This window comes from Paenibacillus sp. J22P218 (assembly GCF_056269195.1).
The window spans coordinates 288,358-715,762 of the sequence record NZ_JBWDNL010000004.1; the positions used below are offsets into that span (position 1 = coordinate 288,358).

368 protein-coding genes, 1 tRNA gene, 1 rRNA gene and 2 pseudogenes (1 of these 372 cut by a window edge) are annotated in these 427,405 nt (G+C 50.5%); 122 read left to right on the forward strand and 250 right to left on the reverse strand.

The genetic code is table 11. The features are described from left to right. Positions 1-114 carry the 5' end (the start) of a DUF2269 family protein gene (locus tag AC0YN0_RS19415; RefSeq protein WP_442049415.1) on the reverse strand. Its footprint begins 342 nt before the window's first position, so 114 of the gene's 456 nt are visible here — the first part of the coding sequence; its start codon is at positions 112-114; its stop codon lies beyond the left edge, outside the window. A 184-nt stretch (positions 115-298) separates the two neighbouring features. Between AC0YN0_RS19415 and AC0YN0_RS19420 the strand changes: the two genes are divergently transcribed. Continuing rightward, positions 299-430: a DUF4023 family protein gene (locus AC0YN0_RS19420; RefSeq protein WP_337100816.1), complete on the forward strand. Its 132-nt coding sequence runs from the start codon at positions 299-301 to the stop codon at positions 428-430. A gap of 58 nt (positions 431-488) precedes the next feature. Here AC0YN0_RS19420 and AC0YN0_RS19425 read toward each other — a convergent pair whose 3' ends face one another. After that, the gene (locus AC0YN0_RS19425) at positions 489-1,802 is read right to left on the reverse strand and encodes an SMI1/KNR4 family protein (protein ID WP_475822723.1); all 1,314 of its coding nucleotides are present in this window, start codon (positions 1,800-1,802) and stop codon (positions 489-491) included. A 142-nt stretch (positions 1,803-1,944) separates the two neighbouring features. Between AC0YN0_RS19425 and AC0YN0_RS19430 the strand changes: the two genes are divergently transcribed. After that, positions 1,945-2,895, forward strand: a complete 951-nt coding sequence (locus AC0YN0_RS19430; protein ID WP_475822724.1) for a DUF4261 domain-containing protein — start codon at positions 1,945-1,947, stop codon at positions 2,893-2,895. Positions 2,896-2,941: 46 nt separating this feature from the next. After that, a complete protein-coding gene (locus AC0YN0_RS19435; RefSeq protein WP_475822725.1) occupies positions 2,942-4,120 on the forward strand; it encodes a DUF4272 domain-containing protein in 1,179 nt (392 codons plus the stop codon). Between the two features lie 106 nt (positions 4,121-4,226). On the opposite strand, the gene AC0YN0_RS19440 is transcribed toward AC0YN0_RS19435, so the two are convergent. The 5 genes from AC0YN0_RS19440 to ggt all read right to left on the reverse strand — a co-directional run bounded on the left by AC0YN0_RS19440 (position 4,227) and on the right by ggt (position 9,120). Next, complete coding sequence (locus tag AC0YN0_RS19440; protein ID WP_475822726.1) at positions 4,227-4,553, reverse strand: hypothetical protein; 327 nt, start codon at positions 4,551-4,553, stop codon at positions 4,227-4,229. 24 nt (positions 4,554-4,577) lie between these two features. Next, a complete protein-coding gene (locus tag AC0YN0_RS19445) occupies positions 4,578-5,276 on the reverse strand; it encodes a pirin family protein (RefSeq protein WP_475822727.1) in 699 nt (232 codons plus the stop codon). A 98-nt stretch (positions 5,277-5,374) separates the two neighbouring features. Continuing rightward, complete coding sequence (locus tag AC0YN0_RS19450) at positions 5,375-6,235, reverse strand: fumarylacetoacetate hydrolase family protein (RefSeq protein ID WP_475822728.1); 861 nt, start codon at positions 6,233-6,235, stop codon at positions 5,375-5,377. Next, entirely contained in the window at positions 6,232-7,509 is a 1,278-nt protein-coding gene (locus AC0YN0_RS19455; protein WP_475822729.1) for an amidase, read from the reverse strand. Before AC0YN0_RS19455 ends, AC0YN0_RS19450 begins: the two co-directional genes overlap by 4 nt. Positions 7,510-7,533: 24 nt before the next feature. Next, the gene (ggt, locus tag AC0YN0_RS19460; RefSeq protein ID WP_475822730.1) at positions 7,534-9,120 is read right to left on the reverse strand and encodes a gamma-glutamyltransferase; all 1,587 of its coding nucleotides are present in this window, start codon (positions 9,118-9,120) and stop codon (positions 7,534-7,536) included. Positions 9,121-9,333: 213 nt separating this feature from the next. On the opposite strand from ggt, the gene AC0YN0_RS19465 reads away from it, so the two are divergent. From AC0YN0_RS19465 to AC0YN0_RS19475, 3 genes are read left to right on the forward strand one after another with little or no spacing between them, the layout of a single operon-like run. Beyond that, on the forward strand, positions 9,334-9,816 hold the full coding sequence (locus AC0YN0_RS19465) for an Lrp/AsnC family transcriptional regulator (protein WP_475822731.1): 483 nt from the start codon (positions 9,334-9,336) through the stop codon (positions 9,814-9,816). A gap of 3 nt (positions 9,817-9,819) precedes the next feature. Then, complete coding sequence (locus tag AC0YN0_RS19470; RefSeq protein WP_337100806.1) at positions 9,820-10,458, forward strand: chromate transporter; 639 nt, start codon at positions 9,820-9,822, stop codon at positions 10,456-10,458. Then, a complete protein-coding gene (locus tag AC0YN0_RS19475; RefSeq protein ID WP_475822732.1) occupies positions 10,445-10,990 on the forward strand; it encodes a chromate transporter in 546 nt (181 codons plus the stop codon). Before AC0YN0_RS19470 ends, AC0YN0_RS19475 begins: the two co-directional genes overlap by 14 nt. 311 nt (positions 10,991-11,301) lie before the next feature. On the opposite strand, the gene AC0YN0_RS19480 is transcribed toward AC0YN0_RS19475, so the two are convergent. Both AC0YN0_RS19480 and yidC read right to left on the reverse strand, forming a co-directional pair. Continuing rightward, entirely contained in the window at positions 11,302-12,126 is an 825-nt protein-coding gene (locus AC0YN0_RS19480; RefSeq protein ID WP_475822733.1) for a sugar phosphate isomerase/epimerase family protein, read from the reverse strand. 20 nt (positions 12,127-12,146) lie between these two features. After that, a complete protein-coding gene (yidC, locus tag AC0YN0_RS19485) occupies positions 12,147-12,992 on the reverse strand; it encodes a membrane protein insertase YidC (protein WP_475822734.1) in 846 nt (281 codons plus the stop codon). Between the two features lie 463 nt (positions 12,993-13,455). Here yidC and AC0YN0_RS19490 point away from each other — a divergent pair, with 463 nt between their 5' ends. Together AC0YN0_RS19490 and AC0YN0_RS19495 are read left to right on the forward strand one after the other, a co-directional pair. Continuing rightward, positions 13,456-14,970, forward strand: coding sequence for an ABC transporter substrate-binding protein/permease (locus tag AC0YN0_RS19490; protein ID WP_475822735.1), 1,515 nt, complete (start codon positions 13,456-13,458; stop codon positions 14,968-14,970). Then, a complete protein-coding gene (locus AC0YN0_RS19495) occupies positions 14,963-15,685 on the forward strand; it encodes an amino acid ABC transporter ATP-binding protein (RefSeq protein WP_475822736.1) in 723 nt (240 codons plus the stop codon). Before AC0YN0_RS19490 ends, AC0YN0_RS19495 begins: the two co-directional genes overlap by 8 nt. A gap of 62 nt (positions 15,686-15,747) precedes the next feature. On the opposite strand, the gene AC0YN0_RS19500 is transcribed toward AC0YN0_RS19495, so the two are convergent. The 5 genes from AC0YN0_RS19500 to AC0YN0_RS19520 all read right to left on the reverse strand — a co-directional run bounded on the left by AC0YN0_RS19500 (position 15,748) and on the right by AC0YN0_RS19520 (position 22,150). Continuing rightward, positions 15,748-16,845 carry a glycoside hydrolase family 88/105 protein gene (locus tag AC0YN0_RS19500; protein WP_475822737.1) on the reverse strand — a complete coding sequence of 366 codons (1,098 nt, stop codon included), beginning with the start codon at positions 16,843-16,845 and terminating at the stop codon, positions 15,748-15,750. A gap of 16 nt (positions 16,846-16,861) precedes the next feature. Beyond that, a complete protein-coding gene (locus tag AC0YN0_RS19505) occupies positions 16,862-17,737 on the reverse strand; it encodes a carbohydrate ABC transporter permease (protein WP_442049400.1) in 876 nt (291 codons plus the stop codon). A gap of 19 nt (positions 17,738-17,756) precedes the next feature. Then, entirely contained in the window at positions 17,757-18,716 is a 960-nt protein-coding gene (locus AC0YN0_RS19510; protein ID WP_475822738.1) for an ABC transporter permease, read from the reverse strand. Positions 18,717-18,800: 84 nt separating this feature from the next. Continuing rightward, positions 18,801-20,363 carry an extracellular solute-binding protein gene (locus AC0YN0_RS19515; protein ID WP_475822739.1) on the reverse strand — a complete coding sequence of 521 codons (1,563 nt, stop codon included), beginning with the start codon at positions 20,361-20,363 and terminating at the stop codon, positions 18,801-18,803. A 224-nt stretch (positions 20,364-20,587) separates the two neighbouring features. Continuing rightward, positions 20,588-22,150 carry an extracellular solute-binding protein gene (locus AC0YN0_RS19520; protein WP_475822740.1) on the reverse strand — a complete coding sequence of 521 codons (1,563 nt, stop codon included), beginning with the start codon at positions 22,148-22,150 and terminating at the stop codon, positions 20,588-20,590. Between the two features lie 144 nt (positions 22,151-22,294). Here AC0YN0_RS19520 and AC0YN0_RS19525 point away from each other — a divergent pair, with 144 nt between their 5' ends. Further along, positions 22,295-24,598, forward strand: a complete 2,304-nt coding sequence (locus tag AC0YN0_RS19525) for an AraC family transcriptional regulator (protein WP_475822741.1) — start codon at positions 22,295-22,297, stop codon at positions 24,596-24,598. A gap of 709 nt (positions 24,599-25,307) precedes the next feature. Here the strand turns inward: AC0YN0_RS19525 and AC0YN0_RS19530 are convergent. The 4 genes from AC0YN0_RS19530 to AC0YN0_RS19545 form a co-directional block, all read right to left on the reverse strand. Continuing rightward, entirely contained in the window at positions 25,308-27,323 is a 2,016-nt protein-coding gene (locus tag AC0YN0_RS19530; protein WP_475822742.1) for a GTP-binding protein, read from the reverse strand. 103 nt (positions 27,324-27,426) lie between these two features. Then, entirely contained in the window at positions 27,427-27,960 is a 534-nt protein-coding gene (locus AC0YN0_RS19535; RefSeq protein ID WP_475822743.1) for a YceI family protein, read from the reverse strand. Between the two features lie 784 nt (positions 27,961-28,744). After that, positions 28,745-30,145, reverse strand: coding sequence for an MATE family efflux transporter (locus tag AC0YN0_RS19540; protein WP_475822744.1), 1,401 nt, complete (start codon positions 30,143-30,145; stop codon positions 28,745-28,747). Between the two features lie 262 nt (positions 30,146-30,407). After that, positions 30,408-30,704 (reverse strand): hypothetical protein, encoded by a 297-nt coding sequence (locus AC0YN0_RS19545; protein WP_475822745.1) that lies wholly within the window; start codon positions 30,702-30,704, stop codon positions 30,408-30,410. 230 nt (positions 30,705-30,934) lie between these two features. Between AC0YN0_RS19545 and AC0YN0_RS19550 the strand changes: the two genes are divergently transcribed. From AC0YN0_RS19550 to AC0YN0_RS19565, 4 genes are all read left to right on the forward strand, one after another. Beyond that, the gene (locus AC0YN0_RS19550) at positions 30,935-33,046 is read left to right on the forward strand and encodes a multicopper oxidase family protein (RefSeq protein WP_475822746.1); all 2,112 of its coding nucleotides are present in this window, start codon (positions 30,935-30,937) and stop codon (positions 33,044-33,046) included. 132 nt (positions 33,047-33,178) lie between these two features. Continuing rightward, the gene (locus AC0YN0_RS19555) at positions 33,179-33,682 is read left to right on the forward strand and encodes a hypothetical protein (RefSeq protein ID WP_337100789.1); all 504 of its coding nucleotides are present in this window, start codon (positions 33,179-33,181) and stop codon (positions 33,680-33,682) included. A gap of 133 nt (positions 33,683-33,815) precedes the next feature. Continuing rightward, complete coding sequence (locus tag AC0YN0_RS19560) at positions 33,816-34,316, forward strand: hypothetical protein (RefSeq protein WP_475822747.1); 501 nt, start codon at positions 33,816-33,818, stop codon at positions 34,314-34,316. A 106-nt stretch (positions 34,317-34,422) separates the two neighbouring features. After that, the gene (locus AC0YN0_RS19565) at positions 34,423-36,708 is read left to right on the forward strand and encodes a PAS domain S-box protein (RefSeq protein WP_475822748.1); all 2,286 of its coding nucleotides are present in this window, start codon (positions 34,423-34,425) and stop codon (positions 36,706-36,708) included. Between the two features lie 12 nt (positions 36,709-36,720). On the opposite strand, the gene AC0YN0_RS19570 is transcribed toward AC0YN0_RS19565, so the two are convergent. The 8 genes from AC0YN0_RS19570 to AC0YN0_RS19605 all read right to left on the reverse strand — a co-directional run bounded on the left by AC0YN0_RS19570 (position 36,721) and on the right by AC0YN0_RS19605 (position 50,023). After that, the gene (locus tag AC0YN0_RS19570; RefSeq protein WP_442049388.1) at positions 36,721-37,401 is read right to left on the reverse strand and encodes a DUF4956 domain-containing protein; all 681 of its coding nucleotides are present in this window, start codon (positions 37,399-37,401) and stop codon (positions 36,721-36,723) included. Positions 37,402-37,418: 17 nt separating this feature from the next. Continuing rightward, positions 37,419-38,129 carry a polyphosphate polymerase domain-containing protein gene (locus tag AC0YN0_RS19575; RefSeq protein ID WP_475822749.1) on the reverse strand — a complete coding sequence of 237 codons (711 nt, stop codon included), beginning with the start codon at positions 38,127-38,129 and terminating at the stop codon, positions 37,419-37,421. A 1-nt stretch (position 38,130) separates the two neighbouring features. Further along, the gene (pelG, locus tag AC0YN0_RS19580; protein ID WP_475822750.1) at positions 38,131-41,238 is read right to left on the reverse strand and encodes an exopolysaccharide Pel transporter PelG; all 3,108 of its coding nucleotides are present in this window, start codon (positions 41,236-41,238) and stop codon (positions 38,131-38,133) included. Further along, the gene (gene pelF / locus AC0YN0_RS19585) at positions 41,214-42,653 is read right to left on the reverse strand and encodes a GT4 family glycosyltransferase PelF (RefSeq protein WP_475822751.1); all 1,440 of its coding nucleotides are present in this window, start codon (positions 42,651-42,653) and stop codon (positions 41,214-41,216) included. The genes pelG and pelF overlap by 25 nt, the downstream gene beginning before the upstream one ends. Before the next feature lie 3 nt (positions 42,654-42,656). Then, positions 42,657-44,489 (reverse strand): DUF2194 domain-containing protein, encoded by a 1,833-nt coding sequence (locus AC0YN0_RS19590; RefSeq protein ID WP_475822752.1) that lies wholly within the window; start codon positions 44,487-44,489, stop codon positions 42,657-42,659. Between the two features lies 1 nt (position 44,490). Further along, entirely contained in the window at positions 44,491-45,384 is an 894-nt protein-coding gene (locus AC0YN0_RS19595; protein ID WP_475822753.1) for a hypothetical protein, read from the reverse strand. Further along, a complete protein-coding gene (locus AC0YN0_RS19600) occupies positions 45,377-47,548 on the reverse strand; it encodes an NAD-dependent epimerase/dehydratase family protein (protein ID WP_475822754.1) in 2,172 nt (723 codons plus the stop codon). The genes AC0YN0_RS19595 and AC0YN0_RS19600 overlap by 8 nt, the downstream gene beginning before the upstream one ends. A gap of 279 nt (positions 47,549-47,827) precedes the next feature. After that, positions 47,828-50,023 carry a choice-of-anchor Q domain-containing protein gene (locus tag AC0YN0_RS19605; RefSeq protein ID WP_475822755.1) on the reverse strand — a complete coding sequence of 732 codons (2,196 nt, stop codon included), beginning with the start codon at positions 50,021-50,023 and terminating at the stop codon, positions 47,828-47,830. A gap of 303 nt (positions 50,024-50,326) precedes the next feature. Between AC0YN0_RS19605 and AC0YN0_RS19610 the strand changes: the two genes are divergently transcribed. The 4 genes from AC0YN0_RS19610 to AC0YN0_RS19625 all read left to right on the forward strand — a co-directional run bounded on the left by AC0YN0_RS19610 (position 50,327) and on the right by AC0YN0_RS19625 (position 54,980). After that, entirely contained in the window at positions 50,327-51,931 is a 1,605-nt protein-coding gene (locus AC0YN0_RS19610) for a histidine kinase N-terminal 7TM domain-containing diguanylate cyclase (RefSeq protein WP_475822756.1), read from the forward strand. A 69-nt stretch (positions 51,932-52,000) separates the two neighbouring features. Next, on the forward strand, positions 52,001-53,368 hold the full coding sequence (locus tag AC0YN0_RS19615; protein WP_442049380.1) for a TrkH family potassium uptake protein: 1,368 nt from the start codon (positions 52,001-52,003) through the stop codon (positions 53,366-53,368). Positions 53,369-53,454: 86 nt separating this feature from the next. Continuing rightward, on the forward strand, positions 53,455-54,150 hold the full coding sequence (locus tag AC0YN0_RS19620) for a futalosine hydrolase (RefSeq protein ID WP_475822757.1): 696 nt from the start codon (positions 53,455-53,457) through the stop codon (positions 54,148-54,150). Further along, on the forward strand, positions 54,147-54,980 hold the full coding sequence (locus AC0YN0_RS19625) for a 1,4-dihydroxy-6-naphthoate synthase (protein ID WP_475822758.1): 834 nt from the start codon (positions 54,147-54,149) through the stop codon (positions 54,978-54,980). The genes AC0YN0_RS19620 and AC0YN0_RS19625 overlap by 4 nt, the downstream gene beginning before the upstream one ends. Positions 54,981-55,107: 127 nt before the next feature. Here AC0YN0_RS19625 and AC0YN0_RS19630 read toward each other — a convergent pair whose 3' ends face one another. From AC0YN0_RS19630 to AC0YN0_RS19665, 8 genes are all read right to left on the reverse strand, one after another. Beyond that, entirely contained in the window at positions 55,108-55,479 is a 372-nt protein-coding gene (locus AC0YN0_RS19630) for an ArsR/SmtB family transcription factor (RefSeq protein ID WP_475822759.1), read from the reverse strand. A 1-nt stretch (position 55,480) separates the two neighbouring features. Continuing rightward, positions 55,481-55,915: an SRPBCC family protein gene (locus AC0YN0_RS19635; RefSeq protein WP_475822760.1), complete on the reverse strand. Its 435-nt coding sequence runs from the start codon at positions 55,913-55,915 to the stop codon at positions 55,481-55,483. Between the two features lie 239 nt (positions 55,916-56,154). Then, positions 56,155-57,378 (reverse strand): amidohydrolase family protein, encoded by a 1,224-nt coding sequence (locus AC0YN0_RS19640; RefSeq protein ID WP_475822761.1) that lies wholly within the window; start codon positions 57,376-57,378, stop codon positions 56,155-56,157. 31 nt (positions 57,379-57,409) lie between these two features. Then, positions 57,410-58,126 (reverse strand): ABC transporter ATP-binding protein, encoded by a 717-nt coding sequence (locus AC0YN0_RS19645; RefSeq protein WP_475822762.1) that lies wholly within the window; start codon positions 58,124-58,126, stop codon positions 57,410-57,412. Beyond that, positions 58,113-59,951 (reverse strand): branched-chain amino acid ABC transporter ATP-binding protein/permease, encoded by a 1,839-nt coding sequence (locus AC0YN0_RS19650; RefSeq protein ID WP_475822763.1) that lies wholly within the window; start codon positions 59,949-59,951, stop codon positions 58,113-58,115. The genes AC0YN0_RS19645 and AC0YN0_RS19650 overlap by 14 nt, the downstream gene beginning before the upstream one ends. Positions 59,952-59,988: 37 nt before the next feature. Next, positions 59,989-60,870, reverse strand: a complete 882-nt coding sequence (locus AC0YN0_RS19655; RefSeq protein WP_337100758.1) for a branched-chain amino acid ABC transporter permease — start codon at positions 60,868-60,870, stop codon at positions 59,989-59,991. A 50-nt stretch (positions 60,871-60,920) separates the two neighbouring features. Next, positions 60,921-62,177 (reverse strand): ABC transporter substrate-binding protein, encoded by a 1,257-nt coding sequence (locus AC0YN0_RS19660; RefSeq protein WP_475822764.1) that lies wholly within the window; start codon positions 62,175-62,177, stop codon positions 60,921-60,923. Positions 62,178-62,220: 43 nt separating this feature from the next. Beyond that, positions 62,221-63,450, reverse strand: coding sequence for an amidohydrolase family protein (locus tag AC0YN0_RS19665; RefSeq protein WP_475823037.1), 1,230 nt, complete (start codon positions 63,448-63,450; stop codon positions 62,221-62,223). A gap of 226 nt (positions 63,451-63,676) precedes the next feature. On the opposite strand from AC0YN0_RS19665, the gene AC0YN0_RS19670 reads away from it, so the two are divergent. Continuing rightward, on the forward strand, positions 63,677-65,380 hold the full coding sequence (locus AC0YN0_RS19670; RefSeq protein ID WP_475822765.1) for a PucR family transcriptional regulator: 1,704 nt from the start codon (positions 63,677-63,679) through the stop codon (positions 65,378-65,380). Positions 65,381-65,709: 329 nt separating this feature from the next. On the opposite strand, the gene hxlB is transcribed toward AC0YN0_RS19670, so the two are convergent. The 3 genes from hxlB to AC0YN0_RS19685 all read right to left on the reverse strand — a co-directional run bounded on the left by hxlB (position 65,710) and on the right by AC0YN0_RS19685 (position 67,372). Continuing rightward, on the reverse strand, positions 65,710-66,267 hold the full coding sequence (gene hxlB, locus AC0YN0_RS19675) for a 6-phospho-3-hexuloisomerase (RefSeq protein WP_475823038.1): 558 nt from the start codon (positions 66,265-66,267) through the stop codon (positions 65,710-65,712). Between the two features lie 21 nt (positions 66,268-66,288). Continuing rightward, positions 66,289-66,921, reverse strand: a complete 633-nt coding sequence (gene hxlA / locus AC0YN0_RS19680; RefSeq protein WP_442049369.1) for a 3-hexulose-6-phosphate synthase — start codon at positions 66,919-66,921, stop codon at positions 66,289-66,291. Positions 66,922-67,048: 127 nt separating this feature from the next. Then, entirely contained in the window at positions 67,049-67,372 is a 324-nt protein-coding gene (locus AC0YN0_RS19685; RefSeq protein WP_337100753.1) for a winged helix-turn-helix transcriptional regulator, read from the reverse strand. Between the two features lie 148 nt (positions 67,373-67,520). Between AC0YN0_RS19685 and AC0YN0_RS19690 the strand changes: the two genes are divergently transcribed. Both AC0YN0_RS19690 and AC0YN0_RS19695 read left to right on the forward strand, forming a co-directional pair. Next, positions 67,521-69,677: a YhgE/Pip domain-containing protein gene (locus AC0YN0_RS19690; RefSeq protein ID WP_475822766.1), complete on the forward strand. Its 2,157-nt coding sequence runs from the start codon at positions 67,521-67,523 to the stop codon at positions 69,675-69,677. Positions 69,678-69,797: 120 nt separating this feature from the next. Beyond that, positions 69,798-70,364 carry a beta-class carbonic anhydrase gene (locus AC0YN0_RS19695; protein WP_475822767.1) on the forward strand — a complete coding sequence of 189 codons (567 nt, stop codon included), beginning with the start codon at positions 69,798-69,800 and terminating at the stop codon, positions 70,362-70,364. An 84-nt stretch (positions 70,365-70,448) separates the two neighbouring features. Here the strand turns inward: AC0YN0_RS19695 and AC0YN0_RS19700 are convergent, their stop codons facing one another. Next, positions 70,449-71,243: an APH(3') family aminoglycoside O-phosphotransferase gene (locus AC0YN0_RS19700; RefSeq protein ID WP_475822768.1), complete on the reverse strand. Its 795-nt coding sequence runs from the start codon at positions 71,241-71,243 to the stop codon at positions 70,449-70,451. Positions 71,244-71,436: 193 nt separating this feature from the next. Here AC0YN0_RS19700 and AC0YN0_RS19705 point away from each other — a divergent pair, with 193 nt between their 5' ends. Further along, on the forward strand, positions 71,437-72,375 hold the full coding sequence (locus AC0YN0_RS19705; protein ID WP_475822769.1) for a phosphotransferase family protein: 939 nt from the start codon (positions 71,437-71,439) through the stop codon (positions 72,373-72,375). A 22-nt stretch (positions 72,376-72,397) separates the two neighbouring features. Here AC0YN0_RS19705 and AC0YN0_RS19710 read toward each other — a convergent pair whose 3' ends face one another. Next, on the reverse strand, positions 72,398-73,309 hold the full coding sequence (locus tag AC0YN0_RS19710) for an NAD(P)/FAD-dependent oxidoreductase (RefSeq protein WP_475822770.1): 912 nt from the start codon (positions 73,307-73,309) through the stop codon (positions 72,398-72,400). A 294-nt stretch (positions 73,310-73,603) separates the two neighbouring features. On the opposite strand from AC0YN0_RS19710, the gene AC0YN0_RS19715 reads away from it, so the two are divergent. From AC0YN0_RS19715 to AC0YN0_RS19735, 5 genes are all read left to right on the forward strand, one after another. Further along, the gene (locus AC0YN0_RS19715; RefSeq protein ID WP_475822771.1) at positions 73,604-75,052 is read left to right on the forward strand and encodes a hypothetical protein; all 1,449 of its coding nucleotides are present in this window, start codon (positions 73,604-73,606) and stop codon (positions 75,050-75,052) included. A 27-nt stretch (positions 75,053-75,079) separates the two neighbouring features. Further along, positions 75,080-75,601: a type III secretion system chaperone family protein gene (locus tag AC0YN0_RS19720; RefSeq protein ID WP_475822772.1), complete on the forward strand. Its 522-nt coding sequence runs from the start codon at positions 75,080-75,082 to the stop codon at positions 75,599-75,601. A 237-nt stretch (positions 75,602-75,838) separates the two neighbouring features. Next, a complete protein-coding gene (locus tag AC0YN0_RS19725) occupies positions 75,839-77,302 on the forward strand; it encodes a hypothetical protein (protein ID WP_475822773.1) in 1,464 nt (487 codons plus the stop codon). Between the two features lie 131 nt (positions 77,303-77,433). Then, positions 77,434-77,973 (forward strand): hypothetical protein, encoded by a 540-nt coding sequence (locus AC0YN0_RS19730; RefSeq protein WP_475822774.1) that lies wholly within the window; start codon positions 77,434-77,436, stop codon positions 77,971-77,973. Next, entirely contained in the window at positions 77,958-78,737 is a 780-nt protein-coding gene (locus AC0YN0_RS19735) for a hypothetical protein (RefSeq protein WP_475822775.1), read from the forward strand. Before AC0YN0_RS19730 ends, AC0YN0_RS19735 begins: the two co-directional genes overlap by 16 nt. A gap of 111 nt (positions 78,738-78,848) precedes the next feature. On the opposite strand, the gene AC0YN0_RS19740 is transcribed toward AC0YN0_RS19735, so the two are convergent. Together AC0YN0_RS19740 and AC0YN0_RS19745 are read right to left on the reverse strand one after the other, a co-directional pair. Continuing rightward, positions 78,849-79,892: an anthranilate phosphoribosyltransferase gene (locus tag AC0YN0_RS19740; RefSeq protein WP_475822776.1), complete on the reverse strand. Its 1,044-nt coding sequence runs from the start codon at positions 79,890-79,892 to the stop codon at positions 78,849-78,851. A gap of 12 nt (positions 79,893-79,904) precedes the next feature. After that, positions 79,905-80,522, reverse strand: a complete 618-nt coding sequence (locus tag AC0YN0_RS19745) for an ANTAR domain-containing response regulator (RefSeq protein ID WP_337100741.1) — start codon at positions 80,520-80,522, stop codon at positions 79,905-79,907. A gap of 394 nt (positions 80,523-80,916) precedes the next feature. Here AC0YN0_RS19745 and nirB point away from each other — a divergent pair, with 394 nt between their 5' ends. Genes nirB through cobA form a run of 3 tightly spaced genes read left to right on the forward strand, consistent with a single transcriptional unit; the run spans position 80,917 to position 84,491 of the window. Beyond that, the gene (gene nirB / locus AC0YN0_RS19750; RefSeq protein ID WP_475822777.1) at positions 80,917-83,358 is read left to right on the forward strand and encodes a nitrite reductase large subunit NirB; all 2,442 of its coding nucleotides are present in this window, start codon (positions 80,917-80,919) and stop codon (positions 83,356-83,358) included. A gap of 13 nt (positions 83,359-83,371) precedes the next feature. Continuing rightward, positions 83,372-83,686 carry a nitrite reductase small subunit NirD gene (gene nirD / locus AC0YN0_RS19755; RefSeq protein WP_475822778.1) on the forward strand — a complete coding sequence of 105 codons (315 nt, stop codon included), beginning with the start codon at positions 83,372-83,374 and terminating at the stop codon, positions 83,684-83,686. A 28-nt stretch (positions 83,687-83,714) separates the two neighbouring features. Further along, the gene (gene cobA / locus AC0YN0_RS19760) at positions 83,715-84,491 is read left to right on the forward strand and encodes a uroporphyrinogen-III C-methyltransferase (RefSeq protein ID WP_475822779.1); all 777 of its coding nucleotides are present in this window, start codon (positions 83,715-83,717) and stop codon (positions 84,489-84,491) included. A gap of 129 nt (positions 84,492-84,620) precedes the next feature. On the opposite strand, the gene AC0YN0_RS19765 is transcribed toward cobA, so the two are convergent. The 20 genes from AC0YN0_RS19765 to AC0YN0_RS19860 form a co-directional block, all read right to left on the reverse strand. Continuing rightward, on the reverse strand, positions 84,621-85,232 hold the full coding sequence (locus AC0YN0_RS19765; protein WP_475822780.1) for a flavin reductase family protein: 612 nt from the start codon (positions 85,230-85,232) through the stop codon (positions 84,621-84,623). 32 nt (positions 85,233-85,264) lie between these two features. Further along, positions 85,265-85,861 carry a sigma-70 family RNA polymerase sigma factor gene (locus AC0YN0_RS19770; RefSeq protein ID WP_475822781.1) on the reverse strand — a complete coding sequence of 199 codons (597 nt, stop codon included), beginning with the start codon at positions 85,859-85,861 and terminating at the stop codon, positions 85,265-85,267. A gap of 10 nt (positions 85,862-85,871) precedes the next feature. Next, the gene (locus tag AC0YN0_RS19775) at positions 85,872-86,429 is read right to left on the reverse strand and encodes a hypothetical protein (protein WP_475822782.1); all 558 of its coding nucleotides are present in this window, start codon (positions 86,427-86,429) and stop codon (positions 85,872-85,874) included. A 320-nt stretch (positions 86,430-86,749) separates the two neighbouring features. Then, positions 86,750-87,691, reverse strand: a complete 942-nt coding sequence (locus AC0YN0_RS19780; protein ID WP_475822783.1) for a methylenetetrahydrofolate reductase — start codon at positions 87,689-87,691, stop codon at positions 86,750-86,752. Positions 87,692-87,911: 220 nt separating this feature from the next. Continuing rightward, the gene (locus AC0YN0_RS19785) at positions 87,912-89,012 is read right to left on the reverse strand and encodes a toxic anion resistance protein (RefSeq protein ID WP_442049352.1); all 1,101 of its coding nucleotides are present in this window, start codon (positions 89,010-89,012) and stop codon (positions 87,912-87,914) included. 70 nt (positions 89,013-89,082) lie between these two features. Further along, positions 89,083-89,853, reverse strand: coding sequence for a DUF456 domain-containing protein (locus tag AC0YN0_RS19790; RefSeq protein WP_475822784.1), 771 nt, complete (start codon positions 89,851-89,853; stop codon positions 89,083-89,085). Between the two features lie 142 nt (positions 89,854-89,995). Then, positions 89,996-91,030, reverse strand: a complete 1,035-nt coding sequence (locus AC0YN0_RS19795) for an ATP-grasp domain-containing protein (protein ID WP_475822785.1) — start codon at positions 91,028-91,030, stop codon at positions 89,996-89,998. Beyond that, a complete protein-coding gene (locus tag AC0YN0_RS19800; RefSeq protein WP_475822786.1) occupies positions 91,027-91,857 on the reverse strand; it encodes an HAD family hydrolase in 831 nt (276 codons plus the stop codon). The genes AC0YN0_RS19795 and AC0YN0_RS19800 overlap by 4 nt, the downstream gene beginning before the upstream one ends. Continuing rightward, positions 91,854-93,014 carry a cysteine protease StiP family protein gene (locus tag AC0YN0_RS19805; protein WP_475822787.1) on the reverse strand — a complete coding sequence of 387 codons (1,161 nt, stop codon included), beginning with the start codon at positions 93,012-93,014 and terminating at the stop codon, positions 91,854-91,856. Before AC0YN0_RS19805 ends, AC0YN0_RS19800 begins: the two co-directional genes overlap by 4 nt. Continuing rightward, on the reverse strand, positions 93,011-94,438 hold the full coding sequence (locus tag AC0YN0_RS19810) for a phosphoribosyltransferase family protein (RefSeq protein WP_475822788.1): 1,428 nt from the start codon (positions 94,436-94,438) through the stop codon (positions 93,011-93,013). The genes AC0YN0_RS19805 and AC0YN0_RS19810 overlap by 4 nt, the downstream gene beginning before the upstream one ends. Further along, positions 94,383-95,528 carry an HpcH/HpaI aldolase/citrate lyase family protein gene (locus tag AC0YN0_RS19815; protein WP_475823039.1) on the reverse strand — a complete coding sequence of 382 codons (1,146 nt, stop codon included), beginning with the start codon at positions 95,526-95,528 and terminating at the stop codon, positions 94,383-94,385. The genes AC0YN0_RS19810 and AC0YN0_RS19815 overlap by 56 nt, the downstream gene beginning before the upstream one ends. 291 nt (positions 95,529-95,819) lie before the next feature. Continuing rightward, the gene (locus AC0YN0_RS19820) at positions 95,820-96,566 is read right to left on the reverse strand and encodes a TerC family protein (RefSeq protein WP_442049346.1); all 747 of its coding nucleotides are present in this window, start codon (positions 96,564-96,566) and stop codon (positions 95,820-95,822) included. Between the two features lie 31 nt (positions 96,567-96,597). After that, the gene (locus AC0YN0_RS19825; protein WP_475822789.1) at positions 96,598-97,863 is read right to left on the reverse strand and encodes a TerD family protein; all 1,266 of its coding nucleotides are present in this window, start codon (positions 97,861-97,863) and stop codon (positions 96,598-96,600) included. 108 nt (positions 97,864-97,971) lie between these two features. Further along, positions 97,972-98,553 (reverse strand): TerD family protein, encoded by a 582-nt coding sequence (locus AC0YN0_RS19830; RefSeq protein ID WP_442049344.1) that lies wholly within the window; start codon positions 98,551-98,553, stop codon positions 97,972-97,974. 120 nt (positions 98,554-98,673) lie between these two features. Continuing rightward, positions 98,674-99,249: a TerD family protein gene (locus tag AC0YN0_RS19835; protein ID WP_337100725.1), complete on the reverse strand. Its 576-nt coding sequence runs from the start codon at positions 99,247-99,249 to the stop codon at positions 98,674-98,676. Positions 99,250-99,288: 39 nt separating this feature from the next. Further along, positions 99,289-99,882, reverse strand: a complete 594-nt coding sequence (locus tag AC0YN0_RS19840; RefSeq protein WP_337100724.1) for a TerD family protein — start codon at positions 99,880-99,882, stop codon at positions 99,289-99,291. A 308-nt stretch (positions 99,883-100,190) separates the two neighbouring features. After that, positions 100,191-101,129, reverse strand: coding sequence for an MBL fold metallo-hydrolase (locus AC0YN0_RS19845; protein ID WP_475822790.1), 939 nt, complete (start codon positions 101,127-101,129; stop codon positions 100,191-100,193). Positions 101,130-101,390: 261 nt separating this feature from the next. Beyond that, positions 101,391-102,770: a sugar phosphate nucleotidyltransferase gene (locus AC0YN0_RS19850; protein ID WP_475822791.1), complete on the reverse strand. Its 1,380-nt coding sequence runs from the start codon at positions 102,768-102,770 to the stop codon at positions 101,391-101,393. A gap of 13 nt (positions 102,771-102,783) precedes the next feature. Next, positions 102,784-103,929, reverse strand: a complete 1,146-nt coding sequence (locus tag AC0YN0_RS19855; protein WP_475822792.1) for a glycosyltransferase family 4 protein — start codon at positions 103,927-103,929, stop codon at positions 102,784-102,786. 14 nt (positions 103,930-103,943) lie between these two features. Then, positions 103,944-104,756: a DUF6492 family protein gene (locus AC0YN0_RS19860; RefSeq protein WP_475822793.1), complete on the reverse strand. Its 813-nt coding sequence runs from the start codon at positions 104,754-104,756 to the stop codon at positions 103,944-103,946. A 181-nt stretch (positions 104,757-104,937) separates the two neighbouring features. Here AC0YN0_RS19860 and AC0YN0_RS19865 point away from each other — a divergent pair, with 181 nt between their 5' ends. The 3 genes from AC0YN0_RS19865 to AC0YN0_RS19875 all read left to right on the forward strand — a co-directional run bounded on the left by AC0YN0_RS19865 (position 104,938) and on the right by AC0YN0_RS19875 (position 107,697). Further along, entirely contained in the window at positions 104,938-105,582 is a 645-nt protein-coding gene (locus tag AC0YN0_RS19865) for a LysE family translocator (protein ID WP_475822794.1), read from the forward strand. Positions 105,583-105,653: 71 nt separating this feature from the next. Next, positions 105,654-106,631, forward strand: coding sequence for a BadF/BadG/BcrA/BcrD ATPase family protein (locus tag AC0YN0_RS19870; RefSeq protein ID WP_475822795.1), 978 nt, complete (start codon positions 105,654-105,656; stop codon positions 106,629-106,631). 7 nt (positions 106,632-106,638) lie between these two features. Next, positions 106,639-107,697, forward strand: a complete 1,059-nt coding sequence (locus tag AC0YN0_RS19875; protein WP_475822796.1) for an MJ1477/TM1410 family putative glycoside hydrolase — start codon at positions 106,639-106,641, stop codon at positions 107,695-107,697. A gap of 255 nt (positions 107,698-107,952) precedes the next feature. On the opposite strand, the gene AC0YN0_RS19880 is transcribed toward AC0YN0_RS19875, so the two are convergent. The 18 genes from AC0YN0_RS19880 to AC0YN0_RS19965 all read right to left on the reverse strand — a co-directional run bounded on the left by AC0YN0_RS19880 (position 107,953) and on the right by AC0YN0_RS19965 (position 127,189). Continuing rightward, a complete protein-coding gene (locus tag AC0YN0_RS19880; protein WP_475822797.1) occupies positions 107,953-109,011 on the reverse strand; it encodes an ABC transporter substrate-binding protein in 1,059 nt (352 codons plus the stop codon). A gap of 26 nt (positions 109,012-109,037) precedes the next feature. After that, complete coding sequence (locus AC0YN0_RS19885; RefSeq protein WP_475822798.1) at positions 109,038-109,898, reverse strand: ABC transporter permease; 861 nt, start codon at positions 109,896-109,898, stop codon at positions 109,038-109,040. Beyond that, positions 109,898-110,692, reverse strand: a complete 795-nt coding sequence (locus AC0YN0_RS19890; protein ID WP_475822799.1) for an ABC transporter ATP-binding protein — start codon at positions 110,690-110,692, stop codon at positions 109,898-109,900. The genes AC0YN0_RS19885 and AC0YN0_RS19890 overlap by 1 nt, the downstream gene beginning before the upstream one ends. Before the next feature lie 306 nt (positions 110,693-110,998). Then, positions 110,999-111,565 carry a class I SAM-dependent methyltransferase gene (locus tag AC0YN0_RS19895; protein ID WP_475822800.1) on the reverse strand — a complete coding sequence of 189 codons (567 nt, stop codon included), beginning with the start codon at positions 111,563-111,565 and terminating at the stop codon, positions 110,999-111,001. A gap of 16 nt (positions 111,566-111,581) precedes the next feature. After that, complete coding sequence (locus tag AC0YN0_RS19900; RefSeq protein ID WP_475822801.1) at positions 111,582-113,609, reverse strand: methyl-accepting chemotaxis protein; 2,028 nt, start codon at positions 113,607-113,609, stop codon at positions 111,582-111,584. 222 nt (positions 113,610-113,831) lie between these two features. Beyond that, positions 113,832-114,899, reverse strand: a complete 1,068-nt coding sequence (locus AC0YN0_RS19905) for a sensor histidine kinase (RefSeq protein WP_475822802.1) — start codon at positions 114,897-114,899, stop codon at positions 113,832-113,834. After that, positions 114,896-115,570: a response regulator transcription factor gene (locus AC0YN0_RS19910; RefSeq protein ID WP_475822803.1), complete on the reverse strand. Its 675-nt coding sequence runs from the start codon at positions 115,568-115,570 to the stop codon at positions 114,896-114,898. The genes AC0YN0_RS19905 and AC0YN0_RS19910 overlap by 4 nt, the downstream gene beginning before the upstream one ends. A gap of 39 nt (positions 115,571-115,609) precedes the next feature. After that, positions 115,610-117,355 (reverse strand): ABC transporter ATP-binding protein, encoded by a 1,746-nt coding sequence (locus AC0YN0_RS19915; RefSeq protein ID WP_475822804.1) that lies wholly within the window; start codon positions 117,353-117,355, stop codon positions 115,610-115,612. A gap of 147 nt (positions 117,356-117,502) precedes the next feature. Continuing rightward, a complete protein-coding gene (locus tag AC0YN0_RS19920) occupies positions 117,503-118,534 on the reverse strand; it encodes a Gfo/Idh/MocA family protein (RefSeq protein WP_475822805.1) in 1,032 nt (343 codons plus the stop codon). Between the two features lie 56 nt (positions 118,535-118,590). Next, entirely contained in the window at positions 118,591-119,415 is an 825-nt protein-coding gene (locus tag AC0YN0_RS19925; protein ID WP_475822806.1) for a carbohydrate ABC transporter permease, read from the reverse strand. Further along, entirely contained in the window at positions 119,412-120,296 is an 885-nt protein-coding gene (locus AC0YN0_RS19930) for a carbohydrate ABC transporter permease (RefSeq protein WP_475822807.1), read from the reverse strand. Before AC0YN0_RS19930 ends, AC0YN0_RS19925 begins: the two co-directional genes overlap by 4 nt. A 69-nt stretch (positions 120,297-120,365) precedes the next feature. Next, entirely contained in the window at positions 120,366-121,760 is a 1,395-nt protein-coding gene (locus AC0YN0_RS19935) for an extracellular solute-binding protein (protein WP_475822808.1), read from the reverse strand. A gap of 206 nt (positions 121,761-121,966) precedes the next feature. Further along, entirely contained in the window at positions 121,967-123,013 is a 1,047-nt protein-coding gene (locus AC0YN0_RS19940) for a response regulator transcription factor (RefSeq protein WP_475822809.1), read from the reverse strand. After that, a complete protein-coding gene (locus tag AC0YN0_RS19945) occupies positions 122,994-124,766 on the reverse strand; it encodes a sensor histidine kinase (RefSeq protein ID WP_475822810.1) in 1,773 nt (590 codons plus the stop codon). Before AC0YN0_RS19945 ends, AC0YN0_RS19940 begins: the two co-directional genes overlap by 20 nt. A gap of 143 nt (positions 124,767-124,909) precedes the next feature. Next, on the reverse strand, positions 124,910-125,368 hold the full coding sequence (locus AC0YN0_RS19950; RefSeq protein ID WP_442051981.1) for a hypothetical protein: 459 nt from the start codon (positions 125,366-125,368) through the stop codon (positions 124,910-124,912). A gap of 99 nt (positions 125,369-125,467) precedes the next feature. Further along, positions 125,468-125,962, reverse strand: a complete 495-nt coding sequence (locus AC0YN0_RS19955; protein WP_475822811.1) for a glutathione peroxidase — start codon at positions 125,960-125,962, stop codon at positions 125,468-125,470. A gap of 164 nt (positions 125,963-126,126) precedes the next feature. After that, positions 126,127-126,438: an MGMT family protein gene (locus tag AC0YN0_RS19960; protein WP_475822812.1), complete on the reverse strand. Its 312-nt coding sequence runs from the start codon at positions 126,436-126,438 to the stop codon at positions 126,127-126,129. 100 nt (positions 126,439-126,538) lie between these two features. Next, entirely contained in the window at positions 126,539-127,189 is a 651-nt protein-coding gene (locus AC0YN0_RS19965; protein WP_475822813.1) for a glycosyltransferase, read from the reverse strand. Between the two features lie 399 nt (positions 127,190-127,588). Between AC0YN0_RS19965 and AC0YN0_RS19970 the strand changes: the two genes are divergently transcribed. Further along, entirely contained in the window at positions 127,589-128,020 is a 432-nt protein-coding gene (locus tag AC0YN0_RS19970; protein WP_475822814.1) for a DUF1641 domain-containing protein, read from the forward strand. A 30-nt stretch (positions 128,021-128,050) separates the two neighbouring features. After that, positions 128,051-129,232 carry an NAD(P)/FAD-dependent oxidoreductase gene (locus AC0YN0_RS19975; protein ID WP_475822815.1) on the forward strand — a complete coding sequence of 394 codons (1,182 nt, stop codon included), beginning with the start codon at positions 128,051-128,053 and terminating at the stop codon, positions 129,230-129,232. Positions 129,233-129,286: 54 nt separating this feature from the next. Here the strand turns inward: AC0YN0_RS19975 and AC0YN0_RS19980 are convergent, their stop codons facing one another. From AC0YN0_RS19980 to AC0YN0_RS20000, 5 genes are all read right to left on the reverse strand, one after another. Then, positions 129,287-130,570, reverse strand: a complete 1,284-nt coding sequence (locus tag AC0YN0_RS19980) for a polysaccharide deacetylase family protein (protein ID WP_475822816.1) — start codon at positions 130,568-130,570, stop codon at positions 129,287-129,289. A 57-nt stretch (positions 130,571-130,627) separates the two neighbouring features. Then, the gene (locus tag AC0YN0_RS19985; RefSeq protein ID WP_475822817.1) at positions 130,628-131,275 is read right to left on the reverse strand and encodes a hypothetical protein; all 648 of its coding nucleotides are present in this window, start codon (positions 131,273-131,275) and stop codon (positions 130,628-130,630) included. A 295-nt stretch (positions 131,276-131,570) separates the two neighbouring features. Further along, positions 131,571-132,050: a transcription elongation factor GreA gene (greA, locus tag AC0YN0_RS19990; protein ID WP_475822818.1), complete on the reverse strand. Its 480-nt coding sequence runs from the start codon at positions 132,048-132,050 to the stop codon at positions 131,571-131,573. A gap of 128 nt (positions 132,051-132,178) precedes the next feature. Continuing rightward, on the reverse strand, positions 132,179-133,261 hold the full coding sequence (gene rlmN / locus AC0YN0_RS19995) for a dual-specificity RNA methyltransferase RlmN (RefSeq protein WP_475822819.1): 1,083 nt from the start codon (positions 133,259-133,261) through the stop codon (positions 132,179-132,181). A gap of 187 nt (positions 133,262-133,448) precedes the next feature. Continuing rightward, positions 133,449-134,615, reverse strand: a complete 1,167-nt coding sequence (locus AC0YN0_RS20000; protein ID WP_475822820.1) for an S-layer homology domain-containing protein — start codon at positions 134,613-134,615, stop codon at positions 133,449-133,451. A gap of 235 nt (positions 134,616-134,850) precedes the next feature. Between AC0YN0_RS20000 and AC0YN0_RS20005 the strand changes: the two genes are divergently transcribed. Next, positions 134,851-135,690: a DegV family protein gene (locus tag AC0YN0_RS20005; protein ID WP_475822821.1), complete on the forward strand. Its 840-nt coding sequence runs from the start codon at positions 134,851-134,853 to the stop codon at positions 135,688-135,690. A gap of 247 nt (positions 135,691-135,937) precedes the next feature. Here the strand turns inward: AC0YN0_RS20005 and AC0YN0_RS20010 are convergent, their stop codons facing one another. Continuing rightward, positions 135,938-137,560: an alpha-amylase family protein gene (locus AC0YN0_RS20010; RefSeq protein WP_475822822.1), complete on the reverse strand. Its 1,623-nt coding sequence runs from the start codon at positions 137,558-137,560 to the stop codon at positions 135,938-135,940. A gap of 170 nt (positions 137,561-137,730) precedes the next feature. Between AC0YN0_RS20010 and AC0YN0_RS20015 the strand changes: the two genes are divergently transcribed. After that, positions 137,731-138,666 carry a helix-turn-helix domain-containing protein gene (locus AC0YN0_RS20015; RefSeq protein WP_475822823.1) on the forward strand — a complete coding sequence of 312 codons (936 nt, stop codon included), beginning with the start codon at positions 137,731-137,733 and terminating at the stop codon, positions 138,664-138,666. A gap of 33 nt (positions 138,667-138,699) precedes the next feature. Here AC0YN0_RS20015 and AC0YN0_RS20020 read toward each other — a convergent pair whose 3' ends face one another. Both AC0YN0_RS20020 and AC0YN0_RS20025 read right to left on the reverse strand, forming a co-directional pair. Beyond that, positions 138,700-139,536: a YitT family protein gene (locus tag AC0YN0_RS20020; protein ID WP_442051967.1), complete on the reverse strand. Its 837-nt coding sequence runs from the start codon at positions 139,534-139,536 to the stop codon at positions 138,700-138,702. 23 nt (positions 139,537-139,559) lie between these two features. Continuing rightward, positions 139,560-139,952, reverse strand: a complete 393-nt coding sequence (locus tag AC0YN0_RS20025) for a winged helix-turn-helix transcriptional regulator (RefSeq protein WP_337100692.1) — start codon at positions 139,950-139,952, stop codon at positions 139,560-139,562. 159 nt (positions 139,953-140,111) lie between these two features. On the opposite strand from AC0YN0_RS20025, the gene AC0YN0_RS20030 reads away from it, so the two are divergent. After that, on the forward strand, positions 140,112-141,323 hold the full coding sequence (locus AC0YN0_RS20030) for an MFS transporter (RefSeq protein WP_475822824.1): 1,212 nt from the start codon (positions 140,112-140,114) through the stop codon (positions 141,321-141,323). Positions 141,324-141,351: 28 nt separating this feature from the next. Beyond that, complete coding sequence (locus AC0YN0_RS20035; RefSeq protein ID WP_475822825.1) at positions 141,352-142,212, forward strand: aldo/keto reductase; 861 nt, start codon at positions 141,352-141,354, stop codon at positions 142,210-142,212. 80 nt (positions 142,213-142,292) lie between these two features. On the opposite strand, the gene AC0YN0_RS20040 is transcribed toward AC0YN0_RS20035, so the two are convergent. The 12 genes from AC0YN0_RS20040 to AC0YN0_RS20095 all read right to left on the reverse strand — a co-directional run bounded on the left by AC0YN0_RS20040 (position 142,293) and on the right by AC0YN0_RS20095 (position 159,690). Then, positions 142,293-144,224, reverse strand: coding sequence for an S-layer homology domain-containing protein (locus AC0YN0_RS20040; RefSeq protein WP_475822826.1), 1,932 nt, complete (start codon positions 144,222-144,224; stop codon positions 142,293-142,295). Between the two features lie 144 nt (positions 144,225-144,368). Continuing rightward, positions 144,369-144,878, reverse strand: coding sequence for an SRPBCC domain-containing protein (locus AC0YN0_RS20045; protein WP_475822827.1), 510 nt, complete (start codon positions 144,876-144,878; stop codon positions 144,369-144,371). A gap of 19 nt (positions 144,879-144,897) precedes the next feature. After that, complete coding sequence (locus AC0YN0_RS20050) at positions 144,898-145,233, reverse strand: ArsR/SmtB family transcription factor (RefSeq protein WP_475822828.1); 336 nt, start codon at positions 145,231-145,233, stop codon at positions 144,898-144,900. A 150-nt stretch (positions 145,234-145,383) separates the two neighbouring features. Then, positions 145,384-146,559 carry a sugar ABC transporter permease gene (locus AC0YN0_RS20055; RefSeq protein ID WP_475822829.1) on the reverse strand — a complete coding sequence of 392 codons (1,176 nt, stop codon included), beginning with the start codon at positions 146,557-146,559 and terminating at the stop codon, positions 145,384-145,386. A gap of 11 nt (positions 146,560-146,570) precedes the next feature. Further along, positions 146,571-148,091, reverse strand: a complete 1,521-nt coding sequence (locus AC0YN0_RS20060) for an ATP-binding cassette domain-containing protein (RefSeq protein WP_475822830.1) — start codon at positions 148,089-148,091, stop codon at positions 146,571-146,573. A 90-nt stretch (positions 148,092-148,181) separates the two neighbouring features. Further along, positions 148,182-149,297 carry a sugar ABC transporter substrate-binding protein gene (locus AC0YN0_RS20065; RefSeq protein ID WP_475822831.1) on the reverse strand — a complete coding sequence of 372 codons (1,116 nt, stop codon included), beginning with the start codon at positions 149,295-149,297 and terminating at the stop codon, positions 148,182-148,184. Between the two features lie 133 nt (positions 149,298-149,430). Further along, positions 149,431-151,524 carry a methyl-accepting chemotaxis protein gene (locus AC0YN0_RS20070; RefSeq protein ID WP_475822832.1) on the reverse strand — a complete coding sequence of 698 codons (2,094 nt, stop codon included), beginning with the start codon at positions 151,522-151,524 and terminating at the stop codon, positions 149,431-149,433. A 460-nt stretch (positions 151,525-151,984) separates the two neighbouring features. Beyond that, positions 151,985-153,160, reverse strand: a complete 1,176-nt coding sequence (gene xylF / locus AC0YN0_RS20075; protein WP_475822833.1) for a D-xylose ABC transporter substrate-binding protein — start codon at positions 153,158-153,160, stop codon at positions 151,985-151,987. Continuing rightward, entirely contained in the window at positions 153,150-154,688 is a 1,539-nt protein-coding gene (locus tag AC0YN0_RS20080) for a response regulator (RefSeq protein ID WP_475822834.1), read from the reverse strand. The genes xylF and AC0YN0_RS20080 overlap by 11 nt, the downstream gene beginning before the upstream one ends. Beyond that, positions 154,663-156,132 (reverse strand): sensor histidine kinase, encoded by a 1,470-nt coding sequence (locus AC0YN0_RS20085; protein WP_475822835.1) that lies wholly within the window; start codon positions 156,130-156,132, stop codon positions 154,663-154,665. The genes AC0YN0_RS20080 and AC0YN0_RS20085 overlap by 26 nt, the downstream gene beginning before the upstream one ends. Beyond that, a complete protein-coding gene (locus tag AC0YN0_RS20090; RefSeq protein WP_475822836.1) occupies positions 156,129-157,106 on the reverse strand; it encodes a sugar ABC transporter substrate-binding protein in 978 nt (325 codons plus the stop codon). Before AC0YN0_RS20090 ends, AC0YN0_RS20085 begins: the two co-directional genes overlap by 4 nt. Before the next feature lie 172 nt (positions 157,107-157,278). Further along, positions 157,279-159,690, reverse strand: a complete 2,412-nt coding sequence (locus tag AC0YN0_RS20095) for a choice-of-anchor A family protein (RefSeq protein WP_475822837.1) — start codon at positions 159,688-159,690, stop codon at positions 157,279-157,281. 129 nt (positions 159,691-159,819) lie between these two features. Here AC0YN0_RS20095 and AC0YN0_RS20100 point away from each other — a divergent pair, with 129 nt between their 5' ends. Next, complete coding sequence (locus tag AC0YN0_RS20100; RefSeq protein ID WP_475822838.1) at positions 159,820-161,106, forward strand: glycosyltransferase; 1,287 nt, start codon at positions 159,820-159,822, stop codon at positions 161,104-161,106. A gap of 49 nt (positions 161,107-161,155) precedes the next feature. On the opposite strand, the gene AC0YN0_RS20105 is transcribed toward AC0YN0_RS20100, so the two are convergent. The 3 genes from AC0YN0_RS20105 to AC0YN0_RS20115 form a co-directional block, all read right to left on the reverse strand. Continuing rightward, positions 161,156-162,172, reverse strand: coding sequence for an SDR family oxidoreductase (locus AC0YN0_RS20105; protein WP_475822839.1), 1,017 nt, complete (start codon positions 162,170-162,172; stop codon positions 161,156-161,158). A gap of 163 nt (positions 162,173-162,335) precedes the next feature. Next, positions 162,336-162,884 (reverse strand): hypothetical protein, encoded by a 549-nt coding sequence (locus tag AC0YN0_RS20110; RefSeq protein ID WP_475822840.1) that lies wholly within the window; start codon positions 162,882-162,884, stop codon positions 162,336-162,338. A 144-nt stretch (positions 162,885-163,028) separates the two neighbouring features. Continuing rightward, entirely contained in the window at positions 163,029-163,937 is a 909-nt protein-coding gene (locus AC0YN0_RS20115) for a hypothetical protein (protein ID WP_475822841.1), read from the reverse strand. Positions 163,938-164,133: 196 nt separating this feature from the next. Here AC0YN0_RS20115 and AC0YN0_RS20120 point away from each other — a divergent pair, with 196 nt between their 5' ends. The 3 genes from AC0YN0_RS20120 (at position 164,134) to AC0YN0_RS20130 (ending at position 167,136) form a co-directional block, all read left to right on the forward strand. Beyond that, entirely contained in the window at positions 164,134-165,189 is a 1,056-nt protein-coding gene (locus AC0YN0_RS20120; RefSeq protein WP_337100855.1) for an LLM class flavin-dependent oxidoreductase, read from the forward strand. A gap of 116 nt (positions 165,190-165,305) precedes the next feature. Further along, the gene (locus tag AC0YN0_RS20125) at positions 165,306-165,776 is read left to right on the forward strand and encodes a MarR family winged helix-turn-helix transcriptional regulator (RefSeq protein WP_475822842.1); all 471 of its coding nucleotides are present in this window, start codon (positions 165,306-165,308) and stop codon (positions 165,774-165,776) included. 73 nt (positions 165,777-165,849) lie between these two features. Next, positions 165,850-167,136, forward strand: coding sequence for an MFS transporter (locus tag AC0YN0_RS20130; protein ID WP_475822843.1), 1,287 nt, complete (start codon positions 165,850-165,852; stop codon positions 167,134-167,136). A gap of 63 nt (positions 167,137-167,199) precedes the next feature. On the opposite strand, the gene AC0YN0_RS20135 is transcribed toward AC0YN0_RS20130, so the two are convergent. Beyond that, on the reverse strand, positions 167,200-168,429 hold the full coding sequence (locus AC0YN0_RS20135; RefSeq protein ID WP_475822844.1) for an MFS transporter: 1,230 nt from the start codon (positions 168,427-168,429) through the stop codon (positions 167,200-167,202). A gap of 216 nt (positions 168,430-168,645) precedes the next feature. On the opposite strand from AC0YN0_RS20135, the gene AC0YN0_RS20140 reads away from it, so the two are divergent. Further along, complete coding sequence (locus AC0YN0_RS20140; protein ID WP_475822845.1) at positions 168,646-169,077, forward strand: MarR family winged helix-turn-helix transcriptional regulator; 432 nt, start codon at positions 168,646-168,648, stop codon at positions 169,075-169,077. Between the two features lie 59 nt (positions 169,078-169,136). Here AC0YN0_RS20140 and AC0YN0_RS20145 read toward each other — a convergent pair whose 3' ends face one another. Then, positions 169,137-169,484, reverse strand: coding sequence for a potassium channel family protein (locus AC0YN0_RS20145; protein WP_475822846.1), 348 nt, complete (start codon positions 169,482-169,484; stop codon positions 169,137-169,139). A gap of 331 nt (positions 169,485-169,815) precedes the next feature. On the opposite strand from AC0YN0_RS20145, the gene AC0YN0_RS20150 reads away from it, so the two are divergent. After that, positions 169,816-170,673, forward strand: a complete 858-nt coding sequence (locus tag AC0YN0_RS20150; protein ID WP_337100670.1) for a class II fructose-bisphosphate aldolase — start codon at positions 169,816-169,818, stop codon at positions 170,671-170,673. A gap of 73 nt (positions 170,674-170,746) precedes the next feature. On the opposite strand, the gene AC0YN0_RS20155 is transcribed toward AC0YN0_RS20150, so the two are convergent. Further along, complete coding sequence (locus tag AC0YN0_RS20155) at positions 170,747-171,985, reverse strand: RNA polymerase sigma factor (protein WP_475822847.1); 1,239 nt, start codon at positions 171,983-171,985, stop codon at positions 170,747-170,749. Positions 171,986-172,132: 147 nt separating this feature from the next. Here AC0YN0_RS20155 and AC0YN0_RS20160 point away from each other — a divergent pair, with 147 nt between their 5' ends. Together AC0YN0_RS20160 and AC0YN0_RS20165 are read left to right on the forward strand one after the other, a co-directional pair. Continuing rightward, complete coding sequence (locus tag AC0YN0_RS20160; RefSeq protein WP_475822848.1) at positions 172,133-172,804, forward strand: response regulator transcription factor; 672 nt, start codon at positions 172,133-172,135, stop codon at positions 172,802-172,804. Continuing rightward, entirely contained in the window at positions 172,801-173,808 is a 1,008-nt protein-coding gene (locus tag AC0YN0_RS20165) for a sensor histidine kinase (RefSeq protein ID WP_475822849.1), read from the forward strand. Before AC0YN0_RS20160 ends, AC0YN0_RS20165 begins: the two co-directional genes overlap by 4 nt. A 41-nt stretch (positions 173,809-173,849) precedes the next feature. Here the strand turns inward: AC0YN0_RS20165 and AC0YN0_RS20170 are convergent, their stop codons facing one another. The 3 genes from AC0YN0_RS20170 to AC0YN0_RS20180 all read right to left on the reverse strand — a co-directional run bounded on the left by AC0YN0_RS20170 (position 173,850) and on the right by AC0YN0_RS20180 (position 176,817). Continuing rightward, complete coding sequence (locus AC0YN0_RS20170) at positions 173,850-175,814, reverse strand: ABC transporter permease (protein ID WP_475822850.1); 1,965 nt, start codon at positions 175,812-175,814, stop codon at positions 173,850-173,852. After that, entirely contained in the window at positions 175,811-176,557 is a 747-nt protein-coding gene (locus AC0YN0_RS20175; RefSeq protein ID WP_475822851.1) for an ABC transporter ATP-binding protein, read from the reverse strand. The genes AC0YN0_RS20170 and AC0YN0_RS20175 overlap by 4 nt, the downstream gene beginning before the upstream one ends. 89 nt (positions 176,558-176,646) lie before the next feature. Continuing rightward, the gene (locus tag AC0YN0_RS20180; protein WP_475822852.1) at positions 176,647-176,817 is read right to left on the reverse strand and encodes a hypothetical protein; all 171 of its coding nucleotides are present in this window, start codon (positions 176,815-176,817) and stop codon (positions 176,647-176,649) included. Positions 176,818-176,963: 146 nt separating this feature from the next. Here AC0YN0_RS20180 and AC0YN0_RS20185 point away from each other — a divergent pair, with 146 nt between their 5' ends. Beyond that, positions 176,964-178,772, forward strand: a complete 1,809-nt coding sequence (locus tag AC0YN0_RS20185; RefSeq protein ID WP_475822853.1) for an ABC transporter substrate-binding protein — start codon at positions 176,964-176,966, stop codon at positions 178,770-178,772. Positions 178,773-179,007: 235 nt separating this feature from the next. Here AC0YN0_RS20185 and AC0YN0_RS20190 read toward each other — a convergent pair whose 3' ends face one another. After that, the gene (locus AC0YN0_RS20190; protein WP_475822854.1) at positions 179,008-179,523 is read right to left on the reverse strand and encodes a VOC family protein; all 516 of its coding nucleotides are present in this window, start codon (positions 179,521-179,523) and stop codon (positions 179,008-179,010) included. A 215-nt stretch (positions 179,524-179,738) separates the two neighbouring features. On the opposite strand from AC0YN0_RS20190, the gene AC0YN0_RS20195 reads away from it, so the two are divergent. After that, the gene (locus tag AC0YN0_RS20195) at positions 179,739-180,659 is read left to right on the forward strand and encodes an aldo/keto reductase (RefSeq protein ID WP_442048642.1); all 921 of its coding nucleotides are present in this window, start codon (positions 179,739-179,741) and stop codon (positions 180,657-180,659) included. 81 nt (positions 180,660-180,740) lie between these two features. On the opposite strand, the gene AC0YN0_RS20200 is transcribed toward AC0YN0_RS20195, so the two are convergent. From AC0YN0_RS20200 to AC0YN0_RS20220, 5 genes are all read right to left on the reverse strand, one after another. Next, complete coding sequence (locus AC0YN0_RS20200) at positions 180,741-181,283, reverse strand: GNAT family N-acetyltransferase (protein WP_475822855.1); 543 nt, start codon at positions 181,281-181,283, stop codon at positions 180,741-180,743. A 27-nt stretch (positions 181,284-181,310) separates the two neighbouring features. Continuing rightward, the gene (locus AC0YN0_RS20205; protein ID WP_475822856.1) at positions 181,311-182,066 is read right to left on the reverse strand and encodes an AAC(3) family N-acetyltransferase; all 756 of its coding nucleotides are present in this window, start codon (positions 182,064-182,066) and stop codon (positions 181,311-181,313) included. Between the two features lie 264 nt (positions 182,067-182,330). Then, positions 182,331-183,686 (reverse strand): hypothetical protein, encoded by a 1,356-nt coding sequence (locus AC0YN0_RS20210; protein WP_475822857.1) that lies wholly within the window; start codon positions 183,684-183,686, stop codon positions 182,331-182,333. A gap of 109 nt (positions 183,687-183,795) precedes the next feature. Beyond that, entirely contained in the window at positions 183,796-184,569 is a 774-nt protein-coding gene (locus tag AC0YN0_RS20215) for a DODA-type extradiol aromatic ring-opening family dioxygenase (RefSeq protein WP_475822858.1), read from the reverse strand. Between the two features lie 21 nt (positions 184,570-184,590). Continuing rightward, complete coding sequence (locus AC0YN0_RS20220; RefSeq protein ID WP_475822859.1) at positions 184,591-185,253, reverse strand: alpha/beta hydrolase; 663 nt, start codon at positions 185,251-185,253, stop codon at positions 184,591-184,593. A gap of 169 nt (positions 185,254-185,422) precedes the next feature. Here AC0YN0_RS20220 and AC0YN0_RS20225 point away from each other — a divergent pair, with 169 nt between their 5' ends. Next, on the forward strand, positions 185,423-185,971 hold the full coding sequence (locus AC0YN0_RS20225; RefSeq protein ID WP_475822860.1) for a helix-turn-helix domain-containing protein: 549 nt from the start codon (positions 185,423-185,425) through the stop codon (positions 185,969-185,971). A gap of 63 nt (positions 185,972-186,034) precedes the next feature. On the opposite strand, the gene AC0YN0_RS20230 is transcribed toward AC0YN0_RS20225, so the two are convergent. Then, entirely contained in the window at positions 186,035-186,796 is a 762-nt protein-coding gene (locus AC0YN0_RS20230; protein WP_475822861.1) for an SDR family NAD(P)-dependent oxidoreductase, read from the reverse strand. A gap of 204 nt (positions 186,797-187,000) precedes the next feature. On the opposite strand from AC0YN0_RS20230, the gene AC0YN0_RS20235 reads away from it, so the two are divergent. Further along, positions 187,001-187,609, forward strand: a complete 609-nt coding sequence (locus AC0YN0_RS20235; protein ID WP_475822862.1) for a TetR/AcrR family transcriptional regulator — start codon at positions 187,001-187,003, stop codon at positions 187,607-187,609. Between the two features lie 65 nt (positions 187,610-187,674). Here AC0YN0_RS20235 and AC0YN0_RS20240 read toward each other — a convergent pair whose 3' ends face one another. Together AC0YN0_RS20240 and AC0YN0_RS20245 are read right to left on the reverse strand one after the other, a co-directional pair. Beyond that, positions 187,675-189,885: a glycoside hydrolase family 3 N-terminal domain-containing protein gene (locus AC0YN0_RS20240; protein WP_475822863.1), complete on the reverse strand. Its 2,211-nt coding sequence runs from the start codon at positions 189,883-189,885 to the stop codon at positions 187,675-187,677. Positions 189,886-189,903: 18 nt separating this feature from the next. After that, entirely contained in the window at positions 189,904-191,256 is a 1,353-nt protein-coding gene (locus AC0YN0_RS20245; protein WP_475822864.1) for a glycoside hydrolase family 30 protein, read from the reverse strand. A 140-nt stretch (positions 191,257-191,396) separates the two neighbouring features. Between AC0YN0_RS20245 and AC0YN0_RS20250 the strand changes: the two genes are divergently transcribed. Then, positions 191,397-192,185, forward strand: coding sequence for a helix-turn-helix domain-containing protein (locus AC0YN0_RS20250; protein WP_475822865.1), 789 nt, complete (start codon positions 191,397-191,399; stop codon positions 192,183-192,185). Between the two features lie 62 nt (positions 192,186-192,247). On the opposite strand, the gene AC0YN0_RS20255 is transcribed toward AC0YN0_RS20250, so the two are convergent. After that, the gene (locus AC0YN0_RS20255; protein WP_442048626.1) at positions 192,248-192,604 is read right to left on the reverse strand and encodes a nucleotide excision repair endonuclease; all 357 of its coding nucleotides are present in this window, start codon (positions 192,602-192,604) and stop codon (positions 192,248-192,250) included. A gap of 204 nt (positions 192,605-192,808) precedes the next feature. Here AC0YN0_RS20255 and AC0YN0_RS20260 point away from each other — a divergent pair, with 204 nt between their 5' ends. Both AC0YN0_RS20260 and AC0YN0_RS20265 read left to right on the forward strand, forming a co-directional pair. Then, positions 192,809-193,114 carry a phasin family protein gene (locus AC0YN0_RS20260; RefSeq protein ID WP_475822866.1) on the forward strand — a complete coding sequence of 102 codons (306 nt, stop codon included), beginning with the start codon at positions 192,809-192,811 and terminating at the stop codon, positions 193,112-193,114. Next, on the forward strand, positions 193,107-194,801 hold the full coding sequence (locus tag AC0YN0_RS20265; RefSeq protein WP_475822867.1) for an ABC1 kinase family protein: 1,695 nt from the start codon (positions 193,107-193,109) through the stop codon (positions 194,799-194,801). The genes AC0YN0_RS20260 and AC0YN0_RS20265 overlap by 8 nt, the downstream gene beginning before the upstream one ends. 31 nt (positions 194,802-194,832) lie before the next feature. Here AC0YN0_RS20265 and AC0YN0_RS20270 read toward each other — a convergent pair whose 3' ends face one another. The 4 genes from AC0YN0_RS20270 to AC0YN0_RS20285 all read right to left on the reverse strand — a co-directional run bounded on the left by AC0YN0_RS20270 (position 194,833) and on the right by AC0YN0_RS20285 (position 199,202). Next, positions 194,833-195,732, reverse strand: a complete 900-nt coding sequence (locus AC0YN0_RS20270; RefSeq protein WP_475822868.1) for a 3-hydroxyacyl-CoA dehydrogenase — start codon at positions 195,730-195,732, stop codon at positions 194,833-194,835. Between the two features lie 418 nt (positions 195,733-196,150). Next, positions 196,151-197,635, reverse strand: a complete 1,485-nt coding sequence (locus AC0YN0_RS20275; protein WP_475822869.1) for a protein adenylyltransferase SelO — start codon at positions 197,633-197,635, stop codon at positions 196,151-196,153. Between the two features lie 20 nt (positions 197,636-197,655). After that, the gene (locus AC0YN0_RS20280) at positions 197,656-198,117 is read right to left on the reverse strand and encodes an SRPBCC family protein (RefSeq protein WP_475822870.1); all 462 of its coding nucleotides are present in this window, start codon (positions 198,115-198,117) and stop codon (positions 197,656-197,658) included. A 119-nt stretch (positions 198,118-198,236) separates the two neighbouring features. Continuing rightward, positions 198,237-199,202 carry a helix-turn-helix transcriptional regulator gene (locus tag AC0YN0_RS20285; RefSeq protein WP_475823040.1) on the reverse strand — a complete coding sequence of 322 codons (966 nt, stop codon included), beginning with the start codon at positions 199,200-199,202 and terminating at the stop codon, positions 198,237-198,239. A gap of 99 nt (positions 199,203-199,301) precedes the next feature. Between AC0YN0_RS20285 and AC0YN0_RS20290 the strand changes: the two genes are divergently transcribed. Together AC0YN0_RS20290 and AC0YN0_RS20295 are read left to right on the forward strand one after the other, a co-directional pair. Beyond that, positions 199,302-200,033 (forward strand): alpha/beta fold hydrolase, encoded by a 732-nt coding sequence (locus tag AC0YN0_RS20290; RefSeq protein WP_475822871.1) that lies wholly within the window; start codon positions 199,302-199,304, stop codon positions 200,031-200,033. 103 nt (positions 200,034-200,136) lie between these two features. Then, positions 200,137-201,582 carry a DEAD/DEAH box helicase gene (locus AC0YN0_RS20295; protein WP_475822872.1) on the forward strand — a complete coding sequence of 482 codons (1,446 nt, stop codon included), beginning with the start codon at positions 200,137-200,139 and terminating at the stop codon, positions 201,580-201,582. Positions 201,583-202,267: 685 nt separating this feature from the next. Here the strand turns inward: AC0YN0_RS20295 and AC0YN0_RS20300 are convergent. Genes AC0YN0_RS20300 through AC0YN0_RS20310 form a run of 3 tightly spaced genes read right to left on the reverse strand, consistent with a single transcriptional unit; the run spans position 202,268 to position 205,476 of the window. Further along, positions 202,268-204,028: a carbohydrate-binding domain-containing protein gene (locus AC0YN0_RS20300; RefSeq protein WP_475822873.1), complete on the reverse strand. Its 1,761-nt coding sequence runs from the start codon at positions 204,026-204,028 to the stop codon at positions 202,268-202,270. A gap of 27 nt (positions 204,029-204,055) precedes the next feature. After that, positions 204,056-204,733, reverse strand: coding sequence for a DUF4956 domain-containing protein (locus AC0YN0_RS20305; RefSeq protein ID WP_475822874.1), 678 nt, complete (start codon positions 204,731-204,733; stop codon positions 204,056-204,058). Then, positions 204,730-205,476: a VTC domain-containing protein gene (locus AC0YN0_RS20310; protein ID WP_475822875.1), complete on the reverse strand. Its 747-nt coding sequence runs from the start codon at positions 205,474-205,476 to the stop codon at positions 204,730-204,732. Before AC0YN0_RS20310 ends, AC0YN0_RS20305 begins: the two co-directional genes overlap by 4 nt. Before the next feature lie 207 nt (positions 205,477-205,683). Here AC0YN0_RS20310 and AC0YN0_RS20315 point away from each other — a divergent pair, with 207 nt between their 5' ends. Beyond that, entirely contained in the window at positions 205,684-206,361 is a 678-nt protein-coding gene (locus tag AC0YN0_RS20315; RefSeq protein ID WP_442048616.1) for a response regulator transcription factor, read from the forward strand. Further along, entirely contained in the window at positions 206,361-207,629 is a 1,269-nt protein-coding gene (locus AC0YN0_RS20320) for a sensor histidine kinase (protein ID WP_475822876.1), read from the forward strand. Before AC0YN0_RS20315 ends, AC0YN0_RS20320 begins: the two co-directional genes overlap by 1 nt. Before the next feature lie 155 nt (positions 207,630-207,784). Here AC0YN0_RS20320 and AC0YN0_RS20325 read toward each other — a convergent pair whose 3' ends face one another. Then, positions 207,785-208,636 (reverse strand): helix-turn-helix domain-containing protein, encoded by an 852-nt coding sequence (locus AC0YN0_RS20325; protein WP_475822877.1) that lies wholly within the window; start codon positions 208,634-208,636, stop codon positions 207,785-207,787. A 180-nt stretch (positions 208,637-208,816) separates the two neighbouring features. Here AC0YN0_RS20325 and AC0YN0_RS20330 point away from each other — a divergent pair, with 180 nt between their 5' ends. Next, positions 208,817-211,204, forward strand: coding sequence for a glycoside hydrolase family 2 TIM barrel-domain containing protein (locus AC0YN0_RS20330; RefSeq protein WP_475822878.1), 2,388 nt, complete (start codon positions 208,817-208,819; stop codon positions 211,202-211,204). A gap of 49 nt (positions 211,205-211,253) precedes the next feature. Here AC0YN0_RS20330 and AC0YN0_RS20335 read toward each other — a convergent pair whose 3' ends face one another. Continuing rightward, positions 211,254-212,888, reverse strand: a complete 1,635-nt coding sequence (locus tag AC0YN0_RS20335; protein WP_475822879.1) for an S-layer homology domain-containing protein — start codon at positions 212,886-212,888, stop codon at positions 211,254-211,256. A gap of 70 nt (positions 212,889-212,958) precedes the next feature. Further along, the gene (locus tag AC0YN0_RS20340) at positions 212,959-213,441 is read right to left on the reverse strand and encodes a tautomerase family protein (protein WP_475822880.1); all 483 of its coding nucleotides are present in this window, start codon (positions 213,439-213,441) and stop codon (positions 212,959-212,961) included. Positions 213,442-213,552: 111 nt separating this feature from the next. On the opposite strand from AC0YN0_RS20340, the gene AC0YN0_RS20345 reads away from it, so the two are divergent. Continuing rightward, the gene (locus AC0YN0_RS20345; RefSeq protein ID WP_475822881.1) at positions 213,553-214,428 is read left to right on the forward strand and encodes a LysR family transcriptional regulator; all 876 of its coding nucleotides are present in this window, start codon (positions 213,553-213,555) and stop codon (positions 214,426-214,428) included. On the opposite strand, the gene AC0YN0_RS20350 is transcribed toward AC0YN0_RS20345, so the two are convergent. After that, positions 214,420-215,028 carry a TetR/AcrR family transcriptional regulator gene (locus tag AC0YN0_RS20350; protein WP_475822882.1) on the reverse strand — a complete coding sequence of 203 codons (609 nt, stop codon included), beginning with the start codon at positions 215,026-215,028 and terminating at the stop codon, positions 214,420-214,422. The two genes, AC0YN0_RS20345 and AC0YN0_RS20350, sit on opposite strands and share 9 nt — an antisense overlap. Before the next feature lie 146 nt (positions 215,029-215,174). On the opposite strand from AC0YN0_RS20350, the gene AC0YN0_RS20355 reads away from it, so the two are divergent. The 3 genes from AC0YN0_RS20355 (at position 215,175) to AC0YN0_RS20365 (ending at position 217,639) form a co-directional block, all read left to right on the forward strand. Further along, positions 215,175-215,819 (forward strand): peroxiredoxin-like family protein, encoded by a 645-nt coding sequence (locus tag AC0YN0_RS20355; protein WP_475822883.1) that lies wholly within the window; start codon positions 215,175-215,177, stop codon positions 215,817-215,819. Between the two features lie 54 nt (positions 215,820-215,873). Continuing rightward, positions 215,874-216,146 carry an alpha/beta-type small acid-soluble spore protein gene (locus AC0YN0_RS20360; protein WP_442956425.1) on the forward strand — a complete coding sequence of 91 codons (273 nt, stop codon included), beginning with the start codon at positions 215,874-215,876 and terminating at the stop codon, positions 216,144-216,146. Positions 216,147-216,271: 125 nt separating this feature from the next. Next, on the forward strand, positions 216,272-217,639 hold the full coding sequence (locus AC0YN0_RS20365) for a catalase (RefSeq protein ID WP_475822884.1): 1,368 nt from the start codon (positions 216,272-216,274) through the stop codon (positions 217,637-217,639). Positions 217,640-217,691: 52 nt separating this feature from the next. On the opposite strand, the gene AC0YN0_RS20370 is transcribed toward AC0YN0_RS20365, so the two are convergent. Further along, positions 217,692-218,876 carry an ATP-grasp domain-containing protein gene (locus AC0YN0_RS20370; RefSeq protein WP_475822885.1) on the reverse strand — a complete coding sequence of 395 codons (1,185 nt, stop codon included), beginning with the start codon at positions 218,874-218,876 and terminating at the stop codon, positions 217,692-217,694. A gap of 153 nt (positions 218,877-219,029) precedes the next feature. Between AC0YN0_RS20370 and AC0YN0_RS20375 the strand changes: the two genes are divergently transcribed. Then, positions 219,030-219,779: a YheC/YheD family protein gene (locus AC0YN0_RS20375; protein ID WP_475822886.1), complete on the forward strand. Its 750-nt coding sequence runs from the start codon at positions 219,030-219,032 to the stop codon at positions 219,777-219,779. Positions 219,780-219,838: 59 nt separating this feature from the next. On the opposite strand, the gene AC0YN0_RS20380 is transcribed toward AC0YN0_RS20375, so the two are convergent. The 4 genes from AC0YN0_RS20380 to AC0YN0_RS20395 form a co-directional block, all read right to left on the reverse strand. After that, positions 219,839-220,339 (reverse strand): hypothetical protein, encoded by a 501-nt coding sequence (locus tag AC0YN0_RS20380; RefSeq protein WP_475822887.1) that lies wholly within the window; start codon positions 220,337-220,339, stop codon positions 219,839-219,841. Further along, positions 220,329-222,089 (reverse strand): sensor histidine kinase, encoded by a 1,761-nt coding sequence (locus AC0YN0_RS20385; RefSeq protein ID WP_475822888.1) that lies wholly within the window; start codon positions 222,087-222,089, stop codon positions 220,329-220,331. Before AC0YN0_RS20385 ends, AC0YN0_RS20380 begins: the two co-directional genes overlap by 11 nt. Further along, a complete protein-coding gene (locus AC0YN0_RS20390) occupies positions 222,086-222,766 on the reverse strand; it encodes a response regulator transcription factor (protein ID WP_475822889.1) in 681 nt (226 codons plus the stop codon). The genes AC0YN0_RS20385 and AC0YN0_RS20390 overlap by 4 nt, the downstream gene beginning before the upstream one ends. A 138-nt stretch (positions 222,767-222,904) precedes the next feature. Then, positions 222,905-223,756 (reverse strand): helix-turn-helix transcriptional regulator, encoded by an 852-nt coding sequence (locus AC0YN0_RS20395; RefSeq protein ID WP_475822890.1) that lies wholly within the window; start codon positions 223,754-223,756, stop codon positions 222,905-222,907. Positions 223,757-223,913: 157 nt separating this feature from the next. Here AC0YN0_RS20395 and AC0YN0_RS20400 point away from each other — a divergent pair, with 157 nt between their 5' ends. The 3 genes from AC0YN0_RS20400 (at position 223,914) to AC0YN0_RS20410 (ending at position 226,869) form a co-directional block, all read left to right on the forward strand. After that, on the forward strand, positions 223,914-225,008 hold the full coding sequence (locus tag AC0YN0_RS20400; RefSeq protein ID WP_475822891.1) for an FG-GAP repeat domain-containing protein: 1,095 nt from the start codon (positions 223,914-223,916) through the stop codon (positions 225,006-225,008). Next, the gene (locus AC0YN0_RS20405) at positions 225,005-226,057 is read left to right on the forward strand and encodes a Gfo/Idh/MocA family protein (RefSeq protein WP_475822892.1); all 1,053 of its coding nucleotides are present in this window, start codon (positions 225,005-225,007) and stop codon (positions 226,055-226,057) included. Before AC0YN0_RS20400 ends, AC0YN0_RS20405 begins: the two co-directional genes overlap by 4 nt. A gap of 98 nt (positions 226,058-226,155) precedes the next feature. After that, the gene (locus AC0YN0_RS20410; RefSeq protein ID WP_475822893.1) at positions 226,156-226,869 is read left to right on the forward strand and encodes a DUF4386 domain-containing protein; all 714 of its coding nucleotides are present in this window, start codon (positions 226,156-226,158) and stop codon (positions 226,867-226,869) included. On the opposite strand, the gene AC0YN0_RS20415 is transcribed toward AC0YN0_RS20410, so the two are convergent. From AC0YN0_RS20415 to helD, 4 genes are all read right to left on the reverse strand, one after another. Continuing rightward, the gene (locus AC0YN0_RS20415) at positions 226,844-227,422 is read right to left on the reverse strand and encodes a Crp/Fnr family transcriptional regulator (RefSeq protein ID WP_475822894.1); all 579 of its coding nucleotides are present in this window, start codon (positions 227,420-227,422) and stop codon (positions 226,844-226,846) included. The two genes, AC0YN0_RS20410 and AC0YN0_RS20415, sit on opposite strands and share 26 nt — an antisense overlap. Before the next feature lie 16 nt (positions 227,423-227,438). Next, a complete protein-coding gene (locus AC0YN0_RS20420; RefSeq protein ID WP_475822895.1) occupies positions 227,439-228,989 on the reverse strand; it encodes a tetratricopeptide repeat protein in 1,551 nt (516 codons plus the stop codon). A gap of 5 nt (positions 228,990-228,994) precedes the next feature. Further along, positions 228,995-229,447: a helix-turn-helix domain-containing protein gene (locus tag AC0YN0_RS20425; protein ID WP_475822896.1), complete on the reverse strand. Its 453-nt coding sequence runs from the start codon at positions 229,445-229,447 to the stop codon at positions 228,995-228,997. 171 nt (positions 229,448-229,618) lie between these two features. Continuing rightward, positions 229,619-232,039 (reverse strand): RNA polymerase recycling motor HelD, encoded by a 2,421-nt coding sequence (gene helD, locus AC0YN0_RS20430; RefSeq protein WP_475823041.1) that lies wholly within the window; start codon positions 232,037-232,039, stop codon positions 229,619-229,621. A 323-nt stretch (positions 232,040-232,362) separates the two neighbouring features. Between helD and AC0YN0_RS20435 the strand changes: the two genes are divergently transcribed. Further along, positions 232,363-232,950: a TetR/AcrR family transcriptional regulator gene (locus AC0YN0_RS20435; RefSeq protein WP_475822897.1), complete on the forward strand. Its 588-nt coding sequence runs from the start codon at positions 232,363-232,365 to the stop codon at positions 232,948-232,950. A 159-nt stretch (positions 232,951-233,109) separates the two neighbouring features. Beyond that, a complete protein-coding gene (locus AC0YN0_RS20440) occupies positions 233,110-234,066 on the forward strand; it encodes a DMT family transporter (RefSeq protein WP_475822898.1) in 957 nt (318 codons plus the stop codon). A gap of 72 nt (positions 234,067-234,138) precedes the next feature. Here the strand turns inward: AC0YN0_RS20440 and AC0YN0_RS20445 are convergent, their stop codons facing one another. Next, positions 234,139-234,876, reverse strand: coding sequence for an SDR family NAD(P)-dependent oxidoreductase (locus AC0YN0_RS20445; protein WP_475822899.1), 738 nt, complete (start codon positions 234,874-234,876; stop codon positions 234,139-234,141). Positions 234,877-235,055: 179 nt separating this feature from the next. On the opposite strand from AC0YN0_RS20445, the gene AC0YN0_RS20450 reads away from it, so the two are divergent. Beyond that, entirely contained in the window at positions 235,056-235,658 is a 603-nt protein-coding gene (locus tag AC0YN0_RS20450; RefSeq protein ID WP_475822900.1) for a TetR/AcrR family transcriptional regulator, read from the forward strand. A 5-nt stretch (positions 235,659-235,663) separates the two neighbouring features. Here AC0YN0_RS20450 and AC0YN0_RS20455 read toward each other — a convergent pair whose 3' ends face one another. From AC0YN0_RS20455 to AC0YN0_RS20485, 7 genes are all read right to left on the reverse strand, one after another. Beyond that, a complete protein-coding gene (locus tag AC0YN0_RS20455) occupies positions 235,664-236,341 on the reverse strand; it encodes an MgtC/SapB family protein (RefSeq protein ID WP_442048588.1) in 678 nt (225 codons plus the stop codon). A 72-nt stretch (positions 236,342-236,413) separates the two neighbouring features. Beyond that, the gene (locus AC0YN0_RS20460; RefSeq protein ID WP_475822901.1) at positions 236,414-237,748 is read right to left on the reverse strand and encodes a jacalin-like lectin; all 1,335 of its coding nucleotides are present in this window, start codon (positions 237,746-237,748) and stop codon (positions 236,414-236,416) included. Positions 237,749-237,824: 76 nt separating this feature from the next. Continuing rightward, positions 237,825-239,516: a type 2 periplasmic-binding domain-containing protein gene (locus AC0YN0_RS20465; protein ID WP_475822902.1), complete on the reverse strand. Its 1,692-nt coding sequence runs from the start codon at positions 239,514-239,516 to the stop codon at positions 237,825-237,827. Positions 239,517-239,551: 35 nt separating this feature from the next. Beyond that, positions 239,552-240,424 (reverse strand): carbohydrate ABC transporter permease, encoded by an 873-nt coding sequence (locus tag AC0YN0_RS20470; protein ID WP_475822903.1) that lies wholly within the window; start codon positions 240,422-240,424, stop codon positions 239,552-239,554. Positions 240,425-240,436: 12 nt separating this feature from the next. Continuing rightward, positions 240,437-241,351 carry an ABC transporter permease gene (locus tag AC0YN0_RS20475; RefSeq protein WP_475822904.1) on the reverse strand — a complete coding sequence of 305 codons (915 nt, stop codon included), beginning with the start codon at positions 241,349-241,351 and terminating at the stop codon, positions 240,437-240,439. Between the two features lie 127 nt (positions 241,352-241,478). Continuing rightward, a complete protein-coding gene (locus AC0YN0_RS20480; protein ID WP_475822905.1) occupies positions 241,479-242,240 on the reverse strand; it encodes a response regulator transcription factor in 762 nt (253 codons plus the stop codon). A 27-nt stretch (positions 242,241-242,267) separates the two neighbouring features. After that, positions 242,268-244,100, reverse strand: a complete 1,833-nt coding sequence (locus tag AC0YN0_RS20485) for a sensor histidine kinase (RefSeq protein WP_475822906.1) — start codon at positions 244,098-244,100, stop codon at positions 242,268-242,270. A gap of 170 nt (positions 244,101-244,270) precedes the next feature. Here AC0YN0_RS20485 and AC0YN0_RS20490 point away from each other — a divergent pair, with 170 nt between their 5' ends. From AC0YN0_RS20490 to AC0YN0_RS20500, 3 genes are read left to right on the forward strand one after another with little or no spacing between them, the layout of a single operon-like run. Then, positions 244,271-245,353, forward strand: a complete 1,083-nt coding sequence (locus AC0YN0_RS20490; RefSeq protein WP_475822907.1) for a Gfo/Idh/MocA family protein — start codon at positions 244,271-244,273, stop codon at positions 245,351-245,353. Between the two features lie 29 nt (positions 245,354-245,382). Further along, complete coding sequence (locus AC0YN0_RS20495; RefSeq protein ID WP_475822908.1) at positions 245,383-246,399, forward strand: Gfo/Idh/MocA family protein; 1,017 nt, start codon at positions 245,383-245,385, stop codon at positions 246,397-246,399. A 41-nt stretch (positions 246,400-246,440) separates the two neighbouring features. Next, complete coding sequence (locus AC0YN0_RS20500) at positions 246,441-247,427, forward strand: helix-turn-helix domain-containing protein (protein WP_475822909.1); 987 nt, start codon at positions 246,441-246,443, stop codon at positions 247,425-247,427. 200 nt (positions 247,428-247,627) lie between these two features. Here AC0YN0_RS20500 and AC0YN0_RS20505 read toward each other — a convergent pair whose 3' ends face one another. Together AC0YN0_RS20505 and AC0YN0_RS20510 are read right to left on the reverse strand one after the other, a co-directional pair. Continuing rightward, positions 247,628-249,316, reverse strand: a complete 1,689-nt coding sequence (locus tag AC0YN0_RS20505; protein ID WP_475822910.1) for a hypothetical protein — start codon at positions 249,314-249,316, stop codon at positions 247,628-247,630. Next, positions 249,316-251,532: a glycoside hydrolase family 88/105 protein gene (locus tag AC0YN0_RS20510; protein ID WP_475822911.1), complete on the reverse strand. Its 2,217-nt coding sequence runs from the start codon at positions 251,530-251,532 to the stop codon at positions 249,316-249,318. Before AC0YN0_RS20510 ends, AC0YN0_RS20505 begins: the two co-directional genes overlap by 1 nt. A 238-nt stretch (positions 251,533-251,770) precedes the next feature. On the opposite strand from AC0YN0_RS20510, the gene iolD reads away from it, so the two are divergent. From iolD to AC0YN0_RS20550, 8 genes are all read left to right on the forward strand, one after another. Next, positions 251,771-253,633 carry a 3D-(3,5/4)-trihydroxycyclohexane-1,2-dione acylhydrolase (decyclizing) gene (gene iolD / locus AC0YN0_RS20515; RefSeq protein ID WP_475822912.1) on the forward strand — a complete coding sequence of 621 codons (1,863 nt, stop codon included), beginning with the start codon at positions 251,771-251,773 and terminating at the stop codon, positions 253,631-253,633. Positions 253,634-253,661: 28 nt separating this feature from the next. After that, entirely contained in the window at positions 253,662-254,573 is a 912-nt protein-coding gene (iolE, locus tag AC0YN0_RS20520; RefSeq protein WP_475822913.1) for a myo-inosose-2 dehydratase, read from the forward strand. A gap of 1 nt (position 254,574) precedes the next feature. Further along, complete coding sequence (gene iolC / locus AC0YN0_RS20525) at positions 254,575-255,585, forward strand: 5-dehydro-2-deoxygluconokinase (protein ID WP_475822914.1); 1,011 nt, start codon at positions 254,575-254,577, stop codon at positions 255,583-255,585. A 30-nt stretch (positions 255,586-255,615) separates the two neighbouring features. Continuing rightward, entirely contained in the window at positions 255,616-257,061 is a 1,446-nt protein-coding gene (locus AC0YN0_RS20530; protein ID WP_475822915.1) for a CoA-acylating methylmalonate-semialdehyde dehydrogenase, read from the forward strand. Between the two features lie 39 nt (positions 257,062-257,100). After that, entirely contained in the window at positions 257,101-258,132 is a 1,032-nt protein-coding gene (gene iolG, locus AC0YN0_RS20535; RefSeq protein ID WP_475822916.1) for an inositol 2-dehydrogenase, read from the forward strand. A 9-nt stretch (positions 258,133-258,141) separates the two neighbouring features. Next, positions 258,142-258,954, forward strand: coding sequence for a 5-deoxy-glucuronate isomerase (iolB, locus tag AC0YN0_RS20540; protein WP_475822917.1), 813 nt, complete (start codon positions 258,142-258,144; stop codon positions 258,952-258,954). An 80-nt stretch (positions 258,955-259,034) separates the two neighbouring features. Continuing rightward, on the forward strand, positions 259,035-260,048 hold the full coding sequence (locus AC0YN0_RS20545; protein WP_475822918.1) for a LacI family DNA-binding transcriptional regulator: 1,014 nt from the start codon (positions 259,035-259,037) through the stop codon (positions 260,046-260,048). A 26-nt stretch (positions 260,049-260,074) separates the two neighbouring features. Continuing rightward, positions 260,075-260,605 carry an HAD family hydrolase gene (locus AC0YN0_RS20550; protein ID WP_475822919.1) on the forward strand — a complete coding sequence of 177 codons (531 nt, stop codon included), beginning with the start codon at positions 260,075-260,077 and terminating at the stop codon, positions 260,603-260,605. Positions 260,606-260,701: 96 nt separating this feature from the next. On the opposite strand, the gene AC0YN0_RS20555 is transcribed toward AC0YN0_RS20550, so the two are convergent. The 7 genes from AC0YN0_RS20555 to AC0YN0_RS20585 all read right to left on the reverse strand — a co-directional run bounded on the left by AC0YN0_RS20555 (position 260,702) and on the right by AC0YN0_RS20585 (position 269,367). After that, on the reverse strand, positions 260,702-262,276 hold the full coding sequence (locus AC0YN0_RS20555; RefSeq protein ID WP_475822920.1) for an ABC transporter substrate-binding protein: 1,575 nt from the start codon (positions 262,274-262,276) through the stop codon (positions 260,702-260,704). A 53-nt stretch (positions 262,277-262,329) separates the two neighbouring features. Further along, positions 262,330-263,211: a carbohydrate ABC transporter permease gene (locus tag AC0YN0_RS20560; protein ID WP_442048574.1), complete on the reverse strand. Its 882-nt coding sequence runs from the start codon at positions 263,209-263,211 to the stop codon at positions 262,330-262,332. Positions 263,212-263,232: 21 nt separating this feature from the next. After that, on the reverse strand, positions 263,233-264,153 hold the full coding sequence (locus AC0YN0_RS20565; RefSeq protein WP_475822921.1) for an ABC transporter permease: 921 nt from the start codon (positions 264,151-264,153) through the stop codon (positions 263,233-263,235). A 152-nt stretch (positions 264,154-264,305) separates the two neighbouring features. Then, a complete protein-coding gene (locus AC0YN0_RS20570) occupies positions 264,306-266,042 on the reverse strand; it encodes a sensor histidine kinase (protein ID WP_475822922.1) in 1,737 nt (578 codons plus the stop codon). A 150-nt stretch (positions 266,043-266,192) separates the two neighbouring features. After that, entirely contained in the window at positions 266,193-266,567 is a 375-nt protein-coding gene (locus AC0YN0_RS20575) for a hypothetical protein (RefSeq protein ID WP_475822923.1), read from the reverse strand. Next, positions 266,564-267,760 carry an Alp7A family actin-like protein gene (locus AC0YN0_RS20580; protein ID WP_475822924.1) on the reverse strand — a complete coding sequence of 399 codons (1,197 nt, stop codon included), beginning with the start codon at positions 267,758-267,760 and terminating at the stop codon, positions 266,564-266,566. Before AC0YN0_RS20580 ends, AC0YN0_RS20575 begins: the two co-directional genes overlap by 4 nt. A 290-nt stretch (positions 267,761-268,050) precedes the next feature. Further along, entirely contained in the window at positions 268,051-269,367 is a 1,317-nt protein-coding gene (locus AC0YN0_RS20585) for an alpha-L-fucosidase (protein ID WP_475822925.1), read from the reverse strand. Positions 269,368-269,483: 116 nt separating this feature from the next. Here AC0YN0_RS20585 and AC0YN0_RS20590 point away from each other — a divergent pair, with 116 nt between their 5' ends. Further along, positions 269,484-270,344, forward strand: a complete 861-nt coding sequence (locus AC0YN0_RS20590) for an AraC family transcriptional regulator (RefSeq protein ID WP_475822926.1) — start codon at positions 269,484-269,486, stop codon at positions 270,342-270,344. Positions 270,345-270,351: 7 nt separating this feature from the next. On the opposite strand, the gene AC0YN0_RS20595 is transcribed toward AC0YN0_RS20590, so the two are convergent. From AC0YN0_RS20595 to AC0YN0_RS20635, 9 genes are all read right to left on the reverse strand, one after another. Further along, entirely contained in the window at positions 270,352-271,482 is a 1,131-nt protein-coding gene (locus AC0YN0_RS20595) for an SGNH/GDSL hydrolase family protein (protein WP_475822927.1), read from the reverse strand. A 108-nt stretch (positions 271,483-271,590) separates the two neighbouring features. Next, positions 271,591-273,522 carry an AraC family transcriptional regulator gene (locus tag AC0YN0_RS20600; RefSeq protein WP_475822928.1) on the reverse strand — a complete coding sequence of 644 codons (1,932 nt, stop codon included), beginning with the start codon at positions 273,520-273,522 and terminating at the stop codon, positions 271,591-271,593. 116 nt (positions 273,523-273,638) lie between these two features. Next, a complete protein-coding gene (locus AC0YN0_RS20605) occupies positions 273,639-273,947 on the reverse strand; it encodes a putative quinol monooxygenase (RefSeq protein ID WP_475822929.1) in 309 nt (102 codons plus the stop codon). Between the two features lie 9 nt (positions 273,948-273,956). Beyond that, the gene (locus tag AC0YN0_RS20610) at positions 273,957-274,952 is read right to left on the reverse strand and encodes a helix-turn-helix transcriptional regulator (RefSeq protein WP_475822930.1); all 996 of its coding nucleotides are present in this window, start codon (positions 274,950-274,952) and stop codon (positions 273,957-273,959) included. A 77-nt stretch (positions 274,953-275,029) separates the two neighbouring features. Beyond that, positions 275,030-275,527, reverse strand: coding sequence for a DinB family protein (locus tag AC0YN0_RS20615; protein WP_475822931.1), 498 nt, complete (start codon positions 275,525-275,527; stop codon positions 275,030-275,032). 130 nt (positions 275,528-275,657) lie between these two features. Next, entirely contained in the window at positions 275,658-276,089 is a 432-nt protein-coding gene (locus AC0YN0_RS20620; RefSeq protein ID WP_475822932.1) for a hypothetical protein, read from the reverse strand. 10 nt (positions 276,090-276,099) lie between these two features. Next, the gene (locus AC0YN0_RS20625) at positions 276,100-276,639 is read right to left on the reverse strand and encodes a LytTR family DNA-binding domain-containing protein (protein WP_475822933.1); all 540 of its coding nucleotides are present in this window, start codon (positions 276,637-276,639) and stop codon (positions 276,100-276,102) included. Positions 276,640-276,671: 32 nt separating this feature from the next. Beyond that, positions 276,672-277,853, reverse strand: a complete 1,182-nt coding sequence (locus tag AC0YN0_RS20630; RefSeq protein ID WP_475822934.1) for a serine hydrolase domain-containing protein — start codon at positions 277,851-277,853, stop codon at positions 276,672-276,674. 181 nt (positions 277,854-278,034) lie between these two features. Beyond that, positions 278,035-278,853 (reverse strand): SDR family NAD(P)-dependent oxidoreductase, encoded by an 819-nt coding sequence (locus AC0YN0_RS20635; protein WP_475822935.1) that lies wholly within the window; start codon positions 278,851-278,853, stop codon positions 278,035-278,037. Positions 278,854-279,032: 179 nt separating this feature from the next. On the opposite strand from AC0YN0_RS20635, the gene AC0YN0_RS20640 reads away from it, so the two are divergent. Next, a complete protein-coding gene (locus AC0YN0_RS20640) occupies positions 279,033-279,611 on the forward strand; it encodes a TetR/AcrR family transcriptional regulator (RefSeq protein ID WP_475822936.1) in 579 nt (192 codons plus the stop codon). Positions 279,612-279,679: 68 nt separating this feature from the next. Here AC0YN0_RS20640 and AC0YN0_RS20645 read toward each other — a convergent pair whose 3' ends face one another. Beyond that, entirely contained in the window at positions 279,680-280,426 is a 747-nt protein-coding gene (locus AC0YN0_RS20645) for a glycoside hydrolase family 16 protein (RefSeq protein ID WP_475822937.1), read from the reverse strand. A gap of 150 nt (positions 280,427-280,576) precedes the next feature. On the opposite strand from AC0YN0_RS20645, the gene AC0YN0_RS20650 reads away from it, so the two are divergent. From AC0YN0_RS20650 to AC0YN0_RS20670, 5 genes are all read left to right on the forward strand, one after another. Then, positions 280,577-281,473: an ABC transporter permease gene (locus tag AC0YN0_RS20650; RefSeq protein ID WP_442048552.1), complete on the forward strand. Its 897-nt coding sequence runs from the start codon at positions 280,577-280,579 to the stop codon at positions 281,471-281,473. Between the two features lie 18 nt (positions 281,474-281,491). Then, positions 281,492-282,376: a carbohydrate ABC transporter permease gene (locus AC0YN0_RS20655; RefSeq protein WP_442048551.1), complete on the forward strand. Its 885-nt coding sequence runs from the start codon at positions 281,492-281,494 to the stop codon at positions 282,374-282,376. A 161-nt stretch (positions 282,377-282,537) separates the two neighbouring features. Next, positions 282,538-284,199: an extracellular solute-binding protein gene (locus AC0YN0_RS20660; protein WP_475822938.1), complete on the forward strand. Its 1,662-nt coding sequence runs from the start codon at positions 282,538-282,540 to the stop codon at positions 284,197-284,199. A 114-nt stretch (positions 284,200-284,313) separates the two neighbouring features. Beyond that, positions 284,314-286,152 (forward strand): sensor histidine kinase, encoded by a 1,839-nt coding sequence (locus AC0YN0_RS20665; RefSeq protein ID WP_475822939.1) that lies wholly within the window; start codon positions 284,314-284,316, stop codon positions 286,150-286,152. Between the two features lie 3 nt (positions 286,153-286,155). Next, a complete protein-coding gene (locus tag AC0YN0_RS20670; protein ID WP_475822940.1) occupies positions 286,156-287,727 on the forward strand; it encodes a response regulator transcription factor in 1,572 nt (523 codons plus the stop codon). 103 nt (positions 287,728-287,830) lie between these two features. Here AC0YN0_RS20670 and AC0YN0_RS20675 read toward each other — a convergent pair whose 3' ends face one another. Continuing rightward, a complete protein-coding gene (locus AC0YN0_RS20675) occupies positions 287,831-289,363 on the reverse strand; it encodes a lytic polysaccharide monooxygenase (protein ID WP_475822941.1) in 1,533 nt (510 codons plus the stop codon). Positions 289,364-289,995: 632 nt separating this feature from the next. On the opposite strand from AC0YN0_RS20675, the gene AC0YN0_RS20680 reads away from it, so the two are divergent. After that, the gene (locus AC0YN0_RS20680) at positions 289,996-292,623 is read left to right on the forward strand and encodes a family 16 glycosylhydrolase (RefSeq protein ID WP_475822942.1); all 2,628 of its coding nucleotides are present in this window, start codon (positions 289,996-289,998) and stop codon (positions 292,621-292,623) included. A gap of 69 nt (positions 292,624-292,692) precedes the next feature. Here AC0YN0_RS20680 and AC0YN0_RS20685 read toward each other — a convergent pair whose 3' ends face one another. Together AC0YN0_RS20685 and AC0YN0_RS20690 are read right to left on the reverse strand one after the other, a co-directional pair. Then, on the reverse strand, positions 292,693-293,418 hold the full coding sequence (locus AC0YN0_RS20685; RefSeq protein WP_475822943.1) for a 3-ketoacyl-ACP reductase: 726 nt from the start codon (positions 293,416-293,418) through the stop codon (positions 292,693-292,695). Positions 293,419-293,513: 95 nt separating this feature from the next. Then, a complete protein-coding gene (locus AC0YN0_RS20690) occupies positions 293,514-293,873 on the reverse strand; it encodes a winged helix-turn-helix transcriptional regulator (protein WP_475822944.1) in 360 nt (119 codons plus the stop codon). Between the two features lie 145 nt (positions 293,874-294,018). On the opposite strand from AC0YN0_RS20690, the gene AC0YN0_RS20695 reads away from it, so the two are divergent. Next, on the forward strand, positions 294,019-294,372 hold the full coding sequence (locus tag AC0YN0_RS20695) for a DoxX family protein (protein ID WP_475822945.1): 354 nt from the start codon (positions 294,019-294,021) through the stop codon (positions 294,370-294,372). A gap of 12 nt (positions 294,373-294,384) precedes the next feature. On the opposite strand, the gene AC0YN0_RS20700 is transcribed toward AC0YN0_RS20695, so the two are convergent. The 3 genes from AC0YN0_RS20700 to AC0YN0_RS20710 are packed head-to-tail and all read right to left on the reverse strand — an operon-like array spanning position 294,385 to position 297,900. Continuing rightward, positions 294,385-295,353: a metal-dependent hydrolase gene (locus AC0YN0_RS20700; protein WP_475822946.1), complete on the reverse strand. Its 969-nt coding sequence runs from the start codon at positions 295,351-295,353 to the stop codon at positions 294,385-294,387. Positions 295,354-295,381: 28 nt separating this feature from the next. Beyond that, positions 295,382-296,722, reverse strand: coding sequence for a UDP-glucose dehydrogenase family protein (locus tag AC0YN0_RS20705; RefSeq protein WP_475823042.1), 1,341 nt, complete (start codon positions 296,720-296,722; stop codon positions 295,382-295,384). Between the two features lie 2 nt (positions 296,723-296,724). Further along, a complete protein-coding gene (locus AC0YN0_RS20710; RefSeq protein WP_475822947.1) occupies positions 296,725-297,900 on the reverse strand; it encodes a glycosyltransferase family 4 protein in 1,176 nt (391 codons plus the stop codon). Positions 297,901-298,100: 200 nt separating this feature from the next. On the opposite strand from AC0YN0_RS20710, the gene AC0YN0_RS20715 reads away from it, so the two are divergent. After that, on the forward strand, positions 298,101-298,592 hold the full coding sequence (locus tag AC0YN0_RS20715) for a pyridoxamine 5'-phosphate oxidase family protein (protein WP_475822948.1): 492 nt from the start codon (positions 298,101-298,103) through the stop codon (positions 298,590-298,592). Between the two features lie 112 nt (positions 298,593-298,704). On the opposite strand, the gene AC0YN0_RS20720 is transcribed toward AC0YN0_RS20715, so the two are convergent. Beyond that, on the reverse strand, positions 298,705-302,271 hold the full coding sequence (locus AC0YN0_RS20720) for an S-layer homology domain-containing protein (protein ID WP_475822949.1): 3,567 nt from the start codon (positions 302,269-302,271) through the stop codon (positions 298,705-298,707). Positions 302,272-302,595: 324 nt separating this feature from the next. Between AC0YN0_RS20720 and AC0YN0_RS20725 the strand changes: the two genes are divergently transcribed. After that, positions 302,596-306,996 (forward strand): helix-turn-helix transcriptional regulator, encoded by a 4,401-nt coding sequence (locus AC0YN0_RS20725; protein ID WP_475822950.1) that lies wholly within the window; start codon positions 302,596-302,598, stop codon positions 306,994-306,996. An 83-nt stretch (positions 306,997-307,079) separates the two neighbouring features. On the opposite strand, the gene AC0YN0_RS20730 is transcribed toward AC0YN0_RS20725, so the two are convergent. From AC0YN0_RS20730 to AC0YN0_RS20740, 3 genes are all read right to left on the reverse strand, one after another. Continuing rightward, a complete protein-coding gene (locus AC0YN0_RS20730; protein ID WP_475822951.1) occupies positions 307,080-308,999 on the reverse strand; it encodes a putative bifunctional diguanylate cyclase/phosphodiesterase in 1,920 nt (639 codons plus the stop codon). 157 nt (positions 309,000-309,156) lie between these two features. Continuing rightward, the gene (locus tag AC0YN0_RS20735; protein ID WP_475822952.1) at positions 309,157-310,161 is read right to left on the reverse strand and encodes an NADP-dependent oxidoreductase; all 1,005 of its coding nucleotides are present in this window, start codon (positions 310,159-310,161) and stop codon (positions 309,157-309,159) included. 129 nt (positions 310,162-310,290) lie between these two features. After that, entirely contained in the window at positions 310,291-310,584 is a 294-nt protein-coding gene (locus AC0YN0_RS20740) for an ArsR/SmtB family transcription factor (RefSeq protein ID WP_475822953.1), read from the reverse strand. A 620-nt stretch (positions 310,585-311,204) separates the two neighbouring features. On the opposite strand from AC0YN0_RS20740, the gene AC0YN0_RS20745 reads away from it, so the two are divergent. Together AC0YN0_RS20745 and nspC are read left to right on the forward strand one after the other, a co-directional pair. Further along, on the forward strand, positions 311,205-312,443 hold the full coding sequence (locus AC0YN0_RS20745; protein ID WP_442049790.1) for a saccharopine dehydrogenase family protein: 1,239 nt from the start codon (positions 311,205-311,207) through the stop codon (positions 312,441-312,443). Position 312,444: 1 nt separating this feature from the next. After that, positions 312,445-313,572, forward strand: coding sequence for a carboxynorspermidine decarboxylase (gene nspC, locus AC0YN0_RS20750; RefSeq protein WP_475822954.1), 1,128 nt, complete (start codon positions 312,445-312,447; stop codon positions 313,570-313,572). Between the two features lie 75 nt (positions 313,573-313,647). Here the strand turns inward: nspC and AC0YN0_RS20755 are convergent, their stop codons facing one another. The 7 genes from AC0YN0_RS20755 to AC0YN0_RS20785 form a co-directional block, all read right to left on the reverse strand. Next, positions 313,648-314,085, reverse strand: a complete 438-nt coding sequence (locus tag AC0YN0_RS20755) for an SRPBCC family protein (protein WP_475822955.1) — start codon at positions 314,083-314,085, stop codon at positions 313,648-313,650. Further along, positions 314,082-314,531, reverse strand: a complete 450-nt coding sequence (locus tag AC0YN0_RS20760) for an SRPBCC family protein (RefSeq protein WP_475822956.1) — start codon at positions 314,529-314,531, stop codon at positions 314,082-314,084. The genes AC0YN0_RS20755 and AC0YN0_RS20760 overlap by 4 nt, the downstream gene beginning before the upstream one ends. Then, on the reverse strand, positions 314,528-315,034 hold the full coding sequence (locus tag AC0YN0_RS20765; protein WP_475822957.1) for a MerR family transcriptional regulator: 507 nt from the start codon (positions 315,032-315,034) through the stop codon (positions 314,528-314,530). The genes AC0YN0_RS20760 and AC0YN0_RS20765 overlap by 4 nt, the downstream gene beginning before the upstream one ends. A gap of 121 nt (positions 315,035-315,155) precedes the next feature. Then, entirely contained in the window at positions 315,156-315,617 is a 462-nt protein-coding gene (locus AC0YN0_RS20770; RefSeq protein ID WP_475822958.1) for a phage tail protein, read from the reverse strand. Positions 315,618-315,829: 212 nt separating this feature from the next. Beyond that, entirely contained in the window at positions 315,830-317,254 is a 1,425-nt protein-coding gene (gene araA / locus AC0YN0_RS20775; RefSeq protein WP_475822959.1) for an L-arabinose isomerase, read from the reverse strand. 42 nt (positions 317,255-317,296) lie between these two features. Then, on the reverse strand, positions 317,297-317,992 hold the full coding sequence (locus AC0YN0_RS20780; protein ID WP_475822960.1) for an L-ribulose-5-phosphate 4-epimerase: 696 nt from the start codon (positions 317,990-317,992) through the stop codon (positions 317,297-317,299). 2 nt (positions 317,993-317,994) lie between these two features. Further along, positions 317,995-319,611 carry a xylulokinase gene (locus AC0YN0_RS20785; protein ID WP_475822961.1) on the reverse strand — a complete coding sequence of 539 codons (1,617 nt, stop codon included), beginning with the start codon at positions 319,609-319,611 and terminating at the stop codon, positions 317,995-317,997. 323 nt (positions 319,612-319,934) lie between these two features. On the opposite strand from AC0YN0_RS20785, the gene AC0YN0_RS20790 reads away from it, so the two are divergent. Continuing rightward, positions 319,935-321,026, forward strand: coding sequence for a substrate-binding domain-containing protein (locus AC0YN0_RS20790; protein WP_475822962.1), 1,092 nt, complete (start codon positions 319,935-319,937; stop codon positions 321,024-321,026). Between the two features lie 68 nt (positions 321,027-321,094). On the opposite strand, the gene AC0YN0_RS20795 is transcribed toward AC0YN0_RS20790, so the two are convergent. Together AC0YN0_RS20795 and AC0YN0_RS20800 are read right to left on the reverse strand one after the other, a co-directional pair. Beyond that, on the reverse strand, positions 321,095-321,910 hold the full coding sequence (locus AC0YN0_RS20795) for an alpha/beta fold hydrolase (protein WP_475822963.1): 816 nt from the start codon (positions 321,908-321,910) through the stop codon (positions 321,095-321,097). After that, a complete protein-coding gene (locus AC0YN0_RS20800; protein ID WP_475822964.1) occupies positions 321,904-323,175 on the reverse strand; it encodes a YbfB/YjiJ family MFS transporter in 1,272 nt (423 codons plus the stop codon). The genes AC0YN0_RS20795 and AC0YN0_RS20800 overlap by 7 nt, the downstream gene beginning before the upstream one ends. Before the next feature lie 116 nt (positions 323,176-323,291). Between AC0YN0_RS20800 and AC0YN0_RS20805 the strand changes: the two genes are divergently transcribed. Continuing rightward, positions 323,292-324,185 (forward strand): LysR family transcriptional regulator, encoded by an 894-nt coding sequence (locus tag AC0YN0_RS20805; RefSeq protein WP_475822965.1) that lies wholly within the window; start codon positions 323,292-323,294, stop codon positions 324,183-324,185. Positions 324,186-324,233: 48 nt separating this feature from the next. Here AC0YN0_RS20805 and AC0YN0_RS20810 read toward each other — a convergent pair whose 3' ends face one another. From AC0YN0_RS20810 to AC0YN0_RS20820, 3 genes are all read right to left on the reverse strand, one after another. Beyond that, positions 324,234-325,598, reverse strand: a complete 1,365-nt coding sequence (locus tag AC0YN0_RS20810) for a TrkH family potassium uptake protein (RefSeq protein ID WP_475822966.1) — start codon at positions 325,596-325,598, stop codon at positions 324,234-324,236. Between the two features lie 203 nt (positions 325,599-325,801). Continuing rightward, entirely contained in the window at positions 325,802-326,269 is a 468-nt protein-coding gene (locus AC0YN0_RS20815) for a phage tail protein (protein WP_475822967.1), read from the reverse strand. Positions 326,270-326,301: 32 nt separating this feature from the next. Continuing rightward, positions 326,302-326,781 carry a GyrI-like domain-containing protein gene (locus AC0YN0_RS20820; protein WP_475822968.1) on the reverse strand — a complete coding sequence of 160 codons (480 nt, stop codon included), beginning with the start codon at positions 326,779-326,781 and terminating at the stop codon, positions 326,302-326,304. A 219-nt stretch (positions 326,782-327,000) separates the two neighbouring features. On the opposite strand from AC0YN0_RS20820, the gene AC0YN0_RS20825 reads away from it, so the two are divergent. After that, complete coding sequence (locus AC0YN0_RS20825; protein WP_475822969.1) at positions 327,001-327,966, forward strand: helix-turn-helix transcriptional regulator; 966 nt, start codon at positions 327,001-327,003, stop codon at positions 327,964-327,966. Positions 327,967-328,038: 72 nt separating this feature from the next. Here the strand turns inward: AC0YN0_RS20825 and AC0YN0_RS20830 are convergent. Further along, positions 328,039-328,597 (reverse strand): annotated as a pseudogene (locus AC0YN0_RS20830) (TetR/AcrR family transcriptional regulator). Between the two features lie 132 nt (positions 328,598-328,729). Here AC0YN0_RS20830 and AC0YN0_RS20835 point away from each other — a divergent pair. Beyond that, positions 328,730-329,659, forward strand: a complete 930-nt coding sequence (locus tag AC0YN0_RS20835) for a DsbA family protein (protein WP_475822970.1) — start codon at positions 328,730-328,732, stop codon at positions 329,657-329,659. 111 nt (positions 329,660-329,770) lie between these two features. Here AC0YN0_RS20835 and AC0YN0_RS20840 read toward each other — a convergent pair whose 3' ends face one another. The 6 genes from AC0YN0_RS20840 to AC0YN0_RS20865 form a co-directional block, all read right to left on the reverse strand. Then, positions 329,771-332,074 carry an S-layer homology domain-containing protein gene (locus AC0YN0_RS20840; protein WP_475822971.1) on the reverse strand — a complete coding sequence of 768 codons (2,304 nt, stop codon included), beginning with the start codon at positions 332,072-332,074 and terminating at the stop codon, positions 329,771-329,773. Positions 332,075-332,329: 255 nt separating this feature from the next. Then, a complete protein-coding gene (locus AC0YN0_RS20845) occupies positions 332,330-335,410 on the reverse strand; it encodes a winged helix-turn-helix domain-containing protein (RefSeq protein ID WP_475822972.1) in 3,081 nt (1,026 codons plus the stop codon). Between the two features lie 120 nt (positions 335,411-335,530). Next, the gene (locus AC0YN0_RS20850) at positions 335,531-336,229 is read right to left on the reverse strand and encodes an SDR family oxidoreductase (protein ID WP_475822973.1); all 699 of its coding nucleotides are present in this window, start codon (positions 336,227-336,229) and stop codon (positions 335,531-335,533) included. A 40-nt stretch (positions 336,230-336,269) separates the two neighbouring features. Then, the gene (locus AC0YN0_RS20855) at positions 336,270-337,262 is read right to left on the reverse strand and encodes an NADP-dependent oxidoreductase (RefSeq protein WP_475823043.1); all 993 of its coding nucleotides are present in this window, start codon (positions 337,260-337,262) and stop codon (positions 336,270-336,272) included. 89 nt (positions 337,263-337,351) lie between these two features. Then, positions 337,352-337,930 (reverse strand): TetR/AcrR family transcriptional regulator, encoded by a 579-nt coding sequence (locus AC0YN0_RS20860; protein WP_475822974.1) that lies wholly within the window; start codon positions 337,928-337,930, stop codon positions 337,352-337,354. Positions 337,931-338,025: 95 nt separating this feature from the next. Further along, complete coding sequence (locus tag AC0YN0_RS20865) at positions 338,026-339,048, reverse strand: DUF2804 domain-containing protein (protein ID WP_475822975.1); 1,023 nt, start codon at positions 339,046-339,048, stop codon at positions 338,026-338,028. Between the two features lie 290 nt (positions 339,049-339,338). Between AC0YN0_RS20865 and AC0YN0_RS20870 the strand changes: the two genes are divergently transcribed. Continuing rightward, positions 339,339-341,738, forward strand: a complete 2,400-nt coding sequence (locus AC0YN0_RS20870; protein ID WP_475822976.1) for a hypothetical protein — start codon at positions 339,339-339,341, stop codon at positions 341,736-341,738. 133 nt (positions 341,739-341,871) lie between these two features. Here AC0YN0_RS20870 and AC0YN0_RS20875 read toward each other — a convergent pair whose 3' ends face one another. Both AC0YN0_RS20875 and AC0YN0_RS20880 read right to left on the reverse strand, forming a co-directional pair. After that, on the reverse strand, positions 341,872-344,151 hold the full coding sequence (locus AC0YN0_RS20875) for a discoidin domain-containing protein (protein WP_475822977.1): 2,280 nt from the start codon (positions 344,149-344,151) through the stop codon (positions 341,872-341,874). Positions 344,152-344,572: 421 nt separating this feature from the next. Continuing rightward, complete coding sequence (locus tag AC0YN0_RS20880) at positions 344,573-345,241, reverse strand: DNA alkylation repair protein (RefSeq protein WP_475822978.1); 669 nt, start codon at positions 345,239-345,241, stop codon at positions 344,573-344,575. A gap of 240 nt (positions 345,242-345,481) precedes the next feature. Here AC0YN0_RS20880 and AC0YN0_RS20885 point away from each other — a divergent pair, with 240 nt between their 5' ends. Then, positions 345,482-346,798, forward strand: a complete 1,317-nt coding sequence (locus AC0YN0_RS20885; protein ID WP_475822979.1) for an S-layer homology domain-containing protein — start codon at positions 345,482-345,484, stop codon at positions 346,796-346,798. A gap of 198 nt (positions 346,799-346,996) precedes the next feature. On the opposite strand, the gene AC0YN0_RS20890 is transcribed toward AC0YN0_RS20885, so the two are convergent. From AC0YN0_RS20890 to AC0YN0_RS20940, 11 genes and pseudogenes are all read right to left on the reverse strand, one after another. Continuing rightward, entirely contained in the window at positions 346,997-348,118 is a 1,122-nt protein-coding gene (locus AC0YN0_RS20890) for a glycerate kinase family protein (RefSeq protein ID WP_475822980.1), read from the reverse strand. 75 nt (positions 348,119-348,193) lie between these two features. Continuing rightward, entirely contained in the window at positions 348,194-351,313 is a 3,120-nt protein-coding gene (locus AC0YN0_RS20895; RefSeq protein WP_475822981.1) for a glycosyl hydrolase, read from the reverse strand. Between the two features lie 29 nt (positions 351,314-351,342). Then, positions 351,343-352,182, reverse strand: a complete 840-nt coding sequence (locus AC0YN0_RS20900) for a carbohydrate ABC transporter permease (protein WP_337103788.1) — start codon at positions 352,180-352,182, stop codon at positions 351,343-351,345. Then, on the reverse strand, positions 352,172-353,062 hold the full coding sequence (locus tag AC0YN0_RS20905; RefSeq protein ID WP_475822982.1) for a carbohydrate ABC transporter permease: 891 nt from the start codon (positions 353,060-353,062) through the stop codon (positions 352,172-352,174). The genes AC0YN0_RS20900 and AC0YN0_RS20905 overlap by 11 nt, the downstream gene beginning before the upstream one ends. Before the next feature lie 12 nt (positions 353,063-353,074). Then, positions 353,075-354,364, reverse strand: coding sequence for an ABC transporter substrate-binding protein (locus AC0YN0_RS20910; RefSeq protein WP_475822983.1), 1,290 nt, complete (start codon positions 354,362-354,364; stop codon positions 353,075-353,077). Next, on the reverse strand, positions 354,364-355,773 hold the full coding sequence (locus tag AC0YN0_RS20915) for an ABC transporter substrate-binding protein (RefSeq protein WP_475822984.1): 1,410 nt from the start codon (positions 355,771-355,773) through the stop codon (positions 354,364-354,366). The genes AC0YN0_RS20910 and AC0YN0_RS20915 overlap by 1 nt, the downstream gene beginning before the upstream one ends. Before the next feature lie 80 nt (positions 355,774-355,853). Next, positions 355,854-357,452 (reverse strand): response regulator transcription factor, encoded by a 1,599-nt coding sequence (locus AC0YN0_RS20920; RefSeq protein WP_475822985.1) that lies wholly within the window; start codon positions 357,450-357,452, stop codon positions 355,854-355,856. After that, positions 357,427-359,166 (reverse strand): cache domain-containing sensor histidine kinase, encoded by a 1,740-nt coding sequence (locus tag AC0YN0_RS20925; RefSeq protein WP_475822986.1) that lies wholly within the window; start codon positions 359,164-359,166, stop codon positions 357,427-357,429. Before AC0YN0_RS20925 ends, AC0YN0_RS20920 begins: the two co-directional genes overlap by 26 nt. 380 nt (positions 359,167-359,546) lie before the next feature. Beyond that, complete coding sequence (locus tag AC0YN0_RS20930) at positions 359,547-363,764, reverse strand: PKD domain-containing protein (RefSeq protein WP_475822987.1); 4,218 nt, start codon at positions 363,762-363,764, stop codon at positions 359,547-359,549. Between the two features lie 472 nt (positions 363,765-364,236). After that, on the reverse strand, positions 364,237-364,401 hold the full coding sequence (locus tag AC0YN0_RS20935; RefSeq protein WP_475822988.1) for a hypothetical protein: 165 nt from the start codon (positions 364,399-364,401) through the stop codon (positions 364,237-364,239). A gap of 59 nt (positions 364,402-364,460) precedes the next feature. Further along, positions 364,461-364,834, reverse strand: a pseudogene (locus tag AC0YN0_RS20940) (MFS transporter); the annotation flags it as partial. A gap of 171 nt (positions 364,835-365,005) precedes the next feature. On the opposite strand from AC0YN0_RS20940, the gene AC0YN0_RS20945 reads away from it, so the two are divergent. Then, entirely contained in the window at positions 365,006-365,494 is a 489-nt protein-coding gene (locus tag AC0YN0_RS20945) for a MarR family transcriptional regulator (protein WP_475822989.1), read from the forward strand. A 21-nt stretch (positions 365,495-365,515) separates the two neighbouring features. Continuing rightward, on the forward strand, positions 365,516-365,950 hold the full coding sequence (locus AC0YN0_RS20950; protein ID WP_475822990.1) for a flavodoxin domain-containing protein: 435 nt from the start codon (positions 365,516-365,518) through the stop codon (positions 365,948-365,950). Positions 365,951-366,116: 166 nt separating this feature from the next. Here AC0YN0_RS20950 and AC0YN0_RS20955 read toward each other — a convergent pair whose 3' ends face one another. Next, positions 366,117-367,070 carry a hypothetical protein gene (locus AC0YN0_RS20955; RefSeq protein ID WP_475822991.1) on the reverse strand — a complete coding sequence of 318 codons (954 nt, stop codon included), beginning with the start codon at positions 367,068-367,070 and terminating at the stop codon, positions 366,117-366,119. A 220-nt stretch (positions 367,071-367,290) separates the two neighbouring features. Continuing rightward, positions 367,291-368,172, reverse strand: a complete 882-nt coding sequence (locus AC0YN0_RS20960) for a hypothetical protein (protein ID WP_475822992.1) — start codon at positions 368,170-368,172, stop codon at positions 367,291-367,293. 116 nt (positions 368,173-368,288) lie between these two features. Here AC0YN0_RS20960 and AC0YN0_RS20965 point away from each other — a divergent pair, with 116 nt between their 5' ends. After that, entirely contained in the window at positions 368,289-369,230 is a 942-nt protein-coding gene (locus AC0YN0_RS20965) for a zinc-binding dehydrogenase (protein ID WP_475822993.1), read from the forward strand. A 75-nt stretch (positions 369,231-369,305) separates the two neighbouring features. Here AC0YN0_RS20965 and rlmH read toward each other — a convergent pair whose 3' ends face one another. After that, a complete protein-coding gene (gene rlmH, locus AC0YN0_RS20970; RefSeq protein WP_337103875.1) occupies positions 369,306-369,785 on the reverse strand; it encodes a 23S rRNA (pseudouridine(1915)-N(3))-methyltransferase RlmH in 480 nt (159 codons plus the stop codon). Positions 369,786-369,951: 166 nt separating this feature from the next. On the opposite strand from rlmH, the gene AC0YN0_RS20975 reads away from it, so the two are divergent. After that, positions 369,952-370,338 carry a DnaJ family domain-containing protein gene (locus AC0YN0_RS20975; RefSeq protein ID WP_475822994.1) on the forward strand — a complete coding sequence of 129 codons (387 nt, stop codon included), beginning with the start codon at positions 369,952-369,954 and terminating at the stop codon, positions 370,336-370,338. A gap of 63 nt (positions 370,339-370,401) precedes the next feature. Here AC0YN0_RS20975 and AC0YN0_RS20980 read toward each other — a convergent pair whose 3' ends face one another. Together AC0YN0_RS20980 and AC0YN0_RS20985 are read right to left on the reverse strand one after the other, a co-directional pair. After that, entirely contained in the window at positions 370,402-370,569 is a 168-nt protein-coding gene (locus AC0YN0_RS20980; RefSeq protein WP_307204279.1) for a CxxH/CxxC protein, read from the reverse strand. A 447-nt stretch (positions 370,570-371,016) separates the two neighbouring features. Then, complete coding sequence (locus tag AC0YN0_RS20985; RefSeq protein WP_475822995.1) at positions 371,017-372,369, reverse strand: S1C family serine protease; 1,353 nt, start codon at positions 372,367-372,369, stop codon at positions 371,017-371,019. Positions 372,370-372,560: 191 nt separating this feature from the next. On the opposite strand from AC0YN0_RS20985, the gene AC0YN0_RS20990 reads away from it, so the two are divergent. Next, the gene (locus AC0YN0_RS20990) at positions 372,561-372,782 is read left to right on the forward strand and encodes a hypothetical protein (RefSeq protein WP_337103872.1); all 222 of its coding nucleotides are present in this window, start codon (positions 372,561-372,563) and stop codon (positions 372,780-372,782) included. On the opposite strand, the gene AC0YN0_RS20995 is transcribed toward AC0YN0_RS20990, so the two are convergent. From AC0YN0_RS20995 to AC0YN0_RS21025, 7 genes are all read right to left on the reverse strand, one after another. After that, complete coding sequence (locus AC0YN0_RS20995; RefSeq protein ID WP_337103882.1) at positions 372,751-373,557, reverse strand: MBL fold metallo-hydrolase; 807 nt, start codon at positions 373,555-373,557, stop codon at positions 372,751-372,753. The genes AC0YN0_RS20990 and AC0YN0_RS20995 overlap by 32 nt on opposite strands. Before the next feature lie 380 nt (positions 373,558-373,937). Next, complete coding sequence (yycI, locus tag AC0YN0_RS21000) at positions 373,938-374,687, reverse strand: two-component system regulatory protein YycI (protein ID WP_475822996.1); 750 nt, start codon at positions 374,685-374,687, stop codon at positions 373,938-373,940. Between the two features lie 42 nt (positions 374,688-374,729). Next, positions 374,730-376,193: a YycH family regulatory protein gene (locus AC0YN0_RS21005; protein WP_475822997.1), complete on the reverse strand. Its 1,464-nt coding sequence runs from the start codon at positions 376,191-376,193 to the stop codon at positions 374,730-374,732. Next, positions 376,190-378,037: a cell wall metabolism sensor histidine kinase WalK gene (gene walK / locus AC0YN0_RS21010; protein ID WP_475822998.1), complete on the reverse strand. Its 1,848-nt coding sequence runs from the start codon at positions 378,035-378,037 to the stop codon at positions 376,190-376,192. Before walK ends, AC0YN0_RS21005 begins: the two co-directional genes overlap by 4 nt. Continuing rightward, positions 378,034-378,804 carry a response regulator YycF gene (gene yycF, locus AC0YN0_RS21015; protein WP_337103881.1) on the reverse strand — a complete coding sequence of 257 codons (771 nt, stop codon included), beginning with the start codon at positions 378,802-378,804 and terminating at the stop codon, positions 378,034-378,036. The genes walK and yycF overlap by 4 nt, the downstream gene beginning before the upstream one ends. A 209-nt stretch (positions 378,805-379,013) precedes the next feature. Continuing rightward, positions 379,014-380,591 (reverse strand): peptidoglycan DD-metalloendopeptidase family protein, encoded by a 1,578-nt coding sequence (locus AC0YN0_RS21020; protein WP_475822999.1) that lies wholly within the window; start codon positions 380,589-380,591, stop codon positions 379,014-379,016. 138 nt (positions 380,592-380,729) lie between these two features. Next, complete coding sequence (locus AC0YN0_RS21025) at positions 380,730-381,413, reverse strand: hypothetical protein (protein ID WP_475823000.1); 684 nt, start codon at positions 381,411-381,413, stop codon at positions 380,730-380,732. 167 nt (positions 381,414-381,580) lie between these two features. On the opposite strand from AC0YN0_RS21025, the gene AC0YN0_RS21030 reads away from it, so the two are divergent. From AC0YN0_RS21030 to AC0YN0_RS21055, 6 genes are read left to right on the forward strand one after another with little or no spacing between them, the layout of a single operon-like run. Beyond that, positions 381,581-383,155, forward strand: coding sequence for a spore germination protein (locus AC0YN0_RS21030; RefSeq protein ID WP_475823001.1), 1,575 nt, complete (start codon positions 381,581-381,583; stop codon positions 383,153-383,155). Between the two features lie 5 nt (positions 383,156-383,160). After that, entirely contained in the window at positions 383,161-384,348 is a 1,188-nt protein-coding gene (locus AC0YN0_RS21035; protein ID WP_475823002.1) for a Ger(x)C family spore germination protein, read from the forward strand. Then, a complete protein-coding gene (locus tag AC0YN0_RS21040) occupies positions 384,345-384,563 on the forward strand; it encodes a hypothetical protein (protein ID WP_475823003.1) in 219 nt (72 codons plus the stop codon). The genes AC0YN0_RS21035 and AC0YN0_RS21040 overlap by 4 nt, the downstream gene beginning before the upstream one ends. 33 nt (positions 384,564-384,596) lie before the next feature. Beyond that, entirely contained in the window at positions 384,597-385,730 is a 1,134-nt protein-coding gene (locus tag AC0YN0_RS21045) for a GerAB/ArcD/ProY family transporter (protein WP_475823004.1), read from the forward strand. Then, the gene (locus tag AC0YN0_RS21050) at positions 385,727-385,948 is read left to right on the forward strand and encodes a hypothetical protein (RefSeq protein ID WP_475823005.1); all 222 of its coding nucleotides are present in this window, start codon (positions 385,727-385,729) and stop codon (positions 385,946-385,948) included. Before AC0YN0_RS21045 ends, AC0YN0_RS21050 begins: the two co-directional genes overlap by 4 nt. Positions 385,949-385,984: 36 nt before the next feature. Beyond that, positions 385,985-387,106, forward strand: a complete 1,122-nt coding sequence (locus tag AC0YN0_RS21055) for a GerAB/ArcD/ProY family transporter (protein WP_475823006.1) — start codon at positions 385,985-385,987, stop codon at positions 387,104-387,106. A 58-nt stretch (positions 387,107-387,164) separates the two neighbouring features. On the opposite strand, the gene AC0YN0_RS21060 is transcribed toward AC0YN0_RS21055, so the two are convergent. The 7 genes from AC0YN0_RS21060 to AC0YN0_RS21090 form a co-directional block, all read right to left on the reverse strand. Beyond that, entirely contained in the window at positions 387,165-388,448 is a 1,284-nt protein-coding gene (locus tag AC0YN0_RS21060; RefSeq protein ID WP_475823007.1) for an adenylosuccinate synthase, read from the reverse strand. 191 nt (positions 388,449-388,639) lie between these two features. Next, positions 388,640-390,001, reverse strand: coding sequence for a replicative DNA helicase (gene dnaB / locus AC0YN0_RS21065; RefSeq protein WP_475823008.1), 1,362 nt, complete (start codon positions 389,999-390,001; stop codon positions 388,640-388,642). 37 nt (positions 390,002-390,038) lie between these two features. Continuing rightward, positions 390,039-390,482 carry a 50S ribosomal protein L9 gene (rplI, locus tag AC0YN0_RS21070; RefSeq protein WP_337103858.1) on the reverse strand — a complete coding sequence of 148 codons (444 nt, stop codon included), beginning with the start codon at positions 390,480-390,482 and terminating at the stop codon, positions 390,039-390,041. Then, on the reverse strand, positions 390,479-392,440 hold the full coding sequence (locus AC0YN0_RS21075) for a DHH family phosphoesterase (RefSeq protein ID WP_442049839.1): 1,962 nt from the start codon (positions 392,438-392,440) through the stop codon (positions 390,479-390,481). The genes rplI and AC0YN0_RS21075 overlap by 4 nt, the downstream gene beginning before the upstream one ends. A gap of 18 nt (positions 392,441-392,458) precedes the next feature. After that, positions 392,459-393,361: a DUF2232 domain-containing protein gene (locus AC0YN0_RS21080; protein ID WP_475823009.1), complete on the reverse strand. Its 903-nt coding sequence runs from the start codon at positions 393,359-393,361 to the stop codon at positions 392,459-392,461. 168 nt (positions 393,362-393,529) lie between these two features. Then, on the reverse strand, positions 393,530-393,958 hold the full coding sequence (locus AC0YN0_RS21085; RefSeq protein WP_337103856.1) for a CBS domain-containing protein: 429 nt from the start codon (positions 393,956-393,958) through the stop codon (positions 393,530-393,532). Positions 393,959-394,020: 62 nt separating this feature from the next. Next, on the reverse strand, positions 394,021-395,070 hold the full coding sequence (locus AC0YN0_RS21090) for an LCP family protein (RefSeq protein ID WP_475823010.1): 1,050 nt from the start codon (positions 395,068-395,070) through the stop codon (positions 394,021-394,023). A gap of 226 nt (positions 395,071-395,296) precedes the next feature. Between AC0YN0_RS21090 and AC0YN0_RS21095 the strand changes: the two genes are divergently transcribed. After that, a complete protein-coding gene (locus AC0YN0_RS21095; RefSeq protein ID WP_475823011.1) occupies positions 395,297-395,650 on the forward strand; it encodes a DUF4870 domain-containing protein in 354 nt (117 codons plus the stop codon). Positions 395,651-395,688: 38 nt separating this feature from the next. Here the strand turns inward: AC0YN0_RS21095 and AC0YN0_RS21100 are convergent, their stop codons facing one another. The 6 genes from AC0YN0_RS21100 to AC0YN0_RS21125 all read right to left on the reverse strand — a co-directional run bounded on the left by AC0YN0_RS21100 (position 395,689) and on the right by AC0YN0_RS21125 (position 399,778). Continuing rightward, the gene (locus tag AC0YN0_RS21100) at positions 395,689-396,027 is read right to left on the reverse strand and encodes an MmcQ/YjbR family DNA-binding protein (protein ID WP_337103853.1); all 339 of its coding nucleotides are present in this window, start codon (positions 396,025-396,027) and stop codon (positions 395,689-395,691) included. A gap of 155 nt (positions 396,028-396,182) precedes the next feature. Next, positions 396,183-397,337, reverse strand: coding sequence for a cation:proton antiporter (locus tag AC0YN0_RS21105; RefSeq protein ID WP_475823012.1), 1,155 nt, complete (start codon positions 397,335-397,337; stop codon positions 396,183-396,185). A gap of 129 nt (positions 397,338-397,466) precedes the next feature. Then, the gene (gene rpsR, locus AC0YN0_RS21110; RefSeq protein ID WP_137186049.1) at positions 397,467-397,751 is read right to left on the reverse strand and encodes a 30S ribosomal protein S18; all 285 of its coding nucleotides are present in this window, start codon (positions 397,749-397,751) and stop codon (positions 397,467-397,469) included. Positions 397,752-397,778: 27 nt separating this feature from the next. After that, the gene (ssb, locus tag AC0YN0_RS21115; protein ID WP_475823013.1) at positions 397,779-398,309 is read right to left on the reverse strand and encodes a single-stranded DNA-binding protein; all 531 of its coding nucleotides are present in this window, start codon (positions 398,307-398,309) and stop codon (positions 397,779-397,781) included. A 36-nt stretch (positions 398,310-398,345) separates the two neighbouring features. After that, positions 398,346-398,630, reverse strand: a complete 285-nt coding sequence (rpsF, locus tag AC0YN0_RS21120; protein WP_442049851.1) for a 30S ribosomal protein S6 — start codon at positions 398,628-398,630, stop codon at positions 398,346-398,348. 173 nt (positions 398,631-398,803) lie between these two features. Further along, on the reverse strand, positions 398,804-399,778 hold the full coding sequence (locus tag AC0YN0_RS21125; RefSeq protein ID WP_475823014.1) for an ABC transporter substrate-binding protein: 975 nt from the start codon (positions 399,776-399,778) through the stop codon (positions 398,804-398,806). Between the two features lie 244 nt (positions 399,779-400,022). On the opposite strand from AC0YN0_RS21125, the gene AC0YN0_RS21130 reads away from it, so the two are divergent. After that, the gene (locus AC0YN0_RS21130; protein WP_475823015.1) at positions 400,023-400,205 is read left to right on the forward strand and encodes a YjzC family protein; all 183 of its coding nucleotides are present in this window, start codon (positions 400,023-400,025) and stop codon (positions 400,203-400,205) included. Positions 400,206-400,580: 375 nt separating this feature from the next. On the opposite strand, the gene AC0YN0_RS21135 is transcribed toward AC0YN0_RS21130, so the two are convergent. The 5 genes from AC0YN0_RS21135 to AC0YN0_RS21155 all read right to left on the reverse strand — a co-directional run bounded on the left by AC0YN0_RS21135 (position 400,581) and on the right by AC0YN0_RS21155 (position 402,665). Next, a complete protein-coding gene (locus tag AC0YN0_RS21135) occupies positions 400,581-401,039 on the reverse strand; it encodes a helix-hairpin-helix domain-containing protein (protein ID WP_475823016.1) in 459 nt (152 codons plus the stop codon). An 81-nt stretch (positions 401,040-401,120) separates the two neighbouring features. After that, positions 401,121-401,211, reverse strand: a tRNA-Ser gene (locus AC0YN0_RS21140). Positions 401,212-401,298: 87 nt separating this feature from the next. Beyond that, the gene (locus AC0YN0_RS21145) at positions 401,299-401,508 is read right to left on the reverse strand and encodes a DUF951 domain-containing protein (protein ID WP_475823017.1); all 210 of its coding nucleotides are present in this window, start codon (positions 401,506-401,508) and stop codon (positions 401,299-401,301) included. Then, a complete protein-coding gene (locus AC0YN0_RS21150) occupies positions 401,498-402,373 on the reverse strand; it encodes a mechanosensitive ion channel family protein (RefSeq protein WP_475823018.1) in 876 nt (291 codons plus the stop codon). Before AC0YN0_RS21150 ends, AC0YN0_RS21145 begins: the two co-directional genes overlap by 11 nt. A gap of 49 nt (positions 402,374-402,422) precedes the next feature. Further along, on the reverse strand, positions 402,423-402,665 hold the full coding sequence (locus AC0YN0_RS21155; protein ID WP_442049857.1) for a putative Se/S carrier protein: 243 nt from the start codon (positions 402,663-402,665) through the stop codon (positions 402,423-402,425). 108 nt (positions 402,666-402,773) lie between these two features. On the opposite strand from AC0YN0_RS21155, the gene yyaC reads away from it, so the two are divergent. Then, positions 402,774-403,397 carry a spore protease YyaC gene (gene yyaC / locus AC0YN0_RS21160; RefSeq protein WP_475823019.1) on the forward strand — a complete coding sequence of 208 codons (624 nt, stop codon included), beginning with the start codon at positions 402,774-402,776 and terminating at the stop codon, positions 403,395-403,397. A 36-nt stretch (positions 403,398-403,433) separates the two neighbouring features. Here the strand turns inward: yyaC and AC0YN0_RS21165 are convergent, their stop codons facing one another. The 12 genes from AC0YN0_RS21165 to rpmH form a co-directional block, all read right to left on the reverse strand. Further along, positions 403,434-403,916 (reverse strand): DUF4446 family protein, encoded by a 483-nt coding sequence (locus tag AC0YN0_RS21165; protein WP_475823020.1) that lies wholly within the window; start codon positions 403,914-403,916, stop codon positions 403,434-403,436. A gap of 26 nt (positions 403,917-403,942) precedes the next feature. Continuing rightward, positions 403,943-405,109 carry an aminotransferase class V-fold PLP-dependent enzyme gene (locus tag AC0YN0_RS21170; RefSeq protein WP_475823044.1) on the reverse strand — a complete coding sequence of 389 codons (1,167 nt, stop codon included), beginning with the start codon at positions 405,107-405,109 and terminating at the stop codon, positions 403,943-403,945. Positions 405,110-405,238: 129 nt separating this feature from the next. Beyond that, the gene (locus AC0YN0_RS21175; RefSeq protein ID WP_475823021.1) at positions 405,239-406,090 is read right to left on the reverse strand and encodes a ParB/RepB/Spo0J family partition protein; all 852 of its coding nucleotides are present in this window, start codon (positions 406,088-406,090) and stop codon (positions 405,239-405,241) included. Beyond that, the gene (locus tag AC0YN0_RS21180) at positions 406,071-406,844 is read right to left on the reverse strand and encodes a ParA family protein (RefSeq protein WP_337103838.1); all 774 of its coding nucleotides are present in this window, start codon (positions 406,842-406,844) and stop codon (positions 406,071-406,073) included. The genes AC0YN0_RS21175 and AC0YN0_RS21180 overlap by 20 nt, the downstream gene beginning before the upstream one ends. A gap of 205 nt (positions 406,845-407,049) precedes the next feature. Next, positions 407,050-407,868, reverse strand: a complete 819-nt coding sequence (gene noc, locus AC0YN0_RS21185) for a nucleoid occlusion protein (protein WP_475823022.1) — start codon at positions 407,866-407,868, stop codon at positions 407,050-407,052. Positions 407,869-408,451: 583 nt separating this feature from the next. After that, a complete protein-coding gene (rsmG, locus tag AC0YN0_RS21190) occupies positions 408,452-409,177 on the reverse strand; it encodes a 16S rRNA (guanine(527)-N(7))-methyltransferase RsmG (protein WP_475823023.1) in 726 nt (241 codons plus the stop codon). 8 nt (positions 409,178-409,185) lie between these two features. Next, positions 409,186-411,075, reverse strand: a complete 1,890-nt coding sequence (mnmG, locus tag AC0YN0_RS21195; protein ID WP_475823024.1) for a tRNA uridine-5-carboxymethylaminomethyl(34) synthesis enzyme MnmG — start codon at positions 411,073-411,075, stop codon at positions 409,186-409,188. A 9-nt stretch (positions 411,076-411,084) separates the two neighbouring features. Further along, positions 411,085-412,464 (reverse strand): tRNA uridine-5-carboxymethylaminomethyl(34) synthesis GTPase MnmE, encoded by a 1,380-nt coding sequence (gene mnmE / locus AC0YN0_RS21200; protein WP_475823025.1) that lies wholly within the window; start codon positions 412,462-412,464, stop codon positions 411,085-411,087. Between the two features lie 99 nt (positions 412,465-412,563). Beyond that, on the reverse strand, positions 412,564-413,184 hold the full coding sequence (jag, locus tag AC0YN0_RS21205) for an RNA-binding cell elongation regulator Jag/EloR (protein WP_337103834.1): 621 nt from the start codon (positions 413,182-413,184) through the stop codon (positions 412,564-412,566). Further along, entirely contained in the window at positions 413,181-413,975 is a 795-nt protein-coding gene (locus AC0YN0_RS21210; protein WP_337103833.1) for a YidC/Oxa1 family membrane protein insertase, read from the reverse strand. Before AC0YN0_RS21210 ends, jag begins: the two co-directional genes overlap by 4 nt. A 365-nt stretch (positions 413,976-414,340) precedes the next feature. Further along, positions 414,341-414,712, reverse strand: a complete 372-nt coding sequence (gene rnpA / locus AC0YN0_RS21215; protein WP_337103832.1) for a ribonuclease P protein component — start codon at positions 414,710-414,712, stop codon at positions 414,341-414,343. A 375-nt stretch (positions 414,713-415,087) separates the two neighbouring features. Beyond that, on the reverse strand, positions 415,088-415,222 hold the full coding sequence (gene rpmH, locus AC0YN0_RS21220) for a 50S ribosomal protein L34 (RefSeq protein WP_307204190.1): 135 nt from the start codon (positions 415,220-415,222) through the stop codon (positions 415,088-415,090). 564 nt (positions 415,223-415,786) lie between these two features. Here rpmH and dnaA point away from each other — a divergent pair. The 6 genes from dnaA (at position 415,787) to gyrB (ending at position 422,123) form a co-directional block, all read left to right on the forward strand. Further along, positions 415,787-417,139 (forward strand): chromosomal replication initiator protein DnaA, encoded by a 1,353-nt coding sequence (gene dnaA / locus AC0YN0_RS21225; protein ID WP_475823026.1) that lies wholly within the window; start codon positions 415,787-415,789, stop codon positions 417,137-417,139. A gap of 218 nt (positions 417,140-417,357) precedes the next feature. Beyond that, on the forward strand, positions 417,358-418,500 hold the full coding sequence (dnaN, locus tag AC0YN0_RS21230; protein ID WP_442049866.1) for a DNA polymerase III subunit beta: 1,143 nt from the start codon (positions 417,358-417,360) through the stop codon (positions 418,498-418,500). Between the two features lie 40 nt (positions 418,501-418,540). Further along, positions 418,541-418,756, forward strand: coding sequence for a S4 domain-containing protein YaaA (gene yaaA / locus AC0YN0_RS21235; RefSeq protein WP_337103829.1), 216 nt, complete (start codon positions 418,541-418,543; stop codon positions 418,754-418,756). Positions 418,757-418,783: 27 nt separating this feature from the next. Continuing rightward, the gene (gene recF / locus AC0YN0_RS21240; protein ID WP_442049867.1) at positions 418,784-419,893 is read left to right on the forward strand and encodes a DNA replication/repair protein RecF; all 1,110 of its coding nucleotides are present in this window, start codon (positions 418,784-418,786) and stop codon (positions 419,891-419,893) included. Positions 419,894-419,920: 27 nt separating this feature from the next. Beyond that, positions 419,921-420,172 carry an extracellular matrix regulator RemB gene (gene remB / locus AC0YN0_RS21245; protein ID WP_012772007.1) on the forward strand — a complete coding sequence of 84 codons (252 nt, stop codon included), beginning with the start codon at positions 419,921-419,923 and terminating at the stop codon, positions 420,170-420,172. 40 nt (positions 420,173-420,212) lie between these two features. Then, positions 420,213-422,123, forward strand: coding sequence for a DNA topoisomerase (ATP-hydrolyzing) subunit B (gene gyrB / locus AC0YN0_RS21250; protein ID WP_442049868.1), 1,911 nt, complete (start codon positions 420,213-420,215; stop codon positions 422,121-422,123). 137 nt (positions 422,124-422,260) lie between these two features. Here gyrB and AC0YN0_RS21255 read toward each other — a convergent pair whose 3' ends face one another. Then, the gene (locus tag AC0YN0_RS21255; protein WP_475823027.1) at positions 422,261-423,019 is read right to left on the reverse strand and encodes a YheC/YheD family protein; all 759 of its coding nucleotides are present in this window, start codon (positions 423,017-423,019) and stop codon (positions 422,261-422,263) included. A 326-nt stretch (positions 423,020-423,345) separates the two neighbouring features. Here AC0YN0_RS21255 and gyrA point away from each other — a divergent pair, with 326 nt between their 5' ends. The 3 genes from gyrA to AC0YN0_RS21270 form a co-directional block, all read left to right on the forward strand. After that, positions 423,346-425,829 carry a DNA gyrase subunit A gene (gene gyrA, locus AC0YN0_RS21260; RefSeq protein ID WP_475823028.1) on the forward strand — a complete coding sequence of 828 codons (2,484 nt, stop codon included), beginning with the start codon at positions 423,346-423,348 and terminating at the stop codon, positions 425,827-425,829. A gap of 52 nt (positions 425,830-425,881) precedes the next feature. Then, positions 425,882-426,955: an HD-GYP domain-containing protein gene (locus AC0YN0_RS21265; protein ID WP_475823029.1), complete on the forward strand. Its 1,074-nt coding sequence runs from the start codon at positions 425,882-425,884 to the stop codon at positions 426,953-426,955. A gap of 342 nt (positions 426,956-427,297) precedes the next feature. Then, positions 427,298-427,405 (forward strand): 16S ribosomal RNA (locus tag AC0YN0_RS21270); the annotation flags it as partial.

A 427,405-nucleotide genomic window follows, 5' to 3' on the forward strand; every position in this document is an offset into this window, starting at 1 on the left:
CGCCTGCGTCACCGTCTTGGCGGATTTGGCGATGATCGGGAACGAAAAAGCCGCTCCAAGCCCCATCACTGCCCCAATAATGTGAATGAACAGCACTACAACATACACATCCATACTAACACCCCTATCGAAGAGTTTATTAATGAGCCTGATGGACTAATATGATGTAGTTCTTACGGCACAAAATAATAATAAGGGAGAGTTCACATCTCGCGCAATTATAATTATTTTTTGGATAAGATAAGCATGCGGATTGTGCAAGATACCTGTAAGAGGTAAAGACGAGGAGGTGACAAGGATGGAAAGCACGAAGGAGTTTGTAGATAAGGTGCATGATACACAGCGCAAGGCTGAACGAAATAAGCGGCGCAACGGCCAAGGCTCGCCAGCCAACAATCTTGGCAACAAGCAGCACAGCACGAATAAATAACTTCAGCAAATAACTAGCCGGAACGTTTCTGCGTTCCGGCTTCTTTTTTCATGCCAGCTTATCGCCATTCAGCCGCAAAATGCGAGAGAACCAGATCGACCCGCTCTTTTTCCTTTCGAAGCACCGATTGTCGTTTAACCATTTCCAATAAATTTATCAGTAATGCAGCATCAGGCTCTCCGCTCGGAGAAGCTTTTCCCCTGATCATTAGCCCTAAACCGGAAACAGCCGTATGTCGCTGCACATCGTTCCCTGCAAGCCATTGCCTAACATCGCTCCATTCGGGCTCAGATACCGCGAACAAGCTGTCCCAGCCATCGATCGGGAATGAAACATGCTTCTCCATCCAAGTAAGAGCGGCGCGATTGCGAAAAAACCTCAACGCTCCGTTTGCCGTAAAGCCGCTTATTTTACGACCCTCATCCGTACGTTCCAGCTCGCCGCACACCAAATGCAGCCCCTCAGCTAATGGCAAACATGCGGCGGTCAAGTAGTGGAGCGGCTCTCCAACCAATGAATACGAATGCGAGGCATCACGCCATAAAGACCGCACCCAATCGGTCGCAACCGGACCTACCGTACCGGCAAGCAGCACGCACCACTCTTTTTTGCGGAGCGATTCGGACTCACTTTCCAACCTTTGCTGCCATTCACGAAGCACGATAGCCGAGTCGTATGTGTCGAATGCTTCCTTAACCCGCTCATCTTCAAGACCATGCATGGAAGCATATAAAACAAGCTTATCTAAATTCGATGCAGCATCCGCCAGTGTCGTCGACAGATATTGCTCGATCCACTCTGTCCATCCGAGTGCCGCCTCTCCATGCAGATCAAGTCCCTGACCGTCGCAGTAAGACTCGTATTCACAGCACTCCGCTCCTATACAGCTGAGTGCGGTTACACGCTCGATGTATTCCTGAAAAGAAGGCGCCAGCAAAATAAATTCGTCCGTCTCATGATTCCAGCCTACTACGGCAGGATCTTCCGGATCCTTCTCCCTGTCGAATAGCACGTAATCCCCGTTGTGCGCGCAATAGAAAGCCAAATACCGACCTCCAGCCACATCCAAATCGCCGCCGAAATCCGGCCATTCCATATCATCTAAGCTCCACCCGAAATCGCCCGAAGACGAGAACCGCACAATCGTCCAATCCGGCAGCCACCACGTCACGTTTACTTCGCGGGAACCCTCCCGCAATATTTCGCGCACCGCTTGCGGCAACGCTATTCCGATTCGTCGCTCCGCTTCCAGCAACTCCTCTTCTTCGGCAGGAGGCTTGATGGCAAGCGGCCGGACCCGGGCTCCTCTCCGCCCCAACCTCTCCAGCAGATTTACCCACTGCTCCGCCCATGTTGCGAATCTTTCCTTCATCCCCCTCACTCCTTTCACTTCAACGTAAATTGTTTGTGCATCGATAATCGGACGTTCAAAACTTTAGGCCTCTCCAAACTATAAAATGTTTTGTCGATATATGGAAGGTAAACATTCAACCATTCGAAGAGGAGGTAGAGTTATGCCAAAAGGTTTTTTCACACAGGGAGTAGCTATCCTACTTTCACGCTCCGTATCCATCCGCAGCATTGAAGCTGCACTGAATGAAAGATTTAGTACCGATCATATAAAAGAAAATGCCGAGCAATGGGTCTTCAGCGGACCAAGCCTGCTTATTCGGCATCGTCCCGAAGTAAACGGCGTCATTACAGTCGATATTGTCGATCGCCGTTGGCCCGATGATATGGGAGACCCTGCAGTAGATGCGACATTGTTCGGTGCTTGGACGATGGGCTTCTTCGGCCCTTATACCTATCCAGGAAATTTAGAGCGTTCCGCTCAGCAAGCATGGGGTTACCCCGAAGGGAGACAAGCCGTCGAAGATCATACCGCATTCATACGCATACGATCCACCTATACCTATGGGGCAGCAAACGATGATACCCCTGTCTTGCCCGCCGATTACGACGCTTTTGCGGAGCTAATGGAGGTAACCGCCATTGCGCAAGCTTTGCTTCGCTTGCCTGAAGCGCTCTGCTATTTCAACCCGAACGGAGAATGCCTCGCTTCCGACGCACGGATAGAAGAGCTATTCGAGCGCTTTGAGCAGTCTCAGCTTCCTCCGCTTGAGCTCTGGTCTAACGTTCGCCTCTTCAACCTCCCGCAGGAAGAAAATTGGCTGTTGATGGATACGGTAGGCATGCTCCAACTGGACGCGGACGATCACGAAGCGGTGTTTAACCGCCGCTCCCATGATCCGAACGAGGTCGCCAACTTTCTGCGGAACGTGTCCGATTACGTGTACAAGAACGGTCCCGTCATCCAAGACGGCGATACGATTAACGGTCCCGGCGGCATGGACTGGCAAGCCTTTTCGCTCGAGGAAGGATTGGGCAATCCGCCTAGAAGCGTACTGCGATGGTTCCCTCTCGATGGGAACGAACTGCCGCCCGGACTAGATCCGAACAACTAACGAATGCCTATTATTTTGACTAACTAGAGAAAGAGTGGAGAGTTCAATGAAAAACTGTGCGATCTACAGCTCTAATTTCGACCTTAATCAAGTCTTGGACCTCATCAAAGCGCTCTATCCGAAAGACAGTATCCAAGTGACCGAAGACGGCACGAACATTCAAGTGACCCGCAAAAAATGGTTCGCTAAAACCGTTAACCGCTTTACCATCATGACCAGCCGTACCCAGCCCGACGAGTTTGCAAAAATGATTAACGGAATGGGAAATTTCTTCGCGCAGCTGCAGGCTAAAAACAGCCTCGTCCACGAAAAGCTGTTGATCAAAATATCGACACTCAACATGGTCATCGGCATCGAGACGGAGGAGGACATCTCCGACGCGTTTTATAAAGAATTGCTCTCGATTGCGGAGCGGTTGGACGGCCCCGTATTTTGGGGAAGCCGACAGCTGCTTCATTGGGACGGAAAGCTTCTGATGGATCTGGACGGCAACTCGGAGGTGAATGATTTCAAAGTAACAGCCCATACCAGTCACTTGCACGGCGATCTGAAAGAGATGGAAACGGCGCTTAGTCGCAAAGTGCGGTCAGAGAGGATCTTAACGGAACGCGGCATTCCGTTCAACAAGAACTTGCCTGCGGCGCTGCCGAACGAAGGCGCATGTATTCAGAGCGTAGATGATATTACAAAACGCGCCGTTGCCTTATGCATCGTGGCGTTGAAGGGCGAGTGTGTCGGCAGCGGCGAGAGCGAGGAGGATACAGATGAGGTTGTCGAACGGGTTACGGCTCTGTATGGCGCATCCGGTTTTTTCTCGCCCCTTGAACAAGCTTTTATTCGTAACCGCAGCCCCAAGATAGACGAAGCCGCTCCTTTCTCATGGCGTTACGAGGGCTATCTTGTGCTGCTATGGGCGCTAGGCTTTATCCATGAGCTGGACGAGCCTACCGGCGTATGCGACGTTGGGGCAGCCGTTTCTATTTTGAAGCGATATGACAGCTTTGAAGCATTCAAATCGAGTGCCCGGTTGCGAAGCGTGAATGAAATATTGGACGCAGCGGACCTCATTTACCGTTATAACTGGGTGTGCGTGGACAGCAGGATTAACGATCGCCGAACGCCCGGGGATTTGGATAACGGCGTCGTGTACGAGAGGCATTACGCGCTGAATTGGCTCATTCGATACAAGGACCGGCCATGGGACGAGATTAAAACCGATACGTAATCCACCATCATTACATGGCGGGTACAACGATTATAAGCTCGGCATATTAAAATGAAAGCCCGGATATGCATTGCGCATGTCCGGGCTTCTTTCGCTTTCAACACGGTTAAACGGAATATTCGTGCGGATAGTACTCGATCCGGGATTGAGCCTTAATGGTCAGCAGCCCTTGCTCAATGCCATATTCAACCGGTGCACTGCCGACGTAATACCAAGTCTTCAATGTCGGCTTGTCATCATACTCGTAGAAAATAAACACGTTAAGCTCTTCTTTAAGCTTTAGAATCTCTTCGATCGTCTCGCTCCAAGACACCTCTATTTCGATCTGCCATCCGTCTCCATCTTGGTTCAACGAGAAGCCTACATCCTGCTTGCCCGAATCGATAAGCATCCGACCGCTAACCGCATGCTTTACCAGCAGCGTTTGTCTCACCTATTTCCTCTCCCTTCGGGGACGTTATGGAAGATCGATCAGCATGAAGAAAACATCTTCCTCAGCCGTAAGCGTCAGTTCACTCTCGTGCTCGATCTCCGCCGTATCCATTGCCGTCATAGATTGGCCTAGCGCGGCCAGCTTGCCCTCTATGACATATATAAACAGGTTGCGCCCTTCGCCAGCCTCATAATGAATCGATTGATTGCGATCCAGCTTGCTCAGGTAGATCGTCATACGTTGCGCAATCGACGCCGTTTGCCCAGGCAGCTCATCCGAAACAACGGGCAGCAAAGCATTATGCAGCTTAGCCGTGTCGAAGCTCTTCGCCTCGTAGGATGGCGCTGCCCCTCGTTTCTGCGGCATGAACCACAGCTGAAGCAGCCTGAGCTCCTCGTCGGAGCTATCGTTGAATTCGGTATGAATAACGCCGGTGCCAGCCGACATGCGCTGTACTTCGCCGAACGAGCTTACGACGCGATTGCCCAAGTTGTCCTCGTGGCGGATGCGGCCGCTCAGTACGATCGATACAATCTCCATATCGCTGTGGGGATGCGCGCCGAAGCCTCGTCCTGGAGCTATATAATCGTCGTTGCATACACGCATCACGCTAAAGCCTGCTCGACTCTTGTCTTGATAACCTCCGAATGAATAAGCTGGATAGCTTCGCAGCCAGCCGAGATCCGCAATATGCCGTTCAGATGCAGGAAATAGGTTTATCATCGTTTCTCCTCCAAACTGAATTTATTAACTTACTTATTTATAGCAGTTTTTGCGATCTCGATCAAGCGAAAATAAAAGGCAGCCAAGCCGCAGCAGTCTTACTCGCGGACTGAGTTACACAGCGGTTCAAAGCCGTCTATGCGGCATTCAACAATATCGCCGTCACGAATAACGACCGCGCCAGGCGTCCCGGTCATAATAATATCGCCCGGAAGCAATGTCATGACCTTCGAGTGAAAGGCTACGGCAAAGTTTGGACGGAATTTCATATGGAACAGCTTGTTGCGATGGACAACCTCGCCGTTCAGGGCCGTTTCGACATGAACTTGCAGCAGCTCGGGCAGCTCTTCCTTCGTTACGAGCGTCGAGCCGAGACCAAAGAACGTATCGAAGCTTTTCGCCCGGGTGAGAAAACGCTGGTTACGCGCATGAATATCGGCTGCCGTCACATCAATTGTTGCAACATATCCCGCGATGACGTCGTCGCAGTCCTCCTCGGTTATGTTTTTGCAAGCTTTGCCGATCACGACGGCAAGCTCCGCTTCTGCGGTAATCGTACCTGCTCCCTGCGGGATGCGAATGGCGTCAAAGGGACCAATCAGTGTCGTATCCGGCTTCATGAAGCTAACCGGCTCATCATTAGGGTCGGCAGCCGCAAGCTCCTCTTCATTCTTCACATAGTTCATTCCGATCCCCCATATTTTGCGAGGATTGCGGTAGAGCGGGGCGTATTCCGCTTCGGTATAAGGAAGCGCAGGCAAGCCTGCCAACCTCTCCTTGCCGCCGGCTTCATACCAGTGCGTTATCGCATCAAGCTCGCCGCAAGAAATGATATCGAACAGCTCCGTATGCCAGGAACGTCCTGCAGCCTTATTAATCGTATCGATCAGAACAAGTCCCGCATCGCTATTCAGCGCCGCGACCTCTTTTTCGCCAAGCTTCAACGTAGTTATTCTCATCGCGTTCTCCCACTCTCTTCTTGTGATTGAATACTGTCGTCAGCAGCATTCGCAAGCCATTCCAGCAAGCGGATATCCTGATTTCTCCCCGCCATGAACGACAGTCCAATCGGCAAGCCGTCCTTGCCGGCAATCGGAATCGTCACTTGAGGAAGGCCGCTAAGGCCCGCAACGCAGCACAACTCGAATGTCCGCATGCGGACCCGCTCGACCTCTTCGCCGGACTGGCCGAGCAGCGGAGCCGTCGCAGGAACAGTCGGCATGACGAGTACACCGTCCTCCCCAAGCAGCGACTCCATCCGCGCTCTCGCGCGCTGCTGAATGAGCGACGCCTTAATGGCATGCTCCTCTCGGAGCGAGCTTGCCCACGCGAACCGCTCAGCTATGCCCGGACCGAAAGTTGGCTTCTCGCTCGTTATCCATTCGCGATGCGACTGCCATATTTCCATGCCTTGCAGCGCCCGGAAGGCACTCGTCCATTCCCCGATTCCCTCGGGGGCCGCAACAATCAGTTGATGTTCGCTTCCTATTATGTCGGTCAAGCCTTTAATGTAAGCCCGAAGCGTTTCCTGCAGCGAGTGCTCAGGAATATCCCACAGATCGGTTGCGACAAGCAGCCGCTTGAAAGGTGCGTATTGCTGCTCTGCCCCTCCATTGCTGCTGTCGCTCCTTCGATCAAGAAGCACCCGCCCGACGTCCAGCAGCGTCTGCGCGTCGCGCGTCATCCAGCCGATCGTGTCGAAGCTCGGCGCAAGCGGAATAAGCCCTGTCACATCGACTGCGCCGTGTGTAGGGCGTATGCCATATATACCGCAATACGCGGAAGGAACGCGAATCGAACCGCCCGTATCCGTACCGATCGCGAAGTCGGCAAGCCCAGCCGACACCGCAACGGCCGAACCGCTTGAAGAGCCTCCGGGAATACGTCCCTTCGCCTTTGGATTCATCGGCGTGCCATAGTGATAGTTCTCACCATTAATGCTGTACATCAGCTCATCGGTTATCGTTGTCCCCTGCAGATGCGCCCCTGCGGCAAGAAGCTCGCTTACGGCCGACGCGTATCCCGTTGCAGGCGCATGCGTCCGCAGCCAATCAGGATTGCCCGCGCCAGACGTATGCCCCTTAATATCGAAAACATCCTTAACCGCGAACGTCTTCCCGGTCAATACGCCGCTCCCGGAAGGAGGGACGTCGATAGACGCGTTCGCATAGGCGTTCCAGCGCTCTATGAGACGCAGACGCTCACCCTCCTGTTCGTGCTGGTTCTGGCTCATTGTCTGTATCCTCCCTCTCGTCTTCTAGTGGTCCAAGCCCATTGCAGCGCCGTCGCAGCGCGGATCCGTGCCGCCTTGCAGCATACCGCTCTCATCGCGCTTAATCGCATGGGCATGACCCATTATGCCGTCGAAATCTTTCATTTTACGTACGATATGACCTGCTTGGGATAAGGAAGAGAGCACCGCTTCGGATACACGGCCCTCCATCTTCAGCTCCTGCGTCGGCTCGCCCCAAGTACGTCCCCATACCCAGCGCGGCTCGTCAATCGCCTGCTGCGGATCCATCCCGTAATCGACTATCCGCGTAAAAATCGCCGTTTGCGTCTGCGGTTGCCCCTCTCCGCCTTGCGTCCCGTACAGGATGGAGGGCTTGCCGTCCTTGCAAGCCATAGCCGGCATAAGCGTATGGAACGTTCTTTTGCCCGGCTCAAGCCGGTTCACGTGACTGGCGTCGAGCGAGAAGAACGAGCCGCGATTTTGGAGCAGCACACCTGTTTCGCCCGCAACGACAGCCGAGCCGAATTCGAAATACAGACTCTGAATGAATGATACGGCATTGCCGTCTCCATCAACGACCGCGGCATATGCCGTATCGCTGCCAATCGACTTCGTCTGCAAGCCGGACGCTTGCTCCATGTCGATAGAAGCGGCCAGCTGCGCGGCATACTCCTTGCTAAGCAGCCTATCCAGCGGCACTTCCGTGAAGGCTGGATCGGACAAGTACCCATTGCGATCCTGGAAGCTTAGCTTGAGCGCCTCTATACAAAGCTGATAGTACTCATGCGAGCCGTGCTCGATCGCTTGCAGATCGAATTGCTCTAGAATATGAAGGGCCATAATTCCCGTGAAGCCTTGTGAATTCGGAGGCATCTGATAGAGGTCATATCCTCTATAAGAGCCCTTCACAGGCTCAACCCAATCACCCTGATGCGCTTCAAAATCCTCACGCGTCAGCAATCCGCCGTTCCGCTGCATATAGTCGGCAATTTCCTTCGCCGTCTCGCCTTTATAGAACTCATCGCGCCCGAACTCGGCAAGTCGCTGTAGCGTCTTCGCCATATTCGTCTGCTTGAACGTCTCACCCGGCTGCACCGCGCAGCCATCAGGCAAATAAATATCCGCCGTCTCCAGCGTCTGCGCGAGGATGGCTTCGCATTTCAAAGTATTTTCATATTGATCATTAGACATCGGAAACCCGTTCTGCGCATATTCAATCGCCGGAGCAAGCACCTGCGCCCATTCAAGCGCGCCATACTTCTCATGCACCGCGAACCAGCCGTCCACCATCCCCGGTACGGTAACGATGCTCCTCATGCCGCGAGTCGGAATCGACTGTTCGCCTTCGTAGGCGGCTCTTGTTGCCAGGCGCCCCGACCTTCCGCTGGCGTTATATCCCCGAACGACATCCTCTTCATGATGGTGCATCAGCCAAAAGGAATCCCCTCCAAGGCTCGTCATATGCGGGTACACAACAGCGAGACAAGCGCTGACGGCAACGGCGGCATCGTAGGCATTGCCTCCTTGCTCCAACATGCGAATGCCGGCGGCGGTCGCCAAATAATGAGGACTGACAACCATAGCCTTCGTACCGGTTGCAGATTGATTCATCGCGATCACTCCTATATGTTAGATAACCTAACTCAAATCTATGATTAAAAAATACCACGCCTATCATTGATAGGCAACTAAAATGTAATCGTTTTTGCAATATTGTATTGAAAACGAATGAATTCCTGTTTATATTTATACATATGGTAATTATAAATAGATATTACACGACACCTTGAAATCAAATTTCATAAGGAAAGGGGAGTTGGTGACATGCAATCCAGACCATCCGAAGAGCATACCTCCGTCGAAATCGACGAGATTGACCGTAAGATTATATCAGCTCTCAATACAAATGGTAGAATATCTTACACTGACCTCGCAAAAGAAATCGGACTATCGCGCGTAGCTGTCCAAGCGAGAATTAATGCGCTGATGGATGCAGGCGTGATTGAGCGTTTCACTGCGGTCATTAATCCGGAGAAAATCGGCATTCATGTGTCGGCATTCTTTAATGTGGAGGTCGAGCCGAAGCATCTGCATGCCGCAGCCGACGTGCTTGCCATGGAGCCTTTCGTCACGAGTCTTTATCATATGACCGGTCCTAGCAAACTGCATATGCACGGCTTGTTCCGCAACAACCAGGAGATGGAGCAGTTCCTGAAGGAAAAGCTGTATACACTTCCCGGCATTATGGGCGTAGATTGCCAAGTGCTTATTAATCGGTATAAAAGCCGGATGGGAATGAGGCTTTAGACGATGGCGAATGCATTCCGTGATAATATGTATACGCAGTTGACATGGGCGCTTATGAAGACAGGCATTATCGGCTATGGCGGCGGCCCATCGGTAATTCCGCTCATTCGGTACGAAGCCGTGAACCACTATAAGTGGCTGGAGGACGAGGAGTTCGGAGAAATTCTCGCGATTGCCAATGCGCTGCCCGGTCCGATCGCGACGAAGATAGCTGCTTATCTCGGCTATCGGCAGAAGGGCGTGCTTGGCGCCATTGTCGCGGTGCTGGCGCATATCGTGCCTTCCGGCATCGCAATGATCGCGTTGCTCTCCTTCGTGCAATACTTAAGCAGTGCAGCGTTCGTGCAAGGCATGATCGGCGCGGTAACGCCGGTTATTGCGGTCATGCTTGGCATGATGGCGTATGAATTCGGCGAGCGTGCCGTTAAGGGGCTCGGCATTTACGTCGGCATCGGCTTCTTCGCCCTCTCGTTCGGCCTGCTTCAGGGCATTCATCTGCATCCTGCTATCGTCATTGTATTATTCCTAGGCTACGGAGCGTTTCACCTGAAGACGGTTGCTGCTATTAAGCGGAGAAAAGAACGCAAGCTGGATCAGCATAAGCCGCAGCAGAAGGAGGGCGTAACGCGTGGATTGGATTAATTTGATTATCGGCTTTTTTATCGCCAACGTGCTTGGCTACGGAGGAGGACCTGCCTCCATACCGCTTATGTATAGGGAAATCGTTACGAACCATCAATGGACGACGCCAACGGAATTTTCCAACATTCTCGCCCTCGGCAACGCGCTTCCCGGCCCCATCGCGACGAAGATCGCCGCTTTCGTGGGTTATGACGTCGCAGGCTTTGGCGGCTCGTTGCTCGCCCTCGCAGCTACCATCGTTCCGTCGGCAGTTGCGCTCATTCTGCTGCTGAAAGTGCTGCAGAAGCATCGCCAATCGCCGGTCGTGAAAGGGATGACGCTGCTGGTTCAGCCTGTCATCGCGATCATGATGCTGCTGCTCACTTGGCAGATGGCCGAGAGCTCCGTCGAATCGATCGGCCTCATTCAATCGCTGATTATCGCGGCGGTCGCCTTCTGGGCGATGCAATTCCGCAAGATCCATCCAGCCTTCGTCATTGTGGCCGCCTTCGTCTATGGCGGATTGGTTATCCCGCACTTAAACGTGCTTTAAGCAATACGAAGAAGGGGATGTCTCCCCGAGCAGACGTTTAGTCTGCTCAGAGGGACATCCCCTTCTTTTTTCTATTTCCGGCGTCAAATAGCGCAAACCTTTTTCGCTATTTGACTCATGGTGGACGATAAACGTGGAATAAAGAAAGTTTTTTTCGTTATTTTCGACTAGCAGGCGCCAATTGGTGCATTACCGTAGGTTGGGCAGGGAAATAGCGCAAATTCTTTTCGCTATTGGACACCTTTTAACCGCTTTAAGTAGAATAACGAAACTTTCTTGCGCTATACTCTTCCACCATGCACCTACCAGTCTTACACACGCCCGCGAATGCCTTCAATGTACGATTTGGAATGCGCCATCTGTTGCTCCTTAGCCTCTTCCATAACAATATGGACATGCGGCTTGTAACGGTTCAACAGCTTCATATACAGTTCGTAGTTCATTTCACCGAAGCCAGCAGGCGTTGTACCCAAGCTGCCGTCAGGCAGAAGAATACGGTCCTTCGCATGGGCGGCGATAATCCGGTCGCCGAGCAGCTCGAACGCCTCCTCGATCACCTCGTCCTGACGCGCGAAGTTGGACTCGTTCAGCAGATTGCCGGGATCGATCACGACGCCGACCATGGACGACGGCACTTCCTCCAGCATACGCGCCAGCTCCGGCGCCGTGCCGATCAGGTGTCCGCCCGCAGCTTCCAGCCCGACGTATACGCCCCATCGCTCCGCTTCCTCCGTTAGCTCCTCAAGCGTCGACTTCATAACGGCCCAATCCCGATCCGTATAGTCACCGCCCTCATTACGGCCCGTCTCGGCCGCAACCATCGGCGCGCCGAACTGCTTCGCATAACGAAGCAGCTCCTTGAACCGATTCACGTTGGCGCGGCGGACTTCCTCGTTGCGGTCGAACAAATGCACATAGCAGCCTAACACGGAGATCGAAACGCCATTCCGATCGAACTGCTCGCCAATCGTGCTCGCAAGGCCCGGGCTCAGATTGCCCGGCTTGCTGAAGTCGATTTCGCTAATCGCCTTCCATAACGCCAGCTGAACATGCGTAAACCCTTTCTCTGCTACTTTAGGGGCAAGCTCTTTATACGGCAAACTGCCGAACAGATGGGCTAATACACCAACGGACATTCGTTGCAACTCCCTTGAATTTACGCCTTCTGCCCCGCTGCCTTCGCATTCTCGGCTTCGGCCCCAGGTTTAGGCGCGTATATTTTTTTGGCCAAATACGATTGCGCGATCATGAACAAACCGCCGGTCACCCAGTAGAGCGAGATAGCAGCCGGAGCAGTAAAAGCGAATACCGTCATCATAATCGGAGACAGGTAACCGATGAATTGCATCTGCTTCTGTTGGCCCGTCATGTCCACGCCGATCTGCGACACTTTGAACTGGACCAAATACACGAGTCCGGCAAGAATCGGAAGAATATAATCCGGCGACCCCAGTTGGAACCATAAGAAGGAATGCTCCGCTAGCTCCGGGGTCAGCTTAATAGCCGAATACAATCCGGTCAGAATCGGCAGTTGAATCAGCATCGGCAGACAGCCGATCGCAAGCGGGTTCACCTGATGCTTCTGATACAGCTGCATCGTCTCCTGCTGCATCTTCTGCTTCGAATCGGCATCATTTTTGCCTTTGTACTTATCTTGAAGCTGCTTCATCTCCGGCTGGAGCGCAGCCATCTTCTCTTTCATTGTCGCTTGCGAGCGGTATTGTCTCATCATAAGAGGCAATAGCACCAAACGGATAATAATCGTAATCGCCATTACCGCGATACCGTAATTGCCGTCGAACAACTTAGCCATATACTGGATCGAAGCCGACAGCGGATAAATCACATAATGGTTGAAGAAACCAGGCGTGTCGCCGTCGATTGTGCCGCTAGCCGTACTGCAGCCGCTAACGAGCAGCAGCACAGCGAGCATAAGTCCGATCATAATGAAACGATTGTTCCTTAGAAAAGAAGTGAATCCATTGTTATTGTTTGTTGGCATGTAAATCCTCCTCGTTTGTTTGAGCTAGCGTGTACAAACGAGGCTTTACAGTCGGTTATGTCGTCATCCGGCGATTCCTTCCGCTTCTCTCTCCTAACAAGCCAGTGGCGAATTGGAATAGTCCGCCATAACGCTTCCGGATATAGCGGTAGCAGCAAGCTGACCACTATGCTTCCTTCCGTGAACGCATAAGCGTTCGTGTTCACATGAGATGCATACGCATAAGCGAACGAACAAAGTAAACTAATCGATAATAAGTAAGGAAATATATCATGCCATTCCAGTTCTAACAATGGATTCACCTCCCTTCCGTTTCCTTTTCGTTGTTATACGGCTTAAATTCGCGGCCGTTCCCTGCAAAAAAATAACACCTTGCCAAATAGTAATTTGGGTTGATGGAAATAGTAACGATAAGATATATTAACATAGTTGTAAATTCATAATCCATCTGAGAGAGGCAACCATGAGCAGACATAAGCTTAAACGCATCTATACGGCGCTATCCGCCGTCGCAATTTTAATACTCACCGTAAGTTTCATTCAACAGTCAATTCCTCGGCAGCAAAACGTACCCGGACTGAATGGGGACATCGCCTACGCGGCGCCTTCCGAAAGCAAGCCTAAGCTTATCATGGGCACATCGCCTGATTACCCGCCTTACGAGAGCGTGGATGCTCTTCATGGCGGAGAAATCGTTGGGCTTGATATCGATATAGCCAAGTATATCACCAGCCGCCTAGGATATGAACTGGAAATCGCGAGTATGGATTTCAACGGGCTTATCGCTGCTTTGCAGACGGGCCGCGTTGACTTCGTCATGTCCGGCATGTCCGTGACGGAGGAACGGAAGCAAAACGTAGATTTCTCCAACACTTACTACATCGCGCGCAATACCATCGTCTCCAAGTCCGACTTGCCTTACACATCCCCTGAAGCCTTAAAGGGCAAGCGAGTCGGCGTTCAGCTCGGATCGACACAGGATACATACGCTGAATCCCTTCAGGATGTAGAGCTCAAGAAGCTGAACCGCATTCCCGATCTCGTTCAGGAGTTGAAGACGGGACGCGTCGATGCTCTTATCGTAGAAGACGCCGTAGCGGTTGAATATACGAGCGCCAATCCCGATCTTGTCCAGCACTTCGTTCCGGCAACCGAGACGGAGGATGGATATGCCGTAGCATTTCCGAAGCAATCGCCGCTCGTCGGCGAATTCAATCGCGTACTCGCTGAAATAAGCCAGAACGGAAAGCTCGACGAAATGATAAAGCAATGGTTCGCGACAGAGGACGAGGATGAGGAATCCGGTGTCCTGAAGAAGCTGAACTTGGATTTCGGCATGCTCGCTCCATACGCCCCATACGTGCTTCGCGGCATTTACGTGACGCTGCTGTTCACACTCGTCTCAGCCCTGTTCGGTTTCGTCTGGGGTACGATATTGTCGCTGTTCAAAATATCAGGCGTTAAGCCGCTGCAATGGTTCGCGACCGTCTACACGTCGGTGTTCCGCGGGACGCCGTTGCTGCTGCAGTTGTTCCTGATCTATTATGCGACGCCGCAGTTGTTCCACTACGATATTTCGCCGTTGCTTGCCGCAGGTCTCGCATTCGGGCTCAATTCGGCCGCTTACTTGTCCGAGACAATCCGAGGCGGCATTATGTCCGTCGATCGCGGCCAGCGGGAAGCTGCCATGGCGCTTGGCATCCCATACCGGACGATGATGATCAGCATTATTTTGCCGCAGGCGCTGCGCTCCATATTGCCAGCACTCGTCAACGAATGCGTCGCCTTATTGAAGGAGTCGTCGCTCGTATCCGTAATCGGCGTGCAAGACTTAATGCGACGGGCTAACGTCGTCCAATCGATTGAATTCCGGGCGCTCGAAGCGCTGCTGTTCGTAGGCGTAATCTACTACGTGCTCGTGCTCATTCTGACATCACTCGCCCATCTGCTTGAAAGGAGGCTTCGCCGCAGTGATTAATGTAACGGATCTAACCAAAACCTTCGGCAAAAACCAAGTGCTAAAGGGCATCACCACTACCGTCGAACGCGGCGAGGTCGTTGCGCTGATCGGCCCTTCCGGCTCAGGCAAATCGACGTTTCTCCGCTGCCTGAACATGCTCGAGACACCGACCTCGGGCAGCATCGTCATTGACGGTACGGTCATCACCGACAAAGGAACGGATATCACAAAGGCAAGACAGCACATCGGCATGGTATTTCAACATTTCCATCTGTTCCCGCATATGACGGTCATCGACAACATTACGTTTGCGCCTTGCAAGGTGAAGAACATGCCGATCGAAGAGGCCCGCATCAAAGCGATGGAGCTGCTGAGGCGCGTCGGACTGGCCGACAAAGCGGACAGCTACCCGTCTAAGCTATCCGGCGGCCAGAAGCAGCGCGTCGCGATCGCCCGGAGCCTCGCGATGGAGCCCGATATTATGCTGTTCGACGAGCCAACGTCGGCTCTCGATCCCGAGATGGTGAAGGAAGTGCTGACTGTCATTCGCGGCTTAGCCGACAGCGGCATGACCATGCTCATCGTGACGCATGAGATGCGGTTCGCGCGCGATGCGGCAAGCACCGTCTACTTCCTCGACGGCGGCCGATTGGTAGAACGTTCCGAGCCCGCGAGCTTCTTCGCCAAGCCGCAAAGCGAACGAGCGATAAAGTTTCTAGAGCAGGTTCTCTAAATAGAAAAGAGCTGTCCTTGAAGAGCCAATAGCTAGCTCTCTAGGACAGCTCTTTGTCTATTCTATTCGCCTATGAGCTCCTGTATCTCGACGCACGCCATGACGAAAGCGCCAACGCCATGCAGATCATTCTCGCTCGTCGGACGAGTGACGTAATTCTCGTAATCGCCAGCCGACGTTCCAATGCAGATGTCCGGCAAAATAAATCGGCCCCGCTCGTCAACACGGCAAACCTTCGCCAGCCCCTCGAAGCCCCGCCTCGCCGCATGCAGGCCATCTTCGTCTATTAGCCCAAGCTTGTATGCCTTAGCTAGCGTATAGACGAACAAGCAAGTGCAGGACGTCTCCAGCCAATTGTCGGCCTGATGTCCCTTATCCACGACCTGATACCAAAGCCCGCTCTCTGCGTCCTGATATCGCATTAGCGCCTTGGCGAAGTCGGATAGCGTGGCGGCAATCAGCCCGCGACTTGCGTGCTCATCAGGCAATTCATCCATAAACTGGGCAATCGCAAGTCCATACCAGCCAAGCGAACGGCCCCAGAATTCAGGCGAACAGCCCGTCTCCTTGTCCGCCCACGGCATCCGGCCGCTCTCGTCCCACGCATGGTACAACAAGCCAGTCCGCTCATCATGCATATGCCGGTGCATGAGCCGTTCTTGATGCAGCGCCATGTCGCGCAATCCATTATCCCCGTATGCCCGAGCGTATTTCAAAGCGAAGACGCCGCCCATGTAGAGACCGTCCAGCCACATATTGTACGGGTACTTATCCTTATGCCAGAAGCCGCCCTCCGAGGTGCGGTTAAGCGTATGGAATAACGAGCGCAGCTTATCGGCCGCGGCGCGATACTTGCTTCCGCCGTTCCGCTCATCAAGGCGGAACAGCAATAAGCCTGCTTGAATCGCATCAAGCTCATCGCGCGCAAAGTAGAAGCTTCCATGCTCGTCGACCAATTGATCGACGTAACGCTTGATATATGCGTCGTATCGCTCGTCGCGATCCGCCTCCCACAGCATTTCCATGCCGCATAGGAAGACGCCCTGATGATAATGCCAGCGGCCTGCCGGAGGAAGCTCTTCCGGCAAGTACTCGCTCATTAACGAATCGCAGGCTGCTCTTGCCCATTCAATTGGCGTTGCAGTCGTCTGGTGTAACATGAATATGCTCTCCTCTCTATCCTTTGATCGAACCGATCAATGCGCCCTTGGCAAAATGCTTCTGCAGGAACGGATACACGGCCAGGATCGGCAGCGTAGCCACGACGATAACGGCCATCTTCACCGCTTGGTCCGGCGGCGGCACCGAGGAGTCCAGCTCCGAGCTATAGTCAAGACCGCTCGCCAATACGACGATCTGCCGTAGCAACACTTGAATCGGCCATTTGGCGCTGTCATCGAGATAGAGAATGGCGCTCAAGTACGTATTCCAATAGGTAACCGCATAGAACAGCGAGATCGTCGCGATGGCCGGCATCGACAAAGGCAGCACAATACGGAACAGGATGCCGAAGTCGTTGCAGCCGTCTATTTTCGCCGATTCCTCAAGCCCTTCGGGAATGTTCTGAAAGAAATTTTTCAGAATAATGAGGTTGAACGCGCTGATTGCCGATGGAATGATCAAGGCTAAGTAGCTGTCGATCATGCCAAGCTCCTTCACAACGAGAAACGTCGGGATCAAGCCGCCGCTGAACAGCATTGTGAAGACGACGAGGAACATGACGGCACGGCGGCCGTCCAGATCACGGCGCGACAGTCCGTAAGCCATTAACGCAGTCGTAAGCATGCTGAATACCGTTCCGACTGCCGTCACCCCTATCGAGACGCCCATCGCTCGGAAGATCGTATCGGTCGAAAATATAAACTTATACGCGTCCCAGCTCCATATCGTCGGGATGAGGATGAACTTCTTCATCGCCATCTCCGCGCTCGTCGTGAAGGAGCCCGCCACCACATGGAGGAACGGCAGCACGGTAACTAGCGCGATAATAGCTAGAAGCGTGAAGTTGACCGCCTGGAAGAGGCGTCCGCTTAACGTTTTGTCTTCTACCACTTGAGATTGCCCCCTTCCATTAGTAAACGCCCTCTTCGCCCATCTTCTTGGACAGCTTGTTGGCAAGCATGACCAGGACAAGCCCGATGAACGATTTGAAGAAGCCGATTGCCGTGGCATAGCTGAACTTGCCCTGCTTCAGCGCGGCCGTATACACATAGGTATCGATAATTTCCGCGACCTCGCGGTTCATCGAGTTGAGCAGCAGGTACACATGCTCGAAGCCAAGCTCCAGCACGTCGCCGATCTTCAGTATGAGCAGGATGACGATGACGCTGCGGATTGCCGGCAGCGTAATATGCCACACCTGTCTCAGGCGCCCTGCGCCATCCATTCTCGCAGCTTCGTAGAGCTGCGGATCAACCGAGGCGATTGCCGCCAAATATATGATCGTTCCCCAGCCCGCCTCGCGCCAGATGACCTGAATGATATAGGTCGGCCGGAACCATTCGGGGCTGAGCAGGAAATCGATTTTTTCGAAGCCGAAGAAAGCTAGCAATTCATTCACGATGCCGCCGTCCGACGTGAGCATGACAAAGCTGATCGAGACGATGATGACCCATGACATGAAATGCGGCAAATAAACAAGCGTTTGGAACGTTTTTTTGAAGAAGGATATCCTTACCTCATTCAGCATCAAGGCGAGCACAATCGGAATCGGGAAGAAGAACAATAGATTCATGCCGAACAACAACAGCGTATTGGTCAAAATATTAAGGAAATCCGGCTCGGTGAACAGTCGCTCGAAGTGCTTCAGTCCCACCCAATCGCTGCCTCCGACACCCTTGAACGGCTTGTAGTCCTGAAAGGCAATTGCAATTCCGAACATCGGAATGTATTTGAAAATAATAAAGTAAAACACGCCAGGCAATAACATCACGTAGAGCCACTTGTTTTTCCATAGACGCTTCTTCCATTCGCTGCTGCTCTTCTGCGGTATTCTGCTCGGCTTAGCCGCCTGGACAACCGTTTCCTGCATGCCATTCCTTCCTTTCCACGGGGAGTGAGAGGCCGCCTCCTGCGAAGGCAGCCCCTCCCTGCTTGAACAGTTGCGAAGCAACCGTTATTTCTGATAGGCTGCGTTAAACTCCTCGATAATTTGATCGCCGCCGCGTTTCTTCCAGTCCTCGACCGCTTTGTCGAAGCCCGCTTTGTCGATCGAGCCGTAGATGTATTTGTACGTTGCGTCTTTAATCAGCTCTTGCAGCTCTGTGCCCTTCTCCGTATACGTTGCGGAGTCAAGCGCCGCGGCTGGATCCTTGATCGCGATTTTCTCGTTCTCGACCGTCAGTTGCTCGGCTTTGATACGCGCCTCTAGATCGTGGAAGCCCTCGTAACTGCCGTTCGTCTCCGGCTCGCCGATCAGACTGTCTTTGAACCCTTTCACTTCGCGCTCCGTCAGCTCTTGATCGTCGCTAGCCTTGGCTTTGCCTTCAACGATGGTGTAATGCACCCCTTCCTTGCCCCAGAACATCATATTAGATACTTCCGGCGTCAGCATTTTGTCGAAGAAAGCGAGTATTTTCTTAAGCTCGGCCTCATCCTTGATCGCCGATTTCGGGAACAGCACGACGTTGTTGTAGCCGGGAATCGACCAGCTCGCAAGCGTTCCGTCAGGAGCGGCAACCATGCTGTGCGTATCGACAACAGCCGTCGGCACGTTTTTAACCAAATCCTTCACGAGCGTATTAACGTCGCTCATCGCACCGATGTATGCGCCGGCCTTGCCGCTCGTGAACAGGTTGACCTGATCCGTCTTGCTCGTCGCCGCGAAGTCGACGTTCATCGCTTTCGCATCGCGAACCCGTTTGATGAAGTCCATCGTCTCTACGTACTTCGGCGACATGAACTCCGGCTGCAGCTTGCCGTCGACGTCTTCCCAGTTGTTCGGCGTGCCGAACCAGGAAGCGACCGTCTTGAATGCGCCGTAAACGAGATCATTGCGATCGGCGAGACCAATCGTGTCCTGCTGGTTGTTGCCGTCCGGATCGCCCGTCGTGAATTTCTCCAGCATCGCGAACAGTTCTTCCGTGTTGGCCGGCGGGGCGATTCCCAGCTTATCTGCCCAGTCCTTGCGGTAGATCAATCCTTGTCGGGCCAGCGGGCGGCCGATGTAAAGCGAGTACAGCTTGCCGTCTACCTTCGTATTGTTCAGAATCTCTTCCTTCAGCTTGCTAAGATTCGGGAATTCGCTTAAGTAAGGTCCGATTTCCCAGAACTGACCGTCGCGGATTGCGCCTTTCATTTGAATAAAGGTAGCTTGGTTCTTCAGATACGTGACCTGCGGCAGCGAACCCGTCGCGAAGGAAGTGTTCAGCTTCTCCTCGTACGTATCTGCCGGGAAAAATTGATAAGTCAGCTTCGTGTTCGTCAGCTTCTCGATCTCATTCTTAATGGTGTCGGGCGGAGTCTCTGCGGTGTTAAGAGGAAGCATGATCGTAATCTCTGTCGGCGCCTCCGGCTCTTCCGGCTTCGCGGTCTCTTCTACCTTCGTTCCGCCGCTGTCTGCGGTAGGGTCCGGCTGTTCCTCGTTCGCGCCTTTATTGTTGTTGCCCGAGCAAGCCGCGAGCAGCATGGTGAATACGAGCACGACGCTTAACAGAATCGAATACGATTTTTTGTTCATCCTTCTTTGACCTCCAATTATCGTTATGGTTTGGTTGGTACGCTTCCAATCTAGCACCCGCCGCAGAAGTGCCGAAACAATCATTTGGCCATATGAGGAGTTGTCCGGCGCGTATCTGAGAAGATGATTATTGTCGGAGGAGATGATAACTGACTGGCTTTAACGGTACAAAAAAAGCCCGCCGCGTCACTAATGACGCAGCAGGCTTTGCTTTAGTACTATTGTTATTTCATAAAATAAGCATCCATATATTCCTTGGCAATCTCATTGCCGCCTTCGCGACGCCAACGATTCACTTCTTCGTCGAAGCCGCTTTCGCTCAGATGCCCCAAAATATAATTGTAAGTCGCGTCGGACACGATTTTGTACAGCTCCATGCTCTTCTCGTCGTACGTTTTCGATTCCAGCCCGATTGTAGGGTCTTTCACGAGAAATTTCTCGTTATCTGCGCTAAGACGCTCCGCCAGCTCCCACATCGTCTCCTTCTCCGCCGCCTCCAGCACGTTTGGATTGCTAAGATCCGCAATCATTAACGTATAAAGCGCTCCGACATCCGTAACGCGCAGCTGCGACGTTTCCTCCGGCAGTACGACCGACTGCCCGCTCAGCGTATAATGCATGTTCAAGATACCGTAGCGCAACAGATTTGCGACATCCTTATCCATCGAACGATCGAAAAAGGCGAGAATGTCCAGCAGCTCCTCCTCGGTCCGAATCGCTTTCTTCGAGAACAAATACAATCCGTTGTAATTCGGTATCGACCATACCCGGTAGCCCGCTGGGCCTTGAATCCGGTTCACAAGCGCAAACCTTGCTTGGGGGTTGATCTGCTTCGCTTCGTCCGATAGCCGCTGCACATCCGTCATACTGCCAATGTAGACGCCCGCAGCGCCTCGGATCAGCTTATCGCGCTGCACCTCCTTGCTCGTTACGGCAAAGTCGGCGTTAATCAGCTTTTCCTCATACAGCCGCTTCATGAAGTTCATCGTATCCTTGTACGGCTTCGTCTCGAATTCCGGAATGAGCTCGTTGCCCGAAGCCGATAGCCCCCAGTTGTTCGGCGTCCCGAAGTAGGAGCTGAGCGTCTTGAACGCGCCGAATACGAGGTCGTTGCGATCGGCTAGCCCCACCGTATCCTGCTTGCCGTTGCCATCCGGATCGTTCACTGTAAACTGCTTGATCACTTCGTATAGCTCGTCAAGCGTCGAGGGCTTGTTCATTCCCAGCCGATCGAGCCAATCCTCGCGAATGATGACGCCCTGCCTGGAGGACGGCCTCTCCGTATAAAGACCGTATATGTTGCCGTCGACCGCAGCCTGCGCCAATATATCGGCATCGAGATGCCGCAAATTCGGAAACTGTTCCAAGTAAGGTCCGATCTCCCAGAAGGAGTCGGAACGAATCGCGTTTTTGATAAAAATATAATCGGTGTGCTTCACGAAGGTCGCCTTCTTCAAGGAGTTCGTCGTAAGCGACGTATTCATCTTATCGGTATAAATACCGTCCGGCACCCAATTGATATCGAGCGTCGTATTCGTCAGCGCCTCGATCTGGGCGATTATTTCGTCGCTGGGCGGATGCGGAAAGTGGAGCGGAGCCATTATCGAAATCGGCGTCCGATCATCCTTGCCTGCGGCTGGGTCGGCGTTCGGTTTGCCGCTGCAGGAAGCGCATACAATTGCAATTATTAGAAAAAATGCCGTCCGTTTCAATAGATTGCCTGGCCTGTTCGGCTTCTCTTCTATCATCGTAATCCCCCTTACAATATCGAGCGCAGTATGTGCCAATAGCTGTTTCCTGCTTGCCCCGGCAGGCTTTGCACGTCATAATCTAAGCAAATGATTATCCAGCGATGAGATGATTATTGTCCAGTCCGCCGATGATCACTAAAATAATGACTATATCTATATTCAGATAGGGTGATGGGTACCGTGCGATCTTTAACTTTTCTAAGCAAGATGACGATGTTCGGGGTTCTGCTCAGCACGCTTCCCGTTATTTTTATCGGCGCATTCTCCTACTTTACTTCTTCCAAGGAAATACAGAAAAATGTAAACGAAGGAAAAATGCAACTGATTATGCAAATTAACTCAAATGTAGAGCAGAAACTGACGACTGTCAACCACACGCTGAATCAGGTCATTAACTCCACCGTGCTCAAAAAAGCGATGAACCGCCCGCTAACCGCCGACGACTTCATGCTGTACGACGACCTTCGCAACGAGATTCGGCATATGCAATCGTTCGATACGAAACTGGAGGATGTCATCCTCATCAACGACCGCCACAACTGGATGGTGAAGAACTCCGGGCTGTACGCTTTTAAGTCCTATGCCCAATATGAGGAGCTGGCCAGCCTGATGCAGGTGCCGGAGAGCACCTCTTGGGTGCTTAATCCGTCCGAATGGTTCTACAGCGAAGAGAATGCGAACAATGCATCATGCAGCTACAGCATAAGCCTCGTCAAAAAGTTCCCAACGACGGGCCTTGAGAAATACGGGCTTGCGCTTGCCAATATTCCGACCTGCAGCCTGCGGGATCTGCTCGAGAGCGACGGAGACAACGCCTCCAGCATCATGATCGTTGACGATCAATATCGCATTCTGCTTCATCCCGACCAGCAGCTTATTGGCAAACCGATTAATGTAAGCGGTTTATTAATGGGGCAGCTGTCGCAAAGCGCCGGCCAATTCACCGCCGTTCTGGAGCAGAAGGACTATGCCATTACGTATTACCGCTCCGACTTGAACGGATGGACTTACTTATCCGTGACATCCATCGCCAGCATGACGAAGGAATCGAAAAAGATTGGCTTTTATACGCTTTATATTTGCCTGTTCATGCTCCTGCTGTCCATGCTGCTGGCATGGGTCGGCTCACGGCGCATGTACTCGCCGATTCAGCTGTTGCTGAATCAGATCGGCGAGAGACTCGGCGATATTCAGAAGCGGAAGTCGAACGAATTCCAGGCGATCGGCGAGCAGGTCCATCGTCTGTTCCAGTCGAAATCGCAGCTCGAGAAGGAAGTCAGCCAGCATATATCGCAGGTGCGCACCTTCTTCCTGATCAGGGCGCTGCAAGGAAGCGTCAAGCAAAGCGAGCTGAACGAGAAGCTGATTCAGTTCGGTTACGGCGTACAGCTTGACGAATGGAAGTCGATGGCCGTCATTACGCTGCAAATCGATTTCTTCGAGAACAGCCGCTATTCGAAGCAGGACTTAGAACTGCTGTTGTTCGCCGTCCACAACATCATTGAAGAGCTTATTCCGTTTGGCCAGCGGCTCTCTCCGGTCATTATGGACCATACGGTCGTAACTGTGATCGGCAGCGTCGAAGACGACCGCGCTGAGTTCCATAACTCGTTGTATGCGATCACGGAAAATTTGCAGCAGCAAATAACGAGCTACTTGAGCGTGCAAGCCAGCATCGGCATGAGCCTTCCGCTTAGCTCCTTCGCTTCGCTTCCGATCGCCTATCGCGAAGGATTGGAGGCGCTCAAGCATCGCATGAAGCTTGGAGAAGGCATCATCATCCAGTACGAGAACATTAACGCGGGCAACCCTTATTTGAAGTTGAACTATCCGTCGCATATCGAGAACGAGCTGATGGATACGATCAAGCTGGCGGAGAAGGACAAATCGAAGGAGCTGGTGAAGCTGTTCCTCCAAGCGGTATTCAGCGTGGAGTCCTCGCCGCAGGAATACCAGATTCCGCTCGCGCGGCTGCTGAACAATCTGCTTATTGTCATGCAGGAGTCAGGGGTGAGTTTGAAACAAATTCATCCGATGAAGGGCTCGCTGTTGGAGGAGTTGCTGGAGCTGCGGACAGCTGCGGAAATTGAGGATTGGTTCTGGACGAGAGCGGTTCTTCCGATGGTCAATATTTTCAAGGATCGCCAAGAGGCGCAATATCATAACATTTCGGAGAAAATCATTGATCTCGTCCAGCATCATTACGATTCCGATCTGACGCTGGAGGAATGCGCGTCGAGATTGCACTACAATGCCAACTACTTAAGCAGCGTTTTCCGCAAGGAAACCGGTTATTCCTTCAGCGAATACTTGTCGATGTACAGGTTCAATATGGCGAAGCGTTGGCTGGCTGATTCCGAGATGCCGATCAAGGACATCGCCGCCAAGCTGCGGTACAACAACCCGCAGAACTTCATACGCTCCTTCCGCAAGCAGGAAGGTATCACGCCGGGGCAGTACAGAGACAAGAAACGGACCGGATAATGGCGCTGTAACAGCCTGAACTCGAGCTAACTGAAGCTCTCCCACTGCAGCCATCGAATTAGCGGCCCAAACTGCCGCTATTGGCCACGCTTGCATAGAAAATGCACGGAAATAGCGAAAAAAACTTTCGCTATTTCCTCCCAACACCCCAACCCCGACCAGAATAGCGCAATGTTTTTGCGCTATTCTCCGTCGTAGGCGCTCCACACTCCCTGCTGAACGCCTCATATACAGAAATAGCGAAAAAACCTTTCGCTATTTCCTCTAAACACCCAAACCCGACCTGAATAGCGCAATGTTTTTGCGCTATTCTCCGTCGTAGGCGCTCCACACTCCCTGCTGAACGCCTCATATACAGAAATAGCGAAAAAACCTTTCGCTTTTTCCTCTAAACACCCAAACCCGACCTGAATAGCGCAATGTTTTTGCGCTATTCTCAAACACAGGCGCTCCACACTTCCTGCTGAACGCCTCATATACAGAAATAGCGAAAAAACCTTTCGCTATTTCCTCTAAACAACCCAAACCCGACCTGAATAGCGCAATGTTTTTGTGCTATTCTCAATCACAGGCGCCCCCCCACTCCGCTATGAACGCCGCATCTGTCCCAGACTGGCGCAATTGCCGTTCCAACGTTCAGCGGGTGAACCAAGCATGATTAGTTAGACTATGTATGAGCCGATTGAGCTTGAGTAGAGCTGAAATTCCACTAAGACTGTGCGAGAGCCTTGCGAACATACAAAATATATTTCGACTGGTCAAGCGGGTTAACGCCGGTACGCGTTCGCTCAGCCTGCACGTCGGGCGGGGATTCCTGATAACCTGCGAAGAACGTCGACATGACGCCGCGTCCTTTCGTAAGCGACCCGAACCTCGCCGGGAAGTCGAGCGACGTCGCCACGGGCAGTATGCCTTCGATCTCCATCCGCTCGCCCCGCATCTCGGGCGAATCGAATTGTCCTCGCATCTGAACGAGCTCGTTCATGATCTTGCCGCCGGTTTCCTCCGGTACTGACAACCGGAAACGAACCATCGGCTCCAGCAGCTTCACGCCGGTGCGCGCCAAGCCATCCATAATCCCCATTGGCGTAGCAACCGCGAAGTCAAGCGGATGCGTATGCCATACATGATGCTCGCCTTCCAGCAGCGTCACCTTAAGATCGGTCACTTCCCAGCCGAACAGCCCTTGCTGAAGCGCCTCAGGCACTCGCCTTGCGACCTCGTTCTGATAGCTCTCCAGCAGCCGCTCCGGCCGGGCGAGCGAGGCGTAGACAAGCCCGCTGCCTAGCTCGCCGGGCTCAATGCGGAAGCGAAGGATCGCCCAGCACGGCTTCGGCATCGTATACGCGATGAAGCCTTCGCCTGTCTTGGCCGGCGTCTCCTTATAGATGACAGACGGCGCTCCGAAGTCCACGGCAAGGCCGAAGCGGCTGCTGAGCACATGGGTCAGCACCTCAACCTGAATCGGCCCCATCACCTTCAGGTGCAGCTCACGCTGCTCCTGCAGCCATTGCAGATCGAGCAGCGGATCTTCGTCCGCCAGCTCATGCAAGGCGGCGACGACGGCGGTATACTCCGCCTCGTTCCGCCACCGGACCTGCACCGTCAGCAGCGGAACAGCCATCCGCGTCTCAACGGGCACATAAGCAGCGCTGCCGATGATATCGCCGATGCGCGCCTGATTCCACCCGCATACGGCGGCAATATCGCCTGCCGTCAGCATCCCGACGTCCTCTGACCGCTGTCCGTCGATCTTCCTTATTTGCGTTACCTTCTCGTCAATCTCCTGCGTCACATTGCGAACCGAATCGCGATTGCGTACCGTTCCGCTGTACATGCGAACATAGGCGACACGCCCCATCGCCGGATCGCGCTCGATGCGGAAGACGACGCCGGATACCGGCCCATCGGCTACCCCATCAGCAGGAGGCGGAGGCAGCAGCCGGGTCATCGCATCCATGAGCGGCTCAATGCCGATTCCCTTGTTCGAGGCTCCGAACAGCACGGGAAACAGCTGACCGCGGCAAGCCCACTCACCTATAGCAGCGCGCAGCTCTTCTCTCGGCAATTCGCCGCTCTCCATATACTGCAGCAGCAGCGCCTCATCATGCTCAGCTGCCGTCTCCACAAGCAATTGCTCGAATCGTTCGGCATCCGCACTTCCCGCCATTGACGCTTGCACCGCCATCAGATCCCTGCTGCCGGCGAAGCTATCCTCGGCTCCAATCGGAAGCTGCACAGGCGTAGCCATTCCCGACAACAGCCGTCTGATCTGCAATACGGTTCGCCAAGCGTCCGCGCCTACCCGGTCCATCTTATTCACATACAGCAGTGTCGGAATTCCGCGTTCCCGAAGCGCGTGCCAAATGACTTCCGTCTGTGCCTGCACGCCTTCCACCGCCGATACAATAAGTACCGCTCCATCCATTACCCGAAGCGAACGCTCTACTTCCGACAGAAAGTCGACATGGCCCGGCGTATCGATCACATTAACCGTCACGTCGCGCCAAGTGTAACGCGTTGCAGCCGCACGTACCGAAATGCCCCTCGCTCGCTCCACTTCCATCCAATCCGTCTGCGCCGTGCCGTCGTCCACGCTGCCCAAGGCACGTATCCGTCCGCTATGAAAAAGGATTTGCTCCGTCGTTGTCGTCTTCCCTGCATCCACGTGCGCGAAAATACCAATATTCCGAATTCGGGCGCGTTCCCCGTTATTATGCACCATGAACCATATCTCCTCGTCTGCCTGATCATACGCCTATCATAATATAAAAACAAAAAACAGCCTACCGGACATTTGCCCGATAAGCCGTTCATAAACGATTCGATTAAGCTGCAATATTCGCTTCGATCTCGATCGAAATCTTAACTTCGTCGCCGATCAGTACGCCGCCCGTTTCAAGCGCTGCGTTGTACGTCAAGCCGTAGTCGCTGCGTTTCAAGCTGCCTGTTGCGCTAAAGCCTACTTTCTCATTGCCCCATGGATCTTTGCCTGCGCCTTCGAAGCTCGCTGCGAACGACTCCGAGCGTGTTACACCATGCAGGCTTACGTCGCCCGTGATGTTGTATTCGCCGTCATCTGTTTTCACGATGCTCGTTGCTTTGAATGTCAGAGCCGGGTACTTCTCCGTCTCGAAGAAGTCGCCGGAACGAAGGTGTGCGTCACGGTCGTTATTGCGCGTATCTATGCTCGTCAGGTCGATGCTGAAGTCGATCTCGGCCGAAGTCAGATCCTGCGGATCAGCAACGATGTTAGCCTCGAAGGTGTGGAAGGTGCCTTTTACTTTTGCAATCATCATATGCTTTACGGAAAAGTCCACCGCGCTGTGTGAAGTGTCTACTGTCCAATTTGATTTTGCCATTTTAAATTCCTCCATAACGTCATTTATAATTTACTTACATTTAACTATATACTAACTTTAATAATGTTTATGACTTCATAATAGTTGGTTCTCCTGAATTTGTCAAACGTATTTTTGGCGTTTTTTTAACTTTTTTTCGTAAAAAGTCCGTAGCTCGTCTGCCCTGAAAAAAAACTACGATCGACCAATTAGCATACAAAAACCTGCTCCTGCTAACGGACAGCAGAGTTCCTTATAAGCCTTATTGACGAGTTTAGCTGTTCTTACGGACATATAAGACTCTAACAGGTGTGTCTGGCAGCGAAATAGTTTCGATTGGTGCAGTTAGGGTCTGTGGCGTCCATAACGATGTAGCAGCGGCCGAATAATGGCCAATAGTGTCCTATATGTCCGTTAGCCATGGTAAGCCATCCAAAAAAACTACCACTACTGCTAACGGACATTAGAGGTCCTTATAAGCCTTATTAACGATTTAAGCTGGTCTTATGGACACATAAGACTCTAACAGGTGTGTTTGGCAGCGAAGTCGCTTCGATTGGTGCAGTTAAGGTCTGTGGTGTCCGTAACGATGCAGCAGCGGCCGAATAATGGCCATTAGTGTCCTGTATGTCCGTTAGCCATGCAAACAAACAACTAAGCGTCGTCGCTTCAGAAGAAATCCAGCAAAGTACCTTCAAGAGGCAGAAAACAGATACTGTACGTTAATTGGTCAGTTGTAGAAAAAAAAGACCGTCGAAGCAGCCTGCATCATGCAGTTTGCTTCGACGGCCTAAGCCCTGTCTTTCTATACAGTTGTCTCCTTCGCAGACGCTCCGGTCGGCTTGACGATCGCATGCCGCTCCCATGCCCGGCTCCGCCAGCGGAAGAACATAATAACGGCGCGAAGCCATTCATCCGACGCAATCGCCAGCCAGATGCCCGCCAGTCCCATGTCGAGCTGGAACACGAAGAAGTAGCCGAGCGGCAAGCTCATGCCCACCATCGTGAACATACCGATCCATAGCGGGAACTTCGCGTCCCCCGCGGCTCGAAGCGAGTTGACGAGTATAATGTTGATCGTCCGCCCCGTCTCCAGCACGATGCTAAGCAGCAGCACGTTCGCCCCTAGCCGGATAATCTCCTCGTCGTTCGTGAACATGCTCATAAGCGGCTCGCGGAAAAGCATCACAAGCACAACCGTAATGAGGGTGAACAAGCTCGCATAACGAACGCTGCTGAATACGCGCTTATAAGCATCGTTCTGCCTGCCCGCTCCAACGAGCCGACCTACGATGATCGAGGTTCCCATGCCGATCGCAAAAGCGAACAAATACGTGAACATCGAGATGTTCGACGCGTACTGCCTTGCCGCCAGCGATGACGCTCCGAGGAACGTCGCGTAATAGAGAAAAATAATTTGGCAGGTCTGGTACATGACCTGCTCGAAAGCCGATGGAATGCCGATCTTCATAATGTTGCCGATATACGTCTTCGACAGCGAGAAGTAATACCGAATCTGCACCCGGACTTCCATAATACGATAGAGCAGCCAGAAGAAAATGAGAAGCGCAAGAAACCGGCTGACAACCGAAGAGATCGCCGCACCCTGCACACCCATCTCCGGAAAGCCAAGCTTGCCGAATATGAGCGCGTAGTTGCCAATGATATGAATCACGTTCATGCCCAGTGAAACATACATCGCTTCCTTCGTATATCCGTGTACTCGAATGATAGCCGAAACCGAGTTAATGATTGCCTGTAAGAAGATCATGCCCCCGACAATCGATAAATAGCTGCTTGCGTAATCCAGAATCTCGCCTTGCAAATTAAGCCGCTCCAGGAGAGCATGATTGAACAACAAGAACAATCCGCTTATGATCAGGCCGACAATCAGGTTTAGCGTGACCGCTAACGCCGATATTTTGGCCGCCTCAATAAACTTCTTCGAACCGATATACTGCGCAACGACAATCGATGCCCCGTTCCCGATGACTTCCAATATAAGAATCGCAATATGCAAATACTGATTCGATGCTCCGACGCCCGATACCGCATTGTCGGATATCGCGCTCAGCATGAACGTATCGGCTATGCCCATCAGCATAAATAGGAAAATCTCCAAAAATATCGGCCATGTGAGCATAAATAAATTCAGCTCGCTGGACCTCGCCTTTCCTTGTCCATTCTTCGTCTCTGCGTTAGTCAAGATGTCACCTTCTTCCGAATACGTTGCTCAAAGCGAAACGGCTAACGTCATCCTTTGGTGGCGATGCGCGTTACAATCCGTTGCACGGTGAAACAAAAGCAATCCGTATCGTAGCACACCTGCGCCCTTTATGCACTAAACAATATGTAATTTACCGTAAATCAAAATATGGCTCTGTTGATAAACACGCCAAAAAGGCTGCTTCTCCGTGCGATGACGTCCGGGAAACAGCCCACTTATTTTATTAAAATGATTGCCATCATTAGTCCGTTTCTGATTCATCCGCTTCTTCAGCGGCCTCTGCTTCCTCTTCCGCTGCTGCTTCTTCCTCTGCAGCAACTTCTTCCTCAGCAGCAGCTTCTTCCTCAGCAGCAGCTTCTTCAACTGCTTCTTCCGACGCTTCCTCGGATGCTTCTTCCTCAGACGCTTCTTCCGCTGCAGCTTCTTCCTCTACGGCTTCCTCGTCGGCAGCAGCAGCTTCTTCAGCTACAGCCTCCTCCGATACCACCTCAGCGGCTTCTTCCGCAACTACCAATTCAATCTCTTGTTCTTGGCTCATTCCATTCACCTCCTGCTTCTTATTACCTTAATTGTAGCGCTTTCATAGAAGTTCACAAGAGGTGTATATTGTCGTTTAATAGGAACTATTTCCGCTATTTGTAGAGGCTCCGTCCATTCGTCAAAATACTAGACGCAAGTCTAGTGAAGGCCTAAGACTATCGACGGTTTTGGGCGTTGCCTGCAGCGGATACCATTTAATAAAAGAATGATTATTGGAGGCTGTCGTCTATGTTTTCTATCTCTATTAACACTGAGCTTGGCGCGCTTATGCTGTTCGTCCTATTCGCCCTTATCGCGGCCAACAAAGCTTCCAAGCTTATCTATTACAAGACGGAGAAGGAGCTTCACAAGCGTACGCGCAAGCTGTATTTCTGGACGGTGTCACTCACGGTCCTCGCTTCTATTATGGCTGCGGCGGACATCTTCCTCGCTTTGAACGCGCATCCGCTCCTCTGGCTGGACCGTCTGCTGCTACGCACGCCGCTCGCCGCCGCAGCCGTCCTCTTCCTGTGGTTCGGCGCGATCCCCCGGGTACGCATGCTGCTCGCGCGGACACGGCCGCAGACAGCGGCTATACCCGACATGTCGCGACGCAGGCAATCGACTGAGCCGTTGCTTGTAGCGCCTTACCATTTTGCCGCGCTGACCGGTGCGGGTTTGTTTTATTTTGCATTCGTGCCGCCGATTCCGTTCGCCTGGTCGTATATTACGATTCCATTAACGCTGCTTACGGTGCTCGCCTGCTTCTTATGGATGCTGCAGTCGAGCCGCAACCGCAAGGCGTCCGAGTCAGCGGAGGCGTTCTCCTATCGCCCGTGGAGCCGGAGACTGCGTCTTACAGGCACGTTCGCAGCCGTTGCCGCGATCTGCAGCGTCCCGCTACTGACCGCTATGCAAGGCAGCAAGCTGCCTGATCGGCTGAACATGATGACAGGCGAGCCTGATTACGGCATTGCCTCATCTGTGGAGCCAGGGCATAACCATAATCATAAGGACAGCGTTCCAGCGCTGGCTAGCGCCACCGCTGCGGATGTCCCCGTCACCGAGCTAACCGGACCGCAATCAGGCAAGGCCGACCGCAAGTACACGCTCACCGCTCAGAAGAAGAACGTGCAACTCACCTCCGGCCGCACCATCGAGGCATGGACGTACAACGGCCAAATTCCGGGTCCCGAGATCCGGGTGAAGCAGGGTGAGCTTGTCGAGGTGACGCTGCTGAACGAGGATATCGAAGGCGGCGTAACGCTTCATTGGCATGGGCTTGATGTTCCCAATGCCGAGGACGGAGTAGCAGGCGCGACGCAGAACGCCGTCATGCCCGGCGGGAAGCATACGTACCGATTCATCGCCGAGCAAGTCGGAACGTTCTGGTATCACTCGCATCAGAACTCGAAGGAAGCCGTGCAGAAGGGCTTGTTCGGTGCGCTAATCGTCGAGCCCGATAAGGATACTCACGCCGAAGCTTATGAAGATATTACGATCATGACGCATGTGTGGGATGGTGCTGGCATGGCGATCGGAGCAAATGATACGCTGCAGAGCAAAGCGATAGCACCGGGAACCCCCGTCAAGCTGCGGCTCATTAATACGCAAGACTGGGTAAGACAGTCGTTCATCCTTACCGGAACGTCGTTCCAAGTGGTCGCGATTGACGGCACAGATCTGCATGAGCCCGGTGATCTTCTCGGTGAGCGACTAGAGCTCATAACTGGAGCACGTTATGATGTCACCTTTATTATGCCTGATCATCCCGTCCTGTTAAGCATCGGCCAGAACAAAAAGCTCGGCTTGCTTATGAGCCAAGACGGAAAGGCCGAGCCGCCCGCCATTGCGAAGACGAAGACCGTATTTGATCCGACACACTACGGCACAGAGACGGAGACCCCTTTTGGCCCGGACAGTAAGTTCGACCGTGAATTTACGATGATTCTGGACAATCGCTTTGCCTTCTATAACGGCGGCTTCGCAGCTTACGATACGATTAACGGCCAAGTATTCCCTAATACGCCGATGTTCGTCGTGAAGGAGAATGAGCTCATCAAGACCACGATCATAAACCGCAGCTCCGTTGACCATCCGATGCACCTGCACGGCCATCATATGCTTGTCCTGTCGCGCAATAACGAAGACGTTACAGGCAGTCCGTGGTGGTCGGATACGCTAGACGTTGCGCCGGGGGAAGTGTACGAGGTCGCTTTCCTCGCCGATAATCCCGGCTTGTGGATGGATCATTGCCACAATCTGCAGCATGCGGCTGCAGGCATGACCATGCATCTTATGTACGAGGGTGTTACCTCGCCGTTCGAGGTTGGCACGGAGGCCCATAATCATCCCGAATAATATTGCCTACATTGTAAAGAGAACTGGACTTAAGTCCAGCACTGCAAACTACCCGCAGCATGAGGACAGGTTTTTGACAACTATGATATGCTAATGACAACAAATTGAAATCAGATTGGAGTGTTCATTCGAATGAATGCAAGAACCATTAGCGGTGCGGTGCTGCTCCTGCTCGGCGTCGTCCTGTTCCTGAATCAAGGCGAATCGTTCGGTCCGGGCAAAATATTCGCTTACTTCTGGCCATCCCTCTTCGTAATCCCGCTAGGCCTATTCTTCCACTGGATGTATTTCTCGATGCTAGGACGCAGAGGCATCGGCGTATTGATTCCTGGCGGAGTATTGTTCACGGTCGGTATCATCTGCCAATTCAGCATGCTCTTCGACAGCTGGGGATATATGTGGCCGGGATTCATTTTGGCTCCAGCGGTCGGCTTGTTCGAATTCTACTGGTTCGGCAACCGAAACAAGTGGCTGCTTATCCCAATCAACATTCTGACCGTTCTGTCGTTGCTGTTCTTCGCCGTCTTCTCGCTAGGCACGCTGTACAACAAAATTTTGTTCAGCCAGCCGCTTATCGCGATCGCCCTCATTATCATCGGGGCATTGACGTTGATCGCCAAGAAGAAAGACATTTAACAAGCCATCGAAGCGAGGCGCCAAGGCCGTAGCCGTCCCTACCCGGATGACTGCGGCCTTGCCTGTTGTCGCATAGAAGCCGGTATATCGTGTACAATGATCGATATACTCATTTCAAGGAGGCTCTACGCCTATGCTTTCTTTTGACCAAAAGCTATCCATCATCCAATCGTTCGCGGAGCTCACGCAGCATAACGTCTCGCTTGGACGCGTCAACTTCCACTTCGAAGACAGCGCGCATGAAAAGAAGACCGTCGTCTACCACCTGCATCCGAACGGCAACGGCTTCGTATTCGCCGGGCTAGTGAACGGCGTGACGACCGACGACAAAGGCATGGTCAACATTCGCGATTACAACGAAGCCGAGCTTCGCGCGTTGATTATGAAATCAATCACTTCTCTCGCGACAACGCCGAGATTGCAGGCCGCAGCTCCCTCCAAGAGCAAGTCTGCCGGGCGCAAGCCGCCGAAGGAAGAGAAATGGATCGGACCTGACAATGCGACGCTTACACTGCTATTCGAGGACGATCTATGGTATGTATACTCCGGCCTAAACCTCGAATCGGCGTTCGAAACGTATGAAGAGGCTGAGCAATATTTAGACGAGGAGCAGTTTACTCGAGCGTTACTTTAGCCACCTAGAAATCTCCAATTTATATCCGCAAGTTAAAAACAGGATTTTGGCCTCCCAGCGTCTAATTGTTAAGATGACATCCAAGACACCTGGGAGGAACAATCCGTTGTCCATCAAAGCTAAGCTCTCCGTAGCCATTTCGGCCATAGTCGCCATAATTCTCATTCTTAATATTGGAATTTACCATTTCTCCTCTAAGCAAGACCTGCAGGCGAACGCCGAGCAGCAAATGAAAAATATCGCCAAGCAGGTTGCCGTATCTGTGGAAAGCTCCGAGAAAGCGAAACGCTTCATGGAGGACACGATCGGCGAAAAGCTGCGGATGGCGGCTATCGCCGCAAAGGAACAGCTTGACCCAGACATCGACCAGGTGACCAACGAACAGCTAGTCGCGCTGAGCAAAGAGATCGGCGTCGATCATATTACGCTTTGGAAGCGGACATCGGACGACATTGTCGCTCAGAAATCTTCCTATCCGAAAGAAATCGGGGCCAGCTCGAAAACGTGGGATTATTGGTACACCGCGTTCAGCCAGTTGTTCGACGAGCATGCTGTTACGATTCCGGAAGGACAGAAACTGACGAACTTCTGGTCAGGACCGATCAACTTCTCCTCCACCGACCCCGATTTTACAAACAAATGGGGCTATTATTACGACGGAACAACCAATTACATTATCAATCCCTATATAGACGCCCAAGTATTTCTTGATTTCAACGATAAAATAGGCAGCGGAGCGGTCATTAACAAGCTGACGGACGACCATCCCGAGCTGCTGGAGGTAACAGGATTCGACCCGCAATTTTTCGGCAAAAAACCGATTATCAAGATGAAGCAAGGCAAGCCCGTCTACAATTTGGACGTGCGCGACATTCCATTCGGTACGTACAAGTACAAGGATACGTACGTCGATTCCGTCTATATTCAGCTGGCGCTCGACGACAACTTGATGCATAGCGTCAAGAAGATGGTGGGCGGCAAGGAAATCATGCGCAGCTTCATGTCAATAACCCTTGATAAGACCTATGTCATCGGCATCACATTCGATCTCAGCAGCATTCAGGATACGCTGAACCATCAGCTCTTCATCCATTCCGTCATTTCGTTGTGCCTCGTGGTCATAACGATGTTCGCCAGCTACTTTATAGCCGGCTTCATGATGCGTTCGCTGAATCAAATATTATTCAAGGTCAACGCCATTGCCGACGGCAACTTCGGCGAGACGATTACGATCCGGAACACGGACGAGCTCGGAACGCTCGCCTCGCGGGTCAATACAATGGGCAATAATTTATTTCATTACATGACGCAATTGAAGAACTCCGCTGCCGAGCTGCAGAGCATGAAGCAGTATTTGGAGTCATTCGTCAACCATACGGCCGACGCAATCCATGTCACGGATCTGAACGGAAACATAATGCAGGTGAACAAAGCGTTCGAAGCGATGTATGGCTGGAGCGAGAACGAGGTGCTAGGCAAGAAGCTTAACCATGTGCCAGAAGACTATGAACGCGATTATCGCGAGATTACCGAAAAGGTGCTGTCCGGCGGCTCCGTAACCGATTATGAGACGATTCGCTACGACAAGTCGGGATCGGCGATCGACCTGAGCATTACGCTGTCCTCGGTGCGGGATGAGCAAGGAGAGATTGTCGCCATTGCGGCGATCTCGCGGAATATAACGGCGAGGAAACAGACGGAGGAGATGCTGCGGCAATCAGAGAAGCTGTCCGTCGTCGGCCAGCTGGCTGCAGGCGTCGCCCATGAGGTGCGTAATCCGCTCACGACGCTGCGGGGCTTCGTGCAGCTCCAGAAGCAGACAGGGAAGCTGTCCCCTTCCCATCTCGACATTATGCTCGAAGAGCTTGATCGGATTAACTTCATCGTTAGCGAATTCCTAGTGCTTGCGAAGCCGCAGGCGATCCATGTGCAGCCGATCGATGTCGTCGATACGCTGCAGCAGATCGTCACCCTCCTTGATGCCGAAGCCAATCTGCACAACGTGCAGCTCACGGTCAACAAGCAGCTAGAGACAGCCATGGTGCTGGGCGAGTCCAATCAGCTTAAGCAAGTATTCATCAACCTGCTTAAGAATAGCTTCGAAGCGATGACAAGCGGCGGCAACCTGACGATCGATGTATTGCCTTCCACAGGCGACGGCGTTATCATCCGCTTCACCGATGAAGGGGACGGTATGTCGGAGGAGGATCTGCAGCGGCTCGGCGAACCGTTCTTCACCAAGAAGAGAAGCGGTAACGGACTAGGCATCATGGTCTGCAAGCAGATTATGGCCAACCATAAGGGCAAGATCGAATTCCGCAGCACGCTCGGTGTAGGCACCTGCGCTGAAATTACGCTTCAGGCCATTGAAGACAACAAAGGCGGCCAATAGGCCGCCTTCTTCTTATTGGGCGTAATCACCCGTATAATTGACCAGCGAAGCATCGTGGACGCCTTCCATAGCGCTAATCGCGTGAACAAAAGCCGTGTTATCGTCGCGCAGCCGCACTTCCACCGTCAGTTCCGTGAAGTCTTTGCGGACCGTCTTCGATTTCAGCTTAGCGTCCAGCTTGCGAAGCTGCTGCCTAATCGCGTCATTCGCGATATCCGAATGACGGATAATGAGAAGGTAAGCCTGCTCCTTCACTTTACGACGGGACAGCCACGCAAGCGTCAATCCGATAATGACAGATCCGATCAAGGCTAGTGGATACATCTTAGCACCGCTTGCGATACCAGCCGCGATGGCCCAGAACATATAGACGATATCGAGCGGATCCTTGACCGCCGTCCGGAAACGGACGATACTGAGCGCGCCGACCATGCCGAGCGACAATACGATATTGGTGCTGATAGTCATAATAATGAGTGCCGTAATCATCGTCATCAGAACGAAGGATACGTTGTAATTATAGCTGTATACGACCCCGCGAAACGTTTTGCGGTAAATCCAGAAAATAAACAATCCGATTGCGAATGCGCATAAAAGCCCAAGCGCCATATCGACGTAGGAAATACTGCGGAACGCTTCAAGGTGAAGCATGCTTTTCTTGATAATATCCTGAAAATTCAGCGTCTCTTCCATAATTGCCCCCTGAAAAGCTATTGTTTAAAATGCTTGATGGTTACTTCACGACAGATGACGTACTTCGAGATGGCCGATCTGACGATTTTATCCGGTTGTAGAAGCGACCGAATGTTGGATGGCAGGAAGGAGTCGAACTTCACTTCCAGGATCGTCTGAGGCGCAAGCAGCGCCTCCTGGAGCACGAGTTCCGTATTGAACAAGTCCACCGTATTGACACCTGCCGCAAGCCGCTTGTCGAATGTAATACGCACATTGCCCGGTTCATAAACATAGGCCTCGCGCACATAATCCACAATAACAATCGGCCTGAACGCCCGATGCGCTAGCGCAAGATAGAAATCCTTGAGCAGCGGATGCTCTTTATCTCTCAAACACTCGTAATCTCCTGCTAGTATGTCATCGTACTCTTTCCTCGAGAGAGGAGCCGCTTCCTTGCAGACGAAATCCCCGAACTTGCTCTTGCGCTCCAATGTGATCTTCTCGCCGCTGCCGTTATAAATTCGTATCCGGTACTTGTCCCTGCCGAACACGCCGTTGTTCTTATCGTACAAGGAATGATCATGCGGACCGTCAAAATACAAACTTCGGATACCATAACCGTCTCCACCGATAGAATTCGGATCCATCTCTAGCATTGTCGACACTTTATGCCGGAGCGAGAGGTATTCATGCGTATGCAAATAGTGCTTAAACTCGTTTCTAAGCTTTTTTCCTTCAAATTGCATACTATTCCACCTCGAACTGTCTTAACCCGAAATAAGGTGTACCATCATGCGCCAAGTAGCTATCAAAAGAGTCTTGACTATTCCCTTTACTGTCTCGCACAACGACTTTCCAATAATAAGTGCCTCGAGCAGGGATTGGTGTATCAAATTCATTTTTAACCAAATCCGTTTTTTTCGCGATCACTTGGGTAAAGTTCAAATCCTTAGCAACTGTCACATCGTATACGAGATCGTCACCCTGCAGATCAAATGATAAATCCCAAGTAAAATGCATATCATTTCCAACGTATTCCATATCACTTTGATAGAACGGCCTTGGTTTCTCTAAATCCGCGAAATAGCGCTCCAGGCCTCTCTCAGGCGTATCGATCAATTGCTGTAGTTCTTTATCGTAATCTTCAACCTTACCGGGCAAAAAGTTGACTTCTGGCGCACTGCTTAAGAAAGGTTTTACCTTGTCCTTATATAGCTCGAGCTGCTTGGCTATTGTATCTTTGTTGATTGATTTATGAAGCTCATTCAGCTTGTCTGTTAACTGTTGTACATGCTTAGTCGTCCGGAAATACCTGTTGTGCAAAATCGATCCCCAATAATTGCTTAAGCCGTTTTGATAGGTCGCAGCTGAACCTACTTCCCTCTGCAACTCCCAAGCGCCATCGTAATCCCACGGAAGAAAGTACCACTTTTCCGAATTTAAAGGCGAATATAGGTAATAGTTGTTTGCGTCAGTATCCATGTTATCCATTAAAATATTAATAGCGGTCCAGGTTAAGAAATTGTCCAAATCAAAGTGCTTCTCGATTATTTCCTCGATAGGAATCTGCGGGTTATTGACGTCTTTCAGCATATCAATAAGCTTCTGATGCTCCTCACGGCCTTTGATTTCAAGAATCGTCTCGAATGCAGCTTTATCGTAGCCCGGATCCGTCTCAGATTTAATTTCAGGGTACAGCCCAAACTCAAAGAAGGCGACCTTATACAAATATCCGTTAGGATCAAGCAAATGAGTCTTTAAAAACATTTCATTTGGTTGCTCGATCTGGGTATATAACCCATAATCGACATATTGCGCTTGCTGAGCCCCTTCGGACAGATCCTTTACATACAAATGTACGAATTGCGTCCTCAAGCTAGTCAAATCAGGGATTTGCTCCATCAAATCAAATGACAGCTTGTTGCGTACTCTTGACAGATCAAGCATATGTTTGTTCAAATTCAAAGTCCGTTGCCCTTGCCATAGACCGGCCTCGTCAAACAACTTGAGCTTATACGACTTCTGTGGCTCCTGAAATGCCGTTCTTCCCCTTAGAGTAATGCTTGCATTCGCTGTGTCAGTGCCATAACTGAACATTCCAGGCACGGGACCTTTACCGTCATCCGCACCTTCTTGAACGATTGCTTCCAACGAACGATTGTTTTCCTTCTGTTCCAAACGATTCATGCTGTACCAACTAATCGGCGCTCCTGCATCCGCCGCATCAGGCAATACGGTTACGTACAACGTCTTAACCGAGTCGTCCTGATCCTGTTCGTATACTCGCTTATCTTCAGTTAGACCGGTTTCCAACAGTGATTGCGTTACAGCGTCATCTGAGGAATTATCGGCATTGCCCGCAGCAGAACCATTATCACTGCAGCCTGCCAGCAACAATACGCTAACCAGCACTAGTACAGACATAGTCATTCCTGATTTATTCAGCTTTATTTTCCTACCGTTATGTTCGGGTCGCATATTTAATGGCTGCGAGCAGAACGTATAGTAATCAATGTTCCGCAGCACATACAACAGCCTTACGATTGCCGCCCCAAGTGCCAAACTAGAAGCGATGAACATGCCAAGTCCATGGTTTTCTATCTTCATCATCCAAAAGCTAAACACAATATTAATGACGACAAAAGAGCCGCTAATCATAAGCACACCTTTCCGATCATCGAAGTACATTAGAATATGCATTAAGATGAATAACATAATAAATAAGAAATAACCCAATACGAGAACGACAAACAAGTCCAAATGCACCATTGTGAATCCGATTCTTGGCAGCAGGCGCATTCCTAGAGCAATCGAGAGTATCGTAAAGAGCAGTTGAACTTCCATCAGAAAGCCAATCTCCCGAACAAGCGTCTTTTGCATCTCTTTTTTTGCGGTGTTGACTTCTAGATAAGTACCCCTCTCGAGTATTCTTTTGTAATAAATTTTAAATTTCTCGTAGAAGGATGTCTCTACCGAAACCACAAACGTTACCAAAGTAGGAATTACAGAGAGAAACGCATAAAATACAGGCGAATCATATAAGGGCATAACATGGTATTGATTGGCGACAACTATTCCTTGGTCACCGAACCAATAAACTAAACTATGTACATATACACCAGCATACATAAAGCAGCCTATCGGAAATAACGCTCGATATTTTTTGAAATAAGCCAAAAACTCCAAATAGTGTCGACTTTGCCCGCGCGGAAAAATATGCTCGAAATGGAGCGTGGATAGCAAGGCAATAATAAAAAATCCGATATCAAATGCTAATAACGCAGCCGTCGTAGAAGGCATCGGGGTGTAAGCAAGCAACAGCCAACCGCTTAACAATGAAGCTGCAGTACCAATCGCAAAGCTTCTTACGATTCTCATATAGTCCTTTAATGCCGACAAATATACACCTTGTATCCAGATAACTATAAGTTCTACGAAAAAAAGATAAGCGGCTACTTTATAGCCCGCGTTCTCCGAGACGCCGCGTAAAAAAAACCAGGCTACTGCCGCCCCTATAGGGATGCATACGATAAGAGCACCATAATATGAAGCGAGAAGGCGGTCGTATTTTTTTTCAAACAACATATCCGCCGTATAACGCGTCAACAGCATCGAAATACCGCTTGTCAATATGATGGAGAATACGAAGCCGTAGGTTAATGTAGCGACGTACAATTCCGACTCCACGTAGCTCGTATCGAAGCGGCGCATCATCCACTGCAACGTAATACTAAGAAACATGCAGAGCACCATCGGACCTACTGTCGTTAATGACGAATACGCGTATGCCTTGGCATTGTTAATGAGCCCTTGCTCTTGAAATAATTTTCTTAGCTCGAAGCCGATTCCTGCCATTCACGCATACCTCCTAACGATTGATATAGATGACGATAACTCGCTATAAAATCTTTATGTTTATAGTACCTCTGAACGCGCTCGAGACCATTCTGCCCCATCTCCTCGCGTAAATTGCGATCTTTGCACAATTGAATGAGCGCTTGTCCGATTTGCTCATAATGCATAACAGGCGCCACAAGTCCCGCAGGTCCGACACCGTCATCTAGACCAGCAAGCAGTTCCTTACAGCTCCCGACATTCGTCGTTACGAATGGCTTGGCGCATGCCATTCCTTCTAACACGGCAAGTGGCTGACCTTCACTTACGCTAGTAAGTAGCAGAACGTCCATTCTTCCTAAGTAGTCTTTAATGTTGACTTCACCCGTAAAGTGGACATCCTCAAGCTCAAGCGTCTTCACCATGCTCAAACACTCCAAATAATACTCGTCGTCTTCTTCAATGGGGCCCATGACATAAAGTTCAGCGTTTGGCACTTCCCGCTTAACGATCAAAAAACTTTGCAACATCGTCTTTATATCTTTAATCGGCACAACCCGCACAACGGCTCCAATTCTTATAATGCCATCTTCCAGTACACCCGAAAGCCCTTTGTAATCTTCTGTATTGACGCCGTTTGGAATAATACTAATTTTTCCCGGATCGCAGCCCAGCTCTATTTCAATTTCCTTATTCCGACCAAACAACGTAATGACGCGGTCAGCAGATTCATAGGCGCAACTGGAAAGTCGATAGAAATACTCGATCCACAAATCTTTGAAATATCCTTTCACCCAATCTGCCTTGATGATTTCCTCTTCGCGTTCACGCGAGTAAATCCCGTGCTCAGTTAAAATAAAAGGCTTGTCGTGGACATGTTTTGCCAATGCGCCAATAACGCCGGCATAACCTGTCGATACGCTGTGGTACAAATCAGCTTGAGGCACCTCATGTCTAATAGTTAGAAATAGCGGAAGTATCATGGAACGAACCGTCCAAAACATTTCCGTAAACGGAACTAAATTAAAATCGGTTCGGCATAAATCTTCTAGAATATCGAAATAATCCTTGCTGGACAGAAAGTCGGCAACTTTTTGAAACTTTTTACTCCGCAGCAAATTAAAAATATTGTTCCAATCTACATCGCCTTCTCCGCCCAGTAACGCCCTGATATCCTTTTTCTTTGAGTTAGTTAGCCTAAATCTCTGTCCCCACTCGCCATCTTCAAACATATAGGCATCCAAAAATATTTCTTTTACCTCTACTATATTCTCAGGAAGCTTATACTTGTATTGCCCCTTCTGCTTGCTATAGGCTCCAATCGCGTATATCACAAATTGATGCTCCGGCATACGCGTAATAATACTGTGAATCCAACTGGAAACGCCCCCCGTAATATAAGGATACGAGCCTTCCGCGATAATACATATTTTCATAGCTTATCCGCCCAATCCGATAGAAAATGAAGCCTCTTGCGCCTCGACTAAATACGTATTGTCATCGATTTTACGCACAGAGCAATTTTCCAGCTTTGCAATTTTTCGTTCGGTCCGCAACACATAGTAGAGGTTTCTTTGAAAATTTTTCACTTCCCCTGTAATGCGGTTTTCGTTGTGCGTCCATGTTACCGAGCTTTGCAGCGCAGCAGCCATATCCAATGCGCCTTCTGCAGATGTCATCGGGCGGAGCCATGGATACGTCTTCGATATTCGTTTCAAGTTAGAAGTGAATCCTTCATAGAGCCCTTCCCAATCTTTGTTATAGCTTCGCTCGCTATCAAGAAGATCGTCTGGATGAATAAAATGCGAAAATACGCCGAGCGATGTCATCGTATTCGCCTCGACCCATCTATCGTAAGGCAGTTCAGTATAGTTGGACGTGACACGGGGCATCTCAATTATTCCGTCTGGGGCTATTTCAAATTCCTGTACATAAGCAAATCCATCTTCGTCTGTATTATATAAGGAAGAAATAACCGTCAAATTGGGCCATGCCTTCTTCAGCGCATCTCGCCCCTCCGAACTCAGTACATTCGAAGGCGGGACATAGGACAATACCTTGTAGTTTGGGAATGCTTTCTCCGAATAGCTTAACACTTCTTCAATAGATTGCTGCATTTTGATAGGGCTGTTCCAAGCAATGTACCCGAAGTTATCGGCAGTTCTTTTACTCATCTGCAACGATTGATGATTATATCCATGAACGCCGATTTCACCGCCACTTTTAATAACTTCCCGTCCGTAAGCAATTAGCTCATAATGATCTTCGTCTACCGGCGCATGAAATGGAGGCTCAACCCGATTATTATAGGATTGAATAAGAACCGCTGTATACTTCACATCAAACTGCTTTGCCGCCTTTAGCATATCCGGCCACCAGATATCACGGAAAAAACTCGGGATATCGCGATTGTATGCCCGATATATTTGCGCATTTATCCCTTTTGGCACAGGTGCCGGAAAATCATCAATAAAGAAGATCTTGGAATTGAATATAGGATATATGAAATCAGGTTCCAGCAAACTGACGGACCCTGCTATCAATCCCCGATTAACCTTCTCCTCCATCATTGTTCCGTTAAATACGATAAATGCCCCTTTTCCATAATTACGTTTCCAAAGAAGAGGCATACCATCACCGCTCTCTGCCAGCAACTCCGACTCATCATCCAAATCTAAAATAATGGAAGAGTTTGCGACAATACCTTCATCGACCTGTAGGCCCTCTTCTCCAATCAATACGTTTGACGTCATCTTAATGCCCATTGAAACGTATTGATCGCTAAAAGATAAAATACCTAGTTTTCTGTACAAAAGCAGAAAGTTATCGTCTATTTCCGGCGTGATCATGAAAAATACATGCCCTCCACCAGAAACATAATCTGACATAACGCGAATGTCGCCTAAACGATCCAGTTTTTCTGTAGCGATAAGAACGCTGGCGCAGCCTTCAGGGTTGATTGGATCTTTCGACAGGTCCTTCTCAGCAATTGGTTTTTGCATATATTGAAGAGCTCGAGCAGCATTATTTTTGAGAGAAACGCTCCCCTTCTCCCCCGACAGATAGGCGAGACAGTAGGGAGCCCCCTCGGGAACACCCTTCTCAGTAGACTGCAAGTTCGCAAGCAGTTCTTGCCGTTCTTGAATTAAACGATTGTTTTCATTAAATTTTAATATGAATTGCGACCTAGTCAGTTGAATGACGATCGCAAATATGAGAATGGCAGCCAATATGATATAAATGTTACGTGAAAAATTTAATTCTTTATTCATCTTATGCCCCTTCCGACCAAAACCGGACCAAGGTCAACGCTCGATTAGATAAGTTAAGCGGCGACTCCTTTAATTTAAGCAATGTTTCTTGCAGCTTATCCGTCGACCGCATGGAAAAATACACCACCATAAGACTAAGATATGCCTCTTCGCTCAGTGGAAAGTTCTTAATATAGAGTAGCCCTGATTCTTCCGCCTCAACATAAAGCTCAAGTTCAAGCTCAGTATTCAATTTTTCAGCATAGGCGAATTCGGTATTTGGCGCAATTGTAATTAGGCTTTGCAATACTGATAAATACGTGAATTTGTATTGACGCAATGTTCTCTCGTCCAAAAAACCGCTGTTCATAAATTTCTTGAGGACGTCCGTATAGGTAAGCAGCAGATGTTCGTCTTGTTTGTCTGTTTCATACTGAACAGACAGTTCCTGTAGCGATATCGCCAGTTTACGCTTCATTTCCATAATCGCGCTTACCGCATAATGAGACGTTTCTGAATCTTCGTTGCTGACCGCTTGCTGCAGAAGCTCCATATGACGCATGGAATCCTGCTTCAGAACGTCTATCATGACTTTTCTTCGGACGCCATGATCGCTAACAAGCAGTGCATCTTCAATGGGAATAACGTCAAGCTCTCGTTCTGCTTCAACTTTAGAATAAATACCTTCATGTAGAACAGATACTTCTTGGTTTTGAGCGGTCATATATTCGTCCAGCCTAGAATCATCTTGCTTAATCCAACTTCTCGGCCAGCAAATAGGTAGCAACCATCCAATGACGGGTAAAAACGATACAATGATGACTCTTAATAACCAGTCTTTAAACGAAACTTTGTGAACTAGCGCTAGAATTACAGCTGACAGAAGAACGTAGATTATGTAATATAGCTCAAACATTCGCAATCTCCCCGTCAAGCCTATACAGTGTTAGTCGATGACGATTGAATCTCGCCAAAACGCTTTCGGCATCCTCCGATCCTGAATTGGACAGTAGCACAATCACTTCCCCGGCTGCATTCAATCCGATATAATCATTTTCCCGCAAAAGACTAGTTAATTGCGATGAATAATGCTGCAGAGAGATTCCATCTAAATTTCCTCTTAACAAGAGGAACGGTATATTGTATTTTTGGAACGCTTGCTGCTTGCTTTGCAAGATAGATTGGAATACTTCCGGTTTTAGAATCGCTGTGCCCTCAACGTAACGTTGACTTTCAGACGCTTCCGTGTAGGCTATCGCTCTGGATAGGGCAGAGGACACCAGATCGGCCGTTATCTTAAACAAATTTTGATGATAAAGCGAAAACTTATCAAAATTCATTCCGTCAATTGAAATAATAGCTGCCACAGTACCCTTGCTATAAACCGGAGCAGACATTAGAGGTACATCGCCTTTCAATTCCCTATTGATAAAAACTTTACCGTTCGCAAATATTGCTTCGATATAAGGATGTTCGTCCGTGCGAAGAGATTTGCTTACGCCAGCATCTTGCCCGTTTGAATGTGCAGCTAGACGCAAGTAGGAATGGTTAGAGTTAACCGTGTATATCGATACGGATTGCACGCCCATAATGGATTTAACAACATTGACGGTAGCCATGAATACTTCTTCGGGTTCAAGGCTCTCCAGTTCTTTCGTTACTGCGTACATTTTGCCAAAACTGTCGCCTGTGTTCAGAATTCGCTGTTGAAGCTCATCCTTGACCTCGCGAACCTCGCTATACACGCTGTTTAGAAATTCATAGCGGCTATGCAGCTCTTCAATCTTTTGTTCCTGTGTTTGCAGCTTTCCATTTTTCCGCTCCATAGCATAGCCGACGACAAGCCCCACAAACACATAGATTGCAATTTGAAACAAATAATCAGGGTTATAAAATAGAGAGACAAGTTCTCTTCCGTCATATAGCTTCTCGTATATAAATAGTCCGATAGATAGCATAACCGCAAGCATGGATTGTCTGCTTCCGTACATAATGCCTAGAACAGTAATATAAAAAAGCTTAATATCAATTGAACCGAAAGAAGTATAAGGCTGGTTAATTGTAATCCATGCCGTCAAAATAAAAGCTACCAAATTTTCCCCATATGGTAAAAACGATTTAAGTGCCAGTTTGGCCCGCGATGGCTCTGCAACGGTCGATGCTGCACTCTCTACAGTGGAGCGATGTTGTAAGAACCACGAATAAGTTCTGCTAAGACCCTCGTCCATATCGAACATCGGAGTCCAGTCAAGTTCACGCTTCACCTTCTCATTGCTCAGCGTCGATCGCTTAATGTCGCCTGGTCGGCTGTCGGAGTAATTTACATTTTTTATTTCCTGCAGTTTTCCGAACTTATCAATAAGAGAATTAATACTGCATTCCGTATTCGTAGATAAGTTATAAATGCCTGTTAGGTATGAATTAGAAGCCCTAAACAACGCATATGCAACATCCTCTACGTAGATAAAGTCACGGGTTTGGCTGCCATCGCCATGAACATACAACGGTTGTCCAGCTAAAATCCGATCCGTAAATATCGAAATAACGCCGCCTTCGCCCAAGCCTCCTTGCCTAGGTCCATACACATTTGAAAAACGAAAACAAAGCGTCTCTAAATTGTAAAGCTCATTCCATTTCGCACAATAAGATTCTCCAACCCACTTGCTAATGCCATATGGCGAAATGGGATCACAAACTTCCGTTTCTAGTAATGGGACTCTATCATTCGTCCCGTATACGGCCGCGGAAGAAGCGAATATAAACTTTTTGACCTTATATTTGCTCGATAACGTGAGCATATTAACCAATCCTAGCACGTTTGATTCGGAATCTTGTCTAGGATTTTTGATCGAGGCCCCAACGTTAACTTGAGCCGCTAGATGCACCACTACATCGAAACGATTGGAGCGAAAGACCTCTTCGCATTTTGGATCTTCTATAGAAAGGGAGTATCCTTTATGCTTAATCGTTACATTTTCTTTGCTTCCCGTAGACAGGTTATCTAGTATGAATACTTCATATCCTTCTTTACTAAACCGTTCTGCTACATGTGATCCGATAAACCCATATCCGCCTGTCACTAGGACCTTCACGTCTTCACCCCGGCTTTGCTATATTCGCTGTAAACGCTTCGTAAATGTCGTTTGTGCACTTATGATAGCATACGAGAAATGTTTATACCATCCAATATTGTATAGTCGATCTATTATATGAAAAACCGACAAAATCAGACAATTTACCGACGTAAATATTTTTCATTGAATAAAAAAAAGACCTCTTTTATCATCAACAGTTTCAATGTCCGCTTCATTAAAGCCGCGCTGTCACTGTTGATTAAAGAGGTCCACGGTCACACACTATTAATTTCCAACCGGTAATAATGATTTACCTAGCGAAAGCTTATTGCTATCGGAATCCTTCCATACATATCCGATATAGACTGTTTCTCCCTCGCTTACTCCTAAATCCGACAATGCAATTTGAGCCTCAAGTACCGTGCTGCTTACTATAAATTTTTTGATGCTCTTATAGGATTTCACTTCTGTCCAGGTCCAATCACTGCCGCCTTTTCCGCTGTACTTGTACAAAATTCCATTTTCGATCAAATAATCCGCGCCGCTAGTTGACCAGTGATACACCTTAAAACCAGTACCGCTGTCATTATCCGTATTGATATAAAACTGTCCTTTGCTCGTGAGTGACTTCCCAGTTACAAGCAAATTCAAATCCGTATCGTTCATGAATGCCTTTAAGGATCTTACATTCGATGGTCCTGTCTCCAATGCAACGACAGTATCCCAATCCGACACATCGCCGTCCACTGTAATATCAGGAGTCGGCACGGGATCCGTTCCAGGGTTCGTTCCCGGATCTGTTCCTGGGTCCGTTCCTGGATCCGTTCCTGGATTCGTACCTGGGTCTGTTCCTGGGTCTGTTCCCGGGTCCGTTCCTGGGTCCGTTCCCGGGTCCGTTCCTGGGTCCGTTCCCGGGTCCGTTCCTGGGTCCGTTCCTGGATCCGTTCCTGGGTCTGTTCCTGGGTCTGTTGAGAAGTTGGATTCGAACGCACCAATATCTACCGAAGTTCCAAGTACCCTTTCCATTCCGTAATAATCGGTCGAAACTTCTCGCACGAAGTCTAGTATTCCTTTATCTATGGCTGGAGAATCACTGCTTATATGAATGTCATTCGCTTTTTGATCGACAAACATGGGGTCAGCGAATATGGAATTGGAATCGAATCCTGTCGCAGCCTTAAACTGATCCCATGTGTTGTATGATGTCCCTTGCCATCTCCACTTGCTCCCATTCTCCCCTCCTGCTTTATACATGAGGTTATAGTCAATGATATTTCCAGATCCGCTCTTGCTCAACTTATGAAAGAATCGCAATGATGGACCAGCATAGAATATGTTGTTAACAAATTTATTGTTTGAGTTGTTTTCCTGGAGAGTAACTTCTCCGAAACCTTCCTGCCCCGTATCGTTTTCTACCATTGTATTGTTGATAATCAGATTATTGACAGCGCCGCCATTAGCCGTAGTTGAACCGCCCATAATAATGCCGGCACGCAAGTTATGATGAATATAATTATTTTGAACGGTAATGTTGCTCGTGTTCTTACCCTTGTTCTCGCTTGCCAAGCTTATACCAAAATTATTGGCATATACGTGATTCCTCTCAATAACAACATTTGTTGCTCCGTCTGAGTATATACCCGGTGCAGACTTGCTGCCTTCGTATGCTGGATTTTGTGAGGAATCAATATGGTGGACGACATTATCCGATATTACGCCATTTCGCGCTTGGTCAAAACATGGACTTGCACAAGCGGCGTAAAAACCAGCTACGTCGATGCCTATATTATTGTTATGGTGAACCTCGTTATTGTCTATCGAGAACCCGTCCACGTTGCCGCTCACGGTTAACGATTCACTCCACCCCGTAACGAGATTATGGACCTCGTTGCCACTAATGCGAACATTCGTTATCGGGGTGCTTTTGTTACCGTAAACATGGATACCGTGAGCATTCCCTTTACTTGAAGTGTTTTTGATCTGATGCACGTTATTATTCAAAATATAATTTTCGTTGCCGCCGTTATTTATACGGATACCAGCCGGGTAAAGAGAACTGCTCGAAGCAGTCAAGTTGCGCACCTCGAATCCGTTAACGACGATATAGCTGGTATTATTCAAATAAACCAACGCATTTATCGAACTGGTTACTGTGAGCCCCGTTCCGTCAATAATAGGAACCTCGCCATCGTAGTTTTGGAATGTGATGTAGCCCCCACTTTGAGAGCCTGACTTTTTGATGGTCACAAACTCCTTGTAGACTCCTCCTCTGACATAAACGATCTCCCCTGCAACCAGCGTATTCGCCGCTTTTTGGATCGTTTTCCACGGGGCGTTCAACGTACCGGGGTTCGCGTCACTTCCTGTTGTCGCTACGTAATAAGCCTTTCCGGTCGGCCCCGACGGTGGCATCGTCGTCGCGGCCTTCACTTGCTCAGTTCCTGCGACTTGAAATATCGATGAAATAAGCATTACAACCATAAGAACTAGAAATCCTATTTTCGTATAATTAAAATTGACAATCTTCTGTCTAATTTTTCGCATATTATTAATCAACTTCCTTTCTTCCAACCTATCATGGTTGAAGCAGTCTGCGAATACCTCCGAAACTACTCGCTCTTCTATTATAGCAATTTATGACAGCTTGTTCATGGGACATTTGACACAATATTCCCCATATTCGCACAAATTATTCTATTTTTCGCCATGGTTCTTCTAATACTTTTTGGCGCACGAATGTGCTACACTCTATTTATAACGAACGTACTGGAGCCAATAATGAATATGTCCATAAACGATTACATCGTTCTCGTAATCATCTCCGGCGTGCTTAGCGTGCTGCTGGCCATCTACGCTTACTACATGAAAACCAACTTCACAGGAACCAAAGCGTTTATCTGGTCCTCCATCTTCAGCGCTATTTACACCTTCGCCTTCGCCTTCGAGTTATCGAGCGACTCCCTGCAGGAAATCAGATTTTGGCTCAGTATCGAATACTTCGGCATGCCGTTCATTGCGCCTTGCAGTCTACTGCTCGTCTTCCACTATATCGGTATCCACACCTATGCCGCATTCCGCAGAAGTTGGCTGCTATTCGTCATTCCCACTATTACTCTCATTATGAACACGACCAACGACTACCATCATTTATTTTACAAGCTGCTCTATTTACGGGAAAATACGCCGACACCGATGGTCGACATCGTCCCTGGCAGATGGTATTACGTTCATGGCGCTTATACGTTTGGATGCCTGGCGGCATCTATATTCTTGCTGGTCGTGCATATGCGCAAATCAAGAGCAGGTTACCACAAGCAAAACTTCATCATGATCCTCGGCCATCTTTTGCCTATGCTCGGAGCCTTCCTCTACGTAATCGGCTTGACGCCTCTCGGTATGGATCCTGTACCGATCGTAATGTGCATCACATCGGCCCTCTACATATGGGCTATCGTTTCCGTAGGCATGTTGACCGTATCGCCGATAGCGAGGGATCATATATTCGAGAGTATGCGCGACGGCGTGCTCGTACTAGATTTATCGGCCAGAATCGTTGATTATAACAGCGCAGCCATAGCCTTTATCCCTTCCCTAAATCCGGCAGCTATCGGCAAGCCGATCGACCAGGTATGGAAGCGCGGCGCAGACACTGGCGTATTCGGCAACGATACGGATGACGGTCAGAAGCAGGAGTACGAGCAGGAATTGAAGTGGATCAAAGGCGGCGAAACCCATTACTATCGCCTTCGCTCCTCCAAGCTGTTGAATACAAAAGGCGATGTCGCCGGCCGAACCATCGTTATGATCGATATGACCGAGCATATGCAGCTTCAGAACAAGCTGCGGCGCCTTGCGGAGAGAGACGGACTAACGGGCTTATATAACCGGACTCACTTTATGGAGATTGCCAATAAACAATTGGAGCATGCGATAACAAGCGGTACGCCTATGTCGATTATTCTTCTCGATATCGACTTGTTCAAAGCGATTAACGATCGCTACGGCCATAGCATGGGCGATCTTGCTCTTTTGCATGTTGTCAGCCTCGTAAATAGCATTATAGAGCCCTCTGCCTATTTTGCACGTTACGGCGGCGAAGAGTTCGTTCTATGCGCGCCTAACACCTCGCTAGAACAAGCTCTTCAGATCGCCGAGCAATTAAAAGAAAAGATCAGTTCTACCCCTTTAGTAAGCGGAGCCAATACGATATCGATCACAGCCAGCTTCGGCGTAACAGAAAGTTACCAATCGACATTGCCGCTCGAATATCTGCTTCAAGAGGCCGATAACGCGCTATACGATGCGAAACGCAACGGCCGAAATCGCGTCATCGCCGCAGACCGTATCGAAGCCCACGACGAAATAGCGGCCTCAAGCACTGGAAGCTAGCAGACTATCTACATGTTATAATCAATTTTTACCCATAATAACCGGAAAGAGACAGGTGGAATTGACACCATGAAGATCGCCGCTTCCCTTCGTAAAAAATTACGTTTTCGACCGAGCCCTCCGCAAGTCATGCTGTTCGGCTTCGTCGTCATTATTATGATCGGCGCGCAATTGCTGTCACGCCCGTTCGCTTATACAGGAGATCAGCAAATCTCTTTTTTGGACGCGCTGTTCACTTCGGCGTCTGCCGCTTGCGTAACGGGGCTGACGATATTGAATACGGGGACGCACTTCTCCACCTTCGGCCAGGTTGTCGTCATTATTCTCGTCCAGATCGGCGGACTCGGCTTTATGACAATGGCGACCTTGTTCGCCCTGTTGTTCAAGAAGAAAATATCGTTCCGCGAACGTCTCGTGCTGCAAGAATCGATGAATTACGGCTCTACGGAAGGCATCGTCAAGATGGTCCGCAAGGTGCTTCTGTACGCGCTTAGCATCGAACTATCAGGTGCTGTCCTGCTTAGCGGCTACTTCATGCTCGAGATGCCGGTCGGCCAAGCGCTGTACTTCGGCGTATTCCATAGCGTCTCTTTCTTCAACAATGCCGGCTTCGACCTCTTCGGGCAATTCCCCGAGCGGGCTGCCAGCCTCATTCATTATGTAGAAGATCCGTTCGTCAACATCGTCTCGATGCTCCTCATTTTCTTCGGGGGGATCGGATTCATCGTTATTTCGGAATTGCTGACCTATCCGAAGCACAAGAAGTTCAGCCTGCATAGTAAGGTTGTCTTATCCGTAACCGGTGTACTTACATTCGTAGGCGCAGTCGTTATCCTTTTGCTGGAGTTCTCTAACCCTTTAACGCTGCAGCCTTTGTCCGGAAGCGGCAAGGTGCTTGGCTCGTTGTTCCAATCGGTAACAGCCAGGTCAGCTGGACTAAGCACCCTCGATCCCAGCTTGCTGCGCGAGGTAACACAGTTTTTCCTCATTATTCTGATGTTCATCGGGGCGGGGCCCGGCTCTACGGGCGGCGGTATTCGCGTCACAACGTTCGCGATATTAGTCGGGGCCATGATTGCCATGATACGGGGCAAAGAGGATATCGTCCTGTTCCGCTACCGTATAGCGAAGCAGCAGATCCATCAAGCTATTATGCTGACCATGATTTCCTTCGCCATTATTTGCTCGGCCGCCATGCTGCTGTCCATTACGGAGACCGGCTCGTTCCTCGCAATCCTGTTCGAAGCGACGTCAGCCTATTGTACGGTCGGCATGTCCTCCGGCTTATCGTCGCATTTATCCGAAGCAGGCAAAGTCATCATCATCCTGCTTATGTTCGTCGGCCGTTTGGGTCCGGTAACGCTCGCCTTCGCTCTCAACTCGCGCTCCAAGAAGGAACTGTACCGGTTCCCGGAAGGAAAGATTACGATCGGATAGGCGAGATTTGGACACCCTTTCTAGCGAGTGATATTATTAGAAGATAGATATGTAGTATCCGTTTCTGTGAAGGAGGAAGTTACCCCGTGACCAACATTAATCATAGCCCTAACGAAGAACAACAGAGCCGCGGAACGCGCGTGTTGATCGTTACGGCGGTAGATGCCGAGAAGGACGCCGTCTTGCGCGGCCTTGGAGGCAACACGAAGGCCGACGTCATAGCTGCTGGCGTCGGCCCTGCTTATGCGGCGGCGAGTACTGCGGCCGCCCTTGCTGCCGCCGACGAGCCCTATGGACTCGTCATTAGCGCGGGCATCGGCGGCGGCTTTGACGGCGTTGCCGCCATCGGTACGCTCGTCGTAGCCGACGAGATTATTGCCGCCGATCTCGGCGCCGAGTCGCAGGAAGGCTTCATCAGCGTGGACGAACTAGGCTTCGGCACGGCTCGCCTTGAAGCTGACCCCGCTTGGAGTCGCCGCATCTATGACGCGATCCAAGCTGCTGGCTTGTCGGCGGTGCTCGCTCCCGCCTTGACCGTCTCGACGGCAACCGGCAGCGCCGCGACTGCTGCGGCGCATGCAGCCCGCATTCCCGGCGCCGCAGCGGAAGGGATGGAGGGCTACGGCGTTGCCGTCGCCGCGCAGCGGCTAGCCATACCGTTCACGGAGCTGCGCGCGATCTCGAACGCCGTCGGTCCGCGCGACCGCGCCGCATGGCGCATCGGCGAAGCGCTCGCTGCGCTTGAAGCGGCAAGTGCCGCAATACTGGAGGTGTTGGAATGAATATCGCTTATTCCCCGTGTCCCAACGACACATTCGTATTCCATGCTTTGGCGCATGGCTTAGTGCCAGGAGCACCGGAGCTTAACGTAACGTATGCGGATATCGACATTACGAACAACTGGGCTGCCCGTGCGGAAGGCCCTGAGGTTATGAAAATCTCATACGCCGCCCTGCCATGGGTACTGAACGACTATCGGCTGCTGCCGTGCGGAGGCGCGCTGGGCCGCGGTTGCGGACCGCTTGTGCTAACCAAAGATGGCAAGGGCGGCCCAGCTGCGCTAGCAGGCAAACGAGTCGCTGTTCCTAGCGAGCGATCGACGGCATACTTGCTATTCCGCCTATGGGCTGCGCAACAAGTGCCGGGAGGGGTCGGCGAAATCGTCGTCATGCCTTTCCACGAGATTATGCCTGCCGTACGCGACGGCCTAATCGACGCCGGGCTCGTCATTCATGAAGCCCGCTTCACCTATCCGAATTACGGCCTTAGCAAGCTCGCCGATCTCGGAAGCTGGTGGGAAGAGGATACAGGCCTGCCTATCCCGCTTGGCGCCATCATCGCTAAGCGCTCGTTAGATGCCGAATCTTTAGCAGGCTGGATTCGCTCTTCCGTCGAGTACGCTTGGGCGCATCCCGGCGCGTCACGCGGCTATGTGATGGAGCATGCTCAAGAGCTATCGGAAGATGTTGCTCAGTCGCACATCGATCTATACGTGAACGAGTTCACTGCTAACCTCGGTGAAGACGGCTATTCAGCCGTTGAAGCACTGCTTGGACGCGCGGCTGCTGAAGGTCTCGTTCCGGACTTTGACTTGTCTATGCTGCGGAAATAATAGCTCACAGTGCATGTAACGGCATTTTGTCGAACTAAATAGCCGTTTTTCGTACCGCAAACAATAAACCGCCCCATTAGTGTCCCGAAATCGAACTAATGAGGCGGTTTTTCATATGCGTAGCTATTTAGTTGCCCGTAATACCGTTATTGGCCGGCGAATCGGAATCGGAATCCGTATCCTCCGATTCCACATAACGCTTGAGCGCGGCGAGCTTGTTATCCCAGAAGCGCTCGTAAAACGCCAGCCAGCGCTTCAGCTCTCTAAGCGGATCGGGGTCTAGACGGTAGCGCGTCTCGCGCCCGACCTTCCGGTCCTTCACGAGTCCGGCGTCCGATAAGACGCGGAGATGCTTCGACACGGCCGTACGGCTCATCGCAAAGTGTCCGCTGATAGCGTTTAGCGGCAGTTCCTCATCGCCCAACAGCTCCAGCACCTTGCGCCGCGTCGGGTCGGCTATCGCTTGAAACACATCATGCTTCGGCTGCGGTTCAGCCATCTTATTCCTCTACATAGCCGCGGAGCTTCTGCCCAATGCCAGACCAGCCTTGCTCCATTCTGCCTCGCACGATGTCATGCGGTTCGCCGAACTCGGTCGCCATGCCGGCTGTCCACCCGCCGTGGATGAGCGTGAATTCTGTCTCGCCCTGCACCTCGGCCAGCTCGAACGTCAAGGTCCAATCTTTGCCCCAATTAAACGATAAACGGTTCGGCGGATCGACCTCCGTCACCTTGCAAGGCGATTGACCGTATGGACCTGCGTTCAAATGAAATTCGAAGCCGACCTCCGTCTGAAAATCGCTCGGCGGCATAAACCAAGCCGCAATGCCTTCTGCACTAGATACGGCCTTCCATACTTTTTCTATCGGCGCTTTCAACAAAACCGTCTGGCGAATATCCGGCAACTTGTCTTGTGTATGAATGTTGTCTCCCATAAAGTATAACCTCCAATGTTCTAATGACGAATGAGCTTGTCCACTCTAAAACCCAATAATATGAAACCAAATGGTTTCATATCTTATGCCCTCTCATTATATGAAACCATTTGGTTTCATGTCAACATAGAAAATAATCCCTTGTTCTGCGCTTCTATTATGTCCAAGAACGCAAACAAAAAAGCACTTGCCAAACACCTAACTTGATTGGTGTCTGGCCGTGCTTCTGAAGAGTATCATTATAAGCTGGTCAAAGCAGCGGGTGCAACGAAACGTTCGGCCGCTTCCTTCCACCTGCCGCCAACCAGCTTGCCGGCGGAGAACACCGCTTCGCGAGGCGGTGCAAGAGCAATCGCATGCTTCGGATTCATGGCGTCCACGAGCATAAAGTTGGCGGGGTCCCCCGCCTTCGGCAAGAGCGGATTCGAAGAGATGAGCGGATACGTCCGCAGCAGATCCTCGTCGACGATCCAGCCGAGCTTCTCGGCCAGCCTCGAGCCCCTTGCAAGCAGATCGCCGTTGCCGAACGGGCTCCATGCATCTAGAATATTGTCGCAGCCGACGTGAACGCGCACGCCTTCGGCGATTAACTGATCGATGCGCGGCATCGGCCGATCGATCGGCACGCTCGTAATAATGGCGACGTCGTCCGCCGCAAGCTTCTGTGCCAGATCCCGCGATTCGGCCTCCGTCACTTGGCCTAGGCAATACGCATGGCTAACAGCCGTACGTCCGCCTTTGCCCGCTTGAACCGTCAAGTCGCCGAAGCGGCTGATCGTGTACAAGCCGAGATGGCCGGGATCGTGAAGATGAAGATCGACGCCTGCGCCAAATTCCGAGCTCAGCTCGAACATGGTCTCGAGGCTGAAGTCGACTTGACGGTCCAACCCTGCCGGGTCGACCCCTCCGACATATTCGGCTCCGGCGCGCAGCGCTGCCTTCATGACCTTGACGGAATCGGAGCGCAGCAGCCCCTGCTGCGGAAATGCGACGATCTCGATCTCCATCACGCCCCGGTACTCCTCCCTCACCGCCAGCACATGCTCCAGATGGGAGATGCCGATCACCGGATCGACATCGACATGCGTCCGGATCTTCGTCGTGCCATGACTCAGCAGCAGGTCGATGAGACGCCTTGCCCGATCCGCGGCAGTCGTCGGCATCGTCTTGATCATCGCTTTCTCGAAAGCAAGCTGTCCAGGCAGCGTCACGAACGGTTGCAGCGGCTTCCACGGTTCCCCGAGAAAATGCTTATCGAGATGGACGTGCATGTCGCTCATGGCAGGCAAGTATAGCAACCCACCCGCATCCAGCGCTTCTTCTCCTCCGGCCTCGTCAGTTCCGCCAGCCACTTTCCCGCCGATATTTTTCTCCAAGCTTGTAATAACGCCTAGCTCTCGATCAATCGTCATATTATATAAGTCTTCGCCAATGCGAATGCGGTTTATTGTTGTTCGTTTCATGCTGCATCACCTTTCGCGATTATAATTTCCATTAATGTACGCCTAAATAAACCTTGATCATGCGTTCGTCACCTAGCAAAGCTGCCGCCGGGCCGTGCATGGCCACCGTTCCGTTATCTATAACATACCCTCTTCCCGCTATCGACAGCGCTTTGTGCGCCATTTGTTCCACGAGCAGAATCGATACGCCTTCCCGGCTAAGCTCGGAGATAGTCGCGAATATTTCGTTCACGATAATCGGCGCTAATCCCAGCGACGGTTCATCGAGAAGCAGCAGCTTTGGCTTGCTGATCATTGCCCGCGACAGCACGAGCATCTGCTGCTCGCCGCCGCTCAAAGTGAAGGCGAGTTGATGGCGCCTCTCATGCAAGCGCGGAAACCGCTCGAACACAAGCTCCAGCTCCTTGTCGAACTGAGCGCGCGAGACGGAACCTATCTTCTGTTTCAGTCCCATCCGCAAGTTTTCGAGTACGGACAACGTCCCGAATACCTCGCGCCCCTCGGGAACGAGCGAGACGCCAAGATTAGAGGTTCGACTGGCGGACAACCCCGTAATATCTTTGCCCTCGAATGTCACTGTCCCTCCGCCCGGCTTCACAAGTCCTAACACGGATTGCAGCAGCGTCGTCTTGCCCGCGCCATTCGAGCCGATAACAGCGACGATCTCGCCTTCGCCTACTTCAAGATCGATTCCCTTCAGCGCGTGAATCGCGCCGTATCGCACATGCAGTCCTTTAATGCTCAGCACCGGCCGCCACCTCCTCCTCTTCGCCCAGATAAGCGCGGATGACGCGCGGATCATTCAGCATCTGGTCCGGACTGCCCGTGCCAATAACACGGCCGAAGTCGAGCACCGTCACCGTATCCGATACACGCTGAACGAAGTCCATATGATGCTCGATCAAAATAACGGTGATGCCGCCCTTGACCAGCTTCTGCAGCAGCCGCTCCAAGTGTTCGATCTCCGCAGCCGTCATACCCGCAGCCGGCTCGTCGAGCAGCAGCAAACTAGGCTCCGTAGCCAAGGCGCGGGCGATCTCCACCATGCGTTGATGGCCGTAAGGCAGTTGGTTTGCAGGCAAATCCCTGCCGCCCTCGAAGCCGATCAAATCCAGCAGCGCATGCGCTCTGGCACGCATCGCCTTCTCCTTGCGGAGCTGTCCCGGCGTGCGCAGAAGCGCCTCCGCGATTCCGCTGCGCTGGCTTCGCGCTACGCCCGTCATCACATTTTCGACCACCGATAATTCCTTGAATAGCCGTGAATGCTGGAACGTTCTAGCAATGCCGAGCTCCGAGACGGAAGACAACGAACGCGGCACAAGCGGCTGCCCTTTCAGAAGAAATTGTCCCTCCTCCGCGCTGTACAGACCCGATATCACGTTCAGCAGCGTCGTCTTACCCGCGCCGTTCGGCCCTACCAACGAATGCACCTCGCCTGCTTTTATCGTTATGTCGATATCCTTCAGCGCATGCAGCCCGCCAAAATGTTTGTTGACGCCCTCCAACACAAGCATCGCTTCACCTACAGCCCTCGGGGCGGCAGCGTTCGGGAACAGCTTCGAATCGGCAAGGGAACTATCCCTAGCTTCCGTTTCCGCCGGCCCCATGTAAGCTTCCAGCCTAGCGCCAACCCAACCGGCAATCGTACCGGCAATCCCTTTGGGCAAGAAATACAGCACCGCGAACATAATGCCGCCGTATAACGCCATGCGCAGCTTCTCCATGTCGAGCAGCTCCGGCAGGAAAACGATGATCGCCGCTCCAATGACCGGTCCGAGCATTCTCCCCGCTCCGCCGAGAATAACGATCAGCACGAGCTGGACCGACGTCGGAAAATGGTACGTATCCGGGCTAATAAAGCTATTCGTATGCGCATAGATCGCCCCTGCTAGACCCGCAAGCACGGAGCTAATCGCAAAGCCGACGTATTGCGCCTTGAACTTGCGAATGCCGAGCGAAGCGGCGGCAATTTCGTTTTCTTTGGTTGCGATCATCGCTCTTCCCCAGGAGGAGCGACGCAGATTGCGCACGAGCAGCAGCGCGGCCAGCGCGATGATAAGCACGAGCAAGTACATACCCTTTAAATCAAACGTGTAGCTCCCTATCTGCGGCTTCGGTATACCCGAGATGCCGAGCGGTCCGCCTGTAACGCCGTCCCAGCGGATCAGCACCTCGTGAATGACGACGCCGAACGCAATCGTAATCATTGATAAGTATACGCCGCCCGCCCTAATGGTCGGAATCGCAATTAAGCTGCCTATAATTAGTGAAGCTACAATGCCGATCAACGCAACAAGCCAGAACGACAAGCCGTATTTGGTGCTTAGATATGAAGACGTATACGCACCAATCGCCATTAAGCCTGCATGGCCGATCGAGACGATGCCGCAATAACCAATGATGATATTCATCCCCGCGCAGGTGATGACGAAGATGCCGATCATGAACATCAAATTCAAATAATACGTATCTACCAGCCACGGGCCGGCGGTTAACAGCGCCAACGCCGCCAGCGCGGCAGCCCAGCCGGCGGCCCCCCGGTAGTTCATGCTTTTGCGCAACACTGTGTTCATCTGCGCTCCCCCTGATTGTCCGACATTACACTTACGCTTACACTTTCACGATGCTTTTGCGGGCGTTGAACAGCCCCATCGGCCTCCAATAAAGGACAAGAATGACAAGGCCGTATACGAACATCTCACGGAAGGCCGTCGAAATATATTGGCCGATGAACACCTCGCCGATGCCGAGCAGCAGTCCCGCCGCCACGATGCCCTTCGGATTGTTGACGCCAGCCAATATCGCCACCGAGATCGCTTTAAGCCCGAGCGGCAAGCCCACATCGACCGATACCGCGTAGTTGGTGGACATCAAAGCGCCGCCAATTCCGGCAAGCAAGCCGCTTAATACATAAGCGACGGCTACGATCCGGTTGCTGCTGATGCCCATGATTTCCACGGCCGTCCGATTGTCGGCCGTTGCGCGCAGCCACAAGCCCCAATGCGATTTTTTGTAAAACAAAACAAGCAGGACGAGCAGGATGCCGACGACGGGCAGAAACACAAACTCTTTCCAGTAAATGCCCGCGCCGAACAGCCGAAGCATCTGATCGCCGACCGGAGAAGGCGTAACGCCTTCATCCGGGCCGTTGAAATATAAAGCCACATCTTGAATAATAATGCCGACCGCGATTGTGCTCAGCACCCATTCGATCGAATTGGCGCCTTTGTCGAACTTGCGGATGGCCAACCTCTCGATACCGAGATTAAGCAGCCCGACCAACAGCGCAGCCAGCACGAACGCTAAGAAGAAGGGGAGCTGCCCCGTTCCGGCAAAGCCGAACATGAGCACTCCTCCAAGCATAACCAGCTGTCCCTGTGACATGTTCAGCGTTCCGTTGACGACGTACGTCAAGCTGTAGCCGAGCGCGATCAGGGCGTACAAGCAGCCTACCGATAACCCGCTAATTACAAGCTGCAGGATCAGCGACATGTCTATCCCTCATTTCCATAGGTCTGTGAAGTTGAAGTGAAGTCCGTTCGTTACTGCTTATCGGAGATGATCAGCTTGCCGTCTTTCCACACGCACATGAGATAGGAGTTGATATCGATGGCGTCGTGATTGTCGGTTGTGAACGGCTGCTCCCAATCCTTAATAACGCCGCTGTATGCGCCGAAGCCCGTCTCGAGCTTGTTCTTGATCGCTTCGCGGTCCTTCTTCAAATCGCCGGTCAGCTCGGCAGCGCCAATCGCTTGGAACAGCATCATCGCACCGTCATAGCCTTGCGCCGCAGAAGCGAAAGTCGTAGGGATATGTCCGAATTTGGCTGTAAAATCCTCCAAAAACACTTTAGCCGGCTCGCGCGTCTGCTCTACGTTGAAGTTGGCTGTCTGAATCGCGTACGTTCCTTCGGCAAGCTCTTTGCCGACCTCCTGAGCGCCTTTGTTGGCCATGCCGTTCTCGCCGACGATCGGCACCTTCCAGCCGAGCTTATCCATCGCCTGCATCACATAACCGTTGCCCGCGCCTTGGCCGAACAAGTAAATGACTTCCGCGCCCGCTTCCTTGGCATGGTTCACTTGAGCGGTCATATCTTTATCCTTCGCGTTGTCGAACGACTCCACCGCTGCCGGCTTCAAGCCCGCTTCTTCAAGCGCCTTCGTCATTGCCGCCGCCGCGCCTTTGCCATAACCGCCGTTTTCGTGCAAAATCGCGATCTTGTTCGTGCCGAAATGCTCCTCGATAAACTTAAGCGCGTATTTCGCGGTAATGTTGGCGTTCATACGGACGCCGAACGTCCAAGGCATGCCGCTTTCAACCGAAGCCGGAACATTAGAAGTAGCAACCATGAACGGGAATTTCTCTTCCATGATGATCGGCGACTGGGCTAGCATAACCGTGCTGTAGAAACCCCCGATTGCCGCATGCACTTTCTCCTTCTGACCGAAATCGCGGATGATGCTGATGCCGCGCGTCGGATTTTGCTCCGTATCGCGCACGACGAGCTCAACAAGCCGGCCGTTAATGCCGCCTTTGGCATTCACTTGATCGACCGCTACCTGTACGCCTTGATACAGGTTAATGGAATTCATCGCGTTATCGCCTGTCGCCTCCGTCGATACGCCGATCAGAATCGGTTCCTTGCTCGCGCTCGTCTCTGCCGGTTTGTTGCTCTCGGTACCCGCTGTTGTTTCTGTCGTTTCTTTCGTGTTCCCGCCGCCCCCGCAAGCAGCCAGCACCCACATCATCATTGCAACCAACATCACAAGCATAACCTTCGTTCCAACCGTCTTTCTCATCTCTCATCCACTCCCTTATATGTAATGTTTATTTGGCCAATCCTTAAACCCCTATCAAAGTGCTTACTGTTCGCGAGTCGGCTACCTTCACACCGCGCTTCCACACTGTGCGGCTCTCCGGCTTGTTCAGCAAAATATCCCGCTCCGACGATTCCCCGAATAGCACCATATCTGCCGCTTTACCCAGACGCAAACCATAATCGGTGAGACCCAACGCACCTGCCGCGCCATACGTCAACATGCGTATCAATCGCTTCGCATCGGACTCGCCGCCCATATAAGCGGTTACCGCCAGCAGCCACGCCGTTTCCAACGGATCCGCCTTGCCGAACGGCGTGAACGGATTGCGCACGTTGTTGACGCCGATGACGACGTTCACGCCCTTCTCCATCAGCATGCGAACCGGAGTAAGCCCTCTTCGCGGCTTCTCGCGATCGCCCCTGCCGTTAATGAACAAATCAGTGGCGGGTAGGCTCATAATATGAACGCCCGCTACTCCGATCAGCTCCGCTACCGCAGCCGCTTGTTCATAGGGCATTGATCCAAGCGAGGTCACATGTCCTGCCGACACTAGTCCTTGCATCCCTGATGCGATTGTCCGCTCCGCGATGCCTACGATGGCGACCTGCTCCGGATTATCGGAGAAGTCAGCGTGAAAATCGAGCGGCTTGCCGTATTTCTCCGCTAACCCGAATACGCAATCCAAATGCCCGTCAAGATCGGCATCTTGATACGTAATTCCGCCCACAACGTCTCCGCCCAGCCGAAGCGCTTCCTCCATCAGCTCCGTTGTTCCCGGGCTCTTGGAGATCCCCTCCTGCGGGAACACGACGATCTGCAGATCAAGCGCATGCCGAACCTGCTCCTTCAGCTCAAGTGCGGCTTCGAACGCGGTTAATCCGAGAATGGGGTCTACCTCGGCATGGCAGCGCATATGCGTCACGCCGTTCCGAACCGCCTCACGTATAACAGCGAGCGAACGCTCCTTCATATCTGACCGGGTGAAGCTATGCTTCATATCCGCCGTCATCGCGATCGCTTCCTTCAGCGAAGCCGCCTCTCTTTCCATCCGCGATAGCAGATACGCCTTCTCCAGATGAATATGCGGCTCGACCAAACCCGGCAGCAGGACGCCGCCATGGCCATTCTCCACCGTCTTAGCCGCAGGAGCGATATTACTCCCGCTAGGCTCCACGTACACGATTAAGCCATTCCTCACGCCAACGTCCATTAACCGATCTTCACTCGGCAGCCTGGCCCCGTTAATCAGCACATCCAGCAATTCACTCGCCCCCGGACGATTGATATCATTTTTAATGTCATATTATCTAACGTGTACTTCTATAAAAAGAGCATAACGGCTGCCGTCCCTCTTGTCATTGTTCGTATGATCCAAAATAATGTTCGATCATTATACGATTGATCCAATATGAACTTTACACACGCATCCAATGATGTTAGTTTTTATATCATAAGAGAACATTTAAGAGGTGATACCGATGCTGCTAGAAGAGTTGTTGGAGGTCAATATTTTTGCCAAGTCGCATGTACTTGCCGGACACGGCGGTTTGTCGCGCAACGTGAACACGGTCAATATTATGGATGCGCCCGATATTATTCATTTCCTCCGACCGGGCGAGCTGCTGCTCACGAACGGCTATTTCATGAAGGAGGGTCCGTCTACGCTATTGGAGCTTATGCGGGATATGAATCGGCTGAAATGCTCTGGAATTGCGGTCAAGACGAAACGTTTCGCTCTCGACATTCCGCAGGAAGTGCTGGACGAAGCCGAGCGGCTGCAATTTCCCGTCATCGAAATATCAGCGGTGGAGCTCTCGCTCGGCGAAATTTTGCAGCGGTCGACCAGCGTCATCCTGGACAACAAAAACCATGAGCTGCAATATGCGCTCCACATTCACAAGCAATTTTCCGAAATGATCATGAAAGGCAAAGGCATCGACGACATCGTCTCGGCGCTTGCCCGTCTGCTGTCCTCACCGGTATTGCTTCTTAGCAGCAAGCTCCAGATCGTCTCGCAATCCGACCACTTCCGTGACGGCGCACTGCGGCCGCTTCAAGACGCAGTAACCGCAGCGCTTGCCTCCGTACCTTCACTGGCGGAAACGGCTTCGCTTTGCCTGTTGAATCCTGCACATGCGGAATACCGCAATATGACCTTTTACCCTGTTCACACCTACCGTCACGAGGGCTGTCTCATTTCGTTTCAACGCGATCATGCGCCCTCCAGCCTGTACGGCCTCACCATCGAGCAGGCATCGAACGTTATCGGGATGGAAATGACGAAACGACAGGCTGTTAAGGAAAGATCCCGAAGGTACAAAAACGAGTTTTTCTCCGACTTGATAGACGGATTCATTGGATCGGAACAAGAAGCGCTCCACCGAGGCAAGAAATACGGCCTGAAGCCGCAAGGAACATGGCTCGTTATGACAGGACGCAAGGATGATCCAGCAAGTCCGCCTGGCGGCGGAATGACGACGATGCCGGCTAGTCATCCGTCAGATGAGCGCCTCATCTCGGAGAGAGACATGCAATACGAGCTCATCAAACGCCAATTCGCACAGCTCAGCCATTCCTTTGTCATGTTCACCAAAAACGATCTGTTCGGCTTGCTGCTTTTCATCCAAGAGTCAAATTGGGAGGAAAACGACTTCCTCAAGCAGCTCGGACTCATGACCGACCAGTTGTATCTGCAAACGGGCCTGAGTCTGTCGCTCGGCATCGGCAATCCCGTCACAGGCGTGCTCGATATTGGCACGTCGTACGCCGAAGCGGCCAAAGCGCTGCAGATCGGCTATCAGATGAAAAAAACGAGATTCGTGCAGTCCTATCAATCGAAGGATATCGGCTACCTGTTCCGAATGATTCCTTATGACGAGTTGAAGCAGTTCTACGAGGAAACGTTCCAGTGTTTTGGACAAATCGAGGACAATGAGCGAAGCGAGCTGCTGCGCACGTTAAGCGTGTTTTACGACACGCAGTGTCAGCTCGTCGAAACGTCGAAGCAGCTGTTCGTGCATCGCAATACGGTCGTCTATCGCCTGGAGAAATGCGAGAAGCTGTCCGGCATTAAACTGAAGGATCCGATGGAAAGCCTTCGCTTCCGCATCGCCTTCGCCATCGAGCCGCTCTTGAAGTCGAAGGAGGAGCACACGACGGGACCTGGCGAACTGCGTCAATAAAAGCAAAGCACGCAAAAAAGGAGTTGTCCCAAAAGCGATCACACAATGTAAGTCTTTACTAGTCAAAGGTGAATGGATTTTATACAGGCTAATGGGCTAAATGACATCAAAAAAGCGGTTTGATTGGATTTCCTACAGGCAAATAAGACGATTTTGGTGAAAACGAAGAAAATTGCCGAATTAGGCTGTATGGTTTCCAATCAAAGGAATTTATTCCGCAAGTAGTTGGCTATTTGGTTGGACGATTTCCACTCAAAATCGAAAAAACGAAGGACCTGGAGCATTCCACCGTAAAGTGAAAGCCGAGGTCCTTTTGTCAGAAAGTAATTCTATTCCAAATTGGCATGATTGCCGTACATCGCCTTGCCGTCCAAGCTGAGCTTCTCCATCAACCGTAAAATAACGGCGTCTCCCAGCACTAACAGCGTCTGCTCGAATAGCGAACCCATCGGCTGCGCCGTCACGCCGCCGCCGTCCGAACGATCCTTAGGCGTGCCGGGCAGAAGGACGGTGACGTCCGCCAATCTTCCGATCGTTGATGCAGGCGATATCGTGAAGGCGGCAACGACCGCTCCCAAGCCGCGCGCCTTCTCCGCCATCGGCACAAGCGACTTCGTCTCGCCAGACCCCGTACCGATAATAAGCAGATCGCCCTTGGCCAGACTGCGCGTCACCGTCTCGCCGACGACATACGCATCGAGGCCAAGATGTATGAGGCGCATCGCGAATGCGCGCATCATCAGTCCGGATCGCCCCGCGCCGGCTACGAATACACGGCCTGCCTTCGCGATCGCATCGACTAACCGCTCGACCTCTGCTTCGGAGACGCCGGCTAACGCCTGCTTAAGCTCCGCAGCGATTGCCGCTGAATAATCATTCATTGCTATCGGCATATAAGCGCCCCGCCCTTAACCTTGACGGATCAACTGCTGCATTTGCGCGGCAGCCGCTTGCTTGTCCGCTTGACCCGTGATGCCTCCGCCGACGATAACGAGATCGGGACTCGCCTCGATGACTTCCGGCAGCGTAGCCAGCTTGATTCCGCCGGCGATCGCTGTTTTGGCACGCTTCACGACGCTCTTGATCGTGCGGAGATCCTCGAAGGAGTTTTGTCCGACGGCCTGCAGGTCATAGCCCGTATGCACGCAGATGTAATCGACGCCCATTGCGTCTACCTCTGCCGCGCGTTCCGCCAAGTTTTTGACGCTGATCATATCAACAAGGATTTCTTTGCCTTGTTTCTTCGCTTCTTCGACCGCTCCCTTGATCGACTCATCCTCGGCAACGCCCAGCACCGTTACGATGTCAGCGCCCGCTTCGGAAGCCTTCATGACCTCGTAGCCGCCCGCATCCATAATCTTCAGATCGGCCAACACCGTCAAGTTAGGGAACGCCTCCTTGATTGCCTTCACCGCGTGCAAACCTTCGTTAATAACGACCGGCGTGCCGATCTCCACAATATCGATATAGGATTCCACTTCGCTCACCAATTGTTTCGCTTGCGGAATATCCACTAAGTCCAAAGCCAGCTGCAACTTCATATGTTATCGCTCCTCATCCCATCTATTTGACTAACACGACCTATTCTAGATCGATACAGTCAAAAAGAATAGTACGCACTTTGAAGTGACGTAGTACCCATTTGGTAACTAAGAGGAGCGTACTTCGTCATCCTTCTATACGCTCTTGATGCTTCTCGCCCCACTCGGACATGACGTTCAGCAGCTCCTTAACGGTCATGCCGTAATTCGTTAACGAGTATTCCACTTTAGGCGGCACCTGAACATACACCTTGCGCTCGATAATCGCGTCCTGCTCCAGCTCCCGCAGCTGCTGCGTCAGCATTTTTTGCGTAATTTCAGGCATTTCCCGCTTCAGTTCCCCGAACCGCATCGTGCCATCGGTTAGATGGCATAGAATGACCGGCTTCCACTTCCCGCCGATCACCTTAAGCGTCAACTCCACTGATTGTTTAAAACGTGCGTCTCCCATTGCCCATCTTCTCCCTTTCGCATCTTAACCGTTATCATACCATTTTACAGCCGCTCCTTGCTTCATCAGTCAATTCACCTGAGTAGCGCGCGGGACGTTCAGCAATACTAAGAGAACCATCATTCCAGCAAAAGGAGTCCGTGGACCATTGAGGAAAATCGTATCGATATACGCCGGCGACCTTCGCAGTATCGCAACCAATATCTCCGCCGCGATTCTCGTTCTGGGCTTGGCCTGCCTACCCTGCCTATATGCGTGGTTCAACATCAAAGCGTCATGGGATCCCTACGGTCAAACCGGCGGACTATCCATCGCGGTCGTCGACAACGACATAGGCGCAACGCTTCGCGACAAGGCGATCCACGCAGGCCGCGACATTATCGATTCGCTGAAGGAGAACCGCAGCATCGGCTGGGTGTTCACTGATGATAAGGACGCGCTTAAGGGCGTCCAGCATGGCGACTATTATGCGAGCATTACGATTCCAGAGGACTTCTCCGCCAAGCTCGCTACCGTGCTCGATGAAAACCCGCAGCAGGCGGAGATCAACTATGTCGTAAACGAAAAAATCAACGCCGTTTCCCCAAAAATTACCCAAAAAGGCGCCAGCGGCATTATCGAGCAGGTGAGCCGCGCCTTCGTACAAACGGCAAATGAAACGATATTTCGCCTGTTCAACGAAATCGGCATCGAGCTGGAAACGAACTTGCCGGCAATCGAGAAGGTGCGCGATACGGTGTTCAAGCTGGAGACGCTTATTCCCGAAATCAACCAAGCCGTTCAGGTCGCGGCTGACGACATCAACAAATCGAAGAAAGTCGTCTCTACCCTGCAGACAGAGCTGCCAAAGGCAGCACAGCTTGCGAAGGATGGCGAGGCGTTCACCGCCAAGCTTGCGGACTTCATCGGCGCAACCACGGAAGCGTTGGACGCAATAGGTCCATCCGTGAAGCAGGACCTGCAGCTTTTGGCACAGGCGGCTGGCGCGGTGGAACAGCTGACATCTGTACTCGGCAGCCAGGACGCGGATCTCGAGGCGCTCAAGGCTTCCCTATCCGCAGCAGCCGACCGGCTGTCTACGGCGTCTTCGCTCGCGGACGCCCTGATTTCCACGCTTGAGGGGCTAAGCCAAACGGCCGGGAGTGAACGGCTGGACGGAACGATTCAGCGCCTGCACCAGGTTTCCACCCGTTTACAACAGCAGTCGGCACTGCTTGAGCGGATTCAAACAGCGGTGAATAAGGGCGAGCAGCCCGCCGAAGATTTAATCACGCAATTGCAAGAGCAATCGAGCGCCGCCGTAAGCTTGCTAACGGATATTCTCGGCCGCTATGACAGCGAGATTTTACCGAACGTCAAACAAGCGGCGAAGAATGCTGCCGGTAAAGCCGATCAGGCGCATGGACTGCTCGTCGAGGCAGGCAACGCCATCCCGGCTATAGAAAATATCGTGAATGATGCGGCGAAAGGGCTTGCGCTAGGCGGGGCAAAGTTTGAGGAAGCCAGAAGAAGCCTGCCTGCCGCCGAAGCGAAAGTGCAAGCATTAGCCGCGCGTATCCGCGAGCTGGAGAAGGAAGGCAATCTGAACGAGCTGATCGGATTGCTCCGGAACAATGCACAGCGCGAGAGCGCGTTTTTCGCCGAACCGGTCGTACTTAGCGAACAACGGCTGTTCCCGATACCTAACTACGGCTCGGCGATGTCGCCTTTTTATACGACGTTATCGCTTTGGGTAGGGGCGCTGCTGCTCGTTTCCCTGCTTACCGTCGATATGCCGGCAACGAATGAAGCCGAATCCTATCGCAGCTACGAGGTTTACATCGGGCGCTACCTCACCTTCCTAACGATAGCGATCGTACAAGCACTGCTTGTCACTAGCGGCGATCTATGGCTGCTCCAAGCTTACGCTGCCGACAAAGGCTGGTTCATTGCGTTCGGTGTTCTGCTTAGCTCCGTGTTCATGCTGATCGTCTACACGCTCGTCTCGATCTTCGGCAATGTCGGCAAGGCGATGGCGATCGTCCTGCTCGTGCTGCAGCTTGGCGGCTCTGGCGGCACATTCCCGGTTCAAGTGACGCCTCCATTCTTCCAGGCGATCCACCCGTTCCTCCCCTTCACTTATGCGATTAGTCTGATGCGGGAAGCAGTCGGAGGTATTTTGTGGGATGTCGTCCTCAGAGACGTCCTCGTGCTAGCCGCTTATGCCGGGCTGACCCTACTGCTCGGACTCGCTCTCAAAAAGCCGATTAACCGTTACGCCAAGCGAATGGTCGATAAGGCGAGAGAAAGCCGTTTGTTGCACTAGATACCTTATATGGGTATATCAGGAAAAATAAATACTAGATGTAGGCGCTTTCCTAATTTGACTGTAGCGAGGATTGTATGAATAATAGAATATACATGTTATTTTGCAAGGAGGCCAACCATGTCCATCATTCCGAATTTATTAGCCTTCAATAAGAAGTTCGTTGAAGAGAAGCAGTATGAAGCTTACTTGACGGATAAATTTCCCGAGAAAAAAATAGCCATTCTTACCTGTATGGATACGCGTCTTGTCGAGCTACTTCCCAAAGCGCTTAACCTGCGCAACGGCGATGCCAAGTTCATCAAGAATGCCGGTGCTATTCTGACACAGCCGTTCGGAAGCGCGATGCGAAGCATATTGGTTGCCGTCTATGAGCTTGGCGCCCGCGAAGTGCTCGTTATCGGGCACGACAACTGCGGCATGACGAATCTCAACGTCGAAGGCATGGTAAGCAAATTCGCTGACCACGGCATCGATCCGAAAGCGGTCGAGACGCTGGAGAACGCCGGCATTCGCATGGATAAGTTCCTCAAGAGCTTCTCGACACCCGAGGAAGGTGTCATGCACAGCGTTCGCAGCATCCGCAAGCACCCGCTCTTTCCGAAGGACATTCCCGTTCACGGCTTCGTCATCCATCCCGAGACCGGCGAGCTGAGAGTGATCGTCGAGGATTACCGCGAAGAATAAATGCCGCACGCAAATGAAAGCTATCCCGCAAGGTCGTCACGGCCAAGGGATAGCTTTTTTGTGCGCCGTCAAGCTATGTTTTTGTCAGAAAAACTCATCCAGCACCCTGTAAAAATCCAACTTCGCTTTGTCTGCCCCCTGCAATCCGTATGCCTCAAGAAATAGCGGGACCCAGCTTTCGCCAAAATTATGAGTGATGCTTCTAACCGCCAGCGCCAAATCCTGATACTTGTCCGCGATTCCCCCTCTGCCCCAATCGATCAATCCGCCGAAAGCGCCCTGATGCAAAATAACGTTCGGCAAGCAATAATCACCGTGCGTGAACACGAGCTCCTCCGTCTGAGGCTTGCGCTTTAACAGCTCATTATATAAGGCCGCAGCCTTCAACCCCTGCCGCTCCTCGTCAAAATCTTCCTCATCCACCAATCCCTGCTCCGTTCTACGCCTCGCCTCCTCCAACACGATGTTAAGCGTACGATCGAACGGGCAGCCCGTGATGTCCACGTCATGTACAGCCTTTAGGCCAACTGCCAATTGCTCCATAAGCTGCGGCAACATCGTCTCGTAAATCTTGTCCGATGCGTTCACGCCGGCAACCTCCGACAACAGCAAATATTCATTGCTTTCATCGCGGTCGTAAAATAGCACCTCCGGCACGGGCAGCTTTCCCTGCAGCCACACCATCCGATCTCTCTCGTCCGAGAGGCAGTCGTAAGGCACCAGGGATTGTACCTTCAAATAGCTTGTCCCCCTTTCGCCGCTTAATCGGTAAGTACGCGAAGCCGACATGCCAAGCGTAATGCGCTGCCACTGGCAATCGCCCGTCATTGACAGCAATGACAGGGGCAATACAGCTTCTCCTCCATCCTTTTCAGACACGCAACAACCTCTCCATGAACTGTATGTCCTTTAGAACAACCTCTTTCTTTCACCATAATCAGGAATATATATTAAAGCAACAACATACGGCGAAATCGCGACGGTACAGTTTATCTATAATTCGTTTTCGCCCTTGTAACCGCCTCGTTCGTTCACCTATACTGATCGAAAAAAGAGGAGGTGCATGAACGCCATGTCACAAGAAAGCCCAAAGTTAACCGTCAAGGAAGCCGAGGAGCTGTTGCTAAGCCACTGGGGCGAACCGGCAGAGGAAGTGTCGCCGATCGGCAACGGCCACTTCAGCTCCGTCTTCTCGTTCAAGAAGGATGGAAAGTCCTTTGTCGTCGGTATCGGCAGAGCCGAGCCCAGCGACGAAGCCGACTATGCGCGCAGCAAATTCATCTCCAACCTGCTCGTCGCCGGCGGCGCCCGTTATCAGCAACTGTTCGGCCGCGGCACGAACGGCACCTATAATTTCATCATACGCGAGTATATTCCAGGTCAGGTCGTAGCCGACCTGCCGGATGAGCAGAAGGTTGCCGTGCTTCCGGATCTCGTCCGCGCGATCAGCGAGATGAATCAAGTGCCGCTGAACGGCAACACCGCCGGTTATGGATTCATTACCCGTACCGGCAACGGAGAATCCCGTTCATGGCATGACTATATTCGCCGATTTTATGCCGAAGATCAGAGAGGATCGTTCTGGGAAAATTGGCATGAGCTGTTCCGCACCAGCTGCTTAGAACGGGATGTTTTCGAAGAGATCTATAACCGACTGCTCGTGTATAGCGCCTATAATGAACCCCATCGTTATTTCGTTCATAACGACTGCCACCAATGGAACATCCTATCGGACGGAACGAAGGTTACGGGCATTATTGACGCCAACGCGATGTATGGCGATTTTGTCATCGATATTGCATCGATTGCGGACGCCGTCCCCGGCCATGACATACCGGAAGCGTTCCGGCTTCATTACGAGGAACTCGGCAAACCGATTCCGCAATTCCACGAACGCTATACCGGCGCCCGTTACTATAAAGGACTAGATGCCCTGCGCTTCTACGCCCACCAAGGCTGGATACACGCTTATGCGGAGGAGCGCGACCGACTGCTCGCGCTGCCAAGCTAACGCATTCCAATAGGTCGATCGACTACAAATCAAAGTCTTCGTTAATCATATCCCCGTTCACGCCAAGCGCGGCGCGGCTGCCGTCTCCTGCTGCAATGATGAGCTGAGCCGGCGTTATAAGCGCGCCGTCGCCCGCCGCGTACACCCCTCGCACCGTCGTTCGGCCGTAATCGTCCTTTACGAGCCCGCCATGCTCGTTCATCGCACAGCCCAGCTTCTCGCCGAAGTCGACTGCATGCCGCCATTTCGGAGATAGGAAGCCACCCGATCGTTTTATTTCCGAACCGTCCTCGAACTGAATACTCTGCAGTTGTCCCCCGCTCCCCTTAAGCGCCCTAATCCGCCGCTCCAGCACCCTAATTCCCTTGCGGGCGAAATTCGCGATCTGCTCCTTCGTCAGCACTTGCCTGCCATTCGTGCATACGACGAGGTCTTTGCTCCAGTTGTACACGAACTTAGCTAACGATACCGCATGCGTTCCGCTCTCTCCAATTACGACAAGCGGCTTATCGCGCAGTTCCCAGCCGTCGCAGTACGGGCAACTAAATAAGCTTTTGCCGTAATAGTCTTGGATTTGTGGGACAGAAGGCAATGACTCCTTCAGACCTGCCGCCAATAGGATCGTTCGCGCATGATAAACGACGCCGTCGCCCGTCCTCACCAGGAAGCTCCCCCGCCCACTATGCCTCACCTCCGTTACGCGTTCCCTCTTCACCGTTACGTTCGGATACCTGGCAATGTCTTGATGCGCGAACGCCCTGAACTCACTCGGCTTAACGCCATCCCTCGTTATAAATCCATGCGACTCCCGCGTAACCGCATTTCTTGCCCGATTATCGTCGAACAGCAGCACATGTCTCCGCGAGCGTCCAAGCACAAGCGCAGCACTGAGCCCTGCCGGCCCTCCGCCGATAATGGCGCAATCGATGTGCATGCCGCACCTCCATTCATCTATGCTATAAGCCGAAAAACGTATAACTTCTTATATTTCTAACAATGCTCATTCAGACCGCTTTATTCTTATCCGTTCACTATAGTAGGAAGGATGCCCCGTTGCACGACATTCGATAACCTTTAATTGGCATGATATAACACTTCATAGAAAGCGCCATCAGTAGTCACAACTGGAATATCATGCTAGTATATAATTACAGTTTTATAGGTACGGAAAAGTGTTATAACCCATATAGGATTGAACTATTCTGTCTTAATTATTGGAGGGAATTCATTGCCTAAGGAAGCTTTACTTAAGAAACCGTCGCTTATGCCCAAGCACATTAAGTCAACGCCGGGACAACCCTCCATTACCGTTGGGACGACGTCGGAGTCCGGATCGGCGATCGGCGGGACGCTAGCTCTCCAGAGCACGGCGGGCAATAAAGCGACGAAAGCGGCCAAAGCGGAATTCGCCCATACCGAAGGCGGATCGGCGGCAATCATCGGCTGGCTGAAGGGCGAGGCCGCCAAGGATAAGAAGACCGATCTATTCGCGCATTACGAGGGACTTGCGCCGCTGAGCAAGCAGCTTGCGCACTTTCGCTTCGCGGGCGGCGGCACGCCTTCGCTCGCCAAGGCGAAGAAGTTCATGACCGGTTTCTTCGGCCGCAGCGTAGATTGGGACAAGTTCTCGACGATTATTCGCGACATCAACAAAGAAAATACGCAGAATCACAATGCGGACACGAGCCGCGACTTTACCGGCTATGGGTTGGCAGGCGTTAAAGGCGCTTCGCAGGGCGCTTCCGCCGGCGCGACGGCCGTCGGCAAAGTGGCTGGAGGCACAGCAGAGAATGCGGCGAAAGCATCTAACAGCCTCGGCCCTGCGACGTCCATTCTTGGGGGCTTATCTTCCGGCTTGCAGGTGGCCAATGCGGTTCATAACGATAACGACTCCATGGAAAGCTTCGAGCGGTTCGATAACGCCGTCGGCCAAGGAGGCGGCGGCCTTGCCGATATGGCAAGCGCCGGCGCCAACAGCGCGATTAATATGCATAAGGCGCTCGGCACCGTTGCAGGCGTCGCGGCTACGACGGCGGTTGGCGCAGCCAGCATTGTCGGAGGCGCTGCCTACATGGTAAGCGGGACCGCCGGCGTAATCAATCATCACAAGCGAGTGAACAAGTTGAATGAGCTTGAGAAGAACGCCGGCAAGGACGATGCCTTGCGCGAGGCCGCAAGCTTCGGTGCCAAGTCGCAAAGCATCAACCGCGCAACAAGCGGCATGACGATACTCAAGGGTGCCGCCATGATCATTGGCGGAGGCTTGCTGCTAGCCAGCGCCACGACGCCTGTCGGCTGGATATTATTGGGCGTAGCCGGCGCGATCGGCGGTGTCGCGGCCGTGTACAAATTTTATAAGAAACGCGTTCGCCAGAATGAAGTCGTTGATCGCTTCTTAGACGTCGACAAGAGGATTGAGAAGCTTCAAGCCGGCAACCCTGACGAGAAAGTGAGCCGCGATGAGGTTCGTCAGAAGCTGCTGCAGAAGAGCGGCTTCAACAGCATGGCTCAATGCTACAACCAGATTACGGCCGATTTGGCTCAGACGATCTTCAACAAAGGCGTTAAGGGCAAGGATCAACAATACGTCGAGCTTCTTTCCAACATCGGCTTGAAGGTGGATCATAAGAAGCTGACGCCGAAGCCGGATATGATTGCCAAGAAGCTTCACAATTAATGAATAGACTGGAAGGATGGTTACCGGATGACCGCTCAATTGCCTTATGCTTTGCTTGTTCAATTAAAGGCGCAATATGATGAACTCGAAATTCCTTCCGCCATTGTAGAGGCCTCGGAAGAAGGACCAGCCACGCTCGTCATTGTGTTCGACGACATTGGCCAGGAGCAGCGCGATATTCACATGGAGCTGTCCTTCCTGCCCGGCTTATCCGAGGCCGATGATGCAGGACTATACTTCCTGCAGACATTCGTCACGATCGCCGAAGAAGTGCCTGCTGCTCATTACCGCGAGCTGCTCAGTCTTGCCGCCAAGCTGAATACGACGCTACCGCTTGGCGCATTCGGCCTGTTCGAAGAAACCGGTGTTGCTTACTTCAAGTACAACTGCATGCTTCAGGCGAGCAACGGCGAGGCTGCGAACGTGAAAGCCATCGACGTTCAAAGCGGTCTTATTCTGCATTTACATCAGCTTTATTACGACGGATTGCTGGAGGTTGCCTTGGACGGCTCTTCGGCAGCAAGCGTGCTCGATAAGCTGCCCCTCTAAACGGACTTAGGCGCATCCTCCTTATAGATCGAACCTCCTAACCCGCAAGCCGCTAGACAGGCTTGCGGGTTATTGAGTACGGAATGAACTTTTTTCGACAATATACGTTGAAATATGTATAAATAATCCGGCAGCGAGCCCGTTCCCCCTATAGTGAAAACTGGAAATCCATGCTACTATTGAACCACTACGAATTACGCACGGACAGGCAGCTACAAGCCAATGGAGGGGTCTATTTTGTCGAAAGAATCAGCGCAAACGAAGCAGCCAACACCAGCGCAGAGCAAATCATCTCCAGAGTCGTCTGCCAAGGCAGCGGCGTCGCCGCTGCAATTAAGCGCCTCGCCCGAAGGCGCGCTCGCTCTGCAAAGATCGGCGGGCAATAAGGTTGCCCAAGCGGCTGGCGGAGCGACACCGCCCGCAGCTGGCGGATCGGCAGCCATCGAGAGCTGGGTCAAAGCCGAGGCCACCAAAGATAAGAAGACGGACTTGTACGGCTACTACACGGGACTCAGCCCGATGCAGCGGAAGATCGCTATCAACTTATTCGCCGGCGGAACCGGCGCCCCATCCTTAGCCAAGGCGAAGAAAAATTTAACCGGCTTCTTCGGCAGGAGCATTGATTGGGACAAGTTCTCGAAGATCGTACGGGCGGTCAACAGCCAGAAGACGCAGAACTATAACGAGGACACCGATCGAGACTATGTAACCTATGCCACAACGGGCGCTGCCGCCTCCGTAGGCGCATCAAGCGCAGCCGCCTCTACCGTCGGCGAAGTGCAAGGCTTGGCGGGCGCCGCCAAGGAAGGCGCCATGGGCGCGGTTATCGATATGGGTCCCGCTTCCGCAGCGCTTAGCGGCGTAACCGCGGGCATGCAAATCTATAACGCCGTCCAGAATCACGACGAGTCGCAGGGCGGCTTCGACAAGTTCGAGAACGCCGTTGGCGAAGGCTTCAGCGGCGCGGCCGATCTCGCCCGCTTCGGCGCTACGGGCGTTGTTAATACGCAGAAATACATGGGTGCTGCCGTCAGCGGCGCGGCAACGGCAGCGGCAGGCGCGGCAGGCGTTGTCGGCGGCGCGGCTTACTTGGCAAGCGGCGTAGCAGGCGTGTACACGCACGGCAAGCGCATGAACAAGCTGAATGCGCTGGAGAAGGAGACGGCTGGCAAGGATGCGAGCCTGAACCAGGCTGCCGGCATTGCCGCAAGCACGCAGAAGATTAACCGAACGAAGAGCGGGGCAACGGCGTTAAAGGGCGCCGCGATGATTATCGGCGGCGGTCTTCTGCTCGCCGCAGGCGCCGCAACCCCGGTAGGTTGGCTGCTGCTCGGAGTGGCAGGGGCGATCGGCGGCATCGCGGCGATCTACAAATTTTACAAGAAGCGCGCGCGCAAGGAAGAAGTCGTCGACCGCTTCCTCGACGTGGACAAGAAGACGGCCGAGCTGGAAGCAGCTAATCCAAATCAGAAGCAGGACAAGTCAAAGGTCCGCGAGATGCTTCTGCAGAAGAACGGCTTCAACAGCGTAGCCCAGTGTTATGCGAAGATCGTGACGGACCTGGCGCATACGATCTACGAGAAAGGCGTTGTCGGCAAGGACGCGCAATACGAGGAGCTGCTCCGCAATATCGGCCTGAACCCGGATCATACGAAGCGGACACCGAAGCCGGACTTGATTGCCAAGAAGCTGCATAGTTAATTCAATCAAAAGCTTATTGAGTTGTCCCATCCTAGGACTGCTCAATAAGCTTTTTTTCGAAGGCAAGGCTGCATCGGCTAAGAAGTTATGGTAAAATAAGGCTATACGAATGATTGGAAGAGGTGATTCATATGGGAGATAAAGCCGTAAACGCAGATTGGACTAGACTGGGCGTGCCTGAGATATATAAAAATACGGAGGGCCGCGTGATTATGGTTGTGGACGGAAAAACAATCGAGATGACGGTCCAACGGAACTCTCTAGAACCGACTTTATCAGAACCCGTCTCGCCTTTAGCCTATTATGACCTCAACTTCAAGTCTATTGGAGCTGCAAACCCATATCCTAATCTCGCTGCTTATGAAGGAATCAAGCTGATATCTGCCGATGCACCTCCTTCCGCTATCGCCATGTCTACTAATCATTACAAGCACCTGGAGGATATCGTATTATACATTCATTCCGAGCTAACTAACGCAGTAGCCAGGGGAGAAGACGGATTGGCAGAAGCCAAAATCGACATTGCCTATAATGCCGGACAAGTATTGCTCAGGAGAGATCTCGATGATTATACGCCCAAAATGTTAAATGCCATATTCGAACCTCTAGGCGTCACATTCAAAGAAGTGGAAGAATGGATTAGGAGGGATTCCGATTGGCAAGAGTGGTAGTCCTATTCGGTCCTCCCGCTATTGGCAAGAGCAGCAGTCTCAAGATAGAGAAGGTTAAATATAAAGGATCACAGTTTGTTATGGTAGACAAAGATGTATTGAATAGCACTTTCTTTGAGCCGAAGCTTCAGAAATTAGAGTCCAACTCTCCTACTGACATCTTAAAGCTAACCGTTAACCGATTAGTTGAGTTAGCGGCCGGAGAGATGAAGGATCGCCTTTCGAATCATTCGGGATCCAACAAACCGCTAGTTGTTATACTGCAAGCTGTTAAGTTAAGCGGTGTCAAACACTGTATTGAAGTTTTGCTTAGAGCCGGGTTCGAAATGGAATTTATACTTTTGGCAGCCCAGGATCCAGAAATTCTACTCCACAGGATAAATGAAAGAGCCAGTAAGCCTGGCTTCATTGGAGCTGATCCCATGCCGTTAGAAGTTTTGGATCGTATCGCCAAAAGCTGCAATCAGACGTTTAGTCAGCTATACTCGGCCGTTTCGACTCCCCCATCAATAATCGCCTCAGTTTCTAAAGAGAGCGCAATCGCTAACCCAACGGATAATCTAGAGATTTTTCGGCAGTTTAGAGAGAAAATTAAATTTAGAGTCAAACTCCTCCGAACAAGGACTGCGCTCTCCGGCTTATTTGATGCACCTGGATTAGATGTTGTAACGACTTACTACGATCAAACAGACATTCAACTAAAGGATGGCTGCATTGTATTGGGCAGCGAGGAAGCAGGGCTGTACGAGCTTTCGATAGCTTAGCCCCTATGAAAGCATCAATCGCACGCAAAAAGGTCATACCGCCTCAAGGCAGTATGACCTTAATTTTTATATATTTTCACCTAACGATGAATGTCAATTCCTCTTCTGCCACTAACTGCGTCCCGCTTGCGCGATGCCGCTTCTCATCACCGCTTGCCAGTTCCGGTACAGCTCGAGGGGAGCGCCGTTATCAAGCAAATGCTTGCACGTATACAACCCTTCTTCAACCGAATCCACCTTATCCGCAAGTCGCAGTCGAACGGCGCCATTCAGCAGCACTTGATTAGTGAAAGCCATGTCTCCGCGTCCTTGCAGCACGTCCTCGGCTACGCTGATCTGAAGCTGCGGCGTCCACTCCATCTCCGGCAGCGGCGTATCCAGCCCGTAGGTCTCAGGATTAATAACGTGAAGCTGCGGCTCTCCGTTCTCGACAAGATAGGTGCGCGTAGGACGCTCGATGAACAGATCCTCCGAGCCTTCAGCCCCCTGCACGATTAGCGCCTTCTTATAATTGAGGTTCGTTACCAGCTTGGACATGCGGTCGAATACAGTGTTGTGATAAACGCCGAACACGAGGTAAGGAGACAGCGAGTAGTCGATCAGCTTCTCCGCCGTATTCAGCACGGTCCGCATGCCCAGCTCCTCGCGAATCGAGCGGATCGCTTTAAGCGGCGGACACCATTGCTCGGCCGGAACGTACAGAACCCCCGTGCTCTCCGCTGCTTGAATGATTTGATTCTGCGGCACACGCTCCGCATCGATGCCGAGCTGCAGCAGCAAATCCTGCAGCGTAATGCCCCACTTCGGTGGCAGTGACGCTGTGCCGTGCAGCGTTACCGGCAGCCCTGCAGATGCAAGCAGGAACGCAGTCGGGAACGTAGCGATAAACGATTTTTTGCGTCCATCATACGGCCCTGCACAATCCAGTCCCTCTTGAATCGGCGAGCGGAACGCTTGGCTGCGGCATACAGCCGTGAACGCCTCCAGTTCCTCCACCGTCTCCATTTTGATCCGCTCGGCAATGAAGAAGGCGCCAATCTGCGCCGGTGTTGCTTTCATATTCAATATCGCTTCTGCCGCTTGATGCGCTTCCTCGTAGGTCAAGTCACGAGCGCCGCGTTTGCCCCGGGCAACTTCCTTTAATAGATCGATCATCATACGGCCCCCTTATTTCTGATCCTGCAATATTTGATATACCTTCACGATAGACGTCGCCACGTCAACCATACGTTTGCGTTCATTCATCGCCTGCTTGCGCAGCAGATCGTAAGCCTCGGCCTCGGATACGTTTTTTATTTTGCACAGTATCCCCTTCGCCGCATCGATCCACTTACGCTCCTCCATACGCGACTCCAGCTGCTTCCGTTCATTGTACCACTGCTGACGCTCCATACACTGCTTAGAACCGAACTGAAGCGCCCAGTGGAGCTCCGGCCCGCTCATGCTGGGCGTTAATATGCCGTCCACCGGAGCATCGTCCTCACAGAATGCAGCAGACAAGGAAGCTGCCGTCGTGCTGCACCACCAAAGGATCGGCACGCGCTTCCGCTTAAGCAGCTTCGTTCCCCATGCCTTCACCTCGTTCAGCGGGACGTGAAGGATGACCGCATCCGCGCCGTCTATATATTTCGCCGTCTGATCATCCCGATCGAGCAGCGTAACCTGATAACCGTACTCTTCTAGCAAATATTGCGGTGTGTGTCCCGCGGGACCACGACTCGGCAGCTTCCCAGACACCTTAAATGCCGGATCACGCAGATTGTCAACCACTAACATAGAACGCATGCAGGAGCGCCTCCTTCAATAGACTTTACAAAACGCATTCGATTGCCTCTGCCCTACAAGGGCGCAAGTTCACGATTCGCGGTGAATGATAAGCCCCTTCAACAATGGCCGTTATAGTCTTTGTGAATATATATAACATAGAACACAGGAAAATGTCGACATGTCATTGAACTAAAATTACATGTTAACTATGTTGACATGTCGCTGGTTGACGTTGTATATTTACGTTACCAATAAAAAATATGATTCTCGAATACAACGATGTATTCGATTGAAGCGGCAATGACGCCTGCTTTCGTTCTCATGGGAGATGTATGCCATCCCGTGTTTCGAAAGCGGGCTTTACTCATTTTACAGCCAAATATACAGAGAGTTAGCGGGAGGAGAGAATATCATGACACAACCTAAAAAACTAGTGCTTATCGGCAACGGCATGGCGGGGGTGCGCGCCGTTGAGCATTTGTTGAAGCTGACGACCGACGCTTACGAGATTACGATTTTTGGATCAGAGCCACATCCTAACTATAACCGAATTATGCTGTCGTCCGTTCTCGAAGGCGGAGCCGACATGAACGAAATCGTCATTAATGATTGGAACTGGTACAAAGAAAATAACATTGAGCTGCACACAGGCCATACGGTCATGAAAGTTGACACGAACAAGAAAAAAGTATTCACTCACCTCGGCCTTGTGGCAGAATACGATACCCTTGTTATCGCCACCGGCTCGAATCCGTTCATGCTGCCGATACCAGGCTCAGATAAGGAAGGCGTCATCGGCTTCCGCGATATTCGCGACTGCGAGATTATGATCGATACGGCCAAGGCGTATAAGAAGGCAGCGGTTATCGGCGGCGGCCTGTTAGGGCTCGAAGCAGCGCGCGGTCTGCTCCATCTTGGCATGGAAGTTGACGTTATTCACAGAAATGCTTATTTAATGAATAGAGAGCTTGACGAGCCAGCTTCCGAAATGCTGAGACGCGAGCTGGAAGAGCAAGGCATGAATTTCCTTATGAGCAAACAAACGGCGAGCATTAGCGGTAATGAGCGCGTAACGGGTCTTACATTCTCAGACGGTACCGAAACCAGTGCCGACCTGGTCGTCATGGCCGCCGGTATCGTACCGAATGTCGAGCTAGGGCGAGCAACGGGCTTGGAAGTAAACCGCGGCATTATCGTCAATGACTACATGCAGACCAGCATCCCTGACGTTTATGCAGTCGGCGAATGCGCCGAGCACCGCGGTGTCGCTTACGGACTCGTCGCACCGCTTTATGAGCAAGGGGCGGTACTAGCGAAACATTTAGCAGGAGTTGCTACCGACGGTTATCACGGTTCGGTTACGTCGACGAAACTGAAAGTATCGGGTGTAGACGTATTCTCCGCCGGCCAATTCAGAGATACCCCTGGCACGCGTTCCATGCGTATACAAGATGATCTTGCCAGCACCTATAAGAAAATCGTAATCAAAGACGGTAAATTAATCGGAGCCGTCCTATTCGGCGACATCTCCGACGGAGCCGAGCTGTTCGCCAAGATTAAGAAAGGCGAGTCCATCGAAGGCCGCGAGAAAGAAATTTTGCTCGGCTTCGCCCCAGGCGGAGGCGGTGCTAAGAAGGACCCTACCGCTCACCTTGCGGCATTAGCCGACGACGAAATTATTTGCGGCTGTAACGGCGTATCCAAAGGCGATATCGGCAACGCAATCTTGAACAAGGGCTGCAATACCGTCGGCGCCATTAAAGCGTGCACGAAGGCTGCTGCATCGTGCGGCGGCTGCAAAACCGATGTTGAAGGCTTGCTGCATCTATACGCAGGCGACGCTGTCGGCGAGCCGGTCAAAGAAGGCATTTGCGGCTGCACCACGCATTCAAGAGACGAAATTGTCGCTGAAATAAAGCGTATGGGCCTCAAAACAATCAAAGAAGTGATGAACGTTCTCGAATGGAAAAACGCCGAAGGCTGCTCGAAATGCCGCCCTTCGCTCAACTACTACCTCGGCATGCTGTTCCCGGAGGAATACGTGGACGAGAAGGAATCCCGCTTTACGAACGAGCGTTATCACGCAAACATCCAAAAGGACGGCACCTATTCGGTCGTTCCGCGTATATACGGTGGCGTCACATCGCCGGAAGAATTGAAACGCATTGCCGACGTGGCCGTGAAGTACGATGTGCCGCTCGTCAAGTTCACAGGCGGTCAGCGCCTAGACTTGCTGGGCGTCAAGAAAGAAGACCTGCCTAGCATGTGGGAAGATCTCGACATGCCTTCCGGACACGCGTACGGCAAGACGCTTCGTACCGTCAAGACTTGTGTCGGCAATACATTCTGCCGCTTCGGCACACAAGACGCTATGGGCATGGGAATCAAGTTGGAAAAAGCGTTCGAACGCATGAATGCGCCGGCAAAAGTCAAATTAGCCGTGTCCGGCTGCCCGCGCAACTGCGCGGAAGCGACAATCAAGGATGTCGGCCTCGTTGCGATCGACGGCGGCTGGGAAATTCATATCGCCGGCAACGGCGGCGTGCACGTAAGAGCAACCGATCTGCTCACGGTTGTAAAGACCGAGGAAGAGGTTATGGAATGGTCGTCGGCGTTCCTGCAGCTGTACCGCGAGGAAGCGACATGGGGCGAAAGAACGATGCACTGGGTTGAGCGCGTCGGTCTCGACTATGTGAAGAAGGCGCTGGAGGACCATGAAGTACGTATGGCGCTGAAAGATCGCTTGGACAAAACGATCAGCCTGCAAGAAGATCCTTGGAAACAAATCATCGAAAACAAAGAACTGCGCAAAAACTTTGAACAGATTACTACACCGCAACCGGTACAAAGCTAGGAGGCGCCTTCATATGACAACAAAATTTTTGATTGCCAATTTATCCGATATCGATGTGAAGAGCTCCCGCAAGCTTAAGATCGATGATAAGGAAATTGCCTTGTTCCGCCTAAGCGATAACAGCATTCTAGCCGTTGATAATAAGTGTCCGCACAAAGGCGGCCAACTTTCGGAAGGGATGGTGTGCGGCACGGCCGTACACTGCCCGCTCCATGATTGGAAGATCGACCTTCACAGCGGCCGCGCGCATGAACCCGATGACGGCTGCATTACGACCTACAAAACGGAAGTCGACCGCGAGAGCGGCTCCATATATGTATACGCATAATCAATCGATAAGATAAGGAGCGGCATCTATGAAAAATACGGCGTATGGCACTGTGTACATTGTCGGAGCAGGTCCCGGCGATCCCGAACTCATTACGGTCAAGGCAATGCGCCGTATCCAAATCGCCGATGTCATCCTCTATGATCGGCTGGCAAGCGAAGAGCTGCTTCAATATGCCAGGCAGGATGCCGAGCTTGTGTACTGCGGCAAAGCGCCTGGAGCGCATGCTATGCCGCAGAGGCAAATTAATGAAGCGCTTGTCAGCTATGCTTCGCAAGGGAAAACCGTCGTCCGACTGAAAGGCGGTGACCCGTTCGTCTTCGGCCGCGGCGGCGAAGAAGTGCTTGAGCTCGCTTCTTGCGGCATCCCGTACGAGATCGTGCCGGGTATTACGTCCGCGATCGGAGCTGCCGCCGCTGCCGGCATTCCAGTTACGCACCGCGAATACGCTTCTTCCTTTGCCTGCGTGACCGGCAACCGTTGCCACGGCGACCAATCGCCCGTGCGCTGGGACTTGCTAGCCCATAGCGTTGACACCCTTGCAATCTATATGGGCGTCAGCCAGTTGGGCGCGATTCGCGAGGAATTACTGAAGCACGGCAAGCCATCATCCACTCCAGTCGCTCTGATCGAACGCGGAACGACGGCAAGCCAGCGTACCATTATTGGCACACTGGCTGATATTCACAAGCTTGCCGCTTCCATGCACCTAAGCAATCCCGCGCTGATCATCATCGGAGAAGTCGTTCGTGTACGCGAACGCCTGCTGCAAGCCGAGCAACAAGCTGTAGCTTTAATAAGCTAAGTCGGATCACCCCACGGGCGCTACATCAGCTTTTGCAGAAGCTGACGCAGCGCCTGATTGGCGTTCCAGAGCATGCCCGCATTAACAAAAAAGGAGAACCGCGCCTCCATCGCACGATTCTCCTTCTATTTAATTCGGCCGATCCAACGAGAATGTTTCACCGAGCTTTGCATAGTCGCTGCCTGCCAGCCTGCTTACCGGCTTCAGCTCCTGCACCTTAATGCGGCCGTTATCGTACAGCTCGTCGTCGACGTGGAAGTAAACGACACGACCGATCAGCAGATCGCATGCAGTCGCCCCGTCCTTCTCGCCTAGCGGAATCACCTGCTCCAGCACGCATTCCATCCGAATTCTCGCCTCAGCGATACCGGGAACGGACACCTTGCTGCTCGCAACCGTCGTCAAGCCCGCAAGTTCAACCTCGCTCTCCTCGGGTTCAAGACTAGCTGCCGTTACATTCATCTGATCGACATACGTCTCATCGGAGATATGAACAACGAATTCGCCGCTCGCAACCGCGTTTCTAGCCGTATCCTTCATTTCGCCTTGCTTGCGCTGCACCGAAATCGATATAAGCGGCGGATTAGCCGTCACGATGTTGAAGTAGCTGAACGGAGCGGCATTCACCGTACCGCCTGCTGTCAGCGTAGTCACCAGAGCAATCGGCCGCGGCAGTATGCTGCCAATCAGCAGCTTGTAACCATCACGCTCATTAAGCTGCGCTGCGTCTAAGCTTTTCATAACCTTGAATGCCCCTTCCTTTTCCCAACCGATTAGATCATCGATAGCATCAACAGGTTCGCCCGCAAAAATACGCCGCCCCATCTTTTCTTAATGAACTGGCGCGCGCGGAACAACCTCGTCTTCACCGTGTTAATCGGCAAGCTGTCCTGTACGCTCATCTCCTCCAGTGACATCTCCAATATGTAGCGCTGATAGACAAGCTCCTTATATTGCTCAGGCAGATGATTAATTATGGTATGTACTTGATTGCTCAATTCCTTCTCGATAACTTGATCGATGGGCAGCTTATCAAGGTCCGGCAGTATATCCAAAAAGGAATTATGGTCCGTCAATTCGGGATTGACCGCATCAAGTGACAGCTTCTTGCGCACCTTCTCCCGGCGCAGGATGTCGTAGCAAACATTTTTGCAAATTTCAAACATCCAGGTTGTGAAGCTCTTCTTCTCATCGAACCGATGCAGGTTCAAATAAATGCGAATGAACGTCTCCTGCACGACATCTTCGCACTCCTGTTTATTGCGCAATATCCGAAAGGCAAAATGGTATACCTTGTCCTTATGGATCGACAGCAGCTCCCTAAACGCATTCGGGTCGCCGCTACGCGATAGCTGGATTAATTCATTCATCGTCTCACCGTCACCATCTTCTGTCGTTTCTGCGCTTCATATCAAAGCCGTTTATATCCGAGAGGCGCTCCAGCGTCTCCTTATAAATGCGGATCAGCGTCTGCACCTTGTTGAAATCTTCATCCTCCGGCCCGTAGCCGTCCATGTACATCCGACTGATAATGTCTTGGAAAAAGGCAATTCGCTCTTGAAGCTGCTCCTTCTCCATCTCCAATATATCTTCGAACGTATTGGACTCAATAAAGTCCGTCTTGTCGTCATAATTCGAATCTGTAACGCGACGCTGCTGCCTCTCCGCAGGTACGGTGCGCGGATTCAGCTCAATCGTCGTCCGAAGCGAGGTGAGTGTAATGTTCTCGCGTGCCAACAGTACATGAAAATCTTTGTTCTTCAGCAGCTCCGCAACAACCAGCGCGCACATTTCCTTGTTCTGCAGCAGGATGCCGTCAAAAGGATGCAGAGTCCACTCGCCGTATTGGGTGAACAAATTGAACATGAACGTCGTACTGCCGTACTGATAATAAATGTTGATCTGTGAATCATCCATTAACTCGAATGAAAACTCCAAGCGCACTCCCTCCATTCCGCCATTCCAGCATTAACCTTCTCTGTCTCTATTCTATCAAATTCGCTTACGTAAGGATAGCAGGTTCAATCTCGTCGATTCTCAACTTTCGCAGCCCGTTCTTTCAAAAAAAAGCCCCATCGCTGGGGCTTCAAGTGTATGGCTATCCATCGTTCAATTCGGCTATAGCTTCCGCTTTCTCACTGCTTGCTACGACAATCAACACAACGATGATAACGCCCAGCAGGATCGAGGGTACCATAGAGCCTCCTCTCCTCTTCATCCAGTTACCATTACTGTATGTGGGAGGGCTTGACACTATGTTAACGAATCACGGCGCTGAGCAGCTTCTTATCCATAATCGTTCTAATATCTTTAGCAAGCTGGATAGAGGCTTCAATCTCGACCTTTCTCGTCGACACGCTCTCTACGCTACAGCCGATCGGAACGCCTTTCTCCAAGCCGAATTCGAACAACTCTTCGAAAATCTTCCGCGATAGATTAATAGACTTGTCCAATATATCGTTGGAATTAACAAGATCGTTCTCCAGCCATCTCGGAATGCTGATTCCAAGCCACTTCATGAACTCAAGCGTCTTCTGCGAGCCGCACGGCGCAAGGTTGAACAGTATCGGCACCATCTCAAGATCATTGTTCTTGCAATGGTAGTAGTAATCGGATAGGAAGTTCTTAGACGCTTCCAGGTTGTACGTCGCCTGCGAAATGAAGAAGTGACAGCCCTTGGCCGTCTTCGTCGCAACCCGAATATGTTCGTCGTTCTTCTTCATATGCCTCTCCGGAATGACGACGCCGCCGAGCACGATGCGGTCATTGAGCTTCTTGCTCAGCTCATAGGCGTCCAGCAAGTCCAGCTTTACTTGCTGCTGACTGGAGGACGCGCCAACGAATACGGAATAGCGATCCTGCTCCCGTTCTCCAAGCACCCAATTGGACATTTCCTCTTCGGTATTGTTGCCGACGCAGCGATAAATGATCTTCGGCACATCGAGCTCGCTTAAGTATTCCTTGCAAAACGTATTCGGGTCCATTGTCTCGAGATACGGGAATGGGCGCTCCTCACCGGTTCTTGCATCCTCTTCCTGCACATCGTAAAGAATAAGCCCGTCCAGTTCCAGACTGCTCAGCCGTTCGCGCTGCTTCTGCGCAATTTCATTCATCTTCTCCGGCGTATGGCTCTTCTTCGGCGGCGTAATGCCATATGTCAATATCCCCGTGGATCGGTTCAAAATCTTCTGCTTCAACATGTATCGCACACTTCCTTTTCGATGCCGCTGCAAGTTGCGAGGTATGCAGCCGCGATTCCGCTATAGGATGTTTCCAGCAAACAATATAATTCCTTCTATAATAACCGCTTTCAATCTTCAATGCTAGTCCATACCGACAAATTCCAATCGTTTCAATCGGAATTAATTTATTCGGCAACAAAAAGAGGAACGCCTAGGCGTCCCCCTCTTCTTCCAACTCTTATTTCAAAAAGCTGCTCAGCTCATCGCTTGACGCGGCATCCTTAATCGCTTGCGGCGTAGCTGCAGCGTTAAGACCAAGGCGTTGATTCATCTGTCCGTTGATCGCCGTCATCTTGACCGTATAGTCTTTGCAGCTGTCGATGATGCGGCGATTCGACTGTTCGGACGAATCAAGCGCAGCCATCAGATCGCCGATCGCTTGGTTGACAGCCTCCATCGACATCGACGGCTTAGACAATAGTTCATTCGTTTTCTCCGTCGTCGTCCGAAGCAAGCGAGCATTTTCCTTGAACTGCTCCTCGATCGTCCGGTTCGTCGCGTCAACGGCTGCGATAACCTTTTCTTGATCGTTCAGCGCAAGGGCGATCATCGCCGACACCGTAATCAAGTTCGTCGTCTTGTCGATCGCATTGCTCACGGAATCAATCAGCTTATCATTGTTGTCGTTAATAATATCGGTAGCGGCAATCGCTTGATTATAGAGCATGATCATCTCGGTCATCGATTGGATGCGCGTAACGACCTTGCGAAGACCCCGTTCCAAATGCGTCTTGCGGGATTCGTTCTCCGGCTTCGCGATTTCTACCTCGAACAAATCTTTCAGCTTATCGCCGAAAGCAATTTTCGTATTCAAGTTATAAATCTCGTCGATCGACGAACGCTTCAGCTGACGCATGTTGACGATGTTCTCTTCAAGCGAGTCCTTGCCATCGCGGAGCCCCGTAACGATCGCATCGACGTTTGTCTTCACCGTCTGATACTTGTACACATAGTTCTTAAGCGGGCTCTTGCGAAGCAGCTTGCCTACGAATCCAACGTTCTTGCTTTGTTGCAAGCTCTCGCACTCGCTGCGCAGCTTCAGAATCATGTTGGATACATCAGCTCGGTTGCCTGACATCAGGTCGTTGACGGGACGATCGAGCATCTTCAGCGTCTGTCCAGCTTTCTCCTGTGTCTTCGTGCCAAGCTTGCCGATCTCGTCCATTAAGAGATCAAGCGACAGCGTATCCGTCTGCGCCACCTTCTGTATAAGCTGAGACGCCTCCTGCTCGACCTTCTGCTCGTCTTCCTTCTTCAAATTCATCATTTGAACTGCCATCTAAACCCCTCCTACAACGATTTATCAGTCTTAAGCTTCAGTCGCGGTGCGAATGATCACTTTGGCGATTCTATAAATCGGAGCCTCTGTAGCGTTGGTGAATAAGCTCCGCCTTGGTCTGCAGCTCCAGCAAGTCCTTATGCTCGATCGTAGATGCGATATCGGAAATTTTCGTATCGACATCCTTAAGGCCATTCAACAGCGTGCGGCGGTTCTTGCTCTTCGCTTCTCCGCTGAGGCGTAGGAACGGATTAATAAAGCCATTCAAATCTTTGAGGACCAGTCTGCGGATCGTATGATTAATGTTGCCGTCGCCCAATTGGTCAATCAGCGGAATGACCCGCTGCACGCGGGCGAACAACGATAACGACTTGTCGACGATCTCGCTGTCGAGCGTGTTCTTCCGGCCCTCGGATATAATCATGTCTTCCAATACTTCCAAATATTCAATGACAGGAGCAAACTCCGCGCTAACCTCCGGCTTCTGCTTCGTCTCCTCTACTACGGGAGCGGCGCGAGATGGTTCCGGCTGTTGCTGGAAAGGTGCGCCCTGCTGCGGGTTGAAGAGATGAGGACTGTATTGCTGTCCTTGTGACGGTTGACCTTGTATTTGACCTTGTACAGGCTGGCCGCCATGATATCCGCCGTTTGGCAGCTGCTGCGAAGGCGGCGTGGCGTCGATTGAATTCCGCGTTCTGCTTCGACTTGGAAGTAGACCGCCAACCATTGCTCCTACAGCAGGTATGACAAGCGACGCGAACTCAGGCAGGAAGAAGCTCGAAATAATTGCGCCTGCGTAGCCGACGCCGGCTCCTACCAGCATATTTTTTTTCGATCCCATGAATCCCGACCTCCTAAAGCCGTGTCTTTATAAGCCAAGTTATAGAGGTGCAACTTATAATTCCTTATATTGTAGAAATAACATAAGGGTCATGTCAACTCACGCACGCGCTTCAGAGGTCGGATTCAGCTGGCAAATCGTCTTATTTGGACCAATCGTGCATGCGCATCGGCTGCTCAATATGGCTTGCCCAGATGCCGAATTCCGGGGTAATCGGTCCAACCTCTCCGCCTAGAGCCGACTTCACTGCAAGATACGGGAAGTTGACGCCCGACAGACAAGTGACATGAAGGCCGCCGGACATTCTCGGATTAATCTCCAGCAGCTTCGGCGTATCGCCGTTATATTTCATTTGTATGTTGAAGTTGTACGGAATATGGAACGTATCTGCAACACGGCGAGCGATTTCGATCAGCTCCGCATTGTTGTCCAATACGCGCAGGCGACCGCTCTCCTTCCGCCTTGGCACCGCCGCCAATAAGCGACCGTTACCGTCTGCGAGACAGTCAATGCTGTATTCATGGCCCGGCAACAGCTCCATCACCATCAGATCATCGAAGGTTTCTACACTCGACAGCGTGCGATATGCGTCTTCGAAAGACGTAAGCTGCGTGACATAACCGAACAGCTCCTGCAGCCGATCGCGCTCATTATCGATAATTCGGAAGCCAAGGCCGCCCTCCGAATTGTTCGGCTTGAAGCATACGCGATGTCCGGCGGCAACAAGGCGCTCGTACGCAGCCTTGAAATCGTCGGCATTGTTCACGATCTCGTAAGCGGGAATTTCCATAATGCCTTTGCCGGCAAGCGACTTATAGAACTGATCCTTCTCGACAAGCGATTCCAGCAGCACCGTATCGCGGCAGACGAGCACCTTCGTGCCGATTGCATCGAATAGATGCACATGCTTAGCGATGTCCAGCATCTTAAGACGCGGAATAAATACGTCAATCTCGTGCTTGCGGCAAAAATCGACCAGGTATTGAACATATTCCACACCTTGCAGCACCGGCTCAACCTCAGCATAATCGCAGCCCTGCAGAGACATGTGCATCGGATCGGGATGCGTACCGAAAATTTTGAACTCCACGCCGTCCGGATTACTGCGCAAATGATTCATATATAAATAGGAAACCGAGAACCATCGATTGAAATACAGATTAACCTTCTTCTTCATGCCGGATTGTTCACCGCTTTCAATTGTTGTGAGATATGATGGACATAATTTACGATTTCATTAGCCGCGAAGATACCGGAGCGCTCCGTGAATCTTATCGTCACCGACGCTGGATCGCGCTGCTTCTCGCGGAACAGCTCGCCGTGGGCGGGAGCGATCGCGTAATCCGACTGATCCAGCAGGCAGCGGTCAAGCAGCGAATCGCCGGAGGCAATTACCTCACGCTCTCCGAGGCGGTTCTTGATATGGGCGATTGCATCCCATTTGTTAATGACGGAAGGTACGAGGTAGATCTTGCGTCCTTGAATGGATACTTCCCAGCCCAGCGGCTTCACTGTCTCTGCCTTCTCCATAACGGCTTCCAGATCCATCCGATCGCGATCGATCAGAATCGAGTAGAACAGCTCGTCGCATAAGTCCTCGCGCAGCACCCAATCGCTCTCGAGCAGGCCTGCGAAATGTTGCCTCACTTCCGATGACGATGCCGAGCCCGCTTCCAGCTTCCGCTCGATATGCGAGCGCCATTCACGGTCAGGTACGCCATTTTTCATAATATTGCCGCCGTTGCTCGTCACCGCGTATTGCGGAACGATCACGTCTTGGAAAATATGAATGCGCCGATATTGCGCTTCCGTTCTTGTCGTTACCGGAACGAACTGCACGTCACGCGGCAAATAGGCCAGCATCCGTAATGCTTCCTGCGAAATATGGGCAATCGTCTTATCCTGATACCTCTCCGCAGGCACGATGCCGTACGAATCAGTCGGCACGCCGATCGATCTTGCCGAATAAATTAATGTTTGGTCCAAGTCGCTTGCATAGATCATTCGGCATCGCCTTTCAGCGGTTTAATAATACCGCAGCAAGAATATGTCAGCTCGGGGAGAACCTCTACCGTTGCGCCCCGATCCTCGGCCAGCAGCAATATATGCTTCAAGCCCGGGTTGTCCAATCGGTTCACGATTATCTTCCACGGCATGCGCCGCAGCAGTACTCTTGTTGTCTCGCCTACACCCGGCTTCACGAGATTAACGTTGTCGATGCCGTATTTCTGCTGCAGCATGCGAATGTCGGCAAGCCCTTGCCACGTCGCCGCGGCGGGATGTCGCTCCATTTCTTCCGCTTGCGCAGCCGCCTCGTCGGCAATATCCGGGAAGCTGGCCGATACGGTATCCACGAACGTATGCGACAAATCCGCTTCTTTCCATTCCTCATAATACTTCGCGCCATGGAAGTCGCCAGGACCGATCAGATCGTCGCGTTGTACGGTGCGGCTAATTAAGCCAGAGACCGTCGCATTGAGGCAAGCGCTCGGGATCAAATAATCGTCGCGCGTGCCGAACAGCGTACAGCAATGGCCGGGATCGGCCAGCACTGCTAGATCATCATTCATGCGATAGCCATATTGGGATTCGAATTGTTCGGCCGCCTCGGCCAATACGCCGCGAATCGCGCCCTTGCCCGTCCAGCCGTCCACGAACTGAAGCTCCGTATGAGCCCCATGCTGCTGCAAAATATAAAGAATAGCGTTCTCGTCAATGCCTTTGCCTCGAATAATAGAGATGCTGTAGTGCTTAACGTCCCATCCGTAGCGATAAGCCAAATACCTCTTAATCAAAATGCCGGCAGGCGTCCCGCCCCTCGCGAGCGAGACAAGCACTACGTCCCTGCCTCGCTTCTCCGCAATCCGCTCTGCGACAATGGCCGCCGCAAGGGCGACATCCCGAGCCGATTGATCCAGCGTCCGGTGGAATAGCTCAATATACGCCGCAGAAGGCTCATATTCCGTAGGCAGCATTTCGGAATAATGTACACCGGATTGAATGGCCGCTTCCCGTTCCTCGGTCGTCCGTTCAAGCTGAACCGAGCTTATATCCTTCAGAAGAAACGTCACATCAGAAAGATCATAGCTGCCAATAGGCGATGGAGGTGCAATCATCTTCTCTGACAATCGTACATCAACTTCGTTGTTCTCCATCTTCATTGGTCGAGACTCTCCCAGCCGTGCGTATTCGCGGTCAGGAACACCGCATGCACTTTACTGCCTGCCAGCCTCCGCAATATCTGAAGCATCGGCGCAACTCGCTCCTGCGGCATATCCCGCTCGAACAAGACGAATATGTCGTCATACTGCCCCGGCGCCACATTGTAGATGAAGTGCCTCACATCAAGGTCCTCGGGCGACGGATACGGCTGCCCGTTCCTCACCGCATACCCTGGCTCGTCCGATGTATGAATCGGGCTGCGCGTCGTCGATTGGTAGCGGACGCCCGCTCCCATCTCTGCCGCGATGCGCATCGGCACATACATGAATTCACTCGTGCCCATAATGAGCGTCCGCTCACTGCTGCGCTGCTGCCGCAGCTCCTCCGCTATACGGCTAATCTCTCCGTCAATCGCTGAACGCTGCGCCGCCTCGATACCGAATCGGCCCGTAGCGATCGTGTACGGCGACCCATTAGGATGGCCGCTCGAATCTACGGAGCCTACCGCAAGCTTTACCTGCTCTAAGCTATCGCCTAAGTGAACAATAGAAAGCTCTGCTTCCGGGAAGCCCGACAGATCGCGAGGCACAGGTATCTCGTCAGGCGGGCTGCCTACTGCCGTAATTCGCCCCTTCAGCAAGCATACCGATTCAATCGCAATGCCAAGCTCAGCTTGCAGCTCCTCGCAGGCGCGCTCATCGCTTTCAGATCGCCAATCGAGCAACGAAGCGATGATATACCGCTTGCGCGGAAACTTCGACTGTATATCGCGAATAATATTAAGCGCCGTCTTGCCCGTCGTAATCTCGTCATCGACCAGCACAATCGGCTCCGTGCCGGACAGCACTTCCGGCTTCAATGCGTAACAACGATGGGCAACCGCGTGGGAGTGCTCTTCCTCGAAGTTAATAACGGAGACGAGCTCGGGAATATCCTCGCGCGTCGTATGAATATAAGTCGCTTGCTCCGCAAGCACATTGTACATCGCATGACCAAGCGCGGTAGCCGTCTCAGCGAAGCCGATGAAGGCAAGCGGCGCCGATGGCGACAGCTTAGCAGCTACCAACGCTTCGTAGGCAGCCTGCGCCTGACTCTCGTCACGCAGACCTTCCAGCGCCTGTTGCAGCAGCGGTTTGACGCGAAGCGCTGTATCATCATCCTGCTCCGTCAGAAGCAGCAGCGCAAGCGCTGCGCCGCTTAGAAGCGACGTATACGGATTGACCGGAATATGCTTGCCGAGCATTTTGCTGACGAATAGAAAGGAACGCTTCTTGTTGATTCTCGCCGCCATAGCAAAGAACAGATCGACCGGAAGCTCGAACGGGTTATGCGTCACTTCGATCTGAACGTCGATGCGATCCAATATATTAACTGTATACTTGCTCATGTCCGGGCAATAGTCCGATAAAATGCTGCTGCTCATGTAACACCCCGTAAATTTGTGATCTCGCCAGTATGCGCCTTGCCCAGTTCAGATGCGGTTTAATTTCATTCATCTTGTTGGCGTATTGGCTCTTCATGACGCCAAGATAGCCGTTATTGTTCGAAATAATGCTTGTCGCGTCGATATATTCCTCATGCGTGACGGCATACAGCGCTTGAACCGGCTTAATATGCGTCGGGTGAATGATCGTCTTGCCTGTAATGCCGTTTTCCTTATCCATGATGACTTCCCGAATGAGTCCGTCCATAGAGTTGGATATATAGAGCGAACGAAGATCGCGGCCAACATGGCCGAGCGCCTCCTCGAACGGTGTTATGCGAAGCTGAGGTTTGAGCACGCGCTCCCGGTTGGAGAAATATTCCCACACCGGACCGGAAATGACGTACCCGGAATCGACTCTACCAAAAATATTAATAATATCAGCGATCGTATCGCGAATCGGCGCAATCTCGTAAATCGTCATATCCGGACTTCGGCGAAGCCCGAATAAGCTCGAGAAATCAGTAGCCCCGATCCTTACATTGAGTACGTATGTCTGATACTTGTCCAGTATACGTTTTATGCCCAGCAGCGTTTCCACCCTGCTCTCGCGGTAAATAACCGATGCCGTCTCCAAGATCGGCATCCCGTACAGCACAGGACTCGATTCTCCCCTGGTCTTGTTGTAGGTAGCAATCTCATAGAAATAAGCCTCGCCGTTCTCCGGCGTAAACTTGGGCAGCACGAAGCCGGTTATATGCGTAATTAACTGCTCGAATGTCCCTATCAATCTCTTGAGCTGATCCACGGATCTTACTCTTACGAAAATAAGCGGAAGCTGCGAATCAGACAGCACGCCGATCTTCACATAGGAGGCAATGAGAAAAAGCTGCTGCATCAGCATCTCTTCAGCAAGCTCGACTTGCTGGTCACCGACCGCATCCTCCAGATCAATGACAATGGAAGCAAGTCCTTCATGCTTGGCGTTTAGCAGGTCTTCTGCAATCGTTTGCCGAGTAGCCGGCATATATAAAGCCGCGCCTACTGCGTATGCGAGCAGGTCTTTGTCGGAGGATTGGTTGAAAGGTATGGGCGGACTGACGAACAATGCAGTCTCTTCTTCGCGTGTTAAATAGTTAAAATATCTCAGAGCCGTCTCCTCCTTATTTCGAATGCATGGTTACTCGGCAATCGTTAATGCTGTCGATGGATACCATGGTTCATGATACAGAAACGACTCCGCCTAAGTACACGCCGCGGGTGCATTTCCATGCAACCTGCGGTATGTGTGTTACTACCAAAGGACGGAGCCGTTCGCAACAGACTATAACTTTCTTTTTTGTGGCGGGAATTGATCAATCATTGTCGTTTCATTAGGTCATTAAGCGCCTTGCTTCTCTTCCCGCTTCCTCTTCATCGAACTTAACAGGATTGTACCGCCAAATACGACGATTAGCAGCCCGAAGAAAATGAAATGGTTCAGCTCGTAATGGAACAAGGCAGCTGCTAGCATCTTAGCCGAGATAAGCGCAATCATGATGAATGCCGTTATCTCAAGCTCAGGGAACTTGTCGATCAGCTTCAAGAATACTTGCGCGACGCCGCGCATCATCAGAACGCCGAGGAGTCCGCCGACGAACAATACCCATACTTCTTCGCTGACGCCGAAAGCGGCGATTACGCTGTCGATACTGAACGCAATGTCCATTAATTCGACCATAAGTACCGTGCGCCAGAAGCCGAAGCCTTTGTTCTTCGTCTCGCTTTCCTCTTCCTTCTTCTTAAATATACCTGAATAAGCGATATAAAGCAGGTACAGCGCGCCTAACACTTTTATCCAGGTAATCTGGACAAGAACCGTACCTAAGCCGATCGCGATGAAGCGGAAGACATAGGCGCCAATAATACCGTAGAAGAGCGCGCGCTTCTGCTGTTCCTTCGGCAAGTGCTTGACCATAACCGCAAGCACGAGCGCGTTATCTGCCGACAATAACCCTTCAAGCAGCACTAGTGTGGCGATAATGGTCCAGCTTTGTGGGCTTGTCAACGTATTGACAACCTCTTGCCACGAGAAAAAATGACCGTAGTTTTCTACGACACTGTTAAAAAAATCTACCACCCTGTCCATCTCCTCATAGTGCGATGACTACTGCAAAAAGCTACTTGCTGCCTGCGACCCAACGCAGTCCCCAGCCATAAGCCTGGTCGATCTCTCGATGTCCATTATAGAACTGAACGAGTCGTTCGATACTGAACGTCTCATTGTTCACATTACGAATCATAGCAATCGCACACATTCCTTTGCTATTATCATGCTCGTTCATGTGGACCACGATTTCCGGACCGCCTTCTTGCTTCACGGTTACGACGCCATCGGCTTGCGACCAGCTTGTCACACCCTCATAGATGAAGGTGAACACAAGGATCCGCTTAATGTCGGCAATTCGCGCACCGTTAATACGCAAGTTCTCGCCCGTCTTGACTGAGCCTGTCCGATCGTCGCCGTCAAGCGCAATGAACGGTGAACGGTTCAGCTGTCCGAACCTTTCTCCGAGCGCTTGAATGACGCCCTTCTCACCGTTGTTCAGCTCATATAAGCAGGCAAGATCCAGATCAACGCCTTTACTGCCGCGTCCGAAGAACCCGCCGCTCTTCGTCTGCTGATTCCAGTTCAGGTTGATCAGAATTTCACCCAAACCGCCTGCCGTTTTCTTCAAATTAATCGTATCGCCTTTTTTCTTCAACTCGATCTTGCTCAAGTTGAGATTAAGCGGCACGGGCGGCGATTCTTGCTTAGGCGCTGGTGGCTGAGCAGGCGGCGCCGGCCTCGGGGCTGGCGGCTGCGGTACGGGCGACGGCGGCGGTGCTGCCGGCTCATCGTTCACTTCAATGCCGAAGTTGCCGCACAACGCTCCAAGTCCACCGGCAAATCCTGCACCGATCGCATTAAATTTCCATTCACCATTGTATCTATATAATTCTCCAACAACAATAGCTGTTTCAACGGAGAAGTCGTTTCCAAGGTCATATCGAAGAACTTCAGCGCCGGTCTGCTTATTGACGAACCGGATGAAGGCGTTCCCCACTTGTCCAAAATTTTGTTTGCGGTTATCACTGTCATAGATCGTTAAGGAGAATGCAACCTTCTCTATGGCAGTCGGAACCTGCTGCAGCTTAATAACGAACTGCTTGTTATCGCCGGCAGCTTGTCCATCTTGATACGTAATAAAGCTAGTCGTTGGATTATTATAAAAGATAAGATCGTCGTCTCCGGCTACCTTGCCGTTTCCCCGGAGCAGAAATGCCGAAGTATCAAGCTCCATCGAGCTCGGCGCGCGCCAGCCTAGGCTGACAACTACCTCGGTTAAACCTGGATTCGTCTTCGTCAGATCGGCCTTCTGGCCTTTAATAATTTGTACGGTCATCCTTCTCTCCACCCTTTGGCACTTTGCTGTGTCAGGCATAATCGCTACTTCACTTCTTATTGAAGAAAGGTGATTCAGCTTATCGCTTCATCACCAAGCTACCTTTTCCTATGACGCATCCAATCCGTAGTTCTTGCAAAGCGCGCTCAAGCCGCCTTGGAAGCCGCTGCCGATCGCTTGGAATTTCCAATCCGTTCCGTGACGGTAAAATTCGCAAAATACGACTGCTGTCTCGGTCGAGAAATCCTCTCCTAGATCATAACGCATAATTTCGCGATCCGTTGCGGCATCTACGACACGAACAAAGGCATTCGATACTTGACCGAAGTTCTGCCCGCGTGATTCATAGTCATAAATCGTTACGGTGATGCCGATTCGATGAATCGATGCAGGGATTTTGCTGAAGTCGACCTGGACTTGTTCATCGTCTCCATCGCCTTCACCTGTACGGTTATCTCCCGTGTGGAGAACCGAGCCTGCTCCGCCGCTCTTATTATTATAGAATACGAAATCGTCAGCGCCCTTCGCCTTGCCATCCTCATAGAGAAGGAAAGCCGATGCGTCCAAGTCGAAATCGTTGCCGCCGTTGTATTTGTTCGTGTCCCAGCCAAGTCCAACTACAACTTTCGTGAGCCCCGGATTTGTTTTGGTTAGATCGATTCTCTGTCCTTTGGAAAGACTGATTGTCATACGAATCTCCTTCTTTCTTCATGAATGTCCGGCCAGACGGGCCTTCTAGAAACCCCTATAAGATTAGGCAAACTCAAGACCTTCCGGATGGAAAGCCTTGAGCTTGTGTGTGGTTGTTGCTTATGCTAAGCCGTAGTCGCGAGTCAGACCCGCAAGACCGTCTCTGTAGCCGCTGCCGATTGCATTGAACTTCCATTCGCCGCTGTGGCGGTAAAGCTCGCCTACAACTACGCCCGTCTCAACGGAGAAGTCTTCGCCTAGGTCGAAGCGAATCAGCTCTTGGCTCGAAGCTTCGTTAAGAATACGCGCATAAGCGCGGGATACTTGACCGAAGTTTTGGTTGCGCTCATTAGCTTCGTAGATTGTAATCGTGAATGCGATTTTCTCTACGTTAGCCGGAACGGAATTTAGATCGATTTGGATTTGCTCGTCGTCTCCATCGCCTTCGCCCGTACGGTTGTCGCCCGTGTGTACGACGGAACCGTTCTCGTTCTGCTTGTTGTTGAAGTAGATGAAGTTTTTCTCGGATTCAACTTTGCCAGCAGCGTTCGTCAAGAAAACCGATACGTCAAGGTCGAAGTCTTTGCCGCCGTCGTATTTATTCGTGTCCCAACCTAAACCTACTGTGATTTTGCTCAGACCTGGATTCGATTTCGTCAGGTCTACCTTCTGACCTTTGGACAAGTTAATAGCCATGGTTCATTCGCCTCTTCTCATTAGTTTAAATAAATATTATTATTTATAGCGGTTTGCGAGCAGATTGATATGGGGAGCATGCGTTCCTTCACCAATCGCGGCAAATTTCCACTCGGAGCCGTGACGGTACAATTCACCGCATACAAGCGCGGTCAGACCGGAATAATTGTCGCTCAAGTTGAACTTAATCAACTCATTGCTGCTATTTCCGTCCATGATCCGAATGTACGCGGACTGAATCATTCCGAAATCCTGCTTGCGGTTCTCGCAATCGTAGATATTAACGACGACAAGCACCTTATGAACATCCGAAGGCACCTTCGCTAGATCTACATAAATTTGTTCGTCGTCTCCGTCGCCATCACCCGTCAAGTTATCGCCGGAGTGAATGACAGAGCCGCACGGACTCGTCTTATTGTGAAAACATACAAGTTGATTGTCTTTCGCCAATTTATCAAAATCGTTCAGAAGAAGGGCGGACGCATCGCAGTCGATGTTCGGAGCTTTCTTCATTCCGAAGAAACCTTTCGTTTGGACAGGGTCCCAGCCAAGACCGACGATAACCTTCGTAAGTCCGGTATTGCCTTTCGTCAGATCAATCTTTTGACCCTTTACTAGATTAATCGAAGCCATTTTATATGTTCACCTCCTTTCCTTGCAGAGTCGCTCGGCAACTTTCGCAAATTTTCAGATATGTCGTACTATAACGTTGTATCTTCAGGAAAGGTTTCAACTTTTTTTGGGCTCGATGCCGCAAATACGGGTCATTAGCCTCACTTAACAAGCTGGCACGAGCACGAAAGCTTGTCCATGACAAGACATGCCGTCATTATTGTGCCAAAACAGTCTTTTGCCGATTCATTCAACTTCCGAATATTTTACTATTATACCATTTTAGATCATGGAAGCGTTAGTTGATATTTAGTGAAGACGGAATTCGACTACCCATCCCTTGTCCACCATGCCGACACTGGATAATCCTCCGCATCCAGATAGACCGTCTCTCCAATCCTCGGCGTTGCAATCGACGCACCGAGGCGCGCCGCTTCCTTCACCGCCCGCTCGACGGGGTCGGTCCAGCTATGAAGCGCAAGCGTGAAAGCTCCCCAGTGAATCGGAATCATCGTTTTGCCACGGACGTCAAGATGCGCCTGTACCGTCTGCTCCGGCATCATATGTATGGCCTCCCAGCGATCGTCATACTGTCCGCACTCCATTAAAGTCAGATCGAACGGGCCGTACTTGCCCCCGATCTCGCTAAAGTGCGGCCCGTAGCCGCTGTCGCCGCTGAAGAACACGCTCGCGTCATGGCCTTGAATCACCCATGAGCACCACAGCGTAGCGTTGCGGTCCGTCAAGCTTCTGCCCGAGAAATGTCTGGCTGGCGTGCAGGCCAGCGTCATTCCTTCGTAATCGAACTCATCCCACCAATCACCCTCTGCAATCTTCTGGCTGTCAACGCCCCAGCGCAGCAGATGCGGACCAACGCCCAGCGGCACGAAAAACTTTTTAACCTTGTCTTTCAGCTTCATGATAGAGCCATAATCAAGATGATCGTAGTGATCATGGGAAATAAGCACCGCATCAATGGTCGGAAGCTGCTCAATATCGATCGGAAGCTGCTTGCTGAAGCGTTTCCCTCCGATTATCGGAAAAGGCGAAGGCGCATTGCCGAGCATCGGATCGATCAGAACGGTCTTTCCATCCATCTCCAGCAGCAGCGCGGAATGGCCAAGCCAAGTAATCGCCGGGCGCTTCGCCTTCTGCAGCCGAGCGGCGTTCAACGTCTCTACCTTAACAGGCTTGCTTGGACGGCTCTTCGGATTACCCCTCATAAATTGAAAGGCTACCTTCACCTGCTCTTTGAAACTCATATTCATAGAAGTAGCAATTGCATTAATAAATTTGCCGTTCTCATACTGATCGGATGCGCTTAACGCTTCCTTCCGTTCCTTCGTCAGCTTGCCGCCGAAGGCCGGATAGAAGTTAAGCAGCAGGTATGTGAATACGGTTATAACAACGATTAATTCGATAATAAAGATAAAGATAACAGCTCACCTCTTATAGAGAAATCTGCCGGGCTGACGCCAGGCAGCGAGTCTATTATCAATCATATAATAAATGACGGCCATAAGTCCAAATTATGCCTCTGACCGCCCCAAGCCCTCATAGCTCAGCGCGCTTTCCCAGGTCTCAGCTAAGCTTACTTCGTCTTCTTTAAGCAAGCTTCCTCCGATGTCGTTCTCTATAATGACAAGCGTCCTTAAAGCCTTCGCCCCATATCTGGTGCCGCTTGCTATATGAAGCACATCCCCCGCTTCGATTCGCCGCAGCTCGCCGTTGCACAGGAACGAGCCTTCACCCGACGCCACGGTCCATACCTTCGTCCGCTTTATATGCATCATATACGCGGTATGCCGATCTGCCTCGATCTCCAGCTTCCTCGTGACGACTTCTCCCCGCTCGCCTCTCGCATGATGCAGAACGCTCATTTTCCCCCACATCTTCTCTTCATACATCGGATAGGGAAGAGCCGTTCCGAGCTTCTCCTTGATCAGGCTCGACTTGTCTTTGCGGGCGACTAGAATACCGTCTGCGCTGGCGGCTACTATAATATTCGGTACGTCGATAATATGGATTGGACTCGATAGCTCGTTGATCAAATGGGTGTGCTCTCTGCTGTCCGTTATATCGCCGAGTCCGACTATGGCGCTTCCCATATGGCCGGTTAGCGTGTTCCAATTCCCTAGGTCGTCCCAAATTCCGGCATAAGGCAATACGATAGCGCGAGCAGTCTTCTCGACAATTTCATGGTCGAAGCTGATTTCCGGCAGTCCTTCATAGAGGGCGTTCCAATCCTTATATTGCGTAGGAAAGTTCCTCTCTCGCAAGGCATCCAGCATGAACTGCAGCGAGAACGCGAATACACCGCAATTCCACATGGCCCGCTTGCGGATTAGCCGCTTCGCCAGCCGCTGATCCGGCTTCTCGACGAACTGCTCAATTGGAATATATCCGCTCTCGTCGCCCCCCTTCTTCGGTACAATGTAGCCATATTGCTGGCTTGGATAGGTTGGCGGCGTGCCGATCAGCGCCAGATCGGCACCCGACGCAGCAAGAGCGGCCGGCATTTGGCGCAAGGTGGCGAAGAAGTCCGCTTCTACATAGGCGTCGGCAGGAATGACACAGATCGTCTCGTCCAGCGGTACGCCTAATTCGGAATGAAAGTAGCTGGCGGCCAGCGCGATTGCCGTGAACGTACCGCGCTTATAGGATTCGGTCAGCAGCGGGATACGGTTGCCGATATGGTTTTTGGTTATTTCCGCTTGGCTCTTATGGGTCATAATATAAGCCGATTGCAGCAGTCCCGCCGCTTCCAACTGCTTGCTTATACGCTGGATCATGGACTCCATGCCGCCGGCTCCGTCAGGCAGAAGCCGTAAATAGATTTTGGACCGTACATCGTTGGACATCGGCCATAGCCGCTTTCCTGAACCCCCCGACAAAAGCACCACTCGCATCTTTCATTCCTCCTTATTGCAGCTTTATTCCCGATTCTATTCCCGATCCTCTGCCTACTATTTGATTGACTGCCCGCTTCATCGCCGCGCCCGAGCTTCCCCAAGTCATCTTCCGTACATCACGCAATCCTTGCTGTCCCTTCTGCTTGCATAGCCATGGATGATCGTAAGCGTATTTCATCTGCCGCTTCAAGCTTCCGATGTCCGCCTCCGCCCATTGCTGCCCGCTCTCTGCGAACAAATGGCGGAACGAGCGCGAAATGGCATGTTTGCCGTTCATCTTAGAGGAAGGGTTAACGAGTTTATAATTGACCAAGAAGGAATTGCGCTTCGAAAGAAAATCCATATGACCGCCCCATCCCGTGGCGATAACCGGCGTACCGCTTGCCAATGCTTCAAGAAACGGCAGTCCGACGCCTTCCCCGCGAGTCGGCAGCACGAAGGCATCCCCGAGCGTATAGATGCCAGCAACCTGCCGCTCGCTTATATGACGTGCAATAACCACAATCGGCGCTGTTTGCTTAACTATGCCAAGCTTCTTCTTATAGCTGGAAATCTTATTCTTGATCCACTGCTCGGTTTCGCTGCTGCTATATCCGCTGGTTTTAATAACGAGCAGCACTTTATCTTTGGCCGAGAACTGCTCCCAGTAAGCTCTGAGCAAAGCCTCGGGGTTTTTGCGATGCTGGAAGCCGAATACCGATACGAACACGAATCGACCCTTGGCCTCGCTAAGAGAAAGCTTCTTAGCTCCCGGACGATACTTCTTCGTATGCACGCCATGCGGCACAACATAGATCGGAACCTTCACTCCGCTTGCCCGCAGCGCTCTCTTATTCTGCAGCGAAGGAATGAACACCGCGTCAAACTTGTTGATGTTAGCACGCCATCGCTTCGGTATTCTAGTCGTCTCCCAAACGGTGTTCAATATAATCGGTTTATAATAAGGCCTAAGCTTGCCGAATTGGATCGTGTCCGCGGTATGGTGATAAATCAATGGTCTGTGAGCGCCATCTGGCAAAACTTTGCGATGTTTGGCAGCTCCCACCTTGACGTTAACTCCCTGCCTTCTAAGCGCATGTACGTATTCTCTGCTCGCTATGCCCGTTCCACTCTTCCTGCCTATCGGCCCTTCCCATACAACCGTAAGTTTCGACACGATGCGGCCGCCTTTCATTTTCGTTTGTAAACTTCGCGCTTGTGGAATGATAAAGAACGGTATTTGTCGCTCATCTCGGTCCATTTTTGTTGCGACATGCGCCGAACACTCATTTGAAGCCCCTTATTGCGGTTCGTTGTCAGAACAAGCCTATCCCGATAGCGGGTGTACAAATAATTGCCGTACGTCTCGTACTCTGAGAAACCGAACTGCCTCTTCCTATCGACGCTGTCTAGAATAGCTTGGTACCACTTCTTGCCGTGCAGCTTCTCCATGTATCGCTTCATCTCGGCCAGCTTAGTCCGTTCGAACAGCATATAATGCGTCACGAAGGATCGCTTGGCCGTTACCCGCTGCTTCATTAACCTGCGATACGAATTGAAATATTCGTCTTGGCTCCAATTCCGGCAATACAGCACGGTTTTCCCGCCGTTCCGGAAGTTATGGCGACGAATAAGAACCGTATCTGCATCTATGACGAGGAAGAAATCTTCCTTGCAAATGCGATCGCCGCTTAGCTTTAGCAACTGCTGATAGAGCCAGCCTGCGCGTTCCCACTTGGCAGAATGGTATTGAATATCGTTTTTTGTAATAGGAAGCACTGTCTTCTCGTCGACGAATATGCAGCCCTTCTTGCGGCACAGCTCCATGATCGACCCCTTGCGCGGAGAAACGATATAGATATTGCTAATCGCATTAACCGACTGCTTGCGAACAGCATCGATGACGAAGGGCAGTGTCTCCAAATCTTTCTCGATCGCGGGAATAAGCACGTCGATCCGGGGGTTACGTTCATTCCGCGACTGTCCAGTTTGAACAAGCGACATCGCTCTCAACTCCATTTCGCAATTATTTGCTTATCATATGCGACCCTGAAAGAGATTGAATGGGCAAAGGAAAGAGAGTAGATGAAAGAGGCTTATTGCCAATCATAGATTGATAGATTGTCATGCTATGCAGCCGGAAATGCAGGCGTGTAAAATAAAGAAAGAGAGGATAGATGTAAGGGTGGAATTATGGCTTCCGTTTGTTCAAGGTTTCTTGTTCTCGTTATCGCTTTGCTTCGATTTAGGTATCGTAAATGTCGCAATTATTAAGACGGGGATGGAGCGTGGCTTCAAACCATCGTTCATGATTGGGTTCGGCTCCTGCTTCGGGGATTTATTCTACTTGTCACTAGCACTGCTCGGTGTGAGCGTCATATTTGAGATTGCAGTCATCAAATGGCTGTTTTGGATTATCGGATCCGGCGTGCTGTTCTACTTTACTTACAAAATGTTCCGCGAGACATGGCGACCGCGCGAGCTTCCTATAGACGCAGTTATAGCAGCCGAACGGCCGCTGTTTCGTGACTGGCTTGCCGGTGCGGGTCTTGCCGTCTCCTCGCCTACCGTCATTGCTTGGTTCGCATTCGCGGCAGGAACGCTGCTCGCCACATTCAATCTGTCGGACCGCAGCGCATTGCTCGTATTCATAGCTGGATTTTTTACGGCTGGACTTCTTTGGTCGCTTGGCGTAGCACTCGCGAGCAGCTTGTCCGGCGCTTTTTTCAAGGAAAAGATCGTGAGAGTGCTGTCCTTTGTCTCCGCTATTTTGTTTCTCTATTTCGCTATTAAAGTATTTTGGGACGGGCTGCGCGATGTCATAGGGTAGAAGGACAAACCATTCCGCAATCTGCTAAACTAGTCATTAACGAAATGAACAGAAAGAATGGAGCTGATGGAATGACGGCAATGAAGGAAGTAGTCATTGGCATTGATGGCGGCGGGACTTACACTCGCGTAGCAGTGGCTGATCTATCAGGAAATGTAAGAGCATCAATTGTTGTCAATGGCGCGGCCTCGTTCCACAAAGATTTGGCTGCGGCAACGAACGTCCGGCAAGCGATTGTCTCGGCCCTTGCGGAAGCAGGCGCCGAGCTGCATCAGGTTCGCGGTGTTGCCGCGGGCATTGCGGGCTATGACTCCCCTGCTGATTTGGAATGGGTGGAGCAGTTGACCGACGTGCCCGGTCTAGACTGCCCTAAGTGGCATGTCAATGATACGGTAGCCGCTCACTATGGAGCGCTTATGGCGAGGCCGGGCATTGTCGCAATTGCAGGCACAGGATCGAACATATTGGCCATTACCGAGAGTGGACAAGCCATTAGCAATTATAACTTTCATCATTATGCGGCAAGTGCAGCACGCTTCATCGCTTATGACGCCGTGTATGAAGCGCTGGCAGGACGTACGGACGCATCAGACGGCGAGCTTATAACCGCCATGCTTAACCATTGGAATTGCTCTACGCTGGATGAGCTCGCATCGCTTGCCCGCAGCGGCTTCGAAGAAGACGCCAGAGAGAGAAATCGCAGATTCGGCCAATTCGCTCCCTGCATCACTTCCGCGGCGGAAGAAGGCGCACCTCTTGCCGTTCGTGTGTGCGATCGCTCAATCGAGCAAATGGTTGTCGGCATCGAGCTGCTCGCCCGCTCCTTCGAGTCGGAAACCATTCCGGTCTCCTTCATAGGCAGCGTTGCCAACAGCCCGTACTTCCTCCGTACGCTTGCGGCGAAGCTCACATTAGGGCGAAATCGGAGCTATTCCGTCACTGAGCCGTCTCTCCCCCCTGTCGCAGGCGCCATACTGCTTGCGCTGAGGCGGCTAGACATTCAGATCGACGAAGAGAGCTTGCAGCAGAAGCTCATCGCGGCGGGTTAATACGACTATGCGCTATTGGCTAATCGGTCTCACCGTCGTCGTCCTGGGCACAGCATCCGTATTCCTCTATTTATTCTTTAACACCAAGTCATTGGAGGGACGTTACGAAGAACGAGCTGAAGAGCGCCAGACGTGGCTGTATCAGCTGCAAAATTTTGTGCCTGAGCAAGCGGCCGACAGCGGCTATTCCCTTGCTGTCATCGATCCGACCGAGGACGGGACAGATGAGACGAGCTACAGCAAAGAGCGGATTGAAGCTCTTAAGACTGCCGGTGTCTCCCCGCTTGCTTACTTAAGCATCGGCGAAGCGTCCTACTTCCGTACCTATTGGCAGGACGAGTGGGGACAATTCCGTGACGGCGCACTCCGCATCGAGAAGGAAGCCCCGGCGTGGATGGGCACAGTAGCCAACCCGAATTGGCCGGAAAGCGTCAAAGTTCGCTATTGGGATGAGGCATGGTGGAACAACATCATACGCCCACGTCTTGACGCTATTATCGAGGCCGGATTCGACGGCTTATATATGGACATTGTTGACGCCTATTATTATTGGGGCCAAGCTGAGAGCTATGGCGAGGGGCTCGAAGAGAAGCGTGAAGGCGATCCTATCGATGAAGAAGATTCAGCGAGTCGCATGATCGCCTTCGTACAACGAATTGCCGAGTATGCTAGAGGCAAAAACGAATCGTTTCAGATTTTCCCCCAGAACGGGGAAGGAATCATTAAGTACGATGAGGACGGTCAATATATGTCCGCAATCGACGGCATCGGCATCGAAGACCTATGGTTCAACGAGACGAAGCGGCAAAAACAAGACGAAACCGATTACCGCTTAGCTTATATCCGTCAAATAGCAGACGCAGGCAAGCGCGTATTATCTGTTGACTATGTCGATCAGCCTGGCGGATTCCCTTTTATGAACAAAATTCGTATTTTGCGTTATGCGGTCCTCTGTCAATCCGAAGGGTTCTATTGTTACGCCGGGCGCAGCAACCGCGAGCTTGATATCTTGAACGTCATTGCCGGTGTTCAACCTGCGGGACGTCCAAGTTCGCTTATGAAATAAAGGGATTTTCTCCTGTTAATTATTGAGCATGATCCCAAGAATTTAGAATAACAGGAATTTCTCCAGTTCATTTCATCAGTAATACACATCAAACCGAGAATTGGGTACATTAGCGGGAGTAATTCCATCTATTTGATCAAAATGAACGTGGAGCGCCGCAATAACGGGAGAAATTCCAGTTCATTTGTAATTTCCTCATAGAAACAACAAGAAGACCGGTCGCATACGCGAACCGGTCTTCTATAGCTCTGCCTCTTATTTCGCTGGCAAGAACTCTGTCGTAAAGATTTCTTTCGCATCGAACTTCTCTTTCAGCAAGCCGAGATCCGCGAGCTGCGTGATCAGTGTCGTCCAACGCTCTTCGGTCATGTAGCCGAAGCCATGCTCGGCAGCATCGCCGCCGTATACGAAGCTCGTTTGCGCTTCGCCTTCGAAGTTCAGCGCGTCAAGCTCGATGTTCGGGTTCGCCGCATGAATGACTTCGTTGATTTCCGCCGCGGAATCCTTATAGGACATCCAGCCCTCGGAGAACGCTTTGACGAAACGCGCAACCGTCTCTTTGTTTTTCTCCAAGTAGTCTTTCGTTACGAACAATACGATGTTGTACGGGTCATAACCCGCTTCGGAGATCAGAATCGTCTTCGTCTTCACGCCTTCCTTCTCAAGGAAATACGGCTCGGAAGTGACGAACGCTTGACTTACCGATTCCTTATCGGCAATGAAGTTAACATGCTGCCCGTTATATGCAACTTCCTTCGCTTTGCTCAGATCAAACTTGCTCTTGAGGAAGTCCCAGTATGTAATACCAGGCTGAATGTAGACCGAGCGGCCTGCGAGGTCATCGAACGACTGGATGTCCGCATTCTCATGGAACATAAGCGCTTGCGGGCTGCCTTGCAGCGCCGCTGCTACGCCCACCAGCTCGATGCCTTGGTTTCTAGCGATAACCATTTGGTCGGCATGCACAAGACCGAAATCCGCTGCGCCGGAAGCGACGATCTGAATCGCCGATACTTGCGGGCCGCCCGGTTCGATTGTAACGTCAAGCGCGTTGTCCTTGAAGATACCTTTCTCTTGCGCCGCATATACGCCGCCATGCTGTGCTTTCGGGAACCAGTTGAGGACAAGCTTCACTTTCTCCACAGGTACATCTGTTGCAGCCGGTGCATCCGTAGCTGCTCCGTTTGTTGCTCCGTCCGTTGCCGCAGGAGCGTTCGTCGGTTCGTTGTTGTTGCCTCCGCCGCCGCAAGCCGCTACGAATACCGCCACCAATAGACACAAAATAAGTACTTTACCCTTTTTGAAATGTTGCATGTTCTCTCTCCTCCGCCTATATCTATTTATTTTTCAACCTTCATAGCCGACTCATGCCATGATCCCAATACCCACTTGGCAAAAATGCTGACTATTAGATAAAACCCAATACCTAGAATGGCGGCAGCAATACCGCATGCGAATAGAAATGGCGTCTTCACTTGAATGGCAGCGACCGTGATCGCATATCCGAGACCGCCCTTCCCTCCGCCAATACCCGCGACGTATTCACCAACAATGGCGCCTACGATCGACAGCGTGCAGGAGATTTTTAGACCAGCCATAATGTAAGGCATTGCAGCCGGAATGCGCAGCTTCAGCATTTTCTTCCACTTGGAAGCGTTGTATAGCGTGAATAGCTCATCCATGTTCTTGTCTACCGAGTTCAGACCCATAAGCGTGTTAGAGATGATAGGGAAGAAGCCGATCAAGAACGAAATGACGACAATGGATTTGTACCCCGCTCCGAACCAGATGACGACAATCGGCGCGACCGCGACAACGGGAATCGTCTGCAAAATAATCGCATACGGGTAAATGCTTCGTTCCATAATCTTGGAGCTGGCGAGCAGTACGGATAATAGGATGCCTATGACCGCGCTAACCGCAAATCCGATTAGAGATTCGACAACCGTAATTTGAATAGCCGCAGTCAGAATACTCCAGTCCTCTATAGCAGCTTTATACACATCCGATGGCTTAGGGAAGATGAAATGCTTCAGCCCCAGCATCGACGGGATAATCTCCCATAACGTAATGAACACGATAAATGCGATAATCGGGCCGAGATAATAGTGCTTGAAGCGATGCCAGCCTTGATTCTTCTTTACCATCTCCCCCACGGGAACAATGGCCTTGCCAGCCGTTTCGACACTTGAGATCGACATTATCCCAGCTCCCTTCGGTCTGCCCCATGCTCCAGATGGCTCGATGCCAAGTCCACATATTCGGAAAACTTCGGTGTCGTTCTCATTCCAAGCTCGCGCGGATAAGTAAGGTCTACATCGATAATGGACGACACTCTTCCCGGACGGGCCGACATGACGACGATCTTGGAGGATAGGAATACCGCTTCATAGACATTGTGCGTAACGAACAGCACGGTCATCTTCTCTTTCTGCCAAATATCGAGCAGCTCCATTTGGAGCGACTGACGCGTTATCTCGTCGAGCGCAGCGAACGGTTCGTCCATCAGCAGAAGCTTCGGCTTTGCAGCCAGCGCCCTGGCAATCGACACGCGCATCTTCATGCCGCCCGACAACTGCCTCGGGTGAGCCTTGATATGATCCTTCAAGCCGACCATCTCCAGCACATGAAGCGCCGTTTCCTTGTTCTCCTTGCGGCTTCCGCCCCGAAGCTCCATCGGCAGTACAACATTGTCCAGCACAGTGCGCCATGGGAGCAGATTAGCGTCCTGGAAAACGAAGGCGATGTCATTCGATTCGCGAACGAGCTGCTTAGGCGATTTACCATTCACCGTCACCTGGCCCGTCGTTGGCTCCACCAGACCCGCTACCATCCGGAGTGCCGTCGACTTGCCGCAGCCTGATGGCCCTAGAAAGCTGACGAACTCTCCCTCTTGAATCGTAAAATGAATGTCGTTGAGCGCTAACGTTCCGGTACTAAACATTTTGCTCACATGCTCGAAGGCTACCAGTTGCTTCTCCGCTGTTCCCGCCATACGTCCCTCTCCTTTGCGCTAATCGTTATCGGCATCTATTCAATCAGATCGATTATTGATTACGTGTTAAGTTAAGTAACATATTAGCATCGTAATTTGCCTGAAACAATATTCAGAGTAGCCAAATATGCGAAAATTGTTTGTTCACTGTATCCAAAACGGCATTGTTATGTTAGGTTTATGTCCGATAATCGCCTTCCAACATGTTGCTCATCATCAAAATATCACATAAACAACAAACTCAGAAAACGCAAAGAGGCCGCCCCAGCCATATACAATGGCTTGTGGGACAACCTCTATTCCACCCTACTCCGATATTCGATTAGGCACATCGTAAAGGTATACGGGCGTGCGGTAAACATCGCTGCATACGATAACCCCGTTCGGTTGCCAATCCGGCAAAGCAAAACATACGCTAATAATACGCGCTCCCGGCTTAGCCCTCTCTTTGAAAATACCGCTTAACCGCTTCATAGCACCGGGGTAGAGGTAGCAGACGATGACATCAGCTTGCTCGTACGCTTCCTTGTAGATGTCTCCTCTGCGGAAGATGACGTTGCTCCGCCATAATGCAAATCTGGCCAGTTGCGAAGTCCATAACGGGAGCGAAGCATTTTCAACGCCTTCGACCATGCTCCCTTTGCACCTCTCTGCGATATGCAGCGCAAGATGCCCCCAACCGGAACCAGCTTCGATGACTCTCACCGGTTCGTTCATTCGGCCAATCACTGTAGACACGGCTCTGCGGGCCTGCGCCGAAGAGGGCATCGGCGATATGCCGTTGCGCCAGCTTCTGTAGACGATCGAGACGAGTCCAATCAGCACAACTCCCGCAACAATAGTCATGAACGTACTATAGAACGTAGAGCTCACCCCGCCTCACTCCTGCCTAATTAACCTTGAATTTCGATGCAGCCTCCGCCAAATCTTTGGTAAGGGAGTCGATTGTTTCAACCATTCCGGCAAGCTGCTGGGCCATTGCGGATTGCTCTTGCATCGTAGCCGTGACCTCTTCTACGGAAGCCGATACTTCCTCTCCCGTTGCCGACAAGCTCTGAGCTGACTCCATGACGTCGTCCTTGTCGCGTTCCATTTCCACGACGCGGCCGGACATTTCATGGATTTCATCCGCGATATGCGACACGTTCTCGAAGATGGCTTGGAAAGCGTCCTTCGTTTCTTCTACATATTGCTCTTGCAGAGCGGAAACATTTCGAATTTCCAATACGCTGGCATTGTTTTCTTGAACGAAGCCAAGGTTCTGCCCGATAATCTCGTTAATTTCCTGAGACTGCTTCGTGCTTTGCTCGGCTAGCTTACGAATTTCCGCCGCGACCACGGAAAAGCCCCGCCCATGCTCGCCCGCTCTGGCCGCTTCAATAGAGGCGTTCAAAGCAAGCAAGTTCGTTTGGCCCGCAATATCCTTGATCGCCCCCGTAATTTGGCTAATGTTGGTGGAGCTGTGCTGCAACTTAGCTGTGATTTCCGAAATTTTTTGAACCTCATGCTCGTTTTGCTCTTTCACTCGAATCAGGTTCTCAATAACTTCGCGGCTTTGATGGAAAATGTCTACGATTTTTTCGGCTTCCCCTTTAATCAAATCCGTTTTCTCCCGCAGCGAAACAAAGCTTTCTCCGAAGCCGTGGAATTTGTCTACGATTTGCTCGGTGTCTTTCGATTGCGTTTCCATTGCCCTTGCGATCTCTACGCTCGTTGTTGTTGTTTCGGTAATCGAAACGGCCGTTTGCTTCGCAGAAGTATCCAGCTCATTGGTGCTTACCTTCATGATCCCGATGGACTGGTTCATGCTGCCTATCAATTCCTTGCTGTTAAGAACCATCATATTAAAACTGTCCGCAAGATCCTTGAATTCGCTCTTGTATTTCGCGTCATCCCTTACCGTCAAATCGCCGGCCGCCATTTGCTTGAACAGCTTTGACAGATTAATAAGCGGTCTCGTCATGCCGCGAGAAATAAAGATGCCCACTGCAATAGCGAGAAGGATGGCCGCCAAGGTCACGACAATCAAGTCTGTCATCATTTCTCTGACAGGCTCGTTAATATGTTCATAGGATTCAGTCAAAGTGATGACGAAGTCGGCATCAGGAATTTTCGTGAAGCTTATGATACCGTTCCCGCTTTCTGCGTTTCCTTGAATGGGGGATCCCGCCGCCCTTTCTTTCAACCATTCGTCAAGACCCGGCGAGTTCAATTTCTGACCCACGCTGTCGGGATTCACATTGTCGTATATCACTATGCCCGAGCGGCTTAATATAGATAGGCTTCCCTCCGTCTTCACGCGCTCCAGCTTTTCAACAAAAAACGATGCGTCAATCGTCCCGTTGAAAACACCCATTACAAGTCCCTTCTCACTAATAATTGGCTCTGTAAAAGGAATAACCAGTTTCCCGGTGCTTTTGGAAATGATCGCATCGCTAATAAACGATTTGCCTTTTATCGTCTCCTGAAAATATTCCCGGTCCGTCCGATCGCCTCCGACATCGCTCTCGGATGACGAAGCCACAATAATCCCATTCGCATCTATAAGTTGAAAGGATTGAAAGCCCTTTGTTTTTTCGAGACCCGATTTCAATATACCGTTGGATTGCGTCAACAGCTCATTGCTCGGCGAGAAAAATTGATCGTCCGTCATCTGTCCAGCGTTTCTGATCGTCAACAACGACTTAAATGTAGTGTGATCTGCAGCCAATGCCACGCTCTGTCTTTCTGACAATACAGAAGACCATAAGTTCTCGCCGATCAGCGTTCCGCTGATCAACAAAGACTCTTTGCTTTCTTTGAACAGCAGATCCGAATTGCTCTGATAAATCATCGTCGCCGTGCCAGCGAAGACAACTGCCACCAGCAATGAAATGTAAATCGGCAGCTTCCATTTCAATGATACGTTTCGTTTCAAAAAATTGACCCTCTTCTTCTCTTCCATCTCGTCATCGCTCCTGTGCCGGGCTTGTACCCGCATGCTTGTCACACTTATACCATACCTTTTATATCGGATGTCGAGTAAGGCCACAGGCATCATTCGACACATTTTTATTCATTTTTTTAATTTTTTAAGGACAATCTCACGTCAAAGAAGCTTCATCCGCGCGGATGAAGCTCCAGCGATTTCAATATGAGCCTACTCCGCTTTGCGCGGCAGTCTGACTTCGAAGATCGAGCCTTCGTTCAAGCGGCTCTCCACTGTTATGCTGCCTTGATGCAAGTCGATAATTTTCTGCACGATGGACAGCCCAAGCCCGCTGCCTTCAATCGTTCTCGTCCGCTGCTTGTCACCCTTATAGAATCTCTCGAACACCCGCTTCCGATCTTCATCCGTCATACCTATTCCTGTATCGGCAATGCATACGATTGCGTGCTCTTGCGTCTGCTCAAGCGTCAGCTTGATGCTGCCGCGGGCGGGAGTAAACTTGATTGCGTTATGAATGAGATTCACCCATACCTGGCTTAACAGCTCCTCATTTGCTACGATCTCGGCCTCGGCAAGCGCCAAGTCAAGCTCTAGTTCTTTCTCCAGCCATTGCGGCTCACAGGCGAGCACAATCGTCTCCAGCTGGGTATCCAACCTGAACGTCCGGAGCTCAAGATGCTGTTCGTCGGCTTCCAGGGAAGTAAGCTTGAGCAGGTTGTCGCTAAGTTTGGACAGCCTCGTCGTCTCCTTCTCGATAATCGCCGAGTAGCGCATTCTCTCCTCTACCGTCAAGTCCGCTCGTTGCAGCGTGCTCGCGAACCCTCTGATCGACGTTAACGGCGACTGAATTTCATGCGACACGTTGGAGATGAACTCCTGTCTAAGCCGTTCCACCTGCTTTAGCTCCTGCGTCATCTCGTTAATGGATTGAGCAATGTGGCCGATCTGCCCGTCATATCTCCCTTCCTCGTCGACAACGACATTGAAGTCGCCTTTGGCGATTCGGCGCAGCGCATCCAGCATCTCGTTCCACACTTTGCGTTGCTTCGGAAGCACCAGTATTCCGATAATCATCCACATGACGACAATAAACAGAAGACCAAGCCCCCAATTGATGAGTTGGAGGATGTAGTCAGACCATGATACATGATGAGTTCGATAAAACCATCGAGAGAGCATATACGCGAGCGAGAACATGCTGCCGCAAAATACGAGCAGAACGGAGACCGCACCCGTCCTTCGCAGCGTGATCTGCAACTTCGACAGCTTGCGCTTCATCGCTGCACCTCCAACCGGTAGCCGAGCCCGCGAATCGTGCTGATCTTCACCGATACTTCCCAAGCCGCGAATCGTTCGCGAAGCCGGTTCACATGCACATCGAGCGTGCGTTCATTGCCTTCGAAGTCATAGCCCCAGATCGCTTCGATAAGCTGCCCCCGCGGCAGCGTCCGCCCCATATTGCTGATCAGCATGAACAACAGCTCGAATTCCTTCGGCGGCAGCGTCACCGGCTCGCCATTCACCGCAGCTGCGAAGCTATGCCGATCCAATTGAAGCTCGCCGGCCGTCACCTGCTGGGACAGCGCAATCCGATAGCGCTTGAGCAGCGCCCGGACGCGAACGGCCAGTTCCGCGGGATCGAACGGCTTCACAAGGTAGTCGTCCGTACCAATGTTAAATCCGCGCACCTTGTCGCCCATTTCTCCCTTAGCCGTCAGCATAAGCAGCGGTATATCATAAGTGTCACGCAGCTCCTTACACAATTCCCAGCCGTCCATGTTCGGCATCATGACGTCAAGCACGACCATATCGGCGGCAGCTTTCTCCATCGTCGCGAGCGCCTCCCGGCCATCCGACGCTTCCTGTACGCTATAGCCTTCCTTCCGCAAAATAACGCTGACAAGCTCTCTAATATGGGGGTCATCATCCACGACCAATATATAGCTCATTCGTCCTTCTCTCCTCTGCCGCTTCTTTCCCAAGAGTGTTTAAGCGGATTTGTTCATTCGCAACTGACCGTCCGCGAATTCCTTGTATAGACGATGAGTCCGGTACAGCTGCTCATGAGAACCGATTCCCGTAATTTCACCTTTCTCCAGAAAAACGATGGAATCGGCATCCACTACCGTAGAAAGCCGGTGCGCAATGACAACGGTCGTCCGGCCGGCCATCAGGTTTTTCAGCGCTTGCTGCACGACCTCCTCCGACTTGCTGTCGAGATTCGACGTCGCCTCATCCAGCATTAAGATTTGCGGATCTCGCAGCAATGCGCGGGCGATCGCAATGCGTTGGCGTTGTCCCCCGGACAGCTTAATGCCGCGCTCCCCAACCTCCGTTGCGTAGCCGTCGGGCAGATCGCCAATGAATCCATCCGCATAAGCCATTCTCGCCGCATGCTCCAATTCCTGCTGACTAACCTCACGCTCGAGACCGTAGCACAAATTATCCTTGATCGTTCCCGCGATAATCGGGCTCTCCTGCGATACATACCCGATTTGCTGACGCCAGAAGCGGAGCGATGCGCCAGAAATATCTTGGCCCCCGAGCTTAATGGTACCCGACGACGGCTTGTAGAACCTCTCCAACAGCGAGAACAGCGTCGTCTTGCCGCTGCCGCTCGGACCGACGATCGCCGTCACCTTGCCCGCCTCAATGGTCATGCTGACATCGCGCAGAATCGGCTCTTCGGGCTTGTAGGCGAACGAGACGCCCTCCACATGCAGCGACTTATCCATAGCGGACAGCATTTGTCCTTTGTTCTGTTCTTCCTCCTCGGATTCGAGAATGCCGATGATACTCTCCGTCGCGCCCATCGCCTTCTGAAATTGCGTGAAGAACTGCGAAATCTGCGTAATCGGCAGCATAATTTGGAACAAATACATAATGAACGCGACAAGCTCTCCTGCCGTCATTTTGCCCGATGATACTTGCACGCCGCCGAAGCCGATCAAACCGACCAACAGCATCAATATAATAAAAGTGATGATAGGTGAAATAAGCGCCTGCATTCTTGCTTCCTTAAGGCCCAATCCAAACAGATTGTGAATGCCTTTGCGTCCGTGTTCGTATTCAGCCGGCTCCGATCCCGAAGCCTTCACGAGTCGGATCTCCGAGACGACGCGGTTCACCACCGAGGTGAAGCTGGCGTTCTCCGCCTGCGTTTCCTTCGACACCTTATACATTTGGCGTCCGATCGGCATCATAATGAGTGCTGCTACCGGAAATACAACTAACATGACGAGCGTCATCTGCCAATTCATGTAGAACAATATGGCAAGTGACCCGATAATCGATAATATGCCGGTAAAAAATCCGGTCACATGCTCCGTAATAAGTCCTTTGAGGATACCTGTGTCATTCGTCAGACGGCTGACCGTATCGCCCGACGACTTGCTGTCGTAATACGGAACAGGCAGCCTCAGCAGCTTGCCCCATAACCGTTCGCGGATAGCAGCCACGATTTTGTTGCCGCCATAATGCAGCAAGTACACCGATATGCCGCCGCACACGACCTGCAAGGCGAACGCCGCTCCCAGCCCCAGCATTTGCCCCGTGCTCAAGGAGCCGAACGAGAACCCGTTCACCAGGTTTTTCGTAAACAACGGGATCGTCAAGCTGACGAGCGTATTCAGCACGCTAAGCACGACCGCGATAGACAACAGCGCTTTGGGCGGGTTCGTATCCATTAACAAGCGAATGAATCGCTTAAGACTTCCTTTTTGAGTATTTATCATACCACTCCTCTATCCCTTGTTTCTCTATCTCTCTTCGTACTGTACCCTACCCATTTAAACGCAATTTAAACGAAAGAAGGACATCTCCTCAACAAAAAAAGCTCCGTCGCCCGCAATAAGCGAGAGACAGAGCTCCTTCTATTCCTTCTAATAAACAACCTTAACCGGCATTCTTGTTTTCGCCGATTCCATAATCGCAAGAATGACCATCGTCGTGTTATAAGCGTCTTCCTTCGTTACGAGGAACGGCTCCCCCGTAATCAACTGGTCGACGAAATGGCGAATGCTTTCGTAGGCGAAGCCTTTCGGCTTGCCGTGGATAAAGTGGCGGACAAGCAGATCGGGACGGTCGGCCTTCGTCTCCGTGAAGCGCTCAAGCATCTGGCTGTGCGTCGGATCGATGTTGAACATGCCCTTCGTGCCGGTAATGTTCAGCTTCATATCGTTGACGTTGGGGTTCGAGTTCGGCGTAATCCAACCGTTCTCCATCGTGGCGATGCCGCCTCCGCGGAATTCAAGGATCGTCTGGTATACGTCGACCGTATCAACGCCCTCGTCCTTCAGGACGCCTTCGCGGGATACCGAGTATACGCGCTCCACTTCGTCATCGAACAACCAACGCAGCACATCTACGCTATGATAGCCAAGGAACCAGAGGATCGATGATTTCGCCGCCCATGGCAATAGGTCGGTCGCTACCCACTTAATATCGTTCAAACGGTAATACGCGCTGTAAGGATCGCCAATATCGCCGTCCAATATCGATTGCTTCGGAATCGCGAACAGCGGACTCCACCTGCTGTGCAGGTCCACCATCATGCGCACATTGTTTCTCTCCACGGCTTCCATGATCTCAAGCGCTTCCTCGCGGCTTGTCGTAAGCGGCTTCTCGATAATAAAATGTTTGCCCGCGTTCGCGCAGTCCACCGCGATCCGCGTATGGGCGAAGTCCGGCGTCACGATCGCAACCGCGTCGACGAGACCGCTGCCCAGCATGTCGTTATGGCTCGTAAAGACGTTCGACTCCGGAATGTTGAACTTCGCGGCAAGCGCCTTGGCGCGCTCCTCGTTCATATCGCATATAGCCGTCACTTCCGCTTGCGGATGATCGTTATAAATAAAGGCATGCGTCTCGCCCCAAGTACCTGCGCCTACAATACCCATTTTGATCGTTGTCATCATTGTCATCGCCTTTTCTAGTTAGTAATAGAAATTAATAAAACGATCTCGTTCATTTACTTCACGCCGCCGAAGGTTAAGCCGCGAATCATGTACTTCTGGACGATCATGGCGAACAAAAGCACCGGCAAAATCGTAACGATCCCGATCGCCGACATTTCCCCCCACACGACGCCGCTTACGGACAGGAACAGCGTGACGGTCGTCGGCAGCGTGCTTGCATCCGAGCTCGTCAGGAATAACGCGAATACGAATTCATTCCACGAATTGATGATGCAGAAGATCGCGGTGGCGATCAGTCCCGGCGTGGCGAGTGGCAGAATAACCTTCATGAACACCTGGAAGCGCGAAGCGCCGTCCACGAATGCCGCCTCCTCGAGCGCGACAGGAATTTCCTCGAAGAAGCTTCGCATCATCCAGATCGTAAACGGAATATTGAAGAGCATATAACAGATGATGAGCACGAAATGCGTGTCCAAAATGCGCAGCATGCTCGCCATAACGAAGATCGGAATGACCGATGCCATCGGTGGCAGCATCCGCAGGCTGAGCACCCAGAACGCGCGGTTCTCCTTTTTCTTGAATTCGAACCTGGCGAATCCGTATGCGGCCATCCCGCCGATGAAGATCGAGAACAAGGTCGTAAGAACGACGACGATCGCACTGTTTTTCAAATAATCGAGCGCATGCCTATTTTCAAAGATTTGCTTATAGTTTTCGAAGGTCGGTGAGAAAAACCAAATACTAGGGTCGTACGTTTGCGTTTTTGTTTTCAAGCTGATAATAAGCATCCAAAAGAGCGGAAACACACAGACGATACAGACGATTGCCAATATGGCGGCGGTAGAGAGGCCGAGTTTTTTGTTTCCAAGCGGATTCATCCCTTGTTTTCAACCCCTTTCCGGTACATCTTGATGAGCACCATGCTGATGACCGTAGTCAGAATGAGAAGCACGACGGATACGGCGGCCGATCGCCCGATCCAGCCCGTTCCGGCAAATCCAAGCCTGTAGACATGAAGGCTTAAGAACTCTGTCGAGCTGCCCGGTCCGCCCTGCGTGAGGGAGTACGGGATGTCGAACGTCTTAAGCGAATCGATCGCGCGGAAAATAACGGCGAGCAAAATCATTGGCCACAGCAGCGGCATCGTAATGTTGCGGAAAATTTGCAGGTTGTTGGCGCCGTCGATCGCAGCCGCTTCGTACGGATCGGAAGGCAGCGATCGAATGCCTGCGTAAATAATAAGCGCCACGAACGGCGTGTTCTGCCAGACGTCGACGAGCACCGTCGACCAGAATGCATTTTCGCCGGACAGCCAGATCACCTTGCCCCCGACAAACTGCAGGAAGTAGTTCAGAACGCCGTACTCCGCATTCATCATCAGCTTCCATACTTGCCCCGTAATGCTGGGCGTCATCGCGATCGGCACGATCATGCAGGCGAAGACTAGAAATTTGAGCTTGAACTCTCGGTCGAGCAGCACGGCCAGCCAGAATCCGAGCAGCAGCTCGATAACCGTCGTAATGACCATGAACCCGATACTAATGGACACCGAATACCAGAACTCGGCGTCTTGTCCCGAGAACAGCCGGATGAAGTTATCCAAGCCGACGAAGTTGAAGGAGGAATAGCCCAGCTCGTAATCCGTAACGCTCAGCACATACAGGAAGATCGTAGGCAGAAACGTTAGCGCGCCGAGGATAACCATAGCCGGCATAATATATACGAGATGAGGCCTCTTCTCAAAATAGGAGCGAATCATAGCTGTTGTCACCTTCTTTGCTTTAGCTTATCCAAGCCGCGCTTCCCGCGCGGCCCGGATCATTAACCCTTACTTGCCGACAATATCCTCAAGCTCCGCTTGCGATTTCTCCGCCGCTTCCTGCACGGTAATTTCGCCGAACATCGACGCGCTCACATAGTAACCGACACGGTCAAGAATTTGACCAAGCTTCTCGTGCGGAGGAATCCAAGCAATGCCCTTCTCGACCAGTACGTTCGCATCGCTAAGCGCTGCAAGCTGTACCGGGTACGAAGGATCCGCCGCTACGAGCTCGGCGTCCTCGTAGATGGATGTGCGTACCGGCACGCCGCCGCCTTCCACGTACGCTTTCGCATTTTGCTTGCTGTTCATGTACACGATGAATGCCCAAGCTGCTTCCTTGTTTTTGGACAGCGCCGAGATCGACATGTTCCAGCCCGCAAGCGCGCTCGCTTTGCCTTCCGGACCTTCCGGCGTCGGCACGAAGCCCACTTTGTCGTACACTTGCGAGCTTGCCGGATCGAGAATCCGCTTCGCTAGCGCCGTGGCATCCAGCCACATGGCCGCTTTGCCCGTCGTGAAGGCGGACAACGCTTCTTCATGCGTATAGGACGCTACGTCCTTCGGTGCGTTCTTCAGCAAATCTACGTAAAATTGCATCGCTTGAACCGTCTTCGGATCGGTCATCGTAACGTCGCCCGTCTGTTGGTTCAAGAATCCGCCGCCGAAGTTGTACATGACGGTCATAAGACCCGATGCCGCATGCGTACCGCGCTGCGCGCGCATCGTCACGCCGTACAAGCCGTCTTCCTTGCCGTTGAAGAACTTCGCGAGCTCCAGGAATTCGTCCATCGTAACCGGCGGCTGCTTGGCGTATTTCTCGAACAGATCTTTGCGGTAAGCGATGAAGCGCGTTTCGCCCGCCGTCGGAATGCCGTACGTCTTGCCGTCGTATTTGCTGATGCCGTTGCGGTAAGCCGGTACGATATCTTCGTAGTCGAACCAGTCCGGCGTCAGCGTTTTGTCCGCGATATAGGAATCGATCGGCTCGACCACTTTTTTCGCGCCGTATTCGCTCATCCAGAATCCGTCGACCATAAGCACGTCGTACGTACCGGTTTTGCCCGTGTAATCAAGCAACTGCTTGTTTTTGAGATACGTTTCTTCCATCACTTCCCATTTCACCTTGATGCCGGTAAGCTTCTCGAAGTCGCCCGTAAGCTTCTGGAAAGATTCCGTGGACGGATGGCTCGCGAATGCTAGGTTCAGCTCCTGCCCTCCGTATTGCGATTTGATCGTTTCTCCCCACGCTTCCAGCGTATCCGTTGCGCCGCCGGAGGCGCCGCCCGCATTTCCCCCGCCTGCATTGCCTTTGCCTGCGTTATTGCCGTTGTTGCTTCCGCATGCCGATAGGACGGCTACGAGCAGCATGACAACGATTAACTGAGACCACTTCTTTGTCATTGATAGACACTCCTCTGTCTGAGTTTTGTGTCAGATAACATCACACTATTTTGGATTCATCCGACACTTGCGGTGTTGATATAACAAATAATAGGACTGTAAAGCGTTTTCAACAATGTATTGTGACGCCGAGTCTTGTCTTTTCAAAACTGAAATGCGAAAAATAAACAAAAAACAAACCTTCGTGTGAAGGTTCGTCACATAGATTAGCTATTTTTTTCCTTGTATTCGAGCGGAGAGACGCCGAAATACTTTTTGAATATTTTCGAAAAATACGGATAGTCGTTGAATCCGCACTGCTCGGCGATGAGATTGATCTTAGCCGAATCCTCGCCCATCAACCGTTCGCGCGCCTTCTCCAACCGGTATTCGCTTATATATTGGGTGATCGGTTTCTTCATCACTTCGCGGAATATTTTGCTTAAATAGGGGGAGCTGACGCCGCTGTGATCGGCAAGCGCCTGCAAGTTCAGGGCGGCATCGCCGTAACGGCTATCGATTTGGGACATCACCTCTTCGACGACGCGCTTGTTGCGAGGCGCCCTTCTCTCGGATACGCGGGCAATCTCATCGGCTACGTAGCTCTTCCAGCCTTCGAACAGCTCTTCGGCCGTAGAGGCCGGCTGCGGCGTCGCCATCATTTGCCCGCCTGCATCCTGCTTCAGCGTGAGCAGCAGCTCCGAGCGGAAGAATAGCTGAAAATGCCCCATGATCCGCTTCAATTCGAGCAGCGTGTAGCCTTGCGACTTGCAGTAGGCGCTCCAATCGTCGATGAGGCGATCCGCTTCCGCCTTATGTTCGGCCAATACATTCTTGATCAGGGCAGCTGCCGTTTCCTTCATGAAGCGTATGCTTTCCGCGTTCATCCGCGCCGTCCATTTGGACGGATCCTTAAGCAGCACTTTGGAGATGACCTCGTCGAGCCTCTCCTGCGTTACCGGCTTGAGCAAATAATCGGTTACCTGATACCGCAGCGCCTGCTGCACGTACTCGAACTCGGCGTAGCCGCTAAGGACGATAATTTCGAGCTCCGGGTTCGATTCCCGCACGCGGGCGATGAGCTCCAATCCGTTCATCACCGGCATCTGAATGTCCGTTATGATCATATCGGGACGCTTATCGATTAACCGCTGAAGCGCCTCTTCGCCATTCCTTGCTTCGTCCGTTTCGGTAATCGTTCTGCCGAAGTTCTCCAGCAGCTTCACGATCCCTTTCCGTATGACGACCTCGTCGTCAACGATCAGCACTCTCATAGCTTTTCCCCTCCTTCGGCAGCACTATGCGAACCGTCACGCCGCCCGTCATCGACTCCTCGATCGACAATCCGAACGGCTCCCCGTACCGCAGGCGAATCCGATTGTGGACGTTCAACAGGCCGATGCCTCGTTTGCGGCTGGCATCATTTTCAGGCACGTCCGTCTCCTTCTGCTCGAACAGCAGATTTAACGCCGCCATCGCGTTTTCATCCATGCCTTGCCCGTTATCCTCGATGTAGAGCGCATAAGCGTCGCTCTGCGGAATATCCTCGGCATAGATTTTCAAGTAGTAGTCCCTTTCTCCGATGAAGGCGTAATGGAACGCGTTCTCCACGATGGGCTGCAGCGTCAGCTTCACGATCGGATAACGGTTGAACGGCTCCAGCTCGTCCAGATCGATCTCGATATCGGGATACCGCTCATGCTGGATTTCCAAATACGTCTTCACATGATCGATCTCCACGCGCAGTTCTACCTCGGCCTTCGGATTGTCGATCGTATAGCGGAAGAAATCGGCCATCGCTTTGCTCATGCGGCTAATCGCGGGAACCTCGTTAATGATGGCCTGGCAATTAATAACCTCAAGCGTATTGTACAGAAAGTGCGGGTTGATCTGATTTTGCATCGCGAGCAGCGTGGCGTCCTTTTGCTTCATTTCCGCGTTTATTTTCTCCATCTCGACGACGTACATCTTGTCGATCATCTCCGATAGGTTGGCTAACATCTTATTGAAATTCCGGCCGAGCAGCCCGATCTCGTCGGTATATTTGGTCGCGAAGCGCACGTCCAGATCGCCGATTTCCACTTTCTTCATGAGCTGCAGCAGCTTCCTGATCGGTTGAACGAGCGTAAGCGAGAGCACGATCGAAATGACCAGCGTAATGAGCAAAATAACGACGATAACAAACGGCTGCACGTTCTGGATCTTCCGCACTTTGCCCGTAATCGCCTGCTGGTTGATATACGCCTGCACCTCGAAGCCGCTATAGCTGAGCTTCGAGTCCATTTTCAAATACACCGCCTTGTTCGAACCGGCGTCTTCAGGAAACGAAGAGTAGACGATATGCCCTTGCGCATCCTTGAGTTCGATAAGCAGGTCGGAGGCGGCCAGCAAGCGGAAGGCATCGCTGAACAGCTTGCCGTTCAGGCGCACGACCAGCATGCCGTCCCTGCCGTTGTCGTCGTATCTGGCCAGCGTCAAATAAATCGTCTTATAGGAGCGGTCCTGATAAAACAGATGCTCCTTCGTCGGTCTTGACCACAGCTCCGTATCCTTGTTCAAGAAATGGCGGTACCATGCCTGCCCCTTATAATCGATGTCGCGTACGCGATCCAGGTTCTCATCGTAAATCATCGTTTCCTCGCCGCCGGTCCGATTGTCCTTGATCATGAGCAGCACCGATTCCAGCTCGCTCGAATATTGCGTCCGGAACGCTTCCAGCGCATTCTCGACCTTGTTCCGATCCGTTGCTCCTATTAGCTCCGTGCCATTGTCGGAATAATAAAAGAAGTAGTATACGTTCTGCACGACCCGGTTCAACTGGTTGTCCAGGTTGAGGCCGGCCTGATTGATCGAACGCTGCACGCGCTCCATCTCGTTTTCCGTTACGATTTTCTGAAAATATTGCTGATAAATATAGACGATGCTGAATACGCCGATTACCGAAACGATAGAAATCGAGATGAAAATTTTCGTGAAAAATTTAAGGTTCATCACCCGCATGACGATCAACCGGAGAACCTCTCTCATGGCACAGCACCCCGCTCTGATGATAGTATTCCAATCTGTCCGAGCAATAATGCCGTATTATAGCATAATTGGTCCAACCGTAAATCACTTAACATGCAAAAAAGCACCCGTTACATACGGATGCCTTCGACTTGCACGTTTATTTATGTTGCTATTTTTCTAAGCTCCGGAAATTCCTCTAAGTAGCCGTTCAGCTCCAGCTCGAGCAGCGCCTTGCGGATGCTGTTCTCGTCCTCGCCGGATTGGTCGGATAGCGCAAGCAGTTCCTGCATTGAAATATCCGGTTGCTGCTTGCAGTAAGTGAGCAAGCCCTTGGCCGCCCAGGATAGACGGTCATCCTGGAACTCGCCGATCATTTTACGGAATAGCTTGTGTGGAATCAACTGCTGATCGACAAGCGACTGCATCGCTTTAATCGCTTGCTTAACCGTCATACGCCCTTTCCTGGATACTTCGGACAACGTCAATGTAGACGCCTCCGATGTCCGGGAGCTTAAGACGATATATATCATTTGCGAGTAAATATCGAGGTTCGGCTTAAAGAAAATTTCTGTTGATACGGTAAAATTGCGTACGTCAATTTGCTTCATTTCGTTAGTCATAATGAATTCTCCCTTCCAGATGGTCTATACCATCATAAAGGTTCGAAACCGAGGATTCAAATCGGTACTTTATGAGAAAAACATCATAATAAATCCGGATTATACTTTTGTTGCCGTGCCGAGCAGCTTCTGGATATGGCTCTCGATCTTAGCCGGGTCATCGGTCGGGCTGAACCGCTTGACGACATTGCCGTCACGGTCAACGAGGAACTTCGTGAAATTCCACTTGATCAGCTTCGATCCGAGCACGCCGCGCGCCTCGTTCGTCAGATGCTGGAACAGCGGATGCGCATTGCTGCCATTGACATCGATCTTCGCGTACAGCGGGAACGACACGCCGAAGTTAATCTCGCAAGACTGCGCGATCTCATCGTCGTTAGCCAGCTCTTGATTATTGAATTGCGAGCATGGGAAGCCAAGGACGGCGAAGCCTTCCCCCTTGTGATCGTCATGGAGCTTCTGAAGCCCTTTGAATTGCGGAGCAAAACCGCACTTCGTTGCCGTGTTCACGATCAGCAGCACTTGACCTTTATAAGGCGTGAGCGTTTGCTCCTCCCCTTTGATCGTCTTTACATCGATATTATAGATAGACATGTTTATCCGCTCCTTCGATTTTCTCGATTTTGTATAATTAAATTGTATACAATGCAAAAGCTGATGTCAACCCTGATTGGCGCCTCCTGCAAAACAAAAAGGGCTGACCGTCCGAATCCTTCGGCAGTCAGCCCTTCTCTTAGCTAGAATCGTTCTTCTTCCTCTCAAGCAAGCGGCGAATGGCGGTAACGAGCGAGGTCGATCCTGCCTATATCACTCACCTCAACGCCCTCTTCCTGTAAATTCATCATTTGCAGGAAACGTCCTTCGTCATCCGGAATCGCCACTTCGCCCTTGGCGTTAACGACCCGATGCCATGGCAGGTTATGCGCACGGCTCATCGAATGAAGAATACGAACGACTTGACGCGCGCCCCGGCTGCTGCCCGCCAGCTCGGCTACCTGACCATACGTCATGACGCGCCCTTCCGGAATTTGTTGAATAATCGATATCACCCGTTGCGTGAAAGGCTGCATAACTTTATGACGCTCCTCTAACTTCTTCGGCTGCCTCACGGCAGCGCTATAGTTTGTAAGCAGAGGATACTCGATTGTTCCGGGCAGCGTCAACTACGCGTTATTTGAACTTCGCCGGGAATTGCTTCACGACTCCCGCCGCCAGCTTATCGCCGAACATCGCCATATGATTCTCGCCATTATCGAAAGCTGCTACGCTTGCATTCCAATCCTTGTTCATTCTTGCCGACACATCTTCGGTGATCAGCTTCAGATGGGTTTCCAAATCGTCTTTTAGTTCCTTGTACGACCAATTCGGATTGGCGGCGCTTAGAAACTTCGCGATATCATCCGCATTCTTATACCACTGCTTGTTGTACGCTGCCGCCTCCTCCGACTTGCCGCTCTTCAGCGCATCCAGCAGCTTGCCTGCCAATACGATATGCTCGGTGAGCAGCTCCGTTAACTTCGTACCGGCAGCTTCGCCATAATAAGGCTTGAAAGCGTCGCCGATATCCTTCTGATTCCGAAGCAATCTTGCCAGCACTTGCTCCTGGTCTCCAACTCCAGCTAGTGTGCTAACGAGATACAACCGTGTCCATACAACATGATCAATCCACAGCTTTCTCAGTTCCTGCTTCAGCGTAGCAGCAGACAGACTCAGACATTTAGTTGGATTGTTCTCCGCGGCTTGAGCTTTCATGCTCGGTATACCGGCTCCGAATATAAGCGCTGCACATAATAGGGTCATCACAACTGATTTTCTTAACATGCACACATCTCCTCCAAGTAATTGTACGACACGCCTGAGATTAGTGTGACCCAATCGATCTTTTCCATGCGACTCCAAACTTTTGATCGTTTTTCCACCTTTTTGCTGTTTTTATTTACGATTTCGACATTTTTTTCGACTTTCAATAAATTTGCTTTTTATTTTTCCTATAAAGGATGTAGAATAGAAGTAAAGAGTTAATGCCCGATCTTCGTCAAATTCGCTGATGCTTGTCGTCGGCAAAGTAAGACTTACTTTGTAACACACCTGTAAGGAGTTTTTCTCTTTTACTATGTGAAAAATGTTACAATCTCATGCCTTACTCACCTTACCTGAGGCGTTTGACATCATCGAGCCCATGACTCACCTACATTCCTATGTAAAGGAGGACGTTCCCCAATGTCACAACCATCTGCTCAACAAGAGGTTTCTGCAAGCCTCGCGGAAGAAAAAAAATCGTTAGACGTGCTCGATCAGCTTATGCAGCCAGAGGTACAGAACTCTCTGACTGTATTGGTGGATAACCTGCCTAAGCTAGCTGAAATGGTCACTGCAATGACCACTGCCTATGACTTCGCTAAAGGCATCGCGACTGACAAAGTATTGATCAACGATTTCGCTCAAGGTATCGGCGAATTCGTGAAACCGGTACAAGAGAAAGCCAAAGGCATCGCTCAAGCCGCTATCGAAGCTGGCGAGCGCTCGCAAGTCGACACTTCTTCGACAGTCGGTCTATTCGCTATGCTCAAAATGCTGAAAGATCCAGAAGTTCAAAAAACGCTTCGCTTCGCTCAAGCTTTCTTGAACGTATTGGCAGAGCGCAAAAACTAATTACAAATAAGCAAAGAATGGAGGATGGACATGTCTAAACATATTCTTATTTTGGGCGGCGGTTACGGTGGTCTTCTTTCCGCTCTAACAGCACGCCAACATCTGACTGCATCGGAAGCAACGATTACCGTTGTCAACCGTTTCCCGACTCATCAGATCATTACGGAGCTTCACCGTCTTGCCGGCGGCACTATTGAGGAGAATGCTGTATCTCTCCCTCTTAACAAGCTGCTTGGCGACAAAAACGTTGACATCGTTGTTGACACCGTTAAGCAAATCAGACCCGACGACAAAATCGTTGAGTTCGAAAGCGGCAAAGTAATCGGTTACGATGCGCTTGTTGTTGCACTCGGAAGCGAAACGAACTACTTCGGAATTCCTGGACTGGAAGAGAACAGCATGGTGCTGAAGTCGGTTGCTGATGCTAACCGTATCCGCAAGCATGTTGAAGCTCGTCTGGACGCTTACAAAGCATCCGGCAACAAAGCTGACGCTACAATCGTAGTTGGCGGCGGCGGTCTGACTGGCGTTGAGCTCGTTGGCGAATTTGCTGACAAGCTGCCTGAAGTTTGCAAAAGCAAAGGCATCGACTTCAACGATATTTCGTTGTACTGCGTAGAAGCCGGCCCTGCCGTATTGCCAATCTTCCCTAAAGTGTTGATCGAGCGCGCGGTATCCAGCCTTGAGAAACGCGGCGTTACGTTCATCACTGGCGTAGCGATCACGGAAGCAACGAAAACGGCTGTATCCCTGAAGGACGGCAATACGATCGAATCGAATACAATCATCTGGACTGGCGGCGTTAAAGGCAACCCTGTTGTCGGCAGCAGCGGCCTTGCAGAGGATCGCGGCCGTTCGACGGTTACGCCAACGCTTCAATCGACTTCCCACTCGGACGTATTCCTCGCAGGCGACTGCGCGGTTGTATTCCCAGAGGGCAGCGAGCGTCCATACCCGCCAACCGCTCAGCTTGCTTGGCAAATGGGTGAAACAGTCGGCCATAACCTTGGCGTTCTGTTCAAAGGCGGCGCTATGAGCAAGTTCGAGCCTGTATTCTCCGGAACGCTTGGCAGCTTGGGCCGCAAAGACGGCGTGGGCACAATCGGCGGCAACGCAACGCAGCTGAAAGGCTTGCCTGCATCGCTGATGAAGGAAGCGAGCAACATCCGCTACCTGTCGCATATCCACGGTCTATTCGCACTGGCATATTAAGCTAGGAAATAGAAGAAGGTCGAGGGCTTCATAGGAAGCCCACGACCTTCTTTTTTATTTGAATATAGCGAATTTCAATTGCTTGCTCTTTAGATATTGTATGATTTCAGGAAGCGCTTCGACCGTTAGTTTCTTCTCGTGCATGACGTAGATGCCGCCTGACGGCGATTTTTGCTTGAAGTAGCTTAATATTTGTTTCTCCGTCTTCGCCTTCCAATCGACAGGATCGCGATTCCACATAAGCACCTTCATCTGCTCCTGCTTCGCAACCGCCTCTACTTCATCATTAATCGCACCGTATGGCGGACGGAACAGGTTAACGACTGTGTTCTCGCCCTCCGCCTTCGATTCAATCAGCTCGTTCACTCTTGCAATGCTATCGGCGTTCTCTTCAGCGGTACTCGCCGTGAAGTCGTTATGCGCCCAAGAGTGATTGCCTACAGCCATACCATTATCAACGGCATACGCCGCAGCTTCGGGATCATGCTTCACATTAACACCTACGAACAAGAACGTAGCCGCGATGTCATGCTCCTTCAATATATCGACAATCTGCTCCGTATACTCGGAAGGACCATCGTCGAACGTCAAGGCAACGTACCCTTTCGGAACGGAATAGGTATACTCCTCAGCGTCAGCTTCCAACACTTCGTAGCCGAGGGCAGCAGTTTCCGTCTTTGGCTCTACCGTTTCTGCAGGCGGCGTTTCTTGGGCTACAGGTTTCACTGTCGGAAGAACCGGCCTCGGTGTAGTTCTTATTAAGAGCTCATCGACAAACGGGAACGATTGTGCCGCATTGGCGCTTACCGTATCGCCGCTGTCCGGGCTTAGTGCATCAGCATGATTAGAGAACAAACCATTCTCCGTACGAGAAGCGAACAAGAAAAATAAGCAAACCACCATGGCGAGACGCAGCGCTGCCTTGCCAACGAACGGCGCCCATTTGCGCTTGCGAGGCTTTGGTTGAGGCGGCTGTATTTCTGTTGCTGCAGAAGCAGCCTTCTCCGGAACCGAATCACTCAGCCGCATTTGTTCCAACTGTACGGCATAGGACTCCGAGCAAGCGAAATACAGCGTTTCCCCGAAACGTTCATCCATCTTGATCAGCGAGCTATAATGCCGATTGCGGAACGGATCCCACTTGGCATATAAAGACATCCTCACTCTGTTCGCAGCAAGAGGATGGAGTGCGATTATTTCATTGTAGGTAAATTCATCGATGGCGATGACGTACCGAGCCGGCTCCTGATTGCGAGTGATGATGACCTCCATCTGAAAGCCGGTCCGTGTCTGCTCAATGGACGATAGCTCAATCATTTGGACTGTTTTAGTTTCCATAGCTGCTCCCGACTCTCATAACCGATCATTTATGTAGGAATGCGATACGTTATTCTATTAGTCGTTGCGATCGTTTTTGTTGTGGCTTAGAGGTACAGACATCCGGCTCGTAAAGTCGCTAATCATGTTGGACAAGTAAGCCTTCTCTTGGCGTACCGTATCATACTTCTGTTTCACATGCGCGTTCTCTACTTCCAGTCTGCCGATCCGCTCTTCCATCTCATTGATTTTTTTCATTTTCTCGGCATTAGCCTCGTTATGGGTCTGTGCAAGACTCGTATACTTCTGCTGTTCGAGGTCAATGACACTCTTAAGGTCATCGATTTCTGTCGACAAGGTGGATTGGAGCTCACGATAATCCTCGATGACTTGATCGACCTTCAAATTCTTCTCAATCAGCTTCTGCTCCAGATCCAGAATGCTCTTCTCGCGCTCTTCAATCACTTTGTTCAAGTTCTTCAGATCGCGGGTTAATCGTTCAATATTGCCGTTCGAGTGCGTCAACCGATCCTGCAGCTCGTAAATATTGATTTCCGCATGCTGGCGAGCTTGAATCATCTGCTCAACGGCAAATACGAGATCGAGCGACTTTTTGTCTAGATTAGACTTGCTGGCCGCGAATGGCATGGACGATAACGACTCCTCTGCTGCCGAGGCCAGCTCGGAATCGGCTAAGCCGCTGTCAGGCGCAGACTTTGGGACCAATGGTTCAGATCCAAGCTCCTGTTGTTGATCTTTTGCATCCTTTTTTTTGAAGAAGGGTGAAATCATTCTCTCATCATCACCTTGTCTAATTTATCTATTAAATTTGTCATTATCTGTCGAACTATATTGGATCTATTATAAAATAATTACAGACGCCATAAGCGAGACTTTGTACCTAACTTTACCAAATCGAACTAAAGGCCTAGTTTTCGAACGCAAACAAACCGTGACATTCGTCCAGGCGGACGAGTGCACGGCTCATAGGCGGCTGCTGTTAAATTAAGCTGTCAATCGATCAATCTGCTCGTATTTCGAGCAGCTCGTATTTAATGATGCCCATCGGCGCTGTTACCTCAATGATATCTCCGACTTTCTTGCCAATAAGCTCCTTGCCAAGCGGGCTTTCGTACGAAATTTTGTTATCTTCGACGTCCGCTTCCTCGCTGCCGACGATTTTGTATTCGATCCGTTCAGCGAACTCAATATCGTTAAGTACAGCAGTAAGGCCGATATTCACCTTCGACGTATCGAGGGTGGCAGCGTCTACAACGCGTACCTTCTTCAGCATTTTCGTCAGGATCGTAATACGCGTCTCCATGAACGCCTGATCTTCCTTGGCCGAATGGTATTCGCTGTTCTCCTTCAGATCGCCGTAGCTGATTGCCAGCTTAATACGGGCAGCCAACTCCTTGCGCTTCACGTATTTCAATTCATCCAATTCAGCTTCTATTTTCTCAAGCCCTTCTTGGGTCAATATAATTTCGTCATTCGACATTTGGACAACTCCCACTAGTAATATTTATATAGTTTAACCGATATTGGTCCAAAACAGAAATTTTCATTCTTGGTAATGATAGAAAGAAGCGTACCCGACCTTTCGGATACGCTCTCGCTTGTCGAGTATTAGGCTAAAACCGCCTCATTATCGTTGCTGCGCAGTTGCTTGCTTCTCAGTTGGCCGCAGGCTGCATCGATATCCGCGCCATGCTCTAGACGAACGCTGCAGTTGATACCCTGCTTCTTCAGCGTATCATAGAAGATTCGGATGGATTCCTGCTCGCTCCGCTGATACTGACTATGCTCATCAACCGGATTATACGGAATCAGATTCACCGTCGCCAGTTGCTTGCGATTGGCAACTAGCTCAGCCAGCTCAAGCGCATGCTCCTTCTTGTCGTTGACGTCCTTCAGCAATATATATTCCAGCGTGATTCTCCGCTTCGTTTTCTCCAAGTAATAATCGATCGCCTGCATCAGCTTCTCGATCGGTATCGCTTTGTTGATCTTCATAATTCTCGTGCGCAGCTCGTCGTTAGGCGCATGCAGCGACACGGCGAGATTAACTGGGATCTCAGTATCATCCGCGAACTCGTTAATTTTCTTCGCTAGCCCGCTCGTCGATACCGTAATATGTCTAGGTCCGATAGCCAGACCTTTATGGTCGGTCACAACGCGGATAAAGTCCGACATGTTCGTGTAATTATCGAACGGCTCGCCGATGCCCATAACGACAATATTGCTTACGCGCTCCCCAGCGCCTGCGCTATCCAGATGAAGCTGCACCTTCATGATCTGCTCCACGATTTCACCGCTCGACAGGTCGCGGCTCTTCGCAAGCAGACCGCTCGCGCAGAAGCTGCAGCCGATATTGCAGCCAACCTGCGTTGTCACGCAGACAGAGAGACCGAACTTATGACGCATCATAACCGTCTCAATCAAGTTGCCGTCCGTCAACCGAAACAAGAACTTGACCGTTCCGTCAGCCGACTGCTGCTTCACATGCTCGGTTAACGTCTGAATCGTGAAGTGCTCGGCAAGAAGCTCCGCACATAGCGAGTTCAGATCCGTCATCTCCGTAAATTGTGTTACCCGTCTGCGATATAAATAATCCCATACTTGCGCCGCTCTGCCCTTCTTATGTCCACGCTCTTGCAGCCACTCCGTCAGCTGCGCAAGCGTTAATCCGTAAATGGATGGTTTGCTCATTGGTTGCCCTCTTTTCAACGCTGTTTCCTCGTACGTCACATTTTCGCTATATCATATTGTCCCAAAATTTCGAACGGAACACAAGGAGGGATATATCACAGTTACCGGCCTGCAAAAAAGCCGCAGACGGATGTAGGCTTAACGCCCTTCCGTCTGCGGCACTTCATTTAACTAGTTGACCAATCAGCTATTGACGCGTATGTACGCCGTCACCGAACGCCCCAACGCTAGCAACGGTATAGACACCTTTGGCATCAAGAAGGAAGAAGAGGTCATACGGCTCAATCTCACCCGTGAAACCCTCCAAATCCATCTCGACATGATAAGGCGTCACTTGCTTCCCGTCCACGGTAACCGGCTTGTACTTCGTCACGGTCGGCTTGGACGCTTCATAACCAGACTCGCCTTCTGTTGCCGTTACGTGGGCGAACAAATATCCGCTCTCATCAATTGAAACATAAGACCATCCATAAATACCATACTCGCCGTACTCCGGGTCATTCGAATATTCGGACCAAGCGAACTGGAAATCAATCGTCTCTTCCGGGTTAATCAATTTGAAGAAATCCGCATACGATACCGCCGTACCCGTGCCCGTAAACACGTTCACTACCTTCTCCACTTGAAGCCCGTATTTTCTGCCATCAACCGAGCTTTTCTTCAAAAACTCGTCGCTGCCTTTGTACAAATCGGTCACTGGCGTATAGCTGAATGCTCTTAGCTCCGGATTAATCGCTTGCGCGTACTCGTTAAGGAACGTTGTGCGATGCGACTCATCAACCGCAGCAATCGTAGCGACCAGTTGTTCATTGCTTCCGTTAACGTTCGCAACCAACGTCTTGGTCATAAGCTCGAAAATATCCGCGCGCAGCAAATTCGCATTCGCGCTTTTCTCGCCAGCCAGCTTGATTCCTTTGGCAGACGCCTCAGCCAATGCCTTGTCATAGCTAACCTCCTCGTAACCGAGTACGCGCAGCAGGAAAGCTGCTGCCTGCTGGTAAGTAATCTTATTGTTAACGCCGAATTTGCCATTTCCAATGCCGGTAGTGACTTTATCGCTATATGCTTTCTCCACATCTTTGTAAGCCCAGTGCGTTGTTGGCACATCCGTGAATGTCGCCTTCGCCGGCGGCGTGAAAGCCTCATCCGACTTCGCGCCTAATCGGTTCAGAATGACGACCATTTGGGTCCGTGTCAGTTCACCGCTCTCATTCAAGTCACCGTTCGAGCCTTGAATCAAGCCTATCTCGCTCAATACTTGTCCATACGTCTTCGCAACTTCCTGCGCAAAGCCTACCGTACTCATCGATACAAGCATTGCAAGTATAACGGCTGCTATAAAACCTTTCTTCATTCGTCTGTTCCCTCCAGTTTGTAGGTTACAATCACCAACTTCCTTTATTCGCCATTTTTCAACAAATTCCTTCAAAAGTATATAACTTCAAAATAAAACGGATAGCCCTTGAGGACTATCCGTCTATTACTTTTGGTTAATCTTTCAATCAACACCTGTAGGAGAGCGAACCTTGAAACTTTCAACGAAAGAAATCGTACATACTCTGGTCTTATACATCGAAGGAGGCCGCATTATGACTGGCATCAGAATTGTTACCGATTCCACGACAGACTTGCCTAAGGAATTACTTCAACAGCACGGGGTGGAGGTCATTCCGCTGTCAGTTTATATAGATGGGGAAAGTTACGAAGATAACGTTACGATTTATCCGATAGATTTTATTCACAAAATGAAACAAGCTGTCGAGTTGCCAAAGACTTCGCAGCCTGCTGTAGGAGCATTTGTAGACCTATATGACCGGCTCGGGGCCGACGGCCATACGATCCTTTCTATTCATATGACCAGCGGCATGAGCGGAACGTATTCGACGGCCTGCGCAGCTGCAACGATGTCGGAAAGCAATGTCGTCGTTGTAGATTCGCAAATGATATCGCAAGCGCTTGGATTCCAAGTCATTGAAGCGGCGAAGATGGCTCACGCAGGAAGCACGATGGACGAAATTACAGCGAGGCTGCAAGGCATACTTGAAGGTACATCTTTATTCGTCGTCGTCGATACAGTCGAAAATCTGGTCAAAGGCGGGCGCATCGGCAAAGCAAAAGGCTGGATCAGCACCGTTCTCAGCATCAAACCGATTGCCATGCTTGATAAAGGCGTCTATACGCCTGTTGCCAAAGTTCGGACCACCACGCAAATTATTAAAAACCTAATCGAACGTTTCCAAACCGATACCGCAGGAAAAGAAGTGAAGGAGATCGGCATTTCCCATGCGGACAACCTTACCCTAGCCGAACGGCTGCGCGATGAGATTAGTCGCTTCACGGCAGCACCCATCCGTATTCAGCCCGCAACGCCGGTCATAACGACACATACAGGACCTGGCGCTATTGGCTTCATGTATTGCGTTGAATAAACTCGGACGTTACTTGCTATCATAACGAAAAAAAGTTTCGCTATTGCTCCAGGCCAGGTTGGCTCGTGAGCAAATAGCGAAACTTTTTTACTCTATTTATTCTCAAAGTGTGCGAGTTAGGCGGGTGGAGACGAATTGCTCGCGCAATAACGTAAATTCGTTACGTTATGGAAGCTAATACGTGTGCCCCAGGTGAAATAGCGAAAATTCGTTACGCTATTCCGCCCCCCGGTCAAGGCACACCGCCCTACAGCCACCAATGGTTATCGTACTCGTCCACGTTCTCCAGCGGGTTGCGGCTCCATTCGAATGCCGTCTCCTCGCCGTTCAGCAGCCATCGGCTTGGGCAGGTCGTTTCCATCCAGTCGAGCGGCTCGCCGGGCGGCAGCTCTTGGGATGCTAGGTCGAATGCGGCCCGCAGAGCCGCCTCCTGCTCCTCGGTCACGATGGCTGGATTAACGGAGACGAAGAGCGGCGTTCCGCTGCCTGCGAGCAAGTCGAGCCACTGCTTGTTCAGCTCCCATGGAACATCCTTCGTAATGCCGATGCAGTCGGCATCGTGACTATAGAAGGTATTGTGCTGGGCCATGCGGAACGCCATCGTATTGACGCCCATATAGCGCGTCCGCTCCCATGACTTGCCGCTCGTATCATCGCCAGTACGCTGGATTTCGAATAGGCCTGCAGCAAGATGACTGATCGTGTTGCAGCCGATTAACAGACTGCTGCCTAAAGCTTCAGCGATAGTCCGATAGAGGTCAAGCACGATTTCGGCTGTTGTTTTCGACCGGTCGCTGAACGTATTCGCAAGCGAGTTCACGTCCGACTTCATTCGGAACCCCCACTCTCCAAGCAGATCATAAGTAGAGAAATCATGCTTAATGAGCTCGAAGCCCCAATCCGACATATCCTTGATCGATTTCGCAATGAACTCGAGTACTCCCGGTACGGTTGGATCAAGCACGCTGTCCGTCTCGCTTGCCGAATACCTCACCCATTCCTTCGGCACATTCGGGTCAGACGACATCAACGGCCTGCACCAAATGCCTGGACGAACGCCGGTCTCCTTCATCGCTCGCGCAAGCCCCGCCATATCAGGGAACTTGTCGCTGCCCGTCCACGGCGCTCCCTTACAGCCTCCGCCGCCGCTTGCAAGCTGCCAGCCATCATCAATAACCATGAATGGACGGTTAGCTTCCGATGAAGCGAGCGAAGATATGAACGCCGAGTCCGCCAAGATCTGCTCATGCGAGCTATTGCCGTAAGCGTAATACCAGTTATTGCCCCCATATACCGGCTGAGACGGCAACACAGGCTGCAAGCACATCAACTGGCAGAAGCGCCGAGCGGCAGCAAAGGCTGATTCCCCCTCTTTTCCTTCGAACGCCAACAATGCAGCTACTTCCAGCCTTCTATTTCCGAGCACTACGCCGACTGCACCATTACGCACATCCGCTGTGAAGGTTACTCCCTCCTGATCGAGTTTCCAACTGCAAAATGCGCTCGGTCCTGTCCGTACGCCATAACCGTTCGTGACACTTCCGTTATTCGTCAAGAAGTACCATGGCATTACTCGCTCAGGCACTATGCCCCGCCATTCCAAATCCCCATAAGCCCGCTCCCAGTGATCGCCCAATACGAGCAGCTTGCCTTCTGCCCGCTTCGCCCAGCGGATCTTCACTGTAAGAACCGGTTCAACCGCCGACTCCAACCACAGATGCACCGGCGCCCCATCCGCTTGCGCCCCCGCAAGCTCCACGACAACCCGGTCTTTACTCCACTTGCCCGTTTCCAGCAGGGTCAGCTGCTTCCAGCCATGCTCCGTCTCTACCCGAATATCGATTGGTTGCTGCAAAATAGATAGTGACATATATTTTAATCCCCTCTCTTCTCATCCTTGTATGCCTTAATAGAAAACTCGATAATGAGAGTATAAAGGACTATCACTGCATTCGTTATCACCTATGAGGTCTTGCTGCTAGAAATAATGAACCAAATGGGACATGATAGAGAGATACAGCAAGAAAGGAGTTGCCAGCAATGACGAACAGAGCTGCCGCAGCGCTGAAGAGCCGTGCTTTTCCCAACTTAAAATCGGAGGTTTATCTGTATGGCATGCATACAGGCGTAACCGGCAAAGGCTGGTTATGCCAACGGCATCTTCACCACATGATGGTGGAGGTCAATCTCGTGCTGAGCGGGACTCAAACTGCCATTATGGATCATGCCGTCTACGATCAGCAGGCCGGCGATCTTCTCATCATACCGCCTATGAAGCCCCATCGGTACAAGTCGGATCGACAGGAGCCGCTGCATTATTTTGTTATGCATGTTCAAGTGTCCGATATGGCATTCATGCAGCTTATGAACAACTGCGAGCAGCTCCACTATCCGAAGGGGGATCCGCTTAACGAGAAGCTCCGACCGATCATCATGCAGCTTATCGAGCAGCTCCAAGAGGATGACTCGCACTCGCACATCGGGTTGTTCGCCAACGCGCTCTTGATGATGAGCCTGCTCGAGCGTCATATGAAGACCCAGCAGTCAGACAGCCCGCACTATTCCGAAGAAACATTGCCCGCACTTATTGCTCGTGAGATTGAGATGCTGATCGCATTCCGCCCTTCTGATAGCGAGGACCGGTTCGAAACCCGTGAACCGCTGCACAATTGGCTCGCTCAGATTGCAGAAAAGCTGCTTATCAGCCGCCGCCATTGTTACCGTGTATTCCAGCAAGCTTACCGTATGTCCCCGCGCGATTACTTGGCCGTGCTCAGACAGCAGGAAGCAATGCATTCGCTTGTGAACAGCGACGACTCCTTAGAGCAAATCGCCTATCGCATCGGGTTCGAAAATGTGCAAAGCTTCATTCGCCAATTCAGCAAATGGACAGGCATGACGCCAGGCAGCTTCCGCCGCTCAGAACGCGATTCGCTTCATTACTTGACTCCGCTCGAGCTGAAGCTGGAGCAATAATAAAAACCGCAGCGATAAGCTGCGGTCCGGTCGTCACTTCGATATATCGATAAATCCTTCGCCGAACACGTCGCGCACATCATGAATGGTGATGAACGCATTTTTGTCGGCGCTTTTGACGATTTTCTTGAGCGTGCTGAGCTCCTGCTTGCTAATCACAATATACAGAATCTCCTGCTTGTTCTTCGTGTAATAGCCCTGTCCGTGCATGATCGTGACGCCGCGGTCCATGACCGTTATGACTTGGTCGGCGATCTTCTGATGCTCCTTGGAGATGATCGTAACAGCCTTCTTCGGATTGACGCCCTCAATGATGAAGTCCATTACCTTCGTTCCAATATAGAGCATGATAATCGTCAGCATGAGCGCCTTCGCGCCAATGATGAAGAAGGAAGAGAATGCGACGATCAGATCGAAGAACAACAGCGCGTAGCTGATGTTCCAGTCCAAATATTTATTAGCGATTCGGGCCAAAATAGTCGTACCTGCCGTCGTGCCGCCCACCCTGATGATCATGCCGATGCCGATCCCGACAAACATGCCGCCGAAAATAGCGTTAACGACGATCTCATCCGATTCGATGCGCCAATGGTCCGTCAGGACGAGGAACAGGGAGTTGCTCGCGACGGCAATGATCGTATACAGAACGGCCGTGCGGTCAAGAAACCGATAACCGACGATCAACAGCAGACCGTTGATAACCAAGTTGACAATACCCGGCGACCATTCGAACAAGTAGTACAAAATTATCGTAATGCCCGTTACGCCGCCCTCTCCAAGCTCGTTCGGAATAACGAACAGATTAACGCCTAGAGCGAACAGGAACGCTCCGCCCACAATAATGAGTATATCTAGCAGCCTTTTCTTCATCACGTATCTCCTAAAATAGCCAGTTAACGAATAACCGTCTGCTCTTCCTTATCTTTATAATTCAATATGCTGTCTTCCAGCATCTCGTTAATATCGCCGTACTCTTTAATAATATGCAGCTCGCCCCAATTGCATAGCGAATCCAGAATCGGCTTCAAGCTCCAGCCGTACTCGCTAAGCTCATATTCCACCTTGGGCGGAACCTGATTATAGCTGATCCGGTTGACGATGCCGTCCTGCTCCAGCTCCCGCAATTGCTGGGTCAGCATTTTCTGCGTAATAGCGGGCATTAATCGTTTGAGATCGCTCGTACGCTTCGTCCCATGGGTTAGATGGCATAGAATGACGCATTTCCATTTCCCGCCGATCACCTCAAGCGTTGCTTCTACCGATATATTGTACCTTTTTGGAGCCATATCGTATTCCTCCTTGCCTCTATTTCCATAGGTACTTTTCAGTACCTATAGCACTTCGCGGTATCTATAGCACTTGAAAGTACGTACTATCCATCGCCGCGCGATTCATCCATAATAGCATTTACCGGCCGGTCATTACTACTGTGGAGGAAAAAACGTATGACAACGAATCAACGAAGAAGTACATTTGCGCTGCTTGCGTTAGCGATAAGCGCCTTCGCCATCGGAACGACAGAGTTCATCAGCGTGGGGCTGCTGCCTCTCATCGCCGACGACTTGCACATATCGATAACAACTGCGGGATTAACCGTATCGCTATACGCGCTAGGCGTTACGTTTGGCGCTCCGATTCTTACGTCGCTCACCGCCAAAGTATCTCGCAAGACGCTGCTGCTGGCGATTATGATCGTCTTCATCATCGGCAATACGCTGGCCTCGCTGGCGAGCGGCATTGCCGTCCTGCTCATCGGACGGCTCGTATCCGCTCTAGCCCACGGCATATTCATGTCGATCGGCTCAACTATCGCGGCTGATCTCGTGCCGGAGAATCGCAGAGCGAGCGCCATTGCCCTTATGTTCTCCGGGCTTACGGTCGCTACCGTCACCGGCGTACCGCTCGGCACTTGGATCGGCCAGCAGCTTGGCTGGCGCATGGCATTCGTCGCGATTGTTGCCATCGGCATCCTGTCGTTCATAGCCAATCTGATTCTCGTCCCTTCCGGCTTGCGCAAAGGAGCATCCACTACGATGCGCGATCAGATTAAAGTGATCACGAACGGAAGACTGCTGCTGGCCTTCGCCATTACGGCGCTCGGTTACGGGGGAACGTTTGTCGTCTTCACTTATTTATCCCCTTTGCTGCACGACATAACCGGATTCAGCGAGAAAACGATTGTCGTTCTCCTGCTTGTATACGGCATTGCGATTGCCATAGGCAACGTTATTGGAGGAAAGGCCGCCAACCGTAATCCTGTAAAAGCCCTGTTCTATATGTTCGCTATGCAAGCCGTTATATTGCTTATCCTAACGTTCACCGCGCCATTCAAGATGGCCGGCCTCCTGACGATTATCGCCATGGGCTTGCTGGCGTTCATGAACGTGCCGGGGCTGCAGCTCTATGTTGTGATGCTGGCTGAGCGTTATACGCCGAAGTCGGTCGATGTCGCCTCCGCCTTCAATATTGCCGCATTCAATGCAGGCATTGCGATCGGCTCCTATCTCGGCGGCGTCATTGCCGGGGGCATCGGCATCATTCATACCGCATGGATCGGTTCCATTATGGTCGCCGGCGCAGTCGTCCTAACCGGCTGGGTTCGTAAGCTCGAGGCAAAAGACTCGAAGCATGGAGAGAAGCTGCGCGCTTCCGCATAAATCATATAATTTGAGAGGATGTATTATTATGACTACAACAACTAACCCAATCACAAATCTGCAATCTACGACAACATTAAGCAACGGTGTTCGCATGCCTTGGTTCGGCCTTGGCGTATTCAAGGTAGAGGAAGGCGCCGAGCTCATCGAAGCTATCAAAGCAGCGGTGAAGCATGGCTACCGCAGCATCGATACGGCTGCCATCTACGAGAACGAAAGCGGAGTCGGACAAGGCATTCGCGAAGCGTTAAGCGAAAGCGGCGTGTCGCGCGACCAACTCTTCGTCACCTCCAAAGTATGGAATGCCGATCTGGGCTACGAGCAGACGCTCGCCGCGTTCGAGACGAGCCTCACCAAGCTCGGCCTCGACTATCTGGACCTCTACCTCATCCACTGGCCTGTCGCGGGCAAATACAAAGAAGCTTGGCGAGCGCTTGAGACGCTTTACAAGCAAGGAAGAGTAAAAGCAATCGGCGTCAGCAACTTCCAGATTCATCATCTGAAGGACTTAATGGAAACAGCCGAGATCACACCTATGATTAATCAAGTCGAACTGCACCCATTACTGACCCAGCAGGAGCTTCACAGCTTCTCCAAGGAGCAAGGCATTCAGCTAGAGGCTTGGTCACCGCTCATGCAAGGACAGCTGTTCGACCATCCCGTTCTGCAAGAGGTCGCCGCTAAGCATGGCAAGTCCGTCGCCCAAGTCATTCTCCGCTGGGATCTGCAGCGCGGCATCATCACGATACCGAAATCGACGAAAGAGCAACGCATAATCGAAAATGCGAATGTGTTCGACTTCGAGCTTACAAGCGGCGATATGGAACGAATCGAAGCCTTGAACGAGAACCGCCGTGTCGGCCCGGACCCGGACAACTTCGACTTCTAATGTCCTATGAATCAACAAATAAGGCTCGCCTCGGCTTGAGATTATTCAAGCCGGTGCGAGCCTTGTTTCATTATGATTGCTTAGTTTCTCAATTCATCAAGCAGACTCTTCATATCCGCATCCAAATTCAATACTCGCAAAATGATCGTCAACGCTTCCGCACGCGTAGAGAAAGCTCCAGGGGCGAAGGTATTAGCGTCTCGTCCTTCGAACAAGCCCGCGGCTGCTGCAGCTTTAATCGCATTCTCATTCCACGAGCCTGCAATGTCGTTAAAGGCAACGTCCTGTTGCTTTTCGATAGCATCAAGGTTAACGATGCGCACGATGATGGAAACCATCTCGGCGCGAGAAATGAATTGATTCGGCTTGAACGAGCCGTCCGTATAGCCGGTCAGAATCCCCTTGGAGGATAGCGCAAGAATGGCGTCTTTGGCCCAATGAGCCTGCACGTCATTCAAGGCTGGAGCGCTTCCGCCAGCGACTGCGTTCAGCTGGAACAGCCTGGCTGTAATCGCGGCGAATTCCGCACGCGTAATGCTGCCGTTCGGACGGAACGTTCCGTCATCATAGCCGCTAATAGCGCCTAGCTTTGCGAATAACGCTATATCCGATGCGGCCCAATGTCCACCGGCATCCGAGAACGCTCCGCTAGCCGGATTATTCTGATTCATTTCAATCCTTGCTTTCACATAGGCTTTCAGCTTCTCCGCGTCTACAACCGGGTTGAAAGGCGCAGCCGGCGTTACCGGCGGTTCAGGCTCGACCTCAGGCTCTACCGGCGGCTGCGTAGGCTTGCGCGGCGCAACCGTTACGGTGACCGTATAAGCTTGCGTTGTTCCATTTTCAGCATATACCGTATACGTAAGAGGCCCAGTGAAATCGTTGAGACTCGCATCGGAGGTCTGCATGCGGTTCCCGATCCATACCGTCGATTCGGCCGACGACGTGAACGTTGCGACTTGATTCGCCAATGCGCTGCCGTATGGCAATACGACGGATACCGTATGAGCAGACTCGTTCACCGTGCCGACAACGCCGTTCACGGCAAAGGTCAGCAGCTCTTTGCTCGAACTATCTTCAGCATTAGCTGTTTGAACATTAATAGTATAGTCTCTGTAATCACCTGCTTCATCGTACACCCGGTAAACAACGGAGCTCGAGAAATCAATATAATCGTAGGCTATTTCCCCGCTAATCTGCTGTAAGTCATCCACTCTCACGATGCTGCCCGTCGTCGTAAACGCAGGCACCAGACTGTAAAGGTCCGTTCCGAATGGCACTTTAAGCTGGACTGTATAGGCTTCGCTATCGATATAACCAATAGAACTCGTTGCCGGGAAGGCAAAGTAAGTCAAGTCTTTTGCCGTGCTCAGCTCCTGCTGCGTATTCACGGACACCGTGTAGTTCCTCGTGCTGCGATCGGCGGCCACAACGGTGTAGGTAACGGGCAAAGTAAAATCCTGCGCCGTCACATCGCTTGTTTGAACGTCGCCATTCACTTCTACTCGCACCCCTTCGGTTGCGAAGGAAGGCGTCAATTGCGTTACATCCGTTCCTTGCGGAACAGTCAGGTAGATCAAGAAGGCTTCTTCGTCAATAAAGCCGGTTATGGCCGGGTTGGATAGGCTAAAGGAAGTTATCGCCTTTAAGTTGCTCGGTCCTTCCGTTACCGTAACGGCATACGGCTGCTGGCTGCCGTCCTCGGCAACTACCGTCAATACTACCGGAGACGACGAATAGTCCGATCTTGTCTCCCCGCTCGTATGACTTATAACGGAGGCGCCCGGCGAAACTTCGAAATGCTCAAGCATGTTGTACGTGGCCGAGCGGAAAGGAACGATAACGCTGATCGTATGGCTGTCGTTATCGATCACTCCCTGATTGCCTTCCACCGAGAAGCTAAGAAACTTGTTCTCCGAACTCCCTGCCGCGAACATCATTTGCGGAAATATACTAATAAATACAACTAACACAAGCACGCTGGATAATAATTTTTGGAATCTGTTTAGCAAAATAAGTCAACCTCCTCTTGTCACGCTGTGTAATACACGAATACGCTATGAAACTTCTTCATTATAGCAAAATAACAGCCTTAACAAGCATTAAAAAAAGAAGAGCCAGCCGTTTCTCGCGCGGCAGCTCTTCTTCCTTCCCTATTATTTCGAAGCTTGCAGATGCTCTTCCAGACGATCCCATGTTTCTCTGATACCTTGCTCCATACCCATCTCGATAACGGTTTTGACGGCTTCCTCCGAATCGAAACGCGAACGGCTGATAACCTTCGTCTTGCCTTCCAGCTCTTCGAACACCAACGTCACATGCGATGGCGGCATACCCTCTGCCTCGTTGCCCTCGGCGTCCGAGAAGTAATCTACATATACAATCTTCTCTTGATCCACGATCTCCTCATAGACGGCTTTGCCCCATGACTCGAAGCCGAAGAAATCGCCTTGCGCCTCATCGATACACTTCATGCAGTAATGCCATACACCGCCCGAACGAAAATCAATATTGCAAACCGTCAGCGTCCAACCGCGCGGACCCCACCAATGCTTCAAGTGCTCCGCCTCGGAGAATGCGCTGAACACAAGACCCTTTGGCGCGTTGAAGACACGCTCCATCACAAACTCTTGACCTTCTACCTTCGTCAGCATTTCATTCGTCATTTTACAATTCCTCCTAAAGTTAATTTGTCGTATCATCCTCATTCTTCGCTTGCAGCTTCTGCAAATAAATTTCTAAGTTGTCAAAGCGTTCTTCCCACAATCTGCGGTAGTCGTCCAGCCACTTATCCATTGCTCGAAAAGGCTGCTCCCGCAGCTTGTAATGCCGCCGATTCGCATCCGCCTGCACCTCAACAAGTCCAGCCTCCAGTAAGACGCGCAAATGCTTGGACGCCTGGGGCTGCCGAAGGCCTAAGCGTTCAGCAATATCCCCTACCGTCAATGGCCCGGCTTGAAGCAGCTCTACAATTCGCAATCGGTTCGGCTCGGAAAGAGCGCTAAATGTTGTTGTATCCATACACCTTACGTTCCTTTGTTGTTCAGTCGTTAACATACCCTGCACCATTAATATACTTCAATTTGAATATTCCTGTCAAGGAATATTCAATGCAAAAAAAGACCCCAAACGATAGCTCTCGCTTGAGGTCCGCCTTCTTGTTGCCTAACCCTAGCCTCTTTTCTTGCGCGTCATAACGTCGAAGATAACGGCTGCGGCAAGCACGCCGCCACGAATCATGTACTGATAGGAGACGCCAACGCCGAGCAGGTTCATGCCGCTCGAGAGAGACGCCATAACAATTGCGCCAATAATCGCTCCTGTTACTTTGCCGACACCGCCCGCCGAGGATACGCCGCCGACATAAGCCGCAGCAATGGCGTCAAGCTCGAACAGCGTACCCGCCGTTGTCGAAGCCGATTGCATGCGCGCGGTGAACAGAATGCCAGACAGAGCAGACAACATGCCCATGGATCCAAATACGATGTAGGTAATTTTTTTAACGTTAATACCTGTAAGATGAGCCGCTTCCGGATTGCTGCCTACGGCGTAGATATGTCTGCCGAGCACCGTCTTCGTCGTCAGGAAGTGATAAATAGCAACCACGCCGAGCATAATGATAACCGTCCAGGAGAATCCATTGTAACCTGCAAGAATCCAAGTAATATAACCAATAATGAAAGAGATGAAGATCAACTTGACTGTGAACAAGCCTACAGACATAACTTCGAATTGGTACTTCATCTTGTTCCTGCGCTGGGTGATTTCGCTATAGATGTAGAATACGATGCATAGCAAGCCCAGGAGCAGTGATAGCACATGCAGGCCGCCTACTTGAGCAAGCGATGGAATGAAGCCATTGCCGAGCGCATTAAAGAAATCGTTATCTACGTTGATCGTTCCCGTCTTTTCAGTGACTTGCAGCAACGCGCCTCGGAAAATAAGCATAAAAGCCAAGGAAGCGACAAACGATGGGATACCGATCTTAGCTACAAGCACGCCGTTGAATAACCCGGCTACAACGCCAAGAACCAAAATGATCGGAATGGTCAAGTACACCGGTACTCCCATTTGCGTCATTAGGATCGCTGCGATCGCGCCCATGAATCCGGCCGCAAAGCCGACGGACAAGTCGATCTCGCGAATGACGATGACAAGCGTCATGCCGACAGCGAGCACGGCGATGTAGCCCGTAGCGTCGAGCAGGTTACTAATATTACGCGATGACATAAACAATCCGTCCGTCATAATCGTAAAGGTAAGCATAATGACAAACAGCGCAATATACATGCCATAGTCACGGATATTCACTTTGACAAGCGACTTCGCTTCGTTAAAAAGGTTCATTGGTCTTCCTCCTATTGCGTTGCAAGCTGCATAATGTTTTCTTGGGTAGCCTCTTCGATTGGCAACTCGCCCTTCATCTTGCCTTCAGCCATGACGTATATGCGGTCGCTCATGCCAAGCACTTCTCCGAGCTCGGACGAGATCATGATAATGCTCATTCCTTCGCTGATCAGCTTGTTCATAATCGTATAGATTTCGAACTTGGCGCCCACATCGATGCCGCGCGTTGGCTCATCCAGGATTAGCAGCTTCGGGCCGACGAACAGCCACTTGCCGAGGGACACCTTCTGCTGGTTGCCGCCGCTCAACTTGCCGACGATTTGCTCCACGGAAGGAGCTTTGACGTGCATGGAGCTCTTATACTCGTTCGAAATTTTCACTTCTTCGTTCTCGTTAATGACGCCGTTCTTGGCAATCCCGCTTAGGTTAGCCGCAACGACATTGCTTTTGATATCTTGAGCCAAGAACAACCCATCGCCCTTCCGGTCCTCGGTTACGTAAGCAATACCCGCTTTGATCGCATCGCTTGTATGCTGGAATTTCACGGGCATGCCATCCACGAATAAGTCGCCCTGCAGTTTATAGGACTTGGGATTGCCGAAGATGCTAAGAGCGAGCTCCGTACGCCCCGAACCCATTAAGCCGGCTATGCCGACGATCTCGCCTTGTTTAACATGAAGATCAACCTTTTTAACAACGTTTCGTCCTAACTTTGGATCGTAAGCGGACCAATTGTTAAGCTCCAATATTTTATCGCCGAATTTCTTGTTCGTTCTCTTCGGATAAATGTCGTCGATTTCGCGACCGACCATGTTTTTGATAATCGCGCTTTCGGTTATTTCGCCCTTCGATGCATCGAGCGTGCAGATGGTGCGTCCATCGCGAAGGATGGTTGCCCGGTCCGCTATGGAGATGACTTCTTTCAGCTTGTGAGAAATCATGATGCAGGTGATGCCTTGTTTCTTCAGCTCTCGCAGCAGCACAAGCAGGTTCTCGCTGTCGTTTTCGTTCAGCGCCGCGGTCGGCTCATCTAGAATAAGCAGCTTGACGTGTTTGCTTAATGCTTTGGCGATTTCAATCAATTGCTGTTTGCCGACGCCGAGGTCCTTGATCAGCACCTCCGGGTTGACGTCCAATCCAACCTTCTGGAGCATTTGCTTCGAATGAACGATCGTTTGGTTCCAATCGATGACTCCGCCGCGTTTCACTTCATTGCCCGCACTAATATTTTCGTATACGGTCAAATCCGGGAATAACGCCAGCTCTTGATAAATAATGGCGATGCCCGCCTTCACGCTGTCGCTGATCCGGCCAAACTGCTGTACGTTGCCCTCGTACACGATATCGCCTGAATACGTGCCGTGAGGATATACACCGCTTAACACCTTCATCAGCGTGGACTTTCCGGCGCCGTTCTCACCGATCAAGCAGTGGATTTCGCCTTCTTCCACCTTGAAGCTGACATCAGTGAGCGCTTTGACTCCCGTAAATTCCTTGGAGATGTTCTTCATCTCCAATATATATTCGCTCATTGTTATGCCCCCTTAACCTAGCAGCCGTTAATATTGCGGAATAGTGATAGCCATGGACTACCACTATCCCGCCTGGGCTATGCTTTTGTCTTATTCCAGACCTGTGAAGTCTTCCGCTTTGTAGTAAGCCGAATCGACAAGTTCTGCTTTTACGTTCGCTTTGTTAACAACGATAACGTCTGTTTGTTTAGCTGCGACGTCAATTTTGCCGTTGTTGTACGAACCTGTCGTTTCAGGCGTTCCGCCGTCCAGCAGCGTTACCGCCATGCCCATTGCGTCTTTAACCAGCGTACGAACGTCTTTGAAAACCGTCATGGACTGTTTGCTGTCGATGATGTATTGAACGGAAGCTTTCTCCGCGTCTTGGCCGGTTACGACGAAGCTCGATACCGCGCTGTCGGAACCGAATACGTCCGCAATGGCGCGAGCCGTACCGTCGTTTGGAGCAAGAATCAGAACATCGCCTTTTGCGTTAGCGGCAGCGGATGTCAGGTGAGTTTGCGCTTTGTTTTTAGCTTCGTTCGGATCCCAGTTCGTTGTAACTTGACCGATGATTTTGCTTAGCTCATCGCGGGACAGTTCAGCTTTGTCTTTCAAAGCAACTGCTTCGCTGGAGTTGGCGATAACGAATGTGCCGTCGGCGATTTTTGGTTGCAGTTCTTTCCATGCGCCTGCGAAGAATAGGAATGCATTGTTGTCGGTAGCTGCGCCAGCATACAGGTACAACGGTTGGCCTGCGCCTTTTGCATTGTCCACCAGGTATTTCGCTTGCGCCGCGCCTACCGCTTCGCTGTCGAACGTGACGTAGTAGTCAACCGCATCCGTATCCGTGATCAGACGATCGTATGCGATAACTTTGATGCCTTCTTTTTTCGCTGCTTCTACGGCTGCGCCAGCGGCTGCGCCGTCTTGAGGACAAATAATGAGGACGTCAATGCCTTTGTTAATCAACGTTTCCACGTTTTCTTTCTCCTTAGCGGAGGAACCTTGGCTGAACAAAATTTCCGTCGTATATTTCGTGCCGGATAGCGCATCCTTAAAACGTTGCTCGTCTTGTACCCATCTTGGCTCATCTTTGGTCGGCAATACGATACCGACGCTTACGTCGCTTCCGCCACCGCTTCCGTCTTTGCCGCATGCCGCCATGATTGTAGCGAACACCATTACAACTAGCAGGAGAGAAATCGCTTTAAACTTTTTATTCATTTTTTTACCCCTCTCAAATGTGTTTCTGCTGTTTACAGGTCAAATATATCACCTAACTCGATTCATGAAAGCGCTATACAATAGCACTCTTTTATAAAATCCTATACTTTTTTAAGGTGAGTCTTGTCCGTTCTTAGGTTCTGAACTTGGAAACCGTGAGCTTCAGCTCGGCTACTAGCTCCACGAGCCTGCTGGCATGCTCGGACACTTCCCCGATGGATTCCGTCTGCATGTCCATGGTCGATGCGATCTGCTGGGTGGAAGCCGTCGTCTGCTCGGATACGGCAAGTATCGTCTGTATCGACGCGACTACTGTTTCCTTTTGTGCTTCGATGCTTGCGATTGTACCCCGCTCTCCTTGCAGGCGAGACTGCATTCGGCCAAGCGAATCGTTCATGCTGCTCATGGCTCGGCTCACCTCGGACACGGCTATCCGCTGCGTTTCGTTCATCGCGTTCGTATCGCCGACGACGGAGACGAGACTTTCCGTTTGCGACAGCATCTCGGAGATGGTCGCATGAATGCTCTTCGCCGATTGCTTCGCCTGAACCGCCAAGCTGCGCACCTCGCCCGCCACGACAGCGAAGCCTCTGCCGTGCTCGCCGGCCCTAGCGGCCTCGATCGAAGCGTTGATAGACAAAATATTGGTCCGATCCGTAATGGCGAAGATCGCTTTCGCCACGGAAGCAATCGATTGCGACTGGCGGCTTAAGTGATTCACGATATCCGATACCTTTCCGAAAGCCTGCTCCAAGCGGGTATACGACAGCTCGAGCTGCTCTACTTGGCTGTTGCCGCTCTTGAGATCGCGGCTGGATTCAGCAAGCACAAGCTTGATATCGCCGGACTGACCGATGAGCGTCCCGATTTCCCGGCTTAGCGCATGAACGGCCTCGGAGCTTTTCTCGATTTCGGTCGAGGTGTGGGAAGCGCCGCGCGCGATTTCGTCCGCCGACCGGGCAATCTCGACGCCGGAGGTCGCATTCTCGCTTGCGATGGTCGTAACGAAGCCAGCCGTCTCTTCCACCGCCTGCACGCTGATATCGACTTTTCTTATCAATGCGCGCATGCTGCCAAGCATCGTATTGTAGCTGGTCGCCAGCTCGCCAATCTCATCTTGTTTCGCATAGCTGAACTCCGACATCAAGTCGCCTTCCGCGGTTTTAGCAATAGTCATTCGAAGCGAATTGATTGTCTTCAGCAGCCCCGTCGCGATTATATAAGCAGCCAGCGCCCCGATGATGAGACCGATTGCGAGGGAGATCAGGCTCGTGGCCATGAACTCGAAAAGACTGTCGGTCAACGCTTGTTTGTCCACAAAAGAAACGACGCTCCAATTCATCGAATAAACGAACGAGACCTCTCCTTTATACCGGACATCCTCCCATTCCATGTCGATACCGCTTCTTTGGCCTGCCGCCACGTCCCCCACCCAGCCAAAATTCCGCTTCATATCGGCTGGCCCGGAGAGCGCGTCCGGCACGCCGGGTATGCTGCCGCTCGCGTTCGGATCAATGTTCGTTCCGTCCAAGCCTTGCATGAACGAGGAAATGATTAAGCCCTGGTTATCGTAGATGACCAGCTTGTTATCCCCGAATTTCTCGTTCGATTCCCGCAGCAGTCCAATCCCGTTCAAGTCGATATCGAAGCCCGCGACACCGTACAAATCTTCCCCGGTCAACACGGGCGTCACGATCGAAACCGTCATCTTGCCCGATAGTTCATCCAGCCGGACGTCCGTCCAAGATGTATCCTTGTTTTGAAGGGCAAGCTTATAGGGCAGCATCTCTCTGGCATCACCCGAAAGGCCCTTCTCGTGAGTCGTCAACTGCCGTCCTGTCGACGCGGGGATGAAGTACGCCCCGAGCAGCGAATGATCCTGAGTCTTCGCATCCTGCAGCATGCTTGCGATGTCCTGATTCGAATTCCCGGAGCGGCGGCTCATTCGTCCGATTTCTCCCGCCATCCCCTCGACCGCCTTCTCGTATTGCTCGGCGAACATCCGGAGCTCTCTGGTAGCGCTTTCAACTTGTGTCGCGTTTGCCTTTGCGAACGTCTCTGCAAGCGACGCCTGCATAGTGCCGAAGTTCATCGCGCTCGAGCCTACCAAGGACAACAGTATCGCCGCCGAGATCAGACCCATCCACTTGACCCGCAACGATCGCCCGTTCATGCGAAACCGAACGAATTTACGGAAATTAATATTCCACCCTCGCGTCTTCCTCATCTGTCTATCCCCCGCCTAATATTTGGGTTGTTGTTCGTTCTACCCAAATATTACTCGACTTGCTTGGATACCCGCTTAACAATTAAGTTGATAAATTTGTGTTACCTAGTATTTTTTTGTGCTGCCTGTCGAATCATTCGGATCAATCGAGGTGTGCTCGCATTTTGGATGGATTTCATACAGTCAAAAGGCTAGGAACGAGAAGATTTCGAAGTTTGATTGGATTTTATGCGGTCAAATGAACGGAGAAAGGTCACCGGGGGCGAAAAGGCCGATTTTGGCTGTACCAATTCCATTCAAAAGTCAGTTCACGGGCGATTTTGACCTATTAGACTGCATGAAATACAGGCAAAATGAACCTCTGTATGCGAGTCTCCGATTTATACAGAAAAGGACCTCAACCCATTCACGGCAAGGTGAAGGCTGAGATCCTCTTTCTCAAATCATTAATAAATAAACGTTATTCCGGCTGCGCGAACCTGTACACATCCTCCTTGGCGTGGAAGCCGTCGGCAATAATGGTCGTGTCCAGGTTCAGCCGATCTACCGCGATCGGCGACAGCAGCACGGACGGCACTTCGATCTTGCCGTTGTTCACCTTCCGGTCGGCGTGCGGAGTTTCGCCCTTGGCCATGATGACGGCAAGCTCTGCCGCCTTAAGCGTCAGCGCATGGATCGGCTTATACACCGTCATCTCCTGCGTACCGGTTACGATACGCTGCGCGGCAGCGAGATCCGCGTCCTGTCCGGCGACCGGAATTTTGCCGGCCAGTCCTTGTGCTTCCAGCGCTGCGATAACGCCGCCCGCCGTCGCGTCGTTGGCGGCAATAACCGCATCGATCTGATTGTTATTCGCCTTCAGCGCTTCTTCCATATTGGCCTTGGCATTAGCCGGCGTCCAATCCTTGGTCCACTGGTCGTAGACGACCGTAATGTCTCCGCTGTCGATGAACGGCTGCAGCACGTTGAACACGCCTTCCTTGAACAAGTGGGCGTTGTTGTCCGTCTCCGCTCCTCCGATATACACATATTTGCCTTTCGGCACAAGCTTCGTGATCGAATTGGCCTGCAGCTCGCCGACCAGCTCGTTGTCGAAGGAAACGTACAGATCGATCTCCGCATTTTTGACCAGCCTGTCGTAAGCGATCACCTTCACCCCAGAGGAATGGGCTTTCTTCACAATCGCTGCCGTGGCCTCCGCATTATGGGGTACGATGACGAGAAGATCGATGCCATGGCTGATCATCGTCTCCGCCTGTACGATCTGAAGCGCGTCGTCTCCGTTCGACGCACTGATTTCGACCTCAACTCCGAGAGCTTCCACAGACTCCCGGAACAAATCCCGGTCCTTCAGCCAGCGTTCCTCCAGCAGCGTATCCATGGAAAAGCCGATCTTGATCGGTTGCTCCACGGTCTCAGAGCTTCCGCCTGTTCCATCTTTGGTTGTTACCGGCGATGGCGAAATGACCGAATTCGACGCGCCCGCACTTCCATCCGCTTCCGCGCCAAGTGCGTCGTCGCCGTTGTTGTCGCAGGCGGCAACGGCGACGACGATAACGATCGCAAGCAGAGCCGTCCTGACTCGCATCCATATACGCTTCACGCTAATCGCTCCTTCTCTGCCGTCAGCTCTCATCGTCGGTCAGCCTTCTGCCGCCGAGCAGCGTCTTGCGATATTCCTTGGGCGAGACAGAGCACATCTTCTTGAACACCTTGCTGAAGTAGTTCGGATCGTGATACCCGACCTCGAACGTAATTTCCTTGAGGCTCTTCTCCGGGTCGGCCATCAGCTTTTTCGCTTTTTCGATGCGGCATTCCGTTAGGAAGTCGATGTAGTTGATGCCAAGCTGGTCCTTGAACATTTTGCTAATGTAGAACGGACTAAGTCCCACGCGTTTCCCGATCGCATCTAGCGAAATATCCTCTTGAGAATGCTCTGCGATATACAGCTTGATCTGCTGGATCGTGTCCGGCTCAACCTGTTCGTAGTGCTCCGCGTAGGATTGCTTCATGCGATCCAGCAAACGTCCGGTTTCGGCCCGCAGCTGGCGGCCGTCCTGAGCCTGGAAGGAGAACAGCGGCGTCTCCGCCTCGATGCCCATCTCGCTGAGCACGCGGGAAGCCACCCACAGCAGCTCGAGCACGCGTTGCTGCGTCTGCATCAATTCGGCGCCTTCGTTCTCATACTGCTGGATAAAGTCCATGACGCCAGCCCGCACCTGGTCCCATTGTCCCAGCCTGATTTGGTCGAAGAACTGCCTCTCCCGCTGCTTGGCCAACTGGCCGTCAAGCACGGCGCCCAATACGGGCGTGTCCTCGTAAAACCGGTATTTGACCGGTAGCGACGTATCCATCGAAGCTATTAGCGATTCTTGGTAAGACTGGCGAATGTGCTCGAGCGATCCCGACACGTTGCCGATGCCAACGAACCAGCCCGAAATGGCGTCCTGCTTCGCAACGGATAGAATATCTCGGGCGAGGGAAATCGCTTGGGTACGGTACGAGCGCTCCGGATCCCTAATGACGATAATGGGCAGCTGGCGGCCGTAGAGTGCTCCGACCAAACCGCCTCCTGCCTGCCTAACCTTCTCCTTCACCGCTGTATAGAATTGTTCCGCGCCTGCGGGCAGCAGCACGAGCATGACGAACATTTCATTTGCCGTCCGGATGTCAAGGAGGCCGACCAACTCGTCGACATGCACGTCGTGCACATGGTCGAACAGCAACTGCGTCACGACGTCCGTCTCAATGAGCGGCAGCGCCTTCTGCAACGAATTCTGCTTCATGCGGTCTTCTTCGATCTCCCGGAGCACCTTCCCGACCGTGGCTATAATTTCGCTCGCCTTGCTTGGCTTGAGCAGATAGTCTTTCACGCCAAGCTTGATCGCCTGCCGAGCGTAATCGAACGCGTCATACGCCGTTACCATGACATATTTGATCCGAGGATGCTGCTCCTTGATCACTTCCACCGCTTCCAGACCCGTCATGCCCGGCATTTTGATATCCATTAGAATCAAGTCCGGCTCGAACTCGCCCGCCATCTGCACCGCGATCTTCCCGTTCTGGGCTTGCGCAATGACTAGGTCCGGGTAGCCCTTGCGCAATATCGCCTGCAGACCTTCGCGTTCTATTTGCTCGTCATCTACGATCAGGAGCTTTATCATAGGTTTCGATTCCCCTTGTTTTCGGTATTTTCATAATGACCTTCGTGCCGCGCCCGCTTCCGCTCTTAATATCGATCACGTCCTCGAGGCCGTAGAACAGATGAAGCCGTTTGACGACGTTGCTCATGCCGATACCCGTCGAGTGACCTTCCGCCTCAACGGCATGCTCCGCTAATATGCTTTGGATCTTTTCCTCGGTCATGCCCGGGCCGTCGTCTTCGATCTCGATCGTAACTCGCTCTTCCCCGTCGATGACGCGGAACCAGATGTTGCCGCCTTCCTCTTCGGGCTCGACCGCGTATATGACGGCATTCTCGACGATCGGCTGCAGCGTGAGACCTGGAATTTGCACGTACAGGCATGACTCGTCGAGCTCTATGTGCAGCCTTAGCCGCTCCGTGAACCGCGCTTTCTGAATATCGATATACTGGCGCATCACTTTCACTTCATCGTACAGCGTGACGGAGCGATCGAGTCGCTTCAGATTATAGCGCAGCAAGCCAGCCACGCTGACAAGCAGATCGCTTGTCTCCTCCGAGCCTTCCAAATAAGCTTTCTTCGACAGCGTATCGAGCGTGTTGAACAGAAAATGCGGGTTAATCTGGCTCTGCAGACTGCGAAGCTGGCTCTCTTGAAGCAGCAGCTTATTCTGCTGCAGCTCGTTCTCGAGCTGCGCCTTCTGCTGGATTTCCGAGATCAAGTTATTAATGTTGATTCTCATCCGGTCGAACATCTTCGCAAGGAAAGATATTTCGTCGTTGGACTCCACTTCCACTACTAAGTCGAACCGCCCTCTGGACAGCTCCTTGGCCGCTTGGGTCAGCTTCAGTACCGGACGCGTAATACTCAAGGAGAACCAGTACGTGAAGACGAGCAAGAGGAACGTGATAAGCATGAGAAGCCAGACGCCCAGCTCCCTCAGCTCCTTGGATTGCTCAATAATGCCGCGGTAGAAGCGATCATAAGTCCTCAGCTCGGTATCGATCAGCGTCAGCGTCATCTCGGAGATGTATTTGGAGATACGCGTCGCTTCCGTGAACGCCTGGGACGAAGCCTCCGTCTCCTTCTCCGATTGAAATATAAGCGATCGGTCCGTCGTCTCGACGAGACTGTCAATTAGGTTCATGTAGCTGGTTAAGACAAACGCATTCTCCGCATTGCGAAGCATATTCACCTCGTTCTTCGCCCCTAGAATACTCTCCCGGCTGTCATCCAGCTGGGTCAGGGTGGCTTCACTCGGAGTCATCAGGTAGTTGTTCAGCGACGTAATGATCTGCTGGCTTGCCGTCGTCACCTCATTCATGCGAAGGTAGCGCTGCAAAATGTCATTGTACCGATCTTGCGTCTTCTGGTTGTAATAAGTAAGCGCTATCCATATCGTCGCCATAAAAAACAGCACGATCGCCGCCAGTGTCCATATTTTTTTCTGAATGCTGATGTTCATCGCGCTTCCATCGCCTTCGCCATCCGAATATCGGTGAGATAACCGTCCATTTCAAGAGGAACCGTCTCGCCGCTCAACCACTCCATCATCAGCTTCACGCTCAGCTCGCCCATCTTCTCCGGAGACTGCTCGATCATCCCGTCCAGCTTGCCCTGCTCGAACAGCTCTTCCGACTCGCGCCCGTCATCGAACGAATAAATATGATACGGCCCGATCTGCGAGCGCCTGCCGATCTCATGCAGCATCGCGCTGGCCATGCCGGCGTTCACCGCAATGAAAGCATCGGCGTCCGGTACCCGGTTCATCAGATCCTTCGTCGTGGCAATGACCTGCTCCCTTGTCGCCTCTGTTTCGGCGTAAGCCGTCCGAACATCCTTATAATCCTTCAAGACGTCTTGAATACCGGCCAGCCGCTGCTTCTGATAATATTCCTGATACGTGTCTCCCAGCAAAATAACGTTGCCCGATTGCCCCATATCCGCAAGCAGTTGCTTGGCGATCATCTGCCCCGCCGCGTACTGATCGGAGCCGACGTAGGTTCTTCTCAAGCTCTCCGCCATCGGCACGTCGTTAGCTACCGTAATAATGGGAATGCCGTAGAAGGCCGCCTTAATCTTCGTCAGGCTCTTGAACTCCTCCGCGTCAAGCCCCTGCACAATAATGCCATCCACTTTGGAGTCGATCGCGATTTCTATTTTTTCCAAAAATTCCTCTTTGTTTTTCCCGTAGCTGCCCCATACCTCAAGACTCGCTCCATCCTTCCGCGCCTGCTCGACCGCGCCGTGGCCAACCTTATCCCAGAACGTCGTCTCCAGCTCCTGCGTGATGAGCACCAGACGATATTCGGTCTGCTTCGGGATCTCCGTCTGCGGCAGTCGCCAATCAGAACGAAAGGCTTTGCCCGCTGACACGAAGGTAAAAAAACATAACGTAAGACATACAATGCCGAGTAGAACCATGACCATTTTGCGCAAGAGAAGCGTCTCCTTTGTTCGAGCCTAACATCTAGCATCATCATATCCATGAATAGGAAAATGTTCAACTACGCTTATGTTATTTCATCGTTTAATCGAAGCAAACAAAGGATGCCCCGCAAGCAGCGGAGCATCCCTTGTTCAATTCATGCATGCACACAGCCTTCTCCCGCTACTCCTCTTCCTCCTCCGTTACGATAATGCGTGTCGTATTGGACAGCAGTGCCGCTCTGAAGCACGAGGAGCCGAAGCGGAATTCGAAGAAGACGACCGCTTGATTCTCGATGAAATCGCCTGCCGGCTCGAACAGCACCCTAACCCGGAACGACAGCGTGCGAGTGACGCCCGGTCCGATCGTGCCTAAGCCGACGCCTACCCTCGGATCCATTTGGCTGATGCCGTCGACGACCAGACTGCCCGATACGAATTGCAGCTGATTGGCCAGCTTATCATAGAAGATAACATTGCCCGCTACGATATCAGTCGATGTATTGCTAATGGTTACATGATATTGATAACTGTCTCCTACCCTAACCGTCTGAACGCTTGCCGTCTTAATAAAATTCGAAAAGTCGGCTGCGCTGATCTGCAGGATCGGATTCACGATCGTATTCGACTGGAACGTCTGTGTCGAGATCGTTCCGTTCGCGAGAAGGAAATTCGCCGTCGCCTGCGCCGTGTTCGTGAATGAGCTGCCGCCCGTTACCAAAGCATCGAACCGAACGAATACCGCCTCATTCGGCGGAATAGGACCGAGATTAATGCCCGTATTCGGATTCGCCTCCAGCTCCAATACATCATCAACAATAACAGTGCCCGGAATGAAGAGCAGATTCGACTGCAAGACATCTAACAGCGTCGTTCGAACCGATACCGCATTGCCGTTATTGACGGCGAACAGGCTTAACGTAATGCGTTGACCGATGAATAAAGATACGTCGAGAAACGTTTTGGACAGCAGCAGATTCGGAGACGTCGGCTGGACCGCACGAATCACCGTTACGAGTGCCGTATTGACAATAGGCTGAACCGTGCCGCCCATGAACGGAATCGTTACGCCCGGCAGCGGCGGCAAGGTGATGCCCGGAATCGTTACCGGCTGATCCAGTACAATGACGCCTCCTGCTATCGTTAGTGGCGGCTGGCCCGCATTGTCTCCCGGAGCCGGTGTTACTCCCGGCTTGAACACGGGAAGAACGGGCAGAAGCATGCCGTTCACCGGCGTAACACCCGGCGTGCTTGGAATGGCGAGCTCCATCGGGCTGCAAGTCGGAACGAGCGTTCCTGGAGGAACAGTAACAACTACACCGTTGTTCGTAATTAGCCCCTGCGGCGGAAAACCAGCAACGAACACTTGGAATTCAATCGTGACCGTCTGGCCGACAGCAATCGTCCCGAGCACAAGCTCCGAACCAATGTCCACGCCGCTGAATCGACCGCCGTCAATGAATAGGCTCGATGGTATGACGATGATACCGTCTGGGAACACATCGGTTAAGATCGCTTCGCCCGGCGCTGTTCCCGTATTCGTAATCGTGATCGTATACGTGATCGTGTCGCCCAACTGAGCGGTTAACACGCTCGGCGTCTTCGTTCCGACAATGTTCGGCCCCGTTATGACTGCTGGGGTCGTTGTCGTCGTACTCGAAGAGGTTGTGGATGATGTAGTGGTGGTTGAGGTAGTCGATGTTGTAGATGTTGTTGTGGTGGTGGACGTAGTAGACGTCGTTGTCGTCGTTGATGTTGAAGGCACAACCATCGGCCCAGGCAAGCAGCCCACAAAAGGAATATTATGCGCCTCAAGCGTACCCGACACATTCGTCAGCGAGGCCGCAACAATCGTTCCGTTAATGTTGCCAAAGCCGATCGCTTCCCAGTCCGCATAAGGCGCAAGCACGGAGCCCGTAATGGATAAGTTTTGGTTAAATGCCCTTGTCGCTTGGTAAAAGTTCCATAGAATCGTTGCTCCGTCTTCACGCGTGGACGTAACGCCATTGCGGAAGATTGTATAGCTGCCGAAGCCGACATCGGTTCCGCCAACGTTAATCACTATGGTTGACCCAGCCGGAGCAACAATGTCGATCCCGTTGGCGGTATCGAGCCGAAGCCCGTTGCCGTCGACATTATTTCCGTTAAACGTGAACACGTTGAACGCAGGATCGGTTCCGGTTAGCACAATCTGGCCAAAATTGTTCGCTACCGTCCCGGTTGGCGTTACAGCCGAGAGATTGAGTGAAAGCGCCGCGAGCTCTTGCTCCGCTAAGTCAAAGTCGATAGGTGTGCCGACTAAAGGCTGATTCGGAACGCCGTTGTTGTTGGTCATCGTGTAATTAATGATTTCGCTATCGGGATAGATGACCGTATTGCCCGCAAAGTTCGTACCCATCGAAACGTTAATGTTTCCTTGAACGATCAGATCCGGCCGCGTCGTTGACACGGGCAGCGTATCGCCGATGCCGTAGCTGGTGTAAGTAGCCGTCCCTCCAACGGCAACGCGTCCCTCCGAATCGACGAACGACTGGGTATGATCTCCGAATACAAAAACATTAAAGTCGTTGGCGATGCCTAAATTCACACAAGCCATCCTCTGCGCCCCTCCTCCATCTTGAGGTCAATTCCTAAATGTCATTCCATGATGTGTATGCATAATGAGCTAGTCTCAAACATACATGAGTATGGACTTTAAAAAAAATTCGCAAAGAGGGAGTCTTCGATGAAGGTCGCGGTCCTAACGATGTTCAACGGACTTGCCAAAACTTATTCTCTCGTCAGCGTCGTCGAAGAGCATCTGCATATGCTGCTCGGTGCAGGCGTAAAAGTGAAGCTGCTCGTCAGCCAAGATTGCCCGGATTCCGAGCGCTTCGGCATCTTCGCCGATGATCGGCTGGAATGGGTGAAAATTACGAATCGGCTGCAAGGACGGCAGATACATTGGATGGATTATTCGCAGCCGACAGGCAGAGTTCATGAAGCCTTCTACGATGAAGCGGAGACGATTGCCGAGAGCTTATATGAAGCGTTAGAGCATGATGACGTGTGTATCATGCACGATATTTTGTATCAAGGATGGCATCTCGTCCATAATGTGGCGGTTCGGATCATGCAGCTTCGGCTGCCGAATCTTCGATTCCTCGCCATGAGCCATTCCATGCCGATCCCAAGGCCGGCTCGTATGGACTGGCCGCTCTCGGCGCGGTATACCCCGTTGCCTAATACGACCTACCTCTACCCGACACAATCCGGACTAGCCGCGCTTGCCCGGCAGTACAACGTGCCTTTAGAGCGCTGCCGTGCCATCTCCAATTGCTGTAACCCGTACGCTGAATTCAGCCAAGAGCTGCAGAAGCTAGCCGCGAAGACCGACCTGCTGTCGCCGGATATCGTGGCCGTCTATCCCGGGCGGCTTACTCCCGGCAAGCAGCAGAACAAGGCTGCTGCCTTAGCGGGGGCAATCGCCGCTGCCTCAGGCAAGCGCGTAAAGCTCGTTTTCTGCGACTTTCCTTCGCTCGATATTGAGGCAGCTGCATTCAAGCGAATGATTGTAGAAACCGGCATGCACAGCGGACTTCATAAGGAAGACATCGTGTTCACTTCCGATGCAGGCTGGCCTGACGGATTCCCCCATCGCAGCGTCATGGAGCTGTTCACGATCAGTAATTTGTTTATTTGCCCCTCCTACTCCGAATCGTTCGGATTAATCGTGTTGGAGGCAGCCAGCCGCGGTAATTTCATCGTGCTGAACGAAGCCGTTCCCGCTTTGGAGGAGCTGGGCAAGCAGCTCCATGCCTACTTCATGCGTTGGGATGCCCGGAACATCGGCTATGATACGCAGGAGCACTATCACCCTTCCGAGCGTCATTATATGCTGGAGCATGCCGCGGCCATAGTGGGCCAGATGGAACAGAACCCTGTTCTTCATGCCAAAACAATCGCCCGTCAGCGCTATAATCCCGAATGGATTTGGCAGCATCAATTGAGGCCGCTGCTCGAAGAGGTTTAAGCGGACGACAAAGGACGCCCCTCGCGAGGGGCGTCCTTGTCTTCTATTATTATTCCTTTATGCTTGCAATCGCCGCATCAAGAGCGCCGACTACTTTATCACACCAAACATCGAACTCTGGATCTTCCTTCTGATACTCTGGATGCTCCAAAATGTACTCGATCGTTCTCTTAATGCCTTGGTCAAGCCGCGTTGTCGCAATGAACTCCGGCACGAGCCGCTTTAACTTGGCATTATCGAACACAACGGTATTCGATTTATCCCCCAGCAAGCCGCCTCTGAAATCTTCATTGCTGCAAGCGTCAAGGAAGGCCGACGATACGTGAACCGCATTCAGCTTCACGCCAAGCGCATCGGCGATAATCTCGTAGATTTGATTCCATGTCACCGACTCATCGGACGTAATATGAACGGACTCGCCAATCGCATGGATGTTGCCCATCAATCCGATGAATCCTTTGGCAAAATCGCTATTATGCGTCATCGTCCAAAGCGATGTCCCGTCTCCATGAATAATGACCGGTTTGCCTTCCAGCATCCGCTTCGCCACCTGCCATGAACCTTTGCTTCCGTGCACACCAAGCGGAATCGAACGTTCATCGTAAGTATGGCTTGGTCTAACAATTGTAATCGGGAAGCCCTGCTCTCGGTATTGCTTAATCAAGTACTCCTCGCAGGCAATTTTATTACGGGAATATTCCCAATACGGATTAGACAGCGGAGTTCCTTCCGTAATTCTATAATCCGATAAAGGCGTCTGATAAGCAGAAGCCGAGCTAATGAACATGAACTGCTTCGTCTTGCCGCTGAACAAGCGATAATCCCGCTCTAGCTGCGATGGTACGAAAGCAATGAAATCTGCAACGACATCGAAGCTTAAATCCTCGATCAGCGCAGCTACCCGCGCTTCATCGTTAATATCGGCTTGCAGCACCTTAACTCCGGCCGGCAGCCCTTCGTTTCTTGAACCTCTGTTGAGAAGGTACAGCTCGTGGCCTTGCTCCAGCAGCTGGCTCGTAATGGCAGAGCTAATGATGCCCGTGCCTCCAATAAATAACGCTTTCATTTATTCGCACACCTCCGAAGTGTAGTCGGGTCTAGCGCCTCTCCTGCATATCGATGCATATGAACAGGCGTTCATAGACTTATTCGACGTTACTGCGGCAAACCCTCCCAACAAAAGAAGAACGCCTGCTCCGGGCGCTCTTCTTTTGGGCCAAACAAACCTTTTATTTAGCTTTCTTCTGTGCCGTAGAGAACTGAATAGCCGTTCCGTTAATCACATTGCGAAGCACATTACGGAAGACAAAGGCCGCTACATTGTTGTAGTTGCTGTAGAAATCCGATAAGTCGTCATTGAAGAACTGCACCACTCTCACCTTGAACACGGGATACACGAACGTATTGCCGAAAGGCGTCCTGGCCACAACAAAGCTGAACAGCTCGTTCGTGCGGAAGGCAATTCGATACAGCGCAACGATCCTAGCCGGCGTCAGTCCTGTCGTGATTGGGCTGACGATCTTGCCCCCCGACTTCACTCTTACCGCAACTCTCGTATTGCCGAACGACTTCGTGGACAATAAAAGTGTTGCAAGCGCCTTCGCTTTGCTTAAACCGCATACCTTCAGCGTAATCTGAAAACTCCCGTCAGGAAGCTGCACCATAGGCTCGACCGTTACTAGCCGGTCCTTGCCCACGGAATACTTGATCTCGCTCCAGAATGTCGCTTCTGGCGGAGACAACGAGATACGGACTTTTTGACGCAAATCCTTTGTCATGTGAACCCTCTCCTCCTAAGTCATTGGCTTGTACGCCACTCTAGCAGCGTTATGCCGAGACCATTGTTATCTATCATTTTATGGAAGAGAGAGTGATTAGGAACTGCATAGGCCTAGTCCTCACAGAAATAGATTGCAGACGTTCTATAGGGTGAAAAATAAGGGAAACTCGCTCCGCAGCTCATAAGGATCCTGCTCTTGGAAACGATGAATTCGCTCCCTCTTAACCTCGCTGGCTTGTCGATATTCGCTATAGGATCTGCCCGTAAGGAATGTTCTCGTCCACTCTTTGGGAGATTCATAGTACTGGATAATTTCGTTATAAGCGAAAGGCGAAATCAACTGGAGCTCAAGCGCCTCAGCGAACAGCAACTTGTCTACAAGCAGCGGTGATCGGACCTGCACCCCGCGACTTTCGAGCCGTTCAAGGCCGGCTTTGCTGCGGACAGCGACCGCCAGCGTCTCCGTAAGCGTTACGCCTGCCTTGTCCAGCATCGGAATCCATCGGTCCACATAGCTGCTGGCTAGATTTATAATATCGGCTACGTGAAGCACGCGCTGGTCCGTTAGCCCAGCCTCGACTTGTTGGCCATGATGATCCGTGATCCATATATCGCCGTTTTTGAATAAGAAGATATGAGGAAGTCCCAACCTGCGAGCAATCGGTATAGAGAAAAACCAATCTCTTCGCTCTCCGCCCGAAATGTATAATGGCAGGACTGCCTGCTCCGACAAGTAGAACTCGACTAGCGCATCGATGGCCGCTTCATATTGCTTGTCCGCTCGCACAGTCTGCTCGATGAGCGCGATGATTTCCTTAACCTGCTTTTCTCTCGGCTGCATTTCCTTCAATATGCTCGTGATGCGCGCCAAGACTAGCTCCGCTTCCTTTGCTCCCGCAATATTTTCCGTGTTGATGTAGAATGGGCCAGGGTTACCGGAAGTGTACCAAAAAGCATCGTCCTGCTGGCCTGCTCGTACTGCAAGCCCCTTCGTTTCGATCAATCTTGCAAGCAGTATGCTAGTAGCTTTCATCCTGTCCTGAATCGACATCCTCATTCCCCCTTCAAGTCGCCTCGACTATTGTACTATAAATTGGAAAAATAGAGCATTATACGATATACAAGCGTGCACTCAAAAGGATAACTATTTCGCTATATTCTTGTAAGGTACTTAACATTTTGATGTGAAAAATGGTAAACTAAAGCTATTGAGGAGGCGATTATCAATGTCCAATGAGACAGTTAATATGGAAATAGGGATTAGTACATTTCTAGAGACGACACCGGATCCGTCAACCGGGATCGTCATCAGCCATGCGGAAAGAATCCGCAATGCGGTGGAAGAAATCGTCGTGGCCGATCAAGCAGGCCTTGACGTTTACGGAATTGGCGAGCATCATCGCCCCGATTACGCGGGCAGCGCTCCGGCCATTATATTGGCCGCTGCAGCTTCGGTAACGAAGCGGATACGGCTGTCGAGTGCCGTCACCGTTCTGTCGTCGGATGATCCCGTGCGCGTATATCAATCTTTCTCTACGCTCGACGCGCTCTCGAACGGCAGGGCCGAGATTATGGCAGGCCGCGGGTCGTTCATCGAATCGTTCCCGCTATTCGGTTACAGCCTCGATGATTATGACGCGCTATTCGATGAGAAGCTCGAGCTGCTGCTTAAAATTCGCCAGTCCGAAAAAGTATCATGGCCCGGCGGCGGACTTCGTCCCGCTATCGACAATCTCGGGGTATATCCGCGATCCGTTCAAGAACCGCTGCCGGTATGGATCGCCACAGGCGGCAATCCCGAATCGGCCGTTCGCGCCGGAACACTTGGGCTGCCGGTCGCATTCGCGATAATCGGAGGCATGCCCGAAAGCTTCGCACAGCTCGTTGCCTTGTACAAGCAGGCAGCCGAACGTGCCGGCCACGATCCGAGCAAGCTGTCGATCGCAACGCATTCCCACGGCTTCGTCGCCGACACGAATGAGCAGGCGGCCGACTCCTTCTTCCTGCCGACAGCGAGGCAAATGAACGTTATCGGGCGCGAGCGCGGCTGGCGCGGCTCTTATGACCGTGCTGCATACGACGCCGCACGAAGCTTAAGAGGCGCATTATATGTCGGCGATCCCGAGTACGTTGCAGAGAAGATCGTTCTCCTGCGCAAAAATCTCGGCATCACCCGCTTCTTCCTTCATGTCAACGTCGGCACGATGCCGCATAAGGAAGTGCTGCACGCTATTGAGCTGCTGGGCACGAAGGTTGCCCCTATCGTTCGCAAGGAAATCGCGCGCATGGAAGGAACGAACTAAAGAGAGAAGGTCGCTTATAGCATGTCTATAAGCGGCTTTTCATTTTGCCTGTTGACAGCCTCGTTTATATGATGTATTTTCGTTGTACATACAAAATAGAAAAGGAGGACGACATGATGCCCGAAGAACAACAGACGCATAACGCTCCGGAGCAATCTTCCGACCATGACGATTCGTTTCTTCACACCTGCTTATATTTCACGACGAATCGCTTAAGCAGAGCGATTACGCGCATGGCCGATGAAGCGTTCGCTACGACCGGACTTACGCCGGCCTACGGCTATCTCATCCGCCTCGTCATCGGCCAACCCGGCATTACGCAGAAGGAGCTGTCCGAGAAGCTGTATATTACGCCATCGACGCTAACTCGCTTCATCGATAAGCTCGAAGGGAAAAGACTCGTAGAGCGCAAGGTTCAAGGGAAGACCGTGCTCGTCTATCCAACCGAACAGGGCAAGCAGCTTGGACCGTCCCTTCGCGAAGCTTCCAAACGGCTGAAGGAAACCTACGAAGCCCTTCTCGGCAAGGAAGCTGCTGTATTATTGACCGGCTATCAAGAAGAATCGAGTCAGAAGCTGGAGAGTTAACTCTCTTCCGCGCCTTTTATATTGTATGTACAAACAAAATAAGAATAAAATATAGAATGGAGGTTGTTTTCCCATGAATGAGGCTGCTGCACAAAATGCTGACAAACGTCCGCGATTTTATTACGGATGGATCATCGTTTTCCTTACCTTTGCCACCTTGCTCGTATCCGCCGGCATCCGCTCCCTTCCGAGTATTCTGCTCGTTCCGTTCCAAGAGGAATTCGGCTGGAGCAGAGGAGGCATCTCAAGCGTCATCTCCATTGGGATTTTCCTATACGGACTAGTAGGTCCTTTCTCGGCTGCTCTGCTGCTGCGCTTCGGCATTCGCAAAGTCGTTATTAGCTCGCTTGCCGTATTGGCGGCAAGCCTCGCAGCGACGCCTTACATTCAATCGCTATGGCAATTCGAGCTGTTATGGGGACTCGTCTCAGGGCTTGCTACCGGGATGATGGCCAACGTGCTTGGCGTCACAGTAAGCAATCTTTGGTTCGTAGAACGCAAGGGACTTATTATCGGCTTGCTGACGGCAAGCGCTGCAACGGGTCAGTTGCTATTCCTTCCTCTATTCGCGAAGATGAGTGCTGATTTCGGCTGGCGTTATGCGATCTATACTGCAATTGCGGGCATCCTCATCGTGCTTGTCGCGGTCATTGTCTGGATGAAAAACCATCCGTACGATGTAGGAGCTGCGCCATACGGCTCCGATCAGATCGTAAAGCCGCCTGTTTTCAGCGAAAATCTGTTTCTTGCCCCGCTGCGCAGTCTGCGACTGGCGATGAAGAACCTTACCTTTTGGCTGCTTGCCGGAACGTTCTTCTTCTGCGGCTTCTCGACCAATGGCCTTATCGGCACACATCTCATTGCTGCTTGCGGCGATCATGGCATGCTGGAAGTAACTGCTGCAGGACTGCTCGCCATGATGGGCTTGTTCGACCTGTTTGGCACGACGATATCCGGATGGCTCTCTGATCGGTTCGATAGCCGCTGGCTGCTGTTCTGGTATTATGGGCTGCGCGGACTGTCGCTATTGTTCCTGCCCTATGCGCTCGGCGGTTCGCCGGCAATGCTCGTCGTATTCGCGGTCTTCTATGGCCTTGACTGGATCGCAACCGTTCCTCCGACCGCCAAGCTGGCTGGGCAGACATTCGGCAAGGAAAAGTCCGGCATGGTTTTCGGTTGGATCGTCGTTGCGCATCAGATCGGCGCCTCTACCGCTGCTTACGGAGCAGGCGTTATGCGCGACTGGTTCGGCAGCTATTCGCAAGCTTTCGTCATCGCCGGCTTCGTATGCTTCGCAGCGGCTTTAATGGCCGTTCGGATTCGCAAGCATAGCTCTGCAATCGCCCAGGCAACTGCTTAATCGATCGATAAAAAAGTCCATTCCTCGCGGAATGGACTTTTGCGTCTTAGCTCAAACTAACGATTAGTGCGAAGGCTTCGCCCGATCGATGTGGCGGATATGCTTGTAGCTGATCGCAATGAACACGATTGACAGAAGCACGAACCCTGCGCCTACATAGAACGGCACATGAGCATTATATATCTCAGCCAGCTTGTTCGCCATATACGGCGCAATAGCCGCACCTATGAAGCGCAAGAAGCTGTATGTCGCCGAGGATGTCGAACGCTCTACAGGAGCAGCGTCCATTACGGCTGTCGTAATAAGCGTATTGCTGTTGCCTAGTATCGCCCCGGCAAAGATGACCGCCGAGATAACAACCCATTTGGTCGTTGTGAAAATACCCATTAGCGCCAGATCAGCCGCGAACAAGATCAACATGAAGCACATCGCCTTCAGCGTGCCGAATCGTCTCTGAAGCTTAGGGGCCATAAAGACGGAAGTAATCGCCAGCAGCACGCCCCAGCCAAGGAACACATAACCCATCCCGCGCGGCTTCAATCCCATAACGAATGGCGCATAAGCCATAATCGTGAAGAACCCTACATTGTAAAGGGCTGCGACAATGCCGAGCGTCAACAGCGAACGATGCTTCATCGCCTTAAACGGTGCAAGCAGCGACGTTTTGTTCTGCGGAGCAGTCTTCGCCGCCGGCTTCGGCATCGTCAGAATAAGAACGAGGAAGCCGATGACCATGAAGCTTGAGACACCGAAGAACGGGCCTCTCCACGAGATCGAGCCTAACGTTCCGCCGAGCAGCGGCCCGATCGACATCCCGATGCCAGCAGCCGCTTCATAGAGGATGATTGCTTTCGCCGTTCCGTTCTTGGATAACGATACAAGAGCCGTTAAAGCCGTAGCAACGAACAAGGCGTTGCCAAGTCCCCAGAAGGCGCGCAAGCCGACCAACGTCCAAATACTGTCCGCGAATCCGCCGAAGAAAGATACGATCGCAATGATTACGATACCCGACAGCAGCGTCCACTTTGCTCCTAGACGAGTCGATACCGTACCGGTTATCAGCATGGCAACGGCCATAATCGCATTATAGCTCGTATAGAGCAAGCTGACCTCACTTGGAGAAGCGTGCAAGTTGGCGGACAACTCACGCAGAATCGGGTTAACAAGTCCCATGCCCATGAAGGCAATGACACTCGCGAAAAATACCGCCCAAACGGCGATAGGTTGATTCAGAATGCCGTTCTTTTGTTTCAGCAACTCCGGTTCACTTTTTAAAACTGCGGTAGAAGCCACGAAATTATCCCCTTTATGATCATTTGATGGAGTGGTTCACGCTTAATGTTGTATCATACAACCATTTGATTGTATTATACAACTAGAGGGGTGTCAATGGCTATTTACAACGCGTTTATTTGATTAATTCAACGCCGAAGTCTATCATTATAGTAGTAATGAAGCGTACTGCGTGCTATGAACGATCAAATGAATTGCCAATGAGGTGTTCCATACATGAATGACGATTCACTAGCGACTATAGAGCTAGAACTGGCCTTTCTAGTCCGACTTATTACTTCCCGTACTTCGAATAAAGGTGTCGGCAATCTTGACCGCTCCGCTTATTTGCTGCTGCATGAAATATCGGTCGAAGGCTCGGCCGGCGTCAAAGCGCTGGGGGACGCGCTTCTGCTCGACATATCGACCGCAAGCCGGCAAGCGGCCGCGCTGGAGCAGAAGGGCTACGCCGTCAAAGTGCCTGACGAGCAGGACGGCCGGGCCTACTTTTACCAAATTACCGACCTGGGGGCGCAAGCGATTAGCGAATATAAGCAGTCGCGGCAAGCCAGCATCGCTAGACTGCTGGATGAATGGCCAGAAGAAGAGCGCCAATTGCTTGGCGAGATGCTTCATAAGTTTAATCATGTGCTGCGTACGAAAAAGTAATTGATTACAGCTAAAGCCCAGCGCGATTCATGCCTGGGCTTTTTTATAATGAACAGCCTTTAGGATGGAGAGGGTTCATCGGGTTTCTCCGGCTGCTTAATAAGCGAATAAGCGACATAGCCAATCAGACCGAGGAACAGCCCCGTGCCGACAATTATATACACCATCGTAAACAGCTTCCCTAGCATCGTCCGGGGCTCGAAGCTGGGATGACCTACCGTGCTTAATGTCGTCACGCAGAAGTATAAGGCATCGATAATCGACAGCCCTTCCTCTGTCACGTAGAAAATCGTACCGGACAACAGCATAATAAGCACTAGGATGAGCAGCGCTTGAAAGTTTCTCATTTTCAAGGATTTCCACAGCCCCTTCAACAACCGCCCCAACGTCAGCGTAAACGAAATCATCAGCACTTCCCCTTCGGCTAACACGTTAACAATCACTTATTCATTATTTCCATGTACATGAAATCCTATTGATGCTCTCTTCATTGCACCATACGACAAGATAGCGCTATCATTCCAATTCGACGAATCAACCGTGCCTATTTTGTAGTTTTATCGTGAAAATTGTGATAACATATTGACTTAAAGGAACTGCGTGGACGGGGATACATTATTCCGTTCATACTCGTATGTACGCCGGCTTAGAACGATCATTTTTAAACGGCGGCCAAATGGGGTATGATTGAAAAGTCGAGTTCTTACGTTGCAATTATTTTGAAGGAGGATTTAACAAATGGCATTGGTTTCGATGAAAGAAATGTTGATTAAAGGTTTGAACGAAGGTTACGCTGTTGGTCAATTCAACATCAACAACCTGGAGTGGACGCAAGCAATCCTTGGTGCTGCCGAAGAAGAGAAATCGCCGGTAATTCTTGGCGTATCCGAAGGCGCAGCTCGTTATATGGGCGGCTTCACGGTCGTTACTGCGATCGTTAAATCGTTGATCGAAGAGATGAAAATCACAGTTCCAGTGGCCATTCACCTTGACCACGGTTCCAGCTTCGAGAAATGTAAAGCAGCGATCGACGCTGGTTTCACTTCCGTTATGATCGACGCTTCGCATCACCCATTCGAAGAAAACGTAGAAACAACGAAACAAGTTGTTGCTTACGCGCATGAGCGCGGCGTTTCCGTTGAAGCTGAGCTTGGAACAGTTGGCGGACAAGAGGATGATGTAGTTGCTGACGGCGTTATCTACGCTAATCCAGCAGAATGCAAAGAGCTCGTAGAGCGCACTGGCATCGACTGCTTGGCTCCTGCACTTGGTTCCGTTCACGGTCCTTACAAAGGCGAGCCGAACCTGGGCTTCAAAGAAATGGAAGAAATCTGCCAAACAATCAAGCTTCCTCTCGTATTGCACGGCGGAACTGGCATCCCTACTGCGGACATCAAGAAATCGATCTCCCTGGGAACTGCTAAAATCAACGTTAACACGGAAAACCAAATCGCGTTCACGAAAGTGGCTCGTGAGATTCTTACTTCCGACTCCGAAGTATACGATCCGCGTAAATTCTTGTCGCCAGGCCGCGATGCTATCAAGAAAACAGTTGCCGGCAAAATGCGTGAATTCGGTTCTGCAGGTAAAGCTTAATAAATCGCTTAACGCGACAATAAAGGCTGGACAAGCTGCTTACGGGCAGCGAGTCCAGCCTTTATTGTTATGCTCATGGACGATTGCTTAAATATTGGATCCACTGCTCGCGCAGCTCGGACTCCGTACGACCCAGTATTCCGCTGCAATTGCCAGGACTGCGAATCAGCTGATTCAGAGCATCCAGTCCGTACGTCCTCTCAATGAATTCAACCATCAAATAGGAAAATTGAAAACCTCCCATCGTTTCGAAATCCCATGTATCATTCTCAAGCTGATCCAATGTCGGAATGGTTCCGCTTCGTATAGCATCCGCAGTCGTATCTTTAAGAAATTGCTCGCTCATCTGTTTCGCTTCGTATCCGCCGATACCTTGGCACAGCCACTTCGGCGCCGTTGGATTAATGTCTCGTACGAGCCACATCGCGAATAAATGAGTCGTCGATTTTAAAATGGATTGATACGTATGATTTGGGCCGGGATCAAGCGGGGAAACAATCTTAAGCGTATTCCCTGCAAATGTGCCCATGAACCAATTCGGAGCATCCGGCTCTCCTACCGCTTGATGAAAAGCAGGCAGGTCAGGGTAGATTTCAATAACGATCTTCTGTGACGGCTGGTGCTTAAGCTTCTTCGCCAGTTGCTCCACGCTGCCGTTTAGCTCCCGCAATACGTCCTGATGAACCTTTTTCTCGCCTCCTGCACTGCCGACGCCGCTCTGTTCATTTTTACTCACAATCTCTATCAGCTCTTGAATAGACATAATGGCGATGTCACCCCAATCTTTTAATTGTTTCCTTAACTTTTCGAGTGCACGGTAAAGCCTGTTCTTCACTGCGCTCTGGCGCATGCCAACGATCCCCGCAACCTCCGCAAGCGTGCAATCCATGAAGAAGTGCAGCGAAATAATGTGCTGATCCAACTCGCTCAGCTTGCCTAACGCGGAACCGATATCGATTCGAATTTCCACATACTTAGCAAAATCAAGCGAAATCGATTGCGAAGCTTCCAATTCCGCAAAGTCTGACGTGTACTCCTTCTTTCGCGAACGGCTTCTATATTCGTTTTTCGCTGTATTTCGGGCGATCGTGAATATCCAAGTGAACAGGCTTGCGTTCTCATTGAACCGATCCAGGTTCTCGATCGCTTTCATAAATACATGCTGCGTCAAATCATCGGCAGCCTCGCGGTTGACTTTAATGGCGAAATAGTTCCATATCGCTTGGCGATATTGATTATAGTTAGCTTCGAATTGTTCAATCTTTTCCTGTCCATCCGGATGAACAGCCTGCTGGTCTTGAGCTCGAGACATGAGTAAGAACCTCCTCTTGATCTTACAATTGATTAGACACCGCACGAGGCGAAAAAGCCACATGAAAAACAAAAAAACCTTGGACATCGCCGCTTGAGCAAGCCCCCGGCTTTGAACTATAGTAGGAAGGAGAAGGAGGAGTCGCCTTTGTTCCGAATCATGATCATTGAAGATGACGACAAAATCAGAAGCATCGTCGCCGACGCTTTACGCAAGTGGCAATACGAAGTTATTGAGCTTACTTCCTTCGAACGTATACGAGATGAGTTCACGGCAACGCAGCCGCATTTGGTATTGATGGACGTCAATTTGCCCGTGTATGACGGGTTTTACTGGTGTCAGCAAATTCGTGCCGTATCCAAAGTTCCGATCCTGTTCCTCTCGTCTCGCGATCAGAATATGGATGTCATTATGGCTATTAATATGGGCGCGGACGATTATGTGCAGAAGCCGTTCGACCTAAGCGTTCTCGTCGCCAAGGTAAGCGCTCTGCTGCGGCGCAATTACACCTATCAAGACGATAGTCTCCAAATCACGCATCGCCAGCTCGTGTTCCATCTCTCGAACTCTTCCGTTCAATTCGGATCGCAGACGGCAGAGCTGTCGCGGAATGAATTCATTATTTTGCAGACGCTCATGCGGAATATCGGCAAAATCATTTCGAGGGACGATCTGATGCAGGTGCTCTGGAATGACGAACAGTTCATCGACGACAATACGCTTACCGTCAACGTCAACCGGTTGCGGCGCAAGATCGCGGCATTAGGAGCAGACGACTTTATCGCGACGCGCAAAGGAATGGGGTATATCGTCGAATGAGATTTTGGCGATTCATCCGTTATGAGCGCTCTTACCTGTTGTTGTGCGCCGTTATATTCCTGCTCACGGTAGCGATATTCGCAACTGATCCGCTAACCGCCTGGCAATGGCAGTCCTTCTTCTATGCGTTCGCACTTGCTTTCATTGTGCTAACCGCATTCGTCTTCCGTCGTTACGTGAAGAATACACAGGCGATCCGCCGTATGAACGACGATGAGGCCGAACCGCTGTCTCTTGAAGCCGAAGCGTACCGGGAAGCACTGGAGTATGCCGGTATGTCTCATATCCGTGCGCTCAACGAGGTGCAACAGAAGCAGAAAGACAATTATGATTTCATCGTCTCCTGGTTTCATGAGATCAAGACGCCGATTGCCGTTCTCCGCTTAATGCAGCAGACGGAAATCGATTCCCGCAGCTTGGAGGAAGAGCTTAGCCGTATCGAGCATTACGTGGAGCAAGCGATGTATTATGCCAAGCTGGACAGCTTCAATCAAGATTACGAATTAGCGAATTGCAACTTGGAGCCGCTCGCCAAGCAAGTCGTCAAAGCCCATTCCAAATCGTTCATCACTCAGAAAATTAAGATCCGACTGGACATCCCGCCGACCGTCGTACAAACGGATTCCAAATGGCTTTTGTTTATCGTGAATCAGCTCATGACCAATAGTCTCAAATATACGAACGAGCATGGGGAAATCACGATTACAGCTCGGGTCGCCGAGCAAGAGAAGCTGCTCATCATTCGCGACAACGGTATCGGCATTGATGCGAAGGATCTGCCGAGAGTGTTCAACCGGGGGTTCACCGGCACCAACGGACGCACGCACGCGAAGTCGACCGGCATGGGATTGTATCTTGCCCAAGAGCTGTCAAGGAAGCTAGGGCATTTCATTACTTGCGAATCGGTCCCTGGCAGCTACACCGAGTTCGTTATTCATTTTCCGAGAAACAATGATCCCTACCTCAGCACGCTGCAAAATAGTCAAACACAAAAAACGCAATGACCTTCAGAGATCATTGCGTTTTTTATCCTTTTTCCATATTATCAGGCATTCTCGCTCACGATCTTATAATACAGATTCGTGGAGGAGGCGTAGAACAGTAGATAGATAACGAAGTAGACGCCTATAATAGCTGCAACTAGACCCGGCAGCTCCGGAAAGTCGCTCACCGATTCGAGAACGTAATACTTAATGATGAGCCAACTATGAAACACGCCAAGCACGATCGGAGGCAAGAAAACGAACAGCAGTTGCTTGCGGATAACGCTCTTGATCTGCCGGTTATCGACACCGATCTTGCGCAGCACCGCATATTGCAGCTTCTCTTCCGTGGCTTCCCGCAGCTGCTTGAAGTAGATGACGCTGGCAAGCGCGAACGTCGCAATCAGAGCAAGAAATCCGCTGGCGAACAGCATGAGCGACGAGCTCTCGATCTGCTTCGAATACACATCGGCGAACGAAGAGTAGTAGGCGTCCGGCGTCTGCGAGACGATCGCATATACCTGCTTCGAGAGGTCGTCGGCGTTTCTCGCATCGCGAATGCCGTAGATTTCATACAGCCGACTGTCCGTATGAGACTTTAATCCGTCATAAGCTTCATCGGATATGACAATCACCGCCGGTTTCAGGTCCATGGACGTTGCCGGATTGGTTGACCAACCTAGATAGGCATAGTCTTTCTTATCAACAAGCGTGAAGGCTGACTCTTCATCTGTCTTCACGATGAATGCCGGCCGCTCTCCCGGCTTATATACCTTAGGAAAGTCCGACCCTTGCGACAACGATACCGCCTCATTCCCTTGCAGACTCACACTCCGATCATGTCCGCGCAGCTCTATAAGCTCGTTATAGGTCCGCTGTGACACGAGCAATACTTCCGGCATGTACATCTCGGGGTTATCTACGACTACATGCATGTCCGTTACCGGCGTCACGACTAACATTTCATGCGTCAGGTGGTAAATGGCTTTATGCTTTGACTCATTAATGACACGGTCGATTCGTTCATTCGTCGTTGCATCCAGCGTTTGGAAGGCAATGTCGTTCGGCAGGTTGCGCCCAACCGCTTCGAACTGCACCTTATAATTGATCGTTACGAAGCAGAGCAGCATCATAATAGCTGCGCTGAACAACGAGATGAAGGTCAGATTGAGCGTATTGCCGCGAATTTGAAAACGGAGCGATGACGTCCACAGCACCGTATTGCCTTCGTGATATTTTCTACGCTTGCTTATCGTCTGAAGCAGCCAGCCGGCGAACTGGCGGAAGAACAAATACGTGCCGGCGATAACGCCTACCGTTGAGCCGATTAAGCTCGCCGTCGCGTAATCCTGCCAGAATACCGATCCTTTGCCGCTGCTAATGAGCCCATAAGCAATACCTAACAGCAAGACAGCCAGCAAAGCAAGCCACACAGAGACACGGACAGGCTTCTCGGACTTCTGCTTCGCATGGAATAGCTCGGTTAGCTGTACACGATTCACCATAATATAGCTCTGTATGCTAATGATAATGGCCAGCAGAAGGAACACCCCTGCCGTTGTTGCTATAGCTTCAACCGGGAACGCCAGTGAGATTACTTGATCATACTGCATCAGATTCATAAGCAGCATGCCGAACAGCTTGGACAACAAGCCTCCGACCAGAATACCCGTCACGAGCGAGATCCCGCTTATAAGCAACGTTTCGTAAAAAACCATGCGCGTGACTTGCTTTTCGTTTAAGCCGTACAGCAAATACATCCCGAACTCTTTTTTGCGCTGCCGCATGAAGAACGAGTTCGCGTACAGGATGAAGAAAATAATAAATAAGTAAACAACTACCGAAGCGGTGGCAACGCCCACTTGGAAGTTCGCCCGGTTCTGAAGCGCAGCGATCACATCGTCGTTGTACATGAGCGAAGAGAATGTAAATTGAATGATGACGCCCGTTATCATCGAGAACAGGTAGATGGAATAGAGCCGAAAGTTGCGCTTCACATTCCTTAAGGTAAGATCAAGCAGGCTCATCGCAGCTTGCCCCCCATCAAGCTCTGATTCTCCAGTATCCGATCATAAAAGTGGCGCTGAGTCTGCTCTCCTGCGTAAATCTCGTTCACAACGCCGCCGTCACGAAGAAAAACAACCCTTTTACAGTAGCTCGCCGCGTAAGTATCATGAGTAACCATCAGAATCGTCGTGCCGAATGCGGCATTTAGGCCGACAAGCTGCTCCAGCAATTGTGTCGCAGAGCGGGAATCAAGAGCGCCCGTAGGCTCGTCGGCGAATACGATCGCCGGCTCCGTAATAATGGCTCTGGCCGATGCAACGCGCTGCTTCTGGCCGCCCGATATTTCATTCGGATACTTGGCTACGATTGCTTCGATATTGAGCGCCTGAAGGATCGGCTGCAGACGCTTCTCCATCTCTCCGGCCTTGAAGCCCCGAAGCGACAGCGGCAGCAGGATGTTTTCCTTCACCGTCAACGTATCTAGCAGATTGTAATCTTGGAAAATAAAGCCCATGCGCTCCTGGCGGAATTGCCTAAGCGACTGCTTCTTCATGCCCAGCAGCGACTTTCCTTCCAGCCATACTTCGCCTCCCGTAAATCGGTCAATCGTAGACAACACATTCATAAGCGTAGATTTCCCCGAGCCCGAAGGGCCCATAATCGCAGTCAACTCGCCGGCTTGAATTTCTAGGTCAATGTTTTTAAGCACCGCAGTAGCGCCGTAGTTTTTGGATAGATTTTTTGTTAGGATCACGTTTTGCATCAGATGTTCCTCCCCTTTCTATCCTTTATTCTAAATTATGTTCTTTATTTCCATCCATCGAATAAACAAACATCCAAGTGACATTACTGTCACTTAGGCATAACGAAGAGCGACAACAACATGCCGAGGCCTGCTCTCAACTTACCTACCTTGGACTTGCCTTCTATATCCATATCGCTTTCCGCGTGAGTGCGAGCCCATCGCTCCATCTCCGCTTGTCGGTATTGTCTCAGCTTCTCATTCACGTACTCCTCCAACATATCCATTCCCCTCTTCCGTTTCCGGCTTCTTCTTGTTGTCACCATTATGAACTTTTCAAAAGGGGCTAAAAAGCGTATACTTTCGGCAATGGATTTCCCCTTTTATTCAAACAGCTATTATCGTCTTGCTAGAGGAGGCAATCACTTTGCAGATACAGACCGTTGAACGATACTTGATCCTAGTTGATCGATTCGGAGATATACGCCTTACAGGTTCACCTATGGAAGTAACGATGGAAGAGCTCTCGGAGGCTTTGTTCTGCTCCAAGCGCAACACAAGAATCATTCTGCAGAAGCTGGAGGACGAGGGGTTGATCGAATGGCTGCCCGGACGCGGACGCGGCCATCATTCGAGGATCGTATTCCTAAAGGACAAACCATCGTATCTACTTGGTCTAGCACGCAACCGTGCGGAGAGCGGCGATTACAAGACAGCGTTCGAGCTGCTTGGCACTTACGGGGAAGGCACGGACGCGAAGGAAAAGTTTTTGGAATGGCTGGATGGACATTTCGGTTACCGGCAAGAGGAACAAGGAGATGGAAACGGACCATGCGACACGCTTGTCTTTCCCATTATCCATCAGATCGTAACGCTCGATCCTGCTTACGTTAACTATGTTTTCGACTCCCATCTACTGCGTCAGATTTGCGACCGGCTGTTGCAGTTCGACGAACGTACCGACAAGATCGTGCCCGGACTTGCCTACCATTGGACATCAGACTCAGACGGCAAAGAATGGACCTTCTATCTGCGAAAAGGCGTGCTTTTCCACGACGGCAGAGAGCTGTCTGCAGCCGATGTCGTCTATTCCCTTCAGCGGCTTCGCGGCGATGCGGACAATCGCTGGATCATGCGCGGCGTCACGGACATTGCGGCTGTTAGCCGGCTCGTCATTCGGATCCGGCTTCACAAGCCAAACCGGATTTTCGACCGGTTCATGTGTACGACAGCGGCATCGATTATCCCCGCGGAGCTTGGTGGACATCCCGAGGATGATTTCTGGCAGCGACCTATCGGGACCGGCCCGTTCCGTCTTGACTCAAGCACCGCGCACCGCATTCGGCTCGAGGCACATCACGGCTACTATCAGGGCAGACCTTTTCTGGATCGTGTGGATCTCGTTGTTCTTCCGGAGGAATACAGGGGAGACACAGCCGTATCGCCGGATGTCCTCCATACCGGTAAATGCGGCTGGCCCTCCATTGACCAGGAAGCGGTCGAAGACTGGCTTGCGATTGAGCAGCTATGCCGCGGATGTACGATGTTCTGTTGGAACTTCAATCGTGAAGGGCCCTATCATTCCGAAGCATTCCGTCAAGCAGTGAGGATGATCCTGAACCCGATCGATATGATCGACGACCTGGGAGGCAGCCGGGTGATGCCGGCTTTCGGATTCCGTATAGAGACGAACCGGCATCTGAATGTCGAGCCGTACCGAGCCGAGCAAGTCCGCGCTGCGCTGCAGCAAGCGGACTATGACGGCTCACCTCTGCTCATTGCCGTACACGAGAATTATGAGGACGATGCTAGATGGATCATGAACCGCCTTAAGCAATGGGGGATCCAAGCGGAGGTGACGATCTCCGGAACGAACCTAGAAAAGGTCATGGAAGCGGATTGTACGATGTTCGGCATCGTGCTCGCGGAGGACGAAGTATGCGAGATCGAAGCTTACGAGCATGGAAGCTGCGTCATGCAATCGTTTTTGGACAACGATCGCTTGGACTGGATAAGCGAGCAAGTTGATACGGCTCTCGTTGCCGATAGCAATGAACGGCGACGCGCGGCACTGCGCCAGATTGAAGAGCGGTTCCGGAAGGATGCTACAATCCTGTTCCTTACTCACCGCAAAAACAACACGTACCTGCATCCATCGGTTCGGGGCGTGACGAAGCTGAATTCGCTCGGTTGGATCGACTTTAAGGACGTATGGCTGGAACAGCTGCAAATTTAACGTGCTCCGCTGCCATCTGAGGCTGAGGTGATTGGATTTTATACAGGCTAATGGGCTAAATGACATCCAAAAAGCAGTTTGGCTGGATTTCCTACAGGCAAATGAGGCAAATTGGGAGGAGTCGTGCTAAATCGGAGAATTAGGCTGGATGATTTCCAATCAAAATGATCAACGACCAGAGATGAAGGACCTCATACATTCCACTTTAAGGTGAAATGCAGAGGTCCTTAGTCCCTTATTCGCGGCAGATCATTACTTTGTTGCCGTCGGGATCCTTAACGACGAACCAATGGTCATGCTCGATCTCCGTTACAAGCTCCACCCCAAGCTCCTTCATGAAGTCGAGCGAGCCTTGCAAGTCATCGGTCATGAGCATGAAGGCAGGCGTTTGAATCGAAGGAGCGCCTTCCGGCCGGTCGCCTCCCCACATCGGCATCGTGTCGAGAATGACGCCGACGCCGTCCATCGGCAGCGGACACAGATGTCCGCCCATGATGTTGCAGTCTTCCTCACGCAGCCCCATAACGCGACAATACCAGCTGCGAGACTTTTCGATATCCCGTACGGGCACGAATATCGATCCTACCTTATTCTTGATCGGGCTCGTTGACGGATGGCTTTCGACGGTATGCTGTTGTTCGGCCATTGTTTTCCCTCCATAGATCATTTTAAGCGCTTTCGGCGCTAGGAACGGTCGATAGCCTTCCGGCTTCTCTTCTGGCTGCTGGATAGGCTTGGGCAATTGACTCATGATTGCGGTTGTCCTCCCCATTTCTCTTGTTACACCAATAATAGCAAATCAAGCCTGCGAAGGAATATACTTTCTTATCTTGATTAACTGCCTTCATCCTGCCTAATAGGATTGAAACGGACGTTGCCCTGTGCAACAATAGAGGGGATGGGCCTTGCGCCATTTTCACCATACACAATCCCATTATCAAACCAAACCTATGGAGGTATATGAGCATGAAAACAATGAAGCTTGGAAGCAGCAACTTAGAAGTACCCGTTATCGCAGTAGGCTGCATGCGACTTCCGTCGCTGGACAAGCAGCAGGCCGAACGTTTCGTACAAACGGCGCTTGATGAAGGCGCTAACTTCTTCGAGCACGCCGATATTTACGGCGCCGGCAAAGCCGAGGAACTATTCGCAGAGGCGGTACATATGAGCCCGAGCGTTCGGGAGAAGCTTATTCTTCAATCGAAATGCGGCATCGTGCCGGGCGTCATGTTCGACTTTTCGAAAGAGCATATTTTGAGCTCCGTTGACAACATTCTGAAGCGTCTGAATACGGATTACTTGGACACGCTGCTGCTGCACCGCCCGGATACGCTCGTCGAGCCGGAAGAGGTAGCGGAAGCGTTCGACCTGCTGGAGAGCTCCGGCAAGGTGCGCCACTTCGGCGTCTCCAACCAAAATCCGATGCAAATTCAACTGTTGAAAAAATACGTGAAGCAGCCGCTTATCGCGAACCAGCTCCAGCTCAGCATCACGAATGCGACGATGATCTCCCAAGGCTTCAACGTCAACATGGAGAACGGCGCCGCAGTTAACCGCGACGGAAGCATTCTCGACTTCTGCAGATTGCACGACATTACGATTCAGCCTTGGTCTCCGTTCCAATACGGCTTCTTCGAGGGCGTATTCCTCGGCAACGAGAAATTCCCCGAGCTGAACAAAAAGATCGACGAAGTCGCCGCCAAATACGAAGTTACGAACACGACGATCGCTGTCGCTTGGCTGCTTCGTCACCCGGCGAATATGCAACCGGTCATCGGCACGATGAATATCGATCGGCTTAAGGATTGCATCAAGGCAGCCGAGATCCGTCTCACTCGCGAAGAGTGGTACTCGATCTTCCTTGCGGCTGGCAATATCCTTCCTTAAATCGAACGGAAAGCACAACAAGGACACCCTTTGGCTGCAAAGGGTGTCCTTGTTGCTTAATTTGTCAGCCAGCCACGCCTATTAACGTGGTTCATCCGACGTTATGGCGAACAAATGATGATCCTCCCACACGCCGTTAATATAAATATACCGCTCCGCCAACCCCTCAAGCCGGAAACCCGCCTTCTCCAGCACGCGTCTCGAGCGCATATTTCTAGGCATCACGCCCGCCTGCACACGGTGCAGACCAAGCTCATCGAACGCTTGGGCCACGCATAGAGATACCGCTGACGTCGCATACCCTTTGCCGTTATGCCGCTGATCGATGAAGTAACCAACATTAGCATGCTGTGCTGGTCCGCGTGCAATTCCGGTTAATGCAATTCGTCCGACCAGCTCGTCCGTCTCTTCGGCGAATACGCCGTATACGTAACCCTTATCGTCGATAGCATCACGTATGTTGACTGCAATCTCGCTCTGCTGCCCTTCAAGCGTAAAGTGCTTTTCCTCTCTGATCGGCTCGAATGGCTGCAAAAAACTGCGGTTTCTCAATCTTAAATCAAGTAACGAGGCGGCGTCCTCCGCCTTGATGTTTCTTAAGTAGATAGGATTGCTGTTGCTCATGTTGATCCGCGCCTTCCTCTCCGCTAATTAGTTCATCGTCCGATTATTCGCCAACCACTCTACCCCGAAGTCAACCGCTTCCTCCATGTCGAACAAGAAGCAATCGGCATTGCCTACTTTGCCAAGCCTTGTAGCTCGTTCGTTTCCAAACTGCTCGCCAAGCTTATCGAAATCACCGGAATCATAAGCGCAGTCGGTGAACCACTTCCACGTCCGCTCGCCATCCTCCATGATCGCCGTACCCATCCGCTTCGTCGGCATGTCCGGTAGGATAGCTTCAGCCAGATGGAAGCTCGTGCACGAATCGTATCCCGCGCCGAGCAGCAGCACCTTGGCGCCGCCGCGGTACAGCTTGCCGAGCGGCGAATCCATCCCGAATTGCGGCGTCAGCGGGTGGCTGTAGACGATCTCCGCTGCTTGCCTCCCATTCGCGCAGAAGGAAACTTGCGGATGCGTTGATCTTATCGTTCCAGGCACAGTTCGGAACAACTCGGCAATTCGCCCCATCCCCCTTGTCGGCGTAATGCTCGGATCAAAAGCCGGCAACTCGTTATAGATAATATCGATCCACTCCTCGGGCACTGGCGGGTTTCCCCACTCTGCGGGATCGCTCCAGTCTCCGCTCTGCGCCGGCATAATGAGCGTACCCGCTTCGCCAACCGCTTGAAGTAGCGCCTGCACGACTGCTTGCGCCCCGCCGCACACCCACCCCAAGGCAGATAACGAAGAGTGGACGAGCAGCATATCTCCTTCATGAACGCCCAGCGTTCTTAATTGTTCCACAATCGTATTTACCGTAATTGGCAGCTTCGTACGATCGATAATATTTTGTTCGCTCAGGGTGCATCACTCTTTTCATAGCCGTTACCGTAACGGCCTTCTAGGAATGCAAACATTATATCGCGTGGGTGAAGAGCGAGCAAACGAGGTATGCCTTAAGCTCCGTTACGAATAAGGCAGGGTGCAAATGAGCAGCATGTTGCCATCTTCCAAACAACAAACGGCTGCGCCGTCTTCGACAAGGCGGCACAGCCGTTCATCATACGTCTATATCCGTATCACCAGCATAAACAGAAGCAGCAGCACCGCCATGCAAGCGGCGTACTTGTAATTAGGCGACGCCATCTCGAATACGGGCTTCTTGAACAATCCGGCCAATAAATTGTTGACCGCCGAGGCCGGAGAGATCGGGTTGGATAATGCCCAGCCGCCGAGCAGGAGGATAGCATAGTCGTTCGCGCTCATCTGAATGGCGCCAGGGTCGATGCCTGTGGCGAATATCGTGACGAGCACGATTGGATGCAGACCGATAAGTGCAGAAATAATCATAAGAATGACGACCATAACCGAGAATGACAGCCAGATAGGAATCGGTATGCCCGCAAGCAGCGCAGGCAAAGAATCGCCTATCCCCGTGGCGCCGATCGAGCCGCTGAAGAAACCTGCCGCTAGAAATAACGTTATTTCCTTCTTCAGCGATGGCAGCGTCACCTGCATATGATTCACAAGGCCTTGCCTGTATACGGAGCCTTGTCCTTGCGCCAAGCACCAGAGGAGCGGAACAACGACAGCTGTCATGCAAGTGATCAGAACCATCGGCAGATCAACGATCGCTTCCAAAATTAGAATGACGGCAATCGCCGTAGCGAGATATATCCCGAGCCCGATCGGGAATCCGCCGCCTCCTTGCTGTTCTTCGGCCTCCGCTTCCGGTTTCGCGGAACTTTCTCCAGACTCGCCCTGTCGATCACTTAACGGAGCAGCTTCTTTCTTCACTTCTCGCTCCGGATCAAGCAGCTTCCGCAAGTCTATCCCCACGCTCACTAGAAAGCTTAGCAACGACAATACAATTAAGTACGGTAGCAGCTCCGACCACCTTACCCCAAGCGCCGAGGTGATTAGCGCCATCGCCGCAAAATAAGGCGACCAGACGATCGCCCCGGCAAATCCGCGATTCAGCGCATTCGCAAGCAGCTTCGAGATGCCGGCTGGCCGCGGCTTCACGAAGGCCAAATGATACACGACGGATATAGAGCCTACGTTGATAAACGCGCCCATGATCTGCGTCAGCAGCTGCGTGCCCGCATATAAGACGATACCGCTCTGCACCTTCGTCTCGTAGAAACGCCGCAACGCCGCCACGTACTTCGGCAGTCTCACGGGAATACCGAATAACGGCGCGAACGCAAACAAAGTGACGATCGTCGCATTCATGCCGGCAGCGCTCCACCACATGCGGTCGTCCGCCTTCTGAACGAGCATGAGCACAACACCGCCCACTACGAAGGCGGATGTCAGCAGAAGAGTGACTCCCTTTAAACGGGGAAGCAGTATCGCAATCGCAACAAACACCAGAACGCCAAGCACGGCGGTAAGCATCTCCCAGCCCGTAAACTGCTGCAAGATGAAAACCGCCGCTAAAAGTAAAATAATCGATTGGTCCAGCATGGTTCGGTAAGCAGATTTGATGCTAACCGCCTTCTTTCCTTATGTCTAATTCGTCTCCGAACCCTTAGCTGAACTGCCAGCAGCTTAAGCTTAGATTACCATATTGATAGCTGCGATGGAGCAATTTTGCCTCACGATTGCGATCTCCCGCCCCCATTGCCAGCAACAGCGGAATGAAATGCTCGTTCGTCGGCACAGCCTCCTGCCCATATGGCGCCAGCTCTCTATAACGGAACAGCGCTTCGGTATCCCAAGTCTCCAGCTTGTCTTGCAACCAGTTATCGAAGCCCTCGGCCCAGCTGTCCGCCGCTTCCGCTCCCCAATTCACTCTGCGCAAATTATGAACCGTTCCTCCGCTGCCAATAATAAGAACGTCCTGCTCGCGCAGCTCCGCTATTGCTTTGCCGATCTCGTATTGCTGCTCGTTGGTCAAATAACGATTGACGGATAAAGCGACGACCGGAATGTCCGCATCCGGATACACCAGCTTCAGCACAGCCCAAGCGCCGTGATCGAGACCTCTTTGCTCATCCCGAACGCTGTCAATTCCGTGCTTGCCGAATAAGGCTTGAATTTGCTCAGCTATAGCGTGATCCCCGCTTGCTGGATAAGTCATTTGGTACAGCTCGGGCTGGAAGCCGCCGAAGTCGTAGATCGTGCTGTACGTGTCAACATCGCTTACCGTCTGCGTGTTTTCTTCCCAATGCGCCGAGAACAATACGATCGCTTTTGGTTTTACAGGCATGCTTTGGGCGAATTTTTTCAAGAAACGGGTATAATCCACTTCATCAAGGACGAGGGACGGGGCGCCATGGGCCATAAAGTAGGAAGGTATCATCTTATCATTCACTCCTTATTATTATTGGATTGATCGCAGGTTCGCGTCTTTTATAAGCCATTCAGTAAAATCACGTTGGTTCTCTTCAATTACTCCATGGTCGGACGGGTACGTCTTGAACGTCAGCTTCGGTGTCAAGCTCTCGAAGTAAGCCGATGTCTCATGCCCGATACGTATCGGGAAAACGGAGTCGAACTCGCCATGGGAAACAAATACCGAGACATTCTCCACGCTCTTCAGAGGATATTCCGTCTTCACGAATTCAGGTACGTAGCCGTTCAGCGCGACAATTCCCTTCAACTGATCCCCCATCGTGAGAGCCAGCGTCATCGACAAGATCGCGCCTTGACTGAAGCCGAGCAAATAACGTCTATCCGGGTCGACTGCATATTTCTCAGTTGCATAGTCGATGAACGACTCAAGCTGCCTTACGGCACGGTCGAACGTTTCGCGGAGCGGATTGCCGAGGCTTTTCAGCTCATAATATTGAAAGCCTGCCCCCAGCAACAGATCGCCTCGAATACCGATTATGATGAACGATTCCGATAAAGGAGCGACTAAACCGAACATATTGTGCTCATTCGAGCCTTTGCCGTGCAGAGTGAAGATCGTCGCGTATTTCTTGTTCGCATCAAAATGGGGTGGAAAGTGAATGTCATACGCATAGGCTGGATTCGGATTCATAATTGAACGCCTCCGCTTCATTTTATAGGGTGTTGCTCTCTTCGGTTATTTGAAATAAGTATATAACTTTTGTATAGCTAATATTATTCCGAAAAGAGTAGCGTGTCAACTAGTTTATTGTTAATATGAATTTATATTCTGTATTACAAATATTTCGAGGTGAAATCGAATGGACATCGGTTCGAATATCCGCGCTATCCGCAAACGCAAAAACATTACGATCGCACAGATCTGCGAGGAAACAGGCTTGTCGCAAGGGTTCATGAGCCAAGTCGAGACGAACAAAACTTCGCCTTCTATCGCAACGCTGGAAAGCATTGCAGGCGCATTGAAAGTTCCGCTTGCCTACCTGCTTCTTAAGAAGGAAGACCGCATGCATATTGTGCGCAAGAACGATCGGAAAATAACGACGAGCGGAATACATCAGTTGAAGGTAGCGCATCTAAGCGCCACTAAAAACGTTCGCATGGTGCTTGTTGAGCTCCCTCCCGGAGCTTCCACAGGAGAAGCCCACGCGCATGAGGGCGAGGAAGTGCATGTCGTGCTCCAGGGCGCGATATATGCCGAGCAAGGAGAGGATGCCGCCGAGTTCCATGAGGGGGACTCCTTCAGCTGGAACGCTTGTACGCCGCACTTGGTCAAGAACATTGGCGAGGAACTGGCGATCGTGCTCATCTCCATCTATACGGAAACGGAGCTTGCTCCGAACTATCAGTGAATGGTACAAAAAAACACTCCCTCAACACAGGCGGTTGCAAGGAGTGTCTCTTCATTATTCGGATTATTTCGTAATAGCCCCGCCATCGATCACAAGCTCTTCGCCTGTTACGAACTTCGACTCATCGGAAGCCAAATATAGAACGCCGTATGCAATGTCCTCCGGATCTCCGGCATGCGGAGGAAGAGGCACGGCATTTTTGTAAATATCGCCGGCGATCTTCGCGAATTCGCCCATAATCGGCGTCTTGATCGGACCCGGATGAATGGAGTTCACGCGAATATTGTCTTTTGCGAATGACTGCGCCGCATGCTTCGTCAATGAGCGAACTGCGCCTTTGGAGGCGCTGTATGCCGCACCGTTACCGTCCGCATTCTCTCCGCCGACAATGGCTGCGATAGATGAAATATTAACGATCGAGCCTTTGCCGTTTTTCTGCATTTCCGGAATAACCGATTTCATGCCAAGGAATACGCCCGTTGTATTAATCGCCATCACTTTGTTCCAATCGTCGATGTCAGCCTCTAGAATCGTTTTGGCTATATGAATACCCGCATTGTTGACGAGAATATCGATTTTGCCATATTTCTCTACAGTAAGATCAACGACTTGCTTCCAGCTTTCCGGCGAGGATACGTCCAGCTTCACCGCTACTGCGTCTCCGCCGTTTGCATTAATTGCGTCGACTCCTTGCTGCAGCAGTTCGAACTGTACGTCCGTTGCAACAACCTTCGCTCCTTCTTTGGCGAACAATTGCGCATCCGCCAAGCCCATTCCGCCAGCAGCTCCTGTAATAATCGCTACTTTGCCTAATAATCTTCCCATATTTATCATCCCTTCGCTCATAGTTGTCACGCGTGAAGCGCTCTCACAAACAATGACCAAGAGCATGTCATACGCTCTACGAAGTAGTATAATCATGGTAGATAGGGTCAACAATATTCAACCTTTCACGGTTTTGTTCATTATCCAACAGCCTGCCGGCTGTATGTTTGATTACGTCTAATTAATGAACAGAGGAGGACCAAGATGCATAATGAGTCTTCTGATCGAAGAATTAAGAAGTCCAAGTCCGCTTTGAAGGACGCCTTGCTGACGCTGATGGAGCGTAAGGAATTCGACGAAATTGCTATAACCGACATCGTCAAGCTGGCAGAGCTGAATCGCGGCACCTTCTATAAGCACTATCCTTACAAGGAAGAACTGCTGGACGAGATCCTTGAAGATATTACAGCCGATCTGATCGCATCCTACAGAGCGCCATATCAGCATCATCACACCTTTGAGGTCAAGAGCTTGCCTTCGGCAACCATTAAGCTGTTCGACCACGTCGAGCATTATGCGAAATTTTATAAGCTGCTGGTCAAGACGAACGCATTAGCCGATTTTCAAAATAAGCTGCATCTTGTGCTCAAAAAGCTGTTTCTCGATGATCTCACCGATATGACTCCCAACCCGCAGATTGACCAGGAGCTGCTGGCCGGCTATCGCGCTCACGGTCTTCTCGGCATGATCATCGACTGGATCAAAGATGATTTCAAATACAGCTCGGCCTTTATGGCTAAGCAATCACTGGAATTCGTGCGCGCCAATCTAGAAAATAACGTGTATATGTCGAACCTTGCAAATAAAGATTAGCAAGGAGCTTCCATGAAAAAAACCTTATGAGACGCAGCACGCGTTCATAAGGTTTTTCAATTTTCTTAAATGACTTGGATCTTTATCGTCTGCCCTGCGCTTGCATTAGGGCCGATCCATACGGTGAAGTCGCCAGGCTCCGTCGTCAGCTTCATTTCTTGGTCCAATATAGCGAGAGAATCGCTGTGTACGTTAAACGTTACGCTAGCCGTTTCACCCGACTTCAAGCTGATCTTTCGGAAGCCGATTAGCTTCTTAAGCGGCTGAGTGACGCTCGCCACCTCGTCTCGGATATAGCACTGCACGACTTCTTCGCCTTCGCGGTAACCGGTATTCGTGACGATCACGGTCAATTCAACATTTCCGTCCGCGCCCATAGAAGTCTGGTCTGCCGTAATGGAGCTGTACTCGAAGGTCGAGTAGCTAAGTCCGTAGCCGAATGGATATAGCGGCTCCGTTGTCGAATCGATGTAGTAAGAAGAATAGACGCCCGCAGGAGGGCGGCCTGTCTTCTTGCGATAGTAGTAGATCGGCACCTGTCCGACGTTGTGCGGGAACGTAACCGATAGGCGGCCGCTCGGGTTGTAGTCGCCGAACAGCACATCGGCGATCGCATGACCGCTTTGCACCCCGAGATGCCAAGCTTGGACGATCGCGGCAGCATGCTCTTGCAGCCATGGCAGCGCAAGCGGTCTGCCGCTCAGTAGCACGGCTACGACTGGCTTGCCCAGCGCAGCGACGGCTTGCACTAGCTTGCGCTGAGCGCCTGGCAGATCAAGCGACGTCCGTGAGCGCGATTCGCCGCTCATCTCAAGCGCTTCGCCCAGCGCCAGAACGACGACATCCGCTTGGCGCGCCGCTTCCAGCGCGGCTTCGAAGCCGTCTTCGTCGTCCGCGTCGATAGCGCAGCCTTCCGCATAATGGATGGCTGCTCCCGCTTCTGCGCCTGCCGCTTGGCGGATGCCCTCGAGCAGGCTGATCACGTCAGCCGGATTGCCGTCCATTGCCCAGCAACCAAGCGGGTCTTTGCTATTGTCCGCAAGCGGCCCGATCACGGCGATCGATACGCCTTCCTTGCGCAGCGGCAGCACTTGCCCTTCGTTGCGCAGCAGGACGATCGATTCTCTCGCCGCCTCGCGAGCGAGCTCGGTGAATGAAGCGCGGGCCTCGGCAGCCGCTTCGGCAGAAGGAATAGCGACGTACGGCTGCTCGAACAAGCCTAGCTTAATCTTAACCGCGAGAATACGCAGCACGGACTCGTCGATAAGACGTTCCGGCACGCGGCCTTCGTGGACAAGCTTCGGCAGATGGCGCATATAGAAGCCGGAATGCATGTCCATGTCGCAGCCCGCAAGGATACTGCGTTCAGCCGCTTCTTCTTCGCTGCCGGCGACGCCGTGCACGATCAGCTCTTGCAGCGCATTGTAATCGCTCGCCACAATGCCTTCGAAGCCCCATTCGTCGCGAAGAATCGTCTTCAACAAGTATGGATTGGCGCATACCGGTATGCCGTTCACTTCATTGAACGATGCCATGATGCTAAGCGCGCCCGCATCAACCGCTTCGCGGAACGGCGGCAGTATCACTTCGCGTAGCACGCGGTCGGACAGATCGACCGTGTTGTAATCGCGTCCCGCTTCCGCAAGGCCGTAACCTGCAAAGTGCTTCGGACAGCTAGCTGTCGCCTGGCCTGCTCCGTCATCAATCTGCGCGCCTTCTACCCATGCCTTGGCGTACTGCGATGTCAGCAACGGATCTTCGCCGATGCTCTCGGCGATGCGTCCCCACCTGGGATCGCGGCTTACGTCGATCATCGGCGCGAACACCCATGCGACGCCATCAGCAAGCGATTCGCGGGATGCGGCTTCCGCCGTGCGCCGCGCCAAGTCTGGATTCCACGCCGACGCCTGCGCCAGCGGAATCGGGAACACCGTTTTGTAGCCGTGAATGACATCGCGGCCGATCAGCAGCGGGATCTGCTGTGAGGTATGCTCTTGAATGGCCCGTTGCAGCTCGTTCGCTTCCTCTGCGCCGGACAGATTGAAGATCGAGCCCACTCGCCCTTGGCGAATTTCTTCCAGCAGCAGATCGCGCTGAGATACGCCAGTCTCGGGATTAATCGGGTTGAAGCCCCAGTCGTACTGTGTCATCTGGCCGACCTTGTCCTCAAGCGACATGCGGGACAACAGCTGCTCCGCCTGATTGACAATGTCCGGCGTCATCCATTTGCGAGGATTAGAGGCTTGTGATTTTACTGGCGTTAGTGGCTGTTCCATTTTCGACATACCCTCCTCTTACAAGCTTGGGAAAATCAGTGTTTGGATAGAATGCGCCGGAATGCTGCCCTCGGCGATTTGCTCGCGGTTGCGAAGCACGTAAGGATGCGGCGCGTCCGAACGGTTCAGGACAATGACAACCAGCTCGCCGTTCGTATTCTTGAATGCCGTCGTTTGCAGCGCTTCCGTATATTTCGTGCAGCTGACGCGAATCGCGCCCGGACGGATATATTTGCTGAAATGTCCGATGTAATAATACGACGACTGGAACGTAAGCGAATCAGACTTCGTATCGGCGATGATCGGCGCGTCGCAGTAGTTGCCGACGTGGTTCGGTCCGCCCTGCTCGTCAAGCACGATGTTCCAATCCGTCCAGCCGGACATGCCGTTGTTCAGGTTGCCCATAATATCATGCGCGTAGCGCTCCCCGCTCTTCCACGAGCCGAGCTGCACGCCGCCTTCATGGCAGCCTTCCGTGAACATAAGCGCTTTGTCCGGGTAACGGCGGGATACGGCATCAAGCGCCTCGAAGTGATCGCCGGAGTACCAATGGAAGCCAATGCCCCAGATATACTTGGAAGCTTCGGCGTCATCGAATGCCGTCTTCGCGCGATCATATACGCGCTCCTTGTTATGGTCCCAAATCATGACCTTCACGTCTTTGCGCCCAGCCTTGTGCAGCTCCGGACCAAGATAATCACGCACGAAGTCGCGTTCTTCCTCGGCGGTGTAAATACAGGAATCCCAGATTTGGACAGCCTTCGCTTCGTTCTGAACGGTAAGCCCCCATACCGTCAATCCTTCCGCCTCGTAGGCCTCGATGAACTTCAAGTAATAACGCGCCCATACGTCGCGATATTCCGGCTTCAGCTTGCCGCCGTTATTCATCTCACCGCTCGTCTTCATCCATGCCGGAGGACTCCACGGGGATGCGTAAAAGGTGAAGTTATCGCCTGCAAGCTCTCTCGCCTGGCGAATATATGGAATGATAACTTCGCGGTCATGGCTAATGTCGAAGGTGCTGAGCTCCGTATCGCCATCTTGCACGTAGGAGTAGTTGCCCAGCGCAAAGTCGCAGCTATTGATATGAGTGCGGCAGATCGTATAACCGATACCGTCTTTTTCGTCATAGTAAGCATTCAGAATGCGCTTGCTATTCTCGTCGCTCAGCTTCGCCGCCGTAACGGCCGACGCCTCGGTAATCGCGCCTCCGAAACCGATGATCGATTGATATTCGACATCCTCATAAACATTAATGATCTGATTCTCTACGCCAGCTTTATCTTCGCGCAGCTCAAGCGGCGCGATCTCCGTCAATCGGTCTTGATTGCCTTGCGAGGTTTGGATTGTTCTAATCGTACGTGTAGACATATGGAGTTTTACTCCCCTTTCGTAATTGGTGATGCTTTTATTATAATAGGAGTGAGACCCGCCCTTGAAGAAACAATATGGTCGAATATATCAACAATCTGATTGATTATATTAAAAAGCGTATGAGAGGAGAATGGACGATGAGCGCGCTTAATATCCAATTAAGCGAATACTCCAAGCATGTCGAGCCGTTTCGCCAATATTACGGCAACGGTCTGGACACCTATATTATTCGGCTACAAATTGAAGGAATATGTGAAGCGCTCATCGACGGACAGATGAGGGAAATACGCCCGGGCCATCTCATGCTGTGCAAGCCCGGTGATATCTACGATCTGCGCATAGGCTTCGGAGCAAGAGGAGCACAACTGTCTAGCGACTACTACGTAATGGGAAACGGACCGGGCATGCGGGAGTGGTGGGAACAGCGCATGCGACCGACATTGTCCATGATCGCCGAGGACAGCAGACTGAAGGCGATCTGGCATCAGATCGTTCTCGAGAAACGTCGGCTGGACGGCGGACACAAGGATATTGTCGACTCTCTTGTCTGGTCGCTGCTCATGCTGATCGACCGCGCCCTCGACGAAGCGCCTGACATTCCGTCTCCGCTTGCCTCTCATGCGCTGCGCATGCGGCAATATATCGAGGAGCATACCGCCGAGGAAATCACCCTCGCACAGGTCGCCCATCATACCGGACTTAGCGTGTCTCGCGCCGTCCATCTGTTCAAAGCGCACTTCGGCATATCAATTATCGGCTATGCGCAGCAGCTCCGGCTCAGCCACGCCGTGAAGCTGCTCGATCACAGCCAACTGTCCTTGGAGCAGATCGCGGCGGAAGCCGGTCTCGGCAGCTACGCTTACTTCCATCGGCTGTTCCGAGAACGCTACGGCATCTCGCCCGGCGCTTATCGAAAAAAGCAGTAACCAACAAAAAAACCAGAAGCGACCCGCGCTCCTGGTTTCTATGGCTTTTTCCGCCAACTTCCTTATTTGTAATACACCTTGTCCTCGTTGTACTTCGCCTTGAATTCATTAATCGCATACGTTTCGTAGATGTCCCGATCCACTGCGCTTTCCACGACGTAAACCTCGATCTTATGCACTTCGTCCCGATGCTTCTTCATCGGCGATACGGAATCTTCGAAATGCTTCTTAATTCGCGGTCTTATTTTCCTTGCCTTGCCCACGAACAGCAGCTCGTCCTTATCGTTGTAGAACATGAAGAAACCGCCCAGCTCTCTCGTAATGAGATGAAATTGAGTGAATCCGTAAATGTTGCTTTCCTGCGGGTTGTCTTGCTTGAAAATCGTCACGTCCGGTGTTGGCAGCGTAATGTTGATCATATCGGTTCATTCCTCTCTATATGGATATCACGGTTATAACCCTTGTCCCATGTTTTCTATATTACCACAAGCTTGCAGAGAACGCGCATGCTGCATCAGAACACTTCGAATGGCGTGTCTGCCAAAGCTGGCATTTTCTTATATTTATCGCCGATTTGAGAATACTATCCCCAAAGTCAAATTTTAGGTAGGGGATGGGATGAAATGAAAGACACGATTGAAAAAATGTTTTCGCTAGGAGTTGGCGTCGTCGTTGCCGGCAAGGAGCAGGTTGAAAAAACGGTTGAGGAGCTAGTAAAAAAGGGAGAGGTCAACCGGGCAGAGTCCAAAGAGTTGATTGACCGGCTTGTGAAAAAGGGCGAAGAAGCTCGCCAGCAGATGGAAGCGGCGACGGCGGAACGGCAGTCCTCTCCTGTGGGCGACAGTCAGCAATGGGCTACGCGGGAGGATATTGAACGGATTCACGAGAGATTGGACGCTCTAGAGCGTAGGGACAGCAAGGATGAGTAACGGATTGCCCCGTATCGGCATTAGCAAACGAATCCGGCAGTTGAAGCGCTACCGGACGATCGCGTCTGCTTTTGCCCGAAACGGTTTAGGGTACATTTTCCACGATATCGGACTTCACGAGAAGTTTTCTTTATTCGGGTACGGCAAGCGCAAAGGCATCGAGGCCAAAAGCATCGGCGAGCGCATCCGGCTCATCCTCGAGGAATTGGGCCCGACGTTCGTGAAGCTGGGGCAGATCGCCAGCACGCGTCCCGACTTGATTCCTCCGGGAATCCTGTCCGAACTGGAGCGGCTTCAAGATCATGTGCCTGCATTCTCCTATCGGGAAGCGGCGCGCATCATAGAAGAGGAGCTCGGAGAAGAGCTCGGCAGACTATTCCTCGAATTCGCGGAAGTACCCATGGCTGCCGCCTCTATCGGACAGGTGCATCGCGCCGTATTGAAGGACGGGACAGTGGTCGCCGTAAAAGTGCAGCGTCCCGGCATTCATGCGCGGATCGAAACCGATCTGGACATCTTGGCCGATGTCGCGCGAGTAGCCGAATCCCGGCTCGAATGGGCCGGCGCCTATCGGCTCGGCAGCATGGTCGAGGAGCTCGGCAAGGCGCTTCGATCCGAACTCGACTATACCGTGGAAGCGCGGAACGCCGAGCGGTTCGATAGTCTAAGCAAAGCTTTGGGAGACGTCAAAGTTCCCAAGGTATGGCGCGACTATAGCTCGAGACGGGTATTGACGACGACCTATATGGAAGGAATTAAGCTTTCCGATAAGGAGCAGCTTATACAAGCCGGAATTGACCTGCGCGTGCTGGCGGAGCGATTCACTGCGATTATTTTGCATCAGGTGCTGATCGACGGCTTTTTCCATGGCGACCCTCATCCCGGCAATGTGCTCGCGCACAAGAACGGTACGCTTGTCATGCTGGACTTCGGCATGGTGGGGAGGCTGACCCCTGAAGCGAAGAAACATTTTGCCTCCTTCGTCATTGCTCTGAGGAATCAGAGCACAAGAGGCGTCATTCGCGCCATTAGCCATATGGGAGTTGTGCCGGAGGATGTGAATAAGGATGAGCTGCACCTCGATGTGGATGCTCTAAGGGATAAATATTACGACGTACCCTTTAACCAGATTAGTATGGGTGAGGCGGTGCAGGATTTGTTCGCGGTCGCGCTTCGGCATCGTATCCGGATTCCCGCCGAGCTGACGCTGCTGGGCAAGACGCTGCTCACGATGGAAGGCGTCGTGTTGTCTCTAGATCCGACATTCAGCGTGTTCAACGTAGCTGAGCCTTTCGGCAGGAAGCTGCTGCTCGAGCAGATCAACCCTGTCCAGAAGCTGAAGTCGTGGATAGATGAGGTCCCTGATTATGTGGATTTGGTGCAGGACATTCCGATCGTGGTGAAGGAACTGGTCGCGTCGATGCGTCAAGGACGGCTGAAGGTGGAGGTTGGAATCCCCCAAGTGGATAGCTTGATGAAACGAATGGATCGGATCAGCAATCGCCTATCGTTCAGCATCATACTGCTTGCCCTTAGCATCGTAATGGTCGGTTTAATCATCAGCGCAGCCTTGAATCATGCGCAAACGTTATTTTGGGGCATTCCCATTATTGAGATTGGGTTCGTCATCGCGTTGCTCATGTTCTTGTGGCTAATCTTCGCTATACTCCGTTCCGGCCGATTCTAGCCTGAGAGCTATTCGGCCGGTCCCCTACCGCTTAACCGCGAAGAAAATCCGCGTTCAGGAAGCTCGGATTCGGATAAGTATAGAACCCCTCTCCCGTTTCCCTCCCTAGCTTGCCCTTATCGATATATGCAGACTTCAGCAAATCAGCTACTTTCTGATAATGCTCATTGCCGGTAGCCTTCGCTTTCGCAAGTCCAATATTGTAAGCCGTGTTGATGCCTACGACGTCAAGAATCGCGAACGGTCCAAGCGGCGCTCCCGTAGCAACCATCCATGTTTTGTCGATCGTCTCTACGTCGGCGACCTCCTTAACCAGCAGCAGCTGCGCCGCTTCCAGCAGAGGTACGAGAAGCGAATTCAAGATGTAGCCCGGCTGCTCCTTGTGCAGAGGCAGCGCAACCATCCCAATCGCCTTAGCGAAGGCGATGACGTCGCCAAAAACGCTCTCGTCTGTTCCCGGATGCTTCATAATCTCCGCCGTATTGTTCCTCCATATTTCATTGGCGAAGTGCAGCGCTAGAAATTGTCCCGGCCGCCCCGTTGCCTCCGCGAATTGACTGGGCAGCAGCGTCGAGGAGTTGGTGGCGAACACGGTCTTCTGCGGGGCGGCTGCTCCTAACTGCTTATAGAAATCAGTCTTAATCTGTACGACCTCCGGGATCGCTTCAATGACGAGATCCGCTTCCGCTACCGCCTGCTTCAGATCGCTGTTGAAGGACATTCGGCCATACGCAGCCTCTACATCCTCCTTCGTTGCTCCAAGATCCTCCTGATAGCGAGGCTTTAGGCCCTCGATTCTTTCTTTGGCACGTTCCAATGCTTCATCATTAATGTCGTAGACGGTGACTTCGAAACCATTGAAGGCCGTTTGGAAAGCGATCTGGCTGCCTAGAACGCCGCTGCCGGCGACCGTAATTTTGCGATAATCCATCGTGGCCGAGCTCCCTTCATGTCTTAGTGATCATCGAGCTAACTACTGTAAAATTCCCTTTTCCCAGTCATGACATGCATTAAAAAGACCGCGGTCTGAAAAAGCGGCTCGCAACGAAAAGGCTGCAAGCTTGTTTCTCGGTTAACTAGTCGGAGGTGAGTGGATTTTATACAGGCTAATGGGCTAAATGTCATAAAATTAGTAGTTTGAATGGATTTCCTACAGGCAAATGATGAAGCGTTGGCGGAAACGAGCATATAAGGTGAATTAGGCTGTATGATTTCCAATCAAAGTTACTTGTTCCGTCTGAGTGCGGCTATTTGGTTGGACGATTTCCACTCAAAATAGACGAAGGACCTCAGGCATTCCACTGCAAAGTGAAAGCTGAGGTCCTTTTTCTCATCCGTATAGCCCTTAATTAGGTACCGCAGAACGTTTGGTAGCCGCCCGATGTTTGGTCGGGCAACGAGCAATACGCTTCCTGTTCGGGCGAGTATGCAAAAGGCGTAGAGAGGGCTTGAAGCAGCCGCTCCATCACACTGTAGTCTCCTAACTTCACGGCGGCATCAAGTGCTTCCTCGACACGATGATTGCGTGGGATAACCGCTGGATTGCTGCTGCGCATTAACACGTAGCTATCGTCCATCGTCTGCTCCTGCTTGCCGAGCCTCGCCTGCCAGCGCTCCAGCCACTGGTCGAAATCGGAGCTTCCAGACAATCCGGTCACAGCCTCCGGCTTATCTACCGAAAGTGAGCGGAATGTATTCGTATAGTCCGCCCCCTTCTCCTTCATCATGGCGAGAAGGTCCAAGATTAGCGACTCGTCCTCCTGCTCCTCCGTGAAGAGGCCAAGCTTAGCCCGCATTCCTGCAAGCCAGTAGCTTTCATATAACGGAGCAAACTGCTCTAATGCTTCTTGCGCAATCGGGATAGCCTGCTCTTGATCGTCATGCAGCAGCGGCAGAAGCGTCTCGGCGAATCGACTCAAGTTCCATACGGCTATGTTCGGCTGATTGCCATACGCATATCGTCCATGGGTATCAATCGAGCTGAATACCGTCGCCGGATCGTATGCATTCATGAAAGCGCATGGGCCGTAATCAATCGTCTCGCCGCTGATAGCCATATTGTCCGTATTCATAACGCCGTGAATGAAACCAACGAGCTGCCACTTGGCTATTAGCGAAGCTTGGCGCTTAATAACTTCCTGCAGCAGGTGCAGATAACGATCGTCAGATTTACCGTCGATAGCTTGATAATGCCTTTGCAGCGTGTAGTCCGCAAGCGCCCGGATTTCCTCGATCGTTCCCCGATAAGCCGCATACTGGAATGTGCCCACACGCAAATGGCTGGCTGCCACGCGAGCCAGCACCGCGCCGGGAAGCATCCTTTCGCGAATGATCGATTCGCCCGTAGTGACTACCGCAAGGCTGCGTGTCGTAGGTATGCCAAGCGCATGCATCGCTTCGCTAATGATGTACTCGCGCAGCATTGGACCAAGCGCGGCGCGTCCGTCGCCGCGACGCGAATACGGTGTTGGGCCGGAGCCTTTCAACTGAATATCAACCCGCTCGCCCGACGGGGTAATCTGTTCGCCGATCAGCAGCGCGCGTCCGTCGCCAAGCATATTGAAATGGCCGAATTGATGGCCTGCATAAGCTTGGGCAAGCGGCAATGCGCCCTCAGGCACTTCATTCCCGGCAAGCACCGCCAGGGCCTCTTCGCTCCGCAGCCCCTCAGCGTCTAGCCCCAATGCTGCCGCAAGCGGTTCATTAAGGATGCTGATCTCCGGAGCGCTCACTTCGGATGCGTTCAGTCTTGTATAATATAATTCCGGCAGACGGGCATAGCTGTTATCAAAGTTCCAGCCGCCTGCTGTTATGGATGGTTTTTTTATCGTCATAGGTATCTCCTTCGCGCGAATTAGCGCTCAATGTGAGCGTATGGGGCTTTGTCCGCTACAAGATTCAAACGAATGCCGTGCTCCAGCCATGCTTTTAATCCGCATAATACGATCGTGAAGCCTTCCGTTGAACCGATGGCTTGCCCCACGATTTCGTCCGCGTCCCCTTGGAAGCCCGTATCGGTTATCGTGACGAACGTCTCCGTCTCGGATTGTTGAGTGAAGCTAAATTCAACAAAGGTGCCCCAGTCGATCACGATTCGTTGATTAGGCTCCAGTTCGATCACTTCCACGCTGGCCGTAGCGCCGTACATTTCCCAATCCCACTGGACGGTCTTCCCGGCTTCCAATCTGCCGCTTCCCTTAGTGAACCAGAATTGCGTCGTAATTGTCGGATCAATGAAAGCCTCGTACACCTCTGAAACCGGCTTTCTGATGAGCATTTCCGCTTTTGCCACCGGCGCGTTAATCAACGTTGCCATCGTCATCTCTCCTCCTGCATAAAAAAAGTTATATAAAGACGTTTCTTTCATCCTTTGGAGCCCACGCGTATATGTGCTTGAAGTATAAACGAATCAGATGTAAATTACAAAAACAGCATTCAAGGATACAAAGAGCCCATGGCTTCGATTTTCCCCCTCATCCACTGAATCGCTTCCTTCGGCCCTAGCACGGTAACATCCTCTCTCAGCTTCCAGATTAAATCCATATAGAATGGCAAGTCCTTAGAAGCAATCGGAACGTCGGCCGACCCGCTTCCATCATCCCTGCGTTGCAAGTAAGGAGCAAACCGGGCGTTCGATTCGAGATGCCATAAGCCTTCGCTCGTAAGTGATAGCCGGAGCACGATCCCCTCCGACGGATCGGTTACGGGCTTATCCAGCAAGCTTAGCTGATCGACGTCTTCCCGGCATCGAATAGACGCGTTAAGCACAGCGGTTCGTATTCGGTCTACCCGGAATTGCCTGATCTCCTCGCGCTTGAAGCAATAGGCGGGACAGTACCAGTAGCCTGAGCTGGCGTACAGACCGATAGGCTGAATGTCGCGCGTGGTCACGCCGTTTCCGGAGCTATATTCGACCGTCACAATGCTCGGTATCATAATCGCCTGCATAATCGTGTTCAGTACCTCCGTGGACATCGGACGGTACGGACTCCAAATCATGACCTTATTCTTGAGACGATCGATCCGCTCCCTGGCATCGGCCGGCAAATAGTGATAGAACTTATGCAAAGCGGTTGTGGCACCGTCACCGAAAGGCACCGTGCTTAAATAATCGAGCGACTGGCAGGCGAAGAATATAGCGACGGCCTCGCTTTCGGTGAAGCTGATCGGCGGCAGCAGCCTTTCCTGCAGCAGCCTATATCCGCCGCCTCTTCCCTGAACCGAATACACGGGAACGCCAAGACTGCTTAATTCATCCAAATCGCGGGCAATCGTCCGCTTTGATAAGCCGAACTCATCAGCAAGCTCCTGCACGGTGAATGATTTTCTTGCGTTGATCATCATTATGAGTTGGATTAATCGCTGTGACTTCTGCAGAGTAAGCCCACCTCTAATTCGTATTTATTTTTATCTTATCCATATAATAAGACATTATTTGTCTTGTTTATAGATTAAGGTTGATTTAGATATCGATTGGGACGATACGAGGAGGAGAAAAAAATGATGGATATTCATCGGTTTAAGCAAGACAAGATGGCTCTCGTATTTATACATGGCGCCGGGCTGGATAGCCGAATCTGGAAACAAGTAGCGGACGGCATGAATTATCCTTGCCTCCTGGTTGATTATCCGCATCGCGGGGACACCGGCGGACCGCTGAAGGATCTGCATTTGAAAGATTACGTCGCCCATATACGAAGACAAGTGGATGAACAGAACTATCAGAGGATTGTGATTGTCGCACATTCTTTAGGCGGCGTTCTCGGCCTCCGGCTTGCTGCCGAAATGCCCGAGCAAGTTAAGGGCTTCGTAGCGATCGGAGCGGCCATACCGAAAAATAGCGGATCATTCGTATCTATAATGCCTTTTGCCAAGAGACTATTGTTATCGGTGATCATGCGGCTCGCAGGGACGAGACCGCCGGAATCGGCTATCCGATCCGGTATATGCAATGACTTGTCGCCCGAGAGTGCGAACGAAATTGTACGCAGGTTTACACCTGAATCGGTATATGTGTATACGGATCGAGCCGAGGCGCCTGTTCCGAGCGTGCCGAAGCTATTCATCAAGCTTACACGGGATAAGGAGCTTGCTCTTCCCCTGCAGCAGCAAATGATCGCCAATCTGTCTCCTGAGCAGGTGCATAGCCTTGAAACGGGCCACCTCCCCATGCTCAGCGACCCGAATGGCGTGAGACATGCCATAGAAATTTTTTTGCAGACCGTGGAATGACCTTCTGCAGCCAAATTCAGAGTATAATAGATCAGAATAGGGTTGTTGCAAGGTGGAAACCTGTAGATATAGGTATTCAAATATAAGGTAGAAGAGGTCAGCAATGAGCGAGAAACAGTTTACGGATTACGGACTAAGTGAGGAAATAATGAGGGCGCTGAACGGCCTCGGCTACGAGAAGCCTACGGAGGTGCAGTCGGAGGTTATCCCCGTTGCGCTGGAGAAAAAGGACCTGGTGGTCAAATCGCAGACCGGCAGCGGCAAGACAGCGGCATACGGCATTCCGCTCTGCGAGCTCGTCGATTGGAACGAGAATAAGCCGCAGGCTTTAATTCTGACGCCAACTAGGGAGCTCGCCGTGCAGGTTAACGAGGACTTGACCAATATCGGCCGATTCAAGCGGATTAAATCAACGCCTCTGTACGGGAAACATCCGTTCCATATGCAGAAGGCGGAGCTCAGACAACGAACGCATATGGTTGTCGGCACGCCGGGGCGCGTGCTGGATCATATCGAACGCGGCTCGTTGTCGCTTGATCGCATCGCCTATCTCGTCATAGATGAAGCCGATGAAATGCTCAATATGGGATTCATCGAGCAAGTTCAGTCGATTATCGGGGCATTGCCTAGGGAGAGAGTCACGATGCTGTTCTCCGCTACCTTCCCAGAGGATGTAGCCAAGCTGTCGCGCAAATATATGAGCGATCCTGCCCAAATCGAGATCAAAGCAAGCGGCCTCACGACAGCGACCATCGAGCACGCCCTTATTCAGGTGATGGAAGCGGACAAGCTGGCTGTGCTTCAAAACCTGCTTATCGTCGAGAACCCTGACAGCTGCATCGTTTTTTGCCGCACGCAGGAGCATGTCGATCAATTATTCCGCGAAATGGCCGAACTCGATTATCCTTGCGACCGCATTCACGGAGGAATGGAGCAAGAAGAACGGTTCGAGGTCATGAATGCGTTCAGAAGAGGGCAATTCCGTTATTTGATTGCGACGGATGTAGCTGCAAGAGGGATCGATATTACGAACATTACGCATGTCATTAACTATGATATTCCGTTGGAAAAAGAAAGCTATGTCCACCGCACAGGCCGTACCGGACGAGCCGGCAAGACGGGCAAAGCGATTACGTTCGTCACGCCTAGAGATTACAATCGATTAGCAGAAATCGAGGCTTATATCGGTTTCGAAATTTCGAAAGTGAAAGCCCCGTCCGAAGAAGCGGTGGAGCGACGCAGAGAAGAATTCGAGCAGAAGATCAATATCGGACCGGAGCTCAAGAAGGATAAGCGCGAGCAGCTGAGCAAGCAGATCATGAAGCTTAACTTCAACGGCGGCAAAAAGAAAAAGCTTCGCGCCGTCGACTTTGTCGGAACGATCGCTAAGCTTGACGGTGTGTCTGCGGACGATATCGGGATCATTACGATTCTCGATCATGTATCCGATGTGGAAATTCTCAACGGCAAAGGCCCACTCGTGCTTGAGCTGATGAAGGATACAACCGTTAAGGGCAAGCTACTTAAAGTCCGCAGAGGCAAGAAATAAGAATCTCATATTCATGTGAGCGGGAGGGAGATAGTGGAGCTGATCGCAACTTTGCGGTTGTCTTCGCTGTCGCTCACTACATACTCGTGTTTTGCCTTAGTAATAGGGTGGAGTACACAGCTTATGGTTGAGACATACGACGACGGGAACGGCGCGGGCGGCGTTGGAGGCACAATAAGCTGGGGAATCCAGCTTATTCGCACAAACTTTGGTTACCTGTGCAGCAATAAGAAGGGAAACGCAGCTTATGGTTGGGGAAAACAACGACAGGAACGGCGCGGGCGGCGTTGGAGGCACAATAAGCTGAGGAATCCAGCTTATTCGCACAAACTTTGGTTACCTGTACAGCATTAAGATGGGAAACGCAGCTTATTGTCGGGGAAAGAGACGATAGGAACGGCGCGGGCGGCGTTAGAGGCACAATGGGAAATCCAGCTTATTCTAACAAACTTTACCTTTACAGCAATAATACGGGAAACGCGGCTTATGATTGAGGCATACGACGACGGAAACGGCGCGGGCGGCGTTAGAGGCACAATAAACTGGGAAATTCAGCCTATTCGCACAAACTTTGGTTAGCTGTGCAGCATTAAGATGGGAAACGCAGCTTATGGTTAATCAGCCGTAGAGAAAAAGCCCTTCACCTCGCCATCAAGGCTGGTAAAGGGCTTTTCGTAATTCCTAATTACTGCACCGCAGCGTCCTGCGGAGGCTCTCCTCCTTGCGGCATCGTGCCATCCTGCGGCATTTCGCCGTCCGGAGGCATCCGATCTCCGCCTCCTTCGCCGCGTTGTCCACCGCCGCCGAAGCCGCCGCCGCCTCTTCCGCCAGGGCCTCCCATTCCGATTTGCGCTTCGGTAACGCCTGATTCATTCACCCAAGTTACAATCGTGGCATTCTCGAAGGATACGACTTTCGTTCCCCCTTCGTATGTGCCGCCTTCGTACAGGCCGTTCGTTTCGGTGCCTGTCGATGTGCCGCCCGAATAGATCGTGTACGAGCTGTTTTGCTTCAAATCAGAGGAACTGACGAATATTGCTTGATACGATTTGGAAGGTGCGAATGTCATGATCGCGTTGCCGTCGCTATCTTCCAAATGAACCAGTGTGCCAGCTTGCTGAGCAGCTGTAAACGTCATTAGGATGCCTGGCTGCGTCGAAGTATCAGCCGTCGCCTGCACCATGCCCGAGCTGCCGGCAGAGATGAGGTAACCCCCCGTCATGACGAAGGAACCGTCGTAATCCAAAGATCCGTTGCCGTTATTGGTTGGGCCGTTCACGATAACCGTACCCCCGCTCATCTGAACCGAGCCGTTCGAATCGAGTCCGTCTCCAGCAGCATCAACGCTCAGGTAGCCGCCGCTAATGACCAGCATGTTCGAAGATGAAGCTCCCGATCCTGGAGCACCTCCAGCAGCCCCTCCTCCCTCGGCTGTCGTCCCTGCATCTCCGCCTGCTACGTTAATGCCGTCATCGGTCGAGACTACGCTTGTCTCGCCGCCCGAGATTGCAATCGTCGGTGCTTCGATGCCTTCGTTACTTTGAGTAATATCAACCTTGCCGCCCGCAATCGCGATTGCGGTCTCGGAGTGAATGCCGTCATCGCCGGCATCGATACTAAACGAGCCGCCTTCGATAACGATATAACCTTTGGTCGTATCGGTATCGTACGTCGTCTTAACCGCATCGCCCTCGGACTTAATCGTGATCGAGCCGTCTTTCACAGCAACGAGGTCACGGCCCATGATTCCGTCATCGGCAGCCGTAATGTCAATCGTACCGCCCGTAATTTTCAACTTATCCTTGCTCGTGATGCCGTTATTGAAGTTTCCTTGTACCGCGAGCTTACCCGTGCCGTTAATCGTCAGATCATCATGGCTGAACAGCGCCGCATTCGGCTCGTCAGTCGTTGCATCCGGATATACATAAGTCTCGCCATCGGACAGCGTATTCTCCGTACCCTCCTGAAGCGAAATGATCGTCTTGCCCGCCTCTTCAACATAAATGGCCGAACTGCTGCTATTGTGAATGTCGACTCCGTTCAAGACGAGACGAACGACGCCTTTATCCTTCACATTGACGACAAGCTGTCCTTCTTCAAGCTTGCCGCTAACCACGTAAGTGCCCGCAGCTGTTATCGTAATTTTGCCGCCGTCGACCGTTGCTCCCTCACCGCTAATCGTCGCGCCTGTCCCGGTCAGCGCAATGGCTACCGAATCGCTCGCCGTCCAATCCGTATAAGCGTCATCCTCCTCATACTCAACCTGCTCCGTCAGATCGACACCGGCCAGCTCAGCTGCTGCAGTATCGCCGGAGTCCGTCGTTGCGGTCACCGCTGTCCCCTCGGTTCCGTCATTAGCTGCGTTGCCTGTATTGTTGCTGCATGAAGCGAGCAGCGCCGCACATAATAAGAGTGTTCCCAGTTTTATTTTCCATGGATGTTTCATCGTTCATCTTCCTCTCTTTGTTTCGGGTTAGTAATCCGACACCGTCGGAGCCATCGTCAACGTCACGTCTAAGTTGCCGTTTCTGCTTCTGACAGCGTCAAGAAATTCCTTCTGATTCATCAGGTGATCAATCGTCACCGCGTATACAAGCTCATATAGGCTGCCTAGCTCCGTTGTTCTCACTTTGCGAAGCTCATAAGGAATGTCGAACATATGGAACAGCTCCTCGAACGCTTCCTCGTACCCTAGATCCTCTGGGATCGTAACCTTAAGCAGCTTCTGCGTCGATTTCTTGGAGCCGAATTTGATGGCCTTAAGGACAAACATTAGAACGCACATAACGACCGTGAACAGTACTGCGTAAGCGAATGATCCGACACCGCAGGCGAGACCGGCAGCCATCGTGAATAACACGAACGCAATATCCTTCGGATCGCCAGGCGCGCTTCGGAACCGAATAATGGAGAACGCTCCGGCCAAGCTGAAAGCGCGGGCTACGTTGCTGCCGATCAGAAGAATAATGATAGCGACGATTATAGGGAGAACGATCAGCGTCAAAGCAAAATTTTGCGTATAGCCCGTTTGCGTTTTCATATAGGTAACGCTGATCATCGTGCCTAAAACGATGGAAATAAAAATCGTAAGCAAAGCGTCTGTTAACGTTAATTCCGTTGCCGTCGAAGCGGCGAATAGGGATTCGATCATATTAAAATACTCTCCTTTGTTCTTTGTCCAATACCGTAGCGTACCGTTTTCTTATATTCATTGCCGTACTTGGAGAAGCTTGTTCGATACATGCCAAGCTCGGATAGCAATTGGGACAGCCAGAGCGGAATCGTCTTCTCCGCCTTTACCTCCATGAGCCATTGCCCCTCTTCCATCAGCTGTTCGCCATAATCTCCCGCTTCCAGCCTCACATCGTAACGTCTTGACCGTATATTCGTGTCGAACGTGATGCGAAGATCGCGGCTGTTTTTGCAAAATAGGGCGAGTCGGTCATAAGCTAAGTACACTTTGGGCTGTAGATCATAACGCCGCAAAAAGTACTCGATTTCCATTATCACCTGCTTGTTCATATACGGCTGAAGCTCAGGCACAGCGCCCGTTCCGGCGAATGCATATGCCTCGTTCAGCTTCAGCGAAGTCCTTCGCTTGTTCACCAAGCCGAATACCTTTTTCTTCAGCTCCAGATATACCTTTGCGTTAGTCTCCGGTACGCCGTATGCTCTGATTCTCAGCTTCTCCTTGTACTTCGGCTTCGACAAGCTGTTGCGGATGAGCGTATCGTGCTCGGTATCGTAATAAATGTTGCTGATTGAATAAAATCTTTCGTTTTTGTTGTGTTCATCAGGTTCCATATATTCGAGCAAACGGTTATAAATCATATGAAAAGCTTCGTTATCCATTAGGTACTTGCTCTCGTAACGGTTGAACACCTCAATCGCCATCGGCCCGCACGCTCCTCTCTTTCTTGTGGCGAATGCATCGCATCGCCGCTTCCATGACTGTATCTTAGAAAACGAACCTTTAATGAATCTTAAACATTTCTTAACAATCGACCTGTGGTACGATTAAGGTTAATTAAAGGTTCGCTTCCTATAGTAAAGACATAACGCTGCTGGTCAGCTTTCATAGAGGTTAAGGGGGAAACAACAATGCGTTTATTAATAGTAGAAGATGAAGTTCATCTGGCGGAGGCGCTGTCCCAAATATTGAAGAAAAACAATTACTCCGTCGATGTCGTGCATGACGGCGAATCGGGACTCGACAACGCGCTAAGCGGAATATACGATCTGCTGCTGCTCGACATTATGCTTCCGGAAATGGACGGCATTACGATATTGAAGACGATTCGGGAAAAGGGGCTGGCGACGCCCGTGATCCTGCTGACCGCCAAGGGAGAAACGTCCGATAAGATCGCCGGACTTGATTACGGGGCCGACGATTATGTTGCCAAGCCGTTCTCAACGGAAGAGCTTCTCGCAAGAATCAGGGCGGCCCTAAGGAGAAAGGGCGAGGTCGTGCCGGATGATGCGATTAAGTTCGGCGATATCGAATTAAATACGGCGACCTTGAAGGTATCCTGCAAGAACAAAGAGCTTAAGCTGATTCTGAAAGAAAGCGAGCTGTTGGAATTGCTGGTCTCGAGGAAAAGCGCAATTACCTCCAAAGAGCAGATTATCGAGAAGCTTTGGGGCTTCGACTCGGAGGTTGAACATAATAACGTGGAGGTATACGTCTCGTTTTTAAGGAAGAAGCTGGGCTTCCTGCAATCGACGGTGAAGATCAATACGATCCGTGGCGTAGGCTACGTGCTCGAGGTGACTTCCTAATGTTCAATCGACTGCGCAAACGATTCCTCGTCGTGAATATGGCCATTATTACGATTATCATGCTCATCGCCTTTGCTTCGATCTACACCATCACGTACCGGAACGTGCACAATGATATTACGATGGATCTTAATCGGGTATCCGATTTCTTCAAGCCGGCAGACGGCATGATGGGCGGCGAGCCGCACGCTGACGGCGACGGCGGGCCTCCTCATGGAGGCAAAGACAAAGATATGATGTGGCAGCCTGATCGCACCGTCTCCTTCTCGCTTCAGACAGACGAAGAGTGGAATATGACTGCAACGGATTCGCGTTTCGATATGGATGAAGCTTTCTATACGGATGCGATTAACAAAGTCAAAGCTTCCAGCTCGGATCGAGGCCAATTCAGCTTGGAAGGCAACGAGTGGGCTTTCTCGGTGCAGAATACATTGAGTGGCTATAACATCGTATTTCTAGATGTTACGGCTCAGCAGACGATCTTGACGAATCTGATTTATACGTTCCTTGCGGTCGCGCTGGTGATGCTTATCGTCATTTACTTCACAAGCCGTTATTTCGCCAATCGTTCCATCGCCCCGGTTAAGGAGGCGTTCGACAAGCAGAAGCGATTCATCGCCGACGCTTCCCATGAATTGAAGACGCCGCTTGCGGTTATTAACACGAATGCGGATGTCCTGCTCGCCAATCGGGACGACACGATACGCGACCAAGCGAAGTGGCTGCACCATATTAAGTCGGAGACGGAACGTATGAAGACGTTGACCAATGATCTTCTCTATTTGACGGAAATCGACGATACAAGGGAGAAAATGCTTTACGCGCCGTTCAACTTGAGCGAAGCTGTCGAGAGCGTAATTCTAACGATGGAAGCCGTCATTTTCGAAAAAAATATAGAGCTCAGCTATGAGATCGAACCGGAGCTCGTTATGAGCGGCAACGGCGAGCAGATTAAGCAGGTCGTTATGATATTGCTCGATAATGCGATCAAGTATGCCGGCAGCCAAGGCTTGATTATACTGGCGCTCAAGAAGCGCGCCACCGATATTCAGCTGGCGGTGACGAATACCGGCGAAGGGATCGCGCCCGAGCATCTGGATCGTATCTTCGACCGTTTCTACCGCGTTGATCGTTCGAGATCCCGCAAGCAAGGCGGCTACGGCCTTGGGCTAGCTATCGCGAAGTCGATCGTGGAGCAGCACAAGGGCAAAATCTACGCGAAGAGCGTACTGGGCAAGACGACAACGTTCTACGTGCAGCTTGTATAGTTGAAATATAGTAAAGACCAGCAAATGATCGCTCATTTGCTGGTCTTTTTTTTAAATGTAAGAAGTATAAAATTCGGGTTTATACTGTGCTTATATTTCATCCGCGAAACGATTGCTAGAACCTCCAAAGGACGGCGATAGCCGTTTACGCTTGACTACTGGAACTGTTTCTTATATTCGCTAGGCGGTATACCAACCGTGCTTCGGAATATCCTGCTGAAGTACAGCGGATTGTCGTACCCGACAATAGATGCTACTTCCCGCACATGAAGAGAAGACTCCGACAGCAGCTTCTTCGCTTCATTCATGCGGATATCGGTCACATATTTAAGCGGCGTCGAACCCGTTACAGCTTTGAACTTATGGATGAACCGGAAGGGACTAAGGCTGATCTGCCTCGCTAGATCGGCAATGACAAGCTGCTGGCTGTACCTCTCGTGCATAACGCCAATAATCATCGTAATATCCGCATGTTGTCTCCCCTTGTGATGCTCCTCCGCGTGTTGGAGCTTCCTTCCGAGCAGCGCAAGCAGCTCCAGAAGGTAGGCCGCTGTCACATGGCCGCTCAGCGGCTTATTCGTATTCAGCTCGTAGATGATTTTGTTATACAAAGCGACGATCTCATCCATCATGCCTATTTCATGAACGGGCCCGCCGAGCAGCCCGAACTGCTCCAAATAATCGTGAACGGCATGCCCGCTGAAATGAATCCAATAGACCTCCGTCGTGTCTTCGGCATAATAACAATAATTTTGCGGCTCGCCCGGCGCATAGAAGACCATATGTCCGCCGCCCACCTCTATCTCCTCTTCGCCGAAGCGAAACACGGCCTTCCCCCTGACGATGTAGATGAGCTGATAATCCACTCTGCCTTGATCGCGATTGCGCTCCAGGTTTTTCGTCATCAGCTTCTGGTAGCCGCAGCAGTTCACGGTTAGAAAACAATCCGCATTCGCCACTCCGAACTCATGCCACTCTCTCATCGCATTACCCGATATACTGATCATGCTTCGTCCTCCGACAACAATTTTGTCCATGTTTATAGCAATATACGATATTCTCCAATGCTCATTATAACCTTATAATGAAAGCGCAGCCATCACAATGAACTGTTTATGATGAGCAATTTTGTGAATGTCCCTAATAGAAGAGTTCCTACAGCTTAGGAAGCGAAAAGGAGACTGACGATGAGCAAAGGAAGACGCATTGAACGGATGAATCTAGATTGGATGTTCCACAGAGGCGACGAGCCTGGCGCATGGTACAAAGGCTTCGACGACGCAAGCTGGCGGAATGTGACCTTGCCTCATGACTGGTCCGTCGAAGAACCATTTTCCGAGGAGCATTCCAGCGGAACCGGCTACCTGCCCGGCGGTATCGGATGGTATCGAAAAAGGTTCGATTTGCCGCAAGATCTGCAAGGCAAGCGCGTATATATCACCTTCGAGGGTATCTATAACAACGCCCAGGTATGGTGCAACAGCTATTATTTGGGGAAGAGGCCTTACGGTTACAGCACGTTTACGTATGACATTACGGACTGTGTGTCCTTTGGAGATATCAACAATGTCCTTTCGGTGAAGGCGGATCATAAGGACATCGCCGATTCCAGATGGTTCACCGGCTCGGGCATCTACAGGGACGTCTATCTAACGGTTACGGATCAGATTCACATCGATCAATACGGCGTATTCGCAACGACGCCGGACGTATCGACGGAGCAAGCGACCGTAGCCGTTCAAGTTCGACTCTCTAATGAGACCCTCCAGGACGAGACGATACAAGTGACGAATGTGCTAGTGGGCGGTGACGGCGAAATCATCGGGCAAGCGACCGATGCATGGACCGTACTTGCCGAATCGGGAACGGAAGGCCACGCGACTATTGTTGTCGCTAATCCGAAGCTATGGTCGCCGGATAGCCCATCCCTGTATACGTTGCGTACGGAGCTTAGCAAGGACGGCGTGCTGATTGACGAGGTACAGACCGCTGTCGGTATTCGCTCGATCCGGTTCGATGCTAACAAAGGCTTCTTCCTGAATGGCGTCAATATGAAAATGAAAGGCGTATGCGTGCACCATGACGCAGGCGGCCTCGGAGCTGCAGTGCCCGCGAAAGTATGGGTTCGCAGACTTACGGCCCTTAAAGAGATGGGCTGCAATGCGATTCGCATGAGCCATAACCCGCCGGCGCCGAATTTGCTTGATTTATGCGACTCCATGGGTTTCCTCGTCATCGACGAAGCGTTCGACGAATGGGAAGGCGTTAAGAACAAGTGGTCAACCGGCCACAATGTATATCCGCCTAAGCATTTTGGCTATTACGAGGACTTTCCGCAGTGGGGCGAAGCGGACTTGAAGGAGATGGTGCTGAGGGACCGCAACCATCCTTCCATCATGATGTGGAGTATCGGCAATGAAGTCGACTATCCGAATGATCCGTATTGCCATCCGTACTTCGAGACGATGACCGGCAACAACGATGCCAACAAACCGGCAGCGGAGAGACAATACGATCCGAATAAACCGAACGCCGAGAGGCTTGCAACGATTGCGAGACGCCTCGCGAAGTACGTCAAAGAATGCGACACGACAAGACCTGTGACGGCAGCGCTTGCGTTTCCTGAGCTGTCCAATCTGACCGGCTATGCGGATGCCCTCGATGTAGTAGGCTACAATTACAAAGAGCAGTTCTACGAGGAAGATCATCGGAAATATCCGGACAGAGTAACCCTCGGCAGCGAGAACAGCTCCAGCCTGGAAGCATGGCTAGCCGTCAGGGACAATGACTATATAAGCGCCCAATTCATATGGACCGGCATCGATTATTTGGGAGAAGCGAAGGGCTGGCCCGTTAGAGTCGCGCAAGCCGGATTCATGGATCTAGCCGGGTTTAAAAAATCGAATTATTACTATCGTCAAAGTCTATGGAGCGACAACCCAATGGTCCACCTTACATCAATGAAAGTGGACAATTCCGAGCATGGAGCCCGCGGAAGGTGGGCAGGCGGCGTTCCCCATTGGAACTGGGCGGAAGGCGATCAGCTCAAGATCGCCTGCCATACGAACTGCGAAGAAGTCGAGCTCTTCCTAAACGGCCGTTCGCTCGGCACGAAACATCTTATCGATGCTCCGAAGCTCTACTTGACGTGGGAAGTCGCCTATGAAGAGGGGATCTTAGAAGCCGTTGCCAAAGGCGCTGACGGAAATCCGTATACGTGCATGCTTCGTACCGTCTCGAAGCCGGAGCAGATCGCGATGCATGCGGATATGTCGACTCTGAAGGCAGACGGCGAAGATATTGCCCATGTCGAAATTCAGGTGACCGACAACGAAGGTCGTTTTGTATATGGATCAGATGATTTGATCGAGCTGTCCGTCGATGGGCCGGGAGAAATCATCGGCATCGAGAACGGGGATAGTCAGGACCTCACGCCGTATAGCTCCAAATCCAGAAAAGCGTTCAACGGCAAGCTGCTTGCCTACATTCGAACGCAACAGGCGCCGGGACGAATCGTTGTGAAGGCGACGTCTCGCGGACTGCAGCCTGCGCAAGTGGAGATTACGACCATTTAAAAAGCAAAAAGCACGTTCGACGCTTAAGGGCGCTGAACGTGCTTTTTTGTTATGGAGAAGCTTCAATTGGAGCTGCAAAGTCATAGTCTTCATATTTCTCTGCGTTTCTGAGGCTCGCCCATATATCCGAACTTTCGCCGCCGATATGCCAGTAGGCAACGCCTGCTAATCCGTTCTGGACCACCAAACGATACTTCGATATCAAGGAACGTCCGTCCTCAATCCATATCGTATGCTTAATCGATCCCTTCGCATAGCTGGCCACATACTGGCCCAAAGTTGGATTCCATACGGGCTTCATCGCATAGCTGGACAATAATTGGTTCTGCTCGGTCAACGAAACGTAAGCGGAGGATGCAACCGTGCCATTCGAGTTTAACGACCAGTCGCGGTTATAGAACGGAAACGCCAGTATGACCTTCTTGCTGGACACAACTTTCGTCAGCGTCTGAATTGCGCCCCGATCATACGGAAGAGAAGCATTCGGACCGGGATATAAGCTGCCGCCGTAATGCTCATCGTAACCCATCAATACCATGTAATCGGCTTGCTTGCCGAGCGCGGCATAATCGAATGCTTCGGTCCAGTCGGTGCCGAGATCAGGCGAGACGTCAACGGACAGCACGGCGCCCAGCGCATGAAGCTTAACAGCTAATTGCGTGACGAACGTTGTGAAATACGCTCGGTCAGCCGGCGCTACGTTTTCGAAATCGATATTAAGTCCATCCAGCCCATACTTGCTTACAAGGGCGGCCAACCCATCAACCGCCTTCGTTCTTGCGGAAGCGCTGGACAATAATTGATGAGTAGCCTCTTGATCGGAACGGTTGCCGACCATGACCCATACCTTCTTGGCGTTCTTCTTCGCCCATGTGACAAGCGCGGCATCCGTCCCATCCGATATAGCACCCATGCTCCCCACAAAATACCAACGAGGAGACAGCGTGTTCACATTCGACTTTAGTATATTACTCTGGTACTGCGCAGTCGTCTGTCCATACTGCCACCCCAATACAATGCGCTCGTCAGGCTTAGCCTCAAGCTCCGACGCCCAGCTTGCCTGCTTCAGCACGCGAGCCAGAAGGACGGCCGTTTCCTGCCTCGTAATCGGATTCGAAGGCCGGAAGCTGCCGGTTTCATCGCCTTTCATTAGACCTAGCCCGCTTACCGAAGCTACAGCTGCGCTTGCCCATCCGGCAATTTGGTCTTGGTCCTTGTAAGCGGAACTGGACGCGGCCGCTGTTCCTGTCTGCTTGAGCGCCCTTGCAATCATGACAGCCGCCTCTTGGCGGGTAACGGGCTTCGTCGGGGCGAACGCCGTAGCCGACGTGCCGCTGACAAGCTCAAGCTGAACAGCCGCTTGTATCCAGCCGTAATACCAAGCACTCTTCGCGACATCCGTGTAAGGAGACACCGGACTTGCCACGGGTTCGAGCTTCAGCAGACGATCCAGAACGGTTATAAACTCAGCTCTCGTAATCGACTTCTTGGGCGAAAAACTCGTAGCCGATGTACCGCTAATAATCTTCTTATTATATAAATCTATGATTTCATTGCGTGCATAGCTCGTACTAATATCATCAAACGGCAGTGCCTCCGCGGCAGATGCTGCCTGCGACAACGTGCTCACCGCTAGGCAACCAGCGATTGCCACGGTTACGATTTTCCTTACAATAAGCTTCACGAGATTCGTAAGTCCTCCTCGGATTATTCCAATCGTGGAATTATACCAAGGATACTACTATTAATCATCGCTAAAATACTGGTAGAGTAGGGAACACATTTTTCGCTGTCTCCAAGGCAGGTGCAAGTTCTCCTAACGATGCGCGGACGTTCGTTGCAACTTTTTGGTGCTCAAGCATCTGGGCTTGGCCGTTGCCAAACGACCAATCTTCGAATTCCGTATCGACAAGGACAACGAATACGTCTTCTTGCCTAATGCCAATGGCATCCGACAGTTGCTTTGCCAGTAAAGCATAGAAGCTCGTTTTCTGTTGAATCGTTCTTCCGGATTTTAGCGTGATTTGGATATAGAGGAGTCCATCGCTTCTTTCGATATCCAAGTAGTTCGTGTCATAGACGAATTCACTGCTTTTATGCGCATGAAACACCTGGAAACAATCGTCTGCCGGCACATGGAAGTGTTGAATGAGCGCGTTCATAATCGTTTTGCTTATCGATTCCAGCTGCTTTGATTCGTATTGAGTTTCACGGTAACTGACTCTGATGAATGGCATGAATATCCCTCCCCCAAGCTGATGTCACCATTGTAATCCTCACATCTTCATTTGTATAATTGAATAAAATCATAAACTCATTCAATAATATCGATATAGGTGGTGCGAATAGTGGATTTAAAGGAACTGACTGCCTTCATAACGATCCTTCAAGAAGGCAATTTCACTCGTGCAGCGGAGAAATTGAATTATGCGCAGTCAACCATAACGAATCAGATCCAGCGACTAGAGAAGGAGCTCGGCTTACAGCTTTTCAAACGGGGATGGGATATGGAGCTTACTGATGCGGGAAAAGTGTTAGCGGAGGAGATCGATGGACTTATTGCCCATTGGAACTACGTATCTGAACAAGCAAAGGCGCTGTCGGAGGAGGAGATCGGCGAAGTGCGGGTTGGAGCGCTTGAAGGTTTGATGACCTCTGTGCTCCCAAATGCTTTGCGTGAATATCAAACCCTTAAACCAAACATAACCTGTCATTTCGTTACGGGAAATACCGACTCCCTTTCGCAGTCCATTCTGCAAGATGAGCTGGATTTCGCGCTCTGCGGCGAGCCGTCGGACCCGACTCCGTTCCGCTTCGAACCGCTTTATAATGAGCATATTGCGTTTGTTGTGGACAGCGGCCATCCCTTAAGCGATCGAAACAACATCCCTTTCGAGGAGCTTCTGGGCTACCCAATCGTTATCGGAGGTCGTACCTGTCTATATCACCTGCGGGTAGCAAAGCAATTATCTCGCTACGCGAGATCTGCCGCTCTAAGCACGGTCAATCAGATCTCCGCCATCCCTTATTTTATAAGACAAACGGCTGCCGTCGGGGTCGTGCTCGACTCGACGCTCCTACCGGCCGACGTTGTGAAGGTTGAAGTATTGATGGACGATTCCACCATTCAGGTCGGCCTGCTTCAACTGCGCAAAGATGAATATATATCTGCCTCGAAGAAGCTTCTAATGAAGCTCATAACGGAGCACATCACCTTACATTGAAGGTTGAATGCGTAAGCACATTCCCTTCAAGTAGGCCGACAAGGTTTCGATGTTCATGCGGACATGCCGATTGTCGCCCTCCAGCTTGCTGAGCATGATGCCGCCTTCCATTATGGACAACGTGAAGGTTGCTAATGCCTCGATATCCAGGTCCGCCTTAAACTCTCCGGATTCAACACCTTCCGAAATGATCCTTTTCATCGTATCCAACGTGTTATCCATTCCCTGACGCGCCCTCTCCCGCAAGACCGGATGGCTGTCATCGCTCTCCGTAGCTAGGTTGAGCAACGGGCATCCGCCTACAAAAGGCGGATCTTCCACTACGTTCGCATACACCTTTAGATACGCGAGCAGCTTGCCCATCGCCGTCGCTTGTTCATCAAGCGCCTCGTTGATGGTGCGGCTCACGATACTTCCTGCATATTGATAAGCCTCTATGGCGATTTCGTCCTTGCTGGCGAAGTAGCGGTAAATGCCGCCTTTCTTGATGCCCGTCAGGTCTGTAATATCCGACAAGGAAGAACCTGCATAACCCTTTTGGTTAAACAGCTCGGCGGCCTTCGCAATAATATGTTTGCGGGTGTTTTCTCCCTTAAGCATGTCCAATCCCCTTTGCGCATCCCAATCCTAATTAGCTTCATTATACCAAAGGAAAATAGGCTTGCGTGACAGGAAGCTGCTATGCTAATGTAAAAATACCGATCGGTATCTTTTCCCGAAATGAATGTACAGGAGGAGAATAACCTATGTTACTCAATGCGTTGCTGGACGAAGCTAAAAAACAGTTTACAGTTAAAGTGCCTGCAGACGTTCAGGATGAAATCTATCGCCTAATGGTCGAGCAGAAGCAATCGGGAACGGTTTACGGCTTACAGGAAGGGCAGCAAGCGCAAGATTTTACGCTTAACAATGCGCAAGGTGCTGCTGTAAACCTGTATGAACAGCTTGAACGAGGTCCCGTCGTATTAACCTTTTACCGCGGAGGCTGGTGCCCTTTCTGCAATCTGCAGCTTCGAGCTTATCAGAGCATTCTGCAAGGTATCGAGGCACTGGGCGCTCAATTAATTGCCTTAAGTCCGCAAAGCCCTGACAACACGCTGTCCCAGCAGCAGAAAGAGGACCTTCGTTTCCAAGTTCTCAGCGACACGAACGGCATAGCAGCCGACCGTTATGGCGTATTATTCGATGTTCCTTCTGCCCTGCAGCATAAGATGGCAAATACACTCCAAGTGAATCTCACTGAATATAATGCAACCGACCGCTGGTTTCTCCCCATTCCTTCCACATTCATCATCGATACGACCGGCCTCATCCGCTTCGCTTATGCGAATCCCGATTTCATGCAGCGGCCTGAACCTCACGCCATTGTCGATCAATTGCAGAAGCTTTAATCAACTTCCGATCATAAGGGCACACTACAAGCAAAATGAAAGGAAGTGTCCATATTGGCTAGAAGAAGATATACAGTGCCCGGTGCGGAGCAAGCCATGCAAGCGTTCAAAGCCGATGTCATGAAGCGCGAAGGCTACGCCGTTAATCCGAATCGACCGGACGACGTGAAATTCGAGGTTGCCAAGGAGCTCGGCATCCCGCTCCAGTCAGGCTACAACGGTGAATTATCAACCGAAGATGCGGGGCATATCGGAGGCAAAATCGGCGGCTCGATGGTTCGGGAAATGATTCGGCTTGCGCAAGATAAACTGTCTAAGCAGGATTAAATAAGCGAAACCAGTCCAACCACCGACTAACTAATTTCATCCCCCTTATCTTGTACTAATAGATGCCATCCGTGAATAGGATAGCAAGGATCAGGGGATTGAAATTTTTTTGGGAGGTTCGGATTATGGAAGACAATCATAAATCTTCTCCACGGGCGGGCGATATACCAGATATATCAGCCGCCTTTCACTCGCAGACGGTCGGAGACCGAGGACCTGTGCTGGAACAAGATCATATTTTGCACGAGACGCTCGAAACCTTTGTACATACGAAAATAACGGAAAGACCGGTCCACGTCAAAGGTTATGGCGCTTTCGGATACTTTCAAACCGTTCATTCCATGGCCCCGTATACGAAGCTTTGCTTTTTGCAGCAGCCTGGTCAGCAGGTTCCCGTTACGGTACGGTTTTCCCTTGCCGTAAGCAACAAAGGTACTCCGGATACTTCTCGCAATGTGCGCGGATTTTCCACGAAGTTTTATACCGAGCACGGCGTTTTCGATTTGCTTTGCAATCATATTCCCGTTTTTCTAGTACGTGACGCGATACGCTTTCCCGAGTCCATCAAAGCCTTCTTGCCATCGCCCGTTAACAATCTGATGGATCCCGAGCGATTTTGGAGTTTCATAGCCAGAGCGCCAGAGGCGACCAACTTTCTCGTATGGCTCTACTCGGATAGAGGAACGGTCAAAAGTCTCCGCCACATCCCGGGCCACAGTGTAAATACGTACGTATGGCGAAATGATCAAGGCGTGCGCTCCTACGTAAAGTATCACTGGATTCCGTTGGCAGGCGTCCAATATATCGATCGTCATGAGGCTGCTAGGCTCGCTTGCGACAATCCCGATTACGCGGGCAAAGATCTATATGACACGCTTGCAGCGGGAAAACCCGTTGAATACGGACTTTATGTACAGCTTATGGACCCTCAAGATGAAGCTGCACTCCCTTATGATCCGCTCGATGATACGAAGATCTGGGATGAGCAGCAATATCCTTTGCTCCCGGTAGGCCGTCTCGTATTAAACCGTAATCCCGATAACTATATGGAACAAGTTGAAAAAATCGCTTTCTCCCCTTCTAACCTGCTGGAAGGCGCCGAGTTATCGAATGATAAGATGCTGCAAGGCCGCGCCAATATTTACGGGGACTCGCAGCGCTATAGAATGGGACCTGATTACCGCAAAGTTCCGATCAACCATCAACAACATTGGACTCCCGCTTCCCTTGTGACCAGCGGTAACGGCGAACATGTCCAAGGGCGTCTAACGCGTTCCGAAATACCCAAACCAGATAACTTCACGCAAGCCGGCCAATATTATCGCGCTTTGGATTCGGAACAGCAAGACCACCTGGTAAGCAATCTTTCAGCCGATCTCGCCGGCATCTCGCCCGAAACGCAAAATATCGTCTTAGGATACCTCCACCAAGCTTCGGCAGAACTAGGAGCGCGGGTAACCCAGCAAATTCAATCCCACAATAAAGCCTTATAAAAATAATACAGCCCCCGCCTTGATAACAAGTCGGGGGCTGCTTCATGCGGCCTTATTCGAATCCCAGCGCTAGCATATACCGTTCCGTTTCCAACACATCCGCTTTGGACTTGCCAACGACTGCGCCTGACAGGAATATCGGCTTATCGGCAGTCTGCATCGCCGGGTTGTAGATACATAGCGGCAGCAGCCGTTTATCCGCTATCAACGCCCCGGCATGCAGTTCGAATTCATCGAAGCTCAGATTCGACTTCCATTTTCTCGCTTTCATCACCGTCGCCTTCCACTCCTCTGCGACACTATTCTGAAAGAGAAGCGCCACCGTCGACCCGTTCTGCCGGAAGTTCAGATCGATGATATAAATGTCCTTATCCTCCGTAATAACCGTATCAATGCCGGCGAATCCATAGTAACCTCGCTCTGCCGCTTTGCGCATAACCTGCTTGCATAGATCGATCGCTTCGGCAGGCGGCTGGTCATGCATATCCATCCAGTTCCCCGAATATTTCCCCCGTTTATTTATAATCTGCTCGGCCGAGCCCAAATACACCAGTTCCCCATCAACCGTTTGTGCGAACTGAATGCAGAAATTTTTACGGATGTCGAGATACTGCTCCATAACAACGTAAGAACAGGAGGCGAAAAGCTCCTTGGCCTGTTCCAAATCCGCAGGCGAATAACAAATAACAACCTCGATTCCCCCGCCGTTAGGCTGATCAGTAGCTGCCTTGACTACATAGGGATAATCAAAAGCAGCTCGGTCCTTGTTCAAAAATTGTTCTATCGATAATAGAGCGCGGTTTGGAACATGTCGCCCTGGTACGAGCTCAGACAAATTCCGCTTATTGTTCAGAAATAATAGCAGCTCCCTCTCGATCCAATATTGTTCCGCCTCGAATTCATTCGGCAGATGCGCGTAATTGAATATGACGTTTTTGCCGTCTTGCTGCAATTCATTCAATAATGCATAGTAGCTGTCAGCATTCGTGTAAGTAAGCAGATTGGCCCCGACATGGTGGCCGGCAGCTCGGAGCAAGTCGAGACAGCAGTCTCTCCCGACATCCGTATGACAGAACATCGGTATGTCACCGGCTATCGTCAGCAAGCTGCCGGAGGATGAGTCCTGACCAAGCTCACCAGGAAGCCACTGGCTGTTATGATACGAGCCTCTGCCATTCATGACATATCCACGGCCGAAAATTTGTTCAAGCGTAAGAAGCGGCTCCAATTCTACCATTCCCTTCGATTCACATTACTCAGAAGCTAGTGTATTCGTTCTAGCAGAAATGAACCGTAGGTTACCATCTATTTTCTAACAATCGGGCGAACGACCAGTCATGCGCGATCGCTCTCTCGTATAGTAAATAGACTATGGAGCGAGGGTGTGGTTATGATAGCAAGCGAATTGCGAAGGAATAAGTGGTATAAGCATCAGCTATTAATGAACAGTCCAGCGTTGGCCAGATTTCTTCCTAAATCATACAGATACTCGTCCGCTAATCTATGGAAATTGCTGAATCTTTATCCGGATATTATTTTGAAGCCGGTTGTCGGCTCCGGCGGCGTCGGCATCATTAAAGTGTCGACAGTAAGTGACGGGGTTTACCATGTACAGACTTCGGGGGTTAATGAAAAAGCCGCCGGACGCGACGCGCTGATTGCCTTAATTACTAGATTAAAGGGGAAGCGGACGCTCATTATCCAATATTGCATCGCGCTCGCTAGCGTCGAAGGCAAGCTGATCGATTTCCGCTACATCGTACAGCGCGAGAAAGGCGATTCCAAATGGATCATTACCGGCAAGCATGCCAAGATCGGCAAGAAAGGCTCAGTCGTTACGAACCTCCAGCAAGGGGCGAATGTCGAGACGGTTCGAAGAGCGCTCCAGCAAGCGCATATCAAAAACATCGGAAAAACGATGGCCGACCTCGATTATTTGTCGCTCAAAGCGTCCAAAGTATTCTCTCGCACCTTCAAGGCACAGACGATCTGGGGCTACGACCTCGCAGTCGATGTGAACGGCCGCGTATGGATGATTGAAGCCAACTGTACACCGATGGTAGGCGGCTTCCGCTACTTGAAGGATCGCAGCATGTATCGAACGATTCGAAGATACCAAGCTATGAATCGAAAGCAATAGTAAACGCAACTAAGGCACCCGTCCGCCGGGTGCCTTAGTTGCGTTATGAAGCTATGATATCAGTTCAACGTGATCTCTTTCTTCCAAGTCAGCTCCTTGCCCGCTTCATTTCTGAAGATGAAGATAACCTCGCCCTTCTCATCCTTCATCGTATCCGGATAGAAGAAGCCCATGAATTGTCCGTCTCCGCTAATATAAAATCCGTCTTCTCCGTTGCCTCCATGGGCAATTGCATCCTGGATCGAATTAACGATTTTGTTAGACCCGGAAACCCACTGCATTTCTGCTAGAGCATATCCTTCAGGAAGCTGCTTCACTGTAAAATCAAAGCTATTCCCTTCGATTGGCTTCGGGGTCTGATCAATGATGATCAAAATTTCGTTATCTGCGTCTGCCTTATCGTCGTCGGCTGGTTTTTCGGTATTCGCCGGACTGGAAGCCTCCGGCTTCGACGTAGCCGCATCCGCAGGCGCTTCGGCGCCCGTTTTCGTGCCGCATGCACTGGCTAGAAGCAGCACAAGCATAGTGAATACGAGTAACATATATTTTTTAGTTTTCATTGGGATCTTCCCTGCTTTCGTTTAAGTTAAAAGAAAAGGCAACGCCTGATATCGTGTTCGTCGCACCATACTCGCTCCCGTGCAGCTCTAGAATATGCTTCACAATGGCAAGTCCAAGACCCGTCCCGCCGGATTTGCGATCCCGGGAACGCTCGGCCCGGTAGAATTGATCCCATATTCGGCTCAAATCTTCTTCGGCAATGGGCGACCCTATATTTTCGATCGTTGTCGCTACTTTACCTTCGGATGTTCGTCTAACACGGATTGTAATGGTACTATTCTGCGTCGCATGACGGATGGCATTGCTCAGTAAATTTAATACGACCTGCTCCATCCTTCTAGCGTCCGCCGTAACGTACATTGGTTTCTCTTCATCCGCGATGAATCGAATGGCTAACTGCCTACTCTCCAGCTGCTGGTCGAACGAATCGGCCGCCTTCCGAATGAGAGTCGTCAGCAATAGACGTCTAGGCTGCAGCTGGACAGCCTTCACCTCGAATTTGGAAAGCTCCAGCATATCCATAATGAGCGCATTCATCCGATCCGTCTCATTCACGATTAAGGCAAGATATCGGTCTCTCTTGTCGCTTGCCACCTCGTCCTGCAGCCCTTCGGCAAACCCTTTGACGATACCCAGCGGAGTCTTGAGCTCATGGGATATGTTCGCGATCAGCTCTTTGCGAAGCTCCTCGGATCTTTCTTTCTCTCTCATATCCTGCTGCATCTGCGTATTGGCAAGCGTAAGCTCCTGCAAAGCGCTGTCCAAATTTCGGGATAATACAGTCATATTGCGCGATAGCTCGCCGAACTCATCCTTCGTATGGATGGATGGCTGCTCGGTAAAGTCCAGCCGAGCGAGGCGCTCTGCAGAACGGCTTAGCTGCACGAGCGGCCGCGAGACGATTTTCGAATAGATCATGGACAGAAGAATGACGAGCACGACGATGATCGGCGCGATATAGAAGACATATTGCTTTAATATCCCGACCGCTTCCCCGACAGGCTGGAGGGAGGTCATCGCGATAAAGTAACGCGCTCCATGGCTGTCCTCCGGCAATGCTCGGATGAGCACGGCATACTCGACTCCGCTCCATTCATCCCTCCAATCCATCTGTATGACTGATCCGCTTTGCAAACGAGTAAGGAAGGAACCCGCTTCCGGCACCCACTCGCTAAGCGCATCGTCAATGATCGTATCTTGATACAGAGGGTTGTAGGAGCGCTTCTCGGGCAACAGCACATCGGTAATTCCCCCTGTCACGCGTACCATTCCGACTTCTGGCTCGGAGCTTGTCGGACTTATAACGACCGGATGCAGTACGGTATCCTTCTCGTCCATGAAGATTCCGTCGACCGCCAGCTCATCGCCGGGATGAAGCCCTTGCGGGATCGCATCCATCGTCATCCCGGCTGTCGGAATCAGGATCGTAACGATCTTGCCCTCCGTCTCCAGCTTCATATAATAGGGGTTTAAAGTTAAACGTTCGAACCGGCTATTCAAGACAGCCGTGCTCGCATCGTTCTCATTCATGAACGTGCCGAGCAGCGGCGAGACGAGACGTTCGCTCTCCTCGGATTGCCGGAATCGTTCGGCGAATTGATTCATATTCCGCTCAAGGGTATCCGTCTTGGAAGCGCGGTAGAATCGTTCGAAGAACAAGCCTTCCGCAAGCATGACTAAGGAAAAAACAAGTAAGATCAGAACGGATGTGACAACGAACAGCTTACGGACGACGCTATGCTTTCTCATGCTTCCAGCTCGAACTTATAGCCCGCACGAATGACGGTGCGAATGTAGCGGCCTTCATCTCCAAGCTTGGCTCTAAGCTTCTTAACATGCGTATCTACGGTACGCAAGTCGCCGTAATAATCGTAGCCCCACACCGCATCCAAAATATATTCGCGGGACACTACCTTCCCGTAATGCTTGGTGAGGAAGAGCAGCAATTCGTACTCCTTCGGCGACAAATTAATCGCCGTTCCGGCTACGGTTACCGTATGAGCCATTCGGTTGACGAGCAGATCGCCATAGCTGAGTATGTCGCCTTGCCGTCCCATCGTCCCCTCTTTCCTCTTCATTAAAGCAGTTGCCCGGGCGACCAGCACTCTCGGACTTAAAGGCTTCGTCACATATTCGTCCGCTCCAAGCTCGAATCCCATCATTTGATCATCGTCCTCCGACCGTGCCGTAATGATGATAATCGGGACATCGGATTTCTCTCGAATGCGCCTGCATAACGACCAACCGTCCATTTCCGGCATCATAATGTCCAGGACGACAAGGTCGACGGAAGTTTGTTCGAACAATTCCAGCCCGACTCTCCCATTCTCCGCCTCATACACCTGCCACTGTTCTTTTTTGAAATAGTCCGTTATAAATTCACGCATAAGCACATCGTCTTCGACTAATAATATTTTTCGATTCATGGCTGAGCACTCCGCATCTACAAGCAATCTTTGTTACATATTGTCCATTTACCCGCTCCCTATTCGCCTGACTCACCTCGCTTTGTTTGGCTAAGGCTAACTATAAAGAACGGCTGTGTACATCGTGTGTACACGTCCTTAGCGCAGCATGTTCGAGGCATCTTGCTTCAGACGCGATGAACGATACTTTCCAGGCGGCATGCCCGTTAATTTTTTGAACAGGTTTTGAAAATACGTTTCGCTCCTGTATCCGACCTTCTCCGCAATGTCCGCAATCGGCAGCTCCGTCGTCTCCAAATATTGCTTCGCAACCTCCATGCGATAACGAATCAAATACTGAATGGGGCTTACCCCCGTCTCCCGTTTGAACACATGGATAAAGTGATAAGCGTTCATATGCGCCAAGCTTGATAAGTCTGCCACGTTCACCTCGGACGGATAATTCTCCTCCATGTATTGCTTGGCCAGAAAGACGGCCTCTTTGACCGGCCTTCGCCTGGGCTCCTCGCCCTTCGCATAATGCATCATGCGCACAATCCTGCCGATTAACAGACCCAACAAACCGTTTGCAAGAAAGACAGCTTCCGGTTTGGCGCTTTCCCATTCCGCAACCAATTCCAAGAACAGCTGCTTAACCGAAATAAAAGCATCCTTCAATTCCAGCATGGCCGGCTGCTCCGTTCCCGAGAGAAAGTCCGCAGGCAGCCCTCGCAATTGCAAGCCGCTGTAGCCGACATAGACTGCCGAGAACCTGCCGCTTGTCGATCTCTCTTCGTGCCAGACGCCCCGATTGTAGAACAACAGAGAGCCCGCCTTTGCGTGATACACCGTTCCGCCGACCCGGAATTCACCTTCTCCTTCGAGGATGAGCAGCAGCTCCGCATTGCTATCGTGCTGATGCATCGGAAAGTAAAACGACTCTCCCGGCGAAGGCGTAATCACGGAGCAACCTAGTATTTCCGGCACACGATCAATAATCGATTGCTGCATATCCACAACTCCCAAAACGCAATTTTCAATAGCTCAATTCCCCAACTATGCGCATTGATCTATATTTTATAAATGCTGTACATTGAATACAAGATACATGGTTAAAGCGCTTACCTAAATATACAATACTTTTTCGACGGAAAGGAGACCGATTCTCATGGCCATTGTTTTCAGGAAAAGAAAGCTTAGCGACGAGCCTTACGAGGCATGCTCTGTATTCGACGTCAACAATGACGGGGTGCCGGATATCGTCAGCGGCGCCTATTGGTATGAAGGGCCCGATTACACACGACGGCACAAAATAGGCGAATTGGCTTCCTATGGACACTACCGCGACGACTTCTCGGACTTTCCAATGGATGTAGACGGTGATGGATACACAGACCTCATTACCGGCTCTTGGTGGAGCGGCGCGCTGAATTGGCGCAAAAATCCCGGACGCGATGACGCGGAATGGGAAACGATTCAGATCGCGCCGTCCTCCAATATCGAGACGATCCGTTACATGGATATTGACGGCTGCGGCATACCCGAGATATTTCCCAATACCCCGGGAGCACCGCAAGCTTTCTTCAAGCTCATTACGGATGAGGCCGGCAAAGGAACAGGGCGGTTCCGCCAAATCGTCATCGGAAGCGAGCCCAGCGGGCATGGCCTTGGCTTCGCCGATATCACCGGCAACGGCCGGATGGATATTGTACTGTCGGGAGGCTGGCTAGAGCAGCCTGAGGATCCTTACGCCGCAACGTGGGCGTGGCATCCCGAGTTTTCGTTCGGCTCGGCCAGCGTCCCGATCATCGGCCATGACGTTACGGGCAACGGGTTAACCGATCTGATCGTCGGGCAGGCGCATGACTACGGCTTGCACTGGTACGAACAAGTGCTAAGCGATAGCGGAAGCCGTTCTTGGATTAAGCATGAGATCGATATGACGGCCTCGCAATATCATGATCTGGCACTGGTCGACCTCGATCTGGACGGCGAGCTTGAATTAGTAACAGGCAAGCGGTACTTGGCGCATGACGACGATCCCGGCTTCGACGATCCGCTGTTCCTCTGTTATTTCAAGATTAAGGGGGGCGAGTTCGAGAAACATATCATCGACTTCGGGCCGGCAGGTGAAGCTTCGGGCAACGGCATCTATATGTGGATTGAAGACATTACCGGCAACGGTTACCCCGATATCGTCGCACCGGGAACGGATGGCTTGTACGTATTCGAGAATCTTGGACCAGAGGAGATGACAGGATGAGCAAGCTCAGAATCGGATTTGTTGGCGTAGGCGGCATGGGGCAGATGGCGCATCTGTCCAACTATGCCGTATTGAATGAACTATGTGAAGTTGTGGCGATAGCGGAGGTGCGCGAACAGCAGGCGCGTTTGGTCGCGCAGCGCTACGGCGTCCCGCAAGTGTTCGGCACGTATCAGCAGCTCATCGCGAACGCCGACGTGGATGCAATCGTCGCCCCGCAGCAGTATCGTTCCCATCATGCTATCATTCCGGATATTCTAAGAGCGGGAATTCCGGTATTCACAGAGAAGCCGCTCACTCTAACCGTCGAGGCAGGCGAGCAATTAGTGAGGATCGCGGAGGAAAGCGGAACGCTCCATATGGTCGGCTATCACAAACGTTCCGACCCCGCGATGGAGCACGCATCCAAAGTCATCGAAGAGTGGAAGCAAAGCGGTGATTACGGCCAGCTGCAATACATTCGCGTCACCATGCCGCCCGGAGATTGGGTCGGCGGCGCGGATGCTCCGCTTATTACGGATGAGCCTTATCCTTCCATTCCGCAGGAACCAGGCTCGTCGGCATTCTCGGAAGAGGAAAACCGTCAGCTCGATGTATTCGTTAATTATTACATCCATCAAGTCAATGCGATACGGTTCCTGCTGAAGGAGCCGTACCGCGTCACGTTCGCCGACCGCAGAGGCATTGTGCTGAACGGGGAAAGCGACAGCGGCATCACCGTTGCGCTGGAGATGGCACCTTACCACACATCGATCGAGTGGCATGAAAGCCTGCTCGTCTGCTTCGAGAAAGGGTTTGTCCGCGTCGACCTCCCTTCTCCGCTCGCTAGGCAGCAAGCCGGTAAAGTGACTATCATGAAGGACAATGGTCGCGACGCTCCTTCGTATGAGCATCCCGTCATGCCGAACCGTTCGGCGATGCGCCAGCAGGCGATGAACTTCATCGCGGCCGTACGCGGCGAGCGCCCGGCCCCTTGCGAATCGAAGGAAGCGCTGGAGGACCTTAAGATCGCCAGAGACTATATTCGTTTGATGCGGCAATACCGATAGAAATGATTTTTTGTTGTCCGTCTTGATTTAAGTCAATGCCTCCCTATGATCCTCCAATTATGATGAAACCATATTGGATAATAGGGAGGTTTTTTTATATGATTCATGTACAAACAGAACAATCCGAGCAGCGCCTAGCCGCCCTAACCGCGGGCATCTCGCTAATCATAATGGCCATCGCGGCGTTTTTTTGTTACGGCTTTGCCCATGGAAGTCTGGTCGTACAGGGAGACCCCGCCGCTACATGGGATAACCTCCTATCGTCGGAGCTCCTGTTCAAAGCCGAGATCCTGGGCTGGCTCCTTATCCTGATTTGCGATATCGCAGTCGCTTGGGCTTTCTACGTTCTGCTTAAACCGATCAACAAGAACATTTCCTTGCTAGGCGCCTGCTTCCGTCTTATTTATACGGCTATATTGGGAGTTGCCCTGCTCAATCTCATTTTCGCCATGCTGCTCGCTTATAATCCTTATTATTTATCCGTCCTAAAGACGGAACATCTTCAAGCATATGTGATGCTTTTTCTGGAAGCCTTTGAAACGATGTGGTCGATCGGTTTAGTTATTTTCGGAGGACATCTCATGATTGTCGGATATCTGGCCCTAAAATCAAACCGTATACCTAAGATCATCGGTATCCTCATTCTGCTTGCTTCCTTCGGCTATATAACCATTCACTTAAGCAGCGCGCTACTTCCCCAATACGACCAAATAATCGCGATCCTTAATTATGTATTTATCGTGCCCATGACGGCCGGAGAATTGGGCTTTGGAATATGGCTGCTGTTCAGAGGATGGAAACCCGCTTCTTAATTCGGCTTAATGATTCCGGAGTCATTCCGAGATAACTCGCTAATTGATGCTGGGGCACGCGATCGATCAACTGGGGGCGTTTTCGCAATAGAGCTTTAAACCGTTCTTCGGGCGTAGAAGCGACAAACGAAGCGAATTCCTCCTGCACAAGGCCAAAAAACTGCTCTACCATGATTCGGGTCATCGATTCCAATTGGTTGTATCGGTTGTACATGTCCCTTTCATGATTGAGAGAGCCTACAACCAATACCGAGTCTTCCAGGCATGTAAACGTGTAATCCGACGACTTATCCTGCTTATGGTGATTGAAGATCGAGATCGCTTGCTCTTCGGTATAAAAATTAGCCGTAACCTCTTTTCCAAACTCATCAACGGAATATTGCCTGACGCAGCCTTTCAACACAAAATAACATTTGGAAGAAACGTCTCCTTGCACAAGGAGAACGGTTCCTTTTTTGTATGCCTCGACGGGGATTTGTTCGGCGATTTCCAGCTGTTCTTCGTCGCTAAGCGTTGTAAACTTGGTCATATACTCGAACAATATACGCTTCATGTCCAACTCCCTCCCCCTACTTCAAACGGTTCAACAAGGCCAATCCCTCATCATGATCAGGTTCAAGCTTCAACAATTCTCTCGTGTAACGCGAAGCCTCTTCATCCAGCTCAAGCTCCAAACAACAAATAGCCAAATAATAATATAAGGTTGATATACGCTCAGCCTGGTCTTCATGGACCGATACCTCCAAGAAAAACATGGCATCTTCGTACATTTCCATCTCGAACAGCACCATTCCGGCATTGAGCGCCAGATCGTTACGATGCTCGATGTCATAATACGATGACCACATGAGCTGTATGCCTCTCCATATATCCTGCATTTCTTCATCGTTCGCATCCGGCAACAAACGAGAGAGCTGCTTTTTACTCTGAATGAAAAATTCCGCATCATAGCCGCCCAAGCGCCAAAAGCTTAACAGCTGCTGGATACCCATGCTTCCTAGATGAAGATCTACCCATTCCTTCAGGCTGAAAAATTCGTCCGGGCCAAAACGTTCGATCGACCGTCGATAAGCTAATCTTGTATTGCCATATTCCCTCGGCTCATCGGTATGTAATAGGCAGCCCACATTTATGTTTTTATAATGATGCGAGGGAAACAAAACGGCAGCTCCCCGTTGTTCGAATACATGGTTAATCGCATGATAGTTGGCGGTAAGCGAGAAGCTTCCATGTACGACCAACTCTGGCGGATCCGCGAACTTCCAGTTATCAAGCAAGTGATCGCCTTTGTCCGCCGTCAGCAACAGAAAGCCCTCGCGGGAAAGCAAATTCATCCTTTCCAAACAAGTGAGTCCAACCTCGGGAAATAAAATATGCGAGTCCTCCAGCTGTTCCTGGTAAACGGCAATCACATCGCGGTATGGATAATCCTCTGCTTCATACTCCGGTGTACGTCTATGCTCATAATGCAGCTCTATTTGATCCAATAGCTGTGTCGGCGTAAGAGACTCTCTATCCTCTGGATATTCAACAAACACATCTGCCTCATAAATCTGGCCGTCGCCGACATAAAGCAGCTCTTGCGGAATGCTGTCAAAGAAGTAGTTGGCAACGATAACTATCGGTTGCTGCAGATCGCCCTCACTAACGGTTGTGCCGGACATCACGAGGTTTAATTCGGTATCGTGAACCGCATCGAAACGAGCAAAGTCGAGCAGCCCTTCGGCAATAAAAGCTTGCAGAGCAGGATGCTCCTTCCAAGCCATCACGTTGTGCATCGCCAAATCCGTCATAATATAGCGGAACGAGGGCAATGAAATGCCTGCGTAGTCCCTTAATTGACATAGCTCATGCAGCACATGGTAAGCAAGACGTCCCGCTCCCGCTCCAAGCTCCACAATAAGAACGGGCTCTGAACGATATCCCTTAGCAGCCCGGTCTTGAAGAAAGCCAAATATCATTTCCGCATACGCGGCAGCAATCATCGGATTACTCGTTATATATTGAGGCACCTGGTCATTATTCCATGCCCTTATTCCTTTTTGCTCATAATAGCTACGCTGTATCTCCCATATAGGAGCTTCACTGAAGCGATATCGTTGTCGTTTCTCAATCGTCATATGCACTAACCCTCTTTATATTTTTCTTTCAATACGCCGGAACCAATCCCCGCGCCGATCATCAAGATCAACGGCCCAAAGTTCCAAATAAACCACCCGCCGTACAACTCCATATCGAAGCCCGCCAATTTATTCAGTATGACAACCGCCAGCTTAATAATCAACAGAACGACGCCAATCAGAAATAAAACATCAAACATAAATTTCAGCCTTGGATATGCTAATTGCTTCCCGTCATGAATCACTTTTTTCGTCAACTCCTCATCGCTCCTTAATAGCTCGTCAATGGTCACACCGAATAGATCGCTTACTTTAATAATGATTTCAATGCTCGGATAATTTTGATTGTTCTCCCACTTGGACACGGACTGCCGACTGACGAACAGCTTCTCGGCCAACTCCTCTTGCGACCAGCCTTTGTTTTTTCTCTCAATCTTTAACTTATCGCCAAATATCATAACTGCTATCACCTTCCCGCAATCTGTACCCCATTATTGTAAAATCCGATCCCAAAAGTAAAGCTACCTTTCGTTGCCGCCCTCCGCAACCTGCAGTTGCCATCAAGAAAAAAGCCTATTTGCGGGCTTTCTTCGAGGAAAGCCTTACAAATAGACTCCTTACTTCATTTATTATTCCATCTCATACAGAGACGGATTCAATGATGCGATGTACGGTGTCCAATCTCCTGTCGTGTAAAGCAGAAGACGGTGCATCGCTCGTGTACATGCTGTATAGAAGAGCTTCCGCTGGCTCTCCCGTTGGTACGACTCGGAAGAGGCATCGTAGATCAGCACCGCGTCGAACTCGACACCTTTGGCTAGATACGCAGGAATAACCATTACGCCTTTCTCAAAGGTAAGAGTCTCCTTCGTAATGAGCCGCAGTTCCCCACCGCCCTGTGCCTTCAATGCTTCATAAGCTTCACGGCTTTCCGCTGCAGTCTTCGTAATGATAGCGATGGAGTCGAAGCCTTCAGCCTGCAGTGCCGCAAGATCTTCATTGATTCTCGCCGCCCTCCTTGCATCATCGGAAGCCTTCAAGAGGTATGGCTTCGCACCGCTCCGCTCGAAAGGCACAATCTCTTCGCCAGGCAGCAGCTCCTTCGTGAACATTACAATCTCGCGGGTTGAACGATAGCTCCGAACAAGACGGATCAAGCTCGTGTCCTCTTCACCGTAAAGCCGAATCAATGGCGAGTCCGACTCGTGCAGATTCGTGGCTTGAGGGAAGATCGCCTGACCGAAATCGCCCAGCACCGTCATGCTCGCACGCGGAAACAGCTGTTTGAGGAACGAGAATTGGAAGGACGAATAGTCCTGACCTTCGTCGATAAATAGATGCCGAACCTCCATATTCATGCGAGTACCCTCCACGAGCTCTTTCAGATACAAGAACGGAGTCGCATCCTCATAAAACAGTTCGTTCCGCTCCAGTTTCTCCTTCGTTTGCTTGCAGATTTCCGGCCAATACTCCGGAATTTCGTTCCCGTTCGTCATCTCCTGATAAGCGGCAGCATCACGGAACAACTGATTATAAAGCCCCACCACATCGATGAAAACGAGCTTCTTCACGTCCCGTCTGAGCGGTTTGAAGGACTCCTTCACGATCATCCGGCGCAGCAGTCCCTCTTCTTCATCCTGCATTCGAAAGTCCGAGTCATCGTCTTCATCCGCCTGCATCGTCTCCAGCATCTCCCTGTATTGTTCGTCGAAGGGCAGAACGACCGTTTCTTGCCCGTACTTCTTGCGCAGCATGCTGTAAGCCTCGGCATATTGGTCGTTGTCGAGATAGTCCAGTTCATCCTGAACCCAGTTCGCGTCCTGCTCTTTACGTTCAAGTAACCGCAGCTCGCCCATCAGCCATTCCTGCAGCAGAGCAACGCGATTAGCCAGTCGAATCGAACTGTCGTAGCTGTAGAATTGCGATTCGATTTGCTCCGCGGTAATCAGTTCCCGATCTCGAAGGCTAATGCCGCGGAATAACATGCCTTCCTTGCATAACCACTGCCCATAGCTTTGGAGCGCAGTCAGGAATGCATCGGATGTCTTATACCGGATTCCGCTAAGCCGTGCTTCATAACCCTTAGTACCTTCCGAGCTTAGTACATACTCCATCTGCTCGAATGGGCTCTCTAGATTGAACGCAGCCCCTAACCAATGATCGAGATATTCCTGGAACGTCGTCTGCTGCATATTCTCTTCCCCGAGCTCCGGAAGAACCGTCGATACATAGCTGTTGAACATCGGATTAGGCGAGAAGAGGACAATTTGATCCGCCTTGAGCCTATTGCGGTATTTATATAATAAGTAGGCTACCCTCTGCAGTGCCGCAGACGTCTTTCCGCTGCCGGCTGCCCCTTGCACGATGAGCATTCGGCTCTTCACGTTGCGGATAATGGCATTCTGCTCCCTTTGGATGGTTGCTACGATGCTTTTCATTTGGTTATCGGCGCTCTTGCCAAGCACCTGCTGGAGCAACTCGTCGCCGATCGTTATGCTCGTATCGAACACATTGCGCAGTTGCCCGCCTTGGATCTGGTATTGCCGCTTCAGCGTCATCGTCCCCGAGACGGTGCCGCCCGGCGTTTCGTAGGCAGCCACCCCCGGCGAATGGTCATAATACATACTTGCAATAGGTGTTCGCCAGTCATACACCAAGAAGTCGATACCGTCTGAATCAACGAAGGAGGCAACACCGATATAGATAGACTCGCCGGAACTTAGACCATCCTCATGAAAATCAATCCGGCCGAAATAAGGCGTCGGCAGCAGTCGCTTCATGCTCTTAAAGCGCAGCAGCCGTTGCCGATGGCTGCGCTCCCGCTCCGTCAATATTGCTTCTTGCTGCTTAATACTGTAGAAGCTGTCTTCGAAATCCTCATACGTACTCGTGTTGATCGTAACTTCTTCCCAGAACCGCTTACGAATGTCAGCTACCTGATTCCGAAGGCCTGTCACCTCCGGCTCCAATTCGGCGATTGCCGATCGCAGCTTCTCCGTAACCAGATCCAGCCGCTCCTGCTCTTGCTGCCAATCGTTCTCGTTTACCATGTTCACGACCACGCTCCTTGCTTAAGTAGAATGAAGAAAATAACGTTTGACAAACAGCGAATTCACATGCTACAATTATATTGTAGTTAAGATGCAATAAATCCGTTTTATTTATAAAATGGGGCAATCGTTTTGTAATCATATCACGTTATTCGTTAACGTGCAATATATATGAGTGAAGAATCGGCAGACGTTGCCGGTTCTTTTTTTGATTTATATGCAGGACTTGTACGTTTACGTGATACCCCTTGACAGGTGGATGCGACTGGTATACGCTGATGTCAGTAGTCACTGACATTTTCTTTTTGAAAGGTACGGGGCATATGAATAACAGCAAGCTGGGGAGCAGCGACAGACTCTTATTGGCTGCGATCAATCTGATCTCCGAGAAGGGCTATAACGGTGTAACGACGCAGGAAATCGCCACGGCCGCCGGGCTGAGCGAGAAGACGTTGTTCCGCCATTTTCAGAGCAAGCAGAATCTACTGGAGTCCGCCTTCGACCGGTATCATTACGCCGAAGAGATGCGGAAGCTTTTCGAAGAGAAGCTGGTTTGGGAGCTGGAGGAAGACCTGCTTACGATCAGCAAGACGTACCATACGATCATGAACCGCAATCGCAAGCTTATCGAGATCAGCACGAAGGATGAGTCCAGATTGCCCGGATTCAAGGAACGGACGCAGCAGCACCCGCTGCAGCTGCTCGAGTTTCTAACGACTTATTTTGTCACGATGGGCGAGCGAGGCAAGATGATTCGAACCAATCCGAGAATGCAGGCCTTTACGTTCATGATGTCTCAATATGGCGCATTCATGAATGATCTAAATGCCGGCAAGAATTATCCGAACATCGAGCTAGAGCCTTTCATGCTTGAAAGCGTGAGCCTATTTGCTAGGGGGTTGACCACCTAGCTATTTTTACAGGGCAGATGTCAGTAAGCACTGACAGACAATTTCCTAATTTAACTAGAAAAACGGCGAGAAGACGCATGGAATTGATTCTTAGAAGAGGGATGAGTGAGATGAAGAAGTTGGAACTAGCAAAAAAACGTTCACAGGAGGTGCTGAGTCATGAGTAACGGCGCTTCGTCCAAAAGCTCCAAAGGAGTAAAGCTTGCCTATATGCTGGCTGTTATCAACGCCATCGTTATCGGAGCATCGTTCCTGTTCGTCAAACTGTCGCTCAACTACGCCAGCCCGTTCGATACACTTACCTTCCGTTTTGCCGCGGCGTTCATTATTTTGTCCATTCCGACAGCGTTCGGCCTGTTTAAACTGAATTATCGGGGCAAGCCCATATATAAGCTGCTTCTGCTCGCAACGATGTACCCGATTGGATTTTTTACCTTGCAGACGTTTGGGCTGCAGCATGCCACTTCCGTAGAAGGCGGAATCATCAGTGCGTTTTCGCCGGTAATTACGTTGGTACTCGCCAGCGCTTTTTTGAAAGAAGCAACGTCCTTGCTGCAAAAGCTGTCTACGCTGCTATCGGTTTTCGGCATTGTATTTATTTTCATGATGAAGGGGAGCAGCTTCGATTTTTCCAACCTGAAAGGCATCGTCCTGTTGCTTCTGTCTTGTACGGTTTTTGCCGGATACAGCGTGTTGGCCCGTTCCGTCACCAAACATTTTACCCCCGTGGAAATCAGCTATTTCATGGTAAGCGTCGGATTTGCCGCTGCGCTCGTGATTTCATTCACCGTGCATGGCACAAGCGGGACGCTTGGCAGCCTGTTCGCACCGCTAACAAGCCTAACTTTTATCGGGCTGATTCTCTTTCTAGGCTCAGTCCAGCTAGCCACCGCGCTGATGGGAAGCTATATTTTGTCCCGCATCGAAGCCTCGAAGATGGGCGTTTTCCTCAACCTGTCCACCATTGTGTCTATCGCTGCCGGCGCTTTGGTTCTCGGGGAAACGATCGCTTGGTATCACCTAGTCGGTTCGTTGCTCATTATTGTCGGAGTGATCGGCACGAATCTCCCGGCTCGGCAGCGCGGCACGAGAAAGATAAACACGACGGCCGCATAACAGCGAATGAAACAAAAAAGGCCATCCGATAGCGGACGGCCTTTACTACGAGCTATATAGATACTTCGCCAATTATTGTGCGGTATAGCCGCCGTCAACGATCAAGCTATTGCCTGTCATAAACGAAGAATCGTCGCAAGCCATGAATAATACGGCTTTGGCCATTTCTTCCGCTTGTCCGAGACGTTTCATCGGAGTCATAGCAGACAAAGCCTGCTTGCTTTCTTCCGGAATAATCGGAGTGTCAATGAATCCTGGACATAATGCGTTAACGCGAATATTGTGTTCCGCATATTCAAGGCCGAGCGAACGAGTCAAGTTTACTACGCCGCCTTTGGCTGCATTATATGCCGCTGAACCCGGCGAGCCTACCCAGCCGTACATCGATGCGGTATTGACGATAGCGCCTCCGCCTGTCTTCAACATCTCGCGAATCGACTCTCGCGCCACCAAGAAGACGCCATCCAAGTCAACATTAACCGTGTTGCGCCACTCGGAGAATTCCAACTCATGCGAAGGATGAACGCGGCCTATTCCTGCATTGTTGAATACAACATCGACTTTGCCGAAAGCTTCTACGGTTTGTTTGAAGATGCCTGCAACCTCTTCTTCGCTCGTAATATTCGCTTTAACGAACAGCGCTTCGGCATTCAGCGCTCTAAGCTCGCTCTCAACCGCTTTGCCCTTTTCTTCATTCAAATCAACAAGAACCACTTTGGCTCCTTCCGATACAAATAAACGCGCAGTAGCTGCGCCGATCCCGGATGCTCCACCAGTAATAACAGCTACTTTGTTTTGCAATTTGCCCATCGTTGATTCCTCCAGTACAATATTTTTAATAGCGCTAATGGACACGTTCACTTAGCGATATTTTGTTTACAACTTAATTGTACTATCCTGTTCACAATTAACAATCAGCAACAAATGATGAAATGTCCACCTAGTAGACACTTCATGCGAGAATGTCTTTTTGCGAAGGAGGGCTATACATGAATAACGAACAAACGGTGACAACACAGCGGCGGATTAGAACCCAAGAGCATTTCAAATCGGCTCTCATTAAACTGATCAAAGAAAAAGGCTACCATTCTATATCTGTAAAGGACATCGTGGATGCCGCCTCTTATAATCGCAGCACCTTCTATGTTCATTACCAAGATAAAGTCGAACTGGCTGAACAATTGCTCACTTCCATGCTTCAAGGATTGGAAGAGGCCGTTGGCAAACCCTACATTTCCGGCCAGAAGGTATATACGTCCAAGCTAAACCTACCGTCTTTTAATATCGTTACTTATATTTTCGAGCATCGCGGTTTTTTCGAGCTTGTTCAAATGGACGATACGTTGCCAAGGCTGCATACGGCATTCCCGCAAACGATACTCAAGATTTACAAGGAGCAGTTTGTATTCGAGACGATCAACAATATGCCTGTTAACATGGACTATTTCAAACATTACACGGCTTACGGCTTCTATGGACTTATTCTGAATTGGATCAATTCCGATTTCAAAGCCTCCCAAGAGGAGTTTATCCATGAAGTGATTGAATTAACCAAAACCCATATGCACTCGATTAAGTATGTCGGGCAATAGGTTGCTCATATACTTTCCACTTCCACCGCATGAACGCGGTTCATACGCTTGATTTCATGATACAGCTTGGTCGCCGGATCACCTTTGCCTGCTAATGAAAGAATCAGATGAAGCTCTTGGCTCCTGCCCTCTACCCCTTTAATTTTAGTATGCTTGATTTTGTGGCTTAACCGAATACCCTCGACAACCTCCTGCACATCCTGATAGTCCTCCACAATAATGTGAACGGACAAGTCCCGCTCCTTCAGCTTGGAAGGACCGATCAAACGAATGGCCCATGGCACGACGTTAACGGAAAGCATAATAAAGAACGCCGCAGCTAACGCTTCTCTGTAGAATCCCGCTCCCGTGGCAATGCCGAGAGCCGAGGCGCCCCAGATCATGGCCGACGTCGTTAATCCGGAAATAACGTCGTTGTTTCGGCGCAGGATGACGCCCGCACCGATGAAGCCGACGCCGCTGACAATTTGAGCCGCGAGTCGCATCGGGTCCATCGTCGTCAAGCCTGGAACGGCGAATTTCGCTACCGATTCAATAGATACAATGGTGACGAGACAGCTGCCGATGGCAATAACCATGCTTGTTTTGATCCCGAGCGGCTTATGGCGAAGCTGCCGGTCGATTCCGATTAACAACCCCAACAGCAATGCTATAGCCAGCTTTATTGCATAATCATCGAGCATGACAGTCCCCCCTGTTAAATAGAAAAAACCGGCTGAGCAGCATACGTTAACGCTGTTTCAGCCGGCTTTGCTTTATAGACGTTTATAGATCACACCGAGCCGATCGATTTCAGCCTCTGCTTTGCCGTAAAAGCCGGCAATATACCAGCCATCGGGCGCCGTATACGTAACGGTGTCAGGCTTGGCGGTTCCGCCTGCAAGCTGCTTGCCTTTATTGGTGGTAAACCGGGCATAGAAGATCCGGTCACTGCCGTTTCTTGCCGCTTTATTGAGCGTAACCGATTTAATATACTCATCGCTATCCAGCGTGATACTGCTCGCGGTTGCCGTTCCTCCGACGCTAAGCGTCGATCCGTTCGCGAATCCAAGCCGAATACCGTCGATTCGAGCACCGCTATGCAAAGTCAGCTGCGTTATGCGGGATGCCGGCAATAAATCCAACTGATTGAATGGAATGCCGCCAGTACCGCCGAACGGATCGCTAAGCCCGATATTGCTCGACAACGTGTATTCAAACTCTGCGCTAATCGGATAGTGATCGGACAACTGTTCTCCACTCGCATCTACGAACACTTCATCTTCAAGCCGGTAAGATACCGCATCCAAAGCAAGCACTTGACTGCTTCTATAGAATATCTTATCGACGACCTCGAAATTAGGTCCATTCCGGTCCGTGGCATCCATAAGCGCATCGCCAAGACCTGGCACGACGCCGCCGCGAACAAGCTCAACCCAAGCATCCGTCAAGTTAGCTGCGGCAAGAAATTCGTCAAGCAGCGGTCTTTCCCGTGTATAACGCGTATTCGTATCCCCGTAGACGATAACCGCGTTGCCGACGGAATACGTGTTAATATATGCGTACAGCTGGCGCATATTGCTTGCTCTCGCCGCCATCGATCCAGCGTCGACATCCGCGTCGGCATGCAGGTTGTAAATGTCCACATACGCTCCGTCAGCCAGCTTCATCCGCTTGGCGGTGAAGCCTTTCGGCGTCAGTTGATCGCTGCCGCTGTCGAATATGCCGTATCTATCGTTCCAAGTCACGCGAGTCAAGTCGCTCATCGGAAAGACAGATAGAGAATTCAACCCGCTGCCAATTCCTGCTCCACCGGTCGTCGGTGTCTTGTAAGGATGATTGGCACTCGCGTAAAGAGCCGCATGATAATTGAAATCCTCCTGCACGTTAACCATATCGTACAGATTCAGCAGCGGGCTAATGAGCGGCGTATATACAGCCGGGTCTGAACTAGAGATAATGCCTGGTAGTCCTCCCACATTATAAGACAATATCGAGAACGATCCAGTCGCTCCTGGTTCTGCGTGTACGGTATGCTGTGCGGGGAAATAACCGATTACTAAGGATACTGCCAATCCGATTGCAGCAAGCTTGCTTAACCAACGAATCATCTTCTCAACCCTCTCTCATCCTAATAAGAGCTGCTTGTGTCTGAGATGAATGCCTTTCGGTTGCAGTTGCCAGTCCTTACTTCGCAGCCAATGCCTTCTGCTGCTCGACAATCGTCCACAGATCATCGGCCATGAATGCGATATCCTTATTGGCCGCATACCATTCATTCATGAAATCGATGATTTTCGCGCCGCCGGCTTTCTCCCATGCCGCTTGTGCATCCGCAACCGCTTGTTCCGCGCTATACTTCGCGCCGCTGACAATGGCTTTCACATAAAGATCATTGATTTCCTTCAGCACGTTGGCACGAATGACATCCAGATCACTAGGCAAGCCTGGGATATGGTCGCCAAGCGTGAAGCCAGGATATTGCTTGGATGGATCCAAATACATTTCTTTAGCGGCTAGGTACATGTCTAGACCAGCCTTCTGCAGCTCGTCGGCAGGATCGAAAAGATTAACCACAAAGTTGCATTTGTCGGTGCCTCTGCTGAGGAACAGACCATATCCGCCCGCATAGCCCGCTTCTGTCGTCCACTTCTCGCTATCTGGATACGTTGCGCAGCCGTTCGCTCCAGCTACCCAATGCGTGCCTTCTTCGCCCTTCATCAGCATTTTCGTCGTCTCCGGTTCCAATATGAAGTTGACGTATTCAGCTGCCGCGACCGGATCCTTCGTATTCACGTTAAATACCGTCGTCATCTGAATCGGATTATCGACTGCTCCCGTGTACTGCCCGAATGGCGATTCAGGGAATGCCATCGGAGCAACAACGGCATCCGGCACATTATTTTTGAGGGTAACCAAATCTTTCGTTGTAAAATCGAACCAGCTCATGCTGAAGTTCGCATAGATGCCAAGCTTTCCGTTCAGGAAGTCTTGCTTCGCCTTCGAGCCGTCTTTATCGCTAATGTAGTCGCTGTCTATAATTTTTTGATCGTACAACTGTTTTTTGAACGTCAGAGCGGCAAGCTCTTTATCCCATTGTCTAATGATTTTGCCATCCTGCACATTCCAGCTGTGCTCTTGTTGAATGCCGAACATCTCGTTAATGAGTCCTTCGGAATAGTAGCTGATATTGATACCGTACGTATCGCGTTGGCTGTTGCCATCCGGATCCTGCTCGGCGAAAGCTTTCGCTACTGCAAGCAGTTCATCCGTGGTCTTCGGCACTTCAAGCTTCAGCTTCTCCAACCAGTCGGTACGGATAAAGAAGACATGGAGCGGATTCGCTTCGTTAATGCGGCCGATCTCATACAGCTTGCCATCCGATTTCGTGCCGACTTGCTTTAATTGCGGATATTCGTCAATCAGCTTCTGGTAGTTAGGCATGTATTGCAGCAAATCGTCAAGAGGCAGCAGCTGTTTCTGCTCATACAGATTGTTGCGGAACGGCGCGTTCGTTTCATTCACAATGTCCGGCGCCGAGCCGGATGCGAACATCACGTTCAGCAACTTTTTCGATTCGCTGCGGAGTACGGGCACGAAAGTCATATCGACCGGGCCATTCTCCAGAATCCATTTGGTCCAGCGATTATCCTCGTAAGTGCCTTCTGTTGCTGCAACGCCGCCGCGGTCCTGAATAACGACGGACGCCTTGCCTCTCTCCTTCGGCTTATCCGTTGCGGCAGCGACCGGCTCTCCGCTTGCATTCGTAGACTTCGGCTCTTCCTTCTCTCCCCCGCCACCGCTGCAGCCTGCTGCAACTAGCAGCACCGAAACGGCAGTAAGCAGCATCATGACCCATTGCTTTCTTTTCGCAAACATGTTCTTCCCCCCATGATTGGATTTGTCCTTGCCACTTAACCTTTTATTGATCCCAGCATAACTCCTTTGACGAAATACTTCTGCAAAAACGGATATATGAGAAGCATCGGAACGACCATGAACACAACGCCGACGGCGCGGATCATTTCATTCGTAAGCTTTTGCTGGTCCTGCATTTTGCCTGCCGCATCAAGCAGCATATCCCCTGTCTTCAGCATCGACTGCACAACGACCGTCAAATTCTGCATATCGGTCTTGTTGATATACATCAGCACGTTCATGAACGAATTCCAATAGCCGACGCCGTAGAACAATGCAAGCGTTGCCATAATAGGCATCGATAGCGGCAAGATGATCCGGAACAACAGCATAAGCTCCCCGGCGCCGTCTATCCGAGCCGATTCGTCGATTTCTTTCGGAATGTTCTCGAAGTAACTGCGCATAAGCAGCATATTGTACGTACTCACTAATCCAATGAGCCATAAAGACCAGTAGGAGTTAATTAAATCCAGACTTTTCACAACGATGTAAGTTGGAATGATCCCCCCGGAGAACAGCATCGTGAACACCATAGCCAGCGTTAGGAAGCGACGACCGAACATATAAGGACGCGACAGCGGATAAGCCGCAAGCACGGTAGCGGCCATACTGAGAACAATGCCTCCTATTGTAATAATGGCGCTGTTCTTCAAAGCTCGCAAAGCAGGAGTCCCTTCGAAGAAGAAGGTATAGGCAGTGAATTGGATCTTCACAGGCCAGAAGAACACATGACCAGACTCCACAGCCGAACGATCGCTTAGCGATACGGCGATAATGTGAATGAACGGAAGCAGGCAGGACAGCCCGAGCAGTACGAGCAGAATGTTATTGGTGATGTAAAAAATTCGTTCTCCCGTTGTTTTTCTCATGCCTAATCCTCCCTAGAACAATCCTTGATCGTATTTGCGGGCAATCCAATTCACCGTAATGACAAGCACAAAGGCGATTACCGATTCGAACAGGCCCATCGCGGTCGTTACGCTGAACTGCGCGGATTGCAGACCCATCTTGTAAATGTAGGTGCTTATGACCTCAGATACAGAAGAAACGGCATCATTCTGCAGGTTGTATACCTGGTCGAAGCCAACCTCCATCACCCGCCCCATGGCCAAGATAAGCAGCAATATAATGGTTGGCCGTATGCCCGGCAGCGTAATATGCCATATTTGCCGCCATTTCGAAGCACCGTCAATGCTGGACGATTCGTATAGCGACGGATCAATCATCGTTAGCGCCGCCAAATAAATAATCGTGTTAAAGCCCATTTCCTTCCATACGCCCGAGCCTACAAAAATCGATGTCCAGGAGACGGCCTCATATAGAAAGGATTTAGGTTCGATAGACAGCAGCTCCAACACCTTGTTGATCGACCCGCTGTCCGTCGCGAACAGGGTTAGCACAATGCCGGATACGATAACCCACGAGAAAAAATGCGGCAAGTAAACGATCGTTTGAATCCATTTTTTGAACCAGCTTCTCTGAATTTCGTTAATCATGAGAGCCAGAACGATCGGAATCGGAAAACCTACGGCCAGATTGAGAAAGCTAAGCCAGAACGTATTCCAAATAATTTGCATCGTGTTCGAGGTGGTGAAGAGCAGCTCGAAGTTTTTCCACCCTACCCAAGGGCTATGGAGTATACCGTCCGTAAAATTGTAGTTTTTGAAAGCAATGACCAATCCGCCCATCGGCAGATATTTGAAAATCAAATAGAAGGCTAGAACGGGCAGAAGCATCGCGTATAAGTACAGATTTTGCCGCAGCTTCAAGCTCGTTGCTCTTGCTCTGAAATTCATATGGCTCCTCCTGTTCTGTCGTTCATTTGCGATATTTAAAGTATAAGGGGGACAAAAAAAAGAACCCTTAAAAAATTATAGATAAAATCTATAACTTTTTTGGCTCTTGGAGGAACATACAACAGCTTTATAGGGTCGCTTTTCTGCGATACTCTTTCGGTGACCGGTTAAAATGCTGCTTGAACACGCTCGTGAAATAATTCGGTTCGTCGAAGCCGATGGCGCAAGCGATTTCGAATATTTTCATATCCGTGTTGCATAGCAAATGCATCGCTTTCTCCATCCGATAGCGGGTAACGAAGGAAGTAAAGCTCTCTCCCGTCGATTTTTTGAATAAGACGCTGAAGTAGCTGGGGTTCAGATGAATATGCGCGGCCGCCTCGGTCATCCGGCATTCCTCCGCGTAATGCGCCTCGACAAAGGCGATCGCCTTCTCAATCAGACCGTCCGGCTTATCCGAGGTGCGAACGGCGTCCGGACTGGCAGCAGCTCCCCTTAAGCCTCGGTTCCCGTTGTAACGCTCGCTCGCCCTCATGAGCATGGAGCGCACATCGGCTTCCGTACATGGCTTGAGCATATAATCCATGACTCCTAGCTTAATCGCCGCTTGTGCATAGTCAAAGTTTTTGAACCCCGTCAGAATGACGACAATGGTATCCGGAAAATCGCGTCGCAGATGGGTGACGAACTCGAGTCCATCCATCGCCGGCATGCGAATATCGGTAAAGACTAGATCGGGCTTATGCCGTTCAGCCAGCTTCAATGCATCGAGGCCATTGCTTGCTTCCCCGACGACATTCCAGTTATGCTCGCTATCCTCAATCATCTTGACCAGCCCTTTGCGAAAATAAAACTGATCTTCAACAACCATCGCATTACCATATTGCATCCATTCCACCCCTTCTATCGCTTCTGATTAACCTGCCATCCTCTGGTTTGACGCTGCCGGCAATACCAAGCTCATCCGCGTCCCCGTACCTATCCTGCTATCTATCTCAAGCCGATATGGATCGCCATGCAGCAGCTCAATCCTTCTTGCCACATTGCGTACGCCAATGCTTTCCCGCTGCCGGTCTCCGTGATCAGCCGACTTCTCGTGAAGCAGCTTATGAATAAGCTCCGGTCTCATGCCGCAGCCGCTATCGCTAATATCGATTCGCAGAAAATTCGTTCCGCCTTCAAGCTCTTCCCAGATGCGAATATGGAGCCGCTTGTTCGCTAATTGGCCTTTGAACGCATGCATGAACACATTCTCGACAAGCGGCTGCAGCAAGGACCTCATGACCTGATAATGGAGCACAGCCTCCTCCGTCTCAATGTCGAACTCCAAGTTCGCTTCGAACAGCTCGGCTTGAATTTTGACGTAGTTCTGTATTTGCCTGACCTCTTCCTGCACGGTAGACGGAACTTGCACCGGCATGAGCGAATGCTTCAGCATCTCCGATACGGCGCCGATCAGCTCGGCTGTATCCTGCTCGCCTCTCATATACAGCTTCCAGTACACTTCGTTGAAAAAGTTGTGCAAGAAATGCGGATTGATCTGGGCCTGCAGCGCTTTCAGTTCTGCTTCCCGTTCGCTGAGCTGGGTGAGATACACTTTCTTAATAAGCTGCTCGACATGCTCGGCCATCGCGTTGAAGCTGTCCCCGATGAAAGCCAACTCGTCCTTTGACCGTACCGTTACGCGCGTCTCCAAATTGCCGGCACGCATTCGCTGCAGTCCTTTGAGCAAATCGGCAAGCGGACGCAAGAGACGCTCGAGCGCCAGTATAATGAACAGGCTGGCTGCCGCGGCAATAATGAGACCGGCGAGCATCGTATTAATGGCCAAAGTACGGTTTTTGTGCTGAATCGGGTCAAGCGATTTGGAGCTGATGAGCAGGAAGGAATCGGTCAGCGGATTTTTGGTTTCACTGCGCGAATACAGCTGACCCTCCTTCTCCCACATATCCAGATCCTTCTCGATCCCGGCAAACTGCTGATCTGTATAACCTTTGTCATTCGTATATAGCAGGTCGGACGACCGATTAAATAAATACACCTTGTCCGCTCCGTCCTTCGTCAGTTCCGTCAATCCGCTTGCCAGGAAGGATTCGTCAATCATAATGACAAGAATTCCGTAAGCCTTAAGTTCATTGTTCTTCATCAGCCTTGAAGCGACAATGGTTTCCCGGAAGCCCTGCGTTTCAAGCTGACTGGGCAGCGAATAGCTTTTCCAAACCAATTCCCCCGATGTGTCTCTCGTATTCATTCGGATCGGCCGCAGCGTCTTGGCATCGAGATTGTTGATCGCTTGCGTATTATAGCTGTAATAGACCGAATTGCCGCGAAGATTGAAGATATACAGACCCGTAATGTAAGGAGCGTCGGATTTAAGCTGGTTGACTAGTTCGTCAATCTTCTGCTTCTCCACATAAAGCTGAAACTTATCCGAATCGAGATAGATGTTGTATCGCGAAATCATCTCTTCGATTTGCCGGTTAAACACGATCGTTTGCGAGATCCGCTTCATCTCTTGTACTTTAAGCTCCAGCTTTGAAAGCGCTTCCTGATTTGCGATCCATGCTTGCTTGCTCAGCTCCTCACGGAACAACTTCTCGTTGCTGTGGTAGGTGTAGAAGCCAACTGCAGCAAATGCAAACACGATAATGAGGGACAAACTGCCGATCAGCTTGAATTTGAAACTATTCGTAATGCTGCCCCATAACCATTTCCAAATCCGCATGCCGGCCTGCTTCAACTCCTTCATAAGGGGTTTTTATCATTTTAGCATCCTTTTTAAAATGTAGTTGTTAAAAGTTTACTAAATTTATTATTGTCGCGAAAGTACACTTTTTGCTGTCGTAATCTTTCAATATCAAACTTCTTCCCCACATGCTAAACTGAGCCCGAGTTACGATATGATTGGAGGAAAATACGATGACAAAACGGTTAAAGCTAGCTATTATCGGATGTGGAGGCATTGCAACAGGCAAACATTTGCCTAGCCTCAAGAAGATTGAACAGGTAGAGCTTGTCGCATTTTGCGATGTTTATATCGAGCAAGCACAGAAAACGGCCGAGCAATTCGGAGCCCCTGATGCGAAGGTTTACTCCGATTATACCGTCCTGTTGAAGGACGAGTCCATCGACGTTGTGCATGTGTGCACGGCCAACGACACCCATGCCGACATTACAATCGCCGCCTTAGAGGCCGGCAAACATGTCATGTGCGAGAAGCCGATGGCCAAGACGGCAGCCGACGCTAGACGCATGGTTGCGGCCGCTCGTCAATCGGGCAAAAAGCTGACTATCGGCTACAATAACCGGTTCCGCTCCGACAGCCTGCTGCTCAAAAAAATGTGCGAGCAAGGCGAGCTCGGGGACATCTACTTCGCGAAGGCCCATGCGGTCCGTCGTCGCGGCGTGCCCACTTGGGGCGTATTCCTCGATGAGGACAAGCAAGGCGGCGGCCCGCTGATTGATATCGGCACGCATGCACTGGATCTGACACTATGGCTGATGAACAACTATGAACCAAAAGCCGTGCTCGGCACCGCCTTCCACCAATTGTCCAAGCGACGTGACGCCGCCAATTCCTGGGGACCTTGGGACCCCGACAAATTCAAAGTAGAGGATTCCGCGTTCGGCATGATTACGATGAAAAACGGCGCTGTCATTATGATGGAAGCAAGCTGGGCGCTCAATATACTCGATACGAAGGAAGCTCGCAGCACGCTCTGCGGAACGGAAGCCGGAGCCGACATGACTGATGGGCTGCGGATTAACGGCGAAACGTATGGCAAGCTTTACGAGAAACATATTAAGCTCGATCCCAAGGGCGTTGACTTCTATGGAGGCAAACGAGAGACGATGCAGGATGTCGAGATGCGGATGTGGATCGACGCAATTGTGAACGATACCGAACCCGTGGTTACTCCCGAACAGGCGCTTGTCGTCTCGGAGATATTGGAAGCTATTTATGAATCGTCGCGTACCGGCCAAGCGGTGTATTTCGACTAAACAGTCCTTAGAAGGAGTTGGCTTCTTCCATGCATACAAACAAAATTCGTGTTGCCGTACTTAGCTTCTGGCATGTACATGCCAAGGATTATGCCAAGCAAGCCACGGAGCTGCCTGATACCGAGCTTGCAGCGATATGGGACGAAGACCCGGCAAGAGGCCGTCTCGAGGCCGAGGCGCGCGGCGTCCGATTCGAAGCTGACTTGGATACGCTGCTTGCCGATCCAACGATCGACGGCGTTATCGTCACTTCGCCAACCGTGGATCATCTTGCCGTCATAACCGCTGCGGCAAGAGCTGGCAAGGCGATCTTCACCGAGAAGGTTATCGCCTTGACCACCCAGGATTGCGAGACAATCATGAATGCTGTTGCCAAGAGCGGCGCCCCGTTCACCGTTTCGCTGCCCCGTCTCTACGCGCCGTTCACACAAGGCGCTTTGGCCATTCAACAAAGCGGTCTTCTCGGCAAACTGACATCCGTCCGGGCGCGATTGTCCCATAGCGGCGCTTTGCCTTGCGAAGAAAGTCCGCTTGGCTATCTGCCTCCGCAATTTTTTGATCCGGGGCAGGCGGGCGGCGGCGCGATGGTCGACCTCGGCTGTCATCCGATGTACTTGGTCAGACTGTTCCTCGGGATGCCAGAGCGGGTGAGCGCCAGCTTCGGATACGTTACGGACAAGCAAATCGAAGATAATGCCTTGGCCGTTCTCCATTATGATCGTGGAGCTATCGGTATCGTCGAAGCCGGCTTCGTCAATCGCGCATCACCGTTCACGCTGGAGCTTCACGGCACTGAAGGCAGCGCCATCTACAGTGCTCAAGACGCCAAGCTGCGGTACAAGAGCTTGACACTGGAAGGCAGTGACGCTAAGCTATGGCATGAATATCCGCTGCCGTCGGCCCTGCCGTCCGCATTCGAGCAATGGGTCAGCCATATTCAGAACGGCACCCGGGACGACAACCATATTCAACTTGCGACCCAGCTGACCGCGTTAATGGAAGCCGCTTCAAAGGCCGCCAAAGCGGGAGCCGTCGTTGCTTTATAGCTATTTTATTCATATACATTTTTGAACGGGAGGCACCGATCATGTCTGATTCCTTATCGCCCCCATCCGGCCTGCAGACTGCCAGCCAAAAGACATATCCTTATGAATTAATGAACGAGCAGCAGCATGTCCTGGAGCATTTGCAGGCCGATTTCCGATGGGGACCGTATGGCATCCGAGTCGTTCGGTTCCACCACGTATCATTTCCAGCAGGCAAAATCGTTCCCTTCCATAAACATTCGGATGAGTACGAATTTCATTTCATTCCCCGCGGCAAAGGCATGGTCATCATGGGTGACCAGCCTTTTGCGCTGTCGGAGGGGATGATGTATGTAACCGGTCCGCAGGTGATGCACTATCAAGAAGCCGACGGCCAAGACGGTATGAACGAGCTATGCCTGCGCGTCCAGATTGTACCGCTCGAAGGGGAAACGAGGAAGCCTGGCGACTGGGGTGCGGAAGCCGAATGGCGCGAAGCCGAGAACTGCGTTCAGCAGCTGAGACGCATCCCACTTCGGCCGATCCCCGACCGCTTCCGGGCGATGGACTGCTTCCTGACTGCTTATCGCGCTTGGTTCGAAAGCCAGCCCGGCCTGATGACCCTGATTAAGCAGTCTATTATTCTCATTCTGCTGCGCGCGACCCGCGCTTATTTTCCCGAAGCGCAGCCGCAGCAGTTGCCTGCACGGAATGTGAATCGGTTCCGTTACAAGTTGGCCGAACAGTTCATTAAGGACAATTATCAGGAGCCGCTATCCTTAGAAACCGTCGCCGAGCGAATCCATATTAGCCCGAGGCAGCTGCAGCGCATCTTCAGCACCGTATCCGATACCACCTTCAGCGAATATGTCGAGCATATTCGACTATCGCATTTGTGCAGCGACCTGAAGGACGGCAATGAGCAGATAGAGACGCTGGCTGTTCGCAATGGCTTCGGCAGCTCCAATTATTTGCACCGTGTCTTCAAGCGCAAGCTTGGCATGACACCAAAACAGTATCGGGATGCCCATCGGCAAGCGAACGAATAGACGCATAAGAGGCTCAAGCGCATTCCCATTGGAGCGCTAAGCCTCTTTTTTGCATGGATTTTGTCCAATCTAACGGCTTCTTCCTACGATAAAATAACTTTTGAGTGGAAAATAGGCAGTCAAATCCGAGCATTCTACAGCTTTCCGCCAAAAGCTCCTCATTAGCCTGTATGAAATCCACTCAAACCTCAAAATAGCGACTAATACGGTGATTTGATTGGATGAAATCCACTCAAATCCTTCTCAAGCACAAACCGCATCTGTTCATTCTCAGAAGCCGGACGGTACGTATAAATGATTTCCAGCCGTTCCCCGGCCGCGTCGACAATAGGCTGCGGAGCCTCGGCTGTGACGTGCAAAGTCAGTCCCGGAAGCCGCCAACGGTCCTCCGTAATCTCCGCTGCGATTGGTGCCGATCCGCTAATTTCAAACACCAATTCAATCGGCTTATCCGTTGTAAATTCCACTTGAATGGACAACTTGTCCTTCTCAGCCTCCGCATTCGTTACAATACCCCGCATATGCTTGCTCCAGTGGCCCCCGGTTTCCCTGCGGACCATTCGCAAGGAATACCGCTCACCGTCTTCCGATTGCCAATGCATCGTCGCAGGATGAAGCTGTCCGCTCGTATTCCGGCTTCCCGACATCGCTCCGATCATGAGATGCTCCCCAAGCCAAGCGGTTGCGGTGCATAAATGGCTGTTCGCTTGCGGATCATCCCGTTCGCACAGCTCGCGATATTGCCTGCGCACCAGCCTCTCTCCGCTAAAGATCCGCAGAGCCGGCACAATATGCGATGGAACGTTAACGCCGGCCAGCACAATTAACGGATCATGGCTTGTCTCGCAATTCACCCCGGTTAAATGCTTGTGGCTTTCTCCTAAAGCCAGATAGAGAAATACGCCGAGCGAGCTATGTGCCGTCATCTCCATTTCGTAGCCTCTTGAGTAAGGTCCGCAAAGGTTCTCAAGCCCTGCATGGTAGAACAATCCGATATTGTCCCATAATCCGCTCTCTACTTCGCTGCCCATTCGGCGCACTTCGCTGGATTGGCCAAAATTCCGTATAAATCCAAGCACGGTAAGGTCGACTCCGTAATACGTACTGGAGTTAAATTCGGCGAACGTGCCGAACTCGGAGAAGGACTTGCGGAATTGCTCAGCGAAGCTATCCGCATGGGCGATCCACTCTGCACGGTGAAGACGGTGCCCGAAATAATCGCATATAAACAGATGCATCAGCTCAATATTCGTGTTCATCGGAATGGCATCGGACAGCCGTCTCTCGACCGAGCCAATTACAGCGCGCTCCATAGCGAGATCCATTCGGGACACGACAGCTTCCGGAAGATGACTCTCGAAATGCTCTAGAATGATGGCGAAGGCGCAAGCCACGAACTCTCGCCAGTTCGGATCGTAGCTTGCCCACACAGGCGGCAGAATGCTGGCCGCCGCTGATTCGAAGGCTGATTGCACCTGATCCCGTCCCGCAACCGCAGCCAGTTCGCCCGACAGCTTGTCGGCGATACGCTCAAGAGTGCTGGTCAAATAATACGAGAAACCTGGACCAAACGATTTCCATGGAAAATGTCCCTTGGGCGGCACTTTCGCCTCTGGAGATGTACGGAATGTACCGTAATAAATCTCTTCCGGATCGTCGAATTGCATATCCATGACTCTATGCAGCACCGCGCAAGCCAGCTCCCTATCGCCGGGACCGCCTCGCATCAGCAACCCGACTGCATAATGGGCGCTTGCACGGGTAGAGTGGCTTTCGCTATCGCCATCCTCCTCGTTCCAAAGCATCGCAGCCCGCTCATCATAAATGGCATCCATCATCGACATCGACTGTGCCAACAAAAACCGTTGCTCCTCCGACATCGGCTTCATTAGGCTAGCCCTTTCTTCAGCCGCATCATCTCCACACCTGCAAGCATCATAATGCCAATGCCATGATTATCATTCAATACCGTTCGCAAATCCTCCATGTAATATAGAGGCGAGAAAGCATAGCGCGAGCCGCTGCATACGCCGTGTACGTTGCCCTTGCGGTCGATCGCATGCTCCGTTAGTCCTTGCCATCCCTTCAAAGCCGCCTCGGCATAAGGACCGTCCGCGTCAAGCCAACCGAACCGAAGACCGCGGGCGAAGGCGTAAACGAACATGGCCGTACATGATGCCTCCTCATAGGCATCGGGCTGATTGAGAACCTGACGCCATAATCCGGAAGCGGCTTGCAGCTTGGCTACGCCGGCGCAATGCTCGCGGAACATGGCAAGCAGCGCTTCCCGATCCGGATGATCGCCCGGCAGCCGCTCCAGCAGCTCGGTTAGAGAGAACAATACCCAGCCGTTGCCCCGACCCCAAGGAACACGGGTAGGCTTGCCGTATTTGAAGTCGAATACATGCGACATGACGCCTGCATCCTCCATAAACAAGTAGCGTTTATACAGCAAAAACTGTTTGGCCGATTCGTTCAGCGCCGAAGCATCGCCAGAGGCCAAAGCATATCTCGTCAGGAACGGTCCGCTCATATACAGATCGTCTGCCCACATCGTATCGGCGGAGTATTCGCCCTCGCACAGCCGGTAGAAGGCGCCGTCCTCGCGGCGTTCCAGCTTCGCCAACATGAAATCCGCAATCCGATCGGCGATTTTGCGAACGGAAGCCTGATCGCGGTAGAGATCAGCCTCCATCATAGCAGAGCCGAACGAGCCGCAATTGTCCAACATTTTCATAAGCACAAGCTGATGGTTGATTGCCGGAAAACCGTACTCTGCAAAATCCCACATGGAATAGTCGTACATATCGGTGCAAGCTTCAATATGACGAATGGCATACGCCGATATATCGGCGCGCTGCAATTCGCGGGCGGTCTGAAGCAGACCGTACGTCGTCACGCCAAGCGGATAATCCCATCTTCCGAAGTTAGTCGCCGTGCCGGTCGTCCATTTGTTGCTGAGCATCGCATTCTCATAATAAGGACGAACGCGCGTCTCCGGAGCGTCTAGCGACCAGTATACTTGTCCGTCGATGCCTTCCAACGTTGTTGCTAACGACCGCACCTGCGCCGGCTCTAAGCTGAATTCAGCTGACAGCGGCCCTGCGAGCAGCCATGCTCCCGGATTTCCGTGGACTTGAACGGGCTGCTGGAGCGTAAGGCTTGCACCGTTAGCCGATGCATGCAGCTCGAAACCCCATCCTGCACTGGAATTAACGGTCTTAACGACGATTTGCTTCGTGCCGGGCGTGACCGATACATGGAATTGATAGGAGCCGGCCTCATCGAGCACGCCGGCAACCACGTCATCCACCCAAATTTGCGTCGGACCAGAGGCTCTGCCAGACAGCTCAAGCAGACGTGCGGATAAAGGCACGGATACAGAACTCCATCCATAACCGGCCGCTTGCCGCTCCTGCTTCCCGAACAACCTCTCCAGCGGCGAAAGCTGACGCTCCTCCTCATTCCACTGCGTCCGTGGAAACCACTCCAGTCCGCTCGCCGTCTCCTCCTTCCGCCATTCTGGAAATTGACCAGTACGATCCCCGAATAGTGACGTAGTCGCAGGTTCCGAATAAACCCATCCCGCACTGCCTTCCCGGTTTGTAAACGGTGTCAAAACTTGCAAAATGCGTACCTTCGCCTCGTCTGCGCCGAAACGGCAGCCAAAGCCTGATGCGGTCTTCCTTGACTCGATCAGCAAGCTGTTCCAGCCTTTCTCGAAGCTAAGCGGAATAATTGCGCGCGAATTAGGGTTCAACTCGTCCACGACGGTAGAGCGGTATTGCAGCGTTTCATTTACATATAACTTCACCGGGCCAAGCGCATGCATCACACTGTCAATGGAACGCTCATCATCGCTCCATACCAGACCATAGGCATAAGCGTAATCGCCTTCCTCGGCACTCGTTAATCTATCGGAAAAATCAAGTTCATATAATCCTTCGGCATTTTGCAATATACCTGCTTTGGAGAATGCACGCCATGCAAATGGCAGCGGCGGGTTCGCCCCTATATATCGTCCTGCAAGCAATTCCAATATACGATGATCGTCATTGCCGAACCAATAGCGCGAGCTATCGCGTTGCTCCACATAGATTCCCATTCTGACTCCCCCTTTTAAGTTAAGCGCTTTACCCATATTCTATTCGATTGACGGCTTGTTTTCAATATCTCCATTGACGATTCACAAAAATAGGGATTGATTTTAATCCCCGTTGTAGGTAATATCGGATTAAGCGCTTTACCTTTTGGAGGACATATTTATTTTATATAGCAATATTAATTATAAGTAACTGAAGGAAAAGCGCTTAACTTTGAAGCGAGGGGGATAACGATTACCGATGGGTACAATTCGTTTAACGATGGCTCAAGCCTTACTGAAGTTTCTTGATCAGCAGTATGTCTCTTTTGATGGCGAGGAAACGAAGTTCGTTACCGGCGTGATGGGGATATTCGGACATGGGAACGTAACCGGCATTGGCGAGGCGCTGGAGAGAAGCGCAGGAAGCCTTTCCTTCATCCAAGGAAAGAACGAGCAAGGCATGGCTCATGCTGCAACCGCTTACGCCAAGCAAAATAATCGCCGCCAAATCTATGCCTGCACGACCTCGATCGGCCCCGGCGCTCTGAACATGGTAACGGCCGCCGGCACGGCAACCGTCAATCGTATCCCGCTTCTGCTGCTGCCGGGAGACAACTTCGCTTCCCGTCAGCCGGACCCGGTTCTGCAGCAACTGGAAGCCGGACATGATTACACCGTATCGGCAACCGATTGCTTCAAGCCGGTCAGCAAGTTCTGGGACCGCATCGTCCGGCCTGAGCAGCTCATGAGTTCGGTCACGAATGCGATGCGCGTGCTGACTGACCCTGCGGAGACGGGGACTGTCACGCTGGCGCTGCCGCAGGATGTGCAAGCGGAAGCATACGACTATCCGGCCGCCTTCTTCGAGAAGCAAGTCCATTACATCGAACGGAAGCAGCCTTCCGTATCCGCTCTACAGCGCGCTATAGACTTAATCGCCTCCAAACGGCGACCGCTTATTATCGCCGGGGGAGGCGTTAAATATGCCGAAGCTACGGCTGTACTGGCCGACTTCGCCGAGAAATTCGGCATTCCGGTAGCCGAGACGCAAGCCGGCAAAGGCTCGCTCCATTGGCAGCATCCGCTTCATGTAGGCGCCATAGGGGTTACCGGAGCATTAGCCGCGAATAGGCTGGCCAAAGAAGCCGATCTCATTATCGGCATCGGCACGCGTTATTCCGACTTTACGACCTCGTCCAAATGGGCCTTCCATCCGGATGCAGCCTTTTTGAACCTGAATGTGAACCGCATGGACAGCTCCAAGCTCGGAGGCGCAGCCCTTGACGGTGATGCGAAAACCACGCTCGAGCTGCTGTCCGGCGGTTTGACGAATCTAGAATACGCGGCCTCATACGGACCATCCGAGATTACGGGGCTAACTAGCGAATGGAATGCCGAAGTCGATCGCTTATACAGTCTTGAGCACGAAGACGGCTTCGCGCAGACGAGAGCGCTAGGCGTTATTAATGAGTTCCTTCCTGCAGAAGCGGTCATCGTATGTGCCGCAGGAAGTCTGCCGGGCGATCTTCATCGCCTTTGGAGAACGGAACAGCCGCATGGCTATCACATGGAATACGGCTTCTCCTGTATGGGATATGAGGTAAGCGGAGCTTTCGGAGTCGCTTTAGCGGAGCCTGACCGTCCCGTCTATGCCGTAACGGGCGACGGGAGTTATCTCATGCTCCATTCGGAGCTGATCACCAGCCTCCAAGAAGGACGCAAAATAACCGTTCTGTTGTTCGATAACCATGGATACCAATGTATTCATAACTTGCAGCGCAGCAACGGCAGCGACGGGTTCGGCAACGAATTCCGCTATCGGGATGCTGCGACCGGCCATTACTCCGGCGATACGCTGCCGATCGATTTCGCCGCGCATGCTCGAAGCCTTGGAGCTGCTTCCTATAGAGCTTCTAACAGTGAAGAGCTGCGTCTTGCCTTGAAGGCAGCCGCGAGCGAAACACGCACAACCGTCGTCGTCATCGATGTTCTTGCCGGAACGAACACGGACGGCTACGATTCCTGGTGGAACGTAGGCGTGCCGGAGGTATCGGTGAGCGCGAAAGTAACCTCCGCGCATCAAGCGATGAGCAAGAAGCTGACGGAAGCAAGACCTTACTGATTTCTATGTTAGGAGGAGGAGCAATCGGATGAAACAATTTCCGTTTCGACTAGGTGTCCACCCGATTAACTGGGTCGGCGAAGATGTGAAGGAGCATGGGGAGCATACGACCTATGAGCAAATTTTGAACGATATCCAATCACTAGGACTGCACGGCACGGAGATGGGTAGAAAATTCCCGACTGACACCCTTCTGTTGAAAGAAGAATTAAGCAAACGCGACATACAGCTCGTCTCGCAATGGAAGTCCGTTTTGTTCTCGGATCCGGCCTACCGCGAGCAAGAGCTGGAAGCATTCCGTGACCATGCCGCTTTCTTGCAGCAAATGGGCAGCAAGGTCATAAGCACATGCGAGGTCGGCGGCTCACTGCACTTCGATCCGCGTCGAACTCCTCATGAACGCGAAGTCATTCGCCTCGATGAGGAGGGCTGGGCCAGCTTGGCGGAAGGACTTAACGCGGCAGGGCGCATAGCGCTCGAATACGGGCTGAAGCTGACGTACCACCATCATGGCGGAACGGTCATCGAAAGTCCCGAGGAAATTGATCGTCTGATGGCGATCACCGATCCGGACGCCGTGTTCCTGCTGTTCGACTCCGGCCATGCGCTGTATGGGGGAGCCAATCCGCTCTCGCTGCTGCAGAAGCATTATGATCGTGTCGCTTATGTGCATCTGAAAGATGTCCGTCCCGATCGTCTCGATCAAGCGAGAGCAAGCGGGTCCGACTTCGTAACCTGCATCCGGGGCGGCGTATTTACCGTCCCTGGGGATGGCTGCATCGACTTCGCTCCCATTATCGGCGAGCTGATCGATAGAAATTATGAGGGTTGGGCGCTTCTTGAAGGCGAGCAAGACCCGGCGGCGCATCCCGCTCGCGAATATGCGGAGAAGGCTCTCCGCTATTTATACCGTATCGCTGAGGCGAAGGAGGAAGCTTAGCATGGCGAATATGACTTTTCCATCCGGCAGAAGGTTTGATTTCACTGCAATCGGACGGCTCTGTATCGACTTGAATGCGAATGAAATTAACCGTCCGATGGAGCAGACGATGACTTTTACGAAATACGTCGGCGGCTCTCCCGCCAACATTGCGATCGGCATGAACCGCCTAGGCAGCAAAACAGCTTTTATCGGCAAAGTAGCTGACGATCAAATGGGCCGATTCATCCGCGGTTATCTGGAGAAGGAAGGCATCCATACCAGTAACGTCATAACGGACGGTACGGGAGCGGTGACCGGACTCGCTTTTACGGAAATCAAAAGCCCAAGCGAATGCAGCATTCTCATGTATCGCGACAACGCAGCCGATCTGCTGCTATCCCCGCTCGAGGTTGACGAGACGCTGATCGCAGACAGCAAAGCGCTGCTTGTATCTGGAACGGCGCTTTCCTCGAGCCCATCCCGCGAGGCCGTCATGCTCGCCATCGATTATGCACGCAAGCACGGCACTACCGTAATCTTCGATATCGACTTCCGCCCTTATACGTGGAAGTCCGAGGAGGAAACGGCCGTCTATTACAATATGGCAGCCGAGAAATGCGACATCATCATCGGAACGCGCGAGGAATTCGACAGCATGGAACGATTCGAAGCCAATCCCGAACATAATGATCGTTATACCGCCTCGAAATGGTTTGGCTATCATGCCAAAATCGTTATCATCAAGCACGGCAAGGACGGCTCGATTGCCTACACGGCGGACGGAGCGGAGCATCGCGCGGAATCGTTCCCGGCCAAGGTCATTAAGACGTTCGGGGCGGGAGATTCTTACGCAGCCGGCTTCATCAGCAGCCTAATGGCCGGACAGACGGTCAAGCAAAGCATGACATTCGGCAGTGCCGCGGCCTGCATCGTCATCTCCAGCCATAGCTGCTCGGATGCGATGCCGACGAAGGAGCAGGTCGAAGACTATATCGAACGTTGCAATCGCGGGGAAATCGTAGCAGGTTAGTCTGCAATCCATTAGAAAAGAGGGAGCTATATGACAATACAATTAAAAAACTGGATCGGCGGGCAATGGGTGCAAGCGAGCTCGGACCGCTACGACCATGTATACAATCCGGCAACGGAAGAGGTGCTGGCCGAGGTTCCGCTATCCACAGCTGATGACATCGAGTCGGCCGTCCAAGCTGCCGGTACTGCCTTCGAAAGCTGGAGCAAAACGCCTGTTCCGCGCCGTGCCCGGATTTTGTTCAAATACCAGCAGTTGCTGGTCGACCACTGGGAGGAGCTTGCCCGCCTCATTACGAAGGAGAACGGCAAAAGCTTCGCCGAAGCGCATGGCGAGGTGCTGCGCGGGATCGAGTGTGTAGAATTCGCCGCTGGCGCGCCATCGCTCATGATGGGCAAGCAGCTGCCGGACATCGCATCGAATCTGGAATCGGGCATGTATCGTTACCCGATCGGAATCATCGGCGGAATTACGCCGTTCAACTTCCCGATGATGGTGCCGTGCTGGATGTTCCCGCTTGCGATTGCTTGCGGCAATACGTTCGTGCTCAAACCTTCCGAGCGGACGCCGCTTCTTGCGAACCGCTTAGCTGAACTCTTCCACGAAGCCGGGCTGCCTGCAGGCGTCCTTAATCTCGTACATGGCGCGCATGACGTCGTCAATGGACTGCTTGAGCATCCGCGCATTAAAGCGATATCCTTCGTGGGCTCGCAGCCCGTGGCGGAGTATGTGTACACCAAAGGAACTAGCCATGGCAAACGCGTCCAAGCGCTGGCCGGCGCCAAAAACCATTCCATCGTCATGCCTGACGCCGATCTTGATCTAACGGTCAAAGAAATCGTTAATGCGGCCTTCGGTTCAGCCGGCGAGAGATGTATGGCTTGCGCGGTCGTCGTAGCGGTCGGCAGCGTTGGCGACGAGCTCGTCGCTAGACTTGCTGAAGCCGCTGATCGGATTACGATCGGCAACGGATTGGACGAAGGCATCTTCCTCGGGCCGGTCATTCGAGGCGCTCATAAAGACAGAACGCTCGGCTATATTGAATCGGGCGAAACCGAAGGCGGCTTGCTGATCCGCGACGGCAGGAAGGATGAGGCCGCGAGCGGCTCCGGTTATTTTGTCGGACCGACCATCTTCGATCAAGTGAGCAGCGAGATGAAAATATGGAAGGATGAAATATTCGCTCCTGTCCTGTCGGTTATGAGAGCTGATACGCTCGATGAAGCGATTGCGATTGCCAATCGTTCCGAATTCGCGAACGGCGCCTGCCTATTCACCAGCAACGGCTCGAGCGTGCGGCAATTCCGCGAAACCATCGACGCCGGCATGCTCGGCATTAACCTTGGCGTGCCCGCTCCAATGGCTTTCTTCCCGTTCTCGGGCTGGAAAAAATCGTTTTACGGCGATCTTCATGCCAACGGCGGAGACGGCGTAGAGTTCTACACGCGCAAAAAAATGGTCACCGCACGTTGGTAGCTCCGTTTTTAGCATAAACAGAGGAGGTCGGACAATTAAATGAAGCAGCTTAACATAGGAATTATCGGTGCCGGACGGATTGGCAAAATCCATGCGGAGAACCTGATCCGGCACCCGCAGGCACGAGTCGTCGCAATCAGCGACCTGTTCGCAGGTCCAGAACTGAACGAATGGGCAGCTAAACGAGGGATTCCGGCCGTCACCAACAACAGCTTCGAAATCCTCGACAATCCGGACATTGATGCCGTATTTATTTGCTCCTCGACGGATACGCATGTTCCGCTCATTAAGAGTGCCGCAGAGCGCGGCAAACATATTTTTTGCGAGAAGCCGGTCAGCATGGATTTGCAGCAAACCGAGGAAGCCATCGAGGCGGTTCGCCGCGCAGGCGTTCAGCTGCAGGTGGGCTTCAACCGCCGGTTCGACCATAACTTCAAGCGGGTGCGCGAGCATGTCCGTTCAGGCGCGATCGGCGATACGCACTTGATCAAGATCACTTCCCGCGATCCGGAGCCTCCGCCCGAGGCTTACATCAAAGTATCCGGCGGCATCTTCATGGATATGATGATCCATGATTTCGATATGGCTCGCTTCCTGTCGGGCAGCGAGGTCGAAGAGGTGTACGCGCAAGGCAGCGTCCTTATTGATCCGGTATTCGCGGCTTACGAAGATATCGACACGGCTATCGTCACGCTGCGGTTCGCCAGCGGAGCGCTCGGCGTCATCGACTGCAGCCGTAAGGCGGCCTACGGTTACGACCAACGCGTCGAAGCCTTCGGCTCGCTCGGCTCGTCGAAGGCCGAAAATGATTATCCGAATACGGCTGTCCTCACGACGGCCGGCGGCGTGCAATCCGACAAGCCGCTTCATTTCTTCTTAGAGCGCTACAGTGCTGCTTATATAGAAGAAACCGAGCAATTTATTAACTGCCTGCTGCAAGGAGAGAAGGTGCCGGTCAATGGACAGGATGGCTGGCAAGCCGAGCGAATTGCCCGAGCAGCTAAGCTGTCGCTCCGCGAAGGCCGGCCGATCAAGCTGTCCGAGCTCGAGAGTACAATAGAAGGGCTGTGAGAATAGAGCATGAGCGAATTAATCGTCAAACCGCATTACAGCGGACAATCAAGCGATATTCCCTTGTTGTCGATCACGCCGCAATCCGCCGGTTGGCATCATGTTGGTTTTGAAGTGTACCGCCTAAATGCCGGAGATACCTTCAGCAGACCGACCGGGAATGACGAAGTATGCCTAGTCCTGCTTAGCGGCAAGGCAGATGTATCCACCGCAAACGAATCATGGGCCGATATTGGACAACGGATGAGCGTCTTCGAGCACATTCCGCCGTATTCCGTCTATGTACCGAACGATGACCGCTTTGAGGTTACAGCTCTTACGGCGCTTGAATTGGCGGTTTGCAAGGCTCCCGGCCACGGCAATCACCGCGCCAGACTGATTGCGCCTAACGACGTCGGCGTAGAGCTTCGCGGACAAGGAACGACGCTGCGGCATATTCATAACATATTGCCCGAGCAACAGCCGGCTGACAGCTTGCTTGTTGTAGAGGTTCTTACGCCGCAAGGACATTGGTCCAGCTATCCGCCCCACAAGCACGACGAGGATGCGCTGCCGAACGAGTCTCTTCTCGAGGAAACCTATTATTATCACGTGCAGCCGGAACAAGGCTTTGCGATTCAGCGCGTCTATACGGACGACCGTTCCCTCGACGAAACGTTGGCAGTCAAGGACGGCGAGGCCGTGCTCGTGCCAAAGGGCTATCATCCCGTCTCGGCGCCTCCGGGCTATGAGGTATACTACCTGAACGTGATGGCAGGGCCCTCGAGAGTATGGAAGTTCCGCAACGATCCCGATCATGATTGGATTGTGAATCCGCGATAATGTTGCAATATCATTCGAATAGACGGATAATTACTGAATAAGGCAAGTTTCGCCCTAATTCAATAGTAATGAGGTTGGCCATGAAAGCGACCACCATATATGATGTCGCGAAGGAGGCAGGCGTCTCCATCGCGACCATTTCCAATGCGATTAACGGCAAAGGAAAAGTAAGCAAGAAGAAACAAGAAGAAATCTTTAAAGTGATGGAGCGGCTTAACTATAAGCCAAGCATCATTGCTTCTGCTCTAATGGGCAAAAAAACGTATACGATCGGTCTGCTTATTCCGGATGTATCTAACCCGTTCTTCTCCGATATCGCAAGATCGGTTGAAGACTTGGCGCATAGTGAAGGCTACAGCGTCATCGTCTGCAGCACGGACAATCGCGACGAACGCGTAGAGAAGTATATACGGTTGCTGGAGCAAAAAAACGTAGACGGCATCTTAATTGGTACCGGTGCGGAGAACAGTGAAATATTAGAGCATCTGTCCGAGAAGTCATTCCCGATCGTCATGATCGCGAGGGAAGCGGCTGCTATGACGGCTCATAGCGTCGTGACCGACGATTTCAAGGGCGGTGCGCTCGCTGCCGAGCATTTGACCAGCCTCGGCCACAGCCACATGGCGGTGCTGGCGGAGAACTTCAAAGTAACGAGCAGCCTGGAGAGGGTGCGGGGCTTTCGGTTCGGATTATTCGAAGCCGGCCTTTCGGTTAGCGACGACGACATCGTCATGTGCGAGTCCAGCATGAAGGACGGCAAACGTGCTGCAGCCGCGTTGCTCAGTAGCGAGGTGCGGCCCACCGCGCTGTTCTGCTGCAATGATCTGCTCGCTATCGGCGCACTGCAAGCAGCCAAGGACGCCGGCATTCGCGTGCCCGAGCAGCTGTCGATCGTCGGCTTCGACGATACGATTCTGTCCACGGTAACGAATCCAACGCTGACGACGATTGCTCAGCCGGTTGAACAGATGGTCAAGCTGGCATTCGGTTTGCTCATCGGCGGCACCGAGGACGAGAGCAGCATTAAACAGCGTATTGTCATGCAGCCGGAACTGATTATTCGGGAATCTACCGGAGCCCTCGCCTCCATATAATCATTCAGAGAGCGGAGATGGGATGAATGGAGAACAAAAAGTTAATCGTATTTCTGGATAGCGGAGACACCATTGTTGACGAATCGACGGAAGTTAGAGATGCGGAAGGCATTGTCCAGCATGCGGAGCTGATCCCCGGCGCAGCCGAAATGGTTCGAACGCTCCACGAGAAAGGCTACACGCTGGCGCTCGTTGCAGACGGCGAAGCTCAATCGTTCAAAAACATGTTCATTCAGCATGGCCTATACGACTGCTTCACCACGATGATTATTTCCGAGAATATTAAAGATCGCAAACCTAGCCCGAAAATGTTCAAAGCGGCGATTGGCGCCCTTGATCTGTCAGAGAAGGATTTCTCCCGCACGGTTATGATCGGCAATAACTTAAGCCGTGATGTAAAGGGAGCGAATGCGCTCGGCATTACAAGCATTTTCATAAGCTGGACGCCCCGTTACCCGCATACGCCCGCAGACGAATCGGAGCAGCCTGACTACACGGTCAGCGAACCGCTCGAGCTCATTCCACTGATCGATAAGCTGAATTCCGAGCTCCAATAACTAGGCATAGGCATAATCATGATCCTATATATACTCAAAAAAAAGACAACCTCCACCCTTATGGGCGGAGGTTGTCTTTCTGATTAGAATTGTTTATTACTGTTTCGCCAGGAAAGCATCGATTTGAGCTTGCATCTCGGCTTGAATTTTATCAATTCCAGCTGAATCCAGTTGCTTGTTCAGATCGGCAAGAGCTTTATCGATATCTTTGATCACACCGTATTCGAGCGGAATCGCATAACGAAGCATTACGTTGCCAACGTTGGCGATTTCCGTTTTCACTTTGCTGTTATCGAATACGAACGTTTCAAGCGCATAGTGGTAAACGTTGGATTCCCAGCCTTTAACCAGATCGGATGCTTCTTGCGGGAATGCTTCGTTGTCGCGGTTAAGCGGCGAGTTGAAGTTCCAGTTGGAGAAGCCCGTGTAGTTAGGGTTTTTGTCGGTTGCTTTATATTTGTCGTCGCCAACCGGTTCATAGTGTACGCCGCTAACGCCGTACATCATCAGATCATGGAATTCTTTATCGTTTTGCATCAGATCAATAAACATCAGCGAGCGTTCTACATTTTTGGAAGTTGCATGGATCGACGTACCGTTTTGCGTAGAAATAGCGATCGACTTCTTCTTGCCTTGGTTGATGTCCGCAAGCGCTACTTCATAAGGAGAATTCTCTTGGCGCATCAAAGCCATAAGCGCTCCAAGCGTTCCGTTGTTGTGCGTGATCGATGCCGTTTTGCCTGCTTTAAAGTCCGCTTGGTGGTCGTTTTTGCTGTTTAGAACGTTTTTCGACCATGCATTGTTATCAGCTAGATCCTTGTAATACACGAGCAGATCTTTAAACTCTTGCGTTTCGTATACGTTGAATACTTGGCCTTTGTCATCCGTCAATTTGTAAGCAAACGGAAGGTCAAGATCGAACATATTCCATTCTTGTTGCTGCTTCAGCAACACGCGGTCCAAGTTATGATATTTCCAGTCTCCCGTTTCCGGAGTGAACGGCGCAACGCCTTGCTCATTTTGTGCGATTGCTTTCAAATAAGTCGCATACGTTTCAGGGCTGTTGATTTCAGGAAGATCGTATTTTTTGCGCAAATCTTCACGATACAGAATCAGCTTTTCTACGGATTCGCCTCTGTTTTGCGGAACCATATACACTTTGCCGTTAACTTTCGTTTGATCCCAGCTTACTTTCGGCATAGCTGCCCACGTTTGCGGCATATATTTCGTAAGCATCTCTTCCGTCAATTCCAAGAATCCGCCTTTCAGCGCCTGGTCATTGTAGCCTGCCCAGTTAGCCGAATAGATCAAGTCAAAATCTTCATTCGCCGCCAGTTTCAACGGGTACTTTTGAGCCCAGTCTGACCAGTCCAAGAACTCGCCTTCAACGGTTGCATTGATTTTTTCTTTCAGCTTTTTGTTAATCTCAGCAAAAACGATGTCGTAGTCTACAGGTTTAGGACCAACAAAGATCATTTTCAGCTTTACTTCTTTGGAGGTGTCAATGGCACCTTCAGCAGGCGCATCAGTCGCCGTATTTCCCGCATCCGGAGCTTTTGTAGCCTCGGCAGGCGTATTCGTATTATTGTTGTTGCCGCCACCGCATGCGCTCAAAATCATTACGAAGGTTAAAAAGAGTGCCGTCATCATTAGTCTATTTTTCTTCAACATTCAAGCCTTCCCCCTATGGTAGTCATATATTGATAAACCGGGTTGTCCCGGGTTCATCCTTTCACAGCGCCAATCGTCAAGCCTTGGACAAAGTACCTTTGTACGAATGGATAAGCTAGCAAGATCGGCCCCGTTGCCACGACCGTCATCGCCATCTTCAAGCTTTCGGTCGGAATGGCTGTCGTTACGACTGCCCCCGCACCCATCATCGCTTTCCGCATGCCATCCATATTGCCTAACATTTTGTATAAATAATATTGGAGCGGCATCAAGTCCTCGTTAGAAACAAACAGCAGGGCGTTGTACCAGTCGTTCCAATAGGCAAGCGCAAGGAACAATCCGATTGTAGCGAGCGCCGGCTTGGAGAGCGGCAGGATGAGGCGGGCATAGATCACGAAGTCGTTTGCTCCATCAATTTTGGCCGATTCAACAATCGCTTCCGGAATGCCGCTCATAAACGACTTCATAACTATGATGTAGAAGACGTTGAGCATCATCGGTATGATAAGGACCATGAACGTATCTTTCAAATTGAGGTAATTAACAATAAGCAGATACCACGGAACGAGCCCACCGTTAAACAACGTTGTAAAGAAGAAGAAGAAGGAAAATTTATTGCGCCACTTGAAATCTCTTCTGGAAAGCGCATATGCGGTCATCGAAGTGAGAAGTAGGCCAAGCAGCGTGCCTGTTATTGTAACACCTATGGTCACCAGGTAGGCGTTAATCATCTCCTGGGGATACTTAAACAAAATGCTGTAAGCTTCCGTGGAAAATACAGTCGGTATGAATTGATAACCATCTGTAACAATCTTATTTTCATCCGTAAGAGATGACGATACGACAAGGATAAAGGGAAGAATACATAAGATGGCGAGAAAGATCAGAGATACATATCCGATTGCTGAAAATATTTTACGATCTAGTTGCTTCATATTGTTACCTCCTTTATGCCGTTAGAATAAGGCTCTGTCTTTGTCATATCTACGGACAGCGTAGTTCACGATCATGATCGTCGCGAATCCAAGCACGGATTGGAAGACGCCTGCTGCTGCCGACATGCTTATATCATTCGATGTAATCAACGATCTAAATACGAACGTATCGATAACGTCTGTCGTCGAGAATAACAAGCCGTTATTGCCGACCATGTTATAGAACATCCCGAAATCGCCGCGGAAAATGTTGCCTACTGCCAAAAGCACCAGAATGATAACCGTCGGATAAAGATTCGGAATCGTTACTTTCATAATCCGTTGGAAAATGTTTGCGCCATCGATCTCGGCTGCTTCATACATTTCGGTATCAATGCTCGTAATTGCGGCCAAGTACATAACCGTTCCGTATCCGAGACCTTTCCATGCGGAAACGAGAACCAAGATATACGGCCAGTAAGCAGGCGTATTGTAAATATCAACAGGCTCCATTCCCATGCCTCTAAGCATGGCATTCAGAGTGCCGATATCATAATTCAACAAGTTATAAGCAACCGCGCCTACAACTACCCATGAAATAAAGTAAGGCAGGAACAGCGCCGATTGCGTAAGCTTCCGGAACCACTTGCCGCCGACTTCAAACAACATGATCGCCGCAAAAATTTGCAGTGCGTTGTTTACGACGATAAACGCTATGTTGTATAACGCCGTATTTCGCGTTACCCGCCAAGCGTCTCCCGATTCAAAGAAAAAGCGGAAGTTGTCAAATCCGTTCCAAGCGCTTCCAAATATGCCCCCGGCGTAATCATAATGCTTGAAAGCAATAATGATACCCGCCATCGGGATATAAGCAAATAGTAGAAAGAATGCAGCGGCTGGCGCCAGCATCAGTAACAGTATTTTATATTTTTTCAAATCGCTCCAAAATGTATGCTTATTCATAGTTGCTCTCCTCTCTTCTCTATATGGCTCATTATAAAACGATGGGTGGAGCGAAATAATTCAGCCAAACAACTAAACATAATACTAATTCAACGATTCGAACAAAAAAATAAACTCATGTTCCATTTAGGAACATGAGTTTATCCACTATGCTACGTTTCATTGTCTTCCCGAATTTCCGCATTATCAACCGGTAGAATGATTTGAACGGTCGTTCCCGCTCCAAAATAGCTGCCGATATGAATGCCAAAATCATTGCCGTACCTCAGCTTAATTCGTTCTTCCACGTTCTTCAGGCCGTAGCTGTCGGAATGCAAGGAGCTTGAGCGCATGTTTTTTAATGTATCGGCCCGCATGCCGATTCCGTTATCAATGACCTTGAGTTCAATGCGGTCGCCAAGCCGCTTTCCTGTAATACGGATCGCAATGGCGCTCCCGAACCAGGCATGCTTGAATATGTTTTCCACGAACGGCTGCAAAATCAACTTAATGATAGGGACATGCAAAATGTCAGGATCCACATCGATATAAACCTTGAAGGCATCCGCATACTTCACTCTTTGGATTTCAAGATACTGCTTCACTTGTTCTAACTCATTTTCAAGCGAAATATACACATTTCCTTGGTTTAACGTCAGCCGATAAAACTTGGAGAGGCCTTGCACCATATTCGTAACCTTCTCGACTTCCCCCAAATTCGCCAAGCTGCCGATCGTCGACAGCGTATTGTACAGAAAATGCGGATTAATCTGGGCTTGAAGCACATCGAGCTCCGCTTGCTTCTTCTGAATGCCCTGCTCGTAGACGTTTCGGATCAGCTCTTGGAGGCTGGCCGCCATCTGATTGAAGGCATTGGCAATATAGACGAACTCATCGTTCCCCGCGAATCCAATCCTTTTGTAAAAGTTGCCTTCCTGAAACGATCGTACCAAGGAAATGATACGCTTGATTTTTTTGCCGGAAATACGGGCAACGAGGAAGCCAATAAAAGCCATGACTAAGAAGCTGATCATGCAGACGGTTCCGATCACCTGCTGCATTCGGCTCGCGTCTTTATTTAAATAACTGTTCGGTACCCGCGCCTTGATGACATAGCCCGTTAACGAAATGTCCTCGCTAATGTTCAAGTAAGAACCTTGCTTCGCCTTTTCGTTCATAACGCCTTGTTCATAGATGGCTAGTCCCGTTGAGCTTTCAATCAAACGAAGATCCATGCCCTGTTCAATCGGAAAGGAGCTAAAATCGCCGAACAACTCGTCAATCCGCGCCGTAACGCGAATATAACCGATAACGGCGGTAGCTGCGTTGGATGAAATGAGCTTTCGAAAATAAGAGATGTTGCCCAGCTCGCTATCGGTATCCACTTGCAGCCACACTTTGTCTTGGTTGTTCGTGACAATCGATTGAAACCATTCCGTATTTTCTATGGCATGATGAGAAAGGACGTAATAATCACTTCTGCCGATGGGCGTCGACATGTCGTCGCCGTCAATTTCAAGCATCGTTTCATTGACGGTATAGAGCACTAATCTCAGCTTGTTCCCATACAATTGCAAAGGCGCTTTCATGTAAGGAACGATATTATCGCGCATTTCGAGCATGTTTTCCAAAGGCTCGCCCCTGAACTGAAGAGCGTTCTGAAAGGTCGTACTGTTATACAGCGAGTTGGCCATTCGCACGATTTCATCCGTTTGGTATTCGAGGTTGTTCCTTGTCTGCTTCAGAGACGTCCGAACATTCGTTTCCGCCATTTCCGTCCTGGAATCAACGAGCATCGTATATGCGATGTAACCGATCACCAAATCGGTCAGCAATACGAGAATGAGATAAGGAATCATCATCTTATAGGTGAACGGGATATACTTTTTACTGGACAACAGCCTCTCCATGATCATGCTCCCTTGTAACTGCGTCAATGATTTTGAATCCATTCTACATGGAAAAGAAAAGGGCTACTAGCTTTTCCTTCATTATTTCCGTTCTCATGCAAAATAAAAAGCACCCGAGCGGGTGCTTCATTCTATCTTGTCTCATCCGTTTCACTGCCGATCATGCAGCAGCTTACCGGCATTTCGCGCTGCCTGCCTAAGAATGTCCTCTGGGCTAAATGGTTTTTGCAAGACCTGCACAACGTCGCCGCGATGAACAGTTTCCGGAATTTCATTGGACTCCTCAATGGATTCGTTCCGAAGATCATCCCATTGTATAGCTGCTTCCTCGATTGCAGACGTTGCCGCTGCCTCTTGTTGCCCGAGAATATGCCCGATTAGAATGTCCATAATCCCCTGACTGAAGATGCCTTCCGCCTTTAAGCGGTTCAAATAGCGAATGACCTCCGGCGGCGTATCCGTCGGTATGTATAACGTAACATCCTTCCCAGGCGCCACCATGACCATCGAACGTCTTTTTTTCAACCCTTCTCGCTCCCGTTTTGATCTTCAGCCGCCGCTTCGTCCCGTGCAGCCGCAGCACTCTCACCCGCTCCCAGGGCATGAGACAACAGGAAGAAGGTTCCTCGCACGTTGCGGAGCTGGCTAACTTCCGATTGATCGAATCGAATCGGCAATCCCAACTCTGCATTAAGCTTCTCGATCCATGGCTGCAGAACGACGGATCCCCCTCCGATAAACCAAAATTCATTCGCGTACCGGGCATGCTTCCAAGCGTTGCGAGCATACTTTAACACCTTTTCCGCCAAAATACGCATATGTCGGTTAACAAGCTCCGTCATATCAAAGGCCACTTTGCCTTCCGCATAGATCGCATATTCTTTGTTCACCAGCATTAAGGTCAGTTCGGCCGTGCTCGAAATCAGTTCTTCCCCTTGCGCGTTGACCTCGTTGCGGATATTTTCCAGCGCGTTGTTCAGATAAATCTTGGCACCCGTCGAATAGCGCTGATCGAGATCGAGTCCCGGCCGGAAAAAAGCGATATCCATATCCACTCCTCCGACGTCGGCTATGCCGAACCCTTTCATCGATAGATGGGCCTTGGATGAAGCTTCCATATCATAAACTCCGGATACGTCATCGATGCTAATGTCGCTCGGCAGCATCATCTCCATCTCAACCGTTACCCCCTTGAATATCGGTGTGGTGATGAATGTTACACTATGCACGCCTGCCGTAATTTTATCCGCATATTCCTCGCGAAACTTCGCGATTTCTTGAATGGGCAACCCTGTACCCAAGTTGACCTTGGCCTTGATTCGATTTTTGCCCCGCCTAATGTCATCCTCATGCTTACTCGCAACTGCGTAGGCCGCAGCCGTCAACAAGGTCACCATTGTCTCCTGCCGCTGCGCTTTTTTCTGCACCGCCTTATCCCCGATGATCTCATGTACAATCCCTCCATCGCCGATGGCCAAATTGCCGACATAGACATGGCGGTACTGGTCTGTCTGGACTGCCGGAGAGACGATCTGCACGTCTAGAAAATCAAGCGGATCTCCTTGATCCATTAATAAATATCGTTCACCGAAAGGCTGCGCTACGACATTGGGAAAAATAAACTGATTGCTCAAGTCGTCATAAATACCTTTAATGTGACTGCTTCCGTTATCGATTGCTAATACGATGGTGGTGGTAAGACTATCCGGTTTCGCCATACTATCGATCTCCCCCAACCTTATGATATATATAATAAGTTCGTAGACGAGGTGGATTTTATGGGTAATATTAGAAAATCTTCATTTAGAGGGTTTCAATTCGCGGGCGTGAATAAAATTTAGGCTTTAAACAGTAAAGTTTAAACTTTACCTTTTAAACTTTACTGTTTAGACTTTGACATTTAACCTTTAAGATTTTTGCAAAAAAGCCGCAAGCTAACGCCTTCCGAACGGCGTCCTGCTTACGGCTTATACTATAGCTTTAACCCTTCCATTCCGTTACGTTGAAGTTAGTCGTTCAGCGTAATCTCAACTACGGTATTGCGCTCGTCCGGGAGCGGATACGTGTAATGCTCGGGCCGCGCGAAATTGAAGAACGCGTCATTCATATAAAGACTGGCGTTCCATGGGCGCGTGACAAACAGCTCCGAGCCATCCGCCAGCAGCCTCGCGCTCTTCACACGGTCTCCTAGACCGGCCAGGTTAACGGGACCCACGCTTTCTTCAAGCAAATGCGCATACAGCTTATTGCCTTTGCGCGTATACCGTCCCCACTCCGGCTTAGGCAGGCTGGCCTCGCCGCAGCCGTAAATGCTGTCGCCATTCTTGCGCAGCCATTCGCCGACCTCCTCCAGCACATCCAGCGACTTCCGCGGAATTTCACCCTTCGCGTCAGGCCCAACGTTCAACAGCAGATTGCCATTCTTGCTGACGCATTCGGTCAGCTTACGGATGACCGTCTTGGCGCTCTTGTAAGTGAGATCGGTCGCGCCGTAGCCCCAGTTGTTGTTCAGCGTAATGCATGCTTCCCAAGGAATAGAGTTTCCTTCATTGTCCGTAATGCCTTGCGGAGGAATAATCTGCTCCGGCGAAGCGAAATCGCCCGAGTAGATGCTCGGATTGTTCGTATAGATCGAACCGCCTTCTTCACCGCTGGCATCCAGACGGTTATCGATAATGATATGCGGCTGGATGGAACGAATCGTTTCCATCAGATCGGTCGCCCGCCACTTCTCGCCCCTCATATCGTCATAAGAGAAATCGAACCACATGATATCAAGCTTGCCGTAATCGGTCAGCAGCTCGCGTACTTGCCCGTGCATATAGTCGAGGTAAACGCCGAACCGCGCAGGATCGCGCCTGTACGCTTCATTGTCGCGCATCGGGTGAATCCGATCGCCGTAAGCCGGATAATCGGGATGATACCAGTCCAGCAGCGAATAGTACAACCCTACCTTCAGCCCTTCCTCGCGGAAAGCGTCAAGGAACTCCCTCACCAGGTCACGGCCGCAGGTCGTGTTGGTCGACTTGTAATCGGTGAGCTTGCTGTCGAACAGACAGAAGCCGTCATGATGCTTAGCCGTCAGAACCGCGTATTTCATGCCCGCCGCCTTCGCTGCTTTGGCCCAAGCCTTCGGATCGTATCGTTCGGGATTGAATTCGTCAAAATATTTCTGGTAATCTTCGTTGGTAATGCGCTCGGCGTTGCGAACCCACTCCCCGCGAGCGGGAATGGCGTATAATCCCCAGTGGATGAACATGCCGAAGCGGTCCTTAAGGAACCATTCGGTACGCTCGGTTCGTTGCTGAATGAAAGATTGGCTCATAGTGGTTAGCGCCTCCATACATCGAATATAAGCTTAGTCTATCAACGATTTGTGATAAGCTATAGACAATAGATTAGCTTGTATGGGGATTAAATTAACTACTTCGAGGTGTCGGAATGCCGCAGCAATCCAATTTCGCGCTGCTCAGCGAGATGCTCCAGCAGCTGCAAGTCAGTCTGGTCGAGGCGTATTATACGGAATGCACGCCGCAATGGCGCGAGCTGGATTATGTGCCGTCCTACAACAAGTTTTATTTCATCTGTGACGGAGAAGGCCGGCTCGAGATCGATGGTCAAGCGTACAGCCCGGTTGCCGGCCAATTATGCCATATGCCTGCGCATGTCCGGCAGTCTTATTCCGCGGTGAGCGATCGGCCGTACAAAAAATATTGGTGCCATTTCACGGCGACGATGGGCGGACTCGATCTGTTCCAATGGGTGGACGTGCCTCATTTATTGACGGTGCCCCCGGACCGGAGGGACGAGCTGTCTGCCTTGTTCGGGGAACTGGCAGCGCTCCATGGCGATAGCGGATGGCTGGCGCGCGTTCGCGAGAAGGCGGTGCTGCTGGAGATTATCGCCTTCTTCTTGTTGGAGTCAAATCCGCAGCTACGTATTGTGCCGGGACGCCGTGATGAAATCGAACGGCTCCGGCAAATCGAGGCGTTCATCGAGGCCAACCTATCCGAAGCGTTGACGCTGGACCAAATCTCGAAGCATGTCCATTTGCATCCGAATTATCTTGTACGTTATTTCAACAAACATTTTGCCGTATCACCGCTGAAATATTTGAACCGCAAACGGATGCAGCACGCCAGAACACTGCTCGGCACAACCCGCTTAAGCATCAAGGAGGTGGCCGAGAAGGTGGGTTTTCCGGATACGAATCATTTCGCCAAAGCTTTCCGAAAGGAAATGAGCTGCTCGCCAACCGAGTATCGCATGCGGCTGACCGAGCAGGGCCGGAGACCGACCTGACCACCGTCTAACTTTCCGACAAAATTGTCTTGATATACCCCGTTAATGCTGTGGCCGCATGTTGATGGGCTAATAGGCCTGGGTGGTTTCTTGCACCTACCGTTTCATCCGTCATAATCGGAAGCTGGAACACCGACACCTTGCGGTCTCCCGTTTTCTTAACGTAGGAATCTACAGTGCGGCAGATTGCCGGCATCATTGGTATGCCTAACATCCCGTATGCCCAAACGATATGCGCATGATTATTATATTTTCTAAGTTTAACGAGGAAGTGCTCGGCAGCCCGTTCAAAGGCCATAATGTCCTCTTCCATGTAGCTGCCGTCCTCGTTTAGCCGCTGTTTGAACGTTTCTCCCGTAGACTCGTCCCGCCATTCCGGCGAACGAAAAGCCCCGCCATCATTTGTTCCTAGATTGACGACCACGACATCCGGCTGCCAAGCATCGAAATCATTTTTCTCAAATGCGCCCAGCGCTTCATTTTTTGCTCCGGTAAGAAGTCCGCAAACCTGTTCATAATAGTCAGGGATATTCGCTCGCGGATTGTTATCCCAACTTGACAGCACGCCCCATCCGCTTTGAGAAAGGATTCGATATTCGGCGTTTAAAGCTTCCGCGGTAACCGTGCTGTAATTGTGGATTGCGCTGAACCACATCGGAATCCAGTCGCTTTCCGCTTTCGCCCCAATAGCTCCTTCTCCTGAAGTGATGCTGTCTCCAATAAACTCAAGCTTATAGGGCTTATTCTCGACAGGCAAAAATTCGCCGTCGCTCCTCACGGCATGGATCTGCATCGAGCAGCCCGGATCTGCGCTCATCGCCTGCACGTCTTTAACGACGCGCACATTCTTTGAAGCGCTTTCATTCATGCCTCTGAATAAGCACACCCAGTACCTTCCTGCGGTTAACATTTGTCTGCTTACGGGAACACCGTTAATTAAGATGCTTATCCAAGGCTCGTAATGATTATAGTCAACCTCGACATCAATCCATAGCTCAGAGCCTGTTGCATTTAGTTCAATCCCGCTTCCCGTCCAGAATAACGTTAAGGGAGCGACATTTCCCGTTGTTCGGCCATGAACCTTTAAATGATCGATATCCGATAGAGCGTGTACCTTTAGTTGTGTGTTTTCCATCATTGATTTTTCCTTTCTATTTGTTCTCTCCGCTTAGTTTAACAGGATTTACCACGGAGTAAATAGTTCCGATGTAAAAGAAAAGACACCCGATCGGGTGTCTTTATCTTGTTAGAGGCTTGTTAGCCAGGCAGCCAGCTCTTCCGTCTGACTAAGAATAGCAATCGGATCCCAGTAGTTGGAACGATCGCTTGTCCATAAAAAAACATGATCGTTTTTGACTGCAGGAAGCGTGCCCCAGATCGGGTCGGCCTTGAATTGATCCAACGTTTTGGAATCGGAGGTCAGAATAATATAATCTCCCGCATACTTCGGCAATACTTCCGCAGAGATGGAAGCCCAGCCCGGGTCGGCCATCTCGGCAGCGATTTCGGCGGGAGGCTTGAATCCGAATCCATTATATATCGGCTGACCGCCCTTGCCGAAGTCCGTTCCAACGGCCATGATGTCTTTATCACTTGTTTCAATAACCGAAAACGTACTTTCTGCTGGAATAACCTTTAATACGTTCTCCTTGGCAGTTGCGATACGGCTGTCGTACTCGGCGAGCCAGTCTTTCGCCTTGTCTTCTTGGCCAAGCAGCTCGCCGAAATAAGCGACCTCCTCGTGTACCGTTTTTAAAGAAGCGTACGGAATGACGACAGTAGGGGCAATTTTCGCCATCTGTTCATTCAGCTCCGGATAGAAATCATCCATAATAATCAAATCCGGTTCAAGCGACAAGATTTTCTCTACGTTGCCATTGCCTTCCCCTATATTCTCAACGTCTTTCAAATATTGATTGAAATAAGGATTTTTAATATGATGGTCGGATGTTCCGATAGGCGTAATGCCAAGCGCAATCAAGCTGCCCAGATATTCTCCTGCCACAATTCGTTTGGGCTGAGTGGGCACTTCTACATCACCGTTAACCGTTTTAACGACTTTGGTCTGCGGCTGCTCTGAAGCGGCCGGCGTATCGCTTGGACTAGGCGGCTGTGATGCTGCTGTCTCCGAATTGCCATTCGTGCCGCATGCGCTTAGCAATAGAACGATACTTAACAATGCCGATGCCAGCGCAGCCCTTGAATGTTTAAACATGAATAAATCTTCCTCTCCGTTACCATTATACTGATAATGATTATCAATAATATCAGTATAGTTAACTGGTTCTTGGAGGACAATGGAGGATTCCATGGTTATGGAAGGACAATCTTCTAGTTTCTTCTTCTCGGCATACACGTCTCTATAGCGTATGGGGGACACGCCTTTGTGCTTTTTGAACAGTCTGCTCAAATAGCTCGGGTCTTGATAGCCGACGCCAACTGCTATCTCCTTCAGCGTAGCATCCGTTTCAAGCAGCAGTGAAGCAGCTTTATCGATGCGCACCTTGATCAAATAGTCAATCGGACTAAGTCCTGTGCGGACCTTGAAATAGGAAGATAAATGGGCAACGCTGTAGTTCAGACTTTCAGATAGTGAATCCAGCGATATGGGATCCGCATAATGTTTATGGATGATGGCGGCGATCTGGGCGGCCAGATCACGCTTAACCAAGCCTAAACCTTGAGCCTTCATTTGATGTAGCAGCTCATGAACAAACTGATAGAGTAAAGTTCGAACGCGCAAACGAACAAGCGGCTGCTGTTTGTTCCATTCCTTTAGCATTTCGCTCATTGTACGGTGCAGTTCAATTGGATTGTCCGGCATCATACTGTATGAATGATCAAAGAGGCGACCCTGCTCGAATAGCGCGGTGAGCTCTGTTGGTACTGGCGGATGAATACTGCCTTTATAATAAACGCTATAGTAATCCAGGCCCTCGCTGCCCGCGACCAGGTCGAGAACAGCGCCTTTACCTGCATGAAGCACTGTAAAGCGCTGCATGCGATGAAATTCCGTTCCCAGATTAACGGTGGCATTCCCTCGAATCGACATAAGAAACAGACTTGAGGGGACATGATAGGAGCGTATGGATTCGCCTGCTTTAACCGTGATACGACGAATATCTATGACTTTGCAGTTCACATGATTCCATAGAGCAATCAAATCATCGATGTTCATGCCACGCCCCCCCGCTCTGCCCTTAGCATTTCGCCTTACTTACGGTAAGGCTCTCTGTATCACTATAACAGTTAAAGGCAAGGCTATCCATTTAGCAAGACCTATTCGTCAGACCGTTATACGCCTAATCCCTTACCGCCCACGGGACGAAGTCGAACCGGCTCGACACCTGCGATTAAAGGCCGCGCGCGTTGAATAACGGCTAGCACTTCTTCGTTCTTGAGAGAGTCGGCATGAGCTTCAGCGTCGCGCCACAGCTCAGTGACCCAGATCGCATCGGGATCATCTACGGATTCATTGATAATATAGAGCTCGCAGCCCTCCATATGATCGAGGCTACTCGAAGCTTTCAACAATAATGCTACGAGTTCGTCCCGTTTCCCAGGGTGAGCCGTTAATTTTCCGAGCAAAGTAAACTTGTTCATCTCACTTCTTCATCCTTTCTTATCTTCTATTTTTATTTGCATCGCTTCGTAGTGCTTAAACATCTCTAGGCTGACATCCGCCATCCTATTGATTAACATTTGCGGCTCAAGTATCTCCAGAGACCTCCCGTACGGAAGAAGAAAGTACGGCACGTATGTCTTCAGCGACAGCTCCCCTAGCTTAAAGAGGGCTTCGCCGGGCTGTCTGCGTTCAATTAGCGCATGCCCGAATAGCCAATGCTTGCATAACTCGTTAAGCGCGTGTTCGTGTCCCTGTAGCCTTACCATGACTAGCGTTTCGGCGTCGAGCGAATCCGGGAGCAAAGAACGCAAGAGGAAATCCCTCGCGGAAAAGACGGCCGGACGTTCAAAGCGGGTATCCGTCGCTTCCAGACGAACGATCCGATCCACGCGGAAGCTGCGGATCTCTTGACGTAGACGGCAAAATCCAACAACATACCATAACCCTTTCCAATGCACGATGCCATAGGAATCGATGACTCGATTGCTGGGACTAAGCTCAGGTCCCTTGGCATAGTCCATATTCAAGGACTCTCCTCGGGCTGCAGCCTCCTCTAACCGTTGAAGCAACTCAAGCTCTCTCGAGTCCGTAGGTGTCTGGATGACGGCAAGCCCATCACTATGCCTGTTAATCCATTCGAGCTGCTCCTCATTGGTGTATCGCTTCAGCTTATCGACCGCTCGGGTTAGCGCGTCCGTGAACGGATAACCCGCTTCCCGGGCGAATATGGACGCGTGCACGAGCGCCTTCTGCTCTTCGTTATCGAAGAGCAGCGGGGAATCGACAAATTCGCCCAGCAGCCGGTAACCTCCGTTCGGGCCGGAGTCGGCAATAATCGGGGCTCCGCTCGCGCATAGTGAATCAATGCATCGGTATACGGTGCGAACATGAATCTCCAAATTGTCCGCCAGCTGTTGCGCCGTCACTCGCTTTCCCGAGCGAAGCAGCCATAGAATGGACAGCATATTATCCGCTTTGGACATGCCGTTCTTCACTCCCTAAGACGTTTTTTAATACAAAGATATAACCTGTCTCTTCCAATAATTTCATTGTAATGAATTTAGATTAAAGGAGCTATCCCTTTCTCGATCCAAGAATCGTAAGTCGGGCCGTAGACATCAGGCAATTGAAGACCGGCCTGGCGCATGAGAACGGTCATTTGTCCGCGATGATGCGCTTGGTGCATGATCGTATAACGAAGGGAGCTTCCGTTAGGCCAAGCTTCCTCGTAAATCATAACCGATTCGCGTAACGTTTCGTCATTCCACTGCGTTCGAACCGCATGCAGCAGATCCTTGCTAATCCGCCGATACTCCGAGGCTATAAGCGCAGCGGAAGCCGGAGCCTCTTCGCCTCCGGAGGGAGCATCGAACTCCAGCCCCAACGTTGTCATGAAGTGCAGCGAACGAACCAGATGCCAGGCGATTTGTCCGAGCGTGCGTCGACCTTCAATAACCTCCTGTCCAAGACAATCATCGGTAAGTACATTCAGCACGCTAGCTGTCAAATCGGCCTCGCTAGTCCACTCCTCTGCAAAATCTTCAATTCTTATAAACATTTTCTTTTCCTCCATTCCATTATTAGCCTGAGCACTACAAGCATACAAAAAAACCACTGACAGCTACGGTCAGTGGTTTTTTGCTTAACAAAACAAATGTTGAAGCGCATTTCGGTTCAGGGGGCATCGCTTATTTATCTTTAATCAACGCCTTATAGGTTTTTAATTTAGTTTGAGCGCGTCGATACATCATATAGTCAAATAGGTTTGCTATACATATAATGCCAAGAACGGTCAACAATACGGGTATGAACTGCGCCTTGTTCTCTACTTCATCACTTGTGATCATCATTAAGGATCCCATAATGAATGTCGCAACGATTAATGCAATCAAGTTGTTGATAAAGAAGTAGGTTCGGACTTTCGCCATGCTAATGGGGAGTATGGAGGTCGCCCACTCTGTGATAAAACCAATAATAAAACCTATGCTTCCGCTAGCCAATACCGCCAAAACTTTATAATAGAAAAGCACATCCGCACGGTCATAAAACAGCAGTATACCGCCGATGAAGAGACCAAGAAAAAAGGACTTTATAATATTTTCTAAATTAATTTTCTCCATCTTGGTTCTCCTATATTTTGAGTGTGTTTCTAAGCTTTTTCGAGAACATCTTCGATACTTCCAGCTCTGCGTTATTATCCATTCGAAGAACGTATCTGGAGTTAAACCAAGGGATAATTTCTTTGACGTGCAGCAAATTAATGAGCTGTGATTTGTTGATTCGTATGAATCCTTTCACTGCCCACATGTTCTCATAATACTGCAACGTTTCCTTGATACTGTAACGATTAGACCTTGTATAGGCCATCAGACCATCAGCGCCCGCTTCTACATATAAAACATCCCGTGGTTCTATAACCGCATATTTATTTTCACTAAAGCCAGTAAGAGTATTCGTCAAATGGATATCTTCTCGAATGCCGGAGACCAATAGTTTAACAACATCCATATAATCAATGGCATCGAAAACAACACAAGTCTTTCCGCTCGGTATATCATATCCTTGTTCAACGAGCACCAAATCACTGTCCTCGATAATGTCAATTTGGTATTTGGATAACTCTTGTTTCAACTTTTCATACACTTTATTTGAACACAATAGTTGAACCATCCTGTGTCTCCTAATGACAGCTTTTGAATTGTTTACTCAACTATCATCCTATCATAAATCATTCTTATTTTTACCAATTCTTCTATACCTTTTTGCGCAAAATCAAGCGAGCCAAAATTAGCAATAAAAAAGGTATCCTTTTCTTTGTCGTATAATACATACGTTCCTGTAGCTCCGACACCGCCATACACATCTGTCATTGTGCCTAGCAGAAATGATAACTCGCTAAAGTCGAAATACATCATGCCCATACCGTAATAAATACCCTTTTCATAACGATGATTGAAGTCAGTCATCTGTCCGTACGCTTCATCAGACAGTAAATCGCCATTTTCTAAAGCCTTCATGAACACTAACAGATCATCCATAGTGGTTACGACACCGCCGCCTGCCCAGTCAACCGACAATGCGTTCTTCTCGCTTAAGTCAATATCATCCAAATAAATCCCAAGTATATCAGCCGGCTCTTCCTGATAAAACATTAAATAGCTATCATTCATGCCCAAAGGCTCAAATAGGGTTTCTTCTAAAATGGCCGAATAAGGTTTACCCTCGATTGTCTCCAAGATAAGTCCAAGCAGAATATAGCCCGTATCCGAATAATAAAATTGTTGTCCCGGTTGTCCGACAGGCTCCTGGTTTTCTCTAGTGAACGCAATCAAATCTATTGGAGCAAATGAAAGATCAGGATTAGATCTTATCATTTCCAAGATAGGTTTCCCGCTTCTGACCGGACCTTCGAAATAATCGCCAACGCCTGATGTATGACTCAGCATGTGTCTCAATGTTACCTGATTGCTGTAATCTATGCCGTCTATCACAAATAATCCGTTAAGGATGTCATCACCCAGCCAAGTACTGATTTTATCGTCATAGTTGATTTTCCCATCATCAACCAGCATGCCATAGACGGCAGCTAACATCGTTTTGCCGACGCTCGCTGAATGATACTGACTATCGGCTTGAACGGGCTGATCCGAGCCGTGATTTTTCGTGCCTACGGCAAATTGTTCCGAGTAGCCCGTTTGACCGGAGGAAATGGTCAATAATACGCTGGATAACGAGTCGTTTTTCTCCAGTACTTTCGTTAAGTGCTTCTCGATTTTTTCATTAACGGCCTCTTTGGATATCGGCCTATTCATAATGGCTAATACACCAAACCCAATTGCAACCAAGAGGACTACACTAACCAATACTCTAATGGCTATCTTCATATGGACCACCTTTCGCTTCATGTACTTTTCATACACTAATCTAATCGGTGAGTTAAGATTTAGAAACGCTTTTACTCTAAGCGGTCGTAATTGAAGGGTAAGACGGCTTTTTAGTGGTCTAAACCTGTGTCGCAGCTGAATAATAAACCAAGTACCTTGATCAAGATGGCTTTCCACTTCCCTAAAGCAAATATCGGGTCATCTCAAACAACTGTTGCGCATTTTTCGAATCGAAGGACTTTAACGACAAATCAACGGGCTTCGTTCGATCCCAGGCGATAAGCGGTTGTGAAGGCGGATTATCCATCAGCTTAATTATGGGCTGAATACTTCTCTCTACAGGCTGGGAGAACAGCTTAGCCATTATTTTCATGAGAGCCCGCAATGGCTGTTTCACATAGTTCGTTCCACTGTCGGTATAGCCGGGATGATTGAGAATAAATCGTGTCTTGCCGCTTTGGTGATTGTCCGCATAGGAGACACCAAGCAGATCATTCGCCCGACCTCCCTGAAGCATCGATTTAACCATCCCGAAACCGTTCTGCAAGGACAGATCGTTCCAGTGGATCTCCCCTTTGGTCATCCCGGTACCGCCAAGGCTTACGATAACAGGGTTCTCGCCTTTTTCCAGCAGATCCGACAACCCGTAGCTCAGTAAGAACCGGCTGACATAATAAAGCGAGAATGTGCCTTCGAAGCCATCTGACGTTACCACTCGCTTGGGAAATGGCCTTATCGCAGTAAGAATCAGTCCGTCTAGCGTTTCATACCGGTCCTTAATTTCATTTATGACGCGCTTATTTTCATCCACCGACATCAAGTCTGCTTGGATGAAAGAAGCATGATCAGCTGCTCCGAGCTGTGCCGCTTCTTCGAGAAATTGCTTTCCTCTGGTTGGCATGCTGCCAATTACAGTAACACGGTTGCCCTTACTGAGGTAATGCATAGCCAACCCTTTCCCCATTCCGCTTGTGCCGCCTGCTATGATTATATTTTTCATTGTAACTTGCTCCCACCCTTATAAACGACATGAATTGACTAAACAACTGTTGTTGTCTATCTTATTCTTAGACGAAACAGTCAGGCAATCATCAATCCTTCACATCTTTCGTATAAGCAACAGAAACAAGCAATTGTTGTTTTTCTCATCCTATTTCTTAATTAGGGAGCTGCTTTTGGGTGGATAAGTATGTAAATAAAAATGATCCAAGGGTGAAGAAAACCCGAAAATATTTGCAAGATGCCTTCAAGCAATTGCTATCCGAGAAGGATTTTCAAGACATTACGATTAACGACATCACCGCTCGAGCAGAAGTGAATCGGGCTACTTTTTATGGACACTTTCAGGATAAATATGAGCTTCTAGATGATACGCTCGATCGCTTGTTTAGTCAGACAATTAAAGAAATGATTCCCCCGAACAACGGAGATGATCCTTCATTCATTGTCCGTCATCTGATGCTGGCGCTTTGCCATTGGCATACCGAAACAGGAAAAAGTATGAATAGGCGGCTTACCTTATCTGCTTCCATTGAAGAAAAGACTAAACAACAGCTTTATGAAATTATATACCAGTGTTTGATTTCCATGGAGCAAGCGCAGAACCCGGATTTAAGAAGCGTTGAGATTAGAGCAACTCTAATAAGCTGGTCGATGTACGGCATCATTTCGCAATGGCACAGTAAGAAATCAAAGGAAACACCCGAGGCACTTGTAGACAAAGCTCTCCCGTTGATTATGACTGCAATTCATATATAAAAAATGAAAGATGACCTTCCGGAAACCCCAGAAGGCCATCTTTTTATGACAACAAAAAGCGCCAGGTCTTAACTTTCGTACAACCAAATCCCCGCTATCGTCATGACCGCCGGCAGCGCTTCTTCATCCACCGCCACCTGGTCATACCAGCCGCCCACGGCAAGGTTGAGCAACACATAAAAAGGCTCGTCGAAAGGCATAACGCCCGGCTCCTGTCGCCGCTCCGCGTAGCAATGTCCGTCGACCAGCCACCGGATTGACTCGGCATCCCATTCCAGCGCGTAATCGCGGAATTCGTTGATTGTTCCATTCTCGAGCCGGTAGGAGAACTCCTCGACGACTTTATGATCCCAATCCTTCCCGTAATGCAGCGTTCCGGATACTTGGCCGGGCAGACGGCCTTTGGCTTCCATGATATCGATCTCCCCGGATGCAGGCCATGGGCCGTAAGCCTGGTGCTGCGGAAGCAGCCAAATAGCTGGCCATAGCCCTTGACCGACAGGCAGCTTCGCCCGCACGACCAGCTTGCCGTAACAGTAGGAAAGATGATCCTTCGTATCCAACCGGGCCGAGGTATACGCAAATGACCGCCCGTCCGACTCAATGTCTTCTCGGCGCGCGCACAGGTTTAAGCCGTATTCATCAATATATAGGTTACTAGCGTGATTCGTATAAAACTGCTGTTCCCCGTTCCCCCACCCCGGCATGATCGGATTGCCGTCATTATCGAGCAGATCGTTGCCGAGACGAATATTCCATGCGCTTAAATCGGCATTGCCGTTCGCAAAATCTTGGTGCCATATTAACTTGTTCATCCTTTGCACACTCCTCCCATTTAACCACAGCATACTGAATTTTAGCGCCCGGTCAAACAAATCTAAAATAATGGGATAGGGTCAAAAATGGTGGCCTTTTTTTCCTATGCCCAATTTCTTACGATGGAAATGAAAGGAGGCAAAAGAGAAATGAAAACGTTTTTTCGGCAGTGGCAATTGCAAAGCATGGTCATTCCAGGCATTGTCTGGATGGTAATATTTTGTTATATCCCGATGTTTTGGCTCATTATTGCATTTATGGACTTCAGCATCGCGAAGCCTATGCTTCAATCACCCTTTGTCGGGCTAAAACATTTTGAGGATTTTATGACGGATGATCGCTTTTGGCGCTCGATCCGCAATACGCTCGGGATGAGCGCCATCAAGCTGCTGCTCGGCTTTCCGATCCCGATCCTATTTGCTCTGATGCTTAATGAGATACGCAATATTCGGTTTAAGCGTACCGTACAAACCATTTCGTATCTGCCGCATTTTATTGCCTGGACGATATTTGGCGGCATCATGCTCAATTGGCTGGGCGAGGGCGGCGTAATCAACCAGCTTATGCTGGCACTGGGATTGCAGGATCGGGAAATCCTGTTCAATAGCGATCCGAAGTACTTCTGGTGGATTACCTATTTCTCCGACACGCTGAAAGAAACCGGCTGGAGCGCCATTATCTACATTGCTGCCATAGCCGGCATTGACCCGGGACTGTACGAAGCCGCGGAGCTGGACGGAGCAAACCGCTGGCAGCGCATGTGGCATATTACCGTGCAGAGCATACGCCCTACCATCGCCATATTGTTCATTCTCGCTGTCAGCGGCATACTCGGCAGCAACTTTGAGCAAATCTTTATGCTTAAGAACAACATGAACATGAAGATGGCGGAAAGCCTGGACTTGTACATTTATAACATGGGTTTAGTATCCGGACGTCATTCCTTCTCGACAGCCGTCCTGTTTGTCCGCTCTATCGTTGCGCTGGGGCTATTGTTGCTAGCCAATTACACATCCAAAAAACTAACCGGCGACAGCATTTTCTAAAGGGAGGGGGACAAATACATGGATAGACGAAGAAGGTTGCGACAAATCGGACTGTTCGAGGTCATCAATACGTTGCTGATGCTGGCGATTTGCTTTACGACGCTGTATCCGATGTGGTTTGTATTCATCAACTCGCTTAACGCGCCGGAGCAAGCCACGCTCGGCACGGTCAATTGGTTCCCTAAGGAAATGTCGTTGGCCAGCTACAGTGTCGTGTTTAATGATAAAAGCATGATGAACGGTTTCTACATTACGACGCTGCGCACAGTCATTGGAACAGCGGTTCATGTGTTGTTTACCGCCATAGTGGCTTATGGATTGAGCAAGTCCAACCTGATCGGCCGCAAGGTGTATATGAAGATTGCCTTAATTACAATGCTCTTCTCCGGCGGTCTGATTCCCACGTTTCTTCTCATGACGAAGCTGGGCCTATATGATAGCTTTTGGGTATTCATCATTCCTGCTATGTATTCATTTTTCAATATGGTTATATTTATGAGCTTCTTCCGCACCATTCCAGACAGCTTGGAAGAATCCGCGAAGGTAGACGGCGCTTCGGATTACGGCGTTCTGTTCCGAATCGTATTGCCTAACAGCATGGCCGTTATTGCGACCATAGCGCTTTTCTCGGCCGTCTATCATTGGAACGATTATTACCAAGGGGTCATTTATATCCGCTCGCAGGACCAGCTGCCGCTGCAAACGCTTCTGTACAAGATTGTTGCGGAGAACTCCATGTCTTTCATGCAGCAGCAAGCGATGGCCCAATTCGGCGCAAGGCTGCCCGGCAACTCCATCAAGTTCGCATCCATGATGGTAGCGACGCTCCCTATTCTCGTGTTCTACCCCTTTATTCAGCGCTATCTCGTCAAAGGCGTAATGATCGGCGCGATCAAAGGGTGAGAAAACCTCCTATCGGAGTAATTCGAGGATGTGCGACCACGTTTAAGTGAAGGTTTTATCGCCAACCGGAATGATTTTCTATATGCTTAATCGCATTATAGAACTTAAACATTCCGATGTGGTAACAAATACAGCAATCGAAAAGAAAGGGTTGATTACGCATGAAAAAAGGGATGGTCGTAACACTGGCAATCATTTTGGCATTGATCATGGCCGCATGTACCAATTCCGGGGGGAATAACGAAAACACGCCGACCTCGCAGCCTGCGGACAACGCGAGCACCAATCAACCGGCGACCGACGAAGCCGCACTGGATCCCAATGTACCCGCATGGCAGCTGGATACCAGCCCTGTCGATTTGACTTGGTTCGTAGGCGCCAACTGGTATGGCCACACTTGGGGAGAAAGCTTGACCTCCAAGTATGTAACGGAGAAAACAGGCGTCAACGTGAAAATCGAAGTGCCTTCCGGCGAAGCGAACGAGCAGATTACGCTGATGATGACCTCCGGTCAGCTGCCGGACCTGATCTCGATGGGCTCATGGGAAAGCGCTGTCAAGAAGCTGTGGGAAGGCGATCACGTATACGCCTTGAATGAATTGGCTGAGCAATATGATCCTTACTTCTTCAAGGTAGCGGGCGACGGTACGCTAAAGTGGTATCGTCAACCAAACGGCAATACGTATGGTGTGCCGAACGATTCTTACAGCCCTAACCTCATGCACGAAACCGGCATGACGGCTGCCAACCAAACCTTTTTGGTACGGAAAGATCTGTACGAGGAAATGGGCAAGCCGGACTTGAGCACGCCGGATGGCTTCCTGAATGCACTTCAACTCATAAAGGATAAGTATTCCGAGTATAAAGGCCAGCCGATTAGTCCCTTCTTCGCACAGGGGAATGTCCCTTACGGCATGACCGAGTATTTGCAAAACCTGCTCGCCGTACCGCATGAGAAAGACGGCAAAGTATACGACCGCATGACCGATCCCGATTATGTCGCATGGTTGAAAACATTCCGTACGGCTTACGAGCGCGGACTCATTAATGTTGATTTCCTGGTTGATTCCGATACGCAGGTAGAGGAAAAAACGAACAATGCCCGTTATTTCATGATGGTTCGCGAGTGGACCGGCATGACGGCCGTCAACCCGATGCTGGCGGCAAGCGCAAACCCGGATTCTTATTACATCGCAGTCGATGGGCCTCAGAACGCCAATGGCGACAGCGCCAAGCTGTTCCCGGGCAACATGGACGGCTGGATGGTTACGATGATCAGCAAATCGACGAAAAACCCTGAACGCGCCATCCGTTTCTTATCTTACCTGGCGAGCGAGGAAGGCCAAAAGGATCTATTCCTCGGCAAAGAAGGCGAGACTTGGGACTCGGCAAGCGGCAATCCGAAGTTGAAGCCGGAAATGGTTCAATTGCTTGAAACCGACATTGCGAAGATGGAGAAGGATTACGGTATTCTCGATACGTACTGGATGATGCGCAATCCGGTCATCGTCAACCAATGGAGACCGGAGAAAGCTCCCGTTATCAAGCAAATGGAGGACTTCGCTAACGCGCAGGCCGATATCGACAGCGGCATCTACAAGGGCTTGGATCCGCTCGGCGACTCCGATGTCGCGGTAGCGTGGGCGCGCATCTCTCAGAACTGGGAGGAAACGCTGCCTGAGCTCATTACTGCCAAAGACGAAGCAGCCTTCGACAAAGTCTTCAACAGCTTCCTTGAGCGCCGCACAAGCTACGGTTTTGACCAAGTAGTGGAACACCGTCAGACCGAGCTGGATGCTCGCAAAGCCAAAATGGCCGAATAAAAATACGTCTATCTGAATGGCTACCAGCCACCGTCATGGTGGCTGGTATTCCTAGTTTTCTACCAGCCGCCTTGTAATATATGGTATATTACAGTGGTGGGGAGGGCATTTTGAATGAAGGATCTGCTGAACAAGATGAGAAAGCTTTACCGCAATTCCCGCATCTCTCAAAAGCTGTTTTTAGCCTTTAGCGTAATGTTTGCAATCCCTGCCATCTTGGTATCTTTTTTATTTATACGAACGCAGGAAATCCAGCTGTACAAAGACGCAATGACCGCTGGAAGCAGTCATGTTTCACGGTTAAACGATCAGCTGCGCAGCAGAATGGATATGCTTGAAAACGCTTCCTCAACTGCGCTGACGCAAAAAGCATTCGTCGATTTCATTCACTCCAATATGCGCGGGGATGGCCTTCGTCTTGTGAAATTCAGGCAAAATGAATACGAACAGATGCATAACATTATCCAAAGCTATGAGATGATCAGCGAGCTCAGCTTTTATGTCGATAATCCGAACGTGCATGAAATATGGCCCGAAATTTATCATTATGACAAGTTTTGGCCGCAGGACTACTGGGTGACCCTCCGGGAAGAAGGGGGGGCGGCATACCGCTTATTTGCTTTTAAGGATGGCGATCATACGTTGTCCTACTATCGGCTGGTGCGCCTTCAAGGTCAACAGCAGCAATTTCCGACCATCATGGAAGTTCGCGCTCAGCATAACGAGGTTTTTGGCGATATGCTGGACGAGAGCGGGGGAGACTTCTTTTCCGTCGTCGTGGACGGAACCAACCCTTCCAGGTACGTATACAATCCCGATCATGAATTTGCTCTTAACGCCGGCGAGGACTTAGGCGAAATCATTGACCATATCCATCGGCAGCTCGATGTGCTGCAGCAGGAAAGCCCCGTTAAAGTTACTTTCGGGGACCATACCTACTACGCGCTTTACCGGTACATTGCGCCGCTCAACGCTTATGTGGTGGATATCGCCTCCCATGAGGAGCTAATGAAAGGTCCGCGCAGCTGGTATGCGCTTGTTGTTGCGATTACCTTGTGCGTGCTGCTGCTCATTATGCTGCTCGTATCGCATACGACCCGGCGCATGTTACGCCGGTTGGACAGCGTAATTACCTCTATGCGCCAAGTGCGCAAGGGTCAACTGGATGCGAAGATTCATACTGGTCTGGATGACAATGAAACGGGCGATGAGATCGACGAAGTAGCCGTCAGCTATAACAACATGCTGGATGAGATCAAGACGCTCATGACGCAGGTCGTAGATAAGCAGTTAATTGCCAAAAACGCGCAGCTGCACTCGCTGCATTCGCAAATTAATTCGCACTTCTTGTATAACGCGCTGGAATCCATCCGTATGCATGCGGAGGTTCAGCGGCAGCCCGCCATCGCCGACGCACTCGTATCGTTAGGCTCGCAATTGCGCTACAGCATGCAGTGGCGCAGCGATACCGTCGCTCTTAGCGAGGAGCTGGCCAACATCCAAAGCTATATTGGATTTATCAACTTTATGGAGGGCGGCAGTATTGTTTTGACTGCGGATCTGCCTCCGGAGGTGCTTCGATACGCCATTCCGAAAATGTGCATGCAGCCGATCGTCGAAAATGCCGTTCGTCACGCCGCGCCTCCGGGAAGCGCTTTTAACATTCAAATTACCGTTTCGGTGGAGGACGACAGCTTGCTGTTGATTGAAATCCGAGATGACGGCGCAGGTGTCGAACCAGACATTCTATCCAGCCTGCAAGCTGCGCTGCAAGACGGGTCGGACACGCCGATCGTTGCCAGCAAGAACGGGCTCGGCTTGGAAAACGTCCATAAGCGGTTGCAGCTTCATTATGGCAAGGGGTGCGGTCTTTTGATTGACAGCGTGCAAGGTGCCTATACCTGCGTAACGATACGTTTGCCTTGGGAAAATGTGAATCTTGGAGGGTGGTAGGGCATGATTAATATTTTGATTGTGGATGATCAAAAGCATATACGAGACGGCCTGCAAGCCATGCTAAGCCAATTTCCTCTGCAGCTTGACAACCTTTACTGTGCAGCGAACGGAATCGAGGCGCTGGAACTATTGCGTCAACACAGCATTCAGCTTGTCATTACTGATATTATGATGCCGGATATGGATGGACTGGCGCTCATGGCGCAGACCAAACAGCAACACATCAAGGCGGATTTCCTGATTATTAGCGGCTACAGCGATTTTGCCTACGCCCAGAAAGCTATTGGACTTGGAGCCAAGGGTTATCTGCTTAAGCCTGTGAAACGGGAGGATCTGCAAGCTTCGATCGAGCATGTATGGCAAGAGATACAAACACGGCAGACGCTTTCGTTGAATATGGAGCATATCTCACGCCGCGCTCAGGAAACGGACCGCAAAGAGCTCGTTATGTTTATGCAAGGCGCGGCCAGCGACGAAGCATGGGTGCTTCAAACCGAACAGCAAAATCCTGAGCTTTGGAACAACTACCGTCTATGCCTGCTTCGGGAGGAGAAGTGGATTAACCAACCGGGGGCCAGCAGTGCCCATAGCATGGAATCCATTGCCTATCGCGTGTATGGCGGCTTAGGGTGTATATGCCTGCAGCATCGCCCGTACCTCATCCTCGCGGTTAATGCAGCCGTAGATACGGGAGCCTTGTCCGCCGCGCTTAAGGCAGGACAGATTGATGCCGTTGTAGCTATGACCGAAACACAGCATGGATTAAAGGAGCTTCCCGGCAGCTATACGCAAGTGCTGGAGCTATATCGCCACAGCTATCTGTTTCCCGATAAACGCTGCATTCAGAAAGTACACATTGAACGGCTGGAGCAGCAGTGGCAGCTCCCCTATGAAGAGCTTTATGCGCTGTTCCAATTAATCGGCGACAAAAATAGCGGCATGATCACACAGGGTGTTTCCATGCTTTTTCACAAAGATGTGCTGCAACGCTATCACATCCGCTACACGCAGCAGCTATGTCGAGCCGTCGTTCAGATGCTGGAGGAATACGAGCGGGTCATTCGCCCCTACATGGGGGAGGAGGCGCTGGATATGGAATGCCTGCGTAATCTGTTCGACTACCCAGGCATTCGCGATTATATTCAGGCGCTTCAACAGCAACTGCTTCGGTTGAACCAGTTTTATTACGAATACAAGTGCAGCTACCGCAACTCGCAGGACTTAAACGAAGCGATCCGCTATATACACGAGAGTTATCATAAGCCGCTTGACCTCGCGATGGTATCCAACCACGTATCGCTGAATTACGCTTATTTCTCGAACCTGTTCAAAAAAAATATCGGCAAAGGCTTTGCCGAATACCTGCGCGATGTGCGCCTGGATAAAGCGCGACGGCTCCTCGCCGAAACCGAGCATAAAATTGTCGAAGTGGCTACTATGGTCGGGTATGAGAACTACAAAAGCTTTACGCGCGCATTTCGCGAAGTGATGAACATGCAGCCAACGGAGTACCGGCAGCTGATGCGCCAGAAGGCGGAAAGAGAAAGAAGCTATCAGGACTGGGCGCGTTAAATCGTTTAATCCGAAAATAAGAAGAAACCCATGCGTTAGGAACGCTGGGTTTCTAAGATGAGCTGCTCCATCCCGACTAGGGATGGCGTTTGCTTTGCTTATATTATGCGATTAGCGTCCACACTCCGGCTTTGCCCGGAATTTCGCCTTTTGTCCACCATTTCGCTTTGTACGTATGCCCTTCATACACGACTTTATCACCGCCATTGTAGGCCTTTGCGCTGTTCCAAGTCGGAACGGCGTCTGTGGAAGCCGCCTTCCACACATCGGAATTATCCGGTTGTTCGCCCTTCGTCCACCAACCGGCTGTATATTCAATTCCGTTATACACGACTTTGTCGCCAGCTAAATACGTTTTCGCGTTATCCCATGCAGCGGTTGTTCCCGGTGCAGGAGTAACCGTCCCAGCCTTCGTTGTAACCGCCAGCGCGGCGCTAACCGCGGAGCGGTTATTAGCCGCATCGAGCGCAGCAACGGTATAAGAGTAAGCCGTGGAAGCTTTTAGCCCGCTATCCGCATAAGATCTGGAAGCTGTAGTGGTAATCAGCTTGCCGTCGCGATATACCTCGTATTTGGTCACACCAATATTGTCCGTGGCAGCCGCCCATGTTAGCGTTGCTGCCGATTCGGTTACGTTGCTGGCTGCCAATCCCGACGGCCGCGATGGCGCTTGCGTATCCGGCACCGGAATGACCGGTGGCAGAGTGCTTGCCGATACAGGAACGCTAGCCGCTGAACGATTGCCCACGTTATCCACCGCTACCACCGTATACGAATAGTTGGCATTGGCAGGCAAGCCGCTGTCCGTATACTCGGTTTTTGTCGTTGTGCCGAGTACCTTGCCGTCCCGGCTAACTTCATAATCCTTAATACCCGATGAAGCAGTCGAAGATGTCCATGACATCGTTATGCTGCTCTCCGTATGGCCGGAGCACCAGACGCTTGCCGGGAAGTTCGGCAACACCGTTGGTCCCGGATCCGGTGTCGTCGTTCCGCCGCCTTGTGTCAAATTCACATCGACTGCCTGATAAAAGGCGTTGTTCGTGTCCCCGATCTCCCAAACCCCTAGAATAATGTAATATCCCGTCCGGTCTGTCGGCACATTGCATTTATGCGTAACGGACATGGCAGGCTGCTTGTTGCCGCCATCCACAGTGCAGAATGGCTTCGATTCCAATTGGTCGCGGCTAAGCGGCTTATTAGGGTCCCAGCCAACTTTCGTTATGTAATAGTTCCAACCTTCCGTCACGTGATTGGCCGTTAGCTTCCAGGTGAACGAGTTTTCTCCACCCTTCATGTCAACCTTCTTCCAACGGTCGGACGACTGGGCATCCAGTTCCGTATATTTACCCGCTCCCGCAATCTGACCGTCCGCTGGCCCCGATACCGGAAAATCCCCTTTGCCCTCTGCGCTTTGCGGTTCGTATTGAATCTCTCCGCAGTCCTTGTTCGTTCCTTGATTGCACAGCAGCGTTCGACTAGCCGGCGATTCGATATAACCGTGTGCCGATGCTTTGCCTGCGAAAGCAAGCATGCAGGCCAATCCGACTACCATAAATCCGAATATAACCATTAGCTTTAATGAGCGAGTACCTAACGTCCGTTTTCCCCAAACCGATTGTTGCGTTAATACCATGTCGACTCACCTCGTATTTTGTATAATGCTGACGTTTCCAATCTTAACCAAACGCCGAATACGTAGCCAGTTTCCAAAGACCCACGGGGAGGTGTATTTATTGTTATAATCTGGCATGAGCAGAACCGAGATGCAAAAAGCATGATCATAGAACCATGTTTCATTTATTTTTCAACCAACAATAACCATAATTATAATGATAAAGAGAATGTTTCCTGTATTTAGTCCTGCTGTGAGATACGCCGATATTATCCGAAAGCACGAGAAGCATATATGTCCATTTTCCTATCTTTGCTGTCTCCTGCATCCATGGTCCGCCCTTCATCCCCGACAAAGCCCCTTCGCAGATTACTTCAGTCCCAGCTTAATAGCTAAATAGCAGTTACATTATTTACCGAATTTCAAAACTCGAATATGGCAAAATTGAGCAAGTGATTAATATCGGCACATGCCGGTATCATGATCATAGGCAAAAGCCAAAAAATTGGGTCATAACAAAAACAAATGTACCTATTCATAGGATTGTTCAATTCGATAGAATAAAGGTGTTCTCTCATGTAAGCGGTTACCTTTGTGCGCACACTGGACCGAAATACTTGGAGAATCCATTATTTTATTAAAGGAGGACAATTATGAAGCGAATTTATCATACGGAGAAGAGGTTTAAGCAGAAGGTATTCAGTTTGTTCTTAGCGGTAGCCATGATGACTAGTGTCGGGCTATTGCCAACTTCGACGATCCAAAGGGTCGAGGCAGCAGGAACAACCGTTACCTCCATGGCTTATTTCTCATCGGCAGACGGTCCCGTCATCTCCAAATCAGGGGTTGGGCAAGCCAGCTACGGGTTTGTCATGCCGATCTTCAACGGAGGCGCTGCTACTTGGAACGACGTGTCGGACGACGTAGGCGTCAAGGTTAAGGTAAGCGGCAGCTGGGTCGATATTGACAGTGTCAGCGGCTATATCTACAATCAAAACTGGGGACACTGGAGCGACGGCGGCGCGAACGGTTATTGGTTTACTCTCTCCGCAACGACCGAGATTCAGCTATACTCCAAGGCGAACGGGGTTACGCTGAATTACACGCTTGTCTTTCAGAACATAAATACGACAACCATTACAGCCATGACGCCTACGCAGGGGCCTCAGCTTACAGCTGGTTTTACGGGCGGCGCAGGCTTTACTTATCCGACCTTTAATAACAATCCGGCAATACCTTATGCAGCCGTGGCTGCAGATCTGAAGGTGTCCGTCAAACCTGTCAACAGCAGCACATGGATTGATATTAACAACAATGCAGCCAGCGGCTGGATCTATGACAGCAACTTCGGCCAATTCACCGAAGGCGGCGGCGGCTACTGGTTTACGGTAACAGAGTCCATCAACGTCAAGTTAGAATCGAAAACCTCCTCAGCTAACGTCGTGTATACGATCACCTTCAATCAACCTGTCAGAAACTCCTATGTCATTACTCCTTATGATGGAACGACCTATACAGCAGACGCAAGCGGCGTGATCGGCATACCGCTGCCTAAGATCGATGGGGGCGCACCAATAGGCACCGAGCTCGGAAACTTCGTCTACCAGATTAACGTGGCCGGCCAATGGGTAGCGATAAGCAACTCCAGTCTAAGCGGATTTGTATACGCCGGTAATGGCTACAATAACATGTCCGATGCCAATCAGTGGGGATATTGGGCCGATTACATCTACGGGCTCTGGTTCCAACCCATCCAAGAGGATATCCAGATCCGGATCGGCTATCCGTTGAACGGGCAGGCAGGCGGAAGCGTCGGCAACAACTACGTCACTTATACCTTTATCGGCAATCCCGATGCTCCGCGTCCGGATGTAACCGATCAAGAGGATATTACAATCGGAACGCCAAGCGATCCTGCCGTCAGCGGCATGAATCTCATTTGGCAGGATGAATTTAGCGGAACAGCGCTCGACACGAACAAATGGAATTACGAACAAGGCTATTACATCGGTAACGATCCCAATAGCTGGGGTTGGGGCAACGCGGAGCTGCAGCACTATACGAACAGCACGCAAAATGTATTCGTACAGGACGGGAAGCTGAATATTAAAGCTTTGAACGATCCAAAATCATTCCCGCAGGACCCAAGTCGGTATGCACAGTACTCCTCCGGCAAGATTAACACCAAGGATCATTTATCGTTCCAGTACGGAAGAGTGGACATTCGTGCCAAGCTGCCAACAGGCAATGGCGTCTGGCCGGCGCTATGGATGCTTCCGGAAGATTCCGTGTACGGTGCATGGGCGGCATCCGGCGAGATTGATATTATGGAAGCCAAAGGACGTTTGCCCGGCACGACGAGCGGTGCCGTACACTTTGGCGGACAATGGCCAGTGAATCGGTATATCGCCGGCGAATATCACTTCCCGCAAGGGCAAACCTTCGCCAACGATTATCATGTGTATTCGATGATCTGGGAAGAGGACGATGTGAAGTGGTACGTGGATGGCAAGTTCTTCTTTAAAGTAAGCAAGGAGCAATGGTATTCCGTAGCTGCGCCGAACAATCCGAACGCACCGTTCGATCAGCCTTTCTACCTTATTATGAATCTAGCGATCGGCGGGCACTTTGACGGCGGCCTATCCCCGGACCCAGCCGATATCCCTGCAACGATGCTCGTCGATTATGTGCGTGTCTATAAAGAAGGCAGCGGCGAAAATCCTGGCAACGTATCGGTTACCGGCGTAACGTTGAATCAGACTGCTGCACAGGTGGAGGTCGGACAGAGCGTCCAGCTAAGCGCCAGCGTGGCACCGTCTAACGCAACGAATACGCAGGTTACTTGGTCCTCTTCTAACAGCAGCGTCGCTTCCGTGAATCAGAGCGGCTTAGTGACCGGACTCGCTCCGGGTACAGCAACCGTTACAGTTACGACAGCAGACGGCAACAAAACTGCCGTCTCGACCATCACGGTCGTATCGCCGCCGACCACCGTTATCGTTATCGGCGATGCCGTGCGCGGTCTGAAGAAAACAGGCAATAACCTTCTGTTCTATGTGAATGGCGCGACCTTTGCTGATTTGCACTATAAAGTGAATAACGGCGGCCAGCTGAACGTAGCAATGACCACGACAGGGAACGGCAACTATACTTACCCTGTCAATAACCTGCAATACGGGGATACTGTCGAGTACTTCTTCACGTATAATCCGGGGCAAGGAGCACTGGATACAGCTTGGCAGACGTATGTCCATGGGGTAACGCAAGGGACTCCGGAGTAAATATCCAACAAAGTATAGTCCCCGGCCTTCTCACTGGTCGGGGACTATTTCTACTATAATGCTACATATTTAATACGGATTCGTCGCGATAAAGCTTGCCGTTTTCACGTAAATACGCGGATTGAGCTTCAACTGATTAACGATGAATTCAGCAATATCTTCCGGCTGCATAAACTTCGAATCATTGTTTTCTTTAATCAGGTTCAAGTCCAGCGCCAGATCTGTCGCAACCGTACTTGGGTTTAGAGCGGATACGCGAATATTGTTGCGACGAACTTCTTGCGCCAGCGATTCCGTAAAACCTATCACCGCGAACTTCGATGCGCTGTAGGCGCTTGAAGTAGCTGCTCCGCTTAATCCGCTAGTTGAGGAAATATTGATAATATCTCCGCCATTTTTTTCGATTAACTGCGGCAAAACCGCACGCGTTACATAGTAGGTGCCGAGCAAATTCGTATCAATTATACGTCTCCATTCTTCCGGATCCATCTCCAATACCGTACCGAATGTCGCAATTCCCGCATTATTTATCAAAATGTCTGCGTAACCTAAATTATTTTTTATGACTTCAACCGCTGCTTCTACTTGTTCTTTCGATGAAACATCAGCAGTTGCATAGGCTGCTTTAACGCCTAGCCCTTCCAATTCAGCGGCAACTTGTTGTAGAGCCGTTTCATTTCTTGCAATTAGACCGACGTTTACTCCTTCTTTTGCCAATGCAATCGCCGTTGCTTTGCCGATACCTCTTGCCGCACCGGTTACAATGGCTACTTTACCTTTTAATGATTGCGTCATGCAGGCAGCTCCTCTCCATTCTATATCTCCTTATCGATTATACTACGGTGCCATGCTTTTTGAACAAGAGACTACTGAGTCTCTGTCATTTTACCCTATTTATCCCCGAATTTATCCCCTGAGCGATCTACTCCGTATAGTTCGTCCATATGCTCCATATGTGCGGCTCCCCAATCGTTCAATGCTTGTAATACCGTGCTTAACCCTTTGCCGTATTGCGAAATCGAATATTCTACTTTCGGAGGGACTTGTTTGTACACCTCCCGATGTACGATATCGTTGTACTCAAGTTCTCTTAATTGTTGGGTAAGCATCTTTTTATTAATATCCGGTATGGCTCTTTGAAGCTCGCTGAATCTCATTGTATCGTTTGAAATAAGTTGAAGCAGAATGACAGGTTTCCATTTTCCTATTAAAATATCCAACGCCGATTTAAATTTACAATATTCTTTCATTGAAATCCCCCCTTTCCTTTTGCTTGGCAAAGGTAACTTTTTATATACCATGTTTAGATAAAGTGCCTACTTCCTCGAATGGATGACTAGGGCTATTATACCTTTAGCGGATAGCGAATAAGTAGTCGGGAGGTTAGCAATATTTATGAATATCGCATTATGGATCGTTTCAGGACTTGCAGCATTAGCGTTTATCTACTCAGGATCGTTGAAGGTTTTTCAATATGAAAAAGCCAAGGCGTCATGGGGTTGGGTAAAAGACGTATCCAAAGGATTCGTCGTCTTTATCGGGTTGGCAGAGTTGTTAGGGGCAATCGGAATTATTCTGCCACAAGCGTTGAATGTCGCACCTGTATGGACGCCAATTGCCGCAACCGCACTTGCCGCGGTCGTTCTCCTTGGCGCCCTGCTCCATGTTAACCGTAAGGAATATCGTGAAATCGGCGTGAACATCGTTTTCTTTGCTTTAGCCGTAATCGTTGCGATCGGTCGTTTCTAATCCTGCGAACTTTTAGGAAAACGGAGGTTCCCATAGCTTCTTTTTCCATCCAAAGGTATTGCCGGTCACCTGCAAATGGTCATCCAGCGTAATATCCACTCCAAAGGGAAGCTTCTCTCCATGCCGAAAACGGACGTCCCGCAGCTCTACCATGTAACCGTTCTGAACCTTTTGCCAAGAAATGTGCACGCGATGCGCAAAGGCAAGAAAGCTGCGGACGCCGTCACTGCCCATAACCGCTTGAACGATATCGTTCGGCTCTCCCTTTTGGAATATCGTTTCTTCCCTTAGAAAAGTGCCGCGGATCGATCCCGTAATATAGGTCTGCTCCGTTTCGTGAACGTATCCCCAATTATGGGGCAACCACTTGGGAATTAAGAAGGAATCCCCTTCGACTCCATAACGCCTTCGAACCATATGCAGCATCAAACGATGAATCGCAATGCGGTATCCGATGAAGAGAAAGGTGATCACGTATAAAAGAGGAAATACAAACTGTGCCGGAATGACGCCAAACAGCCATAACAACAAACCCGCTAAATGAAGTCCGAATAGGACAGGGTCAAAAATGGGGATCGCGTCGCCGTGAAACCATTTCCTTGAGATCGGCCGGAAACATTGCACGCCATACGCATTGAAGAAATCGAGAAAAACATGAAGCACGACACCGGCCATTGTCCAGAGGAACAGCGGAATCATATAATCCCAAGCATGAAATAGATACGCAATTAATGGAGTAAGTATAACCGGCCAACCTGCTAGCATCGGCAATGAGTGGCTGAATCCCCGATGATGCAATAAATAGGATTCATATCCGCGTATACGAATGGCGATGTCGAAATCAGGAGCATTCGAGCCAATGATAGCCGCCGCGAATAATCCGTACACAACGGATGAATGATCACCGACTGCAGGACCGGATAAAACCATTGCCAATCCACCTAAAGTGACGCCGAGAAGAAGATGGCTTGCGGTGTCCATATCAATCACCTCTTCACCCATATTAATTTCAATTTGATCTGCTAAGGCCTATCGTTAATGGAACTTCCGGTGTTATGGAAGGACGTCCGAGAGACATATAGTGAATGCCATATTGCTCACAATTTGCGGCCATGACCACAGTGTCCAGCATATTTCTAGCGTCCAAAATGTAAGGCGACCTCATCATCCGCCTCAATCTGCCCCAGTCCAAGTCGCCGAACTGATCCCATTCGGTTACAATCAACACGCAATCGCTCTCCGCAGCTGCCGCATACATATCCGTGGCGAGAGTAATCTGCCGGTCCGGCAAGCGCGTAACAACCGGGTCGTATGCCGTTATACGCCCCCCGGCTTCTTGCAGCATCGAACAAATCTTAAGGGCGGGCGATTCACGAGTATCATCGGTATTCGGCTTAAAGGCCAATCCATATATCGTAAAATGCTTATCGTTCAAAGTTCCGCCAAAGACGCTTTCCAGCTTTTTGCGAATGACCTGAACACGCCGCCTGTTGATTGCTTCGGTTGCTTTCAGCAATTCCATATCCAAATGCTCTCGCGCAGCTAGCGCCATTAGCGCGCGAAGATCCTTGGGGAAGCAAGAGCCGCCATATCCGGCGCCGGCGCGCAGAAACTCGGAACCAATGCGGCGGTCTAGACCTATCCCTTCCGCAACAGCATCTATTGAAACGCCAAGCGCATCGCATAAATCAGACATCATGTTGGCATAAGATATTTTCATGGCCAAGAAGGCATTGGAAGCACACTTCATCAACTCTGCTTCCCTTAACCCGCATCTTATCTTAGGCGATTGAATTGGCGCAAAGATCTCTTCCAGCCGATTATGCGTTTCTGGACTGGAAGCGCCGAAAACCATTCGATCCGGAGCAAGAAAATCCCGGACAGCAGATCCTTGTCGCAAAAACTCGGGATTATGGGCAACAGCAATGCGGGAGGAAGAGGGAAGTCGTTTGCGGAGATAAGCTTCGATTTGTTCGCATGTTCCTGCAGGGACCGTACTTTTGATGATTAAAAGTCCATCATCCGGCAGCATCGGTGTTATTGCATATACGGCCGACCATAAGGCGGAAAGATCCGCTTCACCAGACTCGGATGAAGGGGTGCCGATGGTCACAAAGACCACGTCGCTGCAAGATACGGCGGCCGCTGCATCAATCGAGTAATCCAGCAGTCCCTCAAGTTCCGCATCGCGGATCATGTCCTCAAGCCCCGGCTCCCAGATCGGCATTCCGCCAGATTTGAGCAGCCTAATTTTATCTTTATTAACATCTACGCACACCACTTGATGTCCAAGTCGAGCCAAGGCTGCCCCGGTGACCAACCCGACATATCCCGTACCCATGACTGTCATTTTCAAGCGGATTCACCCTCTCCCTGTATGCGTCCGCTTCCGGCTTCCTCCGAATTCTGCTCCGCTTCCACAATCTGCTGACAGCGAGTGTATATCGACTGCATTGCTTTCTCCCAAGTGCGGGATTGCGCATGCTCCCTCGCCTCCGCACGGAACGATTGCCATTTGTCTGGTTCGTCGAACCAGTCGGTCAATGCCGCAAGAAAGCTCTCTACATTTCCCGCTTGAGCGTGCAGCCCAGTCCTGCCATGTTGGACAATTTCGGTCACGCCCCCCTTGTCGGCTACTATAGCAGGAAGACCGGAGGCCGCAGCCTCCAACACGACATTGCCAAAGGTTTCCGAGGAAGAAGGAAAAACAAATAAATCGGAGGAGGCATACCATTCTGCAAGCTCCTCCCCGCTCCGGTAGCCGGTAAAGGTAACATTCTGCGGAGCTTCCTTGCGGCCTTCTTCCATCATCGGACCATCGCCAACGACAAGCCAGTGCACCTGACAGCGAATGCGGTCCGGCAGCCGATGCATTAATTGAAGCAAAACATCCAGATCTTTCTCAGGAGCCAATCGCCCAACGAATAGCAGGAGATATCTCTCCTTAATCCCGTAAAGCTCACGAACACGGTCGGAACGCTTCAGTGGCGTGAATCTGTCGCAGTCAACCCCCCTCGACCATAACTGGGCTTCATTTAATCCCTTGGATTGCAAAAGATGAATGGTCTCATGCGAAGGCGCGAAGATGGCGCGGCAATTACGATGAAACCATTTCATATAAGACCAGTACCAGGAATGCGCGAACGGAAACCAATAAGACTCGAGATACTGGTCGAAATGGGTATGATACGAGGCAACGATGGGGATATGAAGCTTCTGAGCGGCATACATTCCGGCCAGACCTACATTAAATGGGGTAGCAACATGAACAATGTCTGGTTTGAATTCAGCAAGTTCATTGCGTATACGCAGCAAATTGGGAATAACGAATCGATGCTCCGGATAAGCCCAGAAGGGGATACTGGCCAGCCGACACACCAGATCCTCATAGACAGGCTCTGGCTCCGTAGGTACGAACAGCTTGCAATTGGCACTCTGCATGGACAGGTAGTCGGTCCAGCGCTTTAAAGTAAGCGCGACGCCATTCACCTGGGGGACAAACGTGTCTGAGAAAACAGCAATCCTCATCCATTCACTCCCTTTTTCAGACCTGTATTTGGATCTATCCCCAAAGTAGCACGCAATCATTATCGCTGCTTTATCGCCAAGTAATGTTTATGCAAATTTCGGACTTGCCCGTGTAATAACTCTTAAACTGAGCTTCTTTATACATGCAATTGCGCAAGGGGTGGAATACTATTAAAAAACATAAGAAAAAGGTGAATAGATTGACGAATGCAACAACCGAAGACCAAGAAGCGATCGAAACCGTTCGCGAGTTAATCAAAGATATTAAAACGGCTATGCTGACTACGATATCGGAGGATGGACTCGTTTCGCGCCCCATGAAAACCCAAGACGTCGAGTTCGATGGAGACCTGTGGTTCCTGACTAAGAAAGACACCGGAAAGTTCCACGAATTGCTCCAGAAACGACAAGTCAACGTAGCTTATGCAGGCAAATCCTTTGTTTCTATTCGCGGCGAAGCCGAGTTGGTGGAAAGCACCGAAAAGCTGAAGCAGTTCTGGAATCCGATGTACGAGGAGCTGTTGGAAACGTCCTATGACGATCCTAATCTCGTTCTCATTAAGGTGAAGGCAGAAACGGCCGAATATTGGGATTCCGGCAACAAGTTCAAAATGGCGAAATTCTTGTTCCGAAGGCTGATGGGCAAAAATACGGAAGGTACGGACATTAACAAGATCGTGGAGTTAAATTAGCCGTTCTAGCCACGAGTATATGCAAAGAAACCGTTCCTTTCGTAAATGGTAAGCTAAGCTTCCATTCTACGGAGAAACGGTTTCTTTTGTTTATTTAGAGTTAAATCGACTCTTACTTGACGATGATCAGCCGGGTCTCGCCGCTGAGATCGTGTAGCGCCTCGAACGATTGCGATGCGGAGCGAATGGCGTCAGCTGCCCAATGGTAGGCTGGTACGTCGGACCAAGCCAAACCATCTTCCACGAGCGGTGGACGACCGAGCACACCGTTCAGTACTTTAACCGCCTCGGCACGCGTCACGCTAGCATTAGGACGGAAGCTGCCGTCCGGATAACCGACTAACCACCCTTCCCGCTCGGCTGAAGCAATGGCCTCGGAAGCCCAGTGGGAATCCGCGTCGGCAAAGTCGGTGCCCCCGATTGGCTGCACCTTGCGCCACCGTACAAGCACGGTAGCCAGCTCCGCTCGCGTCAGCTGATCACCCGGACGGAACAGGCCGTTCGATCCCCCGCCCATCCATCCGGCAGCAGTCACATAGTCGATAGCCTCGGACGCCCAGTGCGTTTGCGGCACATCGCCGTAAGCAGCAACGTCGTCGCCGCTTTTAGTAACGGCTTCTGACGTAGACAACTTCATGAGAAGAGCCGCTAACTCCGCTCGCGTTATCGTACGCGAAGGAGCAAAGCTGCCGTCGGCATAGCCGTTAATGTAGCGTTCATACGTAACAGCTACCGGCTCAGCTTGCAGCACCATCATGCAGCCTGAAGCGCCGGCGTCAACCACGATACCTGTTGCGCGTCCTTGCGAATCGTAACGGACTGTGCCCGCTGAGATTGTTTTCGAATCGCTGCCGCTTTCCATGAAGACGGCGAGCTTACTCAACGCTATGGCGTCAAGTCCTTCCGGTAAAGGAATAACCATTACATCATTGACAGCAGTACCTGCTGCGTTAGTTGTAAACGATAAAGGTACACCCACTTGCTTAAGCTGCCACTCCTTAGAGCGGGTTGCGGTTGCATCGGCAAGCAGCTGTTTGGCATCCGTTGGCTGGCGCAGCGCCTTTAGCTGCACGACTAACTCACTGACCCCGTCAGCCGCAAATCCGGCTGGCATTTCATAAATAGCATCGCCAGTATCCAAAGTAAGCCTAATACCTCGCTCCTTTAGCTGGGACTGCGCCTTTGCCGACAACGTAAGTGTAACCGCGTCGATCTGTGGAGCGGACTCGCCATCTGGTTCAATACGCAGCTCGTTCTCCCCGCTTGCCCGTGCAAGAACGGCGATTGCCGCTGCATCGTCCAGCTTCAGATCATACCTAATCCAGCCATCGGGGCTGCTTGTGATCGTTTCGTTCAGCCCCGTCGTAAGCTTGCCGTTCAGTACCGCGATAAACACGTTTTTTTGCACGCTTCCAGGTGCTGTATTCGCACTCCGAATATTATCAATTCGTATCTTCTCTACCACTTCGTTGCCGGCAATATCACGAACGTAGACCGTATATATTCCGTTCTTCGTCACATCGAACTGCATCTCTTCCGTAATATCATCGCTTAACCCTTCACGGAAAAAACCGGTCGGCCGATCTCCCGCTGCCCACAAAATAACGTCAATCGAATTGCCCGTGCCCAAGGCGGCGGCTTCCACTGCTACAGAAACTTTATCGCCAACAGGCGCGGTCGTCCCGGGACGCAGCAGCACCGTAGGAACGTCGTTCATTATGTTCGTCACGCTAATCTGACGAAGCGTTTCATTGCCCGCATTGTCGAAAGCCATAACGGTGTATGTTCCATTCGATTCCACGGTAAATTCGCCGTCCTCGACCTCGCTGGAAGGCCACGGACTATCAAAATCCGGTTCGGTTGCAGACCATCGCACCTCGCGGAGGCCGCTTTCAGCATCCTCGGCAGTCACTGTGATCGTCACGTAATCGTTAGTCGGCGCGGTAACGTCCGGCGTCAACGTCAGCGTAGGTGCTGCAAGGTCAATATTGGTTATATCAATATTAGATATCTTCTCATTGCCAACCGTATCCCGGGCATATACCGTATATTGTCCATTCTCGCTCGCTTCGAATGCCCGATCGGCAAGAATGTCCTGACCGCCGCCGTCAGTAAAATACAAGATCTCCTGGTCACCTTCGGCCCAGAGGAGCACAACAATCGCGTTTCCTTCATCCTCCCCATCGGCCTGTGCTTCAATCTCTACCAGTACCGTATCATTCGTCGGCGTCTCCGGGTAAGCCGTCAGCGTTAATTCAGGCTCCGTCTTGAATACATTTGACACTGTAATGGTGGTTATCGCATAATTGCCAGCCGTATCTTCCACATATACAGAATAAGTGCCTCTATCGGTTGCAAAAAATTGACTGGCAAACGAGGTTCCGTTTCCTGTCTGAAAATACGACGCATTCTGCAAGCCCGCAGCCCATAGCTGCTTGTCTATAGCAACATCATCGGCAACCGTCGCCGTCACTGCAATATCGGCGTTCGTCGGTGCAGTCGCACTGGCCGTAAGCGAAACGGTCGGATTTGTAAGGTCAATGTTCGAGACGGTTATGGAAAGCATAGCAGGGTTGCCAAGCTGATCCTGCGCATACACCGTATAGGGCCCGTTAGCTGTCGCCGTAAAGCTTCCCGTAAACGTCGTTCCTTCTGTTAGGAGATAATAACCCGATTGCGTGCCTGGTGCCCACTTCATCAGTCCAACACCGATTCCAGCATCGCTCGCCGTAACCTGTACCGTCACATCCTCATTTGTCGCACCCGCGGGAGACAGCGAATGGGAAAGGGATGGCGCCGTTTGGTCAACTATGAAGGATGAACCGTCCGTCGTCCCGTATTGAACCTGTCCCGGAACTCCCTCCTCCGAATAAAACGCAGCGGATACCGACAAATTTCCATCAGGAACTTGTGATGTGGTTATAGTAAGGACGGCGTTCCAACTCGTGCCGCTTCCCGCTACCGGCATATCATTGCCGGCCATCTCCAGAACAGGTCTCGCAATCGGAATATCCGTATGCAGCGTAAGAATCACCGCATTGCCGTTCTTCACATAACCGTCTTGGCCGTTAGCGGATGTGAGCTCCAACGAAATAACGGACGGAATCGTACGCGCAAGCGTGTATGCCGTAAATGTTTCGTTTTTAATTTGATTCCAGCCGTCGGTGAAAGAAACAATCGTTGCCCACAGCGCGTTGGACGGAATGTCCAACGCATTCGTAGCGGTTAGAACTTCGGTTCCGTTAACCGAATAATGATAGACCGTATCGCCAATAGGTACCGCTGCGACTTGAAAGGATGAAATCGTTACCCAAGTCGCCGTTGGCGGAATACTCATCGGGTCGGTTGTCTCATCGATTTCGCCAAAATCGCTATAAGTAAACACTTCGTCCCAGCTATTGCCCCAACCCGTATCATTAATATTGGAAGGCGTAATCCAATCGGCATCGGACGGAGGAGCAGCGCTTTGCTGTACGACACCGCCCGAGCTGAACGTGTACTCGGTGACGTAGCCGTCATAAACATCGTTGGTCTCATTCTGGAAGCCGGTCATGACTTCTCCTGTAACAGCAGTCGCGGCACTAACCGGATTTACCATAGCGGCTGTCGCAAGCGAACCAATTAGCGGCAACAGCAGCGTAACGGCTGCCAGAGTGAATAATAGGCTTCTTTTTGGCATACGATTATTCCTTTCGTTTGTAAAATCATTGCACTTGCAATAGCTTCTAATTCAACAAGATTAATGCACCGCTCTGTAGAAAACTATTACCCATTTGGGGTATTTTTTCGTTTAATCCGCATTTCTCGCGCAAATATACCTCAAAGGAGGTATGGAGTAGCGTGCTTCTCTTCATTAGGCCCGATTCTCTCGCCGTAAATCGACAATTTACATCGTTAACCACTGACGATAAACTAGTTTATGAGGAATATTCAGTCATACCCCACAAACACAAACCCTCATTTTTCGAATATAGGCTAGATTACTCGAAGGATGGTTTTATAGATGTCGAATGCCCCCATTTCTCATAACAGATCAGACCCACCCATTCATCCGTCTTTTATTACGCTAAGTGAACGGTTAATCACAGGGCCTAAGATGCCGCCGGACCAGTTTCTGCCGCTTGCGAGTGCAATAGCTGCCGCGCTTGCCGCAAGCAGCGAGCAAGGCTATCCCTTGCCCAATTTGCGGCCAAATACGATTGCGATTGCCGCTAGCGGCGAAGTCCGGCTTCTGCAGCCTGAACGCAGCGGTCCGCTGAGCGAAGCCGACTGGCCTTATTGCTCTCCTGAGCGTACCGGCCGCATGAGGCGGCAGGAGGATGAGCGCAGCACCCTGTATTCGTTAGGCGTTATTTTCTATGAAATGCTTGCCGGTGAGCCGCCCTTTGCCGCGGATGATCCGCTGGAGTGGATGTATATGCATCTGGCGCAAAGCCCTCTCTCCCTGCGCGGTCGTATTACAGAGCTATCGGTGGCATTGGATCAGCTCGTGCTGAAGCTGCTGGATAAAAATCCTGACAACCGGTTTGTTTCAGCGGAAAGCCTGCTAGTGGCGCTTGAAGGTTGTGAACAGGCGAATCCCGCTCAGCATGGAGCGCCCGGATTTTACGGCCGGGAATCCGAAGCCGTTCAGCTCGAGCAAGCCTTCCGTTCCGTTTGCCTTGGTTCGTCCGAGGCGGTGTATGTATGCGGAGAGGCTGGCATTGGAAAAACGCGGCTCATCGAGGAAACGTTCCGTGACGGCAAGCTAGCCGATTCCTACTATTTCATATCGGGCAAATTCGAGCAGCTTGCGGCTGGCGTTCCTTATGAGCCAATCGTCAAAGCGTTCCGCGGTCTTATACGCCGACTGCTTGGCGAATCGGAAGCCTTCGTTGAGGCTTTGCGCGTTAAGCTGACGCTGACGATCGGCAGTGTTGCCGGCGTTATTACCGCCCTTATCCCCGAAGCTCGCCTGCTGCTTGGAACCGTCGCGGGGAGCGAAGAGGAACTGCCGACGGCGGAGGCGCGCAAACGGTTTCTCTATGCGTTCCGCCGCTTTGCGCAGGCGCTTGCAGCCAAAGAGCATCCCCTTGTGCTGTTTATTGATGATCTGCAATGGGCGGATGCCTCCTCTCTGCAGCTGCTCGATGCGTTAATTCGCGACCCGGAATGCCAATACTTGCTGCTCGTCGGTTCCTATCGCCCCGATATTGCCCCCTCGATTAAGCTCCCAGGCTTGAGCGATCAGGGAAGCGCATCGGAGCAAACCGCCGTAAAGCAAATCCGTCTTTCCCCGCTGCCTATGGCAACATTGAACCGGCTGGCGGCAGATACCCTCGGCGCGAATGAGCAACAAACGCAGCCCCTTAGCACGGCGATTGTCACGCATACCGGCGGCAATCCGTTTCACTTCAAGCAACTGCTGCTCCGGTTGCGCGATGAACGGCGGTTACAGTTTCAGCTGGATAAAAATATGTGGCAATGGCAGCTCGACTCCATCCCTGTTGATGAAGCGGAATTCGAAATCGGCGGTCTTCTGGAGTATCGCCTTAGACTGCTTCCGCAAACTGCCTTATCACTGGCGGAGGCGGCATCCTGCATTGGCTTCATATTTACTGACGAGCTTGCCGCGCGAGTATGCGGACTCTCCGCAGAAGACCGCTTGACAGCTTGGCATGCGGTGGAAGTCGAAGGACTGGTTGTAGCACAGTCCGATGGAAGCGCCCGCTTTGCCCATGACAGCATCCAAAAGTTAATTTACGGCCGTATTGATGAATCGAAGCGTCAGGAGCTCCATTTAGCGATTGGACGAGCTCTCTCCGCTAGCAGCGCAGACGAAGGCGACGGAAATGACCTTCTGTTCGAACAGGTGCTGCATATGAATCGCGGCGCGGAACTGCTGCGCGGCGACGAAGAGAGGCTGTCGCTCGCCGTACTGAATTTAAAGGCCGGTAATCACGCATTGGCTTCTTCGGCCTATGACGCCGCGCTCGGATATTTCTTTCACGGAACTTCGTTACTGAAGGAGCAGCATTGGAACAACCGCTTTGAATTATGCTTTGAGCTGCACGCCCGTTTGGCGGAATGCGCTTATCTGTGCGGCCAGTCGGAAGATTCGCTGCAACGGATTGAACGTTTGCTTACACGGGCTCGCAACCCGATTGAACGCAGCCGCGTTCGAATGATTCGCATTATGCAATTGATTAATCAAGGTAAATATGCCGAAGGAACGGCGCTTGGGCTGCATAGCTTAGCTGAATTGGGTATTCGCCTGTCTTCTGACCCGGGACCGCTGCGGCTTCTAACCGAGAAGTGGAAAACAAACTGGCTGCTGTTGCGCTCACGGAAACGGTCGCATCTACTGCCTGAGATGACCGATCCGCAGCTATCCGCTGCATTAGGACAAATCGCGGCTATTGTGCCATCCAGCTTTTTTACGGACAAAAGCATTTTCTTTATGTTGACGAGCCGAGCGCTAAGGTTGTCGCTGCGCGGCGGCCAATCGCCGCTCACAGCGGTCGTCATCTCTGCTTACGGGATGCTTGCGGAAACCGCATGGCGCAATCATGAACAAGCCCGGAGACTCGGGGGGCTGGGCATCCAACTCGCCGAAAGCAGCGGCATGGCTTCGGTTAGCAGCATGGCGTTCACCATGTACAGCGCGGTCAGCAGCATTTTTGCCGGAGACGCCCGCGAAACCGACTACTACTTGCCGCAGGCGATGCGTCACGGCATGAACGCCGGGAATTATATTTTTGCCAGCTACGCAATGGGCGGCCACGTCAATTCTCTGTATACGCGCAGCTCGCTTAGCGAAATGGCGCGCGTCATCGCCGAGTACTTGACCGTGCTGGAGACAACAAAAGACGAGTTCGTGCAGCAAAACTTCTTTTTATATGAGCAATGGATCGCCGCGCTGCAGGGAAGAACGGAATCACCGGTTTCCTTCAACGATGGCCGGTTCTCGGAAGAGGCGTTTCTCGCCCGCATCGGACAAGAGGAAACAGCTGCAACGACGCTTTACCAGTACAGCACTTACAAAGCGCAATTGTTCTACCTAGAAGGGCGCTACGAGGAAGCCGAGGCATGGAGCGCCAAAGCGGGACCACACGAGCCGTATGCGACCCATCTTCCCCATATGCCGGAATGCTGCTTCTACGAAGCGCTCTCCATGATTGGCTCCTGCACAGCTGATGGAAGGGCGCCGCAGCGCGTCAAAGCTGCCCGCATCCAAAAGCTGCTGCGCCGGTTCCGCCGATTCGCGGACGGCAGCGAGACCAACTTCCGGGCGCGTTGCACACTGCTGCATGCCGCCTACGCCGAAGCGCGAGGACGAATTAAAGACGCTGAACGGCTATACGATACGGCGCTTCGGGAGGCCTACGAATACGGCGATCTGCGCGTTAAGGCGCTCGGCGGCGAGCTGGCCGGAAGGTTCTACGAGCGCAGACGACGGGATGCGTCCGCTCGCCATTACGAGCGGATAGCGCTTGAAGGTTATTCGGAATGGGAGCTGCCTAGGAAGATTGCACAGCTCACCAATAAACGGAGCGGGAATCGGGAAGAGCTGAAGCTGCAAGCCGGCCATGACAGTTTGCGAGACGCACAATTAACGCCCGTCGAAGCGGCGGCTGCCAATAAGCCGGAAACTCCCGCCTCCGATCTTGAAGCCGAATTAGCCGCCATCCTCCGAGCAACTCGCGTCATTACCGGACGCGATAGCGCCGATGCTATGCTTGCCGAGCTGTTAACAGTCATTATGACCTATGCCGGCGCCGGCACAGGGGCTCTGCTGTCAGCGAACGACGGCGATTTGCGTATCCAAGTCTACGCTGAGCCGAATGAAGCTGCTGTCGCCGTCGAACGCGAGCTGCAAGGCAGCCCGCTGCTGCCTGAGGGCATTGTCAGATACGTCTACCGGACGCAAGAGACCGTTACGTACAACGGCGAGCCAGACAGTTGGGTCACTCGCAACCCATACATGGCGCTGCATCGCCCGCAGTCCATGCTTTGCTTGCCCGTCAAGATTCACGGTACGCTGCTCGGCGTGCTCTTCCTGGAGAATCGCCTCGCGACCGGCGTACTCGATGCGGCACAAACCGGGGTGCTGCTCGCAATGGCCTCCCAAGCGCTGATGATGTGCGTGTTGCGTCAATCATCGGAAGAGGAAGCTTCCTCCGTGAATAGTGAAGTAGAAGTAACGTCAGAGCAAGCTGAAGCGATAGAGGAGCCATTGACCGAGCGCGAGCTGGAAGTGCTGGCGCTGCTTGCTGCAGGGCTCTCCAACAAAGAAATAGCCGAACGGCTCGTCATTGCGGCCGGCACCGTCAAAGTGCATGTGAAGCATATATTCGCCAAACTCAAGGTAAACCGCCGAACGAAAGCAATTATGCAAGCAAAAGAGCTGAAGCTGCTTGATTAGCCCTTGAACAAGCACTAACCCTTAATCCCATGCTAAATAAATCAACCCCTCGCAGCGCAAGGCCTGCAGGGGTTGATTGTGGTTTATAAGTGTGAAGCCTTACTCTTCAAAAAAACAATCAGATTCTCAGTTGTCATAGGCTTAGCGAAATAATAACCTTGCAAGTAGTCGCAACCAATCGCACGAGCAAGCTTAATATGCTCCTCCGTCTCAACGCCTTCAATCACAATATGTTTATTGATTTGCTGGAAAGAGCGAGATAAAGCTTGAATGATGACGAAAGTAGTCTGGCTATCCGAAGCCCGATACAACAAGGATTTATCGATCTTGATCCCCTTGAAAGGTAAATGAATAATGTTGGACAAGTTAGAATAACCCGTTCCATAATCATCAAGGCTAAAATGTATACCGTGACGATTGAAGCCATTCATAATGTTGCTAATCTTGTCAAAATTATCGATCACTACACTTTCTGTAATTTCCAGATGAATGCGAGACGGATCTACTTGTTCTCTCCGAATCACATGTTCTACTTCCGAAACGATATTGTCATTCATCATTTGTATAGGCGAGAAATTAATATTAATATGCTGAAACGGAGTACCGCTGCTCTCTAGCTTTCTGATCGTTCTACATACTTGCTCCAGCAAAACCTCGCCTAATTGGTTAATAAGTCCTTTCTCTTCCGCGATTGCAATGAATTCCAGTGGAGAAATCGGTCCAAGTTCCGGGCAAGTGAGTCTTGCCAATGCTTCGAACACAGGATAACTGTCGGTTTCAACGTGATAAATAGGCTGATACACAATCTCCAGTTCTCGCCCTTCAAGCGTTTGTTTTAAAAACTCGTATACTTTATTTTTGCGATGCATACGGTCTAACGCGTCACTATTAATCGTAATCACACTATTCTTGTGAAGTGATTTTTCCTCGCGAATACTGTATTCCAGCACATGAACCGTATCCTCGAGCGTATCCGTCACTTCCGGAATATTGAGCTCGGCAATCGTAGCGCGAATAAAAAGATTCATTCCTTCTATGACCCACTGCTGAGACAACCGGTTACTAAGCGTTCGAATAAGCTGCCGCTGCTCGGTAACCGTTGTTAATAGCGCAAACTCATCACCCGAGAGGCGGAACACTTGCGCATTGGGCTGCACGTTCATTAAATAATGAGCCACTTCTTGCAGAAGGCGATCCCCGATCTGCTCGCCATAATGATTATTGATGCTTCTAAATTCGTCTATGCTTACAACAATAATCTTAAACGGACTCTTATCCTCTAAACGCATGCTTACTACTTTGACGAATGCACGCCGGTTCATCGTCCCTGTTAAATCATCTTCCAGAATTTTTTTGTTTTGAATGTACAAATAAGAAATCACCAACGATGCAGTTGCTGCAGTACTCGAAATGAGCAAATTAGGATAAATAAATTCAATCGTTACGAAGATGAGGCACAGCACGGGAAATGATAAAATAACAAGATTCAAACTTCGTGAAAGTCTATGACGCGTAAAGAACAATAAAACGAGAAGCAGCACAATATAGAAAGCAGGCGCAGCGTACATTAAGTTATACAACGGTCCTCTTTCAATGGTGTGGTCATCCGAAATGGTATAAATAATGCCTGAAAATGGCGAACTCATAATCATCAGCGCAAAAAGGATATAAACCCAAACGGTAAATCGTATCCACCTGAAAAACACTTCTTTAGTCGTCCAAATAATCGAAATCGTGTAATAAAAGAAGAGCGGCGCAATAACCGTCATTGAAACTCTGCTCATCACATTGAATAATTCGACTAGGAATAGCGGGAACCGGGTCATCTCCCTATTTAACGCTACCGAAATTAATATGCTGATCATAGAAACAATCGTAGTCGTCAAGGTGATTCGAAACATCTTGTTCTGAATGGTTCGTATACCGCCGTATTCTCTGGAATAAATAAGTATAATCAATGCGATTACAATTGCGCTATATATAGGTCCTGCGTTCCATTCCATGATATTCCCTCTTTAATTGTTATTGAAGTGGCCATAAAAAATGCACCCCTAGAACTATTATCGGAATAACCCGCGGTTTTTCCAATGTCTATTCTAAGAGGTGCGTTTAGTGTTGCTTAATGTCCAATTCCAAGAAAGAGACTTCTCATGGATGTTATTACCCAACCTTCACGAGCATTTTGCCGATGTTGGTGCCTTTGAAGAGCTCGAGTAGTGCCTCGGGCATGCGATCGAATCCTTCGATAACCGTCTCTTCGTATTTGAGCTTGCCATCGGACAGCCATTGCCCGAGCATCTTCGCTCCCTCCGGTAAACGGTCAGCGTAATCCCCCAGGACAAAACCCTTCATAAGCGAACGAGTCTTGATTAGTTTGACTAGAACCCGAGGGCCGATGTCCTTACCTTCCGAATCGTTGTAGGCGGAAATAGAGCCGCACAACGCAATACGCGCATGATCGTTCAACTGGCTGATAACCGCGTCAGTAATATCTCCTCCGACGTTGTCGAAATAGACGTCTACGCCTTGCGGGCATTCCTTCTCCAAAGCATCCTTCAGATTAGGAGTCGTCCTGTAATTGATCGCGGCGTCGAAACCAAGCTGCTCCGTCAGCCAAGCCGTCTTATCGTCGGAGCCTGCAATCCCCACGACCCGAGCGCCTTGAATCTTGGCGATCTGGCCGACAATGGAGCCAACCGCTCCCGCGGCGCCCGATACGACTACGGTCTCGCCGGCCTTCGGACGACCGATGTCCATTAAGCCGAAGTAAGCGGTCAGCCCCGTCATGCCGATAACACCGAGATAAGCTGAGATCGGAGCTATCCGCTCGTCGATCTTACGGAGTTTATCCGCATCCTCTACACCGTACAGCTGCCAGCCGAGCATGCCCAATACCTTGTCGCCCGGCTTGAACTTGTCCGAACGGGACTCGACAACTTCACCTACTCCCCCACCTTCGATAACCTCCCCGATCCGATAAGGCTCGACATAAGATTTAGCCGCGCTCATTCTCCCCCGCATATAAGGGTCCACAGATAAATAGATGGCTCGGATGAGCACTTGGCCTTCTCCGGGCTGCGGCAACGGCGCTTCTTGGAATTCAAAATTTTCATCCGTCGGCCAGCCTTGCGGACGGGAGCGCAACAGGATTTTACGGTTCATCATAGCTTTGATCACTCTTTCCCTCATATTGATTTAACTGTCGTAAATCATGGACGAACGGTAAGTTTAAATAGTTTTAAAACTTTTTAACTATCGGGTCAAAAAAGAAGGTAACTCGGTCATCCTCATTGATCATAGGCTTTCCAAGAACCCCGGCAATATCGTTTGAATCTGCTCCTTACGCAAAAAAATCTTCTTGTTCTGCCCTTCCCGCACGAACCGAATTAAATCAGCTTCATACATTATTTTCAGATGGTAGGTGACATTCGATTTATCCATCCCCATCGCCCTTGCGATCTCTCCGCAGTTGTTGCGGTCGGGTTCGGCCTGAAGGTACCGAACCATCTCTATGCGTTTCTTCTCGGCTAGCGCCTTGAAGACTCTTGCCCGCTTGTCGTCGTCCACCGTCGATTGTTTGATAGTCATAAAACTATCTTATTAGATGCTTTGAACGACTGTCAAGCGCTGCAATCTTATTTAGATTTAGACATCGCGAAAAAAAATATGCGATTCCTAAAAATTTATATTGCTCCAGAAACACTATCCTGCTATTATGAAGGAGCATGATTTTTGGAAAGCTAATATTCAATGTATCTAGGATCTTTCCAAGCAGATAATCTTTGACCACTTCCACCAAGAAGTTAAGGCCATACGGACAGCCGGGTCAAATGCCGATTGGCAACTTTCGTTGCTTTATTGATTGAGTTAAAAGCTCAAATTTTATAAGTTGGTTACTTTACAACCAAGTGCATATGCACATCAACTTGTGAAACGGTCAATAAGAGTGGTAAAAGTAATTATTTGCTATATAGACTCTGATCCTAACATGATATATTTGAATATGTAGAGCCTTTCCATGAAACGATACGTTTTATGGCTGACTGACGAGCGCGCAAGAGCTTTGTCCGGTCATGCTTATTGGAAATGACTTTTACTATTTGACGATATCAAAGCAAGTGTGATGCGCATGGGTGCGTGTTTCGCTTGCTTTTTTTGTTGGTTTTTTTAGAATCGAAAAAAATTTACTTGGGTCAGGAGATCGAAAAATGGGAAAAGCACTAGTCATTGGCGCCGGCGGCGTAGCAGCAGTAGCAATTCATAAATGCGTTCAAAACAGCGAAGTATTCGAAGAAATTTGTATTGCCAGCCGTACGAAGTCCAAATGCGATGAACTGAAAGCGAAATTGGACGGCGGCAAAACCAAAATTACGACAGCACAGGTCGATGCAAACAACGTAGACGAGTTGATCGCTCTGATTAACGAAGTCAAACCGGATATCGTCATGAACTTAGCTCTGCCTTACCAAGATTTGACGATCATGGATGCTTGCCTGGCTACTAAGACTCACTATATGGATACAGCTAACTATGAGCCGGAAGATACGGCGAAGTTCGAATATAAATGGCAATGGGATTACCGCGAGCGCTTTGAACAAGCTGGAATCACAGCTCTGCTCGGCAGCGGCTTCGACCCAGGCGTAACTGGCGTATTCTCCGCTTATGCGCTGAAGCACTATTTTGACGAAATCGAATATATCGATATTCTAGACTGCAACGGCGGCGACCACGGCTATCCGTTCGCGACGAACTTCAACCCGGAGATCAACATCCGCGAAGTATCCGCTAACGGACGTTACTGGGAAAACGGCGAATGGATCGAAACGAAACCGATGGAAATCAAACGCAGCTATAACTTTGCTGAAGTCGGCGAGAAAGATATGTATTTGCTTTACCACGAAGAGCTTGAATCCCTTGCGCAAAACATGCCTGGACTGAAACGTATCCGTTTCTTCATGACTTTCGGCCAAAGCTATCTCATGCACTTGAAGGCGCTTGAGAACGTAGGAATGACTTCCATCGAGCCGATCGAATACGAAGGAAAACAAATCATTCCGCTTCAATTCCTTAAGGCTATCCTGCCGGACCCAGCTTCCCTGGGACCACGTACGGTTGGCAAAACGAACATCGGCTGCATCTTCAAAGGCAAAAAAGACGGCCAAGACAAAACTTATTATGTCTACAATATTTGCGATCACCAAGAGTGCTATAGAGAAGTGGGCTCCCAAGCTATCTCCTATACAACTGGCGTACCTGCCATGATCGGCGCGGCGATGGTCTTGACTGGCAAATGGAATAAACCAGGCGTATACAATGTTGAAGAGTTCAATCCGGATCCATTCATGGAAGAACTGAACAAATGGGGACTTCCATGGGTAGAAGACTTTAACCCGGTACTAGTTGACGCATTGCCTGAAGATACAAAAAAACCGGAGCTTGTTCGTTAATATGCGGTTCGAGGAATTACCGACACCCTGTTTCGTAGTCGATGAAGCGCTCATCGAGAAGAATCTAACCATTTTGAACGGCGTCATGCAGCGTACGGGAGCTAAGATCATACTGGCGCAAAAAGCTTTTTCAATGACTGCGATGTATCCCCTAATCGGACAATATTTATGCGGCACGACCGCGAGCGGATTATACGAAGCGCGGCTTGGTCACGAGGAAATGGGCAAAGAAAATCACGTCTTTGCCCCTGCCTATCGTGAAGACGAGATCGACGAAATTATAACCATTTGCGACCATATTATTTTCAACTCCTTCTCGCAGCTGGAGAAGTATAAAGCGAAAGCTCTTGCAGCCGGCAGAAAAGTGGGCCTTCGCATCAATCCGGAGTGCTCGACCCAAGAAGGACATGAAATGTATGATCCATGTTCGCCAGGGTCCAGATTCGGCGTGAATCTTGAGAATTTCCGGCCTGAACTGCTTGAGGGCGTTTCGGGACTGCACTTCCATACCCTTTGCCAACAAAACTCGGATGCTTTGGAGACTACGCTGAATGCGGTCGAAGAAAAATTCGGGCAATGGTTGCCGCAGATGGAATGGATCAACTTTGGCGGCGGTCACCATATTACAAGAGAAGACTACGATATCCCGCGACTCGAGGCTTGCATTCGGCGAATGCAAGATAAGTACGGCTTGAAGGTCTACCTTGAACCGGGAGAAGCCATCGCGCTTAACGCGGGCTATATGGTCACCTCCGTCCTGGATATCCATAAGAACGGCATTGAGATCGCTATCGTGGACACATCGGCGACATGTCACATGCCGGATGTTCTGGAAATGCCGTATCGTCCGCCGCTCTTCGGTTCGGGCGAAGCAGGCGAGAAGCGTTACACTTATCGGCTTGGCGGTCCAACCTGCCTGACGGGCGATGTCATCGGAGACTATTCCTTCGATCAGCCTCTAAAGAACGGCGATAGACTCGTGTTTGGAGATATGGCGATCTACTCCATGGTCAAAACCAACACCTTCAACGGCATGCCGCTGCCGGCCATCGCCGTGCAGGACAAAGACGGCAATTGCCGCGTCGTACGAGAGTTTGGCTATGAGGATTTCAAGACAAGACTAGCTTAATGAATAACGAAAGCCTTAACCCTGCTTCATTAGAAGGGTTAAGGCTTTTTGCGTTCCGCTCACGTATGTTTATAATTAGGCCAAGTCCGACAGAAGCTTGCCAAGCCGGTCAAGATTCTGTTCATTGCCTTCTATGCAGTAAGGCTTAGCTTGTTCGAACTCCTCTTTTTCTTTGAAACGTTGACGGAAGGTGACCCTGGTGCGGCCCTCAAGGTCCTCGAAAGTTGCCGTCACCCGAAATTCGTGGCCGGATAGATGATCCAGCACGATCCGCTCCGGCTGCACGATCTCAACAAACACGTTATGGTTGGGATAATCCACGCCATCCGGTCCGTGCATCGTGTACCGCCACGTGCCTCCCGGTTTCATCTCGCACTCGTGAAACGTATTCGTAAAGCCATTTGGCCCCCACCATCGGGCTAACCAATCGGGCGTTGTCCATGCCCGAAACATGAGCTCCCGCGGAACGTCATACTCGCGTGTGGCCATAAGTTTATTTTCGCCTATAGTCACTCTTCTACATCCCCATCCACTGCTTTACCTAGTGCGTCCAACATGATATTTGTACCGTGCTCCCGCACTTCCGCCGTATCGTGCCCGTCAAAGAACGCCCCTTGCTCCGTGAAAATCAGCTTCGTACCGCTCTCCACCTTAATAAGCTCGACCGTTGTAATCGAGACGGAGATACGCGTGTCCCCCGAATCCAAGCTGTACGTGTAAACAATGCGCTGCTCGGGAACAAGCTCCTGGTAGTAGGCGTCGAAGGTAAAGATCGGTCCTTCGGGCGGCCCTCCGCTGCTGTACTCGCGCCCGCCAACCCGGAAATCGAAGATATCCGGCTTCGAGAACCACTTGGCTTTGGCAATCGGATCGGCCCAGGCCTGATAAACCTTCTCCGGCGAAGCGGCATAAGTCCGCTCGACGACGAAAGTGCCGTGCTTGACGAATCGTTCGTTCATTGATTATCCTCCTCATGTTTCGGAATTCCGTTTTCCTGAACTAGAAAATCTCCCAACAGGTCCAAATGCCGCGTCCAACTCGTTTGCCGTTCTAGGATCGGTTTGTCAAATCCCGTCTTCATCGCTTGCAGAAGGCCGGTGAAATCTTCAACCGTTAGTTCCGCCTTGCCCTGCATCAGCTTGGATACATGTCTGAGCTGCTCCAAAAGTTTTTGCTGCTGTTTGATTTGTTCGTTAATTTGGTTGATCTGCAGGTCTACGATCTCAAGCGGACTGTACTGCCCGCCAACCAAAACCGACTTAATCTCCTCGAGCGACAGGCCCAGCTCCTTCAATGATAAGATCTGGTGCAAGCGCGACAAGTCCCGTTCATTGTACAGTCTGTGGCCGGATTCCGTTAGCCCGGACGGAGAGAACAATCCGATTTGATCATAAAACCGCAAGGTTCGTACGGTAAGCCCCGTCAACTTGGCGAGATCTCCGACCTTCCAATTTCTCTTCATGAACCATCTCCACTCTTTGGTGCTAGCTAAGTACCGGTAGTTCCATTGTAAAACATGACGTAACGTAAGGTGCAAGCGCAAAAAATGGTTAGTTGTGCAAGCATTGAAAAAGGGCGGCTATCTAATACTCCCCTTTAATCACAAAAAACGAACCCCGAATGGTTCCGGCTAATTTAGACTTCTGCCTTGCAAACTTAAACTTCCCTTCCAACTCCTGCGGTACCTCCATGCCTTCAGAAAGCTTAAAACCAACGGCCCGCTTCTTAGGGTCATCCACCGTATACATGACATTGACCGAAAGCCCGTCCTCATAAAAGACGTAGGTAAATTGAATATTTTTCACTTGAAAACGCGACGTTTCTAAAGGCTTGGCCGCAAACGTAATATCACGTTCCTTCAAAACTCGGTTCACATAATCAAGGCTCTCCTGACTTTTGCTAGCCGGTACAACCGTAAATTCATGCTTGTATTTGGTCATAAAGTAACGGGCTTCATTCGCACGTAAACCAGCAAGCGCTTCTACAACAGGCGAAGACTCTAAACCAACCGTAGACACATCTTTAAAATCAACGATATAGGACATTTCCATCCTCCAGCTCCAAAATTAATCCTCTTATCTACAAATAGTATACCAAAAACGACTTAAATAGAAAATTTTGACTGGTGAAATTCAAGTAAGAATAATCCGAATACCCTTCTTGCATATGAGATTATTCTAAAAAAAACCGTTTCTTCGTAAATAGGGATACAATCGCCCATTTACGAAAGAAACGGTCTTTCAGCCTTAATTATAGATTACTTTATTACAACGTATTCCAAGTTAACCAGCTTGGCATAAGTAACGATTTGGTCTGTCGTGAGGTTCAAGGAAACGACCGTATGGTGGCCGCCGCCATTCTCGATCCAAGCTCTTACGCCATCCTGGAAGTTCGGCTTCACCGTCCATAGGACGCGAGCGACAGGAAGGTTAGGAGCCGGAACCGTCGGTTCGAATGCGGAAACCTCGTTGATCAGCAATTTATAATGAGTGCCGAAGTCAGCCATGGATACTACGACGCCTTCGCCAGCTTTGCCGTCGAATACAAGACGTGCCGGATCTTCCCGATCGCCGATTCCGAGCGGGGAAACGATAATTTTCGGCTTGTTGCTTGCCAGACACGGATCTACCTCGAGCATGTGGGACTGCAGGATAGCTTCTTGACCGGCTGCCATCTCGTACGTGTAATCCTCCATAAAGCCCGTGTTTTGATTGCGGCTCATCACTTTCATTAAGCGATCAAGCGCAGCCGTCTTCCAGTCGCCCTCGCCGGCGAAACCGTAGCCTTGCGCCATCAGACGTTGGACGGCTAGACCAGGAAGCTGTTTCATGCCATGCAAGTCTTCGAAGTTTGTCGTGAAGGCATTATAACCTTTCTCGTCGAAGAAACGTTTCAAGGCGATTTCATAGCTTGCTTGAACTCTGACGCTTGCTTCCCAAGCTTCTTTGCTGTTCGTGCCGTAATCGAAGTCGTAGAGCTCCGCATACTGGCCCATCAGATCATCGATTTCCTGCTCCGTAACGCCATTCACGTATTGTACGAGATCGCCGATGCCATAGTAGTCGACAGTCCAACCGAATTGAATTTGCGCCTCGACCTTGTCGCCTTCCGTTACGCCAACGTTGCGCATGTTGTCGCCGAAACGAGCTACTCTGATGTTGAAGCTTTCGTTATAAGCAACCGCTACGTCCATCCAATCCGCAATTTGCTGTTGCACTTCCGCACGTTCCCAGTAGCCTACAACGATTTTGTTTTGTTTCTTCAGGCGGGCATTGATGAAGCCGTATTCGCGGTCGCCGTGAGCGGCTTGGTTCAGGTTCATGAAGTCCATGTCGATCGTTGCCCAAGGAATGCTTTCATTGAACTGGGTGGCCAAGTGAAGCAGAGGCTTCTGCAGCAATTTCGTACCGCGAATCCACATTTTTGCAGGCGAGAACGTATGCATCCACGTGATGACACCCGCCACTTCGTCGCGATAGTTGACCTCTTTCATAATGCTTGTAATTTTATCCGCGCTTACCGCCAGATCTTGCAAGACAAGCGGATAAGGGAGAACCCCGCTATTATTCAAGGCGTCCGTCATCGTCTGCGCATGAGCTTTTACTTCAGCGAGCGCTTCTTCTCCGTACAGATGCTGCGAACCTACGACGAACCAAAATTGTTTAGCTGCTGTTACTGACATCTTAATCATCCTCTTTTCTGTATTTTATAATGGCTAGTGCTATTACTTCTGCCCGTAGTAGGCGTCTTTTCCGTGTTTGCGAAGGTAGTGCTTATCCAGAATGCCTTGCGGAAGCTCTTTGGCAAAATGGTTCAATTGCCGCGCGTACAGATTCATTTTGCACACTTCCTCCAGCACGACGCTGTTCACGACCGCCGACTTCACGTCTTTCCCCCAAGTGAAAGGCGCATGTCCCTGAAGCAGGACGGCTGGTATCGCCATGACATCCAAACCGCGCTGCTCGAACGTTTCGATAATAACGTGACCCGTTTCCGCTTCGTATCCACGGTCAACTTCCTCTTGGTTCAAGAACCGCGCGCAAGGCACGGCGCCATAGAAGGTGTCCGCATGCGTCGTTCCCATGACGGGTACATCGAGTCCCGCTTGCGCCCAGATGGTTGCCCAAGTCGAATGCGTATGCACAATGCCGCCAATTTGCGGATAATGCTTATACAATACGGCGTGAGTCGCAGTATCGGAGGAAGGTCTCATATCACCCTCGACCACTTTGCCGTCTAGATCTACAACGACCATGTCGCTCGGCTTCATCTTTTCATAGCTGACTCCGCTCGGTTTAATGACGAACAGGCCGCTATCCCGATCGACGGCGCTCGCATTTCCCCAAGTGAATTTCACGAGTCCGTGCTTCGGCAAGTCCAGATTCGCTTCGTATACCTCTTCTTTCAGTTGTTCTAACAACGTTAGTCCCTCCCGTTCTCTAGCAGATGGTCTACAGCGGCTTGTTCAATGGCAAGACCCGCTTGATATCGTTTGATAAAGGTTTGGAAACCTTGTACATCCGTGGCGTCAGGAGCAATCTCCTGTCCTTCGGCATCTTTGAACACTTTCTGCTCGAGGAAGTCCGACAAGCTCTCCCCTTGATCCTTGCCCGTCATGTACGAAGCAAGAAGTGCCATGCCCCATGCCCCGCCTTCCCCGGCCGTGGACATAACCGAGATCGGAACGTTCAGTGCAGCGGCCAACGCTTTTTGTCCGACCACTGGGGTTTTGAAGAGTCCGCCGTGAGCCAAGATGCTGTCGATAGCCACCTGTTCGTTTTCCGTCAAAATGTCCATGCCCAGCTTGAGCGCTCCGAAAGCCGTGAATAGATGCGTTCTCATGAAGTTGGCCAGATTAAAGTTGCTTTCCGGCGAACGAACGAACAACGGGCGGCCTTTATCCAATCCCGTAATATTTTCGCCCGAGAGATAGCCATAGCTAAGCAAACCGCCGCCGTCCGGATCAGCTTCAAGAGATTTGCCCAGCAGCACGCTGAACAATTTGCCCGAATCCACATTGAAACCCATCGCTTCTGAAAATTCACGGAACAGTCCCATCCAAGCGTTCAGATCACTGGAGCAGTTGTTCGCATGCACCATGCCGACCGGACTGCCGTCCGGCGTCGTGACCATATCGATCTCCGGATACACCTTGGACAATTCTTTCTCGAGTACGATCATTGCGAAAACAGAAGTTCCCACGGAAATGTTTCCCGTACGCTTCTTGACGCTATTCGTCGCTACCATGCCTGTGCCGGCATCGCCTTCAGGAGGACAGAACGGAATGCCGGACTGCAGATCTCCTGCCGGGTCCAGAACGGCAGCTCCCGCCCCCGTTAGCTCGCCAGCTTGCTCGCCGGATAGGTTCACTTTCGGAAGAAGATCGTTAAGCTTCCACGGATAACCTTTCGCCGCGATTAACTCATCGAACTGCTTAACCATCGTTGGATGGTAATTATGGGTTGACTCATCTATAGGGAAAATGCCGGAAGCATCTCCAATGCCAATTACTTTATTGCCAGTCAGCAGCCAGTGGATATAGCCAGCCAGCGTCGTCACGAAATCAATGCGAGGCACATGCTCCTCTTGGTTTAATATCGCTTGATACAAATGGGCGATACTCCATCGCTCGGGAACATTGAATTGGAACAAGTCCGTTAGTTCTCTTGCTGCCGCGCCGGTCGTTGCATTGCGCCAAGTCCGGAATGGTACCAGCAGTTCACCTGTGCTATCGAATGCCATATAGCCGTGCATCATAGCGGAAAACCCGATTGATCCGACGGTCTGAAGGGTAACTCCGTATTTTTGTTGTACTTTCTGCTTCACTTCGCGATAAGCGGTTTGGAGGCCTGTAATAATATCTTCCTGATTGTATGTCCAATATCCGTCTTTCAAACGATTTTCCCACTCAAAGCTTCCCGATGCGATCGTCTCGAAACGACGATCGATTAGCACCGCTTTGATCCGCGTAGATCCGAATTCGATACCGAGCGAAGTTTCACCCTCGGTTATCGCTTCTTTCAAGTCTACATGATTCATGATCACATATATCCCCTCTCTGTTCGCGGTTTACACGATATGACCCCGCTCCTATCGCTATCTTCGACCGGAAGAAGGCGCTTTCTCTCACTGACAGCCTTAGTATATTTTCTGTACGTACATTTGTCAATATAGTCTAATAGTTATACTAACATGAGTCACTGTCCCGCCTTTACTAGCCTAATCATGGTCGATTCCTCAGATCATGCACGGAACTTGTACCATTGAAATCGCAATTGAGGCCATTGTATTTGCATTCTAGGCAATTCATGCTAGAATATGTACGTACAACTTTTTAGCCAATAATGAAAGAAGTGAAATAGATGAAGCCGAAGTACCAGCTCATTATTGAAGATATCAAAAGCGATATCCTCTCTGGAACGTACAAAGCAGGAGAGAAAATCCCTTCGGAGCTTGCTTTGCAGGAGAGCTATAACGTTAGCCGGCAGACGGTTCGAAAAGCTTTGCTCGAGTTGCAAAACGAGGGGTTCTTGCGAAGCGAGAGGGGTTCCGGCACGTACGTCAGCAGCCAATACCGTTCTAGAACGGGCGCGAAGGCCACGAATAAAACGATCGGCGTCATCACGACATATATCTCGGATTACATCTTCCCCTCCATTATCCGCGGCATTGAAAGCCGATTAAATGAAGATAACTATTCCTTGCTGTTAGCCAGTACGAATAATAATATCGCCCAGGAAAAAAAGGCGTTGGAAATGATGTTGTCCTACGGCGTGGATGGACTGATTATTGAACCTACCAGAAGCAATGTATATAACCCCAATATTGCTTATTACCTGTCTTTTAAGGAACAAGAGGTTCCTTTCACGATGATCAATGCCTATTATGAAGAATTGGAAGTTCCTTTCTTCTGTCTGGATGACGTGCAGTCCAGCTATCTTGCAACCCGAGAGCTGATTGCCAAAGGACATACCCAGATCGGCATCATCGCGAAAATGGACGATTTACAGGGCAAGTTTAGAATGAAGGGATTTATCAAAGCTCTTGGAGAAGCCAAATTACGGTTCCAGCAAGAGCATGTGCTTTCTTTCGATACGGAGACGAAGCCGGATTTGTCCGCTAACTTGGAAGTGTATCTGAGCGACAATCGGGAGGAATTGACTGCGCTTGTGTGTTACAACGACGAGGTAGGCTTGGAAGTCGTACATGTCTGCAGAAAACTGGGCATTTCCATTCCGGACGAGCTATCCATCATTGGCCAAGACAATTCCTATATCGCCAAAAACGCGAATATCCAGCTCACGACGTTAACGCACCCCCAAGAACAAATGGGACGCGACGCAGCGGACTGGGTCATTAAAAATCTACAAGGCAAAAAAGACTTGCCCACCACCACCTACTACCAGCCCGTATTAATCGAGGGCGAAACGGTAAAAGCCATCGAAGTGGAATAGTAGTAGTTCCATGCAGGGGCGTCACTCCTAATGTGACCCCCTCCCTTGGGAAGGACCCTATCCTCCCCTTAATTTAGTTCTATTAGAAAATCGTTCACTGCGTGATAATATCCGTTCAAATCCTCGGAGTGGACACCGTGGCCGCATTGTTCGAACACGATGAGCTTGGTGCCAGGTCTTCGCTCTTCCATTCGTCTTGCTTGCTCGGTATCCAGAATGAAGCTTTTACCGCCATGAATAAGCAGGATTGGGCATCTCGAGCCGAGCCAATCATCCCACCATATGCCGTTGGACTTAGGAACGGATACTTGCAGTCCCTTCAGATCCGTTCGGAATCCCCAGCCGTGTTCATCCTCCAATACGCTTTCGGCGAAATAATCGATCGCCCGGAGCCCTACGCTTGCAAGCGATTCTCTCAGCTCCTTTAAGGAAGAACAGCGGAAGGGAAGCTTGTCGGCAAAGGAGAAGTCGGCATTAATCTCCGCTCCGATATCCTCCACGATAACGGCTTTGACCAATTCCGGATAACGAGCCGCGAACTGATAACCATTCAACCCGCCCAAGGAGTGCCCCAGAATCGTGACCGGCTGCCCTCCAAGCTCTGACTGAATCAGATTCAGAATGTCATCGACGTAATCCTCTCTTGCGTATTCCTTCCCAGGAGGATGGTCGCTCCAACCATGCCCTCGTTGATCCATTGCAATAACCCGCCAATCTTTGAACCGCACAGCCAGCTCCGAGAATGATCTTGCATTAGCCATATACCCATGCAACATCACGAGCACTCGTTCGTTATCCCCGCCAAAATCTAGATAAGACAGCCGAATATTATCGGAGTAAAAAAATTTCCTTATTGCCGAACCGTTATGACCGGAATTCAACATTTTGTCGTCTCTCCTCTTTGTTCAACTTTAATTTCCTGAGCAACATCTTGGCTTTCGAGTTGTCGTTGTCGATGTCCATACACACCAGCCAGCACAGCGGCTATCGCCATAAAGAACGCGCTGGATGCGACGCCGAATTGCAAACCGTACCTTCCAACCGCAACGCCGCCAACGATGGGCCCCATAATCTGCCCGGAAGCAAAAAAAGCAGTGGCTAAGCTTAGGCATGCCGCATAAACGTGTTGAGGGACATGACGCCGAAGAAGCGCGGTCGTCATCAGCGGAGGGGTAATAAAGGAGACCAGCCCAATCGTAACCGCACCCAATGCCGTAAAAATCATATTGTTGGTGGTTACGCCAATCACACCGATCGTCCCCAATGTTAACCCCGACGCAAGCGTATATCCACTCGGCCAGCGGTCGATGGCCTTCCCTCCGATCCATCCGTTAAATAAGCCCGCAAAGCCTATACCAGACCAGATCAATCCGGCATAGAGAGACGGGATGCCTTTGCTCACCAAGTAGGGAATCAAATACGTGAAATAGATGATGTATCCAGCGCCAAAGAAGAAATAAGAACCGATTAAGAACAAAAGCTTCTTCGGATTCAACAAGAGACGGAACACATTCACGCGTTCTTGGTCTTGCGGATCCGATTCCGCGCTCGAGCGTATTGATGCGTATCCCCGCTTCCCTGTAACGAACTCAAAACCGAATGCGGCGATGACGCCAATCACGCCCATGGCCGTCCAAGCATACCGCCAGCCCTCCAAGTGTGAAGGGTCTATGGTGAAGGGGGCGAATAAACCCGTCACTAGAATCCCGGCGGAACCGCCCAGCCATATTAGACCCGACGCCACTCCTCTTTCCGCCGGTCGGACGGCATCCATTGCAATAGACAGGACTAACACGGTGGCGATGGCCGATAATAAGCCAATTACGAACCGCCATAACCCGAGCTCAGCGAAATGATCACTAAATGCCGAGCCAATCATAGCCAATCCGAGCAGGAAACAGGTCACTCGATTAATGACAGGCTTTCGATCCGGGAACCGCGAGATCAGAGGCGATAGACATAAGGTTCCGATCAAATAACCAATAAAGTTGACCGTGCCTAATAGGCCCAGTTGACTGTAGCTTCCTCCGATCTCCCTCTGGATCCCCGGCAAAAACATGCCATAGGAGAGTCGAGAAAAACCAAGAATGACGACAAATAAAAGTGATGCCCACAAAGTAACCCCGTTGAATGCCGACCTCGTCCCCATTGCTCCATCCTCTCCCCAAATCATTTGCTGTCCCAAGTGTACATTCGAGGGAATGTTTTGTAAAATTGAATTATATGAATGAATTGTTCATAATTATTAAACCAAAGGTGATGACAATGGATCTTCGAGCATTAAAAACCTTCGAAGCTTGCGTGCGTCTTGGCCATTTTCAGAAAGCAGCCGAGGAACTTCAATATGCTCCTTCTACGGTAACTCTCCAGATTCAGCGCCTCGAAGCTGATCTTGGCGTTTCTTTATTCGCGCGCGACGGCAAGCGCGTGAGTGTGACCGAAGCCGGCCGATGGCTCCATCATGAGGCCTCGTCTTTGCTGAAGTCTGTCGGTTCCATGAGGCAGACCGTCTCCGATATCGCGGCCGGTGATGACGGATCGGTTCGTTTCGCCGCCATCGAACCTATCGCAAGCCAGAAGCTGGCGACCGTTATAGCCGACTTTTGCAAGACTCGTCCGAAAGTGGATTTAACGATGGAAGTGGGCGGCAGCAAATCGATCATGGACAGGGTTCGAGCCGGCGAACTGGACTTCGGCATATGCTCGGCTCCGCCCGCGAATCTCATGCTGGAGTTTGAGCCGCTGATCGAGGAACGATTAGGAGTTATGTTACATGTGGATCATCCTCTGGCCGACCAAGAAAGCATTACGGCGAGCGACCTAGCAGGGTTAACGGTTTTGGTCAAAGAACCGACTTGTGTCTATAGGGAGCTTTGGGAAAGGGCGTTTTGTCCTACCGATCAGAACGTTTTCCCGTGCATCGAGGTTGGCAGTTTCTTTGTGATTCAACAAATGGTCAAGGCAGAATTTGGCGTAGGCATCGTTCCGATTTACAGCGGCCTGGAACTCGAGGGCTCCTCGGTCATCAGACCCTTCATCGACCTGAACCCCGTCCTCGGCGTTGGCATCGTTTATAAAGATAAAAACCTCCTGGGAAAGGCAGCGTTATTATTAATGAACGCCATAAGAGACATCTGCGTACCCCATCCTACCGCATAAGTCTGTACCGACAAGCTTAAGGCCATCCTTTGCGGGATGGCCTTTTCTTTAACCCGTCATTACCCTCTCAACAGGATAGTGGAACTTTGCATCGTTTAGGCCGCCGCCAATGAAATATAAGCAGGTCGTTAAGCCGATTCTTCCGATAAACATCAGAAGCATCAGAATGGCTTGCGCAAGTATACTGAGCTCCGGAGTAATTCCCGTAGACAAGCCTACCGTGCCGAAGGCGGAGCAAACCTCCAGCACAATCGCAATAAGCGGATGCTGCCTGTCGGTCATGCAAATCGTGATCACCGATAAGCAACATAGGACAATCGCGAGCAACGAGATCGCAAGCGACTTCAATATATCGTCCGGATGAAGCTCCCGATTAAATACTCGGATGGAGCGGTTTCCTTTTGCAAAGTGATAAATAAACAATATGTTTAAAGCGAAGGTTGTCGTACGAATACCCCCGCCCACGGAATTAGGCGATCCCCCGATAAACATATAGACGCTCATAAGCAGCAGAGTCGGCATTGTGAAGTCGTTAATATCCATTGTCGTAAGCCCGGCGCTTCTTGTCGTTGTCGATTGGAACAAGGCATAGAATAAGCTTTCATGCCATGGCATGCCCCTAAAATAATGATGGTTTTCCATCAGCCAAATAAGAAGAGCCCCTATAACAAGGAGAATGCCGTACGTGGATGTCGTTATCTTCGTGAATAGCGTAAATTGGAATCGGTTTGCAAGCCTCCTCCGCTTGTGGGAAATATACGCCTTTACCTCGATCAGCACGGGAAATCCGATTGCCCCGAACACGATGAGCGCCATCGTAACGAGCTGCACAAAGTAGTCGTGCGCGTAAGGCAGAAGCGATTGGCCGGTAATATCCATTCCGGCGTTCGTCGTAGCGCTGACTGCCGCAAACAAACCCTGAACAAACGCTTCCTCCCAGGTGTCATAATAGTTTAAGAAACGAAATCCAAAGATGAGCGCCCCCACGAGCTCTGTCAGAAGGGTAATGATCAAAATGTCTTTAACCAATTTGACGAGTCCCGATATAGCGAACTGATTATTATCCACCATGATCAGACGGCGCTCGCGCAATCCGATTTTCCTGCCAAACAGGAGCCAGAAAAACGTGCTCATCGCCATAATGCCGATACCCCCGAATTGCAATACGAGTATAATGACGAAATATCCGAATACGCTATAGGTTTCCGCAACATTAAATACGCCGAGTCCTGTATCGCTTACGATACTGACGGCCGTAAAGACGGTGTCGAAAAAAGTAACGGTAACGCCAGGTTTACGAACAGCCGGGATACTGAACAATAAAATCGATACGATAACTGCCACTAAATAATACCCGGTAATCACTTGGGCAGGCGACCGCTTATTGATCCAATCCCTCATTTGACTCCACATAAACAACCTATTCCTTTCGTATTCCCATCGCATCTCATGGTGAATTTTCCAATTCTATTGTTCGCCCGTGATGCGGAATGAATACGCCTAAAGAATAAATTGTTCGTAAGTCGCTGGTCATCTATTTCAATAAGCCCCTGCTCAGGGAGCAAGGGCTTATCGAACGCACAGAAGTGGTCGCTTCATTCTAAGTGTTGTTTGCTTCAGTATTCTCTTTTGATGACAAAGAACGTACCTCGAATTGTCCCGGCCAACTTGGACTTCTGTCTAGCAAATTTAAACTTCTTCTCTTCCAACTCCCTAGGCACTTCCATCCCCTCGGATAGCTTAAAACCAACGGCCCGTTTCTTAGGGTCATCAACCGTATACAAGACGTTAACCGCTAGACCATCCTCATAAAAGACGAAGGTCCATTTAATATTTTCCACTTGAAGCTGCGACGTCTCTAAAGGTTTGGCCGCAAACTCGATATCACGTTCTTCTTTCAAAATTCGATGTACGTATTCAAGCGTCTCCTGGCTCTCGCTGGCTGGTACAACCGTAAATTCATGCTTATATTTGTTCATAAAGTAACGGCCTTCATTCGCACGCAGTCCCGCAAGCGCTTCTGCTACCGGTGAAGATTCCAGACCAACCGTAGACACATTTTTAAAGTCAACGATATAGGACATTCTCATCCCTCCTAATGGTTTTGTGAGCTCGTTTATTTCCTAACAACAGGAATCCACATTTCCCCATATACGAAGCCGTCCCTCTGCCCCATCTCGACCGTTGCATTGGGTCCGCCAACATAAGCGAAATTTCGGGCTTCTGGTAAGGCTTGGCCAAAGGCAATGCCGGTAAGCTTATTGCTCATCTCTTCGGCTGTATTCCCTTCACCTTTAACGACGAGGTATTGCCCCTTCGGGAATTGAATGACTCTATGTTCTTCCGCTACCGTTCCTTCTGTCATAACACCCGCATAATACATCATCTTGTGATTTACAGCTTCGTTTACAGCAAAGATGTAGTCGTTCGCAGCAATGGCCTTTAACGAGTCAAGCCTTCCATCCTGCTCCACTGCCTGCCAGAAGTTTTCCTTCTCCTTGTTCATGCCGGCATAATCCGTGTAATCGCTCTTCAGTTCCGTTCCAATACCAAGTACGATAAAGCTGTCTTTTTCCTCAAGGGTATACATGGTCATAATCAACACTCCTTTTTTTGTTTACTTGATAGGTCTATTATAATCATAAATCATGTCAAAACGTGATACTGTTTAGCGGCCATAAATGGGCAGACGGCAGACGTTGTTTTCATTACCCATTTAATCGTACTCATTTCCATTCCTCCTTTGATCTCGTTACCTGATGGGTTTATAATAAACATAAATCATGTCAAAATATGACACTGTTTAGAGGGCCCAATGAAAAAAGTGGAACGGATTAACATCATTATGCGGTACATCAACAACCGCGCCCATTTTACCATTTCGGAAATCATGCAGGAGTTTAATATCTCCCGTTCGACGGCGATTAGAGATATTAGGGAAATCGAAGCAATGGGAATGCCTCTAGTCGCCGAAGTCGGGAGGGACGGGGGTTATTTTGTGATGAACAACTCCGTGCTGCCCACTGTCCGCTTTACCGACAATGAGATTAAGGCTCTTTTTATCGCCTTCATGGCCACACGAAATCTGCAACTCCCGTATCTCAAGAGCCGCCACTCTTTAGCTGAAAAATTGCTCGGTCTCATCTCTCAAAACCAGCAAGATGATCTTGTTCTGTTAAATCAAATCTTGCTCTTCGAAGGTACCAACCCCCACAATCCTGACCTGCTTGATCTATCGGATCTGCCCCATCCCATGCTGGAACAACTCATCCAAAACCTTCTTATGGACTGCTACTTAGTGGTTACCGTTGAAGAAGGTAGGGAAATAAAATCTTATCCTATCTATCTCATGCGCCTATTTCGTGAAAAAAACTCTTGGCAAATTGAAGGCTTCGATCTAGTGGAGGAAAAGAGGCGGATTATTCCAGTCGACAACCTCACCGATGTCAAACCATACCCCATGAAAAAAAGAATAAGCAAGAAAAAGATTGTAGAACAACTAAGCAAGCAGGAAGAAACGATTAACCTCATCCTCGAACTTGGTCCAAAGGCGATTGCCCAGTTTAAAAAGTACCATCCCTTAAAAATTTCCATTTCCTATACGAATCCTTATCAAACTACGGCTATTCTAAAAACTTTCATAAATGTTCATCATGCGGAGGAATTGACTGAAATAACAAATTGGCTGCTTTTTCTAGGTGAAGATATCAAGGTTAGGGAGGTGCCAAACAAGGTTTTGGAAGGTTTGCAGGAGAGGATGGAGGTTTTGAGGAATAGTTGAATGCCATCGCTGCATCTCATCCCCGGGCTTGCCTCATGCTTCCTCCCGTGGGAAGCATGAGGCAACAAGGTCTCATACATGTTTAATCCCAGACATCAGAAAAGGAATGGCCGGCTTAATAAATTCCTCCGGCAGTAATTCCTTACTATTTCTCCTCCACTCCACGGAAGCGCCATAAACGCCCCAACTTAAAATGATAGCAGTAACTCTCGGAGATTTATCATTTTCTACGGAATGTTGCTTTTGCAACATTCCGTAGAAAATGATTTCAAGCTGTTCCCTAATAATACGGGCTATGGTCTCATCGTATCCTCTATGACACCGACTAGATAACGATTTCTGAAAATCCGTTACGGCCACAAAGATATCAATTATTGATGCTTCATTTAATTCGCTTCTCGAAGTCTATGGCATTCAAATTAATCAATAAAACTTCCGACAATACCTTGTTCAACAAGTCATATATATCTTCAAAGTGATAATAGAACGTTGCGCGATTAATATTAGCCTCTGTTGTAATATCCTTAACGGTAATATCCTTGAATTCTTTTTTCCCTGAAAGTTCAATAAAAGAGTCCATGATTAACTTGCGGGTTCGTACAACTCGGGGATCTGTCTTGGATTGCGTCATATCATGCACCTCCAACTTTTTAAACAATTGTATCAATGTGTTGTATATACGACAAATAGAATGTTCTATTGATGTTCCGATACTTTTTGTGTTGCTAGAATATAATTATTAAACACAGCGAGGGGAAACAAAATGGCGAACGATAATCAAATGATTTGTGATTTAGAAACGGGCGTATGCGGAGTTGCAGGTGAAGATGAAATAGAAATGATCGATTTGGGGCAGCCACATAAATCCATAGAGCTTTATTATGTAACGGATCCCATTTGCTCTCACTGCTGGGCGCTTGATCCTGTTCTTCGCCGGTTTAAGGAGCAGTACGGACATTATTTCAACTTTCATACGGTTATGGGCGGATTGCTGGAAAAATGGAGTGATAAGCCTGTCGACCCACGTAACGGAATATCGGGACCTGCTGACGTCTTCGGCCATTGGAGAGAGGTTGGACAACATTCGCGCATGCCGATAGACGGTTCACTGATGCTCGACAATCCGGTTCAATCCTCCTTCCCGCCTTCTCGTGTTTTTAAAGTGATTCAAAAAATTTATAACGATGAATTAGCCTATGATTACTTAAGACGATCACGGGAAGCTCTGTTCGCATTTAATCGAAACATTGCGGATGAATCGATCATGATAGACATCGTCAATCAGCTTGGACTTAATGGAGAAGCGATTGTAAGAGACGCTGAGCAACAAACAGGCCAACCATTATTGAATGAAGATTTCAGTCTCTCCAGAAGCCTTGGGGTTAGAGGTTTCCCGACGATTGTTATCATGAATGAGGAAAATAAAGGAGTAAAAATTACGGGTAGCCGTCCGTTAGAGTCCTATGTTGATGGCCTAAAGCAAATTCTAAATACGGAAGAAATACAACCCAAAAAACAGCCATCCCTTTCTAACTTGCTTGAAAAAGAAAAGCTGCTATTTTCTAAAGAAATTGAAGTTATGTATGATATTGAAAAGTCGGAAATTAAAGCTTTTATTGAAAGAGAGCTTTCACCAAGCAGTTATCAATCGAAGGAACTTCTAGGGGAATTTTATTTTACAACCACGAAATGATTATGGAGAAATTCTTGATAGGAGAACCCATTTATACAACAAAGAAGGTATTGCTCTCAATAGAATTGAGCAACAATACCTTCTTTAGCTGGGCTCAAATGTAAGCTAAAATCAGAGTGCGGTAACGCTTGTCTCGAATACAGTTGTCGTTAGAGGGACATTATTCGAATCCATCAAGGCCCTCGGAGCGAACGTAACCTTTATCGTATCATTCGGTAGAAGGTCTGTTGAAGGATCGAGTGTGATGATGAGCTGTTGCATACCTGGCATAAATGTATCCCATTGAACTTGAGTAACCGTTAGCGTTGTACTTGAGCTGCCACTATCTACAGTAACTGAACTAATAAGAGTCAATATATTCTGAAGCGTTGTTTCACTCAGTTCGGGTGAATTAAATATTAATGATAGCGTTACAGATCCGGCTTGCACCGGCATAAATGTCACATTTTCATCTTCTGGCTGAGGCTCAATTTCCTCTAGCGTGCCACTCATTGGGGGCGTCGTTGCGAATGCTACCACATGACCAGAAGCATCCGTTGCTGCCAATGCAACATAATACGTTTCACTACTATAGCTGTAGTTACAATATACTTGAAGCATATTTCCTAACATGGCACAAGACGTGTATCCGGACATGACCTCACCGACCTCAGGAGTCGCAAATGACGAACTGCTCGTGCTAATCATCAACTGATTAGCCCCCGCTGGCAACGTAATGACTCCCGCAATATTTCCGAAGCCTGGCCCATTAGATCCAAAAGAGATGTTACTAATATCCAACAATGGTGCTGGCTCCGAAGCCGGCGGTGTTGGTGTCGGTGTTGGTGTTGGTGTTGGCGTTGGTGTCGGTCTTGGTGTTGAAGTTGGTGCTGGTGTTGGTTGTGGCGGCTCAGTCACAACATTGAATTTCAGCGTGACAGACGAAAAGCCTCCGTAAAGATTAATGGCATATTCCCCGACCAAACCCTCTCTCGGCATTGTGAAAGGTACCGAGAAAGTGCCTGGTTCACCATTACGCGCCGTGACTACCGTTCCAATTGAAACTGCAAGATACGGCATGACTACGGAGTTAACCCCAGACAACAAGTTAGTCGATGATGGCAATATTAAATAACCATATTGATCATACGCATCGAAGTTCACATGATAATTACGAGTCCATTCAGCTTGCGTTACTTCTTGTCCGTTCGAATCACGAAGCGTGCCTCTCAATTCCAACTTTGCAATAAGTTGTGCATCCCCAACTTTAAAGTTTTTAGTGACCGTAACCTGGTTGTCTGTAGCAATTAAAGTTATAGTTACAACCGAACCCCGCTCGATCCCCGGTCCCGTGGTATCCGCTATGACTGCCATACGATCGAGATCAATCTTGGCAGTAACATTAGTATACAGATCTAGTTTGGGAGCTTGAACCGTTTCGCCATACTGATTGATAGCCTTAAACGGAATAGCGACCGCTTTGGAGTTGGCAAGCGTGTCGGACGCAGAGGCAAATTCAATCTTGGTGACTGTCTCGGCTTCTACTGTCAAACTTGCGGTAACCTTGTCCACATCCGCAGCATCAAGACCAGACAAAGTAACGGTATACTCCCCTGCCACCAAACTGTCCTCAAAGGTCAAGGTAGCACTCTTCTTATCATCCGACCACGTGACCGAGGCACTCCCCTTCGAGACAGTGAGCTTCGCTTTTTGTGTGTCGACAGGCTTATTGAAGGTCACGTTGATCTTCTTTGCTCCGGCCGCTTTCGCTCCCGTGAGGCTCACTTTGCCAGGTGCAACGTACTGTTGCTTGGCTTCGTATGCGCCTGTAAGGAGCAGATCGCGCGTTGCGTTTGCTTGGCCGCCGAACTTTCCGTCCGCGCCATTTGATAATAGTTTTAGTTGCAACGCCTGGGCGACATAACCCTGCGCCCAGTCGGATACCGTACTATCGTCGCCAGTCTTCGCTTTTGCTTCCGCGTCCTTGCCTAACACTCGGACCAAGAACGCGGCCAACTGCTCTTTGGTTACTTTTCCGGCCGGATTGTATGTACCGTCGCCATTACCAGCCGTAATGCCGGCCGTTTTGATCGCTTCAATGTAAGGCAACGCATAACCGTTGGCACCATCTGCCTTGACGTCGCTGAAACTGGACGTCTTCAGATCTTTATTGACTTCAATGCCCGTAATCAATGCCGCAACCTTTGCGAACTGGGCGCGGTTCATCTCATCCTTGAGCCCGAACGTCGTATCGCTGACGCCATCAAAAATTCCAGCGCTAATCATAGCGTCGAACTTCGCCTTCGTTGCCGCATCCAAATCCTTCAGGTCGGTAAAGTCGGCAGAAGTCTTGGCTGCCGCGTTAGCGGGAAAGCCAAAGGCAGCATTTAATCCCAATAGAGCCGCTAGCGAGAAACTCAAAATTCTTTTTTTCATCGGATTCATCCCTTCTGATGTTCTGTTTCAAAACGGTTTGCTCCATTCATAGGTACCTCCGTATTGTTCATGTTCACACAATCCAGAAATATTCCGACTTTTTCCAACCTTTTCGGCAAAAAAATTGTCGATTTCTGCTTCACCATATCACAGCCAGTCTAAACAAATCCTAAACAAGTGCTAGTGAAAAGGAGTATCCCTCCGTTATTTTTCATAACTTTGGGATACTCCCTTCCCTATATGGAGCAAATCGATTCAATTCGTTTCCAGCACTCTCCTGGCCGTTTCTTTCGGCTCAATCCCGAACTCCGTCAGCAGCAGCATCCTTAACGCCTCATATTGCTTGATCGCCGCAATGCGGTCATCCGCCAAAACCAGCACGCGAATGAGCCGTTCATGAATGGACTCATTCAATGGATCATGAACAAGCGCCTTCCGCAGTAGATCCGCAGCCGCAGCGTATTGCCCCTTCTTCTCCTCACGTTCATAAAGGCGAAGCAAGCTCGCGACGTACTCGCTTTCCAGGAGAACTCGCGCCGGCTCTGCCCATTCGTACGAAGTGCTTGCCATATAGCCCTCTCCGTATAATTGAACAAGCTCAGCGGCATAGTCACGCAGCTTTAGGTCGTCGATTTGCGCCTGCGCGGCCAGCAAACGATCCCACTCATTAAGATCACAGTGTAATTGGCTCATATCGATTCGGTAACCGCCTTCTACGTGCTGAACGATACCTTCAAGCCCGATTTGACTTAAAGCTTTGCGCAAATAGTGAGTCGTTGTATTAAACTGCGCCCCTGCCCGATCTACCTCTACCTCTCCCCACAAACAATCGAGAATTTGGTCTCTGCTCACCACCTCGCCGCGATGATGAATGAGAAATGCCATCAATTCCTCGGTTTTGGACGTTCGCCATTTGACCGCAGTGCCGTTCTCTGTCTCCACGCGCAGACGCCCGAAGCATCGGATTTTCATTCGCGGATGTGCTTTATGAACATGGAACGCTTGCAGCAAGAGACTCGCATAACTTGATGCATCCATCGATCCCGCATCTTTGTCTCCATACGACTGCACATAAATAGACAACAGCCCTGCCATTGCGGAACCCTCGTCTACGAAGCTGCGAATGAACCCTTGAGGTTTGGCCAGACGCAAAGCGGCACCCAGCTTCGCAAGCGCCGACTCCATCTGGTTGTCGCGATAGTACGTCATGCTTTGTACGATCAGAATGTGAATGCGGTCCCGCAGACGGTCTTCCTTCTTTAACAGATGATAGATTCGCTCTGCTAGAGATAACGCCCATTCGAATTGTTCACATGCAGCCAGTACGCGAACAAGCGCCAATTGTTCAGAAACTTGGTCCAGCGTTGCTTCGTCCGAGTGCGACATCCCGCATTGCTTCAACCATCGCTGAGCAGACGCCATATCGCCTTCGCGCACCGCCAAGCTCACCTGCTCCGCTTCGATTTTGCGTATGAAGATTTCATAGTCGGGTGAATCAATCTTCAGCTTCAGTTGTTCTAGCAGCGCCGCTGCCTCTAGTGAGTTCCCCTTTGCATGCTGAATTCTAGAAGCAGCCACAACGAGCTGGTACCGATTGCGGGGAACCGGATCAAATCCGTCTGCATGCATAACGCGGTTCAGCCATTCCTCCGCTTCCTCCAGCCGATTCCACTCGTACAATACCTTGGCATAGGAAGCATACATCGGCGTCGCATACGGATGGTTAACGTGATCCCGCCAATACTCGATCATTCTTATGAAAAATTGTGCCGCACCCTGGTAATCGTTAATGTAGCTCAGATGGTCTTCAAACTCTTCAACCGAATAATGCTTATTGTTTCCGCCTTGAATAAACAAGCTTTGTTCGTGTGCGGGCGCAAACGTATCTCCACGGATAAAATAGTCAGCCGTGCTCGGAAGGTCTTTTTTCACATAGGCAGCCGTACCGCAGACATAATAGATGTCCCCCATGGTCTTACGCCATACGTCAGCATCCATTTGATTCATCAAAGCTTCGAAACGAATACGAAGCCGTTCCGCCCGATCCGGAATGTGATGAAACTGCCGAACGCCGACCATCACGAACAAATAAAATAGCTCAACAAGCGGTCGGCTCGCTATATATGGCTCAGGCACTTGCATCACCCAACGAGCAACGACGGTGTTCTTGCCTCCAAGAAGCTCGTACAGATGCGCTTCGATTAGGCGAGCGACATCCTCATATTGCCGTCCCGCCAAATAATGTTCCGCCGCTTCTACAATATACCCGTTATGTTCGAGCCATTGCGCAGCACGCGTATTCGCCTGAACCCATAGCTCGGGTTCTTTTCGAGCAAGCATCGACTGCAGGAAATCAGACAACAGATGATGATAACGATACCAGTTGCGCCCATCGTCCAGAGGAATGATGAATAGCTGAAGCTGCTCCAGCTGTTCCAACTGCTGCTGACCTCTCGCTTGACCGGTTACCGCCTCGCACAATGCATAATTCATCTGGCTTAACACGGAAGTTTGCAGCAAAAAATCGCGCATCGCCTCCGGCAAATCACGAATGACTTCCTCCAGCAAGTAATCGGCTATGTGCTGCTGATGGCCGCTGAATTGACGGATTGATTCCGTCATATTTCCGCTTCGTTTCAGTGAAATGGCCGCAAGCCGCAAGCCGCAAATCCAACCCTCGGTTTGGTCATACAGCATATGGAGCTGCTCAGCCGACAGTCGCAACTCCGTTGTCTCTCGGAAGAAATGGTTGGCTTCTTCCAGTCGGAACCGCAGCTGCTCGATCGTAATCCTCCGCATCTCGCCTTTCGCAAATAATCTTGCTGTCGGGAAGGGGAGGTCGTTGCGGCTTGCAATATATAAATGAATATGGTTTGGGAGGTGTTCCAGCAAGTAGATCATCGACTTCTGGATTGCCGGCATCGTCGCCAGATGATAATCGTCGAACATGACGACCAGCTCGTCCGGCAATTGGTTCAACTCGTTGATCAGCGCAGTCATCGCCGGCTCCAACGATGCGGAAGATCCAGAAGGCCCCTCCGCCAGCAGAGGCAACACGGTCAGGCCAAAGGCGTCGACCTGATTCTGGATCGAAACGATGACCATGTTCCAGAAGGCGATCCAATCATCGTCCTGCTTGCTCAGTGACACCCAAGCGACAAGCTTGCCGCTTTGTTTAGCCCATTCGCTTAGCGCCGTCGTTTTCCCATAACCAGATGGAGCAAATAAGAGCGTCAGCTTCGCGTCCATGCCCTCGTCAAGCAGACGAAGCAGATCGGCACGAGCAAGCAAGGTATGTCGTTCATAAGGGATGTGTATCTTCGTTGCGGCAATCATCGAAAGCCCCCCATAATGCAGAAAATGAGTAATTAGGAGTAACTTCGACATTCTAGTCATAAATTCCTGTCCTTAGGCTGTGCAGAATATGCCCCGTAGACGCATGTGCATGGTGTTGTGTTATGCCAAATTCGGATAAATCGCAGCTACACCGCCGGCCAACGCGCTTTGGATCATGCGGCTCAAATCATCGGCAAGAATCTCAAAGCTTCCGGATTCGATTCCATCAATAGCGATTTTTGCGATCTCCGCAGGGTTTGACTTAGGTGCATTAACGCCTGAGGTCATATCTGTCTCCATGTATCCAACATGCAGGCCGGCTATTCGAATTTTTTGAGGATACAGACTGATGCGCAGATCGTTCGTCAGTGCCCACTCTGCCGCCTTCGCAGCCGAATATGCTCCTATGCTTCCCGTGCTTAACCAAGATAAGGCGGAGAGAATATTCAGTATGGACCCTCCCCCGTTATTCGCAAGGATAGGTGCGAAAGAACGAATCATGGATAAGGTGCCGAAAAAGTGCGTATTGAATTCCAGATGGATGTGATCGAGATCGCCGTCAAGCAAGGAAGCGCCTGTAGAAACGCCTGCATTATTGATCAGAATCGTTACATCTTTTGCGGCAGCAGCAGCTTCAGCTACTTCTTGCGGGTTAGTGATATCCAGTTTGACTGGAATTACGCCCGGGATGTCAATGGATTCCAGATTTCTAGCCGCGGCATACACCTTAGCTCCTCTGGATATAAGTTCAATAGCCAGATGACGGCCAAAACCTCGGTTTGCGCCTGTGACAAAAGCAACTTGTTCAGAAATTTTCATAATTATTCGCTCCTTAGCATGGTTTGTTTTAAAGTGGCGGTTACTTGATTTTTACGATGATCTTCCCTTTTGCTCTGCCTGATTCGGAGTGCTCAATCGCTTTCTGGGTGTCTTCAAAAGGATAAATTCGATCAATAACGGGCTTTATTTCATCGTTTTCGATCCATTTGGTAAGGATCTCTAATTGTTTGCCGTTTGGTTTCATAAACAGGAAGCTGTACTTGACCTTATATTTTTTCTCTAATTTAGTAATCTTCCGGGCAACCAATCGAAATAGATTCGTTTTGACGAAGCCGACCCGCTCCTCTTCTCCGAAGCGCGCATTGGGCGGTCCTACGACGGATACGATTTGACCTTGCTTTTTGACCATTTTAAAAGCCTTCTCTAAAGTCTCTCCGCCTTTGGTATCGAAGACGGCATCATAATCTTGTAACAGCACATCGAATTGTTCCGTTTTGTAATTGATGATGCGATCGGCTCCAAGCGATTCGACCAATTTGGCTCCAGCTTCGCTCGTCGTTGTTGCGACATAAAGTCCCATCACTTTGGCAAGTTGGATAGCAAAAGTACCGACTCCGCCGGAACCCGCTTGAATCAATACCCTCTGTCCGGCCTTTAATTTTAATTTTTCATGCAATACTTGATAGGAGGTAAGCCCAACCAATGGAATGGACGCCGCTTCCTCGAAGGTAAGGTTGCGTGGCTTTAGGGCAATATCGTCTTCATTCATGGAGATATATTCAGCGAAGGTTCCGCCCTTGCTTGATCGGCCGTATACTTCATCACCGACCTTGAATTTTGTAACCCTCCTTCCCGTTTGAATAACAACGCCCGCAAAATCATATCCTAATACATGGGGCATATCGTATTTCAGCAGGACATTGATTTTACCATCTCGCACAAGAAGATCTAGGGGGTTCACGCTGGCCGCATGGATTTCCACCAGCATATCGTGCTCGCCAACTGCGGGAATTGGAATGTCAGTTGATCTGAGTGGGAATTTCCCGTATTTATCGATTACCATAACTCTCATCTTCGATTGTTTAGACATTAATGGTTCCTCCTTGTTAGTTTCGGTCGTATTTTGAGAATGATCGTTCTAATATAACTAAAAAAAAACGATCACCTCTCTAAAAGTTTCATCGATGTATGTGCGATACCGTGAAGTTTTTCTTTGGAAACCGACATTCTTGCCATTGCCCTTAAACCAACCCACACATTATGCAGGTATTCTGCCAATTCTCCGGCATCGTAATCCGTGGTGAATTCGCCGTCCCGCTGCCCCCAGAGAATAATTTCCTTGAGTTGCTGCTCTGCTATTGTAAACGCCTTTGTGAGCTTGGCATCAACTTCGGCATCGCGTACTGCCAATTCTACTGCGGAATTCACCATTAAACAGCCGGAAGGCGAGTCTGCTTGTCCATCAATCATGAAGCCAAATATAAACTGAAGAGCTTCCGTTGCAGTCTTGGAACGTTTAATTCCAGAATTAAGCTCGGCATTGATTTTTTCGCCAAAACGATCCATCGCTTTTAGAAACAACATATGTTTGTCTCCAAATGTATCATACAAGCTTCTTCGATGGATTCCCATGCGCTCGACCAGATCGGTCATGGACGTCTTCTCGTAACCTTGTTCCCAGAAGAGTCTCATCGCTTTATCCAATACCGCATTCTCTTCAAACTCCTTGCTTCTCGCCATTTATATCTCCCTCCAGTTATCAATATAGCATATTGAGAACGATCAGTAAAGAATTGACGTCTTAACGACTCGGCACATCACGAATTGAAAAATGCTTACCAGCGATTGACCGCATGCTCGGCGAAAGCGACCAAGTCTTTGACTGTAATCGTCGATCCGTCGTCCAATACAGCTTTACCGCTGAACTTGCCGAAAATTTGGTGGCATTGCGTATCGACGATCAACAGCTTCGTTTTCGTGAGCCGATCATAGATAGGTGTGAACGCCATTTCGAATCTCCCGTCGTCGCTCGTGAACACTTTTGGAGCCATGTATCCGCCGCTTCCTTGCAAGTCGAAGTATACATGACCCAGCTTATGCGCAGTACCGTCATAGAACAAAATATTTTCTGTAGCGGCTGACGTATTCCCGAAGCCGTAACCGATATTAAATCCGAACCGCTTGCCGTCTACATAACCGCTGCCGCTTCCCCAAAACCATTCATGGCTGAACGGCCATACACCCCTGCCCCAATCCAAAAGTCCAAAGGCTGTATCGGACTCGAATTGGTATTCCTTCTCCCCAATTCGAGCAAAGCCGCTTGCTGGCATGCAGTTGATTTTGTGATTGTAGTAGAAGAACCGTTTGTCGTCATCAAAAGGCGTTGCCAACACGATTGACGTGCGATCCGGCTGAGATAACCGGATATCAATATCGATTGGCGGTGACTTGCTGCTGCCTTCCGATCTGCAGATGAGCCTGCGCTCGCCTTCGATTACTTGAAATTGCATGTAGAAGCCTTTCTTGCTATAGGTTAAATCGCCTTGTTCTGCAGATGATGGCATATTCAGCCGATTGAACGGCAGGACCAGCATGGTTGAGAAATCGAATCGCTTGCCGGTCTCAAACTCAAATAGCTTCACTGATACATCCCCTGCGTAGGAAACATGCCCAATCGTTAGCTGCAAGCAATAATGGTCATTCGAAACCTGGTAGAAATCCCATTCCTTAATTCGATGCGAGGGTGCTTTAATCCCATCCCGATTGAAGCCCAGCACAGCTTGGGTCGAGTACCCATGCTGCGACAAGGAGCCATCGCTCTTGAGCACATTGCCTGGTGTAACAATTTGATTTTGCATCAGATAATCCCTCTCTGTAATGAGTTGTCCTATCTACGTAGCGCCTATTGGATTTCATGAGATAGCCTCAATTGGGTCCGTTACCTTTAACTACCAGTATATCGTAGAGATATTATTTCTCACAATTACCTTTGCCAAGTTAGGCATCGAGCAATTTCGCGGTTATTCTTCCCGCTGGCAAGCAGTCGTGAGACCTTCATTGGCTGGATAGTTGGTCCATGGTATATTGAGCGTACAAAGCAATCCAATACTAAGGCGGCCGAAAGTCATGCTATCAGAGGAGCTAAATAATGAAGAAATGGTTTTGCCAAAGCTTAATTGCCGCGCTTGCGATCGTGTTGGCCGCGCCGGCAGTAGGACTATGGGGCATATCGACTGCGCACGCTGACGGATTTGCGACCTGGCTGCCGATCAATACAGAGCCAATGATTATGCAAGGTAGCGCGCTAGATTTGTCCGGTTTGAACGAAGCGCCAGCCGGCAAGTACGGATTTATTCAACAAGACGGGGACGGGGATTACAATTTTGAGCAATTGCCCCAGAAGAAGATCAAATTGTACGGCGCCAATGTGACGTGGAACATGTATTACGGCACGCACGAAGAGGCGGATCTGACCGTAGACCGGCTTGCGCGTATCGGTTACAACGTCGTCCGCATTCACCCGGCCGATTCGATGGCCGATTGGTCGCCGGGCATCTTTCTGCAGAATGAATCAAGAACGCCGCAATTCAACGAGGATAAGCTCGATCGTATGGAATATTTCATCTCGAGGCTGAAGGCTAAGGGCATCTATGTGGCGATTGATGTATTCCATTTGTACGACTTTAACAACATTCCCGGGCTTGGCGAGTATGCAGGGGAAGACAATTCTGCGTATTTGCTGCCGTTTCTCCCTCAAGCGCTCGACATGTGGAAAGCGATCGCAAATAAGTGGCTCTCTCACGTCAATCCGTATACCGGTCTCGCGCTAAAGGACGACCCGGTATTGGTCGGCGTCAGTCCGTGGAACGAGTCACTGCTGCTCAATATGAATTTGAATGCGATGAAGCAGCCTTTCCGCGACTATATGCTTCAGGATTTCAACCGTTTTCTGGCGACGTTCGGCGAGGCGTCCGTTGCATCGATCCCATCGTCATACTGGAACGCGTCCGGCACAATGTTTGATCGGTTGAGCGCCTATTATTCTGACAAAACGATTACCGTTTCCAACGCGATGCGGACATATTTGAAGCAGCATCTCGGTATTCATGCTCCAATTGGCGGATTAAACTTCATCGTCAGTCCGAACGTGAATTACTGGAGAAGCACCGCTTCCGATGTGTACGAAACGCACGGCTACTATCAGTTCGTGGACGACCGATTCAGCGAGAACGATCGCCTAGGCTATAAGTATACGCCGCTAAAGGATCCGCGTCTTAGCATGGCGTTCGATCCTGCGACCGCAGCGAACTATCCGAAGGATTGGACGACCGATCGTCATTTCAGCAGTTATTATCCCGCGTTTTCGCTTAGACAGCCGTACGCGACGCCGTTCCTGCTGACGGAGTTCCAGGATACGTTTCCAGCCAAGGGACGCGAGGAGGTCGGTATCTTTAACGGGGCAATCGGCGCCTATCAAGGCTGGGATATGATGAACCGCTTCTCGTTCGGGCGCGACGTCGGCGACGGGTACGCGAATTTGCCGATGGGCAATTCGGAGCAGTTCTCCGTCGCGAGCGATTCTTTTGCAATCTTGTCCGAGGCGGAAGCGACATTATTGTTCCGCACCGGAGCTGTCAATGAAGCCACGCCAAAGTTCGTGTTCGTGTGGGACCGCACGTGGGCAAGGGACAAGGGCGCTGCCGCTGAAGAAGAAGCGTATATCGCGAACATGATGTATATCCCGCATTTGTTCAAAACGGTATCCGTCTACGCGGACCGACCGGGCGAGCCGTTCTCCGTCTACAAGATCACGGATGACTTGACTGCGGAGCAAATCGCGAGCGGCAATCTGCCGGCGGCGAATAAGCTGAATATAACGACGGCAATGAATGATCGCGAAGTAGCGGAGACGTTCATTCATTCCCTTAGCAACCAGAATAAGAAAGCCGCAATGCTGTCCGCACTGAACGACAACAAACTGCTGTCCGATACGGGAGAGCTTTTGTTCGACTTGAATCTGAATACATACCTCGTCAATACGCCGAATGCGATTGCCATCGCGGGCACAATGAACAATCATACCTTCAGGCTCGGTCGTGCAACGGTAACGGCCGACGTGGACAAAGGTACTTTCTTCGCCTCTTCGTTGGACGGGAAAGCGCTCAAGAATAGCAATCGGATGCTTCTAATATACAAGACGGATGTTGCAGCGACAGGAGAAGAAAGCGTCACTTTGCCGACGGGGGAAGTAAAGTATTACAAAGGCACACTGCCGACACTTGCGAGGCAGCAAAAGGCGCAATTTCGACTGATCACGAACCATCCCGCGAGTGCGTACAAAGCCTATAAGCTGACGCTGAATGGCGCGCGCGTGCAGGAGATTCCGATTAAAACGAATGGCAACATACTTAATGTGACCTTGGATACGAGCAAAGGCTTCGCATTCGAACTCGTATACGACGCACTGTTCTCGGACGATATTGAAGGAGGGCACGGCCATTCAAATGCAGTCGCCAAACAAGCTGAATACAAGCACGCTCTTCGCTAATCATCTTGAATCGGGCTCGACCGCGAATATCGTAAGATATGAGAGAGATCGTTTCGCTAATCAAAAATAAAAAGCCCCTGAAACTAAAGTTTCAGAGGCAATAAATCCTTATCTATCGCATATGACGCAAGAGTTATGAAGCAACACGTGGTCCGTATACCTCAAAATCATAAATCCTTGCTGCAGCGTTTGTGGTTTGCGTGGGCGTCGTTACGTTCAGCTTAATATATCGAGCCGATACTTCAGTTATTTTATTTACCGTAATACCGCTCGTATTGTTGGTTACATTGACAACTGTTTTCCAGTTCATGCCATCAGTGCTGACCTGGATATTGTAAGCCTTCGAGTTATAAGAGGCAGTCTCTCCGCCTTCCGATGCGTGCTTAATGACGAATTGGTTCACTTGCTTCACGGAGCCGAGATCGATCTGCAGCCAACGGTTACCCGACTTGGAGCACCATTTGCTGTCATTGATGACGCTGCCGTCCACGGTTTTGGTCGCGGTTTGCGAGGCGTTACACGTACTGTCACTCGTCGCGGCTGTATTTAATGCCATGTTCGGTGGTCCGTATACCTCAAACTCATAGATTCTTGCCGCAGCGTTTGTGGTTTGCGTAGGCGTCGTAACGTTTAACTTAATATACCGGGCGGATACTTCAGTAATTTTATCTACCGTAATGGCGCTAGTATTGTTGGTTACTTTCACTAATGTATTCCAATTGTTGCCGTCTATGCTGACCAGAATATTGTAAGCTTTCGTATTGAAGGTGGAGCTCTCTCCGCCTTCCGATGCATGCTTGATGACAAATTGGTTCACTTGCTTCACCGAGCCGAGATCGATCTGCAGCCAACGGTTACTGGATTTGGAGCACCATTTGCTGTCATTGATGATGCCGCCGTCCACGGCTTTGGCCGCGGTTTGCGAAGCGTTGCACATACTGTCAACCGTCGCGGTTTTATTTAATGCCATGTTTTGGGGACCAAAAACTTGAAACTCGTAGATTCTTGCATAGGCGTCTGTGGTTTGCGTAGGCGTCGTAACGTTCAACTTCATATATCTCGCCGATACTGCGGCGATATCGTCTACCGTCACGCTTTTCGTATTATTGGTTACGTTGACTACCGTGCTCCATTCGGTGCCATTATTGCTGACCTGGATATTGTATGCCTTCGTGTTAAAGGCGGTGGCTTCTCCACCTTCCGCTGCGTGCTTGATGACAAGTTGGTTCACTTGCTTCACCGAGCCGAGATCGATCTGCAGCCAACGATTACTGGACTTGGAGCACCATTTGCTATTACTGGTGACACCGTTGTCCACGGCTTCGGCCGCGATCTCCGAGCCGTTGCACGTACTGTCGGCCGTTGCGGGTTGATTTAGCGCCAAATTTTGTTGTGCATATACGTCGATCTCATATATTCTTGCTACTGCATCTGAAGTTTGCGTAGGCGTGGTAACGTTTAACCTGATATAGCGAGCCTGCGCATCCGGAATATTGTCTACCGTAACGCCGCTCGTATTATTGTTTACGTTAACCACCGTATTCCAGCTAATCGCATCGGCGCTAACTTGGATGTTGTACCCCTTCGTGTTTAAGGTGGAGGGCTCCCCGCCTTCCGATGCGTGCTTGATGACGAATTGGCTTACTTGTTTCACGGAGCCGAGATCGATCTGCAGCCAACGGTTGCTAGACAAAGAGCACCATTTGCTGCCGTTGGTGACGCTGCCGTCCACGGCTTTGGCCGCGGTCTCAAGGGCGTTGCATGTACTGTCAGCCGTCGCGGGTCTATTTAACACTACATTCGGAGAACTCACCGTTATCGTGTACGTAACCTTATTCGTTCCGTCTTGCGAGGTTACGATGATCTTGGTGCCCGTTTCCAGTGTCGTTGCTTTCGTGATCCCGTCTGCCTTGTAGATCTCGAACGTTGCATTCGCTAACGGCGTGATTGCGGCCTTCAACGCATCTAACTTGATGTTCGTCCCGACCGTAATCGTCTCATTCGCCGTCCCGCCTGTACTTACCGTACCGATTGTCGAGGTTAATGTAGCGACGCCGCACGATGCCGCCCATTTCGCGTAAAGAGTGATGTCTTTAGTGATTGGATCTGACCAGTTGTAGGCTTGCGTCAGCGCACTGTCGTAGTACCAGCCCTCGAAGCTGTAGCAATCCTTCGTGGGAGTGAATCGAAAACCCACTGTTTCTCCGGGAGTCACAAATTCGGGGGCAATATATGAGCCGCCATTCGTGTTATAAGTCACGACCCGCATGGGATTGGGTCCTGTATCTAATCCGGCAAATACAGGAGCTCCTAATGTCATTAACGAAGCAATGATCGTTAACAAAATGAAGCAACCTCTTAGCTTTGCTGCAAACCGTTTCTTTCCCTGACGAATTTCTGGCCCGTTCATCATCGTTCCCCTTTCTCCTACCCTAATGATTAGAACTTTGGATACTGCGAGCTCTCCAGCAAAGTAGTATAACATCGTATGGTGGCATTAACCGGCATGGCATGCGGAGGCTGGAGCGCAACAGATAAATACAAACGTTGCAACATTCATAATGTTATTCACAAAACGCGAAAGAATGTTTGTCTATCGTTACTAAATAGGTCTAACCGAACCGCAACTGACCTGAAAGCGACAATCGACGACACCAACGCTGGTTATCTCGATATAAAAAAAATGTCTCGCCTTGGTGCGCAACCTTCACAGGTATGCGTGGCGAGATCTGTTATCAATATCATATTCTTGCAGTAAATATTTGTCAATAAAATCATCTTAGCACCCTAACATGACACCGACAACCAAGAGAAGCCTAAATCGCTCTCGGTAACTAATTATTATCTCGTTTGTTAACTTCAATCGCAATGAACTCCGGCAAATAATTGGGAGTACAGCCCTTCGATACCATTTCATCTTTATAAAGACCCGTTTTCTCACCAAGTTCAATACATCGTGCCCGATTCTTTTGATCATAAACGCCTATCCAGCCTGCAGTGAAATTCATAGCCCATTGAACTTCCGGTTCTTCCTGGGCAATTTTAGCTTCAATTACAGATAGTAAGTCTTCGGTGTTATCATGAGGTGTCTGTCCAGTCCATCTCAATCGCCCTTTATAATACCAGAAGGCTCGCCTTTGCAAAGCAGAAGGACTATTTTCCCATAACTCCATCAATGCAATTGTCTTCTTTTCTTTGGTGAGCTGATTAGCCATTAACCAATCCATTAAGTTATTCCGCTCTTTAAATGTGTGAGTCCGCATATCCTTATCAAGCTTATTTAGCACATCTTCTGAAAGAAGTTTTTTGTCCATAATTAAGATTGCCAATAGTCTGGGCAAAAACCCTTCGGTTGACCAAAGTTCCATAGCTAGTTCGTGATCTATTTTAATGTCCTTCGCGATTTTTCGTAAGTCGCCTAGCTTAGTTTTACTATCGATCTGTAATAGAATGTTTTCTGCTTTTAGAGAGCGTTTCATTTCTGAACTTTTATTCTTATTCATTGGACACAACTCCTTTATTAAAGCACTTTTTATATTATGGCCTTGGCGCGATATATCAACAAATGTACCACAACAATTTATTGTTGACTTTCTTTATCTTTTTACCGCGTACTACTTTAGTAGGATTACAAACTCCTGCGATTCGCTCTATGATGCCTTGTAGAGTCCAATAATAGGAGTTTTTTTGTGTGGGAAGGAAGGATTATATTGCGGAATTTCATTGAGAAAGGCGGAAATATAATGGAGAGTAAAAGGAAACGGTTTGAATCAACGATGAGTTTACGAAAAATACTAGTATTGCTAATTATACTCACAATAGCGCTTCCTGTATCCGGCACGGTTTCTGCAGCCGTTCAACCGTCACTTGTTATTACTACTACAACCTCCAATGTAACGCTGCCCAGCAGCGGTACCGTAACGCTCTCTGCAAACGTGGCTTTTACTGGTGGGACTGCCCCTACAGGCTGGATTGAGACTACGCTAACTACACCCAGCGGCGTCTTGACTACTCCCCTTTTTGTCACTGGAAATAAGTCATTTACTGTATCAACCACTCTTCCCACTGCTGGACAGATAGCCGGCACGTATACCTGGTCTGCAACCTATACCGATGATGTTAATTCGGATAATAATGCTTCCAGTAATCAAGTCCAAACTCTCGTGAGCGCCGCGGTTACAACCCTTGCAGTTAGTGCCGACCCGACCTCCGTCGCGATCGGATCATCTTCACAAGTACTTAAGGCTTCCGCGTCTTTATCCGCAGGGTATTATCCGACCGGAACGATCGACGGGAAGCAAATCGAGTGGAATAATCCCAACTCACCGGTCATAATATCCATACCCTATACACCGACAGCGGTCGAGCTTGCAAACCCCGATAGCATTGTTATCTGGTACATCGACAACGGCGGCAAAGCGGTCTCCGTACCAAACGGTCGTTATGACCCGGCCACAGGGTCCGTGACCTTTGCCACCACCCATTTCAGCAACTACGCTGTAAGCTACAATCAAGTTAGCTTTATGGATGTGGCGGCAGGCGCATGGTATGACAAAGCGGTTTCCTTTATAGCCGCAAGGGAGATTACCGCAGGTACAAGCAATGGGAATTACAGCCCTAATGCCAAACTGATCCGTGGAGATTTCCTTGTCATGCTGATGAAGTCATATGGTATAGCTGCGGACACTAATCCGGCGGATAACTTCTCCGACGCAGGCAACGCATATTATACCGGTTATCTTGCAGCAGCAAAGCGGCTCGGCATATCCTCAGGCGTGGGTAACAATATGTTCGAACCGAAAAAGGAAATCACACGCCAGGAAATGTTTACCTTGCTCTATAATGCCTTAAAGGTTATCGGGGAATTGCCGCAAGGCAATTCCGGCAAGACGCTCTCTGACTTCACCGACGCCGGCCTGATCGAATCCTGGGCGAAAGAAGCCATGACGCTGATGGTCGAAACGGGAGCTATCTCCGGCAACGCCGGAAAGCTCACCCCTACAAGCACGACTACAAGGGCGGAAATGACGCAGGTGCTATACAATCTTTTGACGAAGTAGATCATATACCACATTAAAGAACAGGCCGCGAGCCAAATAGCCCGTGGCCTGTCTTCTAGTTAATCCCCTATAGTGAACAGCATGCATTTTCTCAAGAAACGGGTTCATCCATAATCCCTGTGAAAACAATGATCGGCAAACTAATCAAAAAGCACTCTTACATCCCCGAGAATGCCTTTTGTATGATTTATTCCCTTCTTAGCCGCTTGCCGTGGCGATCAACCGCGCCAGATGGCGGGTCGATCGGTATAACGCGGCTTCGGCATTCTCCATGCATTCGGCCAGCGTCGCCGGGCCTTCGGCAATGGAGAAGCAACCTGCGAAATACGGCGCAAGCCGCTCGCTGTCCGGTCCAAGACTGCCGGACAGCAGAATGGCTTTCGCCCCCGATTCGCGGGCCAGCTTGGCGATGTGGAGCGGAAGCTTGCCGTACAACGTTTGCCCATCGCTCCGCCCCTCGCCCGTGATGACCCAGTCCGCGTCGCGGATTTTCTCCCGCAGCCCGACATAAGCTTCAAGCACTTCCGCGCCGGGCATAAGCTTCGCCCCAAGCGTTAGGAACGCGAAACCAAGGCCGCCCGCCGCTCCTGCACCGGGCTCGTCCCGCATCGGAGCGCGCCCCTCCTCGACCTTGTCCGCGTAAGCCGCCATCGCTTCGTCAAGCCGGCGGCATAATTCCGGCGAAGCTCCTTTCTGCGGGCCATAGACGAACGTAGCCCCGGCTTCGCCGAGCAGCGGATTGCTCACATCGCACGCAACCGTGATGCGTGCGGCGGCGAGCCGCGGGTCAAGTCCGGTGAAATCGACGGACGCAATCTCGGCCAAGTCCGCGCCATAACCGCGCAGCGGATTGCCCGAGTGATCAAGGAAGATCACGCCAAGCGCCCTAAGCATCCCCATTCCGCCGTCGTTGGTGGAGCTCCCGCCTAATCCGATAATGAACTCCGCGAAGTCGGCATCCAGAGCCGCCCGAATCGCATCCCCCAGGCCGGCCGAAGTTGTGCACAGCGGATCGCGATCCGCCTCCGGCACCATCGGCAGGCCGAACAGGTTTGCCGCTTCCAGCACGGCGGTTCTTCCGATCGTTCCGTAGTACGATCGCACGGGCAAGCCGAGCGGCCCCGTCACTTCCACGAACCGCTTCTCCCCGCCACCCGCCGTGACGAGCGCGTCCACCGTACCCTCTCCCCCGTCCGCGAGCGGCAAACCAATCGCTTCCGCGCCTGGTAGTTCGTCTCGCACGGCTTGGACCATCACCTCCGCCACCTGCACAGCGCTGAGGCTTCCTTTATAAGAATCGGGCGCCATCAACCATTTCATATTCGACAATCCCCCTTTCAACTTTGAACAAAAAAGGCCGCCCGGCCGATTCAGGCCGGGCAGCCTTGCTTCCGTTTACTTCGAGTAACGCACCGAAACTTCGGGCACGCCGAGAATGCCGGAAGGAATCAAACCATACGCTTCGGAATACGACTCTCCTTGCGTTAGAAAATGGAATGGCCTGTATTCGGGAATTCGCGTTGGCACGAGATGCAGCGGACCAAACGTATTCCTCCGCGTCAGCACGACTTCCACGCCAATCGGTTCGCCCTTACGAAGCTCCTCCGTAATATCCGCTTCATACGGCTGCCAAGCAATCATCTTCGTCTCGCCCCCGAATGCGGCACCCACTTTCACACACGCGGCTTCGAACGCCGGTAATGTCAGCGTCGCTCCCTCACCATCTTCCGGCAATGGGCCAAAAGCGGCAGAGGCGATGAGATAGCGAATTTTCCCCCCATAGAACGGGAAACCTTGCTCGGTCAAATCGCCAAACGAGACGGTTTCGGGCAAGGCGACGAGCGTTCTACGCACGCCGTCCAACCGAACGCCGAAATCACCGAGCAAATAGACGGCCTCCAAGTTGGTTTCATTCCGGAAATCAGTCCGCAGCTCCAATACGTTCTCACCCGTCCGCAGCAAAGCCCGCGGAAGCTTGATCTTCTTGAAACAAGGATCGACCCACCAACCATCCATTTCCGAACGATCAAAGGAAATGCCGTTAACGGTGATCTCGAACAAGTCTGGACTCTCGATCGCGATCTGCAAATCGCTGTCCGGCAAGACAGCCACCGAAAACGCAAATCGCAAAACAAGCGGCGTTGCCAGGGCATTAAGCTCTTGATGATAGAGCGCCGCATACCAGGGTTGAATCATTCGTCCGCCTCTTAGCGGCAGCTCCAATTCGGTCCGGATGCTACGGTCTGCCTGCAAAATTTCGGCTTGCCTGCTCCATTCCCCATCGCCGATTCGGTAGCTCGCCATATCCAGGACGCAGACATTGCTCTCGCTCAGGCAATAAGGATAAGCTTCGTTCAGACGATTTGACGCTGACGATTCCAAGATCGGAGCCGCCAGCTCTGTCGCAGGCGCAACGCTATCAATAACATACAGATGTTCCTCGGACGGATGGAAACGAACGTTCCAGCTTAGCTTTCCGTCGCCCGCCTCACTAGCGACGGCTTTCTTGTCGCCGTTCTTGCAATCCCACTCTTCGATGGCACCAGTGATGCCGAGTTCTACCCGAATGTCATAAGCGACAGCCGGATTGACGTTGAGCAGCGCGAAATAGAAGCGTCCGTTCTCATCCTCATTCAACCGGCAGAAAACCTCAGCCGCTGGAAGTCCCGTTGCAACGTCAATCACCTGCATAGGGACACTCTGGCCGGCGCGGCAAGTCTCGACGATACCTGGTCCGTCGAACGGAACGGAAACCGCCTGCTCCGCCAAACGCACGCAACGGTCAGAAGGCATTGCATCGACGTACTGGGGAACCTCGCCTGCGAAGACGATTTTGCCTCCGGCTGCAGCGAACTTCTCTAGCGCGGTAACCGTGCTTTCGCGAATCGTGATCATTCCGGCGACAAGCACAACGCGGTACGCTGCTTGTCCGACCCAGAAAAGAGGATCTCCCTTAACCGCGTCTTCAATTGCATGCAACCGTCCGAGCATTTCCTCATCGGCGTAGTCAAAGTCGATCTGCGCCCCGGACAGCCAGTGGAATGTATCCCGGTACTGGTCCTCCAGCTTCTGCACGTCTTGGGACTGCACCTTCATATCGATCGACCAGCCCGGATACACTTGGCACCAGACGCTTTCGACCGGATTCAGCACAAGCACGTCGCATTTGCGCTCCCCCTGGGACAACACCAAGCCAAACCGGGAGAAATACGTCTCTACGAATTCGTAATCATCCCACCAGGCCGATTGAAAGGAGATACTCGCCGGGTAATCCCGCTTTGATTCTCCCTCCATCGTATACCATGATAGATGGTGATTGCGGACGTTAATGCCAAACAGTGTCTGCCAATCCCCTACCGCTTTATGCGACTCGAATGACATTTGCCAACCCGTGCAGCCGTACAGCTCCGAGAGCAGCCACTTCTGCCCGAGTTGTCTGGCTGCCGAAGACAGCTGCTTCACGAGCCAATAGTTACGGTTGCCTTCTCGCAGCACATCAACACCCGGATCATCCTGATACTCGTAAAAGCGCATCGCCGATCCGAGGTAGGCCGTCTGAGCGGTCAGCGTATCTTCATGCAGCATATGGCCGGTCAGGCGCAGCCCGTTCTCGCGGGTCCATGCCTGCATCGGTTTCAAGTAATGCTCGATGAAGAGACGTTGCGTCAGCTCGACATAATGCCATTTCACCTGAGAGACGAGCCTGCCCTCCGGCTTCAGGAACAATTCCGGCAACCGGCCCCGCAGGTCGTAGCCGAAGGCCTGTTCGAAATCTTCGAACAGCGTATACGTCCACGGCGCGCTCCACAGCCGATGTTCATTCGTGATGCCGAAGCCGTCCATAAGAGCCCCGCGATGCGGTTCATCTGTAAACACGCCTTTGATCGTGCGCCCGAAATGCTTGCCGACACGCTCTTTGTAACGATCATGCGTAATTTCGAGGTAACGGTCCGTCGCATCGCGGTTCATCGTATCTACGTACGTATATCCGTTGTAGAAGCTATCCTTGTTCATCTCAACGATAGCGAATACAAGTACCGACGTACCCGCCATAGGCAGCTCTCCGCGCATCAACTGAACGGCGTCATAATAAGCAACGCCTTCGAGACGGCATGCGTACACCGCGATATAATCATCCGATTCCGGCCAATCGAACTCGGCCGCCGGCACAACCCGCAGTTCGATGAACTTCAAGCGGAACCGAGGCTCCTCCGTGACCATACCGCCAGCCGTGCCGCTTGGCCATCGGTCTTCGTCGTAGATCCACACTTCCATGCCAAGCTTCTCGGCCTCTTCCGTGCAAGCTTCTACAAATTCGAACCATTCTTCTCCCAAATACTCGGTCACAAGTCCCGTCCGGGAGTGGATGAAGAAGCCGCCCAATCCCATCTGGTGAAATACGTGAATTTGCCTTACCAGTTCTTCTTTCTCTAACTTGCCATTCCAGCTCCAAAACGGTTTGCCCCGGTATTCGTTGGGAGGCTGCAAGAAAAGCTCATATATACGGTCGGTCAACGTTCCTCTCTCCCTTCTCTCTCCCCGGATCAACCTTTATTGGCGCCGGCGGTAATGCCTTGTACGAAATATTTCTGCATGAACAGGAACACAATGACGAGCGGAAGCATAACCATGCAGATCGCCGCCGACAGCGGTCCCCAATCGGTTGCAAATTCAGATTGGAACACGATGATGCCAAGCGGCAGCGTCTTCAGCTTTGCTGTCGACAACGCTACGGTTGCCCATAACAGCTCGCCCCACAGCGAGACAAAGTTGAAAATAATGACGGTCGCAATTGCCGGCATCGCAAGCGGCACCATGATTTTCCGGAACGTAAGCCATTCCGAAGCACCGTCGATCCGAGCGGCTTCCAGAAGCGAATTCGGAATCGTCTGGAAATAGTTTTTAAGAATATAGATGGCAATTGGCAATCCCCATCCGGCATAAGGCAGAATGAGTGATATATGATCACCGATGATGCCCATCTTGCTTAACATCAGATAAAGCGGCATGATGAGCGATTCATGCGGAATCATTTTCATCGCTAGGAAGAACATTAAAATCATTTCAGCATACGGAAGATTCAAGCGGCCAAGCGCATATCCCGCCATGACCCCGAATACCGCAATGACAAGCACGGCACTGACAACGATAATCGCGCTGTTCGTAAAATATTCTCCAATCTGTGCGTCAAACCAAGCTGATGAATAGTTGCTCCAGTGAATCGTGCTCGGAAGCGCCCATACGTTGGCATAGAAATCACTCGTGCTTTTCAGCGAGTTAATCGCCACGAACACAATCGGATAGACTGTAATTGCCACGAAAAAGAGTAAAATAATTCGCGTAATCCAGCTTTCGATACGCTCGGAATTTCGGCTAAATTTCATGGTTCTCCCCCTTAAAGAGGCGTTGCAGCAAGAAGATGACCAGAATGCCCGCCACGGAGAACAATAGTCCGATCGTTGCTGAGTAGCCGAAATTGCTGTACGTGAACGCCGTTTTCATCATATAAATCGGTACGGTCTGCGACTCCGTTCCCGGTCCGCCCCGCGTCATTATGTAGACCAAATCGTAAGTCGACACGAGCACGATAAACGAGAATACGGCGGATACTTGCAGCGACGGGCGAATGAGCGGCAGCATAATCGAGAATAACTGACGAGGATAGCCCGCTCCATCCAGCTTGCTGGATTCGAATAATTCCGTCGGAATCGAGATCATCGAGGCGAAGCTAAGCATCATCGTCAGCCCAGCCATTCTCCATGCACCGATGAGAGAGATAACCCACATCACTGTATCCGGATTGGAGAGCCATGCGCGCTGCAAGTTCTCTAGGCCGATGAGCTCCAGTATTTTATTGATCAGGCCCATCTCCGGGTTCAGCATAAACGTGAACAGCAGCCCGATAATCGCCAGCGGGATCATGACCGGCACGAACAGGACGACCCGATACGCCGAGCCTTCGAACTTGCCGACTTTGAAGACACAGGCCGCGAGAAGGACGCCGAGAGGTACGGCGCCCAGCGTGGAGATAATCCCGATAAAGAATGAAGCTTTCATGCTTTTCCAAAAATAATCATCCGCAAAAGCGGCTTTAAAGTTGTCAAACCCGATCCACTTCGCGGCTGCAAAGCCATTCCAATCCTGAAAAGCGATAAATAGGTTGGACAGAGCCGGCAGCAGCGTCGTCGCGATAATGGCTGCAGCCGCCGGAGTTAATAACAAGATGCCGAATAGAAGGTTGCGTCTCGTCGGATGTTGAGCCATTCCGCATTCTCCTTACTTAAAGGCGTTCTGGCGCAGTGTATCCAATTGGCCGAGCACGTCTTTTATTTTTGCTCCCATTAAGAAGTTGGGAACCATTTCGCCTTCATAGTAGCTTTTCATCTTCGCTTCTTTCGTATGGAACTCGAACGGATACAGATCCTCGGTGAACGTCATGATCTGCTGCAGCACTGGGTTCTCAACCTTAATCGTTTGGTTCGCCGGCGGATAGCCATGCGCCAAGTGAATCGATTGAATGTCCGATCCGAGCAGCGTCTTCAGAACTTCGACAGCTGCGTCCGGGTTGCTCGCGTTAGCTGGAATGAAATAACCGTTGGCTCCGCCCAGCAAGACCGTCTCTGGACCCATCGCTGGCCACTTCACGACGGTTACGTCGAATTCGGCTTGTTCGGAGATCGACAGCGCCGCTCCGGCTACTTCAGCCAACATGCCAACTTTGCCTTGCAGGAACGCGGCATTGATCTCGTCTCTCGTAATATTCAGGGCGCCTTCACCTGGATACCAGTAGTTCTTTTTATACAAATCTTGAATGTTGTTCAGCGCCGTTTCGTAGTAGCCGCTGTCAGCAGCAACTTCACCGGCAGCTAGTGCTTCGAGTTTGCCGTCGCCGTTCGCGAGACTCATGACGCCTTGACGGATCAACCAACTTTGACGGTCAGGCTCGGAGCTGACAGCGAATGGCGCCGCATCCGTTTTCGTCTCGATCTGCTCGTTGATATCCATAAATTCTTGCCAAGTCATTTCTTGCTTCGGCTCTACGCCCGCTTGCTTGAAAATTTCGTTGTTTACGATAAGCACTGGGTAAGCGCTTCCAAATGGCACGTTGTAATACTTGCCGTCGATCTTACCAAGGTCTAGCAGTTCCGGCGTGAACGTGTTTTTCCATTCGCCGTTGTTTGCTTCGAGATACGGCGTCAGATCAAGCGCCAGTCCGTCCTTAACGAGGTTGCCCATGTTTTGCGGCCAGTAGAAGTAGATGTCAGCCGGGTTTCCGCCAGCAACGCCAGTCCGAATCGATGCATCGATCGTTCCTGTATCAACCTTCAGCAGCTCGATATCGTATTTCGGCATTTTTTTCTGCAGCTCGGCGCCCATCTCTTCCATCGAAGTGTATGCCATGTTCATGCCGAAAAATTTGATTTTCACCTTGGTATCGCCCTTCTCGGACGATGCCTGGTTCGAGTCTCCGTTTGAAGCTGGTGCTTTGTCTGCTCCTCCGCATGCGCTGACGGTAAGAGATAATGCGGTTAAGAGGGCAAGAGCGAATATTTTTTTCTTTTTCATTAATTAGAACCTCCCTGATTAGTCACATCGTTAGTCTTTTCCGGTTCGTCGATATAATCGATTCCCGTCTCCAGCAGTTCGGCCGCTTCCTGACCATTCAACTTCGAGGTCAGCAGCTTTGCCAGCACGGTCTGCCGGTAAAGCGCGGGCGCGTCCATGTCTCTCTTAGAAAGATGAGCCATGATCGTCGTGAAATTATCAACAGCCTTGTCATAGTTCATCAAATCCTGAATTGTTTCCTGCGGTTCGATATCTTCGAGTATCGGAATCATCCCTGTCGCATCCCCCAACAGCTGCTGCGCTTCGCTCGAATTCAAGTATTTCAGGTACTCGACGGCTTGCTCGGGGTACTTGGTGTTCCGGGATATCGAATACGTCGTCCAGTTGTTGTAGCTGGTCGGGGCGATACGTTTGCCTTCCGAATCCGGTACGTAAAATTTCCCCACGTTTACTCCACTGTTTTCGTACAACAGGTTGTTCCAGCTGCCATCCACAATCATCGCGGCGGCGCCATTCGTGAAGGAGAGTTGCCATCCGACTCTGTCCTGGGTCACGTAGTCACGGCCAAAGTAGTTCTTTTCCGCAAAATCACGGAACGCCTGCAGTCCTTGAACAAACTCGGGATCCGTCAAGCGGACGCCGGGTTTATCGTTCATAAGCGCTTCCGATTTCTCGGAGGCGAACAGCGCCATGAAGACGTAGCTGAGCCACGAACGTTCCTTGTACTCCGTGCCGGGCATAGAAATCGGGGTGACGCCTTTGGACACGAGAACGTCGAGCAGCGTGACGAATTCATCCCATGTACGAGGCGGATCAAGATTGTAGCGTTCGAAAATGTCCTCATTGTAGTATACAAGTTGAGTATCCATGAAAGCCGGCAACGAGGAGTAAAGCTTGCCTTCGATCGTACCGTACTGAACGGCGCCTTCCGGATATCTCCGCAAGTCGAACCCGTAATCATCAAGGGGCAGCAAGTACCCATTCAAGGCGAGTTCTCTCATCTTGGTTGTCTTGTTCCCTTGCACATAGAAGATGTCGGGCAGCTCATTGGACAGTACGCCAAAATCGAGGCTTTCGGGTGTTTGAACAAATTTGTAGTTAATGCGGATGTTCGGATGAAGTTTCATGAAGTTCTCGTTAATGCGTCTGAACGAAGCTTCCAGCGCAAACTGGTTGCCTAGGTCTCCCCATACTTGCAGCTGGACCTGGCGGCTATCGACTTTCGGCTTTGCCTCCTGCTCTCCGGACCGCAAGGAATCTACCTTCGAGCACCCGGCCGCTAGAACAACGATCAGCAGCAGGAATACCGCAGCATGTAAGCGCTTGTTAAACGAAACGTACATAGACCACCACATTTCTTTTGCTCCCCGATGTCTTTGATTGTAAGTTCGATCCGTGTTTTGTTCCATGCACAGTCCCCTCGCTTTGATGCCAGATGTTCCGCTCCTTCACCCGGCTGATTCACGATCTTCTGATTACGTGCACAAATCTACGATTTATGCTGGCTTTTGAATTCCGAGACCGTTAGTCCCGTGGTTTTTTTGAACACTTTCACAAAATAGTTGGCGTTCACGTAACCAACCAAGGCAGCGATATCCTCCGTCGAACGGTCGCCGTTTTTTAGCAGTTCCTTGGCTGCCGCGATGCGGACGCTCGCGACGTATTCCGAGAACGTCATCCGCGTTTCCTGACTGAACCGCTGGCTGAAATAATTTTCGCTCCAATAGACATGAGCGGCCGCATCTTCCAGGCGGATATGCTCGGCGTAACGTTCGTTCACGTAAGCCTTGATCTTGATAAGCCACGTTTTGTTCGCTCGCACGGAAACGATCAACGCGTTCGTCCGCTCGAAAACAAGCCGGATCGCCGTGATCCAGTCGGATTTGCGTTGCGGACGATCTATAAACCGTTCTAGCGGCCAAAGATCTCCGAAATGCTGCTTGATCTTCTCGACATCCAAGGCGTAATGCTCAATCAGGAAGTCAGTCACTTGTGTCGCCAGCATGCCGCCGATTCGGAGCCAATCCTTTGGCTGGATAATCCCCGCTTCCGTAGAAGGTCCATCTAGCCAGGCGACCAGTTCATCGAACTTTTCTTGCTGAATGTGTTTTTTCAGCGTTTTATAGATTTCAATCCATTGTTCTTCTGTATATTTGGTCCATTCGATCCCGCCAGTCTCGAACACAATGGCGTTCTCCCCGTAAAACAAAGAAGCCAGCGCGCTTGTCGCCCCGCGGTACATGCCTTCGTAATTTGCGAACAACGACGGCCCGCCGATCCCGATCGCAAATTCCGTATTGCACTTTTGCCGCAACGACTCCAACAGGTTTTCGCAGAACGGCGAGACATGCTCCCGCAGCGCTTCCTGCTCCGGCAGCTCTTCCCCGGCGTAAAACAGCGCATGGACGACAGAACCTCTCACTCCAAGGTAATCGGTATGCCGATAACGCTCCAGTTCCTCTTGCACGAGGAATGAATACGACAGCGGATGGCTTTCCTCCCGCCAGGATGGACTATTCGGCACAATCATCATCCAGCAGGCATACGGCCCGAGCTCGGTGATCCGCATCTCTAATTCAGGAAACACTCCCGATATGACAGGCTCAGAGCGCCGATTTGCTGCCGATTCCGCTCGCGATGCTGCGTCAAGCAGCTCCTCTTTTTCTTTCTTCAACCGCTGGATTTGCTGCCGGGCCTTCTCCTCGCCGTTTCCGTTGTTCTCGATTTTCAGCCCGTCGAGCATCTTGATCAATTCCTCGGGCTCCAACCGGTGCTTCTGAATGTAATCTTGCACGCCCAGTTGGATAGCCGTACGCGTATATTCGAAATCGTCGTAACTGCTCAGGATGACGATTGGAACGCGGGGCGACAAGCTCCGCACGTTCTTGATGAACTCAAGACCGTCCATGACCGGCATGCGAATATCGGTCAAGATCGCGTCGGGCATCGAACGCATGCAAGCATCGAGTGCTTCCCGCCCATTATGGTAAGCCCCCGATACGGTATAACCGTATTCCTCCCACGGGATAATCGACTGCAAGCCGACCCGCACCAATGATTCGTCATCTACGATGATGATAGTATTCATCTTCCGATCGCTCCTCGTATTTAAGAGTTACTTCAATCGTCGTCCCTTGGCCGGCTTCACTGTCGATCGACATGCCGTAAGGATAACCGTAATGCGCGACAATGCGTTCATGCACGTTCAAAATGCCAATATGCTTCGTCGTTCCCTGCGGCGCCGAGCCACTCAGCTGCTGCCGGATTTCGGCCAGCTTGTCCGGGGTGATGCCGATGCCATTGTCTTCAACAGTCAGCTTCAGCACGCTTCCGCGAATCGACGCGCGGACCGTTATCTGCCCCATCCGGTCGAGCGGCTCTAAGCCATGAATGAGCGCGTTCTCAACAATAGGCTGGATGATGAACTTCGGCACAGAGGCGTTTAACGTTCGCTCCTCGATATCCGTCGCATACGCGAACTGCCGATACCGGATTTTCTGAATAGAGATGTAATCCTCAAGCTTCTCCGCGTCTTCTCGAAGGCTCACGAACTCGTTGGCGTCTCTGAGCGTATAGTTCAGCAAGCTGGACAAGGATTCCACGAGCGCTTTAATGTTAGATTGCTTTTGCAGGATGGCGAGCCAGCGGATCGAATTGAGCGTGTTATACAGAAAATGCGGAGACAACTGCTTGCGCAGCGCTTCGATCTCCGCGGCCCGCTTCTTCTGCTCTTGGCTGACAGTCTGCTGGATCAGCTGTTCGATCTCGTACATGACGGAGACAAAAATATCGTTCATTTCCCGAATTTCAATTGCTCCCTTGAACTTCACTAGCTTGCGGGGACTGGCGGACTGAACGCCGGACATCATATTATTCATGAGCTTGCGGATCGGATTCACAACGTCGATCGCGAGATAGCGAGTGACGACAAGTCCAAAGACGAACACAACCGAGATAATGAGGATCGTCAGGCGGATCATCCGGTTGATCTGGGCGTACAGGTCGTCCATCTTCAAGGAAGCGGACAGCGCCCAGTCTTCTCGGATGTCGGAATAATCGAGATGAAGGTCCTGATAGTTGCCCGCATCCCCACCCTCGTTGCCGTTGTCGACAAGAATGCGCCCTTCCGCCGTCTGTAGCCGAATCAGCGCGTTCTCATCCAACTTCGTCTGGTTAAAAATCGAGCGGATGGCTTCGACGTCAATGACAATCGTCAGAATGCCGATTTCGTTCAACTTGCTGTCCCGCACCCATCGGCCTACCCGAAAGGCTTCGAACTTTTGGAAGCTGTTCGAAAAACTGGCTGGCTCGAACCAGACGGCACCGCCCCGATTGTCACGGATGGCCTGCTTATATTCCGGGTTGCGTATGCGATACTGACTCACTTCGTTCTCGTTGTAAAGGTAAATCTCGCTGCCCGTGTCGAGCACCATCGCAACAATGAATTCATTCATGTTGTTGTTGAGCCAGTAATGGTTCATCCAGTTCTTGATCGCCGTCGTCTTGTCGAGCTGCTCGAACGTCGTCACGTTTGTGCGCGACACGAGGTCAAGCAGTTCGCTATCGGTAATCATCTGTTTGCCAAGCTCTTCGATGGAGGACAACCGGTAGTCCATCTGCTCGACCATTAATCCGACCAAATCGGCGGCATAGTCCCGAGAAGCTTCCTTACTCGAAGCGGTATAGCTATGCATCAGCATTAAGGAGCCAAGCAGCGTCGGAATAACGATGAGCGGCATGTACACGAGCACTAGCTTGTGTGGGAGTCGGATACCGTTCCAATATTTTCTAAACCATTTCACGATGAATAACCTCACCTATGTTGGAATAAACGACCTTTTTCGACATATTCATATTCACTATAGCAAGCAAAGCCGAATAAAGTCACTTGATTTTGAAACTTGGTTACGCTTACTAGATTACTTGCAAGTAGTCCCAGACCTATATAGGTCAACTGGCGCTTTAAAAGAGTCCATATCCAGGGCAGTCGCGTTGATGATTCAGGCAGATCGCGCTTAATACAGAGCAGAAAGCAAAGAAGTACATCGCCACATGAGCGATGTACTCCAAATCATATACTGCCTTTGTTGCGTGTTTTTCCCCCTGTAAATCCACTAACCTGACGATTCTACCGTCTTCTGCTGCCACATATGAGAAACCAGAAATTCATGTAAAAAGACGATCAAGTATCCGAGCTACCTTGGGCCTCACCTAATGCTTTATTCAAATCCGCATTAACTTCCAGTTCAGTAAATTCAAGTGTTGTTATGGCACCTGGTATCGTCATACCAACTCCAGATTTTCTGACCAACAACGTAATGTTTCCACTCATATCACCTAGGCTTGCAGCATTTACATACTTCGTCCACGTTGTCCCGCCATCCTTGCTGAACTCCATGGTCTTGGCCATTCCGGTAACGGTATTTGTTATATCGTTTGCTTGTACCGCAGGCGCAGCAGGACTTGGCTGTATGTTGATTGTCTTCACCAAACCAATCGGTGACCTGAAGGTTTCTTTTACCCTTATTCTGATATCGTTTGTTGCCGTTATGCTCGCTAGTTCATCATTACTCAGCTTCTGGTCATTCTGTACAGCTGTTATATAACCCGTTCCTCCATCAAGGCTGTATTCCATCGTGCCTGCCTTGATTCCCTTCAGCTTGCCTGCATTTATCCCATCGAAGCTGAAGGTGATGGCAGGTGCCGCAGGTGTCGTTTCCACTGTAGCCTTCAATGCTACCAAGCAGGTTAGGTCTGATATTTGTGCAGGGGTTACCTGTCCTTTGTCGATCGTGACCGTTGCCATTGCATTCGTATCATAATCTACCGTACTGTTACCCACAAGCGCGATTGTCAGTGACGTCTTACTCAGCCATGTCAACTTCCCCTGCGTGATGCCATCAGGCAGCCCTGTAAGCTTCACGGTTGTGTGATCCGGATTCGCATTGATGTCTCCATTAGTCAGCTTCACCGTTATTAACTGCCCATTCTCTGAACCTTCCTTAAAGGTAGTGCCTGTCGCTGCAGTGCTCTTAAGATTCGGGGTTGCGGCTGTAAAGTTCAATGCCGCTGTTTGTCCGGTCAGAGTTACTCCGGTTATATATTTCCTTACAAGTAGATTGATATCGCCTCTCATATCCCCAAAGCTAGCAGCACTTACATACTTCGCCCATGTTGTCCCGCCATCCTTACTGAACTCCATGGTCTTTGCTATTCCAGTCACGGTATTTGTTGTATCGTTTGCTTTTACCGTAGGGGCAGTAGGACTTGGCAGGATGTCTATTTTCTTAACTAAACCAGCCGGTGACTTAAAGGTTTCTTTTACCCTTATCCTGATATCGTTTGTTGCCGTTATGCTCGCTAGTTCATCATTAGTCAGCTTCTGGTCATTCTCTAAAGCTGTTATATAACCTGTTCCTCCATCAAGGCTGTATTCCATCAAATCTGCCTTGATTCCCTTCAGCTTGCCTGCATTTATCCCATCGAAGCTGAAGCTGATGGCAGGTGCCGCAGGTGTCGTTTCCACTGTGGCCTTCAATGTCACAGGGCTGGATAGGTCCGACAGCTGTGCAGGGGTTACCTGTCCTTTATCTATCGTGACTATTGCCGTCGCATTTGTATCATAATCCACCGTACTGTTACCCACTAGCGCGATCGTCAGTGACGTCTTGCTCAGCCATGTTACCTTCCCCTGCGCAATGCCATCAGGTAACCCTGTAAGCTTCACTGTTGTGTTATCCGGATTCGCATTGATGTCTCCATTAGTCAGCTTCACCGTTATTAACTGCCCATTCTCTGAGCCTTCCTTGAAGGCAGTGCCTGTCGTTGCAGTGATCTTAGCGAAAGGTTTTACTGTCACATTGATTACAGTATTGGCTGTACCCATGGAAACTTGAATTGAAGTGCTACCAGGACCCATTCCTTTAATCTTCCCATTTTCGACCGTTGCCACTTTAGCATTCTTAGATGTAAAGGTACTGTAGTTAGTCACATCCATCGTAGATCCATTCCTGAGTGTTCCGGTAATGGTCGGTAACGCTTCCGATTGGCCTTGTACTAGGGTCAATGATGAAGGATTCGCTTTTAGCGAAATAGGAACAGGCGTCTCGATAAAGTAATTTAATACACCATAAGCATCATAGCCAAAATAAGAATTGTTATCTTTCACCTCTACAACGATTGAATAATTTCCTTCGTTATCAGGCATCCAGCTGAATGTATGATTCTCGGAATAGGCTTGTCCCACAGTCCAGGAATAGCCGTCAAATATCATAAATTGATATTGCATCTCAGGGCTACCGCTTGCATCAGCACTGATTTGTATAGGCGTACCTATTAATTGTGGGCTGGGCGTATTTGTATGAATACGATTCAAGGTTATTTCTGACGTATTATTTGAAGAACTAACTGCATTAAAATAAATCCTTCTATTGGTATTATCAAACGCAGTACCGTCAATATATCCAAAAACTAATTTATCCCCTCTGGATATACCAACCTTATCAACACTCCCATAAGAGATAGATGGCAAATCACTATATGTTTTTATTAGTTCATGTGTATTAACATCAAATAGTTGAATCGTGTCTCTATCTGTTGTGACAATGAACGAATTATCACCGCTAAATGCCGCAGAAGTAGGATAAGCTCCTGTGTCCCACTCACCAAATATGTTTGTAATATTGCTACTGTCAATATCAAAAATAGTGTAACCATCTCCGTTGCCTGCTCCATTTGGATAAGCGACATGTAGGCCATCATTTGAAATGGCAAGATCTTGACCATTTTCTCCTGCACGCAATTGTTCTTTATAAGTTAATTGCTGATTGGTTTCGTCATACTGGAGTCTCATTAAAGTACTGGAACTTATACCCTCGTCTCCCAGAAACAAGTTGTTTTTATTCTTATCATAGGCTAAAAGGCTTCCACGAACTCCATTGGAAGCGTATGTAGAAATCTCATTGTTTTGGTTGATATCAATCATACTGATTGCACTCGAAGATGCAAAGGCAATGTTACCTTCCCCAAAAATCACATCATTATTTATATATTTAGTTGTTATATAAGTAATCGTATTCGAATGAACATCAATTTTTGCAATGTTGTTGGTATTAGCCTGAGTAGCCAGAATAATACCTGTATTAAAATCAAAATCAATTCGATTAGGTACTGCCTGAAGTTGATATTGCTTTCCGATCTCGCCCGTAAACACATTATAGAAAATGATTTTTTTGTTTATAATATCTCCCAGAAGCAGCCACCCATCCGTAAGCGGGATCATATCCTTCAAAGTATATCCATTCGTATAATTTGAAGTCGCCTGACTCATATAATAATCTACGGTTTCGTCAGTAGCATCGTTAAATTCCTTGCTTTTGACGGTTACTTGCTTTTGAGCAATCTTAGTGGAACCGTTGCTTACCGTTAGAGAGAGAATATAATCACCAGCTACATCGGGAACAAAAGAGGTCACCTTATTATTGCTATTCGCTAGTGTACTCAGGCTTCCAACGGGTTTGGACTGGATCTCCCATTGGTATGTTGAAGCGGTTCCTGCGGCATTACTATATTTTGCTCCATCTAGAGATACGTTAAAACCTTTATATGTAATATAGGGAATATACCTACTGATCTCACCTGCCGGTATATTTCCTGTCTCAACCAGTGAAACATCATCGTACCAAACCGAACCGCTGCCATCCAAAGCAAGCAGGATAAATACACTAGCTGCCTTAGGATCTGCTACAAAATGAATAGAAGCCGGAGTCCATCCAAATGTGCCTTTCGAACTGACAGATCTCTGGGAACCATCGATATAGTTACCATCCTTGTCGTATTGTTCTATAGAAATAAAGGATCCGATTTCATTTCCGAGTACTGATACCGCTGAACCTTTACTCCATGTACTCAAAGAATATACTTTCCCAGGATTGATAGATACCGTATTTGCAAGAAAAGCAGTGATTCTTTTACCGCTAATCTTTACAGAACTCTCTCCATTGCCATGAGATATATTGTCCCATGTAAATGTTGGTGTTCCTCTTCCATTTACACTATACAGTTCCCATGAACCATAGTAAGTTGGATCATATTCAAAGTCACCGTTAACAATTAAGTTTTGGGCATTTGCGCTTAATGCTTTCATATCAGAACTCATATCAGATTTCATATCAGAGTCAAATGACGCTTCAATTTTTTTTCTACTGTTAACTTGTGAAGCGTTTATTTTTATAGACTGCGATACAATCGAGCGGATTTCAGTTATTTGTTGAGTACCCGGTTTTTCAATTACATCAGAAGCATATACTTTAGGATTATAAATGAAAACAGTTGATAAAATAGAAAAGAATATACAAGCCATACTTCCTAATAATAATAGTTTCTTAATAATCCGATTCATTTTATACCTCCAATTTTTTTCTCGATCATATATGTAAATGTAATTCATTTTGGCAAAATAAACCTCTTCGGCAGCTTGTTGACGGTTTGCCATTATCGTTGAAAATTCCGAAAAAGATACCCTGCCTATTTGTAATATAATAGCATATTATATTAAAAAAGAGAGATTCGAGTTCAAATTTTCTACCCACGAATTTCGAATCTCGAATCTCTTTTTCTATTTAGGCTGTAATGGCAAGTTTAAGAGCCATCCTTGTAGGATGGCCCTGAAAGGGATTAATGTATGGGTTTTTATAGCAGCTAAACTTATAGAGTATTGTGTAAGACGGTACAATTTGGCGGTAATTTCGCCCTACTTATGGTACGGTTCCCCGTAACTTCTATAGAGCGAAATTGAAAGGCACCCGGATGGGTGCCTCATGACAGACAAATAACAACTTGGCTACATCGTAAAGGACATTAAAGGAACAAGATTAATGAGAAACCGCATATTCTTCCATCTCGGAGGCTGGATCGAACTTCTCTCTGCTCATGAAGAAAGCTGCCGCAAGCGCGATGATCGCCGATATGCTCACCCACGCGAAGGTATGAACGAGCGAGGAGGTTAGCGCCTCCGTAATCTTCTCCAGAACGGACACGGGGATATGATCCCGCGTCTGCGGGGTCAGGATATTGTTCAGATCGCTTAGATTAATCCCGCGAACATAAGGCTAACGATCGAAGCGACAAGCGTCATCGCGCCGAGATAGTCGATCTTCTGCTTGGAATGTTCGACAGACTCTTTGTAGAAGAACGCGATCATGACGAAGGCAACGAGCCCGATCGGCAAGTTGATGTAGAAGATCCAAGACCAGTGAATATAATCCGTCAGATACGCACCTAGAAGCGGTCCGAATATGCTGGACTGTCCGAATACGGCTCCGAACAGGCCGCCCATCTTACCGCGCTTGTCCCATGAAGAACCTCTTGCGACAGCTTGCCGAATATAGGCATGCCGGCCATCTCCGCGACCATATACGCCGAAGTGACCCACGTTAATTTATCGAATCCGCCCAGATCCCCGACGATCGTGCCATTCTAATGGCAACAACAATCCTCCAAGTATGATCCCCATCTTATTTCCCTATGCCATCTTGACTTGCCTCCGATAAGAAATTTGATTTATATATCGTCATCAAGTATATTGTTTATAAAGATTCTTGATGATCAAGATATTATTCATCCTAAGAGGAGGGCTGCCATTTGTCAAGTGATCGGCGAATACAACCTACGGAGCAGCAGGAGAATCTCACTTTACGCATGCGAAGCTTAGGAACACGAACGGTGCTCTATCAGCAAAGCGTCGCGACCGCTCTCGGGTTATACAATAATGATTTCTTATCCATCGACATCCTGCATGAGAAAGGCCCTATTACCGCAGGCGAGCTCTCTAAGCTAACCGGTCTCACGACAGGGAGCGTTACTGCGCTAATCGATCGGTTAGAGAAGAATGCTTTTGTTCAAAGACAGCCTGATCCGCAAGACCGCCGCAAAGTGATCATCGTCCCGCTATACGAGAATAATGAGGACGTAAGCAGAATATATCTTCAGCTTCATGCGGAGATGCTAAAGCTAGCCTCTTTCTACTCGGATGAAGAGCTAGCGCTCGTAACAAAGTTCCTTGGCCAAGCAAGCGCGGTCCTGGAGGATCAGATCCATCATCTTAATTCGAATGCGCATAACAAATCATAACGATATAAGGGTGAAGAAAAAATGGCTGTACTCGTTCTATTCGCAACAAAAACCGGAGCAACGACGCAATGCGTAAACGTATTGTCGGGGCAATTGTCGGATTGTACGACATGCAACTTGGAGACGGACAAGCCCGACATCGGACAATTCGACCGTATCATTCTGGGGGCGGGAGTAAGAGACGGGAAAATATACAAGCCGATTCGGGACTTCATCAAAAAAAATCATGACGAGCTCCTGAAGAAAGGCATGGGATACTTTATTTGCAACGAGAAGCCCAAGGAGACGGAAGAGATTATCGAGAAGAATATTCCAGCCGACCTAAGAGAAGCAGCGCTCTGCATAGAATCATTCGGGGGATATAAAGCCTACAAAGCACCAAAGGAAGGCACCGATCAGTTGCAAGGGATTTTCATCGATCGGATTAAGGCTTTCGCCGAGAAGTTCGTGCAGTAACAGACTTTAAAATTCATTTGGTATACAGGTCCAATGACGCTACCAAGTAAAGCTTTCCTTCGCGGCAGGGAATGGAGTTGGCTTGCAAATGGGGCAGCCTGAAAGAAATTCAAAATTTCGCCCTACTTGTGATACGGTTCTCCGTGCTATCTGTAACGGCAAGTTTTCAGCCTGATTGGTTATAAACAATGTATCGAAAATTTTCAATGGCATGGGTCATTCGGGAGGGAACTCTATTAAGGTGATTATAAAAACTGAATGAGAATTTAAATACATGTCCAAAATCCCAGTCATGATGGGCATAATCCATACTCCAATACACATGTTCAATCGGCAGCCATTCAGACCGTTTTGCCTTAATCAGCGGTTGATGATCAACAGGAGAGCTTAATTTGATCGGGTTCTCCGGTAGATTGTGACTGGCTCGAAGTACTTTAACCAATTTAAAAAACGGGACAAGTCCTCTCTTAAAATGGCTTACGTGGCCAAGATCGAACAAAATGTTCAACGCATGCGAGAAGGTCAACATATGGCCTATCAGATCGTGATGAGCTTCCGCTCTATAAATGATACGAAATGATGATAATTCACTTAATATAAAATCTGATAACTGCTCGGCATTCATAATATGGGGAAAATGATCACTCTCATCAATCTCCAATTTCCTCACGTCAGACATGGAGTACCCGAGCCAAGATCTCCCGGGGATTGTTTTCGCAAATGAGCGAATCAATGTGGAGATTCCCTCGATTTCATTCCTTGTTCCCCATCTCCCTAGCTCATGCATGGCCAACAAACTTAACGCTGTATAGATTACATTGTGTCCGACCCAATGAAGCTCGTCGATCGCCAGCTCCAATGATTCCAGAATTATCGTTTCCGCGGTTTCAGCATCTATTTCTATTGCAGGAAGCTCTGTTCTCGTGTGTGAATGTTTATCGAGCATCGTCTCGGTTTGAGCCTTAATTCGGTTTACGGTATTAACTGGCATCGGGTTCTCTTTTACAAAAAAGTAACTTGCAATCGCAGCAGCTCCAAAATGCGCAGCCCATATGTCCCCTGTCGCGCTTTTACATTGAGAAATAATCGATAACCCGTCTTCGAGTATTCTGCTGTTCATTCTTCTTCCTCCCCAAAAATACTTGCCGTTACTTGTGGTCTGTTTCATCGTATCATTCATAGGGCGAAATCTAAAGGCACCCAGGTTGGGTGCCTTCTTGGCGTAACTGCGTATACGGTATGCCCTCAGTAGGCTGAACCCATCAAGATCTAGAGACCGGGCGTTCCGTCTCGTATGGCACCCATTTGCCCTGCTTCACGGGAATGAGGTAAGTATTTTATCAATAAACAAATTCACGATCAGCGGGGCATCCCAGGCTCTCGAAGACTTCACGTGCGGCAGCATCGACCGGCAGAAAAACCGTAATTTGCGGATATATACGGGTACCTGCGGAAATAGAAACCTGTCTGTAGCGAATGGGAACCAGCTCGCCAGAGCTTTCGTTTCTGGCCAATATGGTTTGCGTATGATCCGTTTCTTCCTCTGCATCCAGCACATTTAAATATTTGCCCGCGTTATATTTGTGGAATTTGCACATCAAATTTTGATACCACGCATCATAACGGGAGAGTATGTGCTGTCGCTTAAACGCATGTATCCCGTTTATGGCATGTACCTGCCACTTCTCAAGAGACGCTTTATCGAAAGTTGAACGGGACTGGATAGGCAAGTCGGAATTGAAATGGAAATCTATCCTGTTCATTAGGCCATCGTACGAGCGGTCTAGCGGGATATCGAATAAATGGCGAAACGGCTCGTTAATCCCCTTGATCTCCTGCGTGTGTGTTACGATCATGGCAGGAAAAAGAATACCTCTCATCGTTTGATGAGCCCACTCCAATGCACGCTCCAGCGCCCGCCCCTCCAATTCAGTCTGAATCGGAAGGTAACCGGCTGCCATTAACAGATCGTTACGCTCGTTGGAAGTACATTCAAGATACCTTGCAATATTGATGATCGTCTGGCGATCCGGTATCCGGCGGGAACGTCCCACCAATAGATTTTTATAGGAAGGAAATGCTTCGTCATTCAGCTCTTGTTGGGTAAATCGCTTTAAGAACGGGTGAGGCCGGTCGCCAAGCTCGAGCTGGCGATTCATCCGCAACGCTTCAATCTCTCCCAATATGAGTTTAAGTGTAGAATCCTCTGTGGGTATATCCATCTTCTCCACCCTTCTTTAAGAAGTGTAGTTTTGCACTTGGGATTACCATCCATTCAAATTATACTCCTTAATAAAAACAGTGTCATCTAATGACACAGTATTGGAGGAGATACGATATGATTCGTACCGTAGTAATCGATCCGCTGGCTCCGTCGCATTTGGCGTTCAAGGAAGTTGACGCGCCGCAGGCCCAACCTTGGGAAGCAATCGTGCAAGTGAAGACTGTCTCTCTTAATCGTGGAGAAGTAAGGGATGCTAAGGAACAGGAATCATTAAGCCGGCCCGGTTGGGATTTTGCCGGAATTGTCATCGAGCCGGCCAAGAGCGGCGCAGGTCCGCAGAGAGGGGCACGGGTTGTCGGTTTGCTCCCTATGGGAGCTTGGAGCGAGCAGGTTGCTGCTCCCGTTTCGATGTTGGCCCAAATTCCGGACGAACTCACTTTCTCGGAAGCGGCGACCTTACCCGTAGCGGGCCTGACGGCGCTTAATGCACTTAGAAAAGGCGGCATGCTGCTCGGAAAGCGTATTATCATTACAGGATCTACCGGTGGCGTTGGGCTGTTCGCCCATCAGCTTGCGGCCCAGTCCGGCGCATACGTTGTAGGTGTGGCCAGCACGGAAGAGAAAGCCGAGCTTGTTCGAGAAGCCGGAGCTGATGAAGTTGTCATTGGATATTCGGCAGCTTCATCAGCCCGCCAATTCGGTCCTTACGATCTGATCATTGATTCGGTAGGCGGCGATACACTAGCGGCGTTGCTGCCACAGCTTGCGCCGCAAGGTATTTGCGTTGCAGCAGGATTCTCCTCTTCGACAACCGCGACGATCGATATGATGAATCTGGTGACCAGCGGAGGTAGAACACTGTACGGTTTCTTTCTCGGAGATGAAATCACTCGTCAGTCAGCTGCGGACGATCTGAGTTTGCTGGCCCGGCTGGTCGCAAATGGGCGGCTAACGCCACGGATCGCAGTGGAGGCGCCGTGGACCGAAATTGACACCGTCACCCGCAATCTGATGGAGCGGAATTTCTCCGGCAAAGCCGTGCTTCACTTGGATTAATTCTTACCTCCATAACTACGGCATTACATGGTTTGTTATGTAGATATGCTAACTGCTTCATTTAGAAAATTCGCCCTACTTGTGGTACGGTTCCCCCCGATTTATTTTCACTGCCCGATAAATCTGCTCGACCAGCACCAGCCGCATCAGCTGGTGCGGCAGAGTCATGCGCCCGAAGCTGAGCTTCTGCTGGGCGCGCTGAAGGACAGCGGGAGCGAGTCCATTGCTCCCGCCAATAACGAAGGCCACATGGCTCCGCCCATATGTGGCTAACTTATCGAGCTGCGTCGCGAGATCCTCGCTCGACCACAGCTCGCCATCAAGGGCAAGCGCGACGACATGCGCGTCCGGCTTCAGCTGCGCCAGAAGCCGCTCGCCCTCGCGGTCGCGCACAATCGCTTCCTCCGCCGGACTCATCGTCTCCGGCGCCTTCTCATCGGGCACTTCCGTGAGCGTAAGCTTCACGTAAGGCCCGAGCCGCTTGGCATATTCCGCTATGCCAAGCACCAAATATTTTTCCTTCAGCTTGCCAACGGCCGCTATCTGTATATGCATAAATGACGTTACACATCCTTTTAAATGTTGCTCCCAGCATAGCAGAAAATAACCCGATATGTGAAGCGAAGCCCCTCATCGCCCAACTGCCCTGCATATCCCCTATTCCCTCTTCTTTAACTAGCATCGCTTTGTGATAAACTACTGCTAAAGGAGTTGATTGGAGATGGATATTTTTCGTACGTTAGCCGAGGAGAAGATACGCGAGGCCATGCGCAAAGGGGAATTTGACAATCTGCCTGGCGCCGGCAAGCCGCTTCCTCCGGACGATATGGACAACGTGCCGGAGGAGCTCCGAGTTGGCTACAAGCTGCTCAAGAACGCCGGAATACTTCCCGAGGAAATGCAGCTTCGCAAAGAAATGATCACGCTTGGCGATCTCATTTCCGCCTGCCAGAACGATACCGAACGCAAAAAGCTTCAAGGCCAGTTATCCGCCAAGAAGCTTCGCTATCAAGCTATAATGTCCGAACGCGGCTGGGCATCATCCGAAGCGTTTGTCGATTACCAGCGTCAAATCATGCAGAAGCTGCTCGACAAGGATGAGGATTGACTCCTAGCACCATACCCATCCATTCCTTCCGTAAACAACAGCCGCCGACCGAATATATACCCGTTACACCACCAGGAAAGTGGCTGCTTCTTCACACAGATCGCACTTGCGCGGCGGATCCCAATCCGCGAACTGCGTTTCCTTCAAATCGACCACGTCCGGCGCATCCTCATACTCATCTACGAATCTATCTAACGCGTTCTCAATATGAGCTTTACATACACAATACATAATCTGCTCGCTTCCTATCCCTAGTTGATAATTTGATTTTGTTCGCTATCTCCAGCATATCAGAAAATGTCGTATGCTGTGAAGTTAAGAAGTACGTTAGAAGTTTCCAATCCAACCAAGCGGGCGCTAATCACTTAACAATCATCATCCTTTTTTAACCATGTAACGCATCGTGGAACGCTTATTCGCTGTTTCACCCTATTTTTGGCATCCTTACGAATCCAGCGATCCTTATTCACCCAAGTACGATGCATTAAAGCGCCAATTCAGTGAAATAAGTGTTTCTGGATTCGCTAGCATACCCAATTCCCCCTACTATTCAGCAATAAGCGCTTCAGAATTCGTTAGGCAAAAGCATACAAACAAAAAAACAGGATACAAACGGTCGCCCGTTCGCATCCTGTAACCTTCATCTTACATATACATCCTTACTCTGCGCTCGAAGAGTTACTCCTCGTCATCCTTTACGCCCAGCTTGAATTTCGTCGTCTTCAATTCGCCCTCGCGGTAGAACGTGACTTCGATCTCGTCGCCGATTTCCTTCTGGTCGTACAAGTATTTGCGAAGCTCCATTGTGCTGCCGATCGACTGGCGATCCAGCTTCACGATTACGTCGTTGAACGCAAGGCCGGCATCCAGAGCCGGACCGACCGCCTCAAGCACGATGACGCCGTCATACACCTCATCCGGCAGTCCAAGCTCCTGACCGCCTTCTTCAGCTGCTGCCTCATCCTTGTCTTCCGCTTTCGGCGCCTCGCCGCCGTCCTCTTCCTCGGACAATTCGCCTTCGAAAGCTTCCGCCATGCTCTGCTGTTCCCAATATTGCTCCAGATCCATCGTATACACGCCAAGGTACGGACGCGGAACGAAGCCATTTTTGAGCAAGCTCTCGATAATCGGCATCGCGTTGTTAATCGGAATAGCGAAACCGATGCCTTCTACGCCGAAGTCGGCGATCTTCATGCTGTTGATGCCAACCACATGGCCGTTCATATCGATCAACGGACCGCCGCTGTTGCCTTGGTTAATCGATGCATCGATCTGAATAACCTCTTGCTCCCAGTCATACACGCCATCTTGGTTCAGCGAGACAGGGATGATCTGATGCGTCCGGCTGACGATACCCTGCGACAATGAATCGCCAAGTCCCAGCGGATTGCCGATCGCAATGACGAACTCCGCTGCGCGAAGCGCCGAAGAATCGCCAATCTCTGCCACTACATCAATGCCCTTCGCATCAATCTCCAGTACCGCTAGATCGGTAATCTGATCTTTGCCGACAATACGCGCCTCGCGCTTCTCGCCATTCATGAGAACCGCCTTTACGGATATCGCTTTGTCGATGACGTGATGATTCGTCACGATGATCGCCTTGCCGTCGTTCTTCGATATAATAACGCCCGAACCGACGCCAGCCTCGCGCAGCGTACCCTTGTCTTCGCTGCCTTCCTCTAGCGCCTCGCCGCCGAGCGAATACATTTGCTCGTTCACAATACTAACGACGGCTGGTCTTACTTTAGCCGACGCTTGAATAGCCCGCTCCGACGCGTCCATCGTCTGGATGACCCCGGCTGCAGCCTTCGCGGAAGGGCCGCTTCCGCTATCTCCGCCGCCGCCGAAGAATGCTCCGAACAATAGAGTCGCAGCGATGGCGCTGGTGAAAGATGATACGAAGGCGACCTTTACATTGGACCATTTTCGGCCGCCACTTTTATAAGGAAACGCAAAGTCTTCTCGCTTGCTGACACGCGCGCGCCGAGAAACCTTTGTCGAGTAGAAATCGTCGTCGAATAAGCCCATCGCTATCGCTCCTCTCAATGTCTACCGACATCAAGACTATTTTTTGGTATCTAGGAATGTTTTCGGAAGAATTGACTAAAATAATAATAGATTCGTTGGAAAGCACAATCATTTCTACAGTTTTTGCTGCATCATTTTTCATAGCGATAACGTTCATGCAACTATTCATTCATTGAAGGAGAGAAGCCATTATGAAATCCAAATCCCCCGCTTCATGGGAGCACGTTCAGCTCGTTGCCAAGCTTGCAGATCTGAAGGATGACCACTACCGCACCGTCCTCGCTCTTAGCGCCATGCTAGAGCTGTTCATAGAGAAAGGTCTGCTAACGAGAGAAGAGCTTAGCGCCAAGCAAGAAGAGCTTGATGCACAGATGGAATCGCTTATTTCCGCCTCACTTCATCCCATGGGGTAGGTTTGTCATGGTGCGTCTCGCGCAGCGGGTGCTCTTCCTTCTTATAAAATATTCCGTGGTCTTCCAATATAGAATTGACCGTTAATTTCGCTAAGTCCATTACATTATGGTCAAGGCTAAGGTGCGCCAAATAGACCCGTTTCGTTCGATCCGTCATGAGCTCGCACAGCGCCTCGCCTGCCGCTACGTTCGATAAATGGCCGACATCGCTCAAGATTCGGCGCTTAATATTCCAAGGATAACGCCCCATGCGGAGCATTTCCGTATCGTGGTTCGATTCGAGCACCAGCACATCGGAATCGATGATCTGACGCTTCACCTTCTCGCTTACATAACCTAGGTCTGTAGCCAGACTCAGCTTCTCGCCGCGCTCTTCGAACGTATACCCGACCGGCTCCGCCGCATCATGCGAGATCGGATAAGACTGCACCTTCATCGGGCCAAAATCAAGCGCCTCGCCCGTCTCCATAATGACGCGCTTCTCAGGTGCGATATTGCCGACGTGACGCTCAAGCGCGCCCCACGTTGCCTCGTTCGCATAGATCGGCAGCTCGTATTTGCGCGCGAACGCGCCTAATCCTTTAATATGATCGGAATGCTCATGCGTAACGAACAGCGCGTCTATATGATGTCCGGCTATTCCTTGCTCCCGCATGACCTCATCGAGCTTCTTCATGCTGAGTCCCGCGTCGACAAGCACCGTCTTCTCACTGCCTTGCACGATTGTCGCATTTCCCGTTGAACCGCTTGCCAGTACCGTGAATCGTAATCCCATAACCGCCCGTCCTATCCCTTCTGCCCATACATACGGCATACGCACGTATCTATCTATCATTTCTCTCTAGTTTCGCAATATCCTGTCTATCAACGGCATTTACTAGAAATTGGCAGATAAACTCCCGCTAATTGGCTGCTCCGGCTGATATAACTGGAATTTCTCCCGTTATTGTCATCCTCATCGTCTGCTTTAATCAAATAGCTGGAATTGCTCCTGTTAATAGGGCCGGATTTCAAGCAAATGGATGATATCAACGAATTAACAGGAGGAAATCCCTTTATTCTAAATTTTGGTTTCACTTCTCCATATATAACTGGACGATTTCCCGTTATTTTAAACACAGGAAGGACTCCCCACCTGCGCTGCGAACCCACTCGCTACCTAAGTCCTACCGTCTCTACTTGTTCCTCATCCGTCGTAACTTCCCCGCTGATCGCATGAACATAATAGATTTGACCGTCCTCCAGCATGACCCGCCAGGAAGGCGCGGACACTTGCTTCTCGGAGTCAAAGATTTGTCCGTGATAACCCAGCTGTATATCGGTAATAACCGAACCGTTCGGCAAGTACGTCTCTATTAAGCTGGCAACGACCTTGGCCGCAGGCAACACCTGCTTCGCATCGCCCCTGCTTAGAATCTCGATCCGATCCTGCTGATAACCCGTTATTTTCTGAAAGCTATGATGCAGCTCCAGCTTCACATCGAACATCGGCCGCCCTTCCGTTATACGATGCAAGACGAACACGCCGTCATCGCTAACGAGCTGGTCATAAACATATTGATTCAGCTCAGGTATAATGCTCCCGAGCGTCTTCACCAGTTCCGATTGCGTGAAAACAATCCGGCCGTCGACCGCCGTCTCCAGCATGATCGGCTGGGCATTCTTCCTGCTGTCCGAATGCAGCAAATACGTAATATCGCGAAGCTCCGGAGTCTCCAGCGGCAGATTGGCACTCAGCGATATGCCCTTTTGCTGCATAAGCAGCACCTTGTCCTGCGGCAGCTCTGCCGAATTGACGTTCACGTTCACCTGCTCCCGAATATCGAGCCATAGCTGATAGCCTAACAAAATATTAAGCAGCAGGAACGAGAAAATAAGCACGCTCTTCGCTCTACTCCAATCCACTCGCCTTCACCTCCATAACCGCTTCACCGGTCAATTAGTTGTTCAATCCGACTCCCCGCCGGCCGCTTTATTCGCCAGCAGACCCGCATTGCTAAGCGAGCTCAGCGAACCGGTCTGTCCGTTTCCCGAGCTGCCGCCGAGCGTTAGATTGCCCGAGTTCTCCGCATTGCCTTCCTTCTTCGGTTCTTCCTGCTTCGGAGGCTCATATCCGTACGGATATGCATTCTCGAGTACATGCTCCGAACCATCCTGCAGCCGTACGGCCCATACAGGGGTGAAACGCATCTTCTTCTCTTCCACCGGCAGCGCCTGCAAAGCAGGGAATAACGCAATAACTTCGCTGCGGCGCCCGAACGATTGCAGCGTTTTGCGAAGCGGCTCGCCTCCCGGCAGCCAGCGTTCCTTCCTGCTCTCTTCCTTCACGCCGAGCGTAATCAAGGAACGTGCATATTCGGTAACGACGCCCTGTTGAAGCGCCAATCTCATATAACCATAATGGAACGGCGCCGATTCAATGACCGGGTAATGCTCGATGTATTGCTGGAACAGCACAAGCTTCCCTTTACTCGATAAGCCAGGATTGATGAAACGATGCACACCGTCCCAGCCGCCATGGTCGTTAATGAATTCAACGGAAGCGAACACATTGTCGCTAAGCGCATTTTCAATATTTTGCGGGGCGGCAGGGTCTGTATAACTAATCCACATGCCATTTTGCTCAACCTGCAAGCCCCGTTTGCCGTCCGTATAAATTTGTGAGCCGTTGCGGTCCTCCCAAGTTCTCGTCGTGCTAGGATCGAAGAACAGGTTGCGCTGCATCAGGTCGGGCGAATACGTCTCGTAAGGGTATACGATCTCCGACGCGACGATCGGATTGTCCGGATAGTACAGGCCGTCGGCCGTCATCGTAAACGTCGGCTGGTATTGGCCGAAGCCTACATAGTCCTGCACATCGCGCACCGTCAAGTCGGCGCGTACCGATTCATACACCATTTGCCCGTCATCCGCGAAGAAGAACGTACGCACCTCTTCCGTACCCGTCGTCTTAAAAATCCAGATTCGGTTAATCGTCTCGTTCAAGAACAGCAAGTCGCCCTCCAGCTTGAGCAGCTTCTGGAGCAGCTCCACCGGCACGCCGCTATCGAAGCGCAGCTCGATGCCGATATCGTTCTTCCGAACCTCGTCCCAATTGAGCATGTTCGCCGGATTGCGCTGGAAGCCCTTGAATTCCCGTCCCTTGATCCGTTGATTCAAGATCATCTCATAGAACTGGGTACCCGGCAAAATAACCGTATGCTTATTGTCGCCCAAATGAACGATAAGCTGATCCGGAAAGATCACGCTCTCTACACTCATCTCGCGTCCCATCGGCTCGGAGTTTGCATAGTTCTGATCGCTTCGGACGGTGGCGTTAAGACCGGGCATACTATAGGCAAGCAAATAGCTTTGTATAAGGCTGATTGCAACAAGCGCAATTAGCGCCCCCGTTTTGAATTTCTCTATCATGCAATCTCGCCCCCTTCCTGCAGCAATGGAAGCGTGAATGTTACGGTCGTTCCTTCATTGAGTTCGGAATCCAGCGCGATCGAGCCGCCATGCGCCTTCACAATTTCCCGGGCAATCGATAGACCGAGTCCCGTGCCGCCCATGTTCCGCGAGCGAGCCTTGTCCACCCGATAGAAGCGGTCAAAAATACGGTTTAAATCCTTTTTCGGAATACCGATACCCGTATCCTTCACGCTAATAGCCATCGTCCCAGAGCTTTGCTGCTTCCGGGCCGTCAGCTCAATCTTCCCGCCATCGAGCGTGTACTTAATCGCATTCGATATGAGATTATCAAGTACCTGGTCGATCTGATCACGGTCCAGCCACGCGTCCTGCAAGCCGGAGTCCACACGGACGGTTGCCTTAATCGACTTCTGCCGCAGCTGGAACGAGAAGCGATCCGCCACCTCGTCGAGCATATCATGCACGTTCGTCTGCCTCCGTCTAAGCGGCGCTTGATTGGAGTCAAGCCGCGACAGATGCAGCAGATCGGTGACGAGGCGAATCATCCGCTCCGTCTCGTTGCTAATAACGCCGACGAACCGCGACGACAGCTCGCGCTCCTCGAGCGCGCCGTCATTCAGCGCCTCCGCGTAACTCTTGATCGTCGTGAGCGGCGTCCGCAGTTCATGCGAGACGTTCGCCACGAACTGGCGGCGCGAATGCTCCAGCTTCTCTTGCTCCGTTACGTCCTGCAAGACGGCTATCGTGCCCGTAATGCCCTTGTCCCGGCGGTGTATCGGAGTGAACGTCACGCGCAGCACATCGCCCTCTTCATCGCTGAGATGCTCCACATCCTGCCCGCGATCGAGCAGCAGCGTCTGTCCGCGTCCTTGCTGCAGCTCTTGCAGCTTCTGCTCGGAGAGGCCCAGCAGCGTGGGAAGCTCATATCCCTCGCAGGAACGTACATCCAGCAACTCTAGGGCGCGGCGATTCCATACGATGATTTTGCCATGCTCATCCGCAGCGACGACGCCGTCGCTCATATTGGAGAGAATCGAAGCGAGCTTCTCGTTCTCCTCCTCGTTGACCGATAACGCATCCTTAAGCCGAATCGTCATATCATTGAACGCCATGCTCAGCCTGCCGATCTCGTCATCGCCAAGCACCGGCACCTGAAAGTCGAATTTGCCCTCCGCTACCGCCTCGGCTTGCTTCGTCAAGCCTTGAATCGGACTTGTAATCGTATGCGCGAGCAGCACGCCTAGAACGCCGGTAAGTCCCAGCGCAATTAACGTACCCGAGAAAAAAATCTGGTTAACCCGGTTCACCGTGTCATACAGATCGTTCATGGAGGCAACAATATAGACCGCGCCTACGACCTTTTCGTTCAACACGACAGGCTGGGCGATCATCTTCTTATGCATATTGTCTTCATCTATAATTTCTTCTTCATTGTCTCGAATGTTCTGCAAGGCGCGGCTAACCGCAAGCTCATTGTTCTTCTTCCCGATATCCGACTGCTGCATCTGCTGCGACGTCGCGACGATCTTGCCGTTCGAGTCCAGCACCTGCACCTCCGCGCCGCTAATACTGAACAGATTGCGCACGACGAGACTAAGCGTCTCGGTCGTATTCTCCGAGCTGTCGCTATCCGCTTCCAGCTTCGGCGACAAGCTAGGCGCGGCGAACTTGGATAAGATATCGGCCTGCTCCTTCAAGTTGTTCGTGAAGCTCTCGATCAGCGAGTTTTTGACCGTACTAATAAAGTAGACGCCAATCAGCTGCATCGCCACGAGAATAAGCAGCAAATAGATAATAACGAGCTTTACTTGAATGGTGCGAAAAAAGGATTTCCCTTTCATCCGTAACCAAATCCGCCGGACTTCGGATTACGCATCACATAACCAAGTCCGCGCCGCGTCAAAATATATTCCGGACGGCTAGGATCATCCTCGATCTTCTCGCGCAGACGACGAATGGTCACGTCTACCGTCCGAACGTCACCGAAATATTCGAAGCCCCATACCGCCTGGAGCAAATGCTCTCTCGTCATGACTTTACCGCTGTTGCGGGCCATGTAGTAGACAAGCTCATATTCGCGGTGAGTCAGATCAAGCGGCGTATTGTCCTTGTAGACGACATACATATCCGTATCAATGAACAGGTTGAACAGCTTAAGCCCCTGCTTTTCTTGTTCCGGCGCGGCATTCAGATCGATCTGCTGTCCGCCCGCTCCCGCATCGCCATAACCTGTCGCAGCCGGCTTATTGTGGCGGCGCAAATGCGCCTTCACGCGAGCAAGCAGCTCCCTCGTGCTGAACGGCTTCGTTACGTAATCATCCGCTCCAAGCTCAAGACCAAGCACCTTGTCGATCTCCGTGTCCTTGGCCGTCAGCATAATGATTGGCATCTGCAGCTTCGTGCGCACCTCGCGGCACACATCCATGCCATCCTTGACCGGCAGCATCAGATCCAGAAGAATCAGATCAGGCTTCTCCTCGAACGCCAATCTGACCGCTTCACCGCCGTCGAAAGCGCAGATGACCTGATGGCCTTCCTTCTCCAAATTAAACTTTATTATATCTGCAATCGGCTGTTCGTCGTCGACCACTAATATTTTTCCGTGCATCGCTACACCGCCCGTATCTTGTCCTTGTAATCCCTTATATTCTAACATACACCCACTCCTCGTTCACAATGAAACTTCGCTCATGATATAAAACGCCTCTAGAGTAAATTCAAGGATGATCGAACCCACAAAAAAAGGAACGTCAACTCCGCTGTATGCAACAGCGAAGCTAACGCCCCTTTATCTCTATTGGTATGAAATTATAAGTATTATAAGTACCCTAATGGATTAACCTTCGTGCCGTTCTTAATGATTTCGAAGTGAAGGTGGACGCCAGTGGAGTTACCTGTGCTGCCCATGACCCCGATCTTCTGGCCCTTCTCGACAATCGCGCCTTCCTTGACGCTGTAAGAGCTTAAGTGTCCGTATAACGTCTTGTAGCCGTTCTTGTGGTTAATAATAATTGTCTTACCCGTGCCCGACTTACTGCCGATAAATTCGATAACGCCCGTATCGGATGCAAGAATCGATTTGTTGCCCGTTAAGTCGATGCCCGTATGCATGCGGCCCCAACGCTTGCCGAACTTGCTGGACAGCCTGCTGCCGGTTACCGGCATTGCGAAGTTGCCTGAGCCTTCGCCAAGCACAACCTTCGTGCCCTTCATGACGATCGAAGCTACCGCTTCCTTCAGTACTTCCTTCGTGAGCAGCTCTTCGCTAACGACGTAGCCGTTCTGCTTCACAATCTTATACGTGAGGCGCTTCGAGCCCGGAACGCCTTCCTTGATTACCTTCGACTCGCCGAGACGCATGCTCGCGTTCTTCTGAATCTCAACCGCCGGCGCGATCGGCTCAATCTCAACCAGATTCTCCGACGTCGTGACGGTGAGCTCTGGCTGCAGTACGGTCAGATCAAGCACATCGCCGATCGTAATCTTATCATCCTTGATCCAAGTATTGTTCTCATAAATGACTTGCGGTGAAATATCGAACTTCTGTGCGATACAGCCGACACAGTCGCCTTCTTGAACCGTGTATTTCGTCGGCTTCACGCTGCCTTGAACGAGCAGCTTGTACACATCCTCGGCTTGCATAATGTCGTCCGGCGCGATATCCACCTCGTCGATCACTACGTCTTCTACGAAGCCTACGTCCGTTACTTCCCGGCCAGGCGTCTTCGAAGGCGTCTCCGCCTTGGCTTCCGCCTCTTTCTGCTCCGAATCGGAGTTGAAAGACAATACGGATACTTCATTTTTCTTCTTAAGCGAGGCGGCCAGCTCAGGTGCGTACTTGCTCTGCACGCGAAGCAATACATCATTTGCCGTCTGCTGATCCTTCACGATTCCGATTACTTTGCCGTCAATCTTCACTTCCACGCCGACCGCGTGTGTCGTGAACATGCCTTCCAGCTTACCAAGCGTTGCCTCGGTCTCCGCGACCGCCTTGAATGCACTTTCACTGGCGTATGTAATCGTGCCGGTATCCAATACCATCTTGATGTCCGGATTCGCTTCTTGCATTTCCGCTGTTTCTTGCTGTATGAGCAGCTCGACTGCCTCAGGTTGGTCTACCGTGCCAACGGCTGTACCATTCATATATACGTTGTAGAATTGAACTGTGTTTGCTTTTACATACTGGCTTCCGCTAAATCCGGCTACAGTGAGGAGTACAAGCGACCCAACGACGATGACAAACGGCTTCTTGCGCCAAAACGGCGAAGTCGTCTGAACGCTGGCGGGCTGTTGCTGCTTCTTGCCATTCAAGTGTTCTGATCGTGCAGGTCTAAAGTACTGGGTCGTCTTGTCCCATACCTTCTGCAGTCGACCCTTGTCCCTGAAAACGGTCATGATCGTCTCCTTTTCGCGTTAAAGCTACTATTTTTTTCTTAATCAACCAAAAAAAGCGAATTATCCTGTCGGATCACTCGCCTAATACTTTAACATATGCCTAACAAATGGGGCAACCTTTACAAACTGTTAAGAAGATTAATATTTTTTCAGAATATTCATCATCTGTTCGTATTCCGCTTTGTCGAGATGCTGTGCCATAATCTGTTGAACGCTTGTCAGCTCTTGTTCCGTTAGACCATCTTCTACATAGCCGGAGATCAATTGCATCGATTCTTGCGGTAATTTGCTCATGAGCAGACCGAATAACGTTTCCTTGTCGTCATCCGACATTTGCTCCTTCGTTTCTGTCAAATCTTCGGTTGATATTGCCGTCTCTGTTCCGTCGATTTCCCCGCTGTCATCGACTCCCTGATCAGGCTGCGACGGCGATCCTCCCGCTTCCGTTCCTCCTCCGATACCGATATCCGTAAGCGGTGGATTCTCGATTTCTCCGAAAGCATCTTCCGATACAGGCACATCGTCCTGCTCGCCGTTGCCGCTTGATGCGGTCGTGTCCTCCGGAGAAGATGAAGCCTCCGGCTTGTCCTGCCCGCTTCCGCCTTCCGCGACATCCTCCTTCGCAATCGGAGGATCGCTGCCCCACAGCTTGCCCCATACACCCGACATCGCTATTGGCGGCACCTCAAGCGGCAGGTTGAATTGCTTCAAGAGCGTATCTACGTAACTCGTAACAATATAACCCGTCGTCCATATCGATAGAAAGCTTAAGATAAGCCCCGACGCGATGAGCTTGCCCAGCCACCCTACTTTTTTCATCATCTCTGCCTCAATCCCTTCTTGAGCCGCAATCTGTTATCTATCATTATGGTCAACTATAGAGAGAGACATTCCTCATTCCCCTTATAAAAATGGAATTGTCTGCATGTTTTTACTCCTTGATGCGCATTCTATTTGGTAGTCGCTCTGTCAGGAGGTGCGCAGTCGTTATGACCGAAAATAAGGATCCCAAATCGCAGCAAAACAGCAAATCGGGGCGCATCTCGCCGCTGCAGCAGTTAGATGAGCAGCGCAAACTGCTGGCTAGGCCGCTTACCGGCAGTCTCAAAGAAGATATCGACTGTCTTCGGCAGTTATATGCAAGCAGCAAGGACGTCATTTTCCATGAATTCCAGACTCATAGCGGAGTCAAGCTGGCCATTGTCTATATCGATGGCATGACCGACATTAAGGAAATCGACGCGGAGCTGCTGCGACCGCTTAAGAACAATAAGCCGCCGGAGGACGCGGTCGGATGGGAAAGCGTTATTCGGGTCGTGACGCTCACTTCCTCCAAGAGCATTGCGACGATGGATGAGGCTTGCACGCATATTTCAACCGGGGACAGCGTGCTGCTGCATGACGGAGAGCCGACGGCACTCGTATTCTGCATGCCGCTTTGGGAGTCAAGAGCGATCGAAGAGCCCGAGGCAGAAATTGTCGTACGAGGACCTCGCGAAGGCTTCGTGGAGACGCTTAGAATTAATACGGCTATGCTGCGGCGCCGTTTGCAGTCGCCAGCCTTTCAGTTGAAAACATTATCGATTGGCCGATACACGAAAACAAAGGTCGCAATCGCATATATGGAAGGGATAACCGATCCGAGCCTCATAGAGGAGATGGAGAATCGACTCAGCATCATCGATGTGGACGGCGTCATCGATAGCAATATGATCGAAGAAATGATAGAGGACGAACCGCTCTCTCCGTTTCCCCAGCTGCAAACAACAGAGCGCCCGGATGTCGTCTCGGCCGCCTTGCTTGAAGGGCGTATCGCCGTCCTTATAAACGGTACGCCAATTACATTAGTAGCGCCTGCTACATTGTTCAGCATGATGCAGTCGCCGGAGGATTTCTACCAGCGCTCGCTCGCCATGACCGGCATTCGTTGGCTACGCTTCCTGCTTGCCGCTATCGCGATTTTCATGCCGTCGCTATACGTTGCCATCCTATCCTATCATCAAGAGATGATACCGACGACACTGCTGCTGACGATCTCCAAATCGCGCGAGCAGATTCCGTTCCCGGCGCTCGTCGAGGCGCTGCTCATGGAGATTACGTTCGAGGCGCTGCGCGAAGCCGGCATTCGCTTACCGAAGCAGGTCGGTGCCGCCGTCAGCATCGTTGGCGCCCTCGTTATCGGCCAAGCCGCCATTTCTGCGGGCATCGTGTCCTCGCCGATGATTATGGTCGTGGCGATCACTGGCGTCGCTTCTTTTCTCATACCGAACTATTCACTAGCGATTGCACTGCGTATCATTCGTTTTCCGATGATTCTCAGCGCGGGCATTCTTGGGCTGTACGGCATCGTGTTGTCGACCGTTCTCATCATCGTTCATCTGCTCTCGCTGCGCTCATTCGGCGTTCCGTATTTGTCACCAATCTCGCCGTTGCAGCCGGAGCAGTTGAAGGACACGCTTATTCGCGCGCCGCGATGGGCACTGACTACAAGGCCGCACTTTACCGGCGGGCCATGGAATAAATACCGTCTCAGGTTGCCCAAATCACGCTTGAAGAAGGAATGATACATGTGTGCGCCTACCGGCTTGTCCGCCCAGCAGCCGTGCTGCTTACGCTGCTTATCGCAACGTCGTGCCTGACCGCCTGCTGGGATCGGAACGAAATTAACGATCTGGCTATCGTAACCGCTGCGGGCTTTGATCTGGCTGATGACAATAAGATTAAGCTCAGCGTACAGATCTACGTCCCTGCCAGCTCAAGCTCCGGACAGTCGCTTGGCAGCGAGCCGAGCGGGGAAATAAAGCAAGCTTTCGTCGAGAGCGCGATTGGCGCCAATACGTCGGAAGCAGCATCCCGGCTGCAAGAACTGCTTTCGCGCAGGCTGTTTTGGGGACAGTCCGACGTATTCATTTTTAGCGAGAAATTGGCCAAACATGGCTTGAATGATCCTTTGGACTTCCTTATTCGCCATCCCGATCCGCGCGAGCGGGCGAATATATACATATCCAATGGAAACGCCGACAAGCTGCTGACCTGGAAATCGAATATCGAGCGCAATAGCGCGGAAGCGTTGCGGGAAATGTCCGTCATTCAGACGGGACTCGACGTGTCACTGCTCGAGGCGATCGTAGATTTATCGGATGAGGCCCACACGACTCTTATTCCATGGGTACGGATGAAGAAGAGCGGCAATAAAACTTCCCCCTACTTCGGCGGTATCGGCTCAATCAAAGCACAGAAGCTGAATTATTTATATGACATCTATCAAGCGCGGGGACTATTATGGCTGCATGATGAGATTGAGTCAGCCACGCTTACGACCAAGATCGATGACGGCAATGGATATGCCTCAATGGAAATCGTGAGCGGTGACACCAACTTGAAGCCCATCGTACAAGGCGACAAGCTAGCCGTGAGCGTTCAGATCAAGATAGCGGGCAACATTAACGAGAATACGACGAAGCTTGATGTGACGAAGCCAGAGAATGTGAAGAGGCTCGAGAAGCAGTTCGGCCTGGAAATCATGGAGCGGATTGAGGGGGCAGTCAAGATTGCGCAGCAGACGAATACGGACGTGCTCGGGTTCGCTGACCAATTCCATCGCCATCACCCGCAAGTATGGAAGAAGAACAAACCGAATTGGGACCATGTTTTCCCCCAGGTAGAGGTGAAGTATGACGTCGACGTAACAATACTGCGGATCGGCTTGGTAGGTAAAAATAAAGTGCTGAACGACGGGATGGAACAATCACAATGAGCATAACCGGGCTGGTTTATATTACTGTCGTAACGGGCGGACTGTTTCTTCTGCAATGGAAGCAATTGCGCGATCCGAAATCCAAAGCCCTGTTTGCCGCTCTCATGGTCGTCATGTGGGCTCTCGCGGTCGTCGTCGCGTATGATCCGACGTTGCCAGGACCCTATCAGCTCGTGGAAACGGTCATAGGAGCATGGATTAGGGACAACAATTAATACTGCGCATTTATTAGAAAAGAGGGACGATGTATGCCGAAACCGTTCATATCCGCCTTTCAGCTCTGCGTGCTCATGTTCCTCTCGCTCATGGGAACGGCATTCCTAACCGAGGTCAGCTCGGCTGGGCCTACTGCCGGCCACGACCTGTGGATCGCTCCGATCTGGGGACTTGCCGGCGGTCTGCTGTGTATTTTTGCCTGGATCAGCCTGCATAACCGATATCCCGGCATGTCCCTAGTGCAATACGCCGATCGAATCGTTGGTCCGGTTGTCGGCAAGCTGCTGTCGCTGCTCTTTCTGTTTTACGTAACGTACGCAACCGCTTATATGCTGAGACAATTTTGTGATTTTATCAATATATCCTTTTTGATGAGAACACCGCCTATTGTGCTTGCCTTTTGCCTCATTTTGCTGTCTGCAATCATTATTCGGTGCGGCGTTGAAATTCTCTGTCGTTTAGCCGTATTTTTTCTGCCGTTTCCGTTCCTGCTTTGCGCCCTCATATTTTGGCCCTTGTACAAAGACTTGAAACCCATCTTGCCCATATTCGAGAACGGGTTGCTTCCTTCGTTCCAAGGGGCGTTCGTTTTGCAAACCTGGTATGCGATGTTCTCTTTGATAACCTTCTATTTGCCTTCGGTAGGAAGAAACCAAAAAATTAAAGGATGGAGCGTAACCTCGTCCGTCATGTTATGTCTCATGCTCGTCATCATCAATTGGCATGTTGCTTCCTTCCTTCGGCATGCGACGGAGCTATATCTATATCCCGTTATGGTCATTAGCCGATACTCCTCGTTCAGCGAATTTTTTGAGCATTTGGAATCGATCGCGATGATGGTCTGGGTCGTCTTAGTCATTATTCGGGTTTCATACGGTTATTACTGCTTGGCCACGGGAATGGGACAATGGTTCAAGCTTCCCGACCTGAAGCCCGTTGTCATTCCTATGGGCATGCTCCTTCTCATCTTCAGCTTTTGGGGAATACAGAGCTCTCTTGTCATAACGATTAATCGTTGGATCGTCCCTGTATTTTATATAACCTGCGCCATCGTGCTGCCGCTCCTGCTTCTGCTAATCGATCTATGCCGGAGAGGACTTCACCCGAATAAAAAGGAAACAGAGACTTCTCGCTCTAAGGATGAAGCGGAAGGAGCCGCGCTTTGAGCACCTATATCGCCATTCTGTTGGTAGCTGCGGCCACTACCTTATTCGACCTGAAATGGCTGACCAACAAGCGGCTCATTATCAGCTATGCCGTTGTTTATGCGCTCGGTCTTACTCTAGGCATCTATATCTTAATATTTCCGCATGCGCCAGGGCCAACACAGTGGTATATTCGGATATTCGGCGTATTAAGCCGCACTATATTCATTCAGTCGTAGCCACTACATACGGAACGACCGGGAGGAACGAACATCATGCTAGACCATGGCAAAATCCAATCTTCTCAGCTCGCGTGCATGATCTACTTGAGTACGCTAGCCACCTCTATGATATTAGCGGCGCAATTTGCTTATATCCAAGCTAAGACGGACATGTGGCTTTCTCCGGCGCTGGCCTCGGTAACAGCCTTTTACCTGATTGCCATCCTCGTCTATATGCATCGATTATTTCCCGGGCGATCGCTCGTTCAATACAGCGAGGAGCTGCTTGGCGTCTTTGCCGGCAAGGCAGTCAGCTTGATCACCCTGCTCGTGATGCTATTGATGAACGCCAGCCAGACGAGACTATTCGGCGAAGTGATGTCGGCCTACTTTTTCCGCGAGACGCCGCCCCTCGTCATCAACCTGTCCTTAATACTCGTATGCGCGATTGCGGTTCGCTCCGGCGTAGAGATCGTTGGCAGGCTCGCCCAGCTTTGTACGCCGATTATCGTCATTCTGATGCTAATTTTCTTTTTGCCTTTTTTACCTGAAATTGAATTTGACCGCCTGCTTCCGATGCTGCAGCAAGGCATCGTACCTATTATAAGGAGCTCCGTCTATTTGCAAGTATGGTTTCCGATGTATATCTTCATGACCTTCTTCTTGCCTTATGTCAGCGATATCGGCAAGGCGAGAAAACACGGCTTCATCGCCGTATGCGCCACGACGGCTTCACTCACCGGCATGATGCTTCTCGTATTGCTCATTCTCGATCAATCGACGTCACTCTTTAGCCACCCCTTTATGATCCTTGCCCGATATGTGGAGGCTTTTGATTTCATCGAGCAATTCGACGTCTTCCTGATGATCTTTTGGGTGCTTGACGTGCTCATTCGGACCACTGTCATCCTTAGCGCCACCTGCCTTGCCGTTGCGCAGTGGTTAAGACTGTCCGCTTACAAGCCGCTCGCCTTCCCTCTAAGTTCCCTTACGCTGGCTATTAGCGGATGGGGCACGCCGCGCGTTATGGATTATAACCAAAACGGAAATTATATTATGTTCGTTTATATCATTGGTTTCTTGCTCATTCCAACGCTTTTGTTTTTGGTATCCCTCATTCGAAAGCCGCATTCGACAACTAGCGATAATGCGCAAGCAACCGCCGATTCCGGGTAAAAAAAAGAGCTGCCCATATCGTGTATGGGCAGCTCTTATATTCACATTAAGCGAACTATTAGTAGATCGAACGCACAATGTTCGTTTGCTCGCGATTACGGCCTACCGAGAAGATTGCGATCGGAATGCCTGTCAGCTCGGATACGCGGTTCAAGTAGTTGCGCGTATTCGTCGGCAGATCATCAAGCGTCTTCGCGTTCGTAATGTCTTCGGACCAGCCTGGATATTCCTCGTACACCGCTTCGCATTCGGACAGCATCTTAAGGCTCGCTGGGTAATGCTCGATCAATTCGCCGCGGTATTTGTACGCCGTACAGATCTTAACCGTATCAAGTCCGCTTAGTACGTCAAGCGAGTTGAGCGACAAACCTGTGATGCCGCTAACACGGCGCGCATGGCGGACAACAACGCTGTCGAACCAGCCGACACGGCGCGGACGGCCTGTAACCGTACCGTACTCATGTCCTTTATCGCGGATCAATTGACCAATCTCGTTATCTTGCTCGGTTGGGAAAGGACCATCGCCGACACGAGTCGTGTACGCCTTGGCAACGCCGATAACTTGTTGAATCTTTGAAGGGCCTACGCCCGAACCGATACATACGCCGCCAGCCGAAGGGTTGGAGGATGTAACGAACGGATAAGTACCTTGGTCGATGTCGAGCATAACGCCTTGTGCGCCTTCGAACAACACTTTGCTTCCAGCATCGATCGCATCGTTTAGAATAACGGATGTATCCGTTACATAAGGACGAAGCACTTCAGCGAAACCAAGATAATCAGCTACGATCTTGTCAGCATCAAGCGGTTCTCCGCCGTATACTTGTTGGATCAGGTGATTCTTCTCCAGCATAACAGCGCGTACGCGGGTTTCGAATTCTTGCGCATCCATCAGATCGGAGATCCGAATACCGTTGCGAGCCGCCTTGTCCATGTAGCAAGGGCCAATGCCTTTGCGTGTTGTACCGATTTTATTGTCGCCCTTTCGATCTTCCTCAAGGCCGTCCAATACGAGGTGATACGGCATAATGACATGTGCGCGATCGCTTATTTTCAAGTTTTCCGTTGAGAAGCCATTGTCATGAATATAGTTAATTTCGTCGATCAACGCTTCAGGATTAATAACCATCCCGTTGCCGATGACGCATACTTTATCGTTATTGAATATACCTGACGGAATCATCGTCAGCTTATATTTTTTATTATCAATGAGAATGGTGTGTCCGGCATTGTTACCACCTTGGTAACGAGCGACGACATCGGCTCCCTCAGCCAAATAATCAGTGATTTTGCCTTTCCCTTCGTCTCCCCACTGCGTACCGACAACAACAACCGTAGACATAATCATACCCCCGTCCGGCGTTTAAGAACACCGAAAATTACCGTCTCACAGCCTATACCCAGCTATGATGCCCTGAGGCAGCCCAGCTGATACAAAGCAAAAAGACAGCATTATTAGTGTAGCAGTACGTCATAGATAAGTCAAACGAAAAACGAACAATTGTACAGTCGCCCATACAATTGTTCGGATATTTACGATGCTTGCGATGGATCCTGATGCGCTCTGTCAATGCTAACGAATTTATTGTAGTTTTTGAGAAACACCAGCTCGACCGTTCCAACCGGTCCGTTACGCTGTTTGGCAATGATGATCTCGATAATATTCTTTTTCTCGGACTCTTTGTCATAATAATCGTCACGATATAAGAACGATACAATGTCGGCATCCTGCTCGATCGATCCCGACTCCCGAAGGTCGGACATCATCGGACGCTTGTCCTGCCGCTGCTCAACGCCACGGCTGAGCTGCGACAGTGCGATAACCGGAACTTCCAGCTCACGCGCGATATGCTTAAGCGTACGCGATATTTCCGATACTTCCTGCTGCCTGTTCTCTCCCGCTTTGCCGCGGCCTTGAATGAGCTGCAAGTAGTCGATCAGAATCATGCCAAGCCCTTTCTCTTTCTTCAAGCGACGGCACTTGGCGCGGATTTCCGCTACCGTAATGCCGGGGGTATCATCGATGAAGATTTGCGCTTCGGACAAGGAGCCGATCGCCATCGTAAGCTTCTCCCAGTCGTCGCCTTCAAGGTGGCCGGTACGCATCCGACCGGCATCGACGTTCGACTCGGCGCAGATCATACGTTGCACGAGCTGCGCCGCGGACATCTCCAGTGAGAAGATGGCTACTGTTTCTCTAGCCCGTACGCCAACGTTCTGCGCAATGTTCAGCGCGAACGCCGTCTTGCCGACGGATGGACGTGCCGCCACAATGATCAGATCGCTTCGCTGGAAGCCGGACGTCATCTTGTCCAGATCCACGAAGCCTGACGGAATGCCTGACGTTCCGCCCCTGTTCATATATAAGTGCTCAACCTTCTCGAATACCTCCATCAGCACATCGCGGATCGAGATGAAGCCGCTGCTGGAGCGGCGGTTCGAGATTTCAAGAATTTGTTTCTCGGCATCGCTTAATAGTACGCCTACATCCTCAGAGTTTGCGTAGCCGTCAGAGACGATATTCGTCGCTGTACGAATAAGACGGCGAAGCATCGACTTCTCTTCTACGATCTGAGCATAATAGTCGACATTGGCTGCCGTCGGTACGGAATTGGCCAGCTTCGCCAAGTAACTGACGCCGCCAATTTCCTCAAGCACTTGCTTATCCTGCAGATGCGCGGTTAACGTGACAAGGTCAATCGGCTGATTGGTCTCGCCAAGCTCGATCATCGACTCATATATTAACCGATGGGGACCGCTGTAGAAATCCTCGCTTCGCAGGCGCTCCATGGCGGTAATAAGCGCTTCAGCCTGCAGAAGCACGGCTCCGATAACGGCTTGCTCGGCTTCCACGTTTTGCGGCGGAATTCGATCAAATCTCAGCTCTTCTTCCATCACTTACCCTCGCTTCCTTCTTTCGATGTTGCTTTGCTTATTCTTCTGCTGCCTGTACGTTCAGCTTCGCTTTCACTTGCGGGTGGAGCTTAATAGGTACTTGCGTAACACCAAGCGTACGAATCGGATCTTCAAGCTCAATCTTGCGTTTATCAATCTTAATGCCAAGCTCTGCAAGAGCCTCGCCAATTTGTTTGCTTGTAATGGCGCCGAACAGTCTGCCGCCTTCTCCCGCCTTCGTCTTCACGACTACGGTCATCTCGCCAAGCTTCTTCGCGAGCGCTTCAGCGTCTTCTTTCTCCTTGTCCTTGCGCTTCTGCTCGGATGCGTTCTGAACTTCCAGCGTCTTCAAGTTGCCGTCGGAAGCCAGCTTCGCTAGACCTTGCGGCAACAGGAAGTTGCGTACATAACCTTCGGAGAGCTCCTTCACGTCGCCCTTTTTCCCTTGTCCCTTAACATCTTTCAATAAGATCACTTTCATTCAAATAACCCCTCTTCCGCATCGATTTCTTTTAATACTTGCTTCAACTTCTCGGCGACTTCGCCCACGGTTCCTTCAAGCTGCGCGGCCGCATTCGTTAGATGTCCGCCGCCGCCCATTCTTTCCATTACAACCTGTACGTTCATATGGCCTAGCGATCTTGCGCTAATGCCGATTAATCCGTCGGCCCGCTCGCCAATGACGAACGATGCCAGAATATCCGTCATATTAAGCAGTGTATCAGCGGTCTGTGCGATAAGCAGTTGCGAATACTTGCGTCCGCTCTCCGTTACCGCAATAGCGACATGCTCATAAAGCACCTCGGCATGCTTAATAATTTCGGCCTTGCGTACGTATTCCTCCAGGTCTTCCTTCAGCATCCGTTGAATCATCATGGAATCCGCGCCGTTGCGGCGCAAGAACGATGCCGCCTCGAAAGTACGGGCGCCGGTGCGCAGCGAGAAGCTCTTCGTATCGACCGTAATGCCGGCTAACAGCGCTGTAGCTTCCCGAATATCAAGCACGACACGCTCATGAATATATTGCAGCAGCTCGGTAACAAGCTCGCATGTCGATGACGCGTAAGGCTCCATATAAACCAAAATGGCGTTCGAAATAAATTCCTCGCTGCGGCGATGATGATCCACCACCACAATGCGATCGGTTTGCGACAGCAGCTTCGGCTCCTTAACCATAGACGCCTTATGCGTATCGACGACAACCGCAAGCGTATGCGGCACGATAAGCTGCGCCGCCTGCTCCGGCGTCACGAACCGCTTCGCGAGCCGCTCGTCTTCCCTAATAAGAAGCATCATCTTATCGATTGCCGGATTAACGCCCTCAAGTACGATATAAGCTTCCTTGCCGAACAGCTGCGCTGCCTTCAGCACGCCGATGGCCGCTCCAATCGCGTCCATATCCGGCATCTTATGACCCATGATAACGACGTTATGGCTCTCCTTGATCAAGTCGCGAAGCGCATGAGCGACAACACGCGCTCTTACGCGCGTCCGCTTCTCTACTGCGTTCGTCTTGCCGCCGTAGAATGATTGGCGCGCGCCAACCTTGACCGATGCCTGATCGCCACCGCGGCCGAGCGCAATGTCGAGACTCGTATGCGCCCATTGGCCAAGCTCGATGATATGCTCCGCCCCTGCTGCGAACCCGATACTAAGCGTAATCGGAATTTTCTGCTCGCCTGTCATTTCGCGTACTTCATCCAGAATAATGAACCGGGACTGCTCAAGGACCTTAAGCGTCTTCTGGTCCGTAATAAGCAGGAAACGATCGGATGTGAGACGCTTCAAGTAAATATGATACTTCTGCGCCCATTCCGTAATCTCAGTCGTTACCTTCGATAACAGCGTACCGCGTTGATGATCGTCCATTCCGGTCGTAACCTCTTCGAGATTATCGATCATGACGACGCCAAGCGCCAGCTTCTCTTCATCGTAACGTTTGCTAAGCTGCCAGCGCTCTGTAATGTTCTTCACGTAGAGAATACGTTCCTTCGGCTTGAATATAAGCTCATACACCTGCGAGCCAACCGTAGCCTCAATCGTACCCTCGCGTTCCTTCGCCTGTTGCAGCGATGGGAACAGCTCCGTCAGCGGACAGCCGATCACCGATTCTTTGCCTACGATTTGCGTGATATACGGATTATGCCACTCAACGGCTCTCTCTTCATTATAAATAATAATACCGAAAGGGAGCTCGCTGATAACATCGTTGCCCGCCTTCTTAACTCGATAAGACAACGTACCTAGGTAGTTCTCCAAATCTCTGCGGAAAGCCCGCTCCGCCAATATCGTATAGACGAGTACAGCCCCCGTAAAGAGCAGTCCAATTAACCCCAGCAGCCACTCATACCACGAGAGCGCAAGCGTCATAAGAACCATCAATACGAAAGACCATACCTGGTGCATCCCATGCCACCGTGTAACCAAAAACTTCGGCATTTCTAATTCGCTCCCGTGTTATGATTTGACAAACGACTTCCGGATCGGAAAGGCAGTATCCAGCAAACCAATCAAACAAAGAGGCGGGAATAGAAGTACCGGAATTGCGATGAGAATCGGTACGGCTCCATTCCATTTCCGATGATAAGCGAGATAGAAGAAAAAGCCGATCGTCTGAATCGAAAATACATAACCGAGCAATGGCACCAAATTGGTCAGCGCCACGGCAAAATAAGTTTCGCTCGTGCTGGATGTGAACATCTGCATGACGTAGGTAATCAGGTAAAGGAACACGAGCAAGCGCGGCAGACGCCAGTCCTTCGCCTTCGTGAAGGCCGGCACTTCAAGACCGCTGCGGTTCACAATACGGCGTGCCAAATACTGCGTTAAGATCGCATACAGCAGCGAAGTCAGCATGAACGTAAGCGGAATCGCGTTCACAATCGTACGAATCATCATTTCTGTCGTATCGGAATTCCATTCCTTCGGCAGAAGCCCTTGCGCGGTAAGATCGGTAACCGTAGTACGGATCATCGAGCTAAGCTCTCCAATAATGGAGGTATCCAGCATCGTCTCCGATATGAGCAGCAGAAGCATCATTTGCGCCAGTACAACAAGCGTTACGGTACGTATGACGCTGGACGCCCTTGACTTCATCTTGTACATTATACCCATCGCAATCGATGGCAGAACGAAGAACAAGCCGACAATCAGCACCGGCAGTCCGATCACCCATGTGGCGAGCGCGAAGGGAATAATAAGATGGATGGCGAACGAAGTCTTCGGCAGAATCGCGTACAACACAACAATTGGCACCATCATGAACATAACAGTAAGAACATTGAGAAGCGGCACAGCAATAGACATTAGTAATAAGAGTGCCACGAAGCTCCATAGCACTGGTTTCAAGCCGGTTTTCAAACCGTTCACCTCTTGCGCATGTAATCTGATATTTGGGCGAAACTTTACAACTCATTATAGCACAAATGCTAAACATATCACGCACTACAGATTTGGCGTCGATTGAATACAAAAGAGGCGAAATCCGATTATGAATTCCGCCTCTATCCTACGAGATAAAGCCATTAATTAGTCCTGCATCACATTATTATGTTGTTCAAAAATCAGCTTCTCGCAATAATCGATAATTTCGCTCCTGCGCACAATGCCGATGAATCGGTTCATATCGTCCACGACAGGGACAAAGTTCTGCGCCTTCGCAAGTGAGATAAGATCGTTCATATTAGAGTCGATTCGAACCGAACGGTTATTCATCCGCAGCGGCACCTCCGACAGGCTGATCTTGCTCGTCTGGTCGAAGCCAAGATCCGTTCGGCTCTTCAAGAACCATAGCAGATCGCCCTCCGTCACCGTTCCTACATAACCGCCTTCATCGTCTATGATCGGCACCGCCGAATAACGATGATACTCCATCCGCTCCAGCGTCTGCCTGAGCGTCGCATCGACCGTAACGGTCACAACCTCCTGCTTCGGAAGCAAAAAAAACGCAATATTCATTTAGAAAACAACTCCGTTCCGTATGCTCTGCTATAGTCTAGAGCGATAACAGCCGTTTTAGCTTACTCTACTTCTTTATTCTCGCTAGAGAGCGATTGTACCTCTTTTTCTTTCTGAGCCATATATTTCTCGGGCAGTTGCAGCGCAGCTGCCGGCGTATCTTCATTCAACCAATTGTCGATCATAACCCTCACATTTGACAAGTCCTCTTCATCGGCAAAATAATACCAAATCCCGCCGCTGACGAGCCGTCTGCCCTCTCCCGTGAGAGAATGGCTGTAGATATGGCGCTCCTTCGAAAGCAGTAGCGACTGAGCCAGATCAAGCATTTGGTCAGGACGCATATCCGTCTCGAAGTTGTTGCCCATAATATCGATCAGCTCCGGAATCTTCGTCCACTGATTCATGCTCGAAGCCTTATCCATCATCGCGCCGAGGAAGGTTTGCTGTCGCTCCGTCCGGCTAATATCGCCGCCCGCATCCTCGCGGTAGCGTACATAATAGAGCGCATCTTGCCCGTTATAGCTGCTCTGTCCACCCTTGATCGTGAACTTCTCATGGTTCGGATCCTTATTAACGATGTCCTCTTCTATCGGAAGCGAGATGCCGCCGAGCGCGTCAATCGCCTCGCGGAAGCCTTCGAAGTTGATCGAGGCGTAGTAGTTGATCGGCGCATCGAACAAGTTCTCCACCGTGTCCATCGCCATTCCCGCTCCGCCGAATGCATACGCATGAGTAATTTTGTCCTCTTTGTCCTTGCCTACGATTTCCGTATACGTATCCCGAGGGATCGAGACCATTAGCAGATTGCCGTCAGACGGCCGTACGACCGTATAGATCATCGTATCCGAACGCCCAATCTCCTTGTCCCGCTGATCGACCCCAAGCAGCAGCACGGAGAACGGATCCTTCTCCTCTGCAGTAAAGGTTACCGGCATCGGCTCGCGTCCAAGGACCGGTTTATATGTTTTCTCCAGCTGTTTCTCTATTTGTCCGGCAACGAACCAATCGAACCCTAGCGCAGCCAGCGCGCCTCGATTGAAATACCCTGCAACTGCGGCGATGACCAATATGGCAGCTGTCGCCGACAGCCATTTATACTTTCTTTTCATAGCAGATTGCTCCCATTCACTCTGTTGTCACTTTCGCTCATCTTACATTCTAGACGATCTATTATAACAACAGGTTACAAAACTTTTACAACGGATTGGTGGCAAATGTGGAAAAATGAAGATAAAACTTGTAAATGATTAGAAAATTAAAAAGAGGTCTATTGGCTCTCGGCATCGAATACAATCATTGCATAAATATGTTAATAGGAAAGGGTGATCAATAATTATGCAACATCCATCAATCAATCCCGACAGCTCATCGACTGGTCTTGATCCCAAGGTTGCAGCATTGCTTTGTTATTTAGCCGGGTTCATTACAGGCATCATCTTCCTGGTCATCGAGAAACAAAGCCGTTACGTCAGGCTGCATGCCATGCAGTCGACCGTTATTTTCGCGGCAATCTTGATCATCAACATCGTTTTGGGCTTCATTCCGTTCCTTGGCTGGCTGCTCGGACTTCTGCTATCGCTAGCTACCTTCGTGCTTTGGATTGGCCTTATGGTGCTGGCGCTGCAAGGCAGAATCTACAAGCTTCCTGTAGTAGGCGACTTCTGCGAGAAACAGCTAAGCAGGTTCTAAACACAATGCTCTCAGCAGCTAGCGTACTAAACGCAGCATTAGCCTAAACCGTGTTTTCTTCGATCAGCCTTCGTGAGACTGGCAACAACGAGCTCATAGGAATGATCAATCATTGCATGCAGCTCCTCCTCGGACAAGGAAGCATCGATATGCACGGTATTCCAATGCTTCTTGTTCAAGTGATAACCAGGCTTCACGGCTTCGTGCTGTTCGCGCAAGTTTTGGGCGATGACGGGATCGCACTTAAGCGAGATCGATTGATCGCCGAATAAAGCGAACATTTTGCCTGCAACCTTCATCACGAGCGGTTCGGGACCGAACGGATATTCCTCTGTTGCGCCCGTCATCTGCGCGCAATACATAACAAGCTGCTGCATACCATCATTCTCCTTTCCATTCGTTAGTCATCATCCATTATAACGAATACAGTAGAGGATTCGCATCTCTATTGTCATTTCAGCGCCAATAGGCTGCCCTCGCTCACTTACGAGCATAGGGCAGCCTATTCGCGGTCTCTTTTATCGAATATGGATTAAGCAGCTCCCACTTGACGTTCCTTCGGAAACAACAGCTTAAGCAGGGGCGGCGTTACGAGCGTCGTAATAATGACCACCATAATGACCGAAGTGAAATAGGCAGAAGGCAGCAGACCCGATTGCAAGCCCGATGCGGCGATAATAAGCGCCACTTCGCCCCTTGATACCATTCCCGCTCCGATCGCTAGCGAAGATCTTGTATCGAAACCCGTTAATCGCGCACCGATTCCGCCGCCTAGCAGCTTCGCCGCAATGGCCACGATGGACAATACCACAATGAAGGCAATCTGATTCCCGAGCCCTGTGAACGTAATATTGAGTCCAATGCTGACGAAGAAGACGGGCACGAATAGCGCATTTGCTATAACCGCTACCTTCGTATCAACCTCATGCTGGAACGACGTCTGCGAAATTGCGATACCCGCTGCGAAAGCGCCAATAATGCCCGCTACGCCCATCCATTCGGCGAAGTAGGCACTGGCCATGCATACGATAAGAGCGCCGCTTATGACCGTCTCCGTCACTTTAAGGCGTGAGATCAGTTTCATGAAAGGCGGAATGATCCATATAGCTGCAGCTATAATAACGATGAAGAATAACACCTTCTTGCCAATTAGCAGCGGCAGCGACACATCTCCGCCCCCTCCAAGCATACTCATCATGACGGCGAGCAACACAACGACTACGACATCGTCCACGACCGCTGCGCCAAGTACCGTCGTCCCTTCTCTTGAGCCAAGCTGGTTCATCTCCTTCAACGTTTGGACGGATATGCTGACGGAAGTCGCGCAAAGCAGCAAGCCTAGGTAGAGCGATTCGTTACTCGAGAGCCCGAAAGCTTCGGCAATGGTGTATCCGCCTATGAACGGCAGTATAACGCCGCCTATCGCCACGGCGAACGCGGACTTCCAATTGTCGCGGAGCTGTTTCAAGTCCGTCTCCAGTCCCGCGATGAACATTAATAGCAGCACGCCGATCTCGGCCATATGATCGATGAATTCACTTGGCTCCACCCATCCGAGCAGAGCAGGGCCGATAATAATGCCGGCAATCAGCTTACCCAGCACAGATGGCTGCCCTAGACGTACGGAGAGATGGCCGGCAAGCTTCGTTGCAACAATAATAATAGCTAATTGCAGAATGAATAACATGATGGTTCCCTCCAAACAATGTTACTAATATACAACGGGGGTTCGTATTTATTCATACGAACCCCCGTAAATAAACAGAGGAGCCCGCTGGTGGCAGGCTCCTCCGAATATTGCTTATTCAATTAGCGACTATTCAGTCGTGTATGGAAGCAATGCGATTTGACGCGAACGTTTAACAGCGATAGTAAGCAAGCGTTGGTATTTCGCGCTTGTACCCGTTACACGACGTGGCAAGATTTTGCCGCGCTCGCTGATGAACTTCTTGAGCAAATCAGTATCTTTATAATCAATGTGAGTAATTTTGTTCACAGTGAAGAAACATACTTTACGACGTTTGTTACGGCCGCCTTTACGTCCGCTGAACTTACGTTCTGGACGCTCATCTCCGCCGTTATCTCTTTGCTTGAAAGCCATGAGTCATATCCTCCGTTTCGCAATAAATTAAAATGGCAAATCATCTTCCGAAATATCAATCGGGCGTCCGTCATCCTGGAAAGGATCACGGCTGTTGCTATTCGAGTTATTACCGGAACGATTGCCGCCGCCATAGGAAGAGTTGCCTCCGCCGTATGAGCCGCCTCCGCTGCTATTGCTTGTACCGCCGCCGGAAGCACTGTACCCGCTGCCGCCCTCTTCACGCGCTCCGCCTTCTTTGTTGGATTCCAAGAACCGAACGTTATCAGCGATAACTTCCGTCACGTAGACGCGTTTGCCTTCGTTGTTCTCGTAATTCCGCACTTGAATGCGTCCTTCAACCGCTGTTAAGCGGCCTTTGCGTAAATAGTTGGCGCAAGTCTCAGCAAGCTGCCGCCAAGTTACGACCGGAATGAAATCCGCTTCGCGCTCGCCCTGTCCGCTCGTGAACGGACGGTCAACCGCAATCGTAAACTGCGTTACCGCAACACCCGCAGGCGTATAGCGAAGCTCGGGGTCTCTCGTCAATCTGCCAATCAGTATAACACGGTTCAACATCGTTTCCGACCTCCCAATCGCTTGCGTTGACTAGACTTAAGCTACGTCTCTGACGATCAATGTACGGATAACTTCATCCGTAATCTTCATGACGCGGTCAAGTTCATTCACAACTTCAGTCGTTGCGTTGAAATGTACCAGTACAAAGTACCCGTCACGAAGCTTATTGATCTCATACGCAAGACGGCGTTTTCCGATCACGTCTGTTTTCGTGACTTCTCCACCGTTGGAGATAATGCCATTGAATTTATCAACGAGAGCTTGAAGAGCCTCTTGCTCAACGTCTGGACGAATGATGTACATTACTTCATATTTGCGCATATTGTTTCACCTCCTTTTGGACTAACGGCCCCATAAATGGAGCAAGGAACGAGCCATAGGCTCGCATCTCTATACTATATCAAATTGAATACCACATGACAAGTACGCTTTACTTGTAAAATAAAGAAGAGCCGTCCCTCGTTCGCTGCGAAGGTACGGCTCTTCTAAATTTATTACTTCACGATGCTTTCCAATACATCGTCGATGACTTGGGAGAAAGCTACCGTTCCCCCATACAGCCAGCTCGACGAAGCTGGGTACTCATAGACATTGCCGCTTTTTACAGCCGGAATCTCTTTCCAGATCGGATCATTAAGCATCTCGGAACCTGAATCCTTGTCGCTGTTGATCAAGAACAGATGGTCGGCATCAAGCTCCGCCAGCTTCTCAAGCGAGATCGCCTTCCAGTTGCCGCCTTCTGTAGCGGAAACTTCTTTAACGACTTCTGGAACTGGTATGCCGAGCTCTTCATACAGCAAGGAACCGGTAGACAAGCCTTCACTTACCATATAGAAGTTTTTCCCTACCAGCCAGATCGCTGCCGCGGATTCGCCTGGTGCTGCTGCTGCGATTTTTTCCTTCGCTTCTTTTGCTTTGGCATCATACGTCTCAAGCGCCTTCTTAGCTTCTGCATCTTTGCCCAATACTTCGCCGACCTTGAGCAAAGCTTCGCGCCAGTTGTTATTGATGTCATCACCAAGAACGAACGTTGGAGCTATTTTGTTATATTGATCGTATTTTCCTTCAACCGTTGAAGACATGCCCACAATAATAAGGTCCGGCTCCAAAGCAGTTACCGCTTCGAATGGAAGGTCATGCGCCAATGTTGGCACGCCAGCAAGATCACCTTGCAGATAATCCTGAATTCCGTTCGGCACTGACCATTGCGCTACAGGTTTAACGCCTAGAGCAACCAAATGATCCTCTAGGTAGGATGCGATAATGCGCTGCGGATTCGCAGGAATCTTCACTTCGTTGCCAAGCCCGTCCACTAACGTTCTCTCTTCCGCAGCCGCCGGTGCATTCGTTGCCGCATTACCGGAATTGGCATTTTTATTATTATCGCTTGCGCCGCATGCTGCGAGCCATAACGACATAACCATCAAACTAATCAATACGAGTACAAACTTCTTGTTTCGTAATACCAAGGTACTTCCCCCTAATAAGTAAGTTTCTTATGAACGCACAACACGGCACGTCTTCTACACCATTAAGATGATAACAATTCTCATTATCAAAGTCAATCGTTCAAATTTCGGCAAATTTATGAACGTACATGCGACAACCGTATTCTGCTACTTATGTGATGAGCGTTTACTGCTCATACTAAAGTCCGAGCGACCATAGACAGTTGCTCAGTATTATCAATTCAATAAGCTGGAGGCGAGCGGCATGGGCGAATGGACATTATTTTCACCGGGCGACAAAGCTCCTAATGACGGCACTTATATTGAGGATGGAGTCAATTCGTATCATATGGGGATTCAGAATCCGAAGAAAGTAACGCTTAGTAAGGGCCAGCGCTTTCCCGACACGTCCAATCATGAACGCAAGTGGAAACGATTGGGTCATTAATTTTTTTGTAAATGTGATGAATAGTAAAGCGGATATCGGGTCATATTAATATCGACGGTGATTAGAGAGGTGTGGTTCCGTTGAACCGTTTGGTGAAAGGGCCTTTAGAGGATTTCGTCCACTCAGTTTAGAAGCGGAGGGTTGTGCCAAAGACTACCGTCTGTAACACACGCGCATTCGAGCAACCATATATACACCGTTCAAACGGATATGTATGTCTGTGCTCAAAAGGGTAATGAAGCTATCAGCTGATTTGTTCCGATTGACGAATGATGGCTCATGCTTTCTGTAATTTGTAGTGTGAATTGATCGACTCAACTTATCAAACACCGTCCAAGGAGAGAGCTCGCGAGAGCTCTCTTCTTGCTTGTGGTTTCATTGATGCCAAGCTTTAGCTGGCCGATCGGTAGGATAGCCGTGCTCGCTTCTGTACGCTTTACGCTTGGCGGTAAAGTCCCACCACTGCTTGTCGCTGTCTGGATGATGGGCATGATGGACAGCCAGCCGCATCACATCTTCTACGCAAGGATCCATCCAGACGCCATGGAGCTTCTCTAGACGGTTTACGAGCTCCTCGCCGCTCTCTCCCCCATCTTTAATGTCCTGCAGCGTGTGGAAGCCCAGCTCTATAAGATTATGCGCTAATGATGGACCAATAGAGGGTACTCGCTGAAACTGCGCTAAGGCGCATAGTAGACTCGCCCTATCTTCGCTAATGTCCAGGATTCCAGCCATTTCAGCTGGGCTGTAATCAGCGATCTGAGCTAACTTGATCTTTAGCGTTCTAAGGCGCTTGCGTTCATCATCGGTTAACGGCAGCTTTGGCGTACTCATTTGGTGAGCCCTCATTTCTCTTCAATATTAAGACACAAAAAAAACGATCCGCGTGCGAACCGTTTGACTGTTAGTTATAAGTGGCGGAGAAGGTGGGATTCGAACCCACGCACGCTTTGACACGCCTAGCTGATTTCGAGTCAGCCCCCTTGGGCCTCTTGGGTACCTCTCCGCATTCAAGACAAAAATTATCTTAACATATAGGACAGACTATTGCAACACCTAGCATGAAATATTTTTGATCTCGCAGTGTGCCTATTTATTGCTGCTCTTCCTGTGCCTTTGACCTAAGTACTTTTTTCATGTTTTTCTCGAACTTCGCTCGTGGCACGAGAACGCTATGCTTGCAACCCACACATTTGATTCGTATATCCATCCCCATGCGTATAATCTCCATTTCATTCGATCCACAGGGATGCTGCTTCTTCATTAGTACTATGTCCCCAAGCTCGAATTGCTTACGCTCCATCCTTCACGCCTCCCTTCTCATTCCTTTGAAAGGTAACCATCCTCGGATACGGAATTTCGATCCCATTCTCATCAAGCGCCTTCTTAATCTCAATATTCAGCTTACGCGCCATCACTGGATGTGTATTCGGTTTGCATTCAGCTATGATTCGAACCGTTACGCCGGATGCCGCAATGGTCTGAATACCGAGCACCTCCGGTGCATTAACCAAATTCTCATCCTGCATGCCGGCCATCGTCTTCCGAATTACTTCAAGTGCGCGATCGACGTCTTCTTCGAAAGCGACTGCAACATCGACAACAGCGAGCGTATTGTTGATAGAGAAGTTCGTCACTTCATTTATCATTCCATTCGGAATAATATGTATCTCGCCTGTCCAGCTTTGTATCCGAGTCGTTCGAAGTCCGATCATCTCTACCGTCCCTTTGAACTGCCCTGTCTGGATAACATCGCCCACAGCGAACTGGTCCTCCAAGACAATGAAGAAACCCGTAATGACATCCTTCACCAAGCTCTGCGCACCGAACCCGATCGCAAGCCCAAGTACGCCTGCTCCTGCCAGCAATGGCCCTAGATTTATTCCGAACTCAGACAATATGAGCATAGCGGCTATAAAATAAATAACGTAAGAAGCAACGTTATTCATGAGCTTACCGACCGTCGTCATTCGCCTGCCTTGACTGGAAGGCCGCTTCGCCTCCCGCTCCAGCACAACCCGGTTAATCGTCTTATGAATAATCCATACGGCAATCCGGCATATAACCAGAATAAGAACGATTCGCAGAACCGAAGTTCCAAAGCCTTGCCATAGTTCCTTGTCCGTCACCCAATTTACACTGTTTGTATACAATTCTCGAATGGTCATCGGAACCATCCCTCCATTGCCTTTAATCCCCTGTTAGCCTCAGGCTAACCTATATGTCTATTTGGACATATCCTGCAACCGTATCCGGCTTGAATATGCCTCTTATTTCTACATGTTCCTGCTCGATGACATCCTTAACCGTCTCCATATCCTCTTCCGGAAAATGAATCGATAAGGCGCAGCCTGCCGTAATTTCTTTCGGCGTTGGACAAATATCTATATCAACGTCAGCGTATTCCAGCAGCATTTCCGCCCGTAGCGCCTGCTGCGTAGAGTCAAATGCGATTAGCATACGCACCTCCAGCATTCAGTTCGTACTTTTTTACTATGTGAGCCTACGTATAAAATGGTTGTCCTATCCATATACTAGTATCATATTTGCAATTAGCGGAGGGATTCTATGAAGCTACCATTTATGAAGGAAACACCTTTGAAGGTACCTTACACGACCGCGAATGTAGTCGGGCTGCTCGTTAACCGGATAACCACAATGCTCGATGAACAGGCTGGCAAACGCCCTCTTGTTATTGTATGCGTCGGTACTGACCGCTCGACCGGCGATTCGCTAGGTCCGCTTATCGGTACTTCCTTGTCCAAATTCAGAAGCTCTCATTACGCCTTGTTCGGTACGCTGGAAGAACCTGTCCATGCCATGAATCTAGAAGAAACTCTTCTAGATATCAATCGCCGATTCCATAAGCCCTTCATTATCGGCATTGATGCCTGCCTCGGCCAAGTATCGAGCGTTGGCTCTATACAAGTCGGCTCTGGCCCGGTTCGTCCAGGCGCCGGCGTGAACAAAGACCTGCCTCCTGTTGGTGATATGCATATTACGGGCATCGTTAATGTTGGCGGGTTCATGGAGTATTTTGTCCTGCAGAACACTCGCTTGCACCTGGTTATGAAGATGGCGGACATCATTTCGTTAAGCTTATTTACCGCTGTAGCTAATTCAGTTCATATTGCGTCCAGTACCCGTGAACAAACCGCTGCCTCCGACTACACATCCCATTTACATCTATAAAGGATAGGAGCCTATAAAACCGCTGTGTGGCCCTTATTATTTCGCTGTCTGAATCGCTTTGCGTTCTTCAGGTGTTAGCGGATACGGGGACTCGCCCTTCTCAATTGGTTTGGCATACACGTACGTATTTTCTCTGCTATGAATGCCCGATAGTACAGCCCCATCATTCGAATCATTCACAATGGCGATGGAGAAGCTTAAGTCGCTTCCCTGCTCTGCGAATGCATTGTAACGAAGCACACCGACTCTGCCTTTCTGCTGAGGCAGTGCTTGCTCTACTGTTGCGAGTTGCGTCTGCAAACGTTCAATCGTTTGGGCTTGTTTGTTCAGTCCATCCTTCATTTCAACGATTACATCTTCGAAGTTTGTTATGCCCGTATTCCCCATCACTTCCGTATATTGTTTCCTTAATCGTTTCAACCTACTGCCAAGCACCGCGATCCAAATGAATAAAATAATAACGAATAAAGCAACTACTGCCGTTACTGCATTCATCGGATTTGTCGTCCAGTCTTCCATGGTTGTCTTCCGCCCCCATTTTAATTCTACAATCCGTAGTTCTTCGTTATCTCCGTCATCGCATTCGTCAAAGCATCGACTTCATCCTCTGTTGTGAACAAGCCTACGCTTGCTCTTATCGCACCTGTAGATGTTGTTCCGGCGCATGCATGTGCGAGCGGCGTACAGTGGAAGCCTGCCCTTACTGCAATGCTATAATGCTGATCAAGTATGAAGGACAGCTCGGACGGATCGATTCCATCTACAATAAAAGCAACAATTCCTGTACGCTGCTCCCCAAGCTTTGGACCTAACAGCTTCAATCCCGGCACTGTACTTAGCCCCTCCATCATTCGCTGAGAAAGCGTCCATTCTTTAGTATGGATGTTCTGTACGGTCTCATTCAGCACATACTGCACGCCGGCTCTAAGACCTGCTAGGCCTGGCGTATTCTGCGTTCCCGCTTCGTACCGATCCGGCCTTACCTGAGGCTGTTCACGCGCCTCAGACTGGCTTCCAGTGCCGCCATGCAGCAATGGCACCAGATCCACCTCAGGATCGATATACAAGCCTCCTGTGCCCTGTGGGCCAAGCAATCCTTTATGTCCTGGAAATGCCAGCAGATCAATACCCATCCCTCTTACGTCCACCGGAAGAATACCTGCGCTTTGCGCTGCATCTACAAGAAGCTTTATGCCTTTGCTTTTCGTCAGCTCAGCTATCTTATCTATGGGTATAATCGTTCCGAGCAGGTTCGAACTGTGATTAGCAACAACTAACGTTGTATTGGACTGTATCGCTGCGGCTACATCGTCAATATTAATGTTCCCTCGTTCGTCCCCTTCTACATACGTCACTTCAATGCCAATCGTTTGCTCTAAATAATATAGAGGTCTTCTTACTGAATTATGTTCAACGGACGTCGTTATGACATGGTCACCTGGCTTAACCCATCCCTTAATCGCCATATTTAGCGCCATCGTTGTATTGGAAGCGAATGCGATGTCATTTGGGTTTTTTATATTAAACAATTTGGCAAGCTGCTTGCGCGTATCGAACAATATGCGACTAGCTCTTACCGCCATCGCATGACTGCCTCTCCCCGGATTAGCAGCATCATGGAGCATAGCCTGTACAACCGCGTCTGTCACCTGTAGCGGTTTAGGCCACGAGGTAGCGGCATGATCTAAATATATGAGCGGCTGTTCGCCAATCCCCACTCCAATCACTTCCTTCTATAAAATTCGTAACTAATATACCTTTTAAGGCACAACAATGGCATACCTTAGTTTAATCTTTCAAATCGAAGATTACAACTCGGGTATGCCATTGTTCAGCAGGTATTATGCCATGTATTGAAGCAGCTCCAATAGTCTTTCCAAATCCTGTTTGCTATAATATTGGAGCTCGATTTTACCTTTATCCTTTTGCTGCTTAATCTTCACTGTCGTCTTAAACCGATCTCGTAAAGACTCTTCCAAATGATCGATATAAGGATCGCGTTTTTTCTGGCTAAGCTTCGTTTTACTTTCCGGTTGCTTGGCGTCAAGCTTCTGTATCGCTTCTTCCAGATCACGAACAGTCCACTCTTGACTCACGATGCGATCAGCGAATTCTCTCTGAATAACTTCGTCCTTAATACCGACTAACGCCCTTGCATGACCCATTGATATTGTTCCACGTGAAACATTATCCTTGATTTCCGACGGAAGACTTAACAGTCGAACGAAGTTCGCAATATGGGAACGAGATTTACCTACCTTCATTGACAACTCTTCTTGCGTTAACTTGAACTTATCCATAAGCGCTTGATAAGCAATAGCTGTCTCAATCGCATTCAAATCTTCACGTTGAAGGTTCTCAATGAGGGCAATCTCCATCACTTGCTGATCGGAGAAGCTTCTTACTACTGCCGGAACGGTTGTGTTTCCGCAAAGTTGGGATGCGCGGAAACGCCTCTCCCCTGCAATAATCTCATATCCTTTAAGCACAGTACGAACGATAATCGGTTGAATAACGCCATGCTGCTTAATGGATTCAGCTAATTCCTTAATGGAGTCCTCATCAAACGTTTTACGCGGTTGATATGGATTCGGTCGTAACTGTGCTAACGATACATCAATGACTTTATCGTCATCATTGACAGATAGCGATGGTATTAGTGCGTCTAATCCTCTACCTAGCCGCTTGCTCATACGTTATCACTTCCTTCGCGAGTTCAAGATAAACTTCCGCGCCTTTGGATCGTGGGTCGTAGGTGATAATCGCTTGCCCGTGTGAAGGAGCTTCGCTCAGACGCACGTTGCGCGGAATGATGGTTTGGTACACCTTTTGCTGAAAATACTTTTTGACTTCTTCGATGACTTGAATGCCAAGATTCGTTCTTGCATCAAGCATCGTAAGTAATACGCCTTCAATTTGCAGCGTCGTATTAAGATGCTTCTGAACAAGTCGAACTGTATTCAACAATTGGCTCAGACCTTCAAGCGCATAATATTCGCATTGAATTGGAATCAGAACGGAGTCAGCAGCCGTTAAGGAGTTAATCGTCAATATACCCAATGACGGTGGGCAATCGATAAGAATATAGTCAAACTGATCTTTGACCATGTGCAAAGACTTCTTAAGTCTAAGCTCACGCGAGATCGTGGGTACTAATTCAATCTCAGCACCTGCTAGCTGTATGGTTGCAGGAATGATTTTTAAACCAGGAACGTTCGTTTCCACCATAGCATCCTTAGGATGGACTTCATTAATAAGCACATCATAAATACAATTGGCTACATCCGCCTTGTTGATGCCAAGCCCGCTCGTTGTGTTTCCTTGGGGATCTATATCCACGAGCAATACTCTTCTACCCAACGACGCTAGACATGCAGCCAAATTAACGGACGTAGTCGTCTTACCGACACCGCCCTTCTGATTGGCAATAGCAATTATTTTGGACAAAACTGTCTCACCTCTTATGCAAAACTATTATAAAAAACCACACATAAACGAGATACTTGTGCCTCTACATTGATGAAAATACGGCTACAAATGGCATCGCCGCCCTCAGCGAGGGCGGCATCGAGCATGATTCATTGCTGCGTTGCGTAACCGTGCCAAGCAGCTATATGTATCATTTTATAACGAATATAAGTATCGATCATTGCTATCTTTTTGGAATTTGAATGACGATTTCATAATGATCGTCATGATCCTTCTCGTTCGTCTTAATTTGCAGACCTGAACCTGACACCATCTCAATCGATTGACGGATCGTATTCAACGCAAGACGTACATCTTTCGTGAACGATATGCGCTTAGCCTTCTTCAGCTTCGTCGACTCTTTCAAAAAGGCGATTCGAACCTCAGTTTGCTTCACATTCAAATCTTTAGTTAGTATTTCATCCAAAACTTTATGCTGCAGCTCTTCATTATCCAAGGAAAGAAGTGCGCGGGCATGTCGTTCTGTGATTTTTCGTTCCGCTAGCGCTTGCTTGATGGTGTCACTTAACGCCAACAATCTGAGCTTATTAGCGATGGTTGATTGACTTTTGCCAAGCCGCTGCGCCAAGCTTTCTTGCGTTAATTCATGCAACTCTATTAGCTTCTGATAGGCTATCGCTTCTTCTATAGCGGTTAACCCTTCACGTTGCAGGTTTTCAATAAGAGCAATTGAAGCCGTTTGGGAATCGTTGAATTCTCGCACAATGCCTGGAATCGTATCGTACCCGAGCTTAGTTACAGCACGCCAACGGCGTTCTCCAGCAATAATTTCATACCTGCCATTACGCATTCGGACTACAATAGGTTGAATAACACCATGTGTCTTAATCGTTTGGCATAATTCATCAATACGATCATCATCGAAGATCGTACGTGGCTGGAATGGGCTCGCATCAATATCCTGAATTGGAATCTGACGGACCTCTTCTTGCGCGATGCGCTGCTCGGATAAGCCGAATAAACGAGAAAATTGTTCTTTCATATCGATAATTACCACCCGATCATGAGATAAACCTTCCAAACTATCCTATTTTCTTGCTATCTCGCTACCACTTTTACGTAGGGAACCAATCTTCATAGATGATGATTATCCTGTAAAGTTTAATTATAAACCTATTAACAGGCATCATCAAGCACGATCAATCAATCCTGTAGTCATAGGACTTAGAATGAACCATGCTATGAATAATCAACCTACTGATTGGTAGGAAAACTCGAGGAACGACATGAAAGAATGATAGATTAGAAGGTTTTTGCAATAAACTCGCTTTAACAGCAGGGTTGGATGCTCCAGACTATCCATTAGTTAAGCGTTAAGCATTTCCAGCTTAATCAACTATAGTCATGGTATAAGCGGAGCTTCCTCCTCCTATTGTGATGTTAAGCGTTAGAAACTGTCGCAACTACGAGCCAACAAGCTTATATCACGTCCATTACATCCATAACATTATAATTCGACTTAATGAGGTCTATCTCCTGCTTGATAATCGTTCAATTCCATATAAATGTACAAAGGCTCAGCAGATCATTTTGAATGTTCCACGTGAAACATTCATCACTCCATATTAACCGATAAGCGGCTGCTTAAGTGGTGTTCCTGCTTTTCTTGGGTATTTACGCGGAGTCGCGTCGAGCTTCTCTATAATGACGATATGTCGTTCCGATTGTTCATTCGGAAGCTGCAGCTGATGCTGAGCTTTAATCTTCGCCTTGAGCTCACGCAAGCTGAATGACGCCTCTCGCACCTCTTCCTCCGATTGGGAGCCTTTCATAGCAGCGAATAGTCCATTTTTGCGAACGAAGGGTAAACAAAACTCATTTAATACATTCAACCTTGCGACCGCTCTTGCAGTAACTAGATCATAGCTGTCTCTATGCTCTGGCAGCTTCGCTATATCTTCAGCACGGCCATGAACACAGGAAACATCCGAAACACCTAATTGCTCCACTAGAAAATTAAGAAACTGGATTCGCTTGTTCAATGAATCAACGATTGTTACTTTAAGATGAGGAAAACAGATTTTAAGTGGGATGCTTGGGAAGCCTGCACCGGAACCAATGTCGGCTATCCTCTCAACCTTATCTATATTTACAAAAAAAGAAAGCGACGCCGAATCGTAAAAATGTTTCTCGTATACGGCGTCCCTTTCCGTTATGCCAGTCAGATTCATCTTTTCGTTCCATTCCACTAACAAACGGAAATAGGTGTCGAATTGCTCAAGCTGTAGTGGAGAGAGCGTGATTCCGCTCTCCTCCATACGTGATGTAAACCATTGCAACGTCTGATCCATAAGCTTAACTATCCTCTCGCCGCTATTACGCGGTTATAATGCTCAAGATATACAAGCAAGATAGAGATATCCGCTGGCGTTACGCCGGCAATCCTCGAAGCCTGCCCAATAGACAGTGGACGAATAACAGCCAGCTTTTGCTTCGCCTCGGAAGCAAGACCATGAACCTGGCTATATTCGATATCATCCGGGATACGTTTCTTCTCCATTTTATTAAGACGCTCTACTTGAATCAGCTGCTTCTCGATATATCCAGCATATTTAATTTGGATCTCAACTTGCTCTTTCATTTCTTCCGTCAATTCATGTTCCGATGAAGGTACAACCGATTCCACCATTGCATACGTGATTTCAGGTCTTCTTAACAGCGACAACGCATCGGCACCATTCGTCATTGGAGTAGACCCAGCAGCCGTCAGCATCTCAAGCACATCGTCCGGTTTCACTTTCGTCGATTTCAACCGTTCAATCTCAAGCTCAACCAGCTCTTTCTTGCGAAGGAACTTGGCATACCGCTCTTCTGAAATAAGGCCGATCTCATGACCGATAGGCGTAAGACGAAGATCCGCATTATCGTGGCGAAGCAACAAGCGATATTCGGCACGAGACGTCAGCAATCGATAAGGATCATTCGTCCCTTTCGTCACGAGATCATCGATCATAACACCGATATAACCTTGCGAACGATCAATAATTACAGGTTCTTTGCCTTGTACTTTGCGCGCCGCATTAATGCCCGCAATGATCCCTTGTCCTGCTGCTTCTTCATAACCGGAAGTTCCGTTGATTTGTCCAGCTGTGAATAACCCATCAACGACCTTTGTCTCCAGGGACGGCCAAAGCTGTGTCGGTACTACCGCATCGTATTCAATCGCATAACCGTTACGCATCATCTCAACATTTTCCAATCCTGGGATTGAACGTAAAATGCCTAGTTGCACATCCTCAGGCATACTCGTGGATAACCCTTGAACGTAATATTCCGACGTATGCATTCCTTCCGGTTCAAGGAAAATTTGATGCTTTGGCTTATCTGCAAATCGTACGATTTTATCTTCGATGGATGGGCAATAACGCGGCCCAGTGCCTTCGATCGCACCTGAGAACATCGGCGCGCGGTGTAAGTTATCGTTGATAATCTTATGCGTTGCTTCAGAAGTGTACGTCAGCCAACAAGGCAACTGCTCGTTATCCGACGACTCCGTCTCATGGGAGAAGAACTTCGGCGATTCGTCGCCTGGCTGTATCTCCGTTTTCGAGAAATCGATCGTATCCTTATGAACGCGCGGCGGCGTACCCGTCTTGAAGCGGACGAGCTCGAACCCGTGCTCCTTCAGACTCGCGGACAGCCTTACGGAAGGCTGCTGGTTGTTCGGGCCGCTCTCATACATAAGCTCTCCCATAATGATTTTGCCGCGTAAGTACGTTCCTGTTGTAACGATAACAGCGCGTGCACGATACTCAGCGCCTGTCTTCGTTGTAATGCCGACAATTTTGCCGTCTTCGACAATAATCTCCTCTGCCATCCCTTGTCTCAGCGTCAGATTATCGGTCTCTTCAATCGTCTTCTTCATCGTATGCTGATAATCGAATTTATCCGCTTGCGCACGCAGCGCATGAACAGCCGGCCCTTTGCCCGTATTCAGCATCCGCATTTGAATAAACGTTTTGTCGATATTACGTCCCATCTCGCCGCCCAATGCATCAATCTCGCGCACGACATGGCCTTTCGCCGGTCCGCCGATAGACGGATTGCACGGCATGAATGCGACCATATCCAGGTTAATCGTTAAGAGCAGCGTATTGCAGCCCATCCTTGCCGAAGCAAGCGCTGACTCGCAACCCGCGTGACCAGCTCCAATAACGATAACGTCAAATTCACCAGCTAAATAACCCATTATTTATCCCTACTTCCCTAAACAGAACTGTGAAAAGATTTGATCAATTAATGAATCGCCTACTTCGTCGCCAAGAATCTCGCCAAGCGACTCCCAGGCTGACCGCACATCAATCTGTATAACATCTATTGGAATTCCCATATTCGACGCCTCAATGGCATCGACGAGCGATTGATTCGCGCGCTTCAGCAAAGAAATATGCCGAACATTGCTTACATATGTCAGATCATTCGCTTCAAGCTGCCCTTCAAAAAACATTTCGCTAATCGCCCGCTCCAATCGATCGAGTCCACGCTCTTCAAGCACCGACATTCGTACGATCGAATCGGCCGAAACGAACTGCTCCACCACCTCAATTTCTAATTGATGCGGCAAGTCAGTCTTATTCAGGATAACAATGACAGAACGACCAGCTAATTGCTCCAATAATTCGCGATCACCGGGCTGCAAAGGTTCATTATAATTCAGAACGAGCAAGATCAGCTCCGCTTCTTCCAGCGCCGAGCGCGAACGCTCAACACCAATCTTCTCGACGACATCCTCCGTATCGCGAATACCCGCCGTATCGAGCAAGCGAAGCGGAATGCCGTTTAACGTAACGAATTGCTCGATCACATCACGAGTCGTACCCGGTATATCGGTGACAATCGCCTTGTTCTCTTGCGTCAGTACGTTCATGAGCGACGACTTTCCGACATTCGGACGTCCAACGATAGCGGTCAATATACCTTCTCGTAATATTTTGCCTTCGTTTGCCGTTTTTAACAACTTTCCGATTGACTCTATCGCAGAACCGCATTGCTCTCGTATATAAGCGCTCGTTAAATCTTCAACATCATGCTCGGGGTAATCAATATTAACCTCTATATGGGCTAGCAGCTCGATAACCGTTTGCCTAAGCGCCTTAATCTGCTTCGACAGTGCACCCTCAGCCTGCTTCCTTGCTACCGAGAAAGCCCGATCCGACTTCGAACGAATTAGGTCGATAACCGCCTCGGCCTGCATCAGATCAATGCGTCCGTTCAGGAACGCCCGCTTCGTGAACTCCCCCGGCTCCGCCGTACGGAAACCATCCAGCTGCAGCACAACATCAAGCACCTGTTTAACCGCTACTACGCCGCCGTGTGCATTGATCTCCACGACATCCTCAGCCGTGAAGGAGCGCGGCCCGCGCATGACGGTCACAAGCACCTCTTCCACTTGTTCACCTGTTGCAGGATCAATAATATGTCCGTAGTTGACCGTATGCGACTGCACATCGTTCAAGCTTGTTTTGGATTGAAAAATGGAAGCCGTACCGCTTATCGCATCGGGCCCGCTTATCCTTATAATCGCAATGCCGCCCTCTCCGACTGCCGTCGAAATAGCCGCAATCGTATCCAATATCACCTTTAAGTCAGCACCTCTCAAATGGAAAAACAGCAATGACCATAGGAGCCATTGCTGCGTACCGTATCTAAATATCTATTTGTTGCCTGCCTACTAGCATTACCTAAGCGAGATCACGACTCTCCGATTCGGCTCGTCGCCCTTGCTATAGGTCTTCACCCGTGGATGGTTCTGCAATTGCGAATGAATGACTTTGCGCTCATGCGGAGACATCGGCTCAAGCACAACTTCCTTCTTGGTCCGAATGACTCTGCCCGCAAGGCGCTCCGACAGCTCTTCCAGCGTTTTGCGCCGGCGCTCGCGAAAATCCTCTGCATCAAGGACGATTCGAAGATGACTATCCGAATAACGATTAGCCACAATGTTAACCAAGTACTGTAACGCATCCAACGTTTGTCCGCGACGCCCAATCAGCATACCAAGGTCTCCGCTGCCCGTAACGGCCAGCCTCGTCCCTTCTCTCGTTTGCTTACGATCGATGCTTACTTGCAGCCCCATTGTTCCGGCAATCTCCAGAAGAAACTTCTCAGCTTCTTCCGTGGCATCCGGAATCAATTCAAGCTCAACTTTCGCTTCCTTTGCGCCAAACAATCCGAACAACCCTTTGGTGGGCTGTTCAAGCACAACCTTCTTCACGCGGTCTTCAGTCACTTGCAATTGTGTCAAACCATTACGCACAGCATCGTCTATCGTCTTTCCTGATGCAACGATTTTCTTCATTTCGCGAGGGCCCCCTTACCCTTGTCAGATGAACGCACGTATAGGAAGTAGTTTTGAACGATTGTATAGATGTTGCTATATACCCAGTACAGCGGAAGCGCCGACGGGAAGTTGATTGCCATAACGAAGATTAATACAGGGAAGATCGTGAGCATCATGCCCATACCCGGCATCGTTTGCGTTTGCTGCTTCTGCATCATTTTCGACTGAATGAATGTCGTTGCGGCAGCGAGTAATGGAAGCAGGTAATACGTCCATCCGCCATCATTAGCACTCTTGCCTAACTCAAACCACAAAAACGTATGCTCGCGAATATCCGGGTTTTTGTAGATCGAATTGTAGAGCGCGATGAAAACCGGCATTTGCACAATTAGCGGCAAGCAGCCCGCCATCGGATTGACCTGATTCTGCTGGAACAGCTTCATCGTTTCTTCTTGCTGTTTTTGCGGGTTATCCTTATGCTTCTTCTTAATTTCAGCCATCTGAGGCTGAATCGCCTGCATCGCCTTCGAGCTTCGATATTGCTTAAGTGTCAGCGGAAGGATTAACGTTCTTACAATAATCGTTAGTAGCAATATAGCTAGACCGTACGAATCGCCGAACCACTTGGCAAACGTATCGAGCGTGATTGCGAAGTAATAAACGACGTTTTTCTCCCAAAAATTGCCCTTCAATAAATCAGCCGTTTCCGTCGTCTGATTCGTAGGAGCTCCACAGCCTGCAAGCACACCCATAACAAGGACGAGCCCCAATACTAGAAGCCATTTGCGTTTTGAATTCCGAAACAACATGAAAACTCCTCTCTAAGAGCCATTGCCCAAGGCGTAAACGGCTGAAGCCAATGTTTGGCGTCTAAAGCAACGTTTCGCAGTGAAATATAGGTGAAGTATAACGAGAAAAACGTATACTTACCTATACATAAACAAATAGTCAACTCCCCTAATACTGAATAAGAAGCGTTAGGGTTTCAACTATATGACTATAACTTGATAAGCACAGCAAGCCAACGTCGTTTGACAATTGAATTAGCAGCTTTACGACAGGCTCGTCAATCTAGACTATACCATAATTTATGGGACAAAGAAACAAGCAGCATCAAGGTGCATGCGCTTTCTTAACGACTTTGAATGAACGTCCATTTTCAACCGAAAACAGGCTATTCCTTGCGCTTAACAGGCGGTTGGCCCAAACTCTTCAGCAGCCCTGCCTTCTTAAGCACATGAAGCACCGATTTCTCCATTTCCTTCATCTTCATGACCGTCGCCGGCTTCCTGACGATAAGAATAAGATCCGTCTTCGGGGCTATCCGATCAGCCTGGTGGCGCACGATCTCCTTAACCATCCGCCGCATCCGATTGCGCATGACTGCATTTCCGATTTTTTTGCTCGCCGAAACACCGAGGCGGAAAGGATCCGCGTCCGGCTGTTTAGACCAATATACGACAAATTGTCCATTTGCGAATGATTTGCCGCCTCGATAGATCCGGCTGAAATCCCCGCGGTTACGCAGACGCAACTTTCTATGCACGACTTATGGCCACCGTTCTTTCATTTCTTCTAATAAGTATAGCCTGAGACGAAGCGACTCAGTCCTCCTATATAGAGGACATTGCGTTTCGTGAAAAATATAGGGCTTGTATAAACAAAGTTATACTTACCTATATTTCAAGCGTAAACGACCTACACCAACATTTGGTGGTGTAGTACCGTTTCGCGATGAAATATAAGCCTGATTATAAGTGCAAACTTATAAATTCTTATATTTGGAGACGTAACCACCTACACCGACATTTGGCGGTGAAGTACCGTTTCTTCATGAAATATCTCAGTCCTCTTTATTAAGGAATAAGAAATTCATTAGGAAAATACAAAAAAAAGAAGACCACCGGACGTGGTCTTCTGCTTATGCGCTCAGTACTTTTCTTCCTCTTTGACGACGCGCTGCCAAAACTTTACGTCCGTTTTTCGAGCTCATACGTTTGCGGAAGCCGTGCACTTTGCTGCGTTTGCTTACATTCGGTTTAAATGTAGGTCTCATCGTTCTGCACCTCCTATATTACATATATCAATGTGTCAGTTATAACTTCTTCTCTGTTTAAAAAACACCTTTTTAATTAAACCATGTGGGCGGTCAAAAGTCAATGTACCTCGCCGATGCAAAATACAGGAATAAGCATTATCCGATTTTTATTGTGGATAACGTATGAAATGCGGCTCATTCTAGAAAACTAATAACATGTGCACAATTTTTCTCGATCGGTAACGAACTTTGTCGAAATGATAACAAGATATAAACAATATGTAGTGTTGTAGATAACTTCTATGCACAAGCAGTTGAGAATGTGGATAAAATCAGCGAATTCGTTGAAATATAAGGGATCTTTTGCTATGATTATTATGTTTTTGATGTGGATTACATCGTAGAAGCCTCATATTTATCAACAACCTGTGGATAACATTGTGAACAAAATCATCCCCTATTTATAACTCAGTTTCTTCATCTACGTCATAATGTGGATGCTTTCGTTATAAATCCCTGATTTTCGACAACGTTTAGCTTAACCGCGCCGACTTAGGCGAGTTGAATAAGGAGTGACAGTCTGTGGACAGCCATACCTATGATTTATGGCAGCAAGTGTTGTCAATCATCCAGACCAAATTAAGCAAGCCGAGCTTTGACACCTGGTTCAAAGCGACGAAGGCTTCTTTTGTCGATGATTCCATACTTGAAGTAACCGCCCCGACAACATTTGCTGTCGAATGGCTGGAGAATCGCTATACGAAGCTCATCAGAACGACACTGTTTGAATTTTTGGGCAGACAGGTGGACGTTCAATTTGCAATTGAAGAGCAGCGCAGCGCAGAACCGATCATTTCGCTTCCGCCGAAAACCGTGCAGACACCGGTTGCGCAAGAAGAAACGCATAGCCATATGCTTAACCCAAAATATACGTTTGATACATTCGTAATCGGAGCCAACAACCGGTTCGCCCATGCGGCATCGCTCGCCGTCGCTGAAGCGCCGGCCAAGGCGTACAATCCGTTGTTTCTTTATGGTGGTGTCGGACTCGGCAAGACGCACTTAATGCACGCGATCGGCCACTACATCATGGACCATAATCCGAATACGAAGGTTCTCTATATATCATCCGAGAAGTTCACGAACGAGTTCATTAACGCCATTCGTGACAATCGCGGCGAGAGCTTCCGTACGAAGTACCGCAATATCGACGTATTGCTCGTCGATGATATTCAGTTTCTAGCAGGCAAGGAGCAAACGCAGGAGGAGTTCTTCCATACCTTCAATGCGCTGCATGAAGAAAGAAAGCAGATCGTCATTTCTAGTGACCGTCCGCCGAAAGAAATTCCAACGCTCGAAGAACGGTTGCGTTCACGGTTCGAATGGGGGCTTATTACCGACATTCAACCGCCTGATCTCGAAACGCGAATCGCCATTCTGCGCAAGAAAGCGAAAGCTGAGAATCTTGATATTCCGAACGAAGCGATGGTGTATATCGCCAACCAGATCGATACGAATATTCGGGAACTTGAGGGGGCGCTTATCCGCGTTGTCGCCTATTCATCCTTGATCAACGCCGATATTACGTCGCATCTGGCAGCCGAAGCGCTGAAGGATATTATTCCATCAAGCCGACCGCGGATGATCACGATGCAGGACATTCAGGCTAAGGTCGGAGAGTTCTACGGACTGCGCCTGGAGGAATTCAAAGCCCGCAAGCGTACGAAAGCCGTTGCCTATCCGCGCCAAATCGCGATGTACCTGTCACGCGAGCTTACCGACTTCTCATTGCCGAAGATCGGCGAGGCGTTCGGCGGCCGCGACCATACGACAGTCATCCATGCGCACGAGAAAATTTCGCAGCAGCTTAAAGTGGATCAGGATCTTACGAAGATCATTCAGAATTTAACCGAAAAAATCAAAAATCATATGTGAACAACCAAGCAAGCCTATGCACACGCTATGCACATGTGGATAGGCTTGCTTTATCGGTTTTCCGCAGGGTTATCCACATATTCAGTGCCCCTACTACTACGTCTACTAAAAATCTTTAATAAACATCATCAAATATAGACGGCTAACGCCGCCTGTTGAAAGCCCGTCAAAACCCAATTTCGCATCGCTCAATCTATATAAACGCTAGGAGTGTAATCATGAAACTAACGATCTCAAAAAATGAATTGAACGACGCTATCCAACAGGTTGCCAAAGCAGCGTCCTCTCGCCCTACAATTCCGATTCTTGGCGGTATCAAGATTGAAGTTACGCACCAAGGCGTAACATTAACAGCGAGTGATACCGATATCTCCATCCAAAGCTTCATACCTGTTGAAAGAGATCAATTCGTTATTTCACATGTGGATAAACCGGGCAATGTCGTATTGCCTGCCAAATTTTTTGTGGAAATCGTTAAGAAGCTCCCATCGGACCAGGTCAGCATCGAAGTCGGCGCTCATTACCAAACGATCATTCGTTCAGGCGCTACCGAAATTCAAATGGTTGGACTTGATCCAGAAGAGTTCCCGGTGCTGCCATCCATTGAGCAAAATGAAATATTCCAAATGCCTGGCGATTTATTAAAAGCGATGATTCGCCAATCCGTGCTAGCTGCATCGACAAGCGAACAAACGCCGATTTTGACGGGTGTCTTGTGGAATCTGAACGAAGGCGAGCTCAAGTTCGTCGCAACTGACCGTCATCGTCTTGCGAGCCGTACTGCGAAAGTCGATACGCATCCGGATTACCGTTTCAACAACATCGTAATTTCCGCGAAAACGCTCGTGGAACTGTCGAAGCTTGTTCCCGAGCAGAATATGCTCGTCGATATCGTTGTCGCCGACAATCAAGTGCTGTTCAAGATCGGCAACGTGTTGTTCTATTCGCGTATATTGGACGGGACTTATCCCGACACTTCTAAAATTATTCCGCAAGTGTTCAAAACAGAACTTGTTCTTGATACAAAAAACGTGATGGACGCGATCGATCGCGCTTATTTGATGTCGCGTGAGGAAAAAACGAACATCGTCCGCCTTATGACGCTTGAGGATGGCAGCATCGAAATTTCGTCGAGCTCAACTGAGCTTGGCCGTGTAACGGAGCAGCTTGAGGCGAAGCAGTTCAATGGCGAACCGCTGCGTATCGCGTTCAACTCCAAATATATGCTCGACGTGCTTAAAGTTATCGACAGCGAGCAATTGTTCATCGGCTTCACCGGAGCGATGAGCCCAATCATTATTCGTCCGCTTGACCATGAGTACAGCATGTACGTCATTTTGCCGTATCGTACAACTGGCTAGGTAGAGAAATCACTAGCGAAGAAGGGAATGAGACATTAGGGTGAAGGAAATCTCCATTCAAACCGAATACATCGCGCTTGGACAATTTCTGAAGCTGTCGGATTGTATATCCACAGGTGGACAAGCAAAATTTTTTCTGCAGGAAACGGCTGTTCACATTAATGGCGAAGCGGATAACAGACGTGGACGGAAACTTTATGCCGGCGATCGCGTAGAAGTGGAAGGATGCGGCGTCTTTACGGTTGTTAGGAGCTAATGCATCAACGGACCGGGAGGACGAAGCGTGTTTCTAACGAGCATACAACTGCAAAATTATCGCAATTACGGTCAGCTTGACCTGCAAACGCCGAATAAGGTGAATATATTTCTTGGGCCTAACGCCCAAGGCAAGACGAATCTGCTTGAAGCTATATTCGTGCTGGCGCTGTCGAAGTCGCATCGTACGTCGAAGGATAAGGAGCTGATCGGCTGGGAAGCCGATTCCGCTCGCCTAAGCTGCGAGGTAGATAAACGCTACGGCTCAGTCAAGCTTGATCTCGCATTCACGCAGCAAGGAAAGAAGGCACGGATTAACGGTTTGGAGCAGCGCAAGCTGAGCGATTTCATCGGTTCGGTGAATGTCGTCATGTTCGCGCCTGAGGATCTCGAAATTGTAAAAGGTACGCCGGGGGTACGAAGACGGTTTCTCGATATGGAAATCGGACAAGTGCAGCCCGGTTATTTGCATACGCTCCAGCAGTACGGCAAAGTGCTTCAGCAGCGCAACAATTACTTGAAGACGGCAGGCCCCGGCAGCGTTAATCAGACGATGCTTGACGTGTGGAATATGCAGCTTGCGGAGCATGGTGTTAAAATCATGAAAAAAAGGAAACACTTTATACATAAATTACAAGTGTTCGCCGAGCAAATTCATGCAGGCATTACAGGCGGCGCAGAGCAGCTCACGATCGAATATTGCCCCTCCTTCGACACCGACGCGCTTCAAGATGAATCTGTTTTATTTGATCAATTTATGATAAAGTTAACACAGGTGAAAGATCAGGAGATTCGCAGAGGCGTGACTTTGGCGGGACCGCACCGCGACGATTTGACGTTTTTTATTAACGGCAAGGAAGCGCAAACCTATGGCTCGCAAGGCCAACAGCGAACGACGGCCTTATCTTTAAAATTGGCAGAAATCGAGCTCATTAACGAGGAAATCGGTGAATATCCGCTATTGCTCCTCGATGACGTCTTATCCGAACTCGACCAAAATCGGCAGACGCAGCTCATCGAAACGTTTCAGAGCAAAGTGCAAACGTTTATAACGACGACCGGACTTGAAAGCGTGAATTTATCCAAGCTTCAAGATGCCGGCATCTACCATGTGCAAGAGGGCCGAGTGACGAGATAAGGCGCTATTAGAGGAGAGGTGGACGTTATGTATATCCATTTGGGCGGCGAGAAAATTATCCGGGCTGCGGAATTAGTAGCCATTTTTGATATTTCGATCGAGCAATCCTCCAAGTTGTCCAAGCAATTCGTTGCGGGAGCACGGAAGCGGAAGGATGTCGAGACGATTGGCGAGGAAGAGCCGAAATCAATCGTCGTGACGAAGCAAAAGATTTATTATTCGCCCATATCATCCTCTACGTTGAAGAAACGAGCACATCATTTTGCGGCGAACGGGTAAGGCGATCAGGAAGAGCAGTTGAGAGGAGCAGTGAACTTGCATGTCTTTGGAACAACATACGTATGACGAGAGTCAGATACAGGTCCTGGAGGGTTTAGAGGCAGTACGCAAACGTCCCGGGATGTACATCGGCTCCACAAGCAGCAAAGGTCTTCATCATCTTGTTTGGGAAGTTGTCGATAACAGTATCGACGAGGCTCTTGCAGGCTACTGTAACCGAATCGAAGTTATCGTTCACGAGAATAATAGCATCACCGTCATTGATAACGGCCGCGGCATTCCGGTAGGCGAGAATACGAAGCTGAAGAAATCGACGCTTGAGGTCGTTATGACCGTTCTGCATGCGGGCGGCAAGTTCGGCGGCGAAGGCTATAAAGTATCCGGCGGTCTCCATGGCGTTGGCGTATCGGTCGTTAATGCTCTGTCGGAGCTCGTAGTCGTTCAAGTTAAACTTCACGGCAAAGTGTACCAGCAGGAGTACCGCAAGGGCGCTCCGCAATATGACGTCAAGATCGTCGGAGAGTCCACGGAGACAGGCACGCAAGTAACGTTCCAGCCCGATCCTGAAATATTTACAGATACGACAGTCTATGATTACGAGATCCTGCAATCGCGTATCCGCGAGCTGGCTTTCTTGAATAAAGGCATCCAAATCGTATTGACCGACGAGCGTACTGGCGTATCTAATACGTTCAAGAATGACGGCGGTATTATCGAGTTTGTTGAGTATTTGAACCGTAACCGCGAGGTGCTCCACGAGAAACCGATTTATGTGGAGGGCTCGAAGGATTATATACAGGTTGAAGTAGCGCTGCAGTATAACGACAGCTACGCTGAGAATATTTATTCGTTCGCCAATAACATCAACACGCATGAGGGCGGTACGCATGAATCCGGCTTTAAGAGTGCGCTCACGCGTATTATTAACGATTACGCCCGTAAGACGAACCTGATTAAAGATAATGACTCGAACTTCTCGGGCGATGACGTTCGGGAAGGCTTGACTGCGATTATTTCGGTTAAGATTCCCGAGCCGCAGTTCGAAGGACAGACGAAGACGAAGCTCGGCAACAGCGAGGTTCGCGGTATCGTTGAATCGTTCTTCGCCGAGAAGCTGCAAGAGTTTCTTGAGGAGAATCCTTCCGTATCGCGCAAAATCGTCGAGAAGGGGCTACAAGCTGCCCGCGCCCGTGAAGCTGCGCGCAAAGCGCGCGAGCTGACTCGCCGCAAGAGCGCGCTTGAGGTCGGTTCATTGCCGGGTAAGCTGGCTGACTGCTCATCCAAGGACGCTTCGATCAGCGAATTGTATATTGTCGAAGGCGACTCCGCCGGCGGATCGGCTAAGCAAGGACGTGATCGTCACTTCCAGGCTATCTTGCCGCTTCGCGGTAAGATTCTGAACGTTGAGAAGGCGCGTCTGGATCGGATTCTCGGCAATGCTGAGATTCGGGCTATTATTACCGCGCTTGGAACTGGCATAAGTGATGACTTCGATCTCGCGAAGGCTCGTTATCACAAAATCATCATCATGACGGACGCCGACGTCGATGGCGCGCACATTCGTACGCTCATGCTGACATTCTTCTATCGCTACATGCGGGAGATTATCGAAGCAGGTTATATTTACATCGCTCAACCGCCATTGTTCAAGGTTGAACGGAATAAAGTCATTCGTTACGCGCAGACCGAGAAGGAGCGAGACCAAATTATTGCCGAGTTCGGTGAAGGCGTAAAGGTTAACGTACAGCGCTACAAAGGTTTGGGCGAGATGAATGCGACGCAGCTATGGGAAACGACGATGGATCCGGAGAGCCGTACGATGCTCCAGGTTACGATCGACGATGCGATGGAGGCGGATATCGTCTTCGATACGCTTATGGGTGATAACGTTGAACCGCGTCGCGACTTCATCCAAAAGTACGCGAAATATGTGAAAAACTTAGACTTCTAGCATTTCCGGACATTCGGGCATAGGCTAGCAAGTTCATAAATAATAAGCAGCCATCTGTAAGTGGACTGCGCCTCCAATGTTAGTCGTTCTAACAAAGGGGGCGCAGTTCACCGTGAGAGGCTGCTTATTCCTTTTATTCAGCTCTTGTAGCGACCGTAGGCTACCGCATAACGATACATTTTGTGAAACACATTCTGGTCGGAGAGCTTACGGAAGATTTGCAGATCGGGCCGCGTATTAACCTCAAGAATCCAAGGGTGAAGTTTATGATCGATAGCGATATCGACGCCGATTTCCTTCAAATTCGGATAGGCGGCGACTAATTGATTCGCAATCGTAATGCTAAGCTTTTGGAGTCTGTTTTTGTAGATCGTGATTTGCTGAGAGCTGGCATGGTCAGACATTAAGGAATCGATCGGCATCGGAGTTCCTCCGCTGTGATAATTGGTTACGATTTTGGCTGGATGGGCGAGGCGCCCGATAATACCCGTCGCTTCCCATTCGCCGCGCAAGTTTTTTTGGACCATGACCCGAATATCGAAGCGCCGCTTTTGGTGACGGAGCAGATGAATGCCTTTTTGGACAATATATTTGCGATTTTTCTTCTGCTTCAGCAGCATTTTGTAGAGAGCTTCAAAGCTTGCATAGTGGTGGATGACTGTGTCCTGCTGATACTTATAGCTGCGGTTCGAGTCAGTCGTGCGTTCGACACGTATAACTCCTTTGCCAAACGTACCGTTAATGGGCTTCACATAAATCATGCCGTACTCATTAAGCATCCGGTAGACGGTCTCGCGGCTGAACAGCTTCGTAAGCGGGATATATTGGCGTAAATAGTCGGATTTGAGCAAGACGAGCGTTTTGGCCCATTTGCTGTTAACGCGCTGAATGGTCAACGTCCGTATCTCCTTTCACAGATTCGGTATTTTTCCAAAAGTGTATATCGATGATCTCCTCGAGCCGGAGAAGAAGATCGATGATATAAAAATCGCTTCTTCGTTTCCAATGAGGCAGGAGACAGACTTTGGAATGAGTGGTATAATGAAGTTTGGGTCTGTTTATTTTATGGTGATTTTTAGCATCTGGAGAGCGGTAATTAACCTATTTTTATGAGCATTTTCTCTATTTGCGCTTATAGGGTTTAGCAGCCCTCTATTTGTGAAAGTAATATAATGGTTATGTTGATTAGGACTAGCTATAGATGACGTCAGGGAGGTAAATCATGGCGGAAGAACAACGATTGTCAGTTAAGGATCGGGATATCGGTACGGAGATGCGGGATTCATTCATGGATTATGCGATGAGTATCATCGTTAGCCGTGCTCTTCCCGATGTAAGGGATGGACTTAAGCCTGTGCATCGCCGTATTTTGTTCGCGATGTCTGAGCTTGGCATGTCGCCGGACAAGCCGCATAAGAAATCAGCGAGAATCGTAGGCGAGGTTATCGGTAAGTACCATCCGCACGGCGACTCTGCTGTTTATGAATCAATGGTCCGGATGGCTCAAGATTTCTCTATGCGTTATATGCTCGTCGACGGTCACGGCAACTTTGGTTCCATTGACGGCGACATGGCAGCTGCGATGCGATATACCGAAGCAAGGCTGTCCAAGATTGCGATGGAGCTGTTGCGCGATATTAACAAAGAAACGATCGACTTCGTACCGAACTACGATGGTGAAGAGAAAGAGCCGGTCGTATTGCCAGCTCGTTACCCGAACCTTCTTGTCAACGGGGTTACCGGTATTGCGGTAGGTATGGCAACGAACATCCCGCCTCATAACTTGAACGAGGTCATCGATGGCGTGCAAGCATTGATTCGCAACCCGGATATTACGCCGGTCGAATTGATGGAATTTATAAAAGGCCCGGATTTCCCGACGGCTGGTTTCGTTATGGGTTATCAAGGTATCCGTCAGGCTTATCTGACAGGACGCGGTTCCGTTACCATGCGTGCTCGGGCAACGATAGAAGAGAACGGCAACAAGGCACGTATTATTGTTCATGAACTTCCTTACCAAGTTATTAAAGCGCGTCTTGTCGAGAAGATCGCCGAGCTTGTCCGCGAGAAGAAGATAGAGGGCATTACCGATCTCCGCGATGAGTCCGATCGGAACGGTATGAGGGTCGTCATTGAGCTTCGCCGTGACGTTAACCCAAGCGTTGTATTGAACAATCTATACAAACAGACGCAACTGCAAACGAACTTCGGCATTAATATGCTGGCGCTCGTTAATGGAGAGCCTCGCACGCTTAATATACGCGAAATGCTTTATCACTACCTCCAGCATCAGATCGAAGTTATTCGTCGCCGTACAGAGTTCGATCTGAAGAAAGCAGAGGCGCGCGCTCACATTTTGGAGGGCTTGCGTATCGCGCTTGACCACCTGGATGAAGTCATTGCTTTGATCCGCAGCTCGCGCACGACGGACGAAGCACGCGAAGGATTAATTTCGCGCTTCTCGCTGAGCTTAGAGCAAGCACAAGCGATTCTGGATATGCGTTTGCAACGTCTGACTGGCTTGGAACGCGAGAAAATCGAAGCGGAATACGCGGAATTGCAGCGCAAGATTGCTGAGTTCAAAGCGATTCTGGCCGATGAGCAACTCGTATTGGACATCATTAGCACGGAGCTTGCGGAATTGAAGGATAGATTCGGCGATGAGCGCCGCACCGAGATTACGGCAAGCGACGATGAAATATTGGACGAGGATCTCATTCCTCGCGAGGATGTTATTATCTCGATTACACATACAGGCTACATTAAGCGTCTGCCTGTAACGACTTACCGCAGCCAGAAACGGGGCGGCAAGGGCGTAGTCGGCATGGATACGAAGGAGCATGACTTCGTTGAGCATCTATTCGTCTCGAACACGCATCATTATTTGCTGTTCTTCACGAACAAAGGGAAAGTTTATAAGCTGAAGGCTTATGAAATTCCTGATCTCAGCCGAACGGCTCGCGGAACGCCGATTATTAACTTGATTCAGATCGAACAAGGCGAGACGGTCAACGCCGTTATCCCGGTTCAAGATTTCGATCCGGATCATTATCTGTTCTTCGCTACAAGGCAAGGTGTCGTTAAGAAAACGCCGCTCGATGATTATATTAATATCCGCCGCGTTGGCTTGATTGCAATCTCGCTTCGTGAGGATGATGACTTAATCGGAGTGAAGCTGACTGACGGCAACCAGGAGATCATTATGGGTACGGCCCAAGGGATGTCCATTCGCTTCTCTGAGCAGGATGTCCGTTCGATGGGACGTTCCGCAACAGGCGTGAAAGGGATTGCGCTCGATGATGATGATACGGTTATCGATATGGACGTCATCGTTCCGGAGAAGGACGTATTGATCGTAACCTCCAAAGGTTACGGCAAGCGTACGCCGGTTAGCGATTATCGGAGTCAGAACCGCGGCGGCAAAGGCATCAAGACGCTTAACGTTACCGATAAGAACGGTCCGATCGTATCGCTCAAAGTTGTTGAGAACGATGAGGATCTTATGATTATGACGGCTCTGGGAACATTGATTCGTACGAGCATGGAAGGCATCTCGACGATGGGTCGTAATACGCAGGGCGTTAAGCTCATCAATACGCGTGATGACGATACGGTAGCAACCGTAACTAGAGTCGCTCGCAGCGAAGAGAATGACAGCCTTGAAGACGGCGAAGAAGAGAATGAAGGCGAAACGCCGGTCGAATAATTTCAGACAGTAACATGCAGAAGCAGTATAAGCATAGGGGAGGGGACAGTAGATGGCAGCGGTAAATGTATCTCAGTTGAAGCTGGGAGATAAAATCGGAGAAGATGTCCTCACCCCGTTAGGCGGAGTTTTGTTCCAAAAGGGCAAAGTCATTACGCCGAAGGAACTTGAGATCTTGCACGCATTTCTAGTAACGTCAGTTGCTGTAGATTACGGAACAATCACTTCGAAGGCCAAAGAGGACACGCAAGAGGAACCTCGAGCGGAGGGAGCTGCAAAGCAGGAGGTTTCTCCCCTTCATAGTGAATACGAGAAGATGCTGACGCTATTGAGAAAAGTATTTGCATCGTATGTGACGGGCGAAGGTTTACCCATCATGGATATACGGTCTCAGCTCGAGAAGCTTCTGCTGCATGTTCAAGACTACAAAATATTAACCTTCATGCCTCGTCAATTCAACGAGCGTGATTATTTGCTTCATAATAGCATTACCTCAGCCATGACTTCGTACCTGATCGCGCAGTGGACGGGGTTCGCGCAAAAGGATTGGATGCAGATTGCGCTCGCAGGCTTGCTGCACGATATTGGCAACATCCGTATCGATAAGGCGATCTTGAACAAGCCTAATGCGTTGTCAGGGGAAGAGAAGGAAGAGATGAAGCGCCATACGGTGCTCGGCTATCAGTTGCTTAAGAGCGTAGCAGCTCTCAACGAGGGTGCTAAGCTGACTGCCTTGCAGCATCACGAGAAGGTTGACGGTTCCGGTTACCCACTCGGTATTGACGCAACAAAAATCCATCCCTATGCCAAAATAGTGAGTATAGCGGACATCTTCCATGCAATGACGCTTAACAAATCTTATCGCAAAGCGGCTTCGCCATATCTCGTATTGGAGCAAATCCAGGAGGATGCGTTCGGTAAGCTGGACCCTGGTTATGTAACGATCTTCGTGAATAAGGTGACGCAATTCCACAACGGTACGGTTGTGAAGCTTAGTGATGGACGGATAGGCGAGATTGTATTCTCTGATGCCAAGCATCCTACGAGGCCTTGGGTATCGATCGGCGGGGTCATCGTTAACTTGACCGTTGAACGACATCTTCATATTAACGAAGTATTGAAATAGGTAATACGCATACGAGCCTTGCTGCAGCATACAGATGATCGCATCGTCTAAGCTGCAGCAAGGCTCGTTTTTGTTTGTTGAAGAGTAATGAATAATAAGGAATATAACAGCTGAATGGTGTAGATAAATCGCAGCAATAATAAAAATGAAATTAAATCAAAAAAGTGCTTGCAATGCTATAGGCGTCTGTGATATATTATCTAAGTCGCCGCTGAAACACACGGCCGACACGGAAGACAAATGATTGTTCTTTGAAAACTGAACAACGAGCGAAACTGCCAGTTAAGAAGCTTCGGCTTCTAAACTAAAAGCAATAAAAAGTTTTTGAGCAAGTCAAACACCTTTATGGAGAGTTTGATCCTGGCTCAGGACGAACGCTGGCGGCGTGCCTAATACATGCAAGTCGAGCGGAGTTATTCCTTCGGGGATAACTTAGCGGCGGACGGGTGA

Bases quoted from the DNA above. Each gene is read 5' to 3' on its own strand.
- AC0YN0_RS20070 (WP_475822832.1), bottom strand. From the start codon at position 151,524: ATGAGGAAGACGCGAGGGTGGAATATTAATTTCCGTAAATTCGTTCGG.
- AC0YN0_RS19955 (WP_475822811.1), bottom strand. From the start codon at position 125,962: ATGTCTATCTATAATATCGATGTAAAGACGATCAAAGGGGAGGAGCAA.
- AC0YN0_RS19730 (WP_475822774.1), top strand. From the start codon at position 77,434: ATGGGAGATAAAGCCGTAAACGCAGATTGGACTAGACTGGGCGTGCCT.
- AC0YN0_RS19845 (WP_475822790.1), bottom strand. From the start codon at position 101,129: ATGAATATGAGTTTCAAAGAGCAGGTGAAGGTAGCCTTTCAATTTATG.
- AC0YN0_RS20450 (WP_475822900.1), top strand. From the start codon at position 235,056: ATGAATAACGAACAAACGGTGACAACACAGCGGCGGATTAGAACCCAA.
- AC0YN0_RS20460 (WP_475822901.1), bottom strand. From the start codon at position 237,748: ATGATTCGTTGGTTAAGCAAGCTTGCTGCAATCGGATTGGCAGTATCC.
- AC0YN0_RS19545 (WP_475822745.1), bottom strand. From the start codon at position 30,704: ATGAGCCAAGAACAAGAGATTGAATTGGTAGTTGCGGAAGAAGCCGCT.
- AC0YN0_RS19490 (WP_475822735.1), top strand. From the start codon at position 13,456: ATGAGCAGACATAAGCTTAAACGCATCTATACGGCGCTATCCGCCGTC.
- AC0YN0_RS21265 (WP_475823029.1), top strand. From the start codon at position 425,882: ATGGCAGCGGTAAATGTATCTCAGTTGAAGCTGGGAGATAAAATCGGA.
- AC0YN0_RS19625 (WP_475822758.1), top strand. From the start codon at position 54,147: ATGAATATCGCTTATTCCCCGTGTCCCAACGACACATTCGTATTCCAT.
- AC0YN0_RS20245 (WP_475822864.1), bottom strand. From the start codon at position 191,256: ATGTCTACACGTACGATTAGAACAATCCAAACCTCGCAAGGCAATCAA.
- AC0YN0_RS19605 (WP_475822755.1), bottom strand. From the start codon at position 50,023: ATGGTTGTAATGCTTATTTCATCGATATTTCAAGTCGCAGGAACTGAG.
- AC0YN0_RS20845 (WP_475822972.1), bottom strand. From the start codon at position 335,410: ATGATTGCCGCAACGAAGATACACATCCCTTATGAACGACATACCTTG.
- iolE (WP_475822913.1), top strand. From the start codon at position 253,662: ATGAAACAATTTCCGTTTCGACTAGGTGTCCACCCGATTAACTGGGTC.
- AC0YN0_RS20545 (WP_475822918.1), top strand. From the start codon at position 259,035: ATGAAAGCGACCACCATATATGATGTCGCGAAGGAGGCAGGCGTCTCC.
- AC0YN0_RS20420 (WP_475822895.1), bottom strand. From the start codon at position 228,989: ATGACGATTGAGAAACGACAACGATATCGCTTCAGTGAAGCTCCTATA.
- AC0YN0_RS20180 (WP_475822852.1), bottom strand. From the start codon at position 176,817: ATGTTGGAGGAGTACGTGAATGAGAAGCTGAGACAATACCGACAAGCG.
- AC0YN0_RS20465 (WP_475822902.1), bottom strand. From the start codon at position 239,516: ATGTTTGCGAAAAGAAAGCAATGGGTCATGATGCTGCTTACTGCCGTT.
- AC0YN0_RS20395 (WP_475822890.1), bottom strand. From the start codon at position 223,756: ATGCAGCAATCGATTATTGATCGTGTGCCGGAAATACTAGGTTGCTCC.
- AC0YN0_RS19650 (WP_475822763.1), bottom strand. From the start codon at position 59,951: ATGAACACAGTGTTGCGCAAAAGCATGAACTACCGGGGGGCCGCCGGC.
- AC0YN0_RS20865 (WP_475822975.1), bottom strand. From the start codon at position 339,048: ATGCAAAATCAAATTGTTACACCAGGCAATGTGCTCAAGAGCGATGGC.
- AC0YN0_RS20065 (WP_475822831.1), bottom strand. From the start codon at position 149,297: ATGAATAAAAAGTTTAAAGCGATTTCTCTCCTGCTAGTTGTAATGGTG.
- AC0YN0_RS20315 (WP_442048616.1), top strand. From the start codon at position 205,684: ATGCGTTTATTAATAGTAGAAGATGAAGTTCATCTGGCGGAGGCGCTG.
- nirD (WP_475822778.1), top strand. From the start codon at position 83,372: ATGACAACAAAATTTTTGATTGCCAATTTATCCGATATCGATGTGAAG.
- AC0YN0_RS20005 (WP_475822821.1), top strand. From the start codon at position 134,851: ATGACTGGCATCAGAATTGTTACCGATTCCACGACAGACTTGCCTAAG.
- AC0YN0_RS20740 (WP_475822953.1), bottom strand. From the start codon at position 310,584: ATGACTATCAAACAATCGACGGTGGACGACGACAAGCGGGCAAGAGTC.
- AC0YN0_RS20565 (WP_475822921.1), bottom strand. From the start codon at position 264,153: ATGAATAAGCATACATTTTGGAGCGATTTGAAAAAATATAAAATACTG.
- AC0YN0_RS20905 (WP_475822982.1), bottom strand. From the start codon at position 353,062: ATGGCTCAACATCCGACGAGACGCAACCTTCTATTCGGCATCTTGTTA.
- AC0YN0_RS21150 (WP_475823018.1), bottom strand. From the start codon at position 402,373: ATGACCATTCGAGAATTGTATACAAACAGTGTAAATTGGGTGACGGAC.
- AC0YN0_RS20840 (WP_475822971.1), bottom strand. From the start codon at position 332,074: ATGAAAAAAAGAATTTTGAGTTTCTCGCTAGCGGCTCTATTGGGATTA.
- AC0YN0_RS20405 (WP_475822892.1), top strand. From the start codon at position 225,005: ATGAGCAAGCTCAGAATCGGATTTGTTGGCGTAGGCGGCATGGGGCAG.
- AC0YN0_RS20685 (WP_475822943.1), bottom strand. From the start codon at position 293,418: ATGACGCAATCATTAAAAGGTAAAGTAGCCATTGTAACCGGTGCGGCA.
- AC0YN0_RS20690 (WP_475822944.1), bottom strand. From the start codon at position 293,873: ATGAAAGAATATTGTAAATTTAAATCGGCGTTGGATATTTTAATAGGA.
- AC0YN0_RS20200 (WP_475822855.1), bottom strand. From the start codon at position 181,283: ATGAGCAACAGCAATCCTATCTACTTAAGAAACATCAAGGCGGAGGAC.
- AC0YN0_RS19560 (WP_475822747.1), top strand. From the start codon at position 33,816: ATGCTTTCTTTTGACCAAAAGCTATCCATCATCCAATCGTTCGCGGAG.
- AC0YN0_RS21090 (WP_475823010.1), bottom strand. From the start codon at position 395,070: ATGAAAAGAAAGTATAAATGGCTGTCGGCGACAGCTGCCATATTGGTC.
- AC0YN0_RS20230 (WP_475822861.1), bottom strand. From the start codon at position 186,796: ATGGGAAGATTATTAGGCAAAGTAGCGATTATTACAGGAGCTGCTGGC.
- AC0YN0_RS20700 (WP_475822946.1), bottom strand. From the start codon at position 295,353: ATGGACACCGCAAGCCATCTTCTTCTCGGCGTCACTTTAGGTGGATTG.
- AC0YN0_RS19950 (WP_442051981.1), bottom strand. From the start codon at position 125,368: ATGACTAACGAAATGAAGCAAATTGACGTACGCAATTTTACCGTATCA.
- AC0YN0_RS19825 (WP_475822789.1), bottom strand. From the start codon at position 97,863: ATGACCGTACAAATTATTAAAGGCCAGAAGGCCGATCTGACGAAGACG.
- AC0YN0_RS19910 (WP_475822803.1), bottom strand. From the start codon at position 115,570: ATGAGCTATATATTGGTCGTGGATGATGACCCCCATATTAGAGAGCTT.
- AC0YN0_RS20850 (WP_475822973.1), bottom strand. From the start codon at position 336,229: ATGAAAATTTCTGAACAAGTTGCTTTTGTCACAGGCGCAAACCGAGGT.
- AC0YN0_RS20125 (WP_475822842.1), top strand. From the start codon at position 165,306: ATGCCCGAAGAACAACAGACGCATAACGCTCCGGAGCAATCTTCCGAC.
- AC0YN0_RS20320 (WP_475822876.1), top strand. From the start codon at position 206,361: ATGTTCAATCGACTGCGCAAACGATTCCTCGTCGTGAATATGGCCATT.
- AC0YN0_RS20725 (WP_475822950.1), top strand. From the start codon at position 302,596: ATGTCGAATGCCCCCATTTCTCATAACAGATCAGACCCACCCATTCAT.
- AC0YN0_RS19780 (WP_475822783.1), bottom strand. From the start codon at position 87,691: ATGTTGAAGCAGAAGATTTTGAACCGATCCACGGGGATATTGACATAT.
- AC0YN0_RS19465 (WP_475822731.1), top strand. From the start codon at position 9,334: ATGCAATCCAGACCATCCGAAGAGCATACCTCCGTCGAAATCGACGAG.
- AC0YN0_RS20470 (WP_475822903.1), bottom strand. From the start codon at position 240,424: ATGAGAAAAACAACGGGAGAACGAATTTTTTACATCACCAATAACATT.
- AC0YN0_RS19450 (WP_475822728.1), bottom strand. From the start codon at position 6,235: ATGAGAATAACTACGTTGAAGCTTGGCGAAAAAGAGGTCGCGGCGCTG.
- dnaB (WP_475823008.1), bottom strand. From the start codon at position 390,001: ATGGAAGAAGAGCTGAGATTTGATCGAATTCCGCCGCAAAACGTGGAA.
- AC0YN0_RS20240 (WP_475822863.1), bottom strand. From the start codon at position 189,885: ATGGAACAGCCACTAACGCCAGTAAAATCACAAGCCTCTAATCCTCGC.
- AC0YN0_RS20330 (WP_475822878.1), top strand. From the start codon at position 208,817: ATGAGCAAAGGAAGACGCATTGAACGGATGAATCTAGATTGGATGTTC.
- AC0YN0_RS20910 (WP_475822983.1), bottom strand. From the start codon at position 354,364: ATGAAAAAGAAAAAAATATTCGCTCTTGCCCTCTTAACCGCATTATCT.
- AC0YN0_RS20720 (WP_475822949.1), bottom strand. From the start codon at position 302,271: ATGCCAAAAAGAAGCCTATTATTCACTCTGGCAGCCGTTACGCTGCTG.
- AC0YN0_RS21165 (WP_475823020.1), bottom strand. From the start codon at position 403,916: ATGGAAGACTGGACGACAAATCCGATGAATGCAGTAACGGCAGTAGTT.
- AC0YN0_RS20155 (WP_475822847.1), bottom strand. From the start codon at position 171,985: ATGTCTCGAGCTCAAGACCAGCAGGCTGTTCATCCGGATGGACAGGAA.
- AC0YN0_RS21105 (WP_475823012.1), bottom strand. From the start codon at position 397,337: ATGTTATTCATTCTGCAATTAGCTATTATTATTGTTGCAACGAAGCTT.
- AC0YN0_RS20495 (WP_475822908.1), top strand. From the start codon at position 245,383: ATGCATACAAACAAAATTCGTGTTGCCGTACTTAGCTTCTGGCATGTA.
- AC0YN0_RS20785 (WP_475822961.1), bottom strand. From the start codon at position 319,611: ATGAATCATGTAGACTTGAAAGAAGCGATAACCGAGGGTGAAACTTCG.
- AC0YN0_RS19940 (WP_475822809.1), bottom strand. From the start codon at position 123,013: ATGAGAGTGCTGATCGTTGACGACGAGGTCGTCATACGGAAAGGGATC.
- AC0YN0_RS20950 (WP_475822990.1), top strand. From the start codon at position 365,516: ATGGCTGTACTCGTTCTATTCGCAACAAAAACCGGAGCAACGACGCAA.
- AC0YN0_RS21175 (WP_475823021.1), bottom strand. From the start codon at position 406,090: ATGAGCAAGCGGCTAGGTAGAGGATTAGACGCACTAATACCATCGCTA.
- AC0YN0_RS21135 (WP_475823016.1), bottom strand. From the start codon at position 401,039: ATGAGTACGCCAAAGCTGCCGTTAACCGATGATGAACGCAAGCGCCTT.
- AC0YN0_RS20100 (WP_475822838.1), top strand. From the start codon at position 159,820: ATGAAGGTCGCGGTCCTAACGATGTTCAACGGACTTGCCAAAACTTAT.
- AC0YN0_RS20370 (WP_475822885.1), bottom strand. From the start codon at position 218,876: ATGGTAGAATTGGAGCCGCTTCTTACGCTTGAACAAATTTTCGGCCGT.
- AC0YN0_RS20965 (WP_475822993.1), top strand. From the start codon at position 368,289: ATGATTCGTACCGTAGTAATCGATCCGCTGGCTCCGTCGCATTTGGCG.
- AC0YN0_RS19840 (WP_337100724.1), bottom strand. From the start codon at position 99,882: ATGGCTTCGATTAATCTAGTAAAGGGTCAAAAGATTGATCTGACGAAA.
- AC0YN0_RS20670 (WP_475822940.1), top strand. From the start codon at position 286,156: ATGATTAATATTTTGATTGTGGATGATCAAAAGCATATACGAGACGGC.
- AC0YN0_RS20010 (WP_475822822.1), bottom strand. From the start codon at position 137,560: ATGTCACTATCTATTTTGCAGCAACCAATCGATATTCGGGTAGAGACG.
- AC0YN0_RS20635 (WP_475822935.1), bottom strand. From the start codon at position 278,853: ATGAAAAATATAATCATAGCAGGCGGCACAAGCGGAATGGGGAAAGGG.
- AC0YN0_RS19970 (WP_475822814.1), top strand. From the start codon at position 127,589: ATGTCACAACCATCTGCTCAACAAGAGGTTTCTGCAAGCCTCGCGGAA.
- AC0YN0_RS20860 (WP_475822974.1), bottom strand. From the start codon at position 337,930: ATGGCGAGAAGCAAGGAGTTTGAAGAGAATGCGGTATTGGATAAAGCG.
- AC0YN0_RS20920 (WP_475822985.1), bottom strand. From the start codon at position 357,452: ATGAATACTATCATCATCGTAGATGACGAATCATTGGTGCGGGTCGGC.
- AC0YN0_RS20625 (WP_475822933.1), bottom strand. From the start codon at position 276,639: ATGGTTCAACTATTGTGTTCAAATAAAGTGTATGAAAAGTTGAAACAA.
- AC0YN0_RS20765 (WP_475822957.1), bottom strand. From the start codon at position 315,034: ATGAAGAGAAATTGGAAGGTCGGAGATCTCGCCAAGTTGACGGGGCTT.
- noc (WP_475823022.1), bottom strand. From the start codon at position 407,868: ATGAAAGAACAATTTTCTCGTTTATTCGGCTTATCCGAGCAGCGCATC.
- AC0YN0_RS20710 (WP_475822947.1), bottom strand. From the start codon at position 297,900: ATGAGGATTGCTGTTTTCTCAGACACGTTTGTCCCCCAGGTGAATGGC.
- rlmH (WP_337103875.1), bottom strand. From the start codon at position 369,785: ATGCATATACAGATAGCGGCCGTTGGCAAGCTGAAGGAAAAATATTTG.
- AC0YN0_RS20680 (WP_475822942.1), top strand. From the start codon at position 289,996: ATGAAGCGAATTTATCATACGGAGAAGAGGTTTAAGCAGAAGGTATTC.
- AC0YN0_RS20325 (WP_475822877.1), bottom strand. From the start codon at position 208,636: ATGATCAGTATATCGGGTAATGCGATGAGAGAGTGGCATGAGTTCGGA.
- AC0YN0_RS20760 (WP_475822956.1), bottom strand. From the start codon at position 314,531: ATGAACGAACGATTCGTCAAGCACGGCACTTTCGTCGTCGAGCGGACT.
- AC0YN0_RS20000 (WP_475822820.1), bottom strand. From the start codon at position 134,615: ATGAAGAAAGGTTTTATAGCAGCCGTTATACTTGCAATGCTTGTATCG.
- AC0YN0_RS20410 (WP_475822893.1), top strand. From the start codon at position 226,156: ATGATTCATGTACAAACAGAACAATCCGAGCAGCGCCTAGCCGCCCTA.
- AC0YN0_RS20015 (WP_475822823.1), top strand. From the start codon at position 137,731: ATGACGAACAGAGCTGCCGCAGCGCTGAAGAGCCGTGCTTTTCCCAAC.
- AC0YN0_RS20570 (WP_475822922.1), bottom strand. From the start codon at position 266,042: ATGGAGAGGCTGTTGTCCAGTAAAAAGTATATCCCGTTCACCTATAAG.
- AC0YN0_RS19915 (WP_475822804.1), bottom strand. From the start codon at position 117,355: ATGATAAATACTCAAAAAGGAAGTCTTAAGCGATTCATTCGCTTGTTA.
- AC0YN0_RS21060 (WP_475823007.1), bottom strand. From the start codon at position 388,448: ATGTCTACGGTTGTTGTTGTCGGTACGCAGTGGGGAGACGAAGGGAAA.
- AC0YN0_RS20990 (WP_337103872.1), top strand. From the start codon at position 372,561: ATGAAATCCAAATCCCCCGCTTCATGGGAGCACGTTCAGCTCGTTGCC.
- AC0YN0_RS21055 (WP_475823006.1), top strand. From the start codon at position 385,985: ATGCTAGACCATGGCAAAATCCAATCTTCTCAGCTCGCGTGCATGATC.
- AC0YN0_RS20170 (WP_475822850.1), bottom strand. From the start codon at position 175,814: ATGAGCCTGCTTGATCTTACCTTAAGGAATGTGAAGCGCAACTTTCGG.
- AC0YN0_RS21130 (WP_475823015.1), top strand. From the start codon at position 400,023: ATGGGCGAATGGACATTATTTTCACCGGGCGACAAAGCTCCTAATGAC.
- AC0YN0_RS20490 (WP_475822907.1), top strand. From the start codon at position 244,271: ATGACAAAACGGTTAAAGCTAGCTATTATCGGATGTGGAGGCATTGCA.
- AC0YN0_RS19975 (WP_475822815.1), top strand. From the start codon at position 128,051: ATGTCTAAACATATTCTTATTTTGGGCGGCGGTTACGGTGGTCTTCTT.
- rpmH (WP_307204190.1), bottom strand. From the start codon at position 415,222: ATGAGACCTACATTTAAACCGAATGTAAGCAAACGCAGCAAAGTGCAC.
- AC0YN0_RS20580 (WP_475822924.1), bottom strand. From the start codon at position 267,760: ATGGCGAAACCGGATAGTCTTACCACCACCATCGTATTAGCAATCGAT.
- AC0YN0_RS19425 (WP_475822723.1), bottom strand. From the start codon at position 1,802: ATGAAGGAAAGATTCGCAACATGGGCGGAGCAGTGGGTAAATCTGCTG.
- AC0YN0_RS20435 (WP_475822897.1), top strand. From the start codon at position 232,363: ATGAATAACAGCAAGCTGGGGAGCAGCGACAGACTCTTATTGGCTGCG.
- pelG (WP_475822750.1), bottom strand. From the start codon at position 41,238: ATGGCAGGAATCGGCTTCGAGCTAAGAAAATTATTTCAAGAGCAAGGG.
- AC0YN0_RS20560 (WP_442048574.1), bottom strand. From the start codon at position 263,211: ATGAAGCAACTAGATCGTAAAATATTTTCAGCAATCGGATATGTATCT.
- AC0YN0_RS20355 (WP_475822883.1), top strand. From the start codon at position 215,175: ATGTTACTCAATGCGTTGCTGGACGAAGCTAAAAAACAGTTTACAGTT.
- AC0YN0_RS21095 (WP_475823011.1), top strand. From the start codon at position 395,297: ATGCAACATCCATCAATCAATCCCGACAGCTCATCGACTGGTCTTGAT.
- ggt (WP_475822730.1), bottom strand. From the start codon at position 9,120: ATGAATCAATCTGCAACCGGTACGAAGGCTATGGTTGTCAGTCCTCAT.
- AC0YN0_RS20595 (WP_475822927.1), bottom strand. From the start codon at position 271,482: ATGATGGAAAACACACAACTAAAGGTACACGCTCTATCGGATATCGAT.
- AC0YN0_RS20600 (WP_475822928.1), bottom strand. From the start codon at position 273,522: ATGAACATCGATGATTTGATTGCTCTATGGAATCATGTGAACTGCAAA.
- AC0YN0_RS20220 (WP_475822859.1), bottom strand. From the start codon at position 185,253: ATGAATCCGAATCCAGCCTATGCGTATGACATTCACTTTCCACCCCAT.
- AC0YN0_RS19480 (WP_475822733.1), bottom strand. From the start codon at position 12,126: ATGTCCGTTGGTGTATTAGCCCATCTGTTCGGCAGTTTGCCGTATAAA.
- AC0YN0_RS20020 (WP_442051967.1), bottom strand. From the start codon at position 139,536: ATGAAGAAAAGGCTGCTAGATATACTCATTATTGTGGGCGGAGCGTTC.
- AC0YN0_RS19720 (WP_475822772.1), top strand. From the start codon at position 75,080: ATGACCGCTCAATTGCCTTATGCTTTGCTTGTTCAATTAAAGGCGCAA.
- AC0YN0_RS19575 (WP_475822749.1), bottom strand. From the start codon at position 38,129: ATGCAATTTGAAGGAAAAAAGCTTAGAAACGAGTTTAAGCACTATTTG.
- AC0YN0_RS20510 (WP_475822911.1), bottom strand. From the start codon at position 251,532: ATGGGAATCTATGTGGAGCAACGCGATAGCTCGCGCTATTGGTTCGGC.
- AC0YN0_RS20820 (WP_475822968.1), bottom strand. From the start codon at position 326,781: ATGACCATGTATACCCTTGAGGAAAAAGACAGCTTTATCGTACTTGGT.
- rpsR (WP_137186049.1), bottom strand. From the start codon at position 397,751: ATGGCTTTCAAGCAAAGAGATAACGGCGGAGATGAGCGTCCAGAACGT.
- rpsF (WP_442049851.1), bottom strand. From the start codon at position 398,630: ATGCGCAAATATGAAGTAATGTACATCATTCGTCCAGACGTTGAGCAA.
- iolG (WP_475822916.1), top strand. From the start codon at position 257,101: ATGAAGCAGCTTAACATAGGAATTATCGGTGCCGGACGGATTGGCAAA.
- AC0YN0_RS20585 (WP_475822925.1), bottom strand. From the start codon at position 269,367: ATGAGCCAATCTTTCATTCAGCAACGAACCGAGCGTACCGAATGGTTC.
- AC0YN0_RS19745 (WP_337100741.1), bottom strand. From the start codon at position 80,522: ATGCGTTCTATGTTAGTGGTTGACAATCTGCGTGATCCGGCATTTAAG.
- AC0YN0_RS19510 (WP_475822738.1), bottom strand. From the start codon at position 18,716: ATGCAGGAAACGGTTGTCCAGGCGGCTAAGCCGAGCAGAATACCGCAG.
- AC0YN0_RS20810 (WP_475822966.1), bottom strand. From the start codon at position 325,598: ATGTGGAGTCAAATGAGGGATTGGATCAATAAGCGGTCGCCTGCCCAA.
- AC0YN0_RS20050 (WP_475822828.1), bottom strand. From the start codon at position 145,233: ATGGATACAACAACATTTAGCGCTCTTTCCGAGCCGAACCGATTGCGA.
- AC0YN0_RS20095 (WP_475822837.1), bottom strand. From the start codon at position 159,690: ATGGCTTGTGTGAATTTAGGCATCGCCAACGACTTTAATGTTTTTGTA.
- iolB (WP_475822917.1), top strand. From the start codon at position 258,142: ATGAGCGAATTAATCGTCAAACCGCATTACAGCGGACAATCAAGCGAT.
- AC0YN0_RS21025 (WP_475823000.1), bottom strand. From the start codon at position 381,413: ATGATGAAAAAAGTAGGGTGGCTGGGCAAGCTCATCGCGTCGGGGCTT.
- AC0YN0_RS20805 (WP_475822965.1), top strand. From the start codon at position 323,292: ATGGATCTTCGAGCATTAAAAACCTTCGAAGCTTGCGTGCGTCTTGGC.
- AC0YN0_RS20270 (WP_475822868.1), bottom strand. From the start codon at position 195,732: ATGGATTATCGCAAAATTACGGTCGCCGGCAGCGGCGTTCTAGGCAGC.
- AC0YN0_RS19835 (WP_337100725.1), bottom strand. From the start codon at position 99,249: ATGGCTATTAACTTGTCCAAAGGTCAGAAGGTAGACCTGACGAAATCG.
- AC0YN0_RS20500 (WP_475822909.1), top strand. From the start codon at position 246,441: ATGTCTGATTCCTTATCGCCCCCATCCGGCCTGCAGACTGCCAGCCAA.
- jag (WP_337103834.1), bottom strand. From the start codon at position 413,184: ATGAAGAAAATCGTTGCATCAGGAAAGACGATAGACGATGCTGTGCGT.
- AC0YN0_RS20555 (WP_475822920.1), bottom strand. From the start codon at position 262,276: ATGTTGAAGAAAAATAGACTAATGATGACGGCACTCTTTTTAACCTTC.
- AC0YN0_RS20665 (WP_475822939.1), top strand. From the start codon at position 284,314: ATGAAGGATCTGCTGAACAAGATGAGAAAGCTTTACCGCAATTCCCGC.
- AC0YN0_RS20115 (WP_475822841.1), bottom strand. From the start codon at position 163,937: ATGTCGATTCAGGACAGGATGAAAGCTACTAGCATACTGCTTGCAAGA.
- AC0YN0_RS20735 (WP_475822952.1), bottom strand. From the start codon at position 310,161: ATGATGAACCGTAAAATCCTGTTGCGCTCCCGTCCGCAAGGCTGGCCG.
- AC0YN0_RS21020 (WP_475822999.1), bottom strand. From the start codon at position 380,591: ATGACCGTTTTCAGGGACAAGGGTCGACTGCAGAAGGTATGGGACAAG.
- AC0YN0_RS20440 (WP_475822898.1), top strand. From the start codon at position 233,110: ATGAGTAACGGCGCTTCGTCCAAAAGCTCCAAAGGAGTAAAGCTTGCC.
- mnmG (WP_475823024.1), bottom strand. From the start codon at position 411,075: ATGGGTTATTTAGCTGGTGAATTTGACGTTATCGTTATTGGAGCTGGT.
- AC0YN0_RS20875 (WP_475822977.1), bottom strand. From the start codon at position 344,151: ATGATGAACGGGCCAGAAATTCGTCAGGGAAAGAAACGGTTTGCAGCA.
- AC0YN0_RS20815 (WP_475822967.1), bottom strand. From the start codon at position 326,269: ATGTCCTATATCGTTGACTTTAAAAATGTGTCTACGGTTGGTCTGGAA.
- AC0YN0_RS20175 (WP_475822851.1), bottom strand. From the start codon at position 176,557: ATGCAAAACGTGATCCTAACAAAAAATCTATCCAAAAACTACGGCGCT.
- AC0YN0_RS19430 (WP_475822724.1), top strand. From the start codon at position 1,945: ATGCCAAAAGGTTTTTTCACACAGGGAGTAGCTATCCTACTTTCACGC.
- AC0YN0_RS19905 (WP_475822802.1), bottom strand. From the start codon at position 114,899: ATGAAGCGCAAGCTGTCGAAGTTGCAGATCACGCTGCGAAGGACGGGT.
- AC0YN0_RS20055 (WP_475822829.1), bottom strand. From the start codon at position 146,559: ATGAACCTTTTTAACGAAGCGAAGTCGCTTGTCAAAGTGAATATCCGT.
- helD (WP_475823041.1), bottom strand. From the start codon at position 232,039: ATGGTAAACGAGAACGATTGGCAGCAAGAGCAGGAGCGGCTGGATCTG.
- AC0YN0_RS20305 (WP_475822874.1), bottom strand. From the start codon at position 204,733: ATGATCGAATCCCTATTCGCCGCTTCGACGGCAACGGAATTAACGTTA.
- AC0YN0_RS20890 (WP_475822980.1), bottom strand. From the start codon at position 348,118: ATGAAATGGTTGATGGCGCCCGATTCTTATAAAGGAAGCCTCAGCGCT.
- AC0YN0_RS20190 (WP_475822854.1), bottom strand. From the start codon at position 179,523: ATGAGTCAATTGCCCAAGCCTATCCAGCAGCCAGAAGAGAAGCCGGAA.
- AC0YN0_RS20045 (WP_475822827.1), bottom strand. From the start codon at position 144,878: ATGACGAATGAAATGCTGACGAAGGTAGAAGGTCAAGAGTTTGTGATG.
- AC0YN0_RS19935 (WP_475822808.1), bottom strand. From the start codon at position 121,760: ATGACAAAGAAGTGGTCTCAGTTAATCGTTGTCATGCTGCTCGTAGCC.
- AC0YN0_RS19880 (WP_475822797.1), bottom strand. From the start codon at position 109,011: ATGCAACATTTCAAAAAGGGTAAAGTACTTATTTTGTGTCTATTGGTG.
- AC0YN0_RS20165 (WP_475822849.1), top strand. From the start codon at position 172,801: ATGAGATTTTGGCGATTCATCCGTTATGAGCGCTCTTACCTGTTGTTG.
- AC0YN0_RS20310 (WP_475822875.1), bottom strand. From the start codon at position 205,476: ATGGCGATTGAGGTGTTCAACCGTTACGAGAGCAAGTACCTAATGGAT.
- AC0YN0_RS20855 (WP_475823043.1), bottom strand. From the start codon at position 337,262: ATGAGAGTTATGGTAATCGATAAATACGGGAAATTCCCACTCAGATCA.
- yyaC (WP_475823019.1), top strand. From the start codon at position 402,774: ATGAAGCTACCATTTATGAAGGAAACACCTTTGAAGGTACCTTACACG.
- AC0YN0_RS20915 (WP_475822984.1), bottom strand. From the start codon at position 355,773: ATGGAACAAAACACGGATCGAACTTACAATCAAAGACATCGGGGAGCA.
- AC0YN0_RS20870 (WP_475822976.1), top strand. From the start codon at position 339,339: ATGAAGAAATGGTTTTGCCAAAGCTTAATTGCCGCGCTTGCGATCGTG.
- AC0YN0_RS19820 (WP_442049346.1), bottom strand. From the start codon at position 96,566: ATGGACAGGGTGGTAGATTTTTTTAACAGTGTCGTAGAAAACTACGGT.
- AC0YN0_RS20225 (WP_475822860.1), top strand. From the start codon at position 185,423: ATGGACATCGGTTCGAATATCCGCGCTATCCGCAAACGCAAAAACATT.
- walK (WP_475822998.1), bottom strand. From the start codon at position 378,037: ATGAAAGGGAAATCCTTTTTTCGCACCATTCAAGTAAAGCTCGTTATT.
- rplI (WP_337103858.1), bottom strand. From the start codon at position 390,482: ATGAAAGTGATCTTATTGAAAGATGTTAAGGGACAAGGGAAAAAGGGC.
- AC0YN0_RS20140 (WP_475822845.1), top strand. From the start codon at position 168,646: ATGAATGACGATTCACTAGCGACTATAGAGCTAGAACTGGCCTTTCTA.
- AC0YN0_RS19695 (WP_475822767.1), top strand. From the start codon at position 69,798: ATGTCCATCATTCCGAATTTATTAGCCTTCAATAAGAAGTTCGTTGAA.
- AC0YN0_RS20995 (WP_337103882.1), bottom strand. From the start codon at position 373,557: ATGGGATTACGATTCACGGTACTGGCAAGCGGTTCAACGGGAAATGCG.
- AC0YN0_RS20110 (WP_475822840.1), bottom strand. From the start codon at position 162,884: ATGACAAAGGATTTGCGTCAAAAAGTCCGTATCTCGTTGTCTCCGCCA.
- dnaN (WP_442049866.1), top strand. From the start codon at position 417,358: ATGAAACTAACGATCTCAAAAAATGAATTGAACGACGCTATCCAACAG.
- AC0YN0_RS20275 (WP_475822869.1), bottom strand. From the start codon at position 197,635: ATGACGATAAAAAAACCATCCATAACAGCAGGCGGCTGGAACTTTGAT.
- AC0YN0_RS19555 (WP_337100789.1), top strand. From the start codon at position 33,179: ATGAATGCAAGAACCATTAGCGGTGCGGTGCTGCTCCTGCTCGGCGTC.
- AC0YN0_RS20255 (WP_442048626.1), bottom strand. From the start codon at position 192,604: ATGATCAACATTACGCTGCCAACACCGGACGTGACGATTTTCAAGCAA.
- AC0YN0_RS19805 (WP_475822787.1), bottom strand. From the start codon at position 93,014: ATGAAGATGGAGAACAACGAAGTTGATGTACGATTGTCAGAGAAGATG.
- AC0YN0_RS20615 (WP_475822931.1), bottom strand. From the start codon at position 275,527: ATGTTTATAAGAATTGAAGATTTTGCAGAGGAGTGGACTAGCGAGGCC.
- AC0YN0_RS20620 (WP_475822932.1), bottom strand. From the start codon at position 276,089: ATGGAGAAAATTAATTTAGAAAATATTATAAAGTCCTTTTTTCTTGGT.
- AC0YN0_RS20025 (WP_337100692.1), bottom strand. From the start codon at position 139,952: ATGGCTCCAAAAAGGTACAATATATCGGTAGAAGCAACGCTTGAGGTG.
- AC0YN0_RS20770 (WP_475822958.1), bottom strand. From the start codon at position 315,617: ATGTCCTATATCGTTGATTTTAAAGATGTGTCTACGGTTGGTTTAGAG.
- AC0YN0_RS21045 (WP_475823004.1), top strand. From the start codon at position 384,597: ATGCCGAAACCGTTCATATCCGCCTTTCAGCTCTGCGTGCTCATGTTC.
- iolD (WP_475822912.1), top strand. From the start codon at position 251,771: ATGGGTACAATTCGTTTAACGATGGCTCAAGCCTTACTGAAGTTTCTT.
- AC0YN0_RS21030 (WP_475823001.1), top strand. From the start codon at position 381,581: ATGACCGAAAATAAGGATCCCAAATCGCAGCAAAACAGCAAATCGGGG.
- AC0YN0_RS20290 (WP_475822871.1), top strand. From the start codon at position 199,302: ATGATGGATATTCATCGGTTTAAGCAAGACAAGATGGCTCTCGTATTT.
- AC0YN0_RS20630 (WP_475822934.1), bottom strand. From the start codon at position 277,853: ATGAAGATAGCCATTAGAGTATTGGTTAGTGTAGTCCTCTTGGTTGCA.
- AC0YN0_RS19945 (WP_475822810.1), bottom strand. From the start codon at position 124,766: ATGAGAGAGGTTCTCCGGTTGATCGTCATGCGGGTGATGAACCTTAAA.
- AC0YN0_RS20085 (WP_475822835.1), bottom strand. From the start codon at position 156,132: ATGAACATCAGCATTCAGAAAAAAATATGGACACTGGCGGCGATCGTG.
- AC0YN0_RS20150 (WP_337100670.1), top strand. From the start codon at position 169,816: ATGGCATTGGTTTCGATGAAAGAAATGTTGATTAAAGGTTTGAACGAA.
- greA (WP_475822818.1), bottom strand. From the start codon at position 132,050: ATGTCGAATGACGAAATTATATTGACCCAAGAAGGGCTTGAGAAAATA.
- AC0YN0_RS20445 (WP_475822899.1), bottom strand. From the start codon at position 234,876: ATGGGCAAATTGCAAAACAAAGTAGCTGTTATTACTGGTGGAGCATCC.
- AC0YN0_RS20675 (WP_475822941.1), bottom strand. From the start codon at position 289,363: ATGGTATTAACGCAACAATCGGTTTGGGGAAAACGGACGTTAGGTACT.
- AC0YN0_RS20650 (WP_442048552.1), top strand. From the start codon at position 280,577: ATGAAAACGTTTTTTCGGCAGTGGCAATTGCAAAGCATGGTCATTCCA.
- AC0YN0_RS20660 (WP_475822938.1), top strand. From the start codon at position 282,538: ATGAAAAAAGGGATGGTCGTAACACTGGCAATCATTTTGGCATTGATC.
- AC0YN0_RS20030 (WP_475822824.1), top strand. From the start codon at position 140,112: ATGACAACGAATCAACGAAGAAGTACATTTGCGCTGCTTGCGTTAGCG.
- AC0YN0_RS20475 (WP_475822904.1), bottom strand. From the start codon at position 241,351: ATGAATTTCAGAGCAAGAGCAACGAGCTTGAAGCTGCGGCAAAATCTG.
- AC0YN0_RS20795 (WP_475822963.1), bottom strand. From the start codon at position 321,910: ATGTTGAATTCCGGTCATAACGGTTCGGCAATAAGGAAATTTTTTTAC.
- AC0YN0_RS21145 (WP_475823017.1), bottom strand. From the start codon at position 401,508: ATGGAGCGTAAGCAATTCGAGCTTGGGGACATAGTACTAATGAAGAAG.
- AC0YN0_RS20365 (WP_475822884.1), top strand. From the start codon at position 216,272: ATGGAAGACAATCATAAATCTTCTCCACGGGCGGGCGATATACCAGAT.
- nirB (WP_475822777.1), top strand. From the start codon at position 80,917: ATGACACAACCTAAAAAACTAGTGCTTATCGGCAACGGCATGGCGGGG.
- pelF (WP_475822751.1), bottom strand. From the start codon at position 42,653: ATGAAAATATGTATTATCGCGGAAGGCTCGTATCCTTATATTACGGGG.
- AC0YN0_RS19705 (WP_475822769.1), top strand. From the start codon at position 71,437: ATGTCACAAGAAAGCCCAAAGTTAACCGTCAAGGAAGCCGAGGAGCTG.
- AC0YN0_RS20400 (WP_475822891.1), top strand. From the start codon at position 223,914: ATGGCCATTGTTTTCAGGAAAAGAAAGCTTAGCGACGAGCCTTACGAG.
- AC0YN0_RS20080 (WP_475822834.1), bottom strand. From the start codon at position 154,688: ATGATAAAGCTCCTGATCGTAGATGACGAGCAAATAGAACGCGAAGGT.
- AC0YN0_RS19590 (WP_475822752.1), bottom strand. From the start codon at position 44,489: ATGAATAAAGAATTAAATTTTTCACGTAACATTTATATCATATTGGCT.
- AC0YN0_RS19790 (WP_475822784.1), bottom strand. From the start codon at position 89,853: ATGGGATCGAAAAAAAATATGCTGGTAGGAGCCGGCGTCGGCTACGCA.
- AC0YN0_RS21210 (WP_337103833.1), bottom strand. From the start codon at position 413,975: ATGTTGTTTCGGAATTCAAAACGCAAATGGCTTCTAGTATTGGGGCTC.
- AC0YN0_RS19920 (WP_475822805.1), bottom strand. From the start codon at position 118,534: ATGACAACGATCAAAATGGGTATTGTAGGCGCAGGTACTTGGGGCGAG.
- gyrA (WP_475823028.1), top strand. From the start codon at position 423,346: ATGGCGGAAGAACAACGATTGTCAGTTAAGGATCGGGATATCGGTACG.
- ssb (WP_475823013.1), bottom strand. From the start codon at position 398,309: ATGTTGAACCGTGTTATACTGATTGGCAGATTGACGAGAGACCCCGAG.
- AC0YN0_RS20790 (WP_475822962.1), top strand. From the start codon at position 319,935: ATGAAGCCGAAGTACCAGCTCATTATTGAAGATATCAAAAGCGATATC.
- AC0YN0_RS20880 (WP_475822978.1), bottom strand. From the start codon at position 345,241: ATGAATAAGAATAAAAGTTCAGAAATGAAACGCTCTCTAAAAGCAGAA.
- AC0YN0_RS19785 (WP_442049352.1), bottom strand. From the start codon at position 89,012: ATGGCAGTTCAAATGATGAATTTGAAGAAGGAAGACGAGCAGAAGGTC.
- AC0YN0_RS20980 (WP_307204279.1), bottom strand. From the start codon at position 370,569: ATGTATTGTGTATGTAAAGCTCATATTGAGAACGCGTTAGATAGATTC.
- AC0YN0_RS20485 (WP_475822906.1), bottom strand. From the start codon at position 244,100: ATGAAGGAGTTGAAGCAGGCCGGCATGCGGATTTGGAAATGGTTATGG.
- AC0YN0_RS19670 (WP_475822765.1), top strand. From the start codon at position 63,677: ATGCTGCTAGAAGAGTTGTTGGAGGTCAATATTTTTGCCAAGTCGCAT.
- AC0YN0_RS20455 (WP_442048588.1), bottom strand. From the start codon at position 236,341: ATGCTCGATGATTATGCAATAAAGCTGGCTATAGCATTGCTGTTGGGG.
- AC0YN0_RS20655 (WP_442048551.1), top strand. From the start codon at position 281,492: ATGGATAGACGAAGAAGGTTGCGACAAATCGGACTGTTCGAGGTCATC.
- AC0YN0_RS19610 (WP_475822756.1), top strand. From the start codon at position 50,327: ATGTCCATAAACGATTACATCGTTCTCGTAATCATCTCCGGCGTGCTT.
- AC0YN0_RS20195 (WP_442048642.1), top strand. From the start codon at position 179,739: ATGAAAACAATGAAGCTTGGAAGCAGCAACTTAGAAGTACCCGTTATC.
- AC0YN0_RS19810 (WP_475822788.1), bottom strand. From the start codon at position 94,438: ATGAGCAGCAGCATTTTATCGGACTATTGCCCGGACATGAGCAAGTAT.
- AC0YN0_RS19660 (WP_475822764.1), bottom strand. From the start codon at position 62,177: ATGAGAAAGACGGTTGGAACGAAGGTTATGCTTGTGATGTTGGTTGCA.
- AC0YN0_RS20550 (WP_475822919.1), top strand. From the start codon at position 260,075: ATGGAGAACAAAAAGTTAATCGTATTTCTGGATAGCGGAGACACCATT.
- AC0YN0_RS19455 (WP_475822729.1), bottom strand. From the start codon at position 7,509: ATGAGCCAGAACCAGCACGAACAGGAGGGTGAGCGTCTGCGTCTCATA.
- AC0YN0_RS20975 (WP_475822994.1), top strand. From the start codon at position 369,952: ATGGATATTTTTCGTACGTTAGCCGAGGAGAAGATACGCGAGGCCATG.
- AC0YN0_RS20145 (WP_475822846.1), bottom strand. From the start codon at position 169,484: ATGATTTCGTTTACGCTGACGTTGGGGCGGTTGTTGAAGGGGCTGTGG.
- AC0YN0_RS19515 (WP_475822739.1), bottom strand. From the start codon at position 20,363: ATGAACAAAAAATCGTATTCGATTCTGTTAAGCGTCGTGCTCGTATTC.
- AC0YN0_RS21155 (WP_442049857.1), bottom strand. From the start codon at position 402,665: ATGCTAATCGCATTTGACTCTACGCAGCAGGCGCTACGGGCGGAAATG.
- AC0YN0_RS20745 (WP_442049790.1), top strand. From the start codon at position 311,205: ATGGGAAAAGCACTAGTCATTGGCGCCGGCGGCGTAGCAGCAGTAGCA.
- AC0YN0_RS20835 (WP_475822970.1), top strand. From the start codon at position 328,730: ATGGCGAACGATAATCAAATGATTTGTGATTTAGAAACGGGCGTATGC.
- AC0YN0_RS19930 (WP_475822807.1), bottom strand. From the start codon at position 120,296: ATGATTCGCTCCTATTTTGAGAAGAGGCCTCATCTCGTATATATTATG.
- AC0YN0_RS20130 (WP_475822843.1), top strand. From the start codon at position 165,850: ATGAATGAGGCTGCTGCACAAAATGCTGACAAACGTCCGCGATTTTAT.
- AC0YN0_RS20885 (WP_475822979.1), top strand. From the start codon at position 345,482: ATGGAGAGTAAAAGGAAACGGTTTGAATCAACGATGAGTTTACGAAAA.
- araA (WP_475822959.1), bottom strand. From the start codon at position 317,254: ATGTCAGTAACAGCAGCTAAACAATTTTGGTTCGTCGTAGGTTCGCAG.
- AC0YN0_RS19770 (WP_475822781.1), bottom strand. From the start codon at position 85,861: ATGAATGAATTAATCCAGCTATCGCGTAGCGGCGACCCGAATGCGTTT.
- AC0YN0_RS20260 (WP_475822866.1), top strand. From the start codon at position 192,809: ATGAAAGACACGATTGAAAAAATGTTTTCGCTAGGAGTTGGCGTCGTC.
- AC0YN0_RS20035 (WP_475822825.1), top strand. From the start codon at position 141,352: ATGACTACAACAACTAACCCAATCACAAATCTGCAATCTACGACAACA.
- gyrB (WP_442049868.1), top strand. From the start codon at position 420,213: ATGTCTTTGGAACAACATACGTATGACGAGAGTCAGATACAGGTCCTG.
- AC0YN0_RS19960 (WP_475822812.1), bottom strand. From the start codon at position 126,438: ATGCAGCCTTTCACGCAACGGGTGATATCGATTATTCAACAAATTCCG.
- AC0YN0_RS20060 (WP_475822830.1), bottom strand. From the start codon at position 148,091: ATGAGCGAATATATATTGGAGATGAAGAACATCTCCAAGGAATTTACG.
- AC0YN0_RS21040 (WP_475823003.1), top strand. From the start codon at position 384,345: ATGAGCATAACCGGGCTGGTTTATATTACTGTCGTAACGGGCGGACTG.
- hxlA (WP_442049369.1), bottom strand. From the start codon at position 66,921: ATGAAGTTGCAGCTGGCTTTGGACTTAGTGGATATTCCGCAAGCGAAA.
- nspC (WP_475822954.1), top strand. From the start codon at position 312,445: ATGCGGTTCGAGGAATTACCGACACCCTGTTTCGTAGTCGATGAAGCG.
- AC0YN0_RS20695 (WP_475822945.1), top strand. From the start codon at position 294,019: ATGAATATCGCATTATGGATCGTTTCAGGACTTGCAGCATTAGCGTTT.
- AC0YN0_RS21005 (WP_475822997.1), bottom strand. From the start codon at position 376,193: ATGATAGAGAAATTCAAAACGGGGGCGCTAATTGCGCTTGTTGCAATC.
- AC0YN0_RS20900 (WP_337103788.1), bottom strand. From the start codon at position 352,182: ATGAAATTTAGCCGAAATTCCGAGCGTATCGAAAGCTGGATTACGCGA.
- AC0YN0_RS20825 (WP_475822969.1), top strand. From the start codon at position 327,001: ATGAAAAAAGTGGAACGGATTAACATCATTATGCGGTACATCAACAAC.
- AC0YN0_RS19795 (WP_475822785.1), bottom strand. From the start codon at position 91,030: ATGAAGAAGAAGGTTAATCTGTATTTCAATCGATGGTTCTCGGTTTCC.
- AC0YN0_RS19830 (WP_442049344.1), bottom strand. From the start codon at position 98,553: ATGACAATCAGTCTTTCCAAAGGACAGAGAATCGATCTAACCAAAACA.
- AC0YN0_RS19530 (WP_475822742.1), bottom strand. From the start codon at position 27,323: ATGGTGCATAATAACGGGGAACGCGCCCGAATTCGGAATATTGGTATT.
- AC0YN0_RS20705 (WP_475823042.1), bottom strand. From the start codon at position 296,722: ATGACAGTCATGGGTACGGGATATGTCGGGTTGGTCACCGGGGCAGCC.
- AC0YN0_RS20265 (WP_475822867.1), top strand. From the start codon at position 193,107: ATGAGTAACGGATTGCCCCGTATCGGCATTAGCAAACGAATCCGGCAG.
- rsmG (WP_475823023.1), bottom strand. From the start codon at position 409,177: ATGGATCAGACGTTGCAATGGTTTACATCACGTATGGAGGAGAGCGGA.
- AC0YN0_RS20985 (WP_475822995.1), bottom strand. From the start codon at position 372,369: ATGGGCTTATTCGACGACGATTTCTACTCGACAAAGGTTTCTCGGCGC.
- AC0YN0_RS20960 (WP_475822992.1), bottom strand. From the start codon at position 368,172: ATGGATATACCCACAGAGGATTCTACACTTAAACTCATATTGGGAGAG.
- AC0YN0_RS20380 (WP_475822887.1), bottom strand. From the start codon at position 220,339: ATGAAAACTAAAAAATATATGTTACTCGTATTCACTATGCTTGTGCTG.
- AC0YN0_RS20280 (WP_475822870.1), bottom strand. From the start codon at position 198,117: ATGGCAACGTTGATTAACGCGCCGGTGGCAAAAGCGGAAATGCTCATC.
- AC0YN0_RS19640 (WP_475822761.1), bottom strand. From the start codon at position 57,378: ATGAAACGAACAACAATAAACCGCATTCGCATTGGCGAAGACTTATAT.
- AC0YN0_RS20300 (WP_475822873.1), bottom strand. From the start codon at position 204,028: ATGAAACATCCATGGAAAATAAAACTGGGAACACTCTTATTATGTGCG.
- AC0YN0_RS19595 (WP_475822753.1), bottom strand. From the start codon at position 45,384: ATGTTTGAGCTATATTACATAATCTACGTTCTTCTGTCAGCTGTAATT.
- AC0YN0_RS19435 (WP_475822725.1), top strand. From the start codon at position 2,942: ATGAAAAACTGTGCGATCTACAGCTCTAATTTCGACCTTAATCAAGTC.
- AC0YN0_RS19630 (WP_475822759.1), bottom strand. From the start codon at position 55,479: ATGGCTGAACCGCAGCCGAAGCATGATGTGTTTCAAGCGATAGCCGAC.
- rlmN (WP_475822819.1), bottom strand. From the start codon at position 133,261: ATGAGCAAACCATCCATTTACGGATTAACGCTTGCGCAGCTGACGGAG.
- AC0YN0_RS19570 (WP_442049388.1), bottom strand. From the start codon at position 37,401: ATGGAAGAGACGCTGAATTTTCAGGATATTATCAAGAAAAGCATGCTT.
- AC0YN0_RS19850 (WP_475822791.1), bottom strand. From the start codon at position 102,770: ATGCGAGTGGTGCTTTTGTCGGGGGGTTCAGGAAAGCGGCTATGGCCG.
- AC0YN0_RS20955 (WP_475822991.1), bottom strand. From the start codon at position 367,070: ATGAACAGCAGAATACTCGAAGACGGGTTATCGATTATTTCTCAATGT.
- AC0YN0_RS19765 (WP_475822780.1), bottom strand. From the start codon at position 85,232: ATGAAAAGCTTAGACGCAGCGCAGCTTAATGAGCGTGATGGTTACAAG.
- AC0YN0_RS19925 (WP_475822806.1), bottom strand. From the start codon at position 119,415: ATGAATCCGCTTGGAAACAAAAAACTCGGCCTCTCTACCGCCGCCATA.
- AC0YN0_RS20590 (WP_475822926.1), top strand. From the start codon at position 269,484: ATGCCGCAGCAATCCAATTTCGCGCTGCTCAGCGAGATGCTCCAGCAG.
- AC0YN0_RS19655 (WP_337100758.1), bottom strand. From the start codon at position 60,870: ATGTCGCTGATCCTGCAGCTTGTAATTAGCGGGTTATCGGTAGGCTGC.
- AC0YN0_RS20730 (WP_475822951.1), bottom strand. From the start codon at position 308,999: ATGGAATGGAACGCAGGACCTATATATAGCGCAATTGTAATCGCATTG.
- AC0YN0_RS20295 (WP_475822872.1), top strand. From the start codon at position 200,137: ATGAGCGAGAAACAGTTTACGGATTACGGACTAAGTGAGGAAATAATG.
- AC0YN0_RS21100 (WP_337103853.1), bottom strand. From the start codon at position 396,027: ATGCAGCAGCTTGTTATGTATTGCGCGCAGATGACGGGCGCAACAGAG.
- yidC (WP_475822734.1), bottom strand. From the start codon at position 12,992: ATGCCAACAAACAATAACAATGGATTCACTTCTTTTCTAAGGAACAAT.
- AC0YN0_RS19500 (WP_475822737.1), bottom strand. From the start codon at position 16,845: ATGTTACACCAGACGACTGCAACGCCAATTGAATGGGCAAGAGCAGCC.
- AC0YN0_RS19890 (WP_475822799.1), bottom strand. From the start codon at position 110,692: ATGGCGGGAACAGCGGAGAAGCAACTGGTAGCCTTCGAGCATGTGAGC.
- AC0YN0_RS20505 (WP_475822910.1), bottom strand. From the start codon at position 249,316: ATGAAGCCGATGTCGGAGGAGCAACGGTTTTTGTTGGCACAGTCGATG.
- AC0YN0_RS20605 (WP_475822929.1), bottom strand. From the start codon at position 273,947: ATGAACAAGTTTACTTTGCTCGGAAAATTAACGGCTCACCCTGGGAAA.
- AC0YN0_RS19535 (WP_475822743.1), bottom strand. From the start codon at position 27,960: ATGGCAAAATCAAATTGGACAGTAGACACTTCACACAGCGCGGTGGAC.
- AC0YN0_RS20800 (WP_475822964.1), bottom strand. From the start codon at position 323,175: ATGGGGACGAGGTCGGCATTCAACGGGGTTACTTTGTGGGCATCACTT.
- AC0YN0_RS20530 (WP_475822915.1), top strand. From the start codon at position 255,616: ATGACAATACAATTAAAAAACTGGATCGGCGGGCAATGGGTGCAAGCG.
- AC0YN0_RS20250 (WP_475822865.1), top strand. From the start codon at position 191,397: ATGAGCGCGCTTAATATCCAATTAAGCGAATACTCCAAGCATGTCGAG.
- AC0YN0_RS20120 (WP_337100855.1), top strand. From the start codon at position 164,134: ATGGAAATAGGGATTAGTACATTTCTAGAGACGACACCGGATCCGTCA.
- AC0YN0_RS20610 (WP_475822930.1), bottom strand. From the start codon at position 274,952: ATGTCCAAAGCGGATAATATGCTGTCCATTCTATGGCTGCTTCGCTCG.
- AC0YN0_RS19800 (WP_475822786.1), bottom strand. From the start codon at position 91,857: ATGATCTATGCAAGCGACTTGGACCAAACATTAATTTATTCGGCAAGA.
- AC0YN0_RS19860 (WP_475822793.1), bottom strand. From the start codon at position 104,756: ATGTCGCTTGTTCAAACTGGACAGTCGCGGAATGAACGTAACCCCCGG.
- cobA (WP_475822779.1), top strand. From the start codon at position 83,715: ATGAAAAATACGGCGTATGGCACTGTGTACATTGTCGGAGCAGGTCCC.
- yycF (WP_337103881.1), bottom strand. From the start codon at position 378,804: ATGCACGGAAAAATATTAGTGGTCGACGACGAACAGCCGATTGCAGAT.
- AC0YN0_RS19615 (WP_442049380.1), top strand. From the start codon at position 52,001: ATGAAGATCGCCGCTTCCCTTCGTAAAAAATTACGTTTTCGACCGAGC.
- remB (WP_012772007.1), top strand. From the start codon at position 419,921: ATGTATATCCATTTGGGCGGCGAGAAAATTATCCGGGCTGCGGAATTA.
- AC0YN0_RS21085 (WP_337103856.1), bottom strand. From the start codon at position 393,958: ATGAATATTGCGTTTTTTTTGCTTCCGAAGCAGGAGGTTGTGACCGTT.
- xylF (WP_475822833.1), bottom strand. From the start codon at position 153,160: ATGAGAGCTGACGGCAGAGAAGGAGCGATTAGCGTGAAGCGTATATGG.
- AC0YN0_RS19965 (WP_475822813.1), bottom strand. From the start codon at position 127,189: ATGTTAAGAAAATCAGTTGTGATGACCCTATTATGTGCAGCGCTTATA.
- AC0YN0_RS20375 (WP_475822886.1), top strand. From the start codon at position 219,030: ATGATAGCAAGCGAATTGCGAAGGAATAAGTGGTATAAGCATCAGCTA.
- AC0YN0_RS21075 (WP_442049839.1), bottom strand. From the start codon at position 392,440: ATGCCGAAGTTTTTGGTTACACGGTGGCATGGGATGCACCAGGTATGG.
- AC0YN0_RS19445 (WP_475822727.1), bottom strand. From the start codon at position 5,276: ATGATAAACCTATTTCCTGCATCTGAACGGCATATTGCGGATCTCGGC.
- AC0YN0_RS19875 (WP_475822796.1), top strand. From the start codon at position 106,639: ATGCGCTATTGGCTAATCGGTCTCACCGTCGTCGTCCTGGGCACAGCA.
- AC0YN0_RS20415 (WP_475822894.1), bottom strand. From the start codon at position 227,422: ATGAAGCGTATATTGTTCGAGTATATGACCAAGTTTACAACGCTTAGC.
- AC0YN0_RS19980 (WP_475822816.1), bottom strand. From the start codon at position 130,570: ATGGAAACTAAAACAGTCCAAATGATTGAGCTATCGTCCATTGAGCAG.
- AC0YN0_RS19420 (WP_337100816.1), top strand. From the start codon at position 299: ATGGAAAGCACGAAGGAGTTTGTAGATAAGGTGCATGATACACAGCGC.
- AC0YN0_RS19740 (WP_475822776.1), bottom strand. From the start codon at position 79,892: ATGATCGATCTATTAAAGGAAGTTGCCCGGGGCAAACGCGGCGCTCGT.
- AC0YN0_RS20385 (WP_475822888.1), bottom strand. From the start codon at position 222,089: ATGAGAAAGCATAGCGTCGTCCGTAAGCTGTTCGTTGTCACATCCGTT.
- AC0YN0_RS19470 (WP_337100806.1), top strand. From the start codon at position 9,820: ATGGCGAATGCATTCCGTGATAATATGTATACGCAGTTGACATGGGCG.
- AC0YN0_RS19870 (WP_475822795.1), top strand. From the start codon at position 105,654: ATGACGGCAATGAAGGAAGTAGTCATTGGCATTGATGGCGGCGGGACT.
- AC0YN0_RS19550 (WP_475822746.1), top strand. From the start codon at position 30,935: ATGTTTTCTATCTCTATTAACACTGAGCTTGGCGCGCTTATGCTGTTC.
- AC0YN0_RS20645 (WP_475822937.1), bottom strand. From the start codon at position 280,426: ATGAACAAGTTAATATGGCACCAAGATTTTGCGAACGGCAATGCCGAT.
- AC0YN0_RS20350 (WP_475822882.1), bottom strand. From the start codon at position 215,028: ATGCTTAAGGGAGAAAACACCCGCAAACATATTATTGCGAAGGCCGCC.
- AC0YN0_RS20235 (WP_475822862.1), top strand. From the start codon at position 187,001: ATGCATAATGAGTCTTCTGATCGAAGAATTAAGAAGTCCAAGTCCGCT.
- AC0YN0_RS20425 (WP_475822896.1), bottom strand. From the start codon at position 229,447: ATGATATTTGGCGATAAGTTAAAGATTGAGAGAAAAAACAAAGGCTGG.
- iolC (WP_475822914.1), top strand. From the start codon at position 254,575: ATGGCGAATATGACTTTTCCATCCGGCAGAAGGTTTGATTTCACTGCA.
- AC0YN0_RS20390 (WP_475822889.1), bottom strand. From the start codon at position 222,766: ATGAATCGAAAAATATTATTAGTCGAAGACGATGTGCTTATGCGTGAA.
- AC0YN0_RS19635 (WP_475822760.1), bottom strand. From the start codon at position 55,915: ATGGGAGACAACATTCATACACAAGACAAGTTGCCGGATATTCGCCAG.
- AC0YN0_RS20930 (WP_475822987.1), bottom strand. From the start codon at position 363,764: ATGAATCGGATTATTAAGAAACTATTATTATTAGGAAGTATGGCTTGT.
- AC0YN0_RS20480 (WP_475822905.1), bottom strand. From the start codon at position 242,240: ATGCAATATGGTAATGCGATGGTTGTTGAAGATCAGTTTTATTTTCGC.
- AC0YN0_RS19710 (WP_475822770.1), bottom strand. From the start codon at position 73,309: ATGCACATCGATTGCGCCATTATCGGCGGAGGGCCGGCAGGGCTCAGT.
- AC0YN0_RS20215 (WP_475822858.1), bottom strand. From the start codon at position 184,569: ATGATACCTTCCTACTTTATGGCCCATGGCGCCCCGTCCCTCGTCCTT.
- AC0YN0_RS19685 (WP_337100753.1), bottom strand. From the start codon at position 67,372: ATGGGAGACGCACGTTTTAAACAATCAGTGGAGTTGACGCTTAAGGTG.
- AC0YN0_RS19885 (WP_475822798.1), bottom strand. From the start codon at position 109,898: ATGTCGATCTCAAGTGTCGAAACGGCTGGCAAGGCCATTGTTCCCGTG.
- AC0YN0_RS20105 (WP_475822839.1), bottom strand. From the start codon at position 162,172: ATGAAAGCGTTATTTATTGGAGGCACGGGCATCATTAGCTCTGCCATT.
- AC0YN0_RS20340 (WP_475822880.1), bottom strand. From the start codon at position 213,441: ATGCCATTCATCAGAGTCAGTTACCGTGAAACTCAATACGAATCAAAG.